A 461373-nucleotide genomic window follows, 5' to 3' on the forward strand; every position below is an offset into this window, starting at 1 on the left:
GATCTATTAGAATCTATTGCATTAGAAGAGACATCTTTGGCCCATTTTATGAATGCAGAAGCAGAGAAGATACAAGCTATTGTTCAGATGATGATGGATCAGGGAATGTCTCCAGAAGAGGTAATTGACTTTCAAAAGAGTGTCTCTAAAGTAATGAGAACTCCTATAAAAAAAGAGATGCTTCTGCAATTCAAGTTAGAAGATATTTTAGAGTACAAAAGAGAGCTTGAAACTACTACTAGCACAACATCTAGTACAACATCTAGTACGACTACAAGTACAAGCAGTACAACAAGTACTACAACAGTAGCTCCAGAAATGTGTGAATGTTGTATAGCAGGAAGTGGTAGTGCAACTCCTAAAGAAGGTAATCAATTTGGGGGAAATCTTGGTGGACAAAGAGTGGTTTTAGATGAATTATCAATCTGTACTGATGCTACTGAAGCACCTACAGAAAGAGAATTAGAATGTAATTGCAACGATAGTGTTGCTGGGACTAGTCAATTTGTGTATAAGATTCAAGAAACAACAGAAGGTAATGTAGATTTAATAATCAATCCAGAATCATTGGCAATAGAATGCCTAGCAGATCTAACTGAAGAAGAAGCAGAGATTAGAATTACTGGAGAAGGAACCTTAAATGGAGAAGATGTAACCTTTGTTTTTGAAGCTCAAGACCTTAAGCCACCTGCAGCAAATGATGAACTTAGTATGATAATTAGAAATGCAAACACTAATCAAGTATTGCATACTACTAATGGATTTATACCATTAAATGGAGATTTAGCAATAGGAACTTGTGCATAACAAAAGTATTTAATTAGTTCCTCCTATTTTTTAGGGGGATTTTTTTAATTATATATCCACTTTATACTTAGTCATTTATGAATATCAAATTATTATTTCTTAATAATGTCTACTATCTACCAATATATATTAGTAATGATGTTAGCAACTACATCTCTAATTCAAAATATTATTAAATATATGTTATATCACCATCTAAATTATCTATAATTATAAAAAGGGGGAAAAAAATGAAAGTTAATCAAGTTCTAGAAAAATCAAGAACATTTTTTCTTGATATATTAGATAGAGAAATAGAAGTAATTTCAATAATACCAACTGATGATGGATGGGATATAGAATTTGAAGTAGTAGCAGAGGATAAATATATGAGAAAGAAGGGACGAAATGATCTAATAGCTAAATATGAAGCTAAAATAGATAAAGAGTTAAATGTTACTTCATATACTAGAAAAGAGTTAAGAGAAAGAGGTTCATTAGAATAATCTCATTAGGGGGATTGTAATGAAGTTAAAAGATATAGAAGAGGAAGGTATGAAATCTTTTGTTGAGACAAATTATATAAAAAATATAGTAAATAGAGCTTTAATGTATTTAAAAACAGGTTATGCAATACATTTTAAAGGATTACCTGGTACCGGAAAGACTACTCTTGCTTTATATGTTGCTAAGCTAATGGATAGACCAGTTCAAATAATGTTTGGTAACGAAGATTTTGGAAGAAGAGACTTAATTGGAGGAAGTTTGGGGCTAACTAAAGAGGTTACCTATGATAACTTTATACATTCAGTAACTAAACATAAAGAAGATTATAATAAAGATTGGGTCGAAGGAAGATTATTAAAAGCTTGTAAGGAAGGTATGGTACTAATCTATGATGAGTTTACAAGATCAAGACCTGAAATAAATAATTTTTTATTATCTATTTTAGAAGAAGGGGTAGTTGAAATTCCCTTAACTAGTAGAAAAAGAAAACAGATTGAAGTACATCCTGATTTTAGAATAATATTTACTAGTAATCCAGAAGAATATGCTGGTGTGCATAAAGCTCAAGATGCATTAAAAAGTAGAATGATTACCTTAGAGTTGGATTTTCCGGATCGAGAAACTGAAATAAAGATAGTGAATAAGAATACAGGAGTATCTAAAAAGATTTGTCAGTCTATTGTTAATATAGTAAGGACTTTTCGACAAGATGCTAATAACAAATTTAATCCAACTATTAGATCAAGTATTATGATAGCTAATATACTAAAATCTAATAAACTTAATTTAGCTAAAGATCAAAAGATAATTCAGCAAATATGTATAGATGTTTTACTTTCAGAAACTTCAAATATTCAGATTAGTAGTGAAAGAAGAGAGGAGTTAGAATCTTTAATTAGTGAGTTACTTGTAGAATTTAATCTTTTAAAATAAATAACTTGTTAGGAGGAGATAGTGTGAATGATGATTTGACAGATAAAGAGAAGGAAGAAAAAGAAAGTGTCAAAGAGTCATCTAGTCAGAATAAATTAGAAGGATTACTTACAGGAGTATCTAAGATCTTTGGCATTTGTTCAGAAATGTTAAGTAATGAAGAGACATACAGAGAATATGAAGGTGAAATAGAGAAGGAGAATGATGTTGGCCCAGATATGAAAGGATTATATAAATTAGGTATTAAGATGGGAGAATTAGGTAAGAAGACTGAAGATTCACCTGAATTAAGAAGTATTCCTCCTAGTAAGTATCCTCCTCCTAAGATTAATGTAGAAGATAACGGAAGAGATATTATTGTTAAGATTGCTTTTAAAAATATTATAAAAGAAGAAATGAATCTTTTGCAAAAGGAATCATTGGTTATTAAGACTCAAGGAGGTACTGAGAACTCTAAAGAATTAGAATTTAGTCAAGAGGATTATAGAATTAAAGAAATTGAATATAAGTTTCCTGATTTAATAATAACTTTAACAAAGTTAAGTGAAAGAGGTGATTAAGAGCATGAATAAGTATTGTTTTTGTATAATAAGTGATTTTAATGATAATAAAGATTTAATCGAGGGTAAGGAATTATATGTAGTAGGTTATAAGGATGTAGCTATGGTAGTTGAAGATAGAGAGGTTGAAGCCGAAGATATATTTCCTACTAGAGATGAACTATCAAAGCATGAAGAAGTAATTGAAAGTATTATGGAAGAAAGAGAATTGATTCCTATGAGTTTTGGGCATGTTTGTAAGGATAAAGATGAAATAAAGAGTTTTTTGAGTAGTAACTATAATAAGTTAGTTAATTTATTTAATAAGATTGAAGGTAGCATTGAAGTAGGTTTGAAGGTTTTTTGGACTGACGAATCTTTTAGTGAAGAAATAGAAGACCAAGAGATTCAGGATTTAAAAGAGCAAGCAATGAAAGATGAAACTTCAGAACAGATGGAAATGGCAGAAGTAGGGAAATTAGTTGAAGAAAAAGTTGATGCAGCTAGACAATTTTATACTGAAAGAATATATAAGAGATTAGCAGATATATCAGCTGATAGTAAGTTGAATTCTATTCCTAATCCTAAAATGATACTTAATAGTGCTTTTTTAGTTGATGAAAGTAAGGAAGAGACATTTGATAAGTTGGTAAATGATATTTATGAGGAATATGAAGAGAAATTAGTCTTTAATTATACAGGTCCTTGGCCCCCTTATAATTTTGTAGAAGAAGAATTTACAGTGGAATAGTATGTTTGGAATAAATAGTATAATGAAGGTAGTTAAGATAGTATATGATCGAACAAAAGAGGAATATCTAGATGAAGATAAAGTTAGAGAGAAGTTATTAAATTTAAATTTAAAGTATGAGATGGGGGAAATCAGCGAGGAAGAGTATAAGACTCAAGAAGATAAATTAATGCAGAGAATTAAAGATATAAGGGAGTATAAAAAGAATCTCAGGAAAGAAGAAGGTGAAAAAAATAATGAATGATTTAGAGTTAGATAGAGAGCTAAGCTTATTAGATTTATTAGATAGATTGTTGAATAAGGGGATTGTATTAACTGGAGATTTAGTTATCTCAGTAGCAGATGTTGATTTATTATACGTAGGTGTAAGATTGATTATTACTTCTGTAGAAAATTTAGATAATGCTAAAAGGGCTGGTATATGTGAAAAATGATTTTATTTATTTATATGGTATTAGTAAGCTTGATACTAATAAATTGATTAAAGGTATTGAGAAACAAGAAGTGAAAATCATTGATTATTCCAATTTTTATGTTCTCTATAGTTATGTTAAGCAAAGTAAGTATAAAGCAAAGTTAAGTCGCTTACAAGAGCATAATAAAGTATTAAATTCTCTAATACAAGATGGTATAGTACTTCCTTTTGCTTTTGGAACAGTAATAGAAGATAGGAAACCTATTGATAACTTTGTAGAAACTAATACTGATAAAATTAATAGACTATTAGAGAATTATGAAGGGAAGATAGAAGTAGGTTTAAAAATATGTAGTAAACTAGAGCAAACAATAAATAAAAACAAATTAGAAAAGAGAACAGGAAAGTCCTATATGATGAGATTATACAATGATTATCAAAAAAGAAAGAACTTAATTAAAGACCTAAGACAAACGATTGATCCGCTAACTGATTTATTGGAGGAAAATAGTGATAAATATACCTCTGAATATATGGAAAACCCTCCTTTGATTTTTAATGCTTCTTATTTAATTAAAATAGACAAATTTAGTTTTTTTAAAGAAAGAATAAATAATTTCAAGACAACAACTAAGGATGATATAATTTATAAGTTTAGTGGGCCTTGGGCACCTTATAACTTTGTAAATTTTAAAGAAGGAGGTGATTTATTCTCTCATGTCAGATGATTATTCATCTTTAGAGGAAGAAGTCAGTCGACAAGCTGATAATATTAAAGAGAACTTTAATGATCGGATAAATGCTAATCAAGATAATGTAGAACAAGGATTAGCAAAACTTGTATTAACCTTAATCGAGTTGCTAAGAAGATTATTAGAGAAACAAGCAATGTTAAGAATAGAAAATGATTCTCTAAAAGATGAAGAAATAGAAGAGTTAGGTTTAACTTTTATGAAATTAGAAGATAAGATGGAAGAATTAAAGATTGTCTTTGATTTAGAAGATGAGGAATTAAATATTGATCTAGGGCCATTAGGCAGATTAATATAGAGGAGGGAAGTAGAAATGCCTTCAAATCGTATTACTCATTCTACAACAGGTTCAGGGGTAGGTGAAATATTAGAGAGGATATTAGATAAAGGAGTAGTTATTGCAGGAGATATAAGTATTGCTTTAGCAGATGTTGACTTACTTACTATTAAGATTCGTTTGGTTGTAGCTTCAGTTGATAAAGCTAAAGAAATAGGAATTGATTGGTGGACAATGGATCCTTCTCTTTCGTCATTAGCTCATGATAATAAGGGAGAAAAGGAAGAAATAGAAGAATCTAAAAATGAGAAATTAAACTCTTCTTCAGCTGATAAATTAGAAAGAACTGAGATTATAGAAAGGCTAGAAAAGATAGAAGCTAAGTTAGATGATTAAGTAAGGGAGGTTATTAAGTATTGGATAAAGGAATCTACTTTTACGGTGTGACTTTAAATAGAGAGTGGAAAGATTATAAAATTAAAGGTATAGATTCTAATTATCACCTTCATAAGATAAAAAATGGTGACTTAAATGGACTAATAAGTATAGTACCTTTAGCAGAATATGGTCATCCAGCAATAGATGAAAATATTGAGAATTTAAGTTGGTTAAAGGAAAAATCAGAGGTGCATATGAATATTTTAAGATCAGTAATGGATCATTCGCAGGTAATTCCTATGAAATTTTGTACAGTTTTTTATGGCGAAGAAAAAATAAAAAAATTGTTGGAGCAAAATTATACTGAATTATATGAAACATTAGAATATTTATCAGATAAAGAAGAATGGTCTTGTAAACTTTATGTTGATAAAGGAGGCTTTATAGAGAAATATAAAGAGTCTAAACAGGATTTAAATGATATTAATTCTATGTCTAAAGGTGCTTCCTATTTTAAGAAGAAGAAGTTGAATAATGAACTTGAAGAAAAGGCTAGAAAAGAGCTTTATAATATAGGTAATGATATATATAATCAGATTAAGGAGCTAGGAATAGAATGTCAACGAAATGATAATCTTGGACGAGAAATAACTAGGATAGAAAAGGAAATGATTTTAAATACAGCTATATTAGTAGATGATAGAGTGAAAGAAAAAATGATAACTAAGTTAAATAAGGAGCTTGATAGATTAAATAAAGAGCATATTGATATTGAATATACAGGCCCTTGGCCACCATATAATTTTATTTCTTCTTTTAAAGTAGAATAACAACTAAAATAAGGGCCAACATTGGCCCTTATTTTAGTTGTAGCCAAAGATTTTACTACGTAAACTAGTTTTAGGTTTATGATTGCTATTTTGGTCTATACTGCAGTAGCAGTTTCTTCAGCAACTAATCCAACAGCTTCAGCATAGCTTAACCATCTTTCTACACTTGCAATAACTACTCTAGCTTCAACAGACAATAATTCAATACCTACTAAAGATACTCTAGCGTAAGCATCAACAACAATACCTTTATCCAAAATTCTATCTACAACTTCTGCTAAACTGGAAGCATCTGTAGACTTCTGTAAAGCCATTACACTCCTCCTCCTTTCTTGAGATGATTATTCTATTACTATACATTATGATTGTATTGGGAAAATAGTTCGAATATTACTATTTCTATTTATATTTTTTGGTAATCAATTACACTATTTAATGCAAATTATATATTTTTTGCATTTATTTTGTTATATATATCTGAGATATGATTTCCAGTATAGTATTTTTAACTAATAAATGTAAAAAAACATATAATGTACTAAAGAAGGGAGGGGTTAACATGAATTTTAAAAGAACCTTGATTATAATACTAGTAATCTTAATTATTATTTTTTTAATTCTAATTAGTTTTTTAATTAAAGATTATTGGTTTACTAAAGTTGAAAATAGATCTGATCCAATTAAAAATACAGAAGATAATAATAACCAAATTTTCAATTTGAACAAAGAAAATACGACAGAACAAAATAAAGAAGATATTTATTCAAACAACACTTTAAATAACTTAAATAAATTAAAGCTGGCTCTCTTTCTTTATTTAAAAGAACATCATTATTTACCAGATGAGCTAACTGATTTAAAGGAAGAATATCTATCTCATATTCCTGTTGAAACTGTAACTGGTAAAAATGATGCTACAAATAAGTTAGATCTAACTGGTGGTTGGTATTATAACCCTGAACAAATAAATGATTTTGATGTAACTAAGATTATTGATAAAGTTTTGAAACCTAATATAAATTCAGTTCAAAAGTCTAGAAGAGAATTTACTCCTTATCACATTATGGTTAATAGAAGCAAACATAAATTATATATAATACAGAATAATAGAAAAATCAAAAGTTATCCTATTGTTGTAGGAGGAGCAGAATCTCCAACTCCAGTAGGAGAGTTTAGAATAAAAAATAAAGTAAGATTAACTGGTAAACAGAAGAAAATATACGGACAATATTGGATAGGAATTGATTTATGGACTAAAGGAGGTAGTTATGGAATTCATGGGATAACTAATACTGACCTAGATATTGTTGAGCAGTATTCCAAAGGGTGTATTAGAATGAAGAATAAAGATTTAAAGCAATTATATGATTTCATTCCTATTAAAACTAAAATAGTAATAAAGTAAGTTGTAATTTTAAGATATTTTTATTTTAGCCAAGCTAAAGGCGAGCTAAGCCAGCCAATAATTTTAGCTAAGTTTATCTTACGTTGTAAAAATATCTTCTTTATAGTTCTGTTATTGAGTTTATGAACTAGTTTATCATATTGAGTATTAGAAAGACTTGCCATTAGCTTACGTAGTTTATATGAAGTCTGATAGTCATTTCTTAGACTCTTAGTTAACTTATTATAGTCTATCCGATTTATGATAGATTTAGTTACTAAGAGTCCACTTTCAATAGAGCTGAGTTGACCAAAACCTAAAAAAGGCATAATAAAGCCACCAGCATGACCAATAATATATGTATTATTAAACTGTTGAGTCTTAGTTCTCCCAATTTCATATTTATCTATTTGAAAGGTATCTTTAATTCTAAAAGAGAAGTTAAGTTGAGATAAAAATTTAGTCCATAACTTATCACTATCTACTATATCATGAGGCGTAGCAATTGCCAAAGAAGCCAGTTTATGCCCTAAAGGTAGTAAGTATCCATAGCCTTGAGGTGCAAAATTGTGGTTTAACCACATTTTAACTGTAGTTGGCTCAAACTTTCCTTCAATTGTAGCACCAATTATTTTAACTGATATGTCAGTCTGTTGCCATTGCCCTAAATTTTTTACTGTAGCAGGGTCACCAGTAGCAATAATGACTTTATCAAAACTTTCTTTTAAAGTGTTATAGTCAGGTTCAGTATTTAATTTAATAGGGCAGGAGACTAGTTTAGCTAGTTGATTCTCTAAAGATCGTTCATGATTACCTCGAGCAGTAATGTAACCAATATCTCCTACAATGGTAGCAGTTTCAGTTGGCCCGTAAAACTTAATCTTTCTAATAGGAAGAGTGGGTTGTAAAGGTAATTCATGATTTAAACTTAGGTAGTAGAAGGCATCAGTAATTGGTAGATTAATTAAGTGCATCATTGCTTCTCCATTAACAAATCTAGCTCCGGCTTTATGTTCTTTTTCAAAAACAACAGGTTGATAACCAGCTTTTTTTAATTTATAAGCTGCTGTCAACCCACTAATTCCACCACCTATAATAGCTATTTTAATTATAATTCCTCCTTTGTTTATTACTTTAAACTAAATTTGAAAAATAGAGTAACAAACTATTTAGTTGAGGTAATTGTTTGATTGAATTAGATATTCTTTGAGTTAATTCAGACCAAGAATTAATATTTATAAATGTTTGATAAATCGAATAAGTTAGAGTGAACAGAAAAGATATGATCAAGCTATAAAGCAATAAATTAACTAGTAAAGTGGTAAATTTATCAAATAATTTGTACATTGCTGTTAAGCTCCTTTAATTTAAGTATTTATATTTATTTTGTATAAACTCAAGAAAAATATGTAAAATAATATACCATAGGATAAGAGTAAATCTCTTATCCTATGGACCTAAGTTAATTTCTATTATTGTTTCTTCTGTTGTTGCTGTCCAGTTTGACGAGCTTTAAAGGAAGGTTCTTCTTGTTCAACATAATTGACTCGATTCTCTAATTGCTTAGCAGTATTCTGGATATCCTGAGCAAGTTGATTATACATCTGTTCAGCTTGTTTATCATTAGTGCTTAGAGCATAACTTTCTAAGTCAGATTTAGCTCCTTCTAAGCTAGTAAGAGTCTGGTGTAGTTGATTGCCAACTGTCATATTGTAGCCTCCTTTCTCATCCCATCAATTATAATAACCAGAGAGAGAGAAAATATAATAAGATAAATTAGGTAGAAGGATAAAGGATTTCCTGCAAGAATCAAGAAAAATATAAGATGATTATGCTAATAATAAAAAATAGAGGAGAGTCTGCTATTAAAGTTGTAGAGTGCTTAGTAGATGCAGAAAAAGTAGCAGAACTTAAGACAAAAATGTTAACTGATCTATTTGTTAGCTTTTGACAAAAAATCAGCTATATGCTATGATAACACAAAGATATAACAGGTTATACCTAAAGGAGGAGAAGAGTATGAAGAAGCAAATAAGAGAGTTAGCAATGACAGGATTATTGATTGCATTAGTGGCTGTAGGTACTATGGTGATTAAAGTTCCTACACCAGCTACAAATGGTTATATTCACCTAGGAGATAGTATGATTTATCTGGCAGCCATTTTATTTGGTCCTAAAGTAGGTTTCTTAGCTGCAGGAATTGGATCGGCTTTAGCAGATCTATTATCTGGTTATAGTCATTGGGCAGGGCCAACTTTTCTAATCAAAGGAGTAGAAGGATTAATTATTGGTTATATTGCTCAACGAGGATATAAAGAGGTTTCATTAAGGTTTAGAGATTTACTGGCTGCTTTAGTAGGCGGAGCTTGGATGATTGGAGGTTATTTTGTTGCTGGAGCTATTATGCGAGGCAGTTGGGCTGCAGCTATAAGTAGTATTCCAGGCAATATTACTCAAGCAGTAGGTGGAGCAGCAATTGCTTTCCCAGTAATTTTTGCTCTGCTAAGAGCAAATTTGTCTCAAGTAATAGCTGATTAAAAAAGAAAGGTGATTGGTTATGGAAGCAGGTAAGATAGGAATTAATGAGCTTAAAGATTTAGTATTAGATAAACTTTCAAAGCAGAACTCTGAAGTTTTAGTTGGCCCGAAAATAGGAGAGGATTCAGCAGTTATTGATTTTGGGGAATTTGTAGCTGTAATGTCTACTGATCCTATTACAGGAGTAGAAGAAGGAATGGGTAGTTTAGCTGTAAATGTAGCTTGTAATGATATTGCAGCCAATGGAGCAAGACCTATTGGGATTCAACAGGCTTTATTGATTCCGCCTGAAACTGATGAAGAAGATGTAGTAGCTATTGTAGAAGATATCAATCAAGCTGCTAAAGATTTAGAGATAGATGTATTAGGTGGACATACAGAAGTCACTGATATAGTTAAACAACCTTTAGTATCTTGTACGGCTATTGGTAAGACTAATAAAGAGAAATTTGTTACTTCTGCTGGAGCTAAAGTAGGAGATGACATTGTAGTTACTAAGTGGGTTGGCTTAGAAGGAACATCTATTTTAGCTAGTAGCTTTGAAGAAAAATTACTTAATTTGGGAGTTGCAGCAGAGACAATTCAATTAGCATTAGATTTATCTAAAGATTTGAGTGTTGTTCCTGAAGGGTTATTAGGTGCTGAGTTAGAGGTTAATGCTATGCATGATGTAACTGAAGGTGGTTTATATGGTGCTTTATATGAATTAACTTCTGCTGCAGAAGTAGGTTTTGAGATTCATAAAGAGAAGATACCTCTTCATGAAACTACTAAATATATTACTCAAGCATTAGAGGTTAATCCTTATCAGCTAATAGGTTCTGGAATGTTAGTGTTAACTACTCCACAAGGAGATAAATTAGTAGAGGAATTAGCAGAATCTGAAATCAAAGCATCTACTATTGGAAAGATTATTTCAGAAGATAGAATTATTAATACTAAGCAGGGAAAAATAGATATTAATTCAGCTCCAGAAGATGAACTATGGCGTATCCTAAGTAGAGAAGATAATTAGTAAGAGGGGATTAATAATGAAGAAAGCTATCTGCAAAGAGTGTAATAATATTATGCGTACTAAGACTGAAGATGGAGAAAAGAAGTACTTTTGTAAGTATTGTGATGATCATACTCGATATGAGATAAAAGATGTTAGAAACTTCTGTGATAGATGTGGGGAGCAGGTAGAAGTGATTAAAGGCTGTGGTAGTATTAGTTTCTTTTGCGATAACTGTAATGAATTGAGGTCAAAAAAGAAAGTAGAAACTAAATATTTTGATTTAAAAGATTAAATTATTGATAAATAAATTTTAACCTAGAATTAGCCGGGTAAAGAGTCCCGGCTTTTTTGCATTATCTGATATCTAATTAATTATGAATACAAAATAATGGAGGGATATAATGAAGGAAATAGAGGTTGTAGGAATCAGTGCTGGACGTAAAGGTAAAATTACTGAATCAGCAATCAAATCGGTACTTGAAAAAAGTAATTTGTCACATTCATTTTATTCATTATCTAACTTTGAAATATTAACTTGTGATGCTTGTAATGGATGTGTAGAAGATCATCAGTGTGTAAAAGATGATAAACTCAATGAGATATTTAATGCTATGAAAGAGGCTAAGGTCATTATATTTGGAGCACCAGAATATTGGGATGGAATCAATGCTAAGGCAAGAGCGTTTTGGGAACGTATCTGTTTCAGTAGTAGACACAATTGTTCTTTTCCTCTAAATAATAAGTTAGGAGTAATTATTGGAGTTAGTGGAGATGGTGACTCTAATGAAGCAATAGATGATCTATTAACTTTTACTAATGATGCTCGGATTGATGTAATTGAACAAGTAGAAATCCAAGGAGAATATGCTTGTTTTACTTGTGGTTACGGAGAGCAATGTGCTGTTGGTGGTTATGTAGAATTATATCCATTAAATACTCCAATAACTAATAAAAGAACTCCTGATTTAGTGAATCAACATCCTGAGAAAAATAAAGGAAAAGATATAACTAATAATCTTAATAATTTAGGCAAGAAATTGAAGAAAATAATAGGAGAAGTGGAGGAATAAATATGAGTATGTTTCAAAAATTAATGGCTAGTATAGGTATTGGAGCTGCTAGAGTTGATACTTTATTAGAGAAGAAACAAATACAGCCAGGAGAAGAAGTAAAAGGACAGATTAAAATTTATGGTGGGAATATAGAGCAGAAGATAGATAAATTATACCTGTATGTAATGACCCAGTATGAAAAGGAAGTTGATGATAAAAAGACGATTGCCGAGGAAAAAATTCAACAGGTTGATATTTCAGTTGATCAGACTATCCAACCTGAAGATGAGACTGAACACTCTTTTTCATTTATCCTAGATAAGCAGACTCCTATCTCTAATAGCCGATTTCCAGTCTGGATCCATACAGGTCTGGATATAAAAAGAGCAATTGATCCTAAAGATAATGATAGGTTAGAAATACTTCCGCATAAATATTTAAAAGTAGTTTTAGATGCTTTAGAGGAACTAGGATTTAAGATAAAGAGCATTGAAAATGAATTTGTAAGAACAGGTAAGTTTCCTTTTATACAGGAGTTAGAATTTAGACCTACCAATTTATTTAGGAATGAATTAGATGAACTAGAAATGGTGTATTTTATTACTGATGATGCTATTCAATTATTTTTTGAAATTGATCGTAGAGGCAGAGGAGTAACGGGATTATTTTCTGAAGCTTTAGATTTAGATGAAAGTCAAGAAAAACTAAGGATTAATAAAACCCAAATAAAAAAAGGATCAACTCAAGTAGCGGAGTTGATTAAAGACTTTATCGAATGTTATATTTAAGTATTGACTCAGAGGTAGAATTGCCTCTGAGTTTTTATTTATTCGTTACCTAGTCACTTATGAACATAAAAAAATACAAAACTACAAAAAAATACATTTGCATTTCCAAAAGATATAAGAGAAAATATATTCGTCGAAGACTTTTATAAGTTATAGAAAACAAATAAGATGTAGCAGTTAATAGAAAGAGGGGTTATAAAATATGAAAACAAATACAGTTTATTATAAATTTATAACATATATTCTTATATTCACATTGATTTTTCCTTTTGTATCTGGATTTGTTTTAATTACACCAGCTTATGCAAGTAATGGTTCCAATAGTTTTTTTAGTTTGATTAAGGGTCTATTATCGATATTTTTTTCTATCCTTTTTAAGTAATGATTCTGATGAAAGTAGTTCTCCAGATAATAACCAAGCTAATGAAGGATTAGGTGACATATATGAGCCAGCAAATAAAGAAAGTAATAATCAACAACGATTAAATTTAAGTGACCAAGAATTAGACACACTAGCTAGAGCTGTATATTCAGAAGCTAGAGGAGAACCATATGAAGGACAGGTTGCTGTAGCATCAGTAGTTATTAATCGAGTTAAAGCTCCTAATTTTCCAAATGATGTGAATGGTGTTGTATACCAAAAAGTGAATGGTAGTTATGCTTTTTCAGCTGTTTTAGATGGTCAAATTTATCTTGAGCCTAATACAACTGCTTACCAAGCAGTTGAAGATGCATTAAATGGTTGGGATCCATCTAACGGCACCTTATATTATTATAACCCTATCACTGCTACATCTAGTTGGATCTTTGAAAATACAGAACCAGTAAAGGAAATTGGTAATCATCTTTTTGCTAGATTAAAGTAGGCACATCAACTGTGCCTCTTTTTTTGTTTTTTGGTATAAATTATTATAAAATAAATTTATAAACATATGAGATAAGTAGGAAAATGGAGGTAATATAAACTATGAATCATACAAAATGGATTGCTAGAACTGGAATTTTATTGGCCTTAACTTTAGTAGTACAAATGATGGGGTTTCCTTTTTTTATTACAGGTCCATTAGTAAATATGTTCTTGTTTATTTCTGTTAGTTTAGTAGGAGGAATAGGAGGAGCATTAGTTGGTGGTTTAACACCATGGATTGCTCTAGTTCGTGGTATTTTACCTGCGCCTTTAGCTTCAGTAATTCCTTTTATTATTTTAGGAAATGTTGTTTTAGTCATGACCTACTATTTGGCTAATAAAAGTAATCGCTATTTAGCAGTCGTTGGAGCAGCAGGGTTTAAATATGCTATTTTAGCTTGGGCAGTAAAATCTGTTGTAAAAGTACCACCTAAGATTGCTCAAATGATGCAGATACCACAGTTATTGACTGCGTTGACTGGAGGATTATTAGCTATTTTCTTAATTAAGATTCTTAAAAGAAGTAATGTTGAATGGAGGACAGACTAAATGGCTTATTTACTGGTAGTTATAGCTGGAGGGCTGTTGGCCCTTCCTTTTCAGTTTCCTAATTTAGCTTTGGTTAGCTGGATAGGACTAATCCCTTTTCTTTTTGCATTAGAAGATAAAACAGATAGACAAGCTTTTTATTTAGGTTGGCTGATGGGAATTATTTTTTTAATAATAAGTGGTAAATGGTTAATCTATCCGCTACTTAAATTTAGTGGTTATCCTTGGTTTATCTGTATTCTAATACTTATTTTAGCTTTTGTATTACTAGGAACGTATTGGGGACTATTTGCTTGGATTACTAAAATGATTAATCAACAGTTAAATTTATCATTATTAATTGTTATGCCCTTAGTTTGGACTGGAATAGAATTTTTAAGAACTCTTTTTTCTTTTCAATATTTATTTGGCTTTTTAGGTTATAGCCAAAGCTTCATTCCTGAATTGGTTCAGTTGGCCCAATATGGAGGCTTTTATTTAATCAGTTTTTTGATTGTATTAGTAAATACTTTACTTTATTTAGGATTGAAAAAGAATTCTTTTAAATATAAGTTAATTTATATTTTAGTTGCTATTTTAGTCTTTGGAGTAGTCTTTAGTTATGGTAGATTAGAATTAGCTAAAAAGGAACCTACAGTTAAAGAGTTAAAAGTAGGTTTGATTCAACCTAATATTCCCCAACAAATAAAATTAGATCCTAATCAACAGGATGAAATTGCTAAGCGATTGACTAAACTATCACAAGAAGTATTAAACCAAACTACCGATATGGATTTATTAATCTGGCCAGAAACGGCTATATTAAGATCTTATGATCAGGATAAAAAGTTTCCTTTTGATTTTTCAGATGGGAATTCATTATTAACTGGTGGTTTCATTACAGAAAAAGAGAATTATCTAAATAGTGCATTACTAATAGATAAGAATAATAATATCCGCCAAACATATAGTAAGAATAGATTAGTTCCTTGGGGAGAATATGTTCCTTTTCCTAATTTGATACCTGATTTTATTGAAAGTAACTTAAATCATATTACTCCTGGTACAGAGTTACAGAGTTTTAAGTTGAATAATATAAGTTGGATTGCTCCTATTTGTTCTGAGATTTTGAATCCTTTTTTTGTTCATAAATTATATCAAGATAATGATTTAATTATTAATATTTCTAATGAAGCTTGGTTTGAAAGAAGTAAAGCTTCTTTACAGATCTTACAGGCAGCTATATTTCGAGCTGTAGAGTATCAAGTGCCAGTAGTTAAAGTAGGTAATACAGGAATTAGTGGAATTATTAATAAACAAGGTCAAATAATAAATAGAACTAAATTATTTGAAACAACCAGTTTAGAGGCTAAGCTAGAATTAACTTCACAAGAAAAGACTATATATCAACAGATAGGCTATTTGTTTGGAAAGATTATTCTTGGAGTGATGCTATTATTATTATTATTAATAACTTATACTAGATATAAAAAGGAGTAGCAATATTGCTACTCCTTTTTATATCTAAGCTAATTCTCTAGCTTTTTTCTGGTCTATAATAGTTTCTTCTGGTTGTTTATCTTTTTTCTTAAATACGTTAGTTATAATTCCAATCCCTAAGACAATTAAAGTAACAACATCAGCAATTAGTATGCTCCAAATAGCAGCTTGTCCTAAAGTAAATTGATTTAAGTTTTTAAAATTAATAATTTCTAAACCACTCTGTTGACTAAAAGATGAAATGAAAATTAATAAGGCAGCAACATAAATGAAACTATTAGATAAAAACCTGAATAGAGACTTAGATAGAAATTCTTTTTCTGTAGTAGTAAAAAAATTTTTAAGTAAAATAATAGCCTCTATAATAATTGCTACCATAAAAGAAGAAGAAATAATTAATTCAGAATTCATTTTATCACTCCTTAGTGTTAAGTTACTATTATTGTAACATAATTGTTATTTTAAAATCAATTTTTATCTGTTATAGTTGCAAATTAATAACTGATCTGCTATAATTAGATATCGATATAATTTAATATTAGAGAAACTAGGGGAGTTTTTATTAAAAAACTGAGAGAGAGTTATTAAACTCTGACCCTTTTGTACCTGATCTGGATTATACCAGCGTAGGAAAGTTAGTGTTTATTAATTACAGGCACAACTCCTACATGGAGTTGTTTTTTTACTTTTAAGGAGGGATAATATTGAATAGTACAAAAATAAGAAAGATATCAGAAATGGGAGTTAGTTTGGCTTTGGCAGTTATTTTAAATTATTTAAAAATTTATGAAATGCCTCAAGGTGGTTCTATTTCTTTGGAAATGATTCCAGTTATCTTTATTGCTTTACGCTGGGGTTGGAAAGAGGGGCTTTTATTAGGAACAGGTTATGGAATTTTACAAGCTATGTTAGCTGGTTATGTTGTACACTGGAGCCAGTTGATTCTTGATTATCCATTAGCCTATGGATTATTAGGTTTAGCTGGATTAATAGGTGCTTTAAATCAATCAAACAGCTTAAGAAAAAATTCATTATTGGTAAGTTCCGGTACTTTATTTGGTTCTTTTCTAAGATTTATAATGCATTTTATTTCTGGAGCTGTCTTTTTTGGACAGTATGCTCCTGAGGGCCAAAGTATCTGGACTTACTCATTAATTTATAATAGTAGTTATTTAATTCCAGAAACAATTATTACAGTAATAGTTATGTTAATCCTAATTAAAGCAATAGCAAATAATCCAGTAATGGAGTTAGAAGGAGTCAATAGTTAATGTCTAGGGCAATTGTCTTTATAAATGGGGAATTAATAGGCAGAGAAGAGTTTTATCAAGACTATATAACTGCTAAAGATACGATTGCTTGTGCTGATGGAGGAGCAGAATATGCTTTTGAACTAGGAATTACTCCTGACTTGATAGTAGGTGACTTTGATTCTGTATCTTCTACAGTACTAAATCAGTATAGAGAGCAAGGAGTAAAGATCAAAAAATTCCCTGTTCAAAAAGATAAGACGGATACTCAATTGTTATTAGAAAATTTAATTGAAATGGGCTTTGAAGAGATTATTGTTTTTGCCGCTTTAGGAAAGAGATTAGATCATAGTTTAGCTAATATATACTTATTAGAGCAATTAACTACTTCTGGAGTACAGATTAAGTTTGTAACAGAGCAAGATACCATTGAATTGATTACTGATAATAGAATCATTAAAGACAAAGCAGGTAATACAATATCTTTTCTACCTATAACTTCTCAAGTGGAAGGTGTTGAATTGAAAGGGGTTAAATATCCTTTAACAGATGCCACTTTAACTCGAGGTTCAACATTAAGTATCAGTAATATTATTGAAGATGAAGAAGCAGAGATTAATCTAAAAAATGGAAAATTATTAATGATTATTAATTACTAAAAAGCTTTCTGTTTAGAGCAGAAAGCTTTTTAGTTTATAATATGTTAATTAGTTATTAAATAAATATAAAACTATAAGATTAAATTAAAAGGAGGGGTATTTATAGATAAGAAAGACTGCTGGGCCAAAAAAAAGAGTGGAACTAACTATAAATTAACTTATATTAAAAAGGTAAATTGGGAAGAATGTATAGGATGTGGTTGTTGTGTAAAAGCATGTGGATGTCAGATTATAGAATTAGTTAATACAAGCACTGGCATTAAGGCACAGATAATCAATGCTCTAGAGTGCTTAGGAGATGGACACTGTAAATCAGTCTGTCCTACTGGAGCAATAGAATGTAACTAAGCTTTATTTTTCACAAGTTTTGTGTTACACTAATCACTACAAAATATTAGGGGGTAGATCTAGTTGGATAGAGAAGAATGTATTTTGAATCCTGGTGATAATTGTAATGATTGTGGTGAATGCCTAATCTGTGATTTAAATAGTAATAAAGAATGTGACAATTGTATGGAATGTATTGAAGGAGATAGTGAGTTTAGAGCAATTAAAATTGATGATGTTGTCTATGAAGAATAAACTTTAAGTTTGAACTTTGGCCCCAACGGGCCAACTTTTTATTATCAACTCCTATATTAAACTACTATTTAGCCAATATTAATAATAGAGCTATTAATTATTATATTATAGGAGCTGATAATATGAAGAAGATAAAGATAGGAATTATTGGTACAGGACTTGCTTGGCAGAGATTACACTGGCCTGCTTATCAACAACTACAGGATAAATATGAAATTGTAGCTTGTTGTGATGTAGAATTAGAAGTAGCTGAGGCAGCAACTGAACTAATAGGAATTAATAAAGATAAAGCTTATGAAGATTATAAGACTATGATTAAAGAAGAAGAATTAGATGCAGTAGATATTATGGTTCCCATCTCGCAAAACTTTGCTGTCTCTAAAGATGTAGCTGAATTAGGATTAGATATTATTTGTGAGAAACCACTAGCTACAAACTTAGAAGAGGCTAAAGAATATACTAAATTTCCAAAAGAATATGATATTAAAGTGTTAATTGCTGAGAATTTTAGATATAATGAAGAAAACAACATTCTCAAAAATCTAGTAGCAGAAGAAAAGGTTGGAGAAATCATCTACTTTATTAGTAACTTTATTGTTAATTTCCCCCAAGAGGCATTAGGAGACACATTTGCTGCTAAAGAATGGCGCCAACATCCTGCTTTTCCTGGAGGTAGATTATTAGATGGAGCTTTACATAACTTAGCTGGTTTAAGACATATTTTTGGTCCAATTCATAGTCTGCAAGCCTTTGGCAAACCACAAGAGGATGACTATGTTCCTTATCTATCTACAAATATTAACCTTCATTTTGAGAATGGAATAGTTGGACAGTTTTCTTATTTTCCTAGTGGCAAAGAGATGCAGCGACCTTTAGTAGGAACTAGAATCTTTGGTCGTCAAGGAATGATTTATTTAGAAGAGAGAAAATCTGGAGTTATCAATATTGCTTATAATGATGGAACTAGAGAAGAGATAAATTATACACCTAAACAAGGTTTCTATAATGAGTTAGTAAACTTCTATCAAGGGTTAACTGATAAAGAAGATATTTCTGTTACTCCTGAAATAGAATTAGGCGATGTTAAGACTGTATTATCTATTCTAAAATCAGTAGAAGAGAATAAGACAATAGAAGTTAATCAGTAGCAAAATAATTCTATAATTTTAACTATAAAGGAGGAGAATAAATGAAGATAGTTGTAATTGGTGGAGTAGCAGCTGGTACTAGTGCAGCTGCTAAAGCTAAACGAGAAATGCCTGAAGCAGAAATCACTATTTTTGAACAAGATAGTGACATATCTTATTCTGGATGTGGTTTACCTTATTATATAGCGGATTTAGTAAAAGAAAGAAATGATATTATTATCTATACTCCAGAGAAGTTTGAAGCTAAGAAAGGGCCAAAAGTAAAAGCTCAACATATAGTAAAAAGGATACTACCTGATAAAAAGCAAGTAATAGTTAAGGATATATTAAGAGATAAAACTAAAGAAGTAGATTATGACAAGTTATTAATCTCTACTGGTGCCAAGCCAATTGTACCTCCTTTACCAGGAGTTGATTTAGATAATATCTTCACTCTTCGTAATGTACATAGTGCTGATCGAATCAAAGAGTATATTACTACTAATGAACCTCAAAAAGCGGTAATTGTAGGTGGAGGTTATATTGGGTTAGAGATGGCAGAAAGTTTATTAGAACATAATATCGAAGTTACTGTAGTAGAAAAGGCAGATCAATTACTGACTAATTTTGATAGTGATATGGCAGAAATAGTAGCTGAACATCTTAAGAAACAAGGGGTTAATATAATTACTGATGATGGAGTAGTTGAGTTTAAAGGAGAGCAGAAAGTTACAAAACTAGTTACTGAAAATGGAAAAGAAATAGAGGCAGATTTTGCATTATTAGCTATTGGAGTAAAGCCTAATGTGGAGTTGGCCCAAGAAATAGGAGTAGATTTAGGACCAACTGGAGCAATCAAAGTCAATTCTAAGTTAGAAACTAATCTATCTGACATTTATGCTGCTGGTGATTGTGTAGAGACTAAACACTTAGTATCAGATAACCCAGTTTGGATTCCACTAGGTTCAACGGCTAATAAACAAGGTCGCGTAGTAGGTAGCAATTTAACTGGTGGAGAAGATCATTTTAATGGAGTCTTAGGTACAGCAATTACAAAAATCTGTGATTTAGCTGCTGCTAGAACAGGAATAACAGCTAAAGAAGCTAAAGAAGAAGGCTATGAGATAGTAACTTCTACTATTAAAGCTGGTAATCATGCGGGTTATTATCCCAATTATACAAAGATAAAGATTAAATTGATAGTAGAAGAAGAGAGTGGACAGATTTTAGGAGCTCAGGTTATTGGTGAATCTGGAGTAGCTAAAAGAATAGATGTTTTAGCAACAGCAATCTATAATCAGATGGAAGCTAAGGAATTAATTGATTTAGACTTAGCTTATGCTCCACCATTTTCTGTTCCTAAAGATGGAGTAATGGTTGCCGGAGTTGTAGCAGATAAACAAAGGAATTAAAAAAGGATAAAATCTAGGCCTTTTAGTAACTTTTCTGGTAGTAATTACTTTTGTTATTAATTCTAGTTGTTGATAAGATGATAATGAAAGTATAAACTAGAAAGGTGATACGGATGGATAAATCTCCTAATGATTATTTAAAAAATCTAGGTGAATTACAGAAACAGAATAAAGTTGAAACTGAAGAAGATGAGCATATTAATTGCAAATCAGAATATTTACAGGCTTTAAAGAGAGCTAAAACTGGACAGCAAAAATCTGAAAATAATAAAGCAGAAAAGACAACTAAAAAATTAAATCTTAATAGTTTCAAAAAAATCTCAGTAGTCAAATTTATTACTAATTTGTTAAAAGAAGAACCCCAAAACTAAATAAAAGCCCTGGAAAACCAGGGCTTTTATTCTATATTTATTTTTGAGCCATATTCTTCTCATAATCTTCAATCATCTTCTTAACCATTTGTCCACCAACTGAACCACATTCTCTAGATGTTAAGTTACCCCAGTAACCAGACTTATACTCATCAGAAACATTAAGCTCCTGTGCTGCCTCTACTTTCATTTTATCTAAAGCTTTTTTAGCCATTGGATTTAATAATCGATTACTGTTATTTCTAATAGACATTATATTCTACCTCCTTGATTAGTTTAATTGGGAAGCCTAACAGGTGGGGGAAGTTTTATTTTTGAGCCATATTCTTCTCATAATCTTCAATCATCTTTTTAACCATTTGTCCACCAACTGAACCACATTCTCTAGATGTTAAGTTACCCCAGTAACCAGACTTATACTCATCAGAGATATTAAGTTCTTGTGCTGCTTCTACCTTAAACTTGTCCATAGCCTGTTTGGCCATTGGATTTAATAATTGATTACTGTTATTTCTAATGGACATCTCTTTCACCTCCTTAATTACTTTGTTACTACTATTATGACTTTTGAGGTGGATTTAATACGAGTTAATTTTTTTATAAAATAAACTAAATAACTAAAAATGTTTTAAAAATATTACAATGGTTATAATAAGAAATTATATCTAATAAAAGTTATTTTAAAATTTAAGGCAGGACTTATATTAACTATAGTTAATATAAACAATAGAAGACTACAAAAAATCAATTTAAAGTGAGGAGAAATTTGGGGTGAGAAGAATTGGATTTAAAAGCAGTAGAAACTTTACATGAGTTACAAAAATGGTCTATGCTTAACCATTTGGAACATAAAATTATTTATATTATTGGAGCTTTAGTAGTAGTTTCTTTTTTAATGATTTCTATTACTAAAAAACTTAAAATACCTAGTATTGTAGGTTATATTTTTATTGGGATCCTATTTAGTAGTAGTTTGATTCAAGATCTTCCTTTTTTAACTGCTATACAAAAAGAATGGTATTCTTATTTAATTGATTCTTTTAGTTATGTAACTGTGTTAGCCGTTTCTTTTATCTCTTTTACTATTGGTAGTGAATTATCAATTAGTGTATTAAAAAAACTAGAGTTAGAGTTTGCTTTAATTGTTTTGCTTGAATCGTTAGGTGCATTTTCTTTAGTAACAATTAGTATGTTATTATTAGGAGAACCTTTATTTATAGCTCTTATATTAGGAGCTATTGCTTCTGCTACTGCTCCAGCAGCTACAGTATTGGTAATCAAAGAATACAAACCCAAAGGTGAATTAGCAGCTACCTTATTAGTAGTTTTAGCTATTGATGAAGCTTTAGCTTTAATAATTTTTAGTTTTGCTGAACCTATTGCTTTAACTCTTGTATCACCAACAGCTAGCTTATCTATCTTTAATACCTTCTTTATTCCTTTAGGTAAGATTATTGGAGCCGTAATTTTAGGTTTAAATATTGGCTATTTTTCTCAAAAACTAATGGGAGTTCATTATTATAATAAGACTCGTAAAGTATTATTATTATTAGCTACAGTCTTTGGAGTATCAGCAACTGCTCTTGCTCTTAATTTTTCACCATTAATCGCTAATTTATCTGTTGGTTTTGCTTATAGGAATTTTTCTAAAAAACATCTAGGTATTGCTGAACATATGGATACTTTGACTATTCCTTTATATGCTATATTCTTTATTTTAGCTGGAACTCATATTCGTTTTGATAATATTACTTCTAGTAGTTTTTTAATGGTAGCTTTAGTTTATGCTATAGCTCGAATTATTGGTAAAGTAGGTGGTGCCTCATTAGGAGCTTGGCTATCTGAAGCACCTAAAAAAGTAACTAAATACATAGGAGTTGGTTTGTTGCCACAAATTGGAGTTGCAATTGATTTAACTTATAAAGTACAAAGTGATTTTATTCATTTTTCTGTCAATAATGAAAAAGTAGGAGTTTTAATCTTTAATATTCTTCTCTTTACAACAGCTATTACTGAAATTGTTGGCCCATTATTGACAGAATATGTTTTTATTAAAGCCGGAGAAGTAAATAGTTAAAATACTTTAAAGAGGGTTAATACCCTCTTTTGTTATTTAAAATTTAATTATATCTTCTTTTTTAGACTTGCAAATTTCTGTTATTGGTAATTTTTCTATCCAACTATTCCCAAGTTCTTTTTGGGCTTGTTTAACTTTCTTGACACCTGGTTCTGTTAGACTATATCTATTTTTATCTATCTTCTTTAGACTTGCTTTTCTCCCTTTAAAATAACCTCCAATTCCTCGAGGATCTTTGCCATATTTTCGAGCAAAATTTTGTAATTTATCTTTAGTTATTATTTTCTTTTTTTGATTTTCTATTTCTGCTAATACAGCTAACCGTCGTATTTTTCTTACTGTAGCTTTATGTTCTTTAGAAAATCCTAATAATTTTTTTAGTTTTTTTAACATAAGAATAACACCTTCCTTTCTTTTATAACTTATGACTAAGATATGTAATATATGAACTGCTAAATTTTGAAAAGAAAGGTGTTTGAAATAAAAAACGGTTGATTTATTAATATCAACCGCCTAAAGTAATATCTTGCTGATCATACCAATTAAGGGCTTGGTAAAAGTGGTCTTCTTTAAAGTTAGGCCAGTAACTATCTACTACGTAAATATCAGAGTAGACTGATTGGGCTGGTAAAAAACCACTTAATCTTCTTCGTTCTCCCCAACGAATAATCAAATCAATACGAGAGATATCATGGGATTTTAATGAAGATATAATCCCCTTTTTGGAACGACTTTGGTTCTCGTTAAGGTTACTTAAGTCCCAGTGCCAACCATAATTGACTAATAGATTGACTTTTAGACCTCCTTGCCCAAAGGTCTTACGTTCTTTTGTATAAGGAAGTAATTCATCTGGAAACATAGGCGTATCTGTATTACCTACTACTAGTATTTCTGCATCTTCTTTAGTCAGCATTTTAACAGCTTCAATACAGGCTTTAGTAAAAGCTTTCGTTTGGACAGATGGACGTTTAGTATTATCCATAGTAAAACCATAGAAGGTTAATTCTTTAACGCCTTTTTGTTGACATAGCTTAAATATTTCTAAACCAGGGCCAAGTCCATAAGTATAGCCGTCTTCTTTATTTAAGCCTTGGTTTTCAGCCCACCTTCTATTACCATCTGGTATAACTCCTATATGTTCTGGTATTCTCATTTCTTTACCTCCTTTACTATCGTTATTATATCATTAATTACATCTCTTATACTTAATTATTTATGATTTCTAGGTTAAAACCAATATTTTTTAAGCCATTTAATAACTGAGCTAAGGTCCAAGCTTTCTGCTAAAGATGTCAAATAAGGTATCTGCTTATAATCATCTAAAGAAATTGACCTAGATAGTTCTAAATTTAATCTAAAATAATTTGAACCTAATAATTGAGATAAGATTTGATTATCTACTCTTATTCCTCCTTCCATAATAGAATTAAGTAGAGGTAGACTAGGAGGGGGAGTGGGATTAATGGCCCATTGTGAAATTCCCCATTGCTCTGTATCTTGCTTAATTTGATAAGGAATAACTCCTGTTCCAATAGATAAAAGATAGATATCATCAAGCTGTTGATTTGTTTTTTCTTTAACAGTTGCTAAAGCAGCTAAGCTAGGATTATTAGCTATAATAGCTCCATCAATATGGTTTTTGTAAGAAGGAAAATAGGTAGGAGCAGCAGAACTAGCTAAAGCTACTTGGATTACAGATTTATTTCTAGTTTTAGAATTAGGAAAATTGTTAAAAAAGACTGGTTGCCAAGTTTTATCACCTATCAAATCAAAACTAGGAACTAAAACTTGATAATTAAGATCTTTAAGTTGTAAGCAATAAGGAAATAGTTTAGAAAGTAGATTAGTTAAATGTTCATTATCATATCTAGGGCGGGTTAAATTTAAATAAGATGGATTAAAAATATATTTACTATTCTTTAAAGAATATAATTTAGCTAATTTATCTGGTAATTTGTTATAAGCTAATCCTAAAGCAATAAATGAACCAGAAGAGGTACCAGCCAAGAGATTAGTTTTGCTAATCAACTGGGGAAATTTAGTCTGGAGTCGTTTTAAGAGAGTAATGGTTAAAGCACTCCTAACTCCTCCACCATCTAAAGCAATAACTCTATATTTACTGATAAAAAGACCTCCTTTTTTAGAATTACACTTATTTTATGTTTAAAGAAACTAAATATTGAAATAAACAATAGAATAATATATAATATAATTAAAATAGAATATAAAGCTAGGGGTGCCTTTTGGGCTGAGAGAAACGAATGTTTCAACCCTATAACCTGACCTAGATAATACTAGCGTAGGGAAGCAACCTGATACATTCAATTATCAGTTATCTACATATAAGTATGCTTAAGAGCTTCCTTACGTTAGTAGGGGAGCTCTTTTTATTTTATAAAGTGGAGTATTATCGAGATATTGTTTCACTTTTTAATAAAAAGTTAACTTAAAAAATTGAATTCAAAGACGGTTTCGGAACGGCCTATCGGCCTTCTTCCGAGTACCTTTTGTCAAAATACACCCCAAGAGTACTTCTTCATTTCATTCAGAGCGCAATTAGTAGTCTTTATCATTAATTCAATAATTTTAATCAGCTATATAGTTTAACAATAAATGAATTGAAGTAACTGACTATTTTTCATTTACATCTGATAAAACTACTAAAAAGGTACAAAAAATTTTTAGTAAAGATACATCTTAGATTTTTACTGGTTTTGACCTTAACTGCACACTGTAAATTGTAAACTGCAGAAATATCTCGATAAAGCAATACTTTTAAACTTAAAAGAAAGGGGATAAAAAGATGAAGATAATCTTAAATGGAGAAGAAGAAAAACTTGAAGAAGAGATGGCACTAACTAACTTCTTAACTACTAAGAATTTAGAACTAGAAAGACTAGTGATAGAGTATAATCAAGAAGTTATACAACAAGAAAAATGGGCCAACATCACTTTACAAAATGGTGATCAATTAGAAGTATTAAGATTTGTAGGAGGAGGATGCTAATATGTCTGATAAGTTAATGATAGGTGATAAAAAGTTAAATAATAGGTTATTTACTGGTACCGGTAAGTTTTCTGACCAAGACATAATCCCAGATACAATCAAAGCTGCTGGATCACAAGTAATTACTATGGCTTTAAGAAGAGTTAACTTTGATGCACCAGAGGAAAATGTAATTAACTATATCCCAGATAATTGTACTTTATTACCTAATACATCTGGAGCAAGAACTGCCGAGGAGGCAGTTAGAATTGCTAAGCTTGCTAGAGCTGCCGGCTGTGGGAATTGGGTTAAAATAGAAGTAATATCTGATAATAAATATTTACTTCCAGATAATCAAGAAACAATTAAAGCTACAGAAATATTGGCTGAGGAAGATTTTGTAGTACTGCCTTATGTGAGCCCCGATCTTATGGTAGCTAAAAAGTTAGAGAAAGCTGGGGCAGCGGCAGTAATGCCACTAGGAGCTCCTATTGGTTCTAACCGAGGACTAAAAACTAAAGAACTAGTTAGAATTATGATTGATGAGATTGATTTACCAATTGTTATTGATGCAGGAATTGGAAAACCATCTCAAGCTGCAGAGGCTATGGAGATGGGAGCTGATGCTGTACTTGTTAATACCGCTATAGCTACTGCTAATGATCCAGTAGCTATGGGAAGAGCCTTTAAACAAGCTGTTCAAGCAGGAAGACAAGCTTATTTAGCTGGAACAGGAAGAATTAAAGCTGAAGCCTCAGCTTCCTCACCACTAACAGGATTTTTAGGTGAATAAAATGAGCTATTATAATAGATATAAAGAAGTTAAAAATATTGATTTTTCTAGTTTTTTTAAGCAGGTAGAAGATAGAGATGTAGAAGAGGTTTTGAATAAAGAGAAGTTAGGAAAGAGAGATTTCTTAACTCTGTTATCTCCAGCAGCCAGTGATTATTTAGAAGAGATGGCCCAGTTGGCCCATCAATTGACAGTACAACACTTTGGTAAGACTATGACTTTATATGCTCCAATTTATATAGCTGATTATTGCGTCAACCAGTGTGCTTACTGTAGTTTTAGTATTTCTAATGATTTTAAACGTAATAAATTAAACTTAGATCAAGTGGCTAAAGAAGCACAAGTGCTTGCTAATAAAGGAATTAAAAATTTATTAATCTTGACTGGGGAATCAAGAAAACATGCTCCAATCTCCTATCTTAAAGAAGTTATTACAGTACTTAAAGATTATTTCCCTTCTTTAGCATTAGAAATCTATCCGTTAGAGATTGAAGAGTATGAAGAATTAATTGCTACTGGAATAGATGCCTTAACTATCTACCAAGAGGTTTATGACGAAGAGATATATGATCAAGTACATATTACAGGGCCAAAGAAGAACTATAAGTTCAGATTAAATGCTCCAGAAAGAGGTTGTCAAGCTGGAATGAGAAAAGTAAATATTGGTGCTTTATTAGGACTTAATGATTGGCGTAAAGAGTCTTTCTTTACAGGACTACATGCCCAATATTTACAGAATAAGTATCTAGAGTCCAAAATAAGTCTATCTGTTCCTAGATTGCAACCACATCTAGGTAGTTATCAGCCTAACTCAATTGTTGATGATCAAAGTTTAGTTCAGATTATGTTAGCTTATAGATTATTTTTACCACGAGTAGGAATTAATGTCTCAACTCGAGAAAGTGCTCAACTAAGAGATGATCTATTACCTTTAGGAGTTACTAAATTATCGGCTGAGTCATCTACAGCAGTAGGTGGTTATACACAACAGAAGGAGACCAATCAATTTGATATCTCTGATGATAGAGATGTAAGTCAAATAAAAGATATGTTAGCTCAGAAAGGGTATCAACCAGTCTTTAAAGACTGGCAGCGAATTTAATAAAGGAGAAAAAGATGAACCAATTTGAAAAGTCATTAAGAGACTTCTTAAATAGAAGACAGTTATCTCCTAAAGTCAATATTGCTGCTGCTAAACAGGCTGATATCATATTAAACTATGTATTGGAGGAGAATAAATGTTAAATACTGATTTATACTGTATTACTGCTGAAAAGTATTCTTTAGGTAGGAGTAATATCGAGATAGCAAGGGAAATGTTAGAAGCGGGTATAGAGATAATTCAGTATCGTGAAAAAAAGAAGAAGATGCTTTATAAATATCAAGAATGTAAAAAGTTACGTAAGATGACTGCTCAAGCAGATGCTAGTTTGATTATTAATGACAATGTTGATTTAGCTTTAGCAGTTGAAGCTGATGGAGTACATATTGGCCAAGAAGATTTACCAGTAAGAGAGGTAAGAAATTTATTAGGGCCAAATAAAATCATTGGTCTATCTACTCATTCTCCTAAACAAGCTAGAGAAGCTCAAAAAAAGCAAGTAGATTATATAGGAGTTGGCCCTATCTTTGAGACAAATACTAAAGAAGATGTCTGTGCTCCAGTTGGTTTAGATTATTTAGATTATGTAGTAGAGAATATTGCCCTTCCTTTTGTAGCAATTGGAGGAATTAAAGAGCATAATATAGATATAGTAAAGAATAGAGGTGCTAATTGTATCTCTATGGTAACAGAGATTGTAGGGGCTGAAAATATAAAAGAAAAGATTCAAAGTATTAGAGAAAAAATATAATATTGATAGTCGTGAGCTGTGAGCTATGAGTCTTGAGCCAAATTAAATTTAAAGTCATAAAATATTTTAATACCTTAAAACTAAGGTACTGCTGAGAATTAGATTTTGTTTGAATGTAGAAATTTTAAACTGGCTCAAGACACACGACTCACGACTTATTACTTATTTAAGTTATTTCATTTATAACATCTAAGAGAATATCTGATCGATTAGCTGACATAATATGAATTCCATCAATTAAATCATAAGCTTGTTGTAAGAACTGACTAGAGATCTTTATTCCCTCTGATACTCCTTGTCCTTCCATTCTAGCTAAGATACTTTCTGGGATCTCAATTCCAGGGACAGTACTATCTAAATACTTAGCCATTTTATAACTAGTTAAGGGTAAGACTCCAATTAAGATTGGTACATTAAGATGTTTAGTTTTGTCTAAAAATATTTTTAATAGGTCTAAATCATAGGCAGGTTGGGTTTGAATAAAATCAGCACCATTTGCTACCTTGGTTTCTAGTCTTTCAATCTCTTCATCTAAATCATCGGCACCCAAATTACCAGCTGTAGCTACTGTTAAATCAGTAGTTCCAGTTAATTGATTATCATTAGTATCAGCACCTTGGTTTAGTTTTTGGACTGTCTCAATTACTCCTACTGAATTAGTATCAAATACAGGACTAGCTTGAGGATGGTCACCTTGAGTAGGATCATCTCCAGTGATAGCTAGTATATTATTAATTCCTAAGTTGACTGCTCCTAATAAATCAGCTTGTAAAGCAATAATATTCTTATCACGACAGGTAACATGAGGAATAACTTCTAATCCAGTCTCTTCTTGAATCAAATGACCTGCCATAATAGAACTCATCTTCATCTTAGCCATTGGTGAATCTGTAACATTAACTGCATCTACTTTTCCTTTTAATTCTTTAGCTACTGAGAAGATTTTACTACAATCTGTTCCTTTAGGTGGGGTAACCTCAGCTGTAATAACAAAATCTTTAGTTTTTAATTTATTTTTTAGTGACATAATCAATTCTCCCTTCTCGAATATAGTGTCAGTGTGAGTTAAAACTGATATATTATATATAATTTGATTGCTCAATTATCCATTCTCAATTAATTCTGCTGCCTTCTTAACTGCTTCTACTGCATTATCAGCATATCCATCTGCATCTATATTTTTAGCATAATCTGCTGTAACAACTGCTCCACCTAGTAATACTTTAGTTTCTGGAGCTACTTCTTTAAGTTTAGTTGTAATCTCTTCCATCCTAGGCATAGTAGTAGTCATTAAAGCACTTAACCCTACTAAATCAACTTCATTAGTAATAACTTGCTCTATAATTTCTTGATTAGCTACGTCTTTACCTAAATCAATTACTTCAAAACCATTATTTTCTAACATTATTTTAACAATATTTTTACCAATATCGTGTATATCTCCTTTAACAGTAGCTAAGAGAATAGTACCTAATTTTTTTTGCTCGCCTTCTTCTTCTAACAATGGTTTTAACTTAGAAAAAGCCTTCTGCATTGTTTCTGCAGCCATCATTAGCTGGGGAAGAAAATAAGTTCCTTCATCATATTTGGCCCCTACTTCTTTAATTCCAGTAATTAGAGCTTGATTGATAATAGTTAAAGGAGAGTAATCATCTAAAGCTACTTCAAGTTGCTTGATGATATTCTCTTTATTTCCCTCTAGAACTGATTGATGGATTGTAATCAAAATATCCTCATCTGTTGTAGTGTCTTCTACTTTATCTTTAGTGTGATTTTCCTCTTGTTCTTGATCAGCATAGGATTCAAGATATCTCTTTCCAGCTGGATCACGATTTACTAATAAATCACTAGACTTTACAGTAGCTTTCATAGCTTGACTAGTTGGATCTAAGATTGGAGCATTAAGTCCTGCTTGAATAGCCATAGCTAAATAGGCTGTATTTACTTCTTCTCTAACTGGAAGACCATAGGAAATATTACTGACACCTAAGACTGTAGCAACTCCTAATTCATCTTTGATTAGACGAATAGCTTTAACGGTTTCTTGAACTCGCTCTTGTTCAGCACTAGCTGCTAAAGCCAAAGTATCAATCCAGATATCTTCTTTATTAATGCCAATTGCTTGAGCTTGCTTAACAATTTTTCGAGCAACCTTTAATCTTCCTTGAGCAGTAGGAGGGATGCCATCCTCATCTAAAGTTAATCCTAAAACTGCTGCACCATACTTATTTGCTAAAGGAAGAACTCGTTCCAAACTTTCCTGTTCACCAGTTACTGAGTTGATTAATGGTTTACCTACTACTTGTTGTAGCCCCGTTTCTAATACCTCTTGATTAGTTGTATCAATAGAGACTGGGACATCTACTACATTATGGACTGTCTCTAGGGCCAACTTCATAGCCTGAGCTTGATCAATTTCTGGTACTCCAACATTAATATCCAAAATATCAGCTTCAGTTTTAACCTGCTTAGTAGCTTCTTGAGAAACAAGTTCCATATTATTTTCAGCTAGTTGATCTGATAGCTTTTCTCGTCCAGTAGGGTTGATTCGTTCACCAATGATTCGAGTTGGTAAATCATCAGAGATAGTTACTGTTTTAGTTCGACTAGTTAATCTAGTTTCTTTAATAACTTCTCCTTTGTTAGGTGTAACATTTGTTACTTGTTCTTTAACCAACTTTATATATTCAGGAGTAGAGCCACAACAGCCACCAATTATATTGGCCCCTGCCTTGATAAAGTCTGGAATATAATCTGCCATTTCTTGAGCTGACATAGGAAAGACTGTCTGGTTATTATCATCTAAGATTGGTAACCCAGCATTAGGTTGAACACAGATAGGAAGGTCTGTCTCTTGATCTATAATCTCTACTATCTCTACTAATTTCTTAGGACCTAAGCTACAGTTGGCCCCAATTGCATCAGCACCAATAGCTTCTAAAACAGTGACTGCTGTTTGAGGGTCAGTTCCTGTCATTGTCTTTAAATTCTCTTCATAAGTTAAATTACAGATTACAGGAAGATAAGTTTCTTCTTTAACAGCAATTAAAGCGGCTCGAGCCTCCTGTAGATCAGTCATAGTCTCAATATTAATCAAATCAGCTCCAGCTTCCTCTAAAGCTTTAGCCTGTTGAGCAAATACTTCATAAGCTTTCTGAAAAGATAGATCTCCTAAAGGCTCTAATAACTTTCCAGTAGGACCAATAGAAGCTGAAACAAATACATTATTATTAGATGCTACTTCTCGAGCCAACTTTACGGCTTGGCTATTTATCTCAACTACTTGATCCTCTAAGCCATACTCAGCCAACTTAAGGGAGTTGGCCCCAAATGTATTAGTCTGAATAATATTACTGCCGGCATTTAGATAACTTGTATATATCTCCTGTAGTATCTCTGGGTTAGTTAAGTTTAATTCTTCTGGGCAGTCACCAACTTCTAATCCTTTATTCTGTAGTGCAGTACCCATAGCACCATCTAATACTAGAATCTCATTTTCTAATCTATCTAATAAATTACTCACTACTACATACTCCTTTCTTACTCTATCTATAATTATCTATTTTTTGATCTTAACTGCAAAGATGTAGTTTAATTGATATAAAGCGTCACTTTAATATCACAGCGATGAGCTATGAGCTGTGAGTCGTGAGCTAGAAATCAAACGTAACAAGCTCATTAATGTAATGGGTTTGAATTGGCTCATGGCTCATAGCAGATAGCTAACAACTACTATTCATACACACAAGTTTCAAATTCACAATTTTGGCAGTTAAAGTCACAACTAGGTCTATCTGATTCAACATTACCTAATCCTATCAAGGCAGTAATTGACTTTTGAGGATCTAGTATGTAACCAGAACTAAGGTTAATATCTAACTCTTCTCCATCTAAAAGATCTAATAATTCAGGTTGCATATCTAATTTAGTATCACCATAACCAGGGCTAAACCGCATTGTTAGATGGGATAAACCTCTGGTTAGAGATTCTTTTTTAATTAATCTAGTTACTTCATTAGCTACTTCTTCTACTGCTGCTGAACCTACTGCATCTAAAGTAGTTGCTTTAGTTAATTCACCTTCAGCAAAAAGTTGATTTACCTTCTCTTCTAATTTATATCCTATAGTTACTGCTAAAAGAGCTACTTCTTCTTGGTCAGCTAATAAGTCAGCTATATCCTGACTCTGAAAGGTAAATTTTTCTGCTCCTAAGCTAACTTTATCTTGATCAATATCTATCTCTTCTAAGATGATATATTTTCCTTTAGGTTCTAATAGGGGAGTGGCTAAATCTATTGTATCAGAGATTATCTTTTCCACTTTAGCATTAGATTCAGTCTGTTCTTGATAACCTAATTCTTTCTTCACTTCATATTTAAGAATTTCAATTGAGATATCTTGGATAATAATCTACACCTCCAATAAAAAAACCTCTTCTTATAAGAGAAGAGGAGTTATCATCTTCCCTTATTTCTCAGAAGTTAAGACTTCCGCAGGAGTTGGCACCACTGTAGTATCTTAAACTCAAACTAAAAATTACTACTGGTTGCCGGGTTTCATAGGGCCAGTCCCTCCACCACTCTCAATAAGGCTAATATCTATTCAATTATTGTGCATAAGTATAACATCAATTATACTCTTTGTCAAAACTAATTCTTTTTTTAAGTATAACTAAACCTATCTTTTATAAACATAATTAATGTTAAACTGTTAAAAAGGGGAATAAAATAATGACTAATAGTAATAAAGAAGATGCTAAAACAAAAATCAGCAATAACTATAAGTTTAATTTTGCAGTAAATATTTTAGACGGTGCTTTTTATACTTTAGGTATGGGTTTTATCTCAGTTAGTACTATTTTACCTTTATTTGTTCGCCAATTAACTAAATCTAAGTTTTTAATCAGTTTAATTGCAGCTATTATGATGTTTGGTACTACTTTTCCACAATTATTATCAGCTAAGTGGACTGCAGGTTTAGATAGAAAGAAGAGAAGAGTACTAATTTTTGGACTACTACAAAGGCTACCTTTATTGCTTTTGGCTATTTTAACTTATTTACTTGCTTCTAATAATCTGTTATTGTTTAGTTTCTTTTTACTGTGGACATTACATACTATCTTTTCTGGATTAGTTGGCCCAGTATGGTTTGATTTAGTAGCTAAAGTAATTCCTCAGGAGAACAGGGGGAAATTTTTTGGTTATCGAACCTTTTTAAGTAGTTTATTAGAGGTATTCGGGGCTTTGGGAGCTGGTTATATAATTAAGGAATTTTCTTTTCAAATTAGCTTTACTATTCTCTTTGGGATAACTTTTATAGCTATGATGATTTCATATCTTTTTTTAGCTTTAGTTAAGGAGCCAGCTTACCCAACAGAAGATAAAAATGATAGCTTCAAAGAATATATTCAAAAATTATTATCAATTATAAAAAAGGAGATAAATTACCGAAATTACTTGATTGGAGCTGTCTTAGTCCAGTTTATTGGTATGGCTGATGGATTGTTTACAGTAGCAGGCATTGAAAGGTTAGGTTTAAAGGCAGGGGAGGCTGATAAGGTTGTTGGTATTTTTACAGTAGTATTGATTATAAGTAAGAGTCTAACTAATATTTTCTGGGGTTATTTAGGAGATAAATATGGTCATAAGCTGGTAGTAGTAATTGCTGCCTTCTTTAATGCATTAGGATTAGCAGTTGCTTTTTTTGCTCATAGTCTAATTTTTTTCTATTTAGTATTTATTTTAACAGGTATAGCTTTAGGAGGCAATAGTGTTTCTTTTATAACTATCATTGCTGATTTTGCTTCTTCACCTGAGGAAAGAACAGTTTATGTAGGATTAACTAATACAGTTACTGGTTTAACAATGGCAATTATTTCTCTATTAGGTGGCTTATTAGCCGATATATTAAATTATAAAGTAGTTTTTGGTAGTTCTTTTATAATGATTGTCTTAGGAATCATACTTTTATTTTTTAAAGTAAAGGATCCTAGATTATCTTAACAATAAAAATCTGATTTATCAGCAAATAAGTTGACAAAGACAAGAAAGTATATTAAAATAAAAACAGATAATTTTTTTATTTATTAACTTATTTAATTCCATTAAAAAAGTTTTGTTATAAGTTCTTGATATTCTTTTTTATTTGTTATATACTTTTTATAGTCAAGATTATAATCAAATAATCACTAAATAAATAGTAACTTTCAAAAGTTACTATTTATTTAAACCAACTTAATTAATTTGATTAACTAAGTTGGTTTATCTATAAACTTATATAAAATAGGAGGTGTATCTAAAGGGCAAAATAGATTAGATATTACTTACATCATTAGGATAAGCAATAATATAAGTATATAATTGTTATGTAAAAAAATAATTTTCTTTCATTCATGATTATTAATTAGGAGAAATAATCTGAAATAAGTCTATAATCAAATAAAATTCATTATAAGTTCATAAGATTCTCCTTATCTAAACTACTCAATAAGATAAGGGGGCAATTTAAAATGGATATTTTTACAGTTGGATCATTTATATTTTTTACTGCTTTAGTTGCAGTTATTTCTTACAAATTTACTAAAGAAGAAGATTTAGATACTCAAGATGGATATTTTCTTGGGGGTAGAAGTCTTACTGGTTGGATGATTGGTGGTTCTTTAATGTTGACTAATTTATCTACAGAGCAGTTAATAGGATTAAATGCTCAAGGATATACAGACAATATGTCTGTTATGGGTTGGGAAGTTGGCTCGGCAGTAGCCCTAGTAATAGTAGCTTTTTATTTATTACCAAAGTATTTAAAAGGTGGCATTACAACTATTCCAGACTTTTTAGAAGAAAGGTTCGATTCTGGTACTAAAAGAATAGTTACAATTTTATTCTTATTTGGCTATGTTTTTAACCTATTACCACCTATTCTTTATACAGGAGCTAGAGGAATCAGTGGTATGTTTAATATTCCAGAAACACTAGGAGTTAGTCAGTGGACTGGATTATGGATTGCAGTCTGGGGTATAGGAATTGTAGGTTCTATTTATGCCATTTTTGGCGGGTTGAAAGCTGTAGCAGTATCAGACACAATCAATGGTATCGGATTATTTATTGGAGGATTGGCTATTCCGATTTTTGGGTTATTTGCTCTAGGAGATGGATCTTTGATTGAAGGTTTTCAGACTATTATGCAGAATACCCCTGAGAAACTAGATGCTATAGGCTCATCATCAGATCCAGTACCATTTAGTACAATGTTTACTGGAATGTTATTAGTTAATTTATTCTACTGGGGTACAAATCAATCTATCATTCAAAGAGCATTAGGAGCTAAAAACTTAAAAGAGGGCCAAAAAGGGGTTCTTTTAGCAGCAGGTTTGAAACTATTAGGTCCTTTATTTTTAATATTACCAGGAATCATTGCTTTTAATATGTTTGGTACTGGCTTAGAACCGACTAATGCTTATCCTATGTTAGTTAATGCAGTACTGCCTAAACCATTAGTAGGATTTTTTGCAGCAGTACTCTTTGGGGCTATTCTATCATCCTTTAACTCTACATTGAATTCAGCTGTAACACTATTCTCACTGAATATTGTTAGACCTTTATTTAAACCAGACGCATCCGATAAAGAGCTTGTAAGTTATGGTAAGTATATTGGTACAGGTTTAGCTTTATTTGCTATGACTTTAGCACCATTTATTGCTAAAATTCCAAAAGGCTTCTTCCAATACTTCCAAATTGTAAATGGCTTTTATAATGTACCAATCTTTACAATTATCTTTATTGGTTATGTAACAAAAAGAGTTCCAGCAGTTGCAGCTAAAGTTTCTCTATTTGTCTTCATTACAATTTATGGATCAACACAGTTATTCTGGGATACAGGAATTCACTTCTTGCATATCTTAGCAGTTTTATTTGTACTGTGTTCTATTATTATGGTTGTAATTGGTAAGTTAAAACCACGTGATAAAGATTTTGTCTTAGAAGATAAAAAGGCTGTTGAATTAACTCCTTGGAAGAAGGTTTATACTGCAGGAGCAGCTATCACTAGTGCTATGGTAGTAGTTTATATTATCTTCTCAAGTGCAGGAATTGCAGGTTAGTAATTTAAAATAGGCTCTTGACTAAAATTCATAATAGAGGTCAAGGGCTTTTATTTTTAAGCACTTAATTAATTTAGTTAATAAAGTTAACCTATTGGTATAAAAAATTAGTTTTGTTAATTTAATTAAGGAGGGGTTAAAATGAATATTTTAGTAACTGGTGGAGCAGGTTATATCGGTAGCCATGTTGTTAAAGAGTTATTAGATACTGAGCATCAAGTCATTGTTTATGATAATCTACAAAAAGGTCATCAAGAATCTATTTTGGGTGGTGAATTTGTCAAAGGGGATTTGGCAGATAAAGATTTATTAGATGATACTTTTACAAAATATGATATTGAAGCTGTGATTCATTTAGCAGCAGATAGTTTGGTTGGAGAGTCAATGGAAAAACCAGCTAAGTACTATCATAATAACTTAGTTAATGGATTAAATTTATTAGATATAATGGTTGACCATAATGTTAAAAATATTGTCTTTTCTTCTACTGCAGCAGTTTATGGTGATACAGATAAGGTGCCAATTACTGAAGATTTACCTAAAGATCCTACTAGCGTTTATGGTAGATCAAAGTTATTCTTTGAAAAAGTGATGAAAGATTATGATCAAGCGCATGATCTAAAATATATTTCATTGAGATACTTTAATGCCAGTGGGGCAGATAAATCAGGTCAAATCGGAGAAGATCATAGCCCTGAAAGCCATTTAATCCCAATTGTTTTACAAAAAGCACTAGGTCAAAGAGAAGAATTGGCTATCTTTGGAACTGACTACCCAACACGTGATGGAACTTGTATTCGAGATTATATACATGTTACTGATTTGGCCCAAGCTCATATTTTAGGTATTGAAGCTTTGGTTGATGGAAAAGAAAGCTCTATTTACAATCTAGGTAATGGAAATGGTTATTCAGTTAAAGAAGTAATAGAAACTGCAAGCGAAGTAATAGGAAGAAAGATTAAAGCTAAAGAAGGGGCTAGAAGACCAGGAGATCCAGCAACTTTAATTGCTAGTTCAGAGAAAATCAAGAGAGAACTTGGTTGGAAACCAAAATATGGGGAATTGAAAACAATTATTGATACGGCCTGGAAATGGCATAAAAATCATCCACAAGGCTTTTAAAAATAAGTATTAGGAGGGAAGAGAAATGAATACACAAGTAAAAGAAGAACTAATTAATAGATTTGGTGATAATGGAAATGTAATCAAAGTTGCTCAAGCACCAGGGAGAGTTAATTTAATTGGAGAGCATACAGATTATAATGATGGCTTTGTATTGCCAATTGCTATAGATAGAGAAGTTACAATAGCAGCTCAAGCTAGAAATGATCAAAAGATAAGAGTATTTTCTTTAGATTATTCTTCAGAAACATCCTTTGTCTTAAGTGATATCAAATATAATGAAGAAAGTAATTGGATTAACTACTTACAAGGAGTAGCTAAGTTACTATTAAATAAAGGGTATAAGTTACAAGGTATGAATCTAGCCTTAACAGGTAATGTACCACAAGGAGCAGGGTTAAGCTCTTCAGCAGCTTTAGAAGTTGTTACTGCTTTAATTTTTAAGTTAATGAATAATTTACAAATAGATAAAGTAGAGATAGCTAAGTTATGTAAAAAAGCAGAAAATGAATTTGTAGGAGTTAACTGTGGTATTATGGATCAATTCATTTCTGCTTTAGGAAAACAAGATAATGCTCTATTCATTGACTGTGAATCCAATAGATATCAACTAGTGCCTATTGATACTAATCAAATTAAAATAGTAGTAGCTAATACCAATGTAGAACATAACTTAGTTGATTCAGCTTACAATCAGCGATTAAAAGAATGTCAAGAAGGTGTTAAATTATTTAATCAATTATCAGATCAAGATATAACAGCATTACGAGATATTTCAGTAGAAGAATTTATGAAGTATAAAGATCAATTACCAGCAACTATTAGAAAAAGATGCCAACATGTAATTTATGAAAATCAACGAGTAAAAGATACAATTAATCTTTTAAAGGAAGATGACTTAAACCAAGTTGGAGAATTAATGAAACAATCACATGATAGTTTAAAAGATTTATATGAAGTAAGTTGTAGTGAATTAGATTTAATGGTTGATTTGGCTTTAGAAATTAATGGAGTATTAGGTGCTCGTATGACTGGAGCTGGTTTTGGTGGATGTACAGTAAATTTAGTAAGAGAAGATGCTGTTAAAGAATTTAAGAATCAAGTAGCTACTCAATATTATGCTCAAACAGGAATAGAACCTGATATTTATGTCTGTAATATAGAAGATGGTTGTCATGAACTTAAACAAGCGAAATCAAAAATCAATAAAAAAGTATTATAGCTCTAGAGTCAGATTATTTTATAATCATAATTAAAAAAGGAGGGCAACTATGAGTAAGATCAATATTGCTTTAGAGATAGAAAGACTACTTAAGTATGGTCAAGAAAAAGGTCTGCTAGGAAAATGGGATGTAGTTCCAGCTCGAAACAGTCTCATGAACTTACTTAATATCAAAGGGCCGGCAGAAATAAGATATAATGAACTAGATTATAAGGTTCCTAATTCTCCACAAGAAATTCTAGACAAGATGCTTGACTATGCAGACCAAAAGGGGATTTTAGAAAAAAATACAGTAACATATAGAGATTTATTTGATACAAAGCTGATGGCACAACTAATGCCAAGACAGTCAGAAGTAGCTCATACTTTCTGGCAGACTGCTAAAGAAGAATCAATAAAACAAGCAACAGATGATTATTATGCTTTGTCTAAATACTCAAACTATATTAGACAGGATAGAATAGACAGAAATATGTCTTGGACTACGGAAACTGAATATGGTAATTTAGAAATAACAATTAATTTATCAAAACCAGAAAAAGATCCTGAAGCAATTGCTGATGCTAAAGACCAAGAACAGACTGACTATCCACAGTGTTACTTATGTCTAGATAACGTAGGGTATGCAGGTCGAATAGATCATCCAGCTAGACAGACACATCGAGTAATACCACTTACCTTACAAGATGAGCAGTGGTTTTTACAATATTCTCCCTATGTATATTACAATGAACACTGTATCGTATTTTATGGAGAGCATAGCCCTATGAGTATCAATCAAGAAACTTTTGTTACTTTACTTGATTTTGTAGAACAAATCCCCCATTACTTCTTGGGATCAAATGCTGATTTACCATTGGTAGGAGGCTCTATTTTAAGTCATGATCATTTTCAAGGAGGGCATCATACTTTCCCAATGGAAGCAGCTGAAATAGAGAGAGAGTTTAATCATCCAGAATTTTCTGAGGTAAAAGTAGGTATTGTTAACTGGCCAATGTCAGTAGTAAGGCTTAAAGCTAAAGATGTTACTCAATTGGCTGAATTAGGTGGTTTGATTCACAGGAATTGGAAAGAATATAATGACTTAGAGAGAAATATAAAAGCTTATACTGAAGGTGAACGACATAATACAGTAACTCCTATTGCCCGTAAAAATGGAGATTATTTTGAATTAGATTTAGTATTGAGAAATAATCGCAAATCAGAAAAATATCCAGCTGGTATTTTCCATCCGCATGAAGAATTACACCATATTAAAAAGGAAAATATAGGGTTAATAGAAGTAATGGGGCGTGCTATTCTTCCTGGAAGATTAAAACAGGAATTGAATCAGATTGAAAAATATTTAACTGGTCAAATAAAATATAATCCAGACAATGTCACTGAAAATTTAACTAAGCATATTCCATGGATTGAAGCTATGTTAGATAAATATAATACTAATTTTAATCAACATGAAGCAAGGTCAATCTTAGAAAAAGAAATTGGACAGATATTCAAACAAGTTCTTGAAGATGCTGGAGTTTATAAAAGAAATGAAGATGGTAAAATAGGATTTAAAAAGTTCTTAGCTAGTTTAAGAATCAAATAAATATAGTCCCCCTATTTAAATTAGAATTAATCTTAATTAGATGTTATAATATTAATAACCTTTATTAATTAAAAAATGGGGGACAAAATTTATGAATCAAAAAATTAGTTTTGAATTAATGAAACAGTTGAATGTTTCATTAATTATGGAATGCATTAGAGAGAAAGGGCCAATTTCGCGTGCAGATATAGCAGAGATTACTGATTTAACTCCTGCTAGTGTCTCAAAACTGACTAAAAAGCTAATCAATAAAGATTTTATCCAAGAAAGTGGATTAGGAAAATCAAGTGGTGGACGACCTCCAGTTTTATTAGAATTAAATCCAGAAGCTGGATATATTATAGGAGTTAATTTAGGCCCTGAAATTTTAGAAGTGATAATTACTAATTTAGAAGCTGAAATTCTAATTAGTAATTCTAAAAACTTAGAAAATTTGGAACAAGATTATGTATTAGAGGAACTATTTGATTTGATCCATTTAACTATTAAAGAGAGTAAGATAGAACAAGAGGTGCTTATTGGAATTGGTATGGCAGTCCATGGATTAGTCAATAGTGAAACAGGTGTTTCATTATTTGCACCTCATTATAATTGGAAAGATGTTCCTGTTAAAAAGCTTATAGAAGATGAATTTAATCTACCTACATTTATTGATAACGATGTTAGAGCTATGGCTTTAGGAGAGCAATGGTTTGGTATTGCTAAAAAGACTGATAACTTTATTACTATTAATATCAGTAATGGTATCGGATCGGGAATTGTAATTGATGATCAATTATATCAAGGGTTTAATTATAGTGCAGGAGAAATAGGACATATAGTAGTAGACAATGATGGGCCTAGGTGTAGTTGTGGTAATTATGGTTGCTTAGAGAGTTTAGCATCTAATCCTCAAATTGTAAACAGAGCTCAGAAAGTGATAAAACAAGGAGCTAAAACCAAGATTTTAGAGTTAGCTAATAATAAACTAGATAATATAACTGTTAAAACTGTCTGCTTAGCAGCTAATCAAGGGGACGAAATAGCACAACAGATTCTAAAGGAAGTTGGTAGATACTTAGGAATGGGAATTGCTTATTTGCTTAATATATTGAACCCAGAAATAATCGTTATTGTAGGAGATATAATAATGGCTCAAGATTATGTTTTTGATTCTATTAAAGAAACTATTAATATTAAGTCTTTAGATGTTCCAGCCCAGAATATTGAAATTCTATCAACCAAATTAGATAATCAAGCTGCAACAATTGGAGGAGTAACTTTAGTACTTAAAGAACTATTTACAGGGCCTGATTTAGTGGATTAAGGCTCTGTAGATAGGAATTAGTTATATCAACTTTATTAATTTAATTAATTTATCTGGCTAAGGAGGGTTGCTATGCGACGTAGTAGTTATAAAGGACTAAATAGTGTTATTTTAGAAAATGAAAGATTGAAAGTTGTATTCATCCCAGAATATGGAGGTAAAATGGTTTCATTATATCATAAATTAACTGATAGGGAGTTTTTGTTCCAAAGTGAAAATGAGTTGGAAGTGCCAGATTATGGTGCTGATTTCTCAAACTATGATTCTAGTGGCTTTGATGAAGTATTTCCTAGTATAGATGCTAGTTTTTATCCAGATGGTAGCTGGCAAGGAACTTCTATTCCTGATCATGGTGAAGTATGGACACTACCCTGGAAAATGAAAATAAATAAAGAAAAAATTAATTTTTCAGTTTATAGTCCTTGTTTTCCTTATCGATTAGAAAAAGAAATTAGTTTAGAAGGGCCAACTTTAAATATTAATTATAAAGCAACAAACTTATCCCGAGAAGAATTTAAGTTTATTTGGTGTGCACATGCATTATTAAATTGTAATGCTAAAAATACTAAAATCATTCTTCCTGAAGGTGAAAATAAGATTATTAATGTTGAAAAAGGTAGTGAACATCTTGGTGATTGGGGCCAACTTCACTCTTATCCTATTATAGAAAAAGAAGATGGAACAGAGATCGATATGAGTAAAGTAGAACCTAAAAGTGCTAATAACTGTGAGAAGTTTTATATTCCTCATAAGTTAAAAGAAGGTAGATGTGGAGTTGAGTATACTGATACCCAGGAGCAATTAATCTATGAATTTCCAGTTGATAAGGTTCCTTATCTTGGTGTATGGAAGACACAAGGAGGCTATCGAGGGGACTACAACATTGCTCTAGAGCCTTGCACAGGAATTTATGATGATCTGTACTTAGCAGATCGAATAGGTAAAATATCAATTATTCCGGCTCAAGAAACTTATGAATGGTATTTGAAGATAAAAGTAGAGAGCATTAAATAAATATGAAACATAGGTTTCTATTATTTTTAGTTAAAAAGCAACCACAAAAGGTTGCTCTTTTTTTATTTTTGCTAATATTATTAATCACAGATAAAAATTATTAGCATAGAATGTAGTAAAATAAGGAAAGGAGGGAAACTAATGGGAAATTATCGCCGAGATAGAGACTGGGATAGAGATAGAGACCGTTATAGAGATCCTAGAGATCCAGGTTGTCCAAGATATCCAGATAGAAGACAACATGTTCATGACTATAGAGGTACTACCTCTTATAATGATCGCCATCGTCATAACTATAGAGGAACAACAAGTCGACCTATTTATAATGGAAATACTCATTACCATAATTATAGCACAACAACTACAAGAGATGATGGACATCGCCATACTATCCGAGGAAAAACTGGACCAGCTATTCCAACTAGTTATGGTCATATTCACAAGATGGAGGGCAATACTAGTTTTAATGATAGGCATCAACATGAGTATGAAACAGAAACATCACGTCCTGTTTCTGAATAATCAAACTAGCAAGCGGATTATATCCGCTTTTTTTCTTTTACAATTGACAAATTGAAATTTAAAATTTATAATCAAAGTAAAAGAGTTTAATTGTAAAGATCAAAAAAGGAGGGGTAATATGTCAAGTGATGAAGTCTTATCACAAGATGAAATAGATAAGTTAGTAGAAGATCTTACTGATGAAGATAATTAACTTAAACTTAGTGGCTGTATTATATCAGCTTTCTTTTTTAATCATCCTCCAATTTACTTACCTTATTATTTAGATTATAGATCATCCTCTTCATCTCTTTCATTTCTTCTCTATGTTTTTTATCTATATGACCAATCCATAGAGCTAATATAAAAATTGCACTAACTAACAAAACTATTAAAGTATAGGGCACTTTATTCCTCCTATATATTTTTTGTAACCTTTTATTAAATTATACAATATTAAACATATGAATTCAAATTTAACTCTATAATTTACAGGAGAATAGGTACTTAATTGAGAAATTATCAATGATTAACAGGATAAAATAAGTTAAAAGTTTTAGATCCTGAGAATCTAAAATAGATTTAAAAGGGTGATTTTAGATGAATAATGTAGTAATAGCTTTTTTATTAACTTTATTTGCTGGTTTATCTACAGGAGTTGGAAGTGCTATAGCCTTCTTTAGTAAAAAGACTGATACTTCATTTTTAGCAACCTCTTTAGGCTTTTCAGCTGGAGTAATGATTTATGTATCTTTTGTAGAGATTATAGTTAAAGCTAGAGAATCACTAACTACTGCTTTAGGTAGTGAAATAGGTGAATGGGCTACTGTAGGATCCTTCTTTTTAGGGATTTTAGTAATTGCTTTAATTGATAATTTAGTACCAGAATTTAATAATCCTCATCAGCCACGAGATGAGTCTGATATTGCAAATTTAAAAGAAGAAGAAAAAGAACAAAAGGAGTCTCAATTATTACGCATGGGGGTTTTTTCAGCTTTAGCTATAGCTATTCACAACTTTCCAGAAGGATTAGCTACTTTTGCTTCAGCTCTTTCTGATCCTACTTTAGGAGTTTCAATAGCAATAGCAGTAGCTATTCATAATATTCCAGAAGGAATTTCTGTATCAGTACCTATCTATCATGCTACAGGAGATAAGAAGAAGGCTTTTGGCTATTCCTTTCTATCTGGATTAGCCGAGCCATTAGGTGCAATTTTAGGTTATTTTGTCTTTAGAGCATTCTTTAATGATCTAACCTTTGGAATATTATTTGGTAGCGTAGCAGGAATTATGGTCTTTATTTCTGTTGATGAGTTATTACCTACTTCTAGAAAATATGGCCAAGGTCATCAAGTAATATATGGTTTTTTAGCTGGAATGGCAGTTATGGCCTTAAGCCTGTTATTGTTTTAAGTAAGAGCTTACTTAAGTGTAATTTCTTTTATTGGGGTGATAACCAAGTTTTGTTTAGTATTTTTTATCTTATTTAAGGTATTTTAATCTTGAGGTGATGCTACATCATGTCAATATTACAAACATTACTATTAGGGTTCTTAAGTAGTATAACAGCAGAAATTTTATGGGATGTTATTAAGACACTTAAAAGAAGATCAAGTTCAAATCTGTCTTATATATCTGCCTACTAAGTAACTAAAAGGGACTAGTTTAACTAGTCCCTTTGATTGAGCTCTTTTTTTAATTACTAACATAATTAATTTTTATCTTCTTCATCGACTATATTTATAGTCTTACTTTCTTGTTCATCATTAGCAAAGAACTGAACCTTTCCTGTAGTAATTAACTTTTTAAGGCGACCTTTAGTTAACTTCTTAACATAAGGTCTAGTAAAGGGTAGAATACAAGTAAAGCCAGCTAGATCAGTTAATAAGCCTGGTGTTATTAACATAACTCCACCAATTAAAATCAGTAGACCATCAATTACACTATCGGCAGGCATTCTTCCTTGGGCCAACGAATAATTAATCTTTTTAATTACTACTGCCCCTTGCTTTTTGGCCAAAGTGGCTCCTATAATTCCAGTGATGGCTACTAACCCAACAGCTACTAGGCTACCTAGATATTGACTAATCTTAATCAAACAAAATAACTCTAATAAAGGAATAATCGTAAATAAAAATGCTAATTTTAGCATTATAATCCCTCCAAATTATAATCTATTAAGTATGCAGGGTAATCTCTTTAATTATATATATGTATTAAGTGATTAAATTGTTGGTGGTAATATAAGGTTATAGTATCAGTTGTGAGTTTTGTGTCGTAAGCTATGAGCTAATTCAAAATCAAAATTCCACTGCAAAATAGTTCATTTTTTAAAGTAATAGTTTTTTTGAAGGTTAGATTTTGAATATAATAGTTTTGAACTGTCTCATGACACACGACACATGCCTCATAGCTATCAATTGAACTCCATTTTTTATAAGTAAGGAGCAGGAGAGAACTTAGATATAACGAATAAATTAAATAAGTAAATAATAGGAGGTTCTATGATTCAGCAAAATAAGTGGTTATTAATAGGAGCTATAGTAGCAGGAGCTGTTATTATACTATTAAGTAGCGGCTTGTTAGAAGATTTGGAGTTGCTTACTTATGATTATAGATTATTATTTAAAAGCTTATTTACAGTTAATAAGCAGACTGATATAGTAATTGTTACTATCGATAAACAGTCTTTAACTGATCTAGGAAGTTGGCCCTGGCCAAGAAGTTATCATGCTCAGTTGATTAACCGGCTGAATCAAGCTGGAGCTAAAGTAATAGGCTTTGATATCTTATTTGATCTGCCTAGTACTAGCAAAGAAGATAATAAACTTCAGAAGACTTTAGCTAAATATGATAATATCTTCTTACCTTATACTTTGAATTTAAGTCTAATTAGAGGATTCAATAGGCAACAGGTTAAACTTGAAAGTATTAATCATCCCTTAAAAAAGTTTAAAAAATATATAGCTGGAAGTGGCTATTTAAACCTTCTTCCAGATCGTGATGGAAAGATAAGAAAGGTTACTCTATTAAAAGAAGTTACTCCTTTTGCTATTGAGATAGCTAAGAATTATAATCAAAGAGTAGAAAACTTTACACAAGAAGATTTATTAATTAATTATCACTATCAAACTGATTATTTTCCCCAGATTTCTTATAGTCAGGTTTTAGCTGGAAAATTTTCAGCAGGATTTTTCCAAGATAAGTTGGTCTTAGTAGGGGCTACTGCAGATACTTTAGGAGATTATCTAATGACTCCTTTAGCTATAGTAAAAGGTTACTTACCAGGAGTTAGAGTTCACGCTGAAATTATAGGTAATTATTTAGAAGATTCTTTTATTTATAGAGTTGATATATCTAAAGTTATTATGCTTTTAATTATCTTTAGTCTACTCTTAGCTTATATTTATCAGAGATCATCTTTATTAAGGAAAATAATAATATTTAGCATAAGTTTAATAGTAATCTTAGCAATTAATCTCTGGTTATTGATTAAGTATAATTTAAACTTTCCACTTGTTCCTTTTGTTTTAGTCAGTATCTTTAATCTAATAACTACTAGTATCTTATCCTACTTAACTATAGAGAAACGTAAAGAGAGATTACAGACTGTATTTGCCCGTTATTTAGCTCCTGAGATAATAGAAGAGGTAATCAATCTACCTGATAGAGATTATCTTAAGGGCCAACATCAAGATATAACTATCTTATTTCTTGATTTAGTTGGTTTTACTGAATTTGCTGAAGGAAAGAGACCAACAGAAGTAGTACAGCTACTTAATCGTTATTTAGATTTAGTTACTGAAGAGACTTTTAACTTTGAGGGAACTTTAGATAAATTTTTAGGTGATGGGGCTATGATCTTTTTTGGAGCTCCTAAGGAGCAGGTTGATCATGCCCAGAGAGCAGTGAAGTTGGCCCTTAAATTAAAAAGAAAAGTTAATGAAAATAACTTGCCATTGGATATTACTATAGGTCTTAATACTGGTCAAGCTGTTGTAGGTAATATTGGTTCTACTAAACGAAGTGATTATACTGCTATTGGAGATGTAGTTAATACAGCTGCACGGATAGAATCAAAAGCTCAAGCAGGAGAAATCTTGATTAGCGCAACTACTTATCAGTTAGTTGAAGATAACTTTATAATTGAATTTAAGGAAGAGATACAACTTAAAGGAAAAAAAGATTTAACAGATATTTATCAAATTAAGGGACGGTGCTAAAAAATGAAACAGATTAATAAGATATTTATTGTATTAATAGTTACAGTTATAAGTTTAAATCTAGTTGCAGGGCCAATTAAAGCCCAAGAGGGCATTAAGTTACATAAAATCAAAGGAAAAGTCTTTTATAAAACACAGGGGTGGTGGTTTTTTACTGGAGAGTGGCATAGATTAACAGATAGTGTTGAATTAGAAGTAGGGGATAAGATTAAGACTAAACAGGACAGCAAAGCTGAATTGATTATAGATAATACTACTCGAGCATTAATAAAATCTCAGTCTAAGCTTAAAATTAACAGTAAAGCTAATGGAGAAACAGATTTAACAAAATTAAAGTTAAATTTAGGCGAGGTAATTGTTAAATTTATTAATCGATTTAATGATAAATTTGAAGTGGAAACTCCATCAACAGTAGCTGGGGTAAGAGGAACTACTTTCAAGGTAGTAGTTAGTCAAGAAGAGACCAAGGTAGCAGTTGCTGAAGGAAGAGTAGAAGTTAAGACAGAGCAAGGTAAAGTTGAAATCGGAAGAGGAAAGATGGCTAAAGTAACTAATAAATATACTAAGCCACAAGTTGGCCCGATCAAAATTAAAAATAAAAAGGATTGGAAGAAGGATAAAGAGTGGATTAAAGAGACCAAAGAATGGGCCAAAGAGATAAAAAAGAAGATCAAAAAGCAGAAGAAAGAGAACCAGAAAGAAAAGAACAAACTAAAAAAGCAAGATAAGAGAAAGGATAAAGAGCACAAGAAACAAAAGGATAAAAAAGAAAAGAAAGATAATAAGTCACAGAAAAGAGATAGAAGTAATAACTCAGACAAGAGTAATTCCAGTGGTAATAGCAACAAGAACAGAGGAAATAATAGAAAATAATTATTGGAGGTACAGCATGATCAATCCATTTTTAGCTAAGATTAATATCTTTCAGGATTTAAATAAACAAGAACTGAAAGAAATAGATAGAATAACTTATAAAGAGACCTATCAAAAAAATGAAATCATCTTTTTAGAAGAGGAGATTGGTGATGCAATTTATATTATAGTAGATGGGTTAGTTAAAGTCTTTAAAATGGATGAAACTGGTCGAGAAAAGACTTTAAGTCTATTAAGTAAAAGTGATTTCTTTGGAGAAATGGCTCTATTAGATAATAACCTTCGTTCTGCTTCTGTAAAGGCAATTAAGGACTGTCAGGTTTTAGTTATAGAGAAGTCCAAGTTTAAACAAGTAGTAGCAGAATATCCTGAAATTTCTCTTAAGATCATAGCTATTTTATCCCAAAGATTAAGAAAAGCAAATGATCAGATTCAAAATTTAACCTTTAAGAGTGTACAGGAGCGTCTAGAGGCAGAGCTTAAAGAGTTGGCCCGTAAATATGGAGTACAAAAAAAGGTTGGTATTTTAATTACAAAACAGATTACTCATCAAGAGTTAGCCAACTTAGTAGGGACTACTAGAGCCACTATAACTAAATCATTAAATAAAATGGCAGAAGAAGATAAAATATTGATTAAAGATAGATATATATACTTAACTAAAAAAATTTAAAATTTATTTCGGAAAGGCTTATCAGCCTTTTTCCGAGTAACTTTTATTAAAATATAAAAGTTACCAAAAGATTTTTTAGAAAAACAAGTTATGCTTCTTACCATTAAAATACTACTAGATCGTACTCAATGCTTTTAATTTATATATTAATTATTATTTCTAATAAAAGCTCGCATTGTTTTTCTTGTTTAAATTCAATGCAATCAAGAAATAATTTTTAGATCATGATTGATTCAATTGTCAATTATAAAAGGAGCTTTAGTTATCTTTCCGCAAGGGCTAGACTGTACTTGGAAGATTAAAGAAGATGTTAAAAAGCATTATCAGTTAGGATAGGAATTGGTATGAGTGATGAATTGTCAGTAAAAAAGCAAAAATAAAGTTAGGAGAGAGGGTTTAATCCTCTCTCCTGCTAAATTAATATTATTGAGTTGTAGTAGAATCTGTAGTATCAACAGTTACTTTATCAAATTTAAGTGTATCTACTGGTGTAGTATCTTCAGCAACTACTGTAACAGATTGAGTTGTTTGTAGCTGATATAAAGGTTCATTATTACTATTTAATACTTGGTCAATAGTTCCATCTCTATCAGCATCTTCACCAGTTACTACTTTGGCATAGATAGTATAATCTCCTTCTGTCAATCCTCTTAATAAATATGAACCTGCTTTTTTATCAATAGTTCCATCATTATCTGTATCCATATCTTCAACAGTAGCTACTGTTGATTTAATCGGTTCAGTTTTTGTCGGATCATCTCCTTTATCATAGACTTCAACAGAAACATCATAGTTACTAATAGTTTCATCAGTACCAACAGTTCCATTACCATCAACATCAGCTAACACTCTTCCTTCTACATCTCCAGAGACTACTTGATCAATAATGTCAATAGCTGTTGGTCTAAGAATAATCTTACCACTTTTACCGGCTGTATGCATTATCTTACTGACATCAGAGTCTAATAGTAATCTAGTAATTTTACTTTCTTCAATAGTAAAATTATGATTGATTTTTAATCCTGTTTGAGTTCCACTTGGGATAAATATATCACTTTCACTACCATCTTTATAGACTACATAAGACTTACCTGAATTTGGACCAGTAGATTTACCATTTTCATTAGCAGCAACAATTAATCTAATCTGATCATATGTTCCTGATGGTAGACTTTTCTGTCCTAATAACTTATCATCGAATCTTAACTGGAGTAGATCAACCTTTAGTTCTCCATCTGTATAATCATTACTTTCAAAATCATTAACTGTCTCCCATCCAGTATCTGTATTATGGACTTCAACTTCTTCTAAAGATACAAATACACTTTCAACATCATTAACTGGAGCGTCTGATATTGACATAGCCAAACTTCCACTATCACCACTAGTTAAATCATCGTCAGTAACTGAACTACAACCAACTAATAAACCTAATGATATTACTAAGATTAAAGATATAATTTTTCTCATTATTTTCCCCTCCCTGATATTTAGTACACATTTATTTTACCAGGTAAAAGGAATGAATGATGTTTGCTAGCACACAATAATTATCCCCTATCGAATCGACCTTCTCTAATGAACCTTCTAATTGTTTTTTGCTTTACGTCTGTTTCTTGAGCTATTTTTTTAATCGAAGCTCCTTGATGATCCCACAGATAATCTCTCACAAGCCTAAATTTTTCTCTTTCTTCTTGGAAACAGTTAGGACATAAGTTTCTATCTTGGTTATTTTGAGTAGCAAATAATCTTCCGCAGTTGTTACATTTTTTTAAACACATCTTTGACCTCCTATTAAAACTTTTTAATATATATTATTTTATAGTTTAAATTAAATTACTGTGCTAGGGAATACTAAAGTAATAATTTGATACTTAGCGCCTAAAATCCTTTATAATTGCAAAAATATCTAAGATAAGATACAATATAGTCTGGCTAATGTACCCAAAGGAGGAATGATTTTATGAATGATAAACCAGAATTACTTTCACCAGTAGGAGATCAAGATAGTTTATATGCTGCTGTACAGAATGGAGCTGATGCTGTTTATTTAGGAGGCGAAACCTTTAATGCTCGTAACCGAGCTGATAATTTTTCTTTACAAGAGCTAAAGTCAGCTATTGATTACGCTCATATTCGTGGGGTTAGAGTTTATGTAACAGTCAACACTCTCTATAAAAACAATGAAATCAGAGATGTACTACAGTTTATTGAGGAGATTTATCATCATAGAGTAGATGGAGTAATTGTTCAAGACTTAGGTGCAGCTAAGCTAATTAATGAATCATTTCCTGATTTAGAACTACATGCTAGTACCCAACTTACTGTACATAATTTGGCTGGAGCCAAATACTTAGAGAGTTTAGGATTCTCTCGAGTAGTATTAGCTAGAGAATTATCATTATCAGAGATAAAAGAGATAATTATTGGAACCGATTTAGAAGTAGAAACTTTTATTCATGGAGCTTTATGCGTCTGCTATTCAGGCCAATGCTTAATGAGTAGCTTAATAGGTGGCCGAAGTGGTAATCGAGGTCGCTGTGCTCAACCTTGTCGTCTGCCTTATAGTTTAGTAGACTTAGAGACAGAAGAGGTGATTAATCAAACGTTGGCCCAACAACATCTCTTAAGTCCTAAGGATATTAATACTTTAGAGATTCTCCCAGAGTTAATTGAAACAGGAATATCTTCTTTAAAGATAGAAGGACGTATGAAACGACCAGAATATGCAGCTTTGACTACTAGAGTATATCGTGACTATCTTGATGAATATTTCCTAGATCAGGATAATTATCAGGTAAGTAATCAAGATCAGGAGAAGTTGAGCCAATTATTTAATAGAGGTGAGTTTATCCCAGGTTATTATAAAGGAAAAGAAGATCTGGATTTAATAAGTTATCAACGACCTAAAAACTGGGGACTTAAGGTTGGAGAGGTGCTAGATTATAATCCTCAAACTGAGGAATGTAAGATTAAATTAGATAAAGAATTGAATGAGGGCGACAAGATTGAAATTTGGCGCGAGGAAGAGAGGAATATAAGTTTTGTTGTATCTAATATTAATAGATTAAATGATAAACAAGTTGTTATTAGAGTTAAAAGATCAGTCTTAAAGGGGGATCCTATTTATCGTATTACAGATCAAGAATTATTAGATAATTTAGCTCAGAGCTTTCATCAACCAGATACTATTAAGAAGATAGTTATTAATGGTCAGTTAACTGCTAGGTTAGGTAGTAAGATGGAGTTTAAGCTAAGGGATAAAGATGGATTTTATGTGAGTTCTACTGTAGATTTCATTCCAGAAGAGGCTAGAAATCAACCACTGACTGAAGAGGACTTTAGAGAACAATTGAGTAAATTAGGAAACACTCCTTATCAGTTAGAAGGCTTAGATTTAGAAATAGATAGTAATCTCTTTATACCTATCTCTAAATTAAATGAGTTAAGAAGAAATGCTGTAGATAAGTTAAATCAGATCAGAAAAGAACAGTTTCTAACTACTTCTCGGAGCAATGATTTAACAGAGGAATCTTTTCAATTACAGACTGCTAAAGGGACAGAGGATAATGAATTGACAGTTTATCTCCAACAAACTGATTATATTACAGATATAGCCCCACTAGAAGTAGATAGAATCTACCTTGATAGTAAAAAGGTTAATATTGATAAGTTAGATGGAATCATTTCTCAGACTGATAAGTATAATACTGAATTGTTTATCAGGTTACCTAGAATAGCTAGAGAAGAAGAGATGAAACAGATTAAAGTAGAGATAGAGAAGTTAGAGCAGACAGAGATTGATGGTTATCTAGTTCCTCAATTAGGAGTAGTTGAGTTAGTTAAAGATACAAATAAAGAGTTAATTGCTGACTTTTCGTTAAATACATTCAATAATTATACAACTAAGTTATGGCAGAAAGAAGGCTATAAAGGAGTTGTTTTATCTCCTGAATTAACTTTAAAAGAAGTTAAGAAGTTGGCCCGTTATAACGAAATTGAGAAAGAAGTTATTGTCTATGGTCACTTACCAATGATGATCAGTGAGTATTGTCCTGTAGGTTATGTAACTGGTGGTGGGGAAGTTGGCCCGAGAGGCTGTGAAACTAATTGTCGAGATAATAAATATGGTCTTTTAGATCGTAAAGATATGATAGCTCCAATTAAGACTGATCCCAATAGCTGTCGCAGTATTATCTATAATAGTCAGCCACTTTATTTGATTAAACACTTAAATAAAATAACAAAAACTAATTGTCAAAATTATCGTTTGGATTTTACAATTGAAAGTAAGGAAGAAGTTATAACCATTATAAAAGCTTATCAATCAAAAATAGAAAAATCTAATTTAAATTCTAATATATTAAGTAATTTAAATCAAAAAATGCAGAAAGAAGGTTATACTACAGGCCATTTCTTTAGAGGAGTAAAATAGTCTAATAAAAAATGAAGGAAGAAGATATCGTTTATAGAAATATATGATAGATTACTTATAAACACCAAAATAGTATACAAAGGAGGTAGTATTATGAAGAAAATATTGTTAATATTAGGGTTAGTTATTATAGCAAATGTTATGGTTTCTCCAGCAACTTTAGCTGTAGATGATTTTTGGAATCAACCAGTTGAAACAAATAATAGCACTGCTAAAACAAATAATAATGTTGTACAAGCTAAAACTTGGCATGATGAATTCCCTGTTAACTGGAATGCTGCTAAAGAAATAGAATATCTTAAGAATAAAAAACGTCCTTGGGCAGCATCAAGCTTAGCACAGTTCTTTCCTAGCTTGGGTCATTTATATGCTGGTGATTGGAGTAGAGGAGCCAAATTTCTAGGTTTAGAAGCCGGAGAGTTCCTTATGATGGTAAGTGCTGCAGAGGATGAAAATGCTGGACTATTATTCTTAGGAACAATAGCTTTAATGGGAACTAAATTCTGGGAAGGTCTTGATGCTTATAAGACGGCAGAATTATATAATGCCAAGTTGAAAAGAAAAATAAATCTCAAAATAAAGAAGAATGAAGTAAATATATCTACTAACTATAAATTTTGATTGAATATTTAAAAGAAACCCTGTACAGGGTTTCTTTTATTTTCTAAAGGATTAAGTTATAAAATCAAGAAATATTAAATAGATAAAACTAAAAATAAGGAGGATTTAGACAATGAAAAGAAATAAACTAATTATTGGACTGTTTATTATATTAGTATTAGTATCGACTAATTTTGCAAAAGCTGAAGTAATAGACTGGGGCTTTTATTCTCCTCAAGAAGCTAAAGATCTGATAAAACAAGATATAAATATTAATCAAAAAGATAAATATGGTAAGACACCTCTAATGTGGGCAGCCATGATTAATAATAATCCAGAAGTAATAAGATTACTAATTAAAGCTGGAGCCAAAATCAATCTAAAAGATAAAGATGGGCGAACACCTTTAATGCATGCTGCTAAAACTAATAAAAACCCTAAAATAGCTACAACCTTATTAAAAAATGGAGCTAGTCCACATAGTCGATCTAATAAAACTGGAAAGACAGCTTTAATGTTTGCCTTAGAAGAGGATAGACCTAAAATGATAAAATCATTAATTAAGGCTGGTAGCGATGTTAATGCTAGAGGATTTGAAGGCCAAACTCCTTTAATGCTAGCTAGTAAAGCAACAAGACCAGAAATAATAAATTTATTGATTAAAGAAGGAGCAAATGTAAATAGCAAGGATAAACATGGTAAGACACCTCTAATGTGGGCAGCTAAATATAGTAAAGATCAAGAAATAATATTAGTGTTACTACAAAGAGGGGCCAAGGCAGAATTTACCGATGATAAGAAGAAGACAGCTTTAGATTATATTAAAAATAATCATTACCTTTATACTGACCAAAATGTAAAAGCATATCAAAGATTAAAGAGAGCAATAAACTCTAATAGAGGGTCTAGTGTTAGTAAATATGATTTCAGAGAAACATATTGGGGTATGAATAAAGAAGATGTTATAAAATCAGAAGAAAAACGATCTCCGGTAGAAAATAATAAACAGATGCTACTTTATCAAACTAAAGTAGTAGGATATAATACTTACTTAGGTTATCTGTTTACTAAAGATAAATTGACTAGAGCTAAATACTTAATAACTGAGAATAATTTAAAGAATCCTATTGCAGATTATAAAAAAATAAAGAAGTTATTATATAAAAAATATGGAACTGCAATTAAAGATAAAGCTATTTGGCTAAATGATCTTTACAAAGGAGCAGTAAATAATAATTCAGCTATTGCTTCAGGATATTTAGTTTATAAGTCTAGATGGAAGACTGATACTACAGATATAATCTTGCTCTTAGGTAGTCATAAATCAGAAGTAAGGTTAAATATTGAGTATAAAAGAAGAAAAATGCTGGCTGAAGATAACAAAGAAGAAGAGAAAGAGGATAATGAAGAAAATAAAATGATTTCTGATTTGTAAGTTGTTAAAATCCCGGACATTAAAAATGTCCGGGATTTTTTAAATAATTGTTGACTTTCTGAGTTCATTATTGTAAGTTTCTATATTCACAGTATAAATATATATCCATTTAGAATCATAAGGCCAACGAGCAAAAGAACCAGATTGTCCTAGGTGAAAGAGTAAAGTTGATGGTAGAACATGTCCAACCTCAATAGGTGTTGATTTTTGTTGATGAAACATTGTGTTTTTATTTTTAGGTTCTTTTTCTAATTTTATAATTCCATCTTCTTGTTCTTTTCCAAACCACATTTTTGTAGCAAAAGGTTTAGGTATTTGATTTAATTTTTCTTTATTCTTTTCTTCATATTTATCTCCAGAGGGTTCCTTGCCAAGTTCAATACCGATAAATTCAGCCTTGGAGTTTATAACTAAAGAATGGAACATAATAATAATAGCACCTGCAGTTAATTTATCAAACTTTTTCTTATAACATTGTAGGAATAATTTTCGGTAACTAATTTCACTAGGTTTATCTTTGTTAATAATTAATTGATTATTTGCAGCTGCTTCATAAGCTGATAGATACCTTCTAGATAATTCTGGATTTTCTTTTATTTCATTTTCTACTGCTTTTCTAATGACTTCTGTACAAGGAATAATAAATCTCTCCTTTCATATCTAAACTTTATTCTATTAATTCACCAAATTTATTTACGGCTTTCTTCATTTCTTCATGATCTACATGAGTATAAATTTGAGTAGTAGATATATTAGAATGGCCTAAAAGTTGTTGTACAATTCTTATATCTTTGGTCTTTTTGTAAGTAAGCGAAGCAAAAGTATGTCTTAATTTATGGGGACTAATCTCTTCCCAATCATTAATTTGAGATTTTTTGGCATATTTTTTAACTAATCGCCAGACACTAGATGGATTAAACTTTGTCCGATTTTGAGATAAAAATACAATGTTTTCATCTTCATTTTTCTTAGGAATTATATTATCTCTTTTTAACTTATATCTTTCTAGAGTCTCAATTACTTGGTCTAGTAAAGGAACCAATCGTTCTTTTTTACCTTTACCTGTTACAGTGATGATTTTTTCATCAAAATCAATATCCTTCCATTTTAAGTTAATCAATTCTGATACTCGAAGACCTGCAAAAGTAAGAATTTTAAGAATAGCTTCATTTCTTAAGCTATTAGTAAAGGAATCACTTTCAACGGTTTTTAAGAATTTATTAAAGTCTTTCTCTTTGATATAAATTGGACTAACTTTTATCTTAGTCTTAGTAGTATCAATCTGTTCTGTAGGATCATTATTAATCAACCCTTTTTTTACCAAGAATCTAAAAAAACTTCTAAGTGCAAAAAGAAGTCGATTTCTTCTTTGAGCAGAATTCTCATTAATTAATATATTATCAGAAAGAAATTCAGTTATATAAAACTGGATTCTATCAATTTCTTTTAAGCTGTCTAAACTATCAATTTCTAATTCCCATTCTTGCTTTAAATAGTTTTTAAATATTTGTAAATCATTCTTATAATTTTTGATAGTAAGTTCTGAATATCCTTTTTCAGCGATTAAGTTTTTCTTAAAAGACTTTAACATTTGTTTAAAACTTAGATTTGGCATTTAATTTCCTCCTTTTATATATTTTCACAAAACGCAATAAAATATACATTTTATTGCGTTTTGTCTATAGTAAATAATACCATTATACTGATGTAATGTAAATAGTTAATTATTTTTTCTATTTTCCTGAGATATTTCAGGTCAATTATTGTAAATATTTTAAAAATGTATATTTTAAAAAGGAACGATAAAAAATAAAGTTGAACAATATTAATCTGGAGGTGAAAGAATGAGTGAAATAGGTTGTAACGTTAAGAACTGTCATTATTGGGGCCAAGGCAACGTATGTACAGCTAATGATATTCAAGTAAGTAATATAGACTATAGTTCTGATATGGAAGCTGGAAGTTTTAACCAACCTGCCCCTTCCTCCAACTCTTACGAAACACAGTGTGTAACTTTTAAGCCTAAAGAATAGAAGAATAAAGACGGAGCTTAAAAAGCTCCGTCTTTATTCTTGTTTACTATCAACTATAAGCAACTTATAAATTTCTTTTAATTCTTCCTTTTCAAAGTTAGTAATTTGTCTTTTCTTCTTCTTTCTCTTAAGATTCTTAGCTACCTTTATTAGGTTTCTTATCTCTTCTTCAGTCACAAATCCCTCCTCCTTCTATTTAACCAACTCAATTGATACAATATTATATTTTCTACTGACTTCTCTTGTGATTTATATAAAATAAAAACCACCCAATTAAGGGTGGCTAATAAACTAATTGAATATACTCTTTAATTGATTAGTTAATTTATCAAAATTAAGTTTACTTTTTAACATTTCTTTCTTAAAGTTACTAATAGCTTGTTCAACTTCTTTTTTTACTTCTTGTAATTCTTCACTATTTACAGTATCTTTAGTTGCAATATTAATTCCCTCTGAAAAGTTATTAACAGATTCTTTAAACAACTCACTAGCTTCTTTAGTCTTATTCTGTTCTAACATCTCTCCTGCTTCAATTAATCGTTCGTAAGAATATGAGAACTTCAATTTTGCTTTTTCAGCCCCACTTTTAAAGAATAAATGAAACCCTTCTCCAGCTCTATCTAAAAAGTAGAAAAAAGAGTCTGACTTAATTTTATTCTCTGGTGTTAACTCGCCTCCAGCTGCTAATATAATAGAAGAATTGAAAATAAAAATTAACGTTAAAACAAATATAAGTTTTTTCAATTATATTCCCCTTTCTATAATTTATATACTATACGATATACTTATTGCATAAAATTTAAGTGTTTCCTGCTTAGTTTATTAATTTAACCCAAGAAAGAACTATATATATATTATAGACCAGTTTTAAGGAGTGAGAAAAATTAAAAAACATTCACTAATCAAAGGTGCTTTTATCCTTATGGTAGCTGGACTCTTTAATAGAGTCTTGGGTTTTGGGTTAAGAATTATCTTAGTTAGAATTATTGGTGATGAAGGTTTAGGTCTTTTTCAGCGGGTATTCCCTATTTTTGTAACAACTTCTATCTTTATTACCTTAGGGTTACCGATAGCAGTTTCTAAATTTGTATCTCGCGAAACAAGTAATAATAACTATCATACCGCGTTAAAGATATTAAAGATATCCTTTACTATTGTATTAGCTACTAGTATAATTGCTACTTTTATCTTTATTAAAGAAGCTAGATTAATAGCAGAAAAAATACTAGATGATCCTAGGACTTATTATATTCTATTATCTATCGGACCTGCGCTATTTTTTACTAGTTTAGCTTCTATACTACGAGGCTTTTTTCAGGGATTAAGGATAATGACTCCTACTGCTTGTTCACAAATAATTGAACAGATTACCCGGTTAATTATTACTTTATTATTAATAGTAAAATTAATAGATAAATCACTTAAGTTTCAAACTATAGCTCCTGCAATAGGAGTATCTTTTGGAGAGGCCATCGGATTTCTAACTTTAGTAATTATATTTATTTATTATCTACCACAGATAAGAAAATATAAACAAGCAAAACAGCCTAAATCCAGCCTTCAATTAGGTAAAGAGTTAATTAAATTTGGGATTCCAATCACTTTTGGTCGAATTATAGCTTCTTTAATGTATAGCGTTGAAGCTATTACTATTCCAGGCAATCTAGAAAAAGCAGGCTATAGTATGTCAGCAGCTACTTCCTTTTATGGACAGCTATCAGGTATGGTACAGCAATTGATTTACCTACCTACTGTTATGACAGTAGCTCTTAATTCTAATCTAGTACCTGCTATCTCAGAGTCTGTAGCCCAAAATAATCAACAAGCTGCTAGAAAAAGGGCCAACGAAGCAATTCGCTTAACCTTTTATCTAGGAGTTCTAGCAGCTTTAGTTTTATATCTGGTACCTGAAAAAATCTGTGCTTTGATCTTTAGTTACCCCGAAGCTGGTAAACCGCTTAAAATTTTAGCCACCTGTGCTGTCTTTCTATATCTATCACAGATCTTTGCTGGTATATTACAAGGTTTAGGCAACCCTAATCTAGTAGTCAGAAATTCAATTATTGGTTTAGTTATTGAGTTAGCAATGATTCACAGTGTTGTTTATCTACCTCAAAAATGGCTCTTCTTTGTTATCAGTTTAGCTATTGGAGTTAGATATTTAATCATTGCTCTTTTAAATTGGCTATCTATTAATCGCAAACTACCTTTGCAGTTACCACTAATCCATATCTTCATTAAACCGTTATTAGCAGGTAGTCTTGTTTATTTAATTTTACCCCAAGCTTATAAGCTGGCTTACTATATGTCACAGAGTAATTTAATCAGTCTATTTAGTTCTATCTTTTTAAGTAGTATAGTCTACTTAACATTCTTAATTATGACTAATGGCATTACTTCTCAAGATATTGAACGACTTAAACCTTAATCTAACTCTTCCATTGTCAAACCAGTATAAGCATAAAAGATAGATACTAAAGGTGTGATTAAACATAAGAAAGTATATGGTAAATAAGAAAAAGCTGACACTCCTAAAGTACTAAAGATAAAAGAACCACTTAGCCCCCAAGGAACTAAAGGATTAAACAAAGTACCTGAATCCTCTAAAGCCCGAGATAAATTTTTAGGATGTAAATTTAGTTTGCGATAAGATTCAGCATACATTTTACCTGGTAACATAATTGATAGATATTGATCAGCTAATAAAATATTAACTCCCAGACAAGTAAACACAGTAGTTAATACTAACCCACCACGACTTTTAGTTATGGCTGATAACTTATTTAAAACTACTTCCAATACTCTAATCTTTTCTAATAAGCCTCCAAACCCTAAAGCAATAATTACTAATGATACAGACCAGAGCATATTCTGTAAGCCACCTCTAGTCAATAACTGATCAACAAGTTCTATACCTGTATCGCTTTGGTATCCATAATGCATAGTGCTAATTATATCTTGTAAGTTAGCTCCTTGAAAAACCATACCAAAAATACCACCTAATAAAGCACTAAATAGTAAAGTCGGCAAAGCAGGTTTCTTCTTTAATGCTAAAATAATGACTATTAAAGGTGGTAACAATAGAGTTGGCCCTAGATAAAATTCTTGTTGTAAGTTATTTAAGATTAAATTAATCTTTTCTACATTTAGTTGCTGGCCTGTATACTGTAATCCAATTAATGCGTATAAACCCAAAGAAATAATTAAACTAGGGGTTACAGTAAAAGCCATGTGTTTAATATGTTCAAACAATTTACTTCCTGATACTGCTGGGGCCAAATTCGTCGTATCAGATAACGGAGACATTTTATCTCCAAAAAAAGATCCAGATACAATAGCACCAGTAGCAATAGGTAATGGAATATCTAGACCTTCAGCAATACCAATTAAAGCTACTCCAATAGTACCAATAGTAGTCCAAGAACTTCCTGTTGCTAAAGAAACAAGTCCACAGACTAAGACAGTAACTACTAAAAAAGTTCTAGGCGTTAAAAGTTGTAAACCATAATAGATCATTGTCTGCACTGATCCACTTAAAATCCATGTTCCAATTACAGTACCAATAATCATTAAAATTAAGATAGAACCTAATCCAATATTAATTCCTTCTATAATAAAATCTTCTATATCTGACCAGGAATAACCTAACTTAAAGGCAAATAAAATAACCACTCCAATACTTAATAATAATGGAATGTGGGGGGCTGTTTCTAACTTTAAAATTCCAAAACTTAACATAAAGATACTAATCCCAATTACTATCAATGCTGATACAAATTTTGGTTTATGTCTACTCATCTAATCACCTCAATTAATGTTTAATCATAATTAAACCTCCTCAACTAATGAGGAGGCAATAGTTTATTTATAGCCCTGCAATCTGTTCGATTTCTGTTGTAGAATAGCCTTCTTCTTTTAATTTAGTTTTAAATTCTGTTAAATCTTGAATATAAGACTTAATCACTTTACAGTCTCCTCTGATTTCATACTCTCCTAAACTAGCTGGGATTAAAACTGTCTCTCCTGCAGTTAAATCTACTTCTCCATCTTCATATACTAAGCGAGCTCTTCCTTCTAAGTTCATAAAGACATAAAATCTCTCTCCTTGGGCACTGGCTTGATAACTATCAGTAATATCTATAGTTTCTGTAATAAAGTAAGGACATGCCACTAAAATTTTTCTTAAATTTCCTTCTTCTTCAATCTCTAAGCCCTTTACTTTATCTGGAGGTGTAGTACCAAAATCAATTACATCTAAAGCAGATTCAATATGTAACTCTCTTGGGGTTCCATCCTTCCCTATTCTATTCCAATCATAGACTCGATAAGTAGTATCAGAATTCTGTTGAATCTCAGCTAGTAAGATACCTTCTTCAATAGCATGTACAGTACCAGTAGGAATATATAATACATCTCCAGTTTCTACATTAACTTCAACTAAATCATCTTGTAGTCTTCCTTCTTCAATTGCGGTAGCAAATTCTTCTTTCGTTACTTCTGGTTTGACTCCATAGACTAATTTAGCATCTTCTTTAGCATCAATTACATACCACATCTCTGTCTTACCTAATTCTCCATCTTCATACTCTGTTGCATATTCATCATCTGGATGAACTTGAACAGATAGTTTATCATTAGCATCAAGTAACTTAATTAACAGTGGAAACTTTTCATAATCTTCTTCTTGGGCTTTACTTCCTAGAATTTTGGCCCCTTGTTCCTTAATAATATCCATCAACTCTTGGCCTGCAAATTCACCATTAGCAATCTTACTGCTACCATTTTCATGGGCTGCTACTTCCCAACTCTCACCTATAGAGTCATTAGGTAAATTTCGATTAAATTCTGTAGATAAAGTATCACCGCCCCATATTTTTTCTTGATAAACAGCTTTGAATTTTAAGGGATGCATCTTTATCATCCTTTCTAATTAATTATTAGAGAATACCAACCTATTATATCTAATTCTGAATTCCCTTCATAAGAAATAACTCCAATAATCTGTTCTTTAGTTAATCCTTCCTTATTTATCTTTAAATATAAACGATTATTTATCCTGCCCCATATCTCATTCTTTTTATTTGCAAAATAAGTGAATTTATTAAGTATTTGTTTGCTTTTTGGATTGATTAAATAAACTTTAACTTTATCAGCTGGTTTAGATTTAAATTTAATAGATAAGTATAAATTCTTAATAGTATTATAAGCGGCCAGATTAATAATATCTCCTTTTTGTAGCCAACTATTAGTATTATCCTTACTTATTGTCTTTTCTGTTTTCAAGATGATTTCTTTAAAATGTTTTAAAGAAACTAACTGAGGAAGATTAATAGGTTCAAAAGTAGCAAATAGTTCATTTTGTCTAATAAAACTATGTAAGTAATCTTGAATTAAAAATTGTGTTTTAAAGCTTTTTATAGATCTATATTTCTTTTTAACTGCTTGTGATGATAGATGATGATAATTCCAAGTAAGGTTGCTTATTAATTCAGTAGGAGGCTGTAAAGAAGAGTCTGGATTATACCCTCGAGGTTGAGGATAATCATTCCAATGCACTAAATAATGATAGTGTGGGATTGAAAGATTATCTTTAGCTAAAATCAGTTTAGTTATTAAAGCAGTTACCCAATGGTCAGGATGTTGATCATTGAGATGAGAAGTATAAATTATATCTGGCTTATAATTAATAATCTCTCTTTCTAAATCAGTAACCAATTCTTGTCTAGTCAACGAATAAAAATTACCATTTAAAAAGATCTCTTTAAGGTAGCCATCAGGAAATTTAAGAAATTTAATCTGCTTTCTATCTAATCCTAATTTAGTTAAAGCAGTAATAGATTCTTGTCTTCTTATAGTAGCAAATTCAATTAGCTCTTCTAAATTAGTAACTATCTTTTTAGAAAATAATTTTCTAGCCCAGTAGTAACCTTCACCACTAGTCATAAAGATTACTTTTACCTGATCACCCTGCTGTAAATGTTGAGAAATAGTACCACCTGTTCCTATAATCTCGTCATCAGGATGTGGAGCTACTATTAATATATCTTTAGCTTGTACACCAAAAGTTGTAACTACAATAAGCGTTATTATTAAAATTAACTTTAGATTATTCATTCTCTGCCTCCAATATTTTTAAATAATGAGACTAAAATAATAATTATTTCAAAATAATTACTAAAGTAAATCCTAATAGTTTGACTTTTTGTTTCATTATAGTTTCTCCTTATCACAATTTCAACTCAATATCATATCATGTAGTAGTTAGTTTAAGAAAGGAGAATATTTATGGATTATAATTATGGCTATGATAATATGGCATTTATTGTCTTTTTAATTTTAATTCTCTTGTTACTAGGTTCTGATTATTAAAGTACTTAAAAAAAGACCCCAATATTGGGGTCTTTTCTGTTATTTTACTTGGTTGAAAGCTTTCTCTAAATCGGCGATAATATCATTAACATCTTCAATTCCTACTGATAATCTGATTAAATTATCTGTAATTCCAGCTTCTTCTTGTTCTTCTTTAGAAAGTTGCTCGTGAGTAGTAGAAGCAGGATGGATAATTAAACTTCTTGTATCTCCTACATTTGCTAACAAGGAACATAACTCTACATTGTTAATTAACCTCTTACCTGCTTTAAACCCACCTTTAATGCCAAAACAGAGCATACCACCAAAGTGCCTTTGTTGTTTTTTAGCTAATTCATGCTGAGGATGACTTTCTAAACCTGGATATCTGACCCACTCTACTTCAGAATGATCTTCTAACCACTTAGCTACTTTAAGTGCATTCTGAGAATGTTTTTCCATTCGTAGAGACAATGTTTCTAGACCTTGAATGAAAGTCCAAGCATTGAAAGGACTTAAAGCTGGTCCTGTATCACGATAACCTTCGGTTCTAGCCTTTAAAAGGAATTCTTCTGGACCAAGAATAATACCTCCAATAGAAGTTCCATGGCCTCCTATATACTTAGTTGTAGAATGAACAATAATATCTACTCCTAATTCAAGTGGTTGACATAGATAAGGAGTATTAAATGTATTATCCATAACTAACTTCAAATCATACTTATGGGCCAACTCTGCCACAGCTTCAATATCAACTATATCTAAAGTAGGATTACCAGGTGACTCTAAATATAAGAACTTTGTCTCCTCATCAATAGCTTCTTCCCAGTTATCTAAATTATGAGGGTCTACAAAAGTTGTTTCAATACCATATTTAGGTAATGTCTCAGAGAAAAGATGATAAGTTCCTCCATAAACATACTTTGAAGAAACAATCTTGCCGCCACTTTCTGCTAATGTAAGAGCAGTTAAGTTAATAGCTGCCATACCAGAAGAAGTTGCTAACCCTGCCTCTGCACCTTCTAATTCTGCTACTCTCTTCTCTAAGGCTTCATTCGTAGGGTTACCAATTCTAGTATAGATATCTCCCTTTTCTTCTAGTGCAAATAGACTAGCTGCATGGTCTGCATCATCAAAAACATAAGAAGTTGTCTGATAGATAGGTACTGCTCTAGAACCTCTATTATTTTCCTCAGGATTATATCCTCCATGTAAAGCTTTAGTTTCAAAACCATACTCTTTTTCTCGACTACTCATTTTAGTTCCTCCCTTTATTATAATTAACAATATTCTATTCACTATTATTTATTCTTTACTTTAATAATATAAAATAAAAAAATCTCTTCTAGTAAGAAGAGATTTTTTACTCTTCTTATCTTTCAATACCTGACTGGTATTGCAGGAATTGGCACCTTCCTTAATTAGGAGGTTGCCGGGCTTCAGCGGGCCAGTCCCTCTGCCACTCTGGATAAGAACCTAAATATTCAATTTAAAATAATAATAACATATCTTAATAATTATGTCAACTTACTAATTTACAAAAGACTACTTTAACTATCTTTTCACATATTTACATATTAACCCATATTATGTAGTGACTCATTAGAAAGTGGGATAGGTTATAAAAACTTTTTAATTACAAATATCCCAAATTAATCCGCTAATGAATAATATATACTAAACCTTTACCCCCTATCCGATAAGGAGGTGAGATAAATGGTTGATAAAGTTAAAATAACTACAATAGGTCCTATGGAAATAAGATCTTATTCTTCCACTGAAGATGAGTTAAAAGAAACTAAAGATAGAGGAGGTGCCAAAATGGCTGAAAATGAAATCCAACAAGAAGTTGTCTGTCCAGAAGAATGTGTTGGCTGTCCAGAGGGTTGCCCAGATATTGGCCCAATAGAGGCTTGTATTCCTCCTGAAGATATTGAATTCTGCTTTACTCTAGTTGTTCCTGCTGGTTTCTCTATTCCAGGTGACACTTTAGCAGAACAAGAAGAATTCATTGCAGAAAACTTTGATGTTGCTGCCTACTTCTTAGAAGAAGAAGGATGTTTTGAATGCTTTTCACAGGAATGTGCTATTGATACAGAGTTTACAGGTGTAGGTGTAACTGAAGTATTTATTGAGGGCTGTATTAAGCTAATAGGTGGTTTATGTGTAGCAAGTGACTCTGCTCCTGAAACAGGATCTCAAGCTCCTGTATGTACTTCGACTATCATATGTGTTGATGAATTTACACCAGTCTGTTTAGATAGTGAGGCTAGTTGTGAAAATCTTCGTGTTATTGGAGCTAATGATATAATAGTTGATTTTGTAGAGACTACCTGTAGTGAGTTTTGTAGAAAAGATGGAGATGAGATTTGGGAGATAAGAGGAGTACTTGAATTTGCCTGTGGTCCATGTCCTATTGAGCAACCAATTGATGACTGTTAATGACTGATAGTGTGGGGGAAATCCCCCACACTAATTTAATCTTCAATCTTTATGATTTCTACTTCTTTTACAGCCTCTTCAATCAACTTATCAACTTCTAATTCCTCTTCTCCTTCTCTTATCTGTTCTAAAGTCGGATGAGTCTCAGGAGTCTCAGGAACAAAAACAGTACAACAGTCTTCATAAGGCTGAATAGAAGTCTCATAGGTTCCAATTTCTTTAGCTTTTGCCTCTATCTCTATCTTATCTAAGCCAATCAATGGTCTAAAGATAGGCATGGTTGCTGCTATATTTGTTACATGCATAGAACTTAATGTCTGGCTAGCTACTTGGCCCATACTTTCACCAGTCACTAATCCTTTACCGCCTTTCTGTTCTGTAATCTTCTCAGCAATCTCTATCATTTTCCGGCGCATAATAACTGTAGTTAAATCAGCAGGACATTTTTCGTTAATCTGTTTTTGAATCTCAGTAAAATGAACAACATGTAGATCCATCTTACCTTGATACTGGGCCAACACCTTTGTTAGATCAACTACCTTTTCCTTAGCTCGATCACTAGTAAAAGGGAAACTATGAAAATAGATTGGAGTAGTCTCTACTCCTCGTTTCATAGCCATCCAATTAGCTACTGGACTATCAATTCCACCTGATAGTAAGACTCCTAATCTACCTGTAGTTCCTACAGGTAAACCACCTACTCCAGGTAGATCCTGAGTATAGATATAGACGTGATTATAACGCACTTCAATATTTAACTCAATTTCAGGGTTATATAAGTCAACATTTAGTCTTCCATCAGGGGTATTTTGTAATACATATGCTCCCATCTCTCTATTTAGTTCCATACTATCTAGTTCAAAGCCTTTATTGGCCCTGCTAGCACTTACCTTAAAATTAACAGTTCTCTCTTCAGCTGGTAAAGCTTCTTTTACAGCTGCTAAACTAGCCTTCTTGACTTGATCTACATCAAGAGCAACTCTTCTAGTGGGACAGATGCCTACTATACCACAGACTTTTTGCAGTCTATCAATTACTCTATCTTCTGCTAAATCAGTTGCTGCAAAGATACGTCCTGAAGTCTTATAAACATTAACCTCTGCTGTTTTATCAATAGCTGTCAGGGCTTGTCTAATATTACTAACTAGTTTATCTTCAAAAACATGGCGGTTCTTTCCTTTAGTTCCTATCTCACCGTATCTGATTAAATATAGTTTCTCCATTATTATCACCTCTATTTTTATAGTGTACAGTTTACAATTTACAGTGTACAGTTAATTTTAGTTCAAGATTGAATTTAAGTTTGAGTCTGAGTTAATCTTCATTTATAATTTAATTTATTATTTGATTTTAGCTCAAGGCTCATGACTCACAACTCATAGCACATCACTACATATATTTTCTTAACATAGCTACTTTATCATTTAATATATCTATTGTATAGTCTATTTCTTCTTTAGTTGTCTCTGCACTAAGACTAAATCGCAAGGCACCTGTTATTAAATCCGGGCCAACTCCTAGTGCCTTTAAAACATGAGAATCAGCTTGACGTGAAGAACAGGCAGCACCTGTCGATAGATAAATTCCTTCTTCTTCTAGACTATGTACTAACACTTCTCCTTTTAATCCAGCAACAGACATATTGACTATATGAGGAGCTCCTTCTTTTACTTCTGGCCCATTCAAAAAGACACCATCTAGTTCTGTTAAGACTCTATTCACTAGATATTTCTTAAGCTTAAGCATTTGATTGATCTCCTCTGTACTAGGTAAGAACTTAATAGCTTCACCAAAACCAGCAATTCCAGGTACATTTTCAGTTCCTGGTCGTAACCCCTCTTCTTGCGAACTACCCAGTAGTAGAGACTTTAATCTAGTATTGGAGCTGACATATAAGGCACCTACGCCCATTGGCCCGTGTACTTTATGAGCACTCATAGAGTAGAGGTTGATTCCTAATTTATCAGGATAGATATCAACTTTACCTAAAGCTTGAATTCCATCAACATGCCAATAAAGATTATCATAGGGATTAAGGATGTTACTTATCTTCTCAAGAGGTTGGATAGTACCTAGTTCATTATTAACAGCCATAGTACTAACCAAAACTGTATCATCATTTACTAGTTTTTCTAACTGATCTAGATTGATAATCCCCCTCTGATCTACCTCTAGGTATTTAACATCCCAACCTTCTTTTTCTAACTCTGTAAAGACACTAAGAACAGATGGATGTTCTATAGAGGAGGTAATTATTCGATTTCCTTTATTATTTAGTGTCTTAAGTGCACCTTTAATTGCTAAGTTATTGGCTTCAGTTCCTCCAGAAGTAAAAAATATTTCTTTAGACTCAGCCTGCAGTTTCTGGGCCAACTCTTCTCTAGCCTCTTTAATTACTTTCTCTGCTGCAAGACCTTTATTATGTAATGAAGAAGGGTTACCATACTCTTCTGTCATAACCTGTTTTACTCTCTTGGCTACTTCTGGAGTTACTTTAGTAGTTGCAGCGTTATCTAGATAGACTTCTTTCATCATTAAACCTCCGATCTTATATAAATTGCCAGTTAACAATTTACAATTTAATTAAAATAACCTATTTTTATTCATTATTACTTATTTTACTCTCCACTGACTTAAGTTTCTGCTCTGTACTAGCCTCTTTATCTCTCCTATCATCAATCTTAATATTAGTTGTCACTCTCTCAGCTCCATTAACAAAAGGAACCTCATGTATCTTTCTAATTGCTACTAGAATATCATCTAGTTTCCCTTCAATAATTGTCCCCATAGGTGTTAATTGATATTCAATCCTTTCTTCCTTAGCCAATACATCTTGACAACCAGCTACATATTCACTTAGACTTGTATCTTCTGTTCCAATTGGAACTACTGTTACCTCAGCAATAGCCATCTTTATCACCCCTGTTAATGATTAACTTTTTAAAGTGAATCAATATTTATATAAAGTCGCACTTTCAGTGACATAGTCATCAGGCTTGTGTCGTGTGCTGTGAGCTAATTCAAAAACATTATATGCAAAAACTAAATTCTTACAATAGCTGCATTTCAAGGGTTTGATATGTACTTATGATTTTGAACTTGATTTAGCTCAAGACACATAGCAGACAGCGGATAGCCGTGGCACGAAAGTGCCACTTAATATCAATTAACTAAATGTTACTATCTCCTCTAACTGTGAAACATCATAGCCATCTAAAATTTGATCTAGATGATTTAGATCTTTAATCTCTCCTGCCATAAAAAGCTTAGTAGATCTATTTTTCCCAATACCTGGAAGAGCCTCTAACTGATCAATACTTGCTTGGTTAATATTAAAAGGATAAGGAATTCCAGTTATAGATCTATATCCATGGTCGATTACCTTGATATCTAACTTTTCTCCTAGTTCATATTGCCCTGGAATACCAACTAAAATAGGATAAGTACCTAATTGCCTACCAAAAGAGGTCTTACCTCTTACTTCTTCAATAATTACTTCCTTTAATAGAGTACCAGCAGGAAATACCTTCTTAAGCATAGGTTGATTAATTTCATGATTAACCTTCTTTTTATACTCTTTAAACTGATACTTATCATATTGAGCTGCCTTATACTCACCTACTGGATTAACTTGGCGAATATTAATTCTTCTTAATAATAAATCAGCATCTAAGACCCTTTTTAAAAACTTAAAGTTTAGCTTCATTGTCTCTTCTCGCTCACCTTTTAGACCATGTAGCAGATTAATCCCTGGCAGTAATTTAGGAACTCCCTCTTCTCTAAAACCTGCTATCTGATTAACTATCTTAATTGCTTTAAAAGTCTTATCAGCAGTTGTTCCAATCTTATTTGCTCTTAAGACTTCTGGGTCGGCTGACTCTAAGCCAAATGCTGCTATATCTCCTGCTGTGTTATAATTAGCAATAGTCTTTAATATTCTCTTAGCTCTATCTGGATAGTCAACAATAGTAGCTGGATTAATATTATCCATATGTAAGACTTTTAAATCTGGTGCTACTTCTCTAATACCACTATAAAGCTCTTCCATAGCTTCAGGATTAGGGATCAACCTATTATCTCTCTTCTCAGCTTGGAAGAGTAATAGATCAGTTTGAGCGCCTAGCCTAAAGTATCTATTTCCTTGCTTGTATAAAGATGCTATTTCTTCAATTATTCCTTCTACACTACGATGATAAGTTAGATTTTTAAATCCCTCACTACAGAAAGAACAGTTATTACTTCTTGGACAACCGCGAAAAGTCTCTATTTCACAGACTAGCTCAGGAAAATTAGGATGTAGTTCTGTTATTTCTGCTCCTAAGTTGGCCCATTTATCTATTAGTTGGGCAGGTTTGGAGTCTTCTAGTGGGTCAGAACTTGTTAACTTTTTATAAGCTAGTAAACCTGGCATTTCGTAAGCTAGCTCATCAATATAATCAACTTCTAAATCACAGTTAATTATTGGCCCGCTAACAATTACCTCTGGATTGGATAATTGGTGAGCTAGATCCTCAATTTCAGTAACTGAAATAGGTTTCCCACCTAAATACTTTCCTGGTACAGTAGTACCAGCAATAATAATTACTAACTCTCTATCTTTTAATTCAGTTACCTTATCTTTTTTATCTCTAAATTGATCTATTGTTAAATAATCAATCTCTTCTTTCTTTAATCCGGTTTCTTTAAGTGCTCCATAGGTATATCTAACATGTGGTGCAATATATGGCGGCACTCCTAAACAAGAAGGCTCATCTAAATAACCATCTAAAATAGTAACTTTTGTACCCATATTTATTACCTCACTTACTATAATCTTGTTCCAATATTTTATTATACCAATTTAAGCTTTAAAATAAAAGTACTACCTTAAATAAAAAAGGCTCCTACTAGGAGCCAATTAAAATTCTAATTTTTTTACTTCTTCTATCTGGTCTAATTGATTGTAAAAATCGTCAAGAGAAGGTTTCCCTCTAAAGAAGAATAGATGAGCTCTGCAGTTACAATCACTGGCTCCAAAACCAGGTAAGGGAATGGATACTTTCGGTAGTGATTGTAAAACTTTAGCCCACTTATGTTCATAACGATTCTGGCTATATGTATACCAGACTTCTAATAAATCTGTAGTTGCTCTTAAATAATCAATATGCCAGTGTAATTTCTTATCTTTTTTAGCATGGCGATTGACTCTAGACTGAACTCCCCCAGGCCCTAATGCACTACCGACATAGACATAATATCCTTTTTTCATATCTAAAGGGCCAAAACTACCAACTTGAACCTTCTCTTCTTTTGTTGCTTTTAAAAGCAGAATATAAGTTCCAGGCTGTGATGATATGGTTTCTTTAATTTGATTTTTAATCATTTTATTCTCCTTTCCTCACTCTATATACTTAAAAAAGTAATAATCTAATATTTTAGATTATATATTATAATAACAGACTATTAAGGAGGAATCCTAGTGGCTATTAAAGATTTAGTATCTAATTTAGTTGATAAAAAGTTAATTAGAAGTTATCAATTAGAAGTCGAAGAAGAGAATCAGTGGACACAAGTTAAATGTAAACTTAGTAATGAAAAGGATATGATAATCAGTAAGCTAGATGAAACCGAAACAAAAGAAAGTTTTCAAAACCAGTTCAAAGAATATCTTTCTTCAGGACAGACTAGAATTATAGCCTATTATACTTCTAAGCCTCAAAAAATAACAGATTGGATTGAAGAGATAAATAATAATCACATCCAAGGACTGTTAATAATCTGCTTAAATGAAGAAAAAGAAAATAAATTTATAAATAAACTACAAGAGATTATTAGATAATAATAATCTTTTTTCACTTGCTTTACTAGGCTAATTATTTTTAGTAAAAGGACAAGCTTTAATACATAACCCACATCTCTTACCACCTAATTTAACAAATATCTGATGATAACAGGCTTCTTTATTTATTCTCCATCCTTCTTGAGGTGAATAATTATCTTTCCAATCATCTAGCGCATTGGCAGGACAGATTTCAACACATAATTGACAATCAGTACATAACTTTTCTGCTTCTGAAACAGTTGCTTCTAGTTTAGCAGTAGTGATAATTGTACTAAACCGTACTCTTGGGCCAAACTCTGGAGTCAAAACTAAATTATTAATTCCAAATTTACCTAAGCCAGCTGCTACAGCAAGATGTTTATGAGATAAGTCAGCTTTTAATCTTTTTCCATCACCAATACTAGCTGTGCCTGGTACTCCAAAAGTTAAATAGCCCTTTTCTTCTAGAAACCTACTTACTTGGTGATTAATTAGATTCAACTGCTCATTAGCGGTATTGAACTCTAACATATAACCATTTCTAGCTTTAGGTAGGTTTAAGACACTACCTTTATTTAATCGATAACCAATTGAAATAGCACTTTTAGCTTCTGGTAAATAATCGCTTGGTCGATGATCTTTAGGAAAATCAATCTCCTTTACATCAACTATTCCTACTAAATCTACTCCTTGGTCTTTAGCAAAAGTAATCACTTGGTTAGTTAATTCCATTTCCTTTTTACCCCTTCTTAATTCCAATTCATTTTTGATTGTCATCATCACCTAAAGACTTATTTTCTATACTTTCACTTAATTGAATATTTAAAGCATTCACTGAAATATTTATTTCAATTGCTGACAGAAGTAGAGATATCATCAGCGAACCAAGTCCAATGGCAAAAAAGACTTCTCCTGCTGTCTTATAATTAAAAAATAAGAAGAACATAGAAAGGACACAGAAAAATAGAGCTAAAATAGCTAGAAACTGCATATTTCTAATAATCTTAACTCTCTTTTTTAAATTGATTAACTGAGAAGCTATAATGTCATCTTTCTTTCCTTTCTGTTTAGCCTCATCATGTAGATTACGAATTAAACTAGCTAAAACTGAAAATCTATTTGTATAAGCCAATAGTAACAGAGAAATAGTAGAAAAAATAAGAGCAGGAGTAGTTAATGTGAATTTCATTTTTATCACCTCATATCTTTGATTTTATATCTAAAGCTCTTGTAGAATAATAAATTTCAATTACTGCTATTATAAGAGAAATTAAGAAAAATATAATACCAGATATAAAGATTGTATTAGCTATCATAAATTCTTTAAATAGTAATAAAAACATAGCTGACGTTGAACAGAACAGAGATAAAACTCCAAAAAAATGCAAATACTTAATATAAGCAACCCGCTTAAACAATACAGATATCTGCTTTCTATGATATTCTTCTTGGGCTAGATTATCACTTCTTATTTCCAAAGATAAATCTCTAATTAGTTTAGCAATAGCTGAGAATCTGGCAGCATAAGCAGACATTAATAAGGAAACAGTAGAAAATAAAACAGCTGGAGTGGTTATTTTTAAAATTATTTTAGCCTCCTTTGTATTTTTAAATTTCTATAAAATATTTTTATCATTATATCATATTTTTTAGATATACAGCAAACTAAGCAATTTAATTTCATATCACCTTTCTATAACTTGATGAATAAAATAATAAAAACTATAGAAAGGTGATTAGAATGTTATATTATGTCCAACCTAAAGATACCTTATTTAGGATTGCGAGACGATTCAACACTACGGTAGATGATATATTAGAAGCTAATGTTATTTGCAATCCCGATTTGATTTTCCCTGGCTTACCACTAATTATTCCTGAACCAGAATTAGAACTTCCTACAGCCGGAGGAGGCCCCTATTATGTAGTACTTCCAGAAGATACACTCTGGTGTCTAGCTAGAGAGTTTAATAGATCAGTTGGAACATTGGCCCAAGCCAATCAGATTGAAGATCCATCTCTTATTTATGCTTATTCTGAATTATTAATTCCTCCTGATATTCCAGATCCTACTGAATTAAAAGAGAGCTGGCAACGCAGAGGTGATCAATATTGCAACATGATAAATCCTTTAATGGAATATGGGATTTTTTATTTAGGTACCTTTATGTGGGAGGCATTAGGACAAAGAGCTATCCCCTATCTTCTTGATCTATTGAATCATCCTTGTGATATAGTACAAATTTATACTATAATCAGCTTAGGGAGATTAGCAATAAATGAATTACAAGTAAAACAAGCCCTTCGTAATATTGCAAATGACTCTCCAAGTCTTGCTGGCTTGGCTAATTTAACTTTACAACGTATTCAACTAGTACAAGAATATGGAGATAGAATTCACATTATAACTACTTCTAACCAACTTCTATCTGAACCAGACTTTGAAGAAGAAGGGACAAGAGTTGAACCTGGCACTGAAATAATGGTTTTGAGATGGCATATTCCAAGCCCTACTGGAGAGATCAGTGCCCGTGGAGAGGTTGAACTATTTGATCAAGCAATTATCATCTCTACAGGAGAGATTGGATTTCTACCTCGTTTTGGATATAATCAAATCACTTTTATCTAAATTACTCTATTTGGAGATCAACTGAATGCCTAATTATTACTCTAATGACTGCATAAGCTGGAACTGCAAATAATGCTCCTAATACTCCAAATAATAAGACAGATATTAAGACTAAAAAGAGAACAATTAAAGGATGAATATTAAGACGGTCTCCTTGAATAATAGGCCGTACTAAGTTTCCTTCTAATTGTTGGGTTATTATTAATACCACAATTAATTTAACTACCATTAACCAACTATTTGTAATAGCTATCAAAGCTGTAGGAATAAAGGCTATAGTAAGCCCTAAAACAGGAATTAGAGAACCTAGCATTGCTATTAAAGCAAGGGCCAAAGCATTAGGCAGACCGATAATTAGATAGCCTATAAACATCAAAACCCCTAAGATAAAAGCTACAATCAGTTGACTACCAATATAGATAGCCAAAACTTGATCAACCTCATGTAAGATCTCTCTTACATCTTCTTTTTTATCTCCTGCAAAGAAGGATAAAATGAATCTATAAATTCTTCTATCATCTTTAAGAAGATAAAATACTACAAAAGGAATTAAAACCATAATTGTTCCTATATTAGTTAAGGAGGAGAAGACTCCCATAAAGTTATAATTACTAATTTCTCCTAATAGATTTTCGATAAATGACATTACTCGCTCTTGAATATTAAATTGATTTAAAAAGTTTAAATGTCCTCCTCCTAATCTAATTATTTTTCGTAAGTTTTCTGTTGCATCATCATAATTAAGAGAGATATAATTAATCAGTTTTTGTATTTCATTACTAATTATGCTACCTCCAAAATAAATAACTGTAACAGAAAGAGTAATAACTACTAAAAAGGTAATTAGAATAGCAAGACTCTTATAGTTAATCTTAGTAGTTAAGAATTGAACTAATGGCCTTAACAGATAATATAAAAAACCACCTAATAATAATGGAAATACTACAATAGATACACCTTTAGATAAAGGTTTCATAACATAAGGAATTTGACCACCTAAAAATATAATTAATAAGATTAAAATAATTCCATAGGCTACTTTGAAAAATTTCCCACTAAACATATTTTATCCCTCCACTAGATATCTGCTTTATCAAATAATTGTAATTGTTTGAAATCTTCTGCTACTAAATTAGATAAAGTTACCCCAATCAATCGTACTTGATCTTGTAAGCTGATTTCTGATAATAATTCATCAGCTACATTGAAAAGAGTTTCTTCATCTTGAATGAATTTTTCTGCAACTGTCTTACTACGAGATAGTTCAGTAAAATCAGTATATTTTAATTTTAGTGTAATAGTTCTTCCTTTAACCTCTTTATCTTCTCTTCTAGCATTTACTTGTTGACATAATTCAGTTAAATAGTTACTTAAGATAGATTTATCTTTAGTATCTGTTTTAAAAGTCATCTCCTTGCCAATAGACTTAGGAGTACTAGGTGGAGTTACTTTTCTATTGTCCTCTCCTCGGGCCAACTTAAAAATCTGGTATCCTTTCTTGCCTAACTTTCTCATTAAAAAGCGAACATCACTTTTAGCTATATCCTCTATTTTATAGAAACCTAGTTCCTTTAACTTAGCCTCTGTCTTGGAACCTACTCCCCATAACTCACTAACATCTAAGTTAAATAAAATATCTTCTACTTGTGAAGGAGAAATAATTCTAAATCCATCTGGTTTATTTAAATCAGAAGCAAGTTTTGCTAGGTATTTATTATAGCTGACTCCTACTGAAGCAATCAAATCTAACTCTTCTCTAATAGATCGTTTAATCTTCCTTGCAATCTTGATACTATTTTCTTGACTCTGACTAACATCCAAATATGCCTCATCCAAAGATAATGGTTCTACTAAATCAGTATATTGTCTAAAAATATCCTTGATTTTAGTAGATACTTTCTTATACTTTTGGTGGTCTGGAGCTAAATAGATTCCATCTGGACATAACTGACGTGCCTTATAAATAGGCATAGCTGAATGGACTCCATACTCTCGTGCTTCATAAGAAGCTGTACTAACAACTCCTCGCTTACTTTTTCCTCCAATAATTACTGGTTTACCTTTTAAACCTGGATTATCTCTTTGTTCAATTGCAGCATAGAAAGCATCCATATCAATATGTATAATATCTAATTCCATAATATCCCTCTTAAATTATTATAATAAACAGCTCTTAAAGATAATATTCTTAATCAAAAAAGATATTCCTACAAAAAAATAAAAACCTACTTACTATATTTAGCAAGCAGGTAGAATAACTATTATTTTAGTTCCTTGATTTACTTTGCTTTTAGCTTTTATTTTTCCAGCATGATTATCTACTATCCACTTAGCAATAGCTAAACCTAAACCCGAACCACAAGTTTCTTTAGTTCTTGACTTATCAAATAGTTTCTTCATAACATCAATCTTAGGAGTATGTAATCTATTTTTTAATAATAAAGATCCATTCTGAAGTAAATATAACAATAAATCATACTCCTTTTTAGTTAAATCAATCACATCATTCTAAAATTAAAACCTCCTTAAAATAGGATTAGAAAATAAAAAAAGACCCTCCTTAAGGAAGGTCTTTTGGAAATGATTTTTAAATATTAAACTGTTCTTTCTTTTTCTTTTTTACCATGTAAAAGCCCTCTAATAAATTCTGTTATCCATTTAGAAAAGTCTTCAACTATATCATAAATAACAGGAACAATCACTAAAGTTAAAAATGTAGCCAGTAATAGTCCACCAATTACTACTATAGCCATTGATTGCTGCATTTCAGAACCTTCACCAATTCCTAAAGCTAAAGGGACCATTGCTAACATTGTTGTTAGAGCTGTCATCATAACTGGTCTTAACCTAACTGGACCAGCATTTAAAATGGCTTCTTCTCTATTTTCATTTTTGCGACGAGTATTGATGTAATCCACTAATACTATTCCATTATTAACAACAATTCCAGCTAACATAATTACACCAATGAAACCATTAATACTTAATGGAACTCCAGTAATTGCTAATGCTGAGATAGCTCCTACTAAAGAGATTGGCACTGTAAACATAATTACAAAAGGATGGACTAATGATTCGAATTGAGCCGCCATAACCATATAAACTAAGACTATTGCCATTAACATAGCTTGGAATAATTCAGCAAATGATTCTTTCATGTCTCCTGCATCTCCCTTATAATTAATGCTATATCCATTAGGAAGATCCATCTTAGCAAGAGTTGACTTAATATCGGTTAGCACAGCACCTAAACTACGTTGATAAGTATCAGTACCAATAGAGAACTTCCGTTCTTGCTCTTCACGATCAATTGCATTTGGTGCTTTACTATATCTAATCTCAGCAATTTGAGATAATGGTACTGTCCCACCTTGAGGAGAGCTTACTTTGATATTCAATAACTTATTTATAGAATCAGTTTCGTTATCTTGTAATTTTAATTTAATATCATACTCTTCACCATCTTCTTTATACTTACTTATATCAGAACCATCAACTGCAGTTTTTAAAGCATTAAATAAAGTCTGTTTAGTAATGCCTAATTCTTTAGCTAAATTATCTTTAGGAACAATCTCTAACTCAGGTTTACTAGCACTAGGAGTAACATCAATATTTCTAGTTCCTGGAGTATTTTTGACCTTTGTTTCTATCTGTTGGGCCAACTTCATTAGTCTTTCTAGTTCAGGTCCTTGTACATTAATAGTAATTGCTCCTCCACCTTTACCCTTTTGACCCATCATAGAGGTTTGAGGAACAACATTAATCTCTGTTCCAGGTATATCTTTTAATTTAGTTCTAACTATTTCTGCTACTTTTGTAACTCCTCTTTCTCTCTGATCTAAATCTACTAAATCTACTTCTATACTTCCTTGATTACTATTACTGGAACCAACTTGGCTAGAGATATCTTCTACTTCAGGTATATTTTTAATATTATTCTTCAATTTATCTAGTACTTGATCTGTCTTTTTCAATCTAGTTCCTTGTGCTAATTCAAAATAGACATTTACAGTTCCTTGATCAGTTTTAGGCATAAATTCTGTCTTTAAAGGTATAACACCTTTCTTTAATCCAAAACCAAATAACAATAGAACTATAATTAGTGCTCCTGCTACTAAATATCTGCGATTTAGTGACCATTGTAAAAGGCTTTTATATATTTGAGAGATCTTACCTAACTTATTTTCTTCTTCATTAACTTCAACACGTAATAATTTAGAAGATAACATTGGAATAAAAGTTATTGCTACAACAAAAGAAGCTAATAGAGAAAAGGCTACTGTTAAAGACATAGGAGTAAATATTTCTCCAGCAATACCTTCTACAAAGACCATTGGTAGGAATACAATTACTGTTGTCATTGTAGAGGCAAAAATAGCCACTCCTACTTCAGATGCCCCTGCTTTAGCAGCTTTAATCCTGCCAAACCCTTCGTGGTGATGGCGATAGATATTTTCTAAAACTACCACTGAATTATCTACTAACATTCCAATACCTAAACTTAAACCACCTAAAGTTAAATTATTTAAATTTAATCCTCCAAAATACATCATTCCTAAGGTAGCTATTACAGAGGTTGGAATAGCTGTAGCAATAATTACTGTTGTTCTTACATTCCTTAAGAATAAAAACAAGATTACTATTGCTAAGATACCTCCAGTAAAGAAGTTCTGTTTTACACTGGAAATTGAATTATTAATAAATTCCGAATTATCTGAAACAACTTTAACATCAATATTAGCAGGAAGTTGCTTTTTTAATTCTTTAATCTTCTTATTTACTTTATCTGCCACTGCAACAGTATTAGAATCACTCTGTTTTTGAACTTCAATCATAATACTTCGTTTACCATTTAAGTAACTATACTGTTCTACTTCAGCATGGGTATCTTTAACTACAGCAATATCAGATAGATTTATCTTTTCTCCACTAGAAGATAAAATTTCTATCTCTCTAATTTCATCTACACTACTGAATTCTCCTTTACCTTTTAAAGATAAATCTTTACTTCCATCATCAACTTGGCCTAATCTCATATCCAGATTAGCTTGTTGAATACTAGATCTTACATTACTCATAGTCAAGCCATAGGCTGTTAACTTTGCTTGATTTAAGTTAATATGAATTTCGCGTTCTAAACCACCTAGAATATCTACTGAAGCCACTCCAGAAATTTTTTCTAACTGAGTTTCAAATCTATCTTCAGCTACTTCTTTTAGATGTTCTAAACCAGTTCCTGACATAGCTACTTTGATAATCGGTTCATTAGAGGGATCGAATTGCATAATAGTTGGTTCATCAGCACCATCTGGCAGACTATCTTTTATCATATCAATTTTATCTCTCACATCTGCTTTAGCATTATCAATATCTACATCCCAATTAAACTCTAAGATAATAGTTGAGGTGCCTTCTTTACTAGTTGAACTAAGTGTATCTAGTCCTTCTACTGTAGCTACTGTCTCTTCCATTGTTTTAGTTACTGAATCTTCTACTTCTTCTGGACTAGCACCATTATAAGTAGTCTGTACTACTACAAAAGGTAAATCTAATTCAGGCAATAAATCGATTCCTAACTTTGTAAAGGAGACAGCACCTACTAATATGATCAATAATACAAACATAGTAATTGTTATTGGTCTATCTACTGAAAAATCAGAGAGTTTCATTATTGACCACCTCCACCTACAATTGTTACTCCATAACCATCTGTTACCTGTTCGGAACCTTCAGTAATCACTTGATCTCCTAAACTAACTCCTGCTAAAATAACTACTTTTTCTTTAGTAGCTAAGCCTGTTGTTACTTCCTTTTTAACTGCTCTGCCATTTTGAGCTATATAAACATATTCTGTTCCATCTTCTTGAATTATTGATTTTTTAGAGAGTACTATTTTTCCAGAACTCACATCAGTTTTTAATTTTACTGTAGCATACATCCCTGATTTAATAAGTTGTGAACTATTATCAACTCTAATTTCTACTGGAAACTTCTTTTTACTAGTATCAAGTGCTGGACTGATAGTCTTTATTTTACCTGTCAATTCTTTATCTAAAGCAGAAAAATTAATTGATACTTCTTGACCTATATCTAATTTATTTATATTTTGTTCACTAATGTAAGTTTTGATCTCTACTGGATTAAGATCAATAATTGAAACTACTGGCTGTTGTGCAGAAACAGTTTCTCCTTCTTCAATATTCACTTCAGCTATTACTCCAGCTATTGGAGCTGTAATCTCAGTTTTAGCTAAATTCAACTTCGCTGTATTTAAACTAGTTTTAGTTTGTTTAACTTGGGCTTTTTGAGCAGCTATCTGTTCTTTAGTTGGCCCGTTTTTAGCCATCTTCAATTCTTCTTTAGCAGCTTGATAATTACTTTCAGCACTTATGTATTGATTTTTAATCGTTTCTAAGTCTTGTTTAGAAATAACTTCTTTTTTGAATAATTTTTTGTAACGTTCATAATCTTTTTTAGCTTGCTTATAAGTGACAGCAGTTTGTTTTAATTGAGCCTCAAGTCTATCAATCTTTTCTTGTCTCGTTCCAGCTAATAATTCATTTAATCCAGCTTTAGCAGTTTCTAAAGCTGCCTTCGCTTCTTCAACTTGAGCTTGAACATCTTCTTGATTAAGCTGAACCAATTTTTCACCTTTTTTTATTTTATCTCCAACTTCTATTAGTACTTTATCTGCTTGCTCTTGTAATTCTGGTGTTACTTCAGTTGATTTGACTGGTTTCGCTGTACCAGTAACAGTGATATACTTTGTGATATTGCCTATATCAGCTTGTTTCACTTTTACTGGAATAGGTTTTCTAGACTGTTGAACACTTGACTTTTTAGACCCAGATGTTTGCTTATCTTTTTTTGAACCACAACCTGTAACTATACTGATTACTAATCCCAAAATCAATGCAATTATAACTAGATTTTTACTCCTTTTAATCATTGTCAATCCTCCTTTTTATAAATCTTACTTATTTAGCTTATTTTTTAATTTTTCAATTTTATCCTTTATATCCGCTGCTGCTCTAAATTCTTCTTGAGCAGCTAATTTATTCTTTTTCTTTCTTAACTTTTTTATTTTTTGTTTTATTTTAGCCTTTGTTCTTACTTGATCATCAATCTGGAAATTATTCTTACCTATCATTTTATTTAAATTGGCTACTGCTAAATTATAATCATAAATTGATTGATAATAATTAGTTTTAACTTGCTGCAAGGTAGCTTGAGCATCTAACATTTTATAACTAGTAGTCATTCCTTCTTCAAATCTGATTTCAGTATGTTTTAAATTATCTTGAGCTTGTTCTAAATTTAATTTACTTAACTTAATCCTCTGTTTAGCTTCTCTAATATTTAATAGTGTTTGTTTAATTCCTAATTTAACATCATCTTTAGTTTCTTGGATTTTAATTTTAGCTTTTTCAACTTTTTCAGCTGTTGCTTTAATTTTAGATTCATCTTGACCACCATTAAATAAATTATAACTTAAATTTAATCCAATCTTCCAATCTCCATCTTCAAAAGTTAATTCATCACTGGTAGTTCCATAACTACTTGATAAACTAAGATTAGGATATTTATTAGATAGTTTAATCTGCTTTAAACTTAATTGATTATTTTTTTGTTGTAAATTTAATAATTTAAATTGTACTTTGTTATTCAAAGCATACTTGTAAGTTTCTTCTAGATTCAAACTTTTTTCTTCCCAAGTTAGCTTATTATTTAATTTTAATTTGATTCTATCAGCTAATTCTAAAGTGTTTTTTAAATTCAATTTAGCAGTTTCTAAGTTGTTTTTAGCTACTAATAGATCTTGTTGGGCTTGAGTATAATTAACTCTAGCCTGTAAAACATCAGTTTTAGTATGTATACCGACTTCTTTATTAGTTTTAGCTTCATCTAAATAGAATTTATTCTTCTCTAATTGCTGTTGATAGACTCCAACCATCTTTTTAGCTTTTAAAATAGCATAATATTCTTCTAAAACTTGATAAGTAACCTCTTGTTTCTTTTGTTCTAATTCTAATTTAGTCAATTTAAGACTATTTTTTGCTTGTTTATAGCCTAGCCATAACTCTCCACCTTGAAAAATTGGTTGGTTTAGACTTAAACTAGTAGAGAAAGTATTTTTAGAAAAAGAGGCTTGATTCTTTTCTCCTGACCTAGTATAACTCCCCCCTACATCAAGACTAGGATAAAAAGCACCTTGAGCCTGCTTAAGTTTAGCCTCTGCAATTTTAATCTTTTTTCTTAATTTCTTTAATTCAGAGTTTTTCTCTAAAGCTATATTTATTACTTCTTTTTTAGTCAGAACTCTTTTGTTATTACTTTTAGCATAAATCGGCATTGCTAATGTACACAACATACTTATTATCAATAAGATTAATATTTTCTGTTTCATCTAATCTTTCCTCCCCTCAGTAACTAGAGAATAATAAATAATTGACCATAAAAATTAAAATTTAATTGTCAATTCCATTTAAAATGATACTCAACACAAAATCAACTTTTTCCTCTACATCTGTTAAATTATAAACAATTGGATTATAACTTCCCATAATAGAACCTAAAATAAAATTAGCTAACTCTTTAGCATCTAATTTATTAGAAACTTGATTAACTTCTTGTTCCTTACGAATTATTTTAGCTAAATTGTTAACTAATGATGACCTGAACTTCTTCATTTCCTTATGAAAATGATCATTAGGACTGACTGAACTTTCTCGTAGTATCTTAGCTATATTTTTATTATCTCTATTAAATTTTAAGTAGATTCTAATAACTTCTTCTAATTTAGTAGTGAAAGATTGGTTGCTTTCATTAGTTACTTTCTCAACTTGACTATATAAGTATTCAAACTGTGATAGTATAATTCCATAAAACAATTCTTCTTTACTATCAAAATACCAATATACTGTTCCTTTAGCTACTTCTGCTTCATCAGCAATTTCTGAAACAGGTGTTTGATAATATCCCTGTTGAGAAAATAATTTGACTGCTGCTTGGATTATCTTTTCTTTTTTTGACTTTGGTTTCATAAGTTTCCTCCTTTCATAGATAATCTCTTGTCTGACCAGTCAGTTTGACTCTGTAGTCAATAAATTATCAAATTTATCTAATAAAGTCAAGTTCTTTAATAAAAAAACCGCCTGCTAATAATAGCAAACGGAAAAATAACTGTTTATTAAGCATTTTATCTTAATATCCTAATTCTTCTCCTACTAAAACTACTTTGATTCTCCCTGTTGGTTTACATAGTCTAGTGATTACTGTTTGACAGCAGATACAGTCTTCACTTTTACAGTTGGTACAAGATCCAGTTTTAGCACAAGGAGTTTCCATATCTAAACGTTGCGTATTTATTGGAGCAGCTTGATTTCTAACTCGATTGCGAGCATCTTCTTCATTAATAGTCAGTTTATTCATTCCAGCTACTACAATTACATTTTTTGGCCCATAAATTAAAGCAGCTACCCGATTACCTCGACCATCAATATTAACTAGCTTGCCATCTTTGGTAATAGCATTAGTGCTCATTAAGAAATAATCACTGTTTAAAGCCTGATGATAAATTTTATCTTTCTCTTCTTCATTACTGGCGTTGGCCCGATCATAGACAGTATAATTATCTTTCTTAATTTTATCCTTTACCCCTAACTCTTCTATTGTCATAGAACCACCCCAAGAAATACTTTTTTCTTCAGGTAATAAAGACAATATTTGTTCTACTGCTTCTTCTATATTAGCACAATAGTAGCCTTCCATATTTCTTTTCTCTAATTCTTTGATTACTTGCTCTGCATTTACTTTATAGTATTCTTCTCTTGGTTTCATGTTGGCCCTCCTTCTCTTTATTTTAGTTGACAAGTCAACTATAGTTCATTATAATAATATTTAGTTGTCTTGTCAACAATTAGGAGGTGTTCAATATGATAGACGAACCAATTGGTAAATATTTAAGTATGACTCGGCGAGCCCATGCTTCATTACTAGACAAGAAGTTAGAACCTTATGATATTAGCCATGGTCAAATTTTACTGTTAATTGCTTTATACAACCAAGAAGGAATTTGTCAGCATAACTTATGCCAGATGTATAATTTAAATAAAGCTGCAGTAGGTAGAGGAATTAATAAGTTAAAAGAGATAGGATTTATAATTAAAGAGACTGATCCCAATGATAGAAGAAAAAAATTAATCCATTTAACTTCTCAAGCTAAAGAATTTGAACCTAAATTAAAAGAAGTTTTATGTACAGTTGAAAGTGAAGTTAGAAAAGGCTTATCTGAAGAAGAAATAGAAATATTTCTAAAAGTAATTAAAAAAATAAATAACAACTTAAGAACTAAACTTGATAAGTAGATAATTTCATAGGAGGAATCAATATGAAGCTTAATAAAAAATCTGATAGATTAGGCAAAGAGCCTATTTTACCATTATTATTTAAATTAGCTACACCAGGTATTATTGGAATGATGATTAATGCTTTATATAATGTAGTAGATACTATTTATATTGGTCGCTTAAGTACAGATGCTTTATCAGCATTATCATTATCTTTTCCTATTCAAATGATCTTAATTGCCATTGGTGCTGGTACAGGAATTGGAACCAACTCCTTAATCTCTAGATTATTAGGAAAAGGAGAACATCACAAAGCCAACAATACAGCTGAACATGTATTTTTAATTGCTATTATTTATTCATTAGTAACAGCAATAATTGGAGGTTTTTTTGGTGATAATTTGATTGGCATTTTTACCAATGATTCTCAACTAATTGCTTTAGGTAGTAGATATATTAGAATAATTATGATGGGTTCAGTAGCTGTATTTGTACCTATAATTTTTAATAATATTTTACGAGGCGAAGGAAATACTTTTGTCCCTATGTTGACTATGTTAATAGGAGCAGTTACAAATATAGTACTTGACCCTTTCTTAATTTTTGGGATTGGTTTTTTTCCTAAATTAGGAGTTGAAGGAGCTGCCTTTGCTACAGTCTTTGCTAGAGGATTAAGTGGACTATTTATTGCTTTAGTCATTCTAAGTGATCAAAATCAAATTCAATTAAAACTAGAAGAATTTGATTTTGATCTGCAAATTATTAAAGAGATTTATCAAGTGGGCTTTCCAGCAATGGTTATGAGAGGATTAGCTAGTATTATGATTGCTGGAATGAATAAAATTGTAGGAAGTTATAGTACGACAGCTGTTGCAGTAGTAGGCGTTTACTTTAGATTACAAGCTTTTGTTATTTTACCTATCTTTGGATTAAGCCAAGGATTTATGCCTCTTGTTGGGTACAATTATGGCCATAACAATCCTGACCGGATGAAGAAGACTATTACTTATGGAGTATTAATAACTTTTTTATTCTCCTTAATTGGATTTACTGCCTTTCAGTTGTTTCCTAAGGAATTAATTAAGCTATTCAATAAAGATCCAGAACTAATAGCTATTGGAACTAGTGCTTTAAAGAGGATTAGTATTGCTTATCTGATTATGGGTATTAATGTTATTGGATCCACAATATTTCAATCAATTGGAAGAGGATTTCCTAGTCTATTCCTTTCGTTTTTAAGACAGATCTTAATCTTATTACCAACTATGTATCTACTAGGAAAAATATACGATTTATCAACTTTATGGTTTGCATTTCCAATTGCAGAGGGAATTACATTTATTTTACTATCTTTCTGGCTAATAGAAACTATAAAAGATTCACTTACTGACATGAGAAAGCAAAGTTTAACTTACAACCAGTAAAAGCAAGTAAATGTAATTTTTTAAATTGACAATCTCTAGTAAAAAGAATACACTATTAGTCGGAGGTGGAAAAGATGAAAATCGGAGGTCGGGCCTATAAAAATGGAGTATCTTTATTTGGTAAACATTATTCTGTCAAAGCCTATTATGAAGATGGTAATTTATTCTGTCAAGTAGGTAAAAACACACTAGCAGATAATAGATTGTATCAATTGCTTAAGAAAGTTCCATTTTTACGAGGAATTATTAGTCTTTTATTCTCTTTGTATTTCTTCTTTAAAGAAGCAACAAGTAATCCTAAACGATTTTGGCCTATTTTATTGTTACTAGCTACTGATATTGCTTTAGAATTCTATTTTATCTTTTTTCCTAACAGTAGCACTCAGATGATGGATATAATTTTCTTTTTACCTCCTATTGTTTATTGGGGAGGGATTGTATTATTAGCTATTATTTTAAGACAGACTTTACTTCAAGAAATCTTTAAGTTTCATGGAGCTGAGCATAAAGCAGTTAATTATTATCAATCTCAATTTACTAAAAAAATAAATTCACATTCTCGATTAGCTAGACGCTGTGGAACTAACTTAGTAACACTTTACTTGATACTAACTATAGTAATCGAGTACTTTGGACTAGGTTTTAATCTTTATTTACAGACCCTATTAGTCTTAGGTATAGCTTATGAATTATTACTTTTACTCCCAGATAGTTTAATGAATATACCTTTTTTGGTACAAAGGTTTACTACTGTTGAGCCAGATGATAAACATCTCAGAGCAGCGGAAAATGCTTTAAATATATTAATCAGTAAAGAAAAAGAAATAGAATCAGAAATTGTAGTTTAAATGCATAAATATTAGTGAGGTGATAAGATGAAAAAAGTAATTGGTGTTGATATCGATGCCGTACTAACAGATGAAGGCAAAGGAGAAGATAATATCTGGCATCGTCATATCTGTGATTACTTTAATCTAGAAGAAAGAAAAGAAAAGATTTATGATTTTAGAAAAGCATATGGAATAACCTTAGAAGAAGTAGAAGAATTTATGTTAGAAAAAGGAAGTGAAATCTTTTCTAAAGTAGAACCCTTTACTGAAGCTAAAGAAATTTTAGATAACTTACAAAAGCAAGGATACACTATACTATTAGTTACAGCTCGAGAAGAAGAGTATAATCAAGTTACTCATGACTGGTTAATAGAGCACCAGATTCCTTTTGATAAATTAATTCATAGTCAAGAGAAGGCTAAAATCTGCCAAGAAGAAGAGATCCAACTCTTTATTGATGATAAATTGGCTAATTTAATACCTATTAAAGAATTAAATATTCCAGTCTTATTAATGGATATGGATCATAACCATTCCTATCAAGGGCCAATACCTCGGGTTAATAGCTGGCAAGAGATCAAAGAAAAGATAGAAAAGCTATTAGATTAAAGATAAGCCAGAGATTAAATCTCTGGCTTATCTATTTTTTGATTTATTTCTACTAGATTATCTTTCATATCTATTAATAATAGTAATAGCTCTCCACTAGCATATAAAAATAAAGTTTCAAATAAGCCAAAAAGTATAGGAAATAACGCATTAAAGAAAGCAAATACAGGATTAGGATGACTATCAAGCCCCATTTTAGGCACTTGAGTTATATTAACAAAAGTAATCACTAAAGTAAAAAGCAACGTAAAAACTGATAAAATCTTAAAGGCTATAGAAATCAATTCTAAAGGTCTATAATTCTTAATACTACCATCTCCTTTTAACTCTTCCTTAAGTAAAGTATTCTATCTCTGCTTCAGGAAAGAGTTTGTTAATCTTATCAGTCAGAAAAGTCTTTAATTCTTCGGCTTTCTCTTTTGGATAAACATATTTACCAAAACCTTTATGATGATATTCCTTTTTATCTAATTTTAATTTTGTATTAGGAAATCTATCTTCTATTAAATTCTTAGATCTAGTACTAAATCTATGCATAATCAACTCAAAAGTTAACCTATCATCAACTGGATTAGAAAGAGTTTCTTTTAACTCTTCTAGTAAAAAAGTATAGTCTTCTTTCCATCCTTCATAGATCATTAAAGGAGCTAGAATAAAACCTAATGGGTAACCAGCATCCTGAATCTTACCTGCAGCTGTTATACGTTCCTCTAAATTAGCTGTAAGATGTTCAAAGTTCTTAATTACATGCTTGCTATTTAAGCTAAATCTAAATCTAGTATGATTATTGTGCTCTATATCTAAAAGAGAATCTACATTAGAAAATTTAGTTACTACTCTTAATCTTCCTTTGGGTTGCTTAGAAAAATACTTAATCATTTTCTGTAAAGAACCAGTTAGATGTTCTACTGCTACAGGATCAGAGGAGCTACTAGCCTCAAAAGTAACAATATCTCCTCTGCCTTTTCTAATATGTTTCTTAACGGCTTTAAGAATCTCGTCTAAATTGACATAGATTCTGACATAAGAAGCAGCACCTAAATTCTTAGCTAAATAACAGTATTCACATTTAGCTGGACAGCTAGTACTAGTTACTACCCGATAATCAGCTGAAGGTTTACATGATTTAAACTTTAGTGTCTTCTTAACTCCAACTACCAATGTTTCTTTAGTCCAATTAAATAATTCAGTAGGCTCCATTTCTTTATCTGCTCTAACTCGATTATGAGATTCTATATAATCTATAGGAGTACCTTTATTCTCAAATTTAGTTTCTATCTCTTTCCCTAACGGATAATCTAATGCCTGTTCTTCAATCAGAACTCGTTTTGGAGTAAATTGTTTCATTTATTTTACCTCCACTATTATATTTTCAACTTTAAGTTAATAAATCGTCTGATTTCTGTTTGTGATTTATTTTGACTTAATAATAACATTAATAATAATCTAGCTTTAGCACTAGTTAAATTACGACCAAAGATTAAATCTAAATTGGTAACTTTCTCTTCTCCTACAGATGCAGCATATAAATTATAGACTCTTCCTTCTAAACAACGGGAAGTAATTACTACTGGAATATCTTCTTCTTGGGCTCGTTTCAATCCAGGGCCAATACTTTCAGGCAAAGTTCCTAACCCAAAGGCTTCAATGACTAGTCCTTGACAATCATAATCTAGTGCAGCTTGAATTAGATTGCCAGTAGAACCTAAACCTAACTTTATAATCTCTACTTGCGCCGCTAAAGAATCTGGCTTAATAGTTGCTTGAGGTTGTATCTGATAACTATAATGAACACCCCCATGATCGATAAAACCTATTGGCCCTCCATTAATAGAGCTTATAGCCTCTAATTTATTGGTATGGTTTTTAGATACAAAACGAGCCGCATGAATTAAGTTATTCAAGACTACCAAAACACCACGATCTTTACTACGGGGATCTAAAATTGTCTGTAAAGATTGAATTAAATTAGCTGATCCATCAGAACTAGGTTCATCAAAGCCCCGTAAAGCTCCTGTTATAACTACAGGTTTAGAACTATCAACCATTAAATCTAACAAATAAGCAGTCTCCTCTAGAGTATCAGTGCCATGAGTAATCAATACACCATTAATCTCATCTTCTTGTAAAGATTCTTCTATCAATTTGGCCAGTTCAAAAATAGCCTTAGGAGTCAATTGAGAACTATCTAAATTAGCATATTGTATTAATTCTAATTGGGCCATACTATTTAGTTCAGGTACTTGATCCAGTAAATCTAGCCCAGAAAGTTGTGGTACCATCTGGTGAGTACTCTGATCTTGGCCCATAGCAATAGTTCCTCCAGTAGTAATCACCTTTATTTTTTTCATTATATCTCTCCTTCATTATAGGATTTCCTATTATTAAATTATGCATTCATAAACTTTATAATTCTAAATAATAAAAAAGACCACCTTTCGGTGGCCTTTTTCTCTATAATATTTCGTTATAATCGCTAGTTAAGACTCCTGTTAATAACTTAACTCCATTCTCTAAATCATCTAAATCAATCATTTCTGATGGAGAATGGACATACCGAGCTGGAATGGAAAGAGCACCTGCTAAGACTCCATCTCTTGTCAGTTGCATACTACCTGCGTCAGTACCTCCAGCCTGTAACACTTCTAACTGGTAAGGAATATCTTTACTTTCGGCAACATCAATCATTAACTGCTTTACTTGTGGATTGGCTAGTACAGTTCTATCCTTGACCTTAATAGCTGGTCCATCTCCTAACGAGACAGCCATTCTTTTAGCTTCTGGTGTATCTCCTGTTAGAGTTACATCAACTGCAATTCCTAAGTCAGGGTCAATACCATAGGCAGATACTTTAGAACCACGAGTTCCTACCTCTTCTTGCGTAGTAAAGACAAAATAAGTATCATAGGTTGGCTGTTCTAATTCTTTCAGATTCTGAATCAATAAAGCACATCCAGATCGATCATCTATTGACTTAGCTGTAATTCTATTACCTAGATCATTCATCTGACGATAATAGCAAGCAGTATCACCGAGTCTAATCTTCTTTTGGGCTTCTTTTTTGCTAGTAGCACCGATATCAATATACATCTTATCAGGTTTTAATTTACTAATCTTTTCTAGCTGTCCTTCTTTATCAATGACTCCTACTGTCTTTCCATTAAATAATACCCGCTCACCTAAAAGAGTATGAGTTGGTACTCCTCCTATTTTAGAGAAACGAATGAAACCATCTTCATCAATATGAGTAGCAATAACTCCTATCTCATCCATATGAGCTGCTAGCATAATCTTTTGGTTGGAATTTTGGCCCTTTTTAAGAGCAATTAAATTCCCCATAGTATCTATTTTAATTTCATCAACATAATCTTTAATTTCTTCTTGAATAACTTTTCGGATTTTTTCTTCATCACCAGCTGGTCCATAAGTTTCTACCAGTTTTTTAATCAACTCTTTCATTAATAATCCCTCCTTGAGCAACTTCTTGACAGAATAACTTTGTCAACTTAATTGTAGCTTGATAATCATCTAAATTAATTAGTGAAACTGGAGAATGAATATAACGGCAAGGAACAGAAATTGCTGCTGTAGGAATTCCTTCTTTAGTTAAATGAATTACTCCAGCATCATTACCAGCAGCAGTTGACTTTCTAAATTGATAATCAATCTTTTCTCGTTGGGCAATATCTATTAACTGCTGGACAATAGTCTGGTCTGGAATAGTACTTCGATCTCTAATTGTAAGAGCTGGTCCGTGTCCTAGACTAGTAGAATACTCTGCTTCTTCACTATCAGGCACATCAGAAGCTGTAGTTCCTTCTAATACTAAAGCTAAATCAGGGTCGACATTATAAGCAGCAATACTGGCTCCTCTAGTTCCTACTTCCTCTTGAGTAGTAAAAACAACATATAAAGATAGATCATAATCTTCCTGTAGAACTTCAATTAAAGTAGCACAACCAACTCGGTCATCAAAAGCTTTCCCTTTTGCTGTTTTAGAACCTAACTCTTTATATTCTGTATTAAAAGTAGCCATTGTTCCTAATTCAACCTTTTTTTGGGCCTCTTCTTTACTACTAGCACCAATATCAATATATAAATTCTTATAATCCAGAGGTTTCTTTCGCTCTTCTGGCTTTTGTAAGTGAATTGCTTTAGCTCCAATAACACCAGGTAGCTTATTTTTACCTACTAAAACCTGTTTAGAAACTAAAACTCGCTTATCAATACCTCCAATTGGCTTGAACTTTAATAATCCATCTTTAGTTATATCAGATATCATTAACCCGATCTCATCCATATGAGCTGTTAACATAACACTTGGCTTACTACTGTCACCAGCTTGATAAGCAATTAAGTTCCCTAAACTATCAGTCTTAATCTCATCAACATAATCTTTAATCTCTTGTCTAATTATATCTCTAACTTTATCTTCACGACCTGAAACACCATTAGTTTCAGTTAATTTTTTTAAAAGCATTCTAATCCCTCCACAAAGTCAGCATCCAAAGCAGCAATGAAGTGGGCCAACAATCGACTAGCCCTTTTAATATCTGTCAGTGATAATGTCTCTACTGAAGTATGCATATACCGGAGTGGAATAGAGATTAAAGCAGTTGGAATTCCTGCTCTAGTAATCTGAATGGCATAAGCATCTGTTCCTGCTGGAGTATTAGATGGATCTACTTGATAGTCTAGTTCTAACTCCTTAGCCACTTCTTTAAACTTCTTGAATACTTTCGGATGGACATGCGGGCCAAAACCAAGAGCTGGTCCTGCTCCTAACTCAGCAGCATCTTCTTCACTAACTCCTGGCATAGTACCATGGCAGACATCAATTGCTATTCCAATATCCGGTACAATACCATAAGTACTAGTGGTAGCTCCTCTAACTCCTACCTCTTCTTGGACAGTAGCTACTGGATAAAGATCAACTTGATGGCGTAACTTCTGTAACTCTTGTAAAGTATGTAAAATAACTAAAATACCAGCTCTATCATCAAGTGCTTTACCACTAACTCTTTCCTTTTCTAAATCTTTAAATTCTCGGCTAAGAGAGATTATATCTCCTACTCTAATCTCTTCTTCTACTTTATCAGTAGAAAGTCCTAAATCAATATACATATCTTCTAATTTATAAGCCTGTCTTCTCTCCTGTGAACTCTGTACATGAGGTGGTTTGGCTCCAATAATTCCTTGGTATGTATCCCGACCATGAACTAAGACTTCTTGACCAACTAGAGTTCTTTGGTCTACACCTCCTACAGTTGTAAATCTTAAGAAACCATCTTCTATATCAGTTACCATCAGACCAATTTCATCAACATGAGCTGCTAACATGATCTTTAACTCATCGTTACTAGTTCCTGCTTTATACCCAATTAGGTTCCCTAATGTATCATATTTGATCTGATCTACATAATCTATCATTAGTTCTCCAACTTCTCTAGTTAAATCAGCTTCATAACCTGAAACCCCTACTGATTCAGACAATCTTTGTAATATCTTTTTATTATTCACTAAACTGCCTCCTTTCAACTATTATCATTTCTCAATTTATAAATAAATATTTATTGCTATTACTAATAATACCATTACAAGCCCTAATAAAATGAAGATAATAAAATTACTATCAGTTTCTGTTTTTTTATTCTCCTTGTTTTCCTCTCTGTTTTTATCTTCTTGTAGTTGATTAGTCGCTATCTTAATTTCAGTACCAGTAGTTATTTGGCCATAGATCTTAGGACCAAATTGAAGGGTAACTGAAAATCTATCTAAAGCAGAATCAAAGTTAATTGTTGTTACTTGACCTGAAACTAACTTAGATGAGTCATCAGTTAATAGTTTCTTAAAGTAACGTCCAATCTCTCTTTGGTCTACAATTTCTACTAATAGTTTATCTCCTAATCTCAAATCAACTGGTCTTTTTCCTTGGGTCGGAGAAATAAAAGGTCTACATTTTAATTCAATATCTAACCCTAATTGATCATCCTTTGGCTCTTCTTCCCCCTCTTTCTCTTCATCATCAGAGAATAATTCAGGAGAATTCTTTTCTAACTGCAATTTATTCTTTAATTCTACCTCTAACTCTACTTCTATTGTCTCTTCAAGTTCTGTTTCTAATTCTTCTTTAAAGAACTTATGTAACTTTTTTAAAGCTTCATCTTGGGCCAACTTAAAGATCTTAAATAGCTGAGCTGGATTAAATAGTTTTACAAAAGATAAATCTTCTTTAACATTTCTCCGATCAGGTGTAAAACTGTTAATAGTCTTAATAAATATATTATTATTTACTGTTAGATCTACTTCCCATAACTTAGAGTTACTATTTAAAACAGAATCTATTCTTATAAGTTCCCCTTCTGTTCCATTTATGACTAAGTTAAAGAGGCCATATACTCTATTATAACCTCCATAATTGATCTTACCTTGGACAATGACATAACTTTTATCAACTAACTCTACCATCTCTAGTGCCTTATCTAGATCCTGATCAGCTAAATCAAGTGCCTTTTGAGCCGTATTAGCATCAACTTCCAGTGTCTCTTGGATTAATTTAACCTTATCCTCCATTAGTTACTATCATCCTTTATATACCATTAATACTAGTAGCTTATATTTATATTTCTCCTCTGTCTTAATTATCCCTTTTTTAAAGAGAAAAAGGGAGCAATAGCCCCCCTTTTTTTATCCTATTTTACTTTACTCTTTAAATTATCTATCTTTTCTTTTAACTCTGTTATCAACTCACCGTACTGGCTCCAATTACCTGCTTTTAATGCATCTTGTGTCTGATTATACAGCTTATCAATTTCAGTTACTAATCCTTTTACAGTAGCTGGCTCTACTCCCTCAGCAGGTTCTAAAGGTTCTTCAACTTCAGGTTCTTCTCTATCTTTAGTAATACCAAATAACTTTCTTAAAGCTAGTTTTAGATTAGGAGCCATAGCTAATCTTTCTCCATAAGATACAATAATCCGCTTTAACTCTGGAAGTTTACTCTGTTCTGCTTGAAGATAGATTGGTTCTACATATAATAATGACTGATCAATAGGAATTGTCAATAAATTTCCTCGTATTACTTGTGAACCACGCTGGTTCCATAAACTTAGTTGTTTAGAAATACTAGAGTCTTGATCAATCCGAGCTTCTATCTGCATTGGCCCGTAAATTAATTTCTGCTTAGGGAACTTATATAGAATTAGCTTACCATAATCCTCTGGATTAGACTTAGCTGCTAACCAAGCATTTAAATTATTCTTCTTAACAGGAGTAAAAGGTTGCATTAATAAAAAGTTTCTTTTAGTCTCCTGTGGTAGATTCATTAATACATAATAAGGTTGCATCTTAATCTCTGAATCAGAGCGATAATTAGTTAGCTTAGAATTATCTTGACCTGCCTCACTATAACTCTCTTGTGGAGTATTCCATAAGTCTTCTTTATTATAAAACACCTTAGGATTTTGCATATGATAATTATTATACATCTGGGCTTGAATCTTAAATAGATCTACAGGATATCTAATATTATCTTTAAGACCTGTAGGCATATCCTTAAAGGAAGTAAATAAATCAGGAAAAATCTTCTGGTAAGTCTGGATAATAGGATCTGATCTATCTACTATATAAAACTTTATATCTCCATTATAAGCATCAATTACAACTTTAACTGAGTTTCTAATGTAATTCCCCCAGCGTTGTGGCTCAGAATAAGGATATAAACTAGTAGTTGTATAAGCATCTTGCACCCAATAGAATCTACCATCTTCACCAACTACTAGATATGGATCCTGATCATACTTTAAGAATGGTGCTATCCTTTGTACCCTAGATTTAATATTTCTTCTAAACATTAATCGACTATCATTAGTAATATCATTATTTAATAGTAACTTTAAAGTATTATATTTCAAAGAAAAGGCTACTTTCTTAATAATTGAATCTAATTTAATTCCGCCAGTACCTTGATAATTGACATATTGATTAATATCTCCTTGGGGATAATCAAATTCTTTAGCCTTAGTATTAGAAACTACATATTCATTAGTTAATTCTCCATAATAAATTCTAGGTTGTTTAATTTTAATTCCTTTACTCTGTGACGGGATATCTTTAACTATAAATTTAGGTAAACCTTCTTTAGTAACCTCATTAACAGGACTCATAGCCATACCAAATCCGTGAGTATAATTCAAACGCTTATTAACCCAGGTCTGGGCCTGATTAGATAATAGATCTTGGTTTAACTCTCTAGCTCCTAACATTACCTGCTTTACTTCTCCATCGACTTTATATCTATCAATATCAATATCATTAAAACTATAGTATGATCTAATCTCCTGTAGTTGACTATAAGTAGATTTTAAAGGTCGGCTATCCCATAGTCTAATATTATTAATTGTAGTTGGATTATTCTTAATATCTTGATAAGTCATTCTCTCCTTAACAGGAAACTCTCTCTCTTCTATTTCATCTAAATTATAAGCTTCTCTGGTAAACTTAATATTATGTTTAATATAAGGCGATTCTTTGGCAATTTCATTAGGCTCTACCTGATATTGTTGAACTAGACCTGGGTAAATATTGCCTAATAAAATAGAGGCTATAAATAAAGTAATGATCCCTCCTATAATAAACTTCATATTTTTAAAGAAGATATTGGTGAATATAAAGATAGCAATTATTATTGTGAGTATAGATAATACTTTTAACGCCAACAATTGTGCATTAACATCAGTATAACTAGCTCCAAAAACTACTCCTCTTTCAGAGTACAATAGCCGAAACATATTTAATCTATAACCCCAGGCTTTAAGTAAGAAGAAGGCTGATAATAAAATAGACATGTGAGATTTAATGTGATTATCATTTAATTTACTTAAAAATGAACTGCCGCTAGCAGTTAATAGATAGATGGCTCCAGAAATAAAACCTGATAAGACAACTGTTAAAGTTAATATTTGATAAAGCAGATTATAAAAAGGAAGTTTAAAGACATAAAAAGCTATATCTTTATTAAATAAAGGATCAGTCTTTCCAAATAGTGTGCTATTAAAGAATTTAAGGGCCAACTGCCAGTCATTAGCACTAACATTACTAAAGATAAAACCGACTACTAAACTAAGTAACAGATAGATAAAAGTTGCCCTGCCTGGTGTCAAAATCTCTAGCCACTTATTAGAATCAACTGGATTTAATTCTATAATATCTGAATCTTTTTCTTCTTGTTTCTTCTTTAAATTTTCCCAAAATTCTACTACTTTCTTTTTAGTAAATAATAAATTGATAAAGATGATAATTGAAATTAACAACCAAGTTCCCAACTTAAAACCTATCTTATTTTGAATGATTGTCCAAAAGCTATCAGAAAAATTCAACCCTTTAAACCATAGCAAATCAGTATAAAAATTAACTCCTAAGTTTAGAAAAATACTACTTATAATGAAAAGTACAATTGGTATAATTAATAACTTATTTAACACTTATTAGCACCTCCAAAATATCTACTATTATATTATATACTAATTTTACCTAATTTACTAAGTTTATTCTATATTACCTCCTTTCTCATCTATTATTTTCTATAGGATCTTATATCTTCCTTTAATTTTTAACTATAAACCTACTATTAGTCCAAATTAATAGTAGGTATTACTTCTTGACTTTCAAAATAAGTAAAGTATCTTCCATGACCTAATCTGGCTAAAGACTTTAGTTTTAATTGTTCTATTTTATCTATTCTGCCTACATGAATAATATGAGTTTTAATCTGATTTCGACTTAACTTATTGATTACCTGACTAGGCATAATCTTACCTGTATCTCTGCCATCTGTAACTAGAATAATATGTTTTGTTCCTTCTAAACTAATTAAATCCTCTTTAGCCTGTAATAAGTTTAAACCTATAGGTGATTTCCCTGCTGGAATTACTTGATTAACAAGACCAAGTAATTCTTTATGATTATTCCTTCCTAATGGAATAGCCAGTACTGATTGATTATTCTTATCTATCTTACTACCAAAAACTCTGATTCCTAACTTTACTTTATGAGGTAATTGATTGACTATAGTTTTAATTACTTTTCTAGAAATAGAAAGTTTATTACTATTATCTACTTTGGCCCACATACTTCCTGATACATCCCAGATGATTTCTACATTATCCTGCTGCTGAATAGGTAATTGTGGTTTAATAACTTTAATTTCTTTTCCTGGTAATGAAGTTTTAGTGGTAGGAAAAGATAAAATATCTAAAGCATCTACTCCAATAATAAAGGATATTAAACAGGTGATTAGGAAAATCAAAGTAATATTCTGCTTTAATCTCATTTGATTTCCTCCTTAACCTTTTATACAATTGTATTCTTAAGAAGACTCTTTATTACGAGATTAAAGTTTATTTTTATCAAAAAAAGAAAAAAACAGTACAGGATTGATCCTGTACTGTTTTTTAAGCTACAAACTTATCTTCAGTTTCAATTGTAGTCTTTTCCACTTTCTCACCATAGAAATTAACAACTAGATACAGAACAATAATTCCTAAAGTTAATAATGGGAAAGTTGCCCAATAAGGCAGTCCAAAACCAGCTGGTAAAAATCCAAATAAGACTGATACTATTCCTACTGTAATAGCATAAGGTAGCTGTGTATTAACATGATCAATATGATCCGCAGCAGAAGCTGTAGAAGACATAATTGTAGTATCAGAAATTGGACTACAATGATCTCCTAATACACATCCAGTTAAAACTGCTCCAATTGTAGGTAACATAGGAGCACCAAATTGATAAGCCATAGGAATCGCTAACGGCATAATAATTGCATTTGTCCCCCATGAAGTACCTGTTGCAAAGGCTACGACTCCTGGAATTAAGAACATCATTGTTGGAATTAAAAATGGAGGAATTAGATCCTTAGTCAAAGCTACAATATAATCAGCTGTTCCTAATTTATCTATAACTGTTCCTAGTGACCAAGCTAAAACTAAAATACCACAGGCAACAGCTAAAGCTTTAGCTCCATCTACCCAACCATCTACTACTTCTTCTACTGATAGATTACCTTTAATTAACCCTAATACTCCTGCAATTAAAGTACCACTAAAGGAAGACCATAATAAAACAACACTAGAATCTGCATTACCAAAAGCATCTCTAATACTTACTGCTGGGTCTAATCCACCACCATTATACCATAAGCCAAATAGTGAGATTGCAATAACTGAAATAATAGGAATAAAAGCATCATACCACTGCATACTATTATCTTCTTTATACTCCATATCTGTCAATTCTTCTGAAGCCATAGGAGTAGCACCATCAGCTAAGACTTTTCCTGTATTTCGTGCTCTCTTTTCAGCTTTATACATTGGCCCAAAGTCTTTTCCAGTCATAACGATTATTAGAACCATAAATAGAGCCAAAATACTATAAAATCGATAAGGAACTGTCTTTAAGAAAGTAGAATAAACATTCTGTTCAATACCTAACTTTGTAAAAGCATCTTGAATTAATCCCATCTCATAACCAACCCATGTAGAGATAAAGGCCATACTAGTGACAGGTGCTGCAGTACAGTCTACAATATAAGCTAATTTTTCTCGAGATACCTTCAATTTATCAGTAATAGACCGCATTGTTGTACCTACAATTAGACTATTAGCATAATCATCAAAGAAGATTAAAAGTCCCATAATCCAAGTAGCTAATTGAGCTCTTTTAGCTGTTTTAGCCTTTTTAGCTATAAAGTCTGCAATTGCATTTGTAGCTCCTGACTTAGTAATAATCCCTACCATACCTGATAATGTAAGTAAGAATAATAATATCGAAGCATTCCAAGAATCAGTTAAAGCACCTACAATATACGTATCAAGTGTCTTCATAAAACCTACTAGTGGATTAAAATCTGCTATAACCGTTGCTCCTACAAATAGACCAGCAAATAATGAAACTAATACTTCTTTACTCCACCAAGCTAAAATAATAGCTAATAATGGTGGTAATAACGACAACCAACCATAACTTTCCACACTTTTTCCCCCTTAAATTTTGTAATCATAATAAAAAAACTCTGGTAGAGTTACTCACCAGAGTTAGATAATACTAACAATAAGTAAGATAGTGCTCCACTAATAATGACAGTCTTGCACCTATTTGGATACAAGCCCAACAATGAATCAATTCATTGTTTCGGCAGTTATCCCTTTCTCCTGAGATACTTTTGATAACTGCTCCCCTATCTCTTTTTTATTTTCCTAAAGTAGTATAACATACATAAGTTATCTGTGCAAACAAAAGATAATATTTATTAATAATTCCCTATAATTTAGTTATTTACTTCTATACTTTCCAATTTTTCTTTATTTGTAGATAAAAAGATAATCTTATTGATCTCTGTTATTTCTACAGAAGGTAATTTAATAATATCATAGGGATAAGTAATAACTTGAATTACAGCTTGATTAGCTGCTGGGCCAACTGCTTTAACAGTCACAAATAGCTTGTCAGCTTTCTTTCGAATCTCTTTTATCTCTATTTCAAAACCTCCTGAAGGGCGTTCTCCTAAAGTAGTATAAATAGCCAGTCCTTCTTCTACTTTTAAATTTTTAATACCACGTAACTCTTGTCTTGCTTTAGCTACATTACTAGGATTAATTACATCCACTTGTTTTTTAGTCAGAAAATCTTCTGTCAATTCTTTACCTATTAATTCTTCTGGATTTTTATAAATCAATTCGCCTTGGTTTAAATTACAACCACTAACTATAAAGACTAATATTAAAGCCCAAGCTACTACTTTAAACTTCATCTAGTTTTCCTCCTTAAAATAAGAATGCTGCAACCATACCTACTTTATTTATTTTTACCATATTAATTATATTATATTTATAAAAGTGATGCAATTACATAATTTGCCTTTAGTTGATAGATAACTTTAAATTACATTTTTACAATATTTGCGATAGGATAATCTGTTAGTAACCAGGATAAAATAATAATAGTTGTGAAAGGAGGCTCTAAAATGATGTTAAGCAGAGTTAAAGATCAACTTAGTAAGACTATGCAAGATCCTAAAGAAGATAATTATTATCCAACTTTAATCCTTACAGCAGCTGGAGCTTTTGTTTTAGGAAGACTTATGGGCTTTATTAAACGAAGATAATTATCATTCAAAATAAGAGCCCGGGCTAAGTTGGCCCGGGAAAGAATAGGAGTATGTAAGGGCTAGAAGATAATCCCCAGCCCCTCTATTAGCTTAATAATCAGATCCTAACAATAATAAGATAAGGATTAAAAATACAACATAAGCTCCATCATCATAAGTTCCACCCATGTTTTCAACCCCCTTTTCTTTTACTATAACTTATGCATTAACTTAAAAAATGTTAAAAATAAAATAACTAATCTATCTTGATTAACATTTATTTATATAATTAGTTTCATAAGAAATTCTGCACTAAAATACAATAAGAACTCCCAGATTGGGAGTTCTTATAAAAAAATCATTTTTAAACCAAAAACTACTAAAATTAGTCCTCCTAAATAATCAGCATACTTTTCGACTATCATAAAATTTTTGATATAATTAACGATCACAAAGGAGATAAAAGTTAAAATAGAACAGATCAACCCGATAACTATTGTCTTAGCAATAATTGCAGATATATTTAAATTATATAGTATTGAAAATCCTACGCCTAAAGCATCAATACTAACGCTGACACCTAAAATAATATAAGTAGCTAATTCAATTTTTCTATAAAGACAAGTTTCATCATTTTCATAGCCTTCTTTTAGCAACAATAAACCTAGTAAAAGGATAATAATTCCACTTACAGAACTACTAATATTAAACAAATTACTATCAATATAATTACCAACTATCGCTCCTGTAAAGGAAAACAAAAACTGAAACAGTCCAAAAGAAAATATCAATCCAAACCTTTCTTTAGAACTTATCTTACTTCCACAACCTATACCTAATGCTACACCAAAAGCATCTAAAGCTAATGCTATAGCTATAGGAATAATTCCTAGCATAAATTTCACTCCAATATTATTAAGTTTGCTTTATTTAAGAGAAGAAATCAAAAATATTACTTAAAGTACTACTATCTGCTTTAAAGAGTTCAGTATAACCACACTTAGCACAACTTACTGTAGTAAATTTTTTACTTTGAATATCAAAGAATTTAGATAGACCACTTCCAGTAGCAGAAAATTCATCAGTCTCATAACTATGATTATCACACTTAGGACAAGTATAGTCTTTAGGCATCTAGTCACCACCTCCTATTATAGTTTCTTAACAAAACTATCAATTCTATTTAAAGCCTCATAAATATCATCTAAAGAAGCAGCGTAAGAACAACGCACAAATCCTTCACCGCTATCTCCAAAGACATTACCAGGAATTACTACTACTCCCGCCTCTTGTAATAGTCTTTCTGAAAATTCTTCTGAAGTCAGTCCTGTTGATTTAATAGATGGGAAAGCATAAAAAGAACCTTCTGGTTCAAAACAGTCTAAGCCAATTTCATTTAAACCTTTAATAATAGCTCTTCGTCGCTGATTATAAGCAGTAACCATCTCTTGCTTTTTGTTTTCACCATGGCGCAAAGCCTCTAAAGCAGCTTTTTGACTCATAACTGGAGCACACAACATAGTATACTGATGAATCTTCATCATTGCTTTAAGAACTGGCTTAGGAGCTGCTACATAACCAACTCTCCATCCTGTCATAGCATAAGCTTTAGAAAAACCATTAAAGACAATAGTTCTCTCTTTCATTCCTGGTAGACTAGCAAAACTAGTATGTTGGCTATCATAAGTCAATTCACTATAAATTTCATCAGCCAATACAATTAAATTATTTTCTTTTACTACTTGAGCAATCTCTAATAACTCTTCTTCTTTCATAATAGCACCAGTAGGATTATTAGGATAACATAAAACCAATAACTTACTCTGAGGAGTAACTGCTTTCCTTAAGTCATCTGCTGTTAATTTAAACTGATTTTCCCTAGTTGTAGGAATTCTTACTACATCTCCTCCAGCTAATTCAGCTGCAGGTTGATAAGAAACATAACTAGGTTCAGGTAATAATAGCTCTTCACCTTGAGATAATAAAGTGCGTAAAGCCAAATCTAAAGCTTCACTAACTCCTACTGTAACTAATACTTCTTCTTCTGGGTTATATTCTAATTCATATTTTTTCTGCATATAATTTGTAATCTCTTTTCTTAATTCTAACAAACCATAATTAGAGGTATACATAGTATTTCCTTGCTCTAAAGAATAAAATGCACTTTCTCTAATATGCCAAGGAGTTACAAAGTCAGGCTCTCCTACTCCTAATGAGATTACATCATCTACACCTGATACTAAATCAAAGAACTTTCTAATTCCTGATGGAGAAATATCTTGAACTGAAGATGAAATCTGTTCTTCCCACTTCATGGCGATACCACTAACCTTTCAGTCTCTTCTGCATCACCTTTAAAGATAACTCCATCTTTTTTATATGTCTTTAACATAAAATGAGTAGTTGTACTCTCTACCTGCTCAATAGTAGCTAACTTCTCTGCTACAAATAAAGCTACCTCTTGCATAGTCTTTCCTTCTATCTGAAGAGATAAATCATAACCACCAGACATTAGATAGACTGATTTTACTTCAGAAAACTTATAGATACGTTTTGCTACAGAATCAAAGCCTAAATCTCGTTCAGGAGTAACTTCAACATCAATAAAAGCAGTTACAATATCTTTTTCTGTCTTATCCCAATCAATTAGAGTATGATATTTTACAATAATATTCTCATCTTCTAATTGATTGATCTCCTCTTTAACTTTGTCTACAGATACATCAAGCAAAGTAGCTATTTTCTGAGGAGATAATTTACTATCATTTTCTAATAGTTTTAATAATTTTTCTTGCATTATAACCTCTCCTTCTCTACTACTAGTTTATGCATTATTAAATTTAGCCTATGCTATATATTCAAGATAATAGGTTATTCTCCTGTCTGTAAAGCTATTTCTTTCTTATTAGTTAAAAAGTTTTTAGCTGGTTGTGGATGAGAATAGTAATATCCTTGGGCCAACTCCACTTTAGTTTCTTTTAAAGCAACTATCTGTTCTCTACGTTCTATACCTTCAGCTAAGACCTGTGCTCCTAAATCAGAAACTTTTGTGACTGTTTTATCAATCTCTTGGTGTAACTGTTGAGAGGTATCAGCCTTATTAGTTACTGTAATACATAATTTAACTAAATCCGGTTTTAATTCCTCTACAGTTGTTAAATCAAAAAAACCACAACCAGTATCATCTAGAGCCAACTCTATTCCTAACTTACGTAACTGCTTAATTCTACTTTTAAGTTCAACAGCAACTTCTAAAGGTAGATGTTCAGTTATTTCTAGAACAATTCGTGATAGTATACTCTTAAATTGCTGCTCTGTAACTAAATCTAATAATCTATTATCTTGTAATAAATCAGGGCCAACATTAAGAAAGATCTTCTTATCATCTGGTAGTTTAAGCCCCCATTTAAGACCTTGTTCAATACAGGCTAACTCTAAATCTTCTTCTAAATCAAAGTAACTAGCTGCTCCAAATAACTGACTAGCTGGAAATATAGAACTATCTTTTGGTCCGCGAGTTAAAACCTCATAACCAATTATCTTTTCTTGAGACAGACTAAGTATTGGTTGCAAATAAGTACTTAACTCTCTGTCTATAATTATTTTTTTAAATCCCTTTTTATTGATTATTTCATGGTAGTCTTCACTAGTTGATTCTATAGAATCAAGATTATCTTTTACATACTGTTTAATATTTATTTCAGAAATATTTTTTTCTAAAGAAATAACTTCTAAGATGAATTCAACTTTCTTATCTGTTGCGGCTCCAAACTCTTCTGTGATTAGTTCCTTAACCATCTTTCTTCCAGCTTTTTTAATTGAGGTTATCTGTTCTGAGTTATTAACCAATAGTTGTTCATCATGAATAGTAAAGGTTAAATACCAACAGTTATCTAAATTAGATCTTAAAGGAGTTGAAATCTGGTGCCGCTCTAATAACTTTTGTACCAGTACCTGTAATTTAGAATCTAGACTCTGTTTTATTTCTTCTATTATTGTAGCTCCAAAAATATCTTCTAAATAGTTAAGATTATCGATACAAAGGAAAAACAAATGATTATTCATCTTATCCCTCCTTTCATTTTGAAACAAAAGAGTTATCGGCTATACAAAACCGCCATAATTTATCCTTATATTCTTCGGCATAATCAATATTGATTCGTTGCGACCGATTAATAGTAACATCTATATTATCATCAATAAGATATAATTCTTCTCCTGTAGTAAGATTATATTGATTTAAACTTAAATCAATATCTAACGCCTGACATAGTTTGCCAGGTCCATTAGTTAAATCGGCTACTTTATTACTTTTAATCTGTCTATTTTCCTTAATTACTTCCAGACCAGTAAATGGTTCTACAGCTCTAATCAGAACAGCTGCTGGTTTACCTTGATAACTAGTTACAATATTAAAACAATAATGTATACCATAAATTAAATAAACATAAGTATAACCACCTGGAGCAAACATAGCTGCAGTTCGTTTAGTCCGTTTATTCTGATAAGCATGGCAAGCTTTATCTTGGGGGCCAATATAAGCTTCAGTCTCTACTATCCTACATTTTACTTCAGTTCCAGCTATTCTTCTCACTATAACTTTACCTATTAATTCTTGCGCCACTGTTAAAGTATCTCGCTGGTAAAAATCTGCCTCTAACCGCAAATTATCACCTCATTAGATTTTTAGTATCTGAGCTAGATAATCTCTAAATTCTTGATATCCATAATGTCCTCTTCCTTCTTCTTGAGGAGATAGCTGAATAAAGATAAACCGGTTATTATGCTCTTTATTTACTATCCGATAGCTATCTTTAGGATAAGTAACAATTACTTTATCAATTGGTCGAATTAAATCTCCATTATATCTGATATATTCAGTATTATTTCTATACTTAGCTATCTGATTGATTACTTCTGTATTATGATCAGGTCTATAAAGTCTATCAAATCTGCGGTACTTAACTTCAATAATAAAACTCTGTTTTAATCTATTGTTATCATAAAGATCGACTCTAATATCCGGTTGATAACCATACCATAAGGTAAAGAATTCCTGAGAACCAATTCTAATATCTCGCTCACTATAACAAGGAATTTCTGCTTCATAAGATACTTCAATTTTATAATCATCTTGTTGCAAAGTAAATGTATGATCTTCAGGAACTCTATTATTAAACATTCTGTGTCGTGCTTCTTCGTGGGCTAATTTATCAGCCCAGACAAAACCTAAATCAGATAGAGCATTAATAGTATTAAACAAAATATAATACTCATACAATTTATCACTCTGTTTAAACTGGTATTTATTTTCGGTCTGTTTATTAGTTATAATCTGCTGATATATATTATAGATTCTTAAATATCGTGGGTCTTTAAATACTAACCTTGGAACCTGTTTAACTTTATTAAAATCTTGATTAGCTTGATAAAGCTGACTATTGATTATAAAGTCAAAGCTATTAAATAGTTCTTTAGTCTTTCTTAATTTAGACTTAACATTAATAGATTGTGAGGAAGATATTTGAACTAATTTTTCTTCTAAATCCGCTTGTAGACTCAATAACTCAGTTCTTAAATAGTTGACTATTTTAATCATCCATTTATTAGCCGAATTACTCAAACTATTATAAGCTTTTTTCTGATATAAAATATTCGGTTTCTTTTGATTTTTATTTAGAGCCTGCCCTTTACTACTTGCCAACCATCTAGCTCCTTTATTATCCAGTTTAAACTTATCATTTCTTTTCTGGTATTTCTTTTTAATCTCCTCTATAGGAGAATTTAAGATAGAACGATAATTTTGTAATAATTTCTCTTTATCTTCTAATAAAATATTTAATATAGAATATTGATTCTGATAAGAGTTATACTCCGAAGTTACAGTTTCTTTTTCATATCTAGTATCAAAGATTAATCCTTGTGTCAACCGATTGACCATTCTTCTTAATTGATTTAGCTCTTGTTGAGACATATTTTTAGCATCTATCTGCAAGTATGAATAATATTTACGATTATTAAATTCAATAACTACTAGATAACAGTCAGGTGGCCAAGGCCTTTCAATTATTTCATCATCTGGATCAAATAAAAACTTTTCTTCGCCAGTAAGTAGAGTGATTTTTTGAGCTCGACCACCTCCTTTCAATTCTAACTTAGCTTCAACCTCTGGTATATCTACTTGAAAATTCAAACTGAATTTTTTATATTCTGGAATACTAACTATCTTTTTTTCTTTTAACTGATTCAACTCCTGTTTTGTATCAGTAAAGTATTCTAATCTAGCTTTATCTATAACAGATGGATTATGTTTCCAGAATGACTTTAACTCTACAGTAAAGGGTAACTCTTCCCTATGTAGCATAGCCATTAAGCTCCATCTCCTTTGCTTTTCGTTTTAATTCTGCAACTGACTCTTTAAAATGAGACACTTCTCCTCCTAACTTAGAACTTAAAATCTCATATAAATTACCTGTTGTACCCTTCTCAGATAAATGACCAATCAACTCTTTATATTGTTGTCTTGGCCCACGAACCTTAGTTAAAATACGTTGTCTTAGCTGTAGATCAAAAGCATCCTGTCTAGAAATTAATTCTTGTTTTTCTGGTAAATTTTCTAAGTATTTGGCTATATTTTCAACCACCCTGAAGGAAACTCCTTTTTGGACATCAACTTTATTTAAAATATTATGAATTTTATCTAATAATTTAAGTTCTTCATCAGTCAATACTTGCAAAGGCGTATCTAGTTGGCTCTGCCACTGACTAAATTGAATACTATTATATACCTTATCTGCAGTTGACATCTCTAACTGCTGACCTTCTTTTTCTAGATTCTCTTTAATTTCATAAAAACTAAACTTATCTAAAGTAATTACATTGGCCCTATCTAATAAACGATCTGAAAAATCTTTTGTCGTCTCATCAATATTTACTGTTCCTACAAATATTATATTATTACCTATATCTAATCTAGAAGGATACTTCAAATCTTCAATGATATCATTATCAAGAGTATTTTCATTATATAATTTTATCTTTCTATCTTCTTCTTCTAATTCTAATAAAGATATAAATGGTGAGAACCAGTATTCTACTTGACTTAAATTCATCTCATCAAAGATTACCATATGCAGTTGATCTTTATTCTGGGCTGCTTTAACTAAAATATCTACTAATCCTGTTTCAGCAGGAGTATAAGTATTATCAATAGTGTTCAAATAACCTAATAGATCATTAGGTTCAGTATAAGAAGGGCTAATTGGAATAATTGTATAATCATCTTCTAATTCAAGCCCTAAAGTTTCAGCATAAATCTGGGCCAACTTTGTCTTACCAGTACCAGACATGCCACTGATAATAGTTAAAGGACTGGTTTTAATTGAAGTATGGAGATTATATAGATCCTCTTTTCTATAATAAAGATTTTTAGCTAAAGCATTCTGATATAAATCAGTTAAAAATTCTTCTTCTTTGCCTTCAACATTTTCAGTTTCAATATCTTTAGTAGTATCACTAGTTGATGGAGACTCTTCTTTTGATTTTTTCTCCTTAGTTTCAATTTTACTAATCTTATCTAACTCATCAGCAGTTAATAAATCTCCTACTCTATTTCCTTGACTTTTAGTTCCTAACTCTCTACCTCGTCTCTGTTTCAAATGTTGATAGTATTCATCATCGATAAAGATTAAATCATCATTATATTTATAAACTACATGTTCATTAAAATCATCAGGTAACTTTATTGATTTTACTGCTTGATTTGAATCGGATAAGTGAAGATAAAGTCTATTTTGACAGATAGCTATATCTGATGCTGGCATTTCTGAAGTATCATATTCAGGATATTTAATTGTAGTTCCTTTTTGAAGTTTCCCTTCAAAATTATCTATACTCATTGAAACACCTGGTATTGGTCTAAAGAAAGCAGTTTGTAAATCTTCAATAGTCTCATATTCTCTAAAACCAGTAAAATCATCTAAATCTATAATATCAAAGTTTTTATGATAGATTGATCTTCCTTTTCTATTTTCTGCCCTTAATTTAGGAAGAAATAAAATAAGTTTATTTTGTAATTCTTTTTTTATTATTTTTTCCTGTTCATATCGATCATCTGTAGCTTGGTAATCAAAAGGAATTCCTACCTTCTTTAAACTAAGATCAGGATAACCTATAAATGATTCCTCACTACATTCAGTTATATTTTCTGGACTAGGTGATAAGTTTTTGACATAAAAAATAACATTCTTTTTATTTCTAATTGTAACAGGAGCCTTTCTAATTACTGTTTTAGGATAAGTTTTTTTATTATAATGTAAAACCCCTAACATATAACAGTTTGGAAAATTTTGGCCCTTTCTTTTCTTATGTTTATTACTCATTATAATCTTGCCTCCTTTAATTTAGATTAAGTTTTTTCTTATTACTTCTTTAATAAACTCTATTTCTGAGGTAGCTACAATAATTTCTTTCTCGATATTTAACTTTTTTAATTTTGTCTCCCAAGCCAATAATTGTTCTGTATTTAATCTACTTCTAGTAATTAAAACTAAATAATCTTTATCAGTCACTAATTTCTGTTTTAATTGCTCTATATTTACTTCAGCAGGATAATAAACATAATCTCCTAAGAATAAATCATATAATTTAGATTTTGAACCAACAATAATTATTTCTTGTTTTGTACTACAGTCTGTCAGATAGTCTAATTCAGTATAACTAACTGACTGCTCTAATTTTTCAATTAATAAATCAATTTTTTTATTCTTACCAGTCAATTGTTGATTAAAACCTGCTATTTTTTCTTGCAACTGTTGATTTTGTTCTTCTAAATTATCAATCTTTCCTTTAGCTATTTGATAATCACTATCTACTCTTTTTTTCTCTGTCGTAATCTTTTTTAATTTATTAGCTATGTTATCTAATTGATTTAACTCTTTTTTCTGTTCTTGTATTTTATTTTCTAGTCTTTTTATTTTTTCCTCTTGTATCTGAGAGTATGCTTTAGTAAATAGAATAAAATGCAACTTTATTTTTTCTTTATTTTCTATCTTTTTAATTTCTGTTTCATTTTCTAATAAATAACTAAGCAAAACTATAGTTTCACTATACCTACCAAGTAACTTAGGATAGTTTCTAACAAAATCGCTCCAAGAAAGATCTACTACTTCTTTTTTACATTCTAAATATTCTTCTTCAGCTAAAACAAAAAGTTGGTCTTTAATTTTCTCTTCTTCAGAATATAACCTTTTAATTTCTATCAATGGATTATATAAGTCATTAATAGCTTGATTGGCATTTTCATCTGTTATCTTCCAATCTATTAACTCTACTGCAAAAATATCTCTATCTTCTTTCCAATTAGATACAAACTTAGGTAAGTATTCATCAATCTGTTTTGGAAAAAGAGATAAAAAGAGACCAAAAGCAATACTCTCTGGTAATTCTCTTTTTTCTCGATTCATTAAACAAAGAAAACTATTTAAACTACAACCTGCAAAAAGTTGAGCTTTATTTTTGAAATCATCATTAATTAGATTAGTAAAGTTTCTACTTCCTTTTTTAGTTAACCACTGTTTTAAGTAGCTCTTCAAAAAAGGTAGTGGTGCCTTACTAATTCGACCATTAAATCCTTTAACCTTAATTCCTTTAGCTTCAATTAAATTAACTACTTCTTCTTTAGCACATAATTTAACAAATAAGTCTACTGGCTGCACACTATTCCTCCTTCATTATCTTATCGATAGCAATAATTATGTTAGTTATAGGTAGTTACTAAAGATAGGGCATTACTGTTGTTAATAGATTTAATTTTACTATATTTTTGATACTTTAATTTATTATACCATACTTCAAGAGCTTTTGAAATTGAAACTATAAGGCTAAACCAAGGGCCAACTTTAAAGTTGGCCCTTGGTTTAGTTTAGACTAGAATTGTACTCTTTTGAGAATTGTCAATTAAATCTCTAAATTCATCAACTGTAGTTACTGGAGTTAAACAGCTAAAGTTTTGACAGACATAGGCAGTAGCTTGTCCTCCCTCTTGATTATAATCAGCTATATAAGGAATTAATTTCTTTAATTCATCATCTTCTCTTCCTTTGGCTATTATTACACTAAAAGGAGTAAATTCTTGTTGAAAATAATTAATCATTTCTCCTCCTATTTCATCTTCTTCTTCAGTAACAATTACCACTTCTTGACCACCTTTTTCTATAAATAATACAGACATTAAAAATGCCGTATAAGCTCTAGGTACTCGATCTAACTGTTGGTAGAAATATTTAACCTGCTCCTCAGCCATTTCTTCTAATTCCTGCTTACCAATTAACTTAGCTAATCGTAACCAATTTAAAGTAGCTATTGAATTACCTGATGGCAAGGCAGCATCACGTAGCTTTTTAGGACGAGTAATTAACTTCTCTCCATCACTACCATATAAATAAAGGCCACCTTCTTCTTGATCCCAAAAATAATGGATTAAATCTTCATTTAAAGTCAGTGCTTTTTCCAAATAATCTACTTTAAAAGTAGATTGATAAAGTTCGATTAACCCCCAGATAAAGAAAGCATAATCTTGAGCATAAGCTAAATAGTCTGCTTCTCCTTCTCGATATCTAGCTAATAAGCGTCCATCTTCTTCTCTACGAAGGTTGGCCCAGATAAATTGAGCTGTTTCTTTAGCTTGTTCCTTATACTCTGATTTATTTAATATCTGGTCTGCTTTAGCAAAAGCAGCAATCATTAATCCATTCCAACCGGTCAAAATCTTATCATCTTGGGCTGGACGTATTCTGTCTTCTCGAGCTAAAAACAACTTTCTTCTAGATTCAGCAAATTTATTATCCACTTCTACTTTATTTAAATCTGTATCAATTAAATTAGGAATATTCTTACCTTCAAAATTACCTTCTTCAGTAATATTATAAGTTTGACAGAATTCTTCTCCTTTTTCTTTACCTAGTACTTCCTTTATTTCACTAGGAGTCCAGACATAGTATTTACCTTCAACTCCTTCTGAATCAGCATCTTCAGCTGAATAGAAAGCACCTTCAGAGGCAGTCATATCACGATTAATATAACTTAAAATCTCTTCAGCTACTTGAGCGTAACTTTCTTTGTTTAATATCTGATAAGCTTCAAGATAAATAATAGCTAATAAAGCATTATCATAAAGCATCTTTTCAAAGTGAGGAACTAACCATTTATCATCTGTAGAATAACGAGAAAACCCATAACCTATATGATCATAAATCCCCCCCTGATACATACTATCTAAAGTTTCCTCAACTATAGTCAGACCTTCTTGATCTTCTTCTACTTTCGCATACCTCAAAAGAAACATTAAGCTATGTGGACTTGGAAATTTAGGAGCTCCACCAAATCCTCCATAAGCAGGATCAAAACTGTTTTTCAAACTATTAAATCCACGCTCTATTAAATCTTCTAGATCAGTAGTATTCAGGTCTTTAGTTTGACCTTTTATATTATGTTCCTGTAGTGCTTTTGTAATCTCTTCGCTTGATTGTAATAATTTTTCTCGCTGATTAGTCCATGATTTCTTAATTCGATTTAAAATCTGTAATAATCCAGGCCGGCCTAATTTAGATTCTTTAGGAAAGTAAGTTCCAGCGAAGAAAGGCTTTTTATCAGGAGTCATAATTATAGTTAAAGGCCAACCACCACGGCCAGTCATAGATTGACAGACTGACATATAGATATCATCAATATCAGGGCGTTCTTCTCGATCTACCTTAATAGAAACAAAATCTTCGTTAAGAATCTCTGCTACTTCTTCATCTTCAAAAGACTCACGTTCCATTACATGGCACCAATGACAAGTAGAATATCCTATTGATAAGAAGATAGGCTTATCTTCTTCTAAAGACTTTTCAAAGGCCTCTTCACTCCAAGGATACCAATTAACTGGATTATGTGCATGTTGTAATAAATAAGGACTTTTTTCATCTATTAATTCATTAGCTGTTTCTTCCACTATTTTACCTCCTATAAGTTATATTATCAGTTATAATTTGTACCTAATTATTTAAATTTATTCTTTTTATCATAAAAGCCACACCTAACTAGGTGTGGCTTTAGATTTATCTATTTCTCTTTTTTAGTGATTACTTTTTTGATCTTTTTCTTATCATCATCCATTTCTTCTACAATTTCTTCTTCTACTTCAATCACCTTTTTTTCATCTGTTTCAAATTCAGAATTAGTAAATTGTAAATCATTCTGTAACATTTTCTTCAATTCAACTCCAGTATTAAGAATAGAGTCTACTTTCTCCTGAAATTGAATTAATTTCTCTATTGTTACATCTTCTAAATCTACAACTTTCTTTAATTCTTCAGCTTCTGCATCAATTAATTCTGCTATTGCAGTTTTTTCTATAGCAGTTGCTTCAATTAAATCTCTTTTAGTTTCTTCTTCAGTACGGTTGTTAATAGATATTTTCGCCATTATTTTAGACCTCCTTAATTTTTTGAATATATCTTTATTACATCTTATTTTAGAATTTTTTATTTTATTATTATTTTTTATTTTTATTTATATTCATAAGTGACTAGATATAAAGTGACTATAAAAATAAAAAAAGAATTCTGCTAAATATGCAGAATTCTTTCCTCATAAATTAATCTAAAATAATTTCATCTATCATATCTGCTGCAGATGCCCCACGTTTAATACCCGTAATCATACTTGATGTCTTTACTACATCACCAATCAAGATCCCTCCTACAAATTCTTCATCTATAAAATACAACTTTTTATAAATATTCTCTTCTGGATCTTGATCAATGATTGACTTATAAGACACATCATCTTCAAAATTGAGATCTCCTACAGAGAATAGTTTCATATTCATACCATTGAATACATTAGATGGTATAACATGTTCATACTCTACCTTATCTCCTACAACATTAGCTCCAGCTACTTTGCCCTGTTCAATTGCTTCAGGCCAGATACCATAATTAACCCCTTCAAACTGGGATACATCGCCTGCAGCATAAATATTATCTATATTAGTTTTCATAGTAGCATCTGTTACAATACCATAATCTACTTCAATACCAGCTTCTTTAGCTAATTCAGTATTAGGTCTGATACCAGCAGATACAATTACCATATCTGCATCTAGTCTATTACCACTAGAGAGTTGAACACCATCTACTTCTTGATTGCCTAAAATAGCATTAACTGTAGCTCCTTTGATTATCTCAACACCTGATTTATGAATCCCTCTTTCTAACATTTGTGAACCTTGAACATCTAATTGTTTAGGTAATATACATTCTGACCTTTCAACTACAGTTACATCTAAACCTATAGACTTTAATTCCCAGGCTGCTTCTAAGCCTAACAAACCTCCACCTATTACTACTACTTCTTTTGATTTTTCAGCATATTTTTTAACTTGGTCAGCATCATCAATGGTCTTAATAGTAAATACTCTCTGTTTATTAATATCTATAATTGGTGGAATAAAGTTATGGCTACCTGTAGCTAAAATTAATTTATCATATTTAACTTTCTCACCATTTTCTAAATCAACTACATCATCGTCTGGATTAATTTTGCTAACAGTTTCCCCTAATGTAAGATGGATATTATTTTTTTCATACCATTCTTCTTCATATAAATAAAACTGCTCCTCATCATGGCTATTACTAATATAATCAGATAAAATTGGGCGATAGTAAGCTGGATGTGGATCTTTATCAATAATTCTTACACTAGCTTTTTTATTTCGAGCTCTAATTGATTCAGCAGCTGCTGTACCAGCAGCATTATTACCAATTATTACAATATCCTCTTCTATTTTAGATTGAAATTCAATCTCCTCTTCTTCATATACTTCAAACTGCTCTGCTGAAGCTCCACAAGCTGGGCAGACAGCAGGTGGCTCGACACCTTCATATACTTCACCACAGATAACACATCGCCACTTTTTAACTGTTCCATCTACATCTAGATTGTCGTCTTTACCCTTACCACGATTTACTGCTGGTGGCTCCTTATCTTCATCTGCAATATACTCTCCAAATTGAGCTCCAAACTCATAAGCTTTCTCAAGTTCTTCTTCATTAGGCTTGAAATTTACTTTTAAGCCTGGCATTATCTTCATTCTTAGCTGTTCTAATCTTTCTTCTAAATTTGGTACTGCTTCTCCACTCCAGCCAAAAGAACCAAAAGCAGATGCTAGTTTTCCACCATGGACTACAGGTGATAGACTCATTAATAGATCCCAAATAGGTGGCAAGGCATCACTATTAATAGTAGGTGATCCAAATAATAATCCATCAGCCCAACGAATCTTGTTTAGAACTTCATCTTCATCATCTTTTACTAGATCAAAAACTTCTACCTCAATATCCCCAACTGATTTAATTCCTTCTTTAATTTTTTGGGCTAATTGACCTGTATAACCATAAGCAGAAACATAAGGAATAATTACAGTTTCTTTAGTATTTGGATTCTCTTCTGTAGACCATTCTCTATATTTCTCAACAATCTCCCAAGGGTTCTCATCTAAAATTGGCCCGTGGGCAGGACAGATCATATTAATTTCTATGTCTTCTATCTTAGAAATGGCATCTAATACATAAGGTTTGAAGGGCCCCATAATCATATTATAATAATACTCTAAAGCTTTAAAATAATCATCATGTTCTTCAAGCTTTGACCTTAAGATCTTATCAAAAGAATAATGGGATCCAAATGAATCCCCAGTAATCAATGTTTTATCTTCTTTAACATAGGTATACATAGAATCAGGCCAATGTAAAAAAGGAGCAGAAATAAACTCTAGAGTTTTATTCCCTAAGTCAATTTCATCTCCAGTATTAACTATCATCGACTCAAACTCTCTATTAGCAATGGCTTCTAAAAATTGAATGGCAGTTGATGAGCCTACTACTTTGGCATTAGTAGCCAAATCTAATAACTTCTCTACTGATCCTGCATGATCTGGTTCTGTATGATCTACTATAATATAATCAATCTCTTTAGGATCTATTTGATTGCTTAATTTTTCAATGTATTCATCCCAGAATTTAACTTTTACAGTTTCAGCAACTGCTATCTTCTCTGACCCTTCTACAAAATAAGAATTATAAGAAGTGCCAAATTCAGTCTCCATAACAACATCAAAAACCCTTAAATCAGGATCAAGAGCACCGATCCAGCTAATACCATTTTTTAACTCTAGTGACTGCATAAGCCACCCTCCTCTATATCTACTGTCATATCTTTAGTTTAATCTTATTTATAATTTGTACATTCTTGCTTAAAACTATTCTATTTAGATATAACTATGTATTAATATATTATTAAAATAAAAATCCCTTACTTAATTAAGTAAGGGATAAAATATTATTAATTGTATTCAACTTTTCTCCAGTGAAATAAATAAATAGGAATTACTAATACTAATAAAGTTATTGATTTAGCTAATTCTGTAATTAACCTTCTTTTTCTACGATATTCTTCTCTTTTCTTTTGATTTTTCATTTCTTCTCTTATCATTTTAGTAATCTTTTCTTCTTCTAAGTCAGGATATTTTTCTTGGTATCTTATTTTTCTTTCGGTCATAGATTCTAATCTAGTATTTTTAACTGGGTAGATAGCATCAATGACTGTATTAATTAATGAAACATTAGCAAATATAAATATTATTATACATATTAGACATACTCCATAAAAATATCCCTTTCTAAAGTTTATATCTATCATTTATACTTCCCTCCTTTCTTGTTTATGTTATGGGTTATTTTTATTTATTTCAATGGTATTTTTTATTTGTGTTCATAAGTGACTAGATAAAAAATGACTACATACTAAAAAATAAGAAGGTTCTGGCATTAATACCAGAACCTCTAAGATTATTTCTCTTGAACTATAAAATTAGGTTGAGTTACACAGCCAGTAGCACTAGCAATTATATTATTTTCTCCAGCTCGAGTATAAATACCTTGAAATTCTTGATTATAGGCAAATAAGCCTAATGTATACTTATAAGGTTTAAACTCTAACTTACCATCTATAAAGGTAGCCAACTCTATCTCTGGTACAATACAGAATTCTTGAACTAAGTAACTCTCAGGTTGAATTTGTGATATTTCTTCTAGCCATTTATTTTTACTGACGTCCTGTCCGATTGTTACTCCTTTTGAGCCATAGTTATCTTCTGGTTTTAAGACTAACTGTTCTTGATTTTGCTTAATATACTCTAACTGTTCTTGATCAGTTGGATCAACAACAGCAGTATAAGGAATATATTCTTCAATAAATTTCTTATCTTCCTCAGTTAAAAAGGATACTTTTTCTTTATTATGTAAAATACAAAAAATGATTTTATTATGTATAATTTGTGATCTAATCGGGCCAACTACACAGACATTCTGCTCTTCATAAGCAGTTATTAAATCTTCAATATCTTCATAATGATCTATCAAATCTGTAGTCACAGCTCGACGATAAATTAAATCAATGTGAAAATCATTAGCAGATAAACTACCAGGTTCATATTCTAATTCTCTTGGATCAACAATCTTAGCTTCTAATCCCCTCTTTTCTAACTGTTCCTTAAAAAACTTGAACTCACTAGTCATACCATAATTATTAAAGTCCATAATTGCTACATTAGGTTCTTTGGCTCCATTGCTAAATTCTTGATAATTAGCCAGTAAGTTATCAATCCAACTATCTAATAACTCGCAATAGCTAACTTCATAGTCTTGCTTTAACTCTTGTATAGCATTACTTTCTAAAAAATAATCTTCTAAAGTATTAGTCTTTACCATTCCTGAAGAACCATCAGCATTTAATTCACAAAACTTAAAATTATCTTTCCCATAATAAAAAATATCACAACGCTCCATTGGTAGGTTACAACTATAACCAGGATCTACTAAAATAAGCTCTTCTAACTCTTTAGAAAAATTAAAATAACTTCGAAACTCCTTATCAGTTATATATCTATCAACTACTTTATTTAAAATTTCATTCAGCTTATCTACTAACTTTTTAAAATCAGATATTTCATCTTTACTAAAGAATATTGGATGATATAAAAAGGGAATCACTGCTCCTTCATAATAAGCATAAGAGTCTTCTAATACTTCATATAATCGTTGGTAATCTTGATAATACTCTTCTGTTCTCTGCTCTAAAATATTTCGATAGCTATTATCTACTTCTGTCACCTGTTCCCCTCCTAAATATCTACTTTATAATTTAAAATAGAATCTCTAATAGCTTCTTTCTTAGACATACTCTTTAGCCTTTCTTTTAAGTTGCTAGCAGGAGTCTTCTTATTACTTATTAAATTCTCTAAAGGTTTTAGATACTCAATTTCATTCTCACTTAGCCCTTCTTTACTCCAATTTACAATTTGCTTAGCTATCTCTAAAATAGAATAATCACCTACTTTAGTCTTTAAACCTTGCTCAATAATCTCTTCTTTAGCCTGTAAAATATCAGCCAAACTGAATTTAACTATTAATTCCACTACTTTTTCTAAATTAGATTGATTATAAAATAGTCCCTTCCAAAAAGCTACTAGTGCAAAACTTAGTTCAGGCGGTAAAGAATCAGCCATTCTAATTTCAATAAACTGTTTAGCTCGAACATCTGGAAAGACCATCGTCAAAATATGTTCTAATTTATCTTGATTAAAATCTTTTTTAGCAAAAATTTCACGATTGGTTTTAGTACTAGTTGCTTTATAACTCTCTCCATCTTTAATTAAAATTGGTTCTCTAGTTAAAATATATTCTGCATATTTACGATAATCAAACTCATCAGCAAAAGCTTTATTAACTATTCCTGTTCTAGTCTGATCAGTATTATTCCAGATTAAAGTTCTTAAAGCATGATCTTTATAAATTTCACCTTCAAAAATTGGAGAATTGTCAAGTAAAACACTGAAGATAGGTGATAAGGCACTTGCTACTCGAAACTTATTAACAAAGTCTTCTTCATTTTGATAATCTAAAGCAATTTGAAAAGCAGCAGTTCCCTTCATCATATTATGGGCATATTGACCCTTTTGCTCAAAGTAATCAGACATAATCTTATATCGTTTTTTAGGATTCCAATCAATCTCATCAATTTTACTCTCTACTTGATAGCCTAAAGTAAGTAAGTAATAATTATGTTCTTCTAAAACAGGAATGACATCTTGCAAAAACTGCTGATAAACCTCTTCCAAGCAATTTATTTTCCCACAAGGGTAAATACCTATTTCTAGTTGGCCTCCTGGCTCTAGAGTAATATCGGCCTGATCAGAAAAGAGTCTAACCAGATGTCCATCTTCTTTTTCTCCTTGCCATCCTTTATCCTGTAGTTGAGCCAGTAGATCCTCAATCCCATCTTCTTCTTGATAGGTAATAGTCTGTAAAGTATTCTGATCTACTACAAAATGTTCAATCTCAACTCCTATTCTTTCTTCTCCATCTTTTTCACCTGCTCTAAAATATTCTTCTAACTGATCTAATAATTCAATATATTCCATATCATCACCTCACATTATATAAAGTTAATATTTCCTAATTATGCGTCTTACCTTAGGATTCTTTCTTTTTTCTCTAGCTAAAGTAGTAGTTGGCCCATGCCCAGGATATACTTTTAAATTATCATTTAAGATAAGTAATTTATTAATAACTGAATCTACTAAATCTTGATAATTGCTAGTTGGTAAATCTGTGCGCCCTACTGAATTCTTGAATAGAGTATCTCCGGTTAATAGTTTATTATTAATCTTTAAACATATCCCACCAGCAGTATGTCCAGGAGTATGTATTATTTCTATCTTTAAACTCCCTATTTCCAACACTTCTCCATTCTCTAATTTACGATCAGGTTTAATTATAGTAGTAGGTACTGTTCTGTTAGCTGATAAGTTAATCTCAGCATTAGTTAAGCCCACTGCTCCCTGTTTATGAATCCAAACTGGTAGATCTAATTTTTGTTTTAATTTCTTAACTCCTAAAATATGGTCATAATGGCAGTGAGTTAATATGATTGCTTTTAAATCTATCTCTTTCTGTTTTATTTTAGTTAATAGCTTTTCTGTTTCTCCACCTGGATCAATAATTATTCCTTTATTTGTTTTATCAATGATAATATAACAGTTTACATCTCCAACTCCGACTACCTGTCTTATTAATTCCATACTTTATTCCTTCCTATATAATAGATTAATTAGTTATTATTACTTATTATACCATTTGCCTAATTAAGAATAAAGTTATAATATTAGATATCTAATTTTTTCTTATTAAAGATTGACAATTATAGATTTAACTACTACAATATAAAGTAAATGCTAAAAAGAAAGGAGTACTAATTTATGTCACAAAATTATAATGTTGTTCATGCTTGTATTAGAGTAATGGACTTAGAGAAATCAATTGAGTTTTATGAAACGGCATTGAACTTTGAAGTAGCTCGAAAAAGAGATTTTCCAGAGTATGAATTTACTCTTGTTTATATGAAGAGCCAAACAGGTGATTTCGAAATAGAACTTACATATAACTATGACCGAGAAGAACCTTATACTATTGGAAATGGTTTCAGTCATTTTGCTGTAACAGTAGGTGATTTAGAAACTTCCTATCAACGCCATAAAGAACTTGGCTATAAAGTAAGTGACCTGAAGAGTTTAGATGAAGAAGCAAGCGGAGGATATTATTTCCTAACTGATCCTGATGGCTATAGAACAGAAATTATTCAGAAGTAATAATAATGCCCCGCCTTTAAAGGCGGGGCATTATTATTGATAGAGATCAGAAAATTTATAAGAGAAATACTTACTTGCATTAGAACCATAAGAACTAATTCTTTTCTGATAATATTTATATCTACCTAGTACTTTAAATAAATAATTATTATAGAGTTGGTCTTCATCAGCAATCGGTATTCCATCGAAACCTTGATTATAGGATGTAATCACTTTATGTAAATTACTACTATATCTATTATGGGCCAAAGCTAAATAATAAACTGTGAATCTAATACCTAAATCAGTAGCATCAAGCATTCTCCATTTAGTATAATTGACCCCTAATTTATCAGCTATCCACTTAGCTGTTTGAACTTTCATACTAGAAATACCAATACTATTTCCTCCATCATAATCATCTCGTGATACAAAATTAGTCTCAGTCTCTAAAATAGCTGTTACCAATAATGGATCTACATTAACTCCTAATTCACGTGAATAATAATCAGACCACTGAATAATACTCTTTACATACTCTTCCACTCGATATTTAGTCAATTCTACCTTAGTATTATATGCTACATTATGAATATACTTAATACGATAGGCAATAAAGTTTTCTATTGCTTTATGATCATAAGATTCTGCAGCTACTACATTAAAATTAATACAAAAAACTAAAACTAACAAAATTAACAAAAACGATTTCTTCATATTTCATCCTCCCTATATCAAACCAATAACAATTATTAATTACTTCATACTTAATATAGATAATTATCAGTTCTTTTTCAAGTAAAAAGAAAAAATAATATCAACATCCGCCTGAAAGTGAATAATTTTAAGTTAATTACATTTATTTACTGACAATCAATGTTAAGGAATGAATATCTTACAAAATAAACCTCTATACATTTTTATCCTCCTTTCTAATTTTTCTATTCTACTTTAGTCTATCTTATATTATTTTTATTAAATGTAAAATATTACTACAAAGTTTAGAGGAATTAAATAATGAATAGTCAAGACTTTATTCCGAAATAATATAAAAGAACTTAATAATTACTATAAAGGAGTTGAAATAATGGATCGTTTAGCATTAATCTTAGTTGTTGTTGGAGCATTAAATTGGGGGTTAATTGGTCTATTTGGATTTGACCTAGTAGCCGCTTTATTTGGCGGAGGAGAACAATTAGCTCCTTTTAGTAGATTAATTTATTCTTTAGTTGGCTTAGCAGGATTATACTCTGTCAGTTTCTTATTTAGAGAAAGAGAACAGATTGAATAGTATCTATAGAAAAAAGGCCTTCGTCAGGAAGGCCTTTTTCATTTCTTTAAACTAATTCTTTTATTATTTTATTGTTTCTATAGTTTTTATTTCTATTTATATTTAAAATAAAACCTATCATGATCCTAATTAATTAAAAACAATCTCATGTGGCTCACTACCAACACTAAATTCACTTATTTTAGTAAAAGTATTAGTATCAAAAACAACCACTTGATTATCCCTTACATCACTAATATAGACAAAATCTCCTGTTGGACTTATAGCAATATGATTGGCATGCCCTTTAATTCTTAATTCCTTAATAACCTCATAATTATCAATATCTATGATGCTAATTGTATTACTACCTCGATTAGTCACCCAAATATACTTACCGTCAGGCGAAATAATAATTCCATGAGTTCCTTCATCAATTTTTTTAGTTAACTTAGTCTTCCAAGTGTCAGTCTCAACTACAGTCATACTTCCTTCATTAAAGTTGGCTGTATAGAGATACTTGTTATCTAAAGAAGCAATAGCTTCATTAGGGCCATCTCCCACCTTAACTTTATTTAAAACCTCTTGCTTAGCTGTATCAATTACACTAATTTCATCACGATCTACATTACTTACATAAGCATATTTTCCATCAGGACTGAAGTTAATATGACCAGCTCCATTGGTGATAATTTTCTTGGTGATTATATTGTTAGCAGTCTCAACTACTAATACATCACCACTACTCCCCCTACTTCCTCCAGCTAAATAAAGATGCTTATTATCTGGACTGATATCTATCCCATGAACTGGACTATTAACATAAACCTTCTTGATTAATTTACCCTCTGGTAATGAAAAGACATATAGGTTTCCGTCACCATAATCACCTACATAAAGTTGATTATGTAGAGTATCAACAGCCAAACCATGGGAAACTTGGTCTGCTACTTTAATTGTCTTAACAACTTTATGCTCCTTAGTATCTACTACCGATACTGTCCCACTACTAGCATTAGAAATGTAGGCATAATCTCCATTAACCTTAGTCTCTAGTTTCCACTTTAAAGTATGCTTGATATCTCTAATACCAGCGAAAGTTAATTCTATAAATTCAGTTGAAGAATTGAATAAGTTTTGATTTTGATTATTGACTTTAATTATTCCTGCTGGGTGATGACTAGACTTCCTCTCCCATTCCCAGCTAATATCTTTTTGACTCACTTTCCCTAAATTAGTCTTTACTTTACTAATTTTATCGAAATTTAAGTCTAGCAAATTACCACTGTGAGTCGTTAAGTATATCTTGAATTCAATAATATCTTTTTCTAATTGATTTGGATTAAATGTTACATCAACCCAAACACCTTCACCACTAGAACTACGAGTCCACTTTCTGGCATCAAACTTTCCATTAGCCATCGCTATACTAGAACTAAGTAAGAATAAAGCCAATAACACTACCACAGAAATCTTAAACCTTTTCATTTTATCAACCCCTTAATTTATTAGTATACAATACACCAGTAGGGTATTAGATAAATAAAAAATTACCTATTTATCTAGTACTTCTCTTCTTTCAATAAACTCTTCTTTACTAATTAATCCTTTAGCAAATTCTTCTTTCAAAAGTAGCATAGTTTCATCTTCTCTTTTAGATTTAGGTATTATTAATCGAACTATTAAATATATCACCCCTACAAATAAACCTAGGTGTAATAACATCAGCCCTATAGATTGCCAACCACTAAGACCATAATTATATATTCCTGAGCAAAAATCTGACCACATTAAATTCACCTCCTTATATTAAAAGTTTATTATGTTGATCCCCCTACCATATCTTTATTTATCTTATCTATGATTGTTATTCACTTAAATAGCAGGGGGCTATAAACAATTAGACTATTTGATTTTTTACTAATCCTTTACTCTTAATAATTACCATCCCATCATACCATTATTACCATTCATCATATGACCGCCCATCATTCCGTGGCCACCCATATGACCTCTAACTCCTCTACCTTGGCCCATCATACCACCATAACCCATCATTCCGTAATCTTCCATAACTTCTAACTGTTCAGAGCTCATAATACCTCTAATCTCCAATTGCATCTCAGTCATTAATTTATACATCTTATTTCTCAGTTGGTTAACTTCTTTTTCTGCTTCAATAATCTCATTCCGCTTGGCATTCTTATCAAAGTATAAATCTCTTAAATCATCTCTTTTATCCATCATATCATCCATTAAATCATGCATTTTATCTTGATATTCATCTCGTAAATGATTGATAGAATCTAATTGTTCATCTGATAAATTTAAATCTTGACGGTAGTCATTATTTCTATTTACTTGGTTAAAATTACTTCCTCCTCCATGAGCAAAAGCATAAACTGAAACTCCTAACACCAATGTCATTACTAAAGCAAAACTTAAAAATCTCTTCATAGATATCTCCTCCTGTTTATTTAAGTGATAATTTATAAACCTTTAGCCTTTCTTTATCTTACACTTATAGTATAGGAGATAAATATTAAGAAAGTATTAAAAAAATAATAAATTTCTTTAAAGATTATTTCTTAAATCAGCTCCAAACAAACCCACTTATTAGAAATAAAATAGCTGCCAATCCAAAGGCAGTTAAATTATAAGGCTGTTGTGCCTTAACATACTCCATATGATCAGCTTCAGCAGCACCTGCTGCCATAACTGTCATTCCTGATAATGGTGAGGTTACATCACCAAAAGTACCACCAGAAAAAACTGCTCCAATAACCATTGGGATTGAAACATCTGTAATTGAAGCTAAAGGAATAGCAATTGGCATTAATAAAGCAAAACTTCCCCAAGATGAACCAATAAAATAAGTTACAAAAGAAGTTATTACAAAAACAATAACTGGTACTAGGCTTCCTGATAAATTATTACCTAAAGTTGATGTGATCAACTTCGACAACCCTAAATCGTTAGTAACATCTGCAATAGGCCAAGCTACTGCCAAAATAGCAATAGTGTGGATGATTTTATTCCCTTGTTCAAAGAATTTATCTGTTAGTTTATCTAAAGAAAATCCTTGTAACAAATAAAAACCAGCTGAAAATATTGTAGTTATCACTAACGAAAGAAACATTGCCCGTGAAGCCTCAGCCTTCATAATCGCCTGAAAAAAACTTCTTCCTTCATCTTGACCAGTCCACCACATCAAATAAACACTTAATGATAATAATAAAGCAATAGGGAGAATCAAATTCCAAATATTTGCTTTCTTTTTTTCCTGCTTCTCAACTGAAGATGTCATTGAACCCATCTCCATATCCATGGCAATTCTTCTATTCTGTTTTTGTCTCCTATTTTCTAAATCCCCCATAACTGCAAAGTTTATATTAAATAGAATTGATCCTAAGGCTACTAAAACTGAAGTAATACTGAAAAAATTAAAAGGAATACTCCTTAAAAAAGTAATATAAGGAGAACTATTTAAACCTGCTGCCTGTAAACCAGTTGCCACTGTTCCTACTAAAAAACCTACAAAAGTAGTAGCTATTGGAATCATAATTACTACTGGGCTAGCAGAATTATTGAGCATATAAGCAAATCTTTCTCTTGAGATTCCCCGTTTATCAATTAAAGATTTAAAGATTGAACCAGTTGCCACTAGACGATAGGCACAATCAAGAAAAGTAACGGGAACAATTGCCCACATAGCTAACAAAGTTCCTTTCTTAGTATGTGTAATTCTTTCTATTCGTTTATTAAACCCTTTAATCCCTCCTGATAATTTCAATAATCCTACAAAACCACTAAAGACATATAAAAATAGTAAAACATCTAGATTACCTTGATCCAAAAATGTTGCTTCTATATACTCAACCATCTTAGCAACTCCAGAGAATACCCCTGGTGAAATTATATATGAACCAACCAATAATCCTAACAATAATGAGGGAATGATCTTTTTAGTCCACCAAGCCAAAACAATTGCTATTAATGGAGGCAAAATTGCCATTATTTCAGATGACATTTTATCTCTCCTCAATATTAATATTATTACTTATAATTATTCCAACTACTAAGTTATATTATGTAACCGACTTGAAATAGACCTATCACCTTTAAAAATTCAATCAAATTTTTCTTAATTTTTATATCTCACAATATTCTAAATTTATATCCAGAGTCATCTAATTCTTTAATAAAATTTTCTACACTCTTCTTATTCTCTTGATAAGTAACCTTAGCTACCCCACTATCTAACCCCACATGTACTTCTTGAACTCCATCATAATTTCTTAAAATTCCATCTAATACTTTAAAACAATAAAAACAATCTATTCCTTCTACTTTAATAGCAATATTTTTTTCTTTAGGGCACTGTTTCATTTTACAACCCCCTGATTAAAATTACTATATTGTATAGTTACTTATCTTATTCTATACCTATAACCTCATAACCAGCTTCTTTAACAGCTGTTTCAAATAATTTTAATTATTTTCTGCATAATTATCCTCTCCTTTGATCTATTAGTTATAACTTAAACTCTTCAACACTATCTTCTAAATCATCTGTAAAAGATTTAAGTTCTTCTGTTGAATTAGCAGTATTTTGAGCACTAAGAGACAGGATATGAACTCTTTGATTAGTTTTTTCAATATTATTTACTATTTTATTTAATTTATTTCTCTCTTCTTGAGTCATGTCTTCTACTTCTAACATTTGATTAGATATTTGACTAAGATTACTTTTAATTTGCTTAAATCCTTCTATAGTATCTAAAGTGCTTTCAATTCCTGTTTTAACTAACTGATAATTAATATTACTATCTTCTACAGCTTCCTGACTTTTTAACTGTAAATCTTGAACCATTTTTTTAATCTCAGTAGTTGAATTTTTAACATCAGCTGCTAGTTTTCTAATTTCTTCTGCAACTACTGTAAAACCTTGACCTTCTTTATTATTCCGAGCAGCTTCTATAGCCGCATTTAAAGCCAAAATATTAGTTTGCTCTGCAATATCCTCAATTGTCTCAACTGCTGAATTTATCTTACTAGACTTATTATTTAATTCTTCAATAGTACTATTTAACTTTTGAGTAGTTCTATCAGTTTTTTTCATATCTTTAATTAAATCATTATTATTAGCGGCACCTTGTACAGCTAGATCTCTAGTTTGAATACTTAATTTAGTAGAGCTTTTAATATCTTTAGCCGTTTTCTCTACTAAATCATCAAACTCTTTTAATAATATTAGATTCTTTTTCACATTACTTTCTTGCTCATCAGAAATAGTAGCAACTTCTTCAGATACAGCACTTAATTCTTGACTAGCAGCATTAACTTGATTAACCTCTTGATTTATTCTTTCAATTAATTTCCGCAGTTTATCACTCATCCTATTAAAAATATCTGCTAATTCACCTAATTCATCTTTATTATTAACCTTAATAGTAGTCGTTAAATCACCATCAGCAATCTTTCTTGCTCCAGTAATTAACTTTTTCACAGGCACAGTAATTAATACAGTAACAATTAATCCTAATAAAATAGATGTGATCCCTAATACAATTATTCATTTAAATAATATATTTCGTACCTCTTGCACCATCTGATAAACTTTTTGAGTATGCTGTATCATATCCTTTACCATCGGTTTGATTTTTTCTGCTTCCACATAATCTATACTCTTAAATTTATCATGCTCTGCATCAAGTCCTTCTAAAGCATTATTTAACATACTTATATGTTGATTAATAACATAAATTACTCCCCCAAAAACTAAAATTACTATAATAGAGCAAGTTAATAACTTAGTCATTAGATTAAACCTTATCTTCTTCATCTTTTGACCTCCACTACTTTTATAACAAACCAAAAATTTTGTTTAAATCAAACCTTTCTTAATTAACTAAGCTTAAAATAGAGCTACTATACCTCTATATTCTGCATCTTATTTATATTTATTACCTCTCATATTTGCTAGATATGTATAATCTAAATTGTTAAGTAATCCTCTTTAACAATTACATACTATAAGGTAACCTAAAGGGAATTATTTCATTTAATAGCTTGGTGAGAAAAATAAACTTATTACTAATTATCAACAATCCAAAAGTTATTAATATTATTCCCATAATTAATTGTATTCCTTTGCGATATTTACCTAATTTCTTAATTATAGGGATTGCTCGATTAAAAGATAAGCCCACTAAAAAATAAGGAATAGCTAATCCTAATGAGAATAAAAACATAACTAGAAAACCATTAACTTTAGTAGCTCCAGTTAACATTAGAATTGAATAAAGTGTGGCACCAATACAATGAGAACAGACTATAGCAAAGAAAACTCCTATTAGAAAAGTACTTAAATATCTATAATTGGTGGGTAAGTCATCTACATTAAATTTATTACTAAGATTTAATTTGTGTAAAAACTTTAATTTAACTAACCCAGTCATCTTTAAACCAAACAGAACTACAAATATTCCACCAATTATATTTAGATATCTAATCTTGTCTTGTAAAATATGACCTACCTTACTAACTAAACCTCCTGCCAAAGTAAAGACTAAAGTAAAAGCAGCTATAAAAATTAAAGTATTAATAATTATATGTCGTTTCATCTTTTTTTGAATAGTAATAGATTCTAATTCTTCTAGCGAAAGTCCTGTAATTAAACTAAAATAAACTGTAATCATAGGAATTATACAAGGAGAAAGAAAAGAAAACAACCCAATAATAAAAGATACCAGATATATACTTTCCATTAAATACCTCCTTTTCAATACACTACAGGGGTATATCCATTGTAAGTATATGTCTAGCATCTGAATATATACTAATTACCAAAAAATTAATTAGATTTACCTAAGCTGCAACGGAAAAAATGCAGGAGTATTCTTTATATACTCCTTATATTCTTGCCCAAACTCATTTAACACATCTCTTTCCTCTTTTTTAGCTAAACGATAATAAGAGTAGATCAAAATAGGCCACATTACTAAAGTTGAAATAGTTGGCCATTGAATCATCATCCCTACTGTTAATAAAAAGATTCCTAGATATTGAGGATGTCGAAGATAACTATAGATCCCATCAGTCACTAACTCCCCATTACTACGATGTATCTGCCACCATCCTATTCCAATAATCATCATTCCCAGTCCAAAAATTAAACTTCCTATTTGACAAACTATGATGGCTTTATCCACTCCTACACCAAAACTAGCTAGCAAATGACCACTTTCATGGGCCAAAGGATTTAAAACGGGCAGTTTATAACCTAACACAGAAGTTAAAAAATAAATAGTTAATGGGAAACCATACATTTCTGTAAATAGCGCTACAAAAAAAGCACTTACTACACCCATAGATCGCCATTCTCTTTTTTTCTTAGGTTGAACAAAACTAATAATAAATAACAATACCCAAATTATATTTACTATAACTATCTTCCATAAACCATAATCATATTTCATAATATCCAGCTTCCTTAATTGCTCTCTTTAAATCTGCAATATCTAATATATCATCATCATAATTAATTTTTACTATTTTATTATTTAAGTCTATTTCTATACTTTTAACAGCAATTGACTTTTTTAATTCTTTTTCAATCGCTAATTTACAATGTCCACAAGACATATCATTAACTGTAAATTTTACTTCCTTCATATATTTAACCTCACTTAAACAGTTAGTCTTCATCATGGTCATGATGACCTTTCATCATAAATAAATGCATCAGAGGACACAATAATAATATTAACCAACTCCAACTACTTTCTAATCCATTACTTGAACCTGTTAACAACCAAAAGCTACCAAACATAATTAAACATCCCAATAACATCAGCCACATATGGTGACCATGATTATTTCTTTTATCTGACATAATAATTACTCCTTTCAACTAATCTTAATGGCAACTATAATCATCATCACTATTGTCATTATCCATAATTCCCAGTTTATTTCCAATCAGGTAAAAAGCTCCTGCTATAACTCCAATTAAAATAATACCTGCTACTAGTTGACCCATTTTATCCCCCCTAAAATTAATTTTTAATCAATAATTTCTGTTATCTTAGATTGAGGATTCATTTTTCTTCCTAATATTTTTATTACTACAACAGACAAAACTAAAAATACAATTGCTCCTATAATTCCTCCTACTTCACCTTGCTGAATAATAAATTTGTCTCCTATAAAATAACCACCTACCAAAGCCAAAAGGGGAAAGGAATATACCAACAATGCAGCTGAAACTAAATTACTTCCTTCTAATTCTAATTTTACTCTTTGGCCTTCATAAGCTCCAATTTCGTTATTAACTTCTACTAACAATTCATCTTGTTCATGATCTTTAGCTAATTCACAATTCTTCTTACATTTACTACAAGCTGAATGACGCTCAATTTTCACTATGGCTACTTTCCCTTTATTAACCATTACTTTACCTATCTCTTTCATTACTCTTACCTCCTCCTTAATATTAATACAGTACAAGGGAAAGGTATATGAAAGTTATTAAAAAAGGAAGATAAGCTTAATAGATACTATAATAAGTTATAACTGATAAAACTATAACTCCTATTAATAGGAGATTATCTACTAATTTTCCTCTCTTATCTACACCAGTATCTATACCAGCTAATTTAAAATTACTAATATTATGATTACTAATATAAATTATAGCAACTAAAGAAACCAAAATTATAAATAAACTAGTAACATGAGCAATTGTAAATGGTTTTAGTACTATAGGATTAACTCTAAAGAATTCTACAATACCTCGATTAACTGAAAACCCAATCAAATAATACAAGAATAATTGCCCATTATATTTTATTTTATCCCTATAATTCCACACTAACATAAATAAAATATAGTTTAGCAATGACTCATATATCTGCACTGGATGAAGTAATTGATTGTTAATTTCTACTCCCCAAAAAAAGTTATTTTTCATTGGAATACTAAAGACATCACATCCAATCCTACCAATAGCCTGCCCTAAAATTATTGCTGGGGCAAAAGCATCTGCTACTTCCCAAAAAGATAATCCTTTAAATTTGATATATAATACACTAAACAAAATAGTTGCTAGCAAGGCTCCTTGAATAGATAATCCACCCTGTTGAATCATAAATATATCAATGAGATGATTGAGATAATAAGATGGATTAAAAGCTACTACATAATATAATCTGGCTCCAATTATTCCCACAATAATATTATATAGAGCTAAATTAAAAATTGTGTCCTGGTCTAATTCCTTGCGAATAGCTTCTTTATTTAAAATATAAAATCCAACTAATATCCCTAAAACAATAAAAGTTCCAAATAAACTGACTGAAAAAGGGCCTAGTCTGAATAATATAGTCTGCATTCTCTTCGCTCCTTAATCAATTAATTATTATTTAAGTACTATCCTCTATAAAACCATTAGCACATTCTGTACTACAAAAATAATATTTTCTTCCCTCAATTCTTCTTGAAATAGCATTACTTTTTTCAATATGCAAGCCACAAATAGGATCATAAACCATCTCAATTACTTTACTACCACTTTTTTTATGCTCTCCACCATGCTTATTCTGTTTAGCAGAATTAGAACCATGATCTCCTCCACAACAACCTCCACCCCTGTGCATTACCCAATATACAACCCCAAAAAATATTATATAACCTATTAACCCCATAATCGCCCCTCCTTATATTTATGAATTGAATCCAGTTATTGTAACTAATGAAATACCAATACAGGGTATATTACTAATAAAAAAATAAATTATATCTCGTCTTTTTTAGTTTAATTAAAACAATAATCTAATTTTTTAATTCCTCTCTAATCTCTTGTAATTCCTCTTTGGTTATCTCACCTTCGGCATATCGCTTTCTAGCAATCTCTATTGGATCTTCTTTAGATTTGATTTGATGATTATTATTTGAAGAATTACGATTATCCTTTGCTAAATAAATTACTAATCCAATAATAACTAACCAAAAAATACCCATCATTATCATCCCTCCTCCAAAAAATCCTCTCATTCCATGACCCCAACCATGCATCATAATATCAACTCCTTAGCTATTTATAGTATATAGAATAAATATTAAGAAAGTATTAACAAAATAATAAGAATTTTTTAATTTTAAAGTAAAGAAGGCTACTTCCTAATATAAAAAGTAGCTTTTAAAACAATCTTTACTTCATAAAAACCCCACATCTGTAATTATAAAATATTCCAATCATATCACAATTATAAAAAAATCTTAACCTTGTTTAACAACTTTAAATATTTCAACTTTATATTTTCTATAATTTCATTAGTCAGAATAAAACCTAATAGATTCACTTAGTTGGTCTAAAATATCTTGTAAATCAAAAATTTCTTCAATATGATAGACTCCCGAAGAATAATCAGTTGTATAAATATATTCTGTTATAACTTGAGCGACTTGCCCTGTAATTCTAGATTGATTATTACCTAAAACTGAACATTCAAATTTAGTTTCTTTTCCATCTTTTTTACCTACTGCATCTACTTTAGCAGAAAACACCTCTGATCCTAAATTAAATTTTGAAAACAATTCCACAATAATATTTCGCAAGAATTCTATTTTTAAAAGATTAAAAAAACCTACTTTTTTAAGAACAACTAAAGACTTTGTAATAAATTTAGAAGCAAAACAAACACGGTTTGAAACTGTACTTATATCCAAAGTTTTAGGTAAAATATGCTGTTCTGCAAGACCAAAGCGATAAGCCATCCTTTTCCCAAACTTTTTAGGAAAGGTGGTTATTTTGCCATCTACAAAGCTTTGAACTTCTCTTAACTGGTCATCTTCAACAACTTTAAATACAGTATTAATATTATCAATCATCCATTCAATTGCTGCTTTTCCATGCTCTTCTCCAAGACCAAGCATTACGGAAATATCAGCTCTATCTAAAACATCAAAGTGAGACTTGCTATGTTTAACTAATAAATTAGTAAGACCAGGTGTTAATCCAACACTCAAAATAGCAGTAGCACCTGACGATTTAGCTACATTGTGCAACGACTCAACTTTTGATAAAAAACTATAAGAAGCTGTAATATCAATATAATGTATACCTTTTTTTAGGCAAGTCTCAACAAATTGCGTATCTTTTTGATCCACACACATTACTACCGCAAAAACTTCCTCCAATAGATTATTTTTATTATAATCCCCAAAGAGATCAAATTCCAAGGACAGCACATTTCCCTTGGTTGCTTGACTAAATTTCTTTGCTTTCTTATAATTTCTTCCAGCTGCAATAATTTTACCAGGAAATCTTTTACCCAAACCTCTACAAATAACTTTTCCCACCTGACCATAGCCTCCAACGACTAATATTTTATCTTTCATAGTATCAACAACCTTTCAAATCTCTCAGCATAAACTAATATAAATATATCATAACTCTTACTATTAATTAACTCATTCTTTACTCATCTTATAATCAGAATTTAATTAATCAGGCTACTTCCTAATACAGAAAGTAGCCTTTAATCCAATCTTACTTTACTTCATAAGGTCCAGCATCTTCAATAGCTGCTTTAAGATCATTCTCTTGTACTTTAGATTCATTAAATTCAACTGTTACTGACTCAGCATCCAAATCCACCTCAGAAGATTCAACTCCAGTTAAATCACTTAATGATCCCTCTACTGAATTCTTACAGTGGCCACAAGACATTCCTTCTACACCAATAATTAATTCTTTCATTATTAACTCCTCCTATTTAAAGTGGCACTTTCGTGCTACAGCTATCAGTCATCTGCTGTGTGTCGTGAGCCAAGTCAAATTCAAAACCATAGACCTAATTTAATCCCTTGAAACATAATAATCTTAAAGAATTAGATGTTGAATTTAAAGATTTTGAATTAGCTGATAGCACACAGCAGATAGCTGACAACTAATAACTTACTTATTAGTAAACTTAAAAATAACCTCCATTAATTCTTCAATCTTCTCATCTGCTTCATCTTGCTCTACAATTGTATCAGTTACACAACCTCTAGTATGGGCTTCTAAAACAGACATCCCTACTTTATTTAAAGCGCCCTTAACAGCAGCAATTTGAGTTAATATATCTACACAATATTTATCCTCATCTATCATTCTCTTAATTCCACCAATCTGACCTTCAAGCCTATTTAATCTAGTTATTAAATCTTCTTTTTGGTCTTGATAGGAAATCTCTTCTTGACATCCCTCTTGACATGAATTCATTAATTTCCCTCCAGACTTTTAATCTTCTTTATATCTCGGTTGCACATCAACTCGACGTAATAGATTGGCATTAGTAACTACACTAATTGAACTAGTTGCCATTGCTGCCTCAGCTATAATTGGATGTAGTAATCCCAGCATGGCTACTGGAATAGCAATTGTATTATAGATAAAGGCCCAGAATAAGTTCTGTTTAATCTTTCTAAAGGTAGCCCTAGATAATTTAATTGCCGTAATTACTGAAGATAGATTTCCTCTTACTAAAGTAACATCAGATGATTCAATAGCAATATCTGTTCCTGTTCCAATTGCAATTCCTACATTAGCTTGTGTTAAAGCAGGAGCATCATTAATTCCATCTCCTACCATAGCAACAGTCCCAAATTTATCCTGTAAGTTCATAATCTCATCTACTTTACCATCAGGCAATACTTCTGCTACTACATGGTCGATTCCTACTTCATCAGCAATTGCTCTAGCAGTTCGTTCATTATCTCCTGTGATCATTGCTGTTTCTAATCCTAAATCTCTCAATTCAGCAATTGCCTTTTTAGAATCTTCTTTTAAAGGGTCAGCTACTGCTATAATCCCTGCCAATTGATTATCTACTCCAATTAGCATGGCAGTTTTAGCTTCTTTCTCTAACTCTTTCATCTTTTCTTCTACTTGAGACGTATCTATATCTTGCTCATTCATTAACCTTCTACTTCCTACCAATACTTGCTTATCGTCAACTTTAGCCTGCACACCTTTTCCAGTAATTGCTTCAAAGTCTGATATTTCATCTATTTCTAAATCATCTTCTTGTGCTCTTCTAACTATTGCTTCTCCTAAGGGATGTTCAGAACCTGCTTCTACACTAGCAGCTAACTGCAATAATTCCTCTTCATTAAATCCACTATTAGGGGCTAAATCGGTTACTGCTGGATGTCCTTCAGTTATCGTACCAGTCTTATCAAAGACAATAGTATGCACTTCTTTTAAAGTTTGAATTGCTTCTCCTTTTCTAATTAAGACTCCATTTTCTGCTCCCATTCCAGTACCAACCATTAGAGCAGTTGGAGTCGCTAATCCTAAAGCACAAGGACAAGCAATTACTAAAACTGCTATAGTAGAAAAAATAGCTCCAGTAATTAATCCTAAATTAGGATTAACCCAAGGTAAATATGTTGCTGCCCAAGTAGTAACTTCTTTTAAAGCACTAGGAAATAACAACCATAGTCCAAAAGTTAAGGCTGCTATAATTAATACTGTAGGAACAAAAATACTTGTTACTCTATCAGCAAACTCTTGAATTGGCACCTTAGTTCCTTGAGCTTCTTCAACCATCTTAATAACTTGTGACAAGAAAGTATCTTTCCCAACCTTAGTTGCTTTAACTTTAATTAAACCTCGTTGATTAATAGTAGCACCAATTACTTCATCTCCTACTGATTTCTTAACTGGCATTGACTCTCCTGTAGCCATTGATTCATCTAAAGCACTTTCCCCTTCAATAATCTTACCATCAGTAGGAACCTTCTCCCCTGGCTTAACAATCATTATATCCCCAACTTGTACTTCATCAATTGGAACTTCTACTTCTTCTCCCTCACGAACTACCGTCGCTGTTTTGGCACCTAACTCTAATAACTTCTTAATCGCTTGTGAAGCTCTACCTTTAGCTTTTGTTTCAATATAGCGTCCAGTTAAATGAAAGGTCATAATCATCCCTGCTACTCCAGCATAATCAGCTAAAGGAGTAAAGAAACTAGCTGGCCCGGTTACAAAAGCTGCTCCTGTTCCCATAGCAATTAAAACATCCATATTAGCACTACCATGAGATATAGCTTTATAAGCTGTATAATAAGTCTTCCGCCCCACCCATAATAAAATTGGCGTAGCCAAAGCAATCATACCTAGATGATAAATGGTTTCATTTGGCCAAGCAATCCCAAAGAACATCTCAGGAATCATCCATAAGATAATTGGAATCGTTAATCCCCAACTCCATAACATCTTACTACGTGCCTCTGCAATCTTCTCTTCATCTTGATTCTGCTCTTCTGCTTCTGTTTCATCATCTTCAACCACTTCATAGCCTGTATTCTCTATTGTTTTCTTTAAATCATGTTCACTAACTTGGGCTGAATTAAATTCAATAGTAGCTTTTTCAGCAGCAAAATTGACTGTTGCATCTATAACCCCTTCGGTGTCATTCAAAGCATTTTCTATACTTTGCGCACAACTAGCACAGGTCATTCCTCCAACCTTTATATTATCCTTATTAAAATCAACATTATATCCTGTATTCCTTACTGATTCTACCAAATCATCAACATTAACACGATTTGGATTATAATCAATAGTTGCTTTTTCAGCAGCAAAATTAACTGTTGCCTTTTCTACTCCTGATGTATTACTTAGTGCTTCTTCTACTTTTTGTGCACAACTAGCACAAGTCATATTAGCAATCTTTAAAGTGCTTCGCTCTAATTGCTGTGTATTTTCCATACTATCCCTCCTTAGTTTTCTTATCATTATGATAACTTTATTAGCAGAAAGCTATACTTTAACCTTATACCCATACCCCCTATCAGTATCATCTTATAAAAAGAATACTATAATATGACTATTCTGTCAAGGGCAATAATAAAATATTTTATAAATAAAAACCTCCTAGGGCCAACTCCCCTAGGAGGTCAAACAACCAACTATCTATTAAATTATATCTGATCTAAATTTTAGTTTAAGGTAGTCAACTCTTTAAATAAACCCTTTTATTATTCTTAATATCAAATATAAAATGATAAATATTAAAGAAACTACTCCTAGCTCTTCAGTCTTATCTTTAATAATTGTCAAAAATGAAAAAATAATTATTAAAAATATAGAAAGAATCAAAGTATTCAAATAAGTAAATAGATTATCAAAATAATAATTCCAAACTCCAATTGCTAATCCTAAAGTTAGAGCTTGAAAATGAATATCTAATAATTTTTTAAAACTAACCTTTTGGTGATAAGAAAGCAAATACAAAGTAATCATTCCACCTATGATTGCACCATTTAAATCTAAAGTTAAATGGCTTATCTGAAAGGCAGAAGAAAATTGGCCCTGATATAATTGCCAATGGCCCAAGACATAATAAACTCTTGCTCCTATAAAGCCACCAACTACTAGCTTAATAATAAGTCCCTCTAACTCATCTTGAGATAAATCTTCTTTTAACTCCTGCTTAATATATTGATAGCTCAATAAAATAGATATAACAGACAATAAAGTAAACCAACTGACTGCTAATGAATTATATTCTAAAGCATACTGGTTCATTAACTAACTCCTTTTACTCCATTATATTATCTCTTATTTGATTTAACTCTACTTTAGTAACTAAACCTCGCTTTACATACTGTACTCTACCTTGTCTGTCAATAAAATAAGAAGTAGGAATAGCAGTTACTTGATACTCTGACCCGACTACTCGACTCTTATCTAAGACAATAGGATATTGATAACCACCATCTGTTATAAACTCTTTTACTTTATTCTTACTTTCAGCTAAATTTACCCCTAATACTACAAAGTCATCCTTATTTTCTAAATAAAATTGATTTAAATCTGGCATTTCAGCCCGACATGGTGGACACCAAGTAGCCCAAAAATTAACTAGTACATACTTACCTCTAAAATCAGATAGAGCAACTCTTTCTCCAGCTAAGTTAGTTAATTCAAAATCAGGAGCTATCTGTCCTACACCTAAACCTATATTATTTTCCTTACTTTGAGAATCTGTCTCTTCTTCTTTCTGACCTAACTTTGCTTTATCTTGAGTAGTATCTTGTTTCTGCTCTTTAACTTGATTCTGACTTTCAATCTGATTCTGATAAAAGACTCCAAAACTAATTATTCCTATAATAAAAAGTCCCATTAATAATAATTTAAAACTCTTTTTCATAACTACCACTCCTTAGCTAAAAATAAAAATACTGACTTAACTGTTGCATTTTATTTAAGTAGAGTAAAATACCAAATAGAATCATAATAACTCCACTTACTTTCGAGATGATTGGTAGATACTTATTGATTTTATTAGACACATTAGTAAACTGATTAATAAAAATAGCCGTTAAAATAAAAGGTAGTCCTAAACCTAAAGAATAGACTACTAATAAAATCACCCCTGTCTTTAATGTAGCTTCCGCTCCTGCATAAAGTAGGATTGAGCCTAATACAGTTCCTACACAAGGAGTCCAACCAGCAGCAAAAGCAATACCCATTAAAACTGAACTGAACCAATTAGTTACATTAGTTGGCCCTTGCCACCTAACTTCTTTATATAATAATTTTAACTTCAATACTCCAGTCATATGCAGTCCAAAAATGATAATCAAAATTCCACTTACTTTAGTAAATAATAGTTTATATTTACTAAACAATTGTCCAATGTAACTAGCTGAGGCTCCCATAGCAATAAATACGATAGAAAAGCCAACCACAAACCCTAATGACCTAAATAAAGTAAAAAAACGTCCCTTATTAGCTGAACTACCAGTTATATAACCAATATAAGCAGGAACTAATGGTAAAACACAAGGTGAAACAAAAGATGCTAACCCAGCCATAAAAGCAACTATTAATGAAATATCCTCCATTATTTCACCTCCTTAAAGCATATCTTAATATTTAGATTTTTAAATCATTTCCTTAACTCAAGCTTATCATAATTAAGCCATAAAAGTAAACTAAATTTAAGTGATTAAATTAAAAAAATTAATTTAAAATCATTCTTAAAATGGAAACAAGATGCAGAATATATCTACTCTATATTCTCAATAATAGTAAAGAAGAAAATAACTAACAAGGAGATGATGGAATGACTGAAGAAATGAAGACACATATGGATAGATATCAATCTTGTATAGACATTTGCAATAAGTGCTTAACTGAATGTGAATTCTGCTTAGATGCTTGTTTACATGAGCCAGATGTAGATAAGAGAGTAGACTGTATTAGTTTATTATTAGACTGTATTGATATCTGCTCAATATCAGTCAAGTATATGTCAGGAAATAGTAGATTTGTGAAAGAAATCTGTCAGTTATGTGCTGATATCTGTGATGCATGTGCTGCAGAATGTGAAAAGTTCAAAGATAATCACTGCCAAAGCTGTGCAGATATCTGTCGTCAATGCGCTGATGAATGCCGTAATATGGTAGCAAAAATGAAGTAACTACTAAAAAAGGTGCCTATTAATAGGCACCTTTTTTAATTAGGCTACTTTTTCACTTGTTACATCTTTTTCTGGTTTCTGTCTTAGTAAGAATAAAGCTAAAGCTCCAATTGCAGTTACTATTCCAACTGGAGTAGCAATTGCTAATGATAATCTAAATCCTTCTGGTGCAGCTAAGATATAAGAGATAGATACTCCTGTCATAAAAGTAGCCGGAATAGTAGCAATCCAGTGTAATTTACTCTTTTGGACCAAATAAGCTGCCCCTGCCCACAGAGCCATCATAGCTAAAGTCTGGTTAGACCAAGCAAAATATCTCCAAATGATACTAAAATCTATTTGAGATAAGATAACACCTATTATAAAGATAGGAATAGCTATTTTAAACCTATTAGTTTTATCTTTTTGATCTAGTTCAAACATTTCAGCCAAAGCTAACCTAACACTGCGAAAAGCTGTATCTCCAGAACTAATTGGTAAAGCTATAACTCCTAACATAGCCATGATACCACCAGCAACTCCTAACATATTATCACTGATTTCTTTGACTACTCCACCTGCTCCACCTAAGTTAGTAAGAGCTTCAGATAAACCGACTGTGTCACCAAAGAAAGTCATAGAGGCTGCTGCCCAGACCATAGCTATAATACCTTCAGCTATCATAGCTCCATAAAATACCTTCTTACCATCTCGTTCATTATCTAAACAACGAGCCATCAATGGAGATTGGGTAGCATGAAAACCACTAATTGCTCCACAAGCTATTGTTACAAATAAAAATGGCCATAATGATAAAGAATCAGGATGTATATTAGCTAAAGTAATATTCGGAATATCATAACCACCAATAACCAAACTACCTCCTACTCCTAAAGCCATAATTAATAAAGCTCCACCAAGAAGTGGATAGAACTTAGCAATAACCTTATCTACTGGTAAAACAGTAGCTATAAAGTAATATCCAATAATAATTGCTAACCAAGCATTAAGACCTAATCCTGTCATATTAGCTAATAATTTAGCTGGTCCTGTCATAAATACTGTTCCTACTAAAATTAACACTAAAATAGAGAAGACTCTCATAAACTTACGAGCACCTTCACCTAAGTAATCTCCTACTATTTCAGCCACAGTAGATCCATTATTTCTAACAGATATCATTCCTATTAAATAATCATGAACTGCTCCAGCTAAAATACATCCTAATACAATCCATAAGAATGCCGCTGGCCCAAATAAAGCTCCCATTACTGCTCCGTAAATTGGCCCTAAACCAGCAATATTTAATAGCTGAATCAAGAAGGCTCTAGGCCAACTCATTGGTACATAATCTACTCCATCGCTTTGTGTATAGGCTGGAGTTTCTATCGTTTCATCCTCTCCAAAGACTCCTGTTACAAAATTACCATAGAAAATATACCCAACTATCAAAAGAAATATTCCACCAAGATATGATACCATTACTATTCCCCCTTTTACTTTTAATTATTATAGGGGTTATAAACTTATAATAAATTATGTTAGTTATAATTATAAAGGAAATCTATATTAAAGTCATAATTTATAGCTGAATAGCAGAAATCTAATGTTAAACTGCATTATTTTAAAATGAAAATAGTCCCCTATACTAGGGGACTATAAATTAAATATATATTTAATAACTTCTACTTTAGATCTACTAACAGGAACCTTCATCTCTTGTTGGTCATCCATCACTACCTGATACTTTCCTTTAAACCAGGGAATAACCTCTTTAACTTGCTTTAAATTAATCAAATAACTACGATGAATTCTTAAAAAAGAGGTATTATTTAACTTACTTTCTAATTCCTTTAGATTCAGATCAACTTGATACTCCTGATCATATGTTTTAGTATATACCTTACTATTTTTAGTAAAAAAGATTATAATATCATTATAGTCTAATAACTTGATTCTACCTCTTTTACCACATACAGGTATTTTATTCACTTGCCAAGATTTATCTTTTAACTTATCCTCAATTACTTCATAGTGTCTATCAAAATAAGCCTCTTTAACCCGCTTTATAGTTTCTAACAATCTATCTTTATCATAAGGCTTTAAAATATAATCAACAGCTTCTACTCCAAAAGCTTCTAAAGCATATTCATCATAAGCAGTAATAAATATAACAACAGGTTTATTGTTCATTCCTTTAATCTCTTGCGCTACTTCCATTCCTGTTTTTCCAGGCATTTGTATATCTAATAAAATCAAATCAGGCTCCTGAGTTTTAACTAACTCTAGAGCCTGTAAACCATCTGCAGCTTGACCTATTAACCTTATATCTTTAATTTCACTTAATAAAAAATTAAGTTCATTACGAGCTGGAAATTCATCTTCAGCAATAACGGTTCTTATCTTGCTCATTAGTATCTTCCTTTCTTACTTGTGGAAGAGTAATTACAACAGTTGTACTTTGATTCAATTGACTATCAATTTCTACTCCATATTCTAAACCATAAAGTTTCTTAATTCTCTGATCTACATTACTGATACCAATCTGTTCATTACTAGATTCTAGAGTTAAAATTTGTTTTAGTTCATCTTGCTTAATCCCTATTCCATTATCAGTTACCTTTAATATCATATTATCTTCTTCTTCCAAAGCCAAAATCTCAATTAATCCTTGGTCTACTTTATCAGCTAAGCCATGTTTAATAGCATTTTCAACTATAGGTTGTAAAGTAAAACTAGGTAGGTAATAATCAACTAATCTGTCAGGAACTTTAACCTCTACCTCTAATCTATTACCAAATCTAGCCTGTTCAATATCTATATAATGTTGCACAAATTCTAATTCTTTGGCAAGAGTAATTTGGCGACAATCTTGTTGTAGATTTTTACGAAATAACTTAGCTAATTTCATTAATAATCTGCGAGCCCGTTCAGGATTAGTCCGACAAAAAGACATAATTGTATTGAGAGCATTAAATAAAAAATGAGGTCTGATCTGAGCTTGTAGAGCTTTAAGTTCAGCTTCAGTTGCTAATTGAGCTTGCTGGCGTAAAGTTGATATATGGAGTTGTGTTGATAATAGATTAGCAATTCCCTTTGCCAACTCAATATCCAAATCATTGATACTCTCTTCTTCAGTCTTATATAACTTTAAAGCTCCAGTTACCTTTTCTTCATTTCCTTTAGTTAAAGGAGCAATTACAGCAGCCTTAAGTTGACAGTCTAAAACTGGACATCCTAGATCTTCTTTATTGGCTACTATAGTCAAATGTCCTTCAGCCAAGGCTTCTTTAGTTGCTTGAGTCAAAATCTCTTCTTCTGGCTGATGATGATCTTCTCCTACTCCACAATGGGCCAACACCTCTTGACAATTAGTTATTGAGACTGCTGCTACATCAGTTATTTCAAGAATAATCTTAGCAGTCTCTAAAGCAGACTCATAATTTAAACCATCTTGTAAATAATTTAAACTTTGGTTAGCTATTTTTAATGCTTTGTAGGACTGTAAAGCCTTTATTTTCTTCTCTTTTGCCATGCTTTTGTGTAATATATAAATAAAAAAAGAAATTCCACAAGCATTACTTAAGATCATAGGCAAAGAAATCAACTTAACTAATTGATAAGCTTCAGTATAAGGATTACTAAGTGCTAATACCAAACCCATTTCTACTATCTCAATGGCTATCCCTAATAAAAATCCTTCTTCAATTGTAACCTTTCCTAAAGGACGTCTACGATAAATAATACCACTAGATAATCCAGCTAAAATAGTAGCTAATGCACAGGCAAAAGCGGTAAAACCACCTAAATAATAACGATGAATTCCTCCAATTAATCCAGCTAATAATCCAACTATTGGCCCACCTAATAATCCACCTATTACAGCACCAATAGCCCTAATATTAGCATAAGCTCCTTGAATATAGATTCCTAGATAAGTTCCTAGTAAAGATAAAAAACCAAATAAAAGAGCCAATAATAATTTATTCTTTATCTCTTTCTTCTGTAACAAGTTTTGAAAGAAATTAGTCTCTAAACCTAATAAATAAGCAAAAATAGTTATTACAGATATACTTTTAACTAAGGAGAGTAAGATATAATTAATATCAATATAAGTTAACACCTGTTAATCTTCCTTACTCTAACAACTTGGCTATTTTTGCCATAATTTCTTTACCAGCTCGTCTCTTTTCTTCCTTAGTTAATCTTCTATCATAAAATCTTTTTAATTTAAAAGGTTGTCCAATATTAACCTCAACCTCTCTTTGAAAAGGACTTCCAGTTCCAGATAACCCTACAGGTAAAATAGGCACCTTAGATTTTGTAGCAAGCATTACTATTCCTAGTTTGGCTCTTTTTAGTTTTGAACCTGGGTTCCGAGTACCTTCTGGAAATAAAGCTAATACTTTACCATTATCTAATATTTGTAAAGCTTTCTTAATAGCTGATTTATCAGCTCCACCTCTTCTGACAGGAAAAGCACCATAATACTTTAGTACTTTATCAGCCACTGGATTCTTAAATAAATCTTTTTTAGCCATATAATGTACTTTACGATCCAAAGCAGCAGCTAAAATAGGGGGATCAAAGTTACTAACATGATTAGATACCACAATCGTTGGCCCAGATTGAGGTAGATTATCTCCTCCATTTACTTCCCAACTGAATCCTAATTTAAATAAAGTACGGAATATTTGTTGAGTAACATTATAAGTAAAGTCCATCTTTACTCCTCCTGGCAGATAAAAATTATTTTATCAATTACTTCATCTACAACTAAATCAGTAGTATCTACTTCAATTGCATCCTTAGCTTTCTTTAAAGGGCCAACTTCTCGATTGCGGTCTAGCTTATCCCGTTTAATAATCTCCTCTTTAAGATGATCAAAATCAACTTTCTCTCCTTGCTCTTCAAGTTGCTGATATCGTCTCCTAGTTCTCTCCTCTACAGAAGCAGTTAAAAAGATCTTGACATCAGCGTCAGGTAAAACAACAGTACCTATATCTCGACCATCCATAACCACTCCACAACGAGTAGCTAATCTACGTTGAGCTTTAACTAACTCATTTCTGACTCCTTCTACTTGAGCCACTAAAGAGACATGACTACTAACTTGATTTGTTCTAATCTCCTTTGTTACATCATCTTTATCTAATAAGACCTGTTCTTGCTCTCCTTTTTTAGTAAAAGTAACTTCTGTCTTCTTAGCTAATTCTACTAAATCATCCTTAGATTCTAAATCTATACCTATTTGTAATGCTTTAAAAGTTATAGCACGATACATAGCTCCTGTATCAATATAGATATATCCTAACTTATCAGCTACAGATTTAGCTACTGTACTTTTTCCAGCACCTGCTGGTCCATCAATTGCTATTGTTAATTCTTGATCCATATTTATCAGACCCCTTTTCCTCTTTTGAAAATTTCAACAAATAGTATAATATTTTAACCACATCTATTATAGCAATCTATTATATTGTTTGCAAATTAGGAAGAAAGATAACCTTTTAATTTTTTACTTCGTTTAGGATGACGTAGTCTCTGTAATGCTTTCTTCTCTATCTGTCTAATTCTTTCACGAGATAAATCATAATCTTTACCAATCTCACGTAAAGTTCTAGGTCTACCATCTAATAAACCAAAACGTAGCTGTATAATCCTCTTTTCACGTCCCGATAAAGTATCTAATACATCTTCTAACTCTTCTTTTAGCATCTGATCATCAGCCAATTTATCAGGAGAAGGTATATTCGGATCCTCAATAACTTCACCTAGATAACAATCATTATCTTCACCTACAGGAGTATCTAAAGAAATTGGATCTTGAACTAACTGTTGTATCTTCTTTACTTTATCTTCTGAACAGTTCATTTCATCAGCCAATTCTTCTAATGTTGGTTCTCTACCTAAATCACCAGATAATCTATTAAAAATTTTAAGATACTTATTAATAGACTCCCAAATATGGGCTGGAACTCTAATTGTTCGTGATTTGTCTGCTAAAGCCCTATTAATACGCTGTTTAATCCACCAAGTCGCATAAGTACTAAAACGACAACCTCTTTCATGGTCAAATTTCTGGATTGCTTTCATAAGTCCTAAATTACCTTCTTGAATCAGATCTAAGAAGTCCAATCCTTGACCAACATATTTCTTAGCAATACTGACTACCAACCTCAAATTAGCCTCAATTAAATCTTGCTCTGCTTCTTTATCTCCTTCTTCAATTTCTTTAGCTAATTGTTTCTCTTCTTCTGCAGTTAATAGTTCGTGGGCCGATTGATTAAGGTACAGTTTTATTCCATCATTAACTTCTACTCCCATTTTCATCCCCCTTTGTAGGTATCACTTACTATTTATTTTATTCACTAACAGGAAGAACTTTACTTATTACTTATAATGATTATTTCTAATAAAATGCTTTTTCTCCTGCAAAAGATTAATATTTACTACAAAAAATAGAAAAAGCAGAGCTTTACAAGCCTGCTTTTTCTTTATAATCCCCAAAAGAAAGCAATACAAAGAGGAGTAATTATAGCTAACAATAACTGTAAAGGAGCTCCTACAATCATAAAATCACGAAACTGATAACCTCCTGGCCCATAAACCATTAAATTTGTCTGATAACCCATTGGAGTTAAAAAAGCTGTACTAGCAGCGAAAGTAACTGCTAAGATAAAAGAAAATGGATTAGCTCCTAACTGTTGAGCAGCATCTACTGCAACAGGAATCATTAATACCACACTAGCATTATTACTGATAATATTAGTTAACAGATAAAAAATACCTAAAACAACTAGTGGTGGAGCTGATTTAACAACTTTTAACTTATTACCTGTTAGAGAATTAGCATTTGCTATTGACTGAAAAAGAAATAAAAAGATAAATAATATTAGTAAACTATATATTAAGAAACCTTTTCTTCTCAATGTATACATATTAGCCTCCTTCCATTTGATTTTTAATAAACTGTTGACTATAATGACTCAGATGAAGACTAATAATACATCTAGATATGTTTATGAATAATCATAGATCAATTTTAAACCTGCACTAAACACCACTCTATATTGTAACAACAGATTTATCTTGTGTCAATTAAAAAAACCTCTAGTTCTCACTAGAGGTTAGCTTTATAAACTTATTAATAATTCATTAAATCCAGGAAAGGAAATATTAATACAATCTGCCTTCTCTATTGTAATTGGTTTCTCAGCTATTAAACCTGCTACAGCTAAAGACATTGCTACTCGATGATCATGATAACTATAACAATTAACTCCTCCAGTAATCTCCTGCTGACCAACTATCTCTAAACCATCTTCTCTTTCTTCTACTTCAACTCCTAATCTTCGTAACTCTTTGACCATAGCATCTATTCTATCTGTCTCTTTTACTCTTAACTCTTGGGCATCTTTAATTACCGTCTTACCTTCAGCTTGAGTAGCAGCAATAGCTAAAATAGGAATCTCATCAATTAATAACGGAATTAAATCCCCTTCAATAGTTGTCGCCTGTAGTTGACTACTTCTGACTACAATATCTGCTATCGGTTCTCCATTAACTTCTCTTTCATTTACTAGCTCAAGATCAGCATTCATCTGCTCTAAAGCAGTCATTACTCCATCTCGAGTTGGATTAAGCCCTACATTCTCTAAGACAATCTCTGAATCAGGTGTAATCAAACCAGCTACCATAATAAAAGCAGCCGAAGAAATATCTCCTGGCACTACTACTTTCTTGCCTGTTAACTTAGGCGCTCCTTTAACACTTACTTTTAATCCATCTACCTCAACATCAGCTCCAAAATAATCTAACATTCTCTCAGTATGATCTCGCGATTTAGATGGTTCTATTACTTCTGTTATACCATCAGCATATAGACCAGCTAATAGAATAGAAGATTTAACCTGAGCACTAGCTACAGGAGAATTATACTGAATTGGCTCTAAGTCCTGTCCTCCTACTACACTAATAGGCAACAAATTAGCATTATCTCGTCCATAAAACTTACCATTCATTTCTCCTACAGGATCAGTTACTCTAGCCATTGGACGACTCCGTAATGAATCATCACCAGTTACTACAGAGTAAAAATCCTGTCCAGCTAAGATACCCAGCATCAAACGGGTAGTAGTTCCTGAATTGCCTAGATCAAGAAAATCTTCTGGTTCCTCTAACCCATTTAATCCTTGACCGTAAATAGTCATCTCCTCTTCTCCTATACCCTCTATCTCAACTCCTAGCTGTTGGAAAGCACGCACAGTACTTAAACAGTCTTCCCCTGTCAAGAAACCTTCAATCTCTGTCTTTCCTTCAGCCAATGAGCCTAACATTACGGCACGATGGGAGATAGATTTATCACCTGGTACTTTTACTTGGCCTTGTAAATTATTCTTAGGCTCTATTGTTAAGTCCACTATTTCCCCACCTCTTCTTCGGTTAATAATTTATTAATCCCTTTTATTTTAATCCTTAATTGTCGATTACTTCTTTATTACTTTATAATCATACTCCTGTAATAACTGATAGGCCTCTTCTTGTTCTTCTTCTTGACTAAAACTAAGTCTGATTGTACCACCTTCATCTCTTACTTTCAAAACTTCAATATCTTGAATATTAATCTCTGCTTCACCTAATAGAGTAGCTACTTGACCAATCTGATTAGGTTTATCTTTTAAAGTAAGGATTAATTCATAATTACTTGGTAAGAGACCTTTCTTTTGCATTGGCAACTCAATTCTAGCATCTTTAACCTGGGCCAACTGCCTCTTTAACTCCTCTTCAGATCCAGTAGCAACCAGTTCTCTAAATTGAGTTAAATTATCAGCAAAACTATCTATTGCTTCCAATATCTGTTCTTGATTATTAAGAAAGATATCTTTCCACATTATAGGATCTCCAGCAGCAATCCGAGTTGTATCGCGAAAACCACCACCAATTAACGAAGTAAGTAGTTCATTCTTTTGAGAATAATCATTCACTACTTGCATTAAACTAACTGCAACCATATGAGGTAAATGGCTAGTTACTCCTACAATTTGATCATGATTCTCTGGTTCAATAACTAAAGGTTGTGCTCCTATCTCTTCTACTAATCTTTTTAATTTATTTAAGGACTGACTATTTGTCTGGGCAGTTGTAGTTAAAGCATAAATAGCATTTTCAAATAAATGCTTATCAGCTCCACTAGGACCTGAAATCTCTGAACCAGCCATAGGATGACCACCAATATAAGTCTGTTCTTCTAATAACTGATCTAACTCTGTAACTATTTTTGATTTAGTACTACCTACATCAGTAATAATAGTTTGGGAGTCTAAATAAGGTAAAACTTCCTCTACTATGTTAGAAATAATCCCTACAGGTACAGCTAAAACTACTAAATCAACTCCCTGAACACCTGATTCTAAATCAGCCTTCTTATCAATAGCTCCAATATCCAAGGCTTCTTGCAGATGGTGGAGGTTCTGATCAATCCCCACTACCTGTTCCACCTGGTCAATATCCTGTAAAGCTAAGCCTAAAGAAGTACCAATTAGGCCTACTCCAACAATTGCTACTTGCCTAATCATCTTCTCACCTCAATACTATAGTCATGAGTCTTGAGTCATGAGTCTTGGGCTGTAGACTAATTCAAAATCTTTTACTTCAAAATTAAAATTACTATAACCTCTATATTTTAAAGAATTGAACTGCTCATGACGCATAGCCCACAACCCACAGCTTAATATAAGATTTTATTTAATATTAATATGACTCACTTAGAATTAAATATTTATCGTCACTAGCTAGTTTTTGCTATAACTTACGACCTACTGCCTCAGCAATTGGTTTCATATCTGTAACCAATTGTTTGAACTTATCTGGACGTAATGACTGTGGCCCATCGCATAAAGCATTAGCTGGATCAGGATGTACCTCAGTCATAATACCATCTGCACCAGCTGCTAGAGCTGCTTTAGCTAATGGTGATACATACTTCCAACTACCTGTTCCATGGCTTGGATCGATAATTATTGGTAAATGACTTAACTCTCGAATAACAGGAATAACAGATAAATCAACTGTATTTCGCGTCTCATTAACAAAAGTTCTAATTCCACGTTCACAAAGAATTACATTATAATTTCCACCAGCCATAATATATTCAGCAGCCATTAATAGCTCCTTATAAGTACCAGTCATAGCCCTCTTTAATAAGACAGGAGTATCAGTCTTACCTACTTCTCGTAGCAATGGGTAATTCTGCATATTCCGAGCACCAATCTGGAAAATATCTGCATACTCACCTACTACTTCTACTTCTCGAGTATCCATTACTTCTGTAACAACCTTTAAGCCAGTCTCTTGGGCTGCTTCAGATAACATCTGTAGACCTTTCTCTTTTAAGCCTTGGAAACTATATGGTGAAGTCCGGGGTTTAAAAGCTCCTCCTCTTAAAATCTGAGCTCCACCTTCTTTAACCTGTCTAGCTGCTTTAAATAACTGTTCTTTACTCTCAACTGCACATGGCCCAGCCATAATCGTAAAGTTATCGCCACCAACTTTAACACCATCAACATCAATTACAGAAGGATCTGATTTAAACTCTTTACCTACTAATTTATAAGGTTTACTAATCTCAATTACCTTTTCAACACCAGCGAAAGCTCCAATAGAATTTAATACCTTTTCTCGATTACCATCACCGACAACTCCTACAACAGTCTGATGTTCTCCTCTATCAGGATGAGCTTGAAAACCTTCTCCTTCTATCTTATTAACTACTCCTTGAATCTCTTCTTCTTTAGCCTGTGATTCCATTACAATAATCATTTCTAATTCCTCCCTACTCTAATTATATAATTATAAACTTAAAACTTCTTTTAAAGCCTTAATAAAAGCTTTATTCTCTTCTGGTAAGCCAACAGTCACTCTAATCTTAGTTTGATAGCCAAAAGATGATAAACTTCTAATGATAATTCCCTTTTGTAACATTTCTTCAAAAACTTGATCATTATCCTCTTCTACATCAACTATAATAAAGTTAGCTTCTGTTGGTATATACTCTAATCCTAACTTCTCGAATTCTTGATAAAGATACTTCTTGCCTTGCTCATTATAGTCTAGAGTCTGTGCTAAATGTTTCTTATCATCTAAACTACTACAAGCTCCAACTTGAGCTATAGCATTAACATTAAAAGGTTGTCTAACGCGACCTAAGTAATCAATAATCTCTTGACTAGCAATACCATAGCCTAATCGCAAACCTGATAAACCATAGACTTTAGAAAAAGTACGTAAAATTACTACATTATCATATTCTCCTAAATAATCTATTGTCTCTGGATAAAGATCACTAGTTACATATTCATTATAAGCCTCATCAAAAACAACAATTACATCATCAGGCACTTGAGCCAAAAATTCTTCTACCTTTTCTTCAGTTACAATAGTTCCTGTTGGATTATTAGGATTACAGATAAAGACTAACTTTGTCTTATCTGTAATTGCATCTAACATTCCTTCTAAGTCATGAGTATAATCCTTAAGAGGTACTTCAACCAGCTCGCCCCCCATTAAATTAGTAGCAAATTCATACTCACTAAAAGTAGTCTTAGCTGCAACTATTTCATCATCAGACTTGATAAAAGTCTGACCTAAATAAGCCAGTAACTCATCTGAGCCATTACCAAAAATCAACTGTCCAGGCTCTACCTTTAAGTTATTACTTAACTTCTGTCTTAATTTATGAAGATTGCCATCAGGATAAATATGCACCTGCTCTAAAGCTGCTTTCATATCTTCTTTAGCAGTTGGTGAAGCTCCTAATGGATTTTCATTAGAGGCTAGCTTAATTACCTTCTCTAATCCTAATTCACGCTTTACTTCTTCAATTGGTTTGCCAGGTACATAAGGTTTAATATCCATAATCGCATCTCTAACTAAACTCTGCTCTACCATCATTCTCCTCCTCTCTCAACTAAATCTGGTCTCAATTTTTTAGCCTTTTTTAAATAAATATGATTAATATCAGCTAAAGATTTATCAGTATTATAATGAATTAATACTCTAATACACTTCTCAAGGGCTCCATTAATTTCTAACTCCTTAGTACAAAATAAAGGTACTTCTGACCAACCTAACTCTCGTGCTGCTTGAGCAGGAAAGGCTTGGTCTAAATCAGAGGTCATAGAAAAAATAATTGATGCTATATGTTCTTGCTGAAGATCATTAGCTGCTATTAATTGCTCTAGCAATTCTTCAGTAGCAACTAAAATCTGCTTCTCACTATTCTCCTCTACTGTGACAGCTCCTCTAATTCCTCTTACCTGCATATTTGCCATCCTTTCTATTTAAGCTTAAGTTTGATTTTAAGCCCTAATCACGGCTCAATCTCAAACTTAAACTTAAAGTTAAATTATTTATGTACAGCTCTATGACCTAAACCAATAGCCATCTCATTAAGATGTAGTAGACCAATAGCAAAAAAGACTGCTACACTGATATGGTCTTCTTGTCTAGCTATACCTATCTTTCCTCCTACATTAAAACCTGTGGCCTTTGTCTGGATCTGAGTTATAGCTTCTCTAGCAGCACCAGCTACTGCTCCTAGCTCAGCATGATTATCCTTAATTACATCTTCTCTTTCAGCTGCTACTACAGCTCGTTCAATTATCTTTTTAATTGAATCATTAAATTCTCCTCCAAAGTCAACAGCAGCTACCTTTAATCCTTGATTCTTATATTCTGTCTTTAATTTATCTTCTTCTTGCCTATCACTTAGTGACATCTTGATTGCTGCTCCAGCAACTTCTTTACTTAGGGCATCTTTCTTCATCATTATCCTCCTATCTAATTACTCAAATTAAAAAAAGCACTCCCATAGGAGTACTCTCATACTTAAAATCTGATATAGTCTGCCCTACTACTCCTGCTCTCCTACTATTTATATTAAATTTTACTACCACCTACTACTATACTATCACTACTACCTTCCTACTATACTACCTAGCTACATTAACTCTGCTACCAAATTATGTTGTTTATCATATTAACACATCTATATAATAAAGACAAGGATAAACTAAAATTTATTTAGTTTCTTTATCTGCCCTAAAACTTTATATTCATCCTTAATCCAAAACTGTTGCTGCTCTTTAAAAATAGAGACTGAAGTAGATAAATCAGTTGCTTTAAACCATAACCCCTTCTTATATCCTCTAGCATCAATAGCAACTATATCCCCTGGTTCAATCTTAAATTTAACCTCCCCGTTCTTAAAATTATCAACTACTTGATCATTAATTAATAATTTTACTTCCGATAACCTTAAACCATTCTGTAAGCTTAAAGTAGCATATTCATTTTGAATAGAAAATACTTTCTTAGCAGGTGCATTAAAGTTAGGTTCTTTTTTTACTACCAAAAATTCATCCACCATTGGAACCTTACTAATTAAACTATTCTTTAAATTAGGATTAGTTAAGATTATTTGGACTGCTACTATCAAAATAAAACCTATAATGATTGATCTAATTAATACCCTTTCAATTTTTTTAATCATTCTTTCCAATTTATTATATCGAGACATATAATTCCCCCTTAGGATACTTTTTCATTATAGTAGTATGTATTATAAGGGGAATAAATTCCTAAATAGATTACTTTTCTAATTCTAACTTCTCTAACAAACTCTCATATAAGTAACTCAAATAAAATATAAAGACTAATCATCACCTGACTATACTATTCAGTCTTGACATAATTAGAAATATACTATAAAATGGTCAACAATGAATAATTATTATCTTTTTTTGAAAAATCATTGATAATAATTATCAATTTCATGTAAATAAGCTATTAAGGAGGTTTAAAGTTGAATTTTTCTCAGTCAATAACTACTAACCGCTTTAATTTACTCCGTTACTTCATTATTACAGCTCTAATAGCCATGCTACTATTTACTACTTTCTATACTTATTATCTATCTAATAAGATAAGAAGAGCAATGTTTGCTGAAAAAATTTCATTTAGCAAAATAATTGCCGAAAAACTAAAATACGATTTCAAACATAAAATTATGATTCCTGCCTTAAAGGGTAATATGAATATAAATCTTAAAGAAGGTAAATTTATCGAAAAATTAAATCATTTAATGCAAGAGTATCAAAAAGACTTTAATATTCGACAAATTAATTTAATTCAAAAAAATAGACTAATTATATATAGTACTAGAAAGGGATTAAAAGGAAAGTTAGGTAAAGACAGCCCTGCTTTTCAAAAAGCTATATCAGGTAAACTTGGAACTAAATTAGAATACTCTCCTGAAGATAATGCAAAAACTAGTCTGGAAATCTTTGTACCTTTTAAACTAAAGGGCAAAATTGTAGGAGTTGTAATGATCTATCAAAATATTAATGATGTATTAGCAAGTATTAAAGATAATCAGGCAGATATTATTAGAACTAGTATAATAACAATGTCATTGTTATTCTTAATTTTATTTTTAATCGTTAGACAAGGAGATAAAAATATTAAAAAACAACATAAGAAATTAACTGATTTTAATCATAAGTTAGAAAAAAAGGTTAAAAATCGAACTAAAAAATTAGAAGAACTTAACAATGAATTAAAAGAACTAGCTATTAGAGACGGCTTGACTGGTCTTTATAATCATACAGAAATAAAAAAACATTTAGCGAAAACATTCCAGCAAGCTAAAAATGAAGATGCAAATTTTAGTTGTCTTATGATAGATATTGACCATTTTAAACAACTTAATGACAACTTTAGTCACCAATTTGGAGATAAAGTGTTAAAGCGTGTAGCTAATGCTATAACAGAAATTACTCGTAGAAAAGATACTGTAGGCCGTTATGGTGGAGAGGAATTTACAGTACTATTAAAAGAGGTCAATTATAAACAGACTTATACTATAGCAGAAAGAATTCGAAAGAATATAAAACGACAACTCTTCACTGTTAACAAACAAAGAGTAACAGTCACAGTTAGTATTGGAATTAGTACCTATAATGAGAACTTAAATTCACCTGATGAGGTTTTAAAAGTAGCTGATCAAGCTCTATACCAAGCTAAAAATAAAGGTAGAAATCAAGTAATGAGTAAGAAAGGAAGATGATATTAATAAAATTACAAGAAAGATCACCTCCTTCTCACTCAATATTTAAATGTTACTTCCAACTACATGCCCCATAGAAAATGCTGCTTGTAGATTAAATCCACCTGTATAAGCATCTATATCAACTATCTCTCCAGCAAAGTATAATCCGTCTATTAACTTAGATTCTAAAGTAGACGGGTTAATCTCTTCTGTATCTATACCTCCTGATGTTACAATAGCTTGATTGAATCCTTGCGTACCAGTTATAGTTAATTCTAAGTTAGTCAATAAATCTATTAATTCTTTTCGCTCTTCTTTAGTAATCTGATTAACAAATTTAGTAGCAGAGATTGATGATAACTGTACAATAACAGGAATTAATTTGCTAGGTAGTAAATCTCCTAGACTATTCTTAAATTGTTTCCGTGAATACTTAGCGAAATCTCTCTGTAATCTATTATCAAGTTTTTCTAAAGATAAGGCTGGTTTAAGATTGATTCTTACTTTTATACTATGATACCCTAAATAATCTACAACATCACGACTTAAAGTCAAGATAATTGGCCCGCTGACTCCAAAATGAGTAAATAACATTTCACCAAACTTTTCTTTCTTCTCTTCACCATCTATCACTAAAGTAGCTGTTATATTCTTTAAATCTAGCCCTTGTAATTCTGGCACCCATTCCTCTTTTGTTTCTAAAGGAACTAAAGAAGGTCTAATAGATGTAACTGTATGTCCTAGCTCTTTTGCTATATCATAACCATCACCTGCTGAACCAGTTGTTGGATAAGCTTTACCTCCAACTGCTAATAAGACATTAGAAGCAGAATATATCTTATCATCTTCAGTCTTTACTCCTGTTACTTGACCATTCTCTGTAATAAGATTATCTACTGTACTATTTAGTCTAACTTCTACACCACCTTCTTTCATAAACTTACTTAGAGCTTCAACAATATCCTGAGCTGAATCTGAAACTGGAAAGACTCTATTACCTCGTTCAACCTTTGTTTCAACTCCTAATTCAGCAAAAAAGTTTCTTAGTTGCCAATTAGAAAAGGAATACAAAGAACTATAAAGAAATTTTCCATTTTCGGGGAAATTATTAATTATCTCCTCTATCTCACAATCATTAGTTAAATTACATCTGCCTTTACCTGTTATCAATATTTTTTTACCAACTTGTTCATTCTTCTCTAATAATAATACATCTTTTCCTCTCTCGGCAGCAATTCCTGCTGCCATCATCCCTGCTGCCCCACCACCTACTACAATAAAATCATACATATTTAGTCTCCTTTCATTATCAATCAATTCTAGAGTAACAAAATCATAAGCAAATGATTCTTATTACGAAGGCTCCTATTTTCCAAACCTAAAAGATAGATTAGTTTAAAACTTTCAAACCTCTATATTATAGGAATTTGAACTATGCTTTTAAACTATACTTATGATTTTAAATTTAAATTGACTCATCCTATAAGTTTCATAGAAACTATCCGTCATAAAAAGCATCTACTCATAGTCCAACTTGTAACTAAAACAAAAAGTAGCTCGTAATTTACGAGCTACTCCAGCTTATTAATTGCCTTTTTAGCAGCCTGCTGTTCGGCTTCTTTTTTACTGAATCCGGTTCCTACACCTAAAATTTTATCAGCAAAAGTGACTTCAACAGTAAAATGCTTATTATGGTCAGGCCCTTCTTCCTCAATCACTTTATACTCTGGACGTAAATTAGAATCTTGTTGTACCAATTCTTGTAGTAAAGTCTTATAATCTCGAATGTAATCTCCTTGTTCCACTATCTCTACTTTAGATATTAATAGATCTAATACAAAATCACGAGCTTTATCTAACCCTTGATCTAAATAAATACTGCCTACTACTGCTTCAAAGGCATCAGCTAAAATAGAGTTTCGTTTTCTACCACCTGTCATTTCTTCTCCTTTGCCTAGTAACATATACTCCCCTAATTTAATCTCTTGTGCTTTTTGGGCTAAAATAGGGGAACTAACTACTACAGATCTAATTTTAGCTAGGTCACCTTCAGGATGCTCAGGATAATTAATAAAGATATATCGACTGATAATTAAATCCAAAACTGAATCACCTAAAAATTCTAATCTTTCATTATCTTTAAGATCCAATTCTTGATTTTCATTAGCATAGGATTTATGTGTGATAGCTCGTTCTAATAATTTTAAATCATCAAATTCAACTTCTAACTCCTCTTGTAATTTAACTAAAACTTCTCTATTCATTGCCATCTTAATTCACATCCTAATTAAGCAGTATAGTCTTTAAATAAGACACATGCATTATGTCCACCAAAACCTAAAGAATTAGATAAAACAACATCAGTTTTACTCTCTTTAGCTTTATTTGGTACATAGTCTAAATCGCATTCTGGATCTTCATTCTCATAATTGATTGTTGGTGGTAATATATTATCTTCTATAGCTAAAATAGAAGCAATAGCTTCAATTCCACCAGCACCACCAAGTAAGTGACCAGTCATTGATTTAGTAGAACTAACTGCTAATTCATAGGCATGGTCACCGAAGATACTCCTAATTGCTTGTGATTCTAATTTATCATTAGCTGGAGTTGAAGTACCATGGGCATTAATATAATCTACTTCTTCAGGTGCAATATCTGATTTATCAATAGCCATCTGCATTGCTCGAGCAGCCCCTTCTCCTTCTGGAGCTGGAGCAGTAATATGATGTGCATCAGCAGATAATCCATAACCAACTAATTCGGCATAAATATTAGCACCTCTAGCCTGAGCACTCTCTAAAGTTTCAAGAACTAATATACCTGCTCCTTCTCCCATTACAAATCCATCACGTTGGTCATCAAATGGTCGACTAGCTCCTTTTGGATTATCATTATTAGTACTCATTGCTTTTAAAGAACAAAATCCAGCATAAGATACAGGAGTAATTGCAGCTTCAGTACCTCCAGCAACCATTATATCAGCATCACCACGTTGAATCATTTCCCAAGCTTCTCCTAAAGCATGAGTTCCTGATGCGCAAGCTGTTACTACAGAAGTATTAGGTCCCTTTGCACCTATTTCAATAGCAACTTGACCAGCAGCCATATTAGCAATCATCATTGGAATTAAAAAAGGGCTAGTTCTATTTGGCCCGCGATCAAGTAATCTCTTATGTTGCTCTTCAAGAGTCTCTATTCCTCCAATACCAGAACCTACTAAAGCCCCTACTCGTTCTGCATTATTCTCATTAATTTCTAAATTAGCATCTTCAACTGCCATATTTGCTGCTGCTGCTGCAAATTGAGTATAACGATCCATTCTCCTAGCAGATTTACGACCAATACCAAAATCCTGTGGCTTAAAGTCTTTTACTTCTCCACCAATTTTAGTCTTATACTCACTAGCATCAAAATGAGTAACTTCACCAACACCTGATTCTCCATTTTTTAAAGCCGTCCAATAATCATCTAATTTATTTCCTACTGGCGATATAACTCCCATTCCAGTTACTACAATGCGTTTACTCATCTTCTTTCTTCCCTCCCAAATGATCTGTAGCTTCTGCAACTAAATCATTCATTATCTTTTCAACAGATAATATGTTATTAATTTGATGTGCTTTCTCACCTGCAAAAACTAAACCTTCTTCCATATTACCAGCTTGAGCTTTTAATAAAGATTCCATAATACAAAATCTTCGTGAACATTTTTTCAAACATAAATAGTCACAACTCTCTCCAGTTGTAACTTCATCATCATCTAATCTTTCAATAAACTCATTATTCAAAGCCCTACCTGGTAATCCAACAGGACTATCAATTAAAACCCCTTCTTCTGGATCAGCATTTATATATAATTCTTTAAATTCATCATCAACTTCACATTCTTCACTTGCTACAAATCTAGATCCCATCTGTACTCCGTCAGCACCTAATTCTAAAACTTCAGCAATATCTTGACCATCAATAACTCCTCCAGCACCGATAACTGGAATATCAACGGCTGCTACTACCTTTTCTAATAGCGGTCTCATTGGCTTATTTGTACCTAAATGACCTCCAGCTTCTTTTCCTTCTACAACTATTGCTGAAGCTCCAAGTCTTTGTGAAATTTTAGCTAGTTTCACTGAAGATACAATCGGAACAATCTCTACATCATTCTCCTTACCTAAAGAAAATAAGTCACGAGAGAATCCAGCTCCTGCTACAATCACATCAATACCTTCTGCTATTGAAGCTTTAACTAATTCTTTAAATTCACGAATTGCAACCATAATATTAACTCCAATAATTCCAGAAGACATTTCTCTAGCTCGTCTAATTTCAGCACGTAACTCTTCTGGTTCTAATCCAGAACCAGCTATCAATCCAATACCACCTTGATTTGCTACTGCTGCAGCTAAAGGAGCAGTAGAGACTTTAACAGCCATCCCCCCTTGTACAATAGGGACATCAGCAACTAACTTGCCTATCTTCAACTTAGGTAATTGTGTTAATTTCAAAATTATTCCTCCATTAATTAATTATTAATTTTCAATAACAATAATATATATATTAGTACATTAATTTATTTTAAAACAAAACCTTTATAGTGGATAAAAGTCCCGTTTATATAACATAAACGGGACTTAGATTAATTAACTAGATTATAATAGCTCTTCAATGTAATCTACAGCATCCTGAACAGTGTTAATTTCTTCTGCATCTTCATCAGGAATTTCAATATCAAACTCATCTTCAAAGGCCATTACAATCTCTACAATATCTAGAGAATCAGCTCCTAGATCATCAAAAGTAGCCTCAGCAGTAACTTCATCTTCATCTAACATTAACTCTTCTACAATAATCTCCTTTACTGTTTCAAATACATCCATTATTGTCACCTCCTATATAAGATAATCTACAATCTATAACTTATAATATATATTAACAGACTAAATTAAGTTGATAATTATCAACTTATTACATTGCCATTCCGCCATCAACTCTAATAACCTCGCCAGTAATATACCTTGCTTCTTCACTAGCTAAGAATGTAACAGTATTAGCTACATCTTCAGGTTGACCAAAGAACTGCATTGGAATCTCATCTGTCATTTTTTCTACTACTTTATCAGATAATTCATCAGTCATAGCAGTCTCAATAAATCCAGGAGCAACAGCATTAACAGTAACTCCTCGTTTAGCTAGTTCTCTGGCAGTTGACTTAGTTAATCCAATTAAACCTGCTTTAGAAGCAGAATAATTGGCTTGACCAGCATTACCTCTTAATCCAACTACAGAAGAGATATTAATAATTCTACCACTTCTTTGTTTCATCATTAGTCTACTTACCGCCTTAGTAGCATTAAAAGCTCCTTTTAAGTTAACATCTAAGACATCATCCCAATCCTCTTCTTTCATTCTCATTAATAATGTATCACGAGTAATACCAGCATTGTTAACTAAAATATCTAAATTTCCACACTCTTTTTTTACTTTTTTGACCATTTTCTTTACTTCTTTCATATCTGTTACATCAGCTTTCATTGTTACTGCCTCAGCACCTAATTCTTCAACTTCAGATGCTACTTCTTTGGCATTTACTGCTTCAGATTCTATAGGATAATTAATTACTATTTTAGCTCCTTTTTTTGCTAACTTTAGTGCTATCTCTCTTCCAATACCACGAGAGCTACCTGTGATTAAAGCAACTTTATCTTTAACTTCCATTATACCCCTCCATTAACTAGTTTATAACTTTTTCAATGTCTTCTTTAATGATCTAATACTTCCTACATTTAAAGCAGTTACACTTCGGTCAATCCGACGCATAAACCCTTTTAATACTCTACCTGGGCCAACTTCAATAAATGTGTCTACATCATCACCAATCATCTCTCTGATTGATTCTTCCCAACGCACTGAACCACTAATTTGATTAACCAATGCTTCTTTGATTTGAGCTGGTTCAGTTGTAAATTGGGCATTAACATTAGTTACTAATGGTTTCTCTGCTTTTTTAAAATCAACTTGCCCTAAGTACTTAGCCAACTGTCGTCCAGCAGATTCCATTAAACTAGAATGGAAAGGACCACTAACATTTAAAGTAATAGCCTTCTTGGCACCAGACTCTTTAGCCAGTTCTGCAGTCTTATTAACTGCTTTTTCTTCTCCAGAAATAACTACTTGCCCTGAACAATTATAGTTAGCAACTTCTACTATACCATATTGACTTCCAGTTTGGCAAATATTTTCTACTTCTTCAGAAGATAAACCAATAATTGCTGCCATAGTTCCTTCACCAGATGGATCTGCTTGACTCATTAGTTGTCCACGCTTTCTAACCAACTTGACACCATCAGCAAAATCAATTACTCCAGCAGCAACTAAAGCTGCATACTCTCCTAAACTATGACCTGCCACTACTTCAGGCTCAATACCTTTCTCTAATAATAATCTATAAACAGCAATACTAGCTGTTAAAATAGCTGGTTGAGTATTGGCTGTTTTCTTTAATTCTTCTTCTGGTCCTTCAAAACAAAGTTTACTAATATCTATATCTAAAGCCTTATCAGCCTCTGCAAAAGTCTCTTTAACTACTGGGAATTCTTCAGCCAAACCTTGGCCCATCCCAACTTGTTGAGAGCCTTGACCAGGAAAAATAAAAGCTACTTTACTCATGATTATCCTCCTTACTTAACAAATTGACAAGATTTTTCTAAAACTTTTTCAGCCTGAGCCATAATTTCTTCTATTATTTCAGCAGCTGGTTGAATTTCAGAAATCATTCCTGACACCTGTCCAGCCATAACTGTACCTTCTTTAGTATCACCATCAATAACTGCTCTTTTTAATCTACCAACACCTAATTTTTCTATCTCTTCTTTAGGTGCTCCTTCTTCTTCTAATTTTTTAATCTTACGAGTTAATTTGTTCTTGATATTTCGAACAGGATGTCCAGTAGAACGTGCTGTCACAATTGCATCTCTATCTCGAGCCTTAACAATAGTTTTCTTATAATTATCGTGAGCAATACATTCTTCAGCACAAACAAAACGTGTTCCAATCTGAACTCCTTGAGCTCCTAGAGATAAAACTGATGCTAAACCTCTACCATCTGCAACTCCTCCAGCAGCAATCAAAGGAATATCAATAGCATCAGCAACCTGAGGAATTAAAGGCATAGTAGACAATTGACCAATATGCCCTCCTGCTTCATTACCTTCTGCAATTACAGCATCAACGCCATAGCGTTCCATTCTTTTAGCCAAAGCAACTGAAGGAACAACTGGAATCACCTTAGCTCCCATATTCTGTAGATCATCTAAATATTTAGCTGGATTTCCAGCCCCAGTAGTAACAACTGGTACTTCTTCCTTAAGAACAACTTCCATTACCTCATCAACATGAGGAGACAATAACATAACATTAACTCCAAAAGGTTTATCAGTCTGTTCTTTAATCTTCTTAATCTCTTCTTCAACAATATCTGCTGGAGCATTTCCAGCACCAATAACTCCTAAACCACCAGCTTCAGAAACTGCAGCAGCCAATTCACCAGTAGCAACCCAAGCCATACCCCCTTGAATAATAGGGTGCTTAATTCCTAATAAATCACATATTTCAGTCTTAAACATTTTTGCCCCTCCTTTAAGTCCATTCTAAAACTGTAGCTCCCCAAGTCAAACCTGCTCCGAAACCAACTAAAACTACAGTATCACCTGAATCAATTTTATCTTCCTTTACTGCTTCATCCAAGGCAAGTGGAATAGAAGCAGCAGAGGTATTACCGTATTTATCTAAATTAACATAGATCTGCTCTCTATCTAGCTTTAATCGTTTAGCAGCAGAATCTATGATTCTAATGTTAGCCTGATGGGGAACTAAATAATCTATATCTTCTTTATCTAAATCAACTTGTTGTAAAGCTTTTTTAGCTGCTTTACCCAGAATTCTAACAGCAAACTTAAATACAGCATTACCTTCCATCTCTAAATAATGATCACCTTTATCAAGTAACTGTTGGGATAAAGGATTACAAGAGCCACCACCAGGTATCTTTAGCACATCACTTCTTGAACCATCAGCACCTAAATGATTGGCCAAAATCCCTCCTGAATCTGTAGGAGTCAAAACTGCAGCACCTGCTCCATCACCAAATAAGACACAAGTCCCTCTATCTTCCCAGTCAACAACTTTAGATAAAGTCTCAGAACCAATAACTAAAATATTATCATAAGCTCCAGTTTCAATGTGCTGAGCTGCTATTGATAAACCATAAACAAAGCCTGTACAAGCAGCTGCTACATCAAAAGCTGGAATTTTATTAATACCTAAATTATCCTGTATTAAACAAGCCGTAGAAGGAAATCCTACATAGTCAGGAGTTGAAGTAGCTACTAAGATTAAATCTAATTCTTCTGCTTCTAGTTCAGCATCAACAAGTGCTCTTTTAGCTGCCTCATAACCAAGTTCAGAAGTAGTTACTTTTTCTGCAACAACTCTACGTTCTTTAATACCTGTCCTTTTAGTAATCCATTCATCACTAGTATCAACTATTTCTTCTAAATCTCCATTGGTTAATACCTGATTAGGAACATAAGAACCTAACCCTTCAATTTTGGCCCTTCTTGCAGCTTGTGCCATATCAACTATCAGTCCCTTCATTGATATTCTGCTTAATTAAATCAATCAATTCCACTTCTATTGACTCTTCAGCTGTTTTAATAGCATTTACAATTGCTTTTGCATTAGAGCTACCATGTCCAATAATTGTAATACCATCCACTCCTAATAAACGAGCCCCGCCATACTCAGTAGGGTCCATCTTCTTCTTGATACGATTAAGAGCAGGTTCTAGTAAGAAACCACCTATTTTACTGCGCAAATCTGATTCAATCTCCTCTTTTATACTCTTAAGAATAACAGAGGATAATCCTTCAGCCGTCTTTAACACTACATTACCAACAAAACCATCAGTAACAATAATATCATATTCTCCAGTAAAGATATCTCTACCTTCTACATTGCCAATAAAATTTATATTATCTATATCTTCTAATTCTGGATATACAGCTTTAGTCAGCTGATTACCTTTTTTCTTCTCTTCTCCAATACTTAATAATCCTAATTTAGGATTAGATTTATGTAATACTTCAGTAGCATATATATGCCCCATCTGAGCTTGTTGAACTAAATGCTCTGGTTTACTATCAGCATTAGCTCCCACATCTAAAACTAATGTTTCTCCTCTAAAACCAGGAAATACAGTAGCAATTGCTGGTCTTTTAACACCTTCAATTCGACCTATTTTGAGAGTACTTGCTGTCATAACAGCCCCAGTGTTACCTGCAGATACAAAGGCATCTACCTTATCTTGCTCTACTAATTGAGCACCAACTACCACTGATGAATCCTTCTTTCTTCGTAAAGCCCGGGAAGGAGAATCATCCATATTAATAACTTGGCTAGTATGATATATTTCTAATTTATCTGATTGATGATTATATTTATTTAATTCTTCTTTTATTACTTCTTGATCTCCTAATAAAATAATTTTACCCTTGATATCTGAACTTGCTTGTACAGCTCCTTTGACTATCTCAAAAGGAGCATCATCTCCCCCCATAGCATCAACAGCTATCTTCAAACTTAATCATCCTCCTTACCACTAACTTCATCCTCTACAGCAAAAATAACAAACTCACCGTCAAAAATCTTTTCTTCTTTAACTCTAGTTTCCACTTCAACACGGAATTTATTCTCTTTTTTAGTTACCACTTTTGCTTTCGCTATCAATCGTTCTCCAATAGATACAGGTCTATTATATCGTACTTTAGAAGCCCCTGTTAAAGCAATATCAGTATCAATAATTGCCACTGCTAGTGAGTTAGCTTGGGCAAAAATATGATGTCCTCGAACTATTTTAGTCTCTTCTAAAGCCATTTCTTCTACTGTCTCTAAAATAGAAATACCTCTAATATTTAAGTCGATATCTACTAATTCACCAATTATTTCGCCGCTTTTTACTGATTTAACCTTAGAATAAGCATTCTGAGCTACTGACTTAATTCTTTTTCTTACTTCTGGAATTCCTAATTCCTTTCTGTCTAAACGAATTGTCTGAATACTTACCCCAAATAGTTGAGCTAATTCTTTATCTATTAAAAAAGGATCTTCAGTTAATTTTTCTTTTAACTTTTTTTGGCGTTCACCTTTATTAAGGTTCTCCATTTGATATTACCACCTATTAATAACTCATATTAATACCAGCTACTAAACCAATTCCATTTGATATTATATATAATTTATCACTTAATTGCAAGTTAAAAATTATCTTTAAATCGTTTATTTATTATCCAATTCTTTATTAGAATTAACAAATAGATATAAATTTATCAAAAACTATAATCTTTTTTAACTACCTACTACCCAAAATAAAAAAAGCAAGATAGGTTTTACCTACCTTGCCCTTTATAAGATTACTTAACTTTTCTACCTTTATAATATCCACATTCAGGACATACCCGATGTGATAATTTTGGCTCATGACAATGTGAGCACTCTACTAAGTTTGGTGCATCTAACTTTTTATGAGTTCTTCTCTTTCTTTTTCTCGTTTTTGAAGTTTTCTGCTTTGGTACTGCCATTATTAACACCTCCTTTGATTAATATCTAACTATCATGTATTATTTTATTTATTACTTAATCATCTAATAACTTGCCTAATTTAGCTAAACGTGGATCTACTTCATGCATATAACAATCGCAATCATCTTCATTTAAGTCAGTACCACAATTTGGACATAATCCTTGGCAATCTTCATCACAAAGTGATTGCATTGGTAAAGACAAACGAATGTACTCTCCTAAAGTATCAGTTAAATCTATTTCATCATGTTCTATCTCTTCTTTGGGGATTTCTTCAGTTACTTGAAACTCTAAAGTTTCTATAACTTCTTCTAGACAGCGACTACAAGGAAGTTGAGTAACCACCTTCCCAGGTCCACTAATTACATATTTATCATCTGAATTAATAACCATCAAATCTAACTCACAGGGTTCAGTAAAGATCACTTCTCGCCCTTGGATCTTTCTAGACTCTAGTTCAATAGAACGTTCAACATCCATCGTGGCCCCTAAAGTATCCTTGATGCTACTAATATCAATTTTCATTTAATCACCTCAAAAAATATCATAATAGGGGATAACTAGACATTCTTTTATCATCTTCCCTAAAACAACATCCCTTATTATAATATATAATTTACTACTTTGTCAAGAAACGGGCCAACTAAATTGGCTATTATACTAATTCTTTTGTATCTCTGGCAATAACTAACTCTTCATTCGTTGGTAATACATAAACTTTAACTTTAGAATCATCAGCACTGATTTCAGCTACTTCTCCTCTAACATTATTCTTAGCTGGATCAATTTTGATACCTAAATAGTCTAAATCTTTACATGCCTCTTCTCTAACTTCAATACCATTCTCACCAATTCCAGCTGTAAATACTATAGCATCTACACCATTCATTTCAGCTGTATAAGCACCAATATACTTCTTCACTCGTTGAGTAAACATATCTAATGATAACTGAGCTCTATCATTTCCATTTTCAGCTGCTTCTTCAATATCTCTCATATCACTACTAACTCCAGAAACTCCTAATAACCCACTATCATTATTCATTAAATCATCCATTTCTTGTGGAGATAAATCTTCTTTATCCATTACAAAAGGCACTGCTGCTGGATCAATATCTCCACAGCGAGTTCCCATAACCAATCCTTCTAATGGCGTAAGACCCATACTTGTATCATAAGATTTACCATTCTTAACTGCTGTTACACTAGCTCCATTACCTAGATGGCAAGTAATAATATTTAAATCCTCAATATCCTGTCCAATTTCTTCAGCCACACGATTAGCTACAAACTTATGAGAAGTACCATGGGCTCCATAACGTCTAATATCATGCTTTTCATAAAGCTCATAAGGTAGAGCATACATATAAACTTCTTCTGGCATTGTCTGATGGAAAGCAGAATCAAAAGTAGCTACCTGGGTAGCATGTGGCATTAACTCTTCGCAGACTTCAATACCCATTAAGTTAGCAGGATTGTGTAAAGGAGCTAAAGTAGCGCACTCTTCAATCTTCTCTTTTACATCTTCATCCACAACAACTGATTTATCAAAATACTTACCTCCTTGTACTACTCTATGACCAACAGCATTAATCTCATCTACACTAGAGATAACACCATTATCTTCGTCAGTCAAAATATCAATTACTAACTCCATACCTACAGCATGATCAGCAATCTCTTGTTCTACCTCAATTTCTTCTCCATCAACTTCCTGTTCTAAACGAGAACCTTCAATTCCAATCCGTTCTACTAATCCCTTAGCTAACACTGATTCATCTTCCATATTAAATAATTGATACTTAATTGAAGAGCTTCCGCTATTAATTACTAGAATATCCATTTTCTATTCCTCCTATTGTTAATTTATATTTAGACCAGTTTAATTTACATTATAAAAATAAAACTTAATTGATATAGTGCGTCACTTCCAGTAACACAGCTATCAGCTGTCTGCTATGTGTTATCAGCTAATTCAAAATCTTTAAATTCAAAAAATAACCCCTTACAATCTTCACACTCTAAGGATTTGAGATATTTCTATGATTTTGAATTTGACTTGGCTGACGACAAATCATACAGGTTTAAAAATCAGATCTTTCATAATAAAAACTATTTACAGATAATTGATAGCCGTAAAACAGAGTGCCACTTTATATCACTAATATGTACTCTATCTTCAAGAATATTTATCCTAACAATTCTGAGCTTGTACAGCAGTAATAGAGGTTACATTAACGATATCTTGAACACTACAACCACGAGATAAGTCATTGACTGGCTTAGCTACACCCTGTAAGATTGGCCCTATTGCTTCAGCACCTGCTAAACGTTGAACTAACTTATAACCAATATTTCCTGCCTCTAAATCAGGAAAGACTAATACATTTGCTTCACCTGCTAAATCACTTTCAGGATACTTTTTCTGAGCTACTTTTGGTACTATAGCAGCATCAGATTGCATCTCACCATCAATCTTTAAATTAGGATTCAATTCTCTTGCCTTAGCAGTAGCCTTCTGTACTTTAGTAACTAATTCATGTTGAGCACTACCATTAGTAGAGAAAGATAACATAGCTACTTTAGGGTCAACACCAGCTAAGCTCTCTGCAGTTTTAGCAGAAGACACAGCAATTTCAGCCAACTGATCTGGATCTGGATCTGGATTTACAGCACAGTCAGCAAAAACTAACAAACCATCCTCTCCAAAGTCTTTATCTTGAACAATCATAACAAAAGCACCTGAAATAACAGAGATATCTTCTTTAGTTCCAATAATTTTAATAGCTGCTCTTAATACATTTCCTGTTTGATTTTCAGCACCTGCTACTTTTCCATCAGCATCTCCTTTTTTAACCATCATACTACCAAAATATAGAGGCTGCTTAACTTGCTCTTTTGCTTCTTCCTCTGTAATTCCTTTATGCTTTCTTAACTGATAATAAGTATGTCCATAGTCATCTAATTTATCTGATTTAGCTGGATTAATAATTTCTACTCCTTCTAAATCCAAATTAACTCCATGTTCTAAAGCAACATCTTTAATTTCATTCTTATCTCCAAGTAATACAACATCAGCAAGTTCCTTTTCTATAATTAGAGGAACTGCCTTTACCATACGTGGTTCAGTACCTTCTGGCAAAACAATCTTTTTCCTATCTGTACGAGCTTTTTCATAAATCTGACGAATAAGACTCATATTTTTGCCTCCTCATATTCATTTCTACATATTTAATTACTAGATAACTCATTTAATCTCCTTGTTAAATATATTAATTCTAATATTAATAATTATCTGACAGATTCAAATCCTAATCTTGTCTGCCTTATAATTAGTTTTATCCATTTATAACTAAGTTAATTCTTAACTATAAATGTTAAATTATTTTAATTACAAAAGTAACATTTAATTGATATTAAGTGGCACCTTGTGCTAAGGTTATCAGCTATCTGTCGTGAGCCAGTTCAAAATCAAAACCACAAAACAACTCACACCTATTAAAATAACAATTTTTATAGGTTTTGAATTGGCTGATAGCACACAGCAGATAGCTGACAGCTGTGTCACCTATGGTGACACATTATATCAATAATACTCTACCAATAAAAAACATTTAGTAATTAATAATAGTTGATATTTATAACCAATCAAGCTATAATAACTCCCAAAGGAGGTATAGAAATGAATGTTTTAGGGATTATTACTGAGTATAACCCTTTTCATCTAGGACACCAGATTCATCTGCAAAAATCACTAGATAAAAGCAATGCTGATGCTACTATCTGTATTATGAGTGGTTGCTTTTTACAACGAGGTAGACCTGCTATTATAGACCAATGGGCTAGGGCCAACATGGCTATCCAATCAGGAGTTGATTTAATCTTGCAACTTCCTGTAGCTTACTCTACTCGAAGTGCCGAATATTTTGCTTTAGGAGCTGTCCAATCTTTAGTAGCAACTAACATTGTAGATTCTATCTGCTTTGGTAGTGAAGAAGGTGATATCAAACTACTTAAAAAACTTGGACAAATTTTAGCTAATGAACCAACTAAGTTAAGTAAATTGATCCAACAAAAAGTAAAAGAAGGCCTGTCTTATCCTCAAGCAAGAGCCAAAGCACTAAATAAATACTTAGAATCGACTAAAACTAATATACCAGCAGCTAAAGCTCATAAAGTATTAACTAACCCTAATAATATCTTAGGTTTAGAATATATTAAAGCTTTGACTAATTTAAATAGCTCCATTACTCCTTTAACTATCCAGCGCCAAGGAAGTGGTTATCATTCCAAAGAATTAAATAAAATTGCTAGTGCTTCTGCAATTAGAGAAGATATTAAAACTAATCTAAAAGATAATAAAGAATTGATTACTGAAGAAGTAGCCTCAAGTTTACCAGAAGTAACAGTCAAAATTCTTAAAGATAGATTTTCTACTAGATTAGGGCCAACTTTCCCCTATCACTTTAGCCAACAGATTCTAACTTTACTACGTAGAATCAATAAAACTGAGCTAAAGAAGTATGAAGGGGTAACTGGTGGTCTAGAGAATAGAATAAAAGAAGCAGCTCAAAAAGCTATTTCTTTATCGGAATTAATATCTTTAATTAAAACTAAACGCTTTACTCAGACTCGAATCCAGAGAATTATGGTTCATCTATTACTGGGATTAACTGAAGATAATTTAACTACATTTGATAAAGAAGATGGGCCTCAATACTTACGTGTCTTAGGTTTCAATAATCAAGGTCGAAGACTACTTAAACTGATTAAAGAAAAGGGGACTCTCCCTTTAATCACTAAAGTAGCTAACTACTTTAAGACTAAACAGACACCACGAGATTTACTACAAGAAATGTTACAGTATGACCTATTAGCCAATGACCTTTATAACCTTACCTATAATAATCAACAAGCCCATCAAGGAGGCATTGACTATAGACAGCAGCCTATTTTAGATCTTTAAGATAATTAATAATATCAGCAAACTTCTTGACTGGTACAATCTTAATTCCTTGACCTGACATTTTCTTAGCCTCTTTAGCATTTGCCTGTGGAGTAAAGAAGATCTTTGCCCCTTCTTCTTTAGCTGCTGCTATCTTCTGCTTGACTCCATCAATTCTTCCTACTTTTCCATCTAAACTGATTGTTCCAGTCCCAGCAATCTCTAAGCCATGGGTTAGATCCTCTTTAGTCAGTTGATTAAAGATCTGTAAACTAAACATACTTCCAGCAGATGGTCCTCCAATTTTACCAGCATCAATATCTATTTGCATTGGAAAATCATACTTACGATTGTGTGAAGTAATCAACACGCCAATAGATGGCTTATCTGAATTCTCTTTTAAACTCTTAGTCTTAATTGTATAAGTTTCTTTTTTCTTATCTCGCCTAACTGTTATTTTAACTGAATCACCAATTTCTCTATTCTGAATCTGATTTACTACTTCTGTTAATAACCCTACTTTTTGACCATCAACAGCTACTATTATATCACCTTTCTTTAATTTACCTCTAGCATTTCCTTTCTTTAATATATTAGTCACCTTGGCTCCTTGTCCTGTAACTCTAGTCTTATATCCAACTTCTTTTAAAGCAACTGCTTTAGCCTTCATTTGACTTTCTTTCATTACTTCCTGCATAAATTTAAAGTATTCTTCCATATCCATATCAGGAGGTAATAGGTTTTTAGACTGTAATTTAACTAATTCAGGATCAAATAATTTAACATAAATATACTCTAATAAACTAGCATTCTTCATTGAAACAGCAGTCAACATAACCATACCTGCTTGTTGATAAGTATCTGCCTTAATATTAATCATTGGCTCTATAGATTTAGCTATTCCAGGAGAAAGCAAATAATAATTACTGGGATAAATAGCTAAAATACCTACCACTACTAAAACAATTAAAACTTTAATTAAAAAACTTCTCTTTTTAAATAAACTTATCTCCACTTCTATCCCCCCTGTCTTACTTATTCTATTAAAACTGATTAATCATCTCTCTAAGCTGCGGTATCTTTTCTTTAGCTACTTGATAACCTAACTCAATACACTCTTTAGCTTGACTCAAATCAGTAGATGGAATATGACCTACTTCAGGAATCAATAAAAGATCAGCTTCTAATCTTTTATGTTGCGCCAACTCATGTTGCATAATATCAATAGAACTCATAATCACATCAAAAATATTACTAACATTATAGTTTTGATCTACAATATAACTAACTTCAACTCCAATAGCAATATCAGCTCCCATTTCTCTTAAGGCGCTAATAGGAACTCTATTCAATAAAGCTCCATCAACTAACTTTCTACCTTTTAATTCATAAGGGATGTAAATACCTGGGATTGACATACTTGCCCTTAAAGCATCTGCTACTAACCCTTCATCTAAAACAACTTCCTCTCCTCTTTCTATATCTGCTGCTACTGCTACAAAAGGTAGATTAAGATCACTGAAAGCCTTATTATGAGTTAGCAATTGAAAAAACTCTTTAACTTTATTTCCTGCTACTAACCCTTGTTTTGACACTGTAACATCTGTAAAATGATCCCATTCTAAATGAATTGCTAACCGTTCTAGCATATGTAAATCCAATCCTGCAGCATAAAATCCACCAATTATACTACCAATACTTGTTCCAGCTAAATAATCTATTTCTATCCCTTCTTCTTTAAATGCTTTTAAAACACCTAAGTGAGCTACCCCTCTTGCTGAGCCTGCCCCTAAGGCCAATCCAATAGTAGGCTTCATATATTATCACCTCAGAAAAATAACTTAGCTAGAAATGTAGAAGTTCTTAAAAATAATTTATGTTACTAAACTTTATAATAGAAGACTATTAAACTTTAAATCCGTCTACTTAAGTAGTATGCACTAAAATGTTGATTTATATAAATATCTTTTAGATAAAAACAACTTGGGAACATGTTACTTCCTAAAAGAATATAATAATGTAACAGTTAACGAAAGGTGGGCTATTATGTACCCTAACTATCCCTACTTAGGCTTTGAAACCAAATGTAAAAACATCCCAATCACCTTTCCTCCACAACATCAAGAGCAGATGCCAGGAATTGAAGCAAAAATGACTCCTAAACCTATCTTTAATAATCCTAACTATCAAGGAAATGATAAATTACTAGATAAAGTAGCTATTATTACTGGTGGAGATAGTGGTATTGGACGCGCAGTAGCTGTTACCTTTGCTAAAGAAGGTGCTGATATAGCCATTGTTTATCTCAATGAAGATATCGACGCTACAAAAACAAAAGAAATAGTTGAAGATATAGGTCGTAGTTGCATAACAATTAAAGGAGATCTTAAACATTCTAGTTTTTCTCACAAAGTTGTCAAAAAAACAATAAATCACTTTGACAGACTTGATACTTTAGTAAATAATGCAGCAACTCAATTTCCTGAAGAAAGTATATTAGATATTACAAATAAACAGTTAGAAGATACTTTTCGTACCAATATTTTTTCTTTCTTCTATCTAACTAAAGCTGCTCTTCCTTATTTAGAAAGTGGAAGTACAATTATTAATACTACTTCTGTTACAGCATATGAAGGACATAAGAATTTAATTGACTACTCTGCAACTAAAGGAGCAATAGTAACTTTCACTCGTTCCTTATCACAATCCTTAATTGATAGAGGAATTAGAGTTAATGCTGTAGCACCAGGGCCAATCTGGACTCCACTAATCCCAGCTAGTTTCCCAGCAGAAAAAGTAGAACACTTTGGTATAAATACTCCTATGCAACGAGCAGGTCAACCCTTTGAAGTAGCTCCTGCCTATGTCTATCTAGCTTCAAATGATTCTAAATATGTTACAGGACAAGTGATTCATGTCGATGGTGGAGTGATAAGCAGTTCTTAACTACTAAATTAGCTTATTAAAAAACTTTATTATCTAATTTTAATTATTCAGCAAAATAATAAATAAAAAGATCTCAGGAGTTTTCCTGAGATCTTTGTTAGTAACTATTAAGCTTCAATTGTTTCTACAGGACAAGCGCCAGCACAAGCACCACAATCAATACAAGCATCAGCATCAATTTCGTATTTGCCATCTCCTTCAGAAATAGCATCTACTGGACAAGTAGGTTCACAAGCTCCACAAGAAATACAACCATCAGTAATTGTATGAGCCATTATTAGCACCTCCAGATTTATTTATGTAATTATCATTCTTCCAATATAATAACATAACTAATATCATTTATCAATAATCTTAACCAGATAAATTATCTAATAAAATCATATTTGCTGTCCCTAAGTTAGTAGCTAAGGGAATATTATGCACATCACAAACACGTAATAAAGCACTAACATCAGGCTCATGTGGTTGAGCAGTTAACGGATCACGTAAAAATACGATTGCCGCTACATTATCACTAGCTACTTCAGCACCAATCTGTTGATCACCACCTAAAGGACCAGAAGCCATTCTTGTAACATCTAAATTAGTGTTCTCATTCAGTCTCTGACCAGTTGTCCCAGTAGCAATTAGATCAAATTGAGCCAAAACTTCTTCATTTTCTTGAGCAAATTTGACTAAGTCATCTTTCTTCTCATCATGAGCAATCAGAGCTACTTTCTTCATTTTTCCACCCCTTTTGATCAATTTAAATAAATCTAATATATATCTATATTTCTAGATTATTATTATTCTACCTGCTTATTAAATAAAAATAAAGGTTGAAGATAAGAAAAACTCTTATCTTCAACCTTTAATTAATCTCTATAACTCAATTGTTACTTTATCAGCCTCTATAGATACGATAACCTTTAACTGGCTACCATCATAACTCCACTCTTCAACTTTTTTACCATCTATTGTAACCTTCGCTGGTTTAGAATCTAAGTTATTAAAAGATAGTCGATATTCTTTATATTCTTGATAGTCAGCATGCTTATCATTAACTGTAAATTCTATGCTATTGTCTTGATACTGATAAGAAAACTCAGTTAAACTATACTCTCCTTCTTGATAAGCAAAACTTAATCCATCATCATTATACAGCTCATAACTCTCTTCTGTAACTTCCTTATCTAAATAAATATTTACATCTAATTCCTCTATCTCTTCTTCTCCTACATAATTCATCACTGGAGCAAGTGGCAGAATACTACCTGCTTTAACATACAGCGGTAATGTATCTAATGGAGCATCAACTATTAAATGCTGACCACCTTCATACTCTTCTCCAGTCCAGAAGTCATACCAAGTACCTGCTGGTAGATAAATCATTCTTTTATCACGATCAGGTTCATGAACAGGAGCAGCCATAATACTATCTCCTACCATAAACTGATCAGATAGATTATATGTTTCTTCATCAGTTGGATACTCTAGAACTAATGGACGCATAACTGGTAGACCATTCTGACTAGCTTTGTAGAATAGATTATAAATATGAGTTAAGAACTTATAACGAAGTTCAATATATTTTGTAATAATCTCTTCATGCTCTTCATCAAAGGCCCATGGTTCCTGATCAATAGCTCTAATTTCACAATGGTTTCTAAAGAAAGGCATAAAAGTACCTAATTGAGTCCACCGAGCTAATAGATCTCCATTACTATCGCCAGTAAAACCACCTACATCTGTACCAGAGAAAGGAACTCCTGATAATCCTAAATTCATTAACATTGGCATAGCTAACTTAAGATGTTCCCAGAAACTACGATTATCTCCAGTCCAAACAGCAGAATAACGCTGAATTCCAGCAAAACCTGCTCTCGTCAATACAAAAGGTCGCTCATCTGGTAAATGTTTTTTTAGCCCTTCATAAACACCTTGATCTTCCAAGAAACCATATAAATTATGAAATTCTGCATGAGTACCTAAATCACCATCATTCTGATGTACTACATCTACATCCATAGTATCAGTCTTATTGAAGACAGCAGGTTCATTCATATCATTCCAGATACCTTTAACTCCCTGATCAACTAATTTCTGATGCAAATCCCCCCACCAGTCTCTAACTTCTTGTTGCGTAAAATCAGGGAAGACACATTCACCTGGCCAAACTTCACCAGTATAGTATTCACCATTAAGATACTTACAGAAATAATCATTTTCAATTCCTTCTTGATATAAATCATAATTAGGATCTGTCTTAACTCCAGGATCAATAATAGTAATTGGTTTAAAGCCATCTTCACCTAAGTCACCTAACATCTGTTCAGGGTTAGGGAATCTATCTCGATCCCAAGTAAAGATCTTATAATCATCCATATAATGAATATCAAAATGGATTGCATCACATGGAATCTCTTTTTCACGAAAAGTTTCAGCCAAATCTCTAACCTTTGTTTCTGGATAATAACTATAACGAGACTGATGATATCCTAAAGCCCATTTAGGAGGTAATGGCATTTTACCAGTTAATTCTGTATAATCAGAAATAACTGCTTTTAATTCGGGACCATTGATAAAGTAATAATCCATCTTACCTCCTTCGGCCCAGAAAGAATAGTAATCTTTACCTGTTGTTCCTAAATCAAAATGACTTTTATAAGTATTATCAAAATAGATTCCATAGCTTGTATCTTCTTTAAAACCAATTAAGAAAGGAATCGATTGATATAAAGGATCAGTATCTTCAACATGAGGATCGAAAGTATCATGATTCCACATAGTATACTCTCCACCTTGCTTATCGAGCCAACCTGTCTTTTCTCCTAAACCATAAAATCTTTCTTTTGGTTTTAGCTCTTTCCAAGCTCTAACCTCATCTCCACTCCAACCTAAGGCCTTCTCATTATAATCTTGGTGGATTAAATTATCATCTAAGTCATAAAAACTGATACCAAAGTTTTCAGTATCTATCTTCAACTTTAAAGTATCTGTCTTGACTTCTAATAATCCTTCTTTCTCCTCTACTGTAAAATCATTATAAACTAAGTTATGTTCTACTAAAGCAGAAGTAGTACTTAAGTCAACTTTATCTTCCTGACTAGTAACTACTCTTACTATATTCGAAGTAATAAATTCTAACGTTATAGCTCCTTCTGTTAAGTTTAGATGTAAGTAATTATTATCTTGTTTGAAATTACAAACTTTACTAAATATAAAATACCTTTTCTTATCCTTATTTTCTCCTCTATCTATTATTTCTTCACTGTTCATCTCTATCACCCCTTATAGTGGAATCGTTTGCACAATAAATTACTAAATAAAAGATAATTTATCTTCTATTTAAAACTAATTACTTAATTTTTTAATTTTATTTACCAATATTATATAATCTTTCAAACTAACTGTCAAGTGTTTTAACTTTAATTAATATAATTAAAACCAGCCTTTTTAAAAAGACTGGTTTTTTCTAACTCAATTTCTTGATCTGTTTCTCTTTTTTTTCTTCTATTACCTGATATAAGCCTGCAAACTTAATTCCTGACTCTCCTAATAACTCTAATAACCGATTAGAATCTACTTTTTCTTTCAACTTGACAGCTATTCCACAATCAGCAGTAATCTCAGGTAATACTGGTATCATAAATATTTTATATCCAGTGTCTTTAAGTAATTCTTCTGCTGCTAGTGAATGATGTGTCGAATGAAATACTAATAGTTTATAATTTTTCATTATATCAACTCATTCTTAACCTTTATTTTAGGCTCTGACCCTGTAACTTCACCAATTACAGTAGCACCATCTACTCCAACCTGATAAAGATCAATTAATAAATCAGCTACTTTCTCTTGAGAAACTGAAATTAATAACCCACCTGAAGTCTGTGGATCAAATAGCAGATCTTTTACTACTTCATTAACTTTCGATATAAAACTAACTTCTTCTGTTAAATATTCTTGATTTCTATAAGCTCCTTCAGGTACTAAACCCATAGCAGCATATTCTTTAGCTTTAGCAAAGAAGGGGATTTCATTGGCCTCAATAGTTATCTCTACACCACTACCTTCAGCTAACTCCCAAATATGACCTAATAAGCCAAAACCAGTTATATCAGTACAAGCATTTACTTCGTACTGATGCATTAAATCAACTGGTTTATCATTTAAAGTAGTCATAGCCTTAATTGCTGGTTGATTACTATTCTCTTCAATCAATCCTCCTTTAAGAGCGCTAGTCACTACCCCCATACCTATAGGTTTAGTTAAAATTAATTTATCTCCAAGTTGAGCATTAGAATTAGTAATTAACTTATCAGGTTCTACTACTCCTGTGGCAGCTAATCCATACTTTGGCTCTTCATCCTCAATAGTATGACCACCTGCTACTATAGCATCCGCTATAGCTATCTGGTCTGCGCCACCTTGTAAAATCTGTTGTAATATCTCCTGATCTAAGCACGAGGGAAAACCTACTATATTCATTGCTAATAAAGGCTTGGCTCCCATAGCATAAATATCACTTAAAGCATTAGTAGCTGCAATCTGTCCAAAGAGATATGGATCATCAACTACTGGCGTAAAAAAGTCTACTGACTGAATTAAAACTTGATTATTCTTCAATTTATAGGCTACTGCATCATCAGCTTTATCAAAACCTACTAATAAATCTTCATTTACTCCTGGAAATTCCACATGTCGCAAAACTTGCGACAAGGCCTCTGGCCCTATTTTAGCTGCTCAACCACCAGATGTGCTATACTGAGTTAATCTAATTTCTTTAGACATTATTCAACCCTCCTTGTACAATATATATTATTGAATAATTTTACTGTTAAATATTTTTATTCCTACTCCACAAGCTCAAATATCAACTTCTGCCTCTCCTAACTTTCTTACTTAAATACTCTTTAGTTTAATGTCGAAACCTTAGTTTCTACTTCTGTAGTCTTTTGATTTTAATTACAGGTGTAGAACAGTCTAATCCTTTAGCATCCATCTTCTCCATATATGTTACCTCTTTTATTTATTTTCTATTTTTTTATTGGTTGTCCTTTTTATTTTTTTATTTATAGTCATAAATGACTAATGCAAAACTGTATCTAAATATAGCATGTCCCAAAAATAAATTCATCATTATATTCCTACCCTCTATTTTCTAAATTTAAATAATGAAGGAAATCTATCTAATACCTAATTATTATACTGTTTATCATTATCTTGATCATTTCCTGAATCATAATCAGAAAAAGCACTAATAACTAACAACAAGATTAAAAACCAGACAAGCAAATTTTGATTCTTAGTTGTATCATCTCCACCTGACTCTTCTTCTTGTATACTAGGTGGCAGCGGTGGGTCTTCTCCCTCATCTGGATCTTTAAGTTCTTGAAAAGCTAATATATCTGCTATAAAACCTAAACCTGTAGAAAATAGCCCTAATCTATCTGCTAATGTTATATCTTCTTGTAATAGCTTATTCTTTGCTAATAAATGTTGTAAATCTTCATTTTGTAATAACCTAAATAACATTAATCTCCCTCCCTTTTTTTATTATATTATTAAGTCATTTGGACCTCTGTTACTTAATTTTAAAAATATTCTCAATAAGTAAATAACATTTAGAATAAGATGTTAATAACAACTTACTTTTTTAGGGGGGGACTAAATTGGATTTTGAAATAATCATTGTTGGAGGTGGACCAGCTGGAGCTTATGCTGCTTATCAGTTGGCCCAAGCTGGAAGAGAAGTCTTATTAATTGAAAAGGAAAAGTTACCTCGGTATAAAGCATGTGGTGGTGCTATTTCTCTTAAAGTAAAAGACTTCTTAACAATAGAAGAATTAAAACCAGTTATAGAGGATAAAATTAGTCAGATTAGATTTAATTATCAAGAACAACCACCAATTTCAATCGATTTTCAACAGCCTTTTGTCTACTTAGTTATGAGAGATAAATTGGACTATCTGCTTATTGATAAAGCCAAAAAAGCAGGAGCCAAAGTAATTGATAACTGCTCAGTTGTAGATATAAAAGATATAGAAAATAAAATTAAAGTTTTAACTGAAAATCAAGAGTTTAATACTCAATTCATTATTGGAGCGGATGGTGCAGATAGCTTAGTAGCCAGAAAATTAGCTTTGCATTCTGAGTTAAAATATGCTGTAGGCTGGGAAAAAGAGATAAAAGTTACTCCTAAGAAATTAAAAGAACAAACAGGAAAAATCTATCTAGATTATGGTGCCATTACTAAAGGATATAGTTGGATCTTCCCTAAAAAAGATCACCTATCTGTAGGAATAGCAACCTATAAACAGGGATTAAATTTAAAACAGAAACTTACAGACTATTTAATAAAAGAAGATATTACTGCTGATACTTTACAGGCTAAAGGACACTTACTACCTGTTTGGCAGAAGAAAAGAAAATTAAATACTACAAATGGTTTATTAATAGGTGATGCCGCAGGATTAATAGACCCGCTCTCAGGCGAAGGGATATTCTATGCTTTATATAGTGCACAATTAGCTAGTCAATCAATTCTATCTACTTTAGCTAAAAAAGAGTCTTTAGATCAATATACTAAATTAATCAACCAACAGATAACTCCTGAATTTGAAAAAGCAAAACTATTAAGCTATTGTTTCTTTTGGGCACCTAAGCAGATTCATAAATCTTTAGTTAAGAAAGAATCACTTCTAAAGAATTTTTTACAGGTTATCTATGGTAATAAAAGTTATAGTGACTTATATAAGCTTTTTATATCTGAAATACCTTTCTTATGATTGATTATTAAAACTATAAACTAAAATTAGATTAAATTTGACAATATATTATTTTTCAACTATTCTTAATCTACAACTGAATCAATAATATAATAAAATTTAAAGAATAGGAGAATCAACCTATGGAACTAATTAATTATCCCCATACTCTAGATTTAGAGTCTATAGCTTATGTTGATGTTAGGTCTCCAAAAGAATTTAAAGAAGCTACTATTCCAGGTGCTATTAATATTCCTATCTTCAATAATGAAGAACGGGCCAAAATAGGAACTGTCTACACGCAAGAATCACCTGCTAAAGCTCGTATGTTAGGAGTAGAAATAGTCTCTCCTAAGTTACCTAGTATAGTTAGAAAAATAAAGAATATATCAGAAAACTATAAGCACTTAGTACTCTTTTGTTCTCGTGGTGGAATGAGAAGTGAAAGTATAGCTTTAGTAGCTGATATGGCAGGTATTGATCTTTATAAACTAGATGGTGGTTATAAAACTTACCGTCATTTTATCATGGAACGACTAAAAAACTATCAGCTACAAAGCAGATTGCTGGTAATACATGGTAATACTGGAGTAGGTAAAACAGAATTACTATATAAACTAAAAGAAGCTGGAGTACCAATCATTGATCTAGAAGGATTAGCTAATCACCGTGGATCAGCTTTTGGAAGTATTGGTCTAGGAGAACCTACAAATCAAAAGTATTTTGATTCTTTATTATGGGAGAAGTTAGAAAAAATTAATGGCCTACCAATTATAGCTGTAGAAGCAGAAAGTAAACGAATTGGTAGCTCAGTTATGCCAGACTTCTTTAGAGAAACTATGGAAGAAGGAATTCATATTCTAACCAAAAGTTCTATTGACCAAAGAGTAACACGTATTATGGGTGAATACTCAGAAACATACAAAAAAGATAAAGAAGGGTTTATTGACCGAGCTTTAGAATCAATTACTTCTATCAAGAAACATATTATCAAAAAAGCAGGCAAGAAAGGCTATCAAGAATTAGTAAACAACTGCCAAGCTGGACAATTTAATAAAGTAATTAAGACTTTACTAACTGAGTACTATGATCCACTTTATAACCATTCTCAACAAAAATATCAAGATAAATTCCGTCTAGAAATTGAAACAGATGACTTAAATCAGATGTGTCATCAGATAGTTAATTTTATTAATTAATAAAATTAAACTTGAAAAACATAATTTAACTGGATAATTAACCTTACCACTACTTATACTAATTATGAACTCTAATTGAGGAGGGATTTATTATTCGAAATAAAATTCGAGAAGGTTTTATTCCTACTGTTCTAGGTACTATTGTTACTACCCTAGGTATTACCCTTCGTTCTAGAGATCCCATCTTAGGTTGGGGAGTAGCTGGATTTGGCTTAGCTCATATAGTATTAGGAGCTATTGACTTATTTCAACATCGCTCTTTAGAAAATAGATTGACTAGAATGGCTGAACAGAGAAAACAACAACAGCAACCCCAACGACAATAAAATTGGAGTTCATTCTGACAGGAATCCAGAGTCTGGATTCCTGTTTAATTAATTGTTATTCAACTTTTTAATACTTAGGCAGAAACTTCTTCAGCTGAGTCTTTAGAAGTAGTTGGACTATCTAAAAATTTGACTTCTTTAGCTACTACTTCTGTCTTATATTTCCTTTCTCCAGTCTCTTTATCTTCCCAGTTGCTAACATTAATTCTTCCTTCAACACTAATTAATCTTCCTTTGGTTAAAAACTGATTACATGTTTCCGCTAACTTATCCCAGGCTACAACACTAATAAAGTCTGTTTCTTGCTCCCCTTTACTATTAGTATAATTACGATCTACAGCTATAATTAAATTAGTTACTTTAGTCCCACTATCTAACTCCCTTAATTCAGGTTCTCTAGCTAATCTTCCTACAAGACCGACTTGATTAAGCATGGTTATCACTCCTTATAATGTTGTTTAGGATATTTTTACCAGATAATAATTTATTATGTATTTAATTCAAAATTTAACTTTCGTTAATATATATCAGTCTATTCTTTTATAAATTCTACCCTTCTATATAACCCTGGACTAATTTCCTGGTAAAGTTGACTTTTATCATCTTTACTATTCCACTGCTGGGCCAACTCCTGAGCCAACTGAGCAAATTCCCACGGATTAATATCTACTTCTCGACTAATATGCTTCATTAACATCTCTATCAACTCTTTCTTTTGGCTTTTATTCACCTTTAATTCACCTCTTTTAACTTAATCTACCCAGCTGTAAACAAATTATTATTTTACAATAAACTAATTAAATAGTTCAAAAATGACATTTGTATCCTAAATCCAGATATGCTATAATCAATTATCCAGTAATAGAGATAGTGCCAGTATGAGTGATCAGTATCAATAACATCAACATTCTAATTATTTACATTCCACTCATCCCTAACACTATATATCAACAATATCTCACTTATAAAAGATAATCTCATTTAATAATTAAATCATTTAACTAGATAACGTTATTATTAGAAAGGAGGTTCAGCATGGCTAAAAAATCTAAAATTGAAAAATCTAAAAGAAAGCCAAAATACTCTACAAGAAAAGAAAATCGTTGCCAACGATGCGGTCGACCACATGGTGTCCTACGTAGATTTGAATTATGTCGAATCTGCTTTAGAGAGTTGGCCCATGAAGGAAAACTACCTGGTGTTAAAAAAGCAAGCTGGTAAATCCAAAGACCTCCTCAGCTAAATTAAGGAGGTCTTTTTGTTTTATATTTTATATTATTATGTACTTAAATTAGAAAGATAGCTACAATAGTAGTTACTACTAATCCAATAGCAACTGGAATTAAATTTCGTCTTGCTAGTTCAAAAGGACTTACATCACAGATAGCAGCTACAGGAATTAAAGCCCAAGGAACTAAAGTACCACCACCTACCCAAATAGCAGCTATTTGACCTAAAGCTGTTAAAGTTGCTGTCCCTGAACCAATTGCTGTGGAAAATAATTTAGCTACTGATCCAGCTAGAGAAATACCTGAAAAACCTGAACCATCTAAACCAGTAATAGTACCTACAACAGTCAAAGTAACCGAACCAATACTAGCATTTAAAGGAACAGATTGGGCCAAAGCTACACCTAAATCATTAACTAAACCTGTAGAACTTTCTGGTAATACCTCACCAAATACTTCTACAAAACCCATATCCCCCATATAGAAGAAAGCAGCTATAGGAATTACTGGGCTAAATACTTTAAAACCAAATTTAAATCCTTTAATCATATATTCTGTAATTTCTTCTAAACCTTGATTCTTATGAACCAACAAAGAAATAACAGATAGAATAAATATGGTTGTACCACCTACTAAAGCTGTTGCATCTCCCCCTTGCAAATCAGCTAATACCATGACTATTACATCAATAATAAATAAGGCAGGAATAGAGATTGCCAATACTTTTTTAGTAGTAGCTGATAAGGTCTGTTTAAGTTCCTGATTAGTATCTTCATCTCTATCAATAGTAGCTTCTATATCTTCATCCTCTACCTTTAATTTACCTTGCTTGATGTCTTTCCTTAACATCCAAAAAGCCGTAATAGTAGTTACAACCCCCATCACAATAACTAATGGTAGACTAGCTTCCATTACTCTTCCTACAGGAATTCCTGCTGCATCAGCTGTTAACTTAGGAGCACCTTGAATTACGAAATCACTAGAAAGAGCAATTCCATGTCCAAATAGATTCATAGCTACAGCTACTCCAATGGCTGGCAAATCCACTTTAAGAGCTACTGGTAATAAAACAGCCCCCATCAATGCCACTGCTGGAGAAGGCCAAAAGAACCATGAAATGACCATCATTAAAAGCCCAATAACCCAATAGGCTAAAGTAGGGGTCTTAATTAACTTAGTAAAAGGATGAACCATTACTTCATTAATTCCTGTCCTCTGTAAAATCTGACTCATGCCATAAATAATAGATATAATAAATATAGTACCCATTAACTGCCTAGTAGCATAAATCAAACTACTAAAAACACCAACTACTGCTTGTGACAGAGAGCCTGTTGCTAATAGAGCTAAACTAAAAACCCCGATAAAACAGACCAAGGTAGTATCTCTCTTAGCTACCATAACACCTATAATAATTAAAATAAAAGATAGATAAACCCAATGTAACATAGTTAAGGTAACAGACATACTCTTCCCTCCTTTACTTACAGAATAACTATTTGTATCAGTTTATGTTCTAAAGCATAAATAAGTGAGCATAAAAGAAGAGAAGATTATAAACCAAATATAAAAACCCCTACTATAGGGGCTTAAAACAATTAATATTTATTTAGTAAGAAATTTAAACCCAGAAAAATACTCTTCTAGTCCTTTATAAATAGCTCTAGCTAGTGCTTGTTGATAATCTTTCTGCTGTAATAATCTTTGATCCATAGTATTAGTGATAAATCCTACTTCAATAATAACCCCTGGAGTGTTTTTAGCTTTAAGCACATATAGATCACTTCTTTTTTTAGGTTGATGGTATGTAGAAGATAAATTTTCATATTCAATCTTATTGAGATATTTCTGTAGGGTTGTAGCTAAAACTTTGGTTTGAGAGTGACGAGGGTAATAAAGAACAACTGGTCCTCTCATCTTTGGCTGTCCTATTCTATGGTCAACATGTAAACTGATAAATAAATCAACATCTTCTTGATTAATAATATCTATTCTAGCTCTTAAGTCTCTAGTATGGCGACTAGAAGAATAATTATTAAGATGATCTAAAGCTGTATCTTCTTCTCTAGTCATAATTACTTTAATACTATCTTTTGATTCCAAATAATCTTTTAGAGTTAATCCTACTTCTAAGTTGATTTCCTTCTCCAATAAATTACTATGACTTGTACCCCCATCTATTCCGCCATGTCCAGGGTCAATTACAATTACCCGAGGAGAAGATAAAGGTGAAGTTATTATTCTATTAGTAAATTTTATCTGATAAGGAGCAAAGAAAAATAAATAAATAATTATTAAGACTAAATAAATCTTCCATTTACGAAGTTGAATAATCATATTAGCACTCCTTTTTAACAATCTAGGTTACACTTAAATTTATTCTCAAAACTTGATAATTATCAACTGTCGTAGGCTATAAGTCGTGAGGCCAATCAACATCAACACAATAAATCTAATTCAATCTCCTCTCTGGAAGAAAAATAACTCAATATTTATAAAACCAGTTTAGAAATAAAAAAGCAACCTATTTAAAGGTTGCTGATCTAGTCTATAATACTTTTTCTATCTCTTCTTCAATTTTCTCTCTTTCATTGTCACTGAGATCATATTCCGTTACTACCTTATCAATAGCTGCTTCCGTTTTAAATCCTTTTTCAGCAATCAACTTCAAAACTTCTGCTGTAATCTCCAGTATTCTCCCCCAATTAAAACCATCATTATCTTCTGGCACCATATCCCTCCCAATTTGAAAAATAATTGATTCATTTAAATATATTTAAATGAATTTAAAAAAAGAAGGGAGATATAAATAAATTATTTATTATTTATATCTTTTATTTTCCAAGTATCATCTTCTTGTAATAAAGTTACTACATAACTAAAAGTTTTATTATATCTTTCATTAGTCCAAGCTCTTTTAGGATAATATCTAGTAATATTTAGTCTAACCTGTACAGTATTCTCTTCTTGGTTTATTACTTTTGCCTTCTTAACTACTTCATGACTGGGAAAAGTAAACTCACCTTCACCACCTTGATAAGAAATCTTTAATCTTTTAATTTGTTCTTTAATTTGATCTTCTACAACAAAATCCTTTAGGCTCATACGTAAAACAGAAAGAACCTGGTCAAAATTATCACTATCTGTCTCTGTTATCCTTTCTAGATTGATATAACTTTGATAGGCAGCTCTAAATAAAGAACGCATCTGATGATCTAACTGATAAGCCATTAATGCTAAATTAGGATCTTTTAAATCTAACGTCTCTTTTGTATCATTCTCTTGACTTAGAAATTTTGTTTCTGTACAACCAGTTAAAATCAGACTGAATAACACAATTATTACTATAGGTTTAAAATAATAATTCCATCTTTGTGTCATCTATTTACCTCCTAAAATTGATTAACAACTCTATCTTTAAATTTCCAATTTTAGTGGTTAATTATTCTTCTTTAGATTGATTTTTGACTACTATAGATAAATTAAAGAGTAGCGTTCTCACACTACTCTTTAGTAATAACTATTCAACTTGATTTTGAATAATATCTACTAACTCTTCATTAGCACCAATACTATCAAGTATATTAAACTTCAGTTTAGGATATTTAACTTTTAATTCTTCTATTAGCTTAGGAATCTGGTTTTGTACATGAAAACCTGGGAATAGAAATAAAGGCATAATTGTTACTTGCTCTACTTTCTCTTCAACCAGTTTAGCTACTACTTCTTCTAGAGTTGGCCCGCTAAATTCTACAGTTGCTTGTTTAACAATCTTATCAGCTAATCTCTGTTGTACCATCTCTACTAATTTTGTAAAGACTAGATTTGATTCCTGGCTTTTACTACCATGGGCTACTACTATAACTGCTTCTTCCATCTATAGGCTCTCCTTTACCTTCTGTAAAGCATTATAATTGGCCTCGATAGTACGTTCTAAATCTTCTTCTGTATGGGCAATAGAAATAAAGTTGGATTCAAATTGAGACGGCGGTAAATAAATTCCTTGCTCTAACATCTGATTAAAATAAAGAGCAAAGGCATTAGTATTAGAGGCTTGAGCTTCCTGATAATTAGTTACCTGCTCTTCAGTAAAGAAAATACTGAACATAGAACCAACACGAGATAGAGTAGCAGGCACTCCTAGCTCAGCAATATTTTCTTTAAAGCCTTCTTCTAATCTAGCTCCTTTCTCCTCTAATATCTGGTAAGTATCATGTTGTTGCAATAACTTGATAGTCTCTAGACCAGCTGTCATAGCCAATGGATTACCTGATAGAGTACCTGCCTGATAGACTGGACCTTCAGGAGCTACATAATCCATAATTTCTTGTTTACCACCATAAGCTCCTACTGGCATTCCTCCACCAATGATCTTACCTAAAGTAGTCAAGTCTGGTTCAATATGATATAGCTCCTGTGCCCCTCCATAGGCTAACCTAAAACCAGTCATTACTTCATCAAAGATCAATAAAGAATCATACTCATTAGTTATCTCTCTTAACTTATCTAAGTAATTAAAACCAGGACGAATAACTCCCATATTACCTGTTACTGGCTCTAGAATAACACCTGCTATTTCAGCACCATATTCTGTAAATACTTCTTCTAAAGCTTGCTCATCATTGAAAGGAACAACAATTGTATCCTGTGCAATATCATCAGGTACTCCAGGACTGCCTGAAATACCTAAGGTAGTAACTCCTGAACCAGCTTCTACTAATAGACTATCTCCATGGCCATGATAACAACCTTCCATTTTTACAATCTTATCTCGACCAGTATAACCTCGGGCCAACCTTATGGTACTCATTGTAGCTTCGGTACCTGAATTAACCATTCTTACCTTATCAATTGATGAAACTGCCTCAGTAACCAGCTCTGCTAACTCTGTCTCTACCTCTGTAGGAGCACCAAAGCTTGTCCCCTTCATCAGTTGCATCTGTAAAGCCTCTACTACTGCTGGGTGGTTATATCCTAAGATCATTGGCCCCCAAGAACCAACATAATCTATGTATTCATTACCATCAATATCGTAAATTAAAGCTCCATCACCTTTTTCTATAAATAAAGGGTCATTATCAACAGCAGAAAAAGCCCGAGCCGGACTATTAACTCCTCCTGGAATAACTTCTTTAGCTTGCTGAAATGCTTCTTTTGACTTAGACATTCTATCCCTCCAGTCTTATTAATTTACAATTTATAGTTTACAGTGTACAGTTAAAATCAAAATCTCAAACTCACACTTATTCCTTAACACTCTATCTTATACCCTTTTCTTTCTAATGTTTCAATTGCTTCCTCTAAATCTTTATCCTTAACTAGCAAGTAATCTGTATCATAAGTTGAAAAAGCAAATACACTAATTTCAGCTTCAGCTAAAACATCTGTCAAAGAAGCTAAAATACCTGTTAAAGAAAAATCTAAAGGCCCAGCTACCTTTAGTCCTCTCCAATTCATACTTACTTTATCTTGACTAGAAATTTTATCTTGATTACAAATAATTGAAACTTCATCATCAGTCTTAGTTACAGAAAAGAAGTCTTCTTGAAAGATCCACTCTGGAATACTACTTTCTTTATTTAATCTCCAGATAGCAAATTTATTTTCTAACACTTCTAAACTCAAATTAAATCTGTTCACTATATAATCTTCTCCTTCAAATAGTCTAAATTTAACTCTCAATTCTCAATTGTCAATTAATTAAGCCACTTAGCTACATCTTTAGCCCAATAGGTAATGATAATCTCTGCTCCAGCCCGTTTAATACTTGTCAAACTCTCTAAAGCAACTTCTCTTTCATCAAGCCAACCCTTCTCTGCTGATGCCTTAATCATAGCATACTCACCACTTACATTATAAGCAGCTAAAGGAATATTAAACTCTTCTTTGGCCCGTTGGATAATATCCAAATAAGGTAAGGCAGGCTTAACCATTATAATATCGGCACCTTCTTTAATATCCAACTTAATCTCCCGTAAAGCCTCATCACTATTAGCTGGATCCATCTGATAAGAGCTACGATCTCCTTCTTGAGGAGCAGAGTGAGCAGCATCACGAAAAGGGCCATAAAAAGCTGATTTATATTTAGCTGAATAAGCCATAATCCCTGTCTCTTGATAACCTTCTTGATCTAACCTCTGCCGAATAGCCTTTACTCGCCCATCCATCATATCTGATGGAGCTACCATATCAGCGCCTGCTTGGGCATGAGATAAAGCAACCTTACTTAAATTCTCTAAAGTAGTATCATTTTGAACATAACCATCTTCTATAACTCCACAATGGCCATGGCTAGTATACTGGCATAAACAGACATCTGTAATTACTAATAGATCTGGGTATTCTTCTTTAATCTTTCTACAAGCCTGTTGAACTACCTCTTCTTGATCCCAAGCACTAGAGCCTATTTCATCTTTACTATCAGGAATACCAAATAGGATTATCCCAGCAATTCCTAACTCAACTAATTCTGCTACTTCTTCTAACAATAGATCTAAAGATAAATGGTAATTCCCTAGAAGAGAAGGTATCTCTTCTTTAATGCCTTCTCCATGGACTACAAATAAGGGATAAACTAAATCAGAACTACTCAGTTTAGTCTCGCGAACTAAACTTCTTAGTGATTTAGTCCTTCTTAACCTACGTGGTCTATTGATTAGATTCATCTTATAACTCCTCTCTATTTCTCAATGCTTCTCTAGCTACCTTCCGATCATCTAAATCTATTGTTTGGTCTCCAAATTTCTGAGTTGTTTCATGACCTCTTCCTGTAATTAAGACCATATCCTCTGGCTTTGCTAACATAATAGCTTTTTTAATTGCTTCTTCTCTATCTTCAATAATTCTATAATCCTTACCCAGCACCCCTTCTGTTTCATTAATTCCTTCTTGAATATCAGTAATTATTTTTTGAGGTTCTTCATTATGAGGACTATCTGAAGTTATAATTGCAAGATCAGCTAAATCAACACTTAATTTACCCATAATAGCTCTCTTCTGATTATCTCGGTTTCCTCGACCTCCAAAAACAATTGTTACTTTCCCAGTAGTAAACTTATTCACTGTATTAAGTAACTTCTCCATTCCATCAGGTGTATGTGCATAATCAACAATTACTCCAAAGTCTTGGCTCTGATCTATGTATTGAAATCTACCTGGGATTTCTGTTATCCCTTCTAATCCAGATTTAATCCCAGCTAAGCTAAAACCTAGACTCGATAAAGTAGCAATTGCTGCTAAAGAATTATAGACATTAAACTTGCCAGTTAAATTCAAATTAATAGATACTTTATCTTCAGTTCCTTTTAGTTGATAACTGACTCCTTTAATATTCATCTTAATATCTTCAGCTTTAAAATTAAGTCCTTCTTGTAAACCATAACTTATAACTTTACCTTGAGCTTGTCTAACAATATCTACTGCATACTGATCATCAAAATTAATAATTGAAGATCGATTATTTAGTTTAAATAGTTTGGCTTTAGACTCTAAATAATCTTTCAGAGAATGATGAAAGTTAAGATGGTCATGAGTTAAATTAGTAAATATTTGTCGATTAAAATCAACTCCTAAGACTCGATTCAACTTTAAAGCATGAGAAGATACCTCCATTACTACATGACTGACTCCTTTATCTAACATTTCAGCCAACATTCGCTGTAAATCTAGAGATTCAGGAGTAGTTCTTATAGCTTTTTTAGTTTCATTTCCTACTTTATTCTTAATAGTACTAATTACTCCTGTACTAACACCTACTTTCTTTAAGATTGCTTCTATTAAATATGTAGTCGTAGTCTTACCATTAGTTCCAGTAACACCAATTACAGTTAATTGTTGTGAAGGATAATCATAGAATTTAGCACTTAACTGGGCCAAAGCTCTTCTAGAGTCATCAACCTTAATAACAATTATCTGATTCAATTCAATATCCTGTTCTACAATAACAGCTCTGGCTCCATTCTCAATTGCCTCCTGAATAAATTGATGTCCATCTTGTTTAAATCCTGTAATTGCTACAAATAAATAACCTTCTTCAACCTTTCTAGAATCATAAGCAATTCCAGCAATATCTATATCTAATCCACCTATAATCTCTGGATAATCTAAATCAGCAATTAATTGTCTTAGCTTAATCATTCCTTAACCGCCTCTCTACTTAATATAACTTAAATCTATAAAATTTAAAATATAGAGCAGTAGTTAATTCCACTATAATTTTCATAACTAAAGTTTTAACCTTTAAATTATATATTGTTTTGATTTTTGATTATAGTAGTTTTTAATTGCAATAATTAAGCCTTCAATAGTATATTCATCAGCTATAATATCCTCTTCTAATCCATATTCCTGTACTGTACCAGCAGTAATCGGGCCAATACAAGCAATCTCAACATCTGTAAGTAACTCTTGATAATTATTACCTAGCTGCTTGATAAAATTGCGAACTGTTGAAGAACTAGTAAAGGTCACTAAGTCAACCTGATTACTTTTTAATCTATCAACTAATTCTTTATTCCCTGCTCCACTGATAGTTCGATAAGCTGTTATATTATCTACCTCAGCACCTAACTCTTCTAATCCATCTTGTAGTTTTTGGCGGGCAATATTGGCCCGAGGTAATAGAAATCTTTGGTCTGTTAAATCTTGTTCACTCAGGCCATCTATAATAGATTCACTGACATAATCAGCAGGAATATAGTCTACTACTAAACCATATTCTTTTAACTTAGCAGCAGTCTTAGAACCAATAGCGCAGATCTTAAGCCCACCAAAAGAACGCACATCCTGATCTAAAGCAAATAACCTTTCCATAACATATTTGACTCCATTGACACTAGTAAAGACAACCCAATCATAGTTACTTAATCTTTCTAATCTACTATCTAATTCTTGATAACTTTCAGGTGGTAAAATCTCAATAGCTGGTGCCTCAATCACCTTAGCACCTTCTCGACTCAACATCTGACAGAAAGAAGTAGCTTGTCCAGCTGGACGAGTAACAACAATCTCTTTACTAAAGAGTGGTCTAGTCTCAAACCAATTTAACTCTTGTCGTAAGTTGACTGTCTTACCAACAATTATAATTGCTGGCGGTTTAAAGTTATTCTCTTCAACTTCAGCTACAATATTCTCCAAAGTACCAACTAATGTCTCTTGTTCAGGTCTAGTACCCCATCTAATTAAAGCTACTGGTGTCTGAGGATCACGACCAGCTGCCATTAATTTAGGAGCAATTTCTGGTAACTTTCCAACTCCCATTAAGATTACTAAAGTCTCTGTTGCAGTAGCTAACTGATCCCAATCTATACTTGACTCTTCTTTAGTAGGATCTTCATGTCCTGTTACAAAAGTTACTGAAGAACTAATATTACGATTAGTAACAGGAATACCTGCATAAGCTGGTACAGAAATTGGTGAAGTAATACCTGGAACTATCTCAAAATCTATTCCGACTTGAGATAGCTTACTAGCTTCTTCTCCGCCTCGCCCAAAAACAAAAGGATCCCCTCCTTTTAATCTAGTTACAATTTTTCCTTCTTGTGCCTTATCTATTAATAATTGATTAATCTCCTCTTGGGTCCGGTAATGGTGGTTAGACTTCTTTCCTACATAAAATAATTCTGCCTCTTCTCTAGCTTCTTTTAATAGATTATCATTAGCTAATCGATCATATAAAACTACATCTGCTTCTCTAATTGCTGCTTGCCCCTTGATGGTAATTAATGCTTGATCACCAGGGCCAGCCCCGACTAAATATACCTTACCTGCCACTAATTAGTCCCTCCTTTGATTTTAGCCAATATTTCTCTGGCACCTTGTTCTTCTAAACTCTTGGCTAATTTAATTCCTAAATCTCTAGCATCTTCTCTAGTTCCAATTATTTTATCTCTTAAGACCTTAGAACCATCTAGCTTGGCTACTACACCTTCAATTACTAGCTCATCTCCTTTAAGTTGAGCATAAGCTCCAACAGGAACCTTACATCCCCCTTGTAGATAATCTAAAAAAGAATGTTCAGCTCTTGCTACATCGGCAGTAGATTGATTGTTGATCTCCTGTAATAATTCCTTTAATTCTTTATCTTCTACTCTAGCCTCAATAGCTAAAATTCCTTGTCTAGCTGCTGGAATAGAAATTTCAGGCTCTAAATATTGAGTAATTTTATCCTGCCAACCCATTCTCTCTAATCCAGCTGCAGCTAAAATAATCCCCTCCAAATCATGTTGCTTTAGTTTCTGCAATCTAGTATCTATATTGCCTCTAATAGGAACAATCTCTAAATCAGATCGATAATGTAATAATTGTGACTTACGACGTAAACTTCCTGTTCCTAATTTAGCCCCTTGAGGCAGTTGATCTAAAGTTAATTCTTCTTTAGAGATTAAAGCATCTAAAGGGTTGGCCCGTCTTGGCGTAGCTACTACTTCTAAACCATCAGCCAACTGGGCCGGTAAATCCTTATAACTATGTACTGCTAAATCAATCTCACCATTCAATAACGCTACTTCAATCTCTTTAATAAATAATCCTTTCCCTTCAATTTTAGATAATTCTTTATCTAGGATCCGATCTCCTTTCGTACTTATCTTTTTTAATTTAAAGTTGTAATCTGAAAATTTGTTTTTTAATTTATTAGCTATCAATTTAGCTTGTGCAACTGCTAAATTGCTTGGTCTTGTTCCAATAATAATTTCTCTCATAATTACCTCCTAAAACTTTACTTTTATAAAATCATATATTTTCTACTCACTTAAGGTCAATTTTCAAGTCAACTTCTGCTAGAATTTCTTCTATTCTTTTTATTGCAGTCTCTCTATCTTCAGTTAACAAGTTAATCAATTCTAAATCAGCTAATTGACGAAAGACTTTCCTTCTCATCTCCTCTTGGGCCAATTCTTCTAGTACCACTGGTCTAATCTGAGACATCAACTTTAAAAAGCAAGCAAATTCTGATCCAAAGTCGACTTCTAATTTCTGTCTAATAACTCGTGATAATGCTGGTAGATTACCACCAGTAGCTACTGTCAGCAACAAATCACCTTGCTCTATAGTAGCAGGTAAAGTGAAATTAGATAACTCAACATTATCAACTACATTAACTAATTTATCTTTCTGTATAGCCAACTGACCTATTTCTTGATTTATCTCTTTTTTATCAGTAGCAGCAATAATTAAAAACTTACCTTCTATATCTTGTCTTTTAAACTTACGTGGTAAGAATTCTATCTCTTCTTTACTAATTAATTTGTTAATGTTATTACTAATTTGAGGACTCACCAAAGTAATATAAGTTTCTGCATCTACAAGTCGCTTTAACTTACGATAGGCTACTTTACCACCACCTACTACTAGTACTTCTTTATCTGCTAAATCTAAATTTATTGGATAAGACTTCATATCTTTACTCCTTTAATCATTAGAAAATAAATCCTCTATAATCTTTATTCTTTGCTGACTATTTTTAGTATTAGCTATTTCCTTAAGTCTTATAGTTGGTGAATGTAATAATTTATTGACTAATCTATTAGCTAAACTAGTTACTATCTCTTCTGATGATCTATCTGAATTATCTAGTTGCTTTAAAGCTCGATTTAATTCCTGACTCTTTATCTTTCCAGCTTTTTGTCTCATATTTTTCAATAAGGGAAGTACTTGTTGATGATTCAACCAAGATTCAAATTGAATTAACTTCTGATCTATAATTTCTTCAACAGCTGTTACTTCTTCCTGACGTTGGGCCAAATTCTTCTCTACCACTGCTTCTAAATCATCAATATCATAGAGATGAACCCCTGGTAATTCACTAATTTCCGGTTCAATATCTCGTGGTACTGCAATATCGATTAAAAATAACGGTCCTCGTTTCTTCTCCATAGCACGCTGTACCATATTATAATGTAGAACATAATGAGGAGCACCAGTAGAAGCAATGATTATATCTACATCATCAACCCATTCTTCTAATTGATCCCAAGTAACAGCTTCTCCATCAAACTTACTGGCTAGCTCTTTACCTCGCTTATAAGTTCTATTAGCTACCATTACTCCTTTAACACCATAACTAACTAAATTTTTCAAGGTCAACTCACTCATCTCACCGGCACCTAAAATCAAGACTGTTTCTCCAGATAAAGAACCAAATATGTCATTAGCTAATTCTACTGCAACATAACTGACTGATGCAGCATTGGCCCCTATTTCTGTCTCACTTCGTGCCCTTTTTCCAGTCCGAAAAGCCTCAGTAAAGAGTTTGTATAAGTATTTATCAACAGTTTCTAACTCCTGGGCCAACTCAAAAGCAGCTTTTAATTGGCCTAGAATCTGTGTTTCTCCAATAACTAATGAGTTCAAACCACTGGCTACCTGAAATAAATGATTTACAGCTTCAAAACCATATTGCAGATAAACATGTTCTTTTATCTGTTGAATATTTAAATTAGAAATCTGTTTTAAATGCTGGAATATAAACTCTGTAGCATAACTTTTATCGTCAGCTACCACATATATCTCTGTCCGATTACAAGTAGACACTACTATTCCTTCTTGCAATGACGTAGCAGATTTTATAGAGGTTAACAAATTTCTTTCTTCTTTTGTTGTTAGTGATAACTCTTCTCTAATTTTCAAAGGAGCGCTCTTATGATTAGCTCCTATAACTATTAATTCCATACTTCTCACCTCAACTTACTTGACTATATTAATTTTATAACCTATTATTTCTATCTTCAAGCCAAAACCAATTAAATCCCTTAAAATTAACCAAATCAAGCTTAAAACAACTTGGAATCTTAAGATTTTATGTTATAATTAAACAAGACACAAGCTATCATAAAGGGATAACTTGTGTCTACATCTAAATAAGAGGAGAAGTTTATATTTTTAAATTAATAAATGGCATATAGAGTAAGTATAGTAGCAATACTTACTAAAACTTCTCCTCCAAATCCAACAAAGAAAGACTTTAAACCTATCTCTCTCATCTTATCAAAATCAGTTCTAAATCCTACTCCAGCAAAAGATAACATAAAGATCCATTTATAAAGATTCTTCATTGTACCAATTTCATCTTGAGTAAAGAGACCAAGAGTAGACAATAATGACAACAATAAAAAACCTATTAAAAACTTAGGAAACTTCTTCCAAACAAATTTTACTTTATTATCAACCTCAGTAGTCATTCCCTTTCTAGCATAATAAATTGAATATAACAACACAATTATCCCCATTAAAGCATTTCTTGATAACTTAATTACAGTAGCATATTGACCTGCTTGATCAGAATAAGCAAAACCAGTTGCTAAAGCTTCTGCAGTATTATCAACTGCTAATCCTGACCAAAATCCAAAAATCTGGTCAGACATATTGACTATTTGCCCTATAATAGGATATAAAAAAACTGTCACTGCACTAAAGATTAGAATAGTTGCAATAGCTAACCCTGACTCCTCTTCATCTGCATCAATAGCTCCAGTTGCTCCAATGATAACTGACACACCACAAATACCTGTTCCCATAGCTAATAAACTTCCTAATTTATCACTAACCCCAAACTGCTTAGCTAAAAACTCAACTAAAATCAAAGAAAAAATAATCTCTAAAATAACTAATACTATTCCTACTCCACCTATCTTTAATACATTCTGCAAAACAAGTCTAGCCCCCAAGACAACAATTCCTAACTTTAACCACAGTTCATAGGTATCAATTCCTGGTACAAATATTTTAGGTATGTTGAAAGTATTACCAAAAAACATCCCAATTATAATAGCAATTAAAACATATTCTATATGTGGGATGTATAAAGCTATCCATTTAGATAGATAACCAACAACAAATAACAATAAAACCCCAGGAATCTTTTCAAAAATCATCTCAGAAACTGATTTGCCATTCACTTCAACAGTTGGTTCTTCCGTCTCTTTTTCAGTTGACATCTTACCCCTCCTTTTACCAGATGATATTTGATATCAACTCCAACTTAACCAACAAACTTAGAAATAAAGCTAATATTACAGCTATCCAGTCTGTACTAACACCTATTTCCTCAAACTTCACCCCTTCACCCCCTCTATAAGTTTATTAAAACCTTTAAACTTGTGAAAGTTATGTCAAAGATAAGAAAAAATAAAGGTGAGAATTATTAACTCCTCACCTTTATAATAACTTAATCAACCTCATATTCAGAGGTAACATGTATATTAGCCCTATATTCCGTTTCAGCCCAGTAAATATGGTCAGCTACTTCAGCTACTGGATTTAATTTAACTCCATCTAATATTTTCTTCTTGAACTGATAATATCCAGCCATATCAATTAAATGACCTCCATGAAGATAAATTGGTTTATAATTAAGTACTTCAGCTGAAAAATCTTCCCAATTATCAATAATACCAAGTACAACATCTTCAGTAACCCAATTTAAAAACATCTTACCCATTCGTGGGTACTGCTTACCAGCTCGACCGCCAATTGTTACCCGATAATAATCAGTTGGATCCCGCTCCCAAGCTCCAGTTGGACAAGCTACAACACATTCACCACAACCTACACAACAACAATCATCTTTTTCAATCTTTCCATTTGTTTCTTCTAAAACTGAAGTAGCATGGCCATTACAGGCTTCCACACATTTCCCACAACCTATACAACGACCATAATTATACTCTGGCTTAACTAAACCAATAATCCCAAAATCATTAAAGTGACCTTTAGCACAATCATTAGGACAACCAGATACACCTATTTTTATATGATAAGGACTAGGATAAATTCTACGTTCTAATTTTCTAGCCATAGCAGTTGTATCTACATTGGCTTTAATACAGTGGCGATTTCCTATACAAGCCATAATATTACGAGCACCAAGATTAGGGAATCCACTATCATCAACTTCCATATCTACTCCACAAGTCTCTACTTCTACCCCCTCAATATAACCTTGTAAATACTCATTAACTACATCTATATCTTCATACTTAATTCCTGGAATAGAAAAAGTCTGTCTAGTTCCAATATGAAAATCTCCATTACCCCAGGTCTGAGCTATATACTGTACATCAGATAAATATTTAGCATTAACTACAGCACCAGGAACACGTAACTGTAACATACACTCACCGTCAACTTTGGATTGGCGAAAGCAATTAGAGGTTAATTCTCCTACATTAATATCCTGTTTCATATTCTCTCCTCCCTAATCTATTAAATCTTGTGCTTTAGTATAGTTAAATACTGGACCATCAACACAAACATAGGTATCTCCTATCTTACAATGACCACACTTACCTACTCCACAAGACATATTTCTTTCCATAGATACCCAAATTTTTTCTTTAGCAACCCCCTGTTCTAAACATTTACTAGCAGCTACATCCATCATTACTGGCGGGCCAACAATAACTACATGATAGTTATCTAAATCTTCAAATGGCACCTGTCCAATATATTCAGTTACAAATCCTTTTTCAAAACCTTCAGTCTCTTCATGATCTAAAGAATAAATTGTCGCGTCAAATTTTGTTTCATACTTACCTAAATCATCACTATATAAAATAGATTCTGTATCTTTAAATCCAGTTAAGAAATGTATAGAATTCAATTGACCATAATTATCATAAGCATGTTGTAATAAACTCTTAACAGCGCAAACACCAGTTCCTCCAGCTATTACAACCAAATCTTTACCTTTAAATTTATCTATTGGAAATGAGTTCCCATATGGTCCTCGAATAAATAGGTTATCACCAGACTTTAATCCAAAAACTTCACCAGTAACTTTACCAACCTTTCTAATAGTAAACTCTAACCAACCATCTCCAATTCCACTAACAGAGATAGGAGCTTCTCCAACTTTAGGCAGAGAAACTTGAAAAAATTGGCCAGGTTGAGCACTCATGTCTGTCTCAACTCTAAATTTATATTCAATATCAGTTTCTTGAGTAATATCTAATATTTGACATGGCTTAGGTTGTAACTCATTTTCAGTTATACATTTACAATTATCACACATTTCATTTACCTCCTTAAACTTCAGTATTAAGTTTATCTACTTCAGAACTCAATCGATTAATCAGTGCTGAAAAAGAAATAAGTTCATTACATCTATCAGTGCAACGACCACAACCAACACACATATGTTCTCCTCCAAATCTGGCTTGATAATCATAAATTTTATGCAAAGTTCTATATCTCATTCTCTCACCAGGACTATCTCTAAAACTCTCTCCTCCAGCCATATCTGTAAAATCATCGTGTAAGCAGCTAGCCCAAACTCTTCTTCTTTCTCCAACCTTTCCATTTTCAGTATAAGTAACATCAGAAGTAGTAAAACAACTACAGGTTATACAAGCTGAAGTACAAGCACCACAACTTTCACACCTCCTATCATACTCTTCCCATATCTCTAAATTATGAACTTCTTCTAGTATTTCTTCGTTAATATTTGGAATATTTACTGTAGTTTGATTAAAAGTAGGAAATTCAGGAGTGAATTCAGTCTCTACTTGGTTAGAAAATAGTTCTTTAAATTCATTATCTTTAATCTGAACTGACAACTTATCTTCATTAAATCTAACAGCTAAACTGTAATCCTCTGTTTTATTAGCATTCATTGATACACAAAAACAAGTGTCCCAACTATCTTTACATTCCATCATTATAAACTTTATTTTATCTCTAAGACGCTTGTAATAACTATCTTCAAACTCTCCATTATCTAGAAAGATATTATCAAGTCTTTTGATGCCATTAATATCACATGGTCGCGCAAAAATTAAAATATCCTGATCATATACCTGACTTTCTGTGTATTCATATTCGGTAAAATAAAATAACCTTTGTGTAATTGGATGAATTATTTCCTTAGGCGAAACATCAGATTTTTGATCAAATACTATATCATTAACTGTATCAATTTCTGCATACCTGATTACATCAGTATCAGAATATCGTCCCTGACCTTCAAGTCGTACTGGAGCATATACTTTGTAATCACTCTGTAGTTCTGTTAAAATCTTATCCATTCTTTCAGTAGATATGGAATAACTCATTGTTTCCCTCCTTAAAATATAGTTATAAAAAATTTAAACAAATCAAAGATTATAATCATATGTGAAATATTTCTCTTTCTTCAATTTAATTCTACCATTTAATTACTTATAAGTAAAATAATTATTATTAATGTATTATATAAGTAATAGCTTATAGGGTTTGATATAAAGTGAGACTTTGTACCACTTAACTTTATAAATAATAAAAAGGTGGGAAATCCCACCTTCACAACTTATAGTAAGTTCCAGACTGTAATTCCACCAGTCAAGTTCTGAACTTTCTCAAATCCTTGTTGTTTTAATATTTTATAGGCTAAATAACCACGATAACCTACAGCACAATAAACAACTGTCTTTTTACCCTTATTTAATTCATCTACTCTGGCTCGTAAATCACTAAGAGGAATTAATTTAGCATCTCTAATAGCTCCTGTTTCATACTCCATTTCTGTTCTAACATCAACTAATTGGATTCCTTGATTTTCTACTAATTCTTCTTCTAACTCTTGAGGAGTAATTAGCTCCATTTCACCTCGTAATACATCTGCTGCTATCATCCCCGCCATAATAGTTGGCCCTTTAGCAGACGAATAAGGAGGGGCATAAGCTAAATCTAAATCTTCTAAATCTTTCACTGTCATTTCAGCAGACAAAACAGTAGCAAAAATATCAATTCTTTTATCTACTCCTTCTTTTCCAACTACCTCTGCTCCTAACAACCTACCTGTATCTTCTTCAATCAAAATTTTAGTAATTATCATTTCTGCTCCGGGATAATATCCAGCATGATTATTCTTAGGTAGATAGACTGTATAGTAATTGATACCTCTTCTTTGACACATCTTTTCATTAAGTCCAGTACCAGCTGCTGTCCATTCTCCTACCTTAATAATATTTGTTCCTAAAACTCCTTTAAACTGCTTATTTTCTCTTCCAGCAGCATGAGCACCTGCTATCCGTCCTTGTTTATTAGCTGGTCCTGCTAAAGGGGCTTTAAATTTATCTCCAGTAACTAAATGTACACTCTCTACAATATCTCCAGCAGCATAAATATCTGGATCACTAGTCTGCATCCATTCATTAACTTCGATACCTTCTTTACTTACCTCTAAACCAGCTTCTTCAACTAGATCCAATCTAGGTGTAGCACCAGTAGCAACTACAACAAAATCTGTAGTTAACTGTTGTCCACTCTGTAAATTAACTGTTATTTCTTCTTGTCCTGCGAATTTTCCTACTTTCTCTTCTAAAAGAAGATTAATTCCTAAACTTTTTAAATGCTTGCTTAATGGAGTAGTCATTTCTTTATCTAAAGTAGGAAGAATCTGATCTTGCATCTCAATTAATGTAACATCTAATCCTTGTTTTAATAGTTCATCAGCAGCTTCTATCCCAATATATCCCCCACCTACAACTACTGCTCTACTTGGATTCTGTTCTAATTGGCTCATAATTGCATCAGCGTCGGGCACAGTCTTTAAAGTAAAGATCTTATCTAAATCTGCCCCAGGAACAGGTGGTTTAGTTGCTTCAGTCCCTGTAGCAATAACTAATTTATCATAACTTTCATTAAACTTCTCTCCTGTCTGATGATCAGTTACCTCTACTTCTTTAGTTTCTCGATTAATCTTAGTTACCTCATGTTCAGTCCTTAGGTCAATATTAAACCAATTATCAAATCTACCATCTGGCACTTGAAAAAGAGAGTCTCTATCTTCAATAGTTCCTCCTACATAATAAGGCAATCCACAGTTAGCAAAAGAAGCATATGGTCCTTTTTCAAAAATAATGATCTCTGCATCTTCATCTTCTCTTCTAGCTTTAGCAGCTGCACTTGCCCCACCTGCTACTCCACCAGTTACAACAATCTTATTAGTCATAATAAATTTCCTCCTAAATATACTCTTTTATCTGCTATATCAAGCTTTCCTAACTATTTTTCCAGAGGAGAATAATCACTATTCAATTACTATAACAAAAATAAAAAGTTATCTATTATTTAAATCTTTTCAAATCATCAAATTAGAAAACTACCTTTTAGATTATCTAAGAAGGGACTCTTATAACATAGTCTATCCAAAATATATTTTAAGAATTTAACCATTCCTTAATTAAAATTAACATAACTAAACATAAATTCATATTCTTGATTAATATTAAATACTATTAACTAAGCACCATTTTAATAAGGGAGGGTAATTAATGAATAAAAAAATGATAAACTTAAAAGCTATAATTGCTATTCTCTTTACTATAGCTTTAATAGTCTTTTCTGAATCTGCTTTTAATGCAGCAATTGATGGACTAGAAACCTGGTGGAATATTGTCTTTCCAGCTTTACTCCCCTTCTTTATCATAGCTGAAATTCTAATGGGACTAGGAGTAGTTCACTTTATGGGGGCATTATTAGAACCCTTGATGAAACCACTATTTAATATTCCAGGGGTTGGGGCTTTTGCTGTAGCAATTGGCTTTGCTTCAGGATATCCTATTGGAGCTAAAATAACAGGGCAACTTAGACGAGAAAAAATGTGTAGCCAAGCTGAAGCAGAAAGACTAGTTGCTTTTGCTAATACTGCTGACCCATTATTTATGATAGGAGCAGTAGCTGTAGGAATGTTTTCTAATCCGCAACTTGGTATTACTTTAGCATTGGCACATTATATTTCTTGTTTAATAGTAGGCTTTTTACTTCGTTTCTACAAACCAACTGTTGAAAATAATACAACAATCAGTAATTATTCTTCTTCGCAAGAAAATATTCTTTCTTATGCTTTTAACGAATTATATAAAGCTCGTAGAAAAGATGGACGCCCTTTTGGTCAACTGATTGGTGATGCAGTTAAAGAATCAATTGATACCTTGCTCACTGTTGGTGGATTTATTATCTTCTTTTCTGTAGTAACAAAAATACTCTACTTAACAGGATTTAATCACTTTATTGCAAATTTATTTACATTAATATTAAAACCTTTTGGATTTTCTCAATCATTAGTTTCAGGTATTGTAAGTGGTTTCTTTGAAATTACTAATGGATCACATTTAACTAGTCAAGCTACTGCTCCATTAAAACAACAAATTGTTATCACTAGTTCTATTATAGCTTGGAGTGGACTTTCTGTTCATGCTCAGGTTGTAGCTATGGTTAAAGGAACTGATATTAGGCTTAAAGCTTATTTCTTCGCTCGAATCATACATGCTATTATAGCTGGTATAACAACTTATTTCTTATTTGACCCATTAGCTAAAATTTCTGCTCAATTAGTTACACCAGTTACAAATCTTCAATCGAATCTATATAATATATCATATTTAAGCTATTTATCTCATACTTCATTAGGTTTAATTTTAGTATTAGGATTTTTAATTAGTATTTCCTTACTTATTTATTTTCTAAAAAAATTAAAAGTAATTACCTTTTATCATTAAAAAAAGGGCACTAATAAAAGTGCCCTTTTTCTTTAAATATTCTTATTTAATATCTTCTTCTTTAAACTTTTCATAATCTACTATCTCTTCTAAAGACTTTCTAACCTCATTATGTCTGTTAGGTAATGCCACTTCTTCTTCCTCTGGATAACCTATAGTCAAAATATTGATAGGCTCAATATTATTTGGAATATTAAATTCTTCTTTTATAATCGCTGGATCGAAATAACAGATCCATAAAGTTCCCAGTCCAAGATCTGTAGCCTCAAGCATCATATGATCAGTAACTATACTAGCATCAATATCTGCTGTATCCATATTATCAAATGGTCTCTTCCAAGTTTCATTATGATCTGAACATACTATAATAGCTAAAGGAGCATCATAGATTTTGGCCCCTTTTTCGATTTTACTTAATCCTTCTTCCTCTTGTACTACAATCAATCGTTGTGGCTGACTATTTGTAGCTGTAGGGGCAACTCTACCTGCTTCTAGTATTTTAGTTAACTTATCTTTTTCAACTTGCTTTGATTTATATTTTCTGATAGAACATCTCTTTTTAGCTAATCTTAAAAAATTCATGATTTCACCTTCCTTATATCATAAAATTTATTTTTAATTATCCTCTTTTACCATCTTGCCTTCTTCTTTTAATCGCTTAATTAATTGGTCAATTACATGCTGAGGTACTAACTCTTCAATACAACCTCCAAAACTAGCTACTTCTTTAACAGCACTAGAACTTAAATAAGCATATTTAGTATTGGTCATCATAAATAATGTTTCAATTTCTGGGGCCAACTTCTTATTCATAGAAGCCATTTGAAATTCTGATTCAAAATCAGATACAGCTCTCAAACCTCTAATAATCACATCACCATCATTCTGCTTTAAGTATTGAGTTAAAAGACCAGCAAAAGAATCAACTTCAACATTGTAAAAATTTTGAACTGCCTCTTCTAATATCTCAACTCTCTCTTCTCTAGTAAAAAGAGGGTTCTTATTAGGATTAACAAAAACTGCTACAATTACCTCATCAAAAATATTACTAGCTCGTTCAATAATATCTAAATGTCCATTAGTTACTGGATCAAAACTACCAGGATAGACTGCTACTTTAGCCATTATTACTAACTCCTTTTAACAATGTAAGTGTAGAACTACCATATTCTCTTTCCTTAATTATCTCATATTCAGCTGGCCATTCTATGTTAGCTTTAGTATGATGCTCTGCTATTATAATTCCAGTAGGATGTAATAGATTATATTGGGTGATTTTATCTAGTGTTTCAATATATAATTCTTGTTCCATATAAGGTGGATCCATAAAGATCAATTCAAAGTTATCTCGTAATCGCCCTATAGCCTGTAATACATCATCTACAACAACTCTACTCTCTTTCTGATAATCAACTGAATCAATATTATCCTTTAATGTTTTAGCAATCTGTTGGTTTTGTTCTATAAATACAGCATCATGAGCTCCACGGCTAATTGCTTCAATTCCAATACCACCAAACCCAGCATATAAATCTAAAAATCTAGTTCCTACAACATCTGGCCCTAAAATATTAAATAAAGCTTCTTTAGTCCGGTCACTAGTAGGCCTTACATCTCTTCTATCAAGAGATTTTAATCTCTTTCCTTTATTTTTTCCTGCAATAATTCTCATCCTATCACTCCTTATTAGCTTATATCAATTAAATCTAAATCGTAACTGAAACTTTCTGTTAAAAATTTCTTAAGTAATTGATGTTTAGTTTGTTTTAACCTTGGGTCTTGCTCTACTAATTTAAAAGCATCTTTACGTGCTTCTTCTAATAACTTTTGATCTCGTAGAATATCAGCTACCTTTAAATCAGGCATTCCATGCTGTCGAGTCCCAAAAAATTCACCTGGTCCTCGTAACTGAAGGTCTTCTTCAGCAATTTTAAAACCATCATTAGATTTAGTCATAATCTTCATTCTTTCTTTACCTTCTTCGGTAGTAGGATTAGAAATCAAGATACAATAAGATCGATACTTACCTCGACCTACTCTCCCTCGCAACTGATGAAGCTGGGCCAATCCAAATCTTTGAGCATCTTCAATAATCATCAATGTAGCATTAGGAACATTAACTCCCACTTCAATTACAGTAGTAGAGATTAAGATATCTATCTCTCCTACTCTAAACTGTTCCATAACTTCTTCTTTTTTCTGTGCCTTCAGTTGACCATGTAATAGTCCTAATTCTAGATCAGGAAAGACTTCCTGTAAATCGTTAAACATCTCTATAGATGATTCAAGATCTAACTTTTCCGATTCTTCTACTAAAGGACAGACGATATAAGCCTGACGTCCAGACTCAATCTCATCTTGAACAAAAGAATAAATCTTATCTCTAGCCTTCTTAGTTCGCCATTCAGTAACTACTGGTTTACGACCTGGAGGTAGCTCATCAATAACTGATACATCCAAATCACCATAAACTGTCAAAGCTAAAGTACGTGGAATAGGTGTAGCGGTCATAACTAATACATCAGGATTATCCCCTTTTTCCTGTAAAGTAGCTCGTTGCCTAACTCCAAAACGATGCTGTTCATCAACAATAACTAATCCTAACTTAGCAAAGTCAATCCCTTCCTGAATTAAAGCATGAGTTCCAATTACTATATCTATATCTCCTGCTTCAATTTCTGCTACTAATTCCCTCTTTTCTTTATTACTTAGACTACCTACTAATAATCCTATCTTAATTCCTAGTGGTTCTAAATCTTCTTTTAAACCTAAGTAATGCTGTTCGGCTAGAATCTCTGTTGGAGCCATTAAGGCCCCTTGCCAACCAGATTCCACTGTTTTTAATAAAGCCAATGTAGCTACTACTGTCTTTCCAGCTCCTACATCGCCTTGTAAAAGACGATTCATCTGAAACTCAGCTTCCATATCTTCTTTTATATCTTGCCAAGACTTACTTTGAGCTGAAGTTAATTCAAAAGGCAATAAAGTTAAAAACTTTTTAACTAATTCACTTACAGAATTATGTTTTAAACCTGGTATCTGCTCTTGAGCTTCAGTCTTTCTTAATGCTAAACCTAATTGAAGAATAAATAACTCCTCATAAGCAAATCTCTTTCTGGCTAATTTCAATTTATCCTTAGAATCAGGAAAATGGATCTGCTCTAAAGCTTGTCCTAAAGAAGGAAAAGAATATTTTTCTAAAATAAAATTTGGTAAAAATTCTGGAACTTTAGAGGCATAAGCAGCTAATACATCTTTAATAATCTTACGAATCCGTTTTTGATTAAGTCCTTTAGTAGTAGGATAAATAGGAACAATCCGATTAGTATGAAGACTCTCTCCTTCATACTCTTCATAATGAGGATTGTTAATCTCTAACTGTCCATAATTATAATTCACCTCTCCACTAAATAAGACAATATCTCCTTTATTAAATTGTTGCTTAATATACCCTTGATTAAACCAAACACCATATAAAATTCCTGTACCATCAGTAATACCAACCTTGATAATCTTTAAACCTGAGCGAGGTTTAATCTGATTAATCTCTGTTACCTTACCTTGAACTGTAACCTTCATTCCTGTTTTAAGTTTACCAATCTGCTCTAAGTTACTCCAATCATTATAATCACGAGGTAAATAATAAAGTAATTCATTAATTGTTTCTACCTCTAACCCTTTAAATTTTTTTGCTCTATACTCACCCACACCTTTTAAATATTGGACTGACTCCTGCCAGAAATCAGGCAACCCATCTTTATAATTAACATTATCTACCTTATCTTGATTAGTAATATTTCCATTATTATTTTTTAGCTGTTGAAGATTATTATCCTGCAATTTATATATTTTATGCCCTTTAATCTCCTGAGCCAACTGATTGATCACTTTAATTGCCTGTTTTAGTTTATTTCGGCGACTATCAATAGTATTTCTAGCATAATCTGAAAATAATAATATTAACTTTTCAGCCAAATCTTCAATCCTATCATCATTAGTAACTTTCTTTAACTTACGACTCCAACTTAAAATATATTTATCAAAGCCTCCAATCACTGAAGTATTTAAACCCTTTGATTTAATCTCAATTGGTAGTGGTTTAATTAGTGTAGCAAAGATTTCTTTTATTTTTTTCATAATAAGTGTCGTTTAAAGTAACTTTAGTTTCGACTTCCTCCCTTCTACTACTAATAAACAATTATAGTTATTTATAAAATGCAACTCCAAAAGGTGTTGGGCCAACATGACTACCAATTACTGAGCCAAACTGAGCCATTTCAACCTCTTGCCAACTAAATTCTTTAATTAAAATTTGTTTTAATTTATCTGCCTTATCTTGATATTTACCATAAAGTACAACCAATTTACGACCTTCTTTATTAGATAACTCTTGTTCAATAACCTGTTTAAAGCTATTATATAACCTTTTTTCTCCTCTAATTTTCTTATAAGGAGTGACTTCTCCTTCTTCTAGAGTCAATAGAGGTCGAATTCTAAATAAATTTCCTAAAAAGGAAGCTGCTTTACCTATTCTCCCACCCTTTTCCAGATAATCTAGTTTTTCAACTGTAAAATAAAGTTGAACTTTCTCCTGTAACTGATCAATAAATTTAATTATCTCCTGTAGATTAGCACCTGCTTTAATTCTTTTAGCCACTTCAATAGCCATTATTCCTAAAGAAAATGTAACAGTACCAGAATCTACTACCTTAATCTTAGTATCATCTATCATATCAGCAGCTAACCTAGCTGTTCTAACTGTACCACTTAATTCACTTGATAAATGTAAAGAAATAATAGCATCATAATCATCAGCTAACCTTTCATAAAGTTGAACAAATTCACCAATTGGCGGCTGAGAAGTAGTCGGCATCTTATCAACAATATCTAACTGTTCTAGAAATTTATCTGGACCAATATCCACCCAATCTTTATAGTCTTTACCACCTATACTAACCTGCAAAGGAATTCTTATAATATCGTATTCTTCTAATTGCTCTCTCTTCAAATCAGCCGTACTATCTGTAACTAAAGCTATCTTAGCCATTATTTATCACTCCTACTCTAAAGAAATAATATAATAATAGATTGGTTGCTGTCCTTTATAAACCTCAATATCAAGTTCATAATATCTCTCTTCTAAAGCCACTATTAGATCTTCTTGTTTATCTTGGCTTATATTCTGACCAACATAAATTGTAAGTAAAGAATCTTCTTCAGATATCATCTGCTCAATCAACTCTATGGCTACTTGATTATAATCATCAGCTACTACTTTAATATCTCCTTCTACTAAACCTAAAATATCATCCTTTTGAATCTCCCATTGATCAAATTTAGTATCTCGTACTGCATAGGTAACTGCTCCTGCTGTTACAAAATCTAATTCCTCTTCCATAGCCTCACTAATCTGATCTAACTCTCCTGTAGAGTCAAAAGACATCATTGCTGCTACACCTTGTGGTATATTACAAGTAGGAATTACCTTGATTCTTTTATCTGTTAATTTCTCTACCTGCTTAGCTGTAGAAATAACATTTTTATTATTAGGTAAAATGACAATTTGATTACTATCAATCTCTTCAACTCCTATCAATAAATCCTGAGTACTAGGATTCATTGATTGACCACCTTCTAATATATAATCAACTCCTAAATTATTAAAGACTTCACGTAACCCTTCACCAGCTACAACAGTCAAGACTGCCAACCTATCGACTTCTATCTTATCATCTTTTATAGTATCCTTAATACGCTCTTGGTGTTGTTGTGACATATTATCAATCTTAATATCAGTTAATCTACCATATCTAAGTCCAGTCTCTAATATTCGACCTGGGTGGTCAGTGTGAATATGAACTTTTAGTATCTCTTCAGCTTGAGCTACCAGTAAAGAATTTCCCTTATTTGCAATTTCATTTCTAAATTTATCTATTTTAACAGTCGGATCTTGAATAATAAACTCTGTACAATAACCATAATTCTCTTCTGTTTCTGTAACTTGTTGATGTATCTCCTTAGCTAAGTTATTATCTTTCACTTCAATTTCTTCTCTAGTCAAACCCGCTAGCAATCCTTCTAAGAAGAGTTGATAACCTCTACCACCAGCATCAACCACTCCTGCTTCCTCTAATTCATCAAGTAACTGAGGCGTTCTAGCTACACTTACCTTAGCCTCTTTAATTACTGCAACTAATAACTCTATAATATCAACTTGCCCTTTTAATTCTTGAGCCTTGTTCCCTACATCTTTAGCTACCGTTAGAATCGTTCCTTCTACAGGTTTCATCACAGCCTGATAAGCTACATTAGCCGCCTCTTGTAATCCATCAGCAAGGTTATCAGCCGTTAAAACTTCAACTTTTCCAATTCCATCAGCCAAACCTTTAAACAATTGAGATAAAATCACACCCGAATTTCCTCTAGCTCCCATTAAAGCTCCAACAGCTAACTTATCTACCACACTAGCTACTGAACCTTCTGGTGCCTCTTTAACTTCTTCTAAGGCTCTAGAGATAGTAGCATACATATTACTTCCTGTGTCTCCATCAGGTACTGGAAATATATTAAGATTATTGATTTCATCTTTAGCTTCATCCAAAGTATCAGTTGCTATAGCTAACATTTCTTTAAATTGGACTGCATCTATTTCTTCAACTTCTTGCTTCAACTGATTAGTCAACATTATCAATCCTCACTCCTTGTATATTAATATTTACCTCTCGAACTCTTACACCAGCCTTTTCTTCTAGGGTATATTTTACTCTATCTATTACATTAGTAGCTACTTCTGAAATTCTAATCCCATATTTTACAATAATATATAAATCAACTTTAATTTCATCTTCTATAATTTCAATTTGAATACCTCGATTTAAATTATGGGTGCCTAATAATTTAGATATTCCATCCTGAAGACTTTGATTAGCCATTCCTACCAATCCATAACATTCCATGGCAGCCAACCCAGCCATTACTGAAATAACTTCCTTAGATATATTAACTACTCCTAAGTCATTTGTCAACTTCTGCATCTATTCTTCCTCCTCATTATTTTTTAACCCATTTAGCTCTATAATTAATTTTTCTACTTCAATATTATTGGCCCTAGCAACTGACTCTAAGTCATCAACCATAGCTCCTAAGCAATTAGCACAATCTAATCCATAATCAACTAACACTTCTTTAGCTTCAGGATAATTAGCCAATAAATCTAAAATAGAAGTCTTTCTATTAATTTTCATTTTTATGCCTCCTACTTTGGGTATTATTCAATAGATTATAATAAATTCCTTCTTCTGTTATAAAAATCAACAACTTTGAAATATTAAAGGATTATTATAAATTTCTCTGAAAAATAAGAAATCACCCTTGCTAACTACTTATTATCTATGTTAAAATGTTTAAGCAGAGCTAATCATGATACATCTTAAACAGGGAGTTAACCCCTGACATACATTTTAAAGGAGGTACTAGATAATGGCTAGATGTTGTGAAGTATGTGGTAAAGGATCTAATCGTGGGAATCAAGTTCCACGTCGAGGTAAAGCAAAAAAAGAAGGTGGAGTAGGACGTAACGTAACTAATCGTTCTAAAAAGGTACAAAAGCCTAATTTACAGAAAGTTAAAGCTATCGTTAATGGTAGCCCAAAAAGAATTAAAGTCTGTACTTCTTGCCTAAAAGCAGGAAAAGTAGAACGAGCTTATTAATTTATAAAAGCAAGGACTTTTTTGTCCTTGCTTTTTTTATTTTATTTAACTAAATTTATTTTTCAATTCCTCTATACTAACATTTCTTTTAGCTAAATCAGTCTGAACTGCTTCTTGAGCGACTTCTAGTGCCACTCTATTCACTACTTCTTCATCAAATGGATCTGGAATAATATAATCAGCCGATAATTCTTCTTCAGAAACTAAATCAGCAATAGCTTTACTAGCAGCTATCTTCATCTTATCAGTAATATCTTTAGCCTGAACCTCTAAAGCACCTTTAAAGATCCCAGGAAAGGCCAGTAGGTTATTAATTTGATTTGGATAATCAGAACGACCAGTAGCAATGACCCTAGCTCCTGCCTCTTTTGCTAAACTAGGTTCTATCTCTGGAGTTGGATTAGCTAAAGCAAATAAAATAGGATCTTGAGCCATACTAGCTACCATCTCTTTGTCTAATAAATTAGGAGCAGAAACGCCAACAAAAACATCTTTATCTACAATTATTTCTTCTAAATCGCCTTGTATCTGCTCTGGATTTGTTCGAGTAGCTAATTCAGTTTGAGCCCAATTCATCTCTTCTACTCCTGGAGCTAAAGCTCCAAATTTATCTACTAAAGTAATATCTTCAATACCAACCTCTAGTAATAAGTTAGTAATTGCTAGACCAGCAGCTCCAGCTCCATTAATCACTACTTTTAAATTTGTTAATTCTTTACCTACATTTTTTGCCCCATTAATCAAACCAGCTAAAACTACAATTGCTGTTCCATGCTGGTCATCATGAAAGATAGGAAGATCTGTTCTTTTCTTTAACTCTCGTTCAATCTCTAAACATCTAGGAGCAGAAATATCTTCTAAATTAACTCCTCCAAAGCTAGGAGCCATTCTTGCTACTGTTTCTACAATCTCTTCTGTATCAGTAGTATTCAGACAGATTGGAAAAGCATCAACACCTGCAAATTCTTTAAATAAAAGAGCTTTCCCTTCCATAACAGGTAAAGAAGCTTCAGCTCCAATATCTCCTAATCCTAATACTGCAGTACCATCAGATACTACTGCTACCATATTTCCCTTAGCTGTGTAATCATATACCTTCTCCTGATCTTGAGCAATTTCTCTACAAGGTTCAGCTACTCCTGGTGTATATGCTAGTGTTAAATCTTCCTTATTCTCAACTTTAACCTTACTATTCACCTCTAGCTTACCTTGATTTTTTAAATGTAATTTAAGTGCTTCATCTGTAAGTGACATTTTACTCCTCCTCAATTCTAATCTACTTTAATTAATTTAACTCGTGGGAAAATTGTAGTTAGTGGTAGTTCAACCAATTCAACAGTTACTCTATCTCCAACAATATACTTCACTCGGTAAGTTACCCCATCAAGTTGGCCCTTCAGGCGAACTAAATCACCTGGTTGAATCATCAAACCAACTCCTTTATAAGCTTTATATATGTATATTACTAATCGAAATAAATAATACTCCCACTAGCTTATTTCCAACTTACATAACTTACTTAGTATATCGTTTAAGCTATTATACCAGCTATTTCCTTCTATTGTCAATACCATTAATCACTACTAATAAGAATAACAAGCGTGCTGATGCACGCTTGTTAAAGCTAATAATCATAAATTTCCTCAGCAGCAAAGAATATACCTATTTCTTGAGCTGCACTTTCTCTACTATCAGACGCATGAATAATATTACCTTCTTCTAAATCCCTAGCAAAATCTCCTCTAATAGTTCCTGGCTGTGCCTCTACAGGATTAGTAGCCCCTGTCAAATTTCTAACTAAATCAATAGCATTCTCTCCTGCTATAACTAATGCTACAACAGGAGCTTGAGTAATATAAGAGACTAATCTAGTAAAAAATTCCTTTTCTCTATGTTGTTGATAGTGTTTCTTAGCTAACTCTTCATCTAGCCAAATCATCTTGGCTCCTTGAATGTTTAACCCTTTATCTTCAAAACGAGTTAAAATCCTACCCATCTTCTTTTCTAATACTCCATCTGGCTTAATCAATACTAAAGTCTGTTCGATTTAATTCACCTCCATCAACCTATATATTAGGTTAATTCATTACCAATTATATTATACAATAAATCTTTTAAAAACCTGTATCATGAATTTTATCTAAAGTAAATTTTGAAGGTAACTCTTTCAAAAATCGAGATGGTTTTCTTTCTTTAATTTCACCAAATTTTTTTCGTTCTAAAGCATAACTCATAAATAATCTATCCTCAGCTCTAGTCATAGCTACATAACAGAGTCGTCGTTCTTCTTCAATATCTTCTACCTTTCCAGTCTTTAAGCTACGATAATGAGGAAATCCTTCCTCTTCTACTCCAACTATAAAGACAACAGGAAATTCCAATCCTTTAGCAGCATGAACAGTCATCATCTTTACCTGATTCTCTTCTGTTAAATCATCCTGATCAGAAAACAGGCGTAAATCACGTAAAAAATCACTTAAATCTCTAGTCTTATTCTTAGCATAGTAATTGTCTGCTAAAGTTAAAAACTCTTTTAAATTTTCTAATCTAGTCTGAGCCTTTTGAGAATCATCTAATTCTAACATGGCTTGATATCCACTACGTTTTAATATTCTCTTTATTATATTTGGCAGTGATACATTAGAATTTTGAATTTCAGTAATATCCTCTAAAGTTTGATGAAACTTTTTAATTTTAGCTGCTTTAGTTTTCCCAATCCCAGATACCTGAGTTGGTTCTTTCATTACATCAAATAAACCTAAGCTATCATCTTCTTGGGCAAAGCTAAAAAGATCAAATTCAGGTACATGTTCTTGAGCATGAGTAATTAATCTATCTATAGTTTTAGGTCCTATTCCTCGCTTAGGAGCATTTACTATTCGCTTTAGGGCAACTGTATCCTGGGGGTTAACAGCAACCTTTAAGTAACTAATAATATCCTTAATTTCCTTTCGATCATAGAATCCTAAACCACCAACAATATAATAAGGAATCCGCTGCTTAAGAAATGCTTCTTCCAAAATTCGTGATTGATGATTAGAACGATAGAGAATAGCAATATCATTATAATCATATCCACTAAACCTAACCAAATTATCAATCTCATCTACTACATAATCTGCTTCACTATATTCATCATCTGCTTTTGCAACTACAACTGGCTCTCCAGCTTGATTATCAGTCCAAGCCTTTTTATCAAATTGATTATAATTATTGGCAATTAAAGCATTAGAGGCTTCTATAATATTTGATTTACAACGATAATTTCTTTCTAGTTTAATTACTTTGCAATTATCAAAGTCATCACTAAAATCCAAAATATTACTCATATCTGCTCCACGAAACTTATAGATACTCTGATAATCATCACCTACTACAAAAATATTGTTATGTTTTTTAGATAACATTCTAGCTAATTGATACTGAATTGGTGAAGTATCCTGATACTCATCAATTAAAACATACTTAAATCGTTCTTGATACTTTTCTAATATATCTTCATTCTGCTGAAACAATTGAATTGTTTTCCCAATTAAATCATTAAAATCAAAAGCATTATTCTCCTGTAAAGTCTCATTATATTTTTCATAAATCTCCGCTATTCTCTGGTAATATTCTTTATTTCCATAATAATCAATGATTTCACTTGTAGTCCATAAATTCTGTTTAGCCTTATTAATTATTTGAGATATACTTCGAGGATTATATTGCTCAGGATCCAAATCAAAAGTAACAATAATATCAGAAATTAAAGCTTTACTCTCATTTTGATCATAAATAACAAATCCAGATTCATAACCTAACTCCTCTAAATTCTGACTTAAAACCCTAACACAAATACTATGGAAAGTCCCCATCCACATATTAGATGGTTTTTGACCAATTAATTCTTTAATCTTGCGTTTCATGTCTTCAGATGCTTTATTAGTAAAAGTTAAAGTTAAAATATTATAAGGGTCAACACCTTCTTCTATTAAATAAGCAATACGATAAGTCAAAGCTCTAGTCTTTCCACTTCCTGCTCCAGCTAATACTAATACTGGGCCCTCAGTTGTCTTTACAGCTTCTCTTTGTTTCTCATTTAAAACTGCTGATAAATCCATCATTCATCCTCCTTAATAAAATTATACACCATTTACACCATAATTTATTTTATACAACCAAATAAATTTCAAGCACTTCGATATTATAACATAACCTAATAAGAAATGTTAACCCAAAAAATAAAATAAAGCAGCTATCTAAGCTGCTTTATTATCATTCGAAACAACATCAGTTGTTGGCATCATGCCTTTAATTTTAGCTACTACAGGATACAGAAAATACAAAGCTACTGTATTCAACAACGTTGCAGGTAAAACCACTGATATAAATAAAGCTACAAAAGATTGAGGTAAGGAAACAATTAAAGAAGCTGTACCTAAAAAGATACTACCACTAACTATTGTTCCTGCAATTCCAATAATCCCCAGTTTTAATTTACTTAATACTTCAACTTTATCTGTTAAAACAACTAATCCTAAGACAGTAATAGCGGTAATTGGTTTATCAACTAAATTAGCTACTTGACCACCAGGAAATGTAGTAGTCAGTGCTGAAATTATTCCAGCTACTAAGCCAGAAGATAAAGTTAAACTCCGTTCTTGATAAAGTAGAATTACCACAAATAACATTAACAGACTCATATCAGGTTTCATTCCTGCTACTAATGGTGGCATAATATGATGTAGAATAAAACCTCCTGCCAACAACAAACTTGCCTCAATAAATCTTCTCAACTTCACTCGTCTCAACTCCTCTTAGCTAAATATTTATAATACTATACATATAAGTATATTAACTTAGACAACAAAAATCAAGGTACATTTAGTATAAGTTTTAATTCTTTTTCCATTAACAAATTCAACTCCTTTATTCTAAACTAGCTATCTTAATTCAGTATTGTCATCTTCATTGACAAATCTCAACTCTGCTTTACTATTAAGAATAGTAATTACATTCATTTTATTGTTTTCTAGTTCACAGACAAATATAACCCCCCGATGCTCTCTAATCTCTCTTTCTCCTTTAGCAAAACCAATCAATCTACTTCTTTTCACTCCCTCAACTATATTATGAATTGCTTTTTTACGACTGATTGCTTTTTGCCGTTGTTGATATCTCTTAATTGCATGATCAGTAGCATAAATATAATAATTCACCATTTACCACCTCCTAGCTAAAGATTCAATACCTTAACTAATTCATATTCAATTAATCAAAAAATTATATCAAAAAAATAAAAAAAGCCCCATATAGAGGCTTTCAAAAAATAATTTGGTCGGAGCAGCAGGATTTGAACCTGCGACCCCCTGGTCCCAAACCAGGTGCTCTGCCAAACTGAGCCATGCTCCGATGATTGGAGCGGGAAACCGGACTCGAACCGGCGACACCCAGCTTGGAAGGCTGGTGCTCTAGCCAACTGAGCTACTCCCGCTCAATATTTAATTAAAAATTATAATAATCTTGGTTGCGGGGACTGGATTCGAACCAGTGACCTCCGGGTTATGAGCCCGACGAGCTACCAACTGCTCTACCCCGCGTTATTGGTGAGCCATGGAGGATTCGAACCTCCGACACCCAGATTAAAAGTCTAGTGCTCTGCCAGCTGAGCTAATGGCCCTTTTTGTGGAGCTGACGACCGGACTTGAACCGGTAGCCTGCTGATTACAAGTCAGCTGCTCTGCCAATTGAGCTACGTCAGCATATTTTTCCTAAAACTTTCTTACTTGATCAAATTAAGATTATAGATTCTATTTAAATGACGAATATTTCAGGAAATGGCGGGGACGACGAGATTCGAACTCGCGATCTCCGGCGTGACAGGCCGGCGTGTTAACCAGCTACACCACATCCCCAAATAATGGTGGGCGAAACAGGGCTCGAACCTGTGACCCCCTGCTTGTAAGGCAGGTGCTCTCCCAACTGAGCTATTCGCCCATGTTTTTAGTTTACAGTTAAAAATCTAAATCCTTAAACTTTTTACTTTGAACTTAACTGTAAATTGTTAATTGTAAACTGTTAACTGTAGTTTGGTACCCCCAAGGGGATTCGAACCCCTGCCGCCAGGATGAAAACCTGGTATCCTAGGCCACTAGACGATGGGGGCCTATAAGGCAATTAAGCTTTTGGCTGGGGTGGCTGGATTTGAACCAACGAGTGCAGGAGTCAAAGTCCTGTGCCTTACCACTTGGCGACACCCCATTAATAAGTTTGTCTCTTACTCAAGCCGAGAATCATTATATCTCAACTCTTCTAATTTGTCAAGATAAAAATCGTGATTTTTATCTAATAATTATTTATTACACTTTCAAAACTGCACAATAATAACTTTATCTAGATTAAACCCTCGTTCTATTAGTACCAGTCAGCTTAATATGTCACCATACTTATACTCCTGGCCTATCTACCTGATAGTCTATCAGGGAACTTACTGGATTATTCCATGGGATATCTAATCTTGAGATCTGCTTCACGCTTAGATGCTTTCAGCGCTTATCAGTTCCGCACTTAGCTACCCAGCAATGCCATTGGTTGACAACTGGTCCACCAGCGGTACGTCCATCCCGGTCCTCTCGTACTGGGGATAGTTTCCCTCAAATATCCTGCGCCCACGGCGGATAGGGACCGAACTGTCTCACGACGTTCTGAACCCAGCTCGCGTGCCGCTTTAATGGGCGAACAGCCCAACCCTTGGAACCTGCTCCAGCTCCAGGATGCGACGAGCCGACATCGAGGTGCCAAACCTCCCCGTCGATGTGAACTCTTGGGGGAGATAAGCCTGTTATCCCCGGGGTAACTTTTATCCGTTGAGCGACGGCAATTCCATGCTCTACCGTCGGATCACTAAGCCCGACTTTCGTCCCTGCTCGACCTGTATGTCTCGCAGTCAGGCTCCCTTCTGCCTTTACACTCTTCGTGCGATTTCCAACCGCACTGAGGGAACCTTTGGGCGACTCCGTTACTCTTTAGGAGTCGACCGCCCCAGTCAAACTGCCTGTCTGAAACTGTCCTAACACTGGGTTACAGTGCGTAGTTAGAACACCGGCACAATAAGAGTGGTATCCCATTGATGGCTCCATCGACACTAGCGCGCCGATTTCAATGCCTCCCACTTATACTGTACATAGTGTACCAAAGTTCAATATCAGACTGCAGTAAAGCTCCACGGGGTCTTTCCGTCCAGCCGCGGGTAGTCTGCATCTTCACAGACACTTCAATTTCACCGAGTCCTTCGTCGAGACAGTGCTTAGGTCGTTGCGCCATTCGTGCAGGTCGGAACTTACCCGACAAGGAATTTCGCTACCTTAGGACCGTTATAGTTACGGCCGCCGTTCACTGGGGCTTAAGTTCAATGCTTTGGATCTAAGTCCTAACATATCCCCGTGACCTTCCAGCACCGGGCAGGCGTCAGCCCCTATACTTCGACTTGCGTCTTAGCAGAGACCTGTGTTTTTGGTAAACAGTCGCCTAAGCTTCTTTGTTGCAACCTCTTCGAGCATAACTCTATTGAGGCACCCCTTCTCCCAAAGTTACGGGGCTAGTTTGCCGAGTTCCTTGACGAAGGTTCACTCGCTCGCTTTAGAATTCTCATCCAGTCCACCTGTGTCAGTTTGGGGTACGGGTACCTATCACCTTGCTAGAGGTTTTTCTTGGCAGTAGAGAATCAACTTCTTCGTTCCCGTAGGAACTCCTGATCACACTTCAAAGTTATCAATGGTCCGGATTTGCCTAAACCATCCTTCTAAGTGTTTCAACCTGTCATACCGTTGACAGGCAAGTCTATCTTCCTGCGTTACCCCTTCGCTCAAATGCTAATAGGTAGCGTCGGAATTTTGACCGACTATCCATCGCCTACGCCTTTCGGCCTCGGCTTAGGTCCCGGCTTACCCTGAGCGGACGAGCCTTGCTCAGGAAACCTTGGACTTTCAGCGAACAGGATTCTCACCTGTTTCTCGTTACTCATACCGGCATTATCGCTTCTATACAGTCCACAGCTCCTTCCGGTACTGCTTCAGTCCGTATAGAATGCTCCCCTACCATTGGATAACCAATTCGCAGTTTCGGTGGTAGACTTGAGCCCCGGATATTTTAGGCGCAAGACCACTCGACCAGTGAGCTATTACGCACTCTTTAAATGAATGGCTGCTTCTAAGCCAACATCCTGGTTGTCTAGGCAGTCTCACTTCCTTTGCCACTTAGTCTACACTTTGGGACCTTAACTGGCGATCTGGGTTGTTTCCCTCTCGACTATGAAGCTTATCCCACATAGTCTGACTCTTAAGCTTTCTGTATTAGGATTCGGAGTTTGAATGGATTCGGTAGCTTGGGTAAGCCCCTAGTCCAATCAGTGCTCTACACCCAATACAGCCGTCTTAAGGCTAGCCCTAAAGCTATTTCGGGGAGAACCAGCTATCTCCGAGTTCGATTGGCCTTTCACCCCTATCCACAGTTCATCCCATGGCTTTTCAACGCCAACGCGGTTTGGACTTCCACAGGCTGTTACACCTGCTTCATCCTGACCATGGATAGGTCACTCGGTTTCGGGTCTATGCTAAGCGACTTGCGCCCTCTTCAGACTCGCTTTCGCTACGGCTTCACCTTTTAGGCTTAACCTCTGCCACTTCACATAACTCGCCGGTTCGTTAAGCAAAAAGCACGCCATTAGGCTGATATATATACGCCCTCTGACCGCTTGTAAGCATATGGTTTCAAGGTCTATTTCACTCCCCTCTCGGGGTTCTTTTCATCTTTCCCTCACGGTACTGGTTCACTATCGGTCGCCAGATAATATTTAGCCTTAGGAGATGGTCCTCCTTACTTCCCACGAGGTTCCACGTGACTCATGGTACTCAGGTACTATCTAAGCCTCTTTTAACTTTCATCTACAGGACTATTACCTTCTGTGGTGTGGCTTTCCAACCACTTCGACTAGCTAAAAGTCAGCTTATGATACTTCATAGTAGTATCGTGATAGCCCTACGACTCTGTAATAGCAATGCCTATGAGCTTTTACACTATTACAGTTTGGGCTATTCCCCTTCCGCTCGCCGCTACTTAGGGAATCGCTTTTGCTTTCTTTTCCTAGGGTTACTAAGATGTTTCAGTTCACCCGGTTACCTTCCTAGAGTTATTTTAATTCACTCTAAGATGACATGGGTTACCATGCCAGGTGCTCCCATTAGGATATCCTTGAGTCATCACTTGTTTGCAGCTCGTCAAGGCTTATCGCAGCTTGCCACGTCCGTCATCGGTTTCTGGCGCCTAGATATCCACCATACGCCCTTACTAGTTTAATCTAGACTCGGTTAATCGTTGTTATTGTGCAGTTTTCAAGGTGCAATTACGAGAGACTCAGTCTCTCAAAACTAAACAATGTAACATTCCAACTACCCTCAGCGTTTAACTCCTTAGAAAGGAGGTGATCCAGCCGCACCTTCCGGTACGGCTACCTTGTTACGACTTCACCCCCCTTATCGGGCACACCTTCGGCGCTTCTCTCACTTGGTTGAGTCAGCGACTTCTGGTGCCCCCAACTCGGGTGGTGTGACGGGCGGTGTGTACAAGGCCCGGGAACGTATTCACCGTGACATTCTGATCCACGATTACTAGCGACTCCAGCTTCATGCAGATGAGTTGCAATCTGCAATCCGAACTGAGACTCACTTTACAGGATTGGCTCTACCTTGCGGTCTCGCTTCCTTTTGTGTAAGCCATTGTAGCACGTGTGTAGCCCAGAACATAAGGGGCATGATGACTTGACGTCATCCCCACCTTCCTCCGCGTTCTTCCGCGGCAGTCTCCTTAGAGTCCCCATCATTACATGCTGGCAACTAAGAATAAGGGTTACGCTCGTTGCGGGACTTAACCCAACATCTCACGACACGAGCTGACGACAGCCATGCACCACCTGTCATTTCTGTCCCCGAAGGGAACTTCTCTGTTAAAAGAATATCAGAAAGATGTCAAGTTCTGGTAAGGTTCTTCGCGTTGCTTCGAATTAAACCACATGCTCCGCCGCTTGTGCGGGCCCCCGTCAATTCCTTTGAGTTTCAACCTTGCGGTCGTATTCCCCAGGCGGGATACTTAAAGCGTTAACTACGGCACCGAGGGAGTTGAACCCCCAACACCTAGTATCCAGCGTTTACAGCTAGGACTACCGGGGTATCTAATCCCGTTTGATACCCTAGCTTTCGTGCCTCAGCGTCAGAGTCAGACCAGGAGACTGTTTTCACCATTGGTATTCTTCCTAATATCTACGTATTTCACCACTACACTAGGAATTCCATCTCCCTCTTCTACTCTCAAGTCTAACAGTTTCAAAGGACTTTCACTAGTTGAGCTAGTGGCTTTCACCTCTGACTTGCTAGACCGCCTGCGCACCCTTTACGCCCAGTAATTCCGGACAACGCTTGCCCCTTACGTGTTACCGCGGCTGCTGGCACGTAATTAGCCGGGGCTTTCTTTTGAGGTACCGTCATACCTAGCAGTTGTTCACTACTAAGTTGTTCTTCCCTCAAGACAGAGCTTTACGACCCTAAGGCCTTCATCACTCACGCGGCATTGCTCCGTCAGGCTTTCGCCCATTGCGGAAGATTCCCCACTGCAGCCTCCCGTAGGAGTCTGGGCCGTGTCTCAGTCCCAGTGTGGCCGATCGCCCTCTCAGGCCGGCTACCCATCGTTGCCTTGGTAAGCTGTTATCTTACCAACTAGCTAATGGGACGCAAGCTCATCTTTAAACGATAGTAATCCATCTTTCCTCTAAAAAGAGTATATCCAGTATTAGCCACCCTTTCGAGTAGTTATCCCAGATTTAAAGGTAGATAACTTACGCGTTACTCACCCGTTCGCTGCTTTACTCGTTACCCGAAGGTAACTTTCTCGCACAACTTGCATGTGTTAAGCATGCCGCCAGCGTTCGTCCTGAGCCAGGATCAAACTCTCCGAAAAAAGGAAATGAGTTTGACACTGACTTCGGAATAGTCGGATGTTACATTGTTTAGTTTTCAAAGACCGAAATCTCTGTCGCCTTTTCAAGCGACATTTATTATATTATCAAATGTTTGTCTTTCTGTCAAGAAGTTTTTCTAAAACCTGATTGCTTGCCTAGGAAAGAGCTGCTCCTTTCAAGCAACATTTATTATGTTAACATTTCTGAAACCAAATGTCAATAAATTTAATTATTTTTCTCAATAAATCTTCATTTTTTCTTCTTTCTCTCAAGCGACATTTACCATATTAACATCTATAGATTTAATTATCAAGAAAAAATAAAAAAAGATGGCCTAAAAAGCCACCTTAACTATCTAAAGACTCTTCAATATCTAGAACAAACACTTTATCTTTAATTAAATTAGTAACAAATTGAGTTATCTCTATAATTAATGTAGATCCTCCAGAAACTAAAAGTATTGTTCCCCATTCTCCTTTACTTAATAATGTAGTTTTAAATAAAACTTGAAAAAAAGGATGATATAATACTAACCAATGTAAACCAAAGGAGATTACTACTGCCCCTAATAAAAACAAATTACTAAAAGGACTCATTCTTAATAAACTATGTTCTTCTGATCTACAACTAAAAACAAAAAACAATTGAGCCATTACTAAATTAGTAAAAGCCATAGTTCGAGCTTTAGCTAATGAATTACTAAACTTTAATCCACATAAAAAAACAAATAATGTTCCTAAGCCAATTAAGACTCCTTGACCTATAATTCTCCACTTTAACCCTCGAGAAAATACACTTTCATCTGTTTTACGAGGAGGTCGATCCATAATATCATCATCTGCTGGATCTACTCCTAAAGCTAAAGCTGGCAAACCATCAGTAACTAAATTAACCCATAAAATTTGAATAGGTACTAAAGGCAACGGTAAACCTAACAAAGAAGTTAAAAACATGGTCAAAATTTCCCCAATATTACATGATAATAAGTACCGAATAAATTTACGAATATTATCATAAATTGCTCTACCTTCTTCTATAGCAGCTACAATAGTAGCAAAGTTGTCATCAGCTAAAATCAGAGAAGAAGCTTCTTTAGTTACATCAGTTCCTTTTTCTCCCATAGAGACACCAATATCAGCTTCTTTAATTGCTGGAGCATCATTTACTCCATCACCAGTCATTGCCACAATATGCCCTTTGTCTTGTAGTAGGTTAACAATTCGTAATTTATCTTGTGGAGAAACACGAGCAAAAACTGCAATATTATCAACTTCTTGGGCCAACTGCCTATCATTCATCTCTTCTAATTCTAAACCAGTTACTACTTTATCTCCCTTCCTTAACAACTTTAACTTCTTAGCAATAGCTACAGCTGTTTCCTTATGATCACCAGTTACCATCTTAGGACTAATCCCTGCTCTTTGACAACGTGAAATAGCTACTTTAGCCTCGGAGCGAGGAGGATCCATCATACCTACTAACCCAACAAATATAATCTTATCTTCATATTTTTCTAAATTATCTTTATCCAACCTCCCTTTTATTTCTCTATAACCAAGGGCCAACACCCGCAATGCCTGACTAGCCAATTCTTTATTGGCCTTCATAATTTCTTCCTGTTTCTTTTTAGTTAACCTTTTAACTTTTCCCTCCTCTAAATAGTGGCTACAGCGATCAATTAAAACATCTGGAGCCCCTTTTATATATAACTCTTTCTTACCTTGTTTTTGACCAATAACTGACATTCTCTTACGCGATGAACTAAAAGGAATCTCTAATCGTTGAGTAAATTGTTGATCTAATTTAGCTTTATCTAAGCCTCTCTCTGTACCAGCTAATAATAAGGCTCCTTCAGTAGGGTCCCCAATTACTTCTTGTTTCTTATTGCCTAACATAGTATCTTTTAATTTGCTAGATAGAGATTTCTTTTTTAATTGAGCATTATTACAGATGACTCCTATCTGTAATAACTTCTTTAAATTAGGTTTATCAAAACCTTCAGCCTGACAATAATGCATTTCTCCACTAGTATATATCTGTTCTACTACCATTTCATTTTTAGTTAGGGTGCCTGTTTTATCAGAACAGATTACAGTAGCACAACCTAAGGTTTCAACTGCTGGTAGCTTACGAATAATTGCATTACGCTTAATCATCTTCTTAACACCAATAGCTAAAGCCAAAGTTACAATAGCTGGTAAACCTTCTGGAATAGCTGCTACTGCTAGACTGACTCCTGCTAAAAACATCTTATAGATAGGTTCACCTTTAAAGATACCTAAGGCGACCACTGCCACACAAGCTAATAAACAGACTCCAACTAGCCACTTACCTAAGTCTTTTAATCTTTTCTGTAACGGAGTTAGACTATCATCTGACTGTTGCAATAAATCAGCAATCTGACCCATTTCTGTACCTAAACCAGTTGAAGTAATAACTGCTTTACCTCTTCCATTAGTAACTGTTGTTCCCATATGGAGCATGTTTTTTCTATCTCCAACTGCTACTTGACCTGATAAAGATGTAGTTTCTTTAGTAGCTGGTACTGATTCTCCTGTTAATGAGGCTTCATTAACCTCTAAGTTAGTAGCTGCAATAACTCTAGAATCAGCAGGTATTTTATCACCTCGCTCAATAAGAATAATATCACCTGGTACTAGCTCTTTGGACGGAACTTCTTCTATCTGACCTGCCCGTAATACTCTAGCTGTAGGAGCAGATAATTCCTTTAAAGCTTGTAATGACTTTTCGGCTCTATACTCCTGAGTAAAACCCATTAATGCATTTAAGATTATAATTGCTAAAATAGTAACTGCATCAGCCATTTCTCCTAGAGCAAATGAGATAGCAGTAGCTCCAATTAAGACTAATACCATAAAATCTTGGAATTGTTCTAATATTAAGCTTAATATAGAACTAGATTCTTTAGTTGGCAATTTATTAAATCCTACTCTATCTAATCTATCATCAACTTGTTTATCATTTAAACCTTGGTCTAAATCTGTATCCAATACTTCTTCTAATTTAGCTGTTGATAGATTATATAATCTATTTTCTTCTGGCAATTATACTCCCTCCCTCCTTAAACTACTATTATAAATTATTCAGATTAGAAGTGAAAAATTACCTAAAACATTGAATTTCTCAAAGCAATAATTAAATAAGCTGCAGGCTTGAATCTGCAGCTTATAAATTATTATTAATTTCAGTTATCACTAGGTAAATATAACTTATCTCCTGCGTAAATAAGATCTAAATCTTTAATGTTATTCATTTGGGCCAGCTTATTAATATCAACTTGAAACCAAAGAGCTAATTCAGATAAAGTATCGCCCCACTGAATTGTATACTGATAATAATTATCTTCTTTAGTTAGAGAAAGAATACGCCCTTCTTGTTCGGGACTTATAACTTCTTGATACTTAATATAATCAATAACTACCTCTGCTAATCCATCTGATTCCTGTATCGTCTTAGTTTCTTTGAACATATCATATCCATCTCCACCAGCAGCCATAAAGTCATTAATAGCTACTTTATAATATTTATTTGGTTTTATTGGTTGGCCCTTAACTTGTAACTCTAAACCACGCTTTCCAGCTGGTTGAGAAACATCATAAACAAAAGCCATTCCACTTACCTGAGGGAATAATCCTTCCTGAGCTGGATATTTAGAAATACCATGCTCAATAGCATCTAAAATAACTCGGCCTTTGACTTTCTTAACTACAACATAATTACCAAAAGGTAATGTTCTAATTATATCTCCTTTAGTTACTTTCCCTGCAGCAATTGAGTCTCTAATTCCACCACTATTAATAATTGCTACATCAGCATCAACTGTTACTAACATAGCATCAGTAACTAGATTACCTAAGTTAGTTTCTCCAGTTCTAATCTCTTTTCGAGCCCCATTTAGTTCAACAGTTGTCTTACCTATAACTTGAGAGGTTATCTTTTTATTCTCTGCTTTGATCTGCTTAACTAACTTTAGAATTTCCTGATCTTTAGCTACATCAGCTACTTCTTCTTTAGTAATTAAATCTGCCTTACCCTTTACTAACCTACCATCCTTAATAGTCAGATTTACTACCCCTAAATTCTTTGTATACTCTTCAGCCATTACAATTGGAGTACCTTTTATAACTTTACCATTATTTATCTTATCGTGACTATGTCCATCAATAATCAAATCTATTTCTGGTATCTTCTGGGCCAACTTCTTAGTAGTATACTTACTACCTTCACTTAATCCTAAATGAGTCAAAGCAATAATTAAATCTGGGGCTTCCTTCTTCTGTAGTAAATCTACCATACCTTTAGCTGTTCTAATAGGATCTTTAAATTCTAAATCTGATACATTTTTAGGATGGGTCTTATATGCTGTCTCTGGAGTAGTCAGTCCTAAAATAGCTATTTTCACTCCATCAATATTCTTGATTTCACCTGGCTGAAATCTAAACTTTTTATTATTATCTACTTTAACTATATTAGAAGCAATCAAAGGAAAGTCTGTTATTTTGTTTAACTCTGCTAGACGTTGGTGGCCGTAATTAAAATCATGGTTTCCTGGTACTAATGCATCATAACCAAGAGCATTATAAATCTTAACTATACTCTCACCTTCTGATAAATTGGCAATTGGCTGACCATGAAAAGTATCTCCTGCATCCAATAATAGTACATTATCAGCCTTTTTTCGGGCCTGCTTAATTAAAGTTCCTATCTTAGCAAATCCCATTCCAGCATACTTTCCTTCTTCTACTCGAGCATGAGTATCATTAGTGTGAAGAATAGTTAAATCAACAGTCTCAGCGCTTACCATTGATGACACTAAACAGATTATCAGTAACATAAGTAGACTAATTGATAGTTTCTTCAACCTTCCACCTCCATTTTATATGTATTAATTATCTACAGTATTAATTACTATTAGTAAAGTTATTTTTTCAACACCTTATGTATTAAATAAAAAGACCGCCTCACTGGCGGTAGAATAGTTAATCATATTAATTTTTAATATAGAAAGGAGCTGATTCAAAAGGTTTCCCATTCTTCTTTTAAAATTCCATATAAATACTCATCATAGTATTGACCATTTCTATATATTTTCTTTCTTCTAACTCCTTCTTTAATAAAACCTACCTTTTCATATACATGTTGAGCTCGTTGATTATATTCATAACAGACTAATTCAATTCTATTTAACCTTAACTCTTCAAAACCAAAAGCTAAAAATAATTCTAAAGTTTCAGTTCCTAGACCTTTATTTAATTTACTAGGTTTGCCAATTACTATTCCTAGTTCTCCATAACCATTCTTATGATCTAAATCTGCAAAATCAATCTGTCCAATATATTCTTCAGTTTCTCTATCAGCAATAATAAAGCCCTTCCAATCATCACTCATAGCCATATCTAGAAATTCTTTAGTCTGTTTTTCTGACTGAGGATATAAAAAGATATCTGATAAATAATCAACTATTTGATAATCATTGACCCATTGTCTCATATCCTCAAAATCATCTTCTCTATACTCTCGTAACATTACCTGTTCTCCATAAATTCTTCCTGCCATAACAATCCCTCCACTCTATCCATTTATTAATACATTTAAACTTTTAGAAAATAAAGATATTTCTAAAGGAAAACTTGGCCCTTTCTCTCCATCTATATCAGCTACATAATCTTGATAAGTTTCATCTAATACTTCAATTTTAAAATAGTCATCTTTTAAATAAATAATATTCTCATCATTTAAATGTTCACCTTGCAGCATCTTCATAAACAAGACTGCAAGCTTAGATAAAGGTTTAGCTTTAACAGCCACCAGATCAAAATTACCATCATTAATAGAAGCATATTTAGCTAATTGATCAAAACCACCAGCACTTCTACCATTTAATACTAAAAACAGATATACATCCTCTTCAATTACTTCTTCACTAGTCTCAATTCTTAACGGCATAGATTTAAATTTAGGTAGTTGCTCTATTCCTTTTAAATAATAAGCCATCTTACCTAAAGTATTTTTAAATTTAACATCAATATCATAAGATACATTAGCTAATAAACCACCAGCACAAATATTAATAAAATATCTATCATTTACTTGTCCTACATCAACTTCTGTTATCTGTCCATTAAGAATAGCATCAAAGCAGGTTTCAAAATCAGAAGGCATATTTAGATGAGTAGCAAAGTCATTAGCCGTCCCAGCTGGAATAACTCCTAAAGGTACTTTTAACTCCTGTTTCATCATTTCATTTACTATCTCATTAATTGAACCATCACCACCTGCTACAACAATTGCATCATACATTTTATCTGTTACATCTTCTAAACCTAAAGCTAAATCACCTGGTTGGGCACTTCTAAAGATACTAACCTCATATCCTGCTCTCTGAAACTTCTCAATAAATTGGTCTAAATAATAGCGAAAACTCTTATCTCCTGACATAGGATTATAGATTAACTTTACTCTCTTCAAATTATCGCCCCTTTAGTTATTATAGATAAATGATTGAAAAATAATCTTATCTTAAATATATTCAAATTTTTATTGAAATTTTTTATAAAAGGTTATACTTTAAACTTACTATAAAAATATATTTTTAGCAAGTTATATATATAAATAATAGTCGCTGCTTAAAACAGCGACTACTCTTTGTAACTATACTTGTTTTCCTTCCCAGGCTCGCATACCACCAGTTACATTTCTAACATTCTCATATCCTTCTTTCATTAATTTTTTAGTTGCCTTCTTACTTCTAACTCCTGCTGTACAAATTACTGCTATCTCTTCCTCTTTACTAAGTTTATCTAAATTATTTTTTAATTCTGGATAAGGAATATTGATAGATTCTGGAATATGACCTTCATCATATTCATAATCATATCTAACATCTACAACCTTCAGTTCCTTTCCTTTTGCTAACTCTTTTTCTAAATCTTCAGGTGATATATTCTCTACACTACTACTAAATAAACCAAATACCATGTTGATTCCTCCTTAATACTTTATTTTAAATTTATCAAATTCTCCTTGGTACTCTTCATCATAAACTTCAATATCAGTTACATTTCCAAAAGGAGGTCCTTCTTTAGCTAAATTAATTATCTTTTCTACCTTATTCTCTTGACCAGTAAATATCGCTTCTACTCGACCATCAGCTAGATTTTTAACCCAGCCTGATAAATTTAACAAGTTAGCATTTTGATTAATATAAGCTCGACAGCCAACACCTTGCACTCTACCACTTAAATAAATTCGCTTTCGTACTTGGTTAGCCATCTAACCCCTCCTTTATATCATATTATATTATCTAGTATTTACGATGTATTATTTCTTGACATAATTATTTTTTCCTGCATAAATAGCTACTATCACTAAAAAATTAGTTTGCCTTCTTAAAAATTTAAGGAAGATTAAGTCTCTCTTTAACCACAATGCATCTTTTCTTCTGCCTCATGCCAAGGAACTGCATACCCCTGACCTTTAGAACAAAAAATAGAAGATGAACTATACTCTATATCTGAATCCTTATCATAGTTAATTCGCTCTATAACTTCTGTTTGATTATGGCAGATATCATAGCCACTAAATACTAGATTTATCATTCCTTTCCCTCCTGTAAAAGATGACAGTTCAGTAGGATAATTCATAAAAGTAGCTACAGGAACTTTCCTTCTAATTATAACTCTATTCTCCATAATCTCTGGATCCTCAAAGTTACCACTGGACTTTTGAATATCAGATAAGACTCTTCCCATATTATCTAAATCCACTTTTATTTTAAAACTATAATAAGGTTCAAGGAGTATATTATCAGCCTTTTCAAGACCTTGCCTCAAAGCTCTATATGTGGCCTCTCTAAAATCTCCTCCAGAGGTATGCTTATTATGACTTCTTCCTGTTACTAAGGATATTTTTAAATCAGTTAGAGGACTCCCTGTAAGTAAGCCTTTATGCTCTCTTTCAAAAATATGATGTTTTACAAGATTTTGATTTCCACTACTTAAGTCATCTGTACTACATAAATTTTCAAAAACTATACCACTACCTTGTGCTCCTGACTCTATATTTAAATGAACCTCTGCATAATGTCTAAGAGGTTCAAAGTGGCCATAGCCAAGCACTTGATCATTGATTGTCTCTTTATATATAATACCAGGCTCACCAAACTCTATAGAAAGATCAAATCTATCCTTAATAACCCTCTTTAATATTTCTAACTGAATAGGTCCCATCACATGAATCTGAATCTCCTGTAAATCTTCTTTCCAACTAACTTTTAAGGAAGGATCTTCTTCATTTAAAATATTAAAAGCAGTTAGTACTTCCTTTACATTGACTGAAGAATCAAAGATAACTTTCGACCTTAAAGTTGGTATCATATTATATACTGGCGCTTTATCAACCTTACCTAATCCTAATCCAGCTCTACTTTTAGATAAACCCATCACTCCAACCAACTGACCTGCATCGGCAGATTCTACTGTCTGATAATTTTTGCCGTTATAGACTCTTATCTGGGTTACCTTTTCTCTTATCTCATCTCCACTAGATATATAGCTAAGTTGATCTCTGACATTAATACTTCCTCCTAATATCTTCATAAATGATATTCTATTGCCTTTATCGTCATGACCTATCTTGTATATTATAGCTTTAAAAGAGTCATCATTATAATCAGTTTCTGTCAGATAGTGAAATTTATCAAAGAATTCAATTACTCCTTCATCATGTAGAGCTGAACCACTTGAACATAGATATAATTCATTTTTCTTAATCATTTTCTTCATCTGATCTAACCATATTTCTTTACTATATCTATCCTCCATATATATATTTAGTAGTTTGTCATTTCTCTCAGCCATAAACTCTATAGTTTCTTCAGTTAGATCTTCTTCCAGAGAAGTAGGCATAAGAGATACATCTTCAGTTAAGTTAATTTTTATTTCTCCTATTACTTTTTCCAGATCTGCTCCAACTCTATCTGTTTTATTAATAAAGAAAAAGGCTGGTATTTTATGCTTTTTTAGTAACTGCCATACTGTTTTTGTATGTCCTTGTACACCTTCTACAGCACTTACAATTATAATGGCATAATCCATTACCATAATAGTCCTTTCCATTTCAGGTGAAAAGTCTACATGTCCAGGGGTGTCTATTAAATAGTAAGTATCCTCTTTATAGTTCATAACAGCTTGTTCTGAAAATATAGTTATACATCTTTCTTTTTCTATCTGATGGATATCAAGATAAGAATTCTGATGATCTACTCGCCCCCTCTCTCTAATTGTATCTGTATGATACAAAAGTCCTTCTGAAAATGTAGTCTTACCTGCATCAACATGGGCTATCACTCCAATTGTTTTGTTCACTGTTATGCCTCCTATTATTCATAGAATACAGCTGAATAAAAGTTTAATATACTAATATGATTATTTTCATCATTTAACTATAGATACCTTCTACTAATTACTATACAATTAAATATCTCCTTTAGTTTATTATCAAATAAGTTTCGGCAAGGTTTCAAAAAATAAAAAAGAGCCGAAGTAATAGAAACTCCGGCAACCCTTGATATAGCAAGGAAAATATGTGGTCGGGCTGACTGGATTTGAACCAGCGACCCCTACGCCCCCAGCATAGTGCGCTGCCAAACTGCGCCACAGCCCGATAGTAAATAACATCCAATTTCATACATAATTATACTATAACCTTATTTCTCTGTCAAGCAACCCTATACCTCATACTTACTTGTTCTAATTGGACAGTTGGCCCTAATATTTCCTCCACTCTTATTATTGACTTTGATTATTCAATCTTATCTCTACATTAAGTTAGTCACATTTAGGACAAGTCTTTTTTTCATGGCGGTATCCTTTTCTTTTCTGTTTAGAATCAATATCTTTACCACATTTTTTGCAACGTGGCTTGAATTTATAATCTCCTCCTTGAAATTTAATTGCTTCTCCTTTAATTAAAGCCTCAGCAATTTTCTCTCTAGCTTTAATCAATATTCTCTGAAAAGTTGGCCGTGAAACCTCCATTCTTTCTGCTGCTTTGGCTTGTGTCAATCCTTCATTATCTTTTAATCTAATTGCCTCTATTTCTTCAATAGTTAAAGAAACCTTCTTTAAATCACACTTAGAAGCTCCAGTCGGTTGGTAGTTAATTATAATCAAAAATAAAAAAAGAGCCTAAAGATACTCTTTAGACTAATTATAAGAAAATTAATTATAGTATTAACTTTTCATTTTCGAAGGTAATAACTTTAATGCTCCCTGAGGAAGTTGATTTGTCTGAGCTAGGATAGATTGAGCAGCCTTCTGTAGAATTTGATTTTTAGTTAATTTCATCTGTTGTTTAGCCATATTAGCATCTTTAAGTCTAGAGTTAGCCTGAGATAAGTTAGTATTATAATTAGATACATTGCTTTGAATATGATCTAATCTATTCTGGTAAGCACCGAAGCGAGATCTAGTTGAAGAAGTCTTATTAATTACTTCATCTAATTTTCCAATTGCTTTCTGGGCTTTTTCTGGGGGATCTATTTTAATATTATCTACTCCTAAAGACTTTGTTCTAGCATCTGTTAATTTAATTTCTAATATATCTCCTTGATTAGGACCTACCTGTAATTTTAAAGGTTTTACAGTTTTTTCTTTAGTACTACTTCCTGCTGATGAACCTATTGCTCCACCAATTTTATTGGCAAGTTTTGTTCCCCAAGAAGAATCATCTAAATCCACACTTTTCCCCTCAGTATTACTAGTGAGATTATCAAATTCTGAAGTAGAATCACCAAAATCATCTTTAGGTTTAGGATATACACCATGAATTTGTAATCCTTCTGTATTCGCTTTATTTATTGTTGAATCAAGATTAACTTCATCATCAGAATCCTCATTAGTAACTAGAATTGCATGCTTGACTTGAGTACTATCTTCATTAGAACGAAAATTATAGTTACTAATAGTATCCTCAATTGCTTGCATGGTATTTTCTGTTCCTCCATCAGAAGAAGAACCTAAATTAGCAATTTTATCTTTTGCTTTCTCTTCATCAGAAGTCCAGTTACTGCCAGAAAAACTTTTTACTGTACTATTACTATTATATTCCATTACCCCTATCCAAATATCATTAACTCCCTCATTTTTAATATTATCAATAAAATCAGTCAAATTATTTTTAACTTTATCTTGAATAGTATCCATACTAGTAGTATTATCAACCACAAAAACTATATCAACTTTTCCAGTTTTATTTCCTGAAGTTTCTTCAATAGTTGGCGGACGTAATAATTTAAGTTTAGAACTTCCAAATTCAGTGTTATTAGCTATATTGTCTATTTCACCCTTTAATTGATCTATTTCTCTTTGAATAGATTGTCTATCTTCTGAATTCAAAGTCTCATTAGCCGCCTGAACTGATAACTCTCTCATTCTCTGTATCAAACTTTGAATTTCTTTTAAACCACCCTCTGCAGTCTGAAGCAAAGACTTTCCATTCATTATATTATTTTTGGCTTGTCTTAGACCATTAGTTTGAGCTTCCATCTTCTGAGAAATAGCCATTCCAGCAGCATCATCTGCTGCTTTATTAATCTGTTTACCAGAGGATAACCTTTCAATTGAATCAGTTACCTTTTTATTATTTTTCTTTACATTATTATAAGCATTTATAGCAGCCATATTTGTTTGTATTCGCATCCTAAATCCACCTCATGATTAATTAGTTATTAAACTAAATTGGTAAAATAAATACAGCAAAAATTATCCTAATTGTAATAATAATACTAATATGTTTATTTGTCAAATATATTAGTACTGAAGAGTTTGAAGAAACTATTGGGATGGCTAAAGAAACTGGAATTTTAAAATAAGAATATTAGTTCACTAATCTGGATTTTTTAGTGGATTAAACCTCATTAACAATTAACAAATTTGCTATTTAAAGCTTTATATATTAAAATATGTTATATAACTACAAATGGAGGACTAAATTATGGCAGATAATCCACTAACTGAAGAATTATTTATTGTGTTAACTTTACCACGAAAAGACTTAACTCCAGCTTTACGACTTCAAGAATCAATAGCTGAAAAATATAATTTATATTCAGATGATAATTATCCTGAACTACATATTACTTTAAATCGAATTAATAAAGAAAATCTTCCTTTAGCTCAGAAAATCATTTCTAATATAATCAATACTGTAGATAAAGTTCAAATAACTATAGATAATCTAAAATGCTTTAAAATGGATAACAACTATATAGTACTAAATGTTAATGAAACTAAATCTCTTACTGACTTGGCTGACGCATTAAATGCTAGATTAAATCAAGTTGGCATCTCTACAATTAATGATTATAATAACTGGAAATTCCATATTACTTTAGTAAATAACTTTTTCGCAACTAATCCAATGCCTAAATCCGAGTTAAAAAAACTCTGTTTTGCTTTAGATGGTATTCCTAAACCTATCTCTACTACAGCTAAAGCAGTAGAAATTTGGCGCCCTACATTAGACCCAATTAAGAAGACTGTAGTTTCTTTTAAATTATGAATCATTTAACTTTGAAATAACCTTATCTGCTATTCCTTCTAAACTAGCAACTTCAGTTACTGCTCCTAACCTAATAGCTTCTTTAGGCATGCCAAAAATGGTTGCTGTCTTTTTATTTTGAGCTATAGTATAACCTCCTACCTCTTTAATTTTTTTCAACCCTTGGGCTCCATCTTGGCCCATTCCAGTTAATAAGATACCTATAGTCCTATCCTTAAATGATTGAGCTAATGATTTAAAAGTAACATCAATTGCCGGACGTTGATAGTTGACTTTTGGCCCTTGATTCAATTCTACATAATAGTCTCTATCTTCCTTCTTAATTGTAAGATGAAAGTTACCTGGTACTACTAAAGCCTCTCCTATCTGCAATTGGTCCCCTATACTAGTTTCTTTAACATCTAATTTACAAGCATGGTCTAAAGTTTGAGCAAAAGATTGAGTAAATCCTTGTGGCATATGCTGAATAATTACTATTGGTGGTGAATCTGGAGGAAAAAGTGGCAATAACTTCTTTAGTGCCTTTACTCCTCCTGTTGAAGCTCCAATGGCAATTATTCTGTCTTTTATGGATTCACTATTATTCACTGTTAATAATTTATCCTGTTGATTACTCTTACTGCGTCTTATATTTCTTTCTACCGTTACCTGAGCAGCCATTTTAACTTTATTTATTACTTCCCTCTGGAATTCTCTCTTCTTTTCTTTATCTGCTAAATCAGATTTAGCGACAAAATCAACTGCCCCTAACTCTAGAGCTTTAATAGTCTCTTTACTCCCTTGATTAGTTAGACTGCTAATCATAACTACTGGAAGAGGATAAGTTCTCATTAACTTTTGTAAGAATTCTAACCCACTCATTCTTGGCATTTCTATATCTAGAGTTAAGACATCAGGAGCAAGTTCTTTAATCTTCTTGACTGCTTTATAAGGGTCACCTGCTGCTCCAACTACTTCTAAATCATCTTCTCTGTCTAAAGTCTGCTGCAAAAAGCGTCTAACTAGTGATGAATCATCAATTATTAAGACTTTTATTTGTTGGCCCATTGTAATACCTCCTTACCAAAATAATTAAAAAGCTGCTGGTCACCCAGCAGCAGTAAAATTAAAACTTTTCAAAATCATCTTCATTAAAATTTTCATCCATCTCAGATTCCAATTCTTCTAGCTGTTGTTGTCTATTAAAATCTTGTACTTTATCATTAACTTGTTTTGCTATTCCTTCTTTATTAGCTATAGTCTGATCACCTAATTTAAACTGTCCAACAACCTTAAACATATCTTTAGCTTCACTATTTAATGATTCACTAGAATTAGACATTTCTTCAACCATAGAAGAATTCTGTTGAGTTACTTGATTTAACTCTTCCACTGCTCCTTGAATCTGACTAGCAGCTGATGATTGTTGTTGCATAGCTGCTGCTATTTCTGTAATAGCATGCGAAGTCTGTTCACTATTCTCAATAATTTGGTTTAGAGCCTCTCCAGTTTCTTCTACTAATTCATTACCATCTTCAATCTGATTAATAATATTAGTAATTAGTTCTTCTATCTCCTCAGCAGATTCAGCAGTTCTACTAGCTAAATTTCTTACTTCTGCTGCTACTACTGCAAATCCCTTACCATGTTCACCAGCTCTTGCTGCTTCTACTGCTGCATTCAAAGCCAATAAGTTGGTCTGAAAAGCAATATCATTAACAGTATTAATTATATCAGCAATTTCTTTGCTACTAGCAGTAATCTTAGACATAGAAACCATTGTTTCTTCCACTACTTCTGAACCATCTTCTACTGCTTCCATAGTCTCATCTGCTAATTCATTGGCACTTTCAGAATTGCTTGCTACCTCTTGTATAGCAGAAGTAATTTCTTCAATTGTAGCAGATACTTCTTCTAAAGAAGAAGCTTGCTCTTGAGTTCGATTGGATAAATCTTGATTACCTTCTGAAATTTCATTTGCTGCATTAGAGACATTACTAGCAGACAACCTTACTTTCTCTAATATTCCTCGTAAAGAATCAATAGTATCGTTTAAATCAATAGCCATCTTTCCTAATTCATCATTGCTTATCTGCTCTACTTTATCAGTAAAGTTCCCTTCAGATACCTGAGATAATACTTCTTGAATATTATCAATAGTCTTAGAAATTGAACTTGAAACTAAGAATAATACAACTGCAATAATAACAAATAAAATAACATAACCAATAATTGATCTCTTGATAATCTTGTCAGCTGCTACTGTTAACTCATCTACAGAAACTGTCAAAGCTAGAGACCAATCTGCTTCAGAAAGAGGATGATAATAAACATATTTGTCTGTTCCCTTAAAAGCATAACGATCTACTCCTTGCTGTCCTGCTACCATCTTGTGTACAATATTAGCCAATTCTTGAGTTACAGTAGAGTTACTTGTATCTGTTAAATTCAGCTTTAAAGCTGAATCCGGATGTGCAATTAACAGTCCATTGTCTTGTACTAGATAACCATAACCAGAATCGCCTAATTTAAAATCTGCTACTATATCCTGAAGTGGCTTTAATAATACATTTCCAACTAAAATAGCAACTGTCTGACCATTATCTGTTTTAATAGGAGCTGCAATAGGAAATATATTCTGCATAGTTAATTTAGATTTAGCTGGGTCGCCAATTATTATTCTATTCTGATTAATAGCTTGTTTGAAATAACTTCTATTACTTAAATTATACCTATTCCTATCTTGAGTCGTCCAAGCTTGTCCTTGTCTATCAATTAACATCAGGTTAGCAAAATTTTTATCTAATGTCTTATCATCTAACTTTCTTAAGGTTTTCCAAATTTCTTCTTGATGTTGATTCCAGTTAGTTTCTAAATCAAGCGAATTTCCTAGCTCTTTAATTTTATCCTTCTTTGCTTGTAACCATTTATCAACTACCTTTGTATCTGCTGAAACCAAACGAGAGGCATCTTTTTCAACAGTCTGGGTAATGGTACTTAAAATAGTGTAATAATTATTATACAATAGAGTACTCAAAATTGTAACTAAAGGGATTAAAACAAATAATAATAGTTTATTTCTAACTGTTAATCTATCTTTAAACCATTTAATCATATTATTACCCCCTAATTTATAGTTTTTGATAAGTAGTTTTGGCTACAAGTTTCCAATTATTAACTTGCTCATTCTGTCTAATAGATTCGGAATGTCCTAAAAATAAATAACCTCCTTTTCTTAAATGATGATAAAAACGATGGAGTATCTTATTTCTTGTTTCTTTTTCAAAATAAATAAAGACATTGCGACAGAATATAAAATCTAGCTTTGATTTGATAGGATATTCTGACTGGTTTAAATTTAATCTTCTCAAATTCACTATCTGTTTTAGTCTTCTTTTCAACTTGAATAAATTTTTGTTTTTACCTGTTCCTAACTTGAAGTATTTAACTAAAGTATCATAAGGAATATTCTTAACTTGCCTTTTACTATAAATACCTTGCTTAGCTATTTTTAAGACTTCTGTATTAATATCAGTAGCTAAAATCCTGCTATCCCAATCTGAATTATTAAAAAAATCAGCTAAAACAATAGCTAGAGTATATGGCTCTTGTCCACTAGAGCAACCTGCACTCCAACACCTTATCTTTCTATCTCTTCTTACTTTAATTTCAGACAGAATATGCTCTTTTAAAAACTCAAAATGATGCTTTTCTCTAAAAAAATGAGTTGTATTAGTAGTTAAAATATTATATAACTGTATTAACTCAGATTTATTATCAGATAAGTACTGATAATATGTTTCATAATTATCCAACCCTAGTTCTCTTAACCGTTTAGATAAACGAGAATTAACCATTGCCCTCTTCTTATCAGGTAAATTGACTCCAATTTCTTGGTAGATTAAATTACTTAATTTTTTGAAAATTCTTGAGTTTAACTTATTCATCAATATCACACTTTCAATGCTATTCTGGTGTAAATTCTCCTTCATCTATTTGACCTACAGCTTCCTCTTCTGCAAAAGAAAGTAATTTATCTAGATATAATAATATAATTAATCGCTTATCTAATTTAGCCATACCCTTAATATATTCTGTATCTATTTTAGAACCAAACTCTAATTCACTTTGAATATCATCGACTGAAAAACTAACAATATCAGATACTTCATCTACTATAACTCCTATAATTTTATCTCCTATTTCTAACGCAATAATTACTGTAAAGTTATCATATTCTCGTAAGGAAAAATTAAATTTCTGTCTAATATCAATTATAGGAATCACTTCACCTCTAAAATTAAGAACTCCTTTAATAATATCAGGTGTATTAGGAACTGAAGTCGGTTCTCGATAACGAATGATCTCTTGTACTTTTAGTACATCTACTCCATATTCTTCATCAGCTACTTTAAAAGTTAAAAACTGATTTTCAGCTGAAATATTAGTCAGTTGTTGATTTAAAATATTCATTGTATTATCCTGTATTTCATCTGCTTTTCTTTCCATACTTTCACCTCCTAAAATCACTTACCTTTTAGCCATCTCAGTAACTGTAGTAATATCAAGTATCATAGCTACATTACCATCTCCTAAAATAGTAGCTCCAGCCATTCCTTCTACATAAGTAAAATTATCTTCTAAACTCTTTACTACCGCCTGTCTTTGACCTAATATCTCATCTACTAATAAACAGATTTTATGATTCTCTTCTTGAACAACAATTATAATACCTTTAGTTGGATCAATTACATTTGGTTCTAAGGCAAATAATTTATATAATCTAACTAAGGGAATATACTCATCTCTAATCTCAATAACTTCACCCTTACCTTTAACTGTTTTATAATTTCGGGCCAAAGGTTGCAAAAACTCTACAATAGAATTGAGAGGAATAATAAATGATTCTTCACCAATCTTGACTGCCATACCATCAATAATAGCTAAAGTTAAAGGTAATTTTAACTTAAAAGTAGTTCCTTGATTAGGTTGACTAGTAATACTAATGCTACCTCTTAACTTCTCTACATTACTCTTAACTACATCCATACCTACTCCTCGTCCAGAAGTTTCAGTAATCTCTTCTGAAGTAGAAAATCCAGGTTCCATAATCAATTGATAGACTTCTTTTTCAGTTAAATCTTTTTCTGACTCTATTAAGCCTTGTTTAACTGCCTTTTCTCTAATTGCTTCTTGATCTAAGCCTTGCCCATCATCTTTAACTTCAATAATCACTTTACCTTGTTGGTGATAGGCATTTAAAGTAACTCTTCCTTCCTTTACTTTTCCTTTCTCTTCTCTCTCTGCTGGCAACTCAATACCATGATCAATAGAATTTCTAATCATATGCTTAAGAGGATCACCAATCTGTTCAATTAATGTCTTATCTAATTCTGTCTCCTCTCCTTTAATCTCTAACTTAACTTCTTTACCCTGTTCTTTAGAGAGATCTCTTACTAATCTCTTAAAACGGGTGAAAGTATCACCAATAGGCACCATTCTAACTTTCATTATTTCTTCTTGTAGACTTTTAATCTGTTTATCTACTTCATCTAATACATTCATTGTTTCTAAACTAGAGCTATCTCCTTTTTCTAATACTAGATCTCGTACCTTAGCTTGACTAATTACTAATTCAGCCATAGAATTCATTAAAGTTTCTAATTTCTCAGTATCCACTTTAATTGTACTCTTTTCTTTAACTTTTCTACTTTTTTGCTGCTCTTCTACTACTTGATCAACTTGTTTTTTAGTTACTTTACCTTCTTTATTTAAAATATCTCCTAACTTATTCTGTTGATTAAGAGCTGATTCAACATCATCTTGGTCAATAATTCCTCGTTCTACTAAAATCTCTCCTGTTAACTTATCAGCCAGACTTAAATCTAATTCTTGATCAAAATTAGTAGTTACATCTTCAATCTCTACTTTATTATCAAATTCAACAAACACAAATATATCTTTAATCTCAGCCAATGGCTCTTCAGTCTTAATAATTAAGGTTATTACTAAGTAACATTCTTCAGGATCCAATTTATCTAACTGAGGAATCTTACTTAAATTAATATTTCTATCTATAATCTCTCCAATATTATCTAACTCTTCTAATAATAATAGAGGATCTGTTCCTGTCTGAAATAACTCAGAATTAAAATCGAGAGTAATCTTATAAATATTTTCTTTAGAATCAGATCTTACTGATACATCTTCTTTACCAACCTCATCAGTAGAATTAATATACTTCTGTAAGCTATCAGTAATCTCTGCTACCTTACTTGTTTTAATTTGGCAATTAGGATTGATTATCTCTTGAACCATTTCTTCAAGTAAATCCCTAGTGTCTAACAGCAAATTAATTATATCAGAATCAACTTTTAAGTTTTCATTCCGTAACTGATCTAATAAATCCTCTGCGTGATGAACAAAATCTTCTATCTTGGTCAGCCCTGTTAAACCAGCACTTCCTTTTAAGGTATGAACCCCTCTAAAGATTCTATTAAGTAACTCCTTATCTTGAGGACTTCCTTCTAATTCTATTAAATTTGTTTCTAAATCAGTTAATATTTCTTCTGCTTCATCAATAAATACCTGAAGTAATTCTTCATCAGCCATCTTTATCCTCCTATTTTACAAATTTCTTAACTACATTAATCAACTGCTGAGAGTCAAAAGGCTTAACTAACCAACCTGCTGCTCCAGCTTCTTTTCCTTTCGTTTTCATCTTAGCTTGTGATTCAGTAGTTAAGATTAAAATAGGAATAAATTTAAGCTGTCTATCTTCTTTTACTTTTTCAGTAAAACTAATCCCATCCATCTGAGGCATATTAACATCTGTAATAATCATGTTAGGTCTTTCTTGTCTTGTATTACATCCTCTTAATTTCTCTAATCCTACTTGACCATTTTCAGCCATCACAACTTCATAACCTTCTTTAGATAGTGTATACTTAACAGAAGTACGAATAGTTTTAGAATCATCAACAATCATTACCTTTTTGCTCATCTACTACTCCCTCCCTATAACTTTTTCTACTCCAGCTAACTGTAACGTTGATCTAAATTTAGGATTTACATTTTCTAAATATAATCTGAAATCTTTCTTCAAAGCCATTCTTTGTAAAGATAATAATAATTGAATTCCAGCTGCATCAACTTCTTCTACTTGCTTACAATCCAAAACTAACTCCTCTTCATCAGATAAATTATCTAGTATCTCTTCTCTATAAGTTGATACATTATAAATAATTAACTCCTCAGGAAGGGCCAACTTTATCTTACTCACTTTATCACCTCAGACCTAAAATAAAGTTAATTCTCCACCTTCACTTCCTACATCAATCTCTAAGTCATTAATCTCTTCTTGGGCTGTCTTTCTTTCTAAATAGCTTGTAAACTTCTCTTCAATTTCCTGTAATCGTTGATTACTTTCTTCCCAGCTATCATTATCTACCTGAGATAGATAATGACCTTTTAATTCTTCGGCTTTATCTTCTAACTTAACTAAAAAATCAATAACATCTCTTCCTATCTCTTCTAGATTAGATACTTCTTTTGCTGCTTGATTGACATTTATTATCTCCTCAACCAAAGTATTAACTGAGTGATGTAAAGCCTGATTAGCTTCTTTTATTCTATCCTTGGCCCTTAATAAATCTTTTTCAGATTCTTTAATCCACTGACTAGACTTTTTTATATCTTTTTGACTTTTCTGAACCAAATTAATAAACTCTTGATAGTCTATTAACATTTCTTCTTTCAAACTATTATACAACTCCTGATTTTGACTACTAAACTTTACAAAGTCATCAATTGCTTCTGCTATATCTTGAATAAATGACTTGTCCTTCTTATCTAAACGAGCAAATTCAATTTTAGCTAATAACTTAACCTTTTTAAATCTATTAGCAATTGGAGTAATCTGGGTAAAATGATCTGTAATCTCTTCTAGATTAGAATAGAAAAGAGATTGATTATTGATTAAATATTCATATTTTACATCTAACTCTATTAGTTGGTTAGTTAAATCGGGGAGATAATCAATTAATTGTTGATAACTTAAATCCATATCACCTTGTAACAATTCACTTTCGTCTTCTAATTCTTCTAAATCAATTTTCATCTGCTGAAATTTATCTTGAATCTCAAATAAAGATTCATCTAATTGTAGTAAGATATTCTCCATTAGCTTTTTAGCTAAACTGGCTACATCAATAATAAAGACTAATTTATTTAGAATTTCACTTGTTTTGCTCCTTGTTAAATCTAAAATATCAATCTCATCCTGTAAAGTAACAAAAATATCAATTAAATTTTCTATTTTCTGCCGAATTATATCTTGTTTCTGTAATAAAACTATAATCTGAGGAATAGGCTCTACTGCCCTATTAACTTGATTTATAAACTGATTTAGGTTATCTGCAGTAACTTGTAATGAATCTAACACTACTGAAAATAAATTCCCCACTTCTTTTTTATATTCCCTAACAATTTCATCTTCAATATTCATTAACTTATGTAAGTTACTAGTAAAATCAGAATGCCAATCTTGTAAGGTTAAAATGCTTTCTTTAATTAATTCATATCTATCCTGAATTTTATTAGACAAATTATTGATTTCATTAGAAACAACTCTAAATCCAGCCCCTTTTTTACCAGCCGAAACAGAAAAGATAATTGAATTGATTGATAAGTTCTCTAAATCAGTTAATAATTCATTCAGTTCATCAATCAAAGCAATAATTTGTAAAAACTTAGCCTCTTCTTGATTACTTCCTTGAATAAATCCAGCTAAAATCTCTGATACATCTTCCTGATCTGCAAAGATCTTATATACTCTATTGATTTTTTCTTTTAAATCTTTAATCATTTTTATCATTTGTAAGTCTTCTACTATTTCTTTATCTGCTTTATTGTTCCTAGTGAAATAACTAATCAACAACTCTGTCTCTTCTATTGTATTATCAATTTCTGATTCAATATCAGGTAACCTCTCAGAAATCTGACCATAAAACTCTTCTGTTTTAGTAACCATACTTTTTAATTTATTTATATGTAAATCTAGATTATAATCAAATCTAATATTTAACTCTGATTTAGAATCCTCTTCAGCCACTCCATCACCTCCCTATAAAGTTATATATTATTACTAAAAATTAATAATTTTTATTTCCATTATTTATATATAATAAATTATAGATTAAGATCCTTTTTTCCTTCATTTTTCTAATTAAATCTTCATAATAAGCTAATTAATGCTGCTTTCTAGCTATTTTAGTCATAAATCGACAAAATATATTAAAATTATTGCATTGAATAAATTCATTTTTTTATCAGATAGCAAAATTACTCTTTTCAACAACCTAAATACAATAAAAAAAGTGGTAGTTTATGATCATAAACTACCACTTACTATCTAATATTAACTATTTTCTTTAATGCTATCTTTTACTTTATCAGTTATTTCATCTAATTTATCTTCACCAGGAACATATTGTACCTTTAGCTGATCAAGTAACTCAAAATTACAATCATCTTGTAGGACTTCAGCTACTTGGCCAACACTTTGACCACCCCAACCATAAGATCCAAAGGCGAGTCCAAGTCTATTCTTAGGGGCCAACCCTTTCATATAAGTTAAGAAAGCCGATACATCTGGCAGTAGATTATTATTTAATGTTGGCGATCCAACACAGATATACTTAGCCGTTGCTACTTCAGTCATAATATCAGATCTATCATTTGTCTCTAAATTGAACATTTGAGCCTTAATTCCTAACTCTTCAAAAGCATCTTGAATAGCATAGGCAATCTCTTCTGTAGAATCCCACATAGTACCATACACAATTACAGCTTCTTCATCTGTTTCATTAGCCGACCATTTTTGATACTTACTGATAATTTCTGGAATATTGTCACGCCAGATAATTCCATGAGATGGGGCAATCATCTCTACGTCTAAATCACCTACTGTATCTAAAGCTCGTTGTACTTGAGCACCATAAGGTAATACAATATTTGCATAATACTTTTTAGCCTCTTCAGTAATAATATCAAGTGGATATTGATCATCAAAACGTTCACAAGAAGCTAAATGTTGCCCAAAAGCATCATTAGAGAATAAAATCTTCTCTTCTGGTAAATAAGAAACCATATTATCTGGCCAGTGTACCATTGGAGTTAAAACAAAGTTTAGACTTCTGCTTCCTAAGTCTAATTCTTCTCCTGGTTTAGCAAGTTTAAAGTCCCAATCTCCTTGATAATGTTTTTGCAATCCAGACTTTCCTTTAGGTGAAGTAACTACTGTAGCATTAGAAGCTACCTCCATTAATTTAGGCAATCCTCCTGAATGATCCATCTCTACATGATTAGATACTATATAATCAATCTCTGCTGGATCAATCACCTTTGAAATACGTTCTATCATCTCATCATATAAGTAATGCTTAACAGTATCAATTAATGTTACTTTATCATCCACAATTAAGTAAGCATTGTATGTAGAGCCACGTTGTGTCGAATAGCCATGAAAGTCTCTAAGATCCCAATCAATACCTCCTACCCAATAGATATCATCAGTCAGTTTTATTGGTTCCATTTTTCTGCCTCCTTATATAAATATAACTATATTTCTTACTTTTTATTGTATACCACTTAAGTTATTCCTTAAAACAGTAATAATTCCTGCTTTAAAAATGATTTTTATCTTATTTTCTTAAATTTTCAGTTCCAACTAAAGCAGAGATAGATTTAAAATAATACATTTGTCAACCTATCTAATAAGCAGTTGACAAAATCTTAGCCACTTGGTATTATTAATATATCGTCAACTTTTTATATAGAAGGATAACAATTGAAAAGGAGGAGTTAACTATGAACTTAAAAGTAAAAGAAATTATCTTAGTAGGTATGTTTGCTGCCTTAACTGCTGTAGGAGCATTTATTAAGATTCCTATCCCCTATGTACCTTTTACACTACAAATGTTATTTGTATTATTTGCTGGTAGTTTATTAGGAAGTAAGCTAGGCTTTTTAAGTCAACTAGTCTACATCTTAACTGGTTTAATAGGTATCCCAATCTTTGCTCATGGAGGCGGGCCAAGTTATATCTTCCGACATACCTTTGGCTACTTAATTGGCTTTGCTCTTGGAGCTTACATAATTGGATTTTTAGTAGAAAAGATGGAAGAGGAAAACTTTTCTAATTATTTAATAGCTAATTTAGCTGGATTAATTATTGTTTATATTATAGGAGTAGCCTATCTTTATTTAAATCTAAACTTTATTGCTGGAAAGAGTTTTGGGATTATGAAGGCAATAAAGATTGGATTCTTAGTACCAGTTCCAGGTGATCTACTATTATGCGTGATTGCAGCAACCATATCTCAGAAAATATTATCACAAGTTAAGACTGCTTTACCAGTTACATTTAATAATTAAATATAAAAGACCACAGAATAGCTAATCTGTGGTCTTTACTATATACTATTATCTTTTCCCTACTAAGCCATATTGACCAGAATTTAAATCAACCTCTTTAACTACATCTAAACCTATATTCTGTAATAACTCCCTTACCTGTTGTTGACTGATTCTATGGTCTATAGGAGGCCCTTCATTAGTATCTTTCTTCTTCCAATCAATAATTGCTAACTTTCCACTAGAAGTTAATTTGCTTAAATATTCTGTTAGAAATTTCTCTTTATCTTTAACTTCATGAATTACATTAGAGATTAACATAAAATCAATAGAATCATTATCAAGTTCTGCTGAATATTCACTTCCTTTAACCAACTCAATATTCTCTATTTCTTCCTCTTTAGCTCTTCTATCTAATGCAGTTAACATTTCTTCAACAATATCAATAGCGTATACCTTACCTTTGTCTCCTACTATCTTAGCTGCTGGTAGAGAGAAGAAACCTACTCCAGAACCTATATCAGCAACTCTATCTTCTACTTCTAATAATAGTTTTTGTAACGTGCCTTGCGGTGGCAACATCTCATATCTTTTATCACTAAGTAATTTATCTTTCTTATTCGGATCAAATTTATGGGGCATTTTAATACCTCCTTAGAAATTAAATAAAAACTCTAATTAAGATTATAGTAATTTTAACACAGTCATCATTATTATTCCAGAAAATATATCTTTCTATAATTTAAATTCTTCAACTGACTGATTTAATTCTTGGGCTATATTAGCTAGATTCTGAGCAGAATCAGACAACTCTTGCATAGCTAATGACTGTTCATCAGTAGTAGCAGAAATCTCTTCACTTCCTGCTGCTATCTCTTCACTAGAAGAAACGACTTCCTGAATCCCTTCTACAACTATTTCAATCTTATCAACTATATTATTAAATACTCCTTCAGTCTGATTTAGCTTATTGGATCCAACTTCAATTTGAGAGTTATTATCTTTAATACTATCTACAGCCTGTTCAGTCTTAACAACTAATTCATCAATCATAGCTTTAATATTAGTTACAGACTCTTGTGTTTCTTCTGCTAAATTCCGTACTTCTTCTGCAACCACTGCAAAGCCATGTCCCTGTTCTCCTCTACTATTCTTATTTCCAGTAGAACTAACTCGAGCAGCCTCTATTGTAGCATTTAAAGCCAATAAATTAGTCTGCTCAGCAATATCAGAAATATCATTAACCATATCTTCAATCGCTTGAGTAGATTGACTCAGTTCATCAATTATTTCAATTGAATCTTGAGATGAATCAATTATATTATTCATTTCAACTTTAGTATCTTCCATCTCTTCCAACCCTTTCTGAGCCAAATCATTTACCTCTTCAGTGACTAGAGACATGTCTTGAGCAGCTTCACTTAATTGGTCAGTGCTAACAGTAAATTCTTGAACAGAAGTAGCTACTTCTTCTATAGAAGCTGTAGATTGTTGACTAATAGCAAATAATTGCCGAGCAGTTGCTGAAGTATCTGTTGTACCATTAATTACATCTTCAATAATATTATTTAAATTCTCTACCATAGTATTAATGCTAGTAGCTAATTTCCCTATTTCATCCTGACCATTATAATCTATTTTTTCTACCTGTAGATTACCACTAGCAATTTGATCACTAATTTCTACAACATGATTTAAGCTGCGCTTTACAATCTTACTAATAAAGAATGTAACTATAATTCCCAAAGTAGTTGCTATTATAATGGAAATAATTAAAGTTAACTGTGTAAACCCTATACTAGATTTTACCTTTTGAATAGTAAACTGTCTTTGTTGATTAAATATTTTTTGAAATCTTCCCAATAAATATGATGTATCCTCTTCTAACTTATTTATCTTCTGTAATGATTTAATATATTTAGTCTTCTGATTTTTATTTACAGCTGGTATAATCTCCTTTAAGAAGATATTATTAATTTTAGTATTATTCTTATTTAATCTATTAAATAATTCTTTTAGCTTTCGAGTATCTAGTACCGGTTCTATCTTTTTCATCAATTCTTTAAAATCCTCTTCTTTCTCTTTAAATTCATCAATTAAATCCTGATCATTAATCTGCTGGTTAGAATATGTATATTTTATTATTTGTTGATTCTTAGTTTTAAATAAAGAATTCATTTCTGCAACTGCAATTGAACTAGCACCTCTTTTTTCTAAAAAATACAATCCTTTCTTTACATTTGTTGATAATAAACCAAAAATAATCCCTGTTGATACTAAAAATAAAACTGCAGTTAAGACTACTGCAACTGTATATTTGCTACTGATAGTTAAGTTTTTTAATTTTAATCTCTCTAGCATCTCTAATACCTGCCTCCTATTATTGAACAAAGCTATAGACTTAATTAATTGATAATAAATTTCATTTTCAATACTATAATAACATAGTATATTTATACAAGTCAACATCAAGTTAAAGTTTTATAAATCTAATCCTTCATTTCTTCTCTTTTTTTCTCTGTTACTTTAATCTCTTCAGCAGTTAAGTCATATAAATTATATACTAATTCATTTATCTCTTCTTGACCTGAATTTAACTCTTCTTTTAATCTATTTATCTCCTGCTGTAAAATAGTCCACTTCTTAACTAACCGATTTATCTGCTCTATACTATACTTAGGTAATTTAATCTGCTTAACTTTATCAACTAGCCAGCCATCTAAAGTAGAATTAATTCTTTCTAGATCAGTTACAGATAAATTTTCTAAATTATATTTAATATATTCAGCTAAACAAGTTGTCTCAAACTTTAGTTCTAATACTTGATACCAACCTTTTTTCGCCTTAGCAGTAAAGATAATTACTTTTTTATTATCAATTTCTGCCTTGATTTGACGCACCTTGCGAGCCCGCCCTTGATAAATTGGATTAATTTGACTACTTAATTCCTGTAAGCTTATCTGCTCTGTAGTAACTGGTAATAACCCTTGCCAAGTAATCTCCTGTAAATTAGACAACTCTTCTTGTCTGCCCATCATTCTTTCTGACTCTTTAATAAAAGATTTCTGCTTAGCTGGTGAAATTAACTTAATTGGTATCTCAGTTAGTGGCCCTTGGTATAACTCTAATAAGTTCCCTTTCTTCTTACCCTTTCTATACAACCATAGATAATAAAGATTAGAATTTAGTAGAGCCAATATATACTTTAAATCAATTGCTCTATTCGATTGAGTTATAAAATAGACATCTGCACTGGCATACCAATTCTCTTCTGTATAAGCAAAAATATTACTTTTACTTCTCTGAGGAGCAACTATCTTAGGTGCTGTAAATATGTTCTCTTCTCTAGGCCACTGTAACTGCCACCAATCAATTAAATTACGCTTAACTTCTCTTCTATCTTTGAGTATTGCTTGAGCAGGTGTTAGATAAGATTTAATTTCTTCGGGAATATTCTTTAGATTGTGATTAAGATAGAATAAATAATTATCATTCTTAAACTCTGGTAACCATTTTTTTATATTTGAATTCTTAAACCAAGGTTTAAGAAAAAAGTTAGTCTCTTGGCTAAAGTCTAACTGGTCTACTTCTTCTTCCTCTAATACAAAGACTCCACGGCCTGCTTGCAAATCAAGATCATACTGCTTTAAATGACGGTTATATATTCTATCACATCCGGTAACAATTCCTTGGTTAATATTACATAAATCACCTAATTGAACTCCTTGCTGTTCAACTTTAGTCAATATTTTTTCTAGCTCTCCAGTCTCTAACCTTAAATAATTATTTTCACCTTCATATAATAGCTCTTGTGGTACAGAATAATAATTGGTCTTATTATCTAAACCAGATAAAATATCTGCTACTATTTTAACTTGAGCCATTCCTTTCCTATAAGCTACTGCCGTTTGAGCTGGAATATCTATTTCACCTTTCATAGCTACTGTAATTAAATTATGTTGACCAATAGCCGCTGAAAAAAGCCTTAGTTCGTTAAAATTAATTAGTTTCTTAATTGTTCCTCGTTGTTTTAAATCTGTTCTTAACTTATTGGCTCTAGTAGCTCTTAAATAATAATTAGTCGTAATTAAGACTAAATGACCTTGCGACTTAAGTAAATTAAGACTTAAATGAAAGAAAAAGTAAAACAAATCCATCTTTCCTATATAATGTTTCCCTAAAGCATACTCTTTTATCTTACGAAACAACTCCTTATGTCCTTTTTCTCCTACATAAGGAGGATTACCAATAATTAAGTCAAAACCTGATTGTTCAGTAAATACTTCTGGAAAATAAAATGAAAAGGAAAAACCTTCTCCAGTATATTGGGCCAACTTTTCATCTAATTGAGCAGCCAACTTTTTACGTTCAGCATCAGATGCTTGAACATAATCTTCTTTCAACTCTTTTATCTCTTGCCTACCACTGCTAAATAGATTATCCTCTATCTCTAATAAAGAATTACCTGTTACAAACTTATAACGGAGGCTCGAATAAGCTACTATAGAATCTCTTGTTTCTTTTTCTGCTACTAGGGATAGCCATAATCTTAATCTAGTTACTTCAGTAGCTTCTAGATCAAGATCAACACCATATAGGCTTTTCCTAATTACTGTCAACTTAATCTGATAATCATCTTTCCTATCATCTAACCAAGGCTGTAAGTTTCTTCTGATTTGGGTAATAGCCTGTAGCATTCCTACAGCAAAGGCACCTGAACCAACGGCTGGATCACAAACTTTAAACTGAGCCAATTTATCATCAATTTCACTAAGGTATGGTTTCAGTTCATTTGTTACTAACCCTTGAGTTACTAACTCTTCTATCTCTTCTTTATTTAATTCAGCCACTTCGGTAGTTAGATAATTGACTATACCCTCTTGACACATATAATAGACAATTTCTGGTGGAGTATAAAAGACACCTCGTTGCTTACGATTGTCTTCAGATGATAATCCTTCATATAAATCACTTAGAATCTGAGGTGTGATTGCTACTTGTTGTTGTTCAGGAGTATTCTCTGCTAAACTAAAGTTATAATTATCTAAAAAATTTAAGATCTCTATTAAAATATCATTAGGTAGCTGACAAGTAACTACTCTATCTAACTGAACTAAGTTCTTTAGCAGTGGAGCTAGGAAGTTGGCCCATAAATTCTTATCTTCTGTTGTAGATTTTTGATATAAGTCTCCTATAGACTGCTCTAACCATCCTTTCTCCTCTAAAAACTTGAGAGTTATTATCTGTAATATTACCTGCCGGGCCAACTGCAAAGAATCTTCCTTCTCCTTTAACTCTTGCTTTAGATTATCAACTAATTCTATAGCTTGAGTAAAAAACTGATCAGCTAATCTATTTTGGCTAAAGGTTTGTCTAAAATCAGTTATCTTAGGTTTTCTTTTAGCTATTAAATTGCTTATTGCCTGTTGAAAATATTCATCAATCTTTTTTTCGCCTAACAAATAGTAATAGCTTCGAGGCTTAGGAAAATCTAAATCTACAAAAGAAAAGAACCACTTACTACTGTTAGAATCATAAATAGTAACTACCATCTGAGCGTAATCAAACTGCTTTAAAAATCGATTAATAGCCTGCCAATCTCTTTTAACCATTTTAATAGTAAAAAGAGGTAATTTATCGCCTTCATCATCTAAATATAAAGCTAATTTACGGCATTTAACTACCTTGTCCTGATATTTATCACCAATCTCTATCTCTTCTTCAGTTTCTGAGTCTATCGGCCAAGAACTAATCAATCTCCTTAATTTATGCTTACTAAAAGAATTTGTCTGTAACTCTTTTATTCCTTCTAAATTCATTAAATCAATCCTTTCTGCTTAACTTTAAAAGTTAGTATACTAATTAATTATTATAACAGAAAAGAGCCAGCAAAAAAAGCTGGCCCTTAAAGATTAAATTTCTCCTTTGTAAGACTTAATATATAAGCTCTTTATCTCATCAATTAGAGGATATCTTGGATTAGCTACTGTGCATTGATCATCAAAGGCTAATTCTGCCATCTCATCAAGCTGGCTATAAAAATCATTTTCACTGACTCCTGCTTCAGCAATACTACTTGGAATATCAATCTTCTGCTTTAGATGAGCAATAGCTTCAATCAATAACTCAACTTTTTCTTCTTCACTACTACCACCTAACTTTAAGTGATCAGCTATCTTAGCATATCTTCTTTTGCCTAAAGGATATCTGTACTGAGGAAAAGAAGTCTGCTTTAAAGGTACATCACTAGAATTATACTTAATTACCTGTTCAATTAATAAGGCATTGGCTAGACCATGAGGTAGATGGAAGGTAGAACCAAGTTTATGGGCCATTGAGTGACAAACACCTAAGAAAGCATTAGCAAAGGCCATACCTGCTGTAGTAGCAGCATAGTGCATTTTGGCCCTAGCCTTTCTATCATCTCCTCCATTCTGATAAGAACGAGGTAGATACTTAAAGACTAGTCTAATAGCTTCTAAAGCAAGACCTTTAGTATATTCATTTGATAAAACAGATGTATAGGCTTCAATAGCATGTACTAAAGCATCAATCCCTGAGTAAGCTGTCAACTTAGGTGGCATACTCAATACTAAATCAGGATCAACTATTGCCATATCAGGTGTCAATTCATAGTCAGCAATAGGATACTTAATTCCTGTCTTATCATCAGTTACCACAGCAAAGGGAGTAACTTCCGAACCTGTTCCAGAGGTAGTAGGAATAGCTACTAAGTTGGCTTTATTACCTAACTCTGGAAACTCATAAATTCGCTTTCTAATATCCATAAAGGTCATTGATAATTCTTTAAACCCAGCTTCAGGATGCTCATATAGCAACCACATAATCTTAGCAGCATCCATTGGTGATCCACCACCTAAAGCTATAATCAAGTCAGGCTGATATCCTTTCATCTGCTCTAAAGCTTGCTCGACAGTATCTAAGGTAGGGTCTGGCTCTACATCAGAAAAGACTTTAAAATCAATATCATTCTTATCTAACTCATCAGTAACCTCTTCAGCATATCCTAAATCATATAATTCACGATCAGTAACTACAAAAGCACGCTCCTTGCCTTTTAATTCGGTTAAGGCGATAGGTAAAGAACCATATTTAAAATAAATATCTTGAGGCACTTTAAACCATAGCATATTTTCTTTTCTTTGGGCAGAGGTTTTTATATTTAGTAGATGCTCAACTCCTACATTCTCACTAACAGAATTACCTCCCCAAGTACCACAACCTAAGGTTAGAGACGGCTGAAGTTTAAAGTTATAGATATCACCAATAGCTCCTTGCGAAGAAGGCATATTGATTAAGATTCTTCCTGTTTTCATCTGCGTATCAAAGTAGTCTATCCGATCTTCATTAATTTGGTCAGTATATAATACAGAAGTATGTCCAATACCACCAAACTTTACTAAATCAACTGCATTTGCCACTCCATCTTTAAATTTATCAGCTCGATACATAGCTAAAGTAGGAGATAACTTCTCATAAGAGAAAGGCTCTTCTACTCCTACATCTTCTACCTCTGCTATCAATACTTTAGTCTTCTTAGGAACATCTACTCCTGCTAAACTGGCAATGTAATGGGCAGGTTGGCCCACAATTTTAGAATTTATTTTACCATCCTCTACTAATATATTAGCTACCTTCTCTTTCTCTTTTGGAGATAGAATATAGGCCCCACGATCATCAAACTCCTGCTTAACTTGATCATAAACTTCATCCACTACAGTAACAGACTGTTCTGAGGCACAGATAACTCCATGATCAAAGGTCTTACTCATTAAAATAGAGCTGACAGCCATCTTAATATGGGCTGTTTCATCAATAACTGCTGGTGTATTTCCAGCTCCTACACCAATAGCTGGTTTACCTGAGGAGTAAGCTGCTTTTACCATTCCTGGCCCACCGGTAGCTAAAATCATATTGATATCATCATGTTGCATCAATTGTTGAGATAGTTCAATTGATGGCTCATCAATCCAGCCAATAATATCTCGTGGCGCTCCTGCTTCTACTGCTGCTTCTAAAACTGTCTTAGCAGCCTCTATAGTACATTTTCTAGCACCAGGATGTGGAGAAAATATAATTGCATTTCTAGTCTTAAGTGCTATCAATGATTTAAAGATAGTTGTGGAGGTAGGATTAGTAACTGGTACTATCCCCGCAATGACTCCAATTGGCTCGGCTATCTTTTTTATACCATAAGAATCATCTTTTTCAATTACACCACATGTCTGATTATCTTTATATCTATTATAAATATACTCAGCAGAAAAATGATTCTTTATTACCTTATCTTCAACAACTCCCATTTCGGTATCTTCAACTGCTAATTTAGCCAATTCAATTCGTTTATCATTGGCAGCTATAGCAGCCTTCTTGAAGATCTCATCTACTTCTTCTTGAGAATAGTTAGCAAACTCTTCTTGAGCACTTTTTACCCGTTGAATTAGGTTGTTTAGTTCTTCTTCATTAGTAACTTTCAATTTTGGCCCTCCTTACAAACTAAATTAGATTTCATCTTTAGGATACCAAAAATGAGTTAAAGATATAAATAATATTATAAAAACAGTTCCAACTTATCTTTCTTATTATAAAGATTAATATTTTCTAAGCCACTCTTCTCTAATTTTACATCATCTAATAATAACAGCCCTTGAACTTTTTCTTTATCCAACTTCTGGTTATTAAAATAATCATCTTCAGTTTTAATCAGTGCAATATAGTCTAATAACTCTTTTAATCCTTGTCTAGCAGTCGATTTTTTGGCAGTATACTTTACTTCACCAATTACTACCCTATCTAGTTTATTTGTAGTTGCGTCAACTACTTCTAATATGATATCTGGTCGCCCTGACCAATAACTGTCAGTTATCTGACTCCCAAAAAACTCTCGGGCCAACTTTCTTCTTTTCTTATAAGCAGCTACCTTCTGTTTTAAATAATTATTATCACTATCAGTTACCTCTTGTAACGATACCTGCCAAGATAATCTTTTAGAACCAGTTGCATCATGATATAAAGAATACTCTTTACTATCTTGTTTCCAACTTGCTACTAGACTATTATCAGGTTGTAAGAGCTGTAGACTTGCTTCTTCTGTTTCTGATTTTAACAGACGTAGTACCCAATAGAGTTCAAATAATATCTCTACCTTATCTGGTTGAATAAAGGTCTGCTGTAATAACTCAATTACTTCCTCTTCTATATCTTCATCCCAAGAATTGTAATTAATTAAGCTCTGATACAAACTTAATAGATTAGCTGCTCTGCGATAAAATGGCCTTCTACTCTGTTTAACATTATTAATCATTCTATCTGTAACCTCTATCTGATCTTGCTTAATCTGCTTTAAATATGAATTATTAAGATATACCTCTTTAAACTGCTGATAAATCCCTTTATCTCCTATCCAATCTGCTAGCCACTTATAATCTCCTTCTCTAATACTTATTACATCATCTAAAATAGTAACGATTATATTCAACAACTTCTTAAGCACAATATTTTCTTTAAGATTATAATCCTTATTTTTCTCTTGGCAGACAAATCTATTCTGACTATTACAACTAGTTTTATAACGCTCTTTAATTGTCTGTTGCCAATTGACTCTTCCTTTTATCTCTCTAGTTAACAGCTGATCTACTTGCTGCCAAGAACCTTTAATTCTATTTAATTGTTGGGGGAGCTGGTCTATAAAGTCAATTACTTCTTGCTGTAAGACAAAATGAACTTGTAACAATTCTGTTAAATTCTCTAGTTGAAAATTGATCTGCTTAATAAATGGATTTGGATTTAACTTACCAGCTTTTAGATAAATAATTAATTCATCTGCTATCTCAGCTACTAAATCCTGTGGTGGAGTCTTCATGTTTATAAACTCCCTTCTAATTTAAAATAATCTTGAGCAAATCTCTTAACCTCTTCTTCTTGCTTTATAAACTTAAAATCAGTTACTTGAGTTATAAACTCAGCTAATTCTCTAGGCAATAGACCCTCTAGCTGAGGTAATAAATACATAGTAATAGCCGACGTATAATCTCCATCAGTAGTAACTAAATACTGATAAATATCCTTAACTAAAGCGGGACCAATCTTTTGATAGTTGTTTATTAGCCTCCATATTTGGGCCACTTCTTGAAGGTGACTTCTATCTTCAATCTCCCAATAAGACAAGTAATTAGCAACTAACTGTGAGCTAATATTATCAGGAATAGATAAAGAAATAAAAGCAAAGCGACGCATGAAAGCATAACTCATTTCATATAATGATGCCTTATCAAAGGTATTCATAGTAGCTATCAAGCGCCAATCTTTAGGGATTATATACTCCTCTGGCTTCACTTGAGATAGATTTTCTTCTTCTTGTTGATGACGGAGATTAATCTGTTTACCATTTTTAGCTTTAAAACTTAAAGTTATAGACTGACCTGTTAAAGCTGAAAATAGACTTCCAAAGGCTTGGTCAATATCTGTACGGTTAATTTCATCAATAATCAACCATTTATTAGTTGCTTCTCCACTTAAACTATCCTTAAAACAGTTTAAGAAGATACCACTAGCAAAGATTAATCTACCATCTTCATCAGGTTGATAGCCACCAATAGTATCAAAAGTCGACCAATCAGTATTGGCGGTTACTAATTCTGACTCAACTTGATAGTTAGCACAGATCTCCTGAGCCAACTGTGACTTCCCAACTCCAGGCGGGCCAACTAATATAATATGCTTTCCATTCTGTAGAGCAGCCTGAATTTGAGTCTGTAGCCTCTTCTTATAATCTGGTGGAAAGTATAATTTTTCTATCTTTAACTCTTGAGTAAAATCAACAGTTTTATTTAATTCAATCTCATTTTCCTCTTCTTTTAATCCATTAATCTCTTTAAACTTATTTACAACTACATCTAGCTTATCAACTACCATATCTAAAGTTGTCTCTTCTGTAGTGTCCTGCTGCTCTAAGTCTGACTCAAAAGAACCTTTGACTCTATCACCTATAGCCAACCCATACTCAATCTTTTCTCCTCGAGTAACTTTTAAAAATAACTGAGCTGCTTCTTGGTGAGAAGACTTATTAGTTGGATATAAAGCTAACCAGCAATTATCACTACCAAAATAATTATTCCAAGTAAAGTCAGCCAGTTTAATTCTTAAATGTAGATTACTTCTTCTTTTCTTCAGTTCTTCAACTAAAATAGTAGCCAACTCCTGTAATAACTTTTGAACTTGGCCCTGATACTGATTATAATAAATCTGAAATAAAATACTAAAGTCTGACCAAGAATGGAGAATATCTTTACTATACTGCCTACTAACCTCTTCTTTTATCGCCTCTAATTTAGAAAAAGAGAAATTATCATTCAAAATAGATCTAGCTATCTGATAACGAATCTGCTTTACCTTATCTTGATTGCGATACTTATTGATTATCTGCAATAATTCTTCTCGATCTAACTTCTGTAACCGAATAATAAAATCAGTTATATGATAGCGATAATAATGTAAAGACTTCCCTAGTTGTTCTAAATAATGTAGACAAACTTTGAACTTCAACCTTCTATTTTCAGCCCAATGAAAAACAAACTCCTGTACAGTATTATTACCAGCTTCTAATGAATACTCATCTACTAGATAATTTCGTAACCAATCACAGATATACTCTTGATAGTCTTCTTTAATATCTTGGGCTACTGACACTTCAAATAAGTCAATAAAATATTCCCAGATATCCTGTCGATAATTAAAATACTGCTGTTGTTCTATTGTAGGTAATTCACTTCTTATTTTCTGCCACTCTTCAATTGCTAAATCCAATAATCTATTATCCAATTTCTCTAATTGTTTCATCTTTTCCCCTCCACTTAACTAGCAAAGAAAGAATATTTGTGTTAAAATAAATATACAATTGTGTTATAAATAGGAATGGAGTTGATAACAATGTCTCACTTTAATAAGCTTAATCTAAAGTTGGATCAATTAGTTATCTACCGTGACCTGTTAGAAGATGATTTAATTAAAAAGTTTCGCAAACTAATTTCAGAAGATACTACTAAGAATTATCACCAGAAAACCAAATTATTTCATCAAATCTGCCACCAGCTTATCAACCATACAACAAACAGAAAATTAGAAGGTAACCTGTGGCATAATTATCTTTCCTATCTAATTACTACTAGCCAAAATTCCTTTAGTCTGACTAGCGAAGAAATAAAAACTAATTTTAATACTAGTAATAGTTTATATCAAGCTGCTCTTCATGACATAAAGATCTTACAACACCTATATCAATTTGATCTAACTAGCATTGCTAATCAACTAAGATTCGATTCACTAAAATTTATTAATAATTTTCAAACTACCAATAATAATCCTAGCTCTAGTTATTATTCTAAAAGGATACAGCAATTAAGTAAAGCCTTTTTAGAAACAAAAGACAGAAAAAAACTAACAAATAAAATAATTAACCACTATTCTCAAGGAGCTGGGAAGTTAGGCCTATTTTATTCATTTCGGTGGTCTAGTGAAGGATTAGTACCTATTAAGTATCCTGATCCAGTTAATTTTTCGGATTTAATTGGTTATCAGAAACAACAAGAAAAACTAGTTAATAATACTAAAAGACTATTACAGAATCAGCCAACTAATAATATACTACTTTATGGTGCCAAAGGCACTGGAAAATCCTCCTCTATTAAGGCTTTACTCAACAAATATAAAGAACAAGGGGTACGCCTAATTGAAATTACCAAAGATCAGATAAAAGAATTACCTAATATCCTAGATTTTCTTAATAGTAGAGGATTATACTTTATTATCTTTTTAGACGATCTATCCTTTGCTGATTTTGAAACAGACTATAAATATCTTAAAGCTGTCTTAGAAGGAAGAATGACAGTTAAGCCTGATAATATTCTCTTTTATGCTACTTCTAATCGTCGACATCTAATTAAAGAAAGTTGGGCAGATAGAAATGAAGAGACAGGAGAAGTTCATACTAGTGATGCCTTAGAAGAAAAACTATCTTTAGCCGATCGCTTTGGAATCAAGATTAGATATGATTCTCCTAACCAAAATGATTATTTAGAGATTGTAACAGAACTAGCCAAAAGACATGATATCTCATTACCTAAAGAGGATATAGAAAAGAGAGCTAAACAATGGGCAATGTGGCAAAATAGTCGTTCAGGAAGGACAGCTCAGCAGTTTATTAATCACTTATTAGGAGAATTTAATATGTAGAATAAGTTAAGTATACTCTCTACTAAGAAAATGTTATTGATATTAAGTGGCACTATCGTGCCACGGCTATCAGCCGTCTGCTATGTGTAGATGGTCTTTATCACGAAGAGTTTCTTTGAAACTTGTAGGATGAGCTAAATCAAGTTCAAAATCATAAATACATATCAAACTCTTGAAATGCAGGTATTGTAAGAATTTAGTTTTGAATTTAAAGGTTTTGAACTGGCTGATAGCACATAGCAGATAGCTCACAGCTGTGTCACTGAAAGTGACACAATATATCTACACTTTTACAAGAAATAGCATACCTTCAATGAGAGTATGCTACAATAGTTTCTCGTATAAATAAAGTTATACTTACCAGAATGTTTTAACTCATCAGTAATAATCTCAAATAGCATATCTCTATGCTTTCGAGTTTTTAAGCCATAATAGAGCTGACGATAGATTTCGACTGCAGCCAATTCTCCAAATAGAGCCTCTTCAATTCCAGCTAGATAACTTTCAGGCTCTTCATAGTCTTCTTCACCTAAGGGAACTGGATTTCTACCAGTAATATCCCTATAGACCTCTCTAAACATCTCAAAATGTTTTAATTCATCTTCCTTAATACTTGTTATAATACCTTTCTCTTTCTGATTAGGAGCTTGACTAATTAAATAATCATAAAATCATCCATTTATTCTCCCTCCTTTTCATTATTTATTACATTATATTCCAAAGAGGGAGCAATGTTCTAGATTATCAGTCTATAGTTAACGATTGATAATACTCGTAATAATCATTTAAAGTATCCATAATCGCCTCACCAATCTGCAAATAATCTTTACTATGCAGATTAGCTAGTGAAACTCGTAGCGTCCATTCTGGCCCATCAAAACCTGACCCTGGCAGACAGACAATTGCTTGTTCAGCAGCTAATTTAATAATAAAATCCAGACCTAAAAAGTTATTGACTAAATAATCTGCAAAATCTACTCCATACTCTTCTTTGGCTAAATCAGTAATATTAATCAAATCATAATAATGGGTTGTATTAGCACCTGTGAGATATAAATAGTCTTCTGGGAAGGCACTATATAAATTCTGAATTCGATGATCTAATATATTCTCTATCATCTGTTTATATTCTTTCTGATGATCCATTAACTCAAATAAAGAGAGAATAGACATAATACACTGTTGAGGACATGAAAGACCTCCTGTATGGGCCAAAGCTACATCTCGACTATCTACTTCTAAGCGATCTATAAACTTAATCGCTTCTGGATCAGTAGAGATAATACTATACCTTTCTTGTAACCCTTCCTTTCTTTCTTTAGGAAGTTGACTAATCAGTTCATCAATTATATTATCTTCATGGAGCATAATTACTCCTAATCTCCAGCCTGTTACTCCAAAATATTTAGAATAAGAGTAGATACATATAGTATTCTTTGGTATTTCACTGACTAAAGAATGGAATTCATCAACAAAGGTGGCATAAACTGTATCAGTTAAAATAATTAAATCTTGTCTTTTAGTTCTTACTAACTGCGCAATCTTATCAATTGTCTCTTTCTGAATTCCTACTGAAGTTGGATTAGTAGGATTAACTAAATAGAGTATCTTAATTCTTTCATCTTCTAACTTGCTCAACTCATGATCTGGAATCTGCCAGTTCATCTCTTCATCTTCTTTAATTTCGACATTTACTAACTCATACTCTTCTAATTCTGGAATCTCTAAGTAAGGGGCAAAGATAGGAGTTACAGTTGCAATATAATCTCCTGGTTCAATAATTCCATTCTCTTTAAGAGAAGCAAATGAATAAACCATAGCTTCAGTTGCGCCTTCAGTAGCAAAAAGATTAAACTCTCCTGCTGGTCTATTATCAGGCATTAATATATCAGTTAAATAAGCATCAATAACCTGACTTATATTAGGTAAAATTCGAGGCGGCTTTGGATAAAAATCACCTAAAGCAGCATCTACTAATTCGAAGATAAAATCGTCAACAGCAAAATCAAACTCTTCTTGAGCATAAATCAGGGCTTGTTTTAAAAACTGTGTTTCTTGGCTTTGATCTTGCTTTAAATAATCTTCTAATCTTCTAGCTATCTCTTTTCTTTCTGGTCGAAAGCCCAATGAGTCTTCATCAGCTGCCTGATCTGCCATTTCTGTAGAAAATAAAACTAACTTAGCAAAAGCTTTTCTAGTTATCACATTTAAAAAATTAGGATTTCCTCTTCCTGAATTTAAAACTTGACAGTTGTCTCCTTTAGCTTTAATTCTTTGGCAAGCTTTATTAGCTATTTCTTTTAAGACATCAGTTATCTCAAAGGGACTTAATTCAGTATATTCTAACTCTTCTTGATAGGTCAAATCAGGAGCTAGAACTTCTTTCTTATCTTGGCTATCTAATTTCATATAATACCTCCTATAATTACTTTAATTTTAGTATATCCTATTCTAGAATTAAATTATTAGCTTAAAATAAATTAGAGACTACCTTAAGGTAGTCTCTTAAAAATCATACAAGATTATTTTTAATTTTACATCCTGTAGGAGTAGCCGCCAAACCACCTAACGATGTTTCTTTTAATTTAGATGGCATAGCATCTCCTACTTTCTTCATTGCTACTATTACTTCATCAGCGGGAATTACACTCTCAATACCTGCTAAAGCCATTTCTGCGGCAGTTAAAGCATTACTTGCTCCCATAGCATTCCGTTTTATACAAGGAATTTCTACCAATCCAGCGACTGGATCACAGACCAACCCTAAGGTATTCTTCAAAGCAATAGCCACTGCACTAGCTACTTGCTGGCCATCTCCTCCTAATAAATAAGTAACAGCTCCAGCAGCCATTGCAGATGCTGAACCACACTCTGCTTGACATCCACCTTCTGCTCCCGAAACAGATGCTTGTTGGGAGATTATAAGTCCAATACCTGAAGCCACAAATAATGAATCAATTACCTCATCATCAACTAAATCTCTATCTTCTGCTACTGCCAAAACTGTACCTGGTAGAATACCACAAGAACCAGCAGTAGGAACTGCCACAATTCGTCCCATAGCAGCATTTACTTCTGCTACAGCCAAAGATTTAGCAATAGCTGAAGAGAAGACTGTTCCTGTTACTGTTCTTCCTTCTTCTTGAAACTTTAGCATTAATTTAGCATCTCCACCTGTCAAACCACTCATAGAAGAAACATCTTCATTTAACCCTTTAGTAATTGCACTCTTCATTACATCTAAGTTCTTCTTCATTCCATCTTTAATCTCAGTTTGGGATATATCAGTTAATTCTTTTTCACGTCTGATAACTACTTCAGCTATAGAAATTTCCTCTTCAGTTACAATAGATATTAGTTCTGTTATTGTTTTAAAATTATACATTTTCTCCTCCTATTCTACAGGGCCAACTACTTTAAGATCATTAATTTCTGATATATTATTTATTGCATTAATAGTTGATTGATCTATTTCTTCATCAAGTTCAATTACTGCTGTAGCTAAGGCACCTTTATACTCTCTTAAGACCTTCATAAAAGCAATATTTAAATTACTATCTTCTAAAGCTTTAGTTACTTTAGCTACTATACCTGGTTGATCTTGATGAGTAGTAATTACTGTGTAGTATTCTCCAGTTATATCGACTTTTATATCATCTATCTGCTTAATAACTACACTTCCTCCTCCAACTGAAGAAGCTACTATAATTGTTATCTCACCATTTGCATCTTTAATCTCTAGTTTTATAGTATTAGGATGAACATCATCTAAATCTATTGGGATAAATTCAAACTTTAATTCCTTCTCTTCAGCTAATTGAAATGACTCTTTAATTGCAACATTATCTGTTGTTAAACCAAGTAACCCTCCAACTAATGCTTTGTCAGTTCCATGACCTTGATAAGTTTCTTTAAAAGAGCCATGTAAATAAATTTTAACTTGATTAAAATCTACTCCAACTATTTCTCTAGCTAAATTCCCTATTCTTACTGCACCAGCAGTATGAGAACTTGAAGGACCAACCATAGTTGGCCCTAAAATATCAAATGTACTTAAATTACTCATATCATCACCATACCTATACTTTAATGTATTATTTGTAATTATCAACTACATCTATGCAATAGATAACCTATATAATTATATCAAATAGTTAAAAGAAAGAAAACATGCGTTAGCAATCTTATCAAAACAAAAATAGTTATTTATTAATAATGGACACGAACTAACCAAAACCTTATTCCTTTATTACTCCAACCTAAGTCCCAGGGAACTCTATGTCGATCTGAATTATGGCAGTTTACTAGAATATATCCTTTAGAGTCGACTCCAGTTACAATAGACACATGAACAACTTTTCCCTTCTTTTGATAAGCTATATAATCTCCAGGTAATAATTTATAAGAATTTTTTAATACCTTACTATAAGTACCTCGAGAAATTAAAGATGCTCTACCACTATCAAGCATATATCTATTGAAAGCTTGTGCATTCACCCATGCTTTGCTTCCTCTACCTTTTCTATAGTTCCAGATACCATTTTTATTGAACCCTCCTCCTTCATATAGCATCTGGGAAGCAAAGTTGGCACAGTCTCCTCCTTGATAATTATAATTTTTATATTCAGAATTATATTTAAAACCATACTTAGGTGGGCTAGCAGCACCACAATACTTATCAACATACTCTAATGCTTTTACTCTTTTCTTATTTAAATTTGATAGATCTTTAGGCTCGTTAGAAAGAATTAACTGCTTTATCTCTTGATCTTTGATTTCATCTAAATTTAAAGAATCAGCAAAGGGATCTCTATACCATTCCTTAGTAATAACTAATCCTTCTTCTTGAGAAATTAACTTCACAACATGATAGGTTCCAAGTCTAAAAGAATTATTCTTTTCTGGTGAATCTTGATATACATACTGATATTCAGTAGAAACTGTTAAATTTACTGAAAATCCATCTTCTTTCTCTTCTATACGTTTTACAATAACTTGAGAATCAATTTCTGTAAATTTTACTCCTTGTTTCTCTGACCAGTTATGTAAATATTTCATTTTTTTAATCTCATGTTCATAAGCCCAGATTCCAGTCTTAACTTCTTTATCATATAGACTTTCTAAAGCATCTGTATCTTCTTCTAACAAAGCCTTATTACGAATATCAAATATCTTCTTTATTTCTACCTCTAACATATCATCTGAAGTTTCCTCTATAAGCACAGTAGTATCTTCTGTAGAAAAACCCCAAAAGTAAACGCTTAAACCAAAGATTATTAAAAAAACCGTAACTATCAATACTACTCTTCTTGATAATCTAATAAAAATAAACATATTTTCCCCTCCAAAATATACTTATACAATTATATGTATAAAATTGAAGAGCTATTCTCTAATATTCATTCTTTTCTCTAATTAAAATTTCAAATATCAAAAAAGATAATTCTATCAACTATACATATAGATAACTGACTTAACTCACAGCTAGCTCTTAAAGAAACTAGCTTTTTATATTGATATCTCAAAAATTGATTTACGTGAGTCAAATCACAGAAGTTATATCTAAAATAAATTATTATATATATAGATGATACCATTTAAGGAGGAGATATAATGGCCTACCCAGTAGTAGATCAAGATCAATGTATTGCATGTGGGGTTTGTAAGTCAGTCTGTCCAGCAGATCCTAATGTCTTTGAAATAAAAGAAGCATCTAACGTAGTAAATCCTGAATCTTGCATTGCTTGTGGCGCTTGTGTAGAAAATTGTCCAGTCTCTTGTATTGAATTAAAAGATGAATAGAGCATTACAAACTTTTAATATCCCCTTTTATCATCACATAAAATTAATAAAAAGACCAAGGAATAATTCCTTGGTCTTTTTATTAGTTCTTTTTACTATATAGAATAGGATAGATAAGCCAACTAAATAGTAAAAAGTTCAGTGTCCCTGATATATTAATACTTAAATTTCTAAAATCTTTAATTAAAAAAACAAGAAACACTATAAAATTAAAGATAACACCTGATAAATATAACCAAATAATAATATTTAATCCCTCCACATATGAACATCTTATCTAGTACAACTTATATCATTTATTTTTAAACTTTAATCATTATAACAAAAATTATAAATCTACTAGTAATAATTATACTTCATATAACTACAAAATAATATGATTCAAGTCACATAAATATTGTAACATTTATTATTATTTAATACTACTTCTAACAAATTTAGTAAAGTTAATTCACAAAAAAGGGAATTTATTATTAAGTATAAATCTAGTTACCATAAGGTGAGCTATCCTTTAAAGTGATACCAGGCTAATCCTATCCATTCATGAAGAGCCTCTAATGAATTATGTAAAGAAAACCGATTAGGAATATATCTTAAAAAGTTAACCTTAGAATCAAAAATATAATCTGTAGGTGCTGTTACTATCTCTCCATTCCAATTCTGCTTAAAAGAGTAAACTGCTCTCTTCATATGAGTAGCACTAGTTACTAGAACTATTCGTTTATAGCCTCTTTTTTGTAATATCTTAGTAGTATTAGTAGCATTAAGCCATGTATTTAAAGCTTTAGTTTCTGTAATAATTTGATCTTTATCAGTTCCCCAATCAATTAATATCCCTTCCATAATTTTAGATTCTGCTGGCCCTTTTACTCCTGGTGGTACTCCTCCAGTTACTACTATATTAAATCCTGTCTTCTTTTGTAATTCCCAACCATACTGTAATCTTTTTAAGCTCGTTCTACCAATCTCTGCTCCTACTTGAGTTCCTCTAATTATTCCGCCTCCTAAAACTACTATAGCAGTTTTAGTCTCTTGTTTAAGTAAATTATCTACTTTGACAGAATAAAAACTATCCTCTAAAGGTTTAGTTAAAACAATTTCGCCAATATAAGAACTAAATAAATAAATTAATAACAATAATCCAACTAATAATATAGGAATAAAACTACTATTCTTACGATGATAAGAATAACCACTCTGTCTAAAACTATAAACTAGAATTCCTAATGCCAATAGTAATACAAAAATCCCTGGTGGTAATAATAGCTTAGAAACTAATTTAGTTACTATGTAATTCATTGTAGATTACCCCTTTCTAGATTTAAGCTATCAATAGTCAAACACTAATTTAATCATTCAACAAAGTATGTTACAAATAAAATAGACCAACTCCTGTAAAAGAAGTTGGCCATAACTTTTATTATTCCTCTAAATATTCATCAACAGTTTCAGCTACCTCTCGTCCTTCATTGATTGCTCTTACAATTAAAGAGGCCCCCTGTCGCATATCACCAGCAGCAAAGAATTTCTCCTGGCTAGTCTGATAATTTTCTGCTTTAACATTCTTACGTTCATCTAACTCTAAATCCAACTCTTCAACCATACCTTCATGCTCTGGATGAACAAATCCAATAGCTAAGATAACTAAATCAACTGATAGAGAGAATTCACTATCTTCAATCTCTTGCATCTCTTTTTCGCCTGTTTCATTTTCTACCCATTCTACTTGAACAGCATGATATTCTTCTACTTGTCCTTCATCATTACCACTAAATTTCTTTGTTAAAACAGACCAGTCTCGAACATCAAGTTCATCCCCACTAGTATCAACTAAAGAATCAGCTTCTTGATGAGAACTAGAAGTCTTTAAAGTCTGAGGATATTGTGGCCATGGATTATCATCTGCTCTATCTGCAGGTGGTTTCTCTAATAACTCAATCTGATATACTTTTTCTGCTCCCTGTCTAATAGCTGTTCCAACACAGTCAGAACCAGTATCTCCACCACCAATTACAATTACTCTCTTACCTTCAGCATCAATTAATTCATCCTCAGGAATCTCATTACCAGCTACTCTATCATTCTGTTGAGTTAGATAATCCATAGCATAGTGAATGCCATCTAGCTCACGGCCATAAACTGGTAAATCTCTAGCCTTTCTAGACCCACCAGCTAAAACTACAGCATCATATTCTTCCTCTAACTCTGTAGCTGATATATCAGTTCCTACTTCTGTATTTAGTACAAACTCAATACCTTCTTCTTTAAGCTGATTAACTCTTCTGGCTACTACAGATTTTTCTATCTTAAAATCTGGAATACCATAAGTTAACATACCACCTGCTTTAGAGTCTCGTTCATAAACTGTAACAATATGCCCTTTTCTATTTAGCTGCTGAGCTGCTGCTAAACCAGCTGGGCCAGAACCTACTACTGCTACTTCTTTATCAGTTCTTACTTTAGGTGGTCGTGGCTTAATCCAACCTTCTTCCCATCCTTTTTCAGAGATAGCTAATTCAATATTCTGAGTAGCTACTGCATCGTCATCAATTCCTAAGACACAGCCTCCTTCACAAAGAGCAGGACATAATCGACCTGTAAAGTCAGGAAAGTTGTTAGTCTCCTGTAATAGCTGTAGAGCCTTCTGCCATTCTCCCTGCCTAATAAATGAATGCCACTCTGGACATAGATTACCTAGAGGACAGGAATAATTACAGAAAGGAGTTCCACAACCCATACATCGCTTGGCTTGCTCTGCTGTATACTCCTCTGTTGGTAATTCATAAACTTGATTATAATCCTCTACTCGCTTCTCAACTGGTCGCTTAGAAATTTCCTCACGATCTATTCGCAAAAATCCTTTTTCTTTACTCATTATTCCGTCCCCCCCTTGCGACTAGCAAGAATCTCTCGATAGCGTGGTGAGATAACCTTAACAAATTTACCAATAGCTTGGTCCCAATTATCTAATACTTCTTGACCACGCTGACTGCCAGTATATTCAACATGATTTTTAACTAATCTTTTAATTGTTGCAATATCTTCTTCCTCTTCCACCTGCTCAGCTTCTACCATTAAGTCATTTAATCGATCTCTAAATTGACCATCAATATCATATACATAAGCAATACCGCCACTCATTCCGGCTCCAAAGTTACGACCAGTCTGACCAAGAACAACTACTCGTCCACCAGTCATATATTCACAACCATGATCTCCAATACCTTCTACTACAGCTTCAGCACCAGAGTTTCTAACACCAAATCTTTCACCAGCAACACCATTCATATATAATTCACCTTTAATAGCACCATATAAGATTGTGTTACCAGCAATAATATTTTCATGAGCTGGACTAGTAGCTTCATCAGGCTGCTGTACAATTAATTTAGCCCCAAATAATCCTTTACCAACATAGTCATTAGCTTGGCCTTTTAGATTCATTGTTAAACCTTGCATACCAAAAGTACCAAAACTTTGTCCAGCATAACCATTAAAGTTAATCTTAATTGTATCATCTGCTAATCCTTCTTCACCATATCTTTTAGCAATTTCACCACTTAACATTGTACCTGTAGTTCGATTAGTATTATTAATATCTACATCAAATTCTACAGTTTCTTGATCTTCTAAAGCAGGTTTAGCTTGATCAATTAAATCTCTATCTAAGATGTCATCTATACCATGATCCTGCTCTTCAACACAGTGGTTTTCAATTCTATCTGGTAAAGTTGGTTGATGTAGAATCTTAGAGACATCTACACCTTCAGATTTCCAATGCTTGATAGCTTCATTCATATCTAGCTTATCAGTTCGGCCAATCATCTCATCAACTGTTTTAAAGCCTAATTCAGCCATAATCTCTCTTAACTGCTGGGCAATGAAAGTAAAGTAATTAACTAGTTGTTCTTTCTTACCTGCAAATCGTTCTCTAAGCTCTGGATTCTGAGTAGCAATTCCTACTGGGCAGTTGTTACTACTACAGTCTCTCATCATTACACAACCCAATACTACTAATGCAGCAGTAGCAAAACCATATTCTTCAGCACCTAATAGAGCTGCTATTGCTACATCGCGTCCTGTTCTCATCTGGCCGTCAGTCTGAATTCTAACTTTGCTTCGTAGATTATTCTTAGTTAAAACTTGATGAGTTTCAGAAACTCCTAACTCCCATGGTAGACCAGCATGTTTGATAGAGTTAAGTGGTGCTGCACCAGTTCCACCATCATGACCAGATACTAAGATCATATCAGCATGAGCTTTAGATACTCCAGCTGCAATAGTTCCAATACCTATCTCAGATACTAACTTAACACTGACTCTAGCGGCTGGATTTACATTCTTTAGATCAAAGATTAACTGAGCCAAATCTTCAATAGAATAAATATCATGATGTGGTGGTGGAGAAATTAAGTCAATGCCTGGAGTAGTATGACGTACAGAAGCTATCGCTTCACTTACCTTTCGACCAGGTAGATGACCACCTTCACCAGGCTTAGCACCCTGAGCCATCTTAATCTGTAATTCATCACCATTAACTAAATAGTGAGTAGTTACACCAAAACGTCCAGATGCAACCTGTTTAACAGCACTTCTTCTATCATCTTCAAAACGAGCTGGGTCTTCTCCACCTTCACCAGAGTTGGACATACCTCCAATCTCATTCATAGCCCGAGCAATTGTCTCGTGAGCTTCTTTAGAAATAGAACCAAAGGACATAGCTCCTGTTACAAAACGCTGTCTAATTTCTTCAACTGATTCTACTTCTTCAATATCAATTGATTCTCTATCTTTGAAGTCGAAGAGACCTCGAATAGTCGATAATCTTTCAGTCTGATCATCCATTAATTCTGCATAATCTTTATAAAGTTCATAATCCCCAGTTCTAACAGCCTGCTGTAGTGTAGCAATTGCTTCAGGACTAAATAAGTGTTCTTCACCATCTTTACGCCACTTATATTCTCCCTTATTCTCCAATAGAGCACCATGTTCATTTAAACCTTGGTACGCTTCTTTATGATTAGTAATCATCTCTTCTTCCACTACATCAAGACCAATTCCTTCAATTCGAGTCGTTGTACCTGGGAAGTATTTCTCTACAAACTGAGAACCAAGTCCAACTGCTTCAAAAATTTGGGCTCCACGATAACTTTGAATTGTAGAGATTCCCATCTTGGACATAATCTTAAATAGACCTTTTTCTGCAGCTTTAATATAGCTCTTCTGTCGTTTCTTTCTCTCAGTTAAGTCATCTGTCTCTGTTAGATATAATCCTTGATCACTCATATAAGATATAGTCTCTAAAGCAAGATAAGGATTGACTGCTAAAGCACCATAACCAATTAATAAAGCATAATGCATAATCTCTCTTGCTTCTCCAGTCTCTACAATAATATCAACACCATTACGTTTCTGTTCTCTAATTAAATAATTATGAAGAGCAGAAGTTGCTAATAGACTTGGAATTGGTGCATTGAAGTCATCAACCTTACGATCACTTAAGACAATTACATTATAACCAGCGTCAATGCTCTCCTCTACATGATGGAATAATTTCTCTAGCCCTTTCTCTAAACCATTTTCTTCCTCTGGATCGAAGACCATTGGCACTACTCGTGTATTAAAGTTATTATCTTCTAAGTGCACAATCTTATCTAGTTTATCATTAGTTAAGATTGGAGAATCAAGTTCTACAGTCTTGGCTTTATCCTCTGTTCTCTCCAAAATATTTCCTTTTGAGCCTAGATTAGACTTAAGAGACATAACTATTTCTTCACGAATTGGATCAATTGGTGGATTAGTTACCTGGGCAAATAATTGCTTAAAGTAGTTAAATAATGGCTTTTGTTTGTTTGATAAAACAGCCAATGGTGTGTCATTACCCATAGAACCAATTGCCTCTTTTTTATTTTCAGCCATTGGGCCAATTAGTGTACTTAAGTCTTCACGGCTATATCCAAAGGCTCTTAATCTTTCTGGAATTGTATCAAAGTCTTCATTATAACGCTTAACTCCTTCTTCTAACTCCTCTAAGTGGCGCTTATTATCATTTAACCACTTACCATATGGTCGAGCAGAACTTACTTCCTGCTTAATCTCTTCATCAGGAATAATGCGCCCTTCTTCTGTATCAACTAATAACATTTCACCTGGCTTTAAGCGTCCAGCTTGAGCTACATTACTAGCTTCAACATCTAGAGTACCTATCTCAGAACCTAAGATTACATAATCATCTTTAGTTACTGTATATCTAGCTGGTCGTAGACCATTTCTGTCTAGAGTGGCACCAATCTGCTTACCATCTGTAAATGCAATAGCAGCTGGACCATCCCATGGTTCCATCATACAAGCATTATATTCATAATAATCTCTTACTTCATCATCTAAAAATTCATTCTTCTCCCAAGCTTCAGGGACTAACATAGTCATAGCTTCTACTAAACTAAATCCTGAGGCCAATAATAATTCAACTACATGATCTAAGTTAGCTGAATCACTATCTTCCTCATTAGTAATTGGGAATAAATCATCAATCTCATCACCTAATACTTCAGACTCTAAATCAGGTTCTCTAGCAGCCATCCAGTTAATATTACCTCGTAAAGTATTAATTTCTCCATTATGGGCCAAATATCTAAATGGCTGAGCTAAGTCCCAAGATGGGAAAGTATTAGTACTATATCTCTGGTGTACTAAAGCAATAGCCGATTTAACTTTCGGATCTGTTAAGTCCTGATAAAAGTCATTAATCTGTCTAGGCAACAATAGACCTTTATATACTAAGACCGAATTAGAAAAACTCGGAATATTAAAGTATTCTTTATTCTTAATATCTGATTCTGCAATTGCTTTCTCAATCTTTCTCCGAATTAAATATAACTTGAGTTCAAAATTATCTATAGTTTCGTCTTTTTTAATAAATACCTGCTTAATTACTGGACGAGTACTTGCAGCGCTATCTCCAATATTAGATGTATCAACTGGAACTTGACGCCAACCTAGTACTTCCTGCCCTTCTTCTCTAATTACTTTTTCAATAATACCTTCAGCTAATAAACCTTGATCTAACTTTCGTGGCAAGAAGATCATACCTACACCATAATCTCCTACCTCTGGTAATTCAATATCTTGTTGCTTCATCTCCTGTCTTAAAAACTGATCTGGCATCTGAATCAATAAGCCAGCTCCATCTCCTGTTAATGGATCTGCTCCAATACCACCACGATGGGCTAACCTTTCTAAAATATCTAATCCTTGCTCCACTACTTTATGACTCTTTTCACCTTTCATATGAGCAATAAATCCTACTCCACAACTATCCTTTTCTTGCTCAGGTGAATATAGCCCTTCTGCTGGTGGAATACCTATTCCTTGTACCATTCTCTACTCCTCCTCTATTGTATATTATTTTAATTACTCGAATAATTATTGAGGGTTAGTCCATATTATATGCAATCTAGACGAAAAATTAAAGGGTAAATAACAAATAAAATTAATAAAAATAAAAAGAGCCTGCTATTAAGCAGACTCCTTATATAATGATATTTTTTCACTATCACTATCCATCTACAACCTCAAGGTCGTCAGTAGTTGTATCATTTGATTCAGTAGTTTCAATTAAAGCAGCTACAGCACTATCCCCTGTTATATTGGTAGTTGTCCGTGCCATATCTAAGACTCTATCTATACCAGCTACCAAAGCTACACCATCTAGAGGTAGACCAACACTCTTAAGAGCCAAGGTCAACATAATCAAACCGGCTGAAGGAACCCCTGCTGTTCCTATAGATGCTAAAGTAGCAGTTAAAACAATAGTCAACTGTTGCACAAAACTTAAGTCAATACCATATACCTGAGCTACAAATAAAGCACAAACCCCTTGATAAAGAGCAGTTCCATCCATATTAATTGTAGCTCCTAAGGGTAAGACAAAACTAGAGATCTGATTAGAAACTCCTAAGTTCTCTTTAGCACACTTAGTAGTAACCGGTAGTGTGCCTGAACTACTACAAGTACTAAAAGCAAACAACTGGGCACTAGTAATTCCTTTAAAAAATTCCATGACATCTAAATCTGTAAGAAACTTTATTAAACTTCCATAAGTAATTATCCAGTGTACCAAACAACCTAAATAGACTGCTATAATCACTTTAATTAATGGTAATAATACTGAAAGACCAAAACTACCTACCACAGTAGCTATTAGAGCAAATACACCATAAGGAGCAAAGTTCATTACTATTTCTGTCAACTTATACATAACTTCAGCAAAAGAATCGAAAAAATTCTTAAAAATCTCTCCTTTCTCTTTAGTTAAAGCAATGGCTATTCCTAAAAAGATAGAAAAGATTATAATCTGTAACATATTAGCATCAACCATAGCAGTTAATGGATTTTTAGGAACTAAATTTAATATTGTTTCTCCTGGATTTGGTGCTTTAGCCCCTTCCATTGTTGCATTATTAAGATTCATATCTACTCCTACACCGGGCTGCATAATATTACCGAAGAGTAAACCAACTATAATAGCAAAGGCAGTCGTCAATAAATAAAAGCCTATTGTCTTACCACCAATTCTACCTAATTTCTTAATATTTCCTATACTTGCTACTCCCACAACTAAAGAAGAAAATACCAAAGGAACAATAATCATTCTAATCAACCTAATAAATACTTTCCCTACTGGTTCAATCACTTTGGCTTTTGGCCCGAAGATCAAACCAACTATTGCTCCTAAGATTAAACCAATTAAAATCTGAGTGTGTAACTCTAAACTTCTCCACTTCTTCATTCTCTCTCCTCCCTTCCTTAAAATTTTATTATTAATTTCTACAAATTATTCTTCCTCAATCACTATTGAAAATAGGATATATTATAGTATAATACTAATAAGTACTTGTAAAAACATTATATACCAAACTATAAAGGAGGCAAATTTTGAATTTTAAAATCAATCTTAAATGGAAATTAATCTTATCTATTTCTATAGTTGCTATGATTCCAGTTGCTGTTCTAGCTATTAGACAATGGAATAACCTAACAACAACTGACTTTCTTATTATAGGAGGTAGTTTTATTCTCTTGTTAATTCTTTCTTATCCTATAGATAACTTATTAACTAAAGAAATGGAAAAAGGAAGAAAGTTTGCTGAGGAGATAACAAAAGGAAATTATGATGTAAAACCTCTAGAAACTGACAATAAAAGCCAATCAGGTAGAATGTTCCAGGCACTTAATGAAATGAGATATAAAATACGTAATGATATTCAAACAATTAATGGCGAAATTTTAGATGCTGTAGAAAAGCTATCAGCTTATAGTGAAGAATTATCTGCTTCAGCCCAAGAAGGAAATGCTACTATTGAAGATACTAGTCAATTAATTGATGATATGTCAGCTACTATCCAACAGATATCTGCTAGTGCAGAAGAAGTGTCAGGATTTGCAGAAGAATCTAATGAAAAAACACAAGTTGGTAGTGGTAATATTACTGATACCATTAGTAGTATGATTGATATTAGATCTGAAGTAGAAAGAACAGCAGAGATTCTTAATAATTTAAATGATAATTCTCAACAGATTGGAGAAATTATAGAGATAATTACCAATATAGCAGAACAGACCAACTTATTAGCTCTTAACGCTTCTATCGAAGCAGCTAGAGCAAGTTCTGATACTGAATCTTCAACTGGAAAGAGAGGACAAGGTTTTGCAGTTGTAGCAGAAGAAATTAGAGAATTAGCAGAAGAAACTAATCAAGCTACAGATAAAATAACTAATTTAATTAAAGAGACTCAAGAGCAATCTAATGCCGGTTTAGAAGCAATTAATAAAGTAAAATCTAAAGCTCAAAAAGGACAACAGATTGCTCAAGAAACAGGCCAAGTCTTTACAGAAATTGAAGAGGCAAATGAAGAAACTGCAGCACAAATTCAACAAACAGCCAGTGCTACTGAGAACCTAGCAGAAAATAGTGAGTTAATAACTAATTCTGTTACTGAAATTGTTACTATGTCAGATGAAATAACTGACTCATCACAGGAATTAGCTACTATAGCCCACAGACTTGAAGAGCTTATTGCTAAATTTAAACTTTAAATACAATAAAAGCCAACTTCTAAGAAGGTTGGCTTTTTTATTCACAGTTCTTTCTTTTCCTTCCACAACCTGCACTTCTACATCTTCTACAATATGGTTGTGGCTTTCGTTGGTTACCAGATATCCTTCTAAAACCAAATTTCTCTTCTACTTCTTGAGGTAGATTAGCTTCTTTTCCACAACATGAACAGACTGCTCTCATTTGGCTTGTCATAATTTTATCACTCCTTAATTTGTTATTTTTACTTAAAGAGCTGACCTATCTAATATAATCTTATGTTTGAAAGATATAATTATTACTAATTTTATAATTAAATGAAAAAATAAACTTATTATATTCTAACCTATCACTTCTTTAATCACTCGTTCTCCATTCTTAAAGAGTATCTTCTCTATCTCTACTCCACTAAAGCCATTCTTCTCTAAAGCATGAATCAATTTATCTATCTCACTAATGTTACTTATCTCTATTTGAGAATCAGTCCCATCAAAATCTGAACCCAGGGCAATTACATCACTTCCTCCTACCTGCTTAATATGTTTTATATGTCTAACTATATCTTCAACTTTACTTACTTTACTGCCTCCTAAAAAATCAGTCACAAAATTAACTCCAATAATCCCCCCTTGGTTAGCTATTATCTTGATCATATCGTCAGTTAAATTTCTAGAGTGATCTCTAACTGCTCTAGCATTAGAATGAGAAGCTATAAAAGATTCTTCTGATAAATGGGCTACATCCCAAAAACCTTGGTCAGATAGATGAGAAACATCAACTAACATTCCTAGTCGATTCATTTCTCTTACTACTTGCTTACCAAAGTTAGTTAAACCTTGCTCTCTATACTCTAGCTTAGAATTAGGATAGCCTAATTGATTAGGATAATTCCAAGTTAAAGTAATTGCTCTAACTCCTAACCGATAGAAATTTCTTAAATTAGCTAGACTCTCTTGTAACACTCCACCTTCTTCTATACTCAAGAAAGCAGATATCTTTCCTTGTTCTTGATTTAACTTTAGCTCTTTGTAGTCTCTTGCTATGGCTATCTCTTCCTTGTTAGTCTCAAGTAGTTGATAAAACTTATCTAACATTGCTAAAGATTCCTCTAGCTTATCTTCTTCAGCAGTAGGTTCAGCAGCCAGATCTATATAAAGAGCAAAGAATTGAGCTAACGAGTTGGCCTTCTTTAATTTATGTAGATCTATATGCAAATCATTCTCTTTTAAACTAATCTCTTCTCTACTATCAAATATCTTACTTACTGTATCACAATGAAAGTCAATTAAATTCATTTTATCACCTCTACTCTTTTTAAAATTAAAATTGGGCCAACAGTTGGCCCGAAACTACTACTTCTTAAACTCTATCTGATCTCCTCTTTCTTTAATCTCAGCTACTTCTGTTGGTAACTGACTAACATGCCTAGCAAAATCAGAAGTAATCTGATAGTTATCAGCAAAATGAATTGGTACCAGCAACTTAGGTTCAATTGTCTCAATGAAATACTCTCCAGCTAGATAATAATACTCCTCTAATCTTGGATCAACTGGCACAAAAGCAATATCTATCTCTTTATCTTCCAGTCTAGCTAACTCTTCTTTAAAATCTTTCTCTTCTTGCTTACATTCCTGAGGACTAAACTTCTTCCAGTGCCACCAATTAAGGTCTCCAGCATGAAAGATATTCAATCCATCAATTTCAGTATAAAAAGAAAGACCTTGGTCGGTAGTACCATAGGTCTCAACCAATATATCTTCTAACTCTAGTTTCTGATACTTGTCCATTTTATAGCGATTTTCTTTCTTTTTAGCTTGGACATCAGAACTTAAAAGATACTTAATCTCTCTTTCTGTCTCCCAATCAAAGATAGTTGGATTAAAGTGATCATGATGATTATGAGTTACAAATACAAAATTATTATCACTTGTAAACTCCTTAGCATCTAGCACCCCATTACTTAGACTTCTTTCTCTCTTAGCAGGAGTATCATTATAATAATCAAATACTAAGAATGAATTAGTAGTCTCTACTGCTACACCACTATGATAGAGATGATAAATATTAGCTTGAGTCATAATAAACCTCCTTTTAATGATAAATAGATCTATCAATTTATCTCTTACTATGATAGTATCTAAATTCTAGATTAATAATCTACTTCCTGTTTGTAACTACAAAATAATCTATGATATATTGAAAATAAGGAGGTAAAACATGGCTACCCCAAAACAAGTTTTAGATATTGCCAGTTATGCTGGTGAAATAATCTTAACCAATGGCGCCGAGATATATCGTACTGAAGAAACAATCAATCGTATCTGTCAAGCTTATGGTATGAAATACACTCAGAGTATAGTCACTCCCACTGGGCTATTTGTATCAATTGATGATGGCTATACTATTGTCAAAAGGATTCATAATCGTAGAGTAAATTTAGATAAGATCAGCCAAGTAAATAATCTTTCTCGACAGCTGGCTCAAGAGACTATAGAATACCACAAAGCTATGACCAAACTTCATGAAATTGCCACTGATAAAAATGAATATAACCTATTTACAGTCGTATTATCTAGTTCATTAGCTGCTTCTATGTATGTTATTTTAGTTAAAGGTAGCTATATTGACCTACTTCCTGCTTTAGTAGCCAGTTTAGGTGCTCAATTATTCATTAATATTAGTGGTTTCTTAAAAGAAATTAATTTCATTTCTGAATTAATTGCTGGATTTATTGCAGGAATTATTTCTAATCTATTTTACCACTTTGGTATCGGAGAAAATCTAAGTATTATTACTGTTAGTGGTATCTTGTCTTTTGTTCCTGGAGTATCAGTAACAAATGCCATTCGAGATGCTATTAATGGTGATTTGATTTCTGCTACCAGTCGTGGAGCAGAAGTCTTTCTAGTAGCTATTAATTTAGCTGTTGGAGTAGCAATGGCTTTAGGGGTGTTTCAGTAATGGATATATTTTTGGATCTACTGGCTAATTTTATTTTAGTATTAGGTTATGGAATTACTTTTCAGGCTCCTAGAAATAGTCTACCTTTATTAGGACTGACTGGTACCTTAAGCTGGGCTGGACTCTTAGTTGTCCAAAAAATTGCTAATAACTTAATACTGGCCTCTTTTATAGCTGCAATAATTGTTGGTATCTGTGGAGAAGTATTTGCTAGAATCAAAAAATTACCAGCTACTGTCTTTGTTATTTCAGGGGTTCTACCTTTAGTTCCAGGAGTTCCAGCCTATCATACTATGCTCTATCTAATAAAAGATGATTATTTATCAGCACTAGAAACAGGACTTAAGACTATATTAATTGGAGGTGCTATCTCCTTTGCTATAGCTATTGTAGGAGCTGGAGCCAAATATTATAAAGAATTAAGAGGAAATAAAAGAAGTTAGTGTGAGAAAATTACTTCTCACACTTAATTACTTGCTTAATAAAAATATCTACTAGTTTAGGATCCAATTTATCTGCTGATAACCTTTTTAACTCTTCTCTTGCTACTTCTAGACCAACTTGCTTAGCTAAAGATTGATAACTATCTACTACAGCAATTACACGAGATAATAAAGGGATATTCTTTTCTTTTAACCCTTGAGGATACCCTTCTCCATTCCACTGTTCATGATGAAAGAGAATACAATTAGCAATTGGAGTTAATTCTTGAAAATTCTTAGCTAATCTATAACCAATTTCTACATGCTCTTGTAGTTTTAACTGCTCTTTAGCAGTCAAGCATTTATCATCCCTAATCAATATTTCTTCTTCAATAGCCAACTTACCAACATCTTTAAATCTAGCTAATAGACTCAACTTCTCTAACCTATCTATTGATAAATCTAATTCTCGGCCTAATTTTAAAGCTAATTGCTTACTTTCTTCTAAATCAACTCCTAATTCATTAGCTTGGGCCAACATATTATCTTCTAGCGAACCCAACATTCTACACTCTCTATTCTTCTTACAAGATAACTTATTCTGATACATTCTGTTTTCAGCCTGATTGATTATCTCCTCTAAATCCTCTGCACTTTTTTCTTTAGTAGCCTGACCTAAAGCTATATCAGGATTAATTGGTTCAAAACTAGAAGTCTGACATTCTTCATTAATTCTATCTATTACCTTCTGAACCTGTTTACTAGTTGTAGTCGGTAGAATAACTCCAAATTCATCTCCTCCCCAACGTGCTACAATATCTTTTTTTCGCGTAACACTTTTCAGAATAGTAGCTATCTCTTGTAATAATTGATCTCCTCTATCATGACCGAAGACATCATTAACTACCTTTAATCCATTAACATCACCAATAATAACACTCAAAGGCAGTTTACCATCTTTATCTAATTGATCTAATTTTTCTTGATACCCATGCCGATTATATAACTCAGTTAAATAATCATGGCTATTTACATACTTGATCTTCTTTTCTGCTTCTTTACGCTGACTAATATCCTGATGAGTACCAATAATCCGTAAAGCCTCTCCCTCTCTATTTCTACTAATTATTTTACCTCGACTCAGAATCCATTTCCACTTACCTGACCTAGTTAATACTCTACACTCTACTTCATAAATAGATTTTTCACCTATTAAATGAGACTCCATTTCTTCTCTCATCTGTTTCATATCTCCAGGATAAAAAAGATGCTGTAAGTCACTAAATTTACCTGATAGGTTTTGAGGTTTATAACCTAACATATCTGCCCACTGGTAATTAAAATAAATTTCATCTGTCTTTAAATTCCAATCCCAAATTCCCTGATTCGTCCCCCACATAGCCAATCTGAGCCGCTCCTTACTATCTCTTAACCTCTCTTCAACATCCTTACGTTTAATTATATTCAATAGTAAAATAAATATCGCCAATCCCAATAACAAAATTAATCCAATAAAACTCCAGATTACTATTTTATATTCATAATAAATAAATGAGATAAGAGATCTTCCGTCTACTTCTTTCAAAAAACTATAATTCTGGTATACTATTTCATTATCTTTTAACTGAAATCCTCTAGCTAAAGCAATACCAGATATTAAGGAGAGGCCCACTATCAATAAGATGATTTTTTGACTTAGCACTCTCCCTCCCCCTTCTCTGCAATAAAATTAAACCAGACCACGTGGCCTGGTTTAGTAATTAATCCTGTTCGTCATTGGCCCACCTGTTGACTTTATCTTGAACTAAAGAATTAATTGTATCAGCTTCCATACCAGTTAATAGCTCAATTCCTTCTTTGATATTACTAGCAGTATAAATATGAAATTTATCTTCCGCTACTGCCTCTACTATCTCATTATCTAACATTAAATCAGATATATTCTGTTCTGGAATTAAGACACCTTGGTCATCAGTCAAACCATCTTCCTGACATATTTTAAAGAAACCTTCTACCTTCTCTGTTACTCCTCCTACTGGTTGTATCTCCCCTTGTTGATTAACAGAACCTGTTACTGCCAAGTCTTGTCTGATAGGCACTTCAGCTAAAGCAGATAAGAGAGCATACAATTCAGCACTTGATGCACTATCTCCATCAATAGAAGAATACATCTGTTCAAAACATAAACTAGCTGATAAAGATAATGGGTTATCTTGTGCAAACTTCTCTCCTAGGTAAGCTGCTAATATAAATACTCCTTTACTATGTATCTTACCGCTTAAATTTACTTCCCGCTCAATATCGATAACTCCTTGTTGGCCTCGATAGACTGCAGCAGTAATCTTACTAGGTCGCCCAAAACGATAGTCTCCTAAATCAAGTACTGACAGACCATTTATCTGACCTATTTTTTTACCTGTAGTATCAATTAAAATCTTATTTTCTTGATATAATTGCTGTAATTTATCTTCATAACGCCCTAATCTCTGATCTCGCTTATCTAAAGCCTTCTTTATCTCTTTTTTAGTAATTATATCCTGATTATTTAACTTAGCTACAGCATCTGCCTCATATAATAGATCAGTAATTACATTGAATTTAGTGGATAACTTAGTCTGATTTCCTTTTACCCGCGCAATATATTCTATTACTTCTTCTACTGCTTTATGTTCTAACGGATGTAAGTTTTTATCTTGACATTGCTGGGCAATAAACTGGACTAACTGATAATTATTCTGTTGGTTCCACTCCATCTCTTGATCAAAATCAGCCTTAATCTTAAATAATTCTTTAAAATCAGAATCATATTGATATAATAATCGATAAATCTCTGTACTGCCTAATAAAATAACCTTAACATCCAGAGAAATAGACTCTGGTTCTAAAGTTACTAAAGGAAATTTATCATATTCCTGACCTAAATTTTCAACCTTCAATTCACTGGTTTCAAGTACCCGTTTTAAGACTTCCCAAGCTTTAAAATTAGATAGCAACTGCTTAGCATCTAAGATCAAATATCCTCCATTAGCTTGCTGTAAGGCACCAGACTTAATATTAAGCAGATCAGTCTTTATCTGATTTCCATGACTATCATATTCAATTCTGCCTACTAAATTATAATAGGTAGGATTAGTTTCTACCACTACAGGAGCACCATCTAGCTGGCTATTATCAACTACTAAATTAACTTTATATCTTGTAAATTTATCTTCTGGATCTTCTCCTTCATCTAATAATAAAAAACCAGCCCCTGATTTATCTTCACTAAATATATCTATATTATCTAGGATATCAGACTCTAAATCTCCAAAATAATTGATAATTTCATTAAATTCTGTATATCTATCAACTAAAGGATCTAAATACTTACTAACTATTTCTGAAGCCAAATCTTGTTTTAAATTCTCTATTTCAGTCTTATATTCTTCTTTAATCCCTTTAACTTTCTCTAATACTTCATCTATCTTTTCTTGGATTACTTGAGTAAACTCCTGAATATCTTCCCGCTCTTCAATAGATAATTGTCTATAACCTTCTTCGCTCATAGGGTTTCCATCTTCTGATAAAGGAATAATAGCAAAGCCTTCTTCTTCTTGCTCTAAAATAAAACCTAACTCTTCTACTTCTGCCTCTAATTGACTCCATAAAAGATTACTTTGACTTTTATATCGATTCTGTAATTGATTCTTTTGCTGAGAATATTCTTTACTAGAAAATATCTGTTCAAGTTCTTGCTTAAGATTAGTCAATAATTCATCTAAATCTTCTTTAAACTCTATCCCTAGACCTGCTGGCAATCTTAAAGCCTGGGGTTCATTAGGAGCTTGAAAATTATGAACATAACATAAATCATCAGGTATCTCTTCTGTCTCTGCCTCTTCTTTGATTAAAGACGTAAGATACTCTCGTTCCTCAGTACCACAGAAATTAAGAGCAAAAATATTGTAACCTTTCTGGTTCACCTGCAATCCAAAGTCAATTGCTTCTAATGCCCGCTTAGCCCCTAAAGCAGTAACAGCAGGTTCTAACTCAGCCGTCGTCTCAAAATCTAATTGGCTTAAATCACATCTTCTCTTTAAATCAGCTGGAGCTAATTCAGACCCTACCACTCTGCTCCCCCCTTTCTTAATCACATTATATTTCTCTTAAGGGGATTTCGATAATATTATTTCAAAAAATTATCTAACAGGCACCATATCTTTTTTGAGCAATATAAATTAGTTTATCATTCTCTCTTACTTGTTCATTATTATCAGGATTGGTTATAATTTCATCTCCTCGTTTAAGTCCAATTAGGATTAACCCATCCTTCTCTTTATACTTAGTAAAAATATTGAAAAAAGTCTCTCCTATATCTTCTTTTCTAATATTTAACATATAAAGTTGATTTCCACTTTCATTAGACAATAATTCCTCAACCACTTTTGAAGTACCACTATATAAAGCTGATCTAACTAACAATTGACTACTAATAGCATTCTCAACTATAATCTCATCAACATTAGCATTTTTAAGATGTACCTTATTCTTACTATCACTAATCTCTGCTACCGTATAAATTTTAGGATTCAGATTTTCAATATTTAAAACTGTTAATACTGTTTTAGCATCATTCTGTTCTCGATTAAGTACAATAGCTGCTCTAGCTTTCATAACCCCTGCTTTCTTAAGTATATCTTCATTATCCATAACCCCTTTTACAAAATGAATTGAATTCTGATCGGGGAAAGGATCTCTTTCAATATCAGCTACTAAAACAATCTGTTGTTCCAAATTTTCATTAATAATATGTCTAATTATATCTCTTACTTTAGGGTTCCAACCACAAACTATAAGGTGTTCTTCATATCTAGCTGGCACTTCACCAAACTCCTTTCTCCGCTTAGTTTCAATAAAGATATCTGCTAACTTAGCTGTAATACCACCAAAGGTACCAATTCCAAGCATCATAACTAAAATAGCTATTAGTCTACCTGAAAAAGTCTGCGGATACATATCTCCATAGCCAACAGTAGTAGCTGTTACAATTGCCCACCATAAAGCATCACCAAAACTTTGAAAGTAGACTCCTTTTTCTACTACTAAAATCCCCCCTGCGCTAATAGGAAGGACTGTAATTACAATTATCAATAATCGCCGCAACGTTTTGCTATTAAGTTCCGTCTTAATTTTATGAACATATCTACGTAAAAAGTTAAACATTTTTTTACCTCCTGATAGTATACCAGGATGATTTTACTAACTTTCTGATATATTCTGATTTGACTTCTTCTGATCTTTAAACTCCTTCTTCTGATGAGCAAACCAACTATGATGCATATCTTCTTCTATTAAATTACTCCATAACTTTTTCTTAAGCCTTTTAGATTTAGATTGCTGAATTAGCTTTCTATAATCTTTGATTGCTCTACGTTCCAAAGCTAAATTAATACGAAATAAATTTACTGTTCCTGTTAAAGAGGTTAAGTTACCTGCTGCTGCACCAAATAATAAGCCTAAATCAGCTCCTACTGCAGTAGGTTTACCACCTAGCCTTTCAATTTCTTGCTTAAAAAAGTTTATATGTGTTTTTTCTGTTGAAGCAAATTTATCTAATACTTTCTTGATATAGTCATCTTTACTTCTTTTATACTGTTTCTTATACAGCTGGTATTGATTAATCTCTAAGAAATAAAACCAGTTTAACTTTAATAACAATTCACTATCTTGCATACTAGTCCTCCTCAAAATATTGATAGTTAATCTCAATTTATATTTTATCGCCGGGAAGATAATTTTATACAAATAATGTCAACATAAAAAGAAGGTAATTACTCACACTATATATAGTAATCTAAAATGTCAGTTTATAAGCGAGGTGGCAAAATGGGACATGATCGTTATGATGCTATAGTCGTTGGCGCTGGCCCAGCTGGTGCTAGTGCTGCACTTAAATTAGCAGAAGATGATCTATCTGTAGCATTAATCGAAAGAGGAGAAGAACCTGGTAGCAAGAACATGTTTGGCGGAAATATTTATCGTGAACCAACTGCTGAAATCATACCAGCCTTCTGGGAAGAAGCTCCTTTAGAACGACCATTAGTTACTGATGAATTATGGATGATGGATAAAGATTCAGCAGTCAAAGTTGGATTTACAGGATTAAGATTTAAAGAACCTCCCTATAATAAATTCTCAGCTATTAGAAGCAAATTTGATAAATGGTTGGCCTACAAGGCAGCTAATGAAGGAGCTAACCTAATAACTAGTACTCTAGTTACTGACTTAGTCTATCATAAAATAGGTCTATTAAAGAAGAAAGTAGATGGAGTTAAATTGGATAATGGAGAAACTATCAGGGCCAATGTCGTTGTTCTAGCAGAAGGAGCCAATGCTATTCTAACTAAAAAAGCAGGTCTCAGAGGAAAGTTAGAATCCTCTAGTATGACTCTCTATGTTAAGGAAGAGTTGGCCTTACCAGCTAAAAAAATAGAATCCCGCTTTAACTTAGAACCTGGCGAGGGAGCCAATATTGGTATGATTGGTTATCCTACTTCCAGTGTTGTTGGTAAAGGTGGCATCTGGACCAATAAGGAATCTATTTCTTTAATTGTCGGTGGTTATTTGAATCAGATTAATAGTAAAGGAGTCAGCCCTTATCAGATGTTAGAACATTTTAAATCTCATCCATTAGTACACAGAATGATTGAAGGAGCTAAACCTATAGCCTATAAAGCACATATTATTCCTAAAGGTGGCTATGAAAAATTACCTACTCTCTATGATGATGGTATCCTAGTAATTGGTGATGCTGCAATGATGATCAGTGGTCGCAGAGGTAGTGATTTAGCTATGCTCACTGGTTTATATGCTGCCGAAACTATATCTCAAGCTAGAGCAGCTCAAGAATTTACCTCTCAAATTCTTAAAGGTTACCATAAGCGTATAATGAATAGTTTCTTTATGAAGAATATAGAAGGGAGTAAAACAGCAGAAAAATATTACAAACTACACCCTGATTCTGATTTTTTACTTGCTAAAGCTGCTAATGATGCTGCTTACCGTTTCTTTAAAGTAGGCTTAGAACCTAGCAAAAAAAAGATGCAAGAAATAAAAAAAGAGATTTTTAATATGCAATCTTTTAAAAAGACAGTTAAAGATATCTACTATGGTTGGAAGGATTGGGGGGTATTCTAATGGCTAATTTCTTAAAAAGTGAAGAAGCACCACTAAAATATGTAACAATCAAAGTTGATGATAAATCACATATTCATATTAAAAATCCCCAAGTCTGCTTAACTGAATGCGAAAATAAACCTTGTACCTACTATTGTCCTACTAGAGTCTATTCTTGGGATGGAGAGACTAATAAAATTAAAGTGAATTATGCTCGATGCGTTGAATGTATGGCCTGCCCTTATGGTTGTCCCTACGAAAATATTGCTTGGCAGTTTCCTGAGGGAGGTTATGGAGTAAATTATCAATCATAAAAAGTCAGTATTAATAAAAAAGAAAGGAGGAGTCTGAGCAGAAACTAGCTCTATCTGTTATTTAAACTTGTTCTTTAATTGGTTTCTGCAATCAGACAGAATTATATGGAAAGAAAATATAAAATGATGGTAGGTATCTTTGCTACAGTACCTTTTTTAATGGTCCTAGGTAATTCAATGTTAATTCCAGAATTTCCAAAGATAAAATCAGCTTTAGGAATCAATCAGTTTCAAGTCGGCTTAATGATTACTCTTTTTTCTGCTTCGGCAGGATTGGCTATTCCTTTTTTAGGTTATTTATCTGATCGATATGGACGAAAGACCGTTTTAATCCCTTCCTTAATTACTTATGGATTAGGAGGTGTAGTGTCTGGAATTACAGCTGTAATACTAGGCAAGAAAGGCTACTATATCATATTACTTGGTCGAATTATCCAGGGAATTGGGGCTGCAGGAACTTACCCTATTGTTATTGCTTTAGTTGGTGATATATTTCAGTCAGAAGAAAGAAGTGAAGCTTTAGGAATAGTTGAATCAGCTAATGGAATAGGAAAAGTTCTTAGTCCTTTACTAGGTGCTGCTATAGCTTTAATAGTCTGGCATGCTCTCTTCTTTTCTTATGCTTTTTTATCTATTCCTATTGTCTTAGGAGTCTATTTTCTAGTAGAAGAACCAGATGGCAATACTAAAGATGAAGGCTTAATCAATTATCTATCACAGATTAAAGATATCTTCTCGAAAAAAGGAGTTCCTCTTTTCTTTAGCCTATTAGCTGGAGTAACAGTCTTATTTATTCTATTTGGAGTCTTATCCTTTATTTCAGACTTGTTTGAAACTAAATATAATGTTAAAGGAGTCAAAAAAGGATTACTAATTTCATTACCTATCCTCTTTATGGCAACTAGCTCTTATCTTTCAGGACTCTATTTAAAGAAAAAGGGCAAATATTTTAAACACTCAATGTCTTTAGGATTAATTATTGTTGCTATCTCTTTAACAATTCTTCCTTTCTTAGATGGCTTAGTTCTCTATTTAGTTCTAATTGGAGTATTAGGTATTGGCAATGGATTAGTATTACCTGCTCTTAATACATTAGTAACTAGCACAGCCGCTAGTACCCACCGAGGTGGAATTACCTCTATATATGGTAGCTCACGATTCATAGGTGTAGCCTTTGGCCCTCCTACCTTTAGTCTATTAAATGAAATTAGTACAACAGTAATGTTTATAACAGCCGCAGCTATTGCTTTAATTGTATCCTTGCTCACTTACTTCTTAGTCAAAGAAGATGTACTTTTGGCCCAAGAATGAAAAGAGGGTTAATCCTCTTTTCTCTTTTCTTTTTTATTTACGTCTCGATATTTACTTAAATAACGACTATAAGTATCAAATAGATTAAGATTAGAACCTTGTTTAGGTCGCCCAATCCATAATAAAATAAAAACAACCATTAAAATAGTTACTATCCACCACATATAAACTCCTCCTTGTCCTTTTTTTAATTATAAAACTGCCACTCAATATCAACAAAACTCCACTAATAAAAGATAAATTTACTTAACTAGATACTAATTAGCCAAGTAACAACGAATAGATACGATAGAATATTGCAGTTAGTCCTCCTGCTAATAACGGGCCAACTGGAACACCATTAAAAAATACCACTCCTACAATTGAGCCTAATAACATCCCTACTACCAATTCAGGATCACTATCTAACAGATCAATTCCTAATCCTACTACCTGAGTTGCTAAAATACCACTTATTAAAGCAAATACACCTAATAATGATTTATAACTATTCATAATATCTTTAACACCTAATTTACCACTAGCCAGAGGTGATAAAACAGCCATTAGTAGAAATAACAACCCTAACTTTATTCCTCGACCATCTAATATATTCAAAATCCAATTGAGTCTAACTAACTTAAGTAATCCTAAAATAGTACTAGCTATTACCAATAGATTAGAACCTGCTAGCAGACCTAAAGCCAATATAAAAGCTAACAATAGATAACTTTCAAACATTAAATCACTCCTTTGTCCAAGAAGCTAATTCTATTTAATTAAAACATATGTCTTTCCAACTTAAAATAGAATAACTATTCTACCCTATAATTGTCATTAAAGTTATAAACTATAGATTGAAATATATAACAGATATTAGTTATAATTGACTTTAGACAACTAACAAAGGAGGGATACTATGAAAAGAAAGTTCTTGATCTTTATTCTATTATTACTATTAACCAGTTATTCTGGAATAGAAATTTTTGCTATTGATAAGTTAATATCTCAACCTCGACAGACTAATCCAGAAAATAAAATAGATAATAGAGTTAATAAATCAAAAGATAACTTAATTGATGATCCATTAGATACTGAAAAAGAAAAAAGCAAACCTGATACAAATACCCCTAATGGTCCAACTGTTGGCCCAGCTAAAAAAACTGAAGATGGACAAGCAGTTATTACTCAACCAACTAGTAACTTAGTTCTAGTCAATAAAGAACGAGCACTACCAGCTAGTTTTACACCAGCTGATCTAACAATCCCTGATATTCCTTTTCCTTATAAAGAAGATGTACCTAAAAAACAAGTTAAACCAATAGTAGCAAAAGCACTTGAACAACTATTTACCCAAGCAAAAAAAGAGAATATCAAGCTTGCTGGTGTCTCTGGATATCGATCATATCAGCGTCAAAAAAGTATCTTTAATTATAATGTTAGACGAAAAGGAAGAAAAGAAGCAAATAAGACTAGTGCTCAACCAGGAGAAAGTGAACATCAGACTGGGCTAGCTATTGATGTCTCTAGTCCTAGTGTTAACTACCGCTTAGTAGAAGATTTAGGAAAGACTAAAGCAGGAAAATGGTTGGCTGAAAATGCTGCCAAGTATGGATTTATTATTCGTTACCCACAAGATAAAACAGAAATTACTGGTTATCAATATGAACCATGGCACCTTCGCTATGTAGGACAGAAACATGCCCTAAAAATTAGTTCTAATAACTTGACTTTAGAAGAATATCTGACAACTCAAAATGGATAAAGCGGAAGTTAGACTTACTCCCCTTCCGCTTTTTCTTCTTGTTCAGTATTATTCTCTATAATTTGCTGAGAATCTTCCCAAATACTATCTACCACTTCCTGACTAGATGGGTCATTTAACCAATAATTTTGATAATTATCTGCCAGTTTCTCTCTTAATTTAAGTTCCAACTTCTCATTAGCAAAGCCAGTCAACTTTCTACTGTTCCCCCTGCTTATATAAGTCATAAGTTGCTCTTTAATATCTGTCTTTAGTTTTACTTCTTTCTGCCAAGTAGACTGTAATGGTAAATAAGCTGGTACTACATTTAACTTCTTACTTATATATAAGCTCTGTTGTTGATTCATGAATTTAGCAAATTTATAAACAGCCTTAGTATGATCATCACCTTGATACTCTTCTTGTCTAAAGAGAAGTAACCCAGTAACAGAAATAGGGACCTCTCTTTTGGAAGAATCAAAAGTTGGAATAGGTAATAAAGTCAATCTTACCTGTTGGTTCTTGCTCTGTTGATAAAGACTATTTAAGAGCCACATATTAACTGGAGCTATTATTCCTGCCTTGTTGGCCCATAGATTGGATAATAATCTCTTATTCATTTTAGCTTTATTACGCGGAAAAGCATTCTTTTCTTGTAGTTTATCCAACATTTGAAAGATACTCTCTAAATCCTCAGTAGTAATAGCTAATGTCTTCTCTTGAGAAACTAAATTATCCCTTCCCCTTATAGTCAATAATTGTTGTAGTAATCTTCCATTATAAGGATTAAATATTATATTGTTATCTTTATCTAACTCTTTGAGTTTTGTAACTACTTCTAATAACTGATCTATTGTCCACCCCTGTCTAGTAATCCCTTTCACATCTAAATCTCCTTTGGTCAATAAACTCTTATTACCAACCCAAACTTCTGGTAGTAACCAATTAGGTAATCCCCAAATCTGTTCTTGATATGAAAAAGCATTCTTAGCCAATGAACTATAATTAGCTTTCTTCTCTTGTGATAAAAATAAACTAACTGGAATCTGTAGTTTGGAATCTATTAACTTTCTACCAAAGACTCCATGATAAATATCTGGAGGACTGCCAATTTCTAAAGCTTGATTTAATTTTTTACGACCTTTTAAAAAGGATAATAACTTATAATTAATATTTATATTAGGATAACGATTATTAAATTCAGCTATCGATTTCTGTAAAAACTTATGATACTTATTATCTTGCCCGATAAATAATGGATAGTCCCAATAAGTAATCTGATACTCATTTTCAGAGTCTATTTCAACTTGAGGATCTATACTAAAACCAGATTGATGATAAAATTTAAAATAATAGGTTACTCCGGCACTAATTGAAAAAATCAGCAGAAATCCTCCAATAAAAAGTAACCATTTTTTCACTTTTGAATTTTCAAACACAATTAAGTCTGCTCCCTTCTCATTTTAAATCAAGAATATAAAATATATTCTTGTCTGCTACTAAATCATCTTGCAGGCCATAAAGATACTTTAACTCCTGCATAGCCTCTTTAGTAGAAGTACCAAATCTACCGTCAGTATAACCTGGTTGGAAACCATACTCTCTTAATTTTTCTTGTAACAATAAAACATCTTTTCCAGTCTGCCCTGAACGAAGATCATGAGTTATCTCAATAGGATCCCTTCTACCTATAATCTTAACTCGCGTACCAACTTCAACCCAAGAATATAGAATCTTCACATCACGATTATACATCCGAATACAACCATGACTAGCTGCTCTACCAATTGAACCTGGTTTATTAGTTCCATGAATACCATATTTACCCCAAGGTACATTTAGTCCCATCCACCTTGCACCAAACCCACCACCCCAGTGAGCATCCTTACGTATAATTGCCCATTCTCCAATTGGTGACCTAGTAGAAGTTTTACCTATAGCTACTGAAAAGGTATGGTATAATTCTCCATCTGAAAATACTTTAAGCTGCCTTTTATAACCATCTACTAAAAGAGTAATTTCTCCTGTTGGAGAAGATAAATCTTTTCCACTAGCTTTTATAAATGATTCTTTATCCAATGCCTTAGCTAAATCTAGCCAAGTACCTCTAGTTACAACACCTGTTGCTGAAGATTGATGTTGATATTGGAACTTCTTAACTGCTAAATAGGTATCACTATCATAAGTTGAATTCAATTCTCCTTTATAAAATCCTAACTGTTTCAGTTCCCTCTGTAACTCCCAGATATCATCTCCTATCATAGGTGGTGACTGTAATGATATAGGACGATATTTTAAAGAACCACAAGGAAATTTATCAACTGCTAACACAACAGAAGAAAGTAATAAGATAACTAAAATTAGTAAAATTATTCTTTTTACACGCAAGAATCTACCTCCAATCTAAATCAACTTAAAACTAATTATAAAAAAATTAATTACTATACTAAATTTATGTATTAGCAGATCATTTATTCTTTAATATAAGAAATGATAAGTATTAAACAAGGAATAATTATCTGAAAAGGAAGTACATAGTAAGGATAAATATCTTTACTCCATTTAACCATTACAAATATGTTATCATAAATCCAGATTGATATTGTAGCTATTATTGTCATCATAGGCAGTACATAAGGTTTATAATCTTGTAAATTAACTAATTGAGCAATTCCCATTACAGCTCCATAAGAACAGATGATAATCTTAGCTACACCACCAATTAATAAAGCTACATTAATTAAGGAATCAATATCTAAATAAGGGACTAATTTTGTAGCTATAGCAAAAGGAAAGGTGGTCCTAGCAAACATATCTGATCCTAAAACAACTATTTCAGCTAAAATTAATAAAAATAAAATAAAGCCCATAATTATAATAGATAGATAGGTGGTCTTTAATAAATTTTTTTTATTATTAACAAAAGGAAATATCATTAAAAAAACAACTAACTCTCCAAAAGGAAAGGCTAAAGATGAAAAGGATGTCTCTAAAACAGGTATCCAACCATACTCTAACACAGGAAAAAGATTATTAATATTATATAAAGGAATTAATAATACTAGGGTTAAAATAGATAAAAATGCTGATATAGGAATAAAAAGTTCACTCATTCTGGCTATAACCTCTAAACCACTTCTAGTAGCATAAGCAATAAGCAAAGATAAAACAATAATAATGAAAATAAGTGGAGTTTCAGGATAAACAATTGATGTTGAATATTCTCCAATATCTCTTAAAACAATGGCTGCTAAATGAATAAAATACCAGATGTATGAAACCGCCACTATACTTCCTAAGTATCTCCCAAAAGTTACTTGCAAGATTTTTATTAAGGTTTTATCAGTATGTAAATTAGCTATTGTAACATACAATCCCATTAGAACAAAACCACCACTCCAAGCTATCAAATAAGCTAACCATGCATCCTGTTGAGCATTCCCTAATACATTGATAACAACTGAAGTCCCAAAAACAAACCCACTAATTAACAGACCTAATTGGAGGTTAGAAATCCTGACATCATCCATAATTTATCCTCCTAAAATTGATCTAACTATTTTTCTAGTAATAACAGTTGGGTTAGTAGGAGATTCATCAATTATCTGTAATAGACTAATAATAAATCCAGTAGCCAATAGAAAAAAATAAAGAGATACTACTCTAATTCTCTGATCCTTCTTTAATAATCTAGGTAGATCAATTAAGATAATAATAATAGAACTTATAATTAATCCTACTAATATCATAATCAACCTCTCTTTTCCTATTTATTTAGGTCTAACCTTTTTCTTGATTAAACCTGAATTTCTAGTCTTCCAGGTTACTTTTATCTTAATTGGAGCTTGACTAAAAACAATACTCCAATCATTCTTTACTCGATGCCAATAATCTATATATTTTCTATGTACTATCTGAGAAAAACCAAATAAATCACTATGATATTTTCTTTGGGCCAACTTAATCACCTGACGAATATTCTGTTTAATTATATCTTCTACTTTCTGTTCTAACTTATCAATCATGGCTGGATTAGTTAAATTACCTCTACCTTGTTGGCCTCCTAATTTTCCTTCTGCTTTAACCTCTACTATAAGAGTAGGTTTATCATCCTTTAACTTAACATCTAATTTACTATTAGAACGAACAATTTCCATAGCGACTTTTTTATCTTTCTCTAAAGGATTAGAGATATTGATAATTCCACTCTTTACTTTATTCTGAACAAAGAGAAGACCTCTAGTTTCTATAGAATCTAACCAGCCAGTTAATCTATCTCTCTTAAAGACAGCTACGCCATGAACCTTTAAATCCTTTATCCCAATTCTTTTTTTATTCTTTACTTCTTGACCAACTTCAACCATCCCAATTGTAGGAGAAAAGGCTGGACTATTTAAAACTTTTAGTAAGTCAATTAAACGTACTTGTTTTATTTTTGCCAAAGCTGCCTGATTAGCTAATATATCCGATAAGTGAAGAGCTGGAAGGCTTTCAAGCTTACTCTCTGCTTTAAGTACTCGCTTAGCTGTTATATCTTTACTTATCATTAGATTTGCTTTATGGGTCAATTCATGATCTCTTTCAAAAAAATCAAGTACTTCCATCATCCCTTCTTGGGCCAACTCTTTTCCAATTACTATCAACTGCAGATGGCTCCAGAAAGGCTTTCTGTTTATTGTATTATTTAAATTTCTAACTGCTGAAAATACAGTCTCTCCAGTAACAGAATAAGTCCAGAAAGCTTGTTCTTGGCTACCTTGTTGTCTAGACTCTATAGCATTAGCTTTAACCAATTGAACAGTAACCTCTATTTTATCATTCTTAGCCTGATCAAGTCCTACTGCTGTTACAATACTCATCCTAGTCAGATCTTTATTATCCCAGCAACCTGATAGAGATGTTAATACTAAAGAACAGATTACTACTAAAATTAATTTCTGTTTCATTTTTCAATCCTCTTTCGTTCTAATATCAACTTTCATTCTATACTCTGCCTTACCCATCTTCTCTTTAATTAAAGAGGTTGGCCTAGTCCACATAATCCACAGAGGAACTCTAATAAAAGTATCCTTTAAATCCATTCCATTGACAGGTGACAAAGGAGCTAAATAAGGTACACCAAAAGATCTAATAGCACAGAGGTGGATAAAGAAGGCTACTATTACTAACGCTATCCCCATAAAACCTAAAATATTAGCAGCAATAAGTATTAACATACGAATTATTGGTAAAGTACCTCTTAAAGAAGGTAATATAAAACTAGCAATAGCTGTTAGAGCAGTTATCATTATTACTGGATTACTAGCAACCCCTGCATCAACAGCAGCTTGCCCTAAAACCAAACCACCTACAATACTAACTGCTTGTCCAATAGGTCGCGGCATTCTAACACCTGCTTCTCGTAATAATTCATAGGTCAGACTCATTAAAAAAGTTTCCATAAAAGCAGAAAAAGGAATTCCTTCTCTAGAAGCAGTAATTGTTAATAATAATTTAAAAGGAATTAAATCTTGGTGGAAATTAACAGTAGCCACATAAAAAGCAGGTAAGATAGTAGTCAATATTGCAGCTAAGCCTCTAAACAAACGAACTGAAGTAGCAAAGAAAGATCTGGTATAATAATCTTCACTAGACTGAAAATTTTCAATAAATAAACGAGGTGCTGTCAAAGCAAAAGGCGTTCCATCACATAAAATAGCCACCCTTCCCTCCAAAATTCTACCAGCAACTACATCTGGTTTCTCAGTATTTCCTAATGTGGGGAAGATAGAATAGGGAGCATCTTCTATAAATTCTTCAATATATCCCGACTCTAAGATACTATCTGTCTTAATTCGTCTCAATCTCCGCTTAATAGTCTCAACAATATCGTTATGGGCCAACCCCTTAATATAACAGATACAGATATCTGTATTAGTATATTCTCCTAAAGTCATCATCTCTAATTTAAGTTTAGGACTCTTTACCTTTCGGCGAAGAAGAGCTGTATTAGTCCGCAACGTCTCGGTAAAACCAGCCCTTGGCCCGCGGACAACAGATTCAGTATCTGGCTCCTCTACTCCTCGACTCTCCCAACCTCTTGTTCCTATTCTTAATGCAGTCTTTCTACCATCTATATAAATAATAGTATCACCAGATAAAATTGCATTAATTGCTTCTTTAAAGTCTTTAACTTCTTCAACTTCACCTACACTAAGTAAGTTTTCTTGTAGTATATTTATTACAGTAGATTGATTTAACTGCTTGTCTAAATCTGTCATTCTAGACTCTACCATTAGTGGTTTTAAAATATCACTACTAACTAATTTTTTATCAACTAAGCCATCAAAATAAGTAATCATCAACTTTACTTTAGAATCTTCTCCTATACTAAACTTACGTAAAATAAAGTCATTACTGTCTGAAAAAATATCTTCTACTTTCTCCTCAATAAGTTTAATTGACTGAGGAATCTTTTTTTTCTCTTTATTACTAAAGTGTTTCTTTCCTTCTACATTCATAAGTTTTAGTTTCAAATAATTAAATAGTTTATTTAACATAGCCACTATCACCTCCCACTCCTATTTTCTTAGGTTTTCATTAGATAATAATTCTATTCATACTTTTAAAAATAAAAAAATTGCCGGGCTAGCCCGGCAATAAAATAGTAGTTTTATTTAATTTTAATCTTATTATTTTGATAGATTGGTACTATATTAAGATCATTTTCACTAGCTATAAATTCAATATCTTCTTCTTTGTCTAACCTAATCAGATTTTGACCACTAGCTGAACCTTTAAGTACATCTAATACTCGAGTTTGATTATAACGATAAAAATCATAAGCTGTCTGCGCACTATCACTTAATTCAACCTGTTTATTAGTAGTTAAATCAGCTATTGCTTTACCTGCCGTAAGAAAATCATCTAGAGCAAACTCTCCTTGTACCCCAGCACAACAAAAAACTATCTCTTCTTCCTGAGTCAATTGGGCAACTACAGATTTTAAATTTAACAAAGAAGCAATTATAACTTCTTGTGCTAAATTTAACTTATCAAAACATCTTGTTCCATTTGTAGTAGTCAAAACAATAGTCTTATCTTTTATTTTATCTCTTTTATAATCACAAGGAGAATTACCTAAATCAAACTCATCTATCTTAATACCACCTCTCTCCCCTGCTACTAGATAACTTTTATTTAATTTACTAGCTAATTCTTTAGCTTCTGTAATACTAACTACAGGTAATAATTGGTCACAACCATTAGCTAATGCTGTGACAATAGTACTAGTTGCCCTTAAAACATCTATTACTACTGCTGTCTTTCCTTCTATCTTCTCTTGTATAATTTTATCTGCAGTAAATATAACATCTAATTTCATCTTATCCACCCCAATTTTATAGATAATATGTAGCTTTATTTTTATTGTAAAACTTTTAGTAATAATTGTCAATTTGTTTATAAATCTACTTCAATAAATAAATCTTCTCCTGTATCCTCTTGTAGTACTGTCTTAAAGGTATCACCACGTAATCCATTGCGCAATGATTCGACAGCTAAAATCTCTTTAGGAGCTATATTACCTAAGTTAACATTATTCCCTAGTAGATTAATAAAATAAACCTGTTGCTTTTTTAAAGGAGTCTCCCAGATAATATCATTATGATTAGGAGCCTCTAATAATATCTTTTTAAGACTAAATTCATCAGCTTTACCTTGCTGATCATAAATTGACACACCAGTTCCAGATTCTCTGGCTTCTACAATTACTTTATCTGCTCCATCAGTTAAATCCCTCTTTAATTGCTTAACCATCTGATTAACTTTAAAGTCTTTACTTTTATCCTTCTTACCAATCTCTGTTAAGACCTTAAATCCTAAATCTTTAGCCTGCTTAATAATATTAGACCTTAAATTAGTAGATAAACTAATTGTTCCATCTGAAACTTCTACTGCTGTAAATCCCAGTGTTTTAGCTTCTTGCAAATACTGATTAGTCTGATTTTGATTAACTGCAACCTCTAAAAATGTACCCCCAGGATAAACCTCAACTTCATAAGATTTAATCAAATTAATCTTCTTCTTTAATATTTCTTTAGGATATAAAGCAGAAGTTCCAAAACTTAATTTCCAAAAATCAATATAACTAGTAGCAATCTCTAATAAGTCCTTAGTTTCTCTTAAGCCTAATCCCTTATCTAAAATCATAGTCAAACCATGTGTTCTAGGCTTTTCTTCTCTGCCTACTAATGGAAATTCAAAATCATCTAAATCCCATCCTTTATCATCTTCTGTAATCACTTAACCACTCCTTGTCTACTTATAATTTCATCCCTACAAAAATAAGAATTACTCCCAAAATAATGACTACCATCTGTAATAAAGAAAACTTACTAGCCAAGCCTATTAAACCTATACTAGTCGCTAAGACCATAACCATTGGTCCTACTAAAGCTAAAAAAGAATTGATTTGAAAAGCAGCTACTCGAGAATTAAACTTAAATATTAAAGCAGCTGCCAATAACTCAATCATTCCTGAAATAAATCTTACTGCTGACATACTTAACACAATTTTATCTTTAACCCAAAACATTACTATCCCTCCCGAAGCAAATCCATGAGGACTTGAAAAAATAGCTAAATCTAATTTGTTTATTTTAAATCCTCTGCTTCAATCTATTTATACTCAATAAAAAACAAAAAAATAACTATTAAAATTCGATTATCTAAGATAATTAATAATAAATCACTAATCTCTTAGTTGCTTATATTTGTCACTGATTATTAGCCACTAACACCTTATATGCACTACTAACTTATATAATTCATCTAAAAATTTAATTAATATAGAATAAAAAAACACCAGCAATTGCTGGTGTTTGATTCCTCTTAGATTTTATTTATTCATCTCGACCATAATACACTCATCAATAATTGATTTCAAACCTAGTTTCTCACAAAACTCCTTTGCAGATTCAAATTCTGCTCCTGGCTGCATCCAAAAATAAGAAATATCTAATTCAGCTACTTCTCTTGCTATCTTTTTACTTATCTGTGGAGGTACAATAGAAACAACTACATCAATTTCTTCAGAGATAGATGCCAATTTAGGATAACATTTTACTCCTGCAACTTCTTTAACCGAAGGGTTAACTGGATAAACTGTTAATCCCTTCTCTTTTAGAAATTTAAAAACTTTATATCCGTACTTAGTTTTATTCTGAGAAGCACCAACAACAGCATATGTATCTTGTTTTAAAGCAGATTTTAAATTAGACATAATTTCCCACTCCTTCTACTAATTTATCTGTATACCTAGCTACTTTTGACCCATAATAGAGAATAACAAAGCGAGGTGATACTATGAACCATAAATCGCTAACTTTGCTTTTAATATTAGCTTTATTATTAACTGTTACTCCTTGTTATGCTCAATCAAGCCAACAAGCATTTTCAATTTCTAATAAATCATCACAACTAGACTTATTAGCAAAGATTATTCATGCTGAAGCTAGAGGTGAAACTTTTACTGGTAAAATAGCCGTTGGAGCAGTAGTGATTAATCGCCTAAAAAGTGATAAATTTCCCAATAGAATTGCCAGAGTTATCTATCAACCAGCTGCCTTTACAGCAGTCAGTGATGGCCAAATTAACCTGTCACCTGACTACGAATCATATCAAGCAGCTTTTATAGCATTACAAGGAGCAGATCCTACTGAAGGCGCTTTATTCTATTATAATCCAGATATTTCTACTTCTGACTGGATCTATAATAGACCTATCATTAAAAGAATAGGAAATCATATCTTTGCTTATTAAAATATTTATCATAACCTTCTAAACAATACCGTATTCCAGAGACAAATGCTAATCCAATTGCTATAAAAACTGCTGGCTTTAAAAAGGATAAATTCCAGATATAAGCAGCTGCAGTTATATAAAGTAAAAAAGTAGCAGTTTTACCTGTCTTGCTAGGACTGATAATATCACTACTCTGATAATAAAGATAAATTGATCCAAATAAAATAATTAGTTCTCTAAATAAAATTATTCCAATAACAATCATAGGAATAATCCCTTTAATTGCTAAAGCTATAAATACTGCAATAAATGTTAACTTATCTGCTAAAGGATCAAGAATCCTCCCTAACGCTGAAACTTGATTAAATTTACGAGCAATATATCCATCAAATAAATCTGTTAAACTAGAAAAAATAAATATAATTCCAGCAATTAAATAATGATATTTTATATTCCAGAAAAAAAAGAATAGAAAAAAAGGGAGAAGGAAAATTCGAGTCAAAGTTAAATAATTAGCTATAGTCATCTCAACTTCCTCCCAGTACTTAATTTCATAGCTTATTGTTCACTTTCTAATGTCAACTCTCCACCTTGAAGTTGACTCTTAAGTACCCCTAAACTACTATCAAGTTCTAATTTTAAATTAAGAGACTTATAACATCCAGGACAAACTAATTCTTTATTAACCAAATACTCATAAGTTTCTGATCCATAAGAAGGTTGAAGATCATAATTTTTTCGAAATATTGAATCTAATTCTTGGCCACAATGATCACATGTAACTTGTACTTTAAGCTCTTCTTTTTTAGGTCCTAGATCTAAAAGTTTCTTAAGCTTAGATAACAGCCCCATTCTATCTCCTCCATAGCCTTAATACTTAATACTAAATCTAAAGAAATCTTCTTCTGGCTCTATCCATTCCACATCAAAACCATCTACTTCTGATCTGTTAGTTCCTTCTTTTAAATGATCAATTAACTTATTTAAACTATCTTCAGTTCCTTCACCAATTACCTCCACTTTATTTCCACCAGCATTCTTAACATAACCTTTGATTCCCAATCTAGTAGCTTGTTGCTGAGCAAAAGCTCGATAACCAACTCCTTGTAACCGACCCTCAATTACTGCCTTAATTGCTTTATTAGACATAAAATTCCTCCTCAAGTATAATTTCTAATATTATTATTTCCATAAATTATAATAATAATAAGTATTTAACTTAATGATTTATTACCTAATGGCTCATATACTAAACTTCAACAAAAAAATTAAAGTTCCTTCAGTAAAAAAACAGTTAATCCTCACCACAGATCGAAGATTAACTGTTGACAAAATTATTATTTCTACACTATTCTGCAATTAAAGTAACTTATCTAATGTTTCATTTACTTTCTCTGGTTTGATAGGTTTAACTATAAAGTCTTTTGCTCCAGCTTCAATTGCTTCTAGAACCATTGGTTTTTGGCCCATAGCACTACAAACTACAATCTTAGCATCAGCATCATAGTCAATAATATTCTTAGTTGCTTCAATACCATCCATACCTGGCATTGTAATATCCATTGTCACTAAATCAGGATTTAATTCTTTATACTTTGCAACTGCATCTTCTCCATTCTCAGCCATGCCCACTACTTCATAATCATTCTCTTTTACAATTTTTGCTAACATTGTCCGCATGAAATTAGCATCATCAGTGATTAATATACTTTTTGCCATTTTAGACCCTCCCAAAATCAATAAACTTTCTATGTTAAAATAATTATATATATAGTCATATCCCATATTATTTTATTATATTTTTTGGTAAAGTTCAAGTTTTATTTCTAATCCCGATTTATAAACTTATCTACAATTGCTAAATAATCAACTAGAATTAATCCTTTCCCGTTGATTAACATTTCTTCATTAGCAATTTTTATATAGGGAATACTTTTCCGTCCTCCTTTTCGCATATCTTGCCAATACTTATCCAATAATTCAAAAGGAAGATAATAAATTTCTCCTAAACTATTGAAGTATACAATTAAAAATCCAATTCCCCCATTTGCTACCCAATCTTTGAGGTATTGATACTGATGTTTCTTAACATTACTTAAATCAAATCTAGTTTCTACACTAGTTTCTTTAGCATCAAAAGCAATAGCAACCCCTTTATAAGCTCCAATATAATCAACTGTCGATTTCTGTTTATAAAATCCATTAGTAATCTTACCAGTTCGTGAGTTAATATCTAATACTTTAACTGGTGTAGGAATCTTTTGAATTAAAGCTCTTCCTTGAAAAGAATATTGCTGATTAGATGTTTCTATCATATTCTCTAATTTTTGACCACGATTAGCATAATTAATATTATATCCCATATTACTTAACTCCCTACTTTAAAAAAATTTAATTATCACTAATTCAACTGTTTTAAAAACTAACCAGAATGTAACCAAACTAATTGAAAAATTAACTACTTTGTCCCATGTTTTCTGTAATTTATTGCTAAGTTGTCGTAGATTATTAAACTTCACCACTATTAGAATAATCAGTACCAAAAACAAAATTAATTTAATGATCCTCATCACCTCTTAAGTTAACTACTGTTATATCGCTATCTGTATGTTCAATATTATCTGTTAATAAGTATACTTTAGTCTCAGATTTATCTATAACTAAATCATAAATATAATTATCCAATTTAATTGCATCTTTTAATCTATAATCATCTAAAGAAAAGATATCAATTTTCTTAGAATTATAGTTAACTAATAAAGAATTTTTCTTTATTAGAACTTGTTGTGGATACGAATCAACTATTAAAGGCTGCTGTTTTACTAATTCACTATCCGATTTAATTAACCATGAATTAATAATTTTTTCTCTATTATCTACTATGTATAAATAACGTTTGTTACCCATAATTATTGTTCCAATATCCTTGATAGCACCTAAATCTATAGTTTTTAGTAACTTTGATAAATCAGACAAATTATAAACTACTGTCGGGCCAAAAAGAATATCAACTACTAAGTAGTCATCTGCAATTACTTTTAACTTTCGACCTTTTACTACCTTATCATTATACATTATAGTTTCCTTATCTGCAATTATTCCTTGGGTAGGATTAAACTTTATTAAATTATCTTCTCCTTTAGTCAACAAATATAAATACTCTTTACTACTACTTACACTATATATTTTATTAGCAAAAGTATATCTTTTTTGCACTAATGAATTTAAATTAATTTTAATTAAGGTTCTTCCACTTTCAGCTAGAATAAATAAAAATTTATCTTCTGGAGTTAAAACTAATTTTTCAGGTGTTATACTCAGCTGTATTTTCTTAACTACTTTATCTTGTTTAGTATCTAATATCAACAACTGTCGTTGTTTTTTAACAGTAATATAACCTAATGAACGTGATTTATCTAACACTAAGTCAGATAGATTTTTCTTAATATCAATCTTCTTAACTCCTTTATCTAATACTTGAACTGTCTTTTCATTACTAACAGATAGATAACCTCGCTTATTAATCACTAATATCTGATAAGTATAGTTTTGATTAGGTTTAACTTCTTTATCTACATAATAACTTTTATTTTGATTATTTATTTGAGCTATAATTTTAGATTGATCATTTATATAATAATCATTACTTCTTAATATCTTATAACTATAAAATCCGCTTTCTACTTCATACTCTGACCAATCTAACTTTACACCTGTCTTTAATGAATGGTTAACTGCTTTTTTTAACTTAACTTGATTAGGATAATCTCCTTTGACTACAAAAGGAAAATTAAAAGTTGTTTCGATCTCATCTCCTCTCTTAACTACTAAGGTTAAATTATAATCACCTGGCAACTTAGGAGTCTCATAAATAACCTTTTGCCTCCCTTGAGTTAAGAAACTACCTCTTGTAGCCTTCCAATAATAAGTCAAATCTTGATCTGACTGCTTAGCCAATTTGACTTCTAATTCTACTCTACTGTTTCCTAATAAATATCCATTCTGTTGATAAAAATCAGATTTAACTTCCAAATCCTCAATTACTACTCTATTATTACATCCTGCTAATAGACTACTAAATAATAATATACATAAAATAAGATATTTCTTACTATCTGACATCCTAACTTCCCCTTTTAATATTCACTCTGATTTTTAACTTGGTCATTTTCTGTCTGATAAACGCTGGCTGGATCAATATGTACCATTACTTCTTCTACTTTAGGATATAACTCTTTTATCCTTCTTTTAACTTCTACAGCTATCTTATGTCCTTCAACAACTGTTAAATCATTATCTACTACTACATTTAAATCAACATATAGATAAGGCCCATAGTTTCTTAACCTAATATCGCCTATAGTAATTACCTTTTCTAATGCATTAACCTCTTCAATAATTTTAGTTTTTTCTTCTTGACTAGGGACTGCGTCCATTAATTCATCAATAGCATCCTGTAATACTTCAACTCCCACCTTTATAATAAATAAAGCTACTATTAATCCCGCAATAGAATCTAATATAGGAAATCCAAGTATAGCCCCTCCAGCACCTAATAAGGCAGCTACTGAAGATAAAGCATCAGAGCGATGATGATTGGCATCAGCAATTAATCCTTTACTACCGATTTTACGCCCTACATTAATTGTATACTGATATAATAATTCTTTACTAATGATAGAAACAATGGCCACCCATAAAACTAAATTACCAGGTATACTTTGTACGCCACTTAAAATATCATTAACACTGCTTTTTACTAATCCTAAACCTGTACCTACTAATATAAACCCTAATACCTTAGTAGCAATAGCTTCTGCTTTACCATGTCCATAAGGATGTTCTTTATCAGGAGGAGATTCAGCAATCTTAATACTCATTAATATAATAACTGTAGAAACAATATCAGAGACAGAATGAAATCCATCTGCTACCAAAGCTTGACTAGTAAATAAAAAACCAACTATTATTTTTAAAATAGCAAGAATTATATTAACTGCTAAATTAATAAAGCTAACTTTTCGACTAACTTCATATCTACTTTCAGTTACCACTATTTCACCTCTTTTATCAAATAATTTAATTTTTAGCAACTTTAATCTAATTATAACTAATCTGTTTTTTCTTTTCAAAACATATTTTATTTTAAACTTGATTATATATAATATAACTATGATAAACTATAAGTAACTTATAAGGAGGCAATAATAATGAAGATTAATACTACAATAAAGTCTGATTTACGAAAAATAGATGATCTAGAAGTTAAATTCAATCATTTTTTAAAAGAACACACCACTTTTAAAGTAGGAGGGCCAACTGATATTTTTGCTGTACCATACACTATAACAGCATTACAAAAATTACTGAAAAATACTTATAAACAAGAGCTAGATATCTTTATCTTAGGTGCAGGAAGCAATATTATTGTTAGTGACCAAGGCTTTTCTGGGTTAGTTATCTCTACAACTAAATTAAACAAAATAGAAGTAGCGGAAACTAAACTAATTGCTCAAACAGGGATTGCTCTAACAGATCTAGCTGATAAAGCACTAGAAACCAACTTAACTGGATTAGAATTTGCTAGTGGCATTCCTGGTAGTTTAGGAGGAGCTCTTTATATGAATGCTGGAGCTTATGGAGGAGAAATTAAAGATGTAGTCACAAAAGTTACTTGTTTGAATTATGCTGGGCAAAAGATAATATTGAATAAAGATGAACTACAACTAGGTTATCGTCAAAGTATTTTTCAAGAAGAAGACTTAATTTCTATTGAAGCAGAAATTCAATTAAATAAAGGCAACAAATTTGAAATTAAAGATAAAATAGATGATTTAACTACTAAACGATGGGCCAAACAACCTATGGAAATGCCTAGTGCTGGTAGTATCTTCAAACGACCAGTCAATCATTATGCAGGGGCTTTAATTGAAGAAGCTGGTTTGAAAGGTACTAGAGTTGGTGATGCTCAAGTATCTACTAAACATGCTGGATTTATTGTTAATTTAGGATCTGCTACAGCCCAAGAGATTAAAGAATTAATTGAACAAGTCCAACAGAAGGTCTATCAACAGAGTGGGGTTAAACTAGAGACTGAACCTAAATTTATTGGACAGTTTGATAAATAAAAAAAGGGCCAATGGAAGTTGGCCCTTTTTTTATTCCATAACTGCATTAATACTATCATAACTTAGATCATTTTTACGAAAATAACTAAATACCTGCCAATACATCTTCAAACGAGCAAAGAAACCTTTAACTAATCCAATTTTCTCTTCTTTAGTCTTATGAGTCAAACCATTTAAAGTAACCTTTTTAACTCTTAACTTGTTCTGAACAGCTTGTTTAGTTAAAGAAAGTTCTGCTCCATACTTTGATTCAGTCAAATCAGTACAGGATTCAATTACTTCCCTTTTTACTGCCCTTTGTCCTGTCAACCAAGGAGTAATCTTATGATGCATATCAGTGCTATCTCTTCCAGATTGGAAGACACCACAACTCATATCAATATAATCTTCTATAATTGGTTTAACTAACCTTTCAATATGTTTAACCTTCAGATTTATTAAATCAGCATCAAAAAATACTATTACTTCTGAATCTGTATTTTCCACTCCATTATACATTGCAGCACCTTTACCTTGGTTAACAGGTAAAGCTATAGTCTGTACACAACATTCTAAAGCGACCTGCACTGTATTATCAGTAGAGCCATCACTAACTACTACTATCTCAGAAAAAATATCTGAAGCTTGAGCTACTTCTATCACATTTTTAATTCTTTCCTCTTCATTATATGCTGGAATAACTAAAGCAATATCCACTTTTAACCCTCCTAATTACATAGTCATTCCTCTGCTAATAGCAGAGGAATGAAATTTATAGTTACTTACGAGACTTAGTTTTAGTTGGCATCTCTTTAAGAGTTATAGAAACTGGATTTAACTCTCCATTACTATCCATAACTAACAGCTTTAATCTGCTATTAATTCCTTTATTTTTAATAATTTTCTTTAAATCCTGCATATCTTTTATCTTTTTATGATCAGCTTCAATGATAATATCACCGCGAGATAGATCGGCTTGACTTGCCGGACTATCCATAATTGTTTCTAAAATTAATACACCATTAGAAACTGGTAAGTTATAATAATTCTTTAGTTTCTTAGTTATCTTAGTACCATAAATTCCTAACCAAGGTCGTTTTACCCTACCATATTTAATTAAATCATTAACTATCTTCTTAGCCTTATTAATAGGAATAGAAAAACCAATTCCTTGTGCATCACCAATGATAGCTGTATTGATACCAATTACTTCTCCTTGACTATTTAATAACGGGCCTCCACTATTACCTGGATTAATAGAAGCATCAGTCTGAATTAATCCTTCTAAAATATGTCCTGAAGAACCAGCTCTAATCTTTCTATCTAAAGCACTGAGTACTCCTGTCGTTACTGTATTTCTAAATTTAACATCATAAGGACTACCAATAGCAATTGCTAATTGTCCCACCTCTAATTTATCAGAGTTACCTAATGGTGCTACTGGTAAGCTATCAGGTTTAACCTTGATTACTGCTAAATCATTTCGTGGATCATTACCTACTAGTTGACCTTCAAACTCTCTTCCATCTGACAAAAGAACTTTAATCTTCTCTGCACCTTCCACTACATGATTATTTGTTAGAATATAACCTTCTTTATCAAAAATAATTCCTGACCCAAGCCCTTTAGCTTTTCGAGGAACTGGATTCAAGAACATATCTCGACTAACTTGAACTTTTTCAGTTACAATACTAACTACTGCCGGGCCAACTTCACTAACTACTTTCTTTACTGCTTCTTCTTGAGGAATTACTATCTTTTTTGCCTGTTGCTTAGTATTTTTCTGCTGTTGTGTCTTAACTGTAGCCTGATCATTTCCCCAAAAGGCCTGTACAGAAGAATTAGCAAAGAGAATACTACCTAATAAAATCCCTACTAGCAATAAAGAACTATAAGCCACAAAATCACTTCTGATCTTCTTCATTAATTACCCCTCCTTGCTAAATTTTAAATTCACACTTGTTATTTTATCCCACCTAAATTAATTAATTCATAAAAATAAAATAATTCCTGCTATCAACTACATTAACTATTATAACTTTAATTTTTTACGAAAGTATGACGAATTGAATATTAATTTATTTTTTTACTCTAGAAAGAGTAAACACAAAAGTAGAACCAACCCCCTCTTTACTCTCTACCCAGATTTGACCATTATGCTTATCAATAATTTCTTTAACAATTGATAACCCTAATCCAGTTCCTCCACTAGTTGTAGTTCTAGCCTTATCTACTTTATGAAATCTATTCCATATCTCATCTGATTCAGCTTCAGGAATCCCAGGACCATTATCTTCTATAAAAACCTGTACTTGATCTTCATCTTCTTGTGAATAGATTCTAATTTCTCCTCCTGAAGGAGTAAAACTAACTGCATTACCAATTAAATTAACTAATACCTGTTCAATTCGATCCTGATCAGCCATAACCAATGGAGGTTGATCTAACTCAAGGTCAATATTCAACTCTTTCTCTTTTAAATTAGGTTCAAAATTTTTAACTACCCCTGAGATTATTGATTCTAAATCTAGTGGTTTCTGTTCCATCTTAATCTGTCCTAACTCAATCCGAGACAGATCTAATAAATCATTAACTAATCTAATCAGCCGTTTAACCTCATTAAAAATAATTAAGTAATATTCTTGTTGATCTTCTTTGGATTCATAAACTCCATCTCGTAAAGCCTTAACAAAACCTTGAATAGAAGTCAATGGAGTACGTAACTCATGAGAAACATCTGCTACAAATCTTCGCTGCAACTGTTCTTTTTCCTGTAAAGAAGCAATGGTATCTTCTAGTTTATCAGCTAAATAATTAAAAGAGGAAGCTAATTGGCCTATCTCATCATCAGTATTGATTTCAACTCGTTCAGAAAAATTACCATGGGCCATACTAACAGCAATCTCCTTCATTCTCTTTAAAGGCCGGGAAAATCTTTTAGAGAGAGTATAACTAATAATAAAAGCTAATATAATTGCTATCAAAGCTGCATAAAGTAATAACCAGGCTAAATCACTTAAAGTAGCTAATAAACCAGCTAAAGGGGAATAAACAAAGACTGCCCCAATTACCTTGTTTTGAAAAATAATTGGTACAGCAGTAAATAACATAGGTTCTTCAAAATAACGTGAGAAACTACGTTTACTAATAATCTTCCCTCTAAAAACATGCTTTATCTCTTCATTATTCAAACGCAAACTCTGAAATTTCTGCCCTTGAGTTGTAGCTAGTACTAATCCCTTCGAGTTTACTACCCAGACCTCCCCCTCAAAGAAACGACGTGAATCTTTTAAAAAAGATACAGTCTGCTGATAATTTCCTTTATAAAGGGAGCTTTGTACTAAATTAGCTATCTTCTTACCTTGTTGAATAAATTTTTGTTCTTTATTATCATAATAATAATCCTGAAAAAGATAAGCAAGAGCTATACCTAATATAAAAAGTGTAACTAATATAATAACTACAAATCTAACTAATAATTTACTGGAAATAGTATTAAGTCTGCTTTTTAACTGCAAATTTATACCCCACTCCCCAAATAGTATGGAAGTACTTATAATCTTTAACTTGATTATCTATTTTATTACGTAAACGTTTAATATGACTATCTACAGTTCTAATATCACCTACAAAATCAAACCCCCAAACTTGATCTAATAACTGCTCTCTACTAAAGACTTGTTCCTCATTACTAACTAAAAAATAAAGTAAATCATACTCTTTAGGGGCCAACTCTAATAACTGACCTTTTAATTTAGCCTTACGCTTTTGATGATCTACTTTTAGATTAGGAAAGGTAAGAATCTCCTCTTCTTGACTAATTTTGGTTCGCCTAAGAATAACCTTTACTCGAGCTACTAACTCATCTGGATCAAAGGGTTTAGTCACATAATCATCTGCTCCAATTTCTAACCCTTTTAATTTATCTTCCTTCTCTCCTTTAGCAGTCAACATTAAAATCGGAATATTAGAATCTTTTCGTATCTCCTGGCATACCTGCCAGCCATCAACTTCTGGTAACATAATATCTAGAACTACTAACTGAGGATTAGTTTCATGATATTTTTCCAGTGCTTCTTGACCATCAGTAGCTGTTACTACTTGATAATCCTCTTTTTTAAGATAAATATTGATTAATTTACATATATGCTGATCGTCATCTACTACTAAAATCTTAGCTGCCATTATTATTTCCTCCCTTTATTATTATATCAACTAAAACTAAATTAGCAACAAACTATTTCCTCCAAAATCCAGATAATAGAAAAACTAGTACTGTATATATCTCTAATCTTCCTAAGATCATACAGAAACTAAGTAGTAATTTACCTGTCACCGGTAAAGGTACATAGGTATTTAAAGGGCCAATCAACCCTAATCCAGGACCTATATTACCTAAGGTAGCTGCTACAGCAGAAATAGAACTGATTAAATCAATCCCAAAAGAAGTAAGAGTAATAGTAGAAATCACAAAAACGATAATATACAGAAAGAAAAATCCTAAAATACTAGTCGATACCTCTTCAGAAATGGCTCGATTACCTATCTTAAGTGATGTAACAGCACGAGGATGTATTAATTTATGTAACTCATGAAAGCCTTTCTTCATCAAAGCATAGATTCTAATCACTTTAATTCCACCAGCAGTAGAACCAGCACAACCACCAATAAACATCAAAATCAATAAAATTCCTCTGGAAAAAGGAGGCCAGATATCATAATCAACAGTAGCAAAACCAGCTGTGCTAATAATAGATGTTACCTGAAAAGCTGCATATCTTAGTGCTTCACTAAACTGATTATAGACTTGAAAACGTAAATTAATAGCAATTAGAACAATAGATGTAACCACTATTAAAGCATAAAACTTAAATTCTTTATCCTTTAATAAAGATTTAAAATTTCCTTTTAACAATTGATAATGTAAAGTTAGGTTAATGCCGGCCAAAAACATAAATAAGGACATAATCCCATCAATTATTACATTATCATAAGCTCTAACACTTAAAGTTCGCGAAGAAAAACCTCCAGTAGAAATTGTACCAAAAGAGTGAATAACAGCATCAAATAAAGGAATATCATTAAAATAAAGAATCACCATCTGTAAACAGGTTAAAACTATATAAACAACCCAGATCGTCTTAGCAGTCTCTCTAATTCTAGGTTTTAATCGTTCATGAACTGGCCCTGGTACTTCAGCCTTGAATAACTGCATTGATCCAGCCAATTCAGGTAAAATAACAATTGACATTACTATAATACCCATTCCACCTAACCAATGCATTAGACTACGCCAGAATAGGATAGTATGAGATAAACTCTCTAAGGACATAATAACAGTAGCTCCAGTAGTGGTAAAACCACTGACACTTTCAAAAAAGGCATCAACAAAATTATCAAAAGTACCAGCCAACAGCAAAGGTAACGCTCCAATAGCAGAGATAGTAAACCAACCTAAAGTTACTATAGCAAAACCTTCTCTATGTCTAATACCTTGTTGGTTAATAGCAAGCCTTCTTAAGATCTGTCCACAACTAATAGTAAATCCCATAGCAACAATAAAAGCTACTCCATCCACTTCTTGATAATATAAAGAGACTAAAATAGGTAATAACATACTAGCTCCTACAAAGACTAATAGAGTCCCTAACATACTAAATACTACTTTTAATCGCATATCACTTCCTCCTACCAGATATAATTTATAATTACTTTTAACTAAAGTATCTTTCTATATCATATTTAGTCAGCAGAGAAAAGAGAAGAACCTTATCTCCTCGCTCTAATTTAGTACTTCCATCAGGAATCAAGACTTTATTATTCCTATAGACTAAACCAACTAATAGATCATTAGGTAGACTTAAATCTTTAATTTTGCTTCTAACTCTATTTTTAATCTTTATAAATTTAACTTGACCAGCAAATACAGTATTATCGTCAACTTGTCCTTGATGCAAATAATCTAAAATTGTATCAATTGCTAATAAAGAAGGGCTGATAATTTGGTCTAAACTTAATGTATCAACTAAGTAACTATAACTTATATCTGATACAACAGCAATTGACGATTTAACCCCTAATCTTTTGGCTAAATTAGCTAGTAATATATTGGCATCATCATTACCAGTACCAGCTATAAAAACATCTGCTTTAGCTACTCCTTCTTCTTTTAATAAATCCAAGTTTGTCCCCTGTCCATGTAAAACTAAAACATTTGTTAGTTCTTCAGCTAATCTTTCACATTTCTCTTTATCTGATTCAATTAAAGTAACTATTGAACTACGAGCACATAGTTTAGCTAACTGGTAATTTATCTCTCCTCCACCTACTAATACTATCTTATTTTTAGTAGCAGTACTATAACTAATTAGTTGTCCTAACTTGCCTTTAAAGCTCTGTTTAGAGATAATAAATAAAATATCACCAGGGTATAATTTATCACTTCCATGAGGAATTAAAGCCCTTCCTTGGCGTAATACAGTCAATATCAGTGAATCATCTGGTAAATCGAGTTCAGCAACTGTCTGATAGGCAAAGTCTCCTTGATGAGAAACACGAAATTTAGATACCTGTACCTTGTTTCCTAACAATTTATTCAGTTCTGAACCAACGCCTGGTTTAATTAAATCTCTAATTCTATTTACTGTCATAGTAAAGGGATTTAAGACTAAACTTAATTTTAAATTCTTTAGTTGTAGCTCTGGAGCATATAACTTCTCATCTCTAAGTTGAACAATTACCTCTTCTACCCCTAAGTTCCGACCATATATACCAGCTAATAAATTATATTGATCATCTTCTGTAATGGCAATTAATAAATCAGTCTCTTTAATTCCTGCTTTTCTTAAAACTTCTAAATCCGTACCTTGTCCTTGTAATACTAAAACATCAACTCGCTCCTGAATCTGCTTAATTCTAGATCCTTCCTTCTCAATAATTACTACATCCTGACCTAATTGAATCAAATGTTCGGCTAATTGAATACTAATTTCATTCCCACCAACAATAATAGTCTGACTTACAGAATTACTGAAATTCCCTGTAACTCGCTTAAACTTATTAATCATATTCTTCATAATACATATCCTCTCCTAACTACAACCCAACCTCTATCCTTAAGTTATCTATTATCAATTTATGCAAACTAGGAAAAGAAAATAACCAAAAGAAAAAAGTGAGGTGAATTAGTAATTAGAAGAATATCTTACAGATTATAAACCCTTAGCAAACTACTTACATCGCTTAAATCATATAATTAAGAAGGAAGATGATTATTTATATTGAAAATAATAATTACAGATCATAATTATTCCATTTTTAAACTAATTACAGAAAGGAGAGAATTATTGGAATTGTTAAGACGAAGTACTATTATATTGGTCTGGCTATTTTATTTTTCTCAAAAAAGCATAATCGATGTCTTAATTAGAAACAAATTTGCTTTACAACAAATGCAACCCAGTAATACTGGATATGTCAAGTACCAATTAGTAAGAAGACTAAGTAATTACTTATGGCTAATCCCATTACTATTAACCATCATTCTTTTATTACCTGACTTTAAAAAATTAACTAAAAAACATTAAGAAAGGTGATTTATTTATGCTGCAAGAAAAAAATTAACATCCTATTTAGCTCCTATTATAGGATTAGCTGGATTTGCACTCATTGGCAGTTTTATATTCTTTTCTTTATTTATAAAACCTTATCCAGAACCAATTATAAAAACTATTAAACCACACCAAACTGCTTTTTTAATTCCTATGGTAGGAAATAATAAAAAAACTCAAAAAGAATTTATGTCTGAAGAGTATTTAAAAGAAAAAAAGGTGCCTACTAAACAAATAGAAGTCCCGCAAAGATGGCTCCAAACAGGAAGGTTTGAAAACCAAGGTCAATGGATTCCATCAGCAAAATTAATTTTAGTAGATAGGTCTCCAGTAACTAGAAAATGGACTCAAAACCCTTCAACTGGAACTTCAAGTAAGAATGAAGGGATTATAGCTGAAAGTTCTGAAAGTATTAGTTTTATGGTAGGTATTAATGCTTCAGCCCAAATTGATGAGAAAAATGCTGCTAAGTTTTTATACAGATATAATAATAAACCATTAAGTGAAATTATGGATACAGAAATTAGGGCTATGGTAGAATCAGTATTTATTTCTACAGCTGGGAAAATGAAAATGTCTAAAATAATTAAAAATAAAGCCCAAATTATTGAAACAGTTCGTAATGAAGTTATTTCTTATTTTAAAAAGCGAGGAATTACAATTACCGTTTTAGGGTTAAAAGGAGATATAGAATACTTAGATTCACAAATCCAAGAAACTATTAATAAGAAATTTAAGGAACAAAGAAAATTAGAGGCACAAAAGATTGCTAATCAAAGAAAAATTGAACAAACTAGAGCAGAAGCAGAAGCTAAATTAGAAGCACAGCGACTCTTAAATAAAAAAGAAATTGAAAAGGCCAAAGCTAAAGCTAAAGCTGCCAGATTAATGGAAGAAAGTTTACAATTTCAAATTAGAATGAGAGAACTAGAAAATCAAAAAATATTTAATGAAAATTGGGATGGAAAATTACCTCAATACATGATGGGCGAAAGTGCTAATCTATTAATGAATTTAAATAATAAAAATAATTAATAATTTGTTCTCTGCTTTGAACAATAGAATCAAACATAAGATCAATTTCTATTAAATACTACCTTCCCCTCAACAGTAGTATTTGGAGGAGTATTATCATTTTAAATTAACTTCTTAATAAACTTTAAAGCTTATAAATTCTGTAAACTATTTTTAATAACTCTAATTATTCAATACTCCTCCTAATATCTTCATTTCTGTATTAATCATAAAAATTACATTACACAGAGTTACGCAGTAGTAATTCCACAGGTAGAACCTTGTGGCTTTTCCTAATTTCCTTATCTCTTATCAATTTAATCAACATTTCAACTATCTCTCGACCTAATTGATATACAGGTTGGCGAATAGTGCTTAATTGTGGTTCAATATAAGTACCTAAATCAATACCATCAAAACCCATTACAGCACACTCGTCTGGTACTTTAATGTCTGATTCTTTTAAAGCTTGAATTGCTCCCATAGCCATTGGATCATTAATAGCAAACACTGCTGAAAAATAAACATCTTTAGATAATAACTTTTTCATTGCTGAATAACCACTATCTCTAGTATAATTACCCTCTTCTACTAGACGAGATTTAAAAGTAATATCATTATCAGATAATGCCTGTTTATATCCTTCTAACCTAGTATGACTAGCTACAAAATCTGCCCCACCAGAAATACAAGCTATCTCTTTATACCCTTGTTCAATTAAATATTCAGTAGCTTGATAACTTCCTCCCACATTGTCTGCATCTACCCAACAGACATCTTGCTGGTCTAAGGTTCTACCTAAAAATACAGATGAAATCCCTTGTTCTTTTAAATAATCTACTCTAGAATCATCTACCTTAGGATCAGTTATAATCAGACCATCAATCTGCTTATTATCAATTACTTGCTGATAAAGTTTCTCTTCATCATCATCACTAACTGTTGGTAACGAGATACTATAATTATACTCAGCTGCTGTATTACCTACTCCATGTAAGAACTCTAGAAAGAAAGGATCAGTAATATTTCGTGGGGGACTAGGAACCATGACAGCAATTGTATGGGATAGGTTTCTAGCCAATCCTTGGGCTACAGTATGGGGTTTATAATTATATTTTTCAACTACTTTCATAACCTTTTTTCTAGTCTCTTCCCTAACATGTTTATCATTATTAATCACTCTAGAAACAGTTGCTTTAGATACATCTGCTTCTTGAGCAATCTCTTTCATTGTGATCTTCATTAAATCTCCTCCTAATCTATATATAATAATAAAAGGCACCTACTTAGGTACCTTCTACACTCCCATACTCTGATTTTATTTCAAAACCTCTGCTAAGTCAACATCAGCTGTATTATCATAACGATAATCTCCCTGTCCAACTCTATCTTGAGGGCCAACTCCCACTGCAACCATATTAGCTGCTAGAGCAGCAGCAATACCAGATTCAGCATCTTCAAGTACTACAGACTCTACGGGCTTAACATCTAACTTTTTAGCTGTATGCAGAAAAATGTCTGGAGCAGGTTTTGCATTCTCTACACTATAACCATCAGAAATAGTATCAAATTCATCTGTAATACCTAGTCCTTTAAGTACAGTCTTAGCATTTCTACTAGCTGAAGCTATTGCCACCTTTAAACCTCGTTCTTTAATCTCATCTAATAATTCTCTGGCTCCAGGTAATAGATCATCTTCTGACATATCAGTTAAATACTCCTGATAATAATTATTTTTCCGATCCATCATCTCTTGAAACTCTTCTTCAGTATAATTATCAATCTCATCTCCTAATAATAACTCTAAAGACCTACTACGAGAAACACCTCTTAAATCTTCATTATCTTCACGAGTAAAAGAGATCCCTTCCTCTTCAGCTAAGCGCTTCCACCCTTGAAAATGATACTCAGATGTTTCAGTAACAACACCATCTAAATCTAGAATAATTGCTTTAATCAATTTAATTCCTCCCTTATCTAACAACGACCTCTAAATCAGAATCAGATAATAGATTTACTTCTACTTCTTCACCCTTTTGAACTACCTCAAAGTCTAACTGATAATCACCTAAAGTTAAATCTTTAACCTCAATAGTATTCATATCACTAGGTAGAGTAGGATCTAAATATAGCTTATTATTAGGCAGATCAACTTCTAGACCTAAAACAGACTCTAATAATAAATAAGGTGTAGCAGCTGCCCAAGCCTGAGGAGAGCAAGCAATTGGATAATCAACTAACCCCTCACTTTTGTCGAAACCACAATATAACTCTGGTAATCTATAATAGTCAAATTCTTTACTAGCAGCTAAAAGCTGTTCTATTATCTTATTAGCAGCTTGAGAATAACCATAATTCTTCATTCCAGCTACAATAAGTGAATTATCATGAGGCCAAACCGAACCATTATGATAACTGATTGGATTGTAACCCTGATCTTTATCACTCATTGTTCTAATTCCCCAACCAGAAGCCATATCATCAGCTACTAACTTTTCTACTACTTGCTGGGCTTTATCATCAGCTATAATTCCTGACCAGAGACAATGTCCAATATCCGAAGTTAAAGAAACTAATTGATCCTTATTCTGATCTAAGGCTAAGGCATAAAACTCTCTATCATTTAACCAGAATTTTGACTCAAATTTATCCTTTAACTCTTGAGTTTCTTTCTCTAACTGTCTACTTAATTTAATTTCATCTAACTGCTCTAATATAGAAACTAAATCATTTTTAGCTCGATAAACATAACCTTGTACTTCTGAAACTGCCATTGGTGACTCGGCTATTGAGCCATCTTGCTGGCGCATAGAATCTTGAGAGTCTTTCCAGACCTGAACTTCATAACCTAATTCAGGACTAGCCTCATACTCTATAAAACCATCTCCATCTCTATCACCATACTCATCAATCCAGTCCAAGGCCTTTTTAATAGCAGGTAACAATTCTTTAACTAAAGATAAATCATTGGTCCAGCGATAATATTTAGCAACCAAAATCAAGAATAAAGGAGTAGCATCTGCTGTTCCATAATAAGGGCTATGAGGAGTTACTCCTACATTAGCCATCTCTCCAAAACGTAGTTCATGAAAGATCTTGCCTGGTTCTTCATCTCGACTAGGATCAACTTCTTGACCTTGATACTGGGCTAGAGTACGTAAAGTTGACTTAGCAATTTCAGAATTTAAGAGCATCATCTGTAGAGCAGTAATTAACCCATCACGTCCAAAAGGACAGACATACCAAGGAATACCTGCTACGGGAAAGTCTCCTTGTCCAAAATCAGCCATTAGAGTACGTAAATCTAAATTGCTTCTCTCTAATAGCTGATTAAATTCCTGATTATCTGTCTTAATCTCTGTTCCTTGTGCTTCCCAATTCTTATATGATTCTTTTAGTTCTTCTAAAGCTAAGTCATAATCTTTTACTTCTACTTTCTCTTCTTTAAGCTCAGGAATAATATATAGATAGACTTCTTTACTTTCTTTTGGGGATAGAGTTAATTTATACTTTATCTCTTGATTATTTATCTCTACAGGTTCAGGTTGGCAAGTTACTTTAGTTCTTCTTACAATATCATCTGAACCTTGATATGAAAATTTCAACCCAGTTTCTTGCTCTATCAACTCTACAGAATTATCATATTCCATGGCAGCAAAGTCTCTAATATCTAAAATATCTCTATAGTCTGCTGCAAATTTAAACTTTAATTCTAATTCAACTGGAAAGTTATTATAATTATTTAACTCAACCTTTTCATATAATAAGTCATTAATAAATCTATTACGCTTAATCCCAACTGTTTCTTTATCTACTAACTGGTTATTGGCTTCAAACTCTTGATTTGCTAGATGAATCTGATTAATATAATTATCTTCTTCTGCTGCTGATAAAAAGATAGGTTCTCTATCATTGATAGTCAATTCCAATCCACTTACAAAACGGGTATCAGCAGTATATAAGCCATAACCTTGGTCATTATCTAGAGCAATATTACCTAGTTGGTCACTAACTATAAAAATATCATCTTCTTTAACTGTTAAGTAATCCAAAAGCAGCACTCCTTATTTTTTATAAGTTTATAAGTTGTTGGAAAATAACCTGACTAACTAATGTTAATTATAAAAGTAAAGTGTAATTGATATAAAGTGGCACTTCGTACCATAGCTATCAGCTATGTGCTATGGGTCTTGAGCCAGTTCAAAATCAAAACCATAGACACGTCTTAGCTCCTTAAAACATAGGAGTTGTAAAACTTTGTTCCTTGAGATTTAAGTTTTTGAACCCCTATGAGTCCTGCGGACTCTCCGTGAAAATCTGCTGATGGCTGATAGCACATCCTTCAGGTTTAGAAATCAAGACCTTTCGTAATAGAACCCATTTGCTAACAGCTGTAGCACGAAAGTGACACATCACTCACACCCACACTATTCCTTTATACTCCAAAACTTTTACCACCATTGACTGTTAGTTCTTGACCATTTATATAACTCGATTCATCTGAGGCTAAGAAGAGAACAGCATTTGCTATATCTTCTGGTTGCCCCATTCGACCTAAAGGTACCTGCTCTTTATATCTTTCAATACTATCTTGGGATGTATCAGCATGCCTTTCTACTGGCGTAAATCCTGGTGAAACTAAATTGACTCTAATTCCCTCTGGCCCTAATTCATTGGCCCAAGAGCGAGTCATCCCTATCATAGCCGACTTAGCAGTAACATAATTAGAAAAATTAGTTTCACCAGACTGAACTACATCACTCCCAATATTAATAATCTGTCCTGCACCTTTTTCTTTCATCCCAGGCAATACAGCTTTGACTAACAATAAAGGAGCTTTAACAAAGAACTTAATCTGATCCATATACATCTCCCAAGTCATCTCTTCAAGCGAGGCCTGTGGCTGTGGCCCAGTAGCATTATTGACTAGAATATCTACTCTATCATCATATACTTCTTTCACTTTAGAGACTAATTTATCTATCTCATCCTGATCAGTAATATCAGCTCTAATTGCTGTAGCTTCTCCACCTTTATCTTTGATTAAATCAACAGTCTTTTGAGCATCATCTACACTATGAGCATAATTAACAACTACTTTAGCTCCTTCTTGAGCCAAAGCCTGGCAGATTCTGCGCCCTAACCCTCGTGAACCACCAGTAACTAATGCAATCTTACCATCTAATCTATCACCCATCTATATCACCTATAAGAATATATTTTAGTTCAGATTATAACTTGTTTCTTGGTCTTGAGCTAAGTTAACTACTTCATCTTGGTGACAAAACTCTAACTCTTCTCCACTTGCTAACTTATAAGTTACCTGACCTGGAGTAACTTCGACTTCTAAGCGTCGTCCTTTAAAGTTGACATTAAACTTATAACTATCCCATTTCTCTGGTAGATAAGGATTAAAGTTTAACTCTCCTTCATAGATTCTCATACCAGCAAAACCATTAACTACTCCCATCCAAGTTCCAGCCATAGCTGCTGTATGAACTCCATGTTGAGAGTTATCATGATAATTATCTAAGTCCATCCTTGCTGTCTCCATAAAGAAATTATAAGCCTTCTCATGATAGCCAACTTCTGCAGCCATAATACCATAGATACAACTTGATAAAGAAGAGTCATGAGTCGTAAGCGGTTCATAATAATCAAAATCTCTCTTCTTCTGTTCTAAATCAAATTTATCTCCTAATAAGAAAGAGGTTAGAACTGTATCAGCTTGCTTTAAAACTTGATATCTATAGATTACTAAAGGATGATAATTTAATAATAACGGATAATTCTCTTCTGGAGTAGCTTCAAAATCCCAGACTGCCTTATCTAAAAAGCTATCATCTTGAGCATGGATCTGTTTGTCTTCATCATAAGGAATATACATCTTATCTGCTGCTTCTTTCCAATCTGTAACTTCTGTTTCCTCTAACTCAATCTTATCTTGTAATTCTTGATAACTACTTGGATACTCTTCTTTCATCCACTCTGCTATATTAGAAGCATATTCTAAGTTCATCTGGGCCATATAGTTAGTATAACAATTATTATTAACAATAGCTGTATATTCATCGGGGCCTGTTACATCATTAATACAGAATTGACTGTCCTTACTTGAGATATAATCTCCTAAGTCAGCCCATAATCTAGCTGTCTCAAACAACATCTCTGCTCCCTTATCTAACATAAACTCTATATCATCTGTTGCTTCCATATATCTTTTTAATGAATAAATAACATCTGCATTAATATGATACTGGGCTGTACCAGCTGGATAGTAGGCAGAACATTCTTCACCAGCAATTGTTCGCCAAGGGAAGAGAGCTCCTTGTTCATGAGACATTATTCTTGCTCTCTGGCGAGCATCATCTAAAATATTATATCTATATTCTAATAGCTTTTTACTAATCTCTGGTTTAGTATATAAGAAGAAAGGGAAACTATAAATTTCTGTATCCCAGAAATAATGTCCTTCATAACCTTCTCCAGTAACTCCTTTAGCAGCTATATTAGTCTTACCATCTCGACCTACAGATTGAAGTAGATGATATTCATTAAATCTAATTCCTTGTTGTAAAGCTTTATCTCCTTTAATTTCAACCTGTGCCTGCTGCCAAAACTCTGCTAAGTATTCTTTTTGATCTATTAACAATTTATTAAATCCTTCTTCTTTAGCAGTCTTTAATGTATCTTTGGCATTAGATAGTAATCTATCTGCCGGATAGTCTCGAGAAGTATAATAAGTAATATATTTAGTCAAACTAATTGTTTCTTCCTCTTTAGCTTCTATTATGTAGTTGGCCCTTACCTTCTGTTCTGGCTGATCAGTCTCTAATTTGAAATTATTATCTGTCTGTAATTGATTCTCCATTCCACAGACTAATTCAAATTCAGTATTAGTAGTTTTTTGAGTTAACGCTGCAAAGGCTTCATTTTGCTCTTTATCTAGTGTATTTAAAACTTGACCTTGAAAGGCAGAACCTACACGAGGATCATCTTCAGCCTCTTGATTAGTAACTGCCCCATCTAAAGCAGATACTAAAGTAACTTCCCCAGAAAAGTTAAGTGGAGTTACTTCATAATTAATAGCAGCTAAGTGTTTATTAGTTAGAGAGACTATTCTTTTAATCTTAATCTCTACTTCTCTTCCTGCTGGCGACTGCCAGATTAATTCTCTAATTAAAACTCCTTCTTTCATATCTAAAGTTCGTTGATAATCTAATAACTCTCCTTCAAACATACTAAATTCTTCATCTTCAAGATATAGCTTTATAACCTTACTATCTGTTACATTTAACATTGTCTGGCTATTTTCTGCATACCCATAAGCTCCCTCAGGATAAATAATTGGTTCTGACTCATAAAAACCATTTAGATAAGTTCCTTGTAGTGAGGTGCCAGTTGGCCCGTCATATCCTTCTTCAAAGTTTCCTCGCATGCCTATGTATCCATTACCTAAAGCAAAGATAGTTTCATCACGATAATTAGTCTCTATATCAAATTCTTCTTCTTTAATCTTCCATTCATCATAAGGATAAATAGTTTCTTTCATTTTAATCCCCCTTATTTATTAATCTTATATAGTAGTTTAGAAGCCAGGTGTTTAAACACCTGGCTTACTATATTATTCCAAATTATTTAGCCTCTTCTTTAGCTTTTTGAATTACGTTATGATACTTATCTAAAGTTTCTTTAACTGGAGCACCGTTTAATACAATCTCTTTGAAGGCACTATTTAAAGCTCTATCTACAGTAGCCCAGTAAGAGACATTAGGTCGTGGTTCAGCATATTTCATAGCTTCCTTCACTGCTTCAAAGTAAGGTTTTTTCTCTTCTGATACTTGAGCATAAGCATCAGTTCTTGAAGAAGGCCATGCTAATTCACTTACTAATGTCTCTTGTACATCTTTAGACATTAGATACTTAATAAATTTAACAGCTAACTCTTTATTAGGAGCTCCTTTTGGAATACCTAATACATCTCCTCCTAATACATGTGATTCTTTCTTTGGCCCTTTCCAACCATGATATGCTTTAATCTCTTTCTTACCACCTTTTTCAACAACTACATTAACGGCAAATGGCCAGTTCTGTCCTAGATACATTGATTCAGTAGCTAAGAACTTATTAGTTGTATCCCAAGTTGCCCGTTTAAAGTCAGGAGATAGATAAGGTTTTAATTTATTTAGGAATTTAAAGGCTTTAACACTACCTGCATCATTTAGAACTAATGGGTCTCCGCCAGCTGCTCTAATATAGTCAAATAAATGAACAGTTGTATCAGAAGCCAACCCAGCCTTAATTCCTAATACTCGTCCAATACCTTCTTTTTCTTTTAGTGTCTTAGCAACATTCAATAATTCATCCCAAGTTTCTGGCGGTTGAATTCCATACTTGTTAAACTTCTTCTGATTATAAAAAGCAATCTCTACATTAGGTCTATATGGCATAAAGTATAACTTATCACCAAATTCTCCTACTGGGACTAAAGCGTCAATCACTTCTTTTGGAATTATATCTCTATATTCTGATAAATCCTCTACTAATCCCTTATCAACTAAAGGAGCTAATGTCATATTATCTTGAGCAATTACGTCAAGATTCATCTTACCAGCTGTCTTTAATGACTGTAACTTCTTAACTACATTACCAGCCTCAATCTGATAAGGCTCTACATTAACATTATGTTTCTTTTCAAAGGCAGGAAGAATATCTTCTTTAATTACTTTCCACTCTGACTCCCCTATAGACATTACAACATTTAATGTTTTCTTGTCATCTTTAGCTTGATCTTTTCCGCCTCCTGCACAACCTACTACCAGTGTTCCTAACAAGAGTGTTACTAATAGTACTGGGAAAACCTTCTTTAGATTATTCAACATTTGACAACCTCCTTAAATTTATAAAATATTAAAGACATATATTCTTATAATCTTATTTGTCTTATCATCTAAAATTAATAGTCTTTTATCCTTTAATAGCACCAGATAAATAACCAGATCTCATATATTTCTGTAAGAAGAAAGTAATTATAGCTACTGGTATAGTTAAAATAGTTGCATAAGCTGCTGTAGCAAATACTCCTCCTCTATTTACATAATAGAAGACTTGTAATGGTAGAGTCTTATTAGATAAAGTCATATATAAAGCATAAGTAAATTCATTCCAAGACTGTAACCAAGCAAACATTGTACCTACTGCAATTCCAGGTAATGCAATTGGAAAGACTACTTTTAATAAAGTCTGTATCTTAGTAGCTCCATCTACTGATGCTGCCTTTTCTAAATCTCGAGGAATAGTTTCAAATGTTCCTACTAAAATCCAAGCTAAAAAAGGCAATACCTTTATTAAATGGGCCAATATTAGACCTAAATTAGTATCCAACAATCCCAATTCGATAAACTTAACTGAAACAGGTAAAGCAATACCTACTGCAGGAAACATTCTAGTAAAAAAGAGTGAAACAATTGTAATATACTTTACTTTCTTATCCATTCTAGAGATTACATATGCTCCTGGAGCAGCAATTAACATAGAGATTATAGCAGTACCTGTAGCCACTATAAAACTTTTAGATAATGGTTGCCATAGTCTACCAGACTTTATTACATTTATCCAATGCTCCCAAGTAAAATTATGAATCCAAAAAGTTGGATGTTGAGTAAAAACCTCCTGAGGACTACTAACTGAAACTTTAACTATTAAATAAACTGGGAATATCATAAATAGAGTTGCTAATATAAGAGCGGGCTTATATAATACATTGACCATTCTACCAGATAAATCATTAGGAGTCTTCATTATCTAATTCCTCCTTCATCACTAGCAATCTTTAAATAACTAATTACGAAAACCAAAATAATAACTAATAATATAGTAGAAGCTGCTCCTGATGCATTTATATTATTATACATATTATATTCTTGATAGGCATAGGTAGCCAAAACTGGCGTCGTCTGTCCTGTTAATACTAAAGGTAATTCAAAGATCCTAAAAGCATCAATTGCTCTTAAGATTAAAGCCATTGTAATAGAAGGTTTAAGCAAGGGTAAAGTGATTTTTCTAAAAGTCTGCCATGTTGATGCTCCATCAATATTTGCTGCTTCATAAACCTGCTTTGGAATTGATTGTAATCCTGCTAATAAAAGTAATGTAATTAAAGGAGTTACTTTCCATGTATCTGCCATTGCTATAATAAAAATACTCTTTAATCCACCACTGGCCCAATCAATTGGAATTTCTATTAATCCTAAACGCATTAATAACTCATTTAAGTAACCTGTACTACTGAAGATATAGGACATTACTACACCAGAAACAATAGTTGGAATTCCCATAGGGATTAAAAATATAGATCTAAAGAATCCCTTACCTCTAAATGCCTTATTTAAAATTAAAGCTAAAGTTAAACCTACACTCATTTCTAAGGTTAAGCCAATCAAAGTAATACCCATTGTATTAAAAAAAGCTGAAACAAAACCACTCTGACTAAATAAATAATTATAATTTGCTAAAGTAAATTGACCAGTATTAGGATCCTGAAAGCCTAACATAATCGACTTTAAAACAGGAGTTAATGTAAAGCCAATAATGTAAGCAACTAGGGGTAAAATCATAATTATCTCTAACTTATTCCTTTTCAATTCTTTTTTTACTGTTGCTAAGTTCATTCTAGACCTCCTTATAAATTATTTAATAGATTTTATATTTGCTTTATACCCATTTTCAACTGTTATCTTCTTTTATATACTACTACAATTTTTGTAACCGGTTACAAAAGTAGAACTTATTAGTTATTTAAATCGGTTACATATAAAAGTTATATTAAATATACTGATTTAAACCGGTTACAATTAGAAAATAAAAAAAGAACTCCCTTAACTAGATACAGAAGATCACATTTCTATGATATAAATAAACATAGAAATTATTTATCCTGTATTAAGTAAAGGAAGTTCTTGTAAGATTATATTAAAGTTATATATCCTCTTCTTAATCACATTATTAAATTTTTAATCTAAAACTAACCTGTTTACACATGTAATTATATTATAGTTTTAATCACTTGTCAAGAAAGCACTAACTTTTAATTATCAAATTATAGAACTTATCTGTATAAGTTTAACTTGTTTATACAAGTATTATATTATAGAGTTATTTATTTGTCAAGAAGAAAGCATTTCTTTTTCTTCTACTTTTTCTTTTATAGCTTCTAACATATTCTTACTATTTAACCTTACTTTCTTTTTCAAAATAGGATTTAATAATGGGGCCAACATTGCAACTCCAAATTCAAAATCGACTATTAAAGTGATTTTTACTCCTTGCTTAGTAGTCTCTAAACTCCATTCTCCATCAAACTTTTTTAAATCTCCATCTAACTGCTGATAAATTATCTGATATTCATCGTCATTAAATAAATCCTTTTCTCGCCAACTAATCTGGCGTCCATCTACCTCAGTTTTCCAACTAGTTATTGTTGAATTTTCTTCTCTTTCCAAAACTTTAACACTAATAACATCTTCCATAAACTCTGGATAAGACTCCATATCTTTAGCTAATTGATAAGCCTGTTCTATATTTCCTTTGACTATGATCTCCTCTACTACTTTAGGCATCTTACCCCTCCTTAGCTAGCCAAATCAACTACTTTTTGTAAAGCTTTTTCTATCTTGTCTACTACTAAATCTAACTTTACTTGATTAATAACTAATGGTGGCTCTAATCTAACAACCTGTTGTTGATTTAAAGTATAAGAAACTAAAATACCTTGCTCAATAAGTTCAGAGATTAACATCCCACTATAACCTTCATCTCTCAATTCTAAACCTATCATTAATCCTTGACCTCTTACTTCACTAATAATCTCTGAATAACTACCTTTTAATCTACTTAACTCCTCTAATAAATACTCACCTAATCTACTAGCTTCTTCTGATAATTCTTCTTCTTCTATCTTCTCAATAGCAGCTATAGCAGCTTGACATGCTAGTGGATTACCACCAAAAGTTGAGGTATGTAAAAAAGGATTATCAGCTAAAGTTGACCAGACTTCAGAGGTAGCTACAAAAGCTCCAACTGGCATTACTCCACCACCTAAGGCTTTAGCTAACGTCATAATATCTGGAGTAATATCATAGTGTTGGCATGCAAATAGTTCACCAGTTCTACCTAATCCTGTCTGAACCTCATCTAAAATTAATAAACAACCATAACTATCACAAATCTCTCTTACTGTCTGAAGGTAGTCTTTAGGTGGTACAATAACCCCACCTTCACCTTGAATAGGCTCTAAAATAACTGCTGCAGTATCATGACTAACTTGATCTAATAAAGGTTTGATTTCTCCAAAAGGAACATGATCCACTTCTGGTAATAATGGCTTAAAGGGGGCTTTAAATACTTCTCTTCCTGTAGCACTTAAAGAACCTAATGATTTACCATGAAAAGAATTCTCAGTAGCTATAACTTGACTTCGATCGGTAGCCAGTCTTGCTAACTTTAATGCTCCTTCCACTGCTTCTGTCCCACTATTACAGATAAAAGAGTACTGTAAATCACCAGGAGTAACCTGGGCCAACTTCTGAGACAACTGAGCTAAAGGTTGACTAAATAAAACTTTGCTAGATAAAGGCATCTGCTCTAATTGTTCCTTAACTGCTTCAACTACCTTCTCAGGCTTATGCCCTAAAGAAAAAGTTCCATAGCCACCTAGACAATCAATATATTCTCTACCTTCAACATCTTTGACAGTACAACCTTCTGCTTCCCACTCTAAAGTATCTAACCCCATCAACTTAAATAAACGAGCTAAACTAGGGTTAACATAATCTTTATAATCATTAATAGTTTTTTCTACTATATCTTCCATAACTTCCTCCTCCCTATCTGTTACTCTCTATTATATCCCAAGATAGGAAGGATATTCATGATAATGTTTCAACTTTTTATAAAAAGTTTCAATAAAACTTTAGATTCAAAGGCTATTTCGGAACGGCTTATCAGCCTGTTTCCGAATTACTTTTGTCCAAAAACAAAAGTAATTAAAAATTTTTAGGAGAAATAAAACTCACTTAGCACTACTCAAGGTTATTCAAACTAAAACACTATACCATACTAAAAAAATTAGAAACTTTTTTATTAAGTATTTATGCTCTATAACCGTTTCGTTCAAACATTATTTCTCCCAAATTCAAAACATAGAAAAATTACACCACCTTTAATAATAACTAAACAATCTGTGCTTCGGCTGATCTTATTTTACAAGGAAAAATCATTCCTGTTACCTTACATGAGAAGTGACACGATATACTCATTTTCCAAATAATAATTTATCAATCTCTGATAAGTCTCTCTGTAACATATACCTTCTAAAAGCTTTAGTTTCACCTAATAGAGTCTTTAATTTGTCTTGAACTTGACTTCTCCTTACTTTATCTACACCAGGTTTAACTAATAAATTAACTGGATTAATAAATTCTAACTCTACTAATCCCTGTTGTTGTAGATACTTTAGTCCTAGTGCAACTGTTGACTCTTTTTGAGCAGTCAAAGCTGCTAAAGTATAAATATCAGTCTTACCTCGCTTAGAATTGATTACATTCTTAATTAAACCAGCTAGCTTGTTGATAAAATCAGTTCCTGACTCTAAATCCTCTTCTGAATAGGCTAATACTAGCTTCTTAGGTTCTACTTTTTGAACTAAATCCTGTATAATTCTTAACTCAGGTGGGCAAGTCAATAAGACTAAAGTCTCTTTATTTTCTGCTTGATAGCGATTGATTAAGTTCTGATATGATAAATCCTTAATTCCTTCATAATAATAGATTGGATCTTTAAAATCAGGTAGTGAATCCCCTAACTGACGCCAATTACGCCAGTCCTCTAATTCATAATTTATCTTTCTCTTCTCCAACTGGCCTGTATGATTGATAACCTCTTCTATTACTAGTTGCAATTCTCTATTTCCACGCCAATTATTAATTCCTAAAGAATAGACTAGATCCACTTTAGAACCTAACTTCTCTGGTTCAGCCCTCCACCAGACAGCAGAACGACGGTCAGTTCCATCATCAAGAGTTAAATTTAAATGTTTTCCTCCACTAAAAGAGCGAGAAGAAATAATCTCTACGGCAGTAGAATAAAATACAGGAGTAGGATTCTCTTCTCCAAAAGGGGCTAAATCCCTAATATCTTCATATAACTCTAAACTAGTCTGCTCTAAAGTAAGTTTGTCATCTACTTCTATCTCTCTAACGTTTCCTAAGTCTTTTAACTTACGGGCCAACACCTGCTTGAGTTTTGATTTAAAATCTGATAAATCCTCTAAAGCTAAAGAAAAGCCTGCTGCACCAGCATGGCCACCAAAACTAATTAATAAATCTTTACATTCTTTTAAAGCTTGATTAATATGTAGCCCAGTAATTGAACGAGCCGATCCAGTAACTGTCTGACCATCATCTTTTAATGTCATTAATAAAATTGGGACTTTATACTGTTCTGTCAATCTTCCTGCTCCAATACCTAATATCCCTTGATGCCAGTCAGCTTGATATAGGATTATTGGACCAGTAGGATCATCTAGTAGAGATAGAGCCTCTTCTTCCATCTGATCACTTATTTTCTTACGTTGATTATTTATCTCATCTAACTGCCGAGCCAACTTCTTTGCTTCCTTTTGACTAGAGCTAAGAAGTAACTCTACTGCTTTTTTAGCAGAATCAATTCGACCTGTAGCATTGATTCTAGGCGCTAATTGAAAACCAATCTCTTCTTCTGATAAATTAAAGGTTTCAATACTACAGATCTGACATAACTCCTGAATACCTACCCAATTAGTAGTAGCTAATGAGTCTAATCCTTTTTGTAATAGGTAACGATTCTCTCCTAATAAAGGTACTACATCAGCTACTATAGCTAAAGCAGCAAAATCAAGTAGTTCTTTAGCTAATTCACCTTTTTCTGTCTGCTCTAAAATAGCCTGGGCCAACAGATAAGCCATTCCTGCTCCAGGCAGATAATAAGCTTTATGATCTGTAGGTAACAACTTGGGAGATAGTATAAAGTCAGCCTGCGGCAATTGCTCTGGTAACTGATGGTGATCTGTTATAACTACTTTCATACCTAGCTCTTTAGCTAACTCAACCTCTTGATGATTAGAAATTCCACAATCACAGGTTAATATCAAATCTACTCCCTGGTTAGCTAACTCTTGTACAACATCTTGATCCATACCATAGCCTTCAATAAAGCGATCAGGGATATGGTAGCTAACATCAGCTCCAATTGTTTCTAACATTTTTACTAAAATAGTTGTCGAAGTGGCTCCATCAACATCATAATCGCCATAGACACAGATTTTTTTATCTGCAGCTACTATTTCTAACAATAAATCTACTACCTGATCTAACTCTGGAAATTCTTCAGAACTAGTTGGTTGATATGATTCAGGATATAAATACTCTTCTAACTTCTCTGGTGTATCAACTCCTCGTCGAAACAATAGTTTAGCTAATAACTTATCTCCATCTAATTCATTTACTAACCACCTAGGAAGATCTATATTTGCTTGATAATTAACTTCTACCTTCATATTTACCACCGCCGTTTTATAGTGTACAGTTGACAGTTAAAATTCAAAAGCTATTTCGGAACGGCTTGTCAGCCTTTTTCCGAGTAACTTTTATCAAAATATAAAAGTTACCAAAAGATTTTGTAGAAAAACAAGATATGCTTCTTACTGTTAAAAAGCACTAAATTATATCCAACACTTTCAATTCATATATTAACTACTATTTTAAATAAAGGATCGCCTTGTTTTTTTATTTAACCTAAGACCTTTTTAAAATCAAAAAATTATTTTCAATAAAAATTCTAACTATTTCTGATTTTAACTATCAATTTTCAATTCTCAATTGTCAATTATATATTAGAATTGAATTTCATCTATCTCATCTAAACTTACATCTAAGTCTAGATCGTCCTCTTCTAAATCTACTTTTAATGCTTCCTTACCATGACAGATAGGACGATACTCACAATAATGGCAACTTTTATTATCAACACTAAAAAACTCATCATAGGCTCGATCCTTAATCTCACTAATTAACTTATCTAGTCTCTCTCCATCACGTCTAAATTGGGCTTGATCATAATATAACTTTAAGCCTTGATTCGGATACCGAGGATTCCAATAAATTAGGGTAATCTCTTCTGGCTGCCAACTATCTTGAGGAGCATATTTACCTCCTACTTTGGCTAATAGATATCTATAAACTAAAGTCTGAAGACTATCTTCCCAATAATCTCGTTGTAGTTGATGTTCATTAGTCTTCCAATCATAGATTATAGCTTGTCCTTCAGGACTAATATATAATAGATCATATTTAGCTAATAACTTTAATTGGTCATTATTCATCCGCAACTCCTGTTCAGGTAGAAATTGACCTTCTTCTTGATAAGCTTTAAAATTAGTTAATCTCTCTAACCAAGTAGTCAATTGATCTGACAATAAATCCTTAGGATCAACAATCTGACCATGTCTATAATATCGCTCAGCTAAGGTATGAAATTGCTGGCCTGTTTTATATACCAGCTTATCTTCTTGGTCTTGTACCCAATCACTAGGCCAAAAAAGGCCATCTATGTATCGTCTCCTAAATTTTAATTTACAGGTTTCATATGTTTTTAATGCTGACGCACTAAAGTATAATTCTGATAGAGAATTTCTTAACATTATCTTACCCCTTTCGATAATCACTGTTCTTTAGTTTACAAGCTATGAAAAAGTAAAGGTTTAATATATTAAACCCTTACTTACTGACTTCTTCCTTCTGACTTTATATATCGTGATAATACCTTAAATGTTCTACTAACACCAACTTCTTTTAAATCTCCATTTCTCTTTTTTCGTTCTCGATATCCACTTAAGAATAAACTACGCTTAGCACGAGTAATAGCTACATATAACAACCTTAACCTTTCTTTAATTACTTCTATTTTAGACTCTAAAACAGGATCAATAACTACATCCCCCTCAAGTTCTCGGGCCAACTGGGCCTGAGCTAAAGCTACTGGATTGGATTTATCATCATCTAAATACCAAGACTCACCTTTGAAACTATCACTCAGAGTAGCAGGATAAGATTCAGCTACAATTGCTGTTATAAAGACTGCATCCCACTCTAGCCCCTTAGACTTATGAGCAGTTAAGACAGTTACTACTCCTGGCTTAGCTTCAAAGCCTCTTACACCATCTAACTTCTTGGCTACAGTCTCAAAGGATTGGTTTAAATCATCTAAATTCTCTACTACATCTGCCAACTTCCAACTAGGATGATTCTGCAAATGATCTTTAATCTGTAAAGCCATACCTTGGGCCAAAGCTAAAGCATCTTCTTCTAATCCTAGTTCTTCAGCTAAAAATAAGACTAACTCATCTGGAGGTAGACTAAGACTTGCTTTTAACCAATGTTGAACCTTTTCTACTACCTCCCTAAAAACTGTTAATAACTTTTTACTACCTGCTAATTCATCAGGAAACTCTACTATAGGAAGTTCACCACTAGGATGATATAGTATCTCTTGTAAAGAACGATCAGTCAAGAGTTGAGCAACTAACTTTTGCTCTACAGAACTAAACTCAACCAGAAAATAATTATTCAATAAGTCAATTAATCTCTCAGTCTGATGAGGTTGAGCTAGATACTTAATAGCCAACTTCAAAGATTCAATTGTCTCTTGATAAGCTTGATTAATTCCACCTACTCCTTGACAAGGCACCTCTAAATCTCTTAATACATCTAACATATCACTACAGTAATATCCACTAGGAGCAATGATAGCTACTGTCTCTTCAGGATGATCATTAATATACTCTTTTGCCTCTTTAGCTATAGCTGTTATCTCTTCTTCTTGAGTAGCAAACTCTTCTGTAAAAATAGGATAACCTTCTACTTGAGGATTGGGATGGGAATCATCTTGACTGACTGGCTTAATCTTCTGTAAGGCTAAAGCATCTTGACAAGGCTGTTCTGGATGACTGTTTCTAGACCACTCAACTAAGTAATTAGCTAAATCAATAATTGGTTGAGCACTTCGACTAGAATATAGAATTGACTGCTGCTTCACTCTATCACAGAATGATCTAAAATTCTCTGGATCAGCTGAAGTAAAGGTACCCATAATTGATTGATTAGAATCTCCTACTCGAACTAAATTCCCATTCTCACCAGCCAATAAATAAAGAACTCTCTCCTGAACTGGATTAGAGTCTTGAGCCTCATCTTCAAAAACATAACTCCATTTCTCCTGTAATCGTTGACAAAGCTCTTCATCTTCTTCTAATAACTTCCAAGCATTAATGATTAAGTCATTAAAATCTAACCAACCATTACGTGATAGTTCTAAATTATACTCAACAAATATTTCTAAAGCCCAAGCTAAATAGGAATCACTATCTACTTGCTGCTGTAACTTAGCTGCCTGCTCTCTAGTCAACCCCTTCATTTTAAAATGCTTAATCATTGACTTAATAAATTTAATAAAGTCTTTATCTTGCCAGATATCAGCTGCTATAGAAAACCATTTAGTATTACGGCGACAATCTATTATTTTTTGCCATTTATTCTTATTCTTCCTTAACCATTCTTGGGCCAACCCCTCAATTAGATCCCACTGCCTTCCTTCATCAACTACCTGAAACTCTTCATTGATTAACAAATAATCAGGACGCTCTTTCAAAATACTCATAGCTAAAGAATGGAGAGTTTTAACCTCATATCCTTGTCTAGGAGTTAAACCTCTAGCCTCTAAAAAGTCATCAATCCGTGACTTGAAATTAGAAACTGCCGAATTCATATAAGTAACAATTAAAATCTTACCAGACTGAACTTGATTGTGGGCAATTAAATCAGCAGCCAAATAAGCTAGAGTAAAAGTCTTACCTGCCCCTGGTACAGCCGGAACAGCTAATTTACCCTCTCTATACTGAGCTACTTTACCCTGGCCTGATCGTAAGTTAACCTCTGCTAAATCATTCATTTTTAATCACTTCCTTATAAATTCTAATGTACAATCTATATATCACTTTCAGTAATACAGCTATCTGCTGTCTGCTATGTGCTATCAGCATATTTTCACGGAGAGTCCGTAGGACTCATAGGAGTTCAAAACCTTTAAAATCAAAAATTAAAAACCTTACAATTCCTGCACTATAAGGGTTTGAGACATATTTATGATTTTGAATTTGACTTAGCTGACCCCTACGAGTTTCCTAGAAACTCTTCGTGATAAAGCACATCTGCTGACGACAGATCCTTCAGGTCTTGAAATCAAGACCTTACGTAATAAAACCCATTTGCTGATAGCCGTGACACGAAAGTGCCACTTTATATCAATTAAAGTACTATTCTCATAAAAAACTAAATCCTATAGTTTTGATTTTAACTGTCAACTGTAAATTGTACACTGTCAACTAATTTAGCCACTCCGATAGTTGGCCCATCTGTTCCCAACCTCGGCTATTAAAGCTACTATCAGCTAAATAGACTCCCTCATTAACTTTACTCAACAAGCTCTGTAAATAATCACTTAACTGTTCTTTCTTAAGAACTTGAGATATTCCATCTCCCCAACTTGGATCTTCAACTTCTCGTGATAAAATATAAGGATTACTCAACTCTTTACTTCCTCCTAATAACCATAATTCACTAGAGATATCTAATAAGAATAGATACTTAACCTCTTTTAAATAAGGAATAGATAGTAGAGTATATGGGGTAGCCAAAATCAATTGTTCTTCTAAATCTTCTGGTTCAAATAATGTCTCAGCTGCTAGAGTACCATCATTTATCATTTCCACAAATTTGACTCCTAAGTCCTCTTCTTCATACCTTCTAAACTCTTGCATGACCTCTTTAAAGTTAGTAACAGACTTAATTAACTGTCGACAAGCCAAAATATCTTCTTGACTAGGAGATAAGGTAGATAAGAAACCACCAAAAGCAGCTCGAAAAAAGTACTCCAGCTTAAAATCTTCCTCTTGCCATTGGCTAATCCAGTCTTTAAATTCTTCGTATTTCTCAGACTCTTTAAAGCCTACTTGAGAGCGAAGTCCTACTTCATCTATTTCTGGTAACTTTAAATCTTGTTCCTTGACAGCTTCAGCTAAGACTGAACTACGTATCGGATCAAAATCTAAAATCAAATGTAAAGTCTGGACTATAGCTGAAAAGCTAAGTTCTATCTCCCATTCTTGATTGGCTAAGACAGTCATTACAATTAAAGCTTGAGCAAAGCGATTCTCTAATAATAATCTACTCTGGGTTAAATTTAATAGATCATAATCCTGTTGTTGACAATGATTCTCTAGAGTAAATTCTAAAACTTTATCAGTATAAGGAGCTACTAAAGCAATCTCTCCAGGGTTAACTCCTGACTCAACTAACTTATCTACTTCTTTACAAATACTAGCTATCATCTCACTACGTAATTCTGTATCTATTCGCTCAATAATGAAGTCACTACTTGCTAATGATTCACCATCTAGAATTTGACCAGCTAGATCTGATGCTAATTCTCTAGCCTCAGAAGAAGCAGTATGAGACTCTTCTAATTCTACTACCTCATCTGCTACAGCTAAGAAGTTATCTTGGGCCAACTTTGGAGCTGAACCAAAGAATCGTCCAAAACCTGCTTCAGGATTATAAGCTAGATAAGTATCTTCTACCTCGGGTACTAACTCTAAAACTAAATCTTGGGCTGTAGGTACTAATTGTTCACTATTATCAACAATTAAGTAATCATATCTAGTAGTAAGTTTTTGATAATACTCTTCATTAGCCAATAAATATTGATTATATAAATCTACAGATAGTGAATAATCTAAACAACGCTCTTTGCGACATAAGTCACGAAACCAATTCATCACTTCAACACTTGCTTGGAAAGTATCCTGCTTGGCTTGATCATTGTTGGCCCAGGCTGTTAGCCTATCCTCTATTTGAGAAAAGGAAAGGTTATTCATAGCAGCATAATTTAAATTATCAATCAACTGCAGAGCAATTTGAGAGGCAGTAGCATTAACAGAAAGAAATCTACCTTGCTGTCGTTTATTCTCTACTAACTTACTCATAATATAGTGGGCTGGTTCAACAGTCATCATTACTGGAGCTAAAGTCTGTCTACCCTTCTCTAACTTCTTTTCAATTAAATACCAGTATTTCTTAACCTCTTGTTGAACAAAACTAAAATAACTATAAATATGTAAGTTTCCACTAACTTCTAAATCAAGTTCAGTCCGCCACTCTCGGACATTATTGCCATTATTAACTAAAGTTAAAATATCATCTGTTTTATACTCATTACCTATTTCTTCATAATGTTTTCGTAAGATAGTCGTCTTGCCTGAGCCAGTTGGCCCGATATATAATTTATTCATTGTTAACACCCACTTAAGTAGTTTTTAATTGCATATTAAAACTTTACATAATAGTAATAAAATTCCTTTATAATTTTATTACTATTTTTTCTATTTTATAGAATTAAATACATTAATGGATACCTATAACTCTAATGAATCCATATTTTTCTTTAGTTTTATATTATATTTTTGTATAATGATATTAAATGTTATAATCTTAAAAAGGAGGATAAAATATGAATAAAAAAGAGCAAGAACAAATTCTCAATAAAGCTAAAGATTTTTTTAGAGAGAAAATAGCCCAAAACCATATTCAAAATACTGAAAAACTTTCTAACCTTAAAGAATTTAATCCCAATCCTTTTCTTACTGAATATTTGGCTAATTTCCTAACTGGAAATAGCAACCCAAAAAGTATAGCCAAAGCATTAATTTATCCCCGAACCTTAGGAACTTCTATTACTACATCTTTTGGAACAAACATTCAACTATTTTGTAGTAATGTTTTAGATGGATTCGGATCAGCCATTTCAGGGCTAGATATTGAATTTATTGACCAAGTTGATAGTCGTAAAAAATATTGTCAAATTAAAGCCGGTCCCAATACTATTAATAAAGATGATATTAAAACCATTTTAGATCATTTCACTAACATAAAAAATCTTGCCCGAACTAACAATTTACAAATTGGTTTAAATGATTTAATGGTAGGCGTTCTATACGGTGAAGAAAAACAATTAAATGATCATTACCAAAAAATCAATCAAGAACATCCAGTTATTGCTGGAAAAGAATTTTGGTATAGATTAACAGGTAATAAAGAATTCTATAAAAAACTCATTGATGCATTTGGCGAAGTGGCAATTGAATTTGATTCTACAGAGTTATTAGAAGAAACAATAACTAAATTAGCACAAGAAATTGAAGAAAAAAAGAATTGAATAAATATTTTAACTCACTTACATAAGACATAAACAATTAATACCCCAAGATATCCTAGGATATCTTGGGGTATTATTAAACTATTTCACTTTTTAAACAATCATTAGATTCATTAATATTACTACTTTTGATACTATCTCTAAATTGATTTCCCTTTCTTCCAAGAGCATTTCTAATTGAATTACCAATAAAATATGCTAATTTTACAGGAACAGCATTACCTATTTGCTTATACTTACTACGTGTTGATCCTTCAAAATCCCATTCATCAGGAAAAGTTTGTAATCTAGCATATTCCCTAACAGTAAAAGGCCTCGTTTCCTCTGGGTGAATACGTTCAGTTCTTTTTTGGGCTGGCGAAGCCATTAAAGTTAAAGCAGGCTCATCCCATGACATTCTTCTAGCTATTCCTGTTCTCCCCCCACCTGAATAATAGCTTTTCCCCATGAACTCTTTTTGAACTTCCTCTGGTAAATCCCTCCAATAACCACCTGGTGGAACTTGTCTATAAACCTGTTCCCTATTATTAGAATATTCCACCCCATCAGATTCTGGACAATTTTTTAATGCTTCTCTTATCGTAACTACTGTATTAAAGGGCTCAGGAAATTCAAATGAGACCTCTGGAAGTGTCCCAACTATAAAAACCCTTTTTCTTTTCTGTGGAACAAAATAATTTACTGCATTTAACTTCTTATATTTAACATCATATCCAAAATCAGATAAAACATTTAATATTGTTTCTAAAGTTTTACCGCCATCATGTCTTGTTATACCTGGAACATTTTCTGCTACAAAAACCTTAGGCTTGATTTCTTTTACAGCCCGAGCAAATTCAAAAAATAATGTTCCTCTAGTATCTTCAAAACCTAATTTCTTACCAGCATCACTAAAAGCCTGACATGGAAATCCCCCAGTAACAACATCTATTTGGTTACTACTAAATTTAGTAAAATCGACTTTCCTTATGTCTTTATGTATAACATTCCATCCTGGTCGATTATTCTTAAGTGTTTTACAACAGTCATCATCAACTTCTACAAATCCAACAGTATCTAACCCAGCTTGTTCTAAACCTAATGACAATCCACCTGCTCCAGCAAAAAGTTCTAAGACTTTTATATCAGACTTATCTTTATTATAATTAGGTTCTTCTTCCTTCTTTATATCTCCTTCAGATATAATATCTATAACTGATATTCCAATGGTTTCTGCAATACGTATAACAGTTCTTTTAACAGGATTATATTTAGAAGATAAAATACGAGATAACTTTTCTTCTTCTACTCCAGACTTTTTTGATAATTCTTTCTGCGTACTAATATTATTGGTTTTCATAATTTCTTTCACTTTAGACTCGTCTACTTTTGGAATTTGAACCTCAACAAGAAGTTTTAAGTCTTGCATATCAGTTTTTTCTTCACTATTACAAGCATAATTATAATTATTAAAATTATAAGTAAAGTTTTCTTCCCTTTTTACTATTATATCTGTAGGTATTATCCCCAATATTTTTGAGATTTTCATAATCTCTTGCTTAATTGGATTAAATTTATTAGATAAAACAAGAGATAATTGTGTACTAGTTATACCAATCCTTTTTGATAATTCAGTTTGAGTATTAATTCCTCTTTTTTTCATAATTTCTTTAACTTTAGACTTATTTACTTTAGGCATATTATTCCCCCTAACCTAGATTCACATAATTAATTACTACTATACAAAATATACTCAATTTTTATTATAATTTCTTATATTTTTATTAAATTTAGGTCATAAATACTATATAACATACTATTACCAAAATCAACTTTATCTATAAATTAATTTGATACTAAAATCAATAAGTATAATAGCTCCTAAAATACATTTATTACACTATTAATAAAAAATAAAAGGATATCCCCCACTTCTTTAAAATAATTTATCTAATTTCCTTTTATTCTTATATTTAAAACTTTAAATTTGCCTTAATCATATACATAATATATAATTCTTATTATATTAAATTGATGTGAAAAATTTTTTCTAACTCAAAAAAGTAAAACTCGCCCACTTTCTAGCATTACATAAAGCAGCTAATCATTTAAAACACTAGAAAAGAGCGACTGGAAATAATTATATCATCTAAAGTAATAAAAGAAAACCCCTTTTACCAAATCGATTCTAAATTTAAATTGTATTAACTAATTCAAAACATAAATCCTTCACCTATTTCTTACCTTCCTCTAAATAATTATCAATTATTTTTCTGTCATTCTAAAAGATTTACATATTAAATAAAAATACTTTTCAGTGCTATCGCAAACAAAAGAGAACCTAAAATAACAATTATTAAAATCCTCATAGCCACAATTACTAGAAAAACTCCTTTCTAACCAGTCTGCTTTTCTATATCTAAACTACTCCCAATATCTACATGGCAAAATCAATCTTAAAGTATCCTCTTGGTTCATCTTCAGTAAATGATATCCCGAGCTTAGGAACCAAGTGCAAATAAAAAGCTGTTCCTACTTCTCCTGACACTTCATAGCCATAAACTGTTCTCTCTTCTTCTATACTAGAGTGTTCTATAAATAGATCACCATAAACATCACCTACAAATAGATTTGGATTCCAAAAACCTTCTCTAACCTCTAATAGCTTATGAACATAATCAGCACCAACTTGGTAACCTGTTGCTTGCTCATAAGTAGTTAACTCATATCCTCTTAAGTCTCTAGTTTGATCAAAATTATTAAACCTACTCCCCTGGAATCTCAAGCTACCATTATCTAATAAATACTGATAGGTAACTTGACTATTATAACCATTATTAATTATATCAGATTCTAAATTGACAGCAAATCTCTGATTAGGATAATTAAAACCAAACTTAATTCCAGGAATAGATCTATCAAAATCTGTCTTATAACTGGTTTCAACACTAGATAATCCACTATCTAACGATTTATACAGTGGGTAAGATAAAGCTAGGATATTCTCTCTCTTATCTTCTCGTTGCCTACTAGTAACCGATACCTCTAGTGGCACCAACATCTGAGAAGTAAAGTTAAAATCAAGATCACCAAAGGCAGAGTAAGATACAACATAAGAGTTTAAACCTAGAGCATCTTCTCCCTGCAATAAGTTAGGCACTAATCTTGTATGAGGTTTAAATATATAACTTAGATTCTTACCTACGGCTGATTGCCCTTTTATCTCTTTAACTTCTGCTAAATCAATAGCTGGATTAACTTCTTCTGGTTCAGGTTTAGAGTAGCTTTTTTTACTTAATTCTGTCCGATATAATTTCTCTCCTGTACTAGAAACCCCAACAAAATAAAGTTGATCTTTATTAACTACTCCACTAGCAGCATAATCACCTGTACTTACTTTAGCTAACTCTCCCGTTACTAAATTATAACAATAGATAGCATATTGTTGATTGTAATTTGCCGTAAAGTAGATTTGATTACCAGTTACTGAAATTAACTTTTCAACATAAGGCGTATTGACTAAAGAAGTTACCGACATATCTTCTAATTGCAAGCTATTAAGATTCCACGAACCTAACTTCTTTTTACTAACTACTACTAGTTTATCATCAACTAGCTCTACTTCTGAAATCAACTGCTTGACTTGACCTAACTTCTTATCTTCTCCTAGTTGATACTGCCATAGACCTGAGCCAAAATCTTTATTAGAATCCTTAATATAAATAATCTTTCTAGAATCTAAAACAATAAAATCTCTTAAACCGGTTCTTAATATCTTCTTTTGTTGACCAGTCTCTAAATCATAACAATATATAGAGGCAGTAGTTCCATAACCTTGTTGTCGAATATTAGCAAAACCTTGTTTAGTATCAAGTACTGCATAATATAATTTACCATTCTGGATCTGTAATGAACCAACAAGCTGGCTAGTTATCTCTAATAAATTTTCCTTCTGACCAGTGGTAGGATTGTATTCAACGATACTTTTTAATGGTGGATAAGAAAATGGGCCAACTGCTCTAGCTTTAGTCTGAAAATAGTAGATCCGATTATTACTACTAGTTACATCTTTAATATCTACTCTATCAGTAGTAGTCACTTCTTGACCAGCTATCTGCCAACCTTGATGTTCTAATTCTTCATCTTTTTTCCACTCAGTAAATAACTCAGGAAAATCCTTCCCATAGATCTTTTTTGCTGCTTGATCCATGCCCATAGCTGGAAACATATTACCTAAAAAAGGAGCCCAATCATATGAACCATAAATAGTAAAATAATCACTTAACTTTTCTTCTCCATAGGTACTAGCTAAATAACGAAAGAAAGCACCTCCATATAAATACCACTGACCACTTGGATAATGATTATGAAAATAAGAAGCCTCTAATAAAGAAGGAAGATTACCATTTTGGGCCTTAGTAGCTAAAATAGCATCATAGTAACCATCATTTAATCTACCTTCGTACTGACTAATTTGGGATTCGTTATAAACTGTTATCCCTTCAATGACCCACATTGGTGAATGCAGATTGGGAGAAAATAAATTACCAAATAAATCAGCTGAATCAGCAGCTGCTCCAGAGTAATTCGTTAGTTGAGATATATGAGTAAATTCATGAATGCTTATTAGTCGTAACCAACTCTGATAACTAGATAAGATAGAATTACTAGGAGGACTTGTAGTAAATAAACTAATCTTGGTTCTTAAAGGTTGAGCGTAACCATTAGAGGTTAGTCCTGTATTTTGTAATATAACAGTTGTTTTAAAATCACGTTGATTACCTGTTAAATCCATTACGTTAGACTTATTCTTTTTTAAATAATATAAAACCTCTTCGGCATGTCTTTGATAACTAGCAGGATAAAATAAAATAAATTCATCTGTCTCATAACTCTTCCAATCAAAAATAGATGCAAAACTTAACCCAGAAACTAAAGAAACTAATAACACTATTAAACAACTGACCAATAATAATCTCTTCATCATAATGTAATATCCCCTTCTGCTATTCTTTATTAGTATAATGTCACTTTTAGTGATACAGCTATGAGTCATGTGTCTTGAGCTATCTGCTATAAGCTAATTCAAAATCTTTAAATTTAAAAACTAAATTCTTACACTGCCTACGTTTTAAGAGGTTGATATGTACTTATGATTTTGAACTGACTCCTCCTTCAAACTTCACAGAAACTCTTCATGATAAAACCATCTACTCATAGCTCATGACTCACAGCTACAGCTCACAACTACATATATTCCAATAGTATATAATTATACTATAAATGGATTAATCATTAAATATAGAATAATTGCTTTTATCAATTAAATACGATAGACTAAAACTAAATCAACCAAATCAAGGAGGAATATAATGAAACAAAGAAAAGCCACTACTAAATTATTACTTATCACTTTATTTTTATTAGTTCTAGTTTCAGGATGTCAAGATAATCATCCTGCTAGAACAGCTAACCTTAAACAACAAACAACTGATTATAGAATAAAGGAAAGCAGTAACATAGCTAAGAAAGATAAAGTAAAATCAAAAAGAGAAGTCATGACTAGAAAGATTATTAAAGAAGCTAATTTAAAATTGATAAATAATAATCTAACAACTATCCCAGAAGAGATCAAAACTATTGTCAATAACTATAACGGCTATATTGCTAATTCTCGACAGGGACATAATAACAAACAAAAGTTTCAATATTATACAGTTAGAGTTCCTCAACAGAAATTTACTACGTTTATAGAAGAACTTAATAAACTAGGTCGACTAGAAAACAAACAGATTAGAAGTAAGGATATAACAAAAGAGTATATTGATTTGCAAGCTAGATTAAATAATTTTAAAAAACAGGAGAAGAGATATCTTGAGTTATTACAGGAAGCAAAACAGGTAGAAGAAATTTTAAAAATAGAAAAAGAACTAAATAGAACCCGCAGAAATATTGAACAGTTACAAGGTAGAATCAACTATTATGATAATCAGGTTAATCTATCTACCATTAATATTCAATTTAGACAACCAAAACAACTAATTAATGATAAAGCTTGGGGATTAATAGATAGTCTGCAACAGGCAGTACAAGGCTTTATAGAAAGTATTAACCTAATTATTATCCTGATTGGTAGATTAATTCCTTGGACTCTTCTTGTGGGAATAATTGGATTTATAGGTTATAAAATTTATAAATCGAAAGAAAACTAACTATTCAATATACCCAAAAATCAAAATTGGTGCCTAATGGCACCAATTTTATTAAATAAATTAAAGTTTATCTATTACTATATCTTCTAAATTTAAACGTGGACGTTGATCTGGATCTTGATCAGGATAACCAACTGGTACTAAAGACACTGGCTCTAAATTATCATCTAAATTCAATAAATCAGTCACTTTCTGATCATTAAACATCATTACCCAACAACTACCTAATCCTAATTCAGTTGCCTGTAAAATCATATTCTCAATAGCAATAGCAAGATTAAAATGTAAATAACGTTTTCTATCTTCATCATCCATTGTTCTACCTTGATAGTTAGAAAAATCAACATTTTCAAGCTCTGTACCAGCAAAAGCACCTGCTTTATACAATTCAACAGTACGCCTCTTTCTAAACTGTAGAGCATTCTTATCTACACAACATACTATAGTTACTGGTGCTTGACCAACAAAGTTTAATGTAGTATCTGTTAATTCTTCTCTCATCTCTTCTGATTCTACAATAACAAAACGCCATGGCTGAATATTAGTTCCTGACGGTGCTAACCTAGCTGCTTCTAAAATTTGATTAACCTTTTCTTTCTCTACATCTTGAGATTTAAAATCTCTAATACTTCTTCGCTTAGCAATTGCATCTTTAACTTGCACATTATTACCTCCTTATTACATCAAGATTCCAGCAATTGTAGCAGTCATATAAGTCGCTAAACTTCCAGCAATTAATGCTCTAATACCTAATGCAGCAATCTCTCCTCTTCTCTCAGAAGCCAAACTACCAATTCCTCCTACCTGAATAGCTATAGAAGAAAAATTAGAAAATCCACATAAAGCAAATGTTGCTATCATTTCTGACTTAGCAGATAGAGTACCTTCTTTAATCATTTCTGATAAGCTAGAATAAGCTACAAATTCATTAATTGCCATCTTCTGTCCTAATAAACTTCCTACTTCTTGAATCTCAGCTACTGGTACACCCATTACAAAAGATAATGGAGCAAATATATAACCTAAAATCTGCTCTAAACTCGTCCCTAAAAAGCTTAATGGATAATTAATTAATGCAATTAATGATACAAATGCTAATAACATAGCTGCTACATTTAAAGCCAACTGTAGACCTTCACTTGCTCCTTCTGCTGCTGCATCAATAACATTAGTATTATCAATATCTAACTCTAACTCTATATCTCCAGAAGTAACTGAATCTTTAGTCTCAGGAACAATAATTTTAGCCATTACTAAAGCTGCTGGTGCTGACATAATACTAGCTGCCAATAGATAACCAGCATCAATACCCATACCAATATAACCAGCCATTACTCCTCCTGCTACAGTAGCCATACCACCAGTCATTAAAGCCATGATCTCAGAACGAGTCATCTCTGGTACATATCTCTTAACTACTAGTGGGGCTTCAGTCTGACCAACAAAGACATTTGCTGCAGCTGATAATGATTCTGCGCCACTTAAATCCATTACTTTCTTCATCACCTTAGCCATAACTTTTACTACTTTCTGAACAATACCTAAATAATATAAAACAGACATTAAAGATGAGAAGAAAATAATTGTTGGAATTACAGATAAAGCAAAGCTAAATCCAGTATCCATTAATGAACCGAATAGAAAATCAGCACCATCAGTAGAAAAACCTAAAATCTTAGCTACACCATCGCTTAACTTTTCAAAAGCCACCTTACCTATAGGTAACTTTAGGATAAAAAATGCAAAAACTAGCTGTAGTAATAATCCTCCAATCACTGGATGATAGTCAATCTCTTTTCTATTCTCAGAAATAGCATAAGCTATTCCAAGTAGTACAAAGATACCAATAACACCAATAAACTTAGACATATTCATTGCCTCCTTAGCAAATTATTAAATTTAATATTTATTATTTTTTATTACTTATCAACTTCTTCTAAAGAAAAAGAACCCCATAATAATTCATTTATCTCTTTAACAATTGTATCTCCCTCTAAATTGGCCATAATCACTTCAATATCTGGGCCAAATTCACTAATTACCTGCCTACAAGCTCCACAAGGAGTTGCAGGTCTATCTGTATCAGTAACTACTACAAGTCTTTCAAAATCTTTCTTACCCTCAGAAATAGCCTTAAAAATAGCTGTTCTTTCTGCACAATTACTTAGACCATAGGAGGAATTCTCTACATTACAACCTGTATAAATATCTCCTTCAGCTGTTAATAAAGCAGCTCCTACCTTGAAGTTAGAATACGGAGCATAAGCTTGTTCTCGAGCCTTCCTAGCAGCTTCAATTAATTCTTCTCTCATCTTTAATCTCTCCTTTCAAAGAGTTTCAGATTTTAATATTAATCTATAATTTCATAAATTAATGGAGTTGTTTCAGGTTTATCAGTACCAATTTGATAAGCCGCTAATAACTTTTCTTTAGATTCTTTAAGCTGACTATCATCATTATAGTATAAGGTAGCTATCTTTTCACCTGATTCTACTTTAACACCTGCTTTTTTAGCCAACTCAACTCCAACTGCTAGATCGATCTCTGATTCTTTAGTCTCCCGACCAGCTCCTAATAATAGAGCACTTACTCCTATATCATGAGCCTCAATACTTTGGATATAACCTGATTGATCAGCTTTAATTTCTAACTTATGCTCAGCCTGTGGTAATAATTCTGGTTTATCTATTACTTCAGCCTGACCACCTTGATTAACTATCATCTCTTTTAACTTAGTTAAAGCAGTTCCATCAGCAAGTACTTCTTCTAACTTAGCTCTAGCCTCTTCTTGATTATCAGCTATCTCACCTAAAACTAACATCTGACTACCTAAAGTTAGACATAATTCTGTTAAGTCAGTTGGCCCTGCTCCTTGTAAAGTCTTAATTGCTTCTTCTACCTCTAAAGCATTACCTACTGCTAAACCTAGTGGTTGATCCATATTAGAGATGACTGCTCTTGTCTTGCGACCTACATTCTGACCAATATCTACCATAGTCTGGGCCAACTCTTTAGCCCCTTGATAATCTTTCATGAAAGCACCGCTACCAAATTTAACATCTAAAGTAATAGCATCTGCTCCAGAAGCTATCTTCTTACTCATAATACTACTAGCAATCAAGGGAATCGAATCAACAGTAGCAGTTACATCACGTAGAGCATATAATTTCTTATCAGCTGGGGCCAAATCACCTGTCTGCCCTGCTACAGCTAATCCTTTTTCATTGACACTATCAATAAATTTATCCTGTGGTAAGGCAGTATTAAATCCAGTAATAGACTCTAATTTATCAATTGTACCACCAGTATGACCTAAACCACGACCTGACATCTTAGCTACTGGTGCTCCACAAGCAGCAACTAAAGGAGCTAACACTAGAGTAGTTGTATCTCCTACTCCACCTGTACTATGTTTATCAACTTTAATACCTTGAATCCTGCTTAAATCAATTGTATCTCCAGACTGGACCATAATCTCAGTCAAATTAGCTGTCTCTTCTTTATCTAATCCTTGAAAAAAGACAGCCATTGCCCAAGCCGACATCTGATAATCAGGAATCTTCTCTCGGGTATAACCATCAATCAAAAATGATAATTCATCAGTAGTAAGTTTAGCCCCTTGTCTCTTTTTTTCAATAATATCGTAAGCTCTCATTTAATCAACCCCTCCTAGTTTGACTTTATAATCACTTACTATCATACCCTAAGCTATGATTACTTATTATCAGACCCTAAGTTGCCAATTATTAATAATTAATCAAAAACTATAAGCCACTTGATATATTATCATAATCTATCATTAAATTTAAGATAATTTTTTGATATTTTACCATCAATATTGAAATAATCCATAGATTTATAAGTCGCCTAATATCTTATAATGATATTTTATAATTATATGTTATATATTACCATATTATAATATTCATCTTTCTAAATTATGTGTTTTTGATCTTTATTTTAATATTAACTATTATTCTTCAAAAAATAAAAAATGGACTAAGAATAAATTCCTAGTCCATACTATAAAAATTTAACTTATAACTTATTTAAGATATCTTCAGCAATCTTTTGAGCTACAAAACCAAACTTCTTACCAACTTCTAAACCTGGTCCACTAGCTCCATATTCCTCTACACTAACTAAATGAGATTTTTCATTTAACAACTGATACCAGCCTTGACCTACTCCAGCCTCTAGAGCTACTCTAAAAGTATCTTCTCCTAGTACTTCTTGAATATATTCTTGACCTTGTTCTACAAACCTATCTCGCTCTGGAATAGATACAACTCTAGTAGCTTTCTCCTCTGCTCTTAATAATTCAGCTACTTCACTAGCTAAGGAGACTTCACTTCCACTAGCCATTAATGTTATATCAGCTTCTGCTGTTGCTTCTATTACATAACCACCTTTATAAGCACCAGCTACTCCGTTATCTTTGGTTAGATGAGGTAAGTTCTGCCTTGTTAGTACTAAAGCAGTTGGCCCATTAGTTCGTTCCATTGCTTGTAACCAAGCAGCTTTGGTCTCTTCTCCATCAGCTGGCCTAATTACTTCTAAATTAGGGATTAAGCGTAATGATTCTACCTGTTCTACTGGCTGATGAGTTGGCCCATCTTCACCAATATAAATAGAGTCATGAGTAAAGACATAAGTAATTGGTTGGCCCATTAAAGCTGCCATTCTAATTGCTGGTCGCAGATAATCAGAGAAGACTAAGAAAGTAGCTACAAATGGTCTCAGTCCTTGGTGAAGAGAGATACCATTGGCAATAGCTCCCATAGCATGCTCTCTTACTCCAAATCGGAAGTTACGACCACTAAAGTTACCTTTTTGAATCTCACCATATTTATTAAGATATGTTTTATTAGATGGAGCTAAATCTGCTGAACCACCTACTAAATAAGGTACTTGATCAGCAATCTTTCGTAATGTAGCTCCTGAAGCCTTACGAGTAGCAATTGGCGTCTCAATCTCTAACTTATCTATAACTTCTCTTAAATTAGCTGGTAACTCTAGATTATCTCCTGCATCCCATCTTCGTTTTAAACTAGGATTAGCCTTGGCCCACTCTTCAAATTTCTCTTCCCAGCTTTGACGTTTTTCTTTAAGCTCTTCTTTACGCTGATTAAAGAATTCTTTAACTTTATCTGACACATAAAACTTCTTATCAACTGGTAATCCAAACTCTTCTTTTAATCCTTTAATTTCCTCTTCTCCTAATGGAGCTCCATGAGCTGAACTACTATCTTGTTTGGTAGGTGCTCCATAAGCAATATGAGTCTTAGCAACTATCAATGTTGGCTTATCTTCTACTTCTTTCCCCTCAACAATTGCTTCTTTTAAAGATGAAATATCATGTCCATCAGTTACTTCAACTACATGCCAATCATAAGACTTAAATCTATCAGGTACTGATTCAGTGAAAGTAATATCTGTATTACCACCAATAGAAATGGAATTATCATCATAAATAGCTATTAATTTTCCTAATCCTAAATGACCTGCTAAAGAAGCAGCTTCTGCTACTACACCTTCCATCATACAACCATCACCTAATAAAGTATATGTATAGTGGTCTATAATCTGATGCTTATCTGTATTATATCTATCAGCCAACATTCTCTCTGCTGCTGCCATTCCTACTGCATTAGCAAATCCTTGTCCTAAAGGACCAGTAGTAGTCTCTATTCCTGGTGTATGACTATACTCTGGATGACCTGGCGTTTTAGAATCTAACTGTCTAAACTCTTTTAAATCATCTAAAGATAGATCATAACCAGATAAATGTAATAAAGAATAGAGTAACATTGAACCATGGCCAGCTGATAGAATAAATCTATCTCTATTAGGCCATTTAGGAGCTACTGGATCATAATCCATTACTTCACCATATAATAATGCTCCTATATCTGCACAGCCAATAGGCAGTCCTGGATGTCCAGATCCTGCCTGTTCTACACCATCGGCTGATAATCCTCTAACTATGTTTGCTACATCCTTTAACAAGAAAATCACTCCTTTATGTATTAACTAGAGGCTCCTATTTAAGAAGCCTCTAGAACTAGTAATTATTGATTTTTTACTTCTTCCCAGTCAGACAAGAATCTTTCTAAACCAAGATCAGTTAATGGATGTTCAGACATCTTCTTAATTACACTAGATGGTATAGTAGCAATATCTGCTCCTATCAGTGCCGTTTCTTTTACATGTCGTGGACTTCTGATACTAGCAGTTATAATCTCACTATCTAAATTATAGTTAGTTAAAATCTGATTAATCTCTTCAATTAATTTCATTCCATCATGGGCTCTATCATCTAACCGACCAACAAAAGGACTAACATAACTTGCTCCTGCCTTAGCCGCTAATAATGCTTGGTTAGCTGAAAAGACTAAAGTAACATTAGTATTTATTCCTTCACTTTCTAAAGTATTAACTGCTTTTAATCCTTCTTCTGTCATTGGAATCTTAACTGCTACATTAGAAGCTAAATCTGCTAGTTCTCTTGCTTCTGCAATCATTCCTTCAGTATCTGTACTGATAACTTCAGCACTTACCGGTCCATCTACTAACTCACAAATCTCTTTAATTCTAGTATGAAAATCAACATCTCCTTCTCTAGCCACTAAAGTAGGGTTAGTTGTTACTCCATCAACTACACCAAGTTTAGCCGCTTCTTTAATCTCATCTAAATTAGCAGTATCAAGAAAAAACTTCATCTTATCACTCCCTAAAATTTAATAAAAAATTATTACTACATTAAAAGTCCGGCAATTGTAGCAGTCATATATGTTGCTAACGATCCTCCAATTAATGCTCTAATACCTAACGCTGCAATTTCTCCTCTTCTTTCTTCAGCTAAACTACCAATTCCTCCTACCTGAATAGCTATAGAAGATAAGTTAGAGAATCCACATAAAGCAAATGTTGCTATCATTTCTGACTTAGCAGATAAAGTACCTTCTTTAATCATTTCTGATAAGCTAGAATAAGCTACAAATTCGTTAATTGCCATCTTTTGGCCTAATAAGCTTCCTACTTCTTGAATCTCAGCTACTGGAACTCCCATTAAGAAAGATAATGGAGCAAAAATATAGCCTAAAATCTGCTCTAAACTAGTACCTAAGAAACTTAATGGATAATTAATTAATGCAATCAATGATACAAATGCTAATAACATAGCTGCTACATTTAGGGCTAACTGTAGACCTTCACTTGCTCCTTCTGCTGCTGCATCAATAACATTAGTATTATCAATATCTAAATTAACTTCCACGTCACCGGAAGTAACTGATTCTTTAGTCTCAGGAACAATAATTTTAGCCATTACTAAAGCTGCTGGAGCAGACATAATACTAGCTGCCAATAGATAACCAGCATCAATACCCATACCAATATAACCAGCCATTACTCCACCTGCTACAGTAGCCATACCACCAGTCATTAAAGCCATAATCTCAGAGCGAGTCATATCTGGTACATATCGTTTAACTACTAGAGGAGCCTCAGTCTGACCAACAAAAACATTTGCTGCAGCTGATAAAGACTCTGCACCACTTAAGTCCATTGTCTTCTTCATAATCTTAGCCATAACTCTTACTACTTTCTGGACAATACCTAAATAGTATAAAACAGACATTAGAGATGAGAAGAAGATAATTGTTGGAATTACAGATAATGCAAAACTAAATCCAGTATCCATTAATGAACCAAATAGAAAGTCAGCACCATCAGTAGAGAAACTTAAAATCTTAGCTACACCATCACTTAATTTCTCAAATGCCATCTTTCCTACTGGTAGCTTTAGAATAATAAAAGCAAAGGTTAATTGTAACAATAGTCCCCCAATAATAGGATGATAATCGATCTCTTTTCTATTCTCTGAAACAGCAAAAGCAATTCCTAGTAAAGCAAACATTCCAATAATTCCGATAAATTTAGACATATTAATAGCCTCCCTTTTATATATAATTTCTATACAGAGGCTTATTAATAGTTATTGATTATTAGATATCCCCTTATTAAATCTAGTAAATTATTTATTAGAAATAAAATATTGAACAATAACTATTATGTTATAGGATACCTAATAGAAATAGAAAGTTTATTAAGCCAAAAATAACTAAAGTTTATAAAATCAAGTGCATATATTTAATAATTACTTGTAACTTCTTGTCCACTTATAATCTTTACACCTGAACTAGCACCAATTCTAGTAGCTCCAGCTTCAATCATTCTAATAGCTGTTTCTTTATCTCTGATTCCACCAGAAGCTTTCACTCCTAAATCATCTCCTACTACTTCTCGCATTAACTTAACATCACTTATAGTAGCTCCATTAGTACCAAAACCAGTAGAAGTCTTAACAAAATCTGCTCCTGCTTCTTGAGCAATCTGGCAGGCTTTTTTCTTCTCTTGATCAGTTAAATAACAAGTCTCAATAATAACTTTAGTTAGAGCTTGACCTGTTGCTTCAACAACAGCTACAATATCTTCTTTAACTAAATCCCAGTCACCTGACTTTAAGGCACCTATATTAATTACCATATCAATCTCTTGGGCTCCATTATCAACTGCTTCTTTAGCTTCTAAAGCCTTTATTTGAGAAGTTGTACTACCTAATGGAAATCCAATTACTGTACAAACCTTAGCTTCACTTTCTTGTAACTCTTCTTTAGCTACAGGAACATAGCTAGGGTTAATACATACAGAAGCAAAGTTATATTCTAATGCTTCCCGACATTTCTCTTTTACATCTTCAGCTGTTGTATCAGCTCCTAAAATAGTATGATCAATAAACTCTGCTAACTTATTATCCATCATTTCACCTCTGAAATATTTATTATTTAGCCTTTAAAAAGCTTGAATTAGTATAAATCCTAGATAAATACCTACTATCCCCATTACTCCTGCTAATGCTGGAGGTGCTGGTATTGGTAACTTTAAAATAGAAAATAGAGATCCAACTGCCATACCTGATAATGTTGACACTAGAACATCTTTCATATCTCTTCCTCCTTAACTATCTCAAATAAAAATTATTCTGTTAGTGAAAATGCCCCCCACAATAGTTCGTTTATATCTCTAGTAATTACATCACCATCTAAATTGGCCATAATTACTTCAATATCTGGGCCAAATTCACTAATTACCTGCCGACAAGCTCCACAAGGAGTTGCAGGTTGATCTGTATCTGTTACTACAGCTAGTGCTTTAAAATCCTGCTTACCTTCAGAAACAGCCTTAAAGATAGCTGTTCTTTCTGCACAATTAGCTAAACCATAAGATGAGTTCTCTACGTTACAACCTGTATAAATATCTCCTTCTGCTGTCAATAAAGCCGCCCCTACCTTAAATTCAGAATAAGGTACATAAGCATTCTTACGAACTTTTCTAGCAGCTTCTATTAATTCTTCTCTCATCTTTAATCTCTCCTTTCAAAGAGTTTCAGATTTTTATATTAATCTATAATTTCATAAATTAATGGAGTTGTTTCAGGTTTATCAGTACCAATTTGATAAGCAGTCAATAGCTTTTCTTTAGCCTCTTTAAGTTGCTCATCATCATTGTAGTATAAAGTAGCAATTTTATCACCTGACTCTACTTTATCGCCTCTCTTTTTAGCCAATTTAACTCCTACTGCTAAATCAATCTCTGATTCTTTAGTCTCTCGACCTGCTCCTAATGATAGAGCACTTACTCCTACATCTTGGGCCTCAATTCGTTGAATATAACCTGATTCTGGAGCTGTAACTTCTAATTTATGCTCAGCCTGTGGTAATAACTCTAAATCATCTATTACTTCAGCCTGACCACCTTGATTAGCTATCATCTCTTTTAGTTTAGCTAAAGCAGTTCCATCAGCAAGTACTTCTTCTAACTTAACTCTAGCCTCTTCTTGGTTATCAGCTATTTCACCTAAAACTAGCATCTGACTACCTAAAGTCAAACATAACTCTGTTAAGTCAGTTGGCCCTGCTCCTTGTAAAGTCTTGATTGCCTCTTCTACCTCTAAAGCATTACCTACTGCTAAACCTAATGGCTGATCCATATCAGAGATAACTGCTCTTGTCTTCCGACCTACATTCTTTCCAATTTGAACCATAGTCTGGGCCAACTCTTTAGCCCCTTGATAATCTTTCATGAAAGCACCACTACCAACTTTAACATCTAAAGTAATAGCATCTGCTCCAGAAGCTATCTTCTTACTCATAATACTACTAGCAATCAACGGAATCGAATCAACAGTAGCAGTTACATCACGTAGAGCATATAATTTCTTATCAGCTGGGGCCAAATCACCTGTCTGCCCTGCTACAGCTAATCCTTTTTCATTGACGCTATCAATAAATTTATCTTGTGGTAAGGCAGTATTGAATCCAGTAATAGACTCTAACTTATCAATTGTTCCACCAGTATGACCTAGACCACGACCTGACATCTTAGCTACTGGTGCTCCACAAGCAGCAACTAAAGGAGCTAACACTAGAGTAGTTGTATCGCCTACTCCACCTGTACTATGCTTATCAACCTTAACACCTTGAATAGCACTTAAATCAATTGTATCACCTGATTGAGCCATGATCTCAGTTAAATTAGCTGTCTCTTCTTTATCTAATCCTTGAAAGAAGACAGCCATTGCCCAAGCTGACATCTGATAGTCAGGAATCTCTCCTTGGGTATATCCATCAATTAAGAAGTTTAGCTCTTCTTCAGTTAATTTTTTACCCTCTCTTTTCTTGGCAATAATATCATAAGCTCGCATATTACTACTAACCCCTCCTTTTATAGATCAAGTATCATTTATAATTGGAACCAAATAATACATTTTTAAATAACTTATACTACTTTAATCAATATACACTTGTAAGTCGTCTGACATCTTACATTATAATATGCTTAACCAGTTTTGTCAAGAACCACGTTTAAATATTCAAACAATTTAAACATAAAAAAACTGGACGAAGTATAACTTCGTCCAGTTACTAAATTAAAAGTTAAAGGTACCAGATAGATTAACATATTTATCAGAGTCAGCAGCTAAATTAAAGTCTACAAATGGTAGATTCAAACCAATACCACCAGTATAGACACTATCTTGGCTACCCTGCTGATAAGTTCCTAATCGTAAAGAAAAAGCTCCTAAAGTGCCTTCAAGACCAAGGCGTTTAATATTTTCTCCTCTCTCAGGCATTTCTAAATCAGCTGCTACACGAGCTGAAAAGACCTCTATTAGTGGAAACTTAAAGTTGGCCCCTACTCCTAAAGTAGTAGTTCTATCTAAAACCTCTGTTTTGTCAGATAGGTCTATAGTATTAATTGCATTTTTTACTGTAGCTCCAGCTTTCACATTAACTATATCAGTATCAGTTAATGTAGCTAAAGCACCTACATCAGCTCCAAATCCTTCTTTTGTCTCTTTATCAAAAGTTGTAGTTAAATTCCTAGAATCATCTACTGTTGTTACAGCTACATCATGTCTAGCAGACAGTAACTTTCCAGTAGCTCCAACTGATAAAGCACCTATTAAAGGAGGATCTATAACTTTAGTTCCAAAGCCTAATAGACCTTGTCCTACTAAAGTATTAGTTGCTGTCCCTTCTGGTACTTTATAACCCTCTTTAACATTTTTTTCCTGACCAGAAAAGTGAAAGTCATCATTGACAATTCCTCCTATAGCAAATTTACCTAGATTAACGTTAGCCATACCATTTAAATTAGCATTAACATCTTTAGGTAACTCTAAATCCTTTAATTCTTTAGCAGAAGGTTTGCTCTTTACTTTATCAATGAAATCAGCTACCTCACTAATATCATCATCAATTTTACCACCTAAACTAGCTTGTAAACCGATTAAATTAGTCTGAGTCAAACCAGCTGGATTCCAGTATAAGGCACTAGCATCATCTGCTACTGCTGTAAAAGCCCCTCCCATTCCATAGGATTTAGCTCCTAACTTATTGGCTGCAGATACTGGATTAATCATTACTGTTACTAATAAAATAGCTACTAATAGAGAATAAAATTTCTTCACTTTATTGCCTCCTTATTATCTATAATTGCTTTCTATTTATAGACTTCAACACTTTATATACAATTCCTTTTTTTATTTATAGTACACTTATTTTCTTAAATTTACTGTGTGCGCCAACACATTATATTAGTTTATAATTTACAGTTTATAGTGTACAGTTAAATTCCTTACAAGTTCCAACAGAAAATTTTCGTAATACACTCACTCCTCACACTGACACTAAATATGTACAAATAGAAAAACTCCTTTAGAAACTGGGTTATTTCCAGCTACTAAAGGAGTTATAAGTTAATAAATAGTTACTCCTTGATTAGTCGGAGTTGTAACTAAATAATCTGCTGCAATATCCTGCTCAGCAAATATTGAAACCATCTGCTTACCTATCTTCTCTACTTCTATCTGCTCTAAAGTAAGGGCTACTATAGTTGGCCCTGAACCACTCAAAACTACTCCTAGTGCTTCTTCTCCAACTTCTGTAACAATTTCTTTAAATCCAGGAATAATTTCTTGTCGATAAGGCTGATGTAATCTATCCTCTAATGCCTTACCAACTAATTCATAGTCTCTATTCAATAATCCAGTAATCAATAATGCCGTATGACTTACATTAAAAATGGCATCTTCAAACTTTACACTATCAGGCAAAACTTCTCGTGATTCAACTGTTGATACCTGATAGTTAGGAATACAGACTACAGCCTGTATTTTAGGAGCATCTATCTTCTCATACATTACATCTCCATCTTGTAAATTAGAAACAACAACTCCTCCTAATAAAGCTGGAGCTACATTATCAGGATGTCCTTCTAGCTCTGTTGCTAAATTAAGTAACTCAGCAGTTGATAACTTCTCTCCTACTAATTTATTAGCAGCTACTACACCACCTACTATTGCTGCAGCACTACTTCCTAACCCTCTAGCCAAAGGTATTTTATTAACCAACTTTAAGTAAATTCCTGTCGGCTGATAATTAACCTGTTTAAATACTTTATCCATTGCTTGATAGACTAGATTACTCTCATCAGTCGGTAGTTTTTCTTGACCATATCCTGTTACTTCGATCTGTAAGCCTTCTTCTATCTCTTTTATCTCTAGTTGATTATACAGATCCAGGGCCAACCCTAATGTATCAAAACCAGGTCCTAAATTGGCAGTAGTAGCTGGCACCTGTATTCTAAGCATTTTGATCACTTATACTAGCCAACTCAAACTGGTCATGAATAGCTTGTACAGCATCATCAGCTTGATCTTTATCTAATAAGCAAGATATCTTAATCTCTGATGTACTAATCATCTCAATATTAATCTCTTCTTCGGCTAAAGAATTAAACATCTTAGCAGCTACACCAGAATTAGTTACCATTCCTGCTCCTACAATAGATACCTTAGCTACATCTTTATCAATAATTAACTTCTTATAATCTAATTCATCTCTAAGTTCTGTTAAAATATCTTTAGCTTGATTTAAATCATCTTCTTCAATAGTAAAGGTAATATCATTGACATCAACATCATTATTAATATCATTTACATCACTATAGTGTAGATTCTGAATAATCATATCTACATTAATACCTTGCTCTCCTAACTTACTAAAGATTTCCGAAGCTACTCCCGGTTCATCAGGCACTCCAACTACCGATAATTTAACTTCATCTTGATTACAAGTTACTCCGCTAACTACATTACTCTTTTCCAATTCTCCTACCTCCTTAATATAAGTTCCTGGACTACAATAAAAACTTGACTTAACTGCTAACTTAATATCATATTCTTTGGCAATCTCTACTGATCTTGGATGTAAGACATCAGCTCCCAAACTAGCTAGTTCTAACATCTCTTCATAGGATACTTCTGGTAGTTTACAAGCTTCTTCTACAACTCTTGGATCAGTAGTATAAACTCCATCTACATCAGTATAAATTTCACAAACATCAGCTTCTAAAGCTGTAGCTACAGCTACTGCTGTTGTATCTGAACCGCCACGGCCTAAGGTAGTAATATCATTATTAACTGTTACCCCTTGAAAACCAGCAACAATGACAATCTTATCCTGACTCAACTCTTCTTCTAAACGCTCAGACTCAATATCTAAAATTTGGGCTTTACTATGCAGATCATCAGTAATAATTCCCACTTGTGAACCAGTTAAAGAAACAACATCCTCACCTAACTCATTAATGGCCATAGCCAATAAAGCTACTGAGACCTGCTCGCCAGTAGAAACTAACATATCATATTCACGTCTAGGTGGTGTCTCTGTGATCTGATTAGCCAATTCAATCAATTCGTCTGTCTGATCTCCCATAGCTGATACTACAGATACTACCTGATTACCTGCTTTTTTTCTCTTTACAATTCTTTCTGCTACACGCTTAATCTTATCTACATTAGCAACTGAACTTCCACCATACTTTTGTACAACTAATCCCATCTTACTTTATCCTCCCTTATTAGCCTTATTCTTCTACTCTGATTAAATTAGCTACTTCTCTTACCTCATCTAAAGCTTTGATCTCTTCTAGAGCAGCAGTTAAATCTCCTTCTTTAACTTTATGAGTGACTAATACCAATGGTACTGCCTCTTCTACACTTCTACCTTTTTGAATCACTGATTCAAGACTGACATTATATTCTCCTAATAAGCCAGTAATCTTGCCTAGTACTCCTGGCTTATCCCAGACATTCAAGCGTAGATAGAAACTAGTATCTGTCTCATCCTGTGCCTTAAATTCTTTATCTTCAAAGCAAGTACAAGGAATTCTACCTTGGGCATCAAAATCAATATTTCGAGCTGCAGAAATAATATCACCGACTACTGCACTACCAGTTGGCATCTGTCCTGCTCCTGGACCATAAAACATTACTTCTCCAATAGCATCACCTTCTACAAAGACAGCATTGAATACATCATTAACCGAAGCTAAAGGGTGACTGGCAGGAATTAAAGTAGGGTGTACTCTAACTTCTACTCCATCTTCTTCTTTACCAATAGCCAACAATTTTATTTTATAACCTAACTCCTTAGCATAAGAGATATCTTCTTCTGTAATATCAGTAATTCCTTCTACATAAACTTGGTCTATATCAACTCGTGATTCAAAACCAATAGAAGCTAAGATAGCCAATTTATAAGCAGCATCATAGCCCTCTATATCAGAAGTAGGATCTGCCTCAGCATAACCTAGTTCCTGCGCTTGCTCTAGTACCTCTTTAAATTCTGCTCCTTCTTGATCCATTTTTGTTAGGATATAATTAGTAGTTCCATTTACAATTCCCATAATTTTAGTTACTTTATTACCTGCTAAATCCTCTTTTAAAGGACTAATGATAGGAATTCCACCTCCTACGCTGGCCTCAAAGTAAATATCAACTCCATTTTCATCAGCAGCACTTAATATTTCATTACCATGTTTAGCAATTAATTCTTTATTAGCTGTAATTACACTACGACCACTTTCTAAAGATCTTAAAACAAACTCTTTAGCAGGATGTACCCCTCCAATCAATTCAGCGACAATCTCTATCTCAGGGTCATTGAGTATATCCTCAAAATCATCTGTCAATAACTGTTGCTCCACTTTAACAGGTAGTTCCTTGCTTGTATCCTTTACCAATACCTTATTGACTGTTAATTTTGCACCAGCTTTATTTGCAATACTTTCTTCATTATCTTGTAGAATCTTATAAACACCAGAACCAACAGTTCCGCAACCTAACAAACCTACTTTAATCTCCTCCATACTATTCTCCTCCTTATTTTAATTCGACCTTTTATTCTCCTTTAAAACTCTGGGTAATCACTTCTGTCTTCTTAATACCTTCTATCTCTTTTAATTTCTCTAATAACCCTTCTAAGGTTATAGATAATTCATTAACCTCCATAGTCAAAGTAATATGTGCTACATCAGCTAAAGGTAAGTCCTGATTAATAGTTAAAATATTACCTTGGTACTGAGCAATCTTGGTTAATACTTGAGATAAAATTCCTGCTCTATCCATAGCTAATAAAGATAAAGTAACTAACTCCTGCTGTTTCTCTTCATCAAAAGAAAAAATACAGTCCTTATATCTATAATAAGCACTTCTACTTAAACCTACTCGTTTGACTGCTTCTTTTATCTGTCTCTCTTCACCAGATGCTAACAATTTTTTAACCTGTACCGTCTTCTTCATAGCTTCTGATAGGGCCTGCTCAGCTACAATATAAAACTTTTCTTCCATATCTATCTAACCACCTTTAATTAGCATTACACCAGTATATGTACCGATATTTAACACACTTGTTTCTTAAAGCTGAACATTTACCTTAAATTATAACACCATTAAGTATAAGATACAAGAAAAAATATCATTTTTTAAAGTAAAAGCACAACCTTAATAGGTTGCGCTTCACTAAAATCTATTCTTGATAAATAGGAGTTCCAGTTGTATTGGCCCGTTCTCTAAATTCCTCAATCAATTGTTGAGTATATTCTCCTGGCTGACCATCCGCAATCTCTCGACCATCTATTTCAATTACAGGAATTACTTCTGCTGCTGTACCTGTTAAGAAACATTCATCTGCAGTATATAGGTCATGGCGAGTAAAGACTTCTTCTGCTACCTCTAAATCTAATTCAGGGGCAACATCTAAGACTACTCCTCGTTTAATTCCTTTTAAAGCACCTATATATGTAGGTGGAGTAATTAACTTACCGTCTTTAATAATGAAAATATTATCTCCTGTACATTCAGCTACATAGCCTTCATTATTTAACATAATTGCCTCTAGAACTCCAGCTCGATTAGCTTCAATCTTAGCTAAAATATTATTTAAGTAATTTAATGACTTAATTCGTGGATTTAAAGCTTCAGGAATATTCCTTCTTGTTGGCACAGTAGCTACCTCTAATCCATTTTCATAAAACTCCTCTGGATAAAGAGTAATATCACTAGCAATGATAATTACTGTTGCCTTATCACAATTTTGAGGGTCCAACCCTAAATCTCCTATTCCACGTGTAACAACTAATCTAATATATGCATCTTCTAATTCATTGGCCCGAACTGTCTTTAATACTGCCTCTCGCATCTCATCTTTAGACATTGGAATATCTAACAGAATAGCTTTAGCAGACTCATACAACCTATCTAAGTGTTCTTCAAAACGAAAAATACGACTATTATATGCTCTAATACCTTCAAAGATACCATCACCATATAACAGTCCATGGTCAAAAACTGATACATTAGCTGCTCCCTTATCTACTAATTCTCCATCTAAAAAAATCTTCTGACTACTCATCCTACTCCCACCTTCCATTTCAATTATTATTTACTATTATAATTAAAATTTCTTCTTTTTTCAAATTTTAATTAATAATAAAAGACAGGAAGAAGATCTCCCTGCCCATTAAAAATTAACTATTATTTTACATTTACTTCTTCTTTAAGTGACTTTCCTGCTTTAAATGCTGGTACAGTTCGAGCAGGAATCTCCATTTCTTCACCTGTTTGAGGATTACGACCAGTTCTAGCACTACGATCTCTAACTTCAAAACCACCAAATCCAATAAACTGAATCTTAGATCTCTCTTCAGCAGGCTTAGTAGCCTCTTCTTTTAAATTATTAGCAATTACATCTAATAATGCATTAACTGTCTCCTTCGTATCCTTCTTAGTAAGTCCTGTTTTGTTAGCAACCTGATCTACTAGATCAGTTTTTGTAATATTACTTGCCATTCTAATCAACCTCCTATTTAATAATATTTCCTTGCTGATAATTATTATGCCACAGTTAAACTTCTTGATATCATTTATTTCTCCTTCTTTTTTCAAAAAAAATAAAAGCCGGTCTATAAGACCGGTACTTTGATTAGAGTATAATACAGATTAGACCACCACTTCCCTCATTTACAATTTTCTCTAAAGTATCTCTAAGTTTCTCTTGGGCATTGACTGGCATACGATATAATTTGTTATTAATACCATCTTTAACTAATTCATGTAATGATCTACCTAAAAAGTCTGAGTCCCAAACTGCTTGTGGGTTTTCCTCAAATTCAGTTTCGAAGAAATGAATTAATTCTTCACACTGTTTTTCAGTACCAACCACAGGAGAAACTTCAGTCTCAATATCTGCTCTAACTAAATGAATAGAAGGAGCAGCAGCTCTTAATTTTACTCCAAAATGGCCACCACGTTTTATCTTTTCTGGCTCATCAAAGATCATATCTTCTAAATCAGGAGTTACAATTCCATAACCTCGTTCTTTGACTTCATCTAAAGCATCTGCTATTCGATCATACTCTTCTTTAGCAACACTCAAATCTTTAATGAGACTAAATAACTCTCTCTCATCTCCAACTTCTAAACCAGTCTCTTCTTCTAATACTTCAAAAAACAGATCTCCTTCTAAAGTAAAATCTAAATCGGCTATTCCGCTACCTAAATCAAGATCATTAATATTTACTCGTTTAGAATGATTACTATCAGTTAAATTGTTAGAAAGATTATCAATATCTCTTATGCTGTAGACATTATTAACAGCTTGATTGATATTTTGGTCTAGATCCTGACTTAACCAGTGTTCAGTAGCCAACTCATCTGTCCAAAGTGGTAGGTTGATATTAATCTCCCGTAGAGGAAATTCATATAATACCTCTTGCAACAGATAGGTAATATCATTAGAATCTAATTTACTACAATTAACAGGAATAACTCGTCTATTATACTTTTCTTCTAATTCTTCTGCTAACTCTTTAGTCTCTCTACTTTCTGGATGGGCTGAGTTAAGAGTAATAATAAATGGTTTTCCTAATTGATCTAATTCTTCTATTACTCTTTCTTCAGCCTCTATATAATTCTCACGTGGCAACTCTGTAACTGAACCATCAGTAGTTACTACTAGTCCTATTGTGGAATGGTCTTTAATTACTTTAGCTGTTCCTAGCTCAGCCGCTTTTTCAAAAGCAATAGGCTCTTCATACCAAGGAGTAGTTACCATTCTAGGACCTTCGTTTTCTTCATATCCTAAAGCGCCACCTACTTTATAGCCTACACAATCAACTAATCTAACATTTAAATCAATATTATCATCTAAATTAATCTTTGTCGCCTGATTAGGCACAAACTTAGGTTCAGTTGTGGTAATCCTTCGCCCTTCACCACTCTGAGGTAATTCATCTTGCGCACGTTCTTTGCTATTTTCATCATCAATATTTGGTAACACCAACAGATCCATAAACTTTTTAATAAAAGTAGATTTTCCTGTTCTTACCGGGCCAACTACTCCTATATAGATATCGCCATTTGTTCTAGTAGCAATATCTTGATAGATATTAAACGATTCCATATTTGCCCCTCCCTCAATTCTTCTGCATTGAAATATCACTATATATATATGACCGACAGCTTAGAATATTCCTTTAGCAAGAAAATAACAGAAAAGAAAGGAGAGAATTAAATAAAAAAAGAGTAGAACTACAAAAGCTCTACTCTACTACCATGCTTTTACTTTTGCTACTGCTTCGATTTCATGTTTCTTTCCTCGTAACATTAAGTTATTAACTGCCTCTTTAGGCTCTTTATCCTCAAATAAGATCTGATATACCTGTCCTACAATTGGCATCTCTACATTCAGCTCTTGAGCTAAAGAATGAACTGCTTTTGTAGTCTTTACTCCTTCTGCTATCATCTGCATCTCATCTAGAGCTTGGCCAAGAGTATTTCCAGAACCAATCTTATGACCTAAGCGCCGATTACGACTATGGCGACTAGTGCAAGTTACAACTAAGTCACCTAATCCTGTCAATCCAGCAAAGGTCATTGCTTTAGCTCCCATTGCAACTCCTAAACGTTTGATCTCTGTAATACCACGAGTTACTAAAGCAGCAATAGCATTATCTCCATAACCTAATCCATCTGCGATTCCAGCCGCAATTGCAATACTATTCTTGACTGTAGCTCCTAACTCAACACCAACCACATCAGGATTAGTATAGACTCTAAACTTATCAGACATAAAGATATCCTGTACTTGCTGGGCCAACTTCTTATCTTTATGGGCTACTACTACTGTTGTAGGATGATCTAATACTACTTCCTCAGCGTGAGTTGGCCCGCTTAAAGCCACTACTTGATCTTGATGGTTAGTCAGTTCTTCTGCTAAAATTTCAGTCATGCGTAGATTAGTTCCTTCTTCTAATCCTTTACTAGCACTTACTATAATAGTATCGTCAGCTATTAACCCTTGTAAGTTCTGGGCTACAGTTCTCATTACATGAGAAGGTACTACTACAACTACCAGCTTAGCTTCTGTTACTGCTTCTTCTAAGTCAGTAGTAGCCTGTAGGTCAACAGGTAGTTCAATATCAGGTAGATAAGAATTTCTATGTTCTTGATTTATCTCAGTTACTTTCTGTTTAGAGACATCTTGAATACAGACTTGATATCCATTACGATGCAGTTGTAAGGCCAAAGCTGTTCCCCAGCTTCCTCCACCAATTACTGCTACTTTATCTTTCATTATTTCTGCCTCCTATTCATCAACTCGTTGATTTAAGCTAACCTTATTTTCTTCACCAGCCAATAGCCTTTTGATATTAGGTCGATGGCTATAAATAACAAAGATAGCAATTAACAGACTAAAAATAACTAAGGTCATATCTTTATCAAAGAAAAACATTAACACCGGAATTAAAGCAGCACCAGTAATAGAACCCAAAGAAACATATTTAGTCAATAATACAATACTCAACCAGACAACAAAAACAATAATTACTACTAAAGGAGCTAAGCTACCTAAGACACCAACGGATGTAGCTACTCCTCTTCCTCCTTCAAATCCTAAAAAGAGAGATAAATTATGCCCTGCCACAGACATTAAGCCAGCTAATAGAGCCAATAGCACTTGATCACCTAATACAGCCTGGGCCAACTTAACAGCCACTACTCCCTTACCTATATCTAATAAGGCTACTAAGACTCCAAATTTCAAGCCCATTAAACGAAAAGCATTAGTTGCTCCAATATTACCACTACCATACTCTCTAATATCCTTTCCTTTAATCAACTTAGCTACTAGTAAACCAAAAGGAATAGAACCTAATAAATATCCAGCCAACATAATTAAAGTTATTTTCATTATCCAACCTCCTATCTTAGTTTTTACGAGGGATAATTCTAATTGAAGTCCCTTCAAAACCAAAGGCTTTACGGATCTCATTTTTAAGATATCGTTTATAAGAGAAATTAAGCAATTCAGGATCATTAACAAATATCACAAAAGATGGAGGTTTAATTCCTACTTGTTTAACTCCATAAATCTTTAACCTTCTACCTCGCTTATCAGAAGGTGCTTCTACAACTTCTTGGGCTTCATTAACTACTTCTGTTAAGACATTGCGCTTAACTCGCTTTTCATTCTCTTCAACAACATAATCAACTAAATCTAACAACTCTATGACCCGTTGTCCTGTTAGAGCAGAAACAAAAGTAATTGGCGCATAATTCAAGAAAGGTACTTGATATCTCATCTCTTCAATATAACGATCCATTGTATTATTACCTTTCTCAATTAAGTCCCATTTATTGACTACTAAAATAATTGCCTTTCCTTCTTCATGGGCATAGCCAGCAATTCTCTTATCCTGATTAGTAATTCCTTCTTGGGCATCAATAACTACTAAAGCAACATCTGATCTATCTACAGCTCCTAGAGCTCGAATAACACTATATCTTTCTACTCCAGGGTCTACCTTACTCTTTCGTCTCATACCAGCTGTATCAATCATTACATACTCTTGATCAGCACTTCTAAATGGAGTATCAATAGCATCACGAGTAGTTCCTGCCTCATCATTGACAATTACTCGCTTCTCTCCTAACATTCGATTAACTAAAGATGACTTTCCTACATTAGGCCGTCCCACTAAAGAAAACTTAATTGCGTCTTCATCATAATCTGGTTTATCTAACTCAGAAAAGTTACTAGTTACCTCATCTAATAGATCTCCTGTACCTTGTCCATGTTCAGCAGAGACTAAACAGATCTCTGGAAAGCCTAACTCATAAAAATCATACTGAGCCATTCTAGCCTCGTCAATATTCTCAGACTTATTACCTACTATAATTACTGGCTTATCTGCTTGACGTAAAAAATTAGCTATTTCTCTATCATTTTCAGTTAAGCCATCTCTAATATTAACAACAAATAAAATAACATCTGCTTCATCAATTGCTATTTGTGTTTGATAACGCATCTGTTCCTTAACCTCTACATCCTCATTAAATTCAATTCCACCTGTATCCACTAATAAGAATGGATCACCTAGCCACTCTGTCTCAGCATAGATTCTATCTCGAGTAATACTAGGTTCATCTTCTACAATAGAAATCCTTTCTCCTACTAAGCGATTAAATAAAGTCGATTTACCTACATTTGGTCGTCCTACAATTGCTACTACTGGTTTAGCCATTATCCGCACCTCCAAAGTCTTTATCTAATACTCTTTCTACTATATCAACTGCTTTATTCTTCACTTGTACTACTGGACTAGAAACTTGATCTGTAAAGTTGGCCCATGATAGATCATCTAAGAATAAATTATCATCATTCAATAATACTTCTGGCAATAAGACCAACTCCCCTAAATCAGTCTTATCTAAAGCAGCTAGAATATCTTCTCCTGTTAATAACCCCGTAACAGTTACTTCAGATCCAAAGTGGTTATTATCTACCTCTAATAGATCTACCTTTAACTTACTAATCTGATTCAGCCTGTCTACTATAGGTTCTAAAGCCTGAGCTCCTAATACTCCACTGACTATAGAAACCTTTCGTTTCTCTTCTACACTAGTAGGTAACTGCTCTTTTAGCTCTTCAAACTCATCCCATAAAACTCTAACCATTCCTACACCATTCTCCAACTGAGGAAAATTATCATAATATTGAGCAGAAGGAACTGCTTGATCAGCTAAAAAATAAAACTCATCAGATAAATATACAAAATTAATTCCTGTCTCTTCTTTAAATTTCAGCTGCCAACTTTCAACTTCTTTAATTATCTCTTCAGCTTCTTGCGAAGTAAAAGATCTTAAATTATATAAATCTTCTCTATATTTAGTTAAACCTACAGGAACAATAGCTAATGACTTAATTTGTGGGGCAAATTGTCCTAAATCTGCAATTGTTTGTTTTAAATACTGCCCATCATTAACGCCTGGACATAGTACTATCTGAGTATTAAGTTCAATCCCTGTCTCAACTAATTCTTCAATCTGTTCTAGTATTCTTCCAGCATTTTTATTGTTTAACATTTTCTTTCTAACTTCAGGATTGGTACTATGTACTGAAATATTCAATGGGCTTAAATGTAATCGTTTAATTCTATTAAATTCTTCTTCAGATAAGTTAGTCAAAGTAATATAACTACCTGACAAAAAAGAAAAACGATAATCATCATCCTTTAAATTTAATGTGTCTCTAGACTCAGTAGGAGCCTGATTTACAAAGCAGAAAATACAATTATTTTGACAAGTCTTTAATTGATCAAAAATTATATCGGAAAAATCAATTCCTAACTCTTCATCATAGTCTTTTTCTACTTCTAAAATCCAATATTCGCCATCTTTAGTCATTACTTCTAACTCTAAATAAGTATCAGTCAACCAAAACTTATAATCTATAAAATCTCTCATAGGTTGTCCATTAATTCTAATTAGTTTGTCTCCTGCTTTTAATCCTAATTCATCAGCAATACTATCTTCAGTTACTGATTCAACCTCTATATAAGAGTCTACTCTTTCAAATTCTTCATTCTTAGCCATATTTATCACCTCTATAATTGACTACCAATATATTATTATCTTATACTCAACTAGATTAGTCAAGGTGAATTTTATTAATCCTTCTAGCTACTGATATCTTGAAACTGTTTTAACCTCTGCTTTACCTTAAATACTAGATCTACATATTCGAAATAAGACTTCTGCAAACTATAAATAGTTAATGGTCTACCTAACTTTACTAAACCAAATCGTCGTGATAAATTACCGCCTATCTTGGTTAAAAAATTAACATATGGCAACGCTGCAACTAGCATTATTTGATTACTATTTATATCGTATAACTCTAGAAAATTAAGTAAAACTTCTTTAACTAAGTTACGCTTACTACCCATTCCTAGAATATAGACTTCATTTCCTAATTCATCTTGACCATAATAAAAGGGGTGACCTATTTGATAGGATTTTGTCTGATCATAATGAGGCACTTGTCGAATCATATCTTTACTAGCTATTTGATCAGTAGGCAACTTACCTATATGAATTGCTGCTGCTAAAACAGAAGAATGAGCACTGCCATAACAATAATAGATTACTTTCATTTTAAACTAGCAGTCCTTTCTTCAATTCTAGTCACTAGTTTCCTAATACTAGAATGGCTTCTTTTAACTCCTATTTTCATAAGTTGTTCTCCTACCCTCTTCCAACCTAATCTATTTAATTTGACTCCATACTTAATAAATAAATCATCTGCTGAGGTAGTATTGATCAGTATAATTTCTTCTTCTAGAGCAAATACACTTTTAAATCCTCTAATCATTCTACTTATTATAGCTTCCTGACCTTGACAGCCTAAGACTAAAACTTCATTCCCTTGCCGGTCAATACCTAAAGATAAAACTTCACCTGTCTCTTCTTGCTGGTTAAAAGAATTAAAAATACTTTGAAGTTTAGAATTAACTCCTTCTTCCCATAATTTCAAATAAGAAGAGGCTACTAGTAAAGCAGTTCCTGACTGGTAATAACCTAAGCATACTATTTTCATATTTTTCTCCTAGTGTTTGATTAAAATATAAACTCCATTACCTAAATCATGAACCATTGATATGGTTAAACGAGAAATCATCATAGCAATATATTCTAGCTCTTCTTCATCATCAGCATAAAAGATTGGTGCTGAACCACTCTCAACCTTATCTTGGTTTTCTTTCATAGTCACAATTGCTAAAATAAAATCAGTTATATCCATAAATTAATCATAACCCCCTATTTTAATCAGCAGCTGCTCTACCTGGATCAGATTTTAATGGTCGGCGTCGTGAACCTTCTAAGACTGGAGTATTCTCCACTGCTTGCTTTATAAAAGGCGGATCATCCTCCATAGGAATTATAATCATACAGACTCTTCCTGTATCTAAATTTAATCTAGCTAAAGGTGTATAATCCTGTACTCCTACATCTAGCTTAACTCCTAGTTGGTTCACTATATCATGAATCATTGCTTGCCTTTGACCAATATTAGCTAATGTAGCACGAGCATCATCATCTTTAGGAGCCACTACTATTCCTAAACCTGATTCTTTCCATTTTTCTAATGATTCTTTTAACCCTACATTCATTATTACCACATCTTCAACTGCAATATTACTATTATTAGGGCCAGTAAATTCTAAGTCTACCACTTTTACTTTAGCAATATCACTAATAGTCTCCTCACTCATTGTCAAATAAAAAATATAACCTATTCCTCCACCTAATAGCACCCCACTTACTAAGTTAAGAATAGAAGGAAGATTAAAAAAATTGGCTATATAATAACCTATTGTACTGACAAAAGCAGTAACCATAGCCAAGTAATTTCTGGCCTCAAATACTTTAGCAATATTTTCAATATAAGCGTCACCTCGAGGAACAAGTTCAGTATCTTCAATTTCAGACAAAAAATCTCGCTCCATGGTCCTAATCCCTCTAAACTGTTGAGCAGCAGCTCCTAAGAAGGTTACTGCAACATAATTTGCTTCTAACAATGCAGGAACAACTAATCCACCTAATGCAGCAGCAATAAATCCAAAAGTAAGATGGACTAAATATCCTCTAGGATAGCCTGGATACTGTCTATAGTCTACTCTTAAGGTCATTAACCGGGCCAACGTCCCTAAACTAACTCCCAATAGAATCATAGATCCATACTTCACTAGTCTCCCTCCCTCTAACTATCATCAGAAGAATCATCAGTATTCTTAAACCGAGATATTGCACCTGCTAGACTCCCTTCATTAGCTACTAAAAAAAGTCCTCCTCCAATTATAGCTATAACTAGAATAATCATAATTGAACTAAAGGAACTACGATTTTCTCCTGCTCTAGCCTTATCAGGCAACTCTCCTTGAGCTCCATACAGTAATTTATTAATTGAATTAGCTACTAGATTAGTAGTATTAACAGCCAATTGTTGAGGAATTACATGAGTACCAAATTCTAATAATAAAGATCTAGGTGATAGATCTTGATTATACTTTCCTCTAGCATAATAAATTCCTTTAACTAGACCTGGATAATATTTATCAGTAACTGCCTTAAATTGTTTAGCAAATTTATCAACTACCTTTATCTGAGGGTTTTGACGTCCTACTACTAATCTAACTCTAGCTGCTTTTTTCTCATTTACCTTAGTAATATATTCTCTAGCATCAGGTACTCCATCACGATGAATATCCAATAAAGCATCTGGTCGATTACGTACCAACTTCATAGCCGTTCTTCTAGATCGTTCATAAGCTCCACCATCATGAGGTTCATGATTAGCGTCTTTGTAACGAACCTCAATCCCTTTTGCTTCTAATGCCTTTGCTAATCTATGACTAACTACTCGAATATCTCCTTTACCTGGTTCACTATCAGTACCACTAGTCGGTTTATAGGATTCAGCACCATGAGTATGATAAAGAGCAACTAACTTTTTATTCTTTTGAGCCAATAAACCTTGGGCCAAGGCTAGTCTATCTTCTTCACTTCCCACCAATTTTACTTTCTTCTCTAACTCTGCTTTAGCCTGCTTACCATTAACTTTAACTATTTTATACTTCTTATTCTCTTCATTAATATAATAATCTCCAGCTGATACTTCCATTGCTGTTTCAAAAACAACATCTCCACTCTTTTTATCGACTACAGTAAAATAATCATCTTTAGCCCAGCTCACTATAGAATAACTAGTTAATAAACAGAGTAATAATATTATAACCTTACTCCTCTTCTTCATTACTATCCCCTCGCTCTTCTTCAACACTAGAATCCAATTTCCCAAATTCCATATCATTAGCTAAACCTCTTTTAAACAGATCATCTTCTTGTTCAGATAATACTTCTCGTGATTCACCAACTATTTCAGCCAATAATACAGCTAATAATCCACTTATTACTATTGAATCAAAGATACCAGCTCCACCAATACTAACATCTCCTGGAATTCCTCCTAATGTAACTTGAAAGAGATGAATCAAATCATAAACTACAAAACCTAAGGTACCAGCTACAAATGCTATTCTTCTAGAACGCCCAGTTAAGTAAGCTACTACCCCAGCTACTATAGGAAATAAATAGTTAGTATCAATTAAAGTATGGCCTTCTTCAAATTGATATAATTTAGTTAAGGAAAAAATAGCTATTCCAGTTACTACAATTGATAAAATAGCCTTAAACAATTTAGAACTATCTTCTATTCTAACTATAATAAAGACAGCTAAAATAATAGGGATAATTGCTCCTCCTACATTAATTTCAATTAAGGGAGCATCACTAATAGGAATATCAATAAAACTACCTAACATCATAGCTGCTAAAAAGAGGACTAATGTCCCTTTGCTAATTCCTAATTCTCTAATCATTTCTTCAGCAAAGCCTAAATAGACTAATATTTCTAAAGCTATAAGAAGAATCACCCCGATTGGCATCTAGTTCACCTCCAAATAATAGAGCTTTGTTAGATAGTTTTAATCTAAAATAAAAAAAATATGTAAATTAAATAATAAAAAGCAACCCACCTGAATTCAGGTAGGTTGCTTTTCATCTTACCCATAATTTATAAATTATCTAGACTCTACAATCAATTTAATAGCAGTTCTTTCATCTCCATCAATCTCAATATCAGTAAAAGCCGGAATGCAGAATAAGTCCTTACCACTTGGAGCTACATATCCTCTAGCAATAGCTACTGCTTTTACTGCTTGATTTAATGCGCCTGCTCCTATAGCCTGAAGCTCTGCACCTTCCCTTTCTCTTAAAACTCCAGCTAAAGCTCCAGCTACTGACTTAGGACTTGATTTAGATGATACCTTTAGTACTTCCATGTTTGAATACCTCCTTAAGTATTTTTTATTAAATATGTTATTCCATATATTTACTTCTATATCTTCAAAATTATTCCTTCTTTTTTATGTAAAAAATTAAAATTATTAGTTATTATAATTTTGCTCAGATATTATTTCTACTTATCTATCTGTTATTTTTAACAGTATCAAGTATTTTATTCTTAATTAAGTAATTAAATATTTATTAATTAATTCCTGCTTAAATTTCAAGAAAATTTATTTAACTACTAAAATTAGTTAAATATAATTGAAAAAATTAGTAGAAATAATAAAAATAAAAAAACAGAGGCAACCTTAGTGGCCACCTCTGTCATTAATTCTCTATTTAGCATAATCGACTGATCTAGTTTCACGCACTACTGTAACTTTAATTTGACCGGGATAATCTAAGTTCTCTTCAATATCTTGAGATGCTTCATAAGAAATTTTACTAGCTAGATTATCATCAACTTGGTCAGGCTCAACTATAACTCTAACTTCTCGTCCAGCTTGAATGGCATATGCTTTCTCTACACCATCAAAGGAATCAGCAATACTTTCTAACTTCTCTAGACGCTTAATATAAGACTCTAAAGTCTCTCTTCTAGCTCCAGGTCTTGCTGCAGAAACAGCATCTGCTGCAGCAACTAAAACTGCCTCTATAGATGCAGGTTCTACATCACCATGATGAGCTTCAAAAGCTTGAATTACTTCTTCACTTTCACCATATTTACGCGCTAAATCAACACCAATTTGAACATGTGGTCCTTCAACTTCATGGTCAACAGCTTTTCCTAAATCATGCAATAAACCTGCTCGTTTAGCTATATCAACATTAACTCCTAATTCAGCAGCCATAATACTAGCTAAATGGGCCACCTCTATAGAATGCTGTAATACATTTTGACCATAACTTGTCCGATATTTTAATCTACCAAGCAATCTAATAATCTCTTTATTTAAACCATGCACTCCAGTATCAAAAGTAGCTTGTTCACCTACTTCATAAACACGATCATCAATCTCTTCTTTTGCTTTTTCTACCATTTCTTCAATACGAGCTGGATGGATTCGACCATCAGCTACTAACTTCTCTAAAGCAATTCTAGCTATTTCTCGTCTAATAGGATCAAATCCAGATAAGATAACAGCCTCAGGAGTGTCATCAATAATTAAATCAATTCCTGTTAAACTTTCTAAAGCACGAATGTTTCTTCCTTCTCGCCCAATAATTCTACCTTTCATTTCATCATTAGGCAAATTAACTACTGAAACTGTTGTTTCAGCTACATGGTCAGCAGCACATCTTTGAATAGCAGAAGAAATAATTTCTCTAGCTTTCTTATTTGCCTTTTCTTTGGCTTGAGCTTCCATATCTTTAATCTTTTTAGCTTTTTCATGTTCTATTTCATCTTCTACTCGACTTAATAATAAGTCTTTTGCTTCTTCAGTAGTTAATCCAGATAACTGTTCTAGTTTCTGCTCATGTTTTTCATATAACTCTTCAACTTCAGTCTCCTTCTGCTTAATATTCTTTCTTCTCTTTTTAAGTTCTTCTTCTTGTTGGGATAATTTATCAGCTTTACGCTCTAAATTATCTTCTTTCTTAACTAATCTACTTTCAAACTTCTGTAATTCATTACGACGTCCCCGACATTCTTGTTCAACTTCTTCTTTTATTTCATGAGCTTCTTCTTTGGCTTCAACCAAGGACTCTCGCTTAATAGATTCTGCCTCTCGTTTAGCATTTTCTACAATCTTTTCTGCTTCCTTTTCAGCAGAACCAATCTTACTTTCACCAATATATTTTCTAATGGCAAAGCCAATTAAACCGCCAATTACTAAACCAAGTATAGTTAATACATATCCCAACTACTCCACCTCCATTCATTATTTAATTGTCAAACAATTACTGATAGATAACTAGTCTATATCTTAAAATATTAAGCATGTGCTGACCTAGTATACTATACACAATTAACATTTTAACTTTTTATCTTCTTTATGTCAAGCTACTTATCCGACTCTCTCCTGCTTTTAGTTCTACTTTAAAAGCTTGATCAGCTATTTGACCTAAATGCTGTTGATGAGTAACAATAATAATTTGTCGATTAAAGCGTTCATTAATTGTTTTTAGAAATTTAGCAACATTAGTAATATACTCTTGACTTACATGTTTAGCTGGTTCATCTAAGACTAAAGGGCCAGCAACTTTAGGGCGCCGTAACGTCTCTAAGATAGCAACTCTCAATCCTAGAGAAACTACATCAACAATTCCTCCTCCTCGAGCATTTTGAGGAATATTCTTAATCTGCTCTTCTCCAGTCTCAGAAACAACATAAAACTGAGCCGAAAAACTATTACGTTTCTTCTCAATCTCAATTTCAAAACTAAAACCAGCTCCAAATACAGCCTGTAAAGCTTGAGTAACCAATAATTCAATCTGTTGTCTAGCCTGTTCCCTAGCATATTTAGAAACTTCCTGTAAGAAAATATTAACCTGCTCTAGCAATTCTCTTTCCTCTTTATATTCAGTTAACTCAGTAAGTTTTTTCTTCTTCCTCTGTTCTAGGATCTTCTTCTCTGCCTTACGGTTATGATATTCTTCTTTCTTAGTTTCAATATCAGTCTCTAACTGCTTAATAATATTTTCTACTTCCATCTTACTTCTTCCTTGTCTGCTTTAAGACTTCATCATCTGGTAATAGATCTTCAGCCTTATCAAGTGAGTTATCTAGTTTATCTTCTAAACGCTTAATTTCATCTGCTAATTCTTCTGGTTGAATACCATACTTCTTAAGCTGCTCTAATAATTCTTCTTTCTTGTCTTCTAAATTCTCTAATTTAGTTTCTGCCTTAAATTTCTTTTTTTCAGCTACATCTAGTTTATCTTGTAACTCCTCAATTTTAGTCTGATAATTACTCATTGTGATTCCTCCTTATACTTATTGATAATTTGGTTAATTAAACCTTCATTAACTTTACTGAAACAAGTTGGACATTCTCCTTGTTCTCGCAATAAATTGCTATATTTAGTAATTGATTCTTCAAATTCCTCTCTAATCTGATCCAGCTTAGATTCTTTCTGGTCTATCTTTTCAGTTACTTGTTGCCATTTAACTGCTATCTTCTCTAATTTTTCTAACTTCTCAAAGCTAGTTTTTAAATCTTCCTTTACTTCTTGTTGCTGATTAGAAGTAGGAAATAAAGCTATTAACTTCTCTTGCTTATCTATCTGCTTTTGGCAATCATGCCAGTTACCATCTAATGATTTTAAGTCATCTAGTTTTTTCTTCAAATCAACTGCCTGCTCAATTTTTTGAGCTACTCTTTTAACTTCTGAAGTCTCCTCTAGTAATTCCTGATGATATGCAATTTCTTGAGTTGATTGTTGATACTTAGTAGTTAATTCTTTTAAATTCATCAACTTATCTACTTGAGATTCTATTTTAGGTAACAATTCTCTTACTTGATCCAATTCTCTAAAATGAGTTATAAATTCTCTACCAATTTCAATTGATTCTTTTTTTTGTTCTAAGTCTAATTTTAGCTCTTGTAGCTTATTTAACCTTTCTTTCTGCTTTTGAGAAGTAGTCAATAACTGACCAACTACCTCTAGATTAGATAATTGGGCTATTATCTCCTTTAATTTCTTTTCTTCTAGCTTAATTTCTTTTAATTTCTGATATAATTCAGTTAGCTTATCTAATCTGTTCTTAGTATCTTTAATTTCTTGTAATATTTCTTCTTTTTTTTCAATCTCCTGGGCCAACTCTGGTAGATCAGAAAAATCTTTTAGATCATTATCAATCTTATCAACATCATCTGCTATACTAGCTTCATCACGTTTCAATCTACCTATATCACGATTAGTCTCTTGACTAGCTGCATCGACTAAATGAATATCTAACAGTCGTCCTAAAGCCTTGGCCCTTAGACTACCAGGCTGATGTAATAAGAAAGCCCCATCTAATTGATAATCTAGATTTAAAGTCGTCTCATAATCAGCATCTAACTCAATCTTAGGCATCTGATGCAACTTAGTAACTTCCTCTGGTACACCGCGACCAATCTTTTCAAGTACCTGTTTATTCCCTTCAGGATCAACTATTATATAACCATTCTTACTAGGGGTTTTGCGTCGAGTAATCTGATAACCAGTATCCAACTCTAAAGTTACCTGACATCTACTCTTACCTACTCGAATATATGAATCACCTAAAGGCTCATTATATAAGACCCACCTTAAAGCACGAATAATAGCTGACTTTCCTTCATCAGAAGGGCCTGTAATTATATTAAAACCTTGCTTAAACTCAATACATGTATCTTGATGTGATTGAAAATTCTCTATTTTTAGCCTTTTAATCTTCTGCATCAGCCCTATTCACTCCCTAATTCTTCTTGGGCTTTAGAGATCCTCTCTAAAGCTTCCTGCTTAACTTCTTCAGTAATTTCTTGATTGTTAGCTACTTGATCTAATATCTGTTCTACAGAAAAATATTTAAATTCACCAGCTGCTTTGATAGTCTGAGTAAAATCAGCCAGTTTTTTCTCTCTAAAAGCAGCCGCTTCTATAGCAGTTCTATCTAATACTTCTTCTCCTGGTTTAGCAGATTTTAATTTCTTAAACTCAACCTCAATTTCATCTGCTAAATCAATTAAAGCAACTTGAGGCTGGCGTTCAATCTCTTTAGTATCAGCACTCATACGAACTAAAGCACCTGGATTAATAAACTTAGTTTCTTTATGATCTTGTTCTCCAAAGCCTAGATGATAATGACCAGCCACAACAATATCAGCCTCTGTCACTACATCCTCAATTAAGGTATATCCTTGATCAAAAAAAGGCCTATCTAACAACATACCATGAGCTACATGAATAGCATAATCAACCTCTGAAGACTTATCTACTTGATAAGCCGAAGCATCAGTATCAACATTATAATCGAAATGCTTACCTGTTAGCCGCAGTTTAACTTCTCCTTCTAATATAATCGGCTCCTTAATTATCTTTAATACCCCTGAAGTTATTAATAAACCTAACATTGTCCGTGATAAAGTGTCTGGATTATGACCATATAGATCATGATTACCTGCTACTACATAAATAGGTACTTTAAATTGACGTAGAACTTGTAAGAACTCATTTACTACAGAAGGAGCTGGATTAGGTCGGTCAAAGACATCGCCGGCATGTAAGATAAAATCTACCTCTTCCCTCCTGGCTATCTTATCAACTTCCTGTAATTTATTGATTAGAGTCTCTTTAAAATTATCAATTCGCCTGCTAGGAGTTGTTCCTCTAATATGCGTATCAGACATGACTAATAACTTCATCTTAATCCTCCTCTGTTAATAGATCCTCTAAAACTAGATCAATTGCTTCAAAAGAAAAACCCTTTCTTCTTAATACCTGCTTTAGTTTCCCTCTCTTCTCCCAATCAGATAAACTATGATATCTACCTTGCTTTTTATCAGCTAACTCAAAAGCCAGTTGATACTCTAGATCAAAATCATATTCTCTTTCTATCTCTTCTTCTATAATATCTTTACTAACTCCTTTTTCCTGTAATTGTTTTCTAATTCGATAAGGGCCAAAACCTCTTGTAATACGATCTTTAATCCAGCTTTGAGAAAACTCTCGATCATCAATATAATCTAATCGATCTAGTACATTAATAACTTTATCTATTACTACTCTACTAAATCCTTTATCCATTAATCTACTCACCAATTCTTGCCGACTTCGTTGGCGATAAGATAGTAGTTTAAAAGCAGCCTTCTTAGCCTGAGCCAACTCTTCATCTACTAAAAGCTGATCCAATAGATTCTCTGTCATTGGCTGCCCCTTACTTAGTTCATATTCATAAACTAACTTGGCATCTATACCTAATAGAAACTGACCATCTACAAAGATAGAACAACGTTGTTGATTATTCTTCTGTTTTTCAATCCTCGTGATAGTTCCTTGTTTAGTCATTTTTCACTGTCTCCTCCCGTAAAATCGACTTCTTAAAAAATGAATCTTAATTGATATCATGTGTCACTTTCAGTGACACAGCTATCTGTCGTCTGCTGTGTTTCATGAGCCAAATCAACGTTAAAATCATAAATATAATTAAATCGCTAAAATATAGAATTCATAGAGAACTAGATTTTGAATGTAATGGTTTTGAATTGGCTCATAACACATAGCACATAGCTCACAACACATAGCTGATGACTGACGATTACTAACTAAAAACAAAGCCCCTTCAATTAAGAAGGGGCCACTAATTTAAGCAGATTCCTTTTCAGTTTCTTCCTCTTTTGGTTCTGACTCTAACTCTTCTTCATCTAAAAACCCTAATTCAACTTTGATCTTTTGCTCAATTTCTTTTCTTATCTCTGGATTCTCCTTTAAAAATTCTTTAGAATTCTCTCGACCTTGACCTAAAGTAATATCATCACCATAAGAATACCAAGCTCCAGCTCGTTCAATAATATCATGTTTTTCTGCTAAATCTACAATACAGCCTATCTGGGAGATTCCTGTACCATACATAATATCAAATTCGGCCGTTCTAAATGGAGAAGCAACCTTATTCTTAACTACTTTAGCTTTAGTACGATTTCCTTTATATTCGTCTCCATCTTTAATTGTCTTTCTTCGTCTAATATCTAACCGAACAGAAGAATAGAACTTAAGTGCTCGTCCACCTGGAGTAACCTCTGGATTACCAAAAGTAACTCCTACCTTTTCACGAATCTGATTAATAAAGACACATGTACATTTAGATTTATTAAGCACACTAGATAACTTCCGCATTGCCTGAGACATTAAACGAGCCTGTAGACCTACGTGAGCATCACCCATTTCTCCTTCAATCTCTGCTTTCGGTACTAGGGCTGCTACTGAGTCAATTACAATCAAATCAATTGCTCCACTACGGGCCAATGATTCACAGATCTCTAGAGCATCTTCACCAGCATCTGGTTGGGATACAAGTAACTCTTTAGTATCAACACCTAGATTCTTAGCATACTTAGGATCTAAAGCATGCTCTGCATCAATAAAGGCCGCAACTCCATCTTCTTCTTGTACTGCAGCAATCATATGTAAGGTTACTGTTGTCTTTCCTGAAGATTCAGGGCCAAACACCTCAATAATCCTACCTTTAGGAATACCCCCTACACCTAAAGCTGCATCTAAAGATAGAGCTCCTGTAGAAATAGTCTCTACATCCATTGCTTCAGCATCGCCTAATTTCATAATTGAACCTTGACCAAATTCTTTCTCAATCTGATTTAAAGTCCGCTCTAATGCTTTCTGTTTCTGCTTTTTTGACATATTTATTTCACTCCTTATATATTCTAAGCTATTAAAAATAACTTTTCCAGTCAATAAATATTCATTTTGTTACTTAATTGATATAGTCATAAGTCATGTGTCATGAGCTATGAATCAATTCAAATTCATTCAAAATCTATAAACTTCATAAAACTCTTTGTTTTAAGAAGTCGATTTTGACTAACTCACAACTCACAGCTCATAGCTGACAACTAGTAATATAGCGTATAACAATTATAAAACAACTACTTCTAAAAAGCAATCATCAAATTTTGCTATTATTCCAACTCAAATTCAGCTAACGGTTCATAAATTGGCCCTTGCGGAGTTAATCTGCTTTTTATTAAAGTAATTCTATCCACCACTTCTGTAGCTTGAATCTGAAAAGGAAACTCTCTTAATTTTTGACTCAGAATATCTAAACTCTTCTCTTTACGGTTAACTCGACCTAAAGTAATATGAGGAGTATATTCATGATGATCTTTTTTAAAACCTAAAGTTATTAATTCACTTTCAATCTCTTGATGTAATTTAGCTAAATTATTACTTCCTTTTTTTACTCCTACCCACATAGTCTTAGGATAGTCTAAATTAGGAAAGGCACCTAGTTTTGCTAACCTAATTTCAAAAGGAGCTTTATCAGCTGTAATTTTTGATAATATTTCCTTAATATTCTCTATTTCTTGTTTAGTAATCTCTCCTAAAAATTTAAGAGTAATATGAAAGTTATACTCCTCTACCCATTTGATATCTAAGGAACAGTCTCGCAATATATTTTTAATTTTATCTAATTTATTTCGTGTAACTTGGTTTAATTGAATTCCTATAAAACATCTTACTTTACTACTCATTGACTTTCTCTCCTTTTCTACTCTTCTCTGTTTCGGCTTTTTTCTTTCCAACTAATTTTCTCTCTAACATAAATCCGCTATGGCGACTATAAAACTTAATAATATCAATTACCTTTAATTTGTTCTCTGTTTCAGACTGGTTATAATGTAATAAAGCTAAAGAATAAGGAATACCTTGCTTTGTTTCAAAACCTCTAATCCCAGCAGCTCCAGTAGTACCAGCATCAACTACTGTAGTACCATTTTTTTCATATACCTTAAAGCTATGATCATGGCCATGCAAGACAACTGGTATCTGTCCTACTATTTCTTCTCCTAGATCAAATTGATGGACAGCTACAATATCTAGTTTCTTATCTGATGTAGTAACTAGTCTAGTCAACTCTTCTTTGGCTTGCTGCATATCTTCTGTCTCCAAAGGTTTGATCTGATTACTTTCAGCTGCTGGATCAGCTACTCCAGTAATAACTAACCCCCTAGTCTCTACTATATCAGATTGTAAGACAGTTACATTTTCAAAATTCTCCATCTTATGAATAATTGCTGGTGAATCATGATTGCCAGCAATAAAGATATAAGCTACTCCTAAATTACTTATCTGATCAAGTAATTTTCCTTCCATTGGTGTTCCATAATCAGTAATATCTCCAGTATCAATTACTAAATCTACTTCAAAACTCTCTATTATCTGCTTTACATAGCGTAAAGCTATAGGATTATTATGAATATCTGAAATATGTAATACCTTTAAATCACCTGTTACCTGACTTAATGGTCTTAAACTATCAACTTTATTAAACAATTGAGCCATATTAGAAGCTATCAGCTCCATTTCAACTCCTAGTTGATCAATATCATTAACCCCCTCTTGAATCAAGCCAATCATCCAAGGCGCGGCTTCTAGCATACCTGTAAAGTTTGGATCATCAAAAGCCGTTAAATCATAAGTATAATAAGTGCCTAATACTAAGCAAAAAATCACTAAAATTCCTATCAATACACCCCTAATCAAGGCAGAATGGCTCTGCTCTACAATTACAGCTCCAATCATCCCTCCTAGGCCAGATAAAATTAAGAGACGAATTATAAACAAACGTAAAATATTACCTACCCTATCTTTTAATAAGGAAATTAGTTCTTCTTTATTCTTTACTTGCTCAATAATAGTTGTTAATCTATCTTGATAAATTGATTCTAACATTATATTTAAATCCACAGGAGTTAGATGGGTAGCAGCAGTTATCTTACCAATTGGAGGAAAATTAATTGTAGTAGTTGGCTCAGTTGATAAAGCAAGATCAAGTCTGACATCAAAAGCACTTAATTTATAACTATTAGCTACAGCAAAATGCAGCACTAATAAAACTCCAACTAATGATATTACTACCATAATCACTAACTCCCGCATAAAATCTCCCTTTCTACTTCTTCTTAATTAGTTATTAATTAACTTCAACCTCAATAAATTCAAAACAGTCTGTGAAGTTAAGTATTTAACTCGTAATCTACTTCCGCTAAAATTAAATTGATAACTAGCTACACCTTCTTCATCGGCTAAGGCAATATAGACAAGGCCTACTGGTTTTTCTGCTGTAGCTCCACCTGGTCCAGCTATCCCTGTTATTGATAAACCAATATCTGTATTAGATAGTTCTTTAGCTCCTAAGGCCATCTCTTTAGCTGTTTGACTACTCACAGCACCAAATTCTGCTAATGTTTCTTCTTTAACATCTAATAACTCTTTTTTAGCCTGGTTACTATAACTAATTATTCCTCGCTCAAAATAAGCTGAACTACCGGCTACATTAGTCATTCTATGGCCTATTAATCCTCCTGTACAGGATTCAGCTACTGCTATAGTTAACTCTTGGTCCCATAATAAATTAGCTACTACCTTTTCTAAAGTATCATCATTATAACCATAAATATACTCTCCTATTCTTTCTTCTAACCTCTCTTCTTCAACTCTAATTAGTTGTTTAGCCTCTTCTTTATTATCTGCTTTGGCTGTTAGACGCAGTTTGACCTCTCCTTGGCTAGCCAAAGGTGCAATAGTAGGATTAGTCTGTTCCTTTAGAATATCAGCAATCTCTTCTTCTAAATCTGACTCACCAATGCCACAGGTCTTAATAACTTTAGAATGGATTGTATTATCTCCTAATACCTTCTCTTTTAAATAAGGAATTACTGTCTTCTTCATCATTGCTTTCATCTCTAAAGGTACACCAGGTAAAGACACTATAACTTGATTATCTTTCTCTACTAAGAAACCTGGAGCAGTCCCTTCTTGATTTTCAATCATCTCTGCTCCCTGCGGTAAATAGGCTTGTCTTAGATTATTCTCTGACATCTCTCTATTAGTTGCTTTAAAATATCTTTCTACTTGGGCCAATGATTCTTCTCTCTTTACTAACTCTATATCTAGACTATCAGCTATTACTTCTCTAGTAATATCATCTTGAGTTGGCCCTAAACCACCTGTTGTAATAATTAAATCTGATCTCTGTAATCCATTAGATAATGTTTCCAATAAGCGCTCTTTATTATCCCCAACTGTTGCTTTATAATACAGATCAATTCCTAACTCTGCTAACTGCTCAGCAATCCACTGAGAATTTGTATCTACAATCTGTCCTAATAATAATTCAGTTCCTATTACAATAATCTCTGCTTTCATTTTATCACTCCATTATTCCTTAATTTTAGCATAAGAATATCAAATCAATTCTTAGTATGCAATAAAAAAACAGGCTAGTTGAACTAGCCTGTTACCTATAGCCATTAATTATTCTTGAAATGAACTACCTAAGAACTCAACCGAACTTAATAACTCTATAGAACTTTCGTTATTATCTAATCCAGATATTAAGTCAGATAACTCAGTTGATTTCTCTAACTCCTTAACTAAATCTATAGAACTGACACCTTCCTCCATAGGTACTTCACAGCCAGATAATAGATAAATAGCTTTCTGTTTTTCTTTTACTGTCATCCATTTTTGGTCTAGTTCATCACTAACATTATTCCGAGGCATAGTTACATGATTAGACTCAATTACAGAATAAAATTCTCCTTTTTGATTTACAACTCCTAATTCTACTTTATAGTTATGGTCTGGCACTAAATTATTTAAATACCAACTATCATTCTCTAAAGTAATATTGATTAATCTCTCTTCTCCAGTAGTTAAATTATAGACTTTTAAGAATAAATCTACTTCTGTAAAATCATTATGACCTGCCTTAAAAGTAGCCTCCTTAATTTTATCTCTAGTATACTCCCAGTATAAATGGGCCGTTTTAGGGTTTTTAATCTGTAACACTAGTTTATCTTCATTATAACTATCTGGAAGAGAATGAAGATACATTATACTATCTTCTACTCTGCCTTCATCTTCTAATTTCTTTTGAGCTAATTCACTAGTCTGAGCTGAACTACTAATTGTTTCTTCAATCTCTAACTGTTCTAAATTAACTTCTTCTAATTCATTAGTGATATTACCTTGAATTCCAGCAAATAATTTCTTACCAATTCCTTTCACCTGTTTTAAATCTTCCAAACTAGTAAAAGGCCCCTCCATCTTACGATAATCAACTATCCTTTGGGCCAAAGAAGGACCAATTCCTCTTAAAGTTGTTAACTTATCCAATTCAGCAGTGTTAATATTAATCTTATTTAAACTTTTTTCTGCAATTACCATTTTTCAACCTCCCTTTAGAACATAAGTACTAAATTACCAGCCAAATAATAACATAAATCACCTATTTATTATCAACTAAAATTTATTTACTTATTCCTACCTTTGTAATAATATTATCAAGTTTAGAAAAAAATTACAACATGAGATCTAAAACTTTATACTAATCAAAAAATTAGAGAAAAAATAATTCTATTTCAGAAAAGAAAGAAACTAATCTTTTCTAAAATAGAATTAATAACTTTCAATATTTAATGTAACCTCTCAAATCATTCTGCCGTTCCTAATAAATAAACCTCCTCTGTATCCTCTTTAGGCCTTACTGTATTTCCACTGGAAATAACTTTATTTACAAAATCATTCTGATCAACATAAGAAAATACTCTACAATCACGACCTATCTGAGTATTATTAGGAATATGAGCTCCTTTAGCTATTACTGTCAATCCACAATCAAGTAGATTGGGACATTCTCTATTAGGAACTAAATTATTTCCAAATCCTATATGGCAGTTAGAGCCAATAATAACCTCTTTATCAATAATAGATTTAGAAATAATTGAATCCTGCTTAACTAAAGTATTATTAAAGATTATTGAGTCTCTAACAACTGCTCCCTCTTCAATAAATACACCTGGTGAAATTACAGAATTTTCTACTTCACCATTAATAATTGAACCATTAGCTACTATGCTCCCTACCACTCTACCTCTATCACCAAACTTAACTGGTGGTCTCTCTTCACTTCTGGTATGAATCTTCCAGTTTTGATCATATAGATTAAATTCAGGTACTGGATCTGTTAAAGATAAATTAGTTTCCCAGAAACATTCTAAAGTACCTACATCCTTCCAATAACCATCAAACTCATAAGCAAAAACTCTATTATTCTCAATCATCGGTGGAATAATATGATGTCCAAAATCTGAACTTTCTTGAGTACAACATTCTTCTAATATATCAAGTAAAGTTTCTGTGTTAAAGACATAGATTCCCATTGAAGCTAAATTACTAGTTGGTTTATCAGGTTTTTCTGCAAAATTAGTAATTTTAGCATCTTGATTGCACTCTAAAATTCCAAATCTATTAGCCTCCTTATAAGGCACACGTTGAGCAGCAATAGTTAAATCAGCTCCATTTGTTTTATGATCTCTGACCATCTTACTGTAATCCATTTTATAAACATGATCTCCAGATAAAATGATAACATATTCAGGATTATTCTGTTTTATATAATCTATATTCTGATAAACTGCATGTGCTGTTCCCTGATACCAACTACCTCCTTTATTGTTACCAGTATAGGGCTGAAGTAAAGTAACTCCTCCTATCCTACGGTCAAGATCCCAAGGCTTTCCTATCCCAATATGCTTATGTAACGACATCGGCAGATACTGGGTCAAAACTCCTACATTATAAATTCCTGAATTAATACAATTACTTAAAGCAAAATCAATCAGTCTAAACTTACCTGCAAATGGCATTCCTGGTTTTGCTCGATGATTGGATAGTATATCCAGTCTAGTTCCTCTACCACCAGCTAAAATCAAAGCTAAGGTCTTCATAACTTCCTCCTTTACCTAATTAGGAATATACATAATTAGTATTATTTTTTCAGAAAAATATATTCAATTATGTATAATAAAATTAAATTATTTAGTAACTTACTAGTAATAAATACAAAAAACCCTCTCAATAACATTGAGAAGGTTTAAATATAATATTTTTTCTATTATAAAGTATAGGATAATACTATACTTGCTCGTAAACCACTTATATTTAACTCTTCATCTTCTGAAATAAAAATAGTTTTATCCTTAACATCGTCATATTCTTTATTTAATTTAATATTTGCTTTTCTATAATGAATGCTACTTTTTAAAGATAAATTATTACTGACTGAATAATTAGTTTCAACCCCTAATGCAACTCCTAAACCATCTCCTTGCTTAAGATTGTTAGAAAATATTTCATCCTTCCAAGAATATTCTGCTTTAAAGTGTTCTTTATACTTATAATAAATAAAATGTGTACTTAAATTAATTGAATTATTTAAACTATAAATCAATTTACCATATGGGCCAACTAACTCAGATGTATACTCAAAATCTCTTGTATCTCCATCAGAATACTCATTAGTTCCACTCCAAGTAGCACTTGCTTTATCAATCCCAGCTCCTATTCCAACTTTTTTATTTAACCAGTAAATTCCTTCTCCATAAAAGCCCATTCCACTATGAAGATCTTCTCTCATAAAATAATCCTCATCTGCTTTTCCATTCCTGACCATCTGATAAATAAAATTATTATAAGTAATCCCACTGTTAAATTCCATTTTTTCTATAGCCAATACTTCAGTATATGAACTTAAAAAAATAATTATAGTTAAAATTACTAAATATCTCTTCATAAATACTCTCCTTAATCAATAAAAAATTAAAGGAGACCATTAATGGTCTCCTGCTTTCTTGAATCTTAATTATTTCTAGTCACTATAGTTCCAGATTCATTTATTTTAACTACATAAGCATCTCTATCCCCATCAGCTGATACTTTATATCCTGCTAGTAGATAATTTCCATCTTCTGACTTAGTAATGTCATCTAAATAACTACCATAAGTAGCTATACCATCATCATCAAAACTCGTATCTAAAGTATAATCAGATTTAACTTTTACTACACGTCCCTCAGTCCCATTTTTAGTACCTACTAACATATAACCACCATCACTTAATTCTAATACAGCACGGATCTTAGTAAACTGACTATAAGTATCGGTTTTTGAGACATTTCCAGCAGTATCAACCTTAGCTATATATCCTTGTCCACTGTTCTCTCCTGCCACAATAAACTCTCCACTAGAACTTAAAGGTTCAATAGTATACAGTCTATTACCCAAACCAACTTGCTTAGTAGCTGACATAGTTAAATCTGAATTCAATTTGGCTATAAACCCTTGAGTAATTTCTCCATCAGTATCATCTTTATTATCTCCTGTAAATCCAGCTACAAGATAACTTCCGTTATCAGTCTTTTCAATACCATAGAGATTAGTGTAGTTATTACCATTTATTTGAATCCGATTTTTAACTGGATCAGTTTCGTCTTCTTTATTTGGATCCAATTTAGCTATATATCCTTGTGCTTGGTCTGTAGTTCCGTCATTTCCTGCTACAACTAAATAGTCATCTACTGTAGCTGATCTAAGAAAGACTCTATCTCCTTGCAGACCAGTATATTCCTTACTTAATTTTCCATCACGATCAACTCTCATAATATATCCTTCATAAGTATCTCCAGTCACCCCTTGGTATCCAACTAAGAAATATTCATCTTTAAAGAAACCATTAACAATACTTTCAACTGCTACAAAACGATCATCATATCCTCCACCATCAACAGTCTTTGACCATCTTCTAACTCCTCGCTTATTAGCTTTAATTACATAGCCATCTTTCTGAAATCCATTTTCCTTAGTTACATCAGACATTCCTCGATAACCAGCTGCTATATAACCAGTAAAACCAGTATCTTTAGCAGGAACAATAGCGTGAAATCCATCTGGCTCTTCTCCGCCATATATAGTTTCATTCTTTTCGCCTAAAATCCTAATTGTACTCCAATCTGAATATGTATCTTCCTGACCATCACTTACTTTAACCCGAATATCAACTTGTCCCTCTTTTTGATTAGCTGTTAAAGTAGTACTAGATTGCTTTGGATTCTCAAAACTAGCTAAGCTTTCATCATCACTTACAATCCATTGATAACTTGGGTTAGTAATGTTTGTATCGACTGAAAATTCAACTGGATTTGAATCATTATAAATTATTGCCTTTGGCCCTTCTACATTCTTTATTACATCTCCAGAATATAAATCAGAAGTACCATCATCTGAACAGCCTGTTATTAATAAAGATAAAGTTAACATACACAATAAACAAATTATTGATTTCCTTGTATAATTCATTCTTCTGCCTCCTTATATAACTTATTAGATTTACTATTATTTAATCTAAAATATTACCTAGTGAATCTATCTTATTAAATAGCCACCTCTATTATCTAAATTAAAAAATCTAGAATAACTAGCTAAAATATAATCAAGACTCTCTTTCTACTTCTACTTAATTTCACCTAATCCCTCCTTTTAATATTAATCCTTCTAACAATGTCAGAATTATATCAAATAAAGAAACACAATTCAAAATAAAAATGACCAGCTATAAAGCTGGCCTAATTCTGGTCCTATTACTGAGTCTCTCTTCTTAACCTTTTATAAACAAGTGTAGCTTTAAGTGCTTTATTTTTAGTAGCATAATCAATTGCTAGGTTACCAATTTGATCTTGTAGTTTAGGATTAGCTCCATAGTCTAGTAATAAATTAATTACTTCTGGATTTTTGTTATATTGGGCTGCATAGATTAAAGCTGTCCTTCCTCTTGGCCCTCTACTATTGATATTAGCCCCTAATTCTAATAGTCTCTCTATAATTTCTACTTCCTGATTATATCGAGCAGCCACCATTAAAGGAGTTACTTCTCCTTCCTTAAATAATTGAGATAATAATTCTAGCCAGCTATTACTATTAACTTTGGAACCTCCAGCAACCAAAGCATTAATTACCTTAGGGTTACTAGTTGACTTAGCAGCATGTAATAACGAAGTAAAACCTTCTTTATCTATACTATTTACTTCAGCTCCCATCTCTAATAAAGCTTTAATTATTTCAGAACAACTATTATATTTAGTAGCTATCATCAAAGGAGTCATTCCAGTATAATAATCATCTTGTTCTTCATTTTCTACCTTTAATCTTCTATTTACTCTAGCCCCTGCTTTAATTAATTCTTTAATTACTTGTGGGCTACTAATCGATTGAGCAGCCAACATTAAAGGGGTGAATTCTTTAGAAATCAATCTTCCATCTGCTTCCTTATTGATAGTCATCTTCTCTTTTTTAATAGTTAATCTTAGTTTAGAGTAAATATCTGCTCCTGCCTGTAATAGAGCTTTAATCACTGCTGGGTCTTCTTCCTTCCAAAGTGCTAAATGTAACGGCATAATTCCTTGTTCATTGGTTACATTGACCTTGGCCCCTGACTCTAATAATAATTTAATTATTTCTGGACTTCTTTTAGCCTCTAAAGCATAAAATAAAGGTGTTTCACCTGCTTTATCTCTTAGATTTAAATTAGCACCTCTACTAATGGCCCTTTTAATCTCTGTTGGACTTCCTTCTTGCATAAGTTTCTTAATAGGAATAAAAACTGCTTGTAACTTTTGACTATTAGTTAAAGGGATAGTAATTGATTTCTCTAGACCAGTAATACTTCCTGTCCAATGAGAAAAGACCCATCCTTCTTTATTAGCTACGGCAGTTAACTCCAATTTCTGTTGTTTAGGATATAAATGTTGAAAGTTATCTTGCGGGCCAACTACTGCAGGCAATGACTTGTCTACTCCTGCTACTTCTTGCTTTATAAGACCTTGGCCCTTAATAGCTAAATCAACCTCTACCGATTGACAACCAGTTAATCCTACCATAAAAACTATAAGTAATAATAAAATCTTTTGTTTTCTTAACATAACTACACTCCCTTATTTAATTTAGTTAAAGGATTTAATCTATGTTTCAAACTGTAAATTATCAACTGTCAATTGTAAATTGGTTTATCTACTTATTCAATAACATATACCCTAATCCTTTCAAAAAATAAAAAAACAGACTAGTATTTAACCACTAGCCTGCTTTAAGCAACATCTTCTTCAATTTGACCATAATTTAATCTCTCTCTAAATTCATCTCCATTAATACTTTCTGACTCTAATAACTCTTGAGCAATTTTGGTGATAAATTCTTTATTAGCTAGAATCTTCTCGGTAACTCGCTCTTCCTGTTTAGCAATAATCTCTGACACTGTCTCATGCAGTTTAGATTTTGGTAGATTATTCTTACTTACTACTCCTAACTTAGACATACCAGAGAAGACAATCTTTTCAGCTAACTGATTAGCCTTCTTAAAGTCATTATTAGCTCCTGTACTACGATTACCTAATAGTTCCTCTTCAACAATAGAACCAGCAATTAAAACAGCAATTTGATTCTCTAAATAATCTGCTGTCTGTAAATAATAGTCATCCTGTGGGTTATGGCGTACATAACCTAATGCTTTACCACGAGAAGTAATAGTAATATTAGATACAGACTCTGGATTGACTAACTCACCAATTAAAGCATGTCCAGTCTCGTGACAAGCAATCCGGTGTAGCTCTTTTTTATTAGGTTTACGATTCAGCTTCTCACCCATCATCACCTTATCAATAGCTTCTTTAAAATGCTCTATAGTGATCTTATCTGCCTCTTGCCGTAAGGCCATAATAGCTGCTTCATTAGTTAAATTCTCCAGCTGAGCTCCAGAGAATCGGAAGGTCTCTTTAGCCAACTGTTCTAAATCAATATCAGCAGCTAATGGTTTATTCTTAGTATGAATCTTTAAGATATGATGTCTACCTTCTTTATCAGGTAAATCAACCTTTACAACTCGATCAAAACGTCCTGGGCGTAATAGAGCTTTATCTAAAATATCAATTCTATTAGTGGCACCTACTACTAGTACATTCACCTGATCATCAACAGAAATACCATCTAACTCAGTTAATAACTGATTTAAAGTCTGATCATACTCCATATGGCTACTATTCTGACCACGCTTACTACCTAATACATCTATCTCATCAATAAAGATAATTGCATTATTCTTATCTGCCTTTTTAGCCTTCTCTCTTGCCTTTTTAAATAACTTTCTGACTCTTTTGGCTCCTACCCCAGCATACATTTCAATAAATTCACTACCAGAAGTAGAGATAAAGACAGAATCAATATAGTTAGCAGCTGCCTTAGCCATTAAAGTCTTACCTGTACCAGGAGGGCCACTTAGTAATAGACCTTTCAGTGGTCTAATCCCTAGATCTTTAATTTGCTGCTTACTCTTAACAAAATTTAAAGCCTCTAATAGTTCTTGCTTGGCTGAATCTTGGCCCCCAATATCAGAAAAATCAACTTCAGGAATCATTTCTGTATCTCCATTACCTACTGAAAATTTATCTCCTAAACCTTCTTTATTTATAGTTTGGAAAAAGTAGTAACCTACTCCAGCTAACAAGATCACTGGAAATAAATTAATACCATGAAAAGCTAAGAAAATAACTAAAGCTACTCCAATACCTAAACCTACTTCTTTAACCATCATCTTCACCTCCTAGTTACTCTATTAATTACTTTATAGATTTCTTGATCACCTTTAGCTAGACTAAGATAAATATGATCTGTATCTATCTGTACTTGGGCCTGTTTTAAATTATATCCTTCTTTATAATCTACTAATCTATCTTCTAATTGAACAAACTCTCCTGTCTTAATAGCTTCATAAAGAGCTAAATTAACTTTATTATATAATTTTTCGAATTCAGAAGAACCTTGAGAACTAAACTTTAATCTGTATTCTTCTTCTGTCAAGGATTTTTTAACTCGTTCATCAATCTTTAAAAAAACCTGTTGCAAATTACTCACATCAGCTAGATTAATAGTTAACTTGTACTCAGAATCTAATTTATTAATTGTAACTCCTTCTACACCATCAATAGCTACTAAATCCTCTTGTAAGGCACGATTTATTTTATAACTATCAAACAAATAACTACCACCAAAAAAGAATACTAGAGATAATACTAATACTAATGCCAATAGCTTAAAGTTTATATGCTTCATTAGATTACTGCCTCCCTTCTAGCAATAACTTCAGTAATTTTCACAACAAAAAATATTATAACACAAAAGTTAACAGTAATCTAATGTAAAAAGAATACATTTTTTGTAATTAACCAAATGAAAAACTCCTTCCTGTAATCTAAAAAATACAGAAAGGAGCGTTTAATTGAAAATTAAAAAACATCTAAATATTAACTTAAATTACACATCTGAAAAATTAATTAATTTAATTTCTTCTTCTTTTAACCACTTTTTTAATTTATCACTTGTTAATACTTCCAATTCCTTTTCTCGTTCTTGACTATAACTACTAATCTCTTTTAATTCATCTATTCTTTGAGCTGGATGACACATAATCTCAATTATTCCATCAGGTAATCTATTTATTATATTCTTGAAATAATCGATACTAATCTTATTTCCACCATAAAAATCCATAGAAAAATAATCTGTAGTCTTTATTTTCGATCTTTTTATTTCTAATTTGGTTTCTTCATTAACAAATCGCAAAGGAAGATTATACTTTTTAGCTAATTTTATTATTATACTTCTTATCTTCTGATTTGTATGAATATGATGATGAGTATCCAAATGGGTAGGTTTTATATAATTACTTAAAAACTCTCTAATCTGATTTTCCAATTCCAATTCTACTTCCTCTAGATGAATATTTGAATTAGAGTGAATTAATTCTCGAGAAAACTCTCCTTCATCTGTTATTAAAGATTCCACTTTTTCAATATTAGAAATGGGTCTTCCACAAGTTAAAGATAAATGAAGTCCTATACACTTTAAATCATTTTGCTTAACTAAACTTATAGCTTTTTGAGCATAAGGCATATTAATCATTAATGTTGTACTTGTAACAACTCCATCTTTTATAGCTTTTATAATCCCTTGATTGCAACCTTGACAAAGACCAAAGTCATCAGCATTTATAATTAATCTTTTCATTAATTACATCTCACTTTCTATTTGAACTGAGGTAAATAGTCTTTATTTTTTTCAATAATATCATCTAATAATTTTTTGGCTACTTTAGCAGATGGTACTAAAGGATGAATTATCAATGCCTGCAATGCTTTTTCATAATCTCCATTAACACCAGCTTCCACTGATAACTCTTCATAAGCCTTAACAACTTGCATTAAACCATAAGCCCTAGGAGGCAATTCCCCCACTGTCATTGGATGAGCTCCACTTGCATCAACCATACAATTTACCTCAACAGCAACATCATCTGGTAAATTCTTAATAGTACCATTATTTCTTACATTAACCACATGCATTTCTCTTTTATCATTATAAATAGCACTAATCAATGATACCGCCGCATCAGAATAATAAGCTCCCCCTCTTTGTTCCAACTGAGGTGGTTTAACATCTAAATCTGGGTCAGCATAAGTTTCAAATAATTCATTTTCTATCTCCATTACTTGATTAGCCCTAGTTCCTTTGCCACTAGCTACAGCTTTTTTCTCTTCAGCTAGAATTTCAGCAGCCTGATAATAATAATTATGGTATGGACAAGGTACCATACCTAATGACTCTAATAGATCTTTATTAATGTCTAAGTCCGGAATATTATTCATATTCAAATATGCTCCATCACATAATCTATTAATAACTAAGTCAGTACAGTCTTCTCCATCTAAATAAATTTCTCTTGCCCAAACAAGATGGTTCAAGCCAGCAAAATTAACCCTAACTCTAGATAAATCGGCTTGTAAAATATCTGAAATAGTGTTTGTCATATTAATTGGTACATTACATAAACCTATAACTTTAACATCAGTATGCTTTAAAACAGTTTCAGTAATCATTCCAGCCGGATTAGTAAAATTAATCAACCACGCATTAGGTGCTAACTCCTCAATTTCCTTACAGATATCCATAATTACTGGAATAGTTCTCATTCCTTTAGCAAATCCACCAGGGCCAGTAGTTTCTTGCCCAATTACATCATACTGTAAAGGAATTCTCTCATCTCTTGACCTTGCTTCCAATAATCCAACTCTAAATTGAGTAATTATAAAATTAGCATCTTTAATTGCTTCTCTACGATCCAAAGTTAGTTTAACTTCTAACTCTAAATCCGACTTTTCTACCATCCTTTTTGTCAAATTACCTACAATATCTAGTTTCTCTTTACCTGCTTCAATATCTACTAAATAGATTTCTTTTATTGGAAGTTCATTCGCCCTCTTAATAAATCCTTCAATCAATTCTGGAGTATAACTACTTCCTCCACCAATTACAGCAATTTTTAAACCTTCCATTATATAATCCTCCTTTATTTTCCATTATAAACTTATTAAAAAGGTTCTATACTGTCATGTATAGAACCTTAAAATATATACTAATTAGCCTTCTATTCCTTCAGATTCATGCACTTCTATTTCTTTATCCATTTCTTCTGATATTTTTATGAAAGGAAGATAAAATAAATAAGCAACTACTAAATTAAAAGCAGATAATAAGGCCCCACTTACACTTCCTCCTGTTGCTAGAAACCCACCTAAAATTGGAGGAGTTGTCCAAGGAATTATTGTTTGGGTATAAGGAACTAAGCCAGAAGTAGTCGCTAAATAAGAAATTATTGTTAGTACTACTGGGCCAAACATAAAAGGAATAATGAATAGTGGGTTTAGTGCTATTGGCAGACCATAAATTAATGGTTCATTAATATTAAATAAACCAGGACCAGCTGATAATCCAGCAGTTGTTTTATAATCTTTTCTTTTACTAGCTGTAAATATAGCTGCAATTAAAGCTATTGTTGTTCCAGATCCACCCATATAAACAAATGCATCAAAGAAAGGTTTTGTAACAATATATTTAGCCGATAAACCTTGCGCAATTAAATCGGCATTTTTTGTAGCTAAAGGCATAAAAACCGAACGCATAATTGGGTCCATAATGTTTGATCCATGTAAGCCAAAGAACCATAATAAGTGGTTAAAAAAAGCAATAAATGACGCAGCACCTAATGTATTTCCTACATTATATAATGGTTCTTGAATCATATGATTAAAAAAGTCAAAGATATTAGTACCTGCTTTAGAAATAAAAACCTGCACAAAGCCTACTAAAAAAATCACAATCATAGTAGGAAGTAACGTCTGAAAAGACCTTCCTACAGCAGGTGGAACTCCTTCAGGCATATTTATAGTTAGCTTTTTGCTTTGAGATATTCTAACAAATAGTTCTGTAACAACTAGAGCTATGAAAATAGCTCCAAATAAACCACTTACATAAGTAAAACTCCAATTAATATTTCCCCAAGCTCCTATCTTCTTTCCAACTAACTCTGCTGGTACCTTTGTTCCTCCAACTCTTTCACCAATTGTAACCTGAATAGATTGTGGGACACAAGTGAAAAAACTTGCTATTGATAGAACTCCTGCTGTTAGTGGATCAGCATCATAAGATTTAGCTAAATTATAAGCTACACTAAATGCAATTAGTACAGACAATACAGCAAAAGTGCCCCACCAAACATTACCTCCTAAAGCTGACCAATTTTGCCCAAAAACATTTTCCATAAAAGTTTTATAACCAGGGATGTTCATATTATTAATAAGAACTGCTAGAGAACCTGCAATAATTAAAGGCATAATTGTAACAAAACCATCTCTAATTGCAACTAAATGTCTTTGAGCTCCAACTTTAGCAGCAAAAGGAACAAACTTATTCTCAAGAAAATCCATTATCTTTTCTAACATAAGATAGGCCTCCTATTGAAGTTTAATTATAATTTTTCAGTTCCTTATATAGCTCTAATAACTCTAAAATTAAATCTTTAGCCAACATAGAATTCATCAAATGATCTTGAGCATGAACCATTAACAAGCCTAGCTCTATATCTTCTCCTTCAGCCTCTTTTGTTATTAATTGTCTTTGAATTTTATGTGCTTCTAATGCTTTATTATTAGCTTCTTCTAATTTATCTTTGGCTTTCTCAAACTTTCCGTTTCTAGCTACTTTTAATGCTTCAAAAGATAAGCTACGGCTCTGTCCAGCATTAGTTATAAGTTTCATTGCCTCAGTTTCTACATCCATTATCAGTCACCTCACTTTATTAATCTATAGTCAATTAATCAATTAAGTCTAAAGCAAAACCCAAGATTTTATCACCTTTTAATCCACCATAATCAACTGGATCAATAACTGCTAATTTTTTACCATATTCCTCAGCTTTTTTGGCAAAATCATCCTTTTTAAATCTAACTTGTGGTCCTAATAAGAATACATCAAATTCAGAGAGTTTATCAGTAAACTTTTCTAACCCAACTGCATCTATTTCTACATTTATCTCTCTTTTTTTAGCTGCTTTTCGCATTTTTTTTACTACCATACTAGTCGACATACCCGCTGAACACATCAATAAAATCTTACACATGATCATCTCTCCTCTCCCTGTTATAATATTCAAAATATTCAGTAAATTAATTTAATCAATATCCTACTACCTAAGTAAAAATCATAATATATTTCTATCACCTCCTATAGAAGATGTTGGTATAGTTATATAATTATATCAACATCTTCTATTATATTTTTAATTTCTTCTATATTCTCAATTACTTGATCATACTTTTTACTAGCAATTTCCATAAATAAAGTGTCTATAAGATTTAACTGAGCAATTCTAGACGCCATACCTCCACTTTTAAAAATGTTATCTACATGCGCAGTATATAATGGAATATCTGTTACTTCTAAAATAGGAGTATCATTATACTGAGTAATAGCTATAGTAGTAGCTCCTTTCTTCTTTGCTACTTTTAAAGCAGTTATTATATCTTTTGTCTTGCCAGTATTAGAAATAGCTATAGCTACATCATCTTTAGTTAAATTGATAGAAGAAGCTACTTGCATATCTTTATCTAAAAAAGTAAAAGCAGGTAATTCAACTTTCATTAACTTATATTGCAGATCCATTCCCACTATTGCTGATGACCCAACTCCAAATATATATATATTATCAGCTGTATTTATCTTTTTTACAGCAGTTTCCAATTTTTCAATATCTAAAACTTTTTTAGTATCTTCAATAGCCTTTATACTATCAGCTGATACTTTATCTAATATATCTTCAGAAGTATCTTCTTCACTTATATTGTCATAAATCACTTGTTTATTCTTATTAGCAGCAGACATTTCCCATAAAATATTTACTTTTAAATCTTTATAACCTCCTAGTCCTAGTTTTTTACATAATCTAACTACACTAGCCTCACTAGTATTAGTACTTTGAGCTAAATCAGTTATAGAAAATTCAATTATATTTTCTGGATCATCTAGAATGAATTTAGCTATCTTCTTCTCAGAAGGGGTAAAGTTAGCTAGTCCCTGTTCAATTTTTACTAATATATTTTCCTCCATTTATAATACCTCACTTCTCTTATTTAAATTTTTCATCTCATAAATTTAATATTATAATAAGTCCTTCTTCTCTACTATGAGCTCCAACCAAAGCTATTTTTCTATCATTTACTCCCCTCCTTTTCAAACTATTATAATCCCTACTTCTAGATTTATATATTCAACTTATAACTTTATATATTAACTAAAAGTAAGGATTTCAGCACTTTATAATCTTATATACTTATTTAACTTACATAAGATATAAATATAATTATTTATATCCTTTATTATCTTCAAGATTATTATACAATTTTTGTAGAAAATTTTCAACACTTTTTTATTTTATGGAGAAAATTTTTAGAAGGTAAAAAAATAAATTTTCCCAAGACTTTTATTTCATAAAAAAAGGCATAGGCATTAAACCTACACCTTTTTTATTAATTCAGCAGCCTTCTGATCAACTAAAATAGTAACATCAGAATGTAACTGCAATAATGAAGCAGGATGTTCAGTTGTAATCTCTCCATTAATTGCTTTCTGAATTGCTTCTGCTTTTTCTTGCCCACTAGCTAATAACAAGATCTTTTTTGCTTTCATAATTGAACTCATTCCCATTGAGATTGCTTGTCGAGGAACATCATCTGATGACTCAAAAAAACGACTGTTAGCATCAATGGTATCTTTTGTTAAATCTACAACATGAGTACTAGTTCTTAGTTTATGATCAGGTTCATTAAATCCAATATGTCCATTTCTACCTATACCTAGCACTTGTAAATCAATTCCACCATAATCAGCAATATCTTGATCGTATTCTTGACAAACCTGCTGTACATTTTCTGCTGTCCCTGAAGGAATATTAATATTTTCTGACAGCATATTTACTTGATTAAAAAAGTTATCAAACATATAATGATGATAACTTTGTGGATGCTCTGGATCTAATCCTACATACTCATCTAAATTAAAAGTAGTTACTTCTTTAAAATCAATTAACTCTTCATTATACATTCTAACTAAGTTATTATACATTCCCAAAGGTGTAGAACCTGTAGCTAATCCTAATACTGCATCTGGTTTTAAAATAATTTGGCTAGCTACCATACTGGCTGCCTTAATACTCATCTCCTTGTAGTCTTTTAAAACTTGTAATCTCATCATAAACCCCTCCTATTTATACTAACAACTATATTATGATATATTTAATATCAGAATGACTTCCATTACTATTATCAGTTATTAGAGAGGGGACAATCCCCTCTCTTTTTTATCATAATCTTAATTAATTTAATTCTTCATTAATAGCTCCAGCAATCTTTTCTGCTTTAGTACCAACTACAACTTGCACAGAGCTTTCATCTAACTTCATTACTCCTGAGGCACCTAACTTCTTTAATCCTGCTTCATTTAGAGCATCAGCGTCTTTAACTGTTAATCGTAATCTAGTAATACAAGATTCTACAACCTCTAAATTATCTGCTCCACCTAAATACTCAATATAATTTTGTGCTTCATTCACCTCTTTAGCTGCAGAATTTTTCTCTGATTCAGGCATAACACTCATACTATCATCTACCTTATCCGCTCCTGAACGACCCGGAGTTGGTAAATCAAGCTTTTCAATCATAAATCTAAATAAGAAGTAATAAATAACAAAAGCTACAATTCCCAAAGGAATTAAAAGAAGTGGATTAGTAGCCAAACCATAATTTAAGAAATAATCAATTGCTCCAGCAGAAAAACCAAATCCATGTTTAATTCCTAAAATATAAGTTACAGCCATTGAAACACCACTTAGTAAAGCATGAATTAAATATAGAAATGGAGCTAAGAACATAAAACTAAACTCCAATGGTTCTGTAATTCCAGTCAAGAAAGAAGTAAAAGCAACACTGAATAAAGCACCAGATACTGCCTTTCTATTTTCAGGCTTAGCAGCGTGATACATAGCAAAAGCAGCTGCAGGCAAACCAAACATCATAATTGGATAAAAGCCAGCCATGAAACTTCCAGCAGTTGGATCTCCAGCAAAGAAACGAGATAAATCTCCAGTTACTACTTCTCCAGCTTCATTAGTATACTCACCAAAGACAAACCAAATAAAACTATTCATCACATGATGTAACCCTAATGGGATTAAAGCACGATTTAAAACTCCATAAACAAAGACTCCTAAAGCACCTGCCCCAATAATCCAATTACCTACTGCTTCAATTACAGCCTGAACTGGAGGCCAAGCATAACCAAATATTCCTGCCAGTAATACACAAGAAGCTCCAGTTATAATTGGCACAAATCTCTTACCGGCAAAAAAGCCTAAATAATCAGGAAGTTCAATATCATGATAACGATTATACAATGTTCCTGCTACTAAACCAGCTATTATACCAGCTAAAACTCCCATATTGATATCTTTATTGATTGCTTTAGTTCCTTCAGTAATTACAAAATAACCTACTGCTCCTGCCAATCCAGCAGCTCCAGAACCATCAATAGAGATACCAATTGCTACACCTATTCCAAATAATAGAGCCAAATTACTGAAAATAGCTGAACCTGCTGCTTCAATAAATGGAATACCTAATACATCACCAGCACCTAAACGCAATAATAATGCAGCTGCAGGCAACACAGCAATAGGCAACATTAACGCTTTACCAATTTTTTGTACCTGATTAATTAATCCTTTTCCTTTCATTATTTCACTTCCCCCTTTAGTTTTTGATTGATATATTTTTATATTATAAACTTATATCCATAACTTTATCTTGCCCAGCTGTAACAGACCCTTGTCCTTTTTCTACTTCATCTACCTTAGACATGTCAGTTACTATTAATGGAGTTATTAATGAAGGTGCATTTTCTACTAAAAATTCTTTATCAATCTTTATTAATTCATCACCTGGTTTTACTTTAACTCCCTCCTGAGCAATTCTTGTAAATCCTTGACCTGCTAGTTCAACAGTATCTATACCTATATGAATAAGTAACTCTATTCCTTCTTTAGTTTCAATTCCTACTGCATGGTTAGTATCAAAAATTTGTACTATCTGTCCTTCACACGGAGCTACTATCATATCATCAGTAGGATTAATAGCTATCCCATCTCCCATCATCTTTTGAGAAAAAACTTGATCAGGAACTTCTTCTAATTCTACAAGATCACCTGTTATCGGGGCCAACACTTCTAATCTGTTCTCCTGACTAAAAAGATTAAACATATCTATCTCTCCTTTTTTATAAATTAGAATAGACTACTTCTCCTTCAACAATAGTCTCCTTGATATCAAATTGATTATCAAATATAGTAATATCTGCATCTTTACCTACTTCAATACTTCCCTTATTATTAGCTATTCCTAATATTTGAGCTTGATTTAAAGAAACTAGTTTAACAACTTCAATTAAATCAAGTTCTGTATAATCTTTGAAATTTTTAAGAGCTTGATTTAAAGTTAAAATACTACCAGCTAAAGTCCCATCTTCTAACCTAGCTGATCCATTTTTTACTGTTACCTTCTGTCCTCCTAATTCATATAAACCATTTTTCATACAACCAGCTCGCATAGAATCTGTAATTAAACTAATTCTATCCTGGCCCTTAATATCTAGTAGTAACTGAAAATTATCAGGATGAACATGTATTTTATCTGCTATTACATCACAAGTAATATCACTATTAAAAATAGCTCCAACTACTCCTGGATTACGATGATGAAAAGAGGACATGGCATTAAAAGTATGAGTAGCATGCCCAATCCCTCTATCAATAGCTTCTAAAGCTTGATCATAGCTAGCATTTGAATGACCAATTGATAATACTATATCTTCTTGTTTAACTTTATCTATAAATTCATAACCTGAATCAGACTCAGGGGCCAAAGTAATCATCTTAATTATATCTAAATAATCTTTAATAAATTGATAATTAGGTTCTCTAATATACTCATCATTTTGAGCACCTTTATATTCTTCATTAATAAATGGCCCTTCTAAATGAGCTCCTAAAATATTGGCCCCAGATAAATCTTCTTTCATAGCTTTTTTAATTACATCTAAAGCTTGATAAATAGCTTGTTGATCCATAGTCATTGTAGTAGCTAAAAAGTTAGTTACTCCTGTCTGAGCAATAGTATTACTTATATCAGTTATAGCTTTCATAGTCCCATCCATTGTATCGCAACCCTTAGCTCCATGAATATGAAGGTCTATAAATCCAGGAGCTATATAATCGCCTTGAGCATCTATTAAAGATAAATTATCATATTTATCTAACTTTTCTTCATCTATAATTTCAATTATTTGTTTATCAAAGACTAATATTTTGTTATTCAATATTTGATCTTGAGTAATTATCTTACCATTAATTATTCCTTGCATCATTATCACCTCATTGACAATCACAATATAGATTGATTAATAATACCATCATGTTGATCTACAAATTCTCTAGCTCTTTTTAAACTACAATCTTTTTTAATCATTACTATTGCTAGTTGAGCTTTATAGTTACATTTTTCTACTACTTCTGCCACCAAATCTTTATCTGCTCCTGTAGCTAAATGAACAATATTTTTTACTCTCTGTCTTAATTTTTTATTAATCGGCTGTACATTGACCATTAAATTACTATAAACTTTTCCTAACTTAATCATAGTAGCTGTACTTAACATATTTAAAACCATTTTTTGTGCTGTTCCAGCTTTCATTCTAGTCGACCCCATAATTACTTCCGGGCCAACATCCACACAAATACAAGTATCACAATCTTCTGTCAATTTGCCCTGTGGATTACAAATAACCCCTATTGTAGTAGCTCCAACTTGATTAGCATAATCAATTGCTGATCTCACATAAGGTGTATTACCACTAGCAGTTATTCCTACTACTATATCTTCTTTAGTTACTTCTTTATCTTGCAAATCTTTAATTGCTAGCTCTGTATCATCTTCTGTATGCTCTAACCACCCACTAATGGCCTCTTTACCTCCAGAGATAATACCTTGTACCATCGAATCATCAACACCAAAAGTAGGTGGACATTCTGAAGCATCTAATATTCCTAATTTACCACTAGTTCCACTGCCAACATACAACAATCTTCCTGTATCCTTTAACTGTTCTACTATTAAATCCACTGCTTTAGCTATCTTATCCTGAGCTTCTTCTACTGCTATAGCCACCTGCTTATCTTCATCATTTATCTTTTCAATTATTTTAGTTGTTTCTAACATATCAATATTCAAAGTATTTTCATTTCTTTCTTCAGGAATTATAGGACTCATCATTGCCCCCTTTTTTAATTTATTTTAAAATTACTTCATGCTTATATTTATCACTTCGATAAGTTGCTTTAGTATATTCAATAATTCTATCTGTCTTTAAATAAGTTGTCCTTCTAAATAATAAGGCTAGTAAATCTACATCTACTGCAAATAACTCTTTTTCATATTCAGTAATCATAGTAGGCTCTATCGTCTGTCTAGCATAATCTAATTCATAGCCATATTCTTCTTTAAAAATATCATATAATGAACTTCCAATTAACATATCTTCAGTTAAACTAGAACACAAGTCTGATGGAAGCCAAGCAGTCTCTATTGAGAAAGGATCATCTTCTACAAATCTAAGCCTTTTAATCTTAATAACTTGATTAACTTCTTCTGGCAGTTCTAAATGTTCACTAACCTTCTTAGAAGGAGTTTCAACCTCAAATGAAAGCAGTTTAGTACTAGTCTTTAACCCTTTCTCTTTCATTTCTTTTGTAAAACCACTTAACTTGGATAATTGATGTTTCATTTTTGGTTCAGGATCTGCTACAAATGTACCCCTACCTTGCTCTCTATATAATAATCCTTCATTTACTAGTGCCATAATTGCTTTTCTAGCTGTCATTCTACTTATATCATGCATTTCAACAAGTTCTCTTTCTGTGGGAATTGGATCTCCAGGTTTTAATACTTCATTCTCTATCATATCCTGTAGAATCTCTTTTAATTGATAATATAAAGGTAATGGGTTTTCCTTAGAAACTTTTTTCATTATAACCCTCCTAAAATTGATAATATTGTATATACAAATCAACTAAACAATATAGCTTTCTAATATTTTTAAATTATACTATTAGAATTATACTTAATCTAACTCAAAGTTTAGATTACTTTCTAATCTCCTAGTATGATATCTTATATAAGTAATTATATTATATTATAATATTGTATATACCAATTACATTTTTAATTATAATAGTTTTTTAGTAGTTTGTCAAATATATATGTTATAGTTTAAAATAAAATTTAACCTATAATTTCTTCTACAATATTTTCACATAATCTATGGGTCTCTAAAGCATCTTGGGCCAACTGAATAGTATCTTCATCTTCTCTAATTATCTCTAAAAATTCATCAACCAATTGTACAAAACCTCGGTTATATAAAGTTGGATCCCAAGATCCTACTCTACTTCTCTTCTCTTCACCATTTTGATACTCTATTAGCTCTGTCATTCCTTTAACTATTAACTTCTGCTGACTTCCTATCACTTCAGCTACTTCTTCATTGATTCCACTGTCACGATTCATAATACCAATAGCTTTAAAGTCGGTTCCTTTAAGAGTCAACATAATCTGATATAATAGACCATCCTCTAGAACAGCATCAACATTAAACTCTTCGACTTGATCGTTAGCTAAGAAACGTAATGTATCGACTACATGAATAAAGTCATCAAAGACTGCCTCTCTTATCTTAGAAGGGTCATCAAAGCGATTCTTCTGGAAGTTAATAATGGTTGGCCCGTCAACTTCTTTTAGTTTCTGATACATTGGAGCTCTTCTACGATTAAATCCTACTAATAATCTTAAACCTCTCTGCTGAGCCAACTCAACTATCTCTTTAGATTCTTGATAAGAATTAGTAATTGGCTTATCAACATAGACATGAATATCATTAAGTAATAATTCTTCAACAATCTCTTTATGAACTACTGTAGCTGCATGAACAAAGACTGCTTCAACACCTGTAGTAATTAGTTCTTCTACATTCTGTGCTGTTTCCTTCACATTGTACTTATTAGCTAAATGATTAAGTTTTTCTTGATTACGTGTAGCAAATACCAGTTCAACATCTGCCTTATCTCCTATTACAGGTAAGTAAGCCTTTTGCGCAATACCACCTAATCCAATGATTCCAACCTTCATTTTATCTCCTCCTAATTTTATTTGCTAGCAACTAATATTCTTACTATCTAACTTTTAACATCACTTTCAGTAACACAGTTATAAGTTATGTGTCGTGTGCTGTGAGCATATTTTCACGTAGAGTCCATAGGACCTATAAGAATTCAAAACCATTACATTTAAAATCTAAACCCTATAAACTTTATATTCCAAAAAATTAATTGTATTTATGATTTTGACTTTGATTTAGCTCATGACTCATAGCAGACAACTCACAACTCAATATAGAAAAAGAGCACAACAATAACTGTTGTACTCTAAACAAAATAAATAATTACTCTTAATAATAGATTAGCTACAATTCCAGCTGCAATATCATCTAAAATAACCCCAAATCCCCCTTTAAATTCTTGCAAATTATCTAAAGGAGTCGGTTTTAGAATATCAAAGATTCTAAATAAGATAAAAACTGGAATCAATAAATTCATACCTAAACCATACATAGCTACCACAAAGCCTACAATTTCATCAATTACAATCTGGGGCGCATCCTTCTCACCATAGATATCTTCAGCCAAATCAGCAATATAGATTCCTGGTAGCAATAAAATAAAGACTAAAGGAAAGTTGACTGTCTGTACTAATCCTAACTGCATTAATAAAGCTACCAAAATAACTGCTACTATAGTACCAGCTGTTCCAGGGGCTACTGGGCTTAAACCACTATTGAAACCAGTAGCTAATAGCTTAACCCACTTGTTCATTACTATCCTCCTTAAGTAACTCTTTTGAATTAATTAAATAATCTGCTCCAGAGACTATAGTTAAAACTACTGCAAGCCATAATAACCAATAACCTATAGACCATTCTAGCCCTAGAGCAATAATAGCAAAGATCTGAGCGTTAGTCTTATACTTCCCTAAATTACTAGCTGCAATTACAATTCCTTCAGCAGCTGCTAAAACCCTTAAACCTGTAACAGCAAATTCACGAGCAATGATAATCATTACTGGCCATGCTGAAATCTGCCCTAAATCTACAAAAGAAATCAAGGCAGCTGAAATTAATAGTTTATCAGCTAGTGGATCTATAAATTTACCAAAGTTAGTAACTAACCCTCTTTTTCTAGCCAAGTAACCATCTAACCCATCAGTTATAGCTGCAATAATAAAGACACTTAAAGCAATAAATCTACCATAAGGTAGACCAAAATCAATCAATAAAAAGGCCATAAAGAGAGGAATTAAAATAATTCTAGCTAAAGTAATCCTGTTAGGTAAATTTAAGGCCATTAGACCTCAACTCCTCTTAAATCATACTCATAAGCAGCAGTTATCTCTACCTTGATCATGTCACCAACTTCAGCTTTAGTATCTTCAATATAAACTACTCCATCTACTTCAGGAGCTTCTCTTTGCGTTCTACCAACCATTATCCTAGGATCTTCTGATTGTACTTCCTCTAATAATACCTCTACTTCTTCACCTACTAATCTTTGATTACGTCTATAAGAGATATCTTGTTGTAGTTGCATTACTTGATCATAGCGTTCTTCTTTTCTATCTTCTGGAATCTGACATGGCATCTCAGCTGCTGGAGTACCTTCTTCTCTTGAATAAGTAAAAGCACCTAGTCGATCAAATTCTGCTTGCTTGACAAAATCTAATAAATTATCAAAGTGTTCTTCTGTCTCACCAGGAAATCCTACAATTATAGAAGTTCTTAGTGCTATATTAGGAATCTTCTGTCGTAACTTATTAACTACACTTAAAATCTCTTCTTTGTCACCCTGACGATTCATCTTTGATCTAATCTCTTTATCAGCATGTTGCACTGGTAAATCAAGATAATTACAGATCTTATCTTCAGTAGCAATTACCTCAATTAATTCATCAGTAACTCGCGTTGGATAAGCATAGAGTAACCTAAACCAGTTAATCTCATCAATTTTAACTAACTCCTTCAATAGATCAACTATTCTTGCTTCACCATAGCGATCAATTCCATACTGAGTAATATCTTGAGCAATAATATTAATCTCTTTAACTCCTTGTTGTCCTAACTTTTTAACTTCATCTACTATACTATCTATAGACCGACTTCTTAAATTTCCTCTTAATTTAGGAATTATACAATAAGAACAACAATTATCGCAGCCTTCTGCAATTTTAACATAAGCTGTGTGACCAGGAGTCAGATTATCTTTAGGTAAGTGGCGATCATAATCAAAATCCGGATTACTAACTTCTAATTTACTATCACCTTCTAGAGACTCTTCTATTACCTTTACAATCTGATCAAAATCTCCTGTTCCTAAAAAGGCATCTATTTCAGGAATTTCAGCTGCCAATTCTTCATTATAACCTTGGGCCAAACACCCAGTTGCAATTAATAACTTACAATTATCTTCTTTATACTTAGCCAATTGTAGAATACTATCAATTGACTCTTCTTTGGCATCAGAAATAAAACCACAAGTATTTGCAATTAATACATCAGCTGATTGATAATCTTGAGTAATTTCATAACCAGCCTCTTTCATTAATCCTAGCATAATTTCTGAATCAACTTGATTCTTTGCACAACCTAAAGTTACTAAACCAACCTGTAACATTTTTTCACCCTTTCACTAACAATAGTAACTATACTTTATAACACCAATTAATTTTTTTCAATGCTAACGACAAAATTCCTTTCTTTATTCACTAATCTGATTAAATATTCTATTATTATTCTTTCCTATTTAAGGAATTTTAATAATCAATAAATTACTATCTCTCCTTCTACCACTTAAGACTATTTTTTCTAACATTATAAATCAAATTCTAACAAATAATAGTACTAAACTTCTCCCCTTAATTTTAAGGAGGTCATACAGATGCTAGATTATGCAGATCTAGATGGACTAAAAAAGATAGCAGGAGATTTAGAAAGAATCCGAAATGATAGAGTAAATGATGTATCTTATATCAAAGAAGATGAATTAGATGGAGTTATTAGCCTCCTTAATGCCATTATTAACACCAAAGAATTTAACCAAAAAATAAAGAGGTAGCCTGATTCTTAGGCTACCTTTAATAATAAAGACTGATTAAGGATAAAGCATTAAAAGCATAAGCAAATTCAATCAAACCTAATGCAAAATTAAACTTCCGTTTTCTATGATAATTCTGCTGATCAACCTCTATCATCTCTTCAAAATCATCTACAGAATTAATTAAAAGCTTTCTGCTTAATTTAAAAAGACCAACTAAAATTAGAATATAACTAACAATATCTAAAAAAGGATAATTGTTAAATAAAACTATATTTGCTACATAATATAAAATCAAGAAGAAATAAAAGATAGAACTAGTAAACTTCATCATAACAAATGGATTTTTGGTCTCACTAACCACCTGCAATTCTTTCTTCATATCTTTAAATTCTTCTCTATATTTTTGAAAGCTCTTGTTAGTATCCTTTAGTTTAAAAATACTAATTAAAATATAAACTACTGATAAAATACCTATGTATTTTCTCATAACCAATCTCCCTCCTTATAGTCAGCTATTACAATTTATTTTAATCAACTTAACAAATAATACATTTTCTGGTATAATATTATACATAGATTAAATTTAAAGGAGGAATTTACTTATGCCTCATATTATAGCACAGACGCGCCACTACTTTTATCAACAGTTAGAAGAAATTAAAAGTATTAATAACTGTTTTCTCCGCTTTGAATCTTTACAGAAACTTCAAACAGAAATTGAACACTCTTGTCTACCATATAGTATGAAACAGAAATTACTAACTAAAGTTGAACAGAATATTAAACTAGCTGAAACAGACTACTTCAGACTTTAATATTTAAGTGGATCTTTGTTTAAATTATTATTATTTTTCTCTTCATCCTCTGTAAAATAAGATGACTTATTCTCATTCTTACTTTCTTCATCCTCATTTAAATTAGATTTTAACCTTTGTAATTCTTCTAATAACTTATTATACTTCTTTCTTAATTCTTTAAGCTCTTTATTCTGCCTAGCTATAAGTTTAGATTGAGCTTTAAATCTATTATTATATTGATCTACATTCATTTCATTAGTTAAATCTCTAGCTTCTTGGTCAATAGATTTATTACCTTGATTAGTCAATTGATAAGCCTTAACAACTAATCTTGTGATATCCTCTCTCCTTTTAGGATTAACTTCATAAGATAGCTGTGACAAATAATAAAAATAAGCTGGATAATCAATATAAGTATTATTCAGTTGCGGAATATATATTTTTTGACCAGGATAAATATTATCTGGATTTGATAAGTGGTTATTAGCACTTAATAATAAGTAAAAAGGAATATTATACTCTTTAGATAACTTATATAAATTATCCCCCTTGTCAGCTCTAACTACTGAAATATCATTAAACCCTTTTAATTTTAAAGACATCTTTAAATACTCATTAATCTTTTTAGCTAACAAATCTTCTTCTAGTTGTTCTAAAGGCTGCTGTTGAGGCATTACTCCTTTTTTAATCTCAGAAAGCTGGGCTGGATTATAACTTCCTACACCATATTGGTAACCTAAATTAACCTCTAATGGAGGTAAATTAGAAACCAAATAATTAGCTAACCCTACTAAAGTATCAACTTTCCGCTCTGCTTTTAATTGATAATCCTTAAATTGGTTCTTAAACTCTTCTCTTTTTTCTTGTTGTGAAAGAGGCACCTGTTCTCTACCAGCTTTAAAAGCTTTTTTTAATTGTAAATCTCTTTCAACTTCAGCCGCTAACAGAATAGTCTTTAAATAGATGGATTTAGCTAAATAATTGGAGTAAGATAAATCATTTAATATAACCTTATCTAAATAATGCTTTGTACTTTCCCAATCTTTAGCTTCAAATGACTTAACTGCTAATTTATAATTCTCAAAAGGTAGATTATTAGCCACTACTACTGAATTAAAACCTAATAAAGATATAACTAAAAGACTTAAAACAATTATTTTTGACTTTTTCATCTAAGTTCCCCCCTTTTCTCTTAATTATTTCTAGAATAATCAGTGAATTCCTTTTTTAAATCAAATTATGCATCTCTAAAAAAAGGGGGGCAGATTTATTTAACTAATTTTTTCTGTTTCATCAACTGCATAGCTTTATCAGCATCATCTGTTACTACAAAAACCTCTTGCACTGATGCACTATTTTTGGCTAAAATCTTGATTCCACTTGGTGTATTATACTTTAACTTTAAATGAGCTGGCATGCCGCTACCACCTCGTTGATTTATCCTACCTGGAATAATACTTTTAACTAATGACAATTTAGATAAATTCTCTAATAAAGGTAAAATGTCTTCGATTATTGTATGCTCCTGTTTAATTTTATTTGCTCTATATTTATTATCTTTAGCCATTCTGTTTACTCCTCTCTAATTTAAATATTCCATATCATTATTATATAATGATTTTTAAATATCAAAATTAATCAAAACAAGCTTTGTTAATTATAATATCATAGATTCACTCATAAAATAAAGTTTAAAAAAATATTACTTATGTTTGTTATAATTAATCTATCTTTAATTTAGAATCAAGATTATAAAAAACCATAAAAAGTTAACATTATTCCAATATCTAATACAAAGTTGTATTTATTTTATATTGAATAATTTATTTAAATCACCTGCAAAAATTTGTATAAAGCTTAATATAATACATAAAAAAAGACTACAGATTTTAATCTGTAGTCTTTAACAATCTCTTTTCTTTTTCTATTGACTGCATTACTTTCTTTCTAGCTGGTCCTCCTACTACATCTCGAGCATCAACACAGTTTTCTATATCAATGGCTTGATATATATCTTCACTAAAGGCTGAAGAAAATTCATCCCACTCTTCTAGAGTCAAGTCTGATAACTTCTTATCCTCCTCTAAACAGTAAAATACTAACTCTCCTACTATTTCATGAGCTTTACGAAAAGGAACATCCTGCTCAACTAAATAGTCTGCCACATCAGTAGCATTTACAAATCCTTTTTCTGTTGCCTCAACTAGCTTATCTTTATTGAATTCAGTATTAGCTAACATTCTACTCATAACCTCTAAACTGACCTTTAGAGTATCTACAGTATCAAATAAACCTTCTTTATCCTCTTGCATATCTTTATTATAAGCTAATGGTAATCCTTTCATAGTAGTTAACAACTGAATTAGATTACCATACACTCGGCCTGTCTTACCTCTTACTAGTTCAGGAATATCTGGATTCTTCTTTTGAGGCATAATACTACTCCCTGTACAGAAGGCATCACCTATCTCAACAAATTCAAATTCAGATGAAGACCATAAAATAAGCTCTTCACTAAAACGACTTAAATGCATCATAGTTGTAGACGCAGTAGATAAAAATTCAATTACAAAATCTCGATCACTGACTGCATCTAAACTGTTTTGACTTACCTTAGAGAAACCTAACTCTTGAGCTACAAATTCTCTATCAATGGCAAATTTAGTTCCTGCTAAAGCTCCAGCACCTAATGGTAACACATCTACTCGCTGGTAACAATCAGTAATCCGTTGATAGTCACGTTTTAGTTTTTGCTCATAAGCTAATAAATGATGGCTTAATCTAATAGGTTGAGCACGTTGTAAATGGGTATAACCAGGCATAATTAAGTCTATATTATCTTCTGCTAAATCTAATAAAACAGCTTGGAACTGCTTAATCAACTCTTGTATCTGCTCTATCTGATCTTTTAGATATAATCTGACATCTAAAGCAACTTGATCATTTCTACTCCGAGCTGTATGCAACTTACCTCCTACAGAACCAATCTTCTCAGTCAATCGATGTTCAATATTCATATGAATATCTTCTAACTCAACTGAAAATTCAAACTCATTATTCTCTACTTCTTGTAAAATCTCCTTTAATCCTGCTACTATCTTATCTTTATCTGTATCAGAGATAATATCACATTTAGCTAACATCTTAGCATGAGCAATACTACCTTGGATATCATACTTAGCTAATTTATAATCAAAGCCAATAGAAGCATTGAACTCTTCTAGTAACTGATTAGTACTAGCTTGAAAACGTCCCGACCATAACTTCATATTATCACCTACTTATTAATTTATAATTTACAATAAACAATTGATATATAGTAGCACTTTCGTGCCAAAGCTATCAGCTATGTGCTGTGAGTCGTGAGCTAAATCAAGACCTTTCGTAATAGAAACCATTTGCAGATAACTCACGACTGTGTCACCTATGGTGACACAATATATCAATTAAGCTTTCCCCTTTACTAAATTACTTAGCTTTAATTGTCAATTATCAATTTCTTAATTAATTTTGCTCTTGTATAATCATCATCTTCTCTTATCTCTTCTATTTTATAGCCTAAACCCTGATAGAAATTAAGCAGTTCCTTCTTTTGGTAAGCAGAATAAAGAATAATCTGCTCTCCACCTACTTCTTTTACCCGTTGCTCAACTTCTTCAATCAGTTTTTGGCCTACTTGTTGGCCCTGATACTGATTTAAAACTCCTAATCTACTTAATTTATAGCTTTTGTTATCTATAGCAGAAAGTCGAACTGAACCTGCAGGTTGCTTATCATAGTAAGCTATTAGGACATCTTTTTGCTTAATATCAGCTACTACATTCTCTCTACTTTCTTGTAAAGCAGGCACTAGAGAAGAAAAAGCAGGATCCAGATAATCCTGGAAGGCCTGCTTAGTCAATTTAAATACTACCTCACTGTCTTCAAGCCCTGCTTCTCTAATTTTACACTTCATCTTTTTTACCTCACACTTTATTATTTAACTAACCTCTAGTCTTTATTATTTATTCATTATGGACTTTACCATTAACTTTAAGTGGTAAACCAAATAATTCAATAAATCCTTCTGCTGCTTCATGGCTAAATGTATCAGACTTTTCATAAGTAGCTAAATTTTCCTGATATAATGAGTCATCAGATTCTCTTCCTACTACCTTACAGCTACCTTTATATAATTTAACTTTAACTGTTCCATTGACATATTGTTGTGTCTGATCAACAAAAGCATCTAAAGCCTTCTTAAGTGGAGAGAACCACTGTCCATAATAGACTAATTCTGCATACTTATCAGCTATTGATTGTTTATAATGGGCTGTTTCTCTATCTAATACTAAATCTTCTAATTCACTATGAGCTTTTAATAATACTGTATAAGCTGGAACTTCGTAAATTTCTCGCGACTTAATTCCTACCAGTCGATTCTCTACCATATCAATTCTGCCTACTCCATGCTTAGTTGCTATTTCATTTAGCTTATTTACTAGACTAACACTGTCCAATTCCTCTCCATTTAAAGCAACTGGTTCTCCTTTAGCAAAATCAATCTCTACATATTCTGCCTTATCTGGAGCATTCTCTGGAGCTGTAGTGATTTGATATACTTCTGCTGGTGGTTCACAAGCTGGATCTTCTAATACACCACATTCAATACTAACTCCTAACATATTTCTATCTATACTATATGGACTTTCTTTAGTAGCTCCTACTGGAATTCCTTTCTCTTGGGCATACTCAATCTGTTCTGCTCGAGAACCGAATTCCCATTCTCTAAGTGGAGCCACAATCTCAATCCCTGGACTTAAAGCCTGAAAAGATACATCAAATCGAACCTGATCATTTCCTTTTCCAGTACATCCATGAGCTACAGCATCTGCTCCTTCTTTTTTAGCAACTTCTATCATTTTTTTGGCAATTAAAGGTCGAGAATAAGCAGTAGTTAATGGATATTTATCTTCATAAATTGCTCCTGCTTTCAAACCTTTAAAAGCATACTCAGTCAAAAACTCTTCTTTTAAGTCATCAACATATGCTTCAACTGCTCCTGTCTCTAACGCTTTCTTCTTAACTGGTTCTAACGGTTCATTCTGTCCTACATCAGCTGAATAAGTAACAACCTCTACATCATATTTATCTTGTAACCATTTAATTGCTACTGAAGTATCTAACCCACCTGAATAAGCCATCACTACCTTATTAATATTCTCCTTCATCTTAATTCCTCCTCGATTTATATTAAAATTCATCTTAAATTTCATTTATATCATCTTCGTTAGTATGATTATACATATGAATGAATAAAAATACAACATAAATATAGAAGTTTTAATTTTCTGAAAATTATATATAGTATATTCCTAACTTATTCTGGAAAACTTATAAGTAGTATGTACCCTATCTTTAATAGAAAGGATGTAAAATAGCACTTTATGAAACTATCACCTAAATTATACCATTGGCTAATTCGACCTCCCTGGATAACTGAACTATATATCAATAATCTACTGCAAGATAAATTTAATCTTCAAAATAAAAAAGTATTAGATTTTGGCTGCGGAGTAGGAGCCAGTTGTTCTCTTGTTACTCCAGAAAATTACTTAGGAATAGATCCTGACCCTAAAAGGATAAAGTATGCTAAAGATTTATATCCTAACTACCAATTTCAAGTATTAAAAGAAGACAGTTTAGAACAAGATACTAATTCATTTAATTACATCTTTATCATATCTGTATTACATCATATTCCTACTTCAGAAATAATAGATAGTCTACAACAAATAAGTCGAGTACTAAAACCTAATGGCCAGATTCTTGTTATTGAACCTTGTCTCTTTTCAGATTCTTATATTAGTAATTATTTTATGGACTTTTTTGATAATGGAAATTATATTAGAACTAGAAAAGAATATTTTAAATTATTTGGTGATCAAGACTATCAAGTTAATTTAATTGACAAGTATAAGAAACTATTTTTTTATAATGAAATCTTCTTTTCAGCCACCAAAAAATAAAAAAGGGCCAATGGCCCCTTTAAAACCAAACTTAATCTTAATAATTAACCTATTACCTTACACCAGAGGTTCATATCTTCTAATCCCCCAGCAATATTACAATTCTTAATTAAAGTTCCTTTATAATCATAGCCTGATTGACTAAATATCTTATTAATCCCGTATATGTTGGCCCGGGCAATAGTATACAATGATCTATAATCTCTCTCTTTAAGTTCTTCTTCTAACTGCTGCAATAAATAACCTGCTAATCCTTGACCTCGATAGTCAGGCAGAGTAGCGAAGTCAGTCATTTCAGCATTTTTATACTGAGCAACTGTTTCTGCTGAAGCAGCAGCCACTAGTTGTTGGCCCTGATAGATAACACCGTAAATAACTCCCTCTTCCATCATCTTTAAGAGATAACCTTCATCATCAATCGGATAAGGGTATGAATTAAATACTTGATCATACAACTTAGCTAAAGCTTTTATATTCTCTTTATCAGCTACTTTAAAATTATAGCCAGTAGCCAAGTCTTTCCTTTCTTCTGCTAATTTTTTAGTTTCAGTAAGTATTCTATCTGCCTCTTCTTTATTTCTTCTAGTCTGTCGCTCTTTAGTCAAATAATAAGCCATAGAACAAGCGTCATCAGTATGATAAAAACTATCAATTATTGCTTCAGTTTCAAAACCAGCTGCCTCAAACTTCTCTCTATCCTCTTTATAGACCTTGGCCCATACCTTAGTAAAACCTTCTTGATCAGCTAATTTAATTAATCTAGTAACTAATTCTGATAAGTTACTCCCTTGATAATCTTTAATTACTATTCGCTGATTCAATTGAGATAAATTAATTATTGCCTGATAACCAGTTCCTGAAACTTTAGTCTTATCAGTAATAGTTTGTTTATTAATCATAATTAGCGTAATCACGCTCACTACTTTGTAGGCTAATAGTATCATTATCTTCAGAGAATAGTTGTTGTAGACCAACTTCTGTCTGTTCAACTTCTTCATCAACTAATGGATTATCACAGATAGTACAATCCGAAGGACAAGTACACTCTTGATCCTCAGGTTCAGTATAAACAGTAATTGTTCCTTCAAAGTTTCGTAAGATAGTCTTACGATTAGAATTAGATAATAAATAATTTGGGTTTACAGGAATTTTACCTCCACCACCTGGAGCATCAACAACATAACGAGGTACTGCAAAACCAGAAGTATGACCAATTAAATGTTCCATAACCTCTATCCCTTTAGAAATTGGAGTTCTAAAATGTTCAATTCCTCGTGATAGATCACACTGGTATAAATAATAAGGTCTAACTCTATGTTGAACTAATTTATGCATTAAATTTTTAATAATCTCTGGACAATCATTAACATCTTTTAATAATACAGTTTGATTTCCTAAAGGAACTCCTGCATTGGCCAATTTAGCTAGTGCTTCTTTTGATTCAACTGTAATCTCTTTTTCATGATTAAAATGAGTATTGATCCAAACCGGGCCAACTTCCTTATTTAATCTCTCAAGCATAGTTACTAATGAATCATTGATTCGCTGAGGTAAGACTACAGGCAGCCTACTCCCAACACGTACAATATCTACATGAGGAATCTCATATAACTCAGTAATAATCTCTTCTAAGAAATCTTTATCTAGCAATAAAGGATCTCCACCAGATAATAAAACATCTCTAACCTGGGGCGTCTCTTTAATATATTCAATTCCTGCTTCTATCTGCTCTCGATTAACTAATTCTTCATTATCTCCAACTTTCCGCTTTCGAGTACAATGACGACAGAACATAGAACATTTATTAGTCATTAACAATAGAACACGATCAGGATAACGATGAGTTAATCCTGGTACAGGTGAATCCTTATCTTCATGTAACGGATCTTCCATTTCATAATTTGAATCTTTAAGCTCTGCTTGATGAGGAATAGCCTGCTTCTTAATTGGACACTGCTCATTATCAAAATCAATCAATGAAGCATAATAAGGAGTAATTGACATAGGGAATATATCAGCTGCTTTTTTAATCTTCTTAGCCTCTATATCTGAAATAGCAAATTTATTCTGTAATTCTTCTACACTAGTAATGCTATTCTCTAGCTGCCATTGCCAATCATTCCATTCTTCTCTTGTACAGTCCCAAATTTGACTAACCTCTGAAAAATCCACTATAATATCTCCTCCTAGTTAGATAATAAAAAATCTGAACCACTAGCTTAAATAAGCGTAGGCGATTCAGATTAAAGATTTCCTATTCTTCCCTGTCTTCATTTTCCATTTTAATATTAACAATCATTTGCTAGAATGTCAAACTAAAATTATCGATTAGAATAAATTAGCTCTTAAATACTATTGTATATAAAATTAATAGTAATCATACAGCTTAATTAATAAAAATATTTGGAATTTAGAACTTAAAATACCAACATACTCTATATTAAACTAAGTAAAACTATAAGTAGTTTATTATTAAGGAGGTCATAAATTTGCGAGAGTTAACTCAAAGTGAGAAATTAACATTGAGACAATTATTAGAGATGGAAACAAATGCATTGGCAAAAGCAAAAGCTATCCAAGAAGTTATTACAGATGATGACCTTAAAAAGGAAGTAGAATCAGGAATTTTAGCTATGGAAGGCAGAGTTAAAGGGATTCAACAATTTATTAATGAAAATGATATAGTAACCAGTAAGGAGGTGCATTAATATGGAGTCTATATTTTCATCTTTAGTACAGGATAAAACTAAAGTTGGAGACCAGACAATAGCTACTGATATGCTTGCCGGATCTAAAAGTGCAGCTGTAGCATATCTTTCTGCTACTTTAGAGTCTCCTACCCCTGAACTTAAAGCTATGTACTCAGATAACTTAACTCAAGTAATAAATGGTCATTCAGCTCTAACAAAATTAGCAATAAATAAAGGCTGGTACAAACCATATGAAAAACCTGAACAACAATTATTTGAAGCCTTTGATCAGTCTCAACAACTAATTAATATCAAACAACCTCAATCTTAACAGATAAATAACCTCCGCTAAATTAGTGGAGGTTATTCTTACATTATTATGCTAGTGAAAATAGATTTAACTATTTATCAAGGAGATACCTTAAATGAATAAACACAAGCAGACTAGATTGATAATTAATTTAACTTTTTTAGTTACACAATTTATAACTATCTTTTTATTATCCAAAGATGGTAGATTAAAATATGATGGAGTAATTGCATCTACTTTATTTTTTGCAATCTATACTATTATAGAAATCAAATATAATTTATACTTAAACAACTATATAAGAAGTATTTCAATTATAACAATCATAGCTCATTCTATTTTAGGTCGCTATTTAAAACTTTATAAAATAACGTCTTATTTTGATATCTTACTTCATGCTTTTGGCACCTACTCATTTACTCTTTTTAGTTATTCTTTAATAACAGAACTACTTCCCACTATTCTTAAGCAAAAACATTATAAAACTATCTTTATTATTACATTAGGAATTAGTTTAGGAACTATCTTTGAAATCATTGAATTTTCATTAGATATAATGCTAAATCAAACACTAAAACATCAAGAAGGTTTAACAGATACAAATACAGACCTTATTTCAGATATATCGGGAGCTATAATAGCAAGTTTCCACTTAAAGTTATTAAAAATAAAGAAAACAGCTAAAGAGAAGAATTAAGATAGCTCCTCCTCCTCAGCTGATTTAACTGCTTCAATAGTAGAAGATAACATTTCATCTTGAGAATGAAAAATACTATCTTTACCAATCTTATCAATAACACCTAAATCTTCAAGAACCTTATACTGTTCCTCATCAACTCCAGATAAAAAGACTGGCTTATCTTCTTGTTGTACTCGAGCAACAAACTTTTCTAACTCTTTGACCGAAGTTATATCCATTCGGGCGATATTCTTAATCCTAATTACAAATCCTTTAGCCTGAACCGAATTTAACTCTTCCTTAAAATTCTCTGCTGCACTAAAGTTTAAATCACCAGCTAAATCAAGTACAACATATTCATCTTCTTCTACTTCTTCTGGTTCTTTATAAGCTAATTTAGTATCAGCTTCTTTATCGTAACTTATATGAGACATGTTTACTTTACTACTCTCTTTAAGTACTACTACTAAAGAAAGTAATACTCCTGTATAAATAGCATACTCTAACCGTGGTAGTAAAACTGTAGCCAATAAAGTAACTACAAAAATTAATAAATCTGATTTAGTAGCTTTACAGATATCAATAATCTCATCGATGTCTATCATTCTTAAAGCTACTACTATTACCAAGGCAGCTAAACTAGTAATTGGAATATACTTAACTATAGGATTAAATAAGATAATAAATAAAGATATAATTATTGCTGTAAAAACCTGGGCCAACTTCGTTTTAGCCCCTACTTGATAATTAATAAAAGAATTAGTAAAAGATCCTGCACTAGCAAAACTACTGAAGAAAGAGCTTATTAAGTTAATTATTCCTTGCCCTAGAAACTCATGATTGATATTTAGCTCTTGACCAGACTTATTCTCTAAAGACTTAATAATTGCTAAAGTCTGTAGTAAACCTATAATAGCTACTGAAAATGCTTTAGTAGCTATGCGACTGATAAATTGGAAATCAAACTCTGGAAACTGAAACTGTGGTAAAGAAGCAGGTAATCTCCCTACAACTGCTAGTTGATCTGATAAATTAAAGATATAGACTAATAAAGTAGCAATCACTATAGACAATAAATAGGCAGGATATTTCTTATTGATCTTTTCAATGGATAAGATAGATAACATAGTTATTAATCCTAAAGTTACAGCCCACGGATTAGCAGTTATCACTTTTCCTGATAATAAATAAATATCTATAAATATATTAGCAGTATTAGATAATGATACCTCTAGTAGATTCTCTAGCTGACCAACACCAATTATCACTGCAGTTCCTGTCGTCAAACCGACTATTACTGGATGAGAAATATAATTTACTAATTTACCTAACTTAAAGATACCAAATAGAATCTGAAAGAAACCCACTAAAAAGGTTAAAATAAAGACAGCAGCTAAATAATTATGATCTTGGGCAAAATTTAAATTACTAGCAATAGTCATAGCAACTAAATTAGTCGGGCCAACTATCATATAGCTAGATCTACCTACTAAAGAATAGATTAACATAGATACCATAGATGTATACAGTCCATAAATTGGATTGACCCCTATGATTAAAGCATAAGCCATATTCTGTGGTACACATAAAGCAGCTACTGAAGCTCCAGCTGTAATATCTTGACGTAAAGAGTTATAATCCCTTAAGCCATTTAATAATTTTTTTATCATAATTTTCCCTCATTTCAATTCTTCTTTTGACATTCAGGACAGAAACCATAAAACTTCATTCTATGCTCTAAAATACTATAACCTGTCTGAGTACCTAACTCTTCATCAAACTTATCTAGTGGACAATCTAAAGGAACTACTTCTTCACAATCTAGACAGACTAAATGATGATGATGATTTCCTTCATCTAACTCAAATTTATTTTCATGCTCATCAAACTTAAGCTTACGAACAATATTTTCTCCTACAAAATAATTTAGATTACGATAAACAGTGGATAATCTTAACTTAGGTCTACCCTCTTTTAATCTAGCAAATATATCCTGGGCTGAAATAGGATGCTTAATATCAATTAGCACTTCTAAAATAGCACAACGTTGTTTAGTACATCTAATCCCTTTAGATCTTAATTTATCTTTCCAAGTCGATAATTGATCCATTCTTATCCCCTTCCCTTATCTAGTTATATTACAAAACCGAATAAACATCAAGTTCTAATTTAAAGCAAATTAACCTATCTAAATAAATTAAAAAAGCCTTCCTTAGAGGAAGGCAATTTTGTAAGCTATTTATCAATATTTGAGATAATGGAACTATCACTATAAGAAGTAAAATAAATTTTAATTTGGCGATAACCTATAATTACTAACAACCAGACTACACTGGCTAAAATAATAGTTCCTCCAGGAGCTAGATCTTGATAAAAAGAGGTTACCAGACCAAAATTAACTGCTAATAATCCAGAAAAAACACTATAGATAATTGTCTCTTTAAAACTACTAGCTAACTGCAATCCAGCAGCTACTGGTAAAGTCAATAATGAAGCAACTAATAAACCACCAATAATCCGCATTGAAATAGAAATAGTTACTGCTACTAAAATAATAAATAAAGTATTTAGTAAAGTAACAGGCACCCCTGCTAATCTAGCTTCAACCTCACTGAAAGTTAAAAATATAAAACCATAGTAAAAGTAAAAAACAACTCCTATAATTATAATAGCTAACGGAATAATAGCTAATAAGTCCTGTTTTGTAACTAAAGAAATACTACCAAATAAATAACCAAAGATACCAGAGTTATTATTTGATAAACTAATTAATATAGTAGCCATTCCTAATCCAGTAGCTAACATAATAGATAATGATAACTCAGCATAATCTTGATAACTTTCACGTAACTTTTCAATTCCTAAAGCAGCTACAACTGAAACTAATAAAGCCATATAAACAGGATAGACTCCTAAAATCATTCCTAAAGCAACTCCTGCTAAAGCTACATGTGATAAAGTATTTCCAATTAAGGATAATCTCTTTAAGACTAAAAAGACACCAATCAAAGGACAAATAACTGCCACAATATTACCAACAATAAAAGCACGTTGCATAAAAGAATAAGTAAATATATCTAACATTACTTGCTCACCACCTAATGCTTATGTTCAGGAATTAAAACACGATTTTCAGTCTTTAATTCAGTAATATAATCTTCATAATCAAATTCATCAGCTTGATGAATAAATAGCTGACCATCTCCAAAACAGACAATTTTATTGGCTTGACTACTAATTACATGAATATCATGAGAAATCATAATAATGGTAATTCCTAATTTCTGATTTAGATGTTCTATTAACTGATAAAAATCATCTTGAACTTTAGCATCTACCCCTACTAATGGTTCATCCAATAGAATGATTTCTGGGTTGGTAATTAAAGTTCTAGCAATAAATACTCGTTGTTGCTGACCACCAGATAAATTTCCAATCTGTCGTGTCTTATATTCTAACATATCTACTTGCTTTAAAGCTTGATCTATTCTTGTCTCTAAATTATTAGTTAATAATTTAAAAAAGCCCATCTCCCGATATAAACTAGCTCCTACAACTTCTTTTACAGTAGCCGGAAAGCTATTATTGAAACTTCTTACCTGTTGAGAAACATAACCTACCTTTTCCCAATTATCAAAATCAGTTATTGATTGACCAAATAACTTAATCTCTCCTACCTGTGGCTTTAAATCTCCTATTATTGACTTCAATAAAGTACTCTTTCCTGAACCATTAGGACCAAGTAAAGCAACAAAATCACCTTCTTCTACTATCAAATCTACTCCTTGTAAGATAGGTTTATCATCATAACCACAAGATAAATCATTAATCTCAACTATTCTATCCATTTTAATCACCTAATGCCTTCTGTAAATTATTCAGATTCTGTCGCATAAGAGAAAAATAATCCTCACCAGCATCCACTTCTTCTCTAGTTAAGCCAGCAACTGGATTTAACTTAAGTACTTTTAATTCTGCTTCTTTAGCTAAGACATTGACTATTCTAGGATTGGCTAAAGTCTCCATAAATATATAATCAAATTTATGTTCCTTAGCTAACTTTGTTAATTTAGCTAAAGTACCTGGCGAAGGCTCTTGGTGAGGAGCAACTCCTGTAACAGACAACTGTTTAAATCCATACCTATCAGCTAAATAACCAAATGCAGAATGAGAGACTAAAATAGATTCTCTTTTAGCTCCTTTTAAGGCAGCTTTATATTCTTGATCAAGTTCTTCTAACTCTTGTACAACTTCTTTATAGTTAGCTTGATAGACTTCTTTATTTTTAGAGTCTAACTTGATAAATTCATCTCTCATCTCCTTAGCGATATCTTTCATATTCATAGGATCTAACCAGATATGAGGATCATAACTACTATCCTTTTCTTCCCCTTCATGATCTTTATGTTCATGACCTTCATTATGTTCATGCCCAGTTACAAACTCTTTCAAATTAACTACTTGACTAACTCTTACTGTCTTAACACCAACTTCTGTTAAGTTCTGTACTGTTTTGTTGGCCCAAGACTCTACTCCTAAACCATTATAAAAGAATAAGTCTGCTTTCTCTAATTGAGCTATCTTACGTGGAGATGGTTTATAACTATGTAGTTCAGCTCCATTAGGAACAACTAAATTAACTTCTAATTTATCGTCAGCAATTTTAGTTGCTAAATCATAGAGTGGATAAATACTTGTATAAATTTTTAATTGACTAGTATTATTTTGAACTCCAGATCTTAAAGAATCATTAGTAAAGTTATTAATTATCAACCCTGAACCTAAAACTAAAAGCAATACTACAGATAAAATCAAAACTTTTTTATTCATCTATTTCCCTCCTGTAATTTAATCATAAGCTTTAAATTTCTTCTTGCAAACAGTTTGCATCTAGCATCATAATCATACTAAAAAAGCTCCTTAGTGTCAAGTAGCTTTTTCACTTTTAAATATATGGTTATTTTTTACAGACAAATCATTAGTATACATATTTAAATAATCAAATTATCTTTTTATTAATTAAACTCAACTACTTGATAAAAATCTTCAATCTGATTTAACTCCTGTAATCTATTATCAACCACTCGTTGTGCTAATCTAAACTTATTCTGGCAGATAGCTGATACTGTTCTATTCCCATAGAACTTCCAACTCCCTTTTCCTGTCCTCTTCAAATCAAGATAACCAGTAAATCCTAATACATCTTTAAGAGGATAACCTAAAAAAATACCTATTTCATGAGGAAATTCTGACTTTTGTATTCTAATTAATAGATAATTTAAGTAACCTGCTAAAGTATAGGTCCTAGGATAGTCTAATTGTTGAAGAAAACATAAGTTATAAGACTTACTAAGTTGTCTATCTAATGCTAAGGGGTGATAAAATAAAACTTGTATTTTACCACTTAACTCTCTCAGTTCCATTAATCTAATCTGATTAGAAGATAGGACTATTTCTTTACATCTTAGCCAACAATCTTCTCCACTATCATCTAGTAGTGGAATATTTCTTAATTCAGCTGGTTTGATTCCTAATAAAGTTGGCCCTATATTATGAAGTATATCTCTACAACAAGTTTTATAATTCATACTAAAGTAATCACCTCATTATCTATCAGTTAGTTTATGCCAAAGAATAATTAAATAAACTGATTAATAAAAAATTCAGTTTTTTCTATAATAATACTAATATTAAGTATAAATTACTTCTTGTAAATGAAAATGATTTATGGTAGAATATTAATGATAATAATTATTATTTTCAGTGAGGGGTCATAATGAAGACTAAATTAGAATTTACTCAAATTTCATTGCATGATTTTGTAGAAAGTCTAGTTAAAGGTTTAGAAGTTAAAGATTTATATACTTCTGGACATTCTATTAGAGTAGCTCACTTGGCTCAAAAGCTGGCTGAACTAATGGATCTTAATCCAGAAATGATATTTACTATCCATATTGCTGGTCACTTACATGATATTGGTAAAATAGGTATTCGAGATGCTATTCTTAATAAAAAAGGAAATTTAACTAGAAGCGAATATGAAGAAATAAAAAAACATTCTACTATTGGCTATCAAATTATAAATCAAGTTACTGGAACTCAATTTTCTACAATTGCTAATATAATTAAACATCACCATGAAAAATATGATGGCACAGGATATCCAACTGGACTATCAGCTAAAGAAATACCTCTAGGTTCTAGAATTATAGCCATTGCTGATACTTTTGATGCAATAGCAACTCCTCGGCCCTACAGAAAAGCTTTACCAATTAAAGAAGCTATTAAAGAGATAAATCAATGTCAAGACAATCAATTTGATCCTCAAATTGTAAAGATGATAAATAAAATTTATAAAGAAAAACCATCATTTCTATATAATTTGATTAATAAAGAGCAATCAACTTAATCAAAAAATAAAAAAGAGTGGAATAACTCCACTCCTTATCTTTAATCTAAATATTTCATTGGATTGGCCGGTTTACTATTAATTAAAATTCTAAAATCCAAATGTGGGCCAGTACTTAAACCAGTATTACCTGACTTAGCAACAATCTCTCCTTGCTCAACATACTGTCCAGGTCTAACTATCAATTCTGAATTATGAGCATACAGAGTAACTACGCCATTACTATGATCAATAGTTACTGTTCTACCAAACCCTTTAATCCAACCACTATTTAAAACTTTACCTGCTTTAGCAGCTCTAACTGGAGTTCCTCTACTTATTGCTATATCTATTCCACCATGAAAGTCCTTCTTATTTAAGATAGGATGATTTCTCCAACCATAATCAGAACTTATTCTACCATTAACTGGCCAGATAAAATCTTTTTCTACTTTTCTTACATTTTTAGAACTACCAGATAGATCAATTACTAATTTAGGTACTTTAATCTTCTGTCCAACTTTAATTCTATTTCCATTAAATTTATTGACTTTTTTGATTGTCCGCACTGTAGTATGGAATTTCTCTGCTAATTTTTGTAATGTATCTCCACGTTGAACTTTGTAAGTAATTATGTTGTAAATATCAGTAACTAAAGCTCCACCTAAAGCACTTCTAGGAATAATCAGCTTTTGACCAGGTCGAATCAAAGTAGAGTCTAAATTATTAGCTTTCCTAATTACTTCAACTGCTATTCCATAATCTTGGGCCAAATCATATAAAGTATCACCAGGTCGAACCTTATATTTTTCATAGCGAACTGCTTCTAATAATTCAGTCCAAGTTCCTTCTCCTACTACACCATCGGCTGGTAGACCAATTTTTTTCTGAAAATTCTCAACAGCTCGTTCAGTAGTTGGCCCATAAATACCATCAATCACTAATTTTTCTCCAAGCATAACTAAGTCCTCTTGTAGCTGACGTACTTCACGTCCATCCATACCACGCTGTAAAACACGGTAACTTGCTTCAACTCCTTGCACAGATACAGAACAGACTAATATAGTCAATAAAAAGACTACTACTAGTTTATTTTGCTTCACTATTTAATCCTCCCTGCCTAACTTAATAATATATTTACCAAGTTTACAAATAAAAGATCCTCCCCCCTTTTTTAAGCTTGTACATTTATTACAATTCTATCAAAGTCATCATCAGATTAAAATGGTAATATTAACCTGCTTTATAATCTTTGCTGTTTATAACTCTCAAAATCTATTACTTTAGTCTCAGTTGCTACATTATCTGATTTATTATCTTTTATTCTCGACTCATTTTCTTCTAAATCAGAATCTAAAAGTTCATTAAAGAATTCTTCTAGCTCTATTTCTTCCAATTCCAATTCTTCTAGTTCTTGTGGTACATTATCTACTCTTACCATTTCAGACTCTTCATTAACCTGCTTATATAACTTTTGCTCCTTATCAGATAACTCTTCTATAAAGCTCTCTTTTTCTTCTTGTTCTTTAGCTTTAATTCTTTCCAATAACATTTTATCTTCTGGAGATAACCTTTCTCTAATCTGTTCACTAAAAATTTGATTTAAAATGGACTTAGTTTCTACTAATTGTTCCAAATTCCAATCACCAATAAATAACTGTTCCAGTTCATCAAAAGTATCATTATTACGTAAAGACGCAATTAACTTATCACACTGAATTGTTTCTCCATTAGGAAATATAATCTTAACCTTATTTGAATTAGCCACTCCAAAGCCCTCCTTAATTATGTAATAAAACAAAAAAAGCTCATACTAATTATATCAGTTAATCAAAAAAAAGAAAATAATTTTATTAAAATCACCTAAAATAGAATAAATATTAATTATTTAGATAGCAAAAATTAGTATAAGACTATATCTACTTTTTATTCATGCTTAATTATCAAAAAAATAAAAAGAGCATGAAAAACTCATGCTCCTAACTCATTAACTTAACCATAATTCCTTTTTGTAAATGTAATCTATTCTCGGCTTGATCAAAGACAATTGACTGCTCACCATCAATTACTTCTGCAGTAACTTCTTCTCCTCGATGAGCTGGCAGACAATGCATAAAAATAGCTTCTGCAGCAGCCAATTCTATTATCTCTTGATTGACTTGATAACTCTGAAATTTATTCTTTCGCTCTTGGGCTTCATCTTCATCTCCCATACTCGCCCAGACATCTGTATAAACTACATCAGCCCCTTTAACTGCTGCTTTAGTTTCTGTTAATACTTCAAGTTGACAATTATTTGCTTGGGCCAACTTCTTAGCAGATTCTATAACTTCAACCTGTGGTGTATAATCTTGAGGAGTTGCTAAAGAAATATCCATACCTACTTTTGCAGCTGCTAACATTAAAGAATGAGCCATATTATTTCCATCACCAATATAAGTTAGCTTTAAATCAGATAGATCGCCTTTCTTCTCTTGAATAGTAAATAAGTCTGCTAATGCTTGACAAGGATGATATTTATCAGTTAAGCCATTAATTATGGGAATAGAACCATAGTGGGCTAGATCTTCCACTTCCTCTTGATCAAAGGTACGAATCATAATTCCATCTATATAACGACTTAAAACTTTTGCTGTATCAGCTATTGTTTCACCACGACCAAGTTGAATATCCTGTGAACTTAAGAATATCCCTTGCCCTCCTAATTGATAGATACCAGTTTCAAAAGAGACTCTAGTTCGAGTAGAAGACTTAGCAAAGATCATACCTAAAGTCTTACCAGCTAAATAGTCTTCTCTAGCCCCTTGTTTCTCTTCTTGCTTTAACTTTTCTGTAATCATAAACAACTCTTTTATATCTACTAGACTTAAGTATTTAACTGTTAGTAAATTATCCATTCTAATCTCCTCCTTTTAAATAATTATACAATTAAAAGAATAATTATTCAACACCTTTATAAAAAAACCCAAGGGAAGTTGGCCCTTGGGATTACACCTAAATAGCTTTTCTATCTCTTTCTCCAGTTCTAATTCTAACTGCTTCATCAATAGAATAGACAAATATCTTACCATCGCCTACTTCATCAGTCCGAGTCGTCTCAACAATAACATCTACTAAATCGTCAACTTCATCTTCTGCAACTACTAATTCTACCTTTAATTTCTCCTTTAGCTTAACCTCATATTCTACTCCTCGATAAACCTCTTTCTTTCCCTTTTGCTTACCATAACCAGCAATTTGAGTTATATTTAAGCCACTAATTCCTAACTCTTCGACTGCCACTATTAACTCTTCTAACTTAGAGGGGCGAATTATACACTCCACCTTCTTCATAGTCATTCCTCCTTTTTATTTTCTTGCAAATAGTCGTGTGTCATGAGTCATCTGCTATGTGCTAAATCAAAACCATCACATTCAACACCTACACCTATAAAAGCTCTTATTTTAAAATCTGTGAACTATTTTGTGATTTTGACTTTAATTTAGCTCACGATTCATAGCTCATAACTAATGAATATTGATATAAAGTGACATTTTTCTGCTTCAGATATCTGCAAATGACCTTTATCACGAATAGTTTCTATGAAACTCGTAGGGTCAAATTCAAAAACATAGATACAGTTAGATTCTTTAAAAGATAGTAATTTTAAGAATTTAGTTTTTGAATTTAAAGGTTTTGAACTGGCTGATAACACATAGCAAATAGCTCACAGCTGTGTCACTAAAAGTGACACACTATATCAATTACTATTCACTCTTCTCAACTTTAACACTCTTCCAGTGTAATGGCACAAAGTCTGGATAAGATACAGAACCATGCTCTGTAATATCTAATCCTTCTAATTCTTCTTCTCGAGAAACCCTCAAGCCTATAACTACATCAATAACCTTGAATAAAATATAAGCCGTTACAAATGTCCAAGCTGCTACAGCAACTACACCTTTAAGTTGAGTTACCAATAAAGAAGTTCCTCCACTATAGAATAAACCACCATCAGTAGCAAAGAAACCAACTAAGATCGTTCCAAAAGCACCACATACTCCATGCACTGCTACTGCACCAACTGGATCATCTACATGTAGCTTATCAATAAATTCAACAGCAAAAACAATTAGTATTCCAGATAAAGCACCAATAATTAATGCTCCTATATTATCTACAGCTGCACAACCAGCAGTAATACCAACCAAACCTGCTAAAGCACCATTTAAAGTCATACTTACATCAGCTTTACCATACTTAAACCAACTAGTAATCATTGCTAAAGTAGCACCTGCTGCTGCAGCTAAATTAGTAGTTACTGCAATATCTCCAATACTCAAATCAGTACCTGCTACTGTACTACCTGGGTTAAATCCAAACCAACCAAACCATAAGATAAAAACACCTAAAGCAGCCATTAATAAGTTATGACCTGGCATTGCATTAATTGATCCATCTTCATTATACTTACCAATTCTTGGCCCAAGAACTATAGCACCTGCTAGAGCAGCCCAACCACCTACAGAGTGAACAACTGTTGATCCAGCAAAGTCAACCATACCAGATAACCAACCGCCACCCCAGATCCAGTGACCTACAACAGGATAAATAATACCAGTAATTCCAATACTATAAGCAATATATCCGCTATACTTAGTTCGTTCTGCCATTGCTCCAGAAACAATTGTTGCTGCTGTAGCTGCAAATACAGCTTGGAAAATCCAATAAGCACTAAGAGGTATATCCAATCCTAAATGTTCAAAACTCCCACTTAAAAAGAATCCATCAGTCCCAATAAATCCATTTCCTGCTCCATACATAAATGCAAAACCACAAGCCCAATACAACAATGAACCTAAAGAAAAGTCCATTATATTCTTCATAATAATATTTCCTGCATTCTTAGCTCGCGTAAAACCAGATTCTACCATAGCAAAACCAGCCTGCATAAAGAATACTAAAAATGCTGCTAAAAGTGTCCACATAGTATCAATCGCTACTGCATTACTCACTGATGTCGGTTCAGCTGCCCAACTTACTGATGTCAAAGCTAAAAGCATAACCATAGTTAATAAAACTACTCTACTTCTCATTTTAATCCCCTTCCTTTAAAATAATTTATATTAATGTTTCGTTGTAAACCAGTGTACAATACTTTCTGAAACAACCTTAGATGCATCAATCACCTTTACCTTAGGAGCTTTAACCTTCTCTGGATTCATAAATAACTTACCATCCTTGATCCCAATATCACCTTTCTGACTTCCTTCTCTTGTAGTGACATTCCCATTCTTAATAATTAAACACATAATTATCACCCCTGAATTTTTTAGACTTATAAGTCTATTTTTAAATGAAAAGTTAAAAATGACTCTCAGCCAACATACAAATACTTGCAATTAACCATTATCATATTTCAGGTATTGGAGGAAGTTGTAACTTATGCTGATTTTCTTCTTCTAATCTATCCACTAGATCTTTTACTTCTTTACTAGCTTCACCAGTTAAGATATATTTATCTATCTTTTGATAACTTACTCCTAATTCTTCTTCATCAGTTTGATCTTTCCACAAACCTGCAGAAGGAGCTTTAGTAATAATCTTATCTGGTATTTCTAATACTTTAGATATTTCCCTCACTTCAGTTTTTACTAAATTTCCTAATGGAGCTAGATCAATACCTCCATCACCATACTTTGTAAAATATCCTAATCTTAATTCACTACGATTATCTGTTCCAACTACTAAACTATTTCTTAATTTTGCATAATAATAAAGGGTAGTCATCCTTAATCTAGGCTTTATATTAGAAATAGCTAACCTATCTTCAGTTCCCTGTATTGTTTCTAATAATGTATTAAAAGTGGGGGTTAAATCTAATTCTTTATAATCAATATCAAATTTCTCTGCTACTAACCTAGCATCTTTAGCATCTTGTGGATTGCTGTCACAAGGCATAATCAAACCTAATGTATTATCTGGAAAAGCTCTTTTAGACAATACAGCTGTAACTGAAGAATCAATCCCACCTGATAAACCAACTACAACACCTTTACAACTTGCATTTGTTATTTTACCTTTAATCCACTCTATCAATTTGTCTGTAATAACTTGATAATCTTTAGTCAACATTAATTCATCACCTACTAGCTTTAGTAATTTTTTAAATATTGTTCTAATTCCCATTGGTGAACTTGAGTTTTATAAATCTTAGTTTCAATTTTTTTAGCTTGCAGAAAATGGGTTAAAATATGCTTTCCTAAAATATCACATATCACTTTATCTTTAACTAATTTACTAGTAGCTTCATCAATACTACCTGGTAAATTCTTAAATGATGAACCTTTTATTCTTGTATCAGAAGTATTATAAATATTATCTATAAATTCAATTGATGGCTTAATCTTATTTCTAATCCCATTCAATCCCGCTTTTAACATAACAGCAATTGCTTTAGTTACAAATTTAAAAGTAGCAATCCTATCAGCAATTCTTAAAGCATTACTAGGTACTAAATCAATTTCATGTTGCCCAGGTGCTACTTCATGGTGAGAAGCTGCTATTTCAAATCCCATCTCTTCTAAAGCCAATACAATGTCTCATCGAGCATCTTGCCCCAAATCTATAGGTGCTAAATCAAAATAACTACCTGAATCATTAGTTTTAAGAGAAGTTCGTTCTTGATTACTTTTATTAAACAAGAAGAATTCCAGCTCCGGGCCAACATCTATAGTATAGCCCATCTCTGCTACTTCCTTTATTACTTCCTTTAATGCATTTCGCGGATCTCCAGCAAATGGTTCCCCTTCTGGAGTATACACATCACAAATTAATCTAGCTACTTTACCTTCAGTTTCTGGTCTCCAAGGAAAAACTGTAAAAGTATTATAGTCTGGTTTCAAATACATATCAGACTCTTGTAGCCTAGTAAATCCATCAACTGAAGATCCATCAAACATGATTCTACCTTCTAAAGTATCTGCTAATTGTTCAATTGTAACGGCCACATTTTTTACTATACCTAAAATATTAATAAACTGTAATCTAATAAACTTAACATTTAGCTTTTGGGCTTCTGCCAATATATCATCTTTAGTCAAATAACCCACCTCTTTCTTCCTTCAATACCTACAGTATAATACATATCCCATGTGACCTTTGTGTTAACTTTGTGTTAATTATAAACTATTGAATCGTATATGTCAAGTTTATGTCAGAAAAATATCTGATTTCCACTCTGTTTTAACTTATCCTTATCATCCTTCTAACTTCCTTAAGATACCAGCAATATTCAACCCCTTATTTAATAACTCTTTTATTTTATTTAATTTTTTAACATCATGTTTAGAAAATAACCTCTGATTACCTTTAGTTCGAGCAGGGTTTATCAAATTCTCTTCTTCATAATAACGAATCTGTCTAGCTGTCAGTCCAGTCATCTTCTTTGTCAGTCCCATAGAATAAATAGGAGTTTTTAAATCATCATTACACACCCTTATTCACCTTCCTTTAATTTATTGTTCTAATTATCTATTTGGCATCCACTTCATTTTTAGAAGGTTAAAGGTATTGCTCTTTTTTCTGATAAGAATTCTTTCTAATAGTCTTTAATATTTTATTAGCTTCTTCTCTGGTGATCGATGTCCCCAATTCATCATACTTATGCATAATTGCACTAACCCCAGAAAACTTACCAATGACCAAATCTCTTTTTCTTCCTAAATCTTCTGGAGGGAATACTTCATAAGTCGCTGGATCTTTTAACAATCCATCAACATGGATACCAGATTCATGTGAAAAAATTTTCTTACCTACAATTGGTTTACCTGGCTCCACTTTTCTTCCTGATACCTCCTCTATAAGCTTAGATAAATCCATTAACTCTGTTAAATCAAATTCAACTTTACATCCTTGAATATACTTTAAAGCCATAACAATCTCCTCTAGAGCTGTATTTCCAGCCCTTTCTCCAAGCCCATTGACTGTACAACTTATATATTCAGCTCCTGCTCTATAAGCACTGAGGGCATTAGCTGTTGCCATCCCCAAATCATTGTGCCCATGAAAATCAATATCTATATCTATAAAATCTTTTAATCTTTTTATATTCTGATAAACTGAATTAGGATCTAAGGCTCCTACGGTATCTGCATAACGTACTCTAGTAGCTCCTAGTTTTTGCGCTATATTATAAAATTTAATCAAAAAATTATCATCAGCTCTCGATGCATCTTCAGCACCAACTGATACAGAACATCCTTTTTCAATAGCATAAGAAACTGTTTTCTTTAGTTGATTTAGTATCCAATTTCTATCCTTATTTAATTTTCTATAAATATGAATGTCAGAAACCGGAGCCGAAATATGCACATTTTCTGCTCCACAAGCAATTGACTGATAAATATCATTAATTTTTAATCTGTTCCATGTCAAGATGGTAGCATCTAGATCAAAATTAATGATTTTTTCAACACACTCTTGTTCCTCTTCTCCCATAACAGGAATTCCTGCCTCAATAACTTCTACCCCAGCTTGATCTAATTTCTTAGCTATCCTTAACTTCTCTGCTTTTGAAAAAGCTACCCCAGCTGTCTGTTCTCCATCACGTAAAGTAGTATCAATAATATAAAAATTACTCACTCCCAACCCCCCAAAAACACACTACATGTAAATTCTTTGTTAGATTTATGTTAATTATAACCAATTTGCTCCTTATAGTCAAGTTTTTTCTAACTTGTTCTTTGAAAAATAACATATAGTTTACATAAGAGATTATAAAAAAATCATTTCCCCCTCCCTTTACTTAATTCCAAAACAAATAAAGGAACTAAAAATGTCACAATTAATACTACTGCTAAAGAAATAGCCTGTTCTATATTTTTTTGTGATAAAGTATAAATGGCAGTAGACAATGTCTGTGTCTTTCCTTTTAAGTTTCCTGCAAACATTATTGTTGCTCCAAATTCTCCTGCTGCTCTGAGACAACTCATAATTACTCCAGTCATAAAAGATCTCATACTCAAAGGCAAATACATCAACAATAATACTTCTTTCTCTCCTGCCCCATAGACCATAGCAGCTTCTTCAATCTTTTTATCAACCGATTCAAAACCACTTTTTAATGAATGAGTAAATAAAGGTAGCATAGTAAATACTTGAACAAGTATCAAAGCCAAAAAAGTAAATGGAATATCTAAATTTAATTTTATAAATAAACCACCTAGGATTCCTCTTCTACCAAAAGTCATCAGTAAAGCCAATCCTGCTACTGCAGGAGGTAAAACTAAAGGAATACTCAATATTAAGTTAATTACTCTTTTAGTTTTATCATCTTTTTTAGTAGTTATATAAGCAAGAGGAATCCCGCATATAATCGTAATTATAATAGAACAGAAAATAGAAGTAATAGTTATTTTTAAAGCCTGTAAGGTAGTTGTATCTTGGGCTATAGATATAACTTTATTTATTGAAGTCTTAAAGAAAAGAGAAGTGACAATTAAGGTAATAAATACTAAGTTAATAGAAACAATGATAACCAAGATAAGTTTTGTTACATCTAAACTTTTCTTAGACCAAGTTGGCATCAACTGACTTATCTTTTCCCCATAGTCTTTTATCTCTTGATAAATTGTAATTATATTAGTAGACATCCTATCACCTACTTTCTTTTATGAAACCATATTTAGTCAATATCTTCCTCCCCTCTAATGAATAAAGATAGTCTAAAAAATTCTTGCTGGCTTCTTGGTGTTGCTGATTGCCCACCTTTAATAGTGCAATAGGATAAGTGGTCACTATATTATATTGGTTAGGAATATTAATCCCCCTTACTTTTTCTTGATTACTAGCAATAATATCTGTCTTATAGACTACTCCAGCATCAGCTTCTCCTAATTCTATCTTTGAGACTACACTCTTTACATCTAATTCTTTAGAATCAATAGAATTCAAGAATTTTGTTTTATAATTTTCAACAAATTTACCACTCTTATCTACTTTATCTAACATCTCTATAGTATATTGTCCTACTGGTACAGACTTATCTGCCACTACTAACTTTACATCTTTCTCTACGAAATCATTTATAGTTTGAATTTTTTTATTTCCCTTAAGTACTGCTACAACTAACTTATTCTGAGCAAATACACTAGGCTCTATTACCATATCACTTTCTTCTAATTGATTCATATACTTTACATTTGCCGAAGCAAATATATCAGCTGTAACTCCTGATTTGATCTGACTAAATAAAGCTTGACTTCCTGCATAATTGCAATCCACTTCAATATTAGGATATTTCTCTTCAAAACCTTGCTCTAAGTCAGTAAATACTTCTATTAAACTAGCTGCTGCCATAATTCTTAAAGAAATTTTTTCTGTTTCCTCTGTAGCAGATTGACAACCACTAACTATAACTAATCCTAAAATTAAACTAATGACCATTGTTTTTTTAAACATAATAATCCCCTTTATTCCTCTCTTATAATCCTCCCTTTTTAGCATAGTAATCTAAACCATATTCCCTCTGATTGGACTGTACTTCAGATATAATATTAAGATAAAATAATTTTAACCAATATCCTTTAATTCTAATTGTTCTACAGCATATTTAATACCATCTTCAATTCTATCATAAACTTCAATAATCTGGATACCTCTCTGCTCTAATTTCTTTTTAGGTTCTAAACCAATTCTAATACATAACACAGCACTACAATCATGAAGTAAATTACTGATTTTTTCAATTTTGATTTCTTTATCAGCACATTCTTTGCCAGTACAATACTGTTCAACAGATCTCTTATCTACTAACTCAACTTCTTCATCAGTATATTTATAAATCAAAAATTCTTCAACGTGACCAAAATGCTGATCAATTAATCTATCTGTTTTAGATGCTACAGCAAATAAGACTTCTTCTTGCCCCATATTTGCCTCCTCTTCTTCTATTAATTGTCCTTTATCTTTACCACATCCATTACTCCTAAATTCAATAGATTGGTCTTGAGATAACATTCCAATAGCATCAGCTCTACACTGTTTACAATGATACATCTGTTTAAGATATAGAGAACATTTTTCTCGTAATTTATTTAATTCAGTATTACTTACCAGAGGCATATCTTCGAATTTACTTCCTTCAGCAGGAATAAGAGGCATGATGTTAGTCATAAAAGCTCCTAATTTTTTTACCCTCTTTACCACTTTTTCAATATGATTATCATTAAGCCCCTTAATCATTACTATATTAACCTTACATAATACTCCTTGACTAGCTAGATACTCCAACCCTTCCAGTTGATTATTCAATAAAATTTCTGCCCCCTCTTCACCTATCAAAGTTTCTCCTTGATAATTTACTTGATCATAAATTTTAGCTCCAATTGTAGGGTCAATTGTGTTAATAGTGATTGTCACATGATTGATTCCTAATTCTACAATTTTTTCTGCATAATGAGGGAGCATCAAACCATTAGTAGAAATACAGAAGGTTGTATTTTCAGAAGATTCTGCCTTTATTAACTGAATGGATTCCTTTGTCTGTTCAAAATTAGCCAGTGCATCACCTGGACCTGCTATTCCTACAACTTTTAAATTATCAAGTTTTTCTTTTACAGCTAAATACTTTTCGGTAGCTTCCTCTGGAGTCAATACTTCACTAGTAACACCTGGTCTCGCCTCATGTAAACAATCATGCTTTCTATTACAATAGTTACAACTAATATTACACTTAGGTGCTACAGGAATATGCATCCGAGCATATTTATGGGCAAACTCACTATAACAAGGATGTGTTTTTGTCTTATCAATTATTTCTTGGTTTATATTTTCTGAACATTTAGTATTTGAAAAGCATCCACTCATAATTGGCAACTCCTTTCGTTGCAAATCAATTTATTAGATTTTACTTATTGCTTTTATAGGATCATCTGTTTCTTCTTCAACGATTGCTTCAATTCCTAACTGGGCTAGATTTTTTATCATTCCTTTCCCAATTTGGCCCGAAATAACAATATCACAATCATTAATATCTTCTATAATATGGTTCTGGTGATTACCATCAGTAATTCTATCTTCTATAAATTGAATATTTTCATCATCTTTTTTAAACACCTTAAATAATTTACACTTACCTAAATGAGGGATAATCTCTCCTTCGTTATTAACACTAACAGCTACTTTCATACTTTTCTCCTCCTTGGTGATTGAAATATTTTTCAAACATATCTTCTCGATAAGAACTATATTTTTGCTCCAAAATAGTATTAGTAATTCTATCTAAAAAACTCATAGAACCATCATAACCCACATATCTTTTTCTTTGCGCACCTATCCTATCATGAATAGGAAACCCTATCCGTACAAGTGGTATACCATCTTTTTCAGTAATGAAGTTTCCACCTGAATGACCAAGTAAAAGATTAACATCAAGTTTATTAGCATAATCTCTAATTTTCTCAAAATCAGTATCATCTATAATTACGCTTTCTTCAATATCATATTCTTTTTCTAGCAAGCTCTTAAGCTTTTTATTTTCAGTTCCTGTTGCTATCAAAGCAGGAAAGATACCATTTTCTAAACAAATCTTAGTAGCAGCATATACTGTCTCTGGATCTCCAAAAACTGCTGCTCTTCCTTTCCCATTATGCTTATGAGAATCAATCATACCATCTAACATTCTTCCTCTTGCCACTTCCAATTTAGAAGAAGGTTTATTACCTGTAATCTTAGCTAGTAAATCAATAAATCGATCTGTATTCTCTAAACCAATCGGTAAAGGCAACCTATAAAGTGAAACTCCAAACTTTTCTTCTAATAATTTTCCTGGAGAAATCTCTGGATCAACTAATGCCCCTAATTCAATAGTTGCTGTAGCTCCTCCCATTTCTTTAATTTCATCAATTGTTGTTCCTCCAGCTGGTAATTTATTATACTCTTCCTTATAAGAAGCATCAAAAGTACTTGATATATCCGGTAATAAAGTATACTTAATACCAAATGATTCCAAGATTTCTTTAATAGTCCGTATGTCAGCTGGAGTTATATTCCCAGTAATAACATTAATTTTTCCATTAGAAATACTTCCTTCAGTAACATGCTCTATAATTTTTTTCAATGTTAGATAATAACCAGCAAAATGGCTATCACCATAACCAGGGGTAGGTACAGGAATAAAATCTATTTCTTCTACTCTGCTATCTACTTTACTTTGTCCCTCAACAAATTCTTTAGTTAGTCTAGTAATATCTTCACCAATAGTTTCAGCTAAACAAGTAGTAGCTACACCAACAACTTTAGGATCATATAACTCAATTACATTTTTTAAACCACTTTTTAGATCTTCTTCTCCTCCATAAACAATTCCCTTTTCAGTTAATGAAGAAGAAGCTATATCCATTGGCTCATTATAATGAGTAGCTATATGCCTTCTTAAATAGGTACTACATCCTTGTGATCCATGTAGCATCAGAATACACTTTTCAATACCTTTAAAAGCAAGCGCTGCTCCCATAGGCATACACATTTTGCAGGGATTTACATTTAGATTTACAAAATTTCTATTCTGCATAGGTATCACTCATTTCCTTATCTATCATTTGCCACACAGGACTATTAACAGTTCTATCAACTTCTTCAGCAAAATTAAGTGCTCCTTTAAATCCAGTTAAAGGATGCTTTCTACCATGATTATGATCACAGAAAGCAACTCCTAACTTATAGGCTAATGGTCTCTCTTTCACTCCACCTACTAATATATCAGCTCCTTTTTCCTTCATGAAATTCTCTAACTCAGTAGGATTAGCATCATCTAATATAATAGTACCTTCATCTGTTAATTTTCTAATCTCTTCATATTCTTCCTTTTTTCCAGTTTGGGTACCAACCATAACAGGATTTATACCTAATTCTTTAAATTGTTTAATTAACGATATAGCTTTAAAACCTCCACCTACATAAATAGCAGCATCGTTTCCTTCTAATTTCTTCCGATAATACTCTAAATCTGCTTCTACTTCTTTCTTTTTTTGTTTAATAAATTCTTCGACTTTATTTATAATATCTTTATCCCCTAAATTTTTAGCAATCTTTCTTAAAGAATCAATAGTATCTTTAACCCCTACAAAACTTATTTTAATATAAGGAATATCATGTTTTTTCTTCATCCGTTTAGCTAAAGAGGTCATTGATCCTGCACACTGGACAATATTAAGTTCTGCTTGCGGAGCCTGTTTTATTTCTTCATAACTAGAATCTCCTGTAAACTTGGCATTTACTTCGATTCCAATTTGTTCAAAATAACTTTCTAAAATCCAAATCTCTCCTGCTAAATTAAAATCACCTAAAATATTAATCCCTTTTTGCTCTGATGGAATTACATCATCATCCATTAAATCTATTATCGCTCTACTAGCTGCCTTATAACCAGTTGATTTACTACCAGCAAAACCTGGTGCTTCAACAGGAATCACCTGGATATTATATTCTTTTGCTGCAGCTTTACAAACCGCTTGCAAATCATCTCCAATTACCCCGACTACACATGTTGAATACACAAAAATTACTTGGGGATCATATTCTTCTACAATCTCATCAATAGCGGCAGATAATTTTTTCTCTCCTCCGAAGACAATATCTTCTTCTCTTAGGTCAGTTGAAAAACTATTTCTAAATGCTTGAGAATCACTACTTAAACTACCTCTAATATCCCAAGTATAACTTGAACAGCCTATTGGCCCGTGTACAATATGATAAGCATCAGTAATTGGATTTAAAACTACTCTAGAACCACAATAGACACAAGCTCGTTGACTAACTGCTCCAGCTACACTATTTTGTTCACATTTAATACCTTTATCCTGTTGCTTTGAATTACAGACAATAAAATCTTCTCTCTCTTCTAAAGTCTTTGCATTTAGTCCTTGACTCATCTGCCTCACTTCCTTATAAATGTTATAATGCAGTATGGTAAAGTTTTTCTTCACCATACTGCTTTGTTGTTGTTTACATCACCAATTCAATTTCTTCAAGAGGAGTCTCTCTATCTTGTCGATCTAATAATCTAGTACTGATCTTTTCAATTAATCTCATTGCTCCCCTGTAACCGACAATTGATAAATAACTTTGTACACTTCTATCTAATACCGGAAAACCTACTCTAACTAATGGAATATCTTCTTCCTTAGCAATAAACTTACCATAGGTATTTCCAATTAATAAATCTACAGGAGCATCTTTAATCCATTGATGTAACTTAAACATATCATCTGCAGCTGCTACTTTAGTATCTTCTACTCCAGCTTCATCTAGCAAAGCATTAACTTCTTTCTCAAACTCATTACTTGGAGTTCCTGTTAAGATATAAGAAGGTTTCATTCCTAAACTTAATATAAATTCAGTCATAGAAATTACTATATCTGGATCACCATAAATCGCAACTTTCTTACCATGGAAATGGGAGTGAGTATCAGCCATGATGTCAACTACTCGCCCTCTTTCCTCTTCTAACTCATAAGGAACTTCTTCACCAGTTAATTTTGATAATTGCATAATAAATTCATCTGTAGCTTTAACTCCGATTGGAGTCTTCAAAATATGAGGTTTAACGTCACATTTGTTTTCTAATTCAAAAGCTCCTTTTTCCGAAGCAAAGCTTCCTAACCCAATAGTGGCTTTAGCATTTCCAGCATCCTCTATTTCATCAATAGTAGTTCCACCTTTAGGATACATTTCATATTCACCTGTCATTGGTGAATCAAGCACGCCACTAGTATCTGGGAACATAGTATAATCAATTCCTATCTTTTCAGTTATCTTCTTAATTTCTCTCATGTCACCTGGATCCACAAAACCAGGAATAATATTTATCTTACCATTAGTTTCTTCTTCTTCAGATGAATCAACAACACACTTAACCATTCCTTGCACCATATTAGCAAAACCAGTTATATGAGAGCCTGCATAACTTGGCGTACTAGCATAAATAATTGTTTTATCTTCTGGAATTTCTGTTGAATTTATAATTGAAGGTAAATCATCACCAATTGTTTCTGATAAGCAAGTTGTGTTAATTGCCACTACCTCAGGATCATAAACATTAAATATATTCTTTAGTGCTGTCTGTAAATTAGATTTACCACCAAATACTGAAGTACCTTCTGTAAAAGAGCTAGTGGAGGCAACAACTGGATCTCTAAAATGTCTTGTCAAATGCATTCGGTGATAAGAACAACAGCCTTGTGAACCATGGCTATGCGGCAAACACTTATTGATTCCTAATGCAGCATACATAGCTCCTATTGGTTGGCATGTTTTGGCTGGATCTATTACTAACGATTCTCTTTCATTTATCTCTTCAGGTACTATACTCATTAGATCATCCCTCCTAAATTACCTTCTAATTCAGAATCACTCTTCCAAGGGGGAATAATATAATCCCATGTTGGAGTATTCATTCCAGCTACTATATCTTTAGCAAAATTAATAGCACCTTTAAATCCAGCATAAGGCCCACTGTAATCGTAACTGTGTAACTGTTTTGAATAAATCCCCATTTTATGAGCAACATACTTATCCTTAATTCCAGAACAATATAAACTAGGATCTAAATGTTCAATTAACTTTACCGTTTCATGATGGTTATAATCATCTATTACATAATTACCATTTTTGACTTCCTTAATTAGACCTTCATACTGCCCAAGTGGCATTTCTTCTTTTAATTCCTCCATCTTTTCCTTAGACATTCGTAACTCATAGCGTTTTTCATCTTTAGTAACTTCTAATTCTGGAATATTCTGATCATCTGCAGTCTCTTCAATTTCAGGAATTATTTCCCTACCTTCATAATCATCTCGGTGTCCAAACTCATATCCTACTGCTACTGATTCAATTCCAATTCTTCTAAATAAGTTTTGATAGTGATGAGATCTTGAACCACCAACAAAAGTAATAGCAGTCTCTCCTTCACACATTTCTTTATATTTATCTAATTCATCATCAATTTCTGACATCTCTTCTTCAATTATTTCTTCAGTTCTCTCAATTAATTCTTCATCACCAAAGTAATTAGCCATATCTCTAAGAGTTTCAGCCATAGCATCTGGGCCAATAAAGTTAACCTTTAACCATGGGATACCATATTTTTCTTCAAACATTTCTGCTATATAGTTAATTGATCGGTGACACATGACTAAATCTAGATCAGCTTCATGCGCCGACTGCATATCTTTAAAACTAGAATCACCTGTCATAATAGAAACTACATCATAACCTACCTTCTCTAAAACCCTACATATTTCCCAAGCATCTCCACCGATATTATACTCACCTAAAATATTAACTGAGTACTTACCAGTTTCTTTTTTATCTCTAGTACCTACTAAATCTTTCATAAATTGATTATTAGCAATATGATGTCCTGCTGATTGACTAACTCCTTTATAACCTTCACAGTTAAAGGATAAGACTGGAACACCATGCTTTTCTTTAGCCTTTTTAGCTACTGCATCTAAATCATCACCGATTAAGCCAATTGGGCAAGTAGCATAAATACCAATTGCCCCAGGATCAAACATTTCTACTGCTTCATCAATGGCCTGTTCTAACTTCCTTTCTCCTCCAAATACAATATCTGATTCCTGCATGTCAGTTGAGAAAACATGATTTAAGAAGTTATTTTGATCTTTCTCAGTTCGCCCTTTATTTCTTCGTGTCTTCCAAGTATAGTAAGAACAACCAATTGGCCCGTGCACAATATGCACCATATCTTTGATTGGCCCACCAACAACTCCTTTACAACCAGCATAGCAACAACCTCTATTTGTCATAATTCCTGGAATAGCTCTTTGATTAGCTTGAATATGCTGCTCTTCATCATCTTCCTTTTCTAGCATATGCTTTCTTCTTTTCTTCATTGTCTTACCAGGATACTCATCTAACATTCGATTTACTAAATCTACATCTACATCTTTTTTTGCCATCTCAATTCACCTCCAAATCAATTTTAAATGGCTTTTTTGCCTTGTTCTCCAGTCCTAACTCTTAGTGCATTATTTATAGATCTAACAAATATCTTTCCATCACCGGGATTACCTGTTTGATTAACATCAATAATAGTTTCTACAACTGTATCTACCTCTTCATCATCAACTATTAAAGTAATTAATCGTTTAGGTACTAGTCGATGACCTTCAGAAACAGATTCGGCTACTTTAGGATCTAACTTATCTCCAGTTGCAACTTCTGATTCCATATCTTCTCCTTGTATTAACTGATCAATTAATTCATAATTAACCTTCTTTTTACCTCGCCCCTTAACTTTACGACAAGTGAGAGAATTAAAACCTTTTAATGCTAGAGCTTTTTTAGTTTTATTGATCATATTCATCCGAATAATAGACATAACTTCTTTCATCCAAAGCCCCCCTTTCCTCTAATTCTATTTCTATAATTCTTTAGTACCACTACTAATTGTGTATGCTTCTTCAATTTCACTGACAAAAATCTTTCCATCTCCAAATTTACCTTCTGGTTTTGTTTTAGCAACATTCATCATAATTCTAGTAACATCTTCTACCTCTTCATCTTCTACAACCATTAATAACATTTCCTTTGGTAATTCATCATAATGAACATCACCAACTTTAACTCCTCTTTGTTTACCTCTTCCTGCCACATCTATTTTTGTCACCGCTGGAAACCCTGCATCACACAGTTCTGATAAAACATCAGTTACCTTTTCAGGTCTGATAATAGATCTAACCATCTTCATAATGTATGACCTCCTTATTTTTTATTACAGCTAACTCTACAATAAATATTGGGTTATTGGGCATTGAGATTCAGTTCCCAACACCTTAATCCCCAATCATTAATGATTATAATTCTAAAATTCCGTGTTCCATCATTAATTCTTCTAAATCTTCTTGCTTCATTGGCTCTGGAATTACACACATGTCATTAGCATCAATTGCTTCAGCTAACCCTCTATACTCTTGAGCCTGATTAGAATCTGGATCAAAAGCAACAACTACCTGCTTGTTGATTTCTGCTCGTTGTACAATGTTATCTCGAGGAATGAAGTAAATCATTTGACTACCTAATTCCTCTGCAAATGATTCTATTAAGTCAACCTCTCCATCTACTTGACGACTGTTACAAATGATTCCACCAAGTCTTACTCCACCTGATTCAGCATACTTTTTAATACCCTTACAAATATTATTAGCTGCATACATTGCCATTAACTCTCCACTAGCTACAATATAAATTTCTTCTGCCTTTCCTTCTCGAATCGGCATTGCAAATCCACCACAAACAACATCTCCTAATACATCATAAAATACATAATCTAAATCATCAGTATATGCTCCTAAACTCTCTAACATGTTGATAGAAGTAATAATACCACGGCCTGCACAACCAACTCCTGGTTCAGGACCTCCTGATTCTACACATCGAATATTTTCAAAATCAGTACCTCTTCTCATGATGTCATCTAAATCAATATCCTGACCTTCTTCTCGTAAAGTATCTAATACAGTAGACTGATCCATACCTCCTAATAACATTCTTGTAGAATCTGCCTTAGGATCACATCCAACCACCATAATTTCTTTTCCCATTTCTGCTAATGATGATGTTAAATTCTGAGTCGTTGTTGACTTACCAATTCCACCTTTCCCATAAATAGCTATTTGTCTCATAATAAACACATCCTTTCTTTGAATTAAAGCTAACATGAATTGATGTTAATTTTGCCTTCTGCGAACCTCAAGAATAGTTATATTACTTTCTTCATGTTAACTTTGTGTTAAGTATAACTTACAAAAGTGGCATTGTCAATCTTATTTTCAATATTTTGACATAAACTAACATGTACATGACAAATAACTAACAAGTAATTTACATTGAATTGTAATGTGTGAATTCAATTTTATTTACCCTTTTTTGAAAAATATATCATACACAGATAAAAATAAGCCCTCCCTAGTTAAGGGAGGGCTTAACTTGCCACTTATCAATACTAAACACTAAATCCTGCTATAGTATTTTCTAATTTTTCTGCCATATTAGCTAACCTTTCTGCTGAAGTTATTAGATTTTGAGACATATTCCTAATATCTCCTGTACATCCTTTTATATTTTCACTTTTAACTGATAATTGCTGAGCATCATTAGATGTTTGGTCAATATTAACAGAAGTCTCTCCTATATATTCTTCCACCTCATCAAAAGCCAATGTAGCTTCCTTAATTACATCTTTTCCTACTTCTGCTTTCTTCTCTGCCTCAAGAATAGATTCTAAACTAGCTTCAGACTTATTTTGCGTCTCTCTGATTAAATTAATAATTTTATCTGTAGCCTGATCTGTATTGTCTGCTAAGTCCCTAATCTCCTCTGCTACCACAGCAAAACCTTTTCCTGCTTCACCTGCCCGTGCAGCTTCTATTGAAGCATTTAAAGCTAATAAATTAGTCTGTTCTGCCACATTATTAATAAAGTTAACAACCTCTTCTATCTCTCCAGACTTATTATTTAATTGATTAATTAAACTAACACTATCCTCAATAGAATCATTAATATCCTCTATTTGATAAATAGCCTCTTCTAAATTATTACTACCGCTTTCTGTCTCTACTGTAGCCTGATTAGATAAAGCATTAGCTTCTTGGCTACTGGCAGAAATCTGTTGAATACTATCTATCATATCAGTTATATCTTCAAGAGTTGTTTCAGTAATAGAATCCCCCTCTTGCGCTGAAGCAAATAACTGCTGACTATAACTAGATAATCTATCAATCAGCTTAGATAAATCTAAAATCAATGAACTAATCTGTTCATTAGTTTGATTAAATGTTTTAATTAGACCGGCCTCGTCTTTCCCTGATATTTCTAACCTAGTACTAAAATCTCCTCCTGCCATATTCTGTAATCCTGCCAATATACTTTCAATATTCTCTAGGCTTAAAGAGTTAAGTCCAGCATAAGTTTTGGAACCATGTTCAGCTTGATCTAATCCATATCTTTCTTCTGTTTCAGAAACTCTTAGACCTATTAGTAAATCTATTATCTTAAATAAGCTATATGCTACTGGAAAGGTCCACAACGCCACACTGATTACTCCTTTTGCCTGAATAAAGAACAGATCCAAACCCCCACTATAAAAATAACCTCTATGAATTGAAAACAAACCAACTAATAAAGTACCTAAAGAACCACATACACCATGGACTGAAACAGCACCTACAGGATCATCTATCTGTAATCTATCGATAATTTCTACAGCATAAACCATTACTGTCCCAGAAATCCCCCCTATCATTACTGCTCCAAAATTACTAACTACAGCAGTTCCAGCTGTAATACCAACTAATCCAGCTAAAGCTCCATTTAAAGTTAATTCAACATCTGCTTTACCTTCCTTTAACCAACTATTAATTAAGGCAGCAGTAGCTCCTGCAGCTGCAGCCAGATTAGTAGTTACTGCAATATTAGCAATATTTAGATTAGTCCCTGCTACTGTACTTCCTGCATTAAATCCAAACCAACCAAACCATAAAATAAAGACACCTAAAGCTGCTATTAAAAGATTATGACCTGCTAAATGGTTACTTGTACCATCTTGATTATATTTCCCCAACCTCGGGCCAAGAACCATAGCTCCTGCTAGAGCAGCCCAACCACCAACAGAATGAACAACTGTTGATCCAGCAAAATCCACCATATCTGATAACCAACCGCCACCCCAGATCCAATGGCCTACAACTGGATAAATAAAACCACTAATTACCAAACTATAAATCAAGTAACCACTAAACTTAGTTCTCCCTGCCATAGCTCCAGATACTATTGTAGCTGCTGTTCCTGCAAAGACAGCTTGAAAAATCCAAAATGCTGTTAAAGGAATATCCAATCCTAAATGTTCAAAACTTCCCTTCAAAAGGAAACCTTGTAACCCAATAAACTCATTACCTACTCCAAACATAATGGCAAAACCACAAACCCAGTAAATCAAAGTCCCAACAGAAAAATCCATCAAGTTCTTCATAATAATATTTCCTGAGTTTTTCGCTTGGGCAAAACCGGCTTCTACCATTGCAAAACCAGCCTGCATAAAGAAGACTAAAAAAGCAGCCAGTAAAGTCCACATTGTATCGATTGCTATTGCATCTTCAGTTCTAATTCCATCTGCTGCTTGAACTACTGCAGATAAAGAGAAACAAATAATTAAAATTACTATTAAAATCACTACTCTACTCTTCATTCTGTTCACCCCTTTAGCTTATAATTGATTAGAAATTCATTTTTCTTTCAAAATGTCGGCAACAATCTGTTAAATAAACATGACAACCTAACTTCTTACAGAAAAATCTCTTATAAATAAAGTGAGCACAATTTTGACAAGCCAATTTAATCACCTCATTTTACATCTTTTAATGATTTAATGTTATGTTTATGTTAACTTTGTGTTAAGTGTAGTATAGAAAGGTTGTTTTGTCAAGATAAGTATTGAATTACAGCAAAAACTTGCCAGATGATTTACAATAAATAACATACTATATAATAAAAAACCTTCCTCTATAAAGGAAGGTAAAAGCTACTTAATTCTAACATTATACTCTTTTAACCAGATATTAATCTGAATCAAATAAGCAAATAACTGTGGTAATCTCATCAACTGACCAAACCAAGGAATATCAAAATCACCATCTACTTCAGTAAATTGCCGCACTGTATCTTGATCAATTAAATCATGTAATGGAGCATTAGGATTACTTAAAATATCTAGTAACCAGTTCTTAGTAGCCGTAAAGTAAGCAGGGTCAAAAGTCTTAGGATATGGATTTTTAGGTCTAGTTCTTATATCTTCTGGTAACAGACCTCTAAGAGCCTCACGTAAAATCCCTTTTCTCATGCCACCATAATTCTTCATCTGCCAAGGAATATTCCAGACATACTCTACTAAACGATGATCACAGAAAGGAACTCTAACTTCTAAACTAGTATACATACTCATTCGATCCTTTCGATCTAATAAAACTGGCATCCAACGAGTTAAATTAAGATAAAACATCTCTCTCATCTTAGCATTCTTAGCATCTTCACATGGTAGATGAGGAACTTCATCTAATGCTTCTTGATATCTCTGATCCAAATATTTATGTGGTTTAACTTCTTTAAGTAGATCAGAATCAAAAATCTGCAATCTATCATCTATTCTTCTAGACCAAGGAAAAGTATCGGCCTGAAGGGCTTCTTCTCTATGATACCAAGGATAACCTCCGAATATCTCATCAGCACACTCTCCTGACACTGCTACTGTAAAATCCTGCTCGATCTGCTTGCAGAAGAGATACAAAGATACATCTATATCGGCCATACCTGGTAAATCACGAGCATAAACTCCTTCTTTTAAAGCATCAACTAATTTAGAATTAGGTAATACTATATCATGATGCTTAGTATTAGCATAATCAGACATTACCCCAATCCATTTACTATCAGGGTCTGGTTGAAAATTATTAGCTTCAAAGTGCTCATCATTACCTTCATAATCTACAGAATAGCTATGCAGTTGGCCCTTGCCAGCCTCTTGTAAAGCATTACTAGCTACTGCTGTAATAGCACTAGAATCAAGTCCTCCAGATAATAAAGTACAGATTGGTACATCCGATACTAGCTGACGCTGAACAGTATCAACAAATAACTCTCTTACCTTTTTAACTGTTTCTTCTATATTATCCTGATGAGGCTTACTCTCTAATTCCCAATATTTTTCTTTACGTAGACCATGTCTATCATAGACTAAATAATATCCTGGCTTAAGCTCATCAATACCAGAAAATACTCCATGACCTGGAGTTCTACCAGGCCCCATAGCAAAAACTTCTGCCAGCCCCTCTCTACCTATCTCTGGTTTAACTTCTGGATGGGCCAACAATGACTTCAACTCAGAACCAAAAACTAGACTAGAACCAAATCGAGAGTAGAATAAAGGCTTAACTCCAATTCTATCACGAGCCATATATAGTTTTTCTCGGCCTACATCCCAAATAGCAAATGCATAAATACCATTTAAATGTTTAATACAGTCTTCACCCCATTCAATATAAGAAGTCAATAATACTTCAGTATCAGAATGTCCTGCAAAAGTATACCCGTACTGTTTTAATTTCTTACGCAAGTCAGTAGTATTATATAATTCTCCATTATAGACCATAGCATAAGTATTACCATTTTTCTGCTTAACCATTGGCTGTTTGCCACCTTCAGGATCAATTACAATCAATCTTCTATGGACTAAACCTACATCCTCATGAATCCAGTCTCCCCTCTCATCTGGCCCACGTAACTTAAGAGTATCCTGCATCCTCTTTAAAACATTGCGTTGCTTAGTTAAATCTTGTTCCCAATCAACCCAACCTGCGATGCCACACATAACTCTACCTCCTTCATTTTATTGAAACCCAGTATCATTTTCATTAATTCAATATAGCTTATGTATGAAAATAAAATTCGTTATCATTAATTAAAAATATTTCTTTACAATTAAATAATAGACGTAATATATAATATAAATAGCTAAGAAGAAATAACTATATAATAAACCAAAACTTTAAGGAGGCTTATAATGGGAAAAAAGTTGATTTTGTTAAGTCTAATCACACTTTTGCTGCTTACAACTGGTTGTATTCAACAAAATACTAAACTTAATATCAAAAAAGATGGTACAGCGGATTTAAAATTTACTCTTCAAGCTGATAAAGCAATGGGGGGAGATGAAGTAAAAATCTTTCTCTGGAGTATTTTAAACAACTTTCCTGAACTAAGAAACAACTATACTCTAACTAAAACAGAAAAAACTATTGACTATAGTTCTTATCTTTTCTATACTTTTAAGAATAAAAAACCAATTGATATCAATAATAATGAGAATATTAAATTCTATAAAAGAGAAGGAATATATAGATTCAAACTTACTATCCCCTCTCTAATTGATAATGTTACAGAAAATTCAAAAGATACTCTAATTTATAGCTTTAAAGTTACATTGCCTAAGGAAATTGATATGGCCAATAGTCGACAGACTAATGGTAATACTGTTATTTGGAAAATATATAAAAAGGATCTAGTCAAAGGGACTACTTTAAAAGCATTTACTAAATAAATATATAGTCCCAAGCAATATCGCTTGGGACTAAAAATCTATACTATTCATCTTGACTCAAACTTCCTACTATAAATAACCTTTAATATCTGCCCAATCTTTAATTCTTTTTATAACTTTCTCACATCTATCATCAATAGCAGAAAAATCCATAGCCTCAATATAATATTCTTCTAACTCATCATGTAACTTTTTAGCCTTTCTCAACTGAGTGGTAGCATCATCAATAACCTCTTTATATTGCTCTTTAGTATATTCAATCTGTTCTTTATTTAAATCTACAATCTGAGAATCGACACACTCTAACATATCAACTACCTGATCTCTAGTATCACTTACTGGATCAACAATATGAGGAGCAGTACCATCAACTAAGGCTACACTAAGTTCAGGTACAATTATCATATCTACACTATCTGGATCAAAGGAACAATGAAAATAATTAACTGCAAAACCTCTCTCTCTAATAGCCTTTGCTACTTTCTTAGTCATAGTTGACTTGCCAGTTCCTGGGCGCCCTTTAATAATATATCGTGTCTCTAAATCAGTAGTTAATTCTTTAAAGTAATTAATAACAGCACTAGGAGTAAAAGCACTAGCAAACAGATGTCTCTCTTCACCTAAGCTATCTGTTAACTCCCAATCACCTACAATATCCTCAATCAACTCTTCTGTCTTCTGATTAGCCTGTTGAAAGTCCATTCCTTCTAAATAATAGTCTTCCCAACGATCATGAATTAATTTTGCTTCCTTTAAATAAGCATAAGCGCGATCAAATAATTTCCAAATAACATCATTTAAAGTAACAATCTGATCTTTATACTCTTCTAAAATACTTCTATCCCAATAGCGTCCTAAATTTATAATCTCTTCTACTGCTCCAGGATACTCAGGATCAATCAAATGAGGTGCAGTACCATCAAGTAAAGCCACTTTTAGATCACGAATTACTAACCCATCTAATGATTCACTATCAGAAGAGCACCAATGAAATTCAATATCATAACCTTCTTCTACAAATTCCTGCCCAATACGTTTCATAAAAGTTGATTTACCTGTTCCTGGACCACCTTTAATAACAAAAATTAATTCAGCTCCATCAGGTAGATAATCATAAAAAGAATAAAAGCCTTTACATGTATTGCCACCTGGAAAATAGTTTTTAATTCTTCCTTTAGTCATCTTTATTTCGCCTCCTTTTACTTTCACTATAATATTTATGTTTATTAAATATCCCTTATAACAGGAATAAAATATAATCGAGATAATATTTCACTTATAAAATTGACTATTCATACTGTTTTAATAGATTTTTTTACTTTACGTGACTTAACTCACAGAAGAAAACTTAGTAATCCAGTATGATTTAAATAGCAAAGTTGAGAACAAACAAAATCAATAAAAACAATTAATCATATAAGGAGGAAATAAATATGTTTGGATTTTTTAAGAATGATGACAATCAGACTAACGTAACTCCAACTACTGATATGTTCTGTTATCAGTGTGAACAGACTCCAGAAGGTGGATGTACTAAAGTAGGTGTTTGTGGTAAGAATCCTGATATCGCTAGCCTACAGGACACAATTATCTACGGTCTAAAAGGGGTAGCTGCTTATGCTACTCATGCACGAGAATTAGGTTATACTGATGATAAAGTAAATCAAATTACTCAAGAGGCTCTATATACTACTTTAACTAATTCTAACTTCAATCTAGATGAGCATATTGAAATGGCTATGAAAGTAGGAGAAGCTACTACTAAAGTAATGGATTTATTAGATAAAGCCCATACTGATAGCTTAGGTGTTCCAGAACCAGTTGAAATTTCTCAGAATAAAGTAGAAGGAAAATGTATCCTAGTTACTGGACATGATCTATATGCTTTAGAAGAATTATTAAAGCAGACAGAAGGTAAAGGAATCAATATTTATACTCACTCTGAAATGTTACCAGCTCATGGTTATCCAGAGCTAAATAAATATGACCACTTAAAAGGTAATGTTGGTAAAGCATGGTATGACCAACGACAGTTATTCAAAGAATTTCCAGGTGCTATCTTAGGTACTACTAACTGCTTAATGCCAATTAGAGGAGACTATGCTGATCGATTCTTTACTTACGGTACAGCTGGTCTAGAAAAAGCTACTAAGATTGAAAATGATGACTTTACACCATTAATTGAAAAGGCTCTAGAATTACCAGCAGCTAATATGAAATCTAATGAAACATTAACTACTGGTTTCCATCATCAGACTGTACTAGGTATCGCACCTGAAATTGTAGAAGCAGTTAAGGATGGTAAGATTAGTCGATTCTTCGTAATTGCTGGTTGTGACGCTCCAACTAAAGGTAGAGATTACTATAGAGAGTTAGCTAGTTCTTTACCTGAAGATTGTGTCTTATTAACTACTTCTTGTGGTAAATTCAGATTTAATGATCTTGACTTTGGTACTGTACCAGGTACTGATATTCCACGTTATATTGACTTAGGTCAGTGTAACAACTCTGGTTCTGCAGTTAAGATTGCTCTAGCTTTAGCTGAAGCATTTGACTGTGAAGTAAATGAACTACCATTAAGTATTGTTCTATCTTGGTTCGAACAAAAAGCTGTAGCTATTCTGTTAGCTCTATTCAACTTAGGTATCCAAGATATTCATGTTGGCCCAAGTGTTCCAGAGTTCTTATCAGAAAATGTAGTTGAAGTTCTACAAGACAACTTTAACCTACAGACAATTGGTGAACCACAAGAAGACTTAGAAAAAATGTTAGGTTAATATAACTAAGAAACCGCCTGTTTAGACAGGCGGTTTTTCAATATGTAATTATTCTTTTATCTCTTCTAATATTTTTTGACAGATTTCTTCATTACCTGCTACTACAGTAATTCCTTTATCCTTTTCAAAAGTATAAACTTTTCCACCAGCTTCTTCTACTAATAATACACCAGCAGCTATATCCCATAGATTCAACTTCAACTCCCAATAACCATCAAATCTACCAGCAGCCACATTAACTAAATCAAAAGCAGCAGTACCAACTCTTCTAATTCCTCTTACTCTTGTAACAAATTGCTTAAGATTATCTAAATTATTATTGGTATCCTCAGCTCTATCATAAGGAAAACCAGTAGCCAATACTGCCTGTTGTAATTGAGTAGTAGCTGAGATCTGTAATTTCTGTCCATTTAGAAATGCACCTTCACCCTTGATCGCAGAGTATAATTCATCTAATTTCGGTACATAAACTATGCCTAAAATTGTATCTTCCTGATACTGTAAAGCAATAGATATAGAAAAGATAGGAAACTGTTGAGCATAATTAGTCGTACCATCTATCGGATCAATAATCCATCGATAGTCTGAATCAGTTTCCTCACTTCCTCCTTCCTCTGCTAAAATTGAGTGTTCTGGATAATCTTTTTTGATATTTCTAACTAGTATTTCTTCCGATAACTGATCAATTTCTGTTACTAAATCAATAGCTCCTGATTTAGTTCTTATTCTTATATCAGAATTCATCTTTTCTAGTTGTATCTCACCTACTTGCCTAACCCACTTCTTTACCTTATTTAATACTTCTCTTTTATCTATCATTCTATTACCTCCTATATATTTTTTAATCTGCAACTATATTATATCAAATTTTAATCTAATTAAAACTGCTTGTCCTATATTAAATAATATTAATTAATAAAGCAGAGGATTAAATCCCCTGCTACCTCACAACTTAGTAATCAGAACCTAATAACAATAAAATTAAAATTAGGAAAACAACAAAAGTATAATTATCATGATAAGCCATTGTTCTCCCCTCCTCTCTTATAAAACTCACTATATAATATTGATTTTTTTAGAAAAATGTGCACAAAAATAATTAGTAATCAACTAAAAAAGTTCCAGTAACTCAAAGTTACTGGAACTTTTTTTATTAATCTTCTACTTTTTGAGTATAATCAGGCTGATTATTTCTTAAGTCTATATATAATGAGCCATCTGTATTTAGACTTGCTAAAACCACTTGAGAAATATCATCTACTCCTTGTTTATTTAATTTATTATATAGCCAGTTAAAATCAAGGTTATTCTGTTTTAAATTCTGCTCCAATACTTCTCCATCCTTAATTATTTCTGTTGCTAAACCTTTATAGTTAGTACTTATATTTAGATCATTAGGAGTCACAGGTAGAAAAGAGCTCTTTTTTAAAACACTTAATTGACCATGAGATTCTAAAACAGCAAACTCAACTTCATTTATATTAAAGATCCCTTTGTCTCTAAGCTGCATCTCTAAATCATCTAAACTATATCGTGCTTTGAACATATTTTCTTCTAATAACTTACCATTTTGAATAATAACTACTGGTTCACCCTCAATTATCTTTCTAATTCTTAAACTCTTTAGTGTTAGATAACTTAAAGCTACTGTACAAATAGTTAATATTACTGGACTAATCAAAACAGCTATCCCCTTTATAGCATTAACTACATAAGCACCTGTAATAGTACCAATAGTTACACCTGTTACAAATTCAAAAAATGTCAACTGCGATAATAATTTTCTACCAATTACACGAGTTAAAATAACTAATAAGCCAAAGATAAGTAGTGTTTTCCAGATAGCTTCTAAATATTCCATTATTCAGACCCCTAAATCTAGTATTCTTATTTATCCCTGAATCTATTAATAAAATTAGCGATTATGATGAGGTCTATCTTGTACTTTCTCAGCTGCCTCAATCACCACTCTCAGAATATCCATTTTAGTCTGAGTACTAGAGATGTCAATACTATCGATAAGAACCCTACCTTCTTCACTACCAGCATACCTAGGTTCTAGATTACTTAAGGCCACTGCAGCTATATCTTCACGACATTGATTACAATCACATAATTCTTCTCTTTCTTCTAGTATTTCATCAACTTTATCTTCAACTTCAAGCCGCAATAAGTTCTTAGTAACCACTCTACTCCTCCTTTCTACTTAAATCTTGCTGATTATATAGCCAGATTACTAACTAATAGCTTATTAATATAGATATGTATTCTATATATATATCAGACTATTTAATCTTTTTTTGTTGAATATATTCATATAAATCTTCTGTACCTTTATATAAGATAATCTGGTTATAGACTGGATATAATGATTTATCACCTGTCCATTTTTTAATAGGAACTAAAAGATTCTTCAACTGATTATCCCGCTTAATCAAAGTATTATATACTGCATCAGTCATTAAAATATTTGTTGGTCTCTCAACTAGAGATAATAATGACTGATAGAAATCTTTCTTTTTTCTGACTTTCTTAATAATGAAATTAGGATGATAATAATTAATTACTCTCTCTTCTTCAAAAGTGTAAATTATTGTTTGCTGAGTAGAAAAGTTATTATTCAAATAATGGGTTAATTTAATTACAGGAGGTAAATTGGACTTATATGTTGTTACTAAAGGTAGAGACGTTATAATTAAGACTAATATTACAATTGCTAAAAAATAAATAATCTTTTTTGACTTATTTAATAAAGATTGCCAACCTATGAATATTACTATTACAAATAAAGGGGTTAAAGTAATTATATGTCTAGGTTTAGCTACATTCTGTCCAAAAAAGACCCAGATAAAATAAGGTATTAACCAACTAGCAATAAATAATTTATCTCTACTAGATAATTTTTTATAAGTACTGATAAATCCAAATAAACCTAATAAAATAAAATTAGCTAATAATAATTTAATTATAGAATCTCCTGCTTGATAAAAACCTAATCCAGCTACTAAAATATTATGATAAATTAATCTGATTAATCTGGCTCCTAAAGTACTATCAGTTACTACTGTTCCACCCCAATCATTAAAATGACCTGCTGTAAAATCTATTGCAATCTGAAAAAAGTCTAGTCCTCCTGCCCTAATAATTTGCCATCCTACCCATAATAAATTAGTTGCTGTAAAACTAATTATAGCTGATAATAAAGTTGATACCTGTTTAGTATCTTGATACCATAAACCCAGACTGATTAAAAATATAATGAAATAGGGAAAATAAGATACTCTAACTCCTAAAGCTACTCCTAAAATAACAGCACTACTAATCAAATAATTCTTTCTTAATTTTATTTTCTGCCAACTTAAATAAGTTAAATATAAAAATAATAATATAAAAAAAGTTCCTGTCATATCTGACATTATCTTAGCACTCAGTATTAAATGTAAAGGGGTAAATATCAAATAAGCTCCAGCTAGTAAAGCTATAGTCTGATCAGATAACTTTTTTACCAACATATAGAAAGGCAAGACTGATAAACCACCTAAAATAGCACTTAACAGAGCTAAAGCTTGCGCCTCACTACCTAACCATTGATTAATAAATTTACCTAACCAGATATAAATAGGATAACCTGGAAAATGAGGCTGCATCAAGGATAAATCATAAAACTCTATTCCTAAAATAAAATCAACTGCATCCCAACCATGCGGATGAGGACTCAACAAAAACAAACGTATTCCAATTGCAATGATAGTTAATATTATTCCATAAATCATAATTTCCTCCTTTTTAAATTAGAAAAAGGCTACCTGAATTTAGCACAGGTAACCTCCTTGATAATCTACTAAATTGTACCTACATAATCTCTAAGCGTTGCTCGAATTTCTTCTGCCAAAGTATCTGCTTTAGCCCGATTAGTCTGTTCTACAGCATTTACATAGCTACGTAGATTAGTTACTAATTCTGATTCAACTCCAGTACCTAAATTAGCTTCTACATGATCAGTAAATACATTATAATATAATAAAGCTTCCCATGCTTCAATTACAGCTTTATTAGTACCCCAATTTTCTTCAACTTCTTCTAAATATGAATAAACTTTAGTTGCAAAACCACGGTTCATCTCTTCTAAGATAAATTCATAATCTACATCTTCTAATTGACCATTAAATTGTTCTTGAATAATCTGGTTTCCTATCTTATTAGTTCCTTCTACTTTATCTTTGATAGCTTGGTAATATACTAAACCTTCCATCTGTTTAATTGCTGCTTTATCTGGTTTTTCAGTTATATATTCTTCAACTTCTTCTACCTCATGTAAGACTGAATCATAGAATACTTTAACGATAGTCTTATCAACTATCTGTCCAGCAATCTCAACATCTTGAACTTTATCATTCTCTATAGCTTGTCGAATAGTCTTTAAACCAGACAAAATACCTTCATTTGAATCTTTAGAATATTCTTTGGCTGTTCCTGCTACTGCCTCATAGTATACAATAGCTTCATCTAACTTATGATGAGCTTTTTCTTTATTAGAAATATATTCAACAACTTCATCTATCTCATGCTTAACTGATAGATAAAAGGCTCTCTTTAATGTTTTATCAACAATTTGAGCTGCTAAAGCTGGATCCTGACCATTCTCTACTCCACGAAAGGCAGCTTGGATATATTGATCCATAGTAGTAGCAAATTTTTCATCTCTAGATTGTACTGTAGCTTTTAGAACATCATTATAAACCTTTTCAATTGCTTCAAAATCAATTTCCTCTTGATGTCTTAATTGATTAATCTTCTTATAAGCCTTAATTCTCTTAATCTGTTTAGGTACATCAGTCTTTAAAGGTAAAGCTGCTTCAAATTCTACATCCTTCAAACTTGTTCTATCTTCTAAACTTGCTTTCTCATCTCCAGCTCCTAACCAATCAAATAAAAAGAAAGCAGATGTAGTACTACTTACAGAAATCACAGCTAACAAAGCCAATGCTACAATCAAAATATTATTTCTACGTTTAAGCATTATTCTTCCCCCTTATACTTAGTAATAACTAAAGTCAATTTCATTATCATTAAGCAATAAATTATAAGTTAGCTATTAGCTATCTAACAACTAATAGCTAACTAGATTAGTTATAACTTAACAAAGTAAGCTTTAATTTGAGTTTCAATATCTTCTGCTAACTTATCTACTGTTGACTTATCTTCTTTTTTAACTGCTTGAACATAAGAACGTAAATTACTTAGTAATTCTGATGCACTTTCAGTACCTAACTTAGCTTCTACATCTGTAGCAAATACATTGTAGTACAATAAAGCTTCCCAAGCTTCAACTAGTGCCTTATTAGTACCCCAATTTTCTTCAACCTCTTCTAAATAATGAATAACCTTAGGTACAAAACCACGATTTAACTCTTTTAAAATAACACCATAATCAACATTAGCAATGTCTTTGCTTAACATAGGTTCAATTATAAGATTACCTAATTTATTATTTGCTTTTACTATTCCTTTGATTCCTTGATAGTAAACTAAACCTTCAATCTGTTTAACTTTAGCTTTATCAGAATTTTCAGTTACATACTCTTCAACTTCTTCTGCTTCATGTAGAACAGAAGCGTAGAATACCTTAATAATTGTCTTATCTATAATTTGGTCTGCTATCTTTAACTTGGATAAATTATTATTCTTAATTGCCTGACGAGCCGTTCTCATACCAGATAGAATATCTTCATGTAATCCCTGGTCTCGCTTTTTAGCTGTACCTGCAATAGGTTCATAATATACAATAGCTTCATCTAACTTATGATGAGCCTCTTCTTTATTTGAGAATTCTTCAACTGCTTCAATTAACTCATGCTGGACTGTTAGATAAAAAGCTCTCTTAAGTGTCTTATCAACAATCTGAGCAGCTACTTGAGGGTTTTGACCATTTTTAGCTCCATTAAAAGCTGCCTTAATATATTGATTCATTGTTGTTCCAAATTCTTCATCTCTTGCTTCTACCATATTCTTTAATATACCATCATATAGTCTTTCTATATCACCAAAAGCAAGTCTTCCTTGCGGATTAGCATTTCTGATTTGCTTATAAGCTTCTACTCTTCTTTGCTGCTTAGAAACATCAGTCTTCAATGGTAAAGAAACTGCAAAAACACTACTAGTTCCTAGCATAAATAATGTTACAAGTAAAAAAACCATAGTCCCTTTTTTAAAGCTAGTATTCATCTTTTTTGCCCTCCTTAAAATAATTAATTCTTTTTTAATATCAGGCAAGGATTAACCTTACCTGATAGATTTAATTCTACTACTTAACAACAACTTCAGTTAAAACATCAAGAACAACTTCTTTATTAGCTTTATACTTTTCTAAATTAGGTTCTTGGGCTCCAAAACCAAACATACCTGGATTTCCTAGTGAATTTAGGCAATTTTCCAAAGCTGATTCAGATTTTTCATTACCTTCTGGATTATTTGCTTTAACAGTTAATTCTAAAGCTTCATAAAACCCTTTTGCCTTCTTAACTAAAGCTTTAGCAGTCTTATACTCTGAAATCTCCTTTTGAGCTGACTCTAATCTACGTTCTACATTTCCTGCTAATGCTAACTGAAAGTTATGAATAACTTTCTCTTTATCTTTAGCTTCAATTCCTGATTCAATATTAGCTATGTACTCCGTAATAAATGGACTTTCTGCATTAATTTCAGTTAATTCTTTTTCTAAATGCTCTAACTTATCTTCCATCTTTTCTGTTTCTTCTTCTACTTCTTCCCAGTCCTGATTACTCTTATTTAAACTAAATACTACTTCTTCATAGGCCTTCACTAAAGGCTCCTTTTCTTTATTACCATAAGAATAACCTAAAGCAACACTTGACAGACCTACTACCAAAGCCAACATAAGAACTAAAGTTCCAACTTTTCCTGTAGACTTTAACATATTAACCCCTCCTAAATTTTAGTTTATAGTATATAGTTAAATAGTTGACAGTTAATAGTTAAATAGAGTTTTATGATTTACTACCCTCTACTTTAACTGCCCCCTTTTCACTATCAATATCTAACTCAGGTGCAGTAGTCATCTCCTTAAAAATAGCAGGAACTACTTTAGTCATATATTCCCTGAATTTAATAAATGAATCTCCAGTCTGTCGTACTGAATAACTAATAGGAACCTGGGCCAACCTATAATCTTGCCGCAAGATATTAAGAGTAATTACTTGGGCATAATTATAGTCATGAATTATTCTAAAATCTCCCATTACTTCTCTACTAAAGGCCCTCATTCCAGTCTGTCCATCAGTAATCCACTTTCCTAATAGCATAGACTGTAGTAAAGTAAAACAATAATTACCAACTCTTCTGATTGGTACCATGCCTCTAACTTTCTTCATAAATCTAGAGCCTAATACATAATCAGCTTTATCATCTAAAATAGGTTCAATTAAATTATCAATCTCATCAGCTGGATACTCATTATCAGAATCAATCATTACTCCAATATCTGCACCTTGTTGATAGGCCCAATTTAAACCTTGCCTAATTGTAGCTCCTAAGCCCCAATTTTTTTTGTGAGAAATAATATATTCTGCTCCAGCTTCTTTAGCAACTTGAACTGTCTTATCAGTTGAGCCATCATCTATAACTAAAATATCAAACTCTACATCTGTTACTTCTCCTCTAGGTACTTTCTCAATTACTTTTCCTACTGTAGCCTCTTCATTTAAAGCAGGAATGATAACTGTAACTTTCTTCACTGTATCCTTCCTTTCTTACTTATATAGTCATATGTCTTCTGTCATGAGCTAATTCAAACCAGTTACAATCAAAATCTAAGCCTTATTTATATATATTTGAACTGTTTTATGATTTTGAACTTGAATTGGCTCAAGACTGATAGCTCATAGCTCACGACTGATCAATTGCTTCTGTAAGCACTGGTCCTCGAGAAGAATCAGGATAATCTACACCTAACAAATAACTAATAGTTGGAGCTGTAGATACAATGCTTCTTTTCTCCTCTATTTTAAATCCAGCTTTAATCTGTGGTCCATTTATAATAAACGGAACATATCTTTCACCTTCATCTAAATGGCCATGTCCTCCAATACCATCACTCTGTCCATGGTCAGCAGCAATAATTAAAGTAGTATCTTCCATATAACCTTCTTCTGTTAACCAATTGACAAAACCATTAATATGTCTATCAGCTTCTTCAATCTTCTCTTTATATTCAGAATATAAAGCACCTCGACTATGTCCAGTCTGGTCAGTACTGATTAACTGAGTAACTAATAACTCAGGTGCTTCTTTCTTCATAATATCTTTGGCCCGTTTGATTATGTGCCCATCTGCCTGGTCGTTATCCATTACAGCTGTTATTGCTTCTACATCTTCTTCTCCAAAAGCATCAATTAAATGGGCTATACCTAATAATTTTCCTTTCTTATCCTCTTCTCTTAATTTATCAAAAATACTTTCAGTCTTAATCCCTAAATCTAAAACTAAATTACTCTTAATCCCATGTTCATCAGGGTAAGTACCTGTAAATAGAGATGAGAAACAAGTTACTGTTCGAGCTGGATAGATAGTCTCCATTTTTGTATACTCTGTACCTTCTTCTCTTAGCTGATCAATAAATGGAGTCTCTGCTTCAGCTAATCGATCCTTTCTACAACCATCAATGATAATCATTATCACTCTATTAGTAAGAGATTCTGTCACTTCTACATTATTAGTCAACTCTTGATACTGCTCTGGTTTCCAATTAAATAATTTATGATCAATTATAATTGAACCTATAACAGTAATTAAAAAGAATATTATATATTTAATAGCAATTGTCGATGTTCTTATTGTCAACTGTCCAGTCAAATATAGATAACTATAATTCAAGCTTAAAATTGTAACTAACGTCTTAGGAATTTGTTCTTGAAAGTTCCCACTAGTAGAGTCACTATTCTTTAGAACTAACTTCCAAAAACGAGTGAAATTAGTCAAAGTAGTTCCAATTCGTAAATGATAATAAATTGTCCCCCAAAAAATAACAGTAAAGAATAAATATACTCCTAAATCTAAGCCAATTAATTTTAAATCCCAATAATTGAAACCAATTATAAAGCCAGCTAGTGGTATCCATAAAAACCACCTTAATGTAAGAGGGAAATCATATCTAATATAAGTAATAACTAATGGTAAATTAATCAATACAACCAATAAAGTAGACTGCCAGAAACCAAGATTAGTCCATTGCTGATAGTGATATAATAAAAATATACCTATTGAAAATATAGGATAAAAAGACTTACCTTCATTTAATAAGTTCCAAGCTCTGGCTGCCCAAACTTCAAATTTTGAGGCTTTCTGCATAAGATTCTCCTTTCTAAGAGACTAACTTTTTCTTAAATCTTACTATATCCATTAAATTAATTGATTCTCGTAAAGTAAAGAGACCACCTACTAAATAAGAATAAATAAATTTTAGGCTATGAGTTAAGACTGCAATTGTTAATCCTGTTTCTAAATCAACACCATAAAGACTCAAAGCAAAAGACATACTTGCCTCATAAGTACCTACTCCCCCTGGAGTAATATGAAATACTTGAGCCATAATAGTAAAACTATTAACTACAACCAAAGGAATTAACCCTATCTCTAAACTTAATGCCTTAACTACTACTGCCAAAGCGCTAACTTCTAGCATCCAACTAGGAATAGTAAGTAATATAGCTTTAAGTAACTGTTTAAACTTAATCTCTCTTAAAGCTACCTGTAGCTGTGCTAAATAATTAAAGAACTTAACTTCAAATTTTTTAATCCATTGCCAGTGACTAAACCAAACTATACCAACAGAAATAGTCAAGATTATAGTTGCAGGTAAGATAAATAACTGCCAATCAAAACTAATATACTTGATAGATAAAGTAACAAATAAAAATAAATTGATTAGCAGCGAAATTAAATCAATCACTCGACTATATAAGACTGTTGAAGTTGCTTTCTGACTACTATAACCCTCTCGACCTAACAAATAAACTTTAGCTACTTCTCCTAACTTGGTAGGAAAGAGATGATTAACTAATAAAGATACCATATGTAAAGAATATAAGTTACTAACAGTCACTCTTTTCTTATTGAATAATTTTAGCCAAGCAACTGACCGTAACCAGAAAGCTAAGGAATAACCTATCCCAAAGACTAACAATAGATCAGGATGAGCCATTAATAATCTACCTGCTTTTAATAACTCGTTAACTACCAAGTCTTTCACCTAATCTATCTTTAGTACTCTGATACCAATCAATAAATTTCTTCACTCCAGTCCCAATATCTACTTGTGGTTGATAGTTTAATTTATTTCTTGCTTTAGTAATATCAGCATAGGTAACTGGCACATCGCCCTCTTGTTCTGGAAGTTCTTTTATCTTAGCTTTCTTTCCTAGGTTGCTACTGATCAAATTAATCAAATCTAAAAGTTTAATTTGTGAACTAGAACCTAGATTAAATATCTCAAAATCTGGATTACTAGCTAAAACTAATTTAATTCCTTTAATTATATCTGTAATATAGGTATAATCTCTTGTGGTAGATCCATCACCAAACATAGGAATAGGTTGACCTTGATTAATTAATCGAGTAAATTTACTAA

At 32.3% G+C, this 461373-nt stretch carries 451 protein-coding genes, 10 tRNA genes, 2 rRNA genes, 4 pseudogenes and 5 riboswitches (2 of these 472 cut by a window edge); of the genes and pseudogenes, 97 read left to right on the forward strand and 370 right to left on the reverse strand.

What is annotated here, in order from left to right:
* From ACYQ39_RS00905 to ACYQ39_RS00955, 11 genes are all read left to right on the forward strand, one after another.
* Positions 1-807: the 3' portion of an alpha-helical endospore appendage domain-containing protein gene (locus ACYQ39_RS00905; RefSeq protein ID WP_459839992.1), read on the forward strand. 48 nt of this gene lie to the left of the window's left edge; only the last 807 of its 855 coding nucleotides appear in the window; its start codon lies off the left edge, out of view; it ends in the stop codon at positions 805-807.
* 230 nt (positions 808-1037) lie between these two features.
* Positions 1038-1292: a gas vesicle protein GvpO gene (gene gvpO, locus ACYQ39_RS00910; protein ID WP_459839993.1), complete on the forward strand. Its 255-nt coding sequence runs from the start codon at positions 1038-1040 to the stop codon at positions 1290-1292.
* 19 nt (positions 1293-1311) lie between these two features.
* Entirely contained in the window at positions 1312-2226 is a 915-nt protein-coding gene (gvpN, locus tag ACYQ39_RS00915; RefSeq protein WP_459839994.1) for a gas vesicle protein GvpN, read from the forward strand.
* 23 nt (positions 2227-2249) lie between these two features.
* Positions 2250-2786, forward strand: a complete 537-nt coding sequence (locus ACYQ39_RS00920; protein WP_459839995.1) for a hypothetical protein — start codon at positions 2250-2252, stop codon at positions 2784-2786.
* A gap of 4 nt (positions 2787-2790) precedes the next feature.
* Positions 2791-3516 carry a GvpL/GvpF family gas vesicle protein gene (locus tag ACYQ39_RS00925; RefSeq protein ID WP_459839996.1) on the forward strand — a complete coding sequence of 242 codons (726 nt, stop codon included), beginning with the start codon at positions 2791-2793 and terminating at the stop codon, positions 3514-3516.
* Between the two features lies 1 nt (position 3517).
* Positions 3518-3760, forward strand: coding sequence for a gas vesicle protein GvpG (locus tag ACYQ39_RS00930; protein ID WP_459839997.1), 243 nt, complete (start codon positions 3518-3520; stop codon positions 3758-3760).
* Positions 3753-3950: a gas vesicle protein GvpJ gene (gene gvpJ / locus ACYQ39_RS00935; RefSeq protein ID WP_459839998.1), complete on the forward strand. Its 198-nt coding sequence runs from the start codon at positions 3753-3755 to the stop codon at positions 3948-3950. Before ACYQ39_RS00930 ends, gvpJ begins: the two co-directional genes overlap by 8 nt.
* A complete protein-coding gene (locus ACYQ39_RS00940; protein ID WP_459839999.1) occupies positions 3940-4659 on the forward strand; it encodes a GvpL/GvpF family gas vesicle protein in 720 nt (239 codons plus the stop codon). Before gvpJ ends, ACYQ39_RS00940 begins: the two co-directional genes overlap by 11 nt.
* Entirely contained in the window at positions 4649-4981 is a 333-nt protein-coding gene (locus tag ACYQ39_RS00945) for a gas vesicle protein K (protein WP_459840000.1), read from the forward strand. Before ACYQ39_RS00940 ends, ACYQ39_RS00945 begins: the two co-directional genes overlap by 11 nt.
* A 15-nt stretch (positions 4982-4996) precedes the next feature.
* Positions 4997-5356, forward strand: coding sequence for a gas vesicle protein (locus tag ACYQ39_RS00950; protein WP_459840001.1), 360 nt, complete (start codon positions 4997-4999; stop codon positions 5354-5356).
* 20 nt (positions 5357-5376) lie between these two features.
* On the forward strand, positions 5377-6168 hold the full coding sequence (locus ACYQ39_RS00955; RefSeq protein ID WP_459840002.1) for a GvpL/GvpF family gas vesicle protein: 792 nt from the start codon (positions 5377-5379) through the stop codon (positions 6166-6168).
* A gap of 95 nt (positions 6169-6263) precedes the next feature.
* Here the strand turns inward: ACYQ39_RS00955 and gvpA are convergent, their stop codons facing one another.
* Complete coding sequence (gvpA, locus tag ACYQ39_RS00960; protein ID WP_459840003.1) at positions 6264-6482, reverse strand: gas vesicle structural protein GvpA; 219 nt, start codon at positions 6480-6482, stop codon at positions 6264-6266.
* Between the two features lie 245 nt (positions 6483-6727).
* Between gvpA and ACYQ39_RS00965 the strand changes: the two genes are divergently transcribed.
* Positions 6728-7573: a L,D-transpeptidase gene (locus ACYQ39_RS00965; RefSeq protein ID WP_459840004.1), complete on the forward strand. Its 846-nt coding sequence runs from the start codon at positions 6728-6730 to the stop codon at positions 7571-7573.
* 20 nt (positions 7574-7593) lie between these two features.
* Here ACYQ39_RS00965 and ACYQ39_RS00970 read toward each other — a convergent pair whose 3' ends face one another.
* Both ACYQ39_RS00970 and ACYQ39_RS00975 read right to left on the reverse strand, forming a co-directional pair.
* Entirely contained in the window at positions 7594-8682 is a 1089-nt protein-coding gene (locus ACYQ39_RS00970; protein ID WP_459841601.1) for an NAD(P)/FAD-dependent oxidoreductase, read from the reverse strand.
* Between the two features lie 342 nt (positions 8683-9024).
* Positions 9025-9261: a DUF1657 domain-containing protein gene (locus ACYQ39_RS00975; RefSeq protein WP_459840005.1), complete on the reverse strand. Its 237-nt coding sequence runs from the start codon at positions 9259-9261 to the stop codon at positions 9025-9027.
* A gap of 116 nt (positions 9262-9377) precedes the next feature.
* Here ACYQ39_RS00975 and ACYQ39_RS00980 point away from each other — a divergent pair, with 116 nt between their 5' ends.
* The 9 genes from ACYQ39_RS00980 to lnt all read left to right on the forward strand — a co-directional run bounded on the left by ACYQ39_RS00980 (position 9378) and on the right by lnt (position 15862).
* Complete coding sequence (locus tag ACYQ39_RS00980) at positions 9378-9503, forward strand: hypothetical protein (RefSeq protein ID WP_459840006.1); 126 nt, start codon at positions 9378-9380, stop codon at positions 9501-9503.
* A gap of 68 nt (positions 9504-9571) precedes the next feature.
* Complete coding sequence (locus ACYQ39_RS00985) at positions 9572-10090, forward strand: ECF transporter S component (RefSeq protein WP_459840007.1); 519 nt, start codon at positions 9572-9574, stop codon at positions 10088-10090.
* 19 nt (positions 10091-10109) lie between these two features.
* Positions 10110-11105 (forward strand): AIR synthase family protein, encoded by a 996-nt coding sequence (locus ACYQ39_RS00990; RefSeq protein ID WP_459840008.1) that lies wholly within the window; start codon positions 10110-10112, stop codon positions 11103-11105.
* 16 nt (positions 11106-11121) lie between these two features.
* Positions 11122-11379: a zinc ribbon domain-containing protein gene (locus tag ACYQ39_RS00995; RefSeq protein ID WP_459840009.1), complete on the forward strand. Its 258-nt coding sequence runs from the start codon at positions 11122-11124 to the stop codon at positions 11377-11379.
* Between the two features lie 109 nt (positions 11380-11488).
* The gene (locus tag ACYQ39_RS01000; RefSeq protein WP_459840010.1) at positions 11489-12157 is read left to right on the forward strand and encodes a flavodoxin family protein; all 669 of its coding nucleotides are present in this window, start codon (positions 11489-11491) and stop codon (positions 12155-12157) included.
* A gap of 2 nt (positions 12158-12159) precedes the next feature.
* A complete protein-coding gene (locus tag ACYQ39_RS01005) occupies positions 12160-12927 on the forward strand; it encodes a sporulation protein (protein WP_459840011.1) in 768 nt (255 codons plus the stop codon).
* A gap of 584 nt (positions 12928-13511) precedes the next feature.
* On the forward strand, positions 13512-13793 hold the full coding sequence (locus ACYQ39_RS01010) for a cell wall hydrolase (RefSeq protein ID WP_459841603.1): 282 nt from the start codon (positions 13512-13514) through the stop codon (positions 13791-13793).
* 101 nt (positions 13794-13894) lie between these two features.
* Positions 13895-14383: an ECF transporter S component gene (locus tag ACYQ39_RS01015; RefSeq protein ID WP_459840012.1), complete on the forward strand. Its 489-nt coding sequence runs from the start codon at positions 13895-13897 to the stop codon at positions 14381-14383.
* Positions 14384-15862, forward strand: a complete 1479-nt coding sequence (gene lnt / locus ACYQ39_RS01020) for an apolipoprotein N-acyltransferase (RefSeq protein ID WP_459840013.1) — start codon at positions 14384-14386, stop codon at positions 15860-15862.
* A 24-nt stretch (positions 15863-15886) separates the two neighbouring features.
* Here the strand turns inward: lnt and ACYQ39_RS01025 are convergent, their stop codons facing one another.
* The gene (locus ACYQ39_RS01025) at positions 15887-16273 is read right to left on the reverse strand and encodes a hypothetical protein (RefSeq protein WP_459840014.1); all 387 of its coding nucleotides are present in this window, start codon (positions 16271-16273) and stop codon (positions 15887-15889) included.
* Positions 16274-16401: 128 nt separating this feature from the next.
* Positions 16402-16512: riboswitch (TPP riboswitch) on the forward strand.
* Between the two features lie 54 nt (positions 16513-16566).
* Between ACYQ39_RS01025 and thiT the strand changes: the two genes are divergently transcribed.
* The 7 genes from thiT (at position 16567) to ACYQ39_RS01060 (ending at position 21263) form a co-directional block, all read left to right on the forward strand.
* Positions 16567-17133 carry an energy-coupled thiamine transporter ThiT gene (gene thiT / locus ACYQ39_RS01030; RefSeq protein WP_459840015.1) on the forward strand — a complete coding sequence of 189 codons (567 nt, stop codon included), beginning with the start codon at positions 16567-16569 and terminating at the stop codon, positions 17131-17133.
* Positions 17133-17771: a thiamine diphosphokinase gene (locus tag ACYQ39_RS01035; RefSeq protein ID WP_459840016.1), complete on the forward strand. Its 639-nt coding sequence runs from the start codon at positions 17133-17135 to the stop codon at positions 17769-17771. The genes thiT and ACYQ39_RS01035 overlap by 1 nt, the downstream gene beginning before the upstream one ends.
* A 189-nt stretch (positions 17772-17960) precedes the next feature.
* Positions 17961-18119, forward strand: a complete 159-nt coding sequence (locus ACYQ39_RS01040; RefSeq protein WP_459841605.1) for a 4Fe-4S dicluster domain-containing protein — start codon at positions 17961-17963, stop codon at positions 18117-18119.
* A gap of 63 nt (positions 18120-18182) precedes the next feature.
* Complete coding sequence (locus ACYQ39_RS01045) at positions 18183-18353, forward strand: hypothetical protein (protein ID WP_459840017.1); 171 nt, start codon at positions 18183-18185, stop codon at positions 18351-18353.
* Between the two features lie 122 nt (positions 18354-18475).
* Positions 18476-19501 (forward strand): Gfo/Idh/MocA family protein, encoded by a 1026-nt coding sequence (locus ACYQ39_RS01050; RefSeq protein ID WP_459840018.1) that lies wholly within the window; start codon positions 18476-18478, stop codon positions 19499-19501.
* Positions 19502-19542: 41 nt separating this feature from the next.
* Complete coding sequence (locus tag ACYQ39_RS01055) at positions 19543-20892, forward strand: CoA-disulfide reductase (protein ID WP_459840019.1); 1350 nt, start codon at positions 19543-19545, stop codon at positions 20890-20892.
* 113 nt (positions 20893-21005) lie between these two features.
* Entirely contained in the window at positions 21006-21263 is a 258-nt protein-coding gene (locus tag ACYQ39_RS01060) for a hypothetical protein (RefSeq protein ID WP_459840020.1), read from the forward strand.
* 37 nt (positions 21264-21300) lie between these two features.
* Here ACYQ39_RS01060 and ACYQ39_RS01065 read toward each other — a convergent pair whose 3' ends face one another.
* Entirely contained in the window at positions 21301-21516 is a 216-nt protein-coding gene (locus tag ACYQ39_RS01065; RefSeq protein WP_459840021.1) for an alpha/beta-type small acid-soluble spore protein, read from the reverse strand.
* Between the two features lie 55 nt (positions 21517-21571).
* Positions 21572-21787, reverse strand: a complete 216-nt coding sequence (locus tag ACYQ39_RS01070) for an alpha/beta-type small acid-soluble spore protein (RefSeq protein WP_459840022.1) — start codon at positions 21785-21787, stop codon at positions 21572-21574.
* A gap of 257 nt (positions 21788-22044) precedes the next feature.
* On the opposite strand from ACYQ39_RS01070, the gene ACYQ39_RS01075 reads away from it, so the two are divergent.
* Positions 22045-23340 (forward strand): cation:proton antiporter, encoded by a 1296-nt coding sequence (locus ACYQ39_RS01075; RefSeq protein WP_459840023.1) that lies wholly within the window; start codon positions 22045-22047, stop codon positions 23338-23340.
* A gap of 36 nt (positions 23341-23376) precedes the next feature.
* Here the strand turns inward: ACYQ39_RS01075 and ACYQ39_RS01080 are convergent, their stop codons facing one another.
* The 3 genes from ACYQ39_RS01080 to ACYQ39_RS01090 all read right to left on the reverse strand — a co-directional run bounded on the left by ACYQ39_RS01080 (position 23377) and on the right by ACYQ39_RS01090 (position 25464).
* Entirely contained in the window at positions 23377-23733 is a 357-nt protein-coding gene (locus tag ACYQ39_RS01080) for a hypothetical protein (protein WP_459840024.1), read from the reverse strand.
* A 112-nt stretch (positions 23734-23845) separates the two neighbouring features.
* A complete protein-coding gene (gene uppS, locus ACYQ39_RS01085) occupies positions 23846-24493 on the reverse strand; it encodes a polyprenyl diphosphate synthase (protein WP_459840025.1) in 648 nt (215 codons plus the stop codon).
* 74 nt (positions 24494-24567) lie between these two features.
* A complete protein-coding gene (locus tag ACYQ39_RS01090) occupies positions 24568-25464 on the reverse strand; it encodes a patatin-like phospholipase family protein (protein ID WP_459841607.1) in 897 nt (298 codons plus the stop codon).
* 98 nt (positions 25465-25562) lie between these two features.
* Positions 25563-25663: riboswitch (TPP riboswitch) on the forward strand.
* 480 nt (positions 25664-26143) lie between these two features.
* On the opposite strand from ACYQ39_RS01090, the gene thiS reads away from it, so the two are divergent.
* Genes thiS through thiE form a run of 5 tightly spaced genes read left to right on the forward strand, consistent with a single transcriptional unit; the run spans position 26144 to position 28972 of the window.
* Entirely contained in the window at positions 26144-26347 is a 204-nt protein-coding gene (gene thiS, locus ACYQ39_RS01095; protein WP_459840026.1) for a sulfur carrier protein ThiS, read from the forward strand.
* A 1-nt stretch (position 26348) separates the two neighbouring features.
* Complete coding sequence (locus tag ACYQ39_RS01100) at positions 26349-27119, forward strand: thiazole synthase (protein ID WP_459840027.1); 771 nt, start codon at positions 26349-26351, stop codon at positions 27117-27119.
* A gap of 1 nt (position 27120) precedes the next feature.
* A complete protein-coding gene (thiH, locus tag ACYQ39_RS01105) occupies positions 27121-28221 on the forward strand; it encodes a 2-iminoacetate synthase ThiH (protein ID WP_459841609.1) in 1101 nt (366 codons plus the stop codon).
* Between the two features lie 14 nt (positions 28222-28235).
* A complete protein-coding gene (locus ACYQ39_RS01110) occupies positions 28236-28364 on the forward strand; it encodes a hypothetical protein (protein WP_459840028.1) in 129 nt (42 codons plus the stop codon).
* The gene (gene thiE / locus ACYQ39_RS01115; RefSeq protein ID WP_459840029.1) at positions 28358-28972 is read left to right on the forward strand and encodes a thiamine phosphate synthase; all 615 of its coding nucleotides are present in this window, start codon (positions 28358-28360) and stop codon (positions 28970-28972) included. The genes ACYQ39_RS01110 and thiE overlap by 7 nt, the downstream gene beginning before the upstream one ends.
* 166 nt (positions 28973-29138) lie before the next feature.
* Here the strand turns inward: thiE and ACYQ39_RS01120 are convergent, their stop codons facing one another.
* From ACYQ39_RS01120 to ACYQ39_RS01130, 3 genes are all read right to left on the reverse strand, one after another.
* Entirely contained in the window at positions 29139-29999 is an 861-nt protein-coding gene (locus ACYQ39_RS01120) for a methylenetetrahydrofolate reductase (protein ID WP_459840030.1), read from the reverse strand.
* A 75-nt stretch (positions 30000-30074) separates the two neighbouring features.
* A complete protein-coding gene (locus ACYQ39_RS01125; protein ID WP_459840031.1) occupies positions 30075-32495 on the reverse strand; it encodes a homocysteine S-methyltransferase family protein in 2421 nt (806 codons plus the stop codon).
* Between the two features lie 209 nt (positions 32496-32704).
* Positions 32705-33340, reverse strand: coding sequence for a hypothetical protein (locus ACYQ39_RS01130; protein WP_459840032.1), 636 nt, complete (start codon positions 33338-33340; stop codon positions 32705-32707).
* A gap of 96 nt (positions 33341-33436) precedes the next feature.
* A riboswitch (SAM riboswitch) is annotated at positions 33437-33564 on the reverse strand.
* 138 nt (positions 33565-33702) lie between these two features.
* On the opposite strand from ACYQ39_RS01130, the gene ACYQ39_RS01135 reads away from it, so the two are divergent.
* The 8 genes from ACYQ39_RS01135 to ACYQ39_RS01170 all read left to right on the forward strand — a co-directional run bounded on the left by ACYQ39_RS01135 (position 33703) and on the right by ACYQ39_RS01170 (position 43847).
* Positions 33703-34974 carry an MFS transporter gene (locus tag ACYQ39_RS01135; RefSeq protein ID WP_459840033.1) on the forward strand — a complete coding sequence of 424 codons (1272 nt, stop codon included), beginning with the start codon at positions 33703-33705 and terminating at the stop codon, positions 34972-34974.
* Between the two features lie 506 nt (positions 34975-35480).
* Positions 35481-37070 carry a solute:sodium symporter family transporter gene (locus tag ACYQ39_RS01140; protein WP_459840034.1) on the forward strand — a complete coding sequence of 530 codons (1590 nt, stop codon included), beginning with the start codon at positions 35481-35483 and terminating at the stop codon, positions 37068-37070.
* Positions 37071-37211: 141 nt separating this feature from the next.
* The gene (galE, locus tag ACYQ39_RS01145; RefSeq protein WP_459840035.1) at positions 37212-38192 is read left to right on the forward strand and encodes a UDP-glucose 4-epimerase GalE; all 981 of its coding nucleotides are present in this window, start codon (positions 37212-37214) and stop codon (positions 38190-38192) included.
* Positions 38193-38217: 25 nt separating this feature from the next.
* Positions 38218-39414 (forward strand): galactokinase, encoded by a 1197-nt coding sequence (locus ACYQ39_RS01150; RefSeq protein WP_459840036.1) that lies wholly within the window; start codon positions 38218-38220, stop codon positions 39412-39414.
* 49 nt (positions 39415-39463) lie between these two features.
* A complete protein-coding gene (gene galT, locus ACYQ39_RS01155; RefSeq protein WP_459840037.1) occupies positions 39464-41005 on the forward strand; it encodes a UDP-glucose--hexose-1-phosphate uridylyltransferase in 1542 nt (513 codons plus the stop codon).
* Positions 41006-41096: 91 nt separating this feature from the next.
* Positions 41097-42311, forward strand: a complete 1215-nt coding sequence (locus tag ACYQ39_RS01160) for an ROK family transcriptional regulator (protein WP_459840038.1) — start codon at positions 41097-41099, stop codon at positions 42309-42311.
* 72 nt (positions 42312-42383) lie between these two features.
* Positions 42384-43325 (forward strand): aldose epimerase family protein, encoded by a 942-nt coding sequence (locus ACYQ39_RS01165; RefSeq protein ID WP_459840039.1) that lies wholly within the window; start codon positions 42384-42386, stop codon positions 43323-43325.
* A 141-nt stretch (positions 43326-43466) separates the two neighbouring features.
* The gene (locus tag ACYQ39_RS01170) at positions 43467-43847 is read left to right on the forward strand and encodes a YmaF family protein (RefSeq protein ID WP_459840040.1); all 381 of its coding nucleotides are present in this window, start codon (positions 43467-43469) and stop codon (positions 43845-43847) included.
* A 230-nt stretch (positions 43848-44077) separates the two neighbouring features.
* Here the strand turns inward: ACYQ39_RS01170 and ACYQ39_RS01175 are convergent, their stop codons facing one another.
* On the reverse strand, positions 44078-44233 hold the full coding sequence (locus ACYQ39_RS01175) for a hypothetical protein (RefSeq protein WP_459840041.1): 156 nt from the start codon (positions 44231-44233) through the stop codon (positions 44078-44080).
* 193 nt (positions 44234-44426) lie between these two features.
* On the opposite strand from ACYQ39_RS01175, the gene zupT reads away from it, so the two are divergent.
* Positions 44427-45239: a zinc transporter ZupT gene (gene zupT, locus ACYQ39_RS01180; RefSeq protein WP_459840042.1), complete on the forward strand. Its 813-nt coding sequence runs from the start codon at positions 44427-44429 to the stop codon at positions 45237-45239.
* 298 nt (positions 45240-45537) lie between these two features.
* Here the strand turns inward: zupT and ACYQ39_RS01185 are convergent, their stop codons facing one another.
* Positions 45538-45978 (reverse strand): FxsA family protein, encoded by a 441-nt coding sequence (locus tag ACYQ39_RS01185; RefSeq protein ID WP_459840043.1) that lies wholly within the window; start codon positions 45976-45978, stop codon positions 45538-45540.
* Positions 45979-46330: 352 nt separating this feature from the next.
* On the opposite strand from ACYQ39_RS01185, the gene ACYQ39_RS01190 reads away from it, so the two are divergent.
* The 4 genes from ACYQ39_RS01190 (at position 46331) to ACYQ39_RS01205 (ending at position 49931) form a co-directional block, all read left to right on the forward strand.
* Positions 46331-48049, forward strand: coding sequence for a CHASE2 domain-containing protein (locus ACYQ39_RS01190; RefSeq protein ID WP_459840044.1), 1719 nt, complete (start codon positions 46331-46333; stop codon positions 48047-48049).
* A gap of 3 nt (positions 48050-48052) precedes the next feature.
* A complete protein-coding gene (locus ACYQ39_RS01195) occupies positions 48053-48922 on the forward strand; it encodes a FecR family protein (protein WP_459840045.1) in 870 nt (289 codons plus the stop codon).
* Between the two features lie 16 nt (positions 48923-48938).
* Positions 48939-49595: a Crp/Fnr family transcriptional regulator gene (locus ACYQ39_RS01200; RefSeq protein ID WP_459840046.1), complete on the forward strand. Its 657-nt coding sequence runs from the start codon at positions 48939-48941 to the stop codon at positions 49593-49595.
* A 237-nt stretch (positions 49596-49832) separates the two neighbouring features.
* On the forward strand, positions 49833-49931 hold the full coding sequence (locus ACYQ39_RS01205; protein ID WP_459840047.1) for a cupin domain-containing protein: 99 nt from the start codon (positions 49833-49835) through the stop codon (positions 49929-49931).
* Positions 49932-50018: 87 nt separating this feature from the next.
* Here the strand turns inward: ACYQ39_RS01205 and ACYQ39_RS01210 are convergent, their stop codons facing one another.
* On the reverse strand, positions 50019-51065 hold the full coding sequence (locus ACYQ39_RS01210; RefSeq protein WP_459840048.1) for a DUF4382 domain-containing protein: 1047 nt from the start codon (positions 51063-51065) through the stop codon (positions 50019-50021).
* Between the two features lie 80 nt (positions 51066-51145).
* On the reverse strand, positions 51146-51376 hold the full coding sequence (locus ACYQ39_RS01215; protein WP_459840049.1) for a hypothetical protein: 231 nt from the start codon (positions 51374-51376) through the stop codon (positions 51146-51148).
* Positions 51377-51558: 182 nt separating this feature from the next.
* On the opposite strand from ACYQ39_RS01215, the gene ACYQ39_RS01220 reads away from it, so the two are divergent.
* The 3 genes from ACYQ39_RS01220 to ACYQ39_RS01230 all read left to right on the forward strand — a co-directional run bounded on the left by ACYQ39_RS01220 (position 51559) and on the right by ACYQ39_RS01230 (position 56065).
* Positions 51559-54030, forward strand: coding sequence for a U32 family peptidase (locus ACYQ39_RS01220; RefSeq protein ID WP_459840050.1), 2472 nt, complete (start codon positions 51559-51561; stop codon positions 54028-54030).
* A gap of 93 nt (positions 54031-54123) precedes the next feature.
* Entirely contained in the window at positions 54124-54651 is a 528-nt protein-coding gene (locus tag ACYQ39_RS01225; RefSeq protein WP_459840051.1) for a hypothetical protein, read from the forward strand.
* Between the two features lie 112 nt (positions 54652-54763).
* Positions 54764-56065 (forward strand): ankyrin repeat domain-containing protein, encoded by a 1302-nt coding sequence (locus ACYQ39_RS01230; protein WP_459840052.1) that lies wholly within the window; start codon positions 54764-54766, stop codon positions 56063-56065.
* Positions 56066-56104: 39 nt separating this feature from the next.
* Here the strand turns inward: ACYQ39_RS01230 and ACYQ39_RS01235 are convergent, their stop codons facing one another.
* Both ACYQ39_RS01235 and ACYQ39_RS01240 read right to left on the reverse strand, forming a co-directional pair.
* Complete coding sequence (locus ACYQ39_RS01235) at positions 56105-56491, reverse strand: hypothetical protein (RefSeq protein ID WP_459840053.1); 387 nt, start codon at positions 56489-56491, stop codon at positions 56105-56107.
* Between the two features lie 241 nt (positions 56492-56732).
* Positions 56733-57680, reverse strand: a complete 948-nt coding sequence (locus ACYQ39_RS01240) for a phage lytic cycle repressor MrpR family protein (protein ID WP_459840054.1) — start codon at positions 57678-57680, stop codon at positions 56733-56735.
* A gap of 229 nt (positions 57681-57909) precedes the next feature.
* On the opposite strand from ACYQ39_RS01240, the gene ACYQ39_RS01245 reads away from it, so the two are divergent.
* A complete protein-coding gene (locus tag ACYQ39_RS01245; RefSeq protein WP_459840055.1) occupies positions 57910-58098 on the forward strand; it encodes a DUF1540 domain-containing protein in 189 nt (62 codons plus the stop codon).
* A gap of 33 nt (positions 58099-58131) precedes the next feature.
* On the opposite strand, the gene ACYQ39_RS01250 is transcribed toward ACYQ39_RS01245, so the two are convergent.
* Both ACYQ39_RS01250 and ACYQ39_RS01255 read right to left on the reverse strand, forming a co-directional pair.
* The gene (locus ACYQ39_RS01250) at positions 58132-58275 is read right to left on the reverse strand and encodes a hypothetical protein (RefSeq protein ID WP_459840056.1); all 144 of its coding nucleotides are present in this window, start codon (positions 58273-58275) and stop codon (positions 58132-58134) included.
* 114 nt (positions 58276-58389) lie between these two features.
* Positions 58390-58842: a DUF5667 domain-containing protein gene (locus ACYQ39_RS01255; RefSeq protein ID WP_459840057.1), complete on the reverse strand. Its 453-nt coding sequence runs from the start codon at positions 58840-58842 to the stop codon at positions 58390-58392.
* Positions 58843-58972: 130 nt separating this feature from the next.
* On the opposite strand from ACYQ39_RS01255, the gene ACYQ39_RS01260 reads away from it, so the two are divergent.
* Positions 58973-60526 carry a putative polysaccharide biosynthesis protein gene (locus ACYQ39_RS01260; protein ID WP_459840058.1) on the forward strand — a complete coding sequence of 518 codons (1554 nt, stop codon included), beginning with the start codon at positions 58973-58975 and terminating at the stop codon, positions 60524-60526.
* On the opposite strand, the gene nhaC is transcribed toward ACYQ39_RS01260, so the two are convergent.
* From nhaC to ACYQ39_RS01280, 4 genes are all read right to left on the reverse strand, one after another.
* Positions 60523-61896: a Na+/H+ antiporter NhaC gene (gene nhaC / locus ACYQ39_RS01265; protein ID WP_459840059.1), complete on the reverse strand. Its 1374-nt coding sequence runs from the start codon at positions 61894-61896 to the stop codon at positions 60523-60525. The genes ACYQ39_RS01260 and nhaC overlap by 4 nt on opposite strands.
* A 67-nt stretch (positions 61897-61963) precedes the next feature.
* On the reverse strand, positions 61964-63010 hold the full coding sequence (locus ACYQ39_RS01270) for a type I phosphomannose isomerase catalytic subunit (protein WP_459840060.1): 1047 nt from the start codon (positions 63008-63010) through the stop codon (positions 61964-61966).
* Positions 63011-63024: 14 nt separating this feature from the next.
* On the reverse strand, positions 63025-64212 hold the full coding sequence (locus ACYQ39_RS01275; protein WP_459840061.1) for a PIG-L deacetylase family protein: 1188 nt from the start codon (positions 64210-64212) through the stop codon (positions 63025-63027).
* Between the two features lie 294 nt (positions 64213-64506).
* On the reverse strand, positions 64507-65703 hold the full coding sequence (locus ACYQ39_RS01280; protein WP_459840062.1) for an O-acetylhomoserine aminocarboxypropyltransferase/cysteine synthase family protein: 1197 nt from the start codon (positions 65701-65703) through the stop codon (positions 64507-64509).
* Positions 65704-65815: 112 nt separating this feature from the next.
* Positions 65816-65921: riboswitch (SAM riboswitch) on the reverse strand.
* Between the two features lie 241 nt (positions 65922-66162).
* Here ACYQ39_RS01280 and ACYQ39_RS01285 point away from each other — a divergent pair.
* Positions 66163-66888: a hypothetical protein gene (locus ACYQ39_RS01285; protein ID WP_459840063.1), complete on the forward strand. Its 726-nt coding sequence runs from the start codon at positions 66163-66165 to the stop codon at positions 66886-66888.
* Between the two features lie 35 nt (positions 66889-66923).
* Here the strand turns inward: ACYQ39_RS01285 and thiI are convergent, their stop codons facing one another.
* The 5 genes from thiI to ACYQ39_RS01310 all read right to left on the reverse strand — a co-directional run bounded on the left by thiI (position 66924) and on the right by ACYQ39_RS01310 (position 72250).
* The gene (thiI, locus tag ACYQ39_RS01290; RefSeq protein ID WP_459840064.1) at positions 66924-68111 is read right to left on the reverse strand and encodes a tRNA uracil 4-sulfurtransferase ThiI; all 1188 of its coding nucleotides are present in this window, start codon (positions 68109-68111) and stop codon (positions 66924-66926) included.
* Between the two features lie 166 nt (positions 68112-68277).
* Positions 68278-69420, reverse strand: a complete 1143-nt coding sequence (locus tag ACYQ39_RS01295) for a cysteine desulfurase family protein (protein WP_459840065.1) — start codon at positions 69418-69420, stop codon at positions 68278-68280.
* 67 nt (positions 69421-69487) lie between these two features.
* Positions 69488-69799, reverse strand: a complete 312-nt coding sequence (locus tag ACYQ39_RS01300) for an MTH1187 family thiamine-binding protein (RefSeq protein ID WP_459840066.1) — start codon at positions 69797-69799, stop codon at positions 69488-69490.
* A gap of 255 nt (positions 69800-70054) precedes the next feature.
* Complete coding sequence (locus ACYQ39_RS01305; RefSeq protein ID WP_459840067.1) at positions 70055-71677, reverse strand: radical SAM protein; 1623 nt, start codon at positions 71675-71677, stop codon at positions 70055-70057.
* A 108-nt stretch (positions 71678-71785) separates the two neighbouring features.
* On the reverse strand, positions 71786-72250 hold the full coding sequence (locus ACYQ39_RS01310) for a GIY-YIG nuclease family protein (RefSeq protein ID WP_459840068.1): 465 nt from the start codon (positions 72248-72250) through the stop codon (positions 71786-71788).
* Positions 72251-72346: 96 nt separating this feature from the next.
* On the opposite strand from ACYQ39_RS01310, the gene ACYQ39_RS01315 reads away from it, so the two are divergent.
* Entirely contained in the window at positions 72347-72706 is a 360-nt protein-coding gene (locus tag ACYQ39_RS01315) for a hypothetical protein (protein WP_459840069.1), read from the forward strand.
* A gap of 30 nt (positions 72707-72736) precedes the next feature.
* On the opposite strand, the gene ACYQ39_RS01320 is transcribed toward ACYQ39_RS01315, so the two are convergent.
* The 3 genes from ACYQ39_RS01320 to ACYQ39_RS01330 are packed head-to-tail and all read right to left on the reverse strand — an operon-like array spanning position 72737 to position 74277.
* Positions 72737-73420: a 4Fe-4S dicluster domain-containing protein gene (locus ACYQ39_RS01320; RefSeq protein ID WP_459840070.1), complete on the reverse strand. Its 684-nt coding sequence runs from the start codon at positions 73418-73420 to the stop codon at positions 72737-72739.
* Between the two features lie 28 nt (positions 73421-73448).
* The gene (locus ACYQ39_RS01325) at positions 73449-73877 is read right to left on the reverse strand and encodes a DUF2721 domain-containing protein (RefSeq protein ID WP_459840071.1); all 429 of its coding nucleotides are present in this window, start codon (positions 73875-73877) and stop codon (positions 73449-73451) included.
* A 10-nt stretch (positions 73878-73887) separates the two neighbouring features.
* Positions 73888-74277 (reverse strand): DUF2721 domain-containing protein, encoded by a 390-nt coding sequence (locus ACYQ39_RS01330; RefSeq protein ID WP_459841611.1) that lies wholly within the window; start codon positions 74275-74277, stop codon positions 73888-73890.
* 152 nt (positions 74278-74429) lie between these two features.
* Between ACYQ39_RS01330 and ACYQ39_RS01335 the strand changes: the two genes are divergently transcribed.
* On the forward strand, positions 74430-75317 hold the full coding sequence (locus tag ACYQ39_RS01335; RefSeq protein WP_459840072.1) for a LysM peptidoglycan-binding domain-containing protein: 888 nt from the start codon (positions 74430-74432) through the stop codon (positions 75315-75317).
* Between the two features lies 1 nt (position 75318).
* Here ACYQ39_RS01335 and ACYQ39_RS01340 read toward each other — a convergent pair whose 3' ends face one another.
* The 8 genes from ACYQ39_RS01340 to ACYQ39_RS01375 all read right to left on the reverse strand — a co-directional run bounded on the left by ACYQ39_RS01340 (position 75319) and on the right by ACYQ39_RS01375 (position 85157).
* Positions 75319-76380 carry an AI-2E family transporter gene (locus ACYQ39_RS01340; RefSeq protein ID WP_459840073.1) on the reverse strand — a complete coding sequence of 354 codons (1062 nt, stop codon included), beginning with the start codon at positions 76378-76380 and terminating at the stop codon, positions 75319-75321.
* A 14-nt stretch (positions 76381-76394) separates the two neighbouring features.
* A complete protein-coding gene (locus tag ACYQ39_RS01345) occupies positions 76395-77456 on the reverse strand; it encodes a DNA polymerase IV (protein ID WP_459840074.1) in 1062 nt (353 codons plus the stop codon).
* Positions 77457-77555: 99 nt separating this feature from the next.
* Entirely contained in the window at positions 77556-77786 is a 231-nt protein-coding gene (locus ACYQ39_RS01350) for an ATP-binding protein (RefSeq protein WP_459840076.1), read from the reverse strand.
* A gap of 125 nt (positions 77787-77911) precedes the next feature.
* Positions 77912-80986 carry an efflux RND transporter permease subunit gene (locus ACYQ39_RS01355; RefSeq protein ID WP_459840077.1) on the reverse strand — a complete coding sequence of 1025 codons (3075 nt, stop codon included), beginning with the start codon at positions 80984-80986 and terminating at the stop codon, positions 77912-77914.
* Positions 80986-82266 (reverse strand): efflux RND transporter periplasmic adaptor subunit, encoded by a 1281-nt coding sequence (locus tag ACYQ39_RS01360; protein WP_459840078.1) that lies wholly within the window; start codon positions 82264-82266, stop codon positions 80986-80988. Before ACYQ39_RS01360 ends, ACYQ39_RS01355 begins: the two co-directional genes overlap by 1 nt.
* A 24-nt stretch (positions 82267-82290) precedes the next feature.
* Entirely contained in the window at positions 82291-83724 is a 1434-nt protein-coding gene (locus ACYQ39_RS01365) for a TolC family protein (RefSeq protein WP_459840079.1), read from the reverse strand.
* 61 nt (positions 83725-83785) lie between these two features.
* The gene (locus ACYQ39_RS01370) at positions 83786-84361 is read right to left on the reverse strand and encodes a TetR/AcrR family transcriptional regulator (protein WP_459840080.1); all 576 of its coding nucleotides are present in this window, start codon (positions 84359-84361) and stop codon (positions 83786-83788) included.
* A 160-nt stretch (positions 84362-84521) separates the two neighbouring features.
* Entirely contained in the window at positions 84522-85157 is a 636-nt protein-coding gene (locus tag ACYQ39_RS01375) for a lactate utilization protein (RefSeq protein ID WP_459840081.1), read from the reverse strand.
* A 95-nt stretch (positions 85158-85252) separates the two neighbouring features.
* Between ACYQ39_RS01375 and ACYQ39_RS01380 the strand changes: the two genes are divergently transcribed.
* From ACYQ39_RS01380 to ACYQ39_RS01395, 4 genes are all read left to right on the forward strand, one after another.
* Positions 85253-85684, forward strand: a complete 432-nt coding sequence (locus ACYQ39_RS01380) for a MarR family winged helix-turn-helix transcriptional regulator (protein WP_459840082.1) — start codon at positions 85253-85255, stop codon at positions 85682-85684.
* A gap of 23 nt (positions 85685-85707) precedes the next feature.
* Entirely contained in the window at positions 85708-87090 is a 1383-nt protein-coding gene (locus ACYQ39_RS01385) for an MATE family efflux transporter (protein ID WP_459840083.1), read from the forward strand.
* A gap of 74 nt (positions 87091-87164) precedes the next feature.
* Positions 87165-87938 carry a DUF1385 domain-containing protein gene (locus tag ACYQ39_RS01390; protein ID WP_459840084.1) on the forward strand — a complete coding sequence of 258 codons (774 nt, stop codon included), beginning with the start codon at positions 87165-87167 and terminating at the stop codon, positions 87936-87938.
* Positions 87939-87965: 27 nt separating this feature from the next.
* Entirely contained in the window at positions 87966-88529 is a 564-nt protein-coding gene (locus ACYQ39_RS01395; protein WP_459840085.1) for a 5' nucleotidase, NT5C type, read from the forward strand.
* 14 nt (positions 88530-88543) lie between these two features.
* Here the strand turns inward: ACYQ39_RS01395 and ACYQ39_RS01400 are convergent, their stop codons facing one another.
* From ACYQ39_RS01400 to ACYQ39_RS01450, 11 genes are all read right to left on the reverse strand, one after another.
* Positions 88544-88774: a hypothetical protein gene (locus ACYQ39_RS01400; RefSeq protein WP_459840086.1), complete on the reverse strand. Its 231-nt coding sequence runs from the start codon at positions 88772-88774 to the stop codon at positions 88544-88546.
* An 88-nt stretch (positions 88775-88862) separates the two neighbouring features.
* The gene (gene splB / locus ACYQ39_RS01405; RefSeq protein WP_459840087.1) at positions 88863-89876 is read right to left on the reverse strand and encodes a spore photoproduct lyase; all 1014 of its coding nucleotides are present in this window, start codon (positions 89874-89876) and stop codon (positions 88863-88865) included.
* Between the two features lie 17 nt (positions 89877-89893).
* Positions 89894-90880, reverse strand: a complete 987-nt coding sequence (locus ACYQ39_RS01410; RefSeq protein ID WP_459840088.1) for an asparaginase — start codon at positions 90878-90880, stop codon at positions 89894-89896.
* A gap of 103 nt (positions 90881-90983) precedes the next feature.
* A complete protein-coding gene (locus ACYQ39_RS01415; protein ID WP_459840089.1) occupies positions 90984-91988 on the reverse strand; it encodes a M42 family metallopeptidase in 1005 nt (334 codons plus the stop codon).
* Entirely contained in the window at positions 91972-93009 is a 1038-nt protein-coding gene (locus ACYQ39_RS01420; RefSeq protein ID WP_459840090.1) for a M42 family metallopeptidase, read from the reverse strand. Before ACYQ39_RS01420 ends, ACYQ39_RS01415 begins: the two co-directional genes overlap by 17 nt.
* Positions 93000-94049 (reverse strand): M42 family metallopeptidase, encoded by a 1050-nt coding sequence (locus ACYQ39_RS01425; protein WP_459840091.1) that lies wholly within the window; start codon positions 94047-94049, stop codon positions 93000-93002. The genes ACYQ39_RS01420 and ACYQ39_RS01425 overlap by 10 nt, the downstream gene beginning before the upstream one ends.
* 36 nt (positions 94050-94085) lie before the next feature.
* Positions 94086-95102 carry a hypothetical protein gene (locus ACYQ39_RS01430; RefSeq protein WP_459840092.1) on the reverse strand — a complete coding sequence of 339 codons (1017 nt, stop codon included), beginning with the start codon at positions 95100-95102 and terminating at the stop codon, positions 94086-94088.
* 119 nt (positions 95103-95221) lie between these two features.
* Complete coding sequence (locus ACYQ39_RS01435; RefSeq protein WP_459840093.1) at positions 95222-98011, reverse strand: UPF0182 family membrane protein; 2790 nt, start codon at positions 98009-98011, stop codon at positions 95222-95224.
* 146 nt (positions 98012-98157) lie between these two features.
* Positions 98158-98859 carry a vWA domain-containing protein gene (locus ACYQ39_RS01440; protein ID WP_459840094.1) on the reverse strand — a complete coding sequence of 234 codons (702 nt, stop codon included), beginning with the start codon at positions 98857-98859 and terminating at the stop codon, positions 98158-98160.
* Positions 98860-98980: 121 nt separating this feature from the next.
* Positions 98981-100558 (reverse strand): Na+/H+ antiporter NhaC family protein, encoded by a 1578-nt coding sequence (locus ACYQ39_RS01445; protein WP_459840095.1) that lies wholly within the window; start codon positions 100556-100558, stop codon positions 98981-98983.
* A gap of 81 nt (positions 100559-100639) precedes the next feature.
* Positions 100640-100775: riboswitch (Lysine riboswitch) on the reverse strand.
* 79 nt (positions 100776-100854) lie between these two features.
* Entirely contained in the window at positions 100855-101337 is a 483-nt protein-coding gene (locus ACYQ39_RS01450) for a protease complex subunit PrcB family protein (protein WP_459840096.1), read from the reverse strand.
* A gap of 213 nt (positions 101338-101550) precedes the next feature.
* Here ACYQ39_RS01450 and ACYQ39_RS01455 point away from each other — a divergent pair, with 213 nt between their 5' ends.
* Positions 101551-101691 carry a hypothetical protein gene (locus tag ACYQ39_RS01455; protein WP_459840097.1) on the forward strand — a complete coding sequence of 47 codons (141 nt, stop codon included), beginning with the start codon at positions 101551-101553 and terminating at the stop codon, positions 101689-101691.
* A gap of 329 nt (positions 101692-102020) precedes the next feature.
* Here the strand turns inward: ACYQ39_RS01455 and ACYQ39_RS01460 are convergent, their stop codons facing one another.
* From ACYQ39_RS01460 to ACYQ39_RS01535, 16 genes are all read right to left on the reverse strand, one after another.
* On the reverse strand, positions 102021-102569 hold the full coding sequence (locus tag ACYQ39_RS01460) for a manganese efflux pump MntP (protein ID WP_459840098.1): 549 nt from the start codon (positions 102567-102569) through the stop codon (positions 102021-102023).
* 34 nt (positions 102570-102603) lie between these two features.
* Entirely contained in the window at positions 102604-102807 is a 204-nt protein-coding gene (locus tag ACYQ39_RS01465; RefSeq protein WP_459840099.1) for a zinc ribbon domain-containing protein, read from the reverse strand.
* A gap of 17 nt (positions 102808-102824) precedes the next feature.
* Positions 102825-103988 (reverse strand): aminotransferase class I/II-fold pyridoxal phosphate-dependent enzyme, encoded by a 1164-nt coding sequence (locus ACYQ39_RS01470; RefSeq protein WP_459840100.1) that lies wholly within the window; start codon positions 103986-103988, stop codon positions 102825-102827.
* Positions 103985-104470 (reverse strand): Lrp/AsnC family transcriptional regulator, encoded by a 486-nt coding sequence (locus tag ACYQ39_RS01475; RefSeq protein WP_459840101.1) that lies wholly within the window; start codon positions 104468-104470, stop codon positions 103985-103987. The genes ACYQ39_RS01470 and ACYQ39_RS01475 overlap by 4 nt, the downstream gene beginning before the upstream one ends.
* A gap of 74 nt (positions 104471-104544) precedes the next feature.
* Positions 104545-105738, reverse strand: coding sequence for an EAL domain-containing protein (locus ACYQ39_RS01480; protein WP_459840102.1), 1194 nt, complete (start codon positions 105736-105738; stop codon positions 104545-104547).
* A gap of 13 nt (positions 105739-105751) precedes the next feature.
* Positions 105752-106339: a DNA-3-methyladenine glycosylase gene (locus ACYQ39_RS01485; RefSeq protein WP_459840103.1), complete on the reverse strand. Its 588-nt coding sequence runs from the start codon at positions 106337-106339 to the stop codon at positions 105752-105754.
* Between the two features lie 12 nt (positions 106340-106351).
* Positions 106352-108043 (reverse strand): hypothetical protein, encoded by a 1692-nt coding sequence (locus tag ACYQ39_RS01490; protein WP_459840104.1) that lies wholly within the window; start codon positions 108041-108043, stop codon positions 106352-106354.
* A complete protein-coding gene (locus ACYQ39_RS01495; protein WP_459840105.1) occupies positions 108027-110054 on the reverse strand; it encodes an McrB family protein in 2028 nt (675 codons plus the stop codon). The genes ACYQ39_RS01490 and ACYQ39_RS01495 overlap by 17 nt, the downstream gene beginning before the upstream one ends.
* Before the next feature lie 21 nt (positions 110055-110075).
* The gene (locus ACYQ39_RS01500; RefSeq protein WP_459840106.1) at positions 110076-111389 is read right to left on the reverse strand and encodes a coiled-coil domain-containing protein; all 1314 of its coding nucleotides are present in this window, start codon (positions 111387-111389) and stop codon (positions 110076-110078) included.
* A gap of 206 nt (positions 111390-111595) precedes the next feature.
* The gene (locus ACYQ39_RS01505) at positions 111596-113671 is read right to left on the reverse strand and encodes a thioredoxin domain-containing protein (RefSeq protein WP_459841613.1); all 2076 of its coding nucleotides are present in this window, start codon (positions 113669-113671) and stop codon (positions 111596-111598) included.
* A 107-nt stretch (positions 113672-113778) separates the two neighbouring features.
* A complete protein-coding gene (locus ACYQ39_RS01510) occupies positions 113779-114141 on the reverse strand; it encodes an alpha-helical endospore appendage domain-containing protein (RefSeq protein WP_459840107.1) in 363 nt (120 codons plus the stop codon).
* Positions 114142-114313: 172 nt separating this feature from the next.
* Positions 114314-116902 carry an FAD-dependent oxidoreductase gene (locus ACYQ39_RS01515; RefSeq protein ID WP_459840108.1) on the reverse strand — a complete coding sequence of 863 codons (2589 nt, stop codon included), beginning with the start codon at positions 116900-116902 and terminating at the stop codon, positions 114314-114316.
* 158 nt (positions 116903-117060) lie between these two features.
* On the reverse strand, positions 117061-117417 hold the full coding sequence (locus tag ACYQ39_RS01520) for a hypothetical protein (RefSeq protein ID WP_459840109.1): 357 nt from the start codon (positions 117415-117417) through the stop codon (positions 117061-117063).
* A gap of 149 nt (positions 117418-117566) precedes the next feature.
* Positions 117567-118889: a circularly permuted type 2 ATP-grasp protein gene (locus ACYQ39_RS01525; protein ID WP_459840110.1), complete on the reverse strand. Its 1323-nt coding sequence runs from the start codon at positions 118887-118889 to the stop codon at positions 117567-117569.
* Between the two features lie 11 nt (positions 118890-118900).
* Complete coding sequence (locus tag ACYQ39_RS01530; protein WP_459840112.1) at positions 118901-120199, reverse strand: glutamate--cysteine ligase; 1299 nt, start codon at positions 120197-120199, stop codon at positions 118901-118903.
* A 24-nt stretch (positions 120200-120223) separates the two neighbouring features.
* Positions 120224-120859, reverse strand: a complete 636-nt coding sequence (locus tag ACYQ39_RS01535) for an MBL fold metallo-hydrolase (RefSeq protein WP_459840113.1) — start codon at positions 120857-120859, stop codon at positions 120224-120226.
* Between the two features lie 177 nt (positions 120860-121036).
* Between ACYQ39_RS01535 and gloA the strand changes: the two genes are divergently transcribed.
* Positions 121037-121426, forward strand: coding sequence for a lactoylglutathione lyase (gloA, locus tag ACYQ39_RS01540; protein ID WP_459840114.1), 390 nt, complete (start codon positions 121037-121039; stop codon positions 121424-121426).
* A gap of 33 nt (positions 121427-121459) precedes the next feature.
* On the opposite strand, the gene ACYQ39_RS01545 is transcribed toward gloA, so the two are convergent.
* Positions 121460-122122, reverse strand: a complete 663-nt coding sequence (locus ACYQ39_RS01545) for a transglycosylase SLT domain-containing protein (protein ID WP_459840115.1) — start codon at positions 122120-122122, stop codon at positions 121460-121462.
* Between the two features lie 370 nt (positions 122123-122492).
* Between ACYQ39_RS01545 and ACYQ39_RS01550 the strand changes: the two genes are divergently transcribed.
* On the forward strand, positions 122493-122696 hold the full coding sequence (locus ACYQ39_RS01550; RefSeq protein WP_459840116.1) for a DUF378 domain-containing protein: 204 nt from the start codon (positions 122493-122495) through the stop codon (positions 122694-122696).
* 129 nt (positions 122697-122825) lie between these two features.
* Here ACYQ39_RS01550 and ACYQ39_RS01555 read toward each other — a convergent pair whose 3' ends face one another.
* From ACYQ39_RS01555 to ACYQ39_RS01665, 23 genes are all read right to left on the reverse strand, one after another.
* Complete coding sequence (locus ACYQ39_RS01555; RefSeq protein ID WP_459840117.1) at positions 122826-124163, reverse strand: YncE family protein; 1338 nt, start codon at positions 124161-124163, stop codon at positions 122826-122828.
* Positions 124164-124229: 66 nt separating this feature from the next.
* The gene (locus ACYQ39_RS01560) at positions 124230-124466 is read right to left on the reverse strand and encodes an SHOCT domain-containing protein (RefSeq protein WP_459840118.1); all 237 of its coding nucleotides are present in this window, start codon (positions 124464-124466) and stop codon (positions 124230-124232) included.
* A gap of 150 nt (positions 124467-124616) precedes the next feature.
* Entirely contained in the window at positions 124617-125132 is a 516-nt protein-coding gene (locus ACYQ39_RS01565; protein WP_459840119.1) for a Spy/CpxP family protein refolding chaperone, read from the reverse strand.
* A gap of 136 nt (positions 125133-125268) precedes the next feature.
* A complete protein-coding gene (locus ACYQ39_RS01570) occupies positions 125269-126705 on the reverse strand; it encodes a Na+/H+ antiporter NhaC family protein (RefSeq protein ID WP_459840120.1) in 1437 nt (478 codons plus the stop codon).
* A 128-nt stretch (positions 126706-126833) separates the two neighbouring features.
* Entirely contained in the window at positions 126834-127064 is a 231-nt protein-coding gene (locus ACYQ39_RS01575; protein WP_459840121.1) for a heavy-metal-associated domain-containing protein, read from the reverse strand.
* 145 nt (positions 127065-127209) lie between these two features.
* On the reverse strand, positions 127210-128190 hold the full coding sequence (locus ACYQ39_RS01580; RefSeq protein ID WP_459840122.1) for a methyl-accepting chemotaxis protein: 981 nt from the start codon (positions 128188-128190) through the stop codon (positions 127210-127212).
* 60 nt (positions 128191-128250) lie between these two features.
* Positions 128251-128520, reverse strand: a complete 270-nt coding sequence (locus tag ACYQ39_RS01585) for a hypothetical protein (RefSeq protein ID WP_459840123.1) — start codon at positions 128518-128520, stop codon at positions 128251-128253.
* A 181-nt stretch (positions 128521-128701) separates the two neighbouring features.
* Positions 128702-129445: a cytochrome c biogenesis CcdA family protein gene (locus tag ACYQ39_RS01590; RefSeq protein WP_459840124.1), complete on the reverse strand. Its 744-nt coding sequence runs from the start codon at positions 129443-129445 to the stop codon at positions 128702-128704.
* 96 nt (positions 129446-129541) lie between these two features.
* Positions 129542-130156, reverse strand: a complete 615-nt coding sequence (locus ACYQ39_RS01595) for a methyltransferase family protein (protein ID WP_459840125.1) — start codon at positions 130154-130156, stop codon at positions 129542-129544.
* Positions 130146-130352, reverse strand: coding sequence for a heavy-metal-associated domain-containing protein (locus tag ACYQ39_RS01600; RefSeq protein WP_459840126.1), 207 nt, complete (start codon positions 130350-130352; stop codon positions 130146-130148). The genes ACYQ39_RS01595 and ACYQ39_RS01600 overlap by 11 nt, the downstream gene beginning before the upstream one ends.
* 22 nt (positions 130353-130374) lie before the next feature.
* Positions 130375-130572, reverse strand: a complete 198-nt coding sequence (locus tag ACYQ39_RS01605; RefSeq protein WP_459840127.1) for a DUF2933 domain-containing protein — start codon at positions 130570-130572, stop codon at positions 130375-130377.
* 24 nt (positions 130573-130596) lie between these two features.
* On the reverse strand, positions 130597-130719 hold the full coding sequence (locus tag ACYQ39_RS01610) for a hypothetical protein (RefSeq protein ID WP_459840128.1): 123 nt from the start codon (positions 130717-130719) through the stop codon (positions 130597-130599).
* 23 nt (positions 130720-130742) lie between these two features.
* Positions 130743-131150, reverse strand: coding sequence for a SoxR reducing system RseC family protein (locus ACYQ39_RS01615; RefSeq protein WP_459840129.1), 408 nt, complete (start codon positions 131148-131150; stop codon positions 130743-130745).
* A gap of 76 nt (positions 131151-131226) precedes the next feature.
* Positions 131227-132069 carry a prolipoprotein diacylglyceryl transferase gene (gene lgt, locus ACYQ39_RS01620; protein WP_459840130.1) on the reverse strand — a complete coding sequence of 281 codons (843 nt, stop codon included), beginning with the start codon at positions 132067-132069 and terminating at the stop codon, positions 131227-131229.
* 31 nt (positions 132070-132100) lie between these two features.
* Positions 132101-132382, reverse strand: a complete 282-nt coding sequence (locus ACYQ39_RS01625) for a YHS domain-containing protein (protein ID WP_459840131.1) — start codon at positions 132380-132382, stop codon at positions 132101-132103.
* 127 nt (positions 132383-132509) lie between these two features.
* On the reverse strand, positions 132510-132755 hold the full coding sequence (locus ACYQ39_RS01630; RefSeq protein WP_459840132.1) for an SHOCT domain-containing protein: 246 nt from the start codon (positions 132753-132755) through the stop codon (positions 132510-132512).
* A gap of 255 nt (positions 132756-133010) precedes the next feature.
* Positions 133011-134078 (reverse strand): saccharopine dehydrogenase family protein, encoded by a 1068-nt coding sequence (locus tag ACYQ39_RS01635; RefSeq protein ID WP_459840133.1) that lies wholly within the window; start codon positions 134076-134078, stop codon positions 133011-133013.
* A 151-nt stretch (positions 134079-134229) separates the two neighbouring features.
* On the reverse strand, positions 134230-134439 hold the full coding sequence (locus ACYQ39_RS01640; RefSeq protein WP_459840134.1) for a copper ion binding protein: 210 nt from the start codon (positions 134437-134439) through the stop codon (positions 134230-134232).
* Positions 134440-134637: 198 nt separating this feature from the next.
* Entirely contained in the window at positions 134638-134946 is a 309-nt protein-coding gene (locus ACYQ39_RS01645; RefSeq protein ID WP_459840135.1) for a metal-sensitive transcriptional regulator, read from the reverse strand.
* 18 nt (positions 134947-134964) lie between these two features.
* On the reverse strand, positions 134965-137439 hold the full coding sequence (locus ACYQ39_RS01650) for a heavy metal translocating P-type ATPase (RefSeq protein ID WP_459840136.1): 2475 nt from the start codon (positions 137437-137439) through the stop codon (positions 134965-134967).
* 252 nt (positions 137440-137691) lie between these two features.
* Positions 137692-138258 carry a prolipoprotein diacylglyceryl transferase family protein gene (locus tag ACYQ39_RS01655; protein WP_459840137.1) on the reverse strand — a complete coding sequence of 189 codons (567 nt, stop codon included), beginning with the start codon at positions 138256-138258 and terminating at the stop codon, positions 137692-137694.
* A gap of 13 nt (positions 138259-138271) precedes the next feature.
* The gene (locus tag ACYQ39_RS01660) at positions 138272-138883 is read right to left on the reverse strand and encodes a redoxin domain-containing protein (RefSeq protein ID WP_459840138.1); all 612 of its coding nucleotides are present in this window, start codon (positions 138881-138883) and stop codon (positions 138272-138274) included.
* 16 nt (positions 138884-138899) lie between these two features.
* Entirely contained in the window at positions 138900-139580 is a 681-nt protein-coding gene (locus tag ACYQ39_RS01665) for a cytochrome c biogenesis CcdA family protein (RefSeq protein ID WP_459840139.1), read from the reverse strand.
* 221 nt (positions 139581-139801) lie between these two features.
* On the opposite strand from ACYQ39_RS01665, the gene ACYQ39_RS01670 reads away from it, so the two are divergent.
* On the forward strand, positions 139802-140158 hold the full coding sequence (locus tag ACYQ39_RS01670) for a four-helix bundle copper-binding protein (protein WP_459840140.1): 357 nt from the start codon (positions 139802-139804) through the stop codon (positions 140156-140158).
* 39 nt (positions 140159-140197) lie between these two features.
* Here the strand turns inward: ACYQ39_RS01670 and ACYQ39_RS01675 are convergent, their stop codons facing one another.
* The 14 genes and pseudogenes from ACYQ39_RS01675 to ACYQ39_RS01740 all read right to left on the reverse strand — a co-directional run bounded on the left by ACYQ39_RS01675 (position 140198) and on the right by ACYQ39_RS01740 (position 153716).
* On the reverse strand, positions 140198-141619 hold the full coding sequence (locus ACYQ39_RS01675; protein ID WP_459840141.1) for a carbon starvation CstA family protein: 1422 nt from the start codon (positions 141617-141619) through the stop codon (positions 140198-140200).
* Positions 141620-141793: 174 nt separating this feature from the next.
* Positions 141794-142549, reverse strand: coding sequence for a LytR/AlgR family response regulator transcription factor (locus tag ACYQ39_RS01680; protein WP_459840142.1), 756 nt, complete (start codon positions 142547-142549; stop codon positions 141794-141796).
* Positions 142521-144260: a LytS/YhcK type 5TM receptor domain-containing protein gene (locus ACYQ39_RS01685; RefSeq protein WP_459840143.1), complete on the reverse strand. Its 1740-nt coding sequence runs from the start codon at positions 144258-144260 to the stop codon at positions 142521-142523. The genes ACYQ39_RS01680 and ACYQ39_RS01685 overlap by 29 nt, the downstream gene beginning before the upstream one ends.
* A 13-nt stretch (positions 144261-144273) precedes the next feature.
* On the reverse strand, positions 144274-144861 hold the full coding sequence (locus ACYQ39_RS01690) for a lysophospholipid acyltransferase family protein (RefSeq protein ID WP_459840144.1): 588 nt from the start codon (positions 144859-144861) through the stop codon (positions 144274-144276).
* A 2-nt stretch (positions 144862-144863) separates the two neighbouring features.
* On the reverse strand, positions 144864-145532 hold the full coding sequence (gene cmk, locus ACYQ39_RS01695; protein WP_459840145.1) for a (d)CMP kinase: 669 nt from the start codon (positions 145530-145532) through the stop codon (positions 144864-144866).
* A gap of 95 nt (positions 145533-145627) precedes the next feature.
* Positions 145628-146464: a sigma-70 family RNA polymerase sigma factor gene (locus tag ACYQ39_RS01700; protein ID WP_459840146.1), complete on the reverse strand. Its 837-nt coding sequence runs from the start codon at positions 146462-146464 to the stop codon at positions 145628-145630.
* Positions 146465-146634: 170 nt separating this feature from the next.
* Positions 146635-146991 (reverse strand): annotated as a pseudogene (locus tag ACYQ39_RS01705) (SLC13 family permease); the annotation flags it as partial.
* A gap of 282 nt (positions 146992-147273) precedes the next feature.
* Entirely contained in the window at positions 147274-148560 is a 1287-nt protein-coding gene (gene aroA, locus ACYQ39_RS01710; RefSeq protein WP_459840147.1) for a 3-phosphoshikimate 1-carboxyvinyltransferase, read from the reverse strand.
* Between the two features lie 66 nt (positions 148561-148626).
* Positions 148627-149715 (reverse strand): prephenate dehydrogenase/arogenate dehydrogenase family protein, encoded by a 1089-nt coding sequence (locus ACYQ39_RS01715; RefSeq protein ID WP_459840148.1) that lies wholly within the window; start codon positions 149713-149715, stop codon positions 148627-148629.
* Positions 149716-149941: 226 nt separating this feature from the next.
* Positions 149942-150958 (reverse strand): 3-deoxy-7-phosphoheptulonate synthase, encoded by a 1017-nt coding sequence (gene aroF / locus ACYQ39_RS01720; protein WP_459840149.1) that lies wholly within the window; start codon positions 150956-150958, stop codon positions 149942-149944.
* Positions 150959-150988: 30 nt separating this feature from the next.
* The gene (gene hisC, locus ACYQ39_RS01725) at positions 150989-152086 is read right to left on the reverse strand and encodes a histidinol-phosphate transaminase (protein WP_459840150.1); all 1098 of its coding nucleotides are present in this window, start codon (positions 152084-152086) and stop codon (positions 150989-150991) included.
* Entirely contained in the window at positions 152086-152460 is a 375-nt protein-coding gene (gene aroH, locus ACYQ39_RS01730) for a chorismate mutase (RefSeq protein ID WP_459840151.1), read from the reverse strand. The genes hisC and aroH overlap by 1 nt, the downstream gene beginning before the upstream one ends.
* Positions 152461-152543: 83 nt before the next feature.
* Positions 152544-152966 (reverse strand): HutP family protein, encoded by a 423-nt coding sequence (locus ACYQ39_RS01735; protein ID WP_459840152.1) that lies wholly within the window; start codon positions 152964-152966, stop codon positions 152544-152546.
* A gap of 243 nt (positions 152967-153209) precedes the next feature.
* Positions 153210-153716, reverse strand: a complete 507-nt coding sequence (locus ACYQ39_RS01740; protein WP_459840153.1) for a hypothetical protein — start codon at positions 153714-153716, stop codon at positions 153210-153212.
* A 285-nt stretch (positions 153717-154001) separates the two neighbouring features.
* On the opposite strand from ACYQ39_RS01740, the gene ACYQ39_RS01745 reads away from it, so the two are divergent.
* A complete protein-coding gene (locus ACYQ39_RS01745; RefSeq protein ID WP_459840154.1) occupies positions 154002-155264 on the forward strand; it encodes a GGDEF domain-containing protein in 1263 nt (420 codons plus the stop codon).
* Positions 155265-155309: 45 nt separating this feature from the next.
* Here the strand turns inward: ACYQ39_RS01745 and ACYQ39_RS01750 are convergent, their stop codons facing one another.
* From ACYQ39_RS01750 to pta, 15 genes are all read right to left on the reverse strand, one after another.
* Positions 155310-156536: a BaiN/RdsA family NAD(P)/FAD-dependent oxidoreductase gene (locus ACYQ39_RS01750; protein WP_459840156.1), complete on the reverse strand. Its 1227-nt coding sequence runs from the start codon at positions 156534-156536 to the stop codon at positions 155310-155312.
* A gap of 281 nt (positions 156537-156817) precedes the next feature.
* Positions 156818-157516 carry a ribonuclease III gene (gene rnc / locus ACYQ39_RS01755; protein WP_459840157.1) on the reverse strand — a complete coding sequence of 233 codons (699 nt, stop codon included), beginning with the start codon at positions 157514-157516 and terminating at the stop codon, positions 156818-156820.
* Positions 157517-157533: 17 nt separating this feature from the next.
* Positions 157534-158778: a beta-ketoacyl-ACP synthase II gene (fabF, locus tag ACYQ39_RS01760; protein ID WP_459840158.1), complete on the reverse strand. Its 1245-nt coding sequence runs from the start codon at positions 158776-158778 to the stop codon at positions 157534-157536.
* A complete protein-coding gene (locus ACYQ39_RS01765; RefSeq protein ID WP_459840159.1) occupies positions 158771-159751 on the reverse strand; it encodes an NAD(P)H-dependent flavin oxidoreductase in 981 nt (326 codons plus the stop codon). Before ACYQ39_RS01765 ends, fabF begins: the two co-directional genes overlap by 8 nt.
* Positions 159752-159895: 144 nt before the next feature.
* On the reverse strand, positions 159896-160123 hold the full coding sequence (locus tag ACYQ39_RS01770; protein ID WP_459840160.1) for an acyl carrier protein: 228 nt from the start codon (positions 160121-160123) through the stop codon (positions 159896-159898).
* A gap of 88 nt (positions 160124-160211) precedes the next feature.
* On the reverse strand, positions 160212-160961 hold the full coding sequence (gene fabG, locus ACYQ39_RS01775; RefSeq protein ID WP_459840161.1) for a 3-oxoacyl-[acyl-carrier-protein] reductase: 750 nt from the start codon (positions 160959-160961) through the stop codon (positions 160212-160214).
* Between the two features lie 21 nt (positions 160962-160982).
* A complete protein-coding gene (fabD, locus tag ACYQ39_RS01780; RefSeq protein ID WP_459840162.1) occupies positions 160983-161912 on the reverse strand; it encodes an ACP S-malonyltransferase in 930 nt (309 codons plus the stop codon).
* A gap of 11 nt (positions 161913-161923) precedes the next feature.
* Positions 161924-162868: an enoyl-[acyl-carrier-protein] reductase FabK gene (gene fabK / locus ACYQ39_RS01785; RefSeq protein WP_459840163.1), complete on the reverse strand. Its 945-nt coding sequence runs from the start codon at positions 162866-162868 to the stop codon at positions 161924-161926.
* Positions 162869-162881: 13 nt separating this feature from the next.
* Entirely contained in the window at positions 162882-163877 is a 996-nt protein-coding gene (locus ACYQ39_RS01790) for a beta-ketoacyl-ACP synthase III (protein WP_459841615.1), read from the reverse strand.
* 1 nt (position 163878) lies between these two features.
* Positions 163879-164880: a phosphate acyltransferase PlsX gene (gene plsX / locus ACYQ39_RS01795; protein ID WP_459840164.1), complete on the reverse strand. Its 1002-nt coding sequence runs from the start codon at positions 164878-164880 to the stop codon at positions 163879-163881.
* 2 nt (positions 164881-164882) lie between these two features.
* Positions 164883-165464 (reverse strand): transcription factor FapR, encoded by a 582-nt coding sequence (gene fapR, locus ACYQ39_RS01800; protein ID WP_459840165.1) that lies wholly within the window; start codon positions 165462-165464, stop codon positions 164883-164885.
* Positions 165465-165712: 248 nt separating this feature from the next.
* Complete coding sequence (rpmF, locus tag ACYQ39_RS01805) at positions 165713-165880, reverse strand: 50S ribosomal protein L32 (RefSeq protein WP_459840166.1); 168 nt, start codon at positions 165878-165880, stop codon at positions 165713-165715.
* Positions 165881-165935: 55 nt separating this feature from the next.
* The gene (locus ACYQ39_RS01810; protein ID WP_459840167.1) at positions 165936-166406 is read right to left on the reverse strand and encodes a YceD family protein; all 471 of its coding nucleotides are present in this window, start codon (positions 166404-166406) and stop codon (positions 165936-165938) included.
* A 130-nt stretch (positions 166407-166536) separates the two neighbouring features.
* Positions 166537-167724, reverse strand: coding sequence for an acetate/propionate family kinase (locus ACYQ39_RS01815; RefSeq protein ID WP_459840168.1), 1188 nt, complete (start codon positions 167722-167724; stop codon positions 166537-166539).
* Positions 167725-168075: 351 nt separating this feature from the next.
* Positions 168076-169080 (reverse strand): phosphate acetyltransferase, encoded by a 1005-nt coding sequence (gene pta, locus ACYQ39_RS01820; RefSeq protein WP_459840169.1) that lies wholly within the window; start codon positions 169078-169080, stop codon positions 168076-168078.
* 483 nt (positions 169081-169563) lie between these two features.
* Here pta and ACYQ39_RS01825 point away from each other — a divergent pair, with 483 nt between their 5' ends.
* Positions 169564-170847 (forward strand): nucleotidyltransferase, encoded by a 1284-nt coding sequence (locus ACYQ39_RS01825; protein ID WP_459840170.1) that lies wholly within the window; start codon positions 169564-169566, stop codon positions 170845-170847.
* Here ACYQ39_RS01825 and ACYQ39_RS01830 read toward each other — a convergent pair.
* Both ACYQ39_RS01830 and ACYQ39_RS01835 read right to left on the reverse strand, forming a co-directional pair.
* Positions 170831-171841, reverse strand: a complete 1011-nt coding sequence (locus tag ACYQ39_RS01830) for a YlbL family protein (protein WP_459840172.1) — start codon at positions 171839-171841, stop codon at positions 170831-170833. The genes ACYQ39_RS01825 and ACYQ39_RS01830 overlap by 17 nt on opposite strands.
* A 28-nt stretch (positions 171842-171869) precedes the next feature.
* The gene (locus ACYQ39_RS01835) at positions 171870-172643 is read right to left on the reverse strand and encodes a patatin-like phospholipase family protein (RefSeq protein ID WP_459840173.1); all 774 of its coding nucleotides are present in this window, start codon (positions 172641-172643) and stop codon (positions 171870-171872) included.
* Positions 172644-172872: 229 nt separating this feature from the next.
* On the opposite strand from ACYQ39_RS01835, the gene ACYQ39_RS01840 reads away from it, so the two are divergent.
* A complete protein-coding gene (locus ACYQ39_RS01840; protein WP_459840174.1) occupies positions 172873-173772 on the forward strand; it encodes an SDR family oxidoreductase in 900 nt (299 codons plus the stop codon).
* A 107-nt stretch (positions 173773-173879) separates the two neighbouring features.
* Here the strand turns inward: ACYQ39_RS01840 and ACYQ39_RS01845 are convergent, their stop codons facing one another.
* The 6 genes from ACYQ39_RS01845 to ACYQ39_RS01870 all read right to left on the reverse strand — a co-directional run bounded on the left by ACYQ39_RS01845 (position 173880) and on the right by ACYQ39_RS01870 (position 179289).
* Positions 173880-174047, reverse strand: coding sequence for a DUF362 domain-containing protein (locus ACYQ39_RS01845; RefSeq protein WP_459840175.1), 168 nt, complete (start codon positions 174045-174047; stop codon positions 173880-173882).
* Positions 174048-174126: 79 nt separating this feature from the next.
* The gene (gene mgsA / locus ACYQ39_RS01850) at positions 174127-174498 is read right to left on the reverse strand and encodes a methylglyoxal synthase (protein WP_459840176.1); all 372 of its coding nucleotides are present in this window, start codon (positions 174496-174498) and stop codon (positions 174127-174129) included.
* A gap of 138 nt (positions 174499-174636) precedes the next feature.
* Complete coding sequence (locus ACYQ39_RS01855) at positions 174637-177033, reverse strand: glycoside hydrolase family 31 protein (protein WP_459840177.1); 2397 nt, start codon at positions 177031-177033, stop codon at positions 174637-174639.
* Positions 177034-177229: 196 nt separating this feature from the next.
* Positions 177230-177493 carry a putative Se/S carrier protein gene (locus tag ACYQ39_RS01860; RefSeq protein ID WP_459840178.1) on the reverse strand — a complete coding sequence of 88 codons (264 nt, stop codon included), beginning with the start codon at positions 177491-177493 and terminating at the stop codon, positions 177230-177232.
* On the reverse strand, positions 177493-178545 hold the full coding sequence (gene selD / locus ACYQ39_RS01865) for a selenide, water dikinase SelD (RefSeq protein ID WP_459840179.1): 1053 nt from the start codon (positions 178543-178545) through the stop codon (positions 177493-177495). Before selD ends, ACYQ39_RS01860 begins: the two co-directional genes overlap by 1 nt.
* A gap of 405 nt (positions 178546-178950) precedes the next feature.
* A complete protein-coding gene (locus ACYQ39_RS01870) occupies positions 178951-179289 on the reverse strand; it encodes a hypothetical protein (protein ID WP_459840180.1) in 339 nt (112 codons plus the stop codon).
* A gap of 137 nt (positions 179290-179426) precedes the next feature.
* On the opposite strand from ACYQ39_RS01870, the gene ACYQ39_RS01875 reads away from it, so the two are divergent.
* The 3 genes from ACYQ39_RS01875 (at position 179427) to ACYQ39_RS01885 (ending at position 182046) form a co-directional block, all read left to right on the forward strand.
* Entirely contained in the window at positions 179427-180542 is a 1116-nt protein-coding gene (locus ACYQ39_RS01875) for an NAD(P)/FAD-dependent oxidoreductase (protein ID WP_459840181.1), read from the forward strand.
* Positions 180543-180664: 122 nt separating this feature from the next.
* The gene (gene mnmH / locus ACYQ39_RS01880) at positions 180665-181720 is read left to right on the forward strand and encodes a tRNA 2-selenouridine(34) synthase MnmH (RefSeq protein ID WP_459840182.1); all 1056 of its coding nucleotides are present in this window, start codon (positions 180665-180667) and stop codon (positions 181718-181720) included.
* 104 nt (positions 181721-181824) lie between these two features.
* The gene (locus tag ACYQ39_RS01885) at positions 181825-182046 is read left to right on the forward strand and encodes an asparagine synthase (protein ID WP_459841617.1); all 222 of its coding nucleotides are present in this window, start codon (positions 181825-181827) and stop codon (positions 182044-182046) included.
* 74 nt (positions 182047-182120) lie between these two features.
* Here the strand turns inward: ACYQ39_RS01885 and ACYQ39_RS01890 are convergent, their stop codons facing one another.
* Together ACYQ39_RS01890 and ACYQ39_RS01895 are read right to left on the reverse strand one after the other, a co-directional pair.
* On the reverse strand, positions 182121-182480 hold the full coding sequence (locus tag ACYQ39_RS01890) for a single-stranded DNA-binding protein (protein ID WP_459840183.1): 360 nt from the start codon (positions 182478-182480) through the stop codon (positions 182121-182123).
* A 98-nt stretch (positions 182481-182578) separates the two neighbouring features.
* Positions 182579-182776: a hypothetical protein gene (locus ACYQ39_RS01895; protein ID WP_459840184.1), complete on the reverse strand. Its 198-nt coding sequence runs from the start codon at positions 182774-182776 to the stop codon at positions 182579-182581.
* A gap of 305 nt (positions 182777-183081) precedes the next feature.
* Here ACYQ39_RS01895 and ACYQ39_RS01900 point away from each other — a divergent pair, with 305 nt between their 5' ends.
* Positions 183082-183267, forward strand: a complete 186-nt coding sequence (locus tag ACYQ39_RS01900; RefSeq protein ID WP_459840185.1) for a type Z 30S ribosomal protein S14 — start codon at positions 183082-183084, stop codon at positions 183265-183267.
* A 65-nt stretch (positions 183268-183332) separates the two neighbouring features.
* Here ACYQ39_RS01900 and ACYQ39_RS01905 read toward each other — a convergent pair whose 3' ends face one another.
* From ACYQ39_RS01905 to ACYQ39_RS01990, 18 genes are all read right to left on the reverse strand, one after another.
* Positions 183333-184742, reverse strand: coding sequence for a hypothetical protein (locus tag ACYQ39_RS01905; RefSeq protein ID WP_459840186.1), 1410 nt, complete (start codon positions 184740-184742; stop codon positions 183333-183335).
* Between the two features lie 138 nt (positions 184743-184880).
* Entirely contained in the window at positions 184881-185612 is a 732-nt protein-coding gene (locus ACYQ39_RS01910; RefSeq protein ID WP_459840187.1) for an N-acetylmuramoyl-L-alanine amidase family protein, read from the reverse strand.
* Positions 185613-185823: 211 nt separating this feature from the next.
* Positions 185824-186006, reverse strand: coding sequence for a hypothetical protein (locus ACYQ39_RS01915; RefSeq protein ID WP_459840188.1), 183 nt, complete (start codon positions 186004-186006; stop codon positions 185824-185826).
* Between the two features lie 83 nt (positions 186007-186089).
* Positions 186090-186656: a hypothetical protein gene (locus tag ACYQ39_RS01920; protein WP_459840189.1), complete on the reverse strand. Its 567-nt coding sequence runs from the start codon at positions 186654-186656 to the stop codon at positions 186090-186092.
* A gap of 139 nt (positions 186657-186795) precedes the next feature.
* A complete protein-coding gene (locus ACYQ39_RS01925; protein WP_459840190.1) occupies positions 186796-187152 on the reverse strand; it encodes a sirohydrochlorin chelatase in 357 nt (118 codons plus the stop codon).
* Positions 187153-188442, reverse strand: coding sequence for a glutamate-1-semialdehyde 2,1-aminomutase (hemL, locus tag ACYQ39_RS01930; protein ID WP_459840191.1), 1290 nt, complete (start codon positions 188440-188442; stop codon positions 187153-187155).
* Positions 188443-188525: 83 nt separating this feature from the next.
* On the reverse strand, positions 188526-188915 hold the full coding sequence (locus ACYQ39_RS01935; RefSeq protein WP_459840192.1) for an ACT domain-containing protein: 390 nt from the start codon (positions 188913-188915) through the stop codon (positions 188526-188528).
* A gap of 56 nt (positions 188916-188971) precedes the next feature.
* Positions 188972-189940: a porphobilinogen synthase gene (hemB, locus tag ACYQ39_RS01940; protein WP_459840193.1), complete on the reverse strand. Its 969-nt coding sequence runs from the start codon at positions 189938-189940 to the stop codon at positions 188972-188974.
* Between the two features lies 1 nt (position 189941).
* Positions 189942-191411: a UDP-N-acetylmuramoyl-L-alanyl-D-glutamate--2,6-diaminopimelate ligase gene (locus ACYQ39_RS01945; protein ID WP_459840194.1), complete on the reverse strand. Its 1470-nt coding sequence runs from the start codon at positions 191409-191411 to the stop codon at positions 189942-189944.
* Positions 191412-191513: 102 nt separating this feature from the next.
* Positions 191514-193046 carry a uroporphyrinogen-III C-methyltransferase gene (cobA, locus tag ACYQ39_RS01950; RefSeq protein ID WP_459840195.1) on the reverse strand — a complete coding sequence of 511 codons (1533 nt, stop codon included), beginning with the start codon at positions 193044-193046 and terminating at the stop codon, positions 191514-191516.
* Positions 193046-193975, reverse strand: coding sequence for a hydroxymethylbilane synthase (gene hemC / locus ACYQ39_RS01955; RefSeq protein WP_459840196.1), 930 nt, complete (start codon positions 193973-193975; stop codon positions 193046-193048). The genes cobA and hemC overlap by 1 nt, the downstream gene beginning before the upstream one ends.
* 46 nt (positions 193976-194021) lie before the next feature.
* Positions 194022-194672, reverse strand: a complete 651-nt coding sequence (locus ACYQ39_RS01960; protein WP_459840197.1) for a precorrin-2 dehydrogenase/sirohydrochlorin ferrochelatase family protein — start codon at positions 194670-194672, stop codon at positions 194022-194024.
* A gap of 12 nt (positions 194673-194684) precedes the next feature.
* Positions 194685-195944, reverse strand: a complete 1260-nt coding sequence (hemA, locus tag ACYQ39_RS01965; protein WP_459840198.1) for a glutamyl-tRNA reductase — start codon at positions 195942-195944, stop codon at positions 194685-194687.
* A 215-nt stretch (positions 195945-196159) separates the two neighbouring features.
* Positions 196160-197209, reverse strand: coding sequence for a YeiH family protein (locus ACYQ39_RS01970; RefSeq protein ID WP_459840199.1), 1050 nt, complete (start codon positions 197207-197209; stop codon positions 196160-196162).
* Between the two features lie 230 nt (positions 197210-197439).
* Positions 197440-198456: a sulfite reductase subunit C gene (asrC, locus tag ACYQ39_RS01975; RefSeq protein WP_459840200.1), complete on the reverse strand. Its 1017-nt coding sequence runs from the start codon at positions 198454-198456 to the stop codon at positions 197440-197442.
* A 12-nt stretch (positions 198457-198468) separates the two neighbouring features.
* Complete coding sequence (gene asrB, locus ACYQ39_RS01980) at positions 198469-199284, reverse strand: anaerobic sulfite reductase subunit AsrB (protein WP_459840201.1); 816 nt, start codon at positions 199282-199284, stop codon at positions 198469-198471.
* 13 nt (positions 199285-199297) lie between these two features.
* Entirely contained in the window at positions 199298-200323 is a 1026-nt protein-coding gene (asrA, locus tag ACYQ39_RS01985; RefSeq protein WP_459840202.1) for an anaerobic sulfite reductase subunit AsrA, read from the reverse strand.
* Positions 200324-200556: 233 nt separating this feature from the next.
* Positions 200557-202203, reverse strand: coding sequence for an FAD-dependent oxidoreductase (locus ACYQ39_RS01990; RefSeq protein WP_459840203.1), 1647 nt, complete (start codon positions 202201-202203; stop codon positions 200557-200559).
* Between the two features lie 322 nt (positions 202204-202525).
* Here ACYQ39_RS01990 and ylbJ point away from each other — a divergent pair, with 322 nt between their 5' ends.
* Entirely contained in the window at positions 202526-203752 is a 1227-nt protein-coding gene (gene ylbJ, locus ACYQ39_RS01995; RefSeq protein ID WP_459840204.1) for a sporulation integral membrane protein YlbJ, read from the forward strand.
* A 42-nt stretch (positions 203753-203794) separates the two neighbouring features.
* On the opposite strand, the gene ACYQ39_RS02000 is transcribed toward ylbJ, so the two are convergent.
* The 8 genes from ACYQ39_RS02000 to ACYQ39_RS02035 all read right to left on the reverse strand — a co-directional run bounded on the left by ACYQ39_RS02000 (position 203795) and on the right by ACYQ39_RS02035 (position 210996).
* A complete protein-coding gene (locus ACYQ39_RS02000; protein ID WP_459840205.1) occupies positions 203795-204334 on the reverse strand; it encodes a nitroreductase family protein in 540 nt (179 codons plus the stop codon).
* A 33-nt stretch (positions 204335-204367) separates the two neighbouring features.
* A complete protein-coding gene (gene coaD / locus ACYQ39_RS02005) occupies positions 204368-204877 on the reverse strand; it encodes a pantetheine-phosphate adenylyltransferase (RefSeq protein WP_459840206.1) in 510 nt (169 codons plus the stop codon).
* The gene (gene rsmD / locus ACYQ39_RS02010; RefSeq protein ID WP_459840207.1) at positions 204870-205424 is read right to left on the reverse strand and encodes a 16S rRNA (guanine(966)-N(2))-methyltransferase RsmD; all 555 of its coding nucleotides are present in this window, start codon (positions 205422-205424) and stop codon (positions 204870-204872) included. The genes coaD and rsmD overlap by 8 nt, the downstream gene beginning before the upstream one ends.
* A gap of 14 nt (positions 205425-205438) precedes the next feature.
* The gene (recG, locus tag ACYQ39_RS02015) at positions 205439-207889 is read right to left on the reverse strand and encodes an ATP-dependent DNA helicase RecG (protein WP_459840209.1); all 2451 of its coding nucleotides are present in this window, start codon (positions 207887-207889) and stop codon (positions 205439-205441) included.
* 67 nt (positions 207890-207956) lie between these two features.
* Positions 207957-208799 (reverse strand): DegV family protein, encoded by an 843-nt coding sequence (locus tag ACYQ39_RS02020; protein ID WP_459840210.1) that lies wholly within the window; start codon positions 208797-208799, stop codon positions 207957-207959.
* A 12-nt stretch (positions 208800-208811) separates the two neighbouring features.
* Positions 208812-210437 (reverse strand): DAK2 domain-containing protein, encoded by a 1626-nt coding sequence (locus ACYQ39_RS02025; RefSeq protein WP_459840211.1) that lies wholly within the window; start codon positions 210435-210437, stop codon positions 208812-208814.
* A complete protein-coding gene (locus tag ACYQ39_RS02030) occupies positions 210427-210786 on the reverse strand; it encodes an Asp23/Gls24 family envelope stress response protein (RefSeq protein WP_459840212.1) in 360 nt (119 codons plus the stop codon). The genes ACYQ39_RS02025 and ACYQ39_RS02030 overlap by 11 nt, the downstream gene beginning before the upstream one ends.
* Positions 210787-210996: a DUF1858 domain-containing protein gene (locus tag ACYQ39_RS02035; protein ID WP_459840213.1), complete on the reverse strand. Its 210-nt coding sequence runs from the start codon at positions 210994-210996 to the stop codon at positions 210787-210789.
* 235 nt (positions 210997-211231) lie between these two features.
* Between ACYQ39_RS02035 and rpmB the strand changes: the two genes are divergently transcribed.
* A complete protein-coding gene (rpmB, locus tag ACYQ39_RS02040; protein WP_459840215.1) occupies positions 211232-211462 on the forward strand; it encodes a 50S ribosomal protein L28 in 231 nt (76 codons plus the stop codon).
* A gap of 45 nt (positions 211463-211507) precedes the next feature.
* Here the strand turns inward: rpmB and ACYQ39_RS02045 are convergent, their stop codons facing one another.
* From ACYQ39_RS02045 to ACYQ39_RS02175, 27 genes are all read right to left on the reverse strand, one after another.
* Positions 211508-212716, reverse strand: a complete 1209-nt coding sequence (locus ACYQ39_RS02045) for an NAD(P)-dependent malic enzyme (protein ID WP_459840217.1) — start codon at positions 212714-212716, stop codon at positions 211508-211510.
* A 17-nt stretch (positions 212717-212733) separates the two neighbouring features.
* Entirely contained in the window at positions 212734-212889 is a 156-nt protein-coding gene (locus ACYQ39_RS02050; protein WP_459840219.1) for a hypothetical protein, read from the reverse strand.
* Positions 212890-213086: 197 nt separating this feature from the next.
* A complete protein-coding gene (ndk, locus tag ACYQ39_RS02055) occupies positions 213087-213509 on the reverse strand; it encodes a nucleoside-diphosphate kinase (RefSeq protein ID WP_459841619.1) in 423 nt (140 codons plus the stop codon).
* A gap of 67 nt (positions 213510-213576) precedes the next feature.
* Entirely contained in the window at positions 213577-215565 is a 1989-nt protein-coding gene (locus tag ACYQ39_RS02060) for an ATP-dependent helicase (RefSeq protein WP_459840221.1), read from the reverse strand.
* A gap of 138 nt (positions 215566-215703) precedes the next feature.
* Complete coding sequence (locus tag ACYQ39_RS02065; protein ID WP_459840222.1) at positions 215704-216246, reverse strand: tryptophan transporter; 543 nt, start codon at positions 216244-216246, stop codon at positions 215704-215706.
* A gap of 141 nt (positions 216247-216387) precedes the next feature.
* Positions 216388-216666: a hypothetical protein gene (locus ACYQ39_RS02070; protein ID WP_459840223.1), complete on the reverse strand. Its 279-nt coding sequence runs from the start codon at positions 216664-216666 to the stop codon at positions 216388-216390.
* Positions 216667-216779: 113 nt separating this feature from the next.
* Positions 216780-216856, reverse strand: a tRNA-Pro gene (locus ACYQ39_RS02075).
* Positions 216857-216861: 5 nt separating this feature from the next.
* Positions 216862-216938, reverse strand: a tRNA-Gly gene (locus ACYQ39_RS02080).
* Between the two features lie 30 nt (positions 216939-216968).
* A tRNA-Met gene (locus ACYQ39_RS02085) sits at positions 216969-217044 on the reverse strand.
* A 4-nt stretch (positions 217045-217048) separates the two neighbouring features.
* A tRNA-Lys gene (locus ACYQ39_RS02090) sits at positions 217049-217124 on the reverse strand.
* A gap of 6 nt (positions 217125-217130) precedes the next feature.
* Positions 217131-217206, reverse strand: a tRNA-Thr gene (locus ACYQ39_RS02095).
* 76 nt (positions 217207-217282) lie between these two features.
* Positions 217283-217359 (reverse strand) — tRNA-Asp (locus ACYQ39_RS02100).
* 6 nt (positions 217360-217365) lie between these two features.
* A tRNA-Val gene (locus tag ACYQ39_RS02105) sits at positions 217366-217441 on the reverse strand.
* A 93-nt stretch (positions 217442-217534) separates the two neighbouring features.
* Positions 217535-217610 (reverse strand) — tRNA-Glu (locus ACYQ39_RS02110).
* A gap of 20 nt (positions 217611-217630) precedes the next feature.
* Positions 217631-217705, reverse strand: a tRNA-Gln gene (locus ACYQ39_RS02115).
* 133 nt (positions 217706-217838) lie between these two features.
* Positions 217839-220800: ribosomal RNA gene (locus tag ACYQ39_RS02120) — 23S ribosomal RNA — on the reverse strand.
* Positions 220801-220915: 115 nt separating this feature from the next.
* A 16S ribosomal RNA gene (locus ACYQ39_RS02125) occupies positions 220916-222451 on the reverse strand.
* Together the 16S and 23S rRNA genes with 9 tRNA genes alongside form the textbook arrangement of a ribosomal RNA operon.
* A 348-nt stretch (positions 222452-222799) precedes the next feature.
* Positions 222800-225517 carry a calcium-transporting P-type ATPase, PMR1-type gene (locus ACYQ39_RS02130; RefSeq protein WP_459840224.1) on the reverse strand — a complete coding sequence of 906 codons (2718 nt, stop codon included), beginning with the start codon at positions 225515-225517 and terminating at the stop codon, positions 222800-222802.
* 140 nt (positions 225518-225657) lie between these two features.
* Positions 225658-227334, reverse strand: a complete 1677-nt coding sequence (locus tag ACYQ39_RS02135) for a 5'-nucleotidase C-terminal domain-containing protein (RefSeq protein ID WP_459840225.1) — start codon at positions 227332-227334, stop codon at positions 225658-225660.
* Between the two features lie 155 nt (positions 227335-227489).
* A complete protein-coding gene (locus tag ACYQ39_RS02140; protein ID WP_459840226.1) occupies positions 227490-228029 on the reverse strand; it encodes a GNAT family N-acetyltransferase in 540 nt (179 codons plus the stop codon).
* Between the two features lie 15 nt (positions 228030-228044).
* On the reverse strand, positions 228045-228941 hold the full coding sequence (locus tag ACYQ39_RS02145; protein WP_459840228.1) for a YegS/Rv2252/BmrU family lipid kinase: 897 nt from the start codon (positions 228939-228941) through the stop codon (positions 228045-228047).
* Positions 228942-229124: 183 nt separating this feature from the next.
* The gene (locus ACYQ39_RS02150) at positions 229125-229451 is read right to left on the reverse strand and encodes a rhodanese-like domain-containing protein (RefSeq protein WP_459840229.1); all 327 of its coding nucleotides are present in this window, start codon (positions 229449-229451) and stop codon (positions 229125-229127) included.
* A 12-nt stretch (positions 229452-229463) separates the two neighbouring features.
* Positions 229464-229745: an acylphosphatase gene (locus ACYQ39_RS02155; RefSeq protein ID WP_459840230.1), complete on the reverse strand. Its 282-nt coding sequence runs from the start codon at positions 229743-229745 to the stop codon at positions 229464-229466.
* Between the two features lie 146 nt (positions 229746-229891).
* On the reverse strand, positions 229892-231838 hold the full coding sequence (locus ACYQ39_RS02160) for a GTP-binding protein (RefSeq protein ID WP_459840231.1): 1947 nt from the start codon (positions 231836-231838) through the stop codon (positions 229892-229894).
* Between the two features lie 221 nt (positions 231839-232059).
* Positions 232060-232136, reverse strand: a tRNA-Pro gene (locus ACYQ39_RS02165).
* Positions 232137-232300: 164 nt separating this feature from the next.
* On the reverse strand, positions 232301-232645 hold the full coding sequence (locus ACYQ39_RS02170) for a DUF134 domain-containing protein (protein ID WP_459840232.1): 345 nt from the start codon (positions 232643-232645) through the stop codon (positions 232301-232303).
* 60 nt (positions 232646-232705) lie between these two features.
* Complete coding sequence (locus tag ACYQ39_RS02175; RefSeq protein WP_459840233.1) at positions 232706-234172, reverse strand: flagellin N-terminal helical domain-containing protein; 1467 nt, start codon at positions 234170-234172, stop codon at positions 232706-232708.
* Positions 234173-234467: 295 nt separating this feature from the next.
* Between ACYQ39_RS02175 and ACYQ39_RS02180 the strand changes: the two genes are divergently transcribed.
* Positions 234468-235034 carry a 2'-5' RNA ligase family protein gene (locus ACYQ39_RS02180; RefSeq protein ID WP_459840234.1) on the forward strand — a complete coding sequence of 189 codons (567 nt, stop codon included), beginning with the start codon at positions 234468-234470 and terminating at the stop codon, positions 235032-235034.
* Here ACYQ39_RS02180 and ACYQ39_RS02185 read toward each other — a convergent pair.
* From ACYQ39_RS02185 to ACYQ39_RS02225, 9 genes are all read right to left on the reverse strand, one after another.
* A complete protein-coding gene (locus tag ACYQ39_RS02185; protein WP_459840235.1) occupies positions 235029-236081 on the reverse strand; it encodes a protein-glutamate methylesterase/protein-glutamine glutaminase in 1053 nt (350 codons plus the stop codon). The two genes, ACYQ39_RS02180 and ACYQ39_RS02185, sit on opposite strands and share 6 nt — an antisense overlap.
* Positions 236082-236139: 58 nt before the next feature.
* Positions 236140-238128: a methyl-accepting chemotaxis protein gene (locus ACYQ39_RS02190; protein ID WP_459840236.1), complete on the reverse strand. Its 1989-nt coding sequence runs from the start codon at positions 238126-238128 to the stop codon at positions 236140-236142.
* A gap of 16 nt (positions 238129-238144) precedes the next feature.
* Entirely contained in the window at positions 238145-239005 is an 861-nt protein-coding gene (locus ACYQ39_RS02195) for a CheR family methyltransferase (RefSeq protein WP_459840237.1), read from the reverse strand.
* Positions 238980-239522, reverse strand: coding sequence for a chemotaxis protein CheW (locus tag ACYQ39_RS02200; protein WP_459840238.1), 543 nt, complete (start codon positions 239520-239522; stop codon positions 238980-238982). The genes ACYQ39_RS02195 and ACYQ39_RS02200 overlap by 26 nt, the downstream gene beginning before the upstream one ends.
* Before the next feature lie 21 nt (positions 239523-239543).
* Positions 239544-241625 carry a chemotaxis protein CheA gene (locus ACYQ39_RS02205; RefSeq protein WP_459840239.1) on the reverse strand — a complete coding sequence of 694 codons (2082 nt, stop codon included), beginning with the start codon at positions 241623-241625 and terminating at the stop codon, positions 239544-239546.
* 10 nt (positions 241626-241635) lie between these two features.
* Entirely contained in the window at positions 241636-242016 is a 381-nt protein-coding gene (locus ACYQ39_RS02210) for a response regulator (RefSeq protein ID WP_459840240.1), read from the reverse strand.
* A gap of 3 nt (positions 242017-242019) precedes the next feature.
* A complete protein-coding gene (locus ACYQ39_RS02215) occupies positions 242020-242295 on the reverse strand; it encodes an STAS domain-containing protein (RefSeq protein ID WP_459840241.1) in 276 nt (91 codons plus the stop codon).
* Positions 242296-242310: 15 nt separating this feature from the next.
* Positions 242311-244125 (reverse strand): hypothetical protein, encoded by a 1815-nt coding sequence (locus tag ACYQ39_RS02220; protein WP_459840242.1) that lies wholly within the window; start codon positions 244123-244125, stop codon positions 242311-242313.
* A 306-nt stretch (positions 244126-244431) separates the two neighbouring features.
* Positions 244432-245607 carry an FprA family A-type flavoprotein gene (locus ACYQ39_RS02225; RefSeq protein WP_459840243.1) on the reverse strand — a complete coding sequence of 392 codons (1176 nt, stop codon included), beginning with the start codon at positions 245605-245607 and terminating at the stop codon, positions 244432-244434.
* A 275-nt stretch (positions 245608-245882) separates the two neighbouring features.
* Here ACYQ39_RS02225 and ACYQ39_RS02230 point away from each other — a divergent pair, with 275 nt between their 5' ends.
* Positions 245883-246449 carry a biotin transporter BioY gene (locus ACYQ39_RS02230; RefSeq protein ID WP_459840244.1) on the forward strand — a complete coding sequence of 189 codons (567 nt, stop codon included), beginning with the start codon at positions 245883-245885 and terminating at the stop codon, positions 246447-246449.
* Between the two features lie 48 nt (positions 246450-246497).
* Here ACYQ39_RS02230 and ACYQ39_RS02235 read toward each other — a convergent pair whose 3' ends face one another.
* From ACYQ39_RS02235 to ACYQ39_RS02260, 6 genes are all read right to left on the reverse strand, one after another.
* Positions 246498-247070 carry a class I SAM-dependent methyltransferase gene (locus ACYQ39_RS02235; protein ID WP_459840245.1) on the reverse strand — a complete coding sequence of 191 codons (573 nt, stop codon included), beginning with the start codon at positions 247068-247070 and terminating at the stop codon, positions 246498-246500.
* A gap of 93 nt (positions 247071-247163) precedes the next feature.
* The gene (locus tag ACYQ39_RS02240) at positions 247164-248789 is read right to left on the reverse strand and encodes a methyl-accepting chemotaxis protein (protein WP_459840246.1); all 1626 of its coding nucleotides are present in this window, start codon (positions 248787-248789) and stop codon (positions 247164-247166) included.
* Positions 248790-248917: 128 nt separating this feature from the next.
* Complete coding sequence (locus tag ACYQ39_RS02245; RefSeq protein ID WP_459840247.1) at positions 248918-252247, reverse strand: Eco57I restriction-modification methylase domain-containing protein; 3330 nt, start codon at positions 252245-252247, stop codon at positions 248918-248920.
* A 93-nt stretch (positions 252248-252340) separates the two neighbouring features.
* A complete protein-coding gene (gene adhE / locus ACYQ39_RS02250; RefSeq protein WP_459840248.1) occupies positions 252341-254926 on the reverse strand; it encodes a bifunctional acetaldehyde-CoA/alcohol dehydrogenase in 2586 nt (861 codons plus the stop codon).
* A gap of 74 nt (positions 254927-255000) precedes the next feature.
* Positions 255001-256311: a hypothetical protein gene (locus ACYQ39_RS02255; RefSeq protein ID WP_459840249.1), complete on the reverse strand. Its 1311-nt coding sequence runs from the start codon at positions 256309-256311 to the stop codon at positions 255001-255003.
* 2 nt (positions 256312-256313) lie between these two features.
* Positions 256314-258287 (reverse strand): AAA family ATPase, encoded by a 1974-nt coding sequence (locus ACYQ39_RS02260; protein ID WP_459840250.1) that lies wholly within the window; start codon positions 258285-258287, stop codon positions 256314-256316.
* 90 nt (positions 258288-258377) lie between these two features.
* Here ACYQ39_RS02260 and ACYQ39_RS02265 point away from each other — a divergent pair, with 90 nt between their 5' ends.
* Positions 258378-259679 carry an ATP-binding protein gene (locus ACYQ39_RS02265; RefSeq protein ID WP_459840251.1) on the forward strand — a complete coding sequence of 434 codons (1302 nt, stop codon included), beginning with the start codon at positions 258378-258380 and terminating at the stop codon, positions 259677-259679.
* Between the two features lie 290 nt (positions 259680-259969).
* Here ACYQ39_RS02265 and ACYQ39_RS02270 read toward each other — a convergent pair whose 3' ends face one another.
* From ACYQ39_RS02270 to ACYQ39_RS02290, 5 genes are all read right to left on the reverse strand, one after another.
* Positions 259970-260260: a ferritin-like domain-containing protein gene (locus ACYQ39_RS02270; RefSeq protein ID WP_459840252.1), complete on the reverse strand. Its 291-nt coding sequence runs from the start codon at positions 260258-260260 to the stop codon at positions 259970-259972.
* Between the two features lie 163 nt (positions 260261-260423).
* Positions 260424-262088 (reverse strand): bifunctional aspartate transaminase/aspartate 4-decarboxylase, encoded by a 1665-nt coding sequence (locus ACYQ39_RS02275; RefSeq protein ID WP_459840253.1) that lies wholly within the window; start codon positions 262086-262088, stop codon positions 260424-260426.
* A gap of 103 nt (positions 262089-262191) precedes the next feature.
* Positions 262192-263064 (reverse strand): L-serine ammonia-lyase, iron-sulfur-dependent, subunit alpha, encoded by an 873-nt coding sequence (gene sdaAA / locus ACYQ39_RS02280; protein WP_459840254.1) that lies wholly within the window; start codon positions 263062-263064, stop codon positions 262192-262194.
* 9 nt (positions 263065-263073) lie between these two features.
* Positions 263074-263745 (reverse strand): L-serine ammonia-lyase, iron-sulfur-dependent subunit beta, encoded by a 672-nt coding sequence (gene sdaAB / locus ACYQ39_RS02285; protein WP_459840255.1) that lies wholly within the window; start codon positions 263743-263745, stop codon positions 263074-263076.
* 143 nt (positions 263746-263888) lie between these two features.
* Positions 263889-265013, reverse strand: coding sequence for an amidase domain-containing protein (locus ACYQ39_RS02290; RefSeq protein WP_459840256.1), 1125 nt, complete (start codon positions 265011-265013; stop codon positions 263889-263891).
* A 279-nt stretch (positions 265014-265292) separates the two neighbouring features.
* Here ACYQ39_RS02290 and ACYQ39_RS02295 point away from each other — a divergent pair, with 279 nt between their 5' ends.
* Complete coding sequence (locus ACYQ39_RS02295) at positions 265293-265481, forward strand: 4Fe-4S binding protein (protein ID WP_459840257.1); 189 nt, start codon at positions 265293-265295, stop codon at positions 265479-265481.
* 504 nt (positions 265482-265985) lie between these two features.
* Here the strand turns inward: ACYQ39_RS02295 and ACYQ39_RS02300 are convergent.
* The 4 genes from ACYQ39_RS02300 to ACYQ39_RS02315 all read right to left on the reverse strand — a co-directional run bounded on the left by ACYQ39_RS02300 (position 265986) and on the right by ACYQ39_RS02315 (position 274272).
* Positions 265986-266780, reverse strand: coding sequence for a YdcF family protein (locus tag ACYQ39_RS02300; protein WP_459840259.1), 795 nt, complete (start codon positions 266778-266780; stop codon positions 265986-265988).
* A 121-nt stretch (positions 266781-266901) separates the two neighbouring features.
* Positions 266902-268356, reverse strand: coding sequence for a glutamate synthase subunit beta (locus ACYQ39_RS02305; protein ID WP_459840260.1), 1455 nt, complete (start codon positions 268354-268356; stop codon positions 266902-266904).
* Positions 268356-272861, reverse strand: a complete 4506-nt coding sequence (gltB, locus tag ACYQ39_RS02310; protein ID WP_459840261.1) for a glutamate synthase large subunit — start codon at positions 272859-272861, stop codon at positions 268356-268358. Before gltB ends, ACYQ39_RS02305 begins: the two co-directional genes overlap by 1 nt.
* Positions 272862-273039: 178 nt before the next feature.
* A complete protein-coding gene (locus tag ACYQ39_RS02315) occupies positions 273040-274272 on the reverse strand; it encodes a dicarboxylate/amino acid:cation symporter (protein ID WP_459840262.1) in 1233 nt (410 codons plus the stop codon).
* Between the two features lie 146 nt (positions 274273-274418).
* Here ACYQ39_RS02315 and ACYQ39_RS02320 point away from each other — a divergent pair, with 146 nt between their 5' ends.
* Entirely contained in the window at positions 274419-275579 is a 1161-nt protein-coding gene (locus ACYQ39_RS02320) for a methyl-accepting chemotaxis protein (RefSeq protein ID WP_459840263.1), read from the forward strand.
* Between the two features lie 37 nt (positions 275580-275616).
* On the opposite strand, the gene ACYQ39_RS02325 is transcribed toward ACYQ39_RS02320, so the two are convergent.
* The 3 genes from ACYQ39_RS02325 to ACYQ39_RS02335 all read right to left on the reverse strand — a co-directional run bounded on the left by ACYQ39_RS02325 (position 275617) and on the right by ACYQ39_RS02335 (position 277655).
* Positions 275617-275793 (reverse strand): hypothetical protein, encoded by a 177-nt coding sequence (locus tag ACYQ39_RS02325; RefSeq protein WP_459840264.1) that lies wholly within the window; start codon positions 275791-275793, stop codon positions 275617-275619.
* A gap of 125 nt (positions 275794-275918) precedes the next feature.
* Complete coding sequence (locus ACYQ39_RS02330; protein ID WP_459840265.1) at positions 275919-276872, reverse strand: dipeptidase; 954 nt, start codon at positions 276870-276872, stop codon at positions 275919-275921.
* Between the two features lie 57 nt (positions 276873-276929).
* Positions 276930-277655, reverse strand: coding sequence for an MBL fold metallo-hydrolase (locus ACYQ39_RS02335; protein ID WP_459840266.1), 726 nt, complete (start codon positions 277653-277655; stop codon positions 276930-276932).
* Between the two features lie 139 nt (positions 277656-277794).
* Between ACYQ39_RS02335 and ACYQ39_RS02340 the strand changes: the two genes are divergently transcribed.
* Both ACYQ39_RS02340 and ACYQ39_RS02345 read left to right on the forward strand, forming a co-directional pair.
* Positions 277795-278538, forward strand: coding sequence for a threonine/serine exporter family protein (locus ACYQ39_RS02340; RefSeq protein WP_459840267.1), 744 nt, complete (start codon positions 277795-277797; stop codon positions 278536-278538).
* Complete coding sequence (locus ACYQ39_RS02345) at positions 278538-278981, forward strand: threonine/serine exporter family protein (protein WP_459840268.1); 444 nt, start codon at positions 278538-278540, stop codon at positions 278979-278981. Before ACYQ39_RS02340 ends, ACYQ39_RS02345 begins: the two co-directional genes overlap by 1 nt.
* A gap of 10 nt (positions 278982-278991) precedes the next feature.
* Here the strand turns inward: ACYQ39_RS02345 and ACYQ39_RS02350 are convergent, their stop codons facing one another.
* The 4 genes from ACYQ39_RS02350 to ACYQ39_RS02365 form a co-directional block, all read right to left on the reverse strand.
* A complete protein-coding gene (locus tag ACYQ39_RS02350; protein WP_459840269.1) occupies positions 278992-280662 on the reverse strand; it encodes a bifunctional diguanylate cyclase/phosphohydrolase in 1671 nt (556 codons plus the stop codon).
* A gap of 58 nt (positions 280663-280720) precedes the next feature.
* Entirely contained in the window at positions 280721-283069 is a 2349-nt protein-coding gene (locus ACYQ39_RS02355) for a Lon protease family protein (RefSeq protein WP_459840270.1), read from the reverse strand.
* Between the two features lie 73 nt (positions 283070-283142).
* On the reverse strand, positions 283143-284162 hold the full coding sequence (locus tag ACYQ39_RS02360) for a potassium channel family protein (RefSeq protein WP_459840271.1): 1020 nt from the start codon (positions 284160-284162) through the stop codon (positions 283143-283145).
* Positions 284163-284198: 36 nt separating this feature from the next.
* Positions 284199-284672: a demethoxyubiquinone hydroxylase family protein gene (locus ACYQ39_RS02365; RefSeq protein WP_459840272.1), complete on the reverse strand. Its 474-nt coding sequence runs from the start codon at positions 284670-284672 to the stop codon at positions 284199-284201.
* A 153-nt stretch (positions 284673-284825) separates the two neighbouring features.
* On the opposite strand from ACYQ39_RS02365, the gene ACYQ39_RS02370 reads away from it, so the two are divergent.
* The 3 genes from ACYQ39_RS02370 to ACYQ39_RS02380 all read left to right on the forward strand — a co-directional run bounded on the left by ACYQ39_RS02370 (position 284826) and on the right by ACYQ39_RS02380 (position 287740).
* A complete protein-coding gene (locus tag ACYQ39_RS02370; protein WP_459840273.1) occupies positions 284826-286136 on the forward strand; it encodes an FAD-dependent oxidoreductase in 1311 nt (436 codons plus the stop codon).
* Positions 286136-286429: a ferredoxin family protein gene (locus ACYQ39_RS02375; protein ID WP_459840274.1), complete on the forward strand. Its 294-nt coding sequence runs from the start codon at positions 286136-286138 to the stop codon at positions 286427-286429. Before ACYQ39_RS02370 ends, ACYQ39_RS02375 begins: the two co-directional genes overlap by 1 nt.
* Positions 286430-286534: 105 nt before the next feature.
* Positions 286535-287740 carry an MFS transporter gene (locus tag ACYQ39_RS02380; protein ID WP_459840275.1) on the forward strand — a complete coding sequence of 402 codons (1206 nt, stop codon included), beginning with the start codon at positions 286535-286537 and terminating at the stop codon, positions 287738-287740.
* Positions 287741-287748: 8 nt separating this feature from the next.
* Here ACYQ39_RS02380 and ACYQ39_RS02385 read toward each other — a convergent pair whose 3' ends face one another.
* Positions 287749-287904, reverse strand: coding sequence for a hypothetical protein (locus tag ACYQ39_RS02385; protein ID WP_459840276.1), 156 nt, complete (start codon positions 287902-287904; stop codon positions 287749-287751).
* A 97-nt stretch (positions 287905-288001) separates the two neighbouring features.
* Entirely contained in the window at positions 288002-288460 is a 459-nt protein-coding gene (locus tag ACYQ39_RS02390) for a DUF441 domain-containing protein (RefSeq protein ID WP_459840277.1), read from the reverse strand.
* A 178-nt stretch (positions 288461-288638) separates the two neighbouring features.
* Here ACYQ39_RS02390 and ACYQ39_RS02395 point away from each other — a divergent pair, with 178 nt between their 5' ends.
* Positions 288639-289484, forward strand: coding sequence for a M15 family metallopeptidase (locus ACYQ39_RS02395; protein WP_459840278.1), 846 nt, complete (start codon positions 288639-288641; stop codon positions 289482-289484).
* Positions 289485-289498: 14 nt separating this feature from the next.
* Here the strand turns inward: ACYQ39_RS02395 and ACYQ39_RS02400 are convergent, their stop codons facing one another.
* From ACYQ39_RS02400 to ACYQ39_RS02445, 10 genes are all read right to left on the reverse strand, one after another.
* Positions 289499-290902, reverse strand: a complete 1404-nt coding sequence (locus ACYQ39_RS02400) for an ABC transporter substrate-binding protein (protein WP_459840279.1) — start codon at positions 290900-290902, stop codon at positions 289499-289501.
* Positions 290903-290921: 19 nt separating this feature from the next.
* Complete coding sequence (locus ACYQ39_RS02405) at positions 290922-291851, reverse strand: L,D-transpeptidase family protein (RefSeq protein WP_459840280.1); 930 nt, start codon at positions 291849-291851, stop codon at positions 290922-290924.
* 83 nt (positions 291852-291934) lie between these two features.
* Positions 291935-292993 (reverse strand): GerAB/ArcD/ProY family transporter, encoded by a 1059-nt coding sequence (locus ACYQ39_RS02410; protein ID WP_459840281.1) that lies wholly within the window; start codon positions 292991-292993, stop codon positions 291935-291937.
* 3 nt (positions 292994-292996) lie between these two features.
* The gene (locus ACYQ39_RS02415) at positions 292997-293212 is read right to left on the reverse strand and encodes a hypothetical protein (protein WP_459840282.1); all 216 of its coding nucleotides are present in this window, start codon (positions 293210-293212) and stop codon (positions 292997-292999) included.
* A 21-nt stretch (positions 293213-293233) separates the two neighbouring features.
* Positions 293234-294409, reverse strand: a complete 1176-nt coding sequence (locus tag ACYQ39_RS02420) for a Ger(x)C family spore germination protein (protein WP_459840283.1) — start codon at positions 294407-294409, stop codon at positions 293234-293236.
* 3 nt (positions 294410-294412) lie between these two features.
* Positions 294413-296002: a spore germination protein gene (locus tag ACYQ39_RS02425; RefSeq protein ID WP_459840284.1), complete on the reverse strand. Its 1590-nt coding sequence runs from the start codon at positions 296000-296002 to the stop codon at positions 294413-294415.
* Between the two features lie 113 nt (positions 296003-296115).
* Positions 296116-296826 carry a 2-phosphosulfolactate phosphatase gene (locus tag ACYQ39_RS02430; RefSeq protein WP_459840285.1) on the reverse strand — a complete coding sequence of 237 codons (711 nt, stop codon included), beginning with the start codon at positions 296824-296826 and terminating at the stop codon, positions 296116-296118.
* A 77-nt stretch (positions 296827-296903) separates the two neighbouring features.
* Positions 296904-297746 carry a phosphosulfolactate synthase gene (comA, locus tag ACYQ39_RS02435; RefSeq protein ID WP_459840286.1) on the reverse strand — a complete coding sequence of 281 codons (843 nt, stop codon included), beginning with the start codon at positions 297744-297746 and terminating at the stop codon, positions 296904-296906.
* A 19-nt stretch (positions 297747-297765) separates the two neighbouring features.
* The gene (locus ACYQ39_RS02440) at positions 297766-298038 is read right to left on the reverse strand and encodes a YqhV family protein (protein WP_459840287.1); all 273 of its coding nucleotides are present in this window, start codon (positions 298036-298038) and stop codon (positions 297766-297768) included.
* A 303-nt stretch (positions 298039-298341) separates the two neighbouring features.
* On the reverse strand, positions 298342-298725 hold the full coding sequence (locus tag ACYQ39_RS02445; RefSeq protein ID WP_459840288.1) for a CoA-binding protein: 384 nt from the start codon (positions 298723-298725) through the stop codon (positions 298342-298344).
* A gap of 83 nt (positions 298726-298808) precedes the next feature.
* Here ACYQ39_RS02445 and ACYQ39_RS02450 point away from each other — a divergent pair, with 83 nt between their 5' ends.
* The gene (locus ACYQ39_RS02450) at positions 298809-299264 is read left to right on the forward strand and encodes a cell wall hydrolase (RefSeq protein WP_459840289.1); all 456 of its coding nucleotides are present in this window, start codon (positions 298809-298811) and stop codon (positions 299262-299264) included.
* Here the strand turns inward: ACYQ39_RS02450 and pgsA (ACYQ39_RS02455) are convergent.
* The 7 genes from pgsA (ACYQ39_RS02455) to ACYQ39_RS02485 all read right to left on the reverse strand — a co-directional run bounded on the left by pgsA (ACYQ39_RS02455) (position 299230) and on the right by ACYQ39_RS02485 (position 304300).
* Positions 299230-299772, reverse strand: a complete 543-nt coding sequence (gene pgsA / locus ACYQ39_RS02455) for a CDP-diacylglycerol--glycerol-3-phosphate 3-phosphatidyltransferase (RefSeq protein ID WP_459840290.1) — start codon at positions 299770-299772, stop codon at positions 299230-299232. The genes ACYQ39_RS02450 and pgsA (ACYQ39_RS02455) overlap by 35 nt on opposite strands.
* A 32-nt stretch (positions 299773-299804) precedes the next feature.
* Complete coding sequence (locus ACYQ39_RS02460; protein WP_459840291.1) at positions 299805-300098, reverse strand: hypothetical protein; 294 nt, start codon at positions 300096-300098, stop codon at positions 299805-299807.
* Between the two features lie 18 nt (positions 300099-300116).
* The gene (locus ACYQ39_RS02465) at positions 300117-300395 is read right to left on the reverse strand and encodes an acylphosphatase (RefSeq protein WP_459840292.1); all 279 of its coding nucleotides are present in this window, start codon (positions 300393-300395) and stop codon (positions 300117-300119) included.
* Positions 300396-300605: 210 nt separating this feature from the next.
* Positions 300606-300965 carry a response regulator gene (locus ACYQ39_RS02470; protein ID WP_459840293.1) on the reverse strand — a complete coding sequence of 120 codons (360 nt, stop codon included), beginning with the start codon at positions 300963-300965 and terminating at the stop codon, positions 300606-300608.
* A gap of 107 nt (positions 300966-301072) precedes the next feature.
* Positions 301073-301609 (reverse strand): Holliday junction resolvase RecU, encoded by a 537-nt coding sequence (locus tag ACYQ39_RS02475; RefSeq protein ID WP_459840294.1) that lies wholly within the window; start codon positions 301607-301609, stop codon positions 301073-301075.
* 193 nt (positions 301610-301802) lie between these two features.
* Positions 301803-303368: a YncE family protein gene (locus tag ACYQ39_RS02480; protein WP_459840295.1), complete on the reverse strand. Its 1566-nt coding sequence runs from the start codon at positions 303366-303368 to the stop codon at positions 301803-301805.
* A 14-nt stretch (positions 303369-303382) separates the two neighbouring features.
* Positions 303383-304300: a cation diffusion facilitator family transporter gene (locus ACYQ39_RS02485; protein WP_459840296.1), complete on the reverse strand. Its 918-nt coding sequence runs from the start codon at positions 304298-304300 to the stop codon at positions 303383-303385.
* 156 nt (positions 304301-304456) lie between these two features.
* Between ACYQ39_RS02485 and murB the strand changes: the two genes are divergently transcribed.
* Positions 304457-305374: a UDP-N-acetylmuramate dehydrogenase gene (gene murB, locus ACYQ39_RS02490; RefSeq protein ID WP_459840297.1), complete on the forward strand. Its 918-nt coding sequence runs from the start codon at positions 304457-304459 to the stop codon at positions 305372-305374.
* Between the two features lie 30 nt (positions 305375-305404).
* Here murB and ACYQ39_RS02495 read toward each other — a convergent pair whose 3' ends face one another.
* From ACYQ39_RS02495 to trkA, 6 genes are all read right to left on the reverse strand, one after another.
* A complete protein-coding gene (locus tag ACYQ39_RS02495; RefSeq protein ID WP_459840298.1) occupies positions 305405-306070 on the reverse strand; it encodes a glycosyltransferase family 2 protein in 666 nt (221 codons plus the stop codon).
* A gap of 61 nt (positions 306071-306131) precedes the next feature.
* Positions 306132-307277, reverse strand: coding sequence for a S1C family serine protease (locus tag ACYQ39_RS02500; protein WP_459840299.1), 1146 nt, complete (start codon positions 307275-307277; stop codon positions 306132-306134).
* 154 nt (positions 307278-307431) lie between these two features.
* Positions 307432-308871, reverse strand: coding sequence for a sensor histidine kinase (locus ACYQ39_RS02505; protein WP_459840300.1), 1440 nt, complete (start codon positions 308869-308871; stop codon positions 307432-307434).
* Positions 308849-309538: a response regulator transcription factor gene (locus ACYQ39_RS02510; protein ID WP_459840301.1), complete on the reverse strand. Its 690-nt coding sequence runs from the start codon at positions 309536-309538 to the stop codon at positions 308849-308851. The genes ACYQ39_RS02505 and ACYQ39_RS02510 overlap by 23 nt, the downstream gene beginning before the upstream one ends.
* Positions 309539-309590: 52 nt before the next feature.
* A complete protein-coding gene (locus ACYQ39_RS02515) occupies positions 309591-311030 on the reverse strand; it encodes a TrkH family potassium uptake protein (protein ID WP_459840302.1) in 1440 nt (479 codons plus the stop codon).
* 37 nt (positions 311031-311067) lie between these two features.
* Positions 311068-312429, reverse strand: a complete 1362-nt coding sequence (trkA, locus tag ACYQ39_RS02520) for a Trk system potassium transporter TrkA (RefSeq protein ID WP_459840303.1) — start codon at positions 312427-312429, stop codon at positions 311068-311070.
* Positions 312430-313116: 687 nt separating this feature from the next.
* Here trkA and ACYQ39_RS02525 point away from each other — a divergent pair.
* On the forward strand, positions 313117-313998 hold the full coding sequence (locus ACYQ39_RS02525) for an SPFH domain-containing protein (protein ID WP_459840304.1): 882 nt from the start codon (positions 313117-313119) through the stop codon (positions 313996-313998).
* Between the two features lie 220 nt (positions 313999-314218).
* Here ACYQ39_RS02525 and ACYQ39_RS02530 read toward each other — a convergent pair whose 3' ends face one another.
* From ACYQ39_RS02530 to ACYQ39_RS02595, 14 genes are all read right to left on the reverse strand, one after another.
* Positions 314219-315220, reverse strand: a complete 1002-nt coding sequence (locus ACYQ39_RS02530) for a LacI family DNA-binding transcriptional regulator (RefSeq protein ID WP_459840305.1) — start codon at positions 315218-315220, stop codon at positions 314219-314221.
* Positions 315221-315295: 75 nt separating this feature from the next.
* Positions 315296-315937, reverse strand: a complete 642-nt coding sequence (gene pgmB, locus ACYQ39_RS02535) for a beta-phosphoglucomutase (RefSeq protein ID WP_459840306.1) — start codon at positions 315935-315937, stop codon at positions 315296-315298.
* 13 nt (positions 315938-315950) lie between these two features.
* Positions 315951-318029 carry an amylo-alpha-1,6-glucosidase gene (locus tag ACYQ39_RS02540; RefSeq protein ID WP_459840307.1) on the reverse strand — a complete coding sequence of 693 codons (2079 nt, stop codon included), beginning with the start codon at positions 318027-318029 and terminating at the stop codon, positions 315951-315953.
* A gap of 383 nt (positions 318030-318412) precedes the next feature.
* Entirely contained in the window at positions 318413-319174 is a 762-nt protein-coding gene (locus ACYQ39_RS02545; RefSeq protein ID WP_459840308.1) for an SDR family NAD(P)-dependent oxidoreductase, read from the reverse strand.
* 24 nt (positions 319175-319198) lie between these two features.
* Positions 319199-321529, reverse strand: coding sequence for a glycoside hydrolase family 65 protein (locus ACYQ39_RS02550; protein ID WP_459840309.1), 2331 nt, complete (start codon positions 321527-321529; stop codon positions 319199-319201).
* Positions 321530-321611: 82 nt separating this feature from the next.
* On the reverse strand, positions 321612-322859 hold the full coding sequence (locus ACYQ39_RS02555) for an ABC transporter substrate-binding protein (protein WP_459840310.1): 1248 nt from the start codon (positions 322857-322859) through the stop codon (positions 321612-321614).
* 85 nt (positions 322860-322944) lie between these two features.
* Complete coding sequence (locus tag ACYQ39_RS02560; RefSeq protein WP_459840311.1) at positions 322945-323778, reverse strand: carbohydrate ABC transporter permease; 834 nt, start codon at positions 323776-323778, stop codon at positions 322945-322947.
* Positions 323778-324647, reverse strand: a complete 870-nt coding sequence (locus tag ACYQ39_RS02565; RefSeq protein ID WP_459840312.1) for a carbohydrate ABC transporter permease — start codon at positions 324645-324647, stop codon at positions 323778-323780. Before ACYQ39_RS02565 ends, ACYQ39_RS02560 begins: the two co-directional genes overlap by 1 nt.
* Positions 324648-325142: 495 nt before the next feature.
* Positions 325143-325595 (reverse strand): type II toxin-antitoxin system RatA family toxin, encoded by a 453-nt coding sequence (locus ACYQ39_RS02570; RefSeq protein WP_459840313.1) that lies wholly within the window; start codon positions 325593-325595, stop codon positions 325143-325145.
* An 11-nt stretch (positions 325596-325606) separates the two neighbouring features.
* Positions 325607-326848 carry an aminotransferase class III-fold pyridoxal phosphate-dependent enzyme gene (locus ACYQ39_RS02575; protein ID WP_459840314.1) on the reverse strand — a complete coding sequence of 414 codons (1242 nt, stop codon included), beginning with the start codon at positions 326846-326848 and terminating at the stop codon, positions 325607-325609.
* A gap of 441 nt (positions 326849-327289) precedes the next feature.
* Positions 327290-329569, reverse strand: a complete 2280-nt coding sequence (recJ, locus tag ACYQ39_RS02580; RefSeq protein WP_459840315.1) for a single-stranded-DNA-specific exonuclease RecJ — start codon at positions 329567-329569, stop codon at positions 327290-327292.
* Positions 329570-329905: 336 nt separating this feature from the next.
* Complete coding sequence (locus tag ACYQ39_RS02585) at positions 329906-330712, reverse strand: PD-(D/E)XK nuclease family protein (protein ID WP_459840316.1); 807 nt, start codon at positions 330710-330712, stop codon at positions 329906-329908.
* Positions 330713-330792: 80 nt separating this feature from the next.
* Complete coding sequence (locus tag ACYQ39_RS02590) at positions 330793-333018, reverse strand: ATP-dependent helicase (RefSeq protein ID WP_459840317.1); 2226 nt, start codon at positions 333016-333018, stop codon at positions 330793-330795.
* Positions 333019-333451: 433 nt separating this feature from the next.
* Positions 333452-335416, reverse strand: a complete 1965-nt coding sequence (locus tag ACYQ39_RS02595; RefSeq protein ID WP_459840318.1) for an ATP-binding protein — start codon at positions 335414-335416, stop codon at positions 333452-333454.
* 218 nt (positions 335417-335634) lie between these two features.
* Between ACYQ39_RS02595 and ACYQ39_RS02600 the strand changes: the two genes are divergently transcribed.
* Positions 335635-336339 (forward strand): PmeII family type II restriction endonuclease, encoded by a 705-nt coding sequence (locus ACYQ39_RS02600; RefSeq protein ID WP_459840319.1) that lies wholly within the window; start codon positions 335635-335637, stop codon positions 336337-336339.
* 76 nt (positions 336340-336415) lie between these two features.
* On the opposite strand, the gene ACYQ39_RS02605 is transcribed toward ACYQ39_RS02600, so the two are convergent.
* The 3 genes and pseudogenes from ACYQ39_RS02605 to ACYQ39_RS02615 all read right to left on the reverse strand — a co-directional run bounded on the left by ACYQ39_RS02605 (position 336416) and on the right by ACYQ39_RS02615 (position 341305).
* Positions 336416-337678: a DNA cytosine methyltransferase gene (locus tag ACYQ39_RS02605; RefSeq protein WP_459841621.1), complete on the reverse strand. Its 1263-nt coding sequence runs from the start codon at positions 337676-337678 to the stop codon at positions 336416-336418.
* Positions 337679-337831: 153 nt separating this feature from the next.
* A pseudogene (locus ACYQ39_RS02610) lies at positions 337832-338017 on the reverse strand (helix-turn-helix transcriptional regulator); the annotation flags it as partial.
* A 738-nt stretch (positions 338018-338755) separates the two neighbouring features.
* Entirely contained in the window at positions 338756-341305 is a 2550-nt protein-coding gene (locus ACYQ39_RS02615) for a DUF5050 domain-containing protein (protein ID WP_459840320.1), read from the reverse strand.
* 385 nt (positions 341306-341690) lie between these two features.
* Here ACYQ39_RS02615 and ACYQ39_RS02620 point away from each other — a divergent pair, with 385 nt between their 5' ends.
* Complete coding sequence (locus tag ACYQ39_RS02620) at positions 341691-342530, forward strand: DUF4349 domain-containing protein (RefSeq protein ID WP_459840321.1); 840 nt, start codon at positions 341691-341693, stop codon at positions 342528-342530.
* A gap of 60 nt (positions 342531-342590) precedes the next feature.
* On the opposite strand, the gene ACYQ39_RS02625 is transcribed toward ACYQ39_RS02620, so the two are convergent.
* The 63 genes from ACYQ39_RS02625 to rimO all read right to left on the reverse strand — a co-directional run bounded on the left by ACYQ39_RS02625 (position 342591) and on the right by rimO (position 405502).
* Complete coding sequence (locus tag ACYQ39_RS02625; protein ID WP_459840322.1) at positions 342591-343193, reverse strand: nitroreductase family protein; 603 nt, start codon at positions 343191-343193, stop codon at positions 342591-342593.
* Positions 343194-343208: 15 nt separating this feature from the next.
* A complete protein-coding gene (locus ACYQ39_RS02630; protein WP_459840323.1) occupies positions 343209-344399 on the reverse strand; it encodes a NupC/NupG family nucleoside CNT transporter in 1191 nt (396 codons plus the stop codon).
* Between the two features lie 50 nt (positions 344400-344449).
* Complete coding sequence (locus ACYQ39_RS02635; protein ID WP_459840324.1) at positions 344450-344842, reverse strand: cytidine deaminase; 393 nt, start codon at positions 344840-344842, stop codon at positions 344450-344452.
* A 38-nt stretch (positions 344843-344880) separates the two neighbouring features.
* The gene (locus ACYQ39_RS02640; RefSeq protein ID WP_459840325.1) at positions 344881-346185 is read right to left on the reverse strand and encodes a pyrimidine-nucleoside phosphorylase; all 1305 of its coding nucleotides are present in this window, start codon (positions 346183-346185) and stop codon (positions 344881-344883) included.
* Between the two features lie 383 nt (positions 346186-346568).
* On the reverse strand, positions 346569-348539 hold the full coding sequence (tkt, locus tag ACYQ39_RS02645; RefSeq protein WP_459840326.1) for a transketolase: 1971 nt from the start codon (positions 348537-348539) through the stop codon (positions 346569-346571).
* Positions 348540-348601: 62 nt separating this feature from the next.
* The gene (gene fsa / locus ACYQ39_RS02650; protein ID WP_459840327.1) at positions 348602-349252 is read right to left on the reverse strand and encodes a fructose-6-phosphate aldolase; all 651 of its coding nucleotides are present in this window, start codon (positions 349250-349252) and stop codon (positions 348602-348604) included.
* A 35-nt stretch (positions 349253-349287) separates the two neighbouring features.
* The gene (locus ACYQ39_RS02655) at positions 349288-350478 is read right to left on the reverse strand and encodes a NupC/NupG family nucleoside CNT transporter (RefSeq protein ID WP_459840328.1); all 1191 of its coding nucleotides are present in this window, start codon (positions 350476-350478) and stop codon (positions 349288-349290) included.
* Between the two features lie 206 nt (positions 350479-350684).
* Positions 350685-351353 carry a deoxyribose-phosphate aldolase gene (gene deoC, locus ACYQ39_RS02660; RefSeq protein ID WP_459840329.1) on the reverse strand — a complete coding sequence of 223 codons (669 nt, stop codon included), beginning with the start codon at positions 351351-351353 and terminating at the stop codon, positions 350685-350687.
* A 33-nt stretch (positions 351354-351386) separates the two neighbouring features.
* Positions 351387-351539, reverse strand: a complete 153-nt coding sequence (locus ACYQ39_RS02665; RefSeq protein ID WP_459840330.1) for a XapX domain-containing protein — start codon at positions 351537-351539, stop codon at positions 351387-351389.
* A 32-nt stretch (positions 351540-351571) separates the two neighbouring features.
* On the reverse strand, positions 351572-351955 hold the full coding sequence (locus ACYQ39_RS02670; RefSeq protein ID WP_459840331.1) for a cytidine deaminase: 384 nt from the start codon (positions 351953-351955) through the stop codon (positions 351572-351574).
* Between the two features lie 38 nt (positions 351956-351993).
* Entirely contained in the window at positions 351994-353298 is a 1305-nt protein-coding gene (locus ACYQ39_RS02675; protein ID WP_459840332.1) for a pyrimidine-nucleoside phosphorylase, read from the reverse strand.
* A gap of 225 nt (positions 353299-353523) precedes the next feature.
* Positions 353524-354567 (reverse strand): porin family protein, encoded by a 1044-nt coding sequence (locus ACYQ39_RS02680; RefSeq protein ID WP_459840333.1) that lies wholly within the window; start codon positions 354565-354567, stop codon positions 353524-353526.
* 288 nt (positions 354568-354855) lie between these two features.
* A complete protein-coding gene (gene thrB, locus ACYQ39_RS02685; protein ID WP_459840334.1) occupies positions 354856-355749 on the reverse strand; it encodes a homoserine kinase in 894 nt (297 codons plus the stop codon).
* A complete protein-coding gene (locus ACYQ39_RS02690; RefSeq protein WP_459840335.1) occupies positions 355742-357001 on the reverse strand; it encodes an aspartate kinase in 1260 nt (419 codons plus the stop codon). The genes thrB and ACYQ39_RS02690 overlap by 8 nt, the downstream gene beginning before the upstream one ends.
* 25 nt (positions 357002-357026) lie before the next feature.
* The gene (locus tag ACYQ39_RS02695) at positions 357027-358310 is read right to left on the reverse strand and encodes a homoserine dehydrogenase (protein WP_459840336.1); all 1284 of its coding nucleotides are present in this window, start codon (positions 358308-358310) and stop codon (positions 357027-357029) included.
* 31 nt (positions 358311-358341) lie between these two features.
* Positions 358342-358791, reverse strand: a complete 450-nt coding sequence (locus ACYQ39_RS02700) for an ACT domain-containing protein (RefSeq protein WP_459840337.1) — start codon at positions 358789-358791, stop codon at positions 358342-358344.
* A 178-nt stretch (positions 358792-358969) separates the two neighbouring features.
* Complete coding sequence (ilvE, locus tag ACYQ39_RS02705; protein ID WP_459840338.1) at positions 358970-359854, reverse strand: branched-chain-amino-acid transaminase; 885 nt, start codon at positions 359852-359854, stop codon at positions 358970-358972.
* A gap of 122 nt (positions 359855-359976) precedes the next feature.
* Positions 359977-360291 carry an HU family DNA-binding protein gene (locus ACYQ39_RS02710; protein WP_459840339.1) on the reverse strand — a complete coding sequence of 105 codons (315 nt, stop codon included), beginning with the start codon at positions 360289-360291 and terminating at the stop codon, positions 359977-359979.
* Between the two features lie 133 nt (positions 360292-360424).
* On the reverse strand, positions 360425-361903 hold the full coding sequence (gene spoIVA / locus ACYQ39_RS02715; RefSeq protein WP_459840340.1) for a stage IV sporulation protein A: 1479 nt from the start codon (positions 361901-361903) through the stop codon (positions 360425-360427).
* A gap of 147 nt (positions 361904-362050) precedes the next feature.
* Entirely contained in the window at positions 362051-363076 is a 1026-nt protein-coding gene (locus ACYQ39_RS02720; protein WP_459840341.1) for an NAD(P)H-dependent glycerol-3-phosphate dehydrogenase, read from the reverse strand.
* Positions 363077-363088: 12 nt separating this feature from the next.
* Positions 363089-363694 carry a glycerol-3-phosphate 1-O-acyltransferase PlsY gene (plsY, locus tag ACYQ39_RS02725; protein WP_459840342.1) on the reverse strand — a complete coding sequence of 202 codons (606 nt, stop codon included), beginning with the start codon at positions 363692-363694 and terminating at the stop codon, positions 363089-363091.
* Between the two features lie 16 nt (positions 363695-363710).
* Positions 363711-365027: a ribosome biogenesis GTPase Der gene (gene der, locus ACYQ39_RS02730; RefSeq protein WP_459840343.1), complete on the reverse strand. Its 1317-nt coding sequence runs from the start codon at positions 365025-365027 to the stop codon at positions 363711-363713.
* The gene (locus ACYQ39_RS02735; protein WP_459840344.1) at positions 365020-366378 is read right to left on the reverse strand and encodes a DUF512 domain-containing protein; all 1359 of its coding nucleotides are present in this window, start codon (positions 366376-366378) and stop codon (positions 365020-365022) included. Before ACYQ39_RS02735 ends, der begins: the two co-directional genes overlap by 8 nt.
* Before the next feature lie 83 nt (positions 366379-366461).
* Positions 366462-366938 (reverse strand): DUF3189 family protein, encoded by a 477-nt coding sequence (locus ACYQ39_RS02740; RefSeq protein ID WP_459840345.1) that lies wholly within the window; start codon positions 366936-366938, stop codon positions 366462-366464.
* On the reverse strand, positions 366935-367381 hold the full coding sequence (locus ACYQ39_RS02745; protein ID WP_459840346.1) for a DUF3189 family protein: 447 nt from the start codon (positions 367379-367381) through the stop codon (positions 366935-366937). Before ACYQ39_RS02745 ends, ACYQ39_RS02740 begins: the two co-directional genes overlap by 4 nt.
* 9 nt (positions 367382-367390) lie before the next feature.
* Positions 367391-367585 (reverse strand): capping complex subunit for YIEGIA, encoded by a 195-nt coding sequence (locus ACYQ39_RS02750; protein WP_459840347.1) that lies wholly within the window; start codon positions 367583-367585, stop codon positions 367391-367393.
* Between the two features lie 22 nt (positions 367586-367607).
* Positions 367608-368531 carry a YIEGIA family protein gene (locus tag ACYQ39_RS02755; protein WP_459840348.1) on the reverse strand — a complete coding sequence of 308 codons (924 nt, stop codon included), beginning with the start codon at positions 368529-368531 and terminating at the stop codon, positions 367608-367610.
* Positions 368532-368545: 14 nt separating this feature from the next.
* Entirely contained in the window at positions 368546-369598 is a 1053-nt protein-coding gene (gene spoIIP, locus ACYQ39_RS02760) for a stage II sporulation protein P (RefSeq protein WP_459840349.1), read from the reverse strand.
* The gene (locus ACYQ39_RS02765; RefSeq protein WP_459840350.1) at positions 369582-370289 is read right to left on the reverse strand and encodes a DUF1614 domain-containing protein; all 708 of its coding nucleotides are present in this window, start codon (positions 370287-370289) and stop codon (positions 369582-369584) included. The genes spoIIP and ACYQ39_RS02765 overlap by 17 nt, the downstream gene beginning before the upstream one ends.
* 135 nt (positions 370290-370424) lie before the next feature.
* Positions 370425-370685, reverse strand: a complete 261-nt coding sequence (locus ACYQ39_RS02770) for a stage V sporulation protein S (RefSeq protein WP_459840351.1) — start codon at positions 370683-370685, stop codon at positions 370425-370427.
* Between the two features lie 342 nt (positions 370686-371027).
* A complete protein-coding gene (rny, locus tag ACYQ39_RS02775; RefSeq protein ID WP_459840352.1) occupies positions 371028-372557 on the reverse strand; it encodes a ribonuclease Y in 1530 nt (509 codons plus the stop codon).
* Positions 372558-372687: 130 nt separating this feature from the next.
* Complete coding sequence (locus ACYQ39_RS02780; protein ID WP_459840353.1) at positions 372688-373347, reverse strand: ATP-binding protein; 660 nt, start codon at positions 373345-373347, stop codon at positions 372688-372690.
* A 1-nt stretch (position 373348) separates the two neighbouring features.
* Positions 373349-373612, reverse strand: coding sequence for a hypothetical protein (locus tag ACYQ39_RS02785; protein WP_459840354.1), 264 nt, complete (start codon positions 373610-373612; stop codon positions 373349-373351).
* On the reverse strand, positions 373609-375063 hold the full coding sequence (locus ACYQ39_RS02790) for an AAA family ATPase (RefSeq protein ID WP_459840355.1): 1455 nt from the start codon (positions 375061-375063) through the stop codon (positions 373609-373611). Before ACYQ39_RS02790 ends, ACYQ39_RS02785 begins: the two co-directional genes overlap by 4 nt.
* Before the next feature lie 5 nt (positions 375064-375068).
* Positions 375069-376025, reverse strand: a complete 957-nt coding sequence (locus tag ACYQ39_RS02795) for a metallophosphoesterase family protein (protein ID WP_459840356.1) — start codon at positions 376023-376025, stop codon at positions 375069-375071.
* A gap of 1 nt (position 376026) precedes the next feature.
* Positions 376027-376668 carry a RecX family transcriptional regulator gene (locus tag ACYQ39_RS02800; RefSeq protein ID WP_459840357.1) on the reverse strand — a complete coding sequence of 214 codons (642 nt, stop codon included), beginning with the start codon at positions 376666-376668 and terminating at the stop codon, positions 376027-376029.
* 297 nt (positions 376669-376965) lie between these two features.
* Complete coding sequence (gene recA / locus ACYQ39_RS02805; RefSeq protein WP_459840358.1) at positions 376966-378018, reverse strand: recombinase RecA; 1053 nt, start codon at positions 378016-378018, stop codon at positions 376966-376968.
* Between the two features lie 278 nt (positions 378019-378296).
* Positions 378297-378869, reverse strand: coding sequence for an RNA 2',3'-cyclic phosphodiesterase (thpR, locus tag ACYQ39_RS02810; protein WP_459840359.1), 573 nt, complete (start codon positions 378867-378869; stop codon positions 378297-378299).
* Positions 378862-380259, reverse strand: coding sequence for a metallophosphoesterase family protein (locus ACYQ39_RS02815; RefSeq protein ID WP_459840360.1), 1398 nt, complete (start codon positions 380257-380259; stop codon positions 378862-378864). Before ACYQ39_RS02815 ends, thpR begins: the two co-directional genes overlap by 8 nt.
* Before the next feature lie 45 nt (positions 380260-380304).
* The gene (locus tag ACYQ39_RS02820) at positions 380305-381546 is read right to left on the reverse strand and encodes a competence/damage-inducible protein A (RefSeq protein WP_459840361.1); all 1242 of its coding nucleotides are present in this window, start codon (positions 381544-381546) and stop codon (positions 380305-380307) included.
* Between the two features lie 108 nt (positions 381547-381654).
* Positions 381655-382569, reverse strand: a complete 915-nt coding sequence (locus tag ACYQ39_RS02825; RefSeq protein ID WP_459840362.1) for a DUF4912 domain-containing protein — start codon at positions 382567-382569, stop codon at positions 381655-381657.
* Positions 382570-382835: 266 nt separating this feature from the next.
* A complete protein-coding gene (locus tag ACYQ39_RS02830; protein ID WP_459840363.1) occupies positions 382836-384131 on the reverse strand; it encodes a glucose-1-phosphate adenylyltransferase in 1296 nt (431 codons plus the stop codon).
* Positions 384132-384298: 167 nt separating this feature from the next.
* A complete protein-coding gene (locus ACYQ39_RS02835; protein WP_459840364.1) occupies positions 384299-384976 on the reverse strand; it encodes a hypothetical protein in 678 nt (225 codons plus the stop codon).
* A gap of 65 nt (positions 384977-385041) precedes the next feature.
* Entirely contained in the window at positions 385042-386538 is a 1497-nt protein-coding gene (locus ACYQ39_RS02840; protein ID WP_459840365.1) for a hypothetical protein, read from the reverse strand.
* 281 nt (positions 386539-386819) lie between these two features.
* The gene (locus ACYQ39_RS02845) at positions 386820-388157 is read right to left on the reverse strand and encodes an ankyrin repeat domain-containing protein (protein ID WP_459840366.1); all 1338 of its coding nucleotides are present in this window, start codon (positions 388155-388157) and stop codon (positions 386820-386822) included.
* 164 nt (positions 388158-388321) lie between these two features.
* A complete protein-coding gene (locus ACYQ39_RS02850) occupies positions 388322-389818 on the reverse strand; it encodes an AAA family ATPase (protein ID WP_459840367.1) in 1497 nt (498 codons plus the stop codon).
* A 5-nt stretch (positions 389819-389823) separates the two neighbouring features.
* Entirely contained in the window at positions 389824-390339 is a 516-nt protein-coding gene (locus tag ACYQ39_RS02855) for a hypothetical protein (RefSeq protein ID WP_459840368.1), read from the reverse strand.
* 201 nt (positions 390340-390540) lie between these two features.
* Positions 390541-391293, reverse strand: coding sequence for a chitin disaccharide deacetylase (gene chbG, locus ACYQ39_RS02860; protein WP_459840369.1), 753 nt, complete (start codon positions 391291-391293; stop codon positions 390541-390543).
* A 17-nt stretch (positions 391294-391310) separates the two neighbouring features.
* Entirely contained in the window at positions 391311-392618 is a 1308-nt protein-coding gene (locus tag ACYQ39_RS02865; RefSeq protein WP_459840370.1) for a 6-phospho-beta-glucosidase, read from the reverse strand.
* A gap of 84 nt (positions 392619-392702) precedes the next feature.
* The gene (locus ACYQ39_RS02870; RefSeq protein ID WP_459840371.1) at positions 392703-394064 is read right to left on the reverse strand and encodes a PTS sugar transporter subunit IIC; all 1362 of its coding nucleotides are present in this window, start codon (positions 394062-394064) and stop codon (positions 392703-392705) included.
* 22 nt (positions 394065-394086) lie between these two features.
* On the reverse strand, positions 394087-394401 hold the full coding sequence (locus ACYQ39_RS02875; protein WP_459840372.1) for a PTS sugar transporter subunit IIA: 315 nt from the start codon (positions 394399-394401) through the stop codon (positions 394087-394089).
* Positions 394402-394435: 34 nt separating this feature from the next.
* Positions 394436-394741, reverse strand: a complete 306-nt coding sequence (locus tag ACYQ39_RS02880; protein ID WP_459840373.1) for a PTS sugar transporter subunit IIB — start codon at positions 394739-394741, stop codon at positions 394436-394438.
* Positions 394742-394866: 125 nt separating this feature from the next.
* Positions 394867-395727, reverse strand: coding sequence for a MurR/RpiR family transcriptional regulator (locus ACYQ39_RS02885; RefSeq protein ID WP_459840374.1), 861 nt, complete (start codon positions 395725-395727; stop codon positions 394867-394869).
* Positions 395728-396132: 405 nt separating this feature from the next.
* Complete coding sequence (nagB, locus tag ACYQ39_RS02890) at positions 396133-396867, reverse strand: glucosamine-6-phosphate deaminase (RefSeq protein WP_459840375.1); 735 nt, start codon at positions 396865-396867, stop codon at positions 396133-396135.
* A 124-nt stretch (positions 396868-396991) separates the two neighbouring features.
* Entirely contained in the window at positions 396992-398407 is a 1416-nt protein-coding gene (gene nagE, locus ACYQ39_RS02895; RefSeq protein WP_459840376.1) for an N-acetylglucosamine-specific PTS transporter subunit IIBC, read from the reverse strand.
* A gap of 43 nt (positions 398408-398450) precedes the next feature.
* Complete coding sequence (locus ACYQ39_RS02900) at positions 398451-398930, reverse strand: PTS sugar transporter subunit IIA (RefSeq protein ID WP_459840377.1); 480 nt, start codon at positions 398928-398930, stop codon at positions 398451-398453.
* 16 nt (positions 398931-398946) lie between these two features.
* A complete protein-coding gene (gene nagA, locus ACYQ39_RS02905) occupies positions 398947-400089 on the reverse strand; it encodes an N-acetylglucosamine-6-phosphate deacetylase (protein ID WP_459840378.1) in 1143 nt (380 codons plus the stop codon).
* A gap of 20 nt (positions 400090-400109) precedes the next feature.
* A complete protein-coding gene (gene murQ, locus ACYQ39_RS02910; RefSeq protein ID WP_459840379.1) occupies positions 400110-400997 on the reverse strand; it encodes an N-acetylmuramic acid 6-phosphate etherase in 888 nt (295 codons plus the stop codon).
* Between the two features lie 16 nt (positions 400998-401013).
* A complete protein-coding gene (locus ACYQ39_RS02915) occupies positions 401014-401751 on the reverse strand; it encodes a GntR family transcriptional regulator (protein ID WP_459840380.1) in 738 nt (245 codons plus the stop codon).
* A gap of 254 nt (positions 401752-402005) precedes the next feature.
* Positions 402006-402908 carry a Gfo/Idh/MocA family protein gene (locus tag ACYQ39_RS02920; RefSeq protein WP_459840381.1) on the reverse strand — a complete coding sequence of 301 codons (903 nt, stop codon included), beginning with the start codon at positions 402906-402908 and terminating at the stop codon, positions 402006-402008.
* Positions 402909-403204: 296 nt separating this feature from the next.
* Positions 403205-403651, reverse strand: coding sequence for a phosphatidylglycerophosphatase A family protein (locus ACYQ39_RS02925; protein ID WP_459840382.1), 447 nt, complete (start codon positions 403649-403651; stop codon positions 403205-403207).
* Positions 403635-404180 carry a CDP-diacylglycerol--glycerol-3-phosphate 3-phosphatidyltransferase gene (pgsA, locus tag ACYQ39_RS02930; protein ID WP_459840383.1) on the reverse strand — a complete coding sequence of 182 codons (546 nt, stop codon included), beginning with the start codon at positions 404178-404180 and terminating at the stop codon, positions 403635-403637. Before pgsA (ACYQ39_RS02930) ends, ACYQ39_RS02925 begins: the two co-directional genes overlap by 17 nt.
* A complete protein-coding gene (gene rimO / locus ACYQ39_RS02935) occupies positions 404180-405502 on the reverse strand; it encodes a 30S ribosomal protein S12 methylthiotransferase RimO (RefSeq protein WP_459840384.1) in 1323 nt (440 codons plus the stop codon). Before rimO ends, pgsA (ACYQ39_RS02930) begins: the two co-directional genes overlap by 1 nt.
* Before the next feature lie 264 nt (positions 405503-405766).
* Here rimO and ACYQ39_RS02940 point away from each other — a divergent pair, with 264 nt between their 5' ends.
* Positions 405767-405943 (forward strand): hypothetical protein, encoded by a 177-nt coding sequence (locus tag ACYQ39_RS02940; protein ID WP_459840385.1) that lies wholly within the window; start codon positions 405767-405769, stop codon positions 405941-405943.
* Between the two features lie 19 nt (positions 405944-405962).
* Here the strand turns inward: ACYQ39_RS02940 and ACYQ39_RS02945 are convergent, their stop codons facing one another.
* A complete protein-coding gene (locus ACYQ39_RS02945) occupies positions 405963-406412 on the reverse strand; it encodes a hypothetical protein (protein ID WP_459840386.1) in 450 nt (149 codons plus the stop codon).
* 115 nt (positions 406413-406527) lie between these two features.
* On the opposite strand from ACYQ39_RS02945, the gene ACYQ39_RS02950 reads away from it, so the two are divergent.
* A complete protein-coding gene (locus ACYQ39_RS02950; protein ID WP_459840387.1) occupies positions 406528-406740 on the forward strand; it encodes a hypothetical protein in 213 nt (70 codons plus the stop codon).
* Here the strand turns inward: ACYQ39_RS02950 and ACYQ39_RS02955 are convergent.
* The 5 genes from ACYQ39_RS02955 to ACYQ39_RS02975 all read right to left on the reverse strand — a co-directional run bounded on the left by ACYQ39_RS02955 (position 406737) and on the right by ACYQ39_RS02975 (position 411932).
* Positions 406737-407894 (reverse strand): LysM peptidoglycan-binding domain-containing protein, encoded by a 1158-nt coding sequence (locus ACYQ39_RS02955; protein WP_459840388.1) that lies wholly within the window; start codon positions 407892-407894, stop codon positions 406737-406739. The genes ACYQ39_RS02950 and ACYQ39_RS02955 overlap by 4 nt on opposite strands.
* 95 nt (positions 407895-407989) lie before the next feature.
* The gene (locus tag ACYQ39_RS02960; RefSeq protein WP_459840389.1) at positions 407990-408289 is read right to left on the reverse strand and encodes a DUF2103 domain-containing protein; all 300 of its coding nucleotides are present in this window, start codon (positions 408287-408289) and stop codon (positions 407990-407992) included.
* 322 nt (positions 408290-408611) lie between these two features.
* On the reverse strand, positions 408612-409991 hold the full coding sequence (gene argH / locus ACYQ39_RS02965; protein WP_459840390.1) for an argininosuccinate lyase: 1380 nt from the start codon (positions 409989-409991) through the stop codon (positions 408612-408614).
* A gap of 209 nt (positions 409992-410200) precedes the next feature.
* Positions 410201-410677, reverse strand: a complete 477-nt coding sequence (locus ACYQ39_RS02970; protein WP_459840391.1) for a GNAT family N-acetyltransferase — start codon at positions 410675-410677, stop codon at positions 410201-410203.
* Positions 410678-410726: 49 nt separating this feature from the next.
* Positions 410727-411932 carry an argininosuccinate synthase gene (locus tag ACYQ39_RS02975; protein WP_459840392.1) on the reverse strand — a complete coding sequence of 402 codons (1206 nt, stop codon included), beginning with the start codon at positions 411930-411932 and terminating at the stop codon, positions 410727-410729.
* 216 nt (positions 411933-412148) lie between these two features.
* On the opposite strand from ACYQ39_RS02975, the gene ACYQ39_RS02980 reads away from it, so the two are divergent.
* Positions 412149-412730, forward strand: coding sequence for a class I SAM-dependent methyltransferase (locus ACYQ39_RS02980; protein ID WP_459840393.1), 582 nt, complete (start codon positions 412149-412151; stop codon positions 412728-412730).
* Positions 412731-412774: 44 nt separating this feature from the next.
* On the opposite strand, the gene ablB is transcribed toward ACYQ39_RS02980, so the two are convergent.
* Positions 412775-413629 carry a putative beta-lysine N-acetyltransferase gene (gene ablB / locus ACYQ39_RS02985; protein ID WP_459840394.1) on the reverse strand — a complete coding sequence of 285 codons (855 nt, stop codon included), beginning with the start codon at positions 413627-413629 and terminating at the stop codon, positions 412775-412777.
* Positions 413622-414902, reverse strand: a complete 1281-nt coding sequence (kamA, locus tag ACYQ39_RS02990) for a lysine 2,3-aminomutase (RefSeq protein WP_459840395.1) — start codon at positions 414900-414902, stop codon at positions 413622-413624. The genes ablB and kamA overlap by 8 nt, the downstream gene beginning before the upstream one ends.
* A gap of 317 nt (positions 414903-415219) precedes the next feature.
* On the opposite strand from kamA, the gene ACYQ39_RS02995 reads away from it, so the two are divergent.
* The 3 genes from ACYQ39_RS02995 to ACYQ39_RS03005 all read left to right on the forward strand — a co-directional run bounded on the left by ACYQ39_RS02995 (position 415220) and on the right by ACYQ39_RS03005 (position 416427).
* On the forward strand, positions 415220-415438 hold the full coding sequence (locus ACYQ39_RS02995) for a hypothetical protein (protein WP_459840396.1): 219 nt from the start codon (positions 415220-415222) through the stop codon (positions 415436-415438).
* A 1-nt stretch (position 415439) separates the two neighbouring features.
* On the forward strand, positions 415440-415751 hold the full coding sequence (locus ACYQ39_RS03000) for a spore coat protein (RefSeq protein WP_459840397.1): 312 nt from the start codon (positions 415440-415442) through the stop codon (positions 415749-415751).
* A gap of 94 nt (positions 415752-415845) precedes the next feature.
* Positions 415846-416427 (forward strand): DUF2238 domain-containing protein, encoded by a 582-nt coding sequence (locus tag ACYQ39_RS03005; protein ID WP_459840398.1) that lies wholly within the window; start codon positions 415846-415848, stop codon positions 416425-416427.
* Here the strand turns inward: ACYQ39_RS03005 and ACYQ39_RS03010 are convergent.
* The 6 genes from ACYQ39_RS03010 to ACYQ39_RS03035 all read right to left on the reverse strand — a co-directional run bounded on the left by ACYQ39_RS03010 (position 416424) and on the right by ACYQ39_RS03035 (position 421997).
* The gene (locus ACYQ39_RS03010) at positions 416424-418079 is read right to left on the reverse strand and encodes a SulP family inorganic anion transporter (protein WP_459840399.1); all 1656 of its coding nucleotides are present in this window, start codon (positions 418077-418079) and stop codon (positions 416424-416426) included. The genes ACYQ39_RS03005 and ACYQ39_RS03010 overlap by 4 nt on opposite strands.
* Before the next feature lie 14 nt (positions 418080-418093).
* Positions 418094-418519: a Fur family transcriptional regulator gene (locus ACYQ39_RS03015; protein WP_459840400.1), complete on the reverse strand. Its 426-nt coding sequence runs from the start codon at positions 418517-418519 to the stop codon at positions 418094-418096.
* Between the two features lie 125 nt (positions 418520-418644).
* Complete coding sequence (locus ACYQ39_RS03020) at positions 418645-419493, reverse strand: metal ABC transporter permease (RefSeq protein WP_459840401.1); 849 nt, start codon at positions 419491-419493, stop codon at positions 418645-418647.
* Between the two features lie 14 nt (positions 419494-419507).
* On the reverse strand, positions 419508-420257 hold the full coding sequence (locus tag ACYQ39_RS03025; protein WP_459841622.1) for a metal ABC transporter ATP-binding protein: 750 nt from the start codon (positions 420255-420257) through the stop codon (positions 419508-419510).
* 1 nt (position 420258) lies between these two features.
* A complete protein-coding gene (locus ACYQ39_RS03030; protein WP_459840402.1) occupies positions 420259-421239 on the reverse strand; it encodes a metal ABC transporter solute-binding protein, Zn/Mn family in 981 nt (326 codons plus the stop codon).
* A gap of 185 nt (positions 421240-421424) precedes the next feature.
* The gene (locus ACYQ39_RS03035) at positions 421425-421997 is read right to left on the reverse strand and encodes a DUF3793 family protein (RefSeq protein WP_459840403.1); all 573 of its coding nucleotides are present in this window, start codon (positions 421995-421997) and stop codon (positions 421425-421427) included.
* Positions 421998-422185: 188 nt separating this feature from the next.
* On the opposite strand from ACYQ39_RS03035, the gene ACYQ39_RS03040 reads away from it, so the two are divergent.
* The gene (locus tag ACYQ39_RS03040) at positions 422186-422818 is read left to right on the forward strand and encodes an HD-GYP domain-containing protein (RefSeq protein ID WP_459840404.1); all 633 of its coding nucleotides are present in this window, start codon (positions 422186-422188) and stop codon (positions 422816-422818) included.
* Between the two features lie 41 nt (positions 422819-422859).
* On the opposite strand, the gene ACYQ39_RS03045 is transcribed toward ACYQ39_RS03040, so the two are convergent.
* The 25 genes and pseudogenes from ACYQ39_RS03045 to asnB all read right to left on the reverse strand — a co-directional run bounded on the left by ACYQ39_RS03045 (position 422860) and on the right by asnB (position 447222).
* Positions 422860-423900, reverse strand: coding sequence for a peptidoglycan DD-metalloendopeptidase family protein (locus ACYQ39_RS03045; RefSeq protein ID WP_459840405.1), 1041 nt, complete (start codon positions 423898-423900; stop codon positions 422860-422862).
* 140 nt (positions 423901-424040) lie between these two features.
* On the reverse strand, positions 424041-424565 hold the full coding sequence (locus tag ACYQ39_RS03050; protein WP_459840406.1) for a hypothetical protein: 525 nt from the start codon (positions 424563-424565) through the stop codon (positions 424041-424043).
* 211 nt (positions 424566-424776) lie between these two features.
* Positions 424777-425694, reverse strand: coding sequence for an ornithine carbamoyltransferase (gene argF / locus ACYQ39_RS03055; protein WP_459840407.1), 918 nt, complete (start codon positions 425692-425694; stop codon positions 424777-424779).
* Between the two features lie 97 nt (positions 425695-425791).
* Positions 425792-426130 (reverse strand): P-II family nitrogen regulator, encoded by a 339-nt coding sequence (locus tag ACYQ39_RS03060; RefSeq protein ID WP_459840408.1) that lies wholly within the window; start codon positions 426128-426130, stop codon positions 425792-425794.
* Between the two features lie 414 nt (positions 426131-426544).
* Entirely contained in the window at positions 426545-427873 is a 1329-nt protein-coding gene (locus ACYQ39_RS03065; RefSeq protein WP_459840409.1) for an ammonium transporter, read from the reverse strand.
* Between the two features lie 30 nt (positions 427874-427903).
* Complete coding sequence (locus tag ACYQ39_RS03070; RefSeq protein ID WP_459840410.1) at positions 427904-428089, reverse strand: hypothetical protein; 186 nt, start codon at positions 428087-428089, stop codon at positions 427904-427906.
* Positions 428090-428189: 100 nt separating this feature from the next.
* On the reverse strand, positions 428190-428912 hold the full coding sequence (locus tag ACYQ39_RS03075) for an NAD+ synthase (RefSeq protein WP_459840411.1): 723 nt from the start codon (positions 428910-428912) through the stop codon (positions 428190-428192).
* 20 nt (positions 428913-428932) lie between these two features.
* Entirely contained in the window at positions 428933-429220 is a 288-nt protein-coding gene (locus tag ACYQ39_RS03080; protein ID WP_459841624.1) for a type I glutamate--ammonia ligase, read from the reverse strand.
* Positions 429221-429235: 15 nt separating this feature from the next.
* Positions 429236-429889, reverse strand: a pseudogene (locus ACYQ39_RS03085) (glutamine synthetase beta-grasp domain-containing protein); the annotation flags it as partial.
* A gap of 147 nt (positions 429890-430036) precedes the next feature.
* Positions 430037-430273, reverse strand: a complete 237-nt coding sequence (locus ACYQ39_RS03090; RefSeq protein WP_459840412.1) for a MerR family transcriptional regulator — start codon at positions 430271-430273, stop codon at positions 430037-430039.
* Positions 430274-430340: 67 nt separating this feature from the next.
* Entirely contained in the window at positions 430341-431420 is a 1080-nt protein-coding gene (nifV, locus tag ACYQ39_RS03095; protein ID WP_459840413.1) for a homocitrate synthase, read from the reverse strand.
* A gap of 143 nt (positions 431421-431563) precedes the next feature.
* Positions 431564-432430 carry a molybdate ABC transporter permease subunit gene (locus ACYQ39_RS03100; protein ID WP_459840414.1) on the reverse strand — a complete coding sequence of 289 codons (867 nt, stop codon included), beginning with the start codon at positions 432428-432430 and terminating at the stop codon, positions 431564-431566.
* A 4-nt stretch (positions 432431-432434) separates the two neighbouring features.
* Complete coding sequence (gene modA, locus ACYQ39_RS03105; protein ID WP_459840415.1) at positions 432435-433238, reverse strand: molybdate ABC transporter substrate-binding protein; 804 nt, start codon at positions 433236-433238, stop codon at positions 432435-432437.
* 111 nt (positions 433239-433349) lie between these two features.
* Positions 433350-434645 carry a nitrogenase cofactor biosynthesis protein NifB gene (nifB, locus tag ACYQ39_RS03110; protein WP_459840416.1) on the reverse strand — a complete coding sequence of 432 codons (1296 nt, stop codon included), beginning with the start codon at positions 434643-434645 and terminating at the stop codon, positions 433350-433352.
* Between the two features lie 33 nt (positions 434646-434678).
* On the reverse strand, positions 434679-434966 hold the full coding sequence (locus ACYQ39_RS03115; protein WP_459840417.1) for a NifB/NifX family molybdenum-iron cluster-binding protein: 288 nt from the start codon (positions 434964-434966) through the stop codon (positions 434679-434681).
* On the reverse strand, positions 434950-436350 hold the full coding sequence (locus tag ACYQ39_RS03120) for a nitrogenase component 1 (RefSeq protein WP_459840418.1): 1401 nt from the start codon (positions 436348-436350) through the stop codon (positions 434950-434952). Before ACYQ39_RS03120 ends, ACYQ39_RS03115 begins: the two co-directional genes overlap by 17 nt.
* The gene (gene nifE, locus ACYQ39_RS03125) at positions 436340-437710 is read right to left on the reverse strand and encodes a nitrogenase iron-molybdenum cofactor biosynthesis protein NifE (RefSeq protein WP_459840419.1); all 1371 of its coding nucleotides are present in this window, start codon (positions 437708-437710) and stop codon (positions 436340-436342) included. Before nifE ends, ACYQ39_RS03120 begins: the two co-directional genes overlap by 11 nt.
* 73 nt (positions 437711-437783) lie before the next feature.
* A complete protein-coding gene (nifK, locus tag ACYQ39_RS03130; RefSeq protein ID WP_459840420.1) occupies positions 437784-439151 on the reverse strand; it encodes a nitrogenase molybdenum-iron protein subunit beta in 1368 nt (455 codons plus the stop codon).
* Positions 439151-440761: a nitrogenase molybdenum-iron protein alpha chain gene (nifD, locus tag ACYQ39_RS03135; protein WP_459840421.1), complete on the reverse strand. Its 1611-nt coding sequence runs from the start codon at positions 440759-440761 to the stop codon at positions 439151-439153. The genes nifK and nifD overlap by 1 nt, the downstream gene beginning before the upstream one ends.
* 23 nt (positions 440762-440784) lie before the next feature.
* Positions 440785-441195: a P-II family nitrogen regulator gene (locus ACYQ39_RS03140; protein ID WP_459840422.1), complete on the reverse strand. Its 411-nt coding sequence runs from the start codon at positions 441193-441195 to the stop codon at positions 440785-440787.
* Positions 441196-441225: 30 nt separating this feature from the next.
* The gene (locus ACYQ39_RS03145) at positions 441226-441552 is read right to left on the reverse strand and encodes a P-II family nitrogen regulator (protein ID WP_459840423.1); all 327 of its coding nucleotides are present in this window, start codon (positions 441550-441552) and stop codon (positions 441226-441228) included.
* A gap of 106 nt (positions 441553-441658) precedes the next feature.
* Positions 441659-442486 (reverse strand): nitrogenase iron protein, encoded by an 828-nt coding sequence (gene nifH, locus ACYQ39_RS03150; RefSeq protein ID WP_459840424.1) that lies wholly within the window; start codon positions 442484-442486, stop codon positions 441659-441661.
* A 320-nt stretch (positions 442487-442806) separates the two neighbouring features.
* On the reverse strand, positions 442807-443706 hold the full coding sequence (locus ACYQ39_RS03155; protein WP_459841626.1) for a methyl-accepting chemotaxis protein: 900 nt from the start codon (positions 443704-443706) through the stop codon (positions 442807-442809).
* A 54-nt stretch (positions 443707-443760) separates the two neighbouring features.
* A pseudogene (locus ACYQ39_RS03160) lies at positions 443761-445047 on the reverse strand (ammonium transporter); the annotation flags it as partial.
* Between the two features lie 333 nt (positions 445048-445380).
* A complete protein-coding gene (gene asnB, locus ACYQ39_RS03165; RefSeq protein ID WP_459840425.1) occupies positions 445381-447222 on the reverse strand; it encodes an asparagine synthase (glutamine-hydrolyzing) in 1842 nt (613 codons plus the stop codon).
* A gap of 192 nt (positions 447223-447414) precedes the next feature.
* Between asnB and ACYQ39_RS03170 the strand changes: the two genes are divergently transcribed.
* Positions 447415-447951, forward strand: a complete 537-nt coding sequence (locus ACYQ39_RS03170) for a hypothetical protein (RefSeq protein ID WP_459840426.1) — start codon at positions 447415-447417, stop codon at positions 447949-447951.
* A gap of 69 nt (positions 447952-448020) precedes the next feature.
* On the opposite strand, the gene ACYQ39_RS03175 is transcribed toward ACYQ39_RS03170, so the two are convergent.
* A complete protein-coding gene (locus tag ACYQ39_RS03175; protein WP_459840427.1) occupies positions 448021-449133 on the reverse strand; it encodes a PRK06851 family protein in 1113 nt (370 codons plus the stop codon).
* A gap of 308 nt (positions 449134-449441) precedes the next feature.
* Here ACYQ39_RS03175 and hcp point away from each other — a divergent pair, with 308 nt between their 5' ends.
* On the forward strand, positions 449442-450728 hold the full coding sequence (hcp, locus tag ACYQ39_RS03180) for a hydroxylamine reductase (RefSeq protein ID WP_459841628.1): 1287 nt from the start codon (positions 449442-449444) through the stop codon (positions 450726-450728).
* Positions 450729-450776: 48 nt separating this feature from the next.
* Here the strand turns inward: hcp and ACYQ39_RS03185 are convergent, their stop codons facing one another.
* From ACYQ39_RS03185 to ACYQ39_RS03235, 11 genes are all read right to left on the reverse strand, one after another.
* Positions 450777-451547, reverse strand: a complete 771-nt coding sequence (locus ACYQ39_RS03185; RefSeq protein WP_459840428.1) for an inositol monophosphatase family protein — start codon at positions 451545-451547, stop codon at positions 450777-450779.
* A 334-nt stretch (positions 451548-451881) separates the two neighbouring features.
* Entirely contained in the window at positions 451882-452589 is a 708-nt protein-coding gene (locus tag ACYQ39_RS03190) for a YetF domain-containing protein (RefSeq protein ID WP_459840429.1), read from the reverse strand.
* A 54-nt stretch (positions 452590-452643) separates the two neighbouring features.
* A complete protein-coding gene (locus ACYQ39_RS03195; protein ID WP_459840430.1) occupies positions 452644-452916 on the reverse strand; it encodes a late competence development ComFB family protein in 273 nt (90 codons plus the stop codon).
* Between the two features lie 97 nt (positions 452917-453013).
* Positions 453014-454501, reverse strand: a complete 1488-nt coding sequence (locus ACYQ39_RS03200; RefSeq protein ID WP_459840431.1) for a glycosyltransferase family 39 protein — start codon at positions 454499-454501, stop codon at positions 453014-453016.
* A gap of 68 nt (positions 454502-454569) precedes the next feature.
* The gene (locus ACYQ39_RS03205) at positions 454570-455748 is read right to left on the reverse strand and encodes a hypothetical protein (RefSeq protein ID WP_459840432.1); all 1179 of its coding nucleotides are present in this window, start codon (positions 455746-455748) and stop codon (positions 454570-454572) included.
* A 110-nt stretch (positions 455749-455858) separates the two neighbouring features.
* Complete coding sequence (locus ACYQ39_RS03210; protein WP_459840433.1) at positions 455859-456953, reverse strand: hypothetical protein; 1095 nt, start codon at positions 456951-456953, stop codon at positions 455859-455861.
* A 79-nt stretch (positions 456954-457032) separates the two neighbouring features.
* Complete coding sequence (locus tag ACYQ39_RS03215) at positions 457033-457665, reverse strand: hypothetical protein (RefSeq protein WP_459840434.1); 633 nt, start codon at positions 457663-457665, stop codon at positions 457033-457035.
* A gap of 70 nt (positions 457666-457735) precedes the next feature.
* Positions 457736-458482: a glycosyltransferase family 2 protein gene (locus ACYQ39_RS03220; protein WP_459840435.1), complete on the reverse strand. Its 747-nt coding sequence runs from the start codon at positions 458480-458482 to the stop codon at positions 457736-457738.
* Between the two features lie 151 nt (positions 458483-458633).
* Positions 458634-460094: an alkaline phosphatase family protein gene (locus ACYQ39_RS03225; protein ID WP_459840436.1), complete on the reverse strand. Its 1461-nt coding sequence runs from the start codon at positions 460092-460094 to the stop codon at positions 458634-458636.
* Positions 460095-460107: 13 nt separating this feature from the next.
* Positions 460108-460995: a lysylphosphatidylglycerol synthase transmembrane domain-containing protein gene (locus ACYQ39_RS03230; RefSeq protein ID WP_459840437.1), complete on the reverse strand. Its 888-nt coding sequence runs from the start codon at positions 460993-460995 to the stop codon at positions 460108-460110.
* Positions 460976-461373, reverse strand: the final stretch of a protein-coding gene (locus ACYQ39_RS03235) for a GDP-mannose 4,6-dehydratase (protein WP_459840438.1). Its footprint extends 577 nt past the window's final position; the window shows 398 of its 975 coding nt (coding positions 578-975); the start codon falls outside the window, past its right edge; the stop codon is at positions 460976-460978. Before ACYQ39_RS03235 ends, ACYQ39_RS03230 begins: the two co-directional genes overlap by 20 nt.

The organism is Halanaerocella petrolearia (assembly GCF_054657875.1).

Bases quoted from the DNA above. Each gene is read 5' to 3' on its own strand.
- gvpO (WP_459839993.1), top strand. From the start codon at position 1,038: ATGAAAGTTAATCAAGTTCTAGAAAAATCAAGAACATTTTTTCTTGAT.
- gvpN (WP_459839994.1), top strand. From the start codon at position 1,312: ATGAAGTTAAAAGATATAGAAGAGGAAGGTATGAAATCTTTTGTTGAG.
- ACYQ39_RS00925 (WP_459839996.1), top strand. From the start codon at position 2,791: ATGAATAAGTATTGTTTTTGTATAATAAGTGATTTTAATGATAATAAA.
- ACYQ39_RS00930 (WP_459839997.1), top strand. From the start codon at position 3,518: ATGTTTGGAATAAATAGTATAATGAAGGTAGTTAAGATAGTATATGAT.
- gvpJ (WP_459839998.1), top strand. From the start codon at position 3,753: ATGAATGATTTAGAGTTAGATAGAGAGCTAAGCTTATTAGATTTATTA.
- ACYQ39_RS00945 (WP_459840000.1), top strand. From the start codon at position 4,649: ATGTCAGATGATTATTCATCTTTAGAGGAAGAAGTCAGTCGACAAGCT.
- ACYQ39_RS00950 (WP_459840001.1), top strand. From the start codon at position 4,997: ATGCCTTCAAATCGTATTACTCATTCTACAACAGGTTCAGGGGTAGGT.
- gvpA (WP_459840003.1), bottom strand. From the start codon at position 6,482: ATGGCTTTACAGAAGTCTACAGATGCTTCCAGTTTAGCAGAAGTTGTA.
- ACYQ39_RS00965 (WP_459840004.1), top strand. From the start codon at position 6,728: ATGAATTTTAAAAGAACCTTGATTATAATACTAGTAATCTTAATTATT.
- ACYQ39_RS00975 (WP_459840005.1), bottom strand. From the start codon at position 9,261: ATGACAGTTGGCAATCAACTACACCAGACTCTTACTAGCTTAGAAGGA.
- ACYQ39_RS00980 (WP_459840006.1), top strand. From the start codon at position 9,378: ATGATTATGCTAATAATAAAAAATAGAGGAGAGTCTGCTATTAAAGTT.
- ACYQ39_RS00985 (WP_459840007.1), top strand. From the start codon at position 9,572: ATGAAGAAGCAAATAAGAGAGTTAGCAATGACAGGATTATTGATTGCA.
- ACYQ39_RS00990 (WP_459840008.1), top strand. From the start codon at position 10,110: ATGGAAGCAGGTAAGATAGGAATTAATGAGCTTAAAGATTTAGTATTA.
- ACYQ39_RS00995 (WP_459840009.1), top strand. From the start codon at position 11,122: ATGAAGAAAGCTATCTGCAAAGAGTGTAATAATATTATGCGTACTAAG.
- ACYQ39_RS01000 (WP_459840010.1), top strand. From the start codon at position 11,489: ATGAAGGAAATAGAGGTTGTAGGAATCAGTGCTGGACGTAAAGGTAAA.
- ACYQ39_RS01005 (WP_459840011.1), top strand. From the start codon at position 12,160: ATGAGTATGTTTCAAAAATTAATGGCTAGTATAGGTATTGGAGCTGCT.
- ACYQ39_RS01015 (WP_459840012.1), top strand. From the start codon at position 13,895: ATGAATCATACAAAATGGATTGCTAGAACTGGAATTTTATTGGCCTTA.
- lnt (WP_459840013.1), top strand. From the start codon at position 14,384: ATGGCTTATTTACTGGTAGTTATAGCTGGAGGGCTGTTGGCCCTTCCT.
- ACYQ39_RS01025 (WP_459840014.1), bottom strand. From the start codon at position 16,273: ATGAATTCTGAATTAATTATTTCTTCTTCTTTTATGGTAGCAATTATT.
- ACYQ39_RS01035 (WP_459840016.1), top strand. From the start codon at position 17,133: ATGTCTAGGGCAATTGTCTTTATAAATGGGGAATTAATAGGCAGAGAA.
- ACYQ39_RS01050 (WP_459840018.1), top strand. From the start codon at position 18,476: ATGAAGAAGATAAAGATAGGAATTATTGGTACAGGACTTGCTTGGCAG.
- ACYQ39_RS01055 (WP_459840019.1), top strand. From the start codon at position 19,543: ATGAAGATAGTTGTAATTGGTGGAGTAGCAGCTGGTACTAGTGCAGCT.
- ACYQ39_RS01060 (WP_459840020.1), top strand. From the start codon at position 21,006: ATGGATAAATCTCCTAATGATTATTTAAAAAATCTAGGTGAATTACAG.
- ACYQ39_RS01065 (WP_459840021.1), bottom strand. From the start codon at position 21,516: ATGTCTATTAGAAATAACAGTAATCGATTATTAAATCCAATGGCTAAA.
- ACYQ39_RS01070 (WP_459840022.1), bottom strand. From the start codon at position 21,787: ATGTCCATTAGAAATAACAGTAATCAATTATTAAATCCAATGGCCAAA.
- ACYQ39_RS01080 (WP_459840024.1), bottom strand. From the start codon at position 23,733: ATGTTAAAAAAACTAAAAAAATTATTAGGATTTTCTAAAGAACATAAA.
- uppS (WP_459840025.1), bottom strand. From the start codon at position 24,493: ATGAGAATACCAGAACATATAGGAGTTATACCAGATGGTAATAGAAGG.
- thiS (WP_459840026.1), top strand. From the start codon at position 26,144: ATGAAGATAATCTTAAATGGAGAAGAAGAAAAACTTGAAGAAGAGATG.
- ACYQ39_RS01100 (WP_459840027.1), top strand. From the start codon at position 26,349: ATGTCTGATAAGTTAATGATAGGTGATAAAAAGTTAAATAATAGGTTA.
- thiH (WP_459841609.1), top strand. From the start codon at position 27,121: ATGAGCTATTATAATAGATATAAAGAAGTTAAAAATATTGATTTTTCT.
- ACYQ39_RS01110 (WP_459840028.1), top strand. From the start codon at position 28,236: ATGAACCAATTTGAAAAGTCATTAAGAGACTTCTTAAATAGAAGACAG.
- thiE (WP_459840029.1), top strand. From the start codon at position 28,358: ATGTTAAATACTGATTTATACTGTATTACTGCTGAAAAGTATTCTTTA.
- ACYQ39_RS01120 (WP_459840030.1), bottom strand. From the start codon at position 29,999: ATGTCACTAAAAAATAAATTAAAAACTAAAGATTTTGTTATTACAGCT.
- ACYQ39_RS01135 (WP_459840033.1), top strand. From the start codon at position 33,703: ATGACTAATAGTAATAAAGAAGATGCTAAAACAAAAATCAGCAATAAC.
- ACYQ39_RS01140 (WP_459840034.1), top strand. From the start codon at position 35,481: ATGGATATTTTTACAGTTGGATCATTTATATTTTTTACTGCTTTAGTT.
- galE (WP_459840035.1), top strand. From the start codon at position 37,212: ATGAATATTTTAGTAACTGGTGGAGCAGGTTATATCGGTAGCCATGTT.
- ACYQ39_RS01150 (WP_459840036.1), top strand. From the start codon at position 38,218: ATGAATACACAAGTAAAAGAAGAACTAATTAATAGATTTGGTGATAAT.
- galT (WP_459840037.1), top strand. From the start codon at position 39,464: ATGAGTAAGATCAATATTGCTTTAGAGATAGAAAGACTACTTAAGTAT.
- ACYQ39_RS01160 (WP_459840038.1), top strand. From the start codon at position 41,097: ATGAATCAAAAAATTAGTTTTGAATTAATGAAACAGTTGAATGTTTCA.
- ACYQ39_RS01165 (WP_459840039.1), top strand. From the start codon at position 42,384: ATGCGACGTAGTAGTTATAAAGGACTAAATAGTGTTATTTTAGAAAAT.
- ACYQ39_RS01170 (WP_459840040.1), top strand. From the start codon at position 43,467: ATGGGAAATTATCGCCGAGATAGAGACTGGGATAGAGATAGAGACCGT.
- zupT (WP_459840042.1), top strand. From the start codon at position 44,427: ATGAATAATGTAGTAATAGCTTTTTTATTAACTTTATTTGCTGGTTTA.
- ACYQ39_RS01185 (WP_459840043.1), bottom strand. From the start codon at position 45,978: ATGCTAAAATTAGCATTTTTATTTACGATTATTCCTTTATTAGAGTTA.
- ACYQ39_RS01190 (WP_459840044.1), top strand. From the start codon at position 46,331: ATGATTCAGCAAAATAAGTGGTTATTAATAGGAGCTATAGTAGCAGGA.
- ACYQ39_RS01195 (WP_459840045.1), top strand. From the start codon at position 48,053: ATGAAACAGATTAATAAGATATTTATTGTATTAATAGTTACAGTTATA.
- ACYQ39_RS01200 (WP_459840046.1), top strand. From the start codon at position 48,939: ATGATCAATCCATTTTTAGCTAAGATTAATATCTTTCAGGATTTAAAT.
- ACYQ39_RS01210 (WP_459840048.1), bottom strand. From the start codon at position 51,065: ATGAGAAAAATTATATCTTTAATCTTAGTAATATCATTAGGTTTATTA.
- ACYQ39_RS01215 (WP_459840049.1), bottom strand. From the start codon at position 51,376: ATGTGTTTAAAAAAATGTAACAACTGCGGAAGATTATTTGCTACTCAA.
- ACYQ39_RS01220 (WP_459840050.1), top strand. From the start codon at position 51,559: ATGAATGATAAACCAGAATTACTTTCACCAGTAGGAGATCAAGATAGT.
- ACYQ39_RS01225 (WP_459840051.1), top strand. From the start codon at position 54,124: ATGAAGAAAATATTGTTAATATTAGGGTTAGTTATTATAGCAAATGTT.
- ACYQ39_RS01230 (WP_459840052.1), top strand. From the start codon at position 54,764: ATGAAAAGAAATAAACTAATTATTGGACTGTTTATTATATTAGTATTA.
- ACYQ39_RS01235 (WP_459840053.1), bottom strand. From the start codon at position 56,491: ATGTTCCATTCTTTAGTTATAAACTCCAAGGCTGAATTTATCGGTATT.
- ACYQ39_RS01240 (WP_459840054.1), bottom strand. From the start codon at position 57,680: ATGCCAAATCTAAGTTTTAAACAAATGTTAAAGTCTTTTAAGAAAAAC.
- ACYQ39_RS01245 (WP_459840055.1), top strand. From the start codon at position 57,910: ATGAGTGAAATAGGTTGTAACGTTAAGAACTGTCATTATTGGGGCCAA.
- nhaC (WP_459840059.1), bottom strand. From the start codon at position 61,896: ATGAGTAGACATAAACCAAAATTTGTATCAGCATTGATAGTAATTGGG.
- ACYQ39_RS01270 (WP_459840060.1), bottom strand. From the start codon at position 63,010: ATGCATCCCTTAAAATTCAAAGCTGTTTATCAAGAAAAAATATGGGGC.
- ACYQ39_RS01275 (WP_459840061.1), bottom strand. From the start codon at position 64,212: ATGAATAATCTAAAGTTAATTTTAATAATAACGCTTATTGTAGTTACA.
- ACYQ39_RS01280 (WP_459840062.1), bottom strand. From the start codon at position 65,703: ATGAGTAGTCGAGAAAAAGAGTATGGTTTTGAAACTAAAGCTTTACAT.
- ACYQ39_RS01285 (WP_459840063.1), top strand. From the start codon at position 66,163: ATGGTTGATAAAGTTAAAATAACTACAATAGGTCCTATGGAAATAAGA.
- thiI (WP_459840064.1), bottom strand. From the start codon at position 68,111: ATGGAGAAACTATATTTAATCAGATACGGTGAGATAGGAACTAAAGGA.
- ACYQ39_RS01295 (WP_459840065.1), bottom strand. From the start codon at position 69,420: ATGAAAGAAGTCTATCTAGATAACGCTGCAACTACTAAAGTAACTCCA.
- ACYQ39_RS01300 (WP_459840066.1), bottom strand. From the start codon at position 69,799: ATGGCTATTGCTGAGGTAACAGTAGTTCCAATTGGAACAGAAGATACA.
- ACYQ39_RS01305 (WP_459840067.1), bottom strand. From the start codon at position 71,677: ATGGGTACAAAAGTTACTATTTTAGATGGTTATTTAGATGAGCCTTCT.
- ACYQ39_RS01310 (WP_459840068.1), bottom strand. From the start codon at position 72,250: ATGATTAAAAATCAAATTAAAGAAACCATATCATCACAGCCTGGAACT.
- ACYQ39_RS01320 (WP_459840070.1), bottom strand. From the start codon at position 73,420: ATGGAATTAACTAACCAAGTGATTACTTTTGCTAAAGACCAAGGAGTA.
- ACYQ39_RS01325 (WP_459840071.1), bottom strand. From the start codon at position 73,877: ATGAAATTCACATTAACTACTCCTGCTCTTATTTTTTCTACTATTTCT.
- ACYQ39_RS01335 (WP_459840072.1), top strand. From the start codon at position 74,430: ATGTTATATTATGTCCAACCTAAAGATACCTTATTTAGGATTGCGAGA.
- ACYQ39_RS01340 (WP_459840073.1), bottom strand. From the start codon at position 76,380: ATGTTTAGTGGGAAATTTTTCAAAGTAGCCTATGGAATTATTTTAATC.
- ACYQ39_RS01345 (WP_459840074.1), bottom strand. From the start codon at position 77,456: ATGGAATTAGATATTATACATATTGATATGGATGCTTTCTATGCTGCA.
- ACYQ39_RS01355 (WP_459840077.1), bottom strand. From the start codon at position 80,986: ATGAAACTCTCTGATTTTTCAGTAGATAGACCAATAACAATTACTATG.
- ACYQ39_RS01360 (WP_459840078.1), bottom strand. From the start codon at position 82,266: ATGATTAAAAGGAGTAAAAATCTAGTTATAATTGCATTGATTTTGGGA.
- ACYQ39_RS01365 (WP_459840079.1), bottom strand. From the start codon at position 83,724: ATGAAACAGAAAATATTAATCTTATTGATAATAAGTATGTTGTGTACA.
- ACYQ39_RS01370 (WP_459840080.1), bottom strand. From the start codon at position 84,361: ATGAAACCAAAGTCAAAAAAAGAAAAGATAATCCAAGCAGCAGTCAAA.
- ACYQ39_RS01375 (WP_459840081.1), bottom strand. From the start codon at position 85,157: ATGAAACCAAGAGAAGAATACTATAAAGTAAATGCAGAGCAAGTAATC.
- ACYQ39_RS01380 (WP_459840082.1), top strand. From the start codon at position 85,253: ATGATAGACGAACCAATTGGTAAATATTTAAGTATGACTCGGCGAGCC.
- ACYQ39_RS01385 (WP_459840083.1), top strand. From the start codon at position 85,708: ATGAAGCTTAATAAAAAATCTGATAGATTAGGCAAAGAGCCTATTTTA.
- ACYQ39_RS01390 (WP_459840084.1), top strand. From the start codon at position 87,165: ATGAAAATCGGAGGTCGGGCCTATAAAAATGGAGTATCTTTATTTGGT.
- ACYQ39_RS01395 (WP_459840085.1), top strand. From the start codon at position 87,966: ATGAAAAAAGTAATTGGTGTTGATATCGATGCCGTACTAACAGATGAA.
- splB (WP_459840087.1), bottom strand. From the start codon at position 89,876: ATGAAACAATTTACTCCAAAACGAGTTCTGATTGAAGAACAGGCATTA.
- ACYQ39_RS01410 (WP_459840088.1), bottom strand. From the start codon at position 90,880: ATGAAAAAAATAAAGGTGATTACTACTGGAGGAACTATTGCTATGGGC.
- ACYQ39_RS01415 (WP_459840089.1), bottom strand. From the start codon at position 91,988: ATGAAAGAGTTGATTAAAAAACTGGTAGAAACTTATGGACCAGCTGGT.
- ACYQ39_RS01420 (WP_459840090.1), bottom strand. From the start codon at position 93,009: ATGCTTTTAAAAAAATTAACTGAAACTAATGGTGTTTCAGGTCGTGAA.
- ACYQ39_RS01430 (WP_459840092.1), bottom strand. From the start codon at position 95,102: ATGGAGGATAAGGTTAAATTAATCCAAGAGACACTGGAAGTTGATGCT.
- ACYQ39_RS01440 (WP_459840094.1), bottom strand. From the start codon at position 98,859: ATGAGATTAAAGCAGAATATTACTTTGATTTTCCTAATCACCTGTTTA.
- ACYQ39_RS01450 (WP_459840096.1), bottom strand. From the start codon at position 101,337: ATGAAGTTTAAAGTAGTAGCTTGGGCTTTAATATTAGTCTTTATAGTT.
- ACYQ39_RS01455 (WP_459840097.1), top strand. From the start codon at position 101,551: ATGATGTTAAGCAGAGTTAAAGATCAACTTAGTAAGACTATGCAAGAT.
- ACYQ39_RS01460 (WP_459840098.1), bottom strand. From the start codon at position 102,569: ATGCTAGGAATTATTCCTATAGCTATAGCATTAGCTTTAGATGCTTTT.
- ACYQ39_RS01465 (WP_459840099.1), bottom strand. From the start codon at position 102,807: ATGCCTAAAGACTATACTTGTCCTAAGTGTGATAATCATAGTTATGAG.
- ACYQ39_RS01470 (WP_459840100.1), bottom strand. From the start codon at position 103,988: ATGAAGTGGGAAGAACAGATTTCATCTTCAGTTCAAGATATTTCTCCA.
- ACYQ39_RS01475 (WP_459840101.1), bottom strand. From the start codon at position 104,470: ATGCAAGAAAAATTATTAAAACTATTAGAAAATGATAGTAAATTATCT.
- ACYQ39_RS01480 (WP_459840102.1), bottom strand. From the start codon at position 105,738: ATGAATAATCATTTGTTTTTCCTTTGTATCGATAATCTTAACTATTTA.
- ACYQ39_RS01490 (WP_459840104.1), bottom strand. From the start codon at position 108,043: ATGGCTATGCTACATAGGGAAGAGTTACCCTTTACTGTAGAGTTAAAG.
- ACYQ39_RS01495 (WP_459840105.1), bottom strand. From the start codon at position 110,054: ATGAGTAATAAACATAAGAAAAGAAAGGGCCAAAATTTTCCAAACTGT.
- ACYQ39_RS01510 (WP_459840107.1), bottom strand. From the start codon at position 114,141: ATGGCGAAAATATCTATTAACAACCGTACTGAAGAAGAAACTAAAAGA.
- ACYQ39_RS01515 (WP_459840108.1), bottom strand. From the start codon at position 116,902: ATGCAGTCACTAGAGTTAAAAAATGGTATTAGCTGGATCGGTGCTCTT.
- ACYQ39_RS01520 (WP_459840109.1), bottom strand. From the start codon at position 117,417: ATGATAGATATAAACTTTAGAAAGGGATATTTTTATGGAGTATGTCTA.
- ACYQ39_RS01530 (WP_459840112.1), bottom strand. From the start codon at position 120,199: ATGGAATATATTGAATTATTAGATCAGTTAGAAGAATATTTTAGAGCA.
- ACYQ39_RS01535 (WP_459840113.1), bottom strand. From the start codon at position 120,859: ATGGAATTAATAAGACAGGTAGTCGGAGTTGGAGATGTAAACTGTTAT.
- gloA (WP_459840114.1), top strand. From the start codon at position 121,037: ATGTCACAAAATTATAATGTTGTTCATGCTTGTATTAGAGTAATGGAC.
- ACYQ39_RS01545 (WP_459840115.1), bottom strand. From the start codon at position 122,122: ATGAAGAAATCGTTTTTGTTAATTTTGTTAGTTTTAGTTTTTTGTATT.
- ACYQ39_RS01550 (WP_459840116.1), top strand. From the start codon at position 122,493: ATGGATCGTTTAGCATTAATCTTAGTTGTTGTTGGAGCATTAAATTGG.
- ACYQ39_RS01555 (WP_459840117.1), bottom strand. From the start codon at position 124,163: ATGAAAAGGTTTAAGATTTCTGTGGTAGTGTTATTGGCTTTATTCTTA.
- ACYQ39_RS01560 (WP_459840118.1), bottom strand. From the start codon at position 124,466: ATGTGGTCAGATTTTTGCTCAGGAATATATAATTATGGTCTTAGTGGT.
- ACYQ39_RS01565 (WP_459840119.1), bottom strand. From the start codon at position 125,132: ATGAAGAGATTTTTAAGTTTTGCTTTAGTAATGACATTGGTGTTAGGA.
- ACYQ39_RS01570 (WP_459840120.1), bottom strand. From the start codon at position 126,705: ATGTCATCTGAAATAATGGCAATTTTGCCTCCATTAATAGCAATTGTT.
- ACYQ39_RS01575 (WP_459840121.1), bottom strand. From the start codon at position 127,064: ATGAAACAGTGCCCTAAAGAAAAAAATATTGCTATTAAAGTAGAAGGA.
- ACYQ39_RS01585 (WP_459840123.1), bottom strand. From the start codon at position 128,520: ATGAAGAAGATAAGGTTTAATCTAATGACTAAGTTATTAACTTGCTCT.
- ACYQ39_RS01590 (WP_459840124.1), bottom strand. From the start codon at position 129,445: ATGGAAAGTATATATCTGGTATCTTTTATTATTGGGTTGTTTTCTTTT.
- ACYQ39_RS01595 (WP_459840125.1), bottom strand. From the start codon at position 130,156: ATGAAATATGATTATGGTTTATGGAAGATAGTTATAGTAAATATAATT.
- ACYQ39_RS01600 (WP_459840126.1), bottom strand. From the start codon at position 130,352: ATGAAGGAAGTAAAATTTACAGTTAATGATATGTCTTGTGGACATTGT.
- ACYQ39_RS01605 (WP_459840127.1), bottom strand. From the start codon at position 130,572: ATGTCAGATAAAAGAAATAATCATGGTCACCATATGTGGCTGATGTTA.
- ACYQ39_RS01610 (WP_459840128.1), bottom strand. From the start codon at position 130,719: ATGGGTCAACTAGTAGCAGGTATTATTTTAATTGGAGTTATAGCAGGA.
- ACYQ39_RS01615 (WP_459840129.1), bottom strand. From the start codon at position 131,150: ATGAAAGAGATAGGTAAAGTAATGGTTAATAAAGGGAAAGTAGCCATA.
- lgt (WP_459840130.1), bottom strand. From the start codon at position 132,069: ATGCAGACTATATTATTCAGACTAGGCCCTTTTTCAGTCAGTTTATTT.
- ACYQ39_RS01625 (WP_459840131.1), bottom strand. From the start codon at position 132,382: ATGGGGTTAATAGGTTATATAATATTTTTTGGGGTTGTATATTGGGTA.
- ACYQ39_RS01630 (WP_459840132.1), bottom strand. From the start codon at position 132,755: ATGATGCATGGTTGGGGTCATGGAATGAGAGGATTTTTTGGAGGAGGG.
- ACYQ39_RS01635 (WP_459840133.1), bottom strand. From the start codon at position 134,078: ATGAAAGATAAAATATTAGTCGTTGGAGGCTATGGTCAGGTGGGAAAA.
- ACYQ39_RS01640 (WP_459840134.1), bottom strand. From the start codon at position 134,439: ATGAAAGAATTAATTATTGGTGTAGAAGGAATGTCTTGTGGCCACTGT.
- ACYQ39_RS01645 (WP_459840135.1), bottom strand. From the start codon at position 134,946: ATGAATTCATGTCAAGAGGGATGTCAAGAAGAGATTTCCTATCAAGAC.
- ACYQ39_RS01650 (WP_459840136.1), bottom strand. From the start codon at position 137,439: ATGGAAAATACACAGCAATTAGAGCGAAGCACTTTAAAGATTGCTAAT.
- ACYQ39_RS01655 (WP_459840137.1), bottom strand. From the start codon at position 138,258: ATGAACCAGTATGCTTTAGAATATAATTCATTAGCAGTCAGTTGGTTT.
- ACYQ39_RS01660 (WP_459840138.1), bottom strand. From the start codon at position 138,883: ATGAAAAAGAGTTTTAAATTATTATTAATGGGACTTTTTATTATAGGA.
- ACYQ39_RS01665 (WP_459840139.1), bottom strand. From the start codon at position 139,580: ATGGAGGATATTTCATTAATAGTTGCTTTTATGGCTGGGTTAGCATCT.
- ACYQ39_RS01670 (WP_459840140.1), top strand. From the start codon at position 139,802: ATGACTGAAGAAATGAAGACACATATGGATAGATATCAATCTTGTATA.
- ACYQ39_RS01675 (WP_459840141.1), bottom strand. From the start codon at position 141,619: ATGGTATCATATCTTGGTGGAATATTTCTTTTGATAGTTGGGTATATT.
- ACYQ39_RS01680 (WP_459840142.1), bottom strand. From the start codon at position 142,549: ATGAGCAAGATAAGAACCGTTATTGCTGAAGATGAATTTCCAGCTCGT.
- ACYQ39_RS01690 (WP_459840144.1), bottom strand. From the start codon at position 144,861: ATGGACTTTACTTATAATGTTACTCAACAAATATTCCGTACTTTATTT.
- cmk (WP_459840145.1), bottom strand. From the start codon at position 145,532: ATGGATCAAGAATTAACAATAGCAATTGATGGACCAGCAGGTGCTGGA.
- ACYQ39_RS01700 (WP_459840146.1), bottom strand. From the start codon at position 146,464: ATGGGAGTAGAAGTTAATGATGGAATAAAACTGTACCTTAATCAATCG.
- ACYQ39_RS01715 (WP_459840148.1), bottom strand. From the start codon at position 149,715: ATGATTAGGCAAGTAGCAATTGTTGGAGTAGGCCTAATTGGTACTTCT.
- aroF (WP_459840149.1), bottom strand. From the start codon at position 150,958: ATGATTATTGTAATGGAATCACAGGCTAAAGAAGAAGAGATTCAAGGA.
- hisC (WP_459840150.1), bottom strand. From the start codon at position 152,086: ATGGTAGAGCAGAGTTTAGTTAGAGATGCGATTATGGATATTAAACCT.
- aroH (WP_459840151.1), bottom strand. From the start codon at position 152,460: ATGCAGGTAAGAGGAATTAGAGGAGCTGTCACAGTAGAGGAGAATAGT.
- ACYQ39_RS01735 (WP_459840152.1), bottom strand. From the start codon at position 152,966: ATGATGAAGAAAGATGCCCTAAGTAAAGAAGTTGCTGGAGCAGCAATC.
- ACYQ39_RS01740 (WP_459840153.1), bottom strand. From the start codon at position 153,716: ATGTCTCGATATAATAAATTGGAAAGAATGATTAAAAAAATTGAAAGG.
- ACYQ39_RS01750 (WP_459840156.1), bottom strand. From the start codon at position 156,536: ATGTATGATTTTATTGTAGTAGGTGGTGGGGCAGCAGGGATGATGGCA.
- rnc (WP_459840157.1), bottom strand. From the start codon at position 157,516: ATGGCAATGAATAGAGAAGTTTTAGTTAAATTACAAGAGGAGTTAGAA.
- fabF (WP_459840158.1), bottom strand. From the start codon at position 158,778: ATGAGTAAACGCATTGTAGTAACTGGAATGGGAGTTATATCGCCAGTA.
- ACYQ39_RS01770 (WP_459840160.1), bottom strand. From the start codon at position 160,123: ATGGATGTATTTGAAACAGTAAAGGAGATTATTGTAGAAGAGTTAATG.
- fabG (WP_459840161.1), bottom strand. From the start codon at position 160,961: ATGGAAGTTAAAGATAAAGTTGCTTTAATCACAGGTAGCTCTCGTGGT.
- fabD (WP_459840162.1), bottom strand. From the start codon at position 161,912: ATGAGTAAAGTAGCTTTTATTTTTCCTGGTCAAGGCTCTCAACAAGTT.
- fabK (WP_459840163.1), bottom strand. From the start codon at position 162,868: ATGTTTAAGACTGAAATATGTGATTTATTAGGAATTAAGCACCCTATT.
- ACYQ39_RS01790 (WP_459841615.1), bottom strand. From the start codon at position 163,877: ATGGCACAAGCTGCAAGAAGGGCCAAAATTGAAGGGTTAGGTTCTTAT.
- fapR (WP_459840165.1), bottom strand. From the start codon at position 165,464: ATGGAGAACCTTAATAAAGGTGAACGCCAAAAAAAGTTAAAAGAAAAA.
- rpmF (WP_459840166.1), bottom strand. From the start codon at position 165,880: ATGGCAGTACCAAAGCAGAAAACTTCAAAAACGAGAAAAAGAAAGAGA.
- ACYQ39_RS01810 (WP_459840167.1), bottom strand. From the start codon at position 166,406: ATGAAAATTGATATTAGTAGCATCAAGGATACTTTAGGGGCCACGATG.
- ACYQ39_RS01815 (WP_459840168.1), bottom strand. From the start codon at position 167,724: ATGGATATTCTAGTAATTAATAGCGGAAGCTCTTCAATTAAGTATCAA.
- pta (WP_459840169.1), bottom strand. From the start codon at position 169,080: ATGAGTCTTATTCGTCAGATTTATGAAAAAGCTCGTACAGATAGGAAA.
- ACYQ39_RS01825 (WP_459840170.1), top strand. From the start codon at position 169,564: ATGAATGTTTTAGGGATTATTACTGAGTATAACCCTTTTCATCTAGGA.
- ACYQ39_RS01835 (WP_459840173.1), bottom strand. From the start codon at position 172,643: ATGAAGCCTACTATTGGATTGGCCTTAGGGGCAGGCTCAGCAAGAGGG.
- ACYQ39_RS01840 (WP_459840174.1), top strand. From the start codon at position 172,873: ATGTACCCTAACTATCCCTACTTAGGCTTTGAAACCAAATGTAAAAAC.
- ACYQ39_RS01845 (WP_459840175.1), bottom strand. From the start codon at position 174,047: ATGGCTCATACAATTACTGATGGTTGTATTTCTTGTGGAGCTTGTGAA.
- mgsA (WP_459840176.1), bottom strand. From the start codon at position 174,498: ATGAAGAAAGTAGCTCTGATTGCTCATGATGAGAAGAAAGATGACTTA.
- ACYQ39_RS01855 (WP_459840177.1), bottom strand. From the start codon at position 177,033: ATGAACAGTGAAGAAATAATAGATAGAGGAGAAAATAAGGATAAGAAA.
- ACYQ39_RS01860 (WP_459840178.1), bottom strand. From the start codon at position 177,493: ATGAAAAATTATAAACTATTAGTATTTCATTCGACACATCATTCACTA.
- ACYQ39_RS01870 (WP_459840180.1), bottom strand. From the start codon at position 179,289: ATGTTATTTAGGTTATTACAAAATGAAGATTTACAACATTTATTAGCA.
- mnmH (WP_459840182.1), top strand. From the start codon at position 180,665: ATGGAACTAATTAATTATCCCCATACTCTAGATTTAGAGTCTATAGCT.
- ACYQ39_RS01890 (WP_459840183.1), bottom strand. From the start codon at position 182,480: ATGCTTAATCAAGTCGGTCTTGTAGGAAGATTAGCTAGAGAACCTGAA.
- ACYQ39_RS01900 (WP_459840185.1), top strand. From the start codon at position 183,082: ATGGCTAAAAAATCTAAAATTGAAAAATCTAAAAGAAAGCCAAAATAC.
- ACYQ39_RS01905 (WP_459840186.1), bottom strand. From the start codon at position 184,742: ATGTCTGTTACCTTAACTATGTTACATTGGGTTTATCTATCTTTTATT.
- ACYQ39_RS01910 (WP_459840187.1), bottom strand. From the start codon at position 185,612: ATGATTATTCAACTTCGTAAATGGAAGATTTATTTAGTCTTAATAATT.
- ACYQ39_RS01920 (WP_459840189.1), bottom strand. From the start codon at position 186,656: ATGACACAAAGATGGAATTATTATTTTAAACCTATAGTAATAATTGTG.
- ACYQ39_RS01925 (WP_459840190.1), bottom strand. From the start codon at position 187,152: ATGGAAGAAGCAGTTATAGTAGTAGCCCATGGTAGTAAAAGCCAGGAA.
- hemL (WP_459840191.1), bottom strand. From the start codon at position 188,442: ATGTCTAAGTCAAAAGAAGCATTTCAGCAAGCTAAAGAAGTTATTCCA.
- hemB (WP_459840193.1), bottom strand. From the start codon at position 189,940: ATGAATCTAATCAATAGACCACGTAGGTTAAGAAGGACTAAATCACTA.
- ACYQ39_RS01945 (WP_459840194.1), bottom strand. From the start codon at position 191,411: ATGATTAAGCTAAGACAATTAATTGCTGATTTAGATTATCCAGAGATT.
- hemC (WP_459840196.1), bottom strand. From the start codon at position 193,975: ATGAGAGAAATTATTATTGGAACAAGACCAAGCAATTTAGCAGTTGCA.
- ACYQ39_RS01960 (WP_459840197.1), bottom strand. From the start codon at position 194,672: ATGAAGTCTTATCCAATAAATTTAGATTTAGCAGATAAAGAAGTACTA.
- hemA (WP_459840198.1), bottom strand. From the start codon at position 195,944: ATGGAATTAATAGTTATAGGAGCTAATCATAAGAGCGCTCCTTTGAAA.
- ACYQ39_RS01970 (WP_459840199.1), bottom strand. From the start codon at position 197,209: ATGTCAACTGAAAAAGAGACGGAAGAACCAACTGTTGAAGTGAATGGC.
- asrC (WP_459840200.1), bottom strand. From the start codon at position 198,456: ATGAAACAGGATATTAATGTAGGAGAATTAACCTCTAATTGCTTTCGC.
- asrB (WP_459840201.1), bottom strand. From the start codon at position 199,284: ATGTGTGATAATTGTAAATGTATAACTGAAAATGAGTTACAACCTAAG.
- asrA (WP_459840202.1), bottom strand. From the start codon at position 200,323: ATGAGTTATTCCATATCTACTGAAAGAATGGATAAGATTTTAACAGAA.
- ACYQ39_RS01990 (WP_459840203.1), bottom strand. From the start codon at position 202,203: ATGACTAATAAGATTGTTGTAACTGGTGGAGTAGCAGGTGGGGCAAGT.
- ylbJ (WP_459840204.1), top strand. From the start codon at position 202,526: ATGAATAAAAAAATGATAAACTTAAAAGCTATAATTGCTATTCTCTTT.
- ACYQ39_RS02000 (WP_459840205.1), bottom strand. From the start codon at position 204,334: ATGAATTTTTTAAGATTAGCTAAAAAGAGATGTTCTATCAGAAAATAT.
- coaD (WP_459840206.1), bottom strand. From the start codon at position 204,877: ATGGCTAAAGTAGCAGTCTATCCTGGTAGTTTTGATCCAGTAACTAAT.
- rsmD (WP_459840207.1), bottom strand. From the start codon at position 205,424: ATGAGAATTATTGCAGGAAAAAATAAAGGAAAGAGATTAAAATCTCTT.
- recG (WP_459840209.1), bottom strand. From the start codon at position 207,889: ATGAAAAAAATAAAAGAAATCTTTGCTACACTAATTAAACCACTACCA.
- ACYQ39_RS02020 (WP_459840210.1), bottom strand. From the start codon at position 208,799: ATGGCTAAGATAGCTTTAGTTACAGATAGTACGGCTGATTTGAAGAGA.
- ACYQ39_RS02025 (WP_459840211.1), bottom strand. From the start codon at position 210,437: ATGTTGACTAATCAGTTGAAGCAAGAAGTTGAAGAAATAGATGCAGTC.
- ACYQ39_RS02030 (WP_459840212.1), bottom strand. From the start codon at position 210,786: ATGCAGAAGTTGACAAATGACTTAGGAGTAGTTAATATATCTAAGGAA.
- ACYQ39_RS02035 (WP_459840213.1), bottom strand. From the start codon at position 210,996: ATGAAAATTAATAGAAAGACTTCTATTTTAGATTTATTGGCTAATTAT.
- rpmB (WP_459840215.1), top strand. From the start codon at position 211,232: ATGGCTAGATGTTGTGAAGTATGTGGTAAAGGATCTAATCGTGGGAAT.
- ACYQ39_RS02045 (WP_459840217.1), bottom strand. From the start codon at position 212,716: ATGTCACTTACAGATGAAGCACTTAAATTACATTTAAAAAATCAAGGT.
- ACYQ39_RS02050 (WP_459840219.1), bottom strand. From the start codon at position 212,889: ATGATTCAACCAGGTGATTTAGTTCGCCTGAAGGGCCAACTTGATGGG.
- ACYQ39_RS02060 (WP_459840221.1), bottom strand. From the start codon at position 215,565: ATGGATTTATCAGCAGTTTTAAATGAGAAACAAAGAGAAGCTGTAAAG.
- ACYQ39_RS02070 (WP_459840223.1), bottom strand. From the start codon at position 216,666: ATGGTGAATTATTATATTTATGCTACTGATCATGCAATTAAGAGATAT.
- ACYQ39_RS02140 (WP_459840226.1), bottom strand. From the start codon at position 228,029: ATGGCAGGAAGAATTTATGGAGAACAGGTAATGTTACGAGAGTATAGA.
- ACYQ39_RS02150 (WP_459840229.1), bottom strand. From the start codon at position 229,451: ATGGTATTTGGTTTATTTAGTAGTAGTGTAGAGAATATATCACCTGAA.
- ACYQ39_RS02155 (WP_459840230.1), bottom strand. From the start codon at position 229,745: ATGGCTAACCAAGTACGAAAGCGAATTTATTTAAGTGGTAGAGTGCAA.
- ACYQ39_RS02175 (WP_459840233.1), bottom strand. From the start codon at position 234,172: ATGCGAATACAAACAAATATGGCTGCTATAAATGCTTATAATAATGTA.
- ACYQ39_RS02180 (WP_459840234.1), top strand. From the start codon at position 234,468: ATGGCAGATAATCCACTAACTGAAGAATTATTTATTGTGTTAACTTTA.
- ACYQ39_RS02185 (WP_459840235.1), bottom strand. From the start codon at position 236,081: ATGGGCCAACAAATAAAAGTCTTAATAATTGATGATTCATCACTAGTT.
- ACYQ39_RS02190 (WP_459840236.1), bottom strand. From the start codon at position 238,128: ATGATTAAATGGTTTAAAGATAGATTAACAGTTAGAAATAAACTATTA.
- ACYQ39_RS02195 (WP_459840237.1), bottom strand. From the start codon at position 239,005: ATGAAGGAGAATTTACACCAGAATAGCATTGAAAGTGTGATATTGATG.
- ACYQ39_RS02200 (WP_459840238.1), bottom strand. From the start codon at position 239,522: ATGGAAAGAAAAGCAGATGAAATACAGGATAATACAATGAATATTTTA.
- ACYQ39_RS02205 (WP_459840239.1), bottom strand. From the start codon at position 241,625: ATGGCTGATGAAGAATTACTTCAGGTATTTATTGATGAAGCAGAAGAA.
- ACYQ39_RS02210 (WP_459840240.1), bottom strand. From the start codon at position 242,016: ATGAGCAAAAAGGTAATGATTGTTGATGATTCTAAAACTATTCGTACT.
- ACYQ39_RS02225 (WP_459840243.1), bottom strand. From the start codon at position 245,607: ATGGAACCAATAAAACTGACTGATGATATCTATTGGGTAGGAGGTATT.
- ACYQ39_RS02230 (WP_459840244.1), top strand. From the start codon at position 245,883: ATGAACTTAAAAGTAAAAGAAATTATCTTAGTAGGTATGTTTGCTGCC.
- ACYQ39_RS02235 (WP_459840245.1), bottom strand. From the start codon at position 247,070: ATGCCCCATAAATTTGATCCGAATAAGAAAGATAAATTACTTAGTGAT.
- ACYQ39_RS02240 (WP_459840246.1), bottom strand. From the start codon at position 248,789: ATGCTAGAGAGATTAAAATTAAAAAACTTAACTATCAGTAGCAAATAT.
- ACYQ39_RS02245 (WP_459840247.1), bottom strand. From the start codon at position 252,247: ATGAATTTAGAAGGAATAAAAGAGTTACAGACAAATTCTTTTAGTAAG.
- ACYQ39_RS02255 (WP_459840249.1), bottom strand. From the start codon at position 256,311: ATGAAGACTCCACCACAGGATTTAGTAGCTGAGATAGCAGATGAATTA.
- ACYQ39_RS02260 (WP_459840250.1), bottom strand. From the start codon at position 258,287: ATGAAACAATTAGAGAAATTGGATAATAGATTATTGGATTTAGCAATT.
- ACYQ39_RS02265 (WP_459840251.1), top strand. From the start codon at position 258,378: ATGTCTCACTTTAATAAGCTTAATCTAAAGTTGGATCAATTAGTTATC.
- ACYQ39_RS02270 (WP_459840252.1), bottom strand. From the start codon at position 260,260: ATGTTTAGAGAGGTCTATAGGGATATTACTGGTAGAAATCCAGTTCCC.
- ACYQ39_RS02275 (WP_459840253.1), bottom strand. From the start codon at position 262,088: ATGAAATTAGATAGCCAAGATAAGAAAGAAGTTCTAGCTCCTGATTTG.
- sdaAA (WP_459840254.1), bottom strand. From the start codon at position 263,064: ATGTATAATTTTAAAACAATAACAGAACTAATATCTATTGTAACTGAA.
- sdaAB (WP_459840255.1), bottom strand. From the start codon at position 263,745: ATGAGTAATTTAAGTACATTTGATATTTTAGGGCCAACTATGGTTGGT.
- ACYQ39_RS02290 (WP_459840256.1), bottom strand. From the start codon at position 265,013: ATGTTTATTTTTATTAGATTATCAAGAAGAGTAGTATTGATAGTTACG.
- ACYQ39_RS02295 (WP_459840257.1), top strand. From the start codon at position 265,293: ATGGCCTACCCAGTAGTAGATCAAGATCAATGTATTGCATGTGGGGTT.
- ACYQ39_RS02300 (WP_459840259.1), bottom strand. From the start codon at position 266,780: ATGAATTACATAGTAACTAAATTAGTTTCTAAGCTATTATTACCACCA.
- ACYQ39_RS02305 (WP_459840260.1), bottom strand. From the start codon at position 268,356: ATGAGTAAAGAAAAAGGATTTTTGCGAATAGATCGTGAGGAAATTTCT.
- gltB (WP_459840261.1), bottom strand. From the start codon at position 272,861: ATGGTACAAGGAATAGGTATTCCACCAGCAGAAGGGCTATATTCACCT.
- ACYQ39_RS02315 (WP_459840262.1), bottom strand. From the start codon at position 274,272: ATGAAGAAGTGGAGAAGTTTAGAGTTACACACTCAGATTTTAATTGGT.
- ACYQ39_RS02325 (WP_459840264.1), bottom strand. From the start codon at position 275,793: ATGACAAGCCAAATGAGAGCAGTCTGTTCATGTTGTGGAAAAGAAGCT.
- ACYQ39_RS02330 (WP_459840265.1), bottom strand. From the start codon at position 276,872: ATGAATTTAATTGACTTTCATTGTGATACAGTAAGTAAGATATTTGAT.
- ACYQ39_RS02335 (WP_459840266.1), bottom strand. From the start codon at position 277,655: ATGACTCAAGCTAATATTTATCATCTCTATCATAGTGGTGTAGCAGTA.
- ACYQ39_RS02340 (WP_459840267.1), top strand. From the start codon at position 277,795: ATGGCTACCCCAAAACAAGTTTTAGATATTGCCAGTTATGCTGGTGAA.
- ACYQ39_RS02345 (WP_459840268.1), top strand. From the start codon at position 278,538: ATGGATATATTTTTGGATCTACTGGCTAATTTTATTTTAGTATTAGGT.
- ACYQ39_RS02360 (WP_459840271.1), bottom strand. From the start codon at position 284,162: ATGTTTAACTTTTTACGTAGATATGTTCATAAAATTAAGACGGAACTT.
- ACYQ39_RS02365 (WP_459840272.1), bottom strand. From the start codon at position 284,672: ATGCAAGATAGTGAATTGTTATTAAAGTTAAACTGGTTTTATTTCTTA.
- ACYQ39_RS02370 (WP_459840273.1), top strand. From the start codon at position 284,826: ATGGGACATGATCGTTATGATGCTATAGTCGTTGGCGCTGGCCCAGCT.
- ACYQ39_RS02375 (WP_459840274.1), top strand. From the start codon at position 286,136: ATGGCTAATTTCTTAAAAAGTGAAGAAGCACCACTAAAATATGTAACA.
- ACYQ39_RS02380 (WP_459840275.1), top strand. From the start codon at position 286,535: ATGGAAAGAAAATATAAAATGATGGTAGGTATCTTTGCTACAGTACCT.
- ACYQ39_RS02385 (WP_459840276.1), bottom strand. From the start codon at position 287,904: ATGTGGTGGATAGTAACTATTTTAATGGTTGTTTTTATTTTATTATGG.
- ACYQ39_RS02390 (WP_459840277.1), bottom strand. From the start codon at position 288,460: ATGTTTGAAAGTTATCTATTGTTAGCTTTTATATTGGCTTTAGGTCTG.
- ACYQ39_RS02395 (WP_459840278.1), top strand. From the start codon at position 288,639: ATGAAAAGAAAGTTCTTGATCTTTATTCTATTATTACTATTAACCAGT.
- ACYQ39_RS02410 (WP_459840281.1), bottom strand. From the start codon at position 292,993: ATGGATGATGTCAGGATTTCTAACCTCCAATTAGGTCTGTTAATTAGT.
- ACYQ39_RS02415 (WP_459840282.1), bottom strand. From the start codon at position 293,212: ATGATATTAGTAGGATTAATTATAAGTTCTATTATTATTATCTTAATT.
- ACYQ39_RS02420 (WP_459840283.1), bottom strand. From the start codon at position 294,409: ATGAAACAGAAATTAATTTTAGTAGTAATCTGTTCTTTAGTATTAACA.
- ACYQ39_RS02425 (WP_459840284.1), bottom strand. From the start codon at position 296,002: ATGTTAAATAAACTATTTAATTATTTGAAACTAAAACTTATGAATGTA.
- ACYQ39_RS02430 (WP_459840285.1), bottom strand. From the start codon at position 296,826: ATGAAATTAGATGTTATATTTACTGCAGATAAAATTATACAAGAGAAG.
- ACYQ39_RS02440 (WP_459840287.1), bottom strand. From the start codon at position 298,038: ATGTTTTGGGTTAAAGATAAAATTGTGTTAAGTATGTCAGCAGTAAGA.
- ACYQ39_RS02445 (WP_459840288.1), bottom strand. From the start codon at position 298,725: ATGTCTAATTTAAAATCTGCTTTAAAACAAGATACATATGCTGTTGTT.
- ACYQ39_RS02450 (WP_459840289.1), top strand. From the start codon at position 298,809: ATGAACCATAAATCGCTAACTTTGCTTTTAATATTAGCTTTATTATTA.
- pgsA (WP_459840290.1), bottom strand. From the start codon at position 299,772: ATGACTATAGCTAATTATTTAACTTTGACTCGAATTTTCCTTCTCCCT.
- ACYQ39_RS02460 (WP_459840291.1), bottom strand. From the start codon at position 300,098: ATGGGGCTGTTATCTAAGCTTAAGAAACTTTTAGATCTAGGACCTAAA.
- ACYQ39_RS02465 (WP_459840292.1), bottom strand. From the start codon at position 300,395: ATGTCTAATAAAGCAATTAAGGCAGTAATTGAGGGTCGGTTACAAGGA.
- ACYQ39_RS02470 (WP_459840293.1), bottom strand. From the start codon at position 300,965: ATGGCAAAAAGTATATTAATCACTGATGATGCTAATTTCATGCGGACA.
- ACYQ39_RS02475 (WP_459840294.1), bottom strand. From the start codon at position 301,609: ATGGGATATAATATTAATTATGCTAATCGTGGTCAAAAATTAGAGAAT.
- ACYQ39_RS02480 (WP_459840295.1), bottom strand. From the start codon at position 303,368: ATGTCAGATAGTAAGAAATATCTTATTTTATGTATATTATTATTTAGT.
- murB (WP_459840297.1), top strand. From the start codon at position 304,457: ATGAAGATTAATACTACAATAAAGTCTGATTTACGAAAAATAGATGAT.
- ACYQ39_RS02500 (WP_459840299.1), bottom strand. From the start codon at position 307,277: ATGAAGAAGATCAGAAGTGATTTTGTGGCTTATAGTTCTTTATTGCTA.
- ACYQ39_RS02510 (WP_459840301.1), bottom strand. From the start codon at position 309,538: ATGGCAGCTAAGATTTTAGTAGTAGATGACGATCAGCATATATGTAAA.
- ACYQ39_RS02515 (WP_459840302.1), bottom strand. From the start codon at position 311,030: ATGCGATTAAAAGTAGTATTTAGTATGTTAGGGACTCTATTAGTCTTT.
- trkA (WP_459840303.1), bottom strand. From the start codon at position 312,429: ATGAAGAATATGATTAATAAGTTTAAGCGAGTTACAGGGAATTTCAGT.
- ACYQ39_RS02525 (WP_459840304.1), top strand. From the start codon at position 313,117: ATGGTAGGAAATAATAAAAAAACTCAAAAAGAATTTATGTCTGAAGAG.
- ACYQ39_RS02530 (WP_459840305.1), bottom strand. From the start codon at position 315,220: ATGAAGATCACAATGAAAGAGATTGCTCAAGAAGCAGATGTATCTAAA.
- ACYQ39_RS02545 (WP_459840308.1), bottom strand. From the start codon at position 319,174: ATGGGTGATAGATTAGATGGTAAGATTGCATTAGTTACTGGTGGTTCA.
- ACYQ39_RS02550 (WP_459840309.1), bottom strand. From the start codon at position 321,529: ATGAAAGAAACTATTTATCCTTATGATGAATGGAAGATTAAAGAAGAA.
- ACYQ39_RS02555 (WP_459840310.1), bottom strand. From the start codon at position 322,859: ATGTTGAATAATCTAAAGAAGGTTTTCCCAGTACTATTAGTAACACTC.
- ACYQ39_RS02560 (WP_459840311.1), bottom strand. From the start codon at position 323,778: ATGAAGACTCCTAATGATTTATCTGGTAGAATGGTCAATGTATTATAT.
- ACYQ39_RS02565 (WP_459840312.1), bottom strand. From the start codon at position 324,647: ATGAACTTAGCAACAGTAAAAAAAGAATTGAAAAGGAATAAGTTAGAG.
- ACYQ39_RS02570 (WP_459840313.1), bottom strand. From the start codon at position 325,595: ATGCCTAAAGTAGTAGAGGAGATCATAGTCAAAGGAAATATAGAACAG.
- ACYQ39_RS02575 (WP_459840314.1), bottom strand. From the start codon at position 326,848: ATGGAAGATATAGTAGAAAAAACTATTAATGATTATAAAGATTATGTT.
- recJ (WP_459840315.1), bottom strand. From the start codon at position 329,569: ATGAAGGTAGAAGTTAATTATCAAGCAAATATAGATCTTCCTAGGTGG.
- ACYQ39_RS02585 (WP_459840316.1), bottom strand. From the start codon at position 330,712: ATGTTAAGAAATTCTCTATCAGAATTATACTTTAGTGCGTCAGCATTA.
- ACYQ39_RS02590 (WP_459840317.1), bottom strand. From the start codon at position 333,018: ATGAATGATTTAGCAGAGGTTAACTTACGATCAGGCCAGGGTAAAGTA.
- ACYQ39_RS02595 (WP_459840318.1), bottom strand. From the start codon at position 335,416: ATGAATAAATTATATATCGGGCCAACTGGCTCAGGCAAGACGACTATC.
- ACYQ39_RS02600 (WP_459840319.1), top strand. From the start codon at position 335,635: ATGAATAAAAAAGAGCAAGAACAAATTCTCAATAAAGCTAAAGATTTT.
- ACYQ39_RS02605 (WP_459841621.1), bottom strand. From the start codon at position 337,678: ATGAAAACCAATAATATTAGTACGCAGAAAGAATTATCAAAAAAGTCT.
- ACYQ39_RS02615 (WP_459840320.1), bottom strand. From the start codon at position 341,305: ATGATGAAGAGATTATTATTGGTCAGTTGTTTAATAGTGTTATTAGTT.
- ACYQ39_RS02620 (WP_459840321.1), top strand. From the start codon at position 341,691: ATGAAACAAAGAAAAGCCACTACTAAATTATTACTTATCACTTTATTT.
- ACYQ39_RS02630 (WP_459840323.1), bottom strand. From the start codon at position 344,399: ATGTCTAAGTTTATTGGTGTTATTGGTATCTTTGTACTACTTGGAATA.
- ACYQ39_RS02635 (WP_459840324.1), bottom strand. From the start codon at position 344,842: ATGAGAGAAGAATTAATTGAAGCTGCTAGGAAGGCTCGAGAACAAGCT.
- ACYQ39_RS02640 (WP_459840325.1), bottom strand. From the start codon at position 346,185: ATGAGAGCTTACGATATTATTGAAAAAAAGAGACAAGGGGCTAAACTT.
- fsa (WP_459840327.1), bottom strand. From the start codon at position 349,252: ATGAAGTTTTTTCTTGATACTGCTAATTTAGATGAGATTAAAGAAGCG.
- ACYQ39_RS02655 (WP_459840328.1), bottom strand. From the start codon at position 350,478: ATGTCTAAATTTATCGGAATTATTGGAATGTTTGCTTTACTAGGAATT.
- deoC (WP_459840329.1), bottom strand. From the start codon at position 351,353: ATGGATAATAAGTTAGCAGAGTTTATTGATCATACTATTTTAGGAGCT.
- ACYQ39_RS02665 (WP_459840330.1), bottom strand. From the start codon at position 351,539: ATGAAAGATGTTCTAGTGTCAACATTATCAGGTATGGCAGTTGGATCT.
- ACYQ39_RS02670 (WP_459840331.1), bottom strand. From the start codon at position 351,955: ATGAGAGAAGAATTAATAGAAGCTGCTAGAAAAGTTCGTAAGAATGCT.
- ACYQ39_RS02675 (WP_459840332.1), bottom strand. From the start codon at position 353,298: ATGCGAGCTTATGATATTATTGCCAAGAAAAGAGAGGGTAAAAAATTA.
- thrB (WP_459840334.1), bottom strand. From the start codon at position 355,749: ATGCTTAGAATACAGGTGCCAGCTACTACTGCCAATTTAGGACCTGGT.
- ACYQ39_RS02690 (WP_459840335.1), bottom strand. From the start codon at position 357,001: ATGGGATTAGTTGTACAAAAGTATGGTGGAAGTTCAGTTGCTAATGTA.
- ACYQ39_RS02695 (WP_459840336.1), bottom strand. From the start codon at position 358,310: ATGGAGGAGATTAAAGTAGGTTTGTTAGGTTGCGGAACTGTTGGTTCT.
- ACYQ39_RS02700 (WP_459840337.1), bottom strand. From the start codon at position 358,791: ATGGAAGAAAAGTTTTATATTGTAGCTGAGCAGGCCCTATCAGAAGCT.
- ilvE (WP_459840338.1), bottom strand. From the start codon at position 359,854: ATGAGTAGTCAGAAGATTTTTTTAGATGGAGAATTAGTAGATAAGGGA.
- ACYQ39_RS02710 (WP_459840339.1), bottom strand. From the start codon at position 360,291: ATGGCAAGTAATATTACAAAAACTGATCTAGTAGATCAGGTTGCTAAC.
- spoIVA (WP_459840340.1), bottom strand. From the start codon at position 361,903: ATGGAATCGTTTAATATCTATCAAGATATTGCTACTAGAACAAATGGC.
- ACYQ39_RS02720 (WP_459840341.1), bottom strand. From the start codon at position 363,076: ATGAAAGATAAAGTAGCAGTAATTGGTGGAGGAAGCTGGGGAACAGCT.
- plsY (WP_459840342.1), bottom strand. From the start codon at position 363,694: ATGAAAATAACTTTAATTATGTTGGCTGGATATTTATTAGGTTCTATT.
- der (WP_459840343.1), bottom strand. From the start codon at position 365,027: ATGGCTAAACCAGTAGTAGCAATTGTAGGACGACCAAATGTAGGTAAA.
- ACYQ39_RS02735 (WP_459840344.1), bottom strand. From the start codon at position 366,378: ATGGCTAAGAATGAAGAATTTGAAAGAGTAGACTCTTATATAGAGGTT.
- ACYQ39_RS02740 (WP_459840345.1), bottom strand. From the start codon at position 366,938: ATGAAAGTAATCTATTATTGTTATGGCAGTGCTCATTCTTCTGTTTTA.
- ACYQ39_RS02745 (WP_459840346.1), bottom strand. From the start codon at position 367,381: ATGAAAATAGTATGCTTAGGTTATTACCAGTCAGGAACTGCTTTACTA.
- ACYQ39_RS02750 (WP_459840347.1), bottom strand. From the start codon at position 367,585: ATGGATATAACTGATTTTATTTTAGCAATTGTGACTATGAAAGAAAAC.
- spoIIP (WP_459840349.1), bottom strand. From the start codon at position 369,598: ATGAAGAAGAGGAGTAAGGTTATAATATTATTACTCTGTTTATTAACT.
- ACYQ39_RS02765 (WP_459840350.1), bottom strand. From the start codon at position 370,289: ATGCCAATCGGGGTGATTCTTCTTATAGCTTTAGAAATATTAGTCTAT.
- ACYQ39_RS02770 (WP_459840351.1), bottom strand. From the start codon at position 370,685: ATGGAAGTACTAAAGGTATCATCTAAATCAAGTCCTAAGTCAGTAGCT.
- ACYQ39_RS02780 (WP_459840353.1), bottom strand. From the start codon at position 373,347: ATGGAAGTAGAAAATATTATTAAGCAGTTAGAGACTGATATTGAAACT.
- ACYQ39_RS02785 (WP_459840354.1), bottom strand. From the start codon at position 373,612: ATGAGTAATTATCAGACTAAAATTGAGGAGTTACAAGATAAACTAGAT.
- ACYQ39_RS02790 (WP_459840355.1), bottom strand. From the start codon at position 375,063: ATGCAGAAGATTAAAAGGCTAAAAATAGAGAATTTTCAATCACATCAA.
- ACYQ39_RS02795 (WP_459840356.1), bottom strand. From the start codon at position 376,025: ATGAAGTTATTAGTCATGTCTGATACGCATATTAGAGGAACAACTCCT.
- ACYQ39_RS02800 (WP_459840357.1), bottom strand. From the start codon at position 376,668: ATGACTAAACAAGGAACTATCACGAGGATTGAAAAACAGAAGAATAAT.
- recA (WP_459840358.1), bottom strand. From the start codon at position 378,018: ATGTCAAAAAAGCAGAAACAGAAAGCATTAGAGCGGACTTTAAATCAG.
- thpR (WP_459840359.1), bottom strand. From the start codon at position 378,869: ATGAGTAGTAAAGTAAGATGTTTTATAGGAATTCAATTAAACCAAGTT.
- ACYQ39_RS02815 (WP_459840360.1), bottom strand. From the start codon at position 380,259: ATGGTAGTAATATCATTAGTTGGAGTTTTATTAGTGCTGCATTTTGCT.
- ACYQ39_RS02820 (WP_459840361.1), bottom strand. From the start codon at position 381,546: ATGAAAGCAGAGATTATTGTAATAGGAACTGAATTATTATTAGGACAG.
- ACYQ39_RS02825 (WP_459840362.1), bottom strand. From the start codon at position 382,569: ATGGTAATTGCAGAAAAAAGTTTAAATAAGATTAATATTAACACTGCT.
- ACYQ39_RS02830 (WP_459840363.1), bottom strand. From the start codon at position 384,131: ATGAAGACCTTAGCTTTGATTTTAGCTGGTGGTAGAGGAACTAGACTG.
- ACYQ39_RS02835 (WP_459840364.1), bottom strand. From the start codon at position 384,976: ATGAAGAGATATTTAGTAATTTTAACTATAATTATTTTTTTAAGTTCA.
- ACYQ39_RS02840 (WP_459840365.1), bottom strand. From the start codon at position 386,538: ATGAATTATACAAGGAAATCAATAATTTGTTTATTGTGTATGTTAACT.
- ACYQ39_RS02845 (WP_459840366.1), bottom strand. From the start codon at position 388,157: ATGTTAAGAAAACAAAAGATTTTATTATTACTTATAGTTTTTATGGTA.
- ACYQ39_RS02850 (WP_459840367.1), bottom strand. From the start codon at position 389,818: ATGGTTAAAGAAGTAGGTTTAGGTATTGGAGTAGCTTTAGTTATTTTC.
- ACYQ39_RS02855 (WP_459840368.1), bottom strand. From the start codon at position 390,339: ATGAAGCATATAAACTTTAAGCTATTGGCATTAGTATTAGTATTATCT.
- chbG (WP_459840369.1), bottom strand. From the start codon at position 391,293: ATGAAAAGATTAATTATAAATGCTGATGACTTTGGTCTTTGTCAAGGT.
- ACYQ39_RS02865 (WP_459840370.1), bottom strand. From the start codon at position 392,618: ATGGAAGGTTTAAAAATTGCTGTAATTGGTGGAGGAAGTAGTTATACT.
- ACYQ39_RS02870 (WP_459840371.1), bottom strand. From the start codon at position 394,064: ATGTTAGAAAAGATAATGGATTTTCTTGAGAATAAGTTTGTTCCTTTT.
- ACYQ39_RS02875 (WP_459840372.1), bottom strand. From the start codon at position 394,401: ATGGATGTAGAAACTGAGGCAATGAAACTTATAACTAATGCTGGACAG.
- ACYQ39_RS02880 (WP_459840373.1), bottom strand. From the start codon at position 394,741: ATGTGTAAGATTTTATTGATGTGTTCAGCGGGTATGTCGACTAGTATG.
- ACYQ39_RS02885 (WP_459840374.1), bottom strand. From the start codon at position 395,727: ATGGAGGAAAATATATTAGTAAAAATTGAACAGGGACTAGCTAACTTT.
- nagB (WP_459840375.1), bottom strand. From the start codon at position 396,867: ATGAGATTACAAGTTTTAAAAGACTACAAGGAGATGAGTATTAAGGCA.
- nagE (WP_459840376.1), bottom strand. From the start codon at position 398,407: ATGAAAGGAAAAGGATTAATTAATCAGGTACAAAAAATTGGTAAAGCG.
- ACYQ39_RS02900 (WP_459840377.1), bottom strand. From the start codon at position 398,930: ATGTTTAATCTTTTTAGTCAGGAGAACAGATTAGAAGTGTTGGCCCCG.
- nagA (WP_459840378.1), bottom strand. From the start codon at position 400,089: ATGCAAGGAATAATTAATGGTAAGATAATTACTCAAGATCAAATATTG.
- murQ (WP_459840379.1), bottom strand. From the start codon at position 400,997: ATGATGAGTCCTATAATTCCTGAAGAAAGAAATGAAAATACTTTGAAT.
- ACYQ39_RS02915 (WP_459840380.1), bottom strand. From the start codon at position 401,751: ATGAAAAAAGTTTCTAAGGAAAACCCATTACCTTTATATTATCAATTA.
- ACYQ39_RS02920 (WP_459840381.1), bottom strand. From the start codon at position 402,908: ATGAAGGTTGGAATCATTGGATTAGGTGGTATTGCGCAAAAGGCTTAC.
- ACYQ39_RS02925 (WP_459840382.1), bottom strand. From the start codon at position 403,651: ATGAACAAGTGGGTTAAGCTATTAGCTACTGGTTTCAATAGTGGTTTA.
- pgsA (WP_459840383.1), bottom strand. From the start codon at position 404,180: ATGGCCTTAAATTTACCTAACAGGATTACTTTAGCTAGAATTATTTTA.
- rimO (WP_459840384.1), bottom strand. From the start codon at position 405,502: ATGTTACAGGTTGGTTTAGTAACTTTAGGTTGTGCAAAGAATCAAGTT.
- ACYQ39_RS02940 (WP_459840385.1), top strand. From the start codon at position 405,767: ATGCTAGATTATGCAGATCTAGATGGACTAAAAAAGATAGCAGGAGAT.
- ACYQ39_RS02945 (WP_459840386.1), bottom strand. From the start codon at position 406,412: ATGAGAAAATACATAGGTATTTTATCAGTAGTTTATATTTTAATTAGT.
- ACYQ39_RS02950 (WP_459840387.1), top strand. From the start codon at position 406,528: ATGCCTCATATTATAGCACAGACGCGCCACTACTTTTATCAACAGTTA.
- ACYQ39_RS02955 (WP_459840388.1), bottom strand. From the start codon at position 407,894: ATGAAAAAGTCAAAAATAATTGTTTTAAGTCTTTTAGTTATATCTTTA.
- ACYQ39_RS02960 (WP_459840389.1), bottom strand. From the start codon at position 408,289: ATGGCTAAAGATAATAAATATAGAGCAAATAAAATTAAACAGGAGCAT.
- argH (WP_459840390.1), bottom strand. From the start codon at position 409,991: ATGAAGTTATGGTCGGGACGTTTTCAAGCTAGTACTAATCAGTTACTA.
- ACYQ39_RS02970 (WP_459840391.1), bottom strand. From the start codon at position 410,677: ATGAAGTGTAAAATTAGAGAAGCAGGGCTTGAAGACAGTGAGGTAGTA.
- ACYQ39_RS02975 (WP_459840392.1), bottom strand. From the start codon at position 411,932: ATGAAGGAGAATATTAATAAGGTAGTGATGGCTTATTCAGGTGGGTTA.
- ACYQ39_RS02980 (WP_459840393.1), top strand. From the start codon at position 412,149: ATGAAACTATCACCTAAATTATACCATTGGCTAATTCGACCTCCCTGG.
- ablB (WP_459840394.1), bottom strand. From the start codon at position 413,629: ATGATTAATAAACAAACTATTACTGATAAGACTAAAGTTTCAGGAACT.
- ACYQ39_RS03000 (WP_459840397.1), top strand. From the start codon at position 415,440: ATGGAGTCTATATTTTCATCTTTAGTACAGGATAAAACTAAAGTTGGA.
- ACYQ39_RS03005 (WP_459840398.1), top strand. From the start codon at position 415,846: ATGAATAAACACAAGCAGACTAGATTGATAATTAATTTAACTTTTTTA.
- ACYQ39_RS03010 (WP_459840399.1), bottom strand. From the start codon at position 418,079: ATGATAAAAAAATTATTAAATGGCTTAAGGGATTATAACTCTTTACGT.
- ACYQ39_RS03015 (WP_459840400.1), bottom strand. From the start codon at position 418,519: ATGGATCAATTATCGACTTGGAAAGATAAATTAAGATCTAAAGGGATT.
- ACYQ39_RS03020 (WP_459840401.1), bottom strand. From the start codon at position 419,493: ATGTTAGATATATTTACTTATTCTTTTATGCAACGTGCTTTTATTGTT.
- ACYQ39_RS03025 (WP_459841622.1), bottom strand. From the start codon at position 420,257: ATGGATAGAATAGTTGAGATTAATGATTTATCTTGTGGTTATGATGAT.
- ACYQ39_RS03030 (WP_459840402.1), bottom strand. From the start codon at position 421,239: ATGAATAAAAAAGTTTTGATTTTATCTGTAGTATTGCTTTTAGTTTTA.
- ACYQ39_RS03035 (WP_459840403.1), bottom strand. From the start codon at position 421,997: ATGAATTATAAAACTTGTTGTAGAGATATACTTCATAATATAGGGCCA.
- ACYQ39_RS03040 (WP_459840404.1), top strand. From the start codon at position 422,186: ATGAAGACTAAATTAGAATTTACTCAAATTTCATTGCATGATTTTGTA.
- argF (WP_459840407.1), bottom strand. From the start codon at position 425,694: ATGGATAATTTACTAACAGTTAAATACTTAAGTCTAGTAGATATAAAA.
- ACYQ39_RS03060 (WP_459840408.1), bottom strand. From the start codon at position 426,130: ATGAAGAAGGTGGAGTGTATAATTCGCCCCTCTAAGTTAGAAGAGTTA.
- ACYQ39_RS03065 (WP_459840409.1), bottom strand. From the start codon at position 427,873: ATGAGAAGTAGAGTAGTTTTATTAACTATGGTTATGCTTTTAGCTTTG.
- ACYQ39_RS03070 (WP_459840410.1), bottom strand. From the start codon at position 428,089: ATGTGTTTAATTATTAAGAATGGGAATGTCACTACAAGAGAAGGAAGT.
- ACYQ39_RS03075 (WP_459840411.1), bottom strand. From the start codon at position 428,912: ATGTTGACTAAAGATTATCAAGTTATTACAGACAAATTGATAGAGTGG.
- ACYQ39_RS03080 (WP_459841624.1), bottom strand. From the start codon at position 429,220: ATGTTAAAAGCGGGATTGAATGGGATTAGAAATAAGATTAAGCCATCA.
- ACYQ39_RS03100 (WP_459840414.1), bottom strand. From the start codon at position 432,430: ATGTCTACTAATATAATTACAATTTATCAAGAGATAAAAGACTATGGG.
- modA (WP_459840415.1), bottom strand. From the start codon at position 433,238: ATGTTTAAAAAAACAATGGTCATTAGTTTAATTTTAGGATTAGTTATA.
- nifB (WP_459840416.1), bottom strand. From the start codon at position 434,645: ATGAGTGGATGCTTTTCAAATACTAAATGTTCAGAAAATATAAACCAA.
- ACYQ39_RS03115 (WP_459840417.1), bottom strand. From the start codon at position 434,966: ATGAAAGTAGCTGTTAGTGTTAATAACGAAGGAGAGATTATCCCTCAT.
- ACYQ39_RS03120 (WP_459840418.1), bottom strand. From the start codon at position 436,350: ATGCAGAATAGAAATTTTGTAAATCTAAATGTAAATCCCTGCAAAATG.
- nifE (WP_459840419.1), bottom strand. From the start codon at position 437,710: ATGAGTCAAGGACTAAATGCAAAGACTTTAGAAGAGAGAGAAGATTTT.
- nifK (WP_459840420.1), bottom strand. From the start codon at position 439,151: ATGAGTATAGTACCTGAAGAGATAAATGAAAGAGAATCGTTAGTAATA.
- nifD (WP_459840421.1), bottom strand. From the start codon at position 440,761: ATGGCAAAAAAAGATGTAGATGTAGATTTAGTAAATCGAATGTTAGAT.
- ACYQ39_RS03140 (WP_459840422.1), bottom strand. From the start codon at position 441,195: ATGAAAGAAGTTATGTCTATTATTCGGATGAATATGATCAATAAAACT.
- ACYQ39_RS03145 (WP_459840423.1), bottom strand. From the start codon at position 441,552: ATGAAGATGGTTAGATCTATTATCAGACCTGAAAAGGTAACTGATGTT.
- nifH (WP_459840424.1), bottom strand. From the start codon at position 442,486: ATGAGACAAATAGCTATTTATGGGAAAGGTGGAATTGGTAAGTCAACA.
- ACYQ39_RS03155 (WP_459841626.1), bottom strand. From the start codon at position 443,706: ATGGCAGGAGGAGATTTTAGTACTAGGTTAGAAATATCAGGGAAAGAC.
- asnB (WP_459840425.1), bottom strand. From the start codon at position 447,222: ATGTGTGGCATCGCAGGTTGGGTTGATTGGGAACAAGATTTAACTAAG.
- ACYQ39_RS03170 (WP_459840426.1), top strand. From the start codon at position 447,415: ATGGGAAAAAAGTTGATTTTGTTAAGTCTAATCACACTTTTGCTGCTT.
- ACYQ39_RS03175 (WP_459840427.1), bottom strand. From the start codon at position 449,133: ATGACTAAAGGAAGAATTAAAAACTATTTTCCAGGTGGCAATACATGT.
- hcp (WP_459841628.1), top strand. From the start codon at position 449,442: ATGTTCTGTTATCAGTGTGAACAGACTCCAGAAGGTGGATGTACTAAA.
- ACYQ39_RS03185 (WP_459840428.1), bottom strand. From the start codon at position 451,547: ATGATAGATAAAAGAGAAGTATTAAATAAGGTAAAGAAGTGGGTTAGG.
- ACYQ39_RS03190 (WP_459840429.1), bottom strand. From the start codon at position 452,589: ATGGAATATTTAGAAGCTATCTGGAAAACACTACTTATCTTTGGCTTA.
- ACYQ39_RS03200 (WP_459840431.1), bottom strand. From the start codon at position 454,501: ATGATTTATGGAATAATATTAACTATCATTGCAATTGGAATACGTTTG.
- ACYQ39_RS03205 (WP_459840432.1), bottom strand. From the start codon at position 455,748: ATGCTTAAACGTAGAAATAATATTTTGATTGTAGCATTGGCTTTGTTA.
- ACYQ39_RS03210 (WP_459840433.1), bottom strand. From the start codon at position 456,953: ATGAATACTAGCTTTAAAAAAGGGACTATGGTTTTTTTACTTGTAACA.
- ACYQ39_RS03215 (WP_459840434.1), bottom strand. From the start codon at position 457,665: ATGTTAAAGTCTACAGGAAAAGTTGGAACTTTAGTTCTTATGTTGGCT.
- ACYQ39_RS03225 (WP_459840436.1), bottom strand. From the start codon at position 460,094: ATGCAGAAAGCCTCAAAATTTGAAGTTTGGGCAGCCAGAGCTTGGAAC.